371 protein-coding genes and 37 pseudogenes (2 of these 408 only partly in view) are annotated in these 461373 nt (G+C 39.1%); 249 read left to right on the top strand and 159 right to left on the bottom strand.

Features of this window, described 5'->3' with window-relative positions; genetic code table 11:
• The 7 genes in view from AC0VZ4_RS23130 to xdhA are tightly spaced (at most 5 nt apart) and all read right to left on the bottom strand, a layout consistent with a single transcriptional unit that may run on beyond the window.
• A protein-coding gene (locus AC0VZ4_RS23130; RefSeq protein WP_475441750.1) for a urate hydroxylase PuuD crosses the window boundary here: on the bottom strand, positions 1-1033 show its 5' portion. Its footprint begins 179 nt before the window's first position; the window shows 1033 of its 1212 coding nt (coding positions 1-1033); it begins with the start codon at positions 1031-1033; its stop codon lies beyond the left edge, outside the window.
• Between the two features lie 5 nt (positions 1034-1038).
• On the bottom strand, positions 1039-2403 hold the full coding sequence (guaD, locus tag AC0VZ4_RS23125; RefSeq protein WP_475441749.1) for a guanine deaminase: 1365 nt from the start codon (positions 2401-2403) through the stop codon (positions 1039-1041).
• Positions 2404-2405: 2 nt separating this feature from the next.
• The gene (gene uraH / locus AC0VZ4_RS23120; RefSeq protein ID WP_475441748.1) at positions 2406-2744 is read right to left on the bottom strand and encodes a hydroxyisourate hydrolase; all 339 of its coding nucleotides are present in this window, start codon (positions 2742-2744) and stop codon (positions 2406-2408) included.
• Positions 2741-3241: a 2-oxo-4-hydroxy-4-carboxy-5-ureidoimidazoline decarboxylase gene (gene uraD, locus AC0VZ4_RS23115; protein WP_337149970.1), complete on the bottom strand. Its 501-nt coding sequence runs from the start codon at positions 3239-3241 to the stop codon at positions 2741-2743. The genes uraH and uraD overlap by 4 nt, the downstream gene beginning before the upstream one ends.
• Complete coding sequence (gene xdhC / locus AC0VZ4_RS23110; RefSeq protein ID WP_475441747.1) at positions 3238-4128, bottom strand: xanthine dehydrogenase accessory protein XdhC; 891 nt, start codon at positions 4126-4128, stop codon at positions 3238-3240. Before xdhC ends, uraD begins: the two co-directional genes overlap by 4 nt.
• Entirely contained in the window at positions 4121-6460 is a 2340-nt protein-coding gene (gene xdhB, locus AC0VZ4_RS23105; protein ID WP_475441745.1) for a xanthine dehydrogenase molybdopterin binding subunit, read from the bottom strand. The genes xdhC and xdhB overlap by 8 nt, the downstream gene beginning before the upstream one ends.
• Positions 6447-7946, bottom strand: coding sequence for a xanthine dehydrogenase small subunit (gene xdhA, locus AC0VZ4_RS23100; protein ID WP_475441744.1), 1500 nt, complete (start codon positions 7944-7946; stop codon positions 6447-6449). Before xdhA ends, xdhB begins: the two co-directional genes overlap by 14 nt.
• Positions 7947-8171: 225 nt before the next feature.
• Here xdhA and AC0VZ4_RS23095 point away from each other — a divergent pair, with 225 nt between their 5' ends.
• The 5 genes from AC0VZ4_RS23095 (at position 8172) to AC0VZ4_RS23075 (ending at position 12168) form a co-directional block, all read left to right on the top strand.
• Entirely contained in the window at positions 8172-8279 is a 108-nt protein-coding gene (locus AC0VZ4_RS23095; RefSeq protein WP_475441743.1) for an ATP-binding cassette domain-containing protein, read from the top strand.
• A gap of 167 nt (positions 8280-8446) precedes the next feature.
• Positions 8447-9043 (top strand): RDD family protein, encoded by a 597-nt coding sequence (locus tag AC0VZ4_RS23090; RefSeq protein WP_475441742.1) that lies wholly within the window; start codon positions 8447-8449, stop codon positions 9041-9043.
• A 136-nt stretch (positions 9044-9179) separates the two neighbouring features.
• Positions 9180-10439, top strand: coding sequence for an IS4 family transposase (locus AC0VZ4_RS23085; protein ID WP_475441741.1), 1260 nt, complete (start codon positions 9180-9182; stop codon positions 10437-10439).
• A 113-nt stretch (positions 10440-10552) separates the two neighbouring features.
• Complete coding sequence (locus AC0VZ4_RS23080; RefSeq protein ID WP_475441740.1) at positions 10553-10954, top strand: hypothetical protein; 402 nt, start codon at positions 10553-10555, stop codon at positions 10952-10954.
• 578 nt (positions 10955-11532) lie between these two features.
• Positions 11533-12168 carry a trimeric intracellular cation channel family protein gene (locus tag AC0VZ4_RS23075; protein ID WP_007378411.1) on the top strand — a complete coding sequence of 212 codons (636 nt, stop codon included), beginning with the start codon at positions 11533-11535 and terminating at the stop codon, positions 12166-12168.
• Between the two features lie 2 nt (positions 12169-12170).
• Here AC0VZ4_RS23075 and AC0VZ4_RS23070 read toward each other — a convergent pair whose 3' ends face one another.
• Both AC0VZ4_RS23070 and AC0VZ4_RS23065 read right to left on the bottom strand, forming a co-directional pair.
• A complete protein-coding gene (locus AC0VZ4_RS23070; RefSeq protein WP_475441739.1) occupies positions 12171-12605 on the bottom strand; it encodes a GNAT family N-acetyltransferase in 435 nt (144 codons plus the stop codon).
• Positions 12606-12702: 97 nt separating this feature from the next.
• Positions 12703-14169 (bottom strand): DASS family sodium-coupled anion symporter, encoded by a 1467-nt coding sequence (locus AC0VZ4_RS23065; RefSeq protein WP_475441738.1) that lies wholly within the window; start codon positions 14167-14169, stop codon positions 12703-12705.
• A 196-nt stretch (positions 14170-14365) separates the two neighbouring features.
• Between AC0VZ4_RS23065 and AC0VZ4_RS23060 the strand changes: the two are divergent.
• The 7 genes and pseudogenes from AC0VZ4_RS23060 to AC0VZ4_RS23030 all read left to right on the top strand — a co-directional run bounded on the left by AC0VZ4_RS23060 (position 14366) and on the right by AC0VZ4_RS23030 (position 19845).
• A pseudogene (locus AC0VZ4_RS23060) lies at positions 14366-15115 on the top strand (IS5 family transposase).
• Positions 15116-15308: 193 nt separating this feature from the next.
• On the top strand, positions 15309-16148 hold the full coding sequence (locus AC0VZ4_RS23055) for a DUF417 family protein (RefSeq protein ID WP_475441737.1): 840 nt from the start codon (positions 15309-15311) through the stop codon (positions 16146-16148).
• Between the two features lie 10 nt (positions 16149-16158).
• A complete protein-coding gene (locus AC0VZ4_RS23050) occupies positions 16159-16410 on the top strand; it encodes a Rho-binding antiterminator (RefSeq protein WP_475441736.1) in 252 nt (83 codons plus the stop codon).
• Positions 16411-17118: 708 nt separating this feature from the next.
• Positions 17119-18657 carry an OpgD/OpgG family glucan biosynthesis protein gene (locus AC0VZ4_RS23045; RefSeq protein ID WP_475441735.1) on the top strand — a complete coding sequence of 513 codons (1539 nt, stop codon included), beginning with the start codon at positions 17119-17121 and terminating at the stop codon, positions 18655-18657.
• A gap of 236 nt (positions 18658-18893) precedes the next feature.
• On the top strand, positions 18894-19256 hold the full coding sequence (locus AC0VZ4_RS23040) for a 2OG-Fe(II) oxygenase (RefSeq protein ID WP_010553586.1): 363 nt from the start codon (positions 18894-18896) through the stop codon (positions 19254-19256).
• Positions 19250-19498, top strand: a complete 249-nt coding sequence (locus AC0VZ4_RS23035) for a DUF1272 domain-containing protein (protein WP_457934604.1) — start codon at positions 19250-19252, stop codon at positions 19496-19498. Before AC0VZ4_RS23040 ends, AC0VZ4_RS23035 begins: the two co-directional genes overlap by 7 nt.
• Positions 19499-19566: 68 nt before the next feature.
• Positions 19567-19845, top strand: a complete 279-nt coding sequence (locus AC0VZ4_RS23030) for a hypothetical protein (RefSeq protein WP_475442226.1) — start codon at positions 19567-19569, stop codon at positions 19843-19845.
• 128 nt (positions 19846-19973) lie between these two features.
• Here AC0VZ4_RS23030 and AC0VZ4_RS23025 read toward each other — a convergent pair whose 3' ends face one another.
• The 7 genes from AC0VZ4_RS23025 to AC0VZ4_RS22995 form a co-directional block, all read right to left on the bottom strand.
• Positions 19974-21257, bottom strand: coding sequence for an allantoate amidohydrolase (locus AC0VZ4_RS23025; protein WP_475441734.1), 1284 nt, complete (start codon positions 21255-21257; stop codon positions 19974-19976).
• Between the two features lie 13 nt (positions 21258-21270).
• Positions 21271-22500 carry a pyridoxal-phosphate-dependent aminotransferase family protein gene (locus AC0VZ4_RS23020; RefSeq protein ID WP_475441733.1) on the bottom strand — a complete coding sequence of 410 codons (1230 nt, stop codon included), beginning with the start codon at positions 22498-22500 and terminating at the stop codon, positions 21271-21273.
• A 3-nt stretch (positions 22501-22503) separates the two neighbouring features.
• Positions 22504-23328: a sulfite exporter TauE/SafE family protein gene (locus AC0VZ4_RS23015; protein WP_475441732.1), complete on the bottom strand. Its 825-nt coding sequence runs from the start codon at positions 23326-23328 to the stop codon at positions 22504-22506.
• A complete protein-coding gene (locus AC0VZ4_RS23010) occupies positions 23316-24917 on the bottom strand; it encodes a gamma-glutamyltransferase family protein (protein ID WP_475441731.1) in 1602 nt (533 codons plus the stop codon). The genes AC0VZ4_RS23015 and AC0VZ4_RS23010 overlap by 13 nt, the downstream gene beginning before the upstream one ends.
• Positions 24914-26119, bottom strand: coding sequence for an amidase family protein (locus AC0VZ4_RS23005; protein WP_475441730.1), 1206 nt, complete (start codon positions 26117-26119; stop codon positions 24914-24916). Before AC0VZ4_RS23005 ends, AC0VZ4_RS23010 begins: the two co-directional genes overlap by 4 nt.
• Positions 26120-26456: 337 nt before the next feature.
• A complete protein-coding gene (locus tag AC0VZ4_RS23000) occupies positions 26457-26951 on the bottom strand; it encodes a putative 4-hydroxy-4-methyl-2-oxoglutarate aldolase (RefSeq protein WP_475441729.1) in 495 nt (164 codons plus the stop codon).
• Positions 26952-26954: 3 nt separating this feature from the next.
• On the bottom strand, positions 26955-27608 hold the full coding sequence (locus tag AC0VZ4_RS22995) for a TetR/AcrR family transcriptional regulator (RefSeq protein ID WP_004334664.1): 654 nt from the start codon (positions 27606-27608) through the stop codon (positions 26955-26957).
• A gap of 181 nt (positions 27609-27789) precedes the next feature.
• Here AC0VZ4_RS22995 and yddG point away from each other — a divergent pair, with 181 nt between their 5' ends.
• Positions 27790-28710, top strand: a complete 921-nt coding sequence (gene yddG / locus AC0VZ4_RS22990) for an aromatic amino acid DMT transporter YddG (RefSeq protein ID WP_007378541.1) — start codon at positions 27790-27792, stop codon at positions 28708-28710.
• Between the two features lie 56 nt (positions 28711-28766).
• Here the strand turns inward: yddG and AC0VZ4_RS22985 are convergent, their stop codons facing one another.
• Complete coding sequence (locus AC0VZ4_RS22985; protein ID WP_007378540.1) at positions 28767-29282, bottom strand: ankyrin repeat domain-containing protein; 516 nt, start codon at positions 29280-29282, stop codon at positions 28767-28769.
• A 99-nt stretch (positions 29283-29381) separates the two neighbouring features.
• Positions 29382-30908, bottom strand: a complete 1527-nt coding sequence (locus AC0VZ4_RS22980; protein ID WP_475441728.1) for a catalase — start codon at positions 30906-30908, stop codon at positions 29382-29384.
• A gap of 281 nt (positions 30909-31189) precedes the next feature.
• Here AC0VZ4_RS22980 and AC0VZ4_RS22975 point away from each other — a divergent pair, with 281 nt between their 5' ends.
• Entirely contained in the window at positions 31190-32425 is a 1236-nt protein-coding gene (locus AC0VZ4_RS22975) for an IS4 family transposase (protein WP_475441727.1), read from the top strand.
• Here AC0VZ4_RS22975 and tnpC (AC0VZ4_RS22970) read toward each other — a convergent pair.
• A pseudogene (gene tnpC / locus AC0VZ4_RS22970) lies at positions 32403-33703 on the bottom strand (IS66 family transposase); the annotation flags it as partial. The gene AC0VZ4_RS22975 and the pseudogene tnpC (AC0VZ4_RS22970) overlap by 23 nt on opposite strands.
• Before the next feature lie 86 nt (positions 33704-33789).
• Here tnpC (AC0VZ4_RS22970) and AC0VZ4_RS22965 point away from each other — a divergent pair.
• Positions 33790-34539 (top strand): IS5 family transposase, encoded by a 750-nt coding sequence (locus tag AC0VZ4_RS22965; protein WP_475439649.1) that lies wholly within the window; start codon positions 33790-33792, stop codon positions 34537-34539.
• Here AC0VZ4_RS22965 and AC0VZ4_RS22960 read toward each other — a convergent pair.
• Positions 34528-34695: a hypothetical protein gene (locus tag AC0VZ4_RS22960; RefSeq protein ID WP_475441726.1), complete on the bottom strand. Its 168-nt coding sequence runs from the start codon at positions 34693-34695 to the stop codon at positions 34528-34530. The genes AC0VZ4_RS22965 and AC0VZ4_RS22960 overlap by 12 nt on opposite strands.
• A gap of 420 nt (positions 34696-35115) precedes the next feature.
• Positions 35116-35271 (bottom strand): annotated as a pseudogene (locus AC0VZ4_RS22955) (transposase); the annotation flags it as partial.
• Positions 35272-35361: 90 nt separating this feature from the next.
• Between AC0VZ4_RS22955 and AC0VZ4_RS22950 the strand changes: the two are divergent.
• Positions 35362-36111 carry an IS5 family transposase gene (locus tag AC0VZ4_RS22950; RefSeq protein ID WP_475439649.1) on the top strand — a complete coding sequence of 250 codons (750 nt, stop codon included), beginning with the start codon at positions 35362-35364 and terminating at the stop codon, positions 36109-36111.
• A gap of 50 nt (positions 36112-36161) precedes the next feature.
• Here the strand turns inward: AC0VZ4_RS22950 and AC0VZ4_RS22945 are convergent.
• Positions 36162-36731: pseudogene (locus tag AC0VZ4_RS22945) on the bottom strand (IS5 family transposase); the annotation flags it as partial.
• A 124-nt stretch (positions 36732-36855) separates the two neighbouring features.
• Between AC0VZ4_RS22945 and AC0VZ4_RS22940 the strand changes: the two are divergent.
• A pseudogene (locus tag AC0VZ4_RS22940) lies at positions 36856-37332 on the top strand (carbohydrate kinase family protein); the annotation flags it as partial.
• Positions 37333-37601: 269 nt separating this feature from the next.
• A complete protein-coding gene (locus AC0VZ4_RS22935; RefSeq protein ID WP_033028500.1) occupies positions 37602-39071 on the top strand; it encodes a carbon starvation CstA family protein in 1470 nt (489 codons plus the stop codon).
• A gap of 84 nt (positions 39072-39155) precedes the next feature.
• Here the strand turns inward: AC0VZ4_RS22935 and AC0VZ4_RS22930 are convergent, their stop codons facing one another.
• Positions 39156-39674 (bottom strand): TetR/AcrR family transcriptional regulator, encoded by a 519-nt coding sequence (locus AC0VZ4_RS22930; RefSeq protein WP_182736735.1) that lies wholly within the window; start codon positions 39672-39674, stop codon positions 39156-39158.
• A gap of 344 nt (positions 39675-40018) precedes the next feature.
• Between AC0VZ4_RS22930 and AC0VZ4_RS22925 the strand changes: the two are divergent.
• The 3 genes and pseudogenes from AC0VZ4_RS22925 to AC0VZ4_RS22915 all read left to right on the top strand — a co-directional run bounded on the left by AC0VZ4_RS22925 (position 40019) and on the right by AC0VZ4_RS22915 (position 41860).
• Positions 40019-40639, top strand: a pseudogene (locus AC0VZ4_RS22925) (glutathione S-transferase family protein).
• Positions 40640-40688: 49 nt separating this feature from the next.
• Positions 40689-41381, top strand: coding sequence for a cupin domain-containing protein (locus tag AC0VZ4_RS22920; RefSeq protein ID WP_475441725.1), 693 nt, complete (start codon positions 40689-40691; stop codon positions 41379-41381).
• Between the two features lie 98 nt (positions 41382-41479).
• Positions 41480-41860 (top strand): SpoIIAA family protein, encoded by a 381-nt coding sequence (locus tag AC0VZ4_RS22915; protein WP_475441724.1) that lies wholly within the window; start codon positions 41480-41482, stop codon positions 41858-41860.
• A gap of 95 nt (positions 41861-41955) precedes the next feature.
• Here AC0VZ4_RS22915 and AC0VZ4_RS22910 read toward each other — a convergent pair whose 3' ends face one another.
• Positions 41956-42843 (bottom strand): LysR family transcriptional regulator, encoded by an 888-nt coding sequence (locus tag AC0VZ4_RS22910; protein WP_475441723.1) that lies wholly within the window; start codon positions 42841-42843, stop codon positions 41956-41958.
• A gap of 119 nt (positions 42844-42962) precedes the next feature.
• Here AC0VZ4_RS22910 and AC0VZ4_RS22905 point away from each other — a divergent pair, with 119 nt between their 5' ends.
• The 3 genes from AC0VZ4_RS22905 to AC0VZ4_RS22895 all read left to right on the top strand — a co-directional run bounded on the left by AC0VZ4_RS22905 (position 42963) and on the right by AC0VZ4_RS22895 (position 45005).
• The gene (locus AC0VZ4_RS22905) at positions 42963-43841 is read left to right on the top strand and encodes an MBL fold metallo-hydrolase (RefSeq protein WP_475441722.1); all 879 of its coding nucleotides are present in this window, start codon (positions 42963-42965) and stop codon (positions 43839-43841) included.
• Between the two features lie 41 nt (positions 43842-43882).
• Entirely contained in the window at positions 43883-44533 is a 651-nt protein-coding gene (locus AC0VZ4_RS22900; RefSeq protein ID WP_342866229.1) for a DsbA family protein, read from the top strand.
• Positions 44534-44615: 82 nt separating this feature from the next.
• Positions 44616-45005 (top strand): nuclear transport factor 2 family protein, encoded by a 390-nt coding sequence (locus AC0VZ4_RS22895; RefSeq protein WP_342866228.1) that lies wholly within the window; start codon positions 44616-44618, stop codon positions 45003-45005.
• 45 nt (positions 45006-45050) lie between these two features.
• On the opposite strand, the gene AC0VZ4_RS22890 is transcribed toward AC0VZ4_RS22895, so the two are convergent.
• The 3 genes from AC0VZ4_RS22890 to AC0VZ4_RS22880 form a co-directional block, all read right to left on the bottom strand.
• Positions 45051-45998, bottom strand: a complete 948-nt coding sequence (locus AC0VZ4_RS22890; protein ID WP_342866227.1) for a carbohydrate kinase family protein — start codon at positions 45996-45998, stop codon at positions 45051-45053.
• Positions 45999-46322: 324 nt separating this feature from the next.
• A complete protein-coding gene (locus AC0VZ4_RS22885) occupies positions 46323-48713 on the bottom strand; it encodes a TonB-dependent siderophore receptor (RefSeq protein ID WP_475441721.1) in 2391 nt (796 codons plus the stop codon).
• A gap of 167 nt (positions 48714-48880) precedes the next feature.
• The gene (locus AC0VZ4_RS22880) at positions 48881-50110 is read right to left on the bottom strand and encodes an MFS transporter (RefSeq protein ID WP_007378862.1); all 1230 of its coding nucleotides are present in this window, start codon (positions 50108-50110) and stop codon (positions 48881-48883) included.
• A 175-nt stretch (positions 50111-50285) separates the two neighbouring features.
• Here AC0VZ4_RS22880 and gtfA point away from each other — a divergent pair, with 175 nt between their 5' ends.
• Complete coding sequence (gene gtfA / locus AC0VZ4_RS22875; protein ID WP_475441719.1) at positions 50286-51758, top strand: sucrose phosphorylase; 1473 nt, start codon at positions 50286-50288, stop codon at positions 51756-51758.
• 95 nt (positions 51759-51853) lie between these two features.
• On the opposite strand, the gene AC0VZ4_RS22870 is transcribed toward gtfA, so the two are convergent.
• Both AC0VZ4_RS22870 and AC0VZ4_RS22865 read right to left on the bottom strand, forming a co-directional pair.
• Complete coding sequence (locus AC0VZ4_RS22870; RefSeq protein WP_475441718.1) at positions 51854-52885, bottom strand: LacI family DNA-binding transcriptional regulator; 1032 nt, start codon at positions 52883-52885, stop codon at positions 51854-51856.
• Positions 52886-52967: 82 nt separating this feature from the next.
• Positions 52968-53861 carry an AraC family transcriptional regulator gene (locus AC0VZ4_RS22865; protein WP_033028504.1) on the bottom strand — a complete coding sequence of 298 codons (894 nt, stop codon included), beginning with the start codon at positions 53859-53861 and terminating at the stop codon, positions 52968-52970.
• Between the two features lie 162 nt (positions 53862-54023).
• Here AC0VZ4_RS22865 and exaC point away from each other — a divergent pair, with 162 nt between their 5' ends.
• The 3 genes from exaC (at position 54024) to AC0VZ4_RS22850 (ending at position 56503) form a co-directional block, all read left to right on the top strand.
• Positions 54024-55544: an acetaldehyde dehydrogenase ExaC gene (gene exaC, locus AC0VZ4_RS22860; RefSeq protein WP_475441717.1), complete on the top strand. Its 1521-nt coding sequence runs from the start codon at positions 54024-54026 to the stop codon at positions 55542-55544.
• A 351-nt stretch (positions 55545-55895) separates the two neighbouring features.
• Positions 55896-56273, top strand: a complete 378-nt coding sequence (locus AC0VZ4_RS22855) for a Tse2 family ADP-ribosyltransferase toxin (protein ID WP_475441716.1) — start codon at positions 55896-55898, stop codon at positions 56271-56273.
• The gene (locus tag AC0VZ4_RS22850) at positions 56270-56503 is read left to right on the top strand and encodes a hypothetical protein (protein ID WP_007379016.1); all 234 of its coding nucleotides are present in this window, start codon (positions 56270-56272) and stop codon (positions 56501-56503) included. Before AC0VZ4_RS22855 ends, AC0VZ4_RS22850 begins: the two co-directional genes overlap by 4 nt.
• Positions 56504-57071: 568 nt before the next feature.
• Here AC0VZ4_RS22850 and AC0VZ4_RS22845 read toward each other — a convergent pair.
• The gene (locus AC0VZ4_RS22845; protein ID WP_475441715.1) at positions 57072-58106 is read right to left on the bottom strand and encodes an IS110 family RNA-guided transposase; all 1035 of its coding nucleotides are present in this window, start codon (positions 58104-58106) and stop codon (positions 57072-57074) included.
• Between the two features lie 460 nt (positions 58107-58566).
• On the opposite strand from AC0VZ4_RS22845, the gene AC0VZ4_RS22840 reads away from it, so the two are divergent.
• Positions 58567-59301 carry an HNH endonuclease gene (locus AC0VZ4_RS22840; RefSeq protein WP_475441714.1) on the top strand — a complete coding sequence of 245 codons (735 nt, stop codon included), beginning with the start codon at positions 58567-58569 and terminating at the stop codon, positions 59299-59301.
• Positions 59302-59382: 81 nt separating this feature from the next.
• On the opposite strand, the gene AC0VZ4_RS22835 is transcribed toward AC0VZ4_RS22840, so the two are convergent.
• Positions 59383-60261, bottom strand: a complete 879-nt coding sequence (locus tag AC0VZ4_RS22835; protein WP_475441713.1) for a helix-turn-helix domain-containing protein — start codon at positions 60259-60261, stop codon at positions 59383-59385.
• 151 nt (positions 60262-60412) lie between these two features.
• On the opposite strand from AC0VZ4_RS22835, the gene AC0VZ4_RS22830 reads away from it, so the two are divergent.
• The 5 genes from AC0VZ4_RS22830 (at position 60413) to AC0VZ4_RS22810 (ending at position 64890) form a co-directional block, all read left to right on the top strand.
• Positions 60413-62599 carry a TonB-dependent receptor gene (locus tag AC0VZ4_RS22830; protein ID WP_475441712.1) on the top strand — a complete coding sequence of 729 codons (2187 nt, stop codon included), beginning with the start codon at positions 60413-60415 and terminating at the stop codon, positions 62597-62599.
• Positions 62600-62775: 176 nt separating this feature from the next.
• The gene (locus AC0VZ4_RS22825; protein ID WP_475442225.1) at positions 62776-63744 is read left to right on the top strand and encodes an IS30 family transposase; all 969 of its coding nucleotides are present in this window, start codon (positions 62776-62778) and stop codon (positions 63742-63744) included.
• Between the two features lie 329 nt (positions 63745-64073).
• Positions 64074-64328 carry a hypothetical protein gene (locus AC0VZ4_RS22820; RefSeq protein WP_272450943.1) on the top strand — a complete coding sequence of 85 codons (255 nt, stop codon included), beginning with the start codon at positions 64074-64076 and terminating at the stop codon, positions 64326-64328.
• A gap of 59 nt (positions 64329-64387) precedes the next feature.
• On the top strand, positions 64388-64642 hold the full coding sequence (locus AC0VZ4_RS22815; protein ID WP_475441711.1) for a hypothetical protein: 255 nt from the start codon (positions 64388-64390) through the stop codon (positions 64640-64642).
• Between the two features lie 29 nt (positions 64643-64671).
• On the top strand, positions 64672-64890 hold the full coding sequence (locus AC0VZ4_RS22810) for a DUF6500 family protein (protein ID WP_007377212.1): 219 nt from the start codon (positions 64672-64674) through the stop codon (positions 64888-64890).
• A 48-nt stretch (positions 64891-64938) separates the two neighbouring features.
• Here the strand turns inward: AC0VZ4_RS22810 and AC0VZ4_RS22805 are convergent, their stop codons facing one another.
• Positions 64939-66594 carry an RluA family pseudouridine synthase gene (locus tag AC0VZ4_RS22805; protein WP_475441710.1) on the bottom strand — a complete coding sequence of 552 codons (1656 nt, stop codon included), beginning with the start codon at positions 66592-66594 and terminating at the stop codon, positions 64939-64941.
• 321 nt (positions 66595-66915) lie between these two features.
• On the opposite strand from AC0VZ4_RS22805, the pseudogene AC0VZ4_RS22800 reads away from it, so the two are divergent.
• The 4 genes and pseudogenes from AC0VZ4_RS22800 to AC0VZ4_RS22785 form a co-directional block, all read left to right on the top strand.
• A pseudogene (locus AC0VZ4_RS22800) lies at positions 66916-67875 on the top strand (thiamine pyrophosphate-binding protein); the annotation flags it as partial.
• A gap of 93 nt (positions 67876-67968) precedes the next feature.
• Positions 67969-69294, top strand: coding sequence for an IS4 family transposase (locus AC0VZ4_RS22795; protein ID WP_475440253.1), 1326 nt, complete (start codon positions 67969-67971; stop codon positions 69292-69294).
• A gap of 6 nt (positions 69295-69300) precedes the next feature.
• Positions 69301-70080: pseudogene (locus AC0VZ4_RS22790) on the top strand (thiamine pyrophosphate-dependent enzyme); the annotation flags it as partial.
• 341 nt (positions 70081-70421) lie between these two features.
• Complete coding sequence (locus AC0VZ4_RS22785; protein WP_475441709.1) at positions 70422-70676, top strand: hypothetical protein; 255 nt, start codon at positions 70422-70424, stop codon at positions 70674-70676.
• A 369-nt stretch (positions 70677-71045) separates the two neighbouring features.
• Here the strand turns inward: AC0VZ4_RS22785 and AC0VZ4_RS22780 are convergent, their stop codons facing one another.
• The 3 genes from AC0VZ4_RS22780 to AC0VZ4_RS22770 all read right to left on the bottom strand — a co-directional run bounded on the left by AC0VZ4_RS22780 (position 71046) and on the right by AC0VZ4_RS22770 (position 74619).
• Positions 71046-72272, bottom strand: coding sequence for a threonine/serine exporter family protein (locus AC0VZ4_RS22780; protein WP_081824600.1), 1227 nt, complete (start codon positions 72270-72272; stop codon positions 71046-71048).
• 116 nt (positions 72273-72388) lie between these two features.
• Positions 72389-73618 carry a glycosyltransferase gene (locus AC0VZ4_RS22775; RefSeq protein WP_475441708.1) on the bottom strand — a complete coding sequence of 410 codons (1230 nt, stop codon included), beginning with the start codon at positions 73616-73618 and terminating at the stop codon, positions 72389-72391.
• On the bottom strand, positions 73615-74619 hold the full coding sequence (locus AC0VZ4_RS22770) for a LacI family DNA-binding transcriptional regulator (RefSeq protein WP_008134483.1): 1005 nt from the start codon (positions 74617-74619) through the stop codon (positions 73615-73617). Before AC0VZ4_RS22770 ends, AC0VZ4_RS22775 begins: the two co-directional genes overlap by 4 nt.
• A 156-nt stretch (positions 74620-74775) precedes the next feature.
• Here AC0VZ4_RS22770 and AC0VZ4_RS22765 point away from each other — a divergent pair, with 156 nt between their 5' ends.
• The 3 genes from AC0VZ4_RS22765 to AC0VZ4_RS22755 all read left to right on the top strand — a co-directional run bounded on the left by AC0VZ4_RS22765 (position 74776) and on the right by AC0VZ4_RS22755 (position 79137).
• Entirely contained in the window at positions 74776-75873 is a 1098-nt protein-coding gene (locus AC0VZ4_RS22765) for an ISAs1-like element ISPsesp1 family transposase (protein ID WP_475441707.1), read from the top strand.
• Between the two features lie 124 nt (positions 75874-75997).
• On the top strand, positions 75998-78460 hold the full coding sequence (locus AC0VZ4_RS22760) for a S9 family peptidase (protein ID WP_475441706.1): 2463 nt from the start codon (positions 75998-76000) through the stop codon (positions 78458-78460).
• 71 nt (positions 78461-78531) lie between these two features.
• The gene (locus tag AC0VZ4_RS22755) at positions 78532-79137 is read left to right on the top strand and encodes a LysE family translocator (protein ID WP_475441705.1); all 606 of its coding nucleotides are present in this window, start codon (positions 78532-78534) and stop codon (positions 79135-79137) included.
• A 104-nt stretch (positions 79138-79241) separates the two neighbouring features.
• On the opposite strand, the gene AC0VZ4_RS22750 is transcribed toward AC0VZ4_RS22755, so the two are convergent.
• From AC0VZ4_RS22750 to AC0VZ4_RS22725, 6 genes are all read right to left on the bottom strand, one after another.
• A complete protein-coding gene (locus tag AC0VZ4_RS22750) occupies positions 79242-80645 on the bottom strand; it encodes a pectate lyase family protein (RefSeq protein WP_475441704.1) in 1404 nt (467 codons plus the stop codon).
• Positions 80646-80661: 16 nt separating this feature from the next.
• Positions 80662-80934 carry a hypothetical protein gene (locus tag AC0VZ4_RS22745; protein ID WP_475441703.1) on the bottom strand — a complete coding sequence of 91 codons (273 nt, stop codon included), beginning with the start codon at positions 80932-80934 and terminating at the stop codon, positions 80662-80664.
• A 51-nt stretch (positions 80935-80985) separates the two neighbouring features.
• On the bottom strand, positions 80986-81612 hold the full coding sequence (locus tag AC0VZ4_RS22740) for a pectinesterase family protein (RefSeq protein ID WP_475441702.1): 627 nt from the start codon (positions 81610-81612) through the stop codon (positions 80986-80988).
• 98 nt (positions 81613-81710) lie between these two features.
• On the bottom strand, positions 81711-82661 hold the full coding sequence (locus tag AC0VZ4_RS22735) for a sugar kinase (RefSeq protein WP_096794401.1): 951 nt from the start codon (positions 82659-82661) through the stop codon (positions 81711-81713).
• On the bottom strand, positions 82662-84149 hold the full coding sequence (locus AC0VZ4_RS22730; RefSeq protein WP_008134477.1) for a UxaA family hydrolase: 1488 nt from the start codon (positions 84147-84149) through the stop codon (positions 82662-82664).
• Position 84150: 1 nt separating this feature from the next.
• A complete protein-coding gene (locus AC0VZ4_RS22725; RefSeq protein ID WP_475442224.1) occupies positions 84151-85608 on the bottom strand; it encodes a tagaturonate reductase in 1458 nt (485 codons plus the stop codon).
• A 176-nt stretch (positions 85609-85784) separates the two neighbouring features.
• Here AC0VZ4_RS22725 and kduD point away from each other — a divergent pair, with 176 nt between their 5' ends.
• The 7 genes from kduD (at position 85785) to AC0VZ4_RS22690 (ending at position 92476) form a co-directional block, all read left to right on the top strand.
• A complete protein-coding gene (kduD, locus tag AC0VZ4_RS22720; protein ID WP_475441701.1) occupies positions 85785-86549 on the top strand; it encodes a 2-dehydro-3-deoxy-D-gluconate 5-dehydrogenase KduD in 765 nt (254 codons plus the stop codon).
• Between the two features lie 21 nt (positions 86550-86570).
• A complete protein-coding gene (gene kduI, locus AC0VZ4_RS22715; protein WP_007377228.1) occupies positions 86571-87413 on the top strand; it encodes a 5-dehydro-4-deoxy-D-glucuronate isomerase in 843 nt (280 codons plus the stop codon).
• A gap of 52 nt (positions 87414-87465) precedes the next feature.
• Entirely contained in the window at positions 87466-88443 is a 978-nt protein-coding gene (locus AC0VZ4_RS22710; protein ID WP_096794403.1) for a TRAP transporter substrate-binding protein, read from the top strand.
• A gap of 6 nt (positions 88444-88449) precedes the next feature.
• The gene (locus tag AC0VZ4_RS22705) at positions 88450-88941 is read left to right on the top strand and encodes a TRAP transporter small permease (RefSeq protein ID WP_475441700.1); all 492 of its coding nucleotides are present in this window, start codon (positions 88450-88452) and stop codon (positions 88939-88941) included.
• Complete coding sequence (locus AC0VZ4_RS22700; protein ID WP_007377231.1) at positions 88941-90242, top strand: TRAP transporter large permease; 1302 nt, start codon at positions 88941-88943, stop codon at positions 90240-90242. Before AC0VZ4_RS22705 ends, AC0VZ4_RS22700 begins: the two co-directional genes overlap by 1 nt.
• Before the next feature lie 263 nt (positions 90243-90505).
• Positions 90506-91522, top strand: coding sequence for a LacI family DNA-binding transcriptional regulator (locus tag AC0VZ4_RS22695; protein ID WP_475441698.1), 1017 nt, complete (start codon positions 90506-90508; stop codon positions 91520-91522).
• A 192-nt stretch (positions 91523-91714) separates the two neighbouring features.
• Positions 91715-92476 carry an IS5 family transposase gene (locus AC0VZ4_RS22690; protein ID WP_475439680.1) on the top strand — a complete coding sequence of 254 codons (762 nt, stop codon included), beginning with the start codon at positions 91715-91717 and terminating at the stop codon, positions 92474-92476.
• A gap of 96 nt (positions 92477-92572) precedes the next feature.
• On the opposite strand, the gene AC0VZ4_RS22685 is transcribed toward AC0VZ4_RS22690, so the two are convergent.
• From AC0VZ4_RS22685 to AC0VZ4_RS22645, 9 genes are all read right to left on the bottom strand, one after another.
• Complete coding sequence (locus AC0VZ4_RS22685; RefSeq protein WP_475441697.1) at positions 92573-93355, bottom strand: alpha/beta hydrolase fold domain-containing protein; 783 nt, start codon at positions 93353-93355, stop codon at positions 92573-92575.
• Positions 93356-93525: 170 nt separating this feature from the next.
• On the bottom strand, positions 93526-95217 hold the full coding sequence (locus AC0VZ4_RS22680; RefSeq protein WP_475441696.1) for a glycoside hydrolase family 43 protein: 1692 nt from the start codon (positions 95215-95217) through the stop codon (positions 93526-93528).
• A gap of 9 nt (positions 95218-95226) precedes the next feature.
• Positions 95227-96090: a glycoside hydrolase family 88/105 protein gene (locus AC0VZ4_RS22675; protein ID WP_475442223.1), complete on the bottom strand. Its 864-nt coding sequence runs from the start codon at positions 96088-96090 to the stop codon at positions 95227-95229.
• Positions 96091-96137: 47 nt separating this feature from the next.
• Positions 96138-96419 carry a glycoside hydrolase family 88 protein gene (locus AC0VZ4_RS22670; protein WP_475441695.1) on the bottom strand — a complete coding sequence of 94 codons (282 nt, stop codon included), beginning with the start codon at positions 96417-96419 and terminating at the stop codon, positions 96138-96140.
• 29 nt (positions 96420-96448) lie between these two features.
• Positions 96449-99001, bottom strand: coding sequence for a DUF4861 family protein (locus AC0VZ4_RS22665; RefSeq protein ID WP_475441694.1), 2553 nt, complete (start codon positions 98999-99001; stop codon positions 96449-96451).
• A 57-nt stretch (positions 99002-99058) separates the two neighbouring features.
• On the bottom strand, positions 99059-100504 hold the full coding sequence (uxaC, locus tag AC0VZ4_RS22660; protein ID WP_475441693.1) for a glucuronate isomerase: 1446 nt from the start codon (positions 100502-100504) through the stop codon (positions 99059-99061).
• Between the two features lie 64 nt (positions 100505-100568).
• Entirely contained in the window at positions 100569-101198 is a 630-nt protein-coding gene (eda, locus tag AC0VZ4_RS22655) for a bifunctional 4-hydroxy-2-oxoglutarate aldolase/2-dehydro-3-deoxy-phosphogluconate aldolase (RefSeq protein WP_475441692.1), read from the bottom strand.
• Positions 101199-101212: 14 nt separating this feature from the next.
• Positions 101213-102682, bottom strand: a complete 1470-nt coding sequence (locus AC0VZ4_RS22650) for a glycoside hydrolase family 28 protein (RefSeq protein ID WP_475441691.1) — start codon at positions 102680-102682, stop codon at positions 101213-101215.
• Positions 102683-102900: 218 nt separating this feature from the next.
• Positions 102901-105930, bottom strand: coding sequence for a TonB-dependent receptor (locus tag AC0VZ4_RS22645; RefSeq protein ID WP_033032005.1), 3030 nt, complete (start codon positions 105928-105930; stop codon positions 102901-102903).
• Positions 105931-106494: 564 nt separating this feature from the next.
• Between AC0VZ4_RS22645 and AC0VZ4_RS22640 the strand changes: the two genes are divergently transcribed.
• Both AC0VZ4_RS22640 and AC0VZ4_RS22635 read left to right on the top strand, forming a co-directional pair.
• Positions 106495-107265: a rhamnogalacturonan acetylesterase gene (locus AC0VZ4_RS22640; RefSeq protein ID WP_033032006.1), complete on the top strand. Its 771-nt coding sequence runs from the start codon at positions 106495-106497 to the stop codon at positions 107263-107265.
• A 64-nt stretch (positions 107266-107329) separates the two neighbouring features.
• Entirely contained in the window at positions 107330-107821 is a 492-nt protein-coding gene (locus tag AC0VZ4_RS22635) for a DUF2798 domain-containing protein (protein ID WP_335680601.1), read from the top strand.
• A 52-nt stretch (positions 107822-107873) separates the two neighbouring features.
• Here AC0VZ4_RS22635 and AC0VZ4_RS22630 read toward each other — a convergent pair.
• Both AC0VZ4_RS22630 and AC0VZ4_RS22625 read right to left on the bottom strand, forming a co-directional pair.
• Positions 107874-110375, bottom strand: a pseudogene (locus AC0VZ4_RS22630) (excinuclease ABC subunit UvrA).
• A 415-nt stretch (positions 110376-110790) separates the two neighbouring features.
• Positions 110791-111825: an IS110 family RNA-guided transposase gene (locus AC0VZ4_RS22625; RefSeq protein ID WP_033031807.1), complete on the bottom strand. Its 1035-nt coding sequence runs from the start codon at positions 111823-111825 to the stop codon at positions 110791-110793.
• A gap of 152 nt (positions 111826-111977) precedes the next feature.
• Here AC0VZ4_RS22625 and AC0VZ4_RS22620 point away from each other — a divergent pair, with 152 nt between their 5' ends.
• The 3 genes from AC0VZ4_RS22620 (at position 111978) to AC0VZ4_RS22610 (ending at position 114935) form a co-directional block, all read left to right on the top strand.
• The gene (locus tag AC0VZ4_RS22620; RefSeq protein WP_475441690.1) at positions 111978-112952 is read left to right on the top strand and encodes a transposase; all 975 of its coding nucleotides are present in this window, start codon (positions 111978-111980) and stop codon (positions 112950-112952) included.
• Positions 112953-113183: 231 nt separating this feature from the next.
• The gene (locus AC0VZ4_RS22615; protein WP_475441689.1) at positions 113184-113729 is read left to right on the top strand and encodes a DUF7010 family protein; all 546 of its coding nucleotides are present in this window, start codon (positions 113184-113186) and stop codon (positions 113727-113729) included.
• A gap of 348 nt (positions 113730-114077) precedes the next feature.
• Positions 114078-114935 (top strand): toll/interleukin-1 receptor domain-containing protein, encoded by an 858-nt coding sequence (locus tag AC0VZ4_RS22610; protein ID WP_306725504.1) that lies wholly within the window; start codon positions 114078-114080, stop codon positions 114933-114935.
• A gap of 37 nt (positions 114936-114972) precedes the next feature.
• On the opposite strand, the gene AC0VZ4_RS22605 is transcribed toward AC0VZ4_RS22610, so the two are convergent.
• The gene (locus AC0VZ4_RS22605) at positions 114973-116241 is read right to left on the bottom strand and encodes an IS110 family RNA-guided transposase (RefSeq protein WP_475439589.1); all 1269 of its coding nucleotides are present in this window, start codon (positions 116239-116241) and stop codon (positions 114973-114975) included.
• 455 nt (positions 116242-116696) lie between these two features.
• On the opposite strand from AC0VZ4_RS22605, the gene AC0VZ4_RS22600 reads away from it, so the two are divergent.
• Positions 116697-118235: a transposase gene (locus AC0VZ4_RS22600; RefSeq protein ID WP_475439616.1), complete on the top strand. Its 1539-nt coding sequence runs from the start codon at positions 116697-116699 to the stop codon at positions 118233-118235.
• Positions 118236-118455: 220 nt separating this feature from the next.
• Entirely contained in the window at positions 118456-119067 is a 612-nt protein-coding gene (locus tag AC0VZ4_RS22595) for a rhomboid family intramembrane serine protease (protein WP_149605182.1), read from the top strand.
• A 28-nt stretch (positions 119068-119095) separates the two neighbouring features.
• On the opposite strand, the pseudogene AC0VZ4_RS22590 reads toward AC0VZ4_RS22595, so the two are convergent.
• Positions 119096-119464, bottom strand: a pseudogene (locus tag AC0VZ4_RS22590) (transposase); the annotation flags it as partial.
• Between the two features lie 102 nt (positions 119465-119566).
• On the opposite strand from AC0VZ4_RS22590, the gene AC0VZ4_RS22585 reads away from it, so the two are divergent.
• Entirely contained in the window at positions 119567-120541 is a 975-nt protein-coding gene (locus AC0VZ4_RS22585; RefSeq protein ID WP_475442208.1) for a transposase, read from the top strand.
• A 114-nt stretch (positions 120542-120655) separates the two neighbouring features.
• Here the strand turns inward: AC0VZ4_RS22585 and AC0VZ4_RS22580 are convergent, their stop codons facing one another.
• Positions 120656-121915 (bottom strand): IS256 family transposase, encoded by a 1260-nt coding sequence (locus tag AC0VZ4_RS22580; RefSeq protein ID WP_475439694.1) that lies wholly within the window; start codon positions 121913-121915, stop codon positions 120656-120658.
• Positions 121916-122113: 198 nt separating this feature from the next.
• Here AC0VZ4_RS22580 and AC0VZ4_RS22575 point away from each other — a divergent pair, with 198 nt between their 5' ends.
• From AC0VZ4_RS22575 to tnpC (AC0VZ4_RS22550), 6 genes and pseudogenes are all read left to right on the top strand, one after another.
• Positions 122114-122398, top strand: a complete 285-nt coding sequence (locus AC0VZ4_RS22575; RefSeq protein WP_475442222.1) for a beta-barrel domain-containing protein — start codon at positions 122114-122116, stop codon at positions 122396-122398.
• A 227-nt stretch (positions 122399-122625) separates the two neighbouring features.
• Positions 122626-123519 carry a hypothetical protein gene (locus tag AC0VZ4_RS22570; RefSeq protein ID WP_475442207.1) on the top strand — a complete coding sequence of 298 codons (894 nt, stop codon included), beginning with the start codon at positions 122626-122628 and terminating at the stop codon, positions 123517-123519.
• A gap of 44 nt (positions 123520-123563) precedes the next feature.
• Positions 123564-124744, top strand: a protein-coding gene (locus AC0VZ4_RS22565) for an IS3 family transposase (protein ID WP_475440154.1) whose coding sequence is annotated in 2 segments (ribosomal slippage) — positions 123564-123822 and positions 123822-124744 — 1182 coding nt in all. Because the reading frame shifts where the segments join, the coding sequence is not laid out codon by codon here.
• 701 nt (positions 124745-125445) lie between these two features.
• Positions 125446-125745: an IS66 family insertion sequence element accessory protein TnpA gene (gene tnpA / locus AC0VZ4_RS22560; RefSeq protein WP_475442206.1), complete on the top strand. Its 300-nt coding sequence runs from the start codon at positions 125446-125448 to the stop codon at positions 125743-125745.
• On the top strand, positions 125742-126089 hold the full coding sequence (gene tnpB / locus AC0VZ4_RS22555; RefSeq protein ID WP_475439613.1) for an IS66 family insertion sequence element accessory protein TnpB: 348 nt from the start codon (positions 125742-125744) through the stop codon (positions 126087-126089). The genes tnpA (AC0VZ4_RS22560) and tnpB (AC0VZ4_RS22555) overlap by 4 nt, the downstream gene beginning before the upstream one ends.
• 95 nt (positions 126090-126184) lie before the next feature.
• Positions 126185-127707, top strand: a pseudogene (gene tnpC / locus AC0VZ4_RS22550) (IS66 family transposase).
• A gap of 18 nt (positions 127708-127725) precedes the next feature.
• Here the strand turns inward: tnpC (AC0VZ4_RS22550) and AC0VZ4_RS22545 are convergent.
• Positions 127726-129303 carry a tetratricopeptide repeat-containing sulfotransferase family protein gene (locus AC0VZ4_RS22545; RefSeq protein WP_475442205.1) on the bottom strand — a complete coding sequence of 526 codons (1578 nt, stop codon included), beginning with the start codon at positions 129301-129303 and terminating at the stop codon, positions 127726-127728.
• A gap of 85 nt (positions 129304-129388) precedes the next feature.
• Positions 129389-131811 (bottom strand): annotated as a pseudogene (locus tag AC0VZ4_RS22540) (TonB-dependent receptor).
• Positions 131812-131932: 121 nt separating this feature from the next.
• On the opposite strand from AC0VZ4_RS22540, the gene AC0VZ4_RS22535 reads away from it, so the two are divergent.
• The 3 genes and pseudogenes from AC0VZ4_RS22535 (at position 131933) to AC0VZ4_RS22525 (ending at position 135507) form a co-directional block, all read left to right on the top strand.
• On the top strand, positions 131933-132682 hold the full coding sequence (locus AC0VZ4_RS22535; RefSeq protein WP_475439649.1) for an IS5 family transposase: 750 nt from the start codon (positions 131933-131935) through the stop codon (positions 132680-132682).
• A 461-nt stretch (positions 132683-133143) separates the two neighbouring features.
• Complete coding sequence (locus AC0VZ4_RS22530) at positions 133144-134238, top strand: NADH:flavin oxidoreductase/NADH oxidase (protein WP_475442204.1); 1095 nt, start codon at positions 133144-133146, stop codon at positions 134236-134238.
• A 73-nt stretch (positions 134239-134311) separates the two neighbouring features.
• Positions 134312-135507 (top strand): annotated as a pseudogene (locus AC0VZ4_RS22525) (MFS transporter).
• An 80-nt stretch (positions 135508-135587) separates the two neighbouring features.
• Here the strand turns inward: AC0VZ4_RS22525 and AC0VZ4_RS22520 are convergent.
• Complete coding sequence (locus AC0VZ4_RS22520) at positions 135588-136451, bottom strand: DMT family transporter (RefSeq protein WP_337149893.1); 864 nt, start codon at positions 136449-136451, stop codon at positions 135588-135590.
• A gap of 274 nt (positions 136452-136725) precedes the next feature.
• Here AC0VZ4_RS22520 and AC0VZ4_RS22515 point away from each other — a divergent pair, with 274 nt between their 5' ends.
• Complete coding sequence (locus AC0VZ4_RS22515) at positions 136726-137694, top strand: IS30 family transposase (RefSeq protein ID WP_475441477.1); 969 nt, start codon at positions 136726-136728, stop codon at positions 137692-137694.
• A 128-nt stretch (positions 137695-137822) separates the two neighbouring features.
• Here the strand turns inward: AC0VZ4_RS22515 and AC0VZ4_RS22510 are convergent, their stop codons facing one another.
• The 3 genes from AC0VZ4_RS22510 to AC0VZ4_RS22500 form a co-directional block, all read right to left on the bottom strand.
• Positions 137823-138563, bottom strand: coding sequence for a FadR/GntR family transcriptional regulator (locus AC0VZ4_RS22510; RefSeq protein WP_007375632.1), 741 nt, complete (start codon positions 138561-138563; stop codon positions 137823-137825).
• Positions 138564-139001: 438 nt separating this feature from the next.
• Positions 139002-139997 (bottom strand): Gfo/Idh/MocA family protein, encoded by a 996-nt coding sequence (locus tag AC0VZ4_RS22505; RefSeq protein WP_475442203.1) that lies wholly within the window; start codon positions 139995-139997, stop codon positions 139002-139004.
• Positions 139998-140025: 28 nt separating this feature from the next.
• Positions 140026-141033, bottom strand: a complete 1008-nt coding sequence (locus AC0VZ4_RS22500) for an AraC family transcriptional regulator (protein WP_475442202.1) — start codon at positions 141031-141033, stop codon at positions 140026-140028.
• 101 nt (positions 141034-141134) lie between these two features.
• Between AC0VZ4_RS22500 and AC0VZ4_RS22495 the strand changes: the two genes are divergently transcribed.
• Positions 141135-142742 carry a GMC family oxidoreductase gene (locus AC0VZ4_RS22495; protein WP_475442201.1) on the top strand — a complete coding sequence of 536 codons (1608 nt, stop codon included), beginning with the start codon at positions 141135-141137 and terminating at the stop codon, positions 142740-142742.
• On the opposite strand, the gene AC0VZ4_RS22490 is transcribed toward AC0VZ4_RS22495, so the two are convergent.
• The 5 genes from AC0VZ4_RS22490 to AC0VZ4_RS22470 all read right to left on the bottom strand — a co-directional run bounded on the left by AC0VZ4_RS22490 (position 142728) and on the right by AC0VZ4_RS22470 (position 147709).
• A complete protein-coding gene (locus AC0VZ4_RS22490) occupies positions 142728-143558 on the bottom strand; it encodes a class I SAM-dependent methyltransferase (RefSeq protein WP_475442199.1) in 831 nt (276 codons plus the stop codon). The genes AC0VZ4_RS22495 and AC0VZ4_RS22490 overlap by 15 nt on opposite strands.
• Positions 143559-143560: 2 nt before the next feature.
• Positions 143561-143962, bottom strand: coding sequence for a hypothetical protein (locus AC0VZ4_RS22485; RefSeq protein ID WP_475442197.1), 402 nt, complete (start codon positions 143960-143962; stop codon positions 143561-143563).
• A 66-nt stretch (positions 143963-144028) separates the two neighbouring features.
• Positions 144029-144448 (bottom strand): DUF3429 domain-containing protein, encoded by a 420-nt coding sequence (locus tag AC0VZ4_RS22480; protein ID WP_475442196.1) that lies wholly within the window; start codon positions 144446-144448, stop codon positions 144029-144031.
• 109 nt (positions 144449-144557) lie between these two features.
• A complete protein-coding gene (locus AC0VZ4_RS22475) occupies positions 144558-146126 on the bottom strand; it encodes an ATP-binding cassette domain-containing protein (RefSeq protein ID WP_475442195.1) in 1569 nt (522 codons plus the stop codon).
• Positions 146127-146134: 8 nt separating this feature from the next.
• Positions 146135-147709, bottom strand: coding sequence for an ATP-binding cassette domain-containing protein (locus AC0VZ4_RS22470; protein WP_475442194.1), 1575 nt, complete (start codon positions 147707-147709; stop codon positions 146135-146137).
• A gap of 223 nt (positions 147710-147932) precedes the next feature.
• Between AC0VZ4_RS22470 and AC0VZ4_RS22465 the strand changes: the two genes are divergently transcribed.
• From AC0VZ4_RS22465 to AC0VZ4_RS22440, 6 genes are all read left to right on the top strand, one after another.
• Entirely contained in the window at positions 147933-150092 is a 2160-nt protein-coding gene (locus tag AC0VZ4_RS22465; RefSeq protein ID WP_475442192.1) for a TonB-dependent receptor, read from the top strand.
• An 88-nt stretch (positions 150093-150180) separates the two neighbouring features.
• On the top strand, positions 150181-150891 hold the full coding sequence (locus AC0VZ4_RS22460) for a TetR/AcrR family transcriptional regulator (protein ID WP_475442191.1): 711 nt from the start codon (positions 150181-150183) through the stop codon (positions 150889-150891).
• A gap of 56 nt (positions 150892-150947) precedes the next feature.
• On the top strand, positions 150948-151889 hold the full coding sequence (locus tag AC0VZ4_RS22455; RefSeq protein WP_475442190.1) for an ABC transporter permease: 942 nt from the start codon (positions 150948-150950) through the stop codon (positions 151887-151889).
• Positions 151886-152836 (top strand): iron chelate uptake ABC transporter family permease subunit, encoded by a 951-nt coding sequence (locus AC0VZ4_RS22450; RefSeq protein ID WP_475442189.1) that lies wholly within the window; start codon positions 151886-151888, stop codon positions 152834-152836. Before AC0VZ4_RS22455 ends, AC0VZ4_RS22450 begins: the two co-directional genes overlap by 4 nt.
• Entirely contained in the window at positions 152833-153609 is a 777-nt protein-coding gene (locus AC0VZ4_RS22445; RefSeq protein ID WP_475442188.1) for an iron ABC transporter ATP-binding protein, read from the top strand. Before AC0VZ4_RS22450 ends, AC0VZ4_RS22445 begins: the two co-directional genes overlap by 4 nt.
• Positions 153606-154616 (top strand): siderophore ABC transporter substrate-binding protein, encoded by a 1011-nt coding sequence (locus tag AC0VZ4_RS22440; RefSeq protein ID WP_475442187.1) that lies wholly within the window; start codon positions 153606-153608, stop codon positions 154614-154616. The genes AC0VZ4_RS22445 and AC0VZ4_RS22440 overlap by 4 nt, the downstream gene beginning before the upstream one ends.
• A gap of 24 nt (positions 154617-154640) precedes the next feature.
• Here the strand turns inward: AC0VZ4_RS22440 and tnpC (AC0VZ4_RS22435) are convergent.
• Positions 154641-155248, bottom strand: a pseudogene (tnpC, locus tag AC0VZ4_RS22435) (IS66 family transposase); the annotation flags it as partial.
• 74 nt (positions 155249-155322) lie between these two features.
• Between tnpC (AC0VZ4_RS22435) and AC0VZ4_RS22430 the strand changes: the two are divergent.
• Positions 155323-156738 carry an IS4 family transposase gene (locus AC0VZ4_RS22430; protein ID WP_475442186.1) on the top strand — a complete coding sequence of 472 codons (1416 nt, stop codon included), beginning with the start codon at positions 155323-155325 and terminating at the stop codon, positions 156736-156738.
• Between the two features lie 6 nt (positions 156739-156744).
• Here the strand turns inward: AC0VZ4_RS22430 and tnpC (AC0VZ4_RS22425) are convergent.
• Both tnpC (AC0VZ4_RS22425) and tnpB (AC0VZ4_RS22420) read right to left on the bottom strand, forming a co-directional pair.
• A pseudogene (gene tnpC / locus AC0VZ4_RS22425) lies at positions 156745-157677 on the bottom strand (IS66 family transposase); the annotation flags it as partial.
• 95 nt (positions 157678-157772) lie between these two features.
• Positions 157773-158120, bottom strand: coding sequence for an IS66 family insertion sequence element accessory protein TnpB (tnpB, locus tag AC0VZ4_RS22420; protein ID WP_475439613.1), 348 nt, complete (start codon positions 158118-158120; stop codon positions 157773-157775).
• Between the two features lie 316 nt (positions 158121-158436).
• Between tnpB (AC0VZ4_RS22420) and AC0VZ4_RS22415 the strand changes: the two genes are divergently transcribed.
• The 3 genes from AC0VZ4_RS22415 to ahpF all read left to right on the top strand — a co-directional run bounded on the left by AC0VZ4_RS22415 (position 158437) and on the right by ahpF (position 162202).
• The gene (locus tag AC0VZ4_RS22415; protein ID WP_337119945.1) at positions 158437-159696 is read left to right on the top strand and encodes an IS4 family transposase; all 1260 of its coding nucleotides are present in this window, start codon (positions 158437-158439) and stop codon (positions 159694-159696) included.
• A gap of 201 nt (positions 159697-159897) precedes the next feature.
• Positions 159898-160467: an alkyl hydroperoxide reductase subunit C gene (ahpC, locus tag AC0VZ4_RS22410; RefSeq protein ID WP_033030722.1), complete on the top strand. Its 570-nt coding sequence runs from the start codon at positions 159898-159900 to the stop codon at positions 160465-160467.
• Positions 160468-160621: 154 nt separating this feature from the next.
• On the top strand, positions 160622-162202 hold the full coding sequence (ahpF, locus tag AC0VZ4_RS22405) for an alkyl hydroperoxide reductase subunit F (RefSeq protein WP_457934656.1): 1581 nt from the start codon (positions 160622-160624) through the stop codon (positions 162200-162202).
• Between the two features lie 109 nt (positions 162203-162311).
• On the opposite strand, the gene AC0VZ4_RS22400 is transcribed toward ahpF, so the two are convergent.
• The 3 genes and pseudogenes from AC0VZ4_RS22400 to AC0VZ4_RS22390 form a co-directional block, all read right to left on the bottom strand.
• A complete protein-coding gene (locus AC0VZ4_RS22400) occupies positions 162312-162551 on the bottom strand; it encodes a hypothetical protein (protein WP_096794433.1) in 240 nt (79 codons plus the stop codon).
• A gap of 32 nt (positions 162552-162583) precedes the next feature.
• A pseudogene (locus AC0VZ4_RS22395) lies at positions 162584-164594 on the bottom strand (hybrid sensor histidine kinase/response regulator).
• Between the two features lie 180 nt (positions 164595-164774).
• Positions 164775-164996, bottom strand: coding sequence for a hypothetical protein (locus tag AC0VZ4_RS22390; RefSeq protein WP_007375621.1), 222 nt, complete (start codon positions 164994-164996; stop codon positions 164775-164777).
• A gap of 642 nt (positions 164997-165638) precedes the next feature.
• On the opposite strand from AC0VZ4_RS22390, the gene AC0VZ4_RS22385 reads away from it, so the two are divergent.
• The 6 genes from AC0VZ4_RS22385 to AC0VZ4_RS22360 all read left to right on the top strand — a co-directional run bounded on the left by AC0VZ4_RS22385 (position 165639) and on the right by AC0VZ4_RS22360 (position 169520).
• Positions 165639-165926 (top strand): hypothetical protein, encoded by a 288-nt coding sequence (locus tag AC0VZ4_RS22385; RefSeq protein WP_007375620.1) that lies wholly within the window; start codon positions 165639-165641, stop codon positions 165924-165926.
• The gene (locus tag AC0VZ4_RS22380) at positions 165923-166150 is read left to right on the top strand and encodes a PepSY domain-containing protein (RefSeq protein WP_475442185.1); all 228 of its coding nucleotides are present in this window, start codon (positions 165923-165925) and stop codon (positions 166148-166150) included. Before AC0VZ4_RS22385 ends, AC0VZ4_RS22380 begins: the two co-directional genes overlap by 4 nt.
• A gap of 77 nt (positions 166151-166227) precedes the next feature.
• Complete coding sequence (locus AC0VZ4_RS22375) at positions 166228-166989, top strand: IS5 family transposase (protein WP_475439610.1); 762 nt, start codon at positions 166228-166230, stop codon at positions 166987-166989.
• A 289-nt stretch (positions 166990-167278) separates the two neighbouring features.
• Positions 167279-168040, top strand: coding sequence for an IS5 family transposase (locus AC0VZ4_RS22370; RefSeq protein WP_475439610.1), 762 nt, complete (start codon positions 167279-167281; stop codon positions 168038-168040).
• Positions 168041-168135: 95 nt separating this feature from the next.
• The gene (locus AC0VZ4_RS22365) at positions 168136-169278 is read left to right on the top strand and encodes a PepSY-associated TM helix domain-containing protein (RefSeq protein WP_475442184.1); all 1143 of its coding nucleotides are present in this window, start codon (positions 168136-168138) and stop codon (positions 169276-169278) included.
• Positions 169275-169520, top strand: a complete 246-nt coding sequence (locus AC0VZ4_RS22360) for a hypothetical protein (protein ID WP_475442183.1) — start codon at positions 169275-169277, stop codon at positions 169518-169520. The genes AC0VZ4_RS22365 and AC0VZ4_RS22360 overlap by 4 nt, the downstream gene beginning before the upstream one ends.
• Positions 169521-169529: 9 nt before the next feature.
• On the opposite strand, the gene AC0VZ4_RS22355 is transcribed toward AC0VZ4_RS22360, so the two are convergent.
• Positions 169530-170366: a patatin-like phospholipase family protein gene (locus tag AC0VZ4_RS22355; protein ID WP_475442182.1), complete on the bottom strand. Its 837-nt coding sequence runs from the start codon at positions 170364-170366 to the stop codon at positions 169530-169532.
• A gap of 154 nt (positions 170367-170520) precedes the next feature.
• On the opposite strand from AC0VZ4_RS22355, the gene AC0VZ4_RS22350 reads away from it, so the two are divergent.
• Entirely contained in the window at positions 170521-171393 is an 873-nt protein-coding gene (locus AC0VZ4_RS22350; RefSeq protein WP_475442181.1) for an SMP-30/gluconolactonase/LRE family protein, read from the top strand.
• Positions 171394-171427: 34 nt separating this feature from the next.
• On the opposite strand, the gene AC0VZ4_RS22345 is transcribed toward AC0VZ4_RS22350, so the two are convergent.
• Both AC0VZ4_RS22345 and AC0VZ4_RS22340 read right to left on the bottom strand, forming a co-directional pair.
• A complete protein-coding gene (locus AC0VZ4_RS22345; RefSeq protein WP_475442180.1) occupies positions 171428-171883 on the bottom strand; it encodes an NfeD family protein in 456 nt (151 codons plus the stop codon).
• Between the two features lie 21 nt (positions 171884-171904).
• The gene (locus tag AC0VZ4_RS22340) at positions 171905-172858 is read right to left on the bottom strand and encodes an SPFH domain-containing protein (protein WP_007375614.1); all 954 of its coding nucleotides are present in this window, start codon (positions 172856-172858) and stop codon (positions 171905-171907) included.
• Between the two features lie 446 nt (positions 172859-173304).
• Here AC0VZ4_RS22340 and AC0VZ4_RS22335 point away from each other — a divergent pair, with 446 nt between their 5' ends.
• On the top strand, positions 173305-174201 hold the full coding sequence (locus AC0VZ4_RS22335; RefSeq protein WP_475442178.1) for a cation diffusion facilitator family transporter: 897 nt from the start codon (positions 173305-173307) through the stop codon (positions 174199-174201).
• 48 nt (positions 174202-174249) lie between these two features.
• Here AC0VZ4_RS22335 and AC0VZ4_RS22330 read toward each other — a convergent pair.
• Positions 174250-176520 (bottom strand): annotated as a pseudogene (locus tag AC0VZ4_RS22330) (sensor domain-containing protein); the annotation flags it as partial.
• 87 nt (positions 176521-176607) lie between these two features.
• On the opposite strand from AC0VZ4_RS22330, the gene AC0VZ4_RS22325 reads away from it, so the two are divergent.
• The gene (locus AC0VZ4_RS22325) at positions 176608-177867 is read left to right on the top strand and encodes an IS256 family transposase (protein WP_475439694.1); all 1260 of its coding nucleotides are present in this window, start codon (positions 176608-176610) and stop codon (positions 177865-177867) included.
• 7 nt (positions 177868-177874) lie between these two features.
• Here the strand turns inward: AC0VZ4_RS22325 and AC0VZ4_RS22320 are convergent, their stop codons facing one another.
• Positions 177875-178486, bottom strand: coding sequence for a hypothetical protein (locus AC0VZ4_RS22320; protein WP_475442177.1), 612 nt, complete (start codon positions 178484-178486; stop codon positions 177875-177877).
• 78 nt (positions 178487-178564) lie between these two features.
• Here AC0VZ4_RS22320 and AC0VZ4_RS22315 point away from each other — a divergent pair.
• Positions 178565-179679 (top strand): IS3 family transposase gene (locus AC0VZ4_RS22315; RefSeq protein ID WP_475442176.1). Its coding sequence is split into 2 segments (ribosomal slippage): positions 178565-178817 and positions 178817-179679, totalling 1116 coding nucleotides; the frame shifts between segments, so codons are not numbered across the junction.
• On the opposite strand, the gene AC0VZ4_RS22310 is transcribed toward AC0VZ4_RS22315, so the two are convergent.
• Together AC0VZ4_RS22310 and tnpC (AC0VZ4_RS22305) are read right to left on the bottom strand one after the other, a co-directional pair.
• The gene (locus AC0VZ4_RS22310) at positions 179644-180909 is read right to left on the bottom strand and encodes a ligand-binding sensor domain-containing protein (RefSeq protein ID WP_475442221.1); all 1266 of its coding nucleotides are present in this window, start codon (positions 180907-180909) and stop codon (positions 179644-179646) included. The two genes, AC0VZ4_RS22315 and AC0VZ4_RS22310, sit on opposite strands and share 36 nt — an antisense overlap.
• Positions 180896-182335 (bottom strand): IS66 family transposase, encoded by a 1440-nt coding sequence (gene tnpC / locus AC0VZ4_RS22305; RefSeq protein WP_475439674.1) that lies wholly within the window; start codon positions 182333-182335, stop codon positions 180896-180898. Before tnpC (AC0VZ4_RS22305) ends, AC0VZ4_RS22310 begins: the two co-directional genes overlap by 14 nt.
• Before the next feature lie 172 nt (positions 182336-182507).
• Here tnpC (AC0VZ4_RS22305) and AC0VZ4_RS22300 point away from each other — a divergent pair.
• The 6 genes and pseudogenes from AC0VZ4_RS22300 to AC0VZ4_RS22275 all read left to right on the top strand — a co-directional run.
• Positions 182508-182978 (top strand): annotated as a pseudogene (locus AC0VZ4_RS22300) (acyl-CoA dehydrogenase domain-containing protein); the annotation flags it as partial.
• A 375-nt stretch (positions 182979-183353) separates the two neighbouring features.
• Positions 183354-184522 (top strand): IS3 family transposase gene (locus AC0VZ4_RS22295; protein WP_420713787.1). Its coding sequence is split into 2 segments (ribosomal slippage): positions 183354-183600 and positions 183600-184522, totalling 1170 coding nucleotides; the frame shifts between segments, so codons are not numbered across the junction.
• Between the two features lie 483 nt (positions 184523-185005).
• On the top strand, positions 185006-185137 hold the full coding sequence (locus tag AC0VZ4_RS22290) for a hypothetical protein (protein WP_475442175.1): 132 nt from the start codon (positions 185006-185008) through the stop codon (positions 185135-185137).
• Between the two features lie 450 nt (positions 185138-185587).
• Positions 185588-186847, top strand: a complete 1260-nt coding sequence (locus tag AC0VZ4_RS22285; RefSeq protein WP_475441313.1) for an IS4 family transposase — start codon at positions 185588-185590, stop codon at positions 186845-186847.
• Positions 186848-186881: 34 nt separating this feature from the next.
• Positions 186882-187664, top strand: coding sequence for a hypothetical protein (locus AC0VZ4_RS22280; RefSeq protein WP_475442174.1), 783 nt, complete (start codon positions 186882-186884; stop codon positions 187662-187664).
• Positions 187661-188851, top strand: coding sequence for a hypothetical protein (locus AC0VZ4_RS22275; RefSeq protein ID WP_475442173.1), 1191 nt, complete (start codon positions 187661-187663; stop codon positions 188849-188851). The genes AC0VZ4_RS22280 and AC0VZ4_RS22275 overlap by 4 nt, the downstream gene beginning before the upstream one ends.
• Here AC0VZ4_RS22275 and AC0VZ4_RS22270 read toward each other — a convergent pair.
• The gene (locus AC0VZ4_RS22270) at positions 188825-190444 is read right to left on the bottom strand and encodes an IS1634 family transposase (protein WP_475439728.1); all 1620 of its coding nucleotides are present in this window, start codon (positions 190442-190444) and stop codon (positions 188825-188827) included. The genes AC0VZ4_RS22275 and AC0VZ4_RS22270 overlap by 27 nt on opposite strands.
• 147 nt (positions 190445-190591) lie before the next feature.
• Here AC0VZ4_RS22270 and AC0VZ4_RS22265 point away from each other — a divergent pair, with 147 nt between their 5' ends.
• Positions 190592-190996 carry a hypothetical protein gene (locus AC0VZ4_RS22265; protein ID WP_475442172.1) on the top strand — a complete coding sequence of 135 codons (405 nt, stop codon included), beginning with the start codon at positions 190592-190594 and terminating at the stop codon, positions 190994-190996.
• Here AC0VZ4_RS22265 and AC0VZ4_RS22260 read toward each other — a convergent pair.
• Positions 190969-192087 (bottom strand): ISAs1 family transposase, encoded by a 1119-nt coding sequence (locus tag AC0VZ4_RS22260; protein WP_475442171.1) that lies wholly within the window; start codon positions 192085-192087, stop codon positions 190969-190971. The two genes, AC0VZ4_RS22265 and AC0VZ4_RS22260, sit on opposite strands and share 28 nt — an antisense overlap.
• A 114-nt stretch (positions 192088-192201) precedes the next feature.
• Between AC0VZ4_RS22260 and AC0VZ4_RS22255 the strand changes: the two genes are divergently transcribed.
• The 8 genes and pseudogenes from AC0VZ4_RS22255 to AC0VZ4_RS22220 all read left to right on the top strand — a co-directional run bounded on the left by AC0VZ4_RS22255 (position 192202) and on the right by AC0VZ4_RS22220 (position 199646).
• A complete protein-coding gene (locus AC0VZ4_RS22255; protein ID WP_475442170.1) occupies positions 192202-195450 on the top strand; it encodes an RHS repeat-associated core domain-containing protein in 3249 nt (1082 codons plus the stop codon).
• Positions 195447-195689 (top strand): MafI family immunity protein, encoded by a 243-nt coding sequence (locus tag AC0VZ4_RS22250; protein WP_475442169.1) that lies wholly within the window; start codon positions 195447-195449, stop codon positions 195687-195689. The genes AC0VZ4_RS22255 and AC0VZ4_RS22250 overlap by 4 nt, the downstream gene beginning before the upstream one ends.
• Positions 195690-195941: 252 nt before the next feature.
• Entirely contained in the window at positions 195942-196118 is a 177-nt protein-coding gene (locus tag AC0VZ4_RS22245) for a hypothetical protein (RefSeq protein WP_475442168.1), read from the top strand.
• 56 nt (positions 196119-196174) lie between these two features.
• Positions 196175-196753, top strand: a complete 579-nt coding sequence (locus AC0VZ4_RS22240) for a 3'-5' exonuclease (protein ID WP_475442167.1) — start codon at positions 196175-196177, stop codon at positions 196751-196753.
• A 61-nt stretch (positions 196754-196814) separates the two neighbouring features.
• Positions 196815-197027 (top strand): annotated as a pseudogene (locus tag AC0VZ4_RS22235) (hypothetical protein); the annotation flags it as partial.
• Between the two features lie 103 nt (positions 197028-197130).
• Positions 197131-198311 (top strand): IS3 family transposase gene (locus AC0VZ4_RS22230; protein WP_475442166.1). Its coding sequence is split into 2 segments (ribosomal slippage): positions 197131-197389 and positions 197389-198311, totalling 1182 coding nucleotides; the frame shifts between segments, so codons are not numbered across the junction.
• Positions 198312-198717: 406 nt separating this feature from the next.
• Positions 198718-199089 carry a hypothetical protein gene (locus tag AC0VZ4_RS22225; RefSeq protein ID WP_475442165.1) on the top strand — a complete coding sequence of 124 codons (372 nt, stop codon included), beginning with the start codon at positions 198718-198720 and terminating at the stop codon, positions 199087-199089.
• A 362-nt stretch (positions 199090-199451) separates the two neighbouring features.
• Entirely contained in the window at positions 199452-199646 is a 195-nt protein-coding gene (locus tag AC0VZ4_RS22220; protein WP_002960627.1) for a (2Fe-2S)-binding protein, read from the top strand.
• 67 nt (positions 199647-199713) lie between these two features.
• Here AC0VZ4_RS22220 and bfr (AC0VZ4_RS22215) read toward each other — a convergent pair whose 3' ends face one another.
• Both bfr (AC0VZ4_RS22215) and bfr (AC0VZ4_RS22210) read right to left on the bottom strand, forming a co-directional pair.
• Entirely contained in the window at positions 199714-200178 is a 465-nt protein-coding gene (bfr, locus tag AC0VZ4_RS22215; protein ID WP_002958984.1) for a bacterioferritin, read from the bottom strand.
• 12 nt (positions 200179-200190) lie between these two features.
• Positions 200191-200661: a bacterioferritin gene (gene bfr / locus AC0VZ4_RS22210; protein ID WP_007375598.1), complete on the bottom strand. Its 471-nt coding sequence runs from the start codon at positions 200659-200661 to the stop codon at positions 200191-200193.
• Between the two features lie 367 nt (positions 200662-201028).
• Between bfr (AC0VZ4_RS22210) and AC0VZ4_RS22205 the strand changes: the two genes are divergently transcribed.
• Positions 201029-201913, top strand: a complete 885-nt coding sequence (locus tag AC0VZ4_RS22205; protein ID WP_475441595.1) for an IS982 family transposase — start codon at positions 201029-201031, stop codon at positions 201911-201913.
• A gap of 16 nt (positions 201914-201929) precedes the next feature.
• Here AC0VZ4_RS22205 and AC0VZ4_RS22200 read toward each other — a convergent pair whose 3' ends face one another.
• From AC0VZ4_RS22200 to AC0VZ4_RS22190, 3 genes are all read right to left on the bottom strand, one after another.
• On the bottom strand, positions 201930-204065 hold the full coding sequence (locus tag AC0VZ4_RS22200; RefSeq protein ID WP_342865652.1) for a TonB-dependent receptor: 2136 nt from the start codon (positions 204063-204065) through the stop codon (positions 201930-201932).
• A 74-nt stretch (positions 204066-204139) separates the two neighbouring features.
• Positions 204140-205210: a PepSY-associated TM helix domain-containing protein gene (locus AC0VZ4_RS22195; RefSeq protein WP_475442164.1), complete on the bottom strand. Its 1071-nt coding sequence runs from the start codon at positions 205208-205210 to the stop codon at positions 204140-204142.
• Between the two features lie 101 nt (positions 205211-205311).
• Positions 205312-206190, bottom strand: coding sequence for a cation diffusion facilitator family transporter (locus tag AC0VZ4_RS22190; RefSeq protein WP_475442163.1), 879 nt, complete (start codon positions 206188-206190; stop codon positions 205312-205314).
• A gap of 203 nt (positions 206191-206393) precedes the next feature.
• Between AC0VZ4_RS22190 and AC0VZ4_RS22185 the strand changes: the two genes are divergently transcribed.
• The 9 genes from AC0VZ4_RS22185 to AC0VZ4_RS22145 all read left to right on the top strand — a co-directional run bounded on the left by AC0VZ4_RS22185 (position 206394) and on the right by AC0VZ4_RS22145 (position 217960).
• Positions 206394-207362: an IS30 family transposase gene (locus tag AC0VZ4_RS22185; RefSeq protein WP_475442220.1), complete on the top strand. Its 969-nt coding sequence runs from the start codon at positions 206394-206396 to the stop codon at positions 207360-207362.
• A 159-nt stretch (positions 207363-207521) separates the two neighbouring features.
• A complete protein-coding gene (locus AC0VZ4_RS22180; protein ID WP_475442162.1) occupies positions 207522-212285 on the top strand; it encodes a PAS domain-containing protein in 4764 nt (1587 codons plus the stop codon).
• 12 nt (positions 212286-212297) lie between these two features.
• A complete protein-coding gene (locus AC0VZ4_RS22175) occupies positions 212298-212780 on the top strand; it encodes a GNAT family N-acetyltransferase (RefSeq protein ID WP_007375593.1) in 483 nt (160 codons plus the stop codon).
• Between the two features lie 76 nt (positions 212781-212856).
• Complete coding sequence (locus AC0VZ4_RS22170; RefSeq protein ID WP_007375592.1) at positions 212857-213363, top strand: hypothetical protein; 507 nt, start codon at positions 212857-212859, stop codon at positions 213361-213363.
• Positions 213364-213385: 22 nt separating this feature from the next.
• Entirely contained in the window at positions 213386-213997 is a 612-nt protein-coding gene (locus AC0VZ4_RS22165) for a superoxide dismutase (protein WP_475442161.1), read from the top strand.
• Positions 213998-214071: 74 nt separating this feature from the next.
• On the top strand, positions 214072-215424 hold the full coding sequence (locus AC0VZ4_RS22160; RefSeq protein WP_033029722.1) for a DNA-3-methyladenine glycosylase 2 family protein: 1353 nt from the start codon (positions 214072-214074) through the stop codon (positions 215422-215424).
• Entirely contained in the window at positions 215424-215894 is a 471-nt protein-coding gene (locus AC0VZ4_RS22155; RefSeq protein ID WP_475442160.1) for a methylated-DNA--[protein]-cysteine S-methyltransferase, read from the top strand. The genes AC0VZ4_RS22160 and AC0VZ4_RS22155 overlap by 1 nt, the downstream gene beginning before the upstream one ends.
• A 59-nt stretch (positions 215895-215953) precedes the next feature.
• Positions 215954-216547 (top strand): thymidine kinase, encoded by a 594-nt coding sequence (locus AC0VZ4_RS22150; protein ID WP_475442159.1) that lies wholly within the window; start codon positions 215954-215956, stop codon positions 216545-216547.
• Between the two features lie 153 nt (positions 216548-216700).
• Positions 216701-217960 carry an IS256 family transposase gene (locus tag AC0VZ4_RS22145; protein ID WP_475439694.1) on the top strand — a complete coding sequence of 420 codons (1260 nt, stop codon included), beginning with the start codon at positions 216701-216703 and terminating at the stop codon, positions 217958-217960.
• On the opposite strand, the gene ltaE is transcribed toward AC0VZ4_RS22145, so the two are convergent.
• Together ltaE and rlmF are read right to left on the bottom strand one after the other, a co-directional pair.
• Positions 217933-218901: a low-specificity L-threonine aldolase gene (gene ltaE / locus AC0VZ4_RS22140; protein ID WP_475442158.1), complete on the bottom strand. Its 969-nt coding sequence runs from the start codon at positions 218899-218901 to the stop codon at positions 217933-217935. The two genes, AC0VZ4_RS22145 and ltaE, sit on opposite strands and share 28 nt — an antisense overlap.
• Positions 218902-218923: 22 nt before the next feature.
• Entirely contained in the window at positions 218924-219856 is a 933-nt protein-coding gene (gene rlmF / locus AC0VZ4_RS22135; RefSeq protein WP_475442157.1) for a 23S rRNA (adenine(1618)-N(6))-methyltransferase RlmF, read from the bottom strand.
• Positions 219857-219984: 128 nt separating this feature from the next.
• On the opposite strand from rlmF, the gene AC0VZ4_RS22130 reads away from it, so the two are divergent.
• Positions 219985-220902 (top strand): alpha/beta fold hydrolase, encoded by a 918-nt coding sequence (locus tag AC0VZ4_RS22130; RefSeq protein WP_475442156.1) that lies wholly within the window; start codon positions 219985-219987, stop codon positions 220900-220902.
• A gap of 304 nt (positions 220903-221206) precedes the next feature.
• On the opposite strand, the pseudogene AC0VZ4_RS22125 reads toward AC0VZ4_RS22130, so the two are convergent.
• The 3 genes and pseudogenes from AC0VZ4_RS22125 to AC0VZ4_RS22115 all read right to left on the bottom strand — a co-directional run bounded on the left by AC0VZ4_RS22125 (position 221207) and on the right by AC0VZ4_RS22115 (position 225879).
• Positions 221207-222638 (bottom strand): annotated as a pseudogene (locus AC0VZ4_RS22125) (tetratricopeptide repeat-containing sulfotransferase family protein).
• Positions 222639-222724: 86 nt separating this feature from the next.
• A complete protein-coding gene (locus tag AC0VZ4_RS22120) occupies positions 222725-225382 on the bottom strand; it encodes a TonB-dependent receptor plug domain-containing protein (protein ID WP_475442155.1) in 2658 nt (885 codons plus the stop codon).
• 338 nt (positions 225383-225720) lie between these two features.
• On the bottom strand, positions 225721-225879 hold the full coding sequence (locus AC0VZ4_RS22115; protein WP_475442154.1) for an oxidoreductase-like domain-containing protein: 159 nt from the start codon (positions 225877-225879) through the stop codon (positions 225721-225723).
• Between the two features lie 105 nt (positions 225880-225984).
• On the opposite strand from AC0VZ4_RS22115, the gene AC0VZ4_RS22110 reads away from it, so the two are divergent.
• Both AC0VZ4_RS22110 and AC0VZ4_RS22105 read left to right on the top strand, forming a co-directional pair.
• Complete coding sequence (locus AC0VZ4_RS22110; RefSeq protein ID WP_149605049.1) at positions 225985-226407, top strand: hypothetical protein; 423 nt, start codon at positions 225985-225987, stop codon at positions 226405-226407.
• Positions 226408-226495: 88 nt separating this feature from the next.
• Positions 226496-227860 carry a leucyl aminopeptidase family protein gene (locus AC0VZ4_RS22105; protein ID WP_475442153.1) on the top strand — a complete coding sequence of 455 codons (1365 nt, stop codon included), beginning with the start codon at positions 226496-226498 and terminating at the stop codon, positions 227858-227860.
• Between the two features lie 38 nt (positions 227861-227898).
• Here AC0VZ4_RS22105 and gloA2 read toward each other — a convergent pair whose 3' ends face one another.
• Together gloA2 and AC0VZ4_RS22095 are read right to left on the bottom strand one after the other, a co-directional pair.
• Positions 227899-228285, bottom strand: a complete 387-nt coding sequence (gene gloA2, locus AC0VZ4_RS22100) for an SMU1112c/YaeR family gloxylase I-like metalloprotein (RefSeq protein WP_475442152.1) — start codon at positions 228283-228285, stop codon at positions 227899-227901.
• A gap of 70 nt (positions 228286-228355) precedes the next feature.
• Positions 228356-229435 carry a beta-ketoacyl-ACP synthase 3 gene (locus AC0VZ4_RS22095; protein WP_475442151.1) on the bottom strand — a complete coding sequence of 360 codons (1080 nt, stop codon included), beginning with the start codon at positions 229433-229435 and terminating at the stop codon, positions 228356-228358.
• 153 nt (positions 229436-229588) lie between these two features.
• Between AC0VZ4_RS22095 and AC0VZ4_RS22090 the strand changes: the two genes are divergently transcribed.
• The 9 genes from AC0VZ4_RS22090 (at position 229589) to AC0VZ4_RS22050 (ending at position 239590) form a co-directional block, all read left to right on the top strand.
• Positions 229589-230896 carry a metal-dependent hydrolase family protein gene (locus AC0VZ4_RS22090; protein ID WP_475442150.1) on the top strand — a complete coding sequence of 436 codons (1308 nt, stop codon included), beginning with the start codon at positions 229589-229591 and terminating at the stop codon, positions 230894-230896.
• Between the two features lie 8 nt (positions 230897-230904).
• A complete protein-coding gene (locus tag AC0VZ4_RS22085) occupies positions 230905-231309 on the top strand; it encodes a nuclear transport factor 2 family protein (protein ID WP_008133851.1) in 405 nt (134 codons plus the stop codon).
• A 61-nt stretch (positions 231310-231370) separates the two neighbouring features.
• Positions 231371-232612, top strand: coding sequence for an ATP-binding protein (locus tag AC0VZ4_RS22080; protein WP_475442149.1), 1242 nt, complete (start codon positions 231371-231373; stop codon positions 232610-232612).
• Positions 232609-233136 carry a response regulator transcription factor gene (locus tag AC0VZ4_RS22075; RefSeq protein WP_475442148.1) on the top strand — a complete coding sequence of 176 codons (528 nt, stop codon included), beginning with the start codon at positions 232609-232611 and terminating at the stop codon, positions 233134-233136. The genes AC0VZ4_RS22080 and AC0VZ4_RS22075 overlap by 4 nt, the downstream gene beginning before the upstream one ends.
• Before the next feature lie 27 nt (positions 233137-233163).
• Complete coding sequence (locus tag AC0VZ4_RS22070) at positions 233164-233586, top strand: thiol-disulfide oxidoreductase DCC family protein (RefSeq protein ID WP_475442147.1); 423 nt, start codon at positions 233164-233166, stop codon at positions 233584-233586.
• 241 nt (positions 233587-233827) lie between these two features.
• Positions 233828-235621: a flavin monoamine oxidase family protein gene (locus tag AC0VZ4_RS22065; protein ID WP_475442146.1), complete on the top strand. Its 1794-nt coding sequence runs from the start codon at positions 233828-233830 to the stop codon at positions 235619-235621.
• The gene (locus AC0VZ4_RS22060; RefSeq protein ID WP_096794471.1) at positions 235608-237365 is read left to right on the top strand and encodes a thiamine pyrophosphate-binding protein; all 1758 of its coding nucleotides are present in this window, start codon (positions 235608-235610) and stop codon (positions 237363-237365) included. The genes AC0VZ4_RS22065 and AC0VZ4_RS22060 overlap by 14 nt, the downstream gene beginning before the upstream one ends.
• The gene (locus AC0VZ4_RS22055; protein WP_475442145.1) at positions 237362-239074 is read left to right on the top strand and encodes an FAD-binding oxidoreductase; all 1713 of its coding nucleotides are present in this window, start codon (positions 237362-237364) and stop codon (positions 239072-239074) included. Before AC0VZ4_RS22060 ends, AC0VZ4_RS22055 begins: the two co-directional genes overlap by 4 nt.
• 237 nt (positions 239075-239311) lie before the next feature.
• Complete coding sequence (locus tag AC0VZ4_RS22050; RefSeq protein WP_008171402.1) at positions 239312-239590, top strand: peptidylprolyl isomerase; 279 nt, start codon at positions 239312-239314, stop codon at positions 239588-239590.
• 185 nt (positions 239591-239775) lie between these two features.
• Here AC0VZ4_RS22050 and cysB read toward each other — a convergent pair whose 3' ends face one another.
• The gene (gene cysB, locus AC0VZ4_RS22045; RefSeq protein WP_007375573.1) at positions 239776-240753 is read right to left on the bottom strand and encodes an HTH-type transcriptional regulator CysB; all 978 of its coding nucleotides are present in this window, start codon (positions 240751-240753) and stop codon (positions 239776-239778) included.
• Between the two features lie 300 nt (positions 240754-241053).
• Between cysB and AC0VZ4_RS22040 the strand changes: the two genes are divergently transcribed.
• The 10 genes from AC0VZ4_RS22040 (at position 241054) to AC0VZ4_RS21995 (ending at position 256022) form a co-directional block, all read left to right on the top strand.
• Positions 241054-241812, top strand: coding sequence for a hypothetical protein (locus tag AC0VZ4_RS22040; protein WP_475442144.1), 759 nt, complete (start codon positions 241054-241056; stop codon positions 241810-241812).
• 594 nt (positions 241813-242406) lie between these two features.
• On the top strand, positions 242407-249777 hold the full coding sequence (locus tag AC0VZ4_RS22035) for an RHS repeat-associated core domain-containing protein (protein ID WP_475442143.1): 7371 nt from the start codon (positions 242407-242409) through the stop codon (positions 249775-249777).
• Positions 249777-250151, top strand: a complete 375-nt coding sequence (locus tag AC0VZ4_RS22030; protein WP_475442142.1) for a hypothetical protein — start codon at positions 249777-249779, stop codon at positions 250149-250151. The genes AC0VZ4_RS22035 and AC0VZ4_RS22030 overlap by 1 nt, the downstream gene beginning before the upstream one ends.
• Positions 250152-250549: 398 nt before the next feature.
• Positions 250550-251395 carry an REP-associated tyrosine transposase gene (locus AC0VZ4_RS22025; protein WP_475442219.1) on the top strand — a complete coding sequence of 282 codons (846 nt, stop codon included), beginning with the start codon at positions 250550-250552 and terminating at the stop codon, positions 251393-251395.
• Positions 251396-251672: 277 nt separating this feature from the next.
• Positions 251673-252518: an REP-associated tyrosine transposase gene (locus AC0VZ4_RS22020; RefSeq protein ID WP_475442219.1), complete on the top strand. Its 846-nt coding sequence runs from the start codon at positions 251673-251675 to the stop codon at positions 252516-252518.
• Positions 252519-253024: 506 nt separating this feature from the next.
• On the top strand, positions 253025-254284 hold the full coding sequence (locus AC0VZ4_RS22015) for an IS256 family transposase (RefSeq protein ID WP_475442141.1): 1260 nt from the start codon (positions 253025-253027) through the stop codon (positions 254282-254284).
• Between the two features lie 305 nt (positions 254285-254589).
• Positions 254590-254736: a hypothetical protein gene (locus AC0VZ4_RS22010; protein ID WP_188085474.1), complete on the top strand. Its 147-nt coding sequence runs from the start codon at positions 254590-254592 to the stop codon at positions 254734-254736.
• A 242-nt stretch (positions 254737-254978) separates the two neighbouring features.
• Positions 254979-255296: a hypothetical protein gene (locus AC0VZ4_RS22005; protein WP_475442139.1), complete on the top strand. Its 318-nt coding sequence runs from the start codon at positions 254979-254981 to the stop codon at positions 255294-255296.
• 42 nt (positions 255297-255338) lie between these two features.
• A complete protein-coding gene (locus tag AC0VZ4_RS22000) occupies positions 255339-255662 on the top strand; it encodes a hypothetical protein (protein WP_475442138.1) in 324 nt (107 codons plus the stop codon).
• Positions 255663-255677: 15 nt separating this feature from the next.
• Complete coding sequence (locus AC0VZ4_RS21995; RefSeq protein ID WP_475442137.1) at positions 255678-256022, top strand: hypothetical protein; 345 nt, start codon at positions 255678-255680, stop codon at positions 256020-256022.
• 610 nt (positions 256023-256632) lie between these two features.
• On the opposite strand, the gene AC0VZ4_RS21990 is transcribed toward AC0VZ4_RS21995, so the two are convergent.
• Positions 256633-257892, bottom strand: coding sequence for an IS4 family transposase (locus AC0VZ4_RS21990; protein ID WP_475442136.1), 1260 nt, complete (start codon positions 257890-257892; stop codon positions 256633-256635).
• A gap of 217 nt (positions 257893-258109) precedes the next feature.
• Here AC0VZ4_RS21990 and AC0VZ4_RS21985 point away from each other — a divergent pair, with 217 nt between their 5' ends.
• The 3 genes from AC0VZ4_RS21985 to AC0VZ4_RS21975 all read left to right on the top strand — a co-directional run bounded on the left by AC0VZ4_RS21985 (position 258110) and on the right by AC0VZ4_RS21975 (position 261091).
• Positions 258110-258457 carry a hypothetical protein gene (locus tag AC0VZ4_RS21985; protein ID WP_475442135.1) on the top strand — a complete coding sequence of 116 codons (348 nt, stop codon included), beginning with the start codon at positions 258110-258112 and terminating at the stop codon, positions 258455-258457.
• 21 nt (positions 258458-258478) lie between these two features.
• Positions 258479-258823, top strand: coding sequence for a hypothetical protein (locus AC0VZ4_RS21980; RefSeq protein WP_475442134.1), 345 nt, complete (start codon positions 258479-258481; stop codon positions 258821-258823).
• Between the two features lie 999 nt (positions 258824-259822).
• The gene (locus AC0VZ4_RS21975; protein WP_475440201.1) at positions 259823-261091 is read left to right on the top strand and encodes an IS110 family RNA-guided transposase; all 1269 of its coding nucleotides are present in this window, start codon (positions 259823-259825) and stop codon (positions 261089-261091) included.
• 109 nt (positions 261092-261200) lie between these two features.
• Here AC0VZ4_RS21975 and AC0VZ4_RS21970 read toward each other — a convergent pair whose 3' ends face one another.
• On the bottom strand, positions 261201-262418 hold the full coding sequence (locus tag AC0VZ4_RS21970) for an IS4 family transposase (protein ID WP_475439829.1): 1218 nt from the start codon (positions 262416-262418) through the stop codon (positions 261201-261203).
• A gap of 208 nt (positions 262419-262626) precedes the next feature.
• Here AC0VZ4_RS21970 and AC0VZ4_RS21965 point away from each other — a divergent pair, with 208 nt between their 5' ends.
• From AC0VZ4_RS21965 to AC0VZ4_RS21940, 6 genes and pseudogenes are all read left to right on the top strand, one after another.
• Positions 262627-262941 (top strand): hypothetical protein, encoded by a 315-nt coding sequence (locus AC0VZ4_RS21965; protein WP_475442133.1) that lies wholly within the window; start codon positions 262627-262629, stop codon positions 262939-262941.
• Between the two features lie 15 nt (positions 262942-262956).
• On the top strand, positions 262957-263505 hold the full coding sequence (locus AC0VZ4_RS21960) for a hypothetical protein (protein WP_475442132.1): 549 nt from the start codon (positions 262957-262959) through the stop codon (positions 263503-263505).
• Positions 263506-264167: 662 nt separating this feature from the next.
• Positions 264168-264467 carry an IS66 family insertion sequence element accessory protein TnpA gene (tnpA, locus tag AC0VZ4_RS21955; protein WP_475442131.1) on the top strand — a complete coding sequence of 100 codons (300 nt, stop codon included), beginning with the start codon at positions 264168-264170 and terminating at the stop codon, positions 264465-264467.
• Complete coding sequence (tnpB, locus tag AC0VZ4_RS21950; RefSeq protein WP_475439613.1) at positions 264464-264811, top strand: IS66 family insertion sequence element accessory protein TnpB; 348 nt, start codon at positions 264464-264466, stop codon at positions 264809-264811. The genes tnpA (AC0VZ4_RS21955) and tnpB (AC0VZ4_RS21950) overlap by 4 nt, the downstream gene beginning before the upstream one ends.
• A 95-nt stretch (positions 264812-264906) precedes the next feature.
• Positions 264907-266429: pseudogene (gene tnpC, locus AC0VZ4_RS21945) on the top strand (IS66 family transposase).
• A 67-nt stretch (positions 266430-266496) separates the two neighbouring features.
• Positions 266497-267099, top strand: a complete 603-nt coding sequence (locus tag AC0VZ4_RS21940; protein ID WP_475442130.1) for a hypothetical protein — start codon at positions 266497-266499, stop codon at positions 267097-267099.
• A 422-nt stretch (positions 267100-267521) separates the two neighbouring features.
• Here the strand turns inward: AC0VZ4_RS21940 and AC0VZ4_RS21935 are convergent, their stop codons facing one another.
• The 6 genes from AC0VZ4_RS21935 to AC0VZ4_RS21910 form a co-directional block, all read right to left on the bottom strand.
• Positions 267522-268556: an IS110 family RNA-guided transposase gene (locus tag AC0VZ4_RS21935; protein WP_475442129.1), complete on the bottom strand. Its 1035-nt coding sequence runs from the start codon at positions 268554-268556 to the stop codon at positions 267522-267524.
• Between the two features lie 599 nt (positions 268557-269155).
• Positions 269156-269815 (bottom strand): DsbA family oxidoreductase, encoded by a 660-nt coding sequence (locus tag AC0VZ4_RS21930; protein WP_475442128.1) that lies wholly within the window; start codon positions 269813-269815, stop codon positions 269156-269158.
• Positions 269816-269935: 120 nt separating this feature from the next.
• Complete coding sequence (locus AC0VZ4_RS21925; RefSeq protein ID WP_475442127.1) at positions 269936-271156, bottom strand: M24 family metallopeptidase; 1221 nt, start codon at positions 271154-271156, stop codon at positions 269936-269938.
• 101 nt (positions 271157-271257) lie between these two features.
• Entirely contained in the window at positions 271258-271866 is a 609-nt protein-coding gene (locus tag AC0VZ4_RS21920) for a flavin reductase family protein (protein ID WP_474689088.1), read from the bottom strand.
• A gap of 9 nt (positions 271867-271875) precedes the next feature.
• Positions 271876-272598: an SDR family NAD(P)-dependent oxidoreductase gene (locus AC0VZ4_RS21915; RefSeq protein ID WP_475442126.1), complete on the bottom strand. Its 723-nt coding sequence runs from the start codon at positions 272596-272598 to the stop codon at positions 271876-271878.
• Positions 272595-272993 (bottom strand): thiol-disulfide oxidoreductase DCC family protein, encoded by a 399-nt coding sequence (locus tag AC0VZ4_RS21910; RefSeq protein WP_007375566.1) that lies wholly within the window; start codon positions 272991-272993, stop codon positions 272595-272597. Before AC0VZ4_RS21910 ends, AC0VZ4_RS21915 begins: the two co-directional genes overlap by 4 nt.
• 120 nt (positions 272994-273113) lie before the next feature.
• On the opposite strand from AC0VZ4_RS21910, the gene ppc reads away from it, so the two are divergent.
• Both ppc and cdd read left to right on the top strand, forming a co-directional pair.
• The gene (ppc, locus tag AC0VZ4_RS21905; RefSeq protein WP_475442125.1) at positions 273114-275759 is read left to right on the top strand and encodes a phosphoenolpyruvate carboxylase; all 2646 of its coding nucleotides are present in this window, start codon (positions 273114-273116) and stop codon (positions 275757-275759) included.
• A gap of 136 nt (positions 275760-275895) precedes the next feature.
• Positions 275896-276822 carry a cytidine deaminase gene (gene cdd, locus AC0VZ4_RS21900; protein ID WP_475442124.1) on the top strand — a complete coding sequence of 309 codons (927 nt, stop codon included), beginning with the start codon at positions 275896-275898 and terminating at the stop codon, positions 276820-276822.
• A gap of 68 nt (positions 276823-276890) precedes the next feature.
• Here the strand turns inward: cdd and udp are convergent, their stop codons facing one another.
• Positions 276891-277646 (bottom strand): uridine phosphorylase, encoded by a 756-nt coding sequence (gene udp / locus AC0VZ4_RS21895; RefSeq protein ID WP_007375563.1) that lies wholly within the window; start codon positions 277644-277646, stop codon positions 276891-276893.
• A gap of 464 nt (positions 277647-278110) precedes the next feature.
• Between udp and AC0VZ4_RS21890 the strand changes: the two genes are divergently transcribed.
• The 5 genes and pseudogenes from AC0VZ4_RS21890 (at position 278111) to paeA (ending at position 282278) form a co-directional block, all read left to right on the top strand.
• Entirely contained in the window at positions 278111-279220 is a 1110-nt protein-coding gene (locus AC0VZ4_RS21890; protein WP_475442123.1) for an arginase family protein, read from the top strand.
• An 88-nt stretch (positions 279221-279308) separates the two neighbouring features.
• Positions 279309-279797, top strand: a pseudogene (locus tag AC0VZ4_RS21885) (amino acid ABC transporter substrate-binding protein); the annotation flags it as partial.
• Between the two features lie 88 nt (positions 279798-279885).
• Positions 279886-280635, top strand: coding sequence for an IS5 family transposase (locus tag AC0VZ4_RS21880; RefSeq protein WP_475439649.1), 750 nt, complete (start codon positions 279886-279888; stop codon positions 280633-280635).
• 16 nt (positions 280636-280651) lie between these two features.
• Positions 280652-280864: pseudogene (locus AC0VZ4_RS21875) on the top strand (amino acid ABC transporter substrate-binding protein); the annotation flags it as partial.
• A 133-nt stretch (positions 280865-280997) separates the two neighbouring features.
• Positions 280998-282278: a polyamine export protein PaeA gene (paeA, locus tag AC0VZ4_RS21870; RefSeq protein ID WP_008134367.1), complete on the top strand. Its 1281-nt coding sequence runs from the start codon at positions 280998-281000 to the stop codon at positions 282276-282278.
• A 58-nt stretch (positions 282279-282336) separates the two neighbouring features.
• On the opposite strand, the pseudogene AC0VZ4_RS21865 reads toward paeA, so the two are convergent.
• Positions 282337-283191: pseudogene (locus AC0VZ4_RS21865) on the bottom strand (IS481 family transposase); the annotation flags it as partial.
• An 89-nt stretch (positions 283192-283280) separates the two neighbouring features.
• On the opposite strand from AC0VZ4_RS21865, the pseudogene AC0VZ4_RS21860 reads away from it, so the two are divergent.
• Positions 283281-284249, top strand: a pseudogene (locus tag AC0VZ4_RS21860) (IS30 family transposase).
• Between the two features lie 11 nt (positions 284250-284260).
• Here the strand turns inward: AC0VZ4_RS21860 and AC0VZ4_RS21855 are convergent.
• Positions 284261-284464: pseudogene (locus AC0VZ4_RS21855) on the bottom strand (helix-turn-helix domain-containing protein); the annotation flags it as partial.
• A gap of 256 nt (positions 284465-284720) precedes the next feature.
• Here AC0VZ4_RS21855 and AC0VZ4_RS21850 point away from each other — a divergent pair.
• On the top strand, positions 284721-286241 hold the full coding sequence (locus AC0VZ4_RS21850) for an ISNCY family transposase (protein WP_475441604.1): 1521 nt from the start codon (positions 284721-284723) through the stop codon (positions 286239-286241).
• 133 nt (positions 286242-286374) lie between these two features.
• Here the strand turns inward: AC0VZ4_RS21850 and AC0VZ4_RS21845 are convergent, their stop codons facing one another.
• On the bottom strand, positions 286375-287634 hold the full coding sequence (locus AC0VZ4_RS21845; RefSeq protein WP_475441741.1) for an IS4 family transposase: 1260 nt from the start codon (positions 287632-287634) through the stop codon (positions 286375-286377).
• Between the two features lie 390 nt (positions 287635-288024).
• On the opposite strand from AC0VZ4_RS21845, the gene AC0VZ4_RS21840 reads away from it, so the two are divergent.
• From AC0VZ4_RS21840 to AC0VZ4_RS21825, 4 genes and pseudogenes are all read left to right on the top strand, one after another.
• Positions 288025-289194, top strand: coding sequence for an efflux RND transporter periplasmic adaptor subunit (locus AC0VZ4_RS21840; RefSeq protein ID WP_475442122.1), 1170 nt, complete (start codon positions 288025-288027; stop codon positions 289192-289194).
• A 12-nt stretch (positions 289195-289206) separates the two neighbouring features.
• Entirely contained in the window at positions 289207-292341 is a 3135-nt protein-coding gene (locus tag AC0VZ4_RS21835; protein ID WP_475442121.1) for an efflux RND transporter permease subunit, read from the top strand.
• Positions 292338-293756: pseudogene (locus AC0VZ4_RS21830) on the top strand (efflux transporter outer membrane subunit). The gene AC0VZ4_RS21835 and the pseudogene AC0VZ4_RS21830 overlap by 4 nt, the downstream one beginning before the upstream one ends.
• A 98-nt stretch (positions 293757-293854) precedes the next feature.
• Entirely contained in the window at positions 293855-294481 is a 627-nt protein-coding gene (locus AC0VZ4_RS21825; protein ID WP_475442120.1) for a TetR/AcrR family transcriptional regulator, read from the top strand.
• Between the two features lie 212 nt (positions 294482-294693).
• Here AC0VZ4_RS21825 and AC0VZ4_RS21820 read toward each other — a convergent pair whose 3' ends face one another.
• Together AC0VZ4_RS21820 and AC0VZ4_RS21815 are read right to left on the bottom strand one after the other, a co-directional pair.
• A complete protein-coding gene (locus tag AC0VZ4_RS21820) occupies positions 294694-295812 on the bottom strand; it encodes a HupE/UreJ family protein (RefSeq protein WP_475442119.1) in 1119 nt (372 codons plus the stop codon).
• Between the two features lie 466 nt (positions 295813-296278).
• A pseudogene (locus AC0VZ4_RS21815) lies at positions 296279-296847 on the bottom strand (IS3 family transposase); the annotation flags it as partial.
• Between the two features lie 571 nt (positions 296848-297418).
• Here AC0VZ4_RS21815 and AC0VZ4_RS21810 point away from each other — a divergent pair.
• Positions 297419-297586 (top strand): annotated as a pseudogene (locus AC0VZ4_RS21810) (diacylglycerol kinase family protein); the annotation flags it as partial.
• 49 nt (positions 297587-297635) lie between these two features.
• On the opposite strand, the gene AC0VZ4_RS21805 reads toward AC0VZ4_RS21810, so the two are convergent.
• Both AC0VZ4_RS21805 and AC0VZ4_RS21800 read right to left on the bottom strand, forming a co-directional pair.
• Positions 297636-297944 (bottom strand): VF530 family protein, encoded by a 309-nt coding sequence (locus tag AC0VZ4_RS21805; RefSeq protein ID WP_475442118.1) that lies wholly within the window; start codon positions 297942-297944, stop codon positions 297636-297638.
• Positions 297945-297998: 54 nt separating this feature from the next.
• Positions 297999-298301, bottom strand: coding sequence for a DUF1496 domain-containing protein (locus AC0VZ4_RS21800; RefSeq protein WP_475442117.1), 303 nt, complete (start codon positions 298299-298301; stop codon positions 297999-298001).
• Between the two features lie 125 nt (positions 298302-298426).
• On the opposite strand from AC0VZ4_RS21800, the gene AC0VZ4_RS21795 reads away from it, so the two are divergent.
• Positions 298427-298660, top strand: a complete 234-nt coding sequence (locus AC0VZ4_RS21795; protein WP_007375551.1) for a TIGR02647 family protein — start codon at positions 298427-298429, stop codon at positions 298658-298660.
• 15 nt (positions 298661-298675) lie between these two features.
• Here AC0VZ4_RS21795 and maiA read toward each other — a convergent pair whose 3' ends face one another.
• Together maiA and hmgA are read right to left on the bottom strand one after the other, a co-directional pair.
• Positions 298676-299305, bottom strand: a complete 630-nt coding sequence (gene maiA, locus AC0VZ4_RS21790) for a maleylacetoacetate isomerase (protein ID WP_475442116.1) — start codon at positions 299303-299305, stop codon at positions 298676-298678.
• A 2-nt stretch (positions 299306-299307) separates the two neighbouring features.
• Positions 299308-300609, bottom strand: coding sequence for a homogentisate 1,2-dioxygenase (gene hmgA / locus AC0VZ4_RS21785; RefSeq protein ID WP_475442115.1), 1302 nt, complete (start codon positions 300607-300609; stop codon positions 299308-299310).
• Positions 300610-300760: 151 nt separating this feature from the next.
• Here hmgA and AC0VZ4_RS21780 point away from each other — a divergent pair, with 151 nt between their 5' ends.
• On the top strand, positions 300761-301192 hold the full coding sequence (locus AC0VZ4_RS21780; protein ID WP_475442114.1) for a MarR family winged helix-turn-helix transcriptional regulator: 432 nt from the start codon (positions 300761-300763) through the stop codon (positions 301190-301192).
• 52 nt (positions 301193-301244) lie between these two features.
• On the opposite strand, the gene AC0VZ4_RS21775 is transcribed toward AC0VZ4_RS21780, so the two are convergent.
• The 3 genes from AC0VZ4_RS21775 to AC0VZ4_RS21765 all read right to left on the bottom strand — a co-directional run bounded on the left by AC0VZ4_RS21775 (position 301245) and on the right by AC0VZ4_RS21765 (position 308845).
• Positions 301245-304373 (bottom strand): TonB-dependent receptor, encoded by a 3129-nt coding sequence (locus tag AC0VZ4_RS21775; protein WP_475442113.1) that lies wholly within the window; start codon positions 304371-304373, stop codon positions 301245-301247.
• Between the two features lie 340 nt (positions 304374-304713).
• Positions 304714-307947: a TonB-dependent receptor gene (locus tag AC0VZ4_RS21770; protein ID WP_475442111.1), complete on the bottom strand. Its 3234-nt coding sequence runs from the start codon at positions 307945-307947 to the stop codon at positions 304714-304716.
• A 43-nt stretch (positions 307948-307990) separates the two neighbouring features.
• The gene (locus AC0VZ4_RS21765) at positions 307991-308845 is read right to left on the bottom strand and encodes a S1/P1 nuclease (protein WP_475442110.1); all 855 of its coding nucleotides are present in this window, start codon (positions 308843-308845) and stop codon (positions 307991-307993) included.
• A 221-nt stretch (positions 308846-309066) separates the two neighbouring features.
• On the opposite strand from AC0VZ4_RS21765, the gene AC0VZ4_RS21760 reads away from it, so the two are divergent.
• Positions 309067-309963, top strand: coding sequence for a type 2 periplasmic-binding domain-containing protein (locus AC0VZ4_RS21760; protein WP_475442109.1), 897 nt, complete (start codon positions 309067-309069; stop codon positions 309961-309963).
• Positions 309956-310900, top strand: coding sequence for a hypothetical protein (locus tag AC0VZ4_RS21755; protein WP_475442108.1), 945 nt, complete (start codon positions 309956-309958; stop codon positions 310898-310900). The genes AC0VZ4_RS21760 and AC0VZ4_RS21755 overlap by 8 nt, the downstream gene beginning before the upstream one ends.
• A 29-nt stretch (positions 310901-310929) precedes the next feature.
• On the opposite strand, the gene ushA is transcribed toward AC0VZ4_RS21755, so the two are convergent.
• Both ushA and AC0VZ4_RS21745 read right to left on the bottom strand, forming a co-directional pair.
• A complete protein-coding gene (gene ushA, locus AC0VZ4_RS21750; RefSeq protein WP_475442107.1) occupies positions 310930-312549 on the bottom strand; it encodes a bifunctional UDP-sugar hydrolase/5'-nucleotidase UshA in 1620 nt (539 codons plus the stop codon).
• An 87-nt stretch (positions 312550-312636) separates the two neighbouring features.
• Positions 312637-312822 (bottom strand): hypothetical protein, encoded by a 186-nt coding sequence (locus AC0VZ4_RS21745; RefSeq protein ID WP_475442106.1) that lies wholly within the window; start codon positions 312820-312822, stop codon positions 312637-312639.
• Between the two features lie 249 nt (positions 312823-313071).
• Here AC0VZ4_RS21745 and AC0VZ4_RS21740 point away from each other — a divergent pair, with 249 nt between their 5' ends.
• Complete coding sequence (locus tag AC0VZ4_RS21740) at positions 313072-313812, top strand: peptidylprolyl isomerase (RefSeq protein ID WP_475442105.1); 741 nt, start codon at positions 313072-313074, stop codon at positions 313810-313812.
• A 67-nt stretch (positions 313813-313879) separates the two neighbouring features.
• Here AC0VZ4_RS21740 and AC0VZ4_RS21735 read toward each other — a convergent pair whose 3' ends face one another.
• Positions 313880-314296 carry an MAPEG family protein gene (locus AC0VZ4_RS21735; RefSeq protein WP_475442104.1) on the bottom strand — a complete coding sequence of 139 codons (417 nt, stop codon included), beginning with the start codon at positions 314294-314296 and terminating at the stop codon, positions 313880-313882.
• 222 nt (positions 314297-314518) lie between these two features.
• Here AC0VZ4_RS21735 and AC0VZ4_RS21730 point away from each other — a divergent pair, with 222 nt between their 5' ends.
• Together AC0VZ4_RS21730 and AC0VZ4_RS21725 are read left to right on the top strand one after the other, a co-directional pair.
• A complete protein-coding gene (locus AC0VZ4_RS21730; protein WP_475442103.1) occupies positions 314519-317401 on the top strand; it encodes an insulinase family protein in 2883 nt (960 codons plus the stop codon).
• Between the two features lie 157 nt (positions 317402-317558).
• Positions 317559-319178 carry an IS1634 family transposase gene (locus AC0VZ4_RS21725; protein WP_475439728.1) on the top strand — a complete coding sequence of 540 codons (1620 nt, stop codon included), beginning with the start codon at positions 317559-317561 and terminating at the stop codon, positions 319176-319178.
• Positions 319179-319208: 30 nt separating this feature from the next.
• Here AC0VZ4_RS21725 and AC0VZ4_RS21720 read toward each other — a convergent pair whose 3' ends face one another.
• A complete protein-coding gene (locus AC0VZ4_RS21720; RefSeq protein ID WP_475442102.1) occupies positions 319209-320621 on the bottom strand; it encodes a Na+/H+ antiporter NhaC family protein in 1413 nt (470 codons plus the stop codon).
• A gap of 324 nt (positions 320622-320945) precedes the next feature.
• Between AC0VZ4_RS21720 and AC0VZ4_RS21715 the strand changes: the two genes are divergently transcribed.
• Entirely contained in the window at positions 320946-321257 is a 312-nt protein-coding gene (locus AC0VZ4_RS21715) for a GNAT family N-acetyltransferase (protein ID WP_475442101.1), read from the top strand.
• 115 nt (positions 321258-321372) lie between these two features.
• Here AC0VZ4_RS21715 and AC0VZ4_RS21710 read toward each other — a convergent pair whose 3' ends face one another.
• The 4 genes from AC0VZ4_RS21710 to AC0VZ4_RS21695 all read right to left on the bottom strand — a co-directional run bounded on the left by AC0VZ4_RS21710 (position 321373) and on the right by AC0VZ4_RS21695 (position 325799).
• Positions 321373-321981: a PqiC family protein gene (locus AC0VZ4_RS21710; RefSeq protein WP_475442100.1), complete on the bottom strand. Its 609-nt coding sequence runs from the start codon at positions 321979-321981 to the stop codon at positions 321373-321375.
• Positions 321981-323636, bottom strand: coding sequence for an intermembrane transport protein PqiB (gene pqiB, locus AC0VZ4_RS21705; RefSeq protein ID WP_337120903.1), 1656 nt, complete (start codon positions 323634-323636; stop codon positions 321981-321983). The genes AC0VZ4_RS21710 and pqiB overlap by 1 nt, the downstream gene beginning before the upstream one ends.
• On the bottom strand, positions 323633-324799 hold the full coding sequence (locus AC0VZ4_RS21700) for a paraquat-inducible protein A (protein WP_342863206.1): 1167 nt from the start codon (positions 324797-324799) through the stop codon (positions 323633-323635). Before AC0VZ4_RS21700 ends, pqiB begins: the two co-directional genes overlap by 4 nt.
• A 184-nt stretch (positions 324800-324983) precedes the next feature.
• Complete coding sequence (locus AC0VZ4_RS21695; protein ID WP_475442099.1) at positions 324984-325799, bottom strand: thioesterase family protein; 816 nt, start codon at positions 325797-325799, stop codon at positions 324984-324986.
• A 241-nt stretch (positions 325800-326040) separates the two neighbouring features.
• Here AC0VZ4_RS21695 and dnaK point away from each other — a divergent pair, with 241 nt between their 5' ends.
• From dnaK to AC0VZ4_RS21640, 11 genes are all read left to right on the top strand, one after another.
• Complete coding sequence (dnaK, locus tag AC0VZ4_RS21690; RefSeq protein WP_475442098.1) at positions 326041-327957, top strand: molecular chaperone DnaK; 1917 nt, start codon at positions 326041-326043, stop codon at positions 327955-327957.
• 200 nt (positions 327958-328157) lie between these two features.
• Positions 328158-329297 carry a molecular chaperone DnaJ gene (dnaJ, locus tag AC0VZ4_RS21685; protein WP_475442218.1) on the top strand — a complete coding sequence of 380 codons (1140 nt, stop codon included), beginning with the start codon at positions 328158-328160 and terminating at the stop codon, positions 329295-329297.
• 99 nt (positions 329298-329396) lie between these two features.
• Positions 329397-329858 (top strand): Cys-tRNA(Pro) deacylase, encoded by a 462-nt coding sequence (gene ybaK, locus AC0VZ4_RS21680; RefSeq protein WP_007375529.1) that lies wholly within the window; start codon positions 329397-329399, stop codon positions 329856-329858.
• 123 nt (positions 329859-329981) lie between these two features.
• Positions 329982-330386, top strand: coding sequence for a DUF1761 domain-containing protein (locus tag AC0VZ4_RS21675; RefSeq protein WP_033029847.1), 405 nt, complete (start codon positions 329982-329984; stop codon positions 330384-330386).
• 42 nt (positions 330387-330428) lie between these two features.
• Positions 330429-330680 (top strand): hypothetical protein, encoded by a 252-nt coding sequence (locus tag AC0VZ4_RS21670; protein WP_007375527.1) that lies wholly within the window; start codon positions 330429-330431, stop codon positions 330678-330680.
• Between the two features lie 150 nt (positions 330681-330830).
• Complete coding sequence (locus tag AC0VZ4_RS21665) at positions 330831-331094, top strand: CBU_0592 family membrane protein (protein WP_007375526.1); 264 nt, start codon at positions 330831-330833, stop codon at positions 331092-331094.
• A gap of 375 nt (positions 331095-331469) precedes the next feature.
• On the top strand, positions 331470-333200 hold the full coding sequence (locus AC0VZ4_RS21660) for a sensor histidine kinase (RefSeq protein WP_475442097.1): 1731 nt from the start codon (positions 331470-331472) through the stop codon (positions 333198-333200).
• Positions 333193-334557, top strand: coding sequence for a sigma-54-dependent transcriptional regulator (locus AC0VZ4_RS21655; protein ID WP_008134330.1), 1365 nt, complete (start codon positions 333193-333195; stop codon positions 334555-334557). Before AC0VZ4_RS21660 ends, AC0VZ4_RS21655 begins: the two co-directional genes overlap by 8 nt.
• A 175-nt stretch (positions 334558-334732) precedes the next feature.
• The gene (locus tag AC0VZ4_RS21650) at positions 334733-335689 is read left to right on the top strand and encodes a porin (protein ID WP_337120908.1); all 957 of its coding nucleotides are present in this window, start codon (positions 334733-334735) and stop codon (positions 335687-335689) included.
• Positions 335690-335698: 9 nt separating this feature from the next.
• Complete coding sequence (locus AC0VZ4_RS21645) at positions 335699-337168, top strand: SLC13 family permease (RefSeq protein WP_007375522.1); 1470 nt, start codon at positions 335699-335701, stop codon at positions 337166-337168.
• A 180-nt stretch (positions 337169-337348) separates the two neighbouring features.
• Positions 337349-338767, top strand: coding sequence for a coniferyl aldehyde dehydrogenase (locus AC0VZ4_RS21640; RefSeq protein ID WP_475442096.1), 1419 nt, complete (start codon positions 337349-337351; stop codon positions 338765-338767).
• 62 nt (positions 338768-338829) lie between these two features.
• Here the strand turns inward: AC0VZ4_RS21640 and AC0VZ4_RS21635 are convergent, their stop codons facing one another.
• Positions 338830-339555, bottom strand: a complete 726-nt coding sequence (locus AC0VZ4_RS21635) for a tetratricopeptide repeat protein (protein WP_007375520.1) — start codon at positions 339553-339555, stop codon at positions 338830-338832.
• Positions 339556-340132: 577 nt separating this feature from the next.
• Between AC0VZ4_RS21635 and AC0VZ4_RS21630 the strand changes: the two genes are divergently transcribed.
• The 7 genes and pseudogenes from AC0VZ4_RS21630 to AC0VZ4_RS21600 all read left to right on the top strand — a co-directional run bounded on the left by AC0VZ4_RS21630 (position 340133) and on the right by AC0VZ4_RS21600 (position 348153).
• Positions 340133-340996 carry a DUF6279 family lipoprotein gene (locus AC0VZ4_RS21630; RefSeq protein WP_149605086.1) on the top strand — a complete coding sequence of 288 codons (864 nt, stop codon included), beginning with the start codon at positions 340133-340135 and terminating at the stop codon, positions 340994-340996.
• Positions 340997-341157: 161 nt separating this feature from the next.
• Positions 341158-342186 carry an XdhC family protein gene (locus AC0VZ4_RS21625; protein WP_475442095.1) on the top strand — a complete coding sequence of 343 codons (1029 nt, stop codon included), beginning with the start codon at positions 341158-341160 and terminating at the stop codon, positions 342184-342186.
• Positions 342180-342794: a nucleotidyltransferase family protein gene (locus AC0VZ4_RS21620; RefSeq protein ID WP_475442094.1), complete on the top strand. Its 615-nt coding sequence runs from the start codon at positions 342180-342182 to the stop codon at positions 342792-342794. The genes AC0VZ4_RS21625 and AC0VZ4_RS21620 overlap by 7 nt, the downstream gene beginning before the upstream one ends.
• A gap of 61 nt (positions 342795-342855) precedes the next feature.
• Positions 342856-343346 (top strand): annotated as a pseudogene (locus AC0VZ4_RS21615) ((2Fe-2S)-binding protein).
• Positions 343347-343358: 12 nt separating this feature from the next.
• Positions 343359-345650 (top strand): xanthine dehydrogenase family protein molybdopterin-binding subunit, encoded by a 2292-nt coding sequence (locus tag AC0VZ4_RS21610; RefSeq protein ID WP_475442093.1) that lies wholly within the window; start codon positions 343359-343361, stop codon positions 345648-345650.
• Positions 345651-345745: 95 nt separating this feature from the next.
• Positions 345746-346717, top strand: coding sequence for a GTP 3',8-cyclase MoaA (gene moaA / locus AC0VZ4_RS21605; RefSeq protein ID WP_475442092.1), 972 nt, complete (start codon positions 345746-345748; stop codon positions 346715-346717).
• A 436-nt stretch (positions 346718-347153) separates the two neighbouring features.
• Positions 347154-348153 (top strand): annotated as a pseudogene (locus AC0VZ4_RS21600) (GGDEF domain-containing protein).
• Positions 348154-348183: 30 nt separating this feature from the next.
• Here the strand turns inward: AC0VZ4_RS21600 and AC0VZ4_RS21595 are convergent.
• The gene (locus tag AC0VZ4_RS21595; RefSeq protein ID WP_475442091.1) at positions 348184-349122 is read right to left on the bottom strand and encodes a LysR family transcriptional regulator; all 939 of its coding nucleotides are present in this window, start codon (positions 349120-349122) and stop codon (positions 348184-348186) included.
• Positions 349123-349241: 119 nt separating this feature from the next.
• Here AC0VZ4_RS21595 and AC0VZ4_RS21590 point away from each other — a divergent pair, with 119 nt between their 5' ends.
• From AC0VZ4_RS21590 to AC0VZ4_RS21570, 5 genes are all read left to right on the top strand, one after another.
• Complete coding sequence (locus AC0VZ4_RS21590; RefSeq protein ID WP_475442090.1) at positions 349242-350411, top strand: efflux RND transporter periplasmic adaptor subunit; 1170 nt, start codon at positions 349242-349244, stop codon at positions 350409-350411.
• A gap of 9 nt (positions 350412-350420) precedes the next feature.
• Positions 350421-353573, top strand: a complete 3153-nt coding sequence (locus AC0VZ4_RS21585) for an efflux RND transporter permease subunit (RefSeq protein ID WP_475442089.1) — start codon at positions 350421-350423, stop codon at positions 353571-353573.
• Positions 353566-354978 carry a TolC family protein gene (locus AC0VZ4_RS21580; RefSeq protein WP_475442088.1) on the top strand — a complete coding sequence of 471 codons (1413 nt, stop codon included), beginning with the start codon at positions 353566-353568 and terminating at the stop codon, positions 354976-354978. Before AC0VZ4_RS21585 ends, AC0VZ4_RS21580 begins: the two co-directional genes overlap by 8 nt.
• Positions 354979-354988: 10 nt before the next feature.
• Positions 354989-356017: a zinc-binding dehydrogenase gene (locus tag AC0VZ4_RS21575; RefSeq protein ID WP_475442087.1), complete on the top strand. Its 1029-nt coding sequence runs from the start codon at positions 354989-354991 to the stop codon at positions 356015-356017.
• Between the two features lie 490 nt (positions 356018-356507).
• Positions 356508-358763, top strand: coding sequence for an acyl-CoA dehydrogenase (locus AC0VZ4_RS21570; RefSeq protein WP_475442086.1), 2256 nt, complete (start codon positions 356508-356510; stop codon positions 358761-358763).
• 353 nt (positions 358764-359116) lie between these two features.
• Here AC0VZ4_RS21570 and AC0VZ4_RS21565 read toward each other — a convergent pair.
• Positions 359117-360045 (bottom strand): annotated as a pseudogene (locus tag AC0VZ4_RS21565) (integron integrase).
• 242 nt (positions 360046-360287) lie between these two features.
• On the opposite strand from AC0VZ4_RS21565, the gene AC0VZ4_RS21560 reads away from it, so the two are divergent.
• Together AC0VZ4_RS21560 and AC0VZ4_RS21555 are read left to right on the top strand one after the other, a co-directional pair.
• Positions 360288-360947 carry a RipA family octameric membrane protein gene (locus tag AC0VZ4_RS21560; RefSeq protein ID WP_475442085.1) on the top strand — a complete coding sequence of 220 codons (660 nt, stop codon included), beginning with the start codon at positions 360288-360290 and terminating at the stop codon, positions 360945-360947.
• Positions 360948-361046: 99 nt separating this feature from the next.
• Positions 361047-361538: a GNAT family N-acetyltransferase gene (locus tag AC0VZ4_RS21555; protein WP_475442084.1), complete on the top strand. Its 492-nt coding sequence runs from the start codon at positions 361047-361049 to the stop codon at positions 361536-361538.
• 79 nt (positions 361539-361617) lie between these two features.
• On the opposite strand, the gene ltrA (AC0VZ4_RS21550) is transcribed toward AC0VZ4_RS21555, so the two are convergent.
• Positions 361618-362973 carry a group II intron reverse transcriptase/maturase gene (gene ltrA / locus AC0VZ4_RS21550; protein WP_475442083.1) on the bottom strand — a complete coding sequence of 452 codons (1356 nt, stop codon included), beginning with the start codon at positions 362971-362973 and terminating at the stop codon, positions 361618-361620.
• Between the two features lie 1073 nt (positions 362974-364046).
• Positions 364047-365315 carry an IS110 family RNA-guided transposase gene (locus AC0VZ4_RS21545; protein ID WP_475442082.1) on the bottom strand — a complete coding sequence of 423 codons (1269 nt, stop codon included), beginning with the start codon at positions 365313-365315 and terminating at the stop codon, positions 364047-364049.
• A gap of 888 nt (positions 365316-366203) precedes the next feature.
• Here AC0VZ4_RS21545 and ltrA (AC0VZ4_RS21540) point away from each other — a divergent pair.
• The 3 genes from ltrA (AC0VZ4_RS21540) (at position 366204) to AC0VZ4_RS21530 (ending at position 370651) form a co-directional block, all read left to right on the top strand.
• Complete coding sequence (gene ltrA / locus AC0VZ4_RS21540) at positions 366204-367493, top strand: group II intron reverse transcriptase/maturase (RefSeq protein WP_475442081.1); 1290 nt, start codon at positions 366204-366206, stop codon at positions 367491-367493.
• A 236-nt stretch (positions 367494-367729) separates the two neighbouring features.
• Positions 367730-369268: a transposase gene (locus AC0VZ4_RS21535; protein ID WP_475439616.1), complete on the top strand. Its 1539-nt coding sequence runs from the start codon at positions 367730-367732 to the stop codon at positions 369266-369268.
• A 219-nt stretch (positions 369269-369487) separates the two neighbouring features.
• Positions 369488-370651, top strand: coding sequence for a DUF3179 domain-containing (seleno)protein (locus tag AC0VZ4_RS21530; RefSeq protein ID WP_475442080.1), 1164 nt, complete (start codon positions 369488-369490; stop codon positions 370649-370651).
• 234 nt (positions 370652-370885) lie between these two features.
• Here the strand turns inward: AC0VZ4_RS21530 and AC0VZ4_RS21525 are convergent, their stop codons facing one another.
• Both AC0VZ4_RS21525 and ltrA (AC0VZ4_RS21520) read right to left on the bottom strand, forming a co-directional pair.
• Positions 370886-371992 (bottom strand): hypothetical protein, encoded by a 1107-nt coding sequence (locus tag AC0VZ4_RS21525; RefSeq protein WP_475442079.1) that lies wholly within the window; start codon positions 371990-371992, stop codon positions 370886-370888.
• Between the two features lie 271 nt (positions 371993-372263).
• A complete protein-coding gene (ltrA, locus tag AC0VZ4_RS21520) occupies positions 372264-373619 on the bottom strand; it encodes a group II intron reverse transcriptase/maturase (RefSeq protein WP_475439584.1) in 1356 nt (451 codons plus the stop codon).
• A 1187-nt stretch (positions 373620-374806) separates the two neighbouring features.
• Between ltrA (AC0VZ4_RS21520) and ltrA (AC0VZ4_RS21515) the strand changes: the two genes are divergently transcribed.
• From ltrA (AC0VZ4_RS21515) to AC0VZ4_RS21485, 7 genes are all read left to right on the top strand, one after another.
• Positions 374807-376096 carry a group II intron reverse transcriptase/maturase gene (gene ltrA, locus AC0VZ4_RS21515; protein ID WP_475439617.1) on the top strand — a complete coding sequence of 430 codons (1290 nt, stop codon included), beginning with the start codon at positions 374807-374809 and terminating at the stop codon, positions 376094-376096.
• Positions 376097-376332: 236 nt separating this feature from the next.
• The gene (locus tag AC0VZ4_RS21510; protein WP_475439616.1) at positions 376333-377871 is read left to right on the top strand and encodes a transposase; all 1539 of its coding nucleotides are present in this window, start codon (positions 376333-376335) and stop codon (positions 377869-377871) included.
• Positions 377872-378091: 220 nt separating this feature from the next.
• A complete protein-coding gene (locus AC0VZ4_RS21505; protein WP_475442078.1) occupies positions 378092-378496 on the top strand; it encodes a hypothetical protein in 405 nt (134 codons plus the stop codon).
• Between the two features lie 98 nt (positions 378497-378594).
• Positions 378595-378957 (top strand): DUF3658 domain-containing protein, encoded by a 363-nt coding sequence (locus AC0VZ4_RS21500; RefSeq protein WP_168157905.1) that lies wholly within the window; start codon positions 378595-378597, stop codon positions 378955-378957.
• A gap of 276 nt (positions 378958-379233) precedes the next feature.
• A complete protein-coding gene (locus tag AC0VZ4_RS21495; protein WP_033031807.1) occupies positions 379234-380268 on the top strand; it encodes an IS110 family RNA-guided transposase in 1035 nt (344 codons plus the stop codon).
• 426 nt (positions 380269-380694) lie between these two features.
• The gene (locus AC0VZ4_RS21490) at positions 380695-381669 is read left to right on the top strand and encodes a transposase (protein WP_475442077.1); all 975 of its coding nucleotides are present in this window, start codon (positions 380695-380697) and stop codon (positions 381667-381669) included.
• A 195-nt stretch (positions 381670-381864) separates the two neighbouring features.
• Complete coding sequence (locus AC0VZ4_RS21485; protein WP_475439755.1) at positions 381865-382962, top strand: ISAs1-like element ISPsesp1 family transposase; 1098 nt, start codon at positions 381865-381867, stop codon at positions 382960-382962.
• Positions 382963-383126: 164 nt separating this feature from the next.
• On the opposite strand, the gene AC0VZ4_RS21480 is transcribed toward AC0VZ4_RS21485, so the two are convergent.
• Both AC0VZ4_RS21480 and AC0VZ4_RS21475 read right to left on the bottom strand, forming a co-directional pair.
• Positions 383127-383522: a hypothetical protein gene (locus tag AC0VZ4_RS21480; RefSeq protein WP_008137244.1), complete on the bottom strand. Its 396-nt coding sequence runs from the start codon at positions 383520-383522 to the stop codon at positions 383127-383129.
• A gap of 3 nt (positions 383523-383525) precedes the next feature.
• On the bottom strand, positions 383526-383867 hold the full coding sequence (locus AC0VZ4_RS21475) for a hypothetical protein (protein ID WP_475442076.1): 342 nt from the start codon (positions 383865-383867) through the stop codon (positions 383526-383528).
• Between the two features lie 213 nt (positions 383868-384080).
• Between AC0VZ4_RS21475 and AC0VZ4_RS21470 the strand changes: the two genes are divergently transcribed.
• The 9 genes from AC0VZ4_RS21470 to AC0VZ4_RS21430 all read left to right on the top strand — a co-directional run bounded on the left by AC0VZ4_RS21470 (position 384081) and on the right by AC0VZ4_RS21430 (position 394353).
• Positions 384081-385037: a phosphotransferase gene (locus AC0VZ4_RS21470; RefSeq protein ID WP_475442075.1), complete on the top strand. Its 957-nt coding sequence runs from the start codon at positions 384081-384083 to the stop codon at positions 385035-385037.
• Positions 385038-385183: 146 nt separating this feature from the next.
• On the top strand, positions 385184-385813 hold the full coding sequence (upp, locus tag AC0VZ4_RS21465; RefSeq protein WP_475442074.1) for a uracil phosphoribosyltransferase: 630 nt from the start codon (positions 385184-385186) through the stop codon (positions 385811-385813).
• A 9-nt stretch (positions 385814-385822) separates the two neighbouring features.
• On the top strand, positions 385823-387061 hold the full coding sequence (locus tag AC0VZ4_RS21460; RefSeq protein ID WP_475442073.1) for a uracil-xanthine permease family protein: 1239 nt from the start codon (positions 385823-385825) through the stop codon (positions 387059-387061).
• A 145-nt stretch (positions 387062-387206) separates the two neighbouring features.
• Positions 387207-388952, top strand: a complete 1746-nt coding sequence (locus AC0VZ4_RS21455) for an HAD-IIB family hydrolase (RefSeq protein ID WP_475442072.1) — start codon at positions 387207-387209, stop codon at positions 388950-388952.
• Positions 388945-390177 carry a glycosyltransferase family protein gene (locus AC0VZ4_RS21450; RefSeq protein ID WP_008137237.1) on the top strand — a complete coding sequence of 411 codons (1233 nt, stop codon included), beginning with the start codon at positions 388945-388947 and terminating at the stop codon, positions 390175-390177. The genes AC0VZ4_RS21455 and AC0VZ4_RS21450 overlap by 8 nt, the downstream gene beginning before the upstream one ends.
• Before the next feature lie 39 nt (positions 390178-390216).
• Positions 390217-391995: a sugar phosphorylase gene (locus AC0VZ4_RS21445; protein WP_475442071.1), complete on the top strand. Its 1779-nt coding sequence runs from the start codon at positions 390217-390219 to the stop codon at positions 391993-391995.
• A 135-nt stretch (positions 391996-392130) separates the two neighbouring features.
• Complete coding sequence (locus AC0VZ4_RS21440; RefSeq protein WP_475442070.1) at positions 392131-392520, top strand: cytochrome b562; 390 nt, start codon at positions 392131-392133, stop codon at positions 392518-392520.
• 142 nt (positions 392521-392662) lie between these two features.
• The gene (locus tag AC0VZ4_RS21435; RefSeq protein WP_475439645.1) at positions 392663-393922 is read left to right on the top strand and encodes an IS4 family transposase; all 1260 of its coding nucleotides are present in this window, start codon (positions 392663-392665) and stop codon (positions 393920-393922) included.
• A 44-nt stretch (positions 393923-393966) separates the two neighbouring features.
• Positions 393967-394353, top strand: coding sequence for an OsmC family protein (locus AC0VZ4_RS21430; RefSeq protein ID WP_096794534.1), 387 nt, complete (start codon positions 393967-393969; stop codon positions 394351-394353).
• Positions 394354-394416: 63 nt separating this feature from the next.
• On the opposite strand, the gene ykgO is transcribed toward AC0VZ4_RS21430, so the two are convergent.
• Both ykgO and AC0VZ4_RS21420 read right to left on the bottom strand, forming a co-directional pair.
• Positions 394417-394551, bottom strand: a complete 135-nt coding sequence (gene ykgO / locus AC0VZ4_RS21425) for a type B 50S ribosomal protein L36 (protein WP_007378871.1) — start codon at positions 394549-394551, stop codon at positions 394417-394419.
• The gene (locus AC0VZ4_RS21420) at positions 394551-394817 is read right to left on the bottom strand and encodes a type B 50S ribosomal protein L31 (RefSeq protein WP_007378870.1); all 267 of its coding nucleotides are present in this window, start codon (positions 394815-394817) and stop codon (positions 394551-394553) included. The genes ykgO and AC0VZ4_RS21420 overlap by 1 nt, the downstream gene beginning before the upstream one ends.
• Before the next feature lie 239 nt (positions 394818-395056).
• Here AC0VZ4_RS21420 and AC0VZ4_RS21415 point away from each other — a divergent pair, with 239 nt between their 5' ends.
• Positions 395057-395326 (top strand): hypothetical protein, encoded by a 270-nt coding sequence (locus AC0VZ4_RS21415; RefSeq protein ID WP_007378869.1) that lies wholly within the window; start codon positions 395057-395059, stop codon positions 395324-395326.
• A gap of 183 nt (positions 395327-395509) precedes the next feature.
• Entirely contained in the window at positions 395510-395806 is a 297-nt protein-coding gene (locus tag AC0VZ4_RS21410) for a hypothetical protein (protein WP_007378868.1), read from the top strand.
• Positions 395807-395838: 32 nt separating this feature from the next.
• Here the strand turns inward: AC0VZ4_RS21410 and AC0VZ4_RS21405 are convergent.
• Positions 395839-395952: pseudogene (locus AC0VZ4_RS21405) on the bottom strand (LysR family transcriptional regulator); the annotation flags it as partial.
• Between the two features lie 76 nt (positions 395953-396028).
• On the opposite strand from AC0VZ4_RS21405, the gene AC0VZ4_RS21400 reads away from it, so the two are divergent.
• Positions 396029-397126: an ISAs1-like element ISPsesp1 family transposase gene (locus AC0VZ4_RS21400; protein ID WP_475439755.1), complete on the top strand. Its 1098-nt coding sequence runs from the start codon at positions 396029-396031 to the stop codon at positions 397124-397126.
• A gap of 144 nt (positions 397127-397270) precedes the next feature.
• Here the strand turns inward: AC0VZ4_RS21400 and AC0VZ4_RS21395 are convergent, their stop codons facing one another.
• From AC0VZ4_RS21395 to AC0VZ4_RS21385, 3 genes and pseudogenes are all read right to left on the bottom strand, one after another.
• The gene (locus AC0VZ4_RS21395) at positions 397271-398389 is read right to left on the bottom strand and encodes an ISAs1 family transposase (RefSeq protein WP_007378406.1); all 1119 of its coding nucleotides are present in this window, start codon (positions 398387-398389) and stop codon (positions 397271-397273) included.
• A gap of 70 nt (positions 398390-398459) precedes the next feature.
• Positions 398460-398618 (bottom strand): annotated as a pseudogene (locus AC0VZ4_RS21390) (LysR family transcriptional regulator); the annotation flags it as partial.
• Positions 398619-398641: 23 nt separating this feature from the next.
• Complete coding sequence (locus tag AC0VZ4_RS21385) at positions 398642-399610, bottom strand: IS30 family transposase (RefSeq protein WP_475441477.1); 969 nt, start codon at positions 399608-399610, stop codon at positions 398642-398644.
• 360 nt (positions 399611-399970) lie between these two features.
• Here AC0VZ4_RS21385 and AC0VZ4_RS21380 point away from each other — a divergent pair, with 360 nt between their 5' ends.
• From AC0VZ4_RS21380 to AC0VZ4_RS21370, 3 genes are all read left to right on the top strand, one after another.
• On the top strand, positions 399971-400126 hold the full coding sequence (locus AC0VZ4_RS21380; RefSeq protein ID WP_337120935.1) for a hypothetical protein: 156 nt from the start codon (positions 399971-399973) through the stop codon (positions 400124-400126).
• Positions 400127-400152: 26 nt separating this feature from the next.
• Positions 400153-400311, top strand: a complete 159-nt coding sequence (locus AC0VZ4_RS21375; protein WP_007378675.1) for a hypothetical protein — start codon at positions 400153-400155, stop codon at positions 400309-400311.
• Between the two features lie 108 nt (positions 400312-400419).
• Complete coding sequence (locus AC0VZ4_RS21370) at positions 400420-400824, top strand: hypothetical protein (protein WP_475442069.1); 405 nt, start codon at positions 400420-400422, stop codon at positions 400822-400824.
• A 107-nt stretch (positions 400825-400931) separates the two neighbouring features.
• Here AC0VZ4_RS21370 and AC0VZ4_RS21365 read toward each other — a convergent pair whose 3' ends face one another.
• Together AC0VZ4_RS21365 and AC0VZ4_RS21360 are read right to left on the bottom strand one after the other, a co-directional pair.
• Complete coding sequence (locus tag AC0VZ4_RS21365) at positions 400932-401522, bottom strand: alpha-ketoglutarate-dependent dioxygenase AlkB (RefSeq protein WP_475442068.1); 591 nt, start codon at positions 401520-401522, stop codon at positions 400932-400934.
• Positions 401523-401658: 136 nt separating this feature from the next.
• Positions 401659-402513: a delta-class carbonic anhydrase gene (locus AC0VZ4_RS21360; protein WP_475442217.1), complete on the bottom strand. Its 855-nt coding sequence runs from the start codon at positions 402511-402513 to the stop codon at positions 401659-401661.
• Positions 402514-402726: 213 nt separating this feature from the next.
• Here AC0VZ4_RS21360 and AC0VZ4_RS21355 point away from each other — a divergent pair, with 213 nt between their 5' ends.
• Entirely contained in the window at positions 402727-403695 is a 969-nt protein-coding gene (locus tag AC0VZ4_RS21355) for an IS30 family transposase (RefSeq protein ID WP_475439697.1), read from the top strand.
• A 40-nt stretch (positions 403696-403735) separates the two neighbouring features.
• On the opposite strand, the gene AC0VZ4_RS21350 is transcribed toward AC0VZ4_RS21355, so the two are convergent.
• Positions 403736-404389, bottom strand: coding sequence for a DUF6058 family natural product biosynthesis protein (locus AC0VZ4_RS21350; RefSeq protein WP_475442067.1), 654 nt, complete (start codon positions 404387-404389; stop codon positions 403736-403738).
• A 171-nt stretch (positions 404390-404560) separates the two neighbouring features.
• Between AC0VZ4_RS21350 and dapA the strand changes: the two genes are divergently transcribed.
• The 21 genes from dapA to AC0VZ4_RS21245 all read left to right on the top strand — a co-directional run bounded on the left by dapA (position 404561) and on the right by AC0VZ4_RS21245 (position 423107).
• Positions 404561-405478 carry a 4-hydroxy-tetrahydrodipicolinate synthase gene (gene dapA, locus AC0VZ4_RS21345; protein ID WP_008137210.1) on the top strand — a complete coding sequence of 306 codons (918 nt, stop codon included), beginning with the start codon at positions 404561-404563 and terminating at the stop codon, positions 405476-405478.
• A 116-nt stretch (positions 405479-405594) separates the two neighbouring features.
• On the top strand, positions 405595-406308 hold the full coding sequence (locus AC0VZ4_RS21340; protein ID WP_475442066.1) for a beta-ketoacyl synthase chain length factor: 714 nt from the start codon (positions 405595-405597) through the stop codon (positions 406306-406308).
• A 34-nt stretch (positions 406309-406342) separates the two neighbouring features.
• Positions 406343-407083 (top strand): lysophospholipid acyltransferase family protein, encoded by a 741-nt coding sequence (locus tag AC0VZ4_RS21335; protein WP_033040640.1) that lies wholly within the window; start codon positions 406343-406345, stop codon positions 407081-407083.
• A complete protein-coding gene (locus tag AC0VZ4_RS21330) occupies positions 407080-407337 on the top strand; it encodes a phosphopantetheine-binding protein (RefSeq protein WP_008137204.1) in 258 nt (85 codons plus the stop codon). Before AC0VZ4_RS21335 ends, AC0VZ4_RS21330 begins: the two co-directional genes overlap by 4 nt.
• Before the next feature lie 21 nt (positions 407338-407358).
• A complete protein-coding gene (locus AC0VZ4_RS21325) occupies positions 407359-407604 on the top strand; it encodes an acyl carrier protein (protein ID WP_002958648.1) in 246 nt (81 codons plus the stop codon).
• Between the two features lie 4 nt (positions 407605-407608).
• Complete coding sequence (locus AC0VZ4_RS21320) at positions 407609-408175, top strand: COG4648 family protein (RefSeq protein WP_008137200.1); 567 nt, start codon at positions 407609-407611, stop codon at positions 408173-408175.
• The gene (locus AC0VZ4_RS21315; protein WP_475442065.1) at positions 408168-409532 is read left to right on the top strand and encodes an AMP-binding protein; all 1365 of its coding nucleotides are present in this window, start codon (positions 408168-408170) and stop codon (positions 409530-409532) included. Before AC0VZ4_RS21320 ends, AC0VZ4_RS21315 begins: the two co-directional genes overlap by 8 nt.
• Positions 409516-409881 (top strand): ApeI family dehydratase, encoded by a 366-nt coding sequence (locus tag AC0VZ4_RS21310; RefSeq protein ID WP_475442064.1) that lies wholly within the window; start codon positions 409516-409518, stop codon positions 409879-409881. Before AC0VZ4_RS21315 ends, AC0VZ4_RS21310 begins: the two co-directional genes overlap by 17 nt.
• Positions 409874-410623, top strand: coding sequence for a glycosyltransferase family 2 protein (locus AC0VZ4_RS21305; RefSeq protein ID WP_475442063.1), 750 nt, complete (start codon positions 409874-409876; stop codon positions 410621-410623). Before AC0VZ4_RS21310 ends, AC0VZ4_RS21305 begins: the two co-directional genes overlap by 8 nt.
• Entirely contained in the window at positions 410613-411581 is a 969-nt protein-coding gene (locus AC0VZ4_RS21300) for an LpxL/LpxP family acyltransferase (RefSeq protein WP_475442062.1), read from the top strand. The genes AC0VZ4_RS21305 and AC0VZ4_RS21300 overlap by 11 nt, the downstream gene beginning before the upstream one ends.
• The gene (locus AC0VZ4_RS21295; RefSeq protein ID WP_475442061.1) at positions 411574-413118 is read left to right on the top strand and encodes an HAL/PAL/TAL family ammonia-lyase; all 1545 of its coding nucleotides are present in this window, start codon (positions 411574-411576) and stop codon (positions 413116-413118) included. The genes AC0VZ4_RS21300 and AC0VZ4_RS21295 overlap by 8 nt, the downstream gene beginning before the upstream one ends.
• Positions 413111-413539: an acyl-CoA thioesterase gene (locus tag AC0VZ4_RS21290; RefSeq protein WP_475442060.1), complete on the top strand. Its 429-nt coding sequence runs from the start codon at positions 413111-413113 to the stop codon at positions 413537-413539. Before AC0VZ4_RS21295 ends, AC0VZ4_RS21290 begins: the two co-directional genes overlap by 8 nt.
• Positions 413540-413562: 23 nt before the next feature.
• Positions 413563-414072: an outer membrane lipoprotein carrier protein LolA gene (locus tag AC0VZ4_RS21285; RefSeq protein WP_475442059.1), complete on the top strand. Its 510-nt coding sequence runs from the start codon at positions 413563-413565 to the stop codon at positions 414070-414072.
• A 46-nt stretch (positions 414073-414118) separates the two neighbouring features.
• Complete coding sequence (locus tag AC0VZ4_RS21280; protein ID WP_475442058.1) at positions 414119-416359, top strand: MMPL family transporter; 2241 nt, start codon at positions 414119-414121, stop codon at positions 416357-416359.
• Position 416360: 1 nt separating this feature from the next.
• Positions 416361-417599: an NAD(P)/FAD-dependent oxidoreductase gene (locus AC0VZ4_RS21275; RefSeq protein WP_475442057.1), complete on the top strand. Its 1239-nt coding sequence runs from the start codon at positions 416361-416363 to the stop codon at positions 417597-417599.
• On the top strand, positions 417587-418147 hold the full coding sequence (locus tag AC0VZ4_RS21270; protein ID WP_475442056.1) for a DUF3261 domain-containing protein: 561 nt from the start codon (positions 417587-417589) through the stop codon (positions 418145-418147). The genes AC0VZ4_RS21275 and AC0VZ4_RS21270 overlap by 13 nt, the downstream gene beginning before the upstream one ends.
• Positions 418144-419313 (top strand): beta-ketoacyl-ACP synthase, encoded by a 1170-nt coding sequence (locus AC0VZ4_RS21265; protein ID WP_475442055.1) that lies wholly within the window; start codon positions 418144-418146, stop codon positions 419311-419313. Before AC0VZ4_RS21270 ends, AC0VZ4_RS21265 begins: the two co-directional genes overlap by 4 nt.
• Positions 419306-419761, top strand: coding sequence for a hotdog family protein (locus AC0VZ4_RS21260; protein WP_342865708.1), 456 nt, complete (start codon positions 419306-419308; stop codon positions 419759-419761). Before AC0VZ4_RS21265 ends, AC0VZ4_RS21260 begins: the two co-directional genes overlap by 8 nt.
• Positions 419758-420483 carry a 3-oxoacyl-ACP reductase FabG gene (fabG, locus tag AC0VZ4_RS21255; RefSeq protein ID WP_007378697.1) on the top strand — a complete coding sequence of 242 codons (726 nt, stop codon included), beginning with the start codon at positions 419758-419760 and terminating at the stop codon, positions 420481-420483. Before AC0VZ4_RS21260 ends, fabG begins: the two co-directional genes overlap by 4 nt.
• On the top strand, positions 420483-421712 hold the full coding sequence (locus AC0VZ4_RS21250; RefSeq protein ID WP_475442054.1) for a beta-ketoacyl-ACP synthase: 1230 nt from the start codon (positions 420483-420485) through the stop codon (positions 421710-421712). The genes fabG and AC0VZ4_RS21250 overlap by 1 nt, the downstream gene beginning before the upstream one ends.
• A 90-nt stretch (positions 421713-421802) precedes the next feature.
• On the top strand, positions 421803-423107 hold the full coding sequence (locus AC0VZ4_RS21245) for a DEAD/DEAH box helicase (RefSeq protein WP_002958629.1): 1305 nt from the start codon (positions 421803-421805) through the stop codon (positions 423105-423107).
• A 30-nt stretch (positions 423108-423137) separates the two neighbouring features.
• Here the strand turns inward: AC0VZ4_RS21245 and AC0VZ4_RS21240 are convergent, their stop codons facing one another.
• Positions 423138-424637 (bottom strand): amidase family protein, encoded by a 1500-nt coding sequence (locus tag AC0VZ4_RS21240; protein ID WP_475442053.1) that lies wholly within the window; start codon positions 424635-424637, stop codon positions 423138-423140.
• 95 nt (positions 424638-424732) lie between these two features.
• On the bottom strand, positions 424733-426337 hold the full coding sequence (locus AC0VZ4_RS21235; protein ID WP_475442052.1) for an NAD(P)/FAD-dependent oxidoreductase: 1605 nt from the start codon (positions 426335-426337) through the stop codon (positions 424733-424735).
• Positions 426338-426532: 195 nt separating this feature from the next.
• Between AC0VZ4_RS21235 and fdxA the strand changes: the two genes are divergently transcribed.
• The 3 genes from fdxA (at position 426533) to AC0VZ4_RS21220 (ending at position 431533) form a co-directional block, all read left to right on the top strand.
• Complete coding sequence (gene fdxA / locus AC0VZ4_RS21230) at positions 426533-426856, top strand: ferredoxin FdxA (protein ID WP_007376373.1); 324 nt, start codon at positions 426533-426535, stop codon at positions 426854-426856.
• A 147-nt stretch (positions 426857-427003) separates the two neighbouring features.
• The gene (locus AC0VZ4_RS21225) at positions 427004-429247 is read left to right on the top strand and encodes a carbohydrate binding family 9 domain-containing protein (protein WP_475442051.1); all 2244 of its coding nucleotides are present in this window, start codon (positions 427004-427006) and stop codon (positions 429245-429247) included.
• 360 nt (positions 429248-429607) lie between these two features.
• Positions 429608-431533, top strand: coding sequence for a putative bifunctional diguanylate cyclase/phosphodiesterase (locus tag AC0VZ4_RS21220; RefSeq protein ID WP_475442050.1), 1926 nt, complete (start codon positions 429608-429610; stop codon positions 431531-431533).
• A 29-nt stretch (positions 431534-431562) separates the two neighbouring features.
• On the opposite strand, the gene AC0VZ4_RS21215 is transcribed toward AC0VZ4_RS21220, so the two are convergent.
• The 7 genes from AC0VZ4_RS21215 to AC0VZ4_RS21185 form a co-directional block, all read right to left on the bottom strand.
• Positions 431563-432264 carry a TorF family putative porin gene (locus AC0VZ4_RS21215; protein ID WP_475442049.1) on the bottom strand — a complete coding sequence of 234 codons (702 nt, stop codon included), beginning with the start codon at positions 432262-432264 and terminating at the stop codon, positions 431563-431565.
• A 9-nt stretch (positions 432265-432273) separates the two neighbouring features.
• Positions 432274-433491, bottom strand: coding sequence for a BCCT family transporter (locus tag AC0VZ4_RS21210; protein WP_475442048.1), 1218 nt, complete (start codon positions 433489-433491; stop codon positions 432274-432276).
• A 158-nt stretch (positions 433492-433649) separates the two neighbouring features.
• A complete protein-coding gene (betA, locus tag AC0VZ4_RS21205) occupies positions 433650-435317 on the bottom strand; it encodes a choline dehydrogenase (RefSeq protein ID WP_007376368.1) in 1668 nt (555 codons plus the stop codon).
• 11 nt (positions 435318-435328) lie between these two features.
• A complete protein-coding gene (gene betB / locus AC0VZ4_RS21200) occupies positions 435329-436792 on the bottom strand; it encodes a betaine-aldehyde dehydrogenase (protein ID WP_008137166.1) in 1464 nt (487 codons plus the stop codon).
• A 1-nt stretch (position 436793) separates the two neighbouring features.
• Positions 436794-437369, bottom strand: a complete 576-nt coding sequence (betI, locus tag AC0VZ4_RS21195) for a transcriptional regulator BetI (protein WP_475442216.1) — start codon at positions 437367-437369, stop codon at positions 436794-436796.
• A gap of 440 nt (positions 437370-437809) precedes the next feature.
• Positions 437810-438115 (bottom strand): hypothetical protein, encoded by a 306-nt coding sequence (locus AC0VZ4_RS21190; RefSeq protein WP_008137164.1) that lies wholly within the window; start codon positions 438113-438115, stop codon positions 437810-437812.
• Positions 438115-438372 (bottom strand): DUF3081 domain-containing protein, encoded by a 258-nt coding sequence (locus AC0VZ4_RS21185; RefSeq protein ID WP_007376364.1) that lies wholly within the window; start codon positions 438370-438372, stop codon positions 438115-438117. Before AC0VZ4_RS21185 ends, AC0VZ4_RS21190 begins: the two co-directional genes overlap by 1 nt.
• Positions 438373-438518: 146 nt before the next feature.
• Between AC0VZ4_RS21185 and AC0VZ4_RS21180 the strand changes: the two genes are divergently transcribed.
• On the top strand, positions 438519-439799 hold the full coding sequence (locus AC0VZ4_RS21180; protein WP_475442047.1) for a flavohemoglobin expression-modulating QEGLA motif protein: 1281 nt from the start codon (positions 438519-438521) through the stop codon (positions 439797-439799).
• Positions 439800-440326: 527 nt separating this feature from the next.
• On the opposite strand, the gene AC0VZ4_RS21175 is transcribed toward AC0VZ4_RS21180, so the two are convergent.
• Entirely contained in the window at positions 440327-443038 is a 2712-nt protein-coding gene (locus tag AC0VZ4_RS21175) for an outer membrane beta-barrel protein (protein WP_475442046.1), read from the bottom strand.
• A gap of 157 nt (positions 443039-443195) precedes the next feature.
• Between AC0VZ4_RS21175 and AC0VZ4_RS21170 the strand changes: the two genes are divergently transcribed.
• On the top strand, positions 443196-443945 hold the full coding sequence (locus tag AC0VZ4_RS21170) for an IS5 family transposase (protein WP_475442045.1): 750 nt from the start codon (positions 443196-443198) through the stop codon (positions 443943-443945).
• Between the two features lie 4 nt (positions 443946-443949).
• Here the strand turns inward: AC0VZ4_RS21170 and AC0VZ4_RS21165 are convergent, their stop codons facing one another.
• The 6 genes from AC0VZ4_RS21165 to AC0VZ4_RS21140 form a co-directional block, all read right to left on the bottom strand.
• Positions 443950-444132 (bottom strand): hypothetical protein, encoded by a 183-nt coding sequence (locus AC0VZ4_RS21165; protein WP_475442044.1) that lies wholly within the window; start codon positions 444130-444132, stop codon positions 443950-443952.
• Positions 444133-444998: 866 nt separating this feature from the next.
• Positions 444999-445943: a hypothetical protein gene (locus AC0VZ4_RS21160; protein WP_475442043.1), complete on the bottom strand. Its 945-nt coding sequence runs from the start codon at positions 445941-445943 to the stop codon at positions 444999-445001.
• The gene (locus tag AC0VZ4_RS21155) at positions 445921-446724 is read right to left on the bottom strand and encodes a 2-oxoadipate dioxygenase/decarboxylase family protein (RefSeq protein WP_475442042.1); all 804 of its coding nucleotides are present in this window, start codon (positions 446722-446724) and stop codon (positions 445921-445923) included. The genes AC0VZ4_RS21160 and AC0VZ4_RS21155 overlap by 23 nt, the downstream gene beginning before the upstream one ends.
• Positions 446725-446750: 26 nt before the next feature.
• Entirely contained in the window at positions 446751-448217 is a 1467-nt protein-coding gene (astD, locus tag AC0VZ4_RS21150; protein ID WP_475442041.1) for a succinylglutamate-semialdehyde dehydrogenase, read from the bottom strand.
• Positions 448218-448224: 7 nt separating this feature from the next.
• Complete coding sequence (gene astA, locus AC0VZ4_RS21145; protein ID WP_475442040.1) at positions 448225-449259, bottom strand: arginine N-succinyltransferase; 1035 nt, start codon at positions 449257-449259, stop codon at positions 448225-448227.
• Between the two features lie 50 nt (positions 449260-449309).
• On the bottom strand, positions 449310-450515 hold the full coding sequence (locus AC0VZ4_RS21140) for an aspartate aminotransferase family protein (RefSeq protein ID WP_475442039.1): 1206 nt from the start codon (positions 450513-450515) through the stop codon (positions 449310-449312).
• 197 nt (positions 450516-450712) lie between these two features.
• On the opposite strand from AC0VZ4_RS21140, the gene AC0VZ4_RS21135 reads away from it, so the two are divergent.
• Positions 450713-451141: an Lrp/AsnC family transcriptional regulator gene (locus AC0VZ4_RS21135; RefSeq protein WP_475442038.1), complete on the top strand. Its 429-nt coding sequence runs from the start codon at positions 450713-450715 to the stop codon at positions 451139-451141.
• A 100-nt stretch (positions 451142-451241) separates the two neighbouring features.
• On the opposite strand, the pseudogene AC0VZ4_RS21130 reads toward AC0VZ4_RS21135, so the two are convergent.
• Positions 451242-452011 (bottom strand): annotated as a pseudogene (locus tag AC0VZ4_RS21130) (IS5 family transposase).
• Positions 452012-452201: 190 nt separating this feature from the next.
• On the opposite strand from AC0VZ4_RS21130, the pseudogene AC0VZ4_RS21125 reads away from it, so the two are divergent.
• Together AC0VZ4_RS21125 and AC0VZ4_RS21120 are read left to right on the top strand one after the other, a co-directional pair.
• Positions 452202-452435 (top strand): annotated as a pseudogene (locus tag AC0VZ4_RS21125) (IS3 family transposase); the annotation flags it as partial.
• 299 nt (positions 452436-452734) lie between these two features.
• Positions 452735-453757, top strand: coding sequence for a cellulose-binding family II protein (locus tag AC0VZ4_RS21120; RefSeq protein ID WP_475442036.1), 1023 nt, complete (start codon positions 452735-452737; stop codon positions 453755-453757).
• Positions 453758-453816: 59 nt separating this feature from the next.
• Here AC0VZ4_RS21120 and AC0VZ4_RS21115 read toward each other — a convergent pair whose 3' ends face one another.
• Positions 453817-454749 carry a hypothetical protein gene (locus AC0VZ4_RS21115; protein ID WP_475442035.1) on the bottom strand — a complete coding sequence of 311 codons (933 nt, stop codon included), beginning with the start codon at positions 454747-454749 and terminating at the stop codon, positions 453817-453819.
• Between the two features lie 391 nt (positions 454750-455140).
• On the opposite strand from AC0VZ4_RS21115, the gene AC0VZ4_RS21110 reads away from it, so the two are divergent.
• The 4 genes and pseudogenes from AC0VZ4_RS21110 to glgX form a co-directional block, all read left to right on the top strand.
• A complete protein-coding gene (locus AC0VZ4_RS21110) occupies positions 455141-455452 on the top strand; it encodes an isoamylase early set domain-containing protein (RefSeq protein ID WP_475442034.1) in 312 nt (103 codons plus the stop codon).
• Positions 455453-457444 (top strand): annotated as a pseudogene (gene malQ / locus AC0VZ4_RS21105) (4-alpha-glucanotransferase). It abuts the gene before it with no gap.
• Positions 457444-459672 carry a 1,4-alpha-glucan branching protein GlgB gene (glgB, locus tag AC0VZ4_RS21100; protein WP_475442033.1) on the top strand — a complete coding sequence of 743 codons (2229 nt, stop codon included), beginning with the start codon at positions 457444-457446 and terminating at the stop codon, positions 459670-459672. The pseudogene malQ and the gene glgB overlap by 1 nt, the downstream one beginning before the upstream one ends.
• Positions 459665-461373: the 5' portion of a glycogen debranching protein GlgX gene (gene glgX / locus AC0VZ4_RS21095; protein ID WP_475442032.1), read on the top strand. It continues 355 nt past the right edge of the window; 1709 of the gene's 2064 nt are visible here — the first part of the coding sequence; the start codon lies at positions 459665-459667; the stop codon falls past the right edge of the window. Before glgB ends, glgX begins: the two co-directional genes overlap by 8 nt.

The following is a 461373-nucleotide window of genomic DNA, read 5'->3' as shown; positions in this document are numbered from 1 at the left end:
GAAAAAGCGCAGAGGTGGGTGTTTCGCTGTGGCACTGTGTACAGTGCTTACTAATTATATCCCACGTTTGTGCGTCGGTAATACTTGCTTGTAAAGGGGCGCTTTTGCCTGCATTAGTTGGTGTACTGGGCCAAGGGGCTATGGCGAGCATAAGAGCAAAAAATGCTGCAATACCGCTTACAAGTACTGAGGGTTTATTAACGCCTTGATGTTTTAAGTTAAAGTAATGGCGTATCCACATACCAATACCAAACAGCGCAATTAAAATAAGCCAGCCAAAGTTGTGGCTATACGTGTAAGGAAAGTGATTGCTAAGCATAATAAATACCACAGGTAACGTGGCGTAGTTATTATGTATAGAACACAGCTTTGCCTTTAAACCTGGCGCTGAATCAGGGATTCTACCCGCTTCTACTTCACTCACCATATAGCGCTGGCCTGGCATAATAATGTGATACACATTACCCACCATACACGTGCCAATAAGTGCACCTACATGAATATAAACAGCGCGGTCGCTAAATAATTGATCAACCCCAAAAGTCCATAGAGCTAATAAACCAATAACTACAGCAATAAACACTTTGCCGTTTTCGACCAGAGGGGTTTTACACAATAAACGATAAACACCATAGCCTAAGCCAATAAAACCAAGTGATGCGCCAATAGCTACAAATTTACTTAGCTCACTTTTGCTGTTATCAATTAAGTACACATCGGCGCCAACATAATAAAGTAAGCTAAATAGTAATATACCGGTGATCCAGGTTGTGTACGCTTCCCACTTAAACCAATGCAGGGTATGAGGCATTTGTTCAGGGCCATTTTGATACTTAGCCACTTCGTAAAAGCCACCGCCATGCACGGCCCATAAATCGCCTTTTATGCCTTTATCTATTTTCCATTGCGGTGGTGTTTGTAGGTTGTTATCAAGCCATGCAAAATAAAATGAAGCGCCAATCCATGCTATACCAGCAATAACATGAAAGTAACGCAGTACTAAATGAGCAAGCTCAAATAAATAGTTTTCCATAACGGTTAAGCCTCTTCTAATACCGGTGAGCGGGTGTCTGAAAATTGATTGTTATCATCGCGCTTATAGACACTTTTACCCATAATGTAGGTTTGCTCAACGCAGCGGTCGTCGCCTAACATCATCATTGCAAACAGTTTTTCATGCAGGGTTTTGGCATGCTGTATTCTAAATTTTAAAAATGAAGTTGCTGAACAATCCATCACAATAAAATCGGCCTCACAACCGGCTTCAAAATTACCAATTGTCCCTTCTAAATCAAGTGCTCTGGCACCGCCGAGAGTTGCTAAATACAGCCCTTTAAATGCTGAAAACTTTTGACCTTGTAATTGCTGGATTTTGTACGCTTCGTTACCTGTTTGTAGCATAGAAAAGCTTGTTCCTGCGCCTACATCGGTACCCATGCCTACGTTTATGCCGTGCTCTTCACAGGCTTTTAAATTTAAAAGTCCTGATCCTAAAAATAGGTTTGAGGTAGGGCAGTGCGATATTGCTGCATTGTTATCTGCAAGGCAGCAAAGCTCGCGCTCAGATAAATGAATGCTATGGGCAAATACCGAGCGTTTACGTACCATTTTTGCTTGCTCGTACACGCCTAAGTAATCATCAAACTCTGGAAATAGCCCTTTTACCCATTCGCACTCGTCTTTGTTTTCAGATAAGTGTGTATGCAGGTAGGTGTCTGGGTATTCTTCAAGCAACTGAGTACATTTTTGAAGTTGCTCAGGGGTTGATGTAGGAGCAAAACGCGGTGTAACTGCGTAGCTTAACCTATCAACATTGTGCCATTTTTCGATGAGGGCTTTAGATTCGTCATAACTTGTTTGCGCGCAATCAGATAAGTCGTCTGGGCAGTTACGGTCCATCATTACTTTACCGGCAATCATGCGTAAATTGCGTTTTTGTGATTCTTTAAAAAACGCATCAACCGATTGCGGATGCACAGTGCCAAATACAAGGGCAGTGGTTGTGCCATTGCGCAGTAGCTCGTCTAAAAAGCGATTAGAGATCTCTTTTGAATAATGCTTACATGTAAACTTTTTCTCTGTCGGAAACGCATACTCGGTTAACCAACTTAGCAGTTGCTCGCCGTACGCACCCACCATTTCGGTTTGTGGTAAGTGTATGTGGGTGTCAATCATACCAGGCATAACGAGTTTGCCATCGTGGCGGATAACACGCGCTAATTTATCAATAGTTGGCAGTATGTCGTGCTCATAGCCAAGTTTAACTACTTTGCCGTGCTTGATAACTAATGCGCCTTTTTCAAAAAAACGATGGGCGTTTTCGCCAGCAATGGCAGGGTCGTCAACAAAGTCGAGTATATCAGCACAAACTACTGTTAAGTGATTATTGTTTTGTGTGCTCATTATTAGCTACCTCTGTATGTAGAGTAGCCAAACGGGCTAAGCAACAATGGGATATGATGATGTTTAGTATCTTGTAATCTAAACGTTATTTGCGCCTCTGGGTAAAACGCAGGGGCAGGTTGATTTTGGTAGTAGCTATCTAAATCAAATGCTAGCTTATAGGTTGCAAATTCTACTTCTGTATTTAGCCAGTCGGTAATTCGCCCATCGGTATCGGTTGTGCCTTGGGTTAGTTGTACCCATTCGTTATTTGTAAGTTTAAATAGCTTAACAGCAACGTTTGCTGCTGGTTTTCCGGTGCTGGTATCGAGTATATGGGTGGTAATAGGGCTTTTGTTCATAGCAGTGACTCCAATCTTATTTTTGTTATTTTGGCTTGTTCGCCCGCCGCTATAGCAAGCTCTGTGCTGCGGGTGTTGTGTATGCGCTGCTCTATGAGTTCGAGCATTTGTTCGGCCGTTTTACCGGTGGCGCACACAATAAAAATAAAGCCAAACTTGTTCAGGTACTCTTTATTAAGGGCAATCATTTTGATAAGTACGGCTTCGTTTGCTTTGCTCATACCTGATTGCTCATGCCCCGCTTTTTGTGCGGTAGCAGCGTATTTTTTGCTAAGGGTTGATAAGTCGCCTATTTGCGGGTGGCCTTCAAAGGCAGCTAAATAGTCGCTTTCGCCAAGGCTATCCCATGTGCTTTGTGCGCATTCAAACAGCTGTTGAGCACTTTTAAATGGCATTGCTTTTACCATGCCAGTCACCCAGTTAGGGGCCGCGCAGCAATGCTCAAGTGCTTGTTTTGCTTGTGCATCATTTAGCGTATTTATTTGTAAACTGCTCATGCGTCTACTTCCTCCTGCGTGCTGCTAATTAAGGCATTTTTTAGTGTACGCCATTGCAAGCCTTGGCGTTTTGGCGCTTGGGTTTGCATAGCCTGATAAAGGCCAATTAGCTGCCCACTAATCGAAATAGCCACTTCCATTGGCAATTTGCCCGTAATGTTTTTAAGCCCAACAGGGCAGGTCATTTGCTGTATTTGATCGGCTGTAAAATCGCGATGGGCTAGGCGTTGCTTAAAACGTTTTGCTTTAGTGTCAGAGCCAATAACGCCCAGCCAATTGGCATCAGTGCGTTTAATAATGGCTTGGGTGAGTGCAAAGTCGAGCTGGTGGTTATGGGTAAGTATTAAGTAGTTATTAGCTTTAGGCGCACGTTTTACTTGTTCTGTTGGCTCTTCATCAATCACTTTTACTACATTAGTTGGAATAGCTTGTGGGAATACATCTGCGCGGCTATCTATCCAGCGTATGCGCATAGGCAGCTGTGCCAATATACCAACAAGCGCCTGTGCTACATGGCCTGCTCCATAAATGTCGAGGGTAAAGCGCTCGCATTGCATGCATTCAAGCATAACGGTGGCAGCCCCGCCGCAGCACTGGCCTAAATTTGCACCTAGGTTAAATTGCTCTATTACTTGGGCGGCTTCGCCTTTGGCAAGTAGTTCGCGGGCTTTTTCAATTACTACGTACTCAAGGTGACCACCGCCAAGGGTGTCGTAAATATGCTCGCCGCTTATTACCATTTTTGAGCCTGTGCCACGTGGGGTTGAGCCATTAGTGCCAAGTACCGTGGCAATTACATAATTAGTGCCGCTTTGTTCGTGCTCGTTTATAGCCTGCGCCCAGTTTTGCGTATGAAAACCCTGAAACGACTCATTTAAATTAGTCATGTTGATTCTCCTTAAACCAGCTAGCGGTTTGCTCAATTGCATTTAATACTCGCTCTGGGGTTGCGGGTGTATCCAGTGGGGCGGTGTATTTGTAATCAGCCACACTGCTTATTGCATTACGAATGGCGCTCCATACACTAAAGGCCAGCATAAATGGCGGCTCGCCTACGGCTTTTGATCTAAACACGGTGGTTTCTGGATTTGCTGAGTTATAAAGATTGACGTTAAATTCGGCAGGGGTATCGCCAATGGCTGGTATTTTGTAGTTGGCTGGGCCAAAGCTTGCAAGCTGGCCTTTATCATTCCATTGTAAGTCTTCGGTTGTTAGCCAGCCCATACCTTGTACAAAGGCGCCTTCTATTTGCCCTATATCAAGTGCTGGATTAATTGAACTGCCTACATCGTGCAGTATATCAACGCGGGTTACCGTGTTTTCGCCAGTTAGGGTATCTACTTCTACTTCGCTGAGCGCTACGCCGTGAGCGTAGTAAAAAAATGGGCGGCCTTCGCCTTTGGCTCTATCGTAATGAATTTTTGGTGTGGCGTAATAACCGGTAGATGAAAGCGATATACGATTCATGTAAGCAAGATTTGCAAGTTCGCTAAAGCTAATTTCCCCTTTACTAAAAGTAATGAGGTTATCTTTAAATACAACAGTGTTGCTGTCTACTTCAAAGTGCTCGGTAATAAAGTTTATTAAGCGCTCTTTTATTGTGTTTACTGCATTTAGCGCCGCCATGCCGTTTAAGTCGGTACCACTTGAGGCCGCTGTTGGTGAAGTGTTTGGCACCTTGTCGGTACGCGTAGCACTAATACTTACCGCGTTAAAATCGACCCCAAAGCCATGGGCCACAATTTGCGCAATTTTGGTGTTGAGCCCTTGGCCCATTTCGGTGCCGCCGTGGTTTAAATGTATAGAGCCATCGCTATATACATGCACTAATGCACCGGCTTGGTTTAAGTGTTGTACAGTAAACGATATACCGTATTTAACCGGCGTCATCGCAAGGCCTTTTTTGATAATAGGTGACGATACGTTAAATGCTTTAATAGCCTCTTTACGTGCCCAGTAGTCACCCGACTCCTCAAGCTGGCTTATCATATCTTTTAAAATATGTTGTTCTACGGTTTGATGGTACGGCGTGGTATCGCGGCCTTTTTTGTATAAATTGAGTTTTCGGATCTCAAGCGGATCTTTACCTAATTTGGCGGCTATATCGTCCATTATCAGCTCGCCCATAATCATTCCTTGCGGGCCACCAAATCCTCTAAATGCGGTATGGCTTACGGTATTCACTTTACAGCGATTACCCTTAATTGTGGCGGCTGGGTAGTAGTAGGCGTTATCGGCATGAAACATGGCGCGGTCTACAATTGCATCCGATAAATCAGGCGAGTAGCCACAAAATCCGTTTACGGTAATGTCGGCACCTTCTATTAAACCATTTTCGTCAAAACCAACATGATAGTGATTATAAAAAGGGTGGCGTTTACCGGTTAATTTAAAGTCGTCGCTACGGGCTAGGCGCATTTTTACTGCGCAGCCAAGGTGGTAAACCGCAAGGGCTGCAAGGCATGCCCATGGTGCGCCTTGGGTTTCTTTGCCACCAAAAGCACCGCCCATACGGCGGGTTTCTACGTTTACAAAGCTAAATGGCTTTTTTAATATTTTGGCAACTAAGTGCTGCACCTCAGTAGGGTGTTGCGTAGAGCATTGAACATGAATGCCCCCGTCGTTATCAGGTTGCGCCAGCGCTATTTGGCCTTCTAAATAAAAGTGTTCTTGCCCGCCTATGTTTATTTCGCCTTTAAGCTGGTGGGCTGCATTATTAATGGCGTGTTCGCTGTTACCACGGTTAAGTGAATGGGGCGGCCTTACCCAATGCTCTTTGCTAATGGCTTCTTTAATATCGAGTATGGGTGTAGTTTGCTCGCACTCTATAACCACTAAACGTGCAGCGCGACGCGCTATTTCATAGGTGTCGGCAACCACTACTAATACAGGTTGTCCGTGATATTGAATTTCATGGCTAGTGAGTAATACATCACCAGGAAATACAGGGCCAATATCTAATTTACCCGGTACATCTTCGGCCGATAAAATACGTTTAACACCTTTAACTGCCAGTGCGTGACTTGTATCTATTGATTTAATAAAGCCACTTGTAACAGGTGCGAGCACTGGGTAGGCATGTAGGCAGCCGTAAGGCTCAGGATTATCGTCGGCAAAATTTGCACTGCCACAAACTTGTTTAATAGCGCTTTCGTGATATTTAGACTGTCCAACGCTACCACCTTGCGCTTTTAATTTATCCATTTCAAAGTGACGCATGTGAGATCCTCGTAATGGCAATGTTGTTATTGTTGCGTTCTTGCGGCTCACAAAACTCCATACCAATGCGTTGTAATAAGTTTTTGCTTACCGTAGTGCGGTAATGCGCACTGCTTCTTACATCGCTCATGGGCGTAAAGTCATCGTTAATAGCCGTTGCTGCGTCTATAAAACTACTTACTTGTAATGATTGAGATATCAGCTTTTGCTCAATATGCTGCGCGCGCTTAGGAATAGCTGCCATACCGCCCATAGCGCAGCGGGCTTGAGTAATCATGTTTTGTGAATGCTCTATAGCAAGTACCAAACAAACGGTAGATATATCGTCTTCAAAGCGTTTTGATATTTTATGACACGCCAGTTTTAGTGACTCTGGGCGCTTTGGGATGGTGAACTTGCTAATTACTTCATCGCTTTTAAGAACTGTTTTTTTGTAATCAATAAAGTAGTCGGCAACTTTAATAGTGCGCGTACCAGCGCTGCTTAATAAATCCATTGATGCATTAAGAGCGATTAAAAGGGGAGCTGGATCGCCAATCGGAGAGGCATTCCCTATGCTGCCACCTAGTGTGCCGCTGTTACGTACTTGGCTTGATCCTAAGCGTTCAAATAGCTCTTTTGACTCTGGGTAATGGTTATAAAATGCCTCAACAAATTGGCTATAAGGTAGCGCTGCACCTATGTGTAACTCACCGTTATTATCTGCCAAGGTGCAAAGATCCTTTACTTGGCTAAGGGAGATAATTACATCCGGTAAGAGCATGTTTTGGCTAAGCTCAATGGCAAAGTCGGTGCCACCAGCAACTAAATGTGCATAAGGATAAAGCGCTTTTAGCTCAACAAGTTGCTGGGCCGTTTGTGGTAAGTAAAATTTGCGAGGACCATTTTTTAAAAATGGAATATCGTCATCATATTGCGTATTAAGTGATGCTTTAAATTGAGCGGCCATTGCTGAGTACGGTTCAGCTTTACGCTCATAGCTATAGGCTTTTTCGGCTGCAAGTAATATTGGGCTATAACCTGTACAACGGCATAAGTTACCACCAAGTGCATGAATAACCGCTTTTTTACCAGGGTACGTTGGTTCATTAATATAAAGAGCCAACAAACTCATTATTATACCGGGCGTGCAAAAACCACATTGCGAACCATGGCACTCTACCAGTGCACGTTGTACGGGGTGTAAATCGGTTAAGTTTGGGTATAAGCCAGTAGTCACAGCCTCTACTGTTACTATATGTTTTGCATGCGCATTACCTAATAACAATAAACAGCTGTTCATTGTTTTGTATTGCCAACTAGTTTGCCCGTTTGCATTTATACGCTCTTCACCTACTAAAATTGTGCACGCGCCACAGTCGCCAGTTGCACACCCTTCTTTGGTGCCCACTTTCCCTTTTTTGGTGCGTAGCCAGTCCAAAATGGTGAGACTTGGCGAACATTCTTGTACTTCAATTGGCGTGTTATTTAATAAAAATTGAATCACACAGACCCCCTTAACTTTTATAAAGCCCTGATACATAAAGGCTTGGCGTATGTTTTTTCTTGTTGTTTGCGCACGGGTAACAAAAATACTTTTTAATCTTTAGTTAGCTTATTGCAGTTACTATGCCATTGTTGACCGCTTGGTCAGTTAGTGGTTCGAAGCGGCAAAATTGTCGAGGTGTAGGTAATAGCGGCGTAGCCTTAAAAATAAAGCTCGGTAAAGTGGATGCTTTTAATATGTGGATCCAAAGGTGAAAATGGTGCTGGTAAAAACACATTTATGAAAATGCTTTATGGTGTGATTAAACCTGACCAAGGGGACATGTTTTTATAATGAATATAAAAGAACTTGCTGATACGCGCGATTTAGCAGCACGCTTGCGGTTCGAGTTATAACAACGTCAACACGTTATGGTATGTTATTAAAATCACATAAGCATTTGAATAACCTAAATTAATTGTGTTAAATTACGATTAAATGAAAATGCGGACTTGATTTAAATGGACTCTGAAATTGATTTTTCTACCTACACTTTAGATGAGCTTTACTCATCAGCGGAAGCTATAGATCGCGAAGCTTACCCAGAGCGAGCAAAAGAAATAGACAACTTAATTAAAACGCGAGAAGCACAGAGCCCATCTGTAAATGTTGTATCAAAAGTAGCAGGAGAAAAAGCAACGCGCTCAGATAGGCTAGTGGCTGCTATTGTTGATGGCGTTTTAGGTGTTGTTTGTTTTATACCTGTATTCATACTCGTAGGGTTTGATAACTTAAGCCAACCAACACTTACTTTATCTGCAGGTTTGCTAGGTTATGGCATATTAAGCACGTTAGTGCTTCATGGTTACCTTATGTACCAACGCGGACAAACAATTGGTAAATCTTTAATGTTTATCCGCATTGAAAATTTAGATGGTACACAAGCAAGCTTTACTACAATTTACTTTAAACGCATGCTTTGTATGCAACTATTATCACTTGTCCCTTCGGTAGGTCAGTTTATAGCTGGTTTTGTTAATCCATTATTTATATTTGGAAAAGATAAACGATGTTTACATGATCATTTAGCGGGAACAAAAGTGAGTTATGTAGATTAATCAGGATATTAATTATGGCAGCTTTGCCCGGATTTAAGTTTGATTCATAGGTTGGATCTTAAGAAAGCTTGAAGTTGAACTCTGTTAATGATCAAATAGTTACGCCAATAAAAACATGACTAAAAACAGAGTTCACATGCAGATTAACCAAGTTTCAAACCAATTAAAAGCCCTTATCTCAGAAAAACACCTCATTGAGCTTGCAAAAACCTCTGGATTTCAAGTTCGACACCGTTGCCTGTCGATCGTTTCTCTGCTCAAAGCCGTATTTAAAAGCTTATCTTGCCTGCAAGACGCTAACTTGTCAGATATCCATCAAAACTTGCGAACGCAGGCTGATTGCACGATAAGTTATAAACCCTTTCATAATCAAATTCGAAAACCAGCCTTGACTGAGCTTGTCCGTGAGCTCGTTATTCAAGCGATGTCTAAATTGACTGTAAACACGCTGGATAAAACCTTTTTTACCCAGCGAGGAATACAGCGAGTGTTATTGCAAGATGGTTCTTCATTTGCTCTACATGATGAATTAGCGCAGGTTTTTGCTGGTCGTTTTACTGCTGTAAGTCCTGCCGCAATTGAGTTGCACGTTACCTATGACCTATTTAATGAACAACCCTGCGAAATAGATATTCGTCCTGATGTTGAAACTGAGCGCGCCTTTTTACCAGGTAGCCACACACTTGAAGATACGTTATTACTTGCTGATGCTGGGTATTTTGACTTAGATTACTTTGAGCAAGTAGCTCAAGATGGCGGATATTTTTTGATCAGAGCAAATAAAAACATTAACCCAATCGTTACATCAGCCTATTGCGCGGGTATAGAACTTAAAGAAAAGAACATTAAACTCAAAACGTTACTCGATAAATTCGCAAGCCAACCACTTGAATTAACAGTACGTTGGAAGAAAAATGGGCCCGAGTACAGGCTTATCTATTTACCGAATGAAAAGCGCCCCGTTTTCCTTGTTACTAATTTAAAAGAGGCACAGTTTAGCTTTGACGAGCTACTCGATATATATGCAACTCGTTGGCAAATTGAGTTGTTTTTCAAAGAACTAAAGTCATGGAATAACCTTAAAGGGTTCATCACACGAGATCCTCATATTGCCGAATCATTGGTTTGGCTGAGTATACTGCAAACACTTATCAAGCGTTTTATCTGCCATAGTGCAGCGACGATATTTAAGTGTGCGATCTCGACATTTAGAGCGAGTAAGTGCAGTTATCTTTGGTTGGATGATATTCTGGATTGCATAGAACAAACACGGTGCAGCCATAAGATACATCGTGTATTTGAGCTACTAGCGGTAAATTGTAAGCGGCAAAGCATTGAGAAAAACAATGATATTTGCCGTTTTAAGATAGGAAGTCACACGGTCTGTGTTCCTTAAGAACTAAGCTATGAAGTTTGATTAGCAAAAGTTACAAAATGGCGTATTTCACTAAATTGGTAATATAATTAAAAAATCTTACCGATTTTTTTGACTAGTAACCAAGGATGATTATGAAAAACAACACACAGCTAATTTTAGCACTAGCGGCCTCTTTAATTTGTTACTCAACATATATTGTATTGATAGATAAACCTTTTAATTTGCAAGCGCTTAACCTGTTTTTATTTCCCGTTATTTTATATTTTGTGTTTATTCGTTCGCGCAATGTTGAGCAAAGCCCGTTAAAGGCTGTACGCGTTGAGGGGCAAATATTATACGTTTATAAGCAAGTGTTTAATATTAACGATATTAACAAAGTTGTCATCGACAAAACTAAGAGGCACGGTGTATTTGCACTACCGTATAATCAAGTTGATGGTAAAACAACTGAGTTTATTTTCAATAAAGATGCGTTTGAATCTTTAAAATCCTACCTTTTACAAAACATTCCAAATGTAAAAATTATTGAATAAAGTAAAGAAGTAACAATGAATTTAAAGAGCATATATTATTCATTGGGTTTCTTACTGCGGCGAAAAGCAATGAGGTGATAAATGAGAATATTTAGGAAAACAAACGAGTTTGATAAACTGTCGAGGTGTTACGCATGTATTAAATGTGGTACTTGGGTGAGCATAAAAGCCCAAAACTGTATGCAGTGCCAGCATAGTTTTACCAATAATGATAAAAGCTCAATGCAAACACTCTATAATCAAAATAAAGAACAAAACTGGCAACATGCAATATTGCCTATTATTTTTGTAATATTGGTAATAGCTTTATTGTTCATTTAATTTTTGCTTAAAATTTAAAAGTGCTCGACTGCAACTCTGTAACAAAATCCCTCTGTACTTTAACGTGTAAAAACTACCCATAATTAAAATAATTACTCTTGTTAATCCTTCACTAAATATCACATAGCTAACGTTTTTTAATAAATGAACTAAGCTTATAAATTTCAGTCACTTAAATTGTGAGTTTATTTATATTTACTCAGTTTTTTGGCACGTAAGTTGATACAACTCCTAATAAACTTTAAAAAGGAATTACCATGACTGCTGAATACTTTATGGTACTAGGGTTACTCGGTGTTGCATTTTTTGCTGTTGCAGGGGCATTGCTTGGGTATGAAAAAAACATTAGTGGCTTTGGCGTCGTAGTGGTTGCAACTGTTACAGCATTAGGGGGCGGTACCCTCAGAGATATACTTTTAAACAAACCGGTATTTTGGATTGCTACCCCAGAGTATCTATATTCGACCTATGGGGCCGTTATAGCTGCGGTTGTATTTATTCGATACTTACCGCGCGTTAATAACTACTACTTTTTGTTGGTAGATGCTGTTGGTATGGCGCTATTTAATATTATGGGGATAGAAAAAGCACTCATTAATGGCTCTGGCATGGTGGTCGCAATTACCATGGGTATCACTACAGGTATATTTGGTGGTTTAATACGTGACGTAATTTGCCGTGAAGTACCAACTGTTATGCGCAGCGAACCTTACGCCTCTGCGTGTTTAGCGGGTGGCGCAGTTTATGCTGCTTTATTTAGCCTTAATGTAGATTACATTTGGTGTATTTTAGGCTCATTTTTCACGACTATCTTTTTAAGATTAGGCTCTTTGCATTGGGGTTGGCATTTAACTATTTTCAGAAAAAAAGACTTCAGAGATCAAAGCGATTAATTTTAGCTACGAATAGCCCGCGTTTGCATGTGGTACTCGTAATTATCCTCATCCGTTATAGTAAAACCCAGCCGCTTATAAAGTCCTAATGCTGGGTTGTTTTTAAGCACTGTGAGTTTAATGGGTTTTGACTGCGCATTTGTAATAACTTGTTCAATAACCGCTTTCCCATACCCTTTGTTTTGGTGCAATGGATGTATTTGTAATTGCATTATTTCAACGTGTTGAGCGTGCGTTTGGTATTTTAAAGTACCAATTGGTACCTCATTTATAACTATAAGATGGGAGCAGTCATATTGATCATTAAGCCTTAAAACATGCTGTTGATCTGTTAAAAATAACCCGGCATTTTCTAAGTGTTCGACCATAGTCAGTTTTCTGAGGCTTAATAAGTAGTCTCGGTCTGAATATGCTGCCTTTATAAATTTAAAAACCATAGTGCTCCCTTGCAACAGCCTCAATGTTTATATTTGTAGAACGAACTAAAATAAGTGCGCAGTATTAAATGTGCAAGCCAAACTAACAAAGGCAAGACTACCAATACCCAAGTGCTTTCCACCAAAGCCCGCCAATAATTCCCCATACACTTAAATTAATAACGCTCATTATAAGGCCCATTACCCACCAGTCTTTTAACGATACATAGCCTGAGCCAAACACTATGGGTGATGTGCCTGTTGCGTAATGCGTTAACGACATCATCAGTGATGAAGCGCCAGCTAACAGTAAGCCTAAAAATAAAGGCGGAGCGCCAAGCGCTAAACCTGCGGCGTAAAATGCGGCAAACATAGCAGTAATATGTGCTGTGGTACTGGCAAAAAAGTAATGAGCGTAAAAATACACAGCTACCAATATAATAGCCGATACAATCCAGTCAAAGCCCAGTTGCGCAATATTGCTCTCAACTAGGCTTGAAAACCATGTAACTAAACCTAACTTATTTAAAAATGTTGCCATCATTACCAGCGCTGAAAACCACACTACCGTATCCCAAGCAGACTTTTCTTTAAGCACATCGTCCCAACTTAATACTCCGGTAATTAATAAAACCGAGAGCCCTAAAAAGGCCACTGCGGTTGTGTTTACCGCATAATCAGCACCTAAAATCATAGCGGGTACACCGGCCCATAAAGTAAGTAGCATGGCAAACACACCCACCATCACTTTTTCGCCGTAACTCATAGGTCCCATTTCAGACAGCTTAGATTCTGCGTAGGTTTTTGCATCGGGCGTGCTTTTAACCTCAGGAGGGTAAATGGCATATACAACCAAAGGCACCAGTGCAATACATAGCAAACCAGGTAAAAGTGCAGCAAGCGCCCATGTACCCCATGTAATACTAATATCAGCGCCTGTGGCGTCTGCAATCAGTTTTACAATTAGTGGATTTGGCGCAGTTGCTGTAATAAACATAGCTGATGTAATAGGGTTTATATGGTAGCTCACTAAAGCAAGGTAGTGCCCAATTTTACGAGATGTACCTTCCTCAGGAGACGAGCCAAAACTTGTTGCTATCGACTTCATTATTGGGTGAATAATAGCGCCGCCTCGCGCGGTATTACTTGGCGTTACAGGCGCTATAACAAGTTCAGAAAGTGCGAGTGCATAGCCAATACCAACTGTTTTTTTACCAAAAAGAGAAATAAAATTATAGCCAATACGATTTCCCAAACCAGTTTTAGCTAACCCCCGAGAAATAATAATAGCAATACCAATCAACCAAATTAATGAATTAGAAAAGCCACTTAATGCATCTTTAATAGCGCCTGATGGGCTGTCATTAGTTACGCCGGTTAATGCAACAGAGGTAATAGCTAAAATAGCAATGGCGCCGATTGGCATTGCTTTACCAATAATGGCAACTACAGTACCAATAAATAAAGCGAGCAAATGCCATGCGTTTTCGGTAACACCTTGCGGAGGCGGTACAGCAAACCAAAGTAGTAAAACAATGGCTATAGAAATCAGTCCAGAGGTAACTCGAATATCAGTACCCTTCATTAAAAAATGTCCCTAAGTTTAGAAATGAATGCATTCTGTGTATTTAAAAGGCAACGTTATTCTACTTCATTTAATAATAAAAAAGATGACGCACATCATATGAATATTAGGGGCTGTTGATCTTTGTTTGAATTTTGTGCGTAAGCGGTAATCTCGTATAATTTACTTCGCCAAAAACAAACCTTACGAGATTACCATGCCCCGATTAATGCTCACTGATAAGTTGTGGTCGAAGCTAAAATCAATTTTGCTTGAAGATAGAGTTTATAACAAGCTTGAACACAGACAAACGATGTAAGGAATTTTATATCGCTTACGTGTTGGTTGCCCATGGCGTGACCTCCCTGAGTGTTTTGGTTTATGGAATACTATTTACCGCCGATTTCTACTTTGGTCTAAAAAAGGAATATTAATAAGGTTGTTCAAATCATTATCCGCCAATAGTGACACTGAGTGGGAATTCATTGATGGCAGTTATGTTAAAGCACATCAACACAGTACAGGTGCTGCGTCTCAACAAGAACAAGCGATAGCATTAAGTCGTGGCGGTAATACAAGTAAAATTCATTTAGCTGTTGATAGTTATGGCTTACCAATTGAATTTATTATTACAGGCGGCGATGTTCATGATAGTAAAGTGGCAAATGAACTGATTGAATTATTGCCCCAAGGCGATTTTGTTATCGCAGACAAAGGCTATGATAGTGAAGTCATTAGAAATAAGGTTCGAGAGAGAAACTCAAGCCCAGTGATCCCTAGAAAGAAAAACTCAAAAACAGGTAATGGTGATATTGATTGGTGCTTATATAAATATAGGCATTTAGTTGAAAATGCCTTTGCAAGGCTAAAGCACTTCCGTGCTATAGCGACAAGGTACGATAAATTGAAATTACAGTTTGAGAGTATGTTAGCGCTGGCATGTGCAATGATTTGGCTACCAATGTGAAAGATCAACAGCCCCTAGACTTATTTAATTTTATTAATAAAGAGGAAATAAACTATAAACTAAAGTGATTGATTACATTACCCGATAAGAGCTTACAGTGTGCTTAATCAACTCATATTTTTTAAGAGTTAGTTTGAATTGTTTTATCGGCTCGTAAGGTCTTTGTAAACCTCAACGAATACTTGGAAATACAATGAACTTAAAACTAACCAACAACGTGATTACTTTTTTATTAGCGAGTAGCTTTTTGCTACTTGGCTTATCCTTTGCTTTAGGAGCAAATCCTAATACGTTAACGGCTACGTTTAGTTTTTATAGCGTTGATTCGCTAATGTCTGTATCTGCGTTAGGTTTAATTAGTGGCTCATTTATGATTGCCTTAGCGTTTGCCACCGTGCTCGCTCGTTTTAAACTAATGAAACCTACACCAGCACTTTTACTTGCAGCAATTATAAGTTTAGTTGCATTACTTACCTTATTTGCCAGCAACCGTTGGATGGCGCAACTTGGTGGCTTTCCAATCATTGGTAGCGGGCAGGGCATAATTAAATATTTTGCTGTAGTGCCTTTATATTTATTTTTGTTTTATAAAGACAAACTTACCGACAAACAACACGTACTTTTAAACTTTATACCTGTTGCTATGGTTTTATTGTGGATTGGCGGCATGAAGTTTTATGAGTTTGAAGCAAAAGGCATTGTTAGTTTAGTAGAAACCTCACCGTTTATGTCATGGTTATACACGGTATTTAGCGTACAAGGCGCGTCTAACGTGATTGGCGGGTTTGATGTATTATTTGCTGTGTTATTGGGCTTAGGGTTATTTTTAAATAATAAAAAGCTAATTATTGTAAGTGGCTTAGCGTGTTTAAGCGTATTTATGATGACCCAAACATTCTTAATTACCGCAACCGGTGCATTTAGTTCTTCCACTTTATTGGAGCGCTTAGGGCAATTTGTAATTAAAGATTTGTGGTATATAGCCAACCTTGTTGTTATTGCTTTTTTAATGGTTTTTAAGCCGACTAAATAAAGAGGACGTCATGATCAGTTGCAACCAATACGACTACATCGAAATTGCTTGTATGCACCATTTAAGCATTGAGCTTATATTAAAAAATGGCGATGGTGTATGTGGCGTAGCAACTGACACAAAACGCAATGCAAACAGAGACGAATGCATAGTTGTTAACGTAAATAGCGAATTGAAACTCATTGTGCTAACCACAATCAGCGTACTTAAAGCGCGTGAGAAAAACCCATACTTTGACCATGTGAACTTTGATGTAAAGTAAACACCTCAGCGAGCCTGTATCATCAATATGTTAAGGCTCGCTTATCTCACCAATGCTTTAGCTAATTACGCGCTAAACACATAAAGCCAAAATTTTTCTATTACTTTCTCTTCTTCTTTACTCGAGTTTTTCACCGAATAAGGCTAAACGCCAACTATTGAAGCGTATAAAGCCCCTAACAACACGCCCTGAGGTGGACGACTAGTCAAATTTAGCTATTAATTGCAAATTTTAAAAGTGGTGAGCCTCTTTGTTTTTCAACACTTAAATGTAATCCTTATCGATTTAAATACCAGAGTTCTATATAGGCTTACCCTTCACTTTTTACTGCTTATAATAAGCTTTAGCCAAAAATCAACTATGCACCTATAACGATTAGAAAAACCAGCCACTCTACAAATTTTTGCCTTAGAAAAGTGGGCAACTAAAACCTAAATATATCCATACCTCTTGAGGGCTTCGTCCAATAAACTGCGCTATCTCCGCTTGTTTTCACTTCAGCGATATCATTAAACGCGCGCAATTTCCCTTAAAACCAATTCCCGTAAAAACAAATTAATTATGGGAGGTTCTGTAATCAAATAACAATACCTTAGTAAACGCTAGTTCATATTACGTCACGTAATATCCATACAGAACTTTAAGTTAAACATACGTTCGTGCAGCGTTCCCATTTTTATTTGACTCAATTTATTGGACATTCTTTTTATGAAATTAAAGTTATTTATCGCAATTATTTTTAGCACTTCGATGTCGTCTTACGCGACAGAAGCAGTAGATAAAACGGAGTTTTCATTCGAAGACTTAAAAGCACTTGCAAAAGCCTCAGCTGAAAAAACCTATACGCCAACAAAGGTGCCAGCGCCGGAGTTAATCGATAAAATTACGTATGACGAACATTGGAAAATACGCTTTAAAAAAGATGAAACCTTATATCCAAGTGGAAAAAAGGCGCCTGTACAATTATTTTATCCTGGCCGATATTTCCCTGAGCCAGTAAGTATTTACATCAGAGACGATAAAAATCAGGTGCAAAATGTACCTTTTAGTAATAACGTTTTTGATATGCCTGATGACAGCCCAGCTCACGATCTCCCTGAAGGGTTTGGATTTGCAGGCTTTAGAATAATGCGCCCAGATATGAAACCAGATTGGATATCTTTTTTAGGCGCGTCTTATTTTCGTACCGACGGGCCAGAGGGGCAATATGGACTGTCGGCTCGAGGTATTGCAATTAATACGGGTATGAATCAGCCAGAAGAATTTCCGCGCTTTTCTGCATTTTGGATTGGCCCCGCAGAGAAAAAAGGTGAAAGTGTGTCTGTTTGGGCATTGCTTGAAGGGCCTTCTATCACTGGTGCTTATCGATTTGGTTTAAGCAAAGATAACAAAGAAGCCAAAGGACATATCACCTCAGTAAGCGCTAATCTGTATATGCGCGCCGATGTTGAACGTTTAGGCGTAGCACCGTTAACCAGTATGTATTGGTACTCACAAAAAGATAAAACAGAAGCTAAAGATTGGCGCCCAGAAATTCACGACAGTGATGGACTGGCTATTCACACAGGATCGGGTCAATACGTTTGGCGCCCATTAAATAATCCTCAGTCGGTGTCGACCAATAGTTTTATTGATGAGAACCCAAAAGGGTTTGGCTTAATCCAAAGAGACCGTGACTTTAATAACTACCAAGACGACGGCGTATTTTACAATAAGCGTTCATCAGCGTGGATAAAACCTACTGACGATTGGGGCAAAGGCGCAGTTCAGTTAATAGAGATTCCAACAAAAGATGAAACGTTTGACAACATTGTTGCCTACTGGGTGCCCGAAAAAGAGGCGCGCAAAGGTGATGAGTTTACCTTTTCTTATGATATTGAGTGGCGTCCACTCGATCCAAAATCAAAAAACCTTGCAAGCGTTGTAAATACTCGCCAAGGCTTAGGCGGAATTCCCGGCCAGCCAATCCCTGAAGGCGTTAACAAAATGGTGATTGATTTTGAAGGTCCAGTATTTAAAGGCTTAGATAACAAAAGTGGTATAAAGCCGATTGTTGAAGCCAGCAATGGTGAAATACTAGAACCAATTGGCGCTTACCCTATAGTGGGTACCAACCAATGGCGATTAGCGTTTGACTACAAACAAGCTAACAATAATCCGGTGAACATACGCGCGTATTTAGTTGATGAAAATGATGAAGCTATAACTGAAACATGGGTAAGTGATGCAAAGGTAACGATTAAATAAGCCTTTAAATAGGCATTAAAGTAAAGCGGGTGGCTATATTGTGATTTTCTTGTCAATTATAGCCACCATAATGTCTTTTAAAACGCCAATCAAAACACCATTAAAACTCCCTTTTATATCCCACGTAAAATACAGTAAACGATTGAATCAAAATATGAACTCGGCTATGGTTGGTTTATCAAGAAAAATAGAATAACGAGTTAACCTGCAGCTTGTTAGCTGTTTCGAGGGATTGTATGTTTTTTTTGAGTAAATTATTTTGTTGGGAGCGAGGCCGACAAAAATCAGGCTACGATAAAATGTTGATTTGTGGTGCTACGTGGCCAATTAAATTTGATACATATTTGCTTAAATTCCCACAAGGAAGTGAAATAGCACCACACACAGACAAAGTTGAATCTGGTAAACACTATCGATTGAATATAGTGCTTAAAAAAGCAGATTTGGGTGGTGAGTTTATTTGCAGTAATCCGATATTTGAAACAAAGCGGGTTAAGCTATTCCGCCCTGATGTAAGTGAGCATCAGGTATCAAAAGTTATAAAAGGTAATAGATATTTACTCAGTATTGGGTGGATAAAAGGGAGCTCTAAATGCTAGATTTAAGACCTAATTGTGAATGTTGTGATAAGAATCTACCTGCACAGTCCAGTGAGGCTTTTATTTGTTCATTTGAATGCACATTTTGTTCTGGTTGTGCTCAAACGCTGTTAAATAACGTGTGCCCAAACTGCTCAGGTAATTTGGTTCAGCGGCCAATTCGCCCTTTGGCTGCACTAAAAAATTACCCAGCATCGACTAAACGGGTATTAAAAGAAAGTGTTTGTGCGCCAAACACATAAGAACACAAAGTATAATAATTACATTTTCTGAATATGGAGATCTGATGAGAAAATCCTTTTAATTTACTATTAAGTCAATCAAAGTTAAAATAATTAACAATTGGTTTAGTGGTGCTAAATTATATGTGAATGGTGACTTACGAGATACTGACAAAACTTTGTTAGCTATTAGGAATAATACTTTACTATCTGCAAATTTAGGTGAGTTGGGTGTTCTAGAAATCAAGCCATTATCGGGGCTAATTACTGTTGAAATGGATGCATATTTGGTTAATGGTACAAACATTCAACATGTATATAGCTCACATAAACGCCTTAGCCTAAAAGAGCAAAGGGCAGTCCGATAAAGCTACTTTAAATAACGTATATTCCTGCATTTACCTGCCTTCAGTAATAACCTCCAAATGACTTTGAGGAGGTTTAAGCCCCTAAGCATACCAAGTTAATATACTTGGTTTACTCGATTACCTTAAAATCACTCACACTCTTTCACATAAAGTAAAAGCGCGCTGTACAATACACTGAGTGCCTTTGTTACATCGCTGTCTATAACCGCTTCTGCTGGGTGATGGCTTATACCGCCAGGGCTGCGTATAAACAACATGCCAACGGGGCAAATAGGAGCGATTGCCATTGCATCGTGCCCAGCGCCTGAGGCAAGTGAAGGCGATGCTTGGTTGTTGAGTTTACATGCGCTTGAAAACAAATGCTGAATAGTGGTGTCGCACGCTACGGCACCGGCGGCATGCGTCCATTGCCAATCAAGCGTTAAATTGCGTTTGCTTGCTATAGATTGTGCGCTGCTTTGTATGGCGCTTAGTAAGTTAGCGAGATCGGTGTCGCTTTGTGCGCGTGCGTCTAAGCTTATGGTCGTTTTACCTGCAATCACGTTTGTAGCGCCTGGGCGAGACTGTATTTGCCCTACGGTGGCAACTTCGCCATTTTTAGCATTGCTTACTAGTTTTTCAATTTCGGTTACTAATTCAGCGCAGCCTGCTAGTGAATCCTGCCTCAAGTTCATTGGGGTTGTACCCGCATGACCGCTTTGGCCTGTTAGGGTAAGCATGGCGCGTTTTGCCCCTGCAATAGCCGTTACAACGCCTAACGCCTGATTAACCGATTCGAGCACCGGACCTTGTTCAATATGAGTTTCCCAGTAACCTAGTAATTCGTTTTTGTTTAGTGCGGCCTTTGCATAGTCGTTAGGGTTTAGGCCAAAGTCGAGCATGGCTTGGCGCATAGTTATGCCGTTTGTGTCTTCAATGTTTAGCCACTGTGGGTCAAATTCGTTAGCGAGGGCTTTTGAGCCAATTAAAGTTGTGGCAAAGCGGGTGCCTTCTTCATCGCAAAAGCCCACTACATCTAAATGAAAGGGCAGGTCGAGCTTTAACTTATGTGCAAGCGCTGCAATTTCTATCCCCAGTAGTACACCTAAAATACCATCAAACGCACCTGCGTTTGGAACGGTGTCGAGGTGCGATCCTATAATTAAACGTTTAGCATGGGGGTTTGATGATTTAAGCCGACCCCAAAGGTTGCCCACTTCGTCTTGCCACGATTGCATGCCAGCCTCAACCATCCACGATGCAGTAACAGCGTTACACTCTTTGTGCTCTTTTGATAAGTACACGCGGTGAATGCCGCCTTGCATTTGCGATAGTGCGCTGAGAGTTTTACAGCGAGATAAAGCGCGTGTTGCGTATTCATCAGCAAGTTCTTTATCTAATAAAGGGCTGTGTTGTGGGCTTACAATCGTCATGCTAAATCCTTTTTTATTTATAGTGAGCAAGGGCGGCAATGGCGGCTTCGCCCTTAGGGCCTTTGTAACCGTTGGCATGTAAGCAAGCGTCTAAGCTTGCAAGTGTTTGTAATACAGCATCTTTTCGGGCGTTGTAGCCCATGGTGCCAATACGCCAAATTTTGCCATGCAGTGGCCCAAACGAAGTGCCAATTTCTATTCCAAAATCGGTTAGCATCTGTCCGCGGACGTGATCGGCATGAATGCCCTCGGGTATATACACACCCAGTACGTTGTTCATTTTATGTGTTAAATCACCAAATACATTTAAGCCGAGCGCTTGAATGCCTGTTAGCATGGCATCGCCATGTAATTTGTGGCGCGCTACGCAGTTATCTACGCCTTCTTCAATTACTATGCGGGCGCATTCTGAGGCGCAGTACAGCATGCTGGTGGCTTCGGTATGATGGTTAAGGCGCTCTTCTCCCCAGTAATTCATGATCATACCTAAATCAAAATAGTTAGAGCGCACAAAGGGCTCTGTGCCATCGGTATGGTCGGCCGTGCGAATACCTGCTTCTACCTTTTTACGTTTTTGGATCCACTCGGCGCATTTGTCGCTAAGCGTTAATGGCGCTGAACCAGAAGGACCGCCTAAACATTTTTGCAAACCAACCGAAAGTGCATCGAGTTTCCATTCATCGGCAGGAAGTTCGTTACCCACAATAGAGGCGGTGGCATCGCAATAAAATAGTACATCGTGCTTTTGGCAAATATCGCCAATATGCTCAAGAGGTTGGTTCATGGTGGTGGATGTATCGCCTTGTACCATAGCAAGTACATGGGGTTTTACATCAACAATGGCTTTTTCGATTTGCTCTGGCGTAAACACTTCGCCCCACGGTACTTCTATTGTGTGCACCTTTGCGCCAACGCGTTCTGCTATTTCAGCAAGTAGGTGGCCAAACCGCCCCATAATTGGCACTAGTACTTTATCGCCTGGGCGTAAAATTGAGCATAATACGGCTTCAATACCTGCGCGCGATGTGCCATCTATTAGCATGGTCCATTCGTTTTTAGTTTTAAAAATTTCGCGGTAACGCGCCATGGTTTCGTTCATAAAACCGGTCATTACTGGGTCGTATTGACCTATAAGTTGCGCCGACATAGCACGTAAAACACGAGGATCTGCATTAATAGGGCCTGGTCCCATTAATAAACGCTGTGGTGGGTTTAAGGTTTGAACTTGCGTGTTATTAAACATATTTTAGGCTCCCAGAGTCTGAATGAGCATGCGTATGCCGGTTATCATTAATACAACGGCAAAGGCGCGTTTTAGTTGTTTTTGATCCAGCTTGCTACCAATTTTTACGCCAATAGGCGCAAATAAAATAGTCAGCGGAATAATAAGAAAAAAGGCAGGGAGGTTTACCAATCCCCAAGTACCAAGGGGAGCATCGGTTGGCGTTGTGCCAATACTTAATAAGGTAATAACGCCCGGTAGCGCAATCAATAAACCAAAAACGGCCGCAGTACCTACTGCAACATGGGCGCGTACATTAAATGCGTTTAGCATAGGTACGCCAATAGTGCCGCCACCTATGCCAATCATTACCGACAAACCACCTACAATACTTGCCATAACGGCTTGACCAAATTTACCTGGCAGTTGTTTTACAAGCGCAGGTGCGCCGGCTCTAAATAACATGTTTAAACTGACTAGAATAGCAATGCAGGCAAACATGAGCACTAATGCGTTACTGCGAACGGTATGAGCAATAATACTACCGACTACCGCCATAACTAATATAAACGGTGCCCAGTATTTTATTAGCGCAAGATCAATATTCCCTTTGCTATGATGCGAGCGAATAGATGAAAGCGAAGTAGGTACTATGGTTGCAAGTGATGTGGCGGTGGCTATCATCATTGCCGACTCTGGGCTTACACCAAAACCTTGCAGTAAAAAATACAGCACAGGTACGATAACAATACCGCCGCCTACACCAAAAAGTCCTGCTAAAATTCCGGCAAAAATACCGGTTGCTATTAAGGCCGCTACTATTGGCCATTGGTTTATTATTTCTGACATTGTGTTCCTGCTGTAGTTACTGTTGCACGTCCATCTGAACGAGGATCTGTTGCAGCTTCAAGGCTTGTAGGTGTATCTAAAATCGCCCCAGCGTGCCCCATCATTTCGTTATTATTATCAACGCTTACCCAATCGTGGTCACGTTGATTTAATTCATGTTCTATATGAAAAACTAACCCTTTTTCAATTTTTAAATTTGTACTTGTATCGCCCCATGTTCGTCCAAGTAACCAACGAGGGTCGCTAATTGCTTGTTTTATAAATTTATTTCGCCACGCGTAGCCTACAAAAACAGCGGCTTGGGTTTGTGGTTGCCCTTCACCGCCCATTGTTCCGTAAGCAAGTTGACGACCATCGCTAAACTTTGCCATTGCTGGGTTAAGTGTATGAGCCGGCTTTTTATTTGGCGCAAGGGCGTTAATATTGTTACTCGCATCAATATCTTCATTGTTTAAACTAAAGCTTAAACCTCGGTTATTCCACACAAAGCCGCCTTCGCTCATTAGTATTCCGCTGCCAAATTCCCAGTAAATACTTTGGATAAAACTTACTAATTGCCCGTTTTTATCTCTTGCAGCCATCCACACTGTATCGCCAGGCTCTGCGTTAAATGGCCATTGCTGTGCTTTACTCATATCAATATTGTTAGCAAGTTGACTTAAGCGATCATCGGTTAGTGCGTTTTTATAATCATCCCCTAAGACTTCAGGATCAGCCCAAAGGGTAGGGCGATGCGTAAAGCTTTGTTTAGTTGCCTCAACAATTAAGTGCGTCCAATCGGCATCGGTTTTAGCTAAATGCTTTAACTTATTTACGGCACCAATTATTTGTAGTGAATGCACGCCTTGTGTTGGCGCGGGTAAGTTGTAGCAATTAATACCACTGAGGTTTGCATTTAGCGCAGTAACGACCTCAGCTTTTGTATTTGCAATGTCACCTGCGGTGATTGAGCTGCCTGCTTTTGCTAAGTCGGCGGCAAATGAGTTGGCAAGTGCGCCTTCATAAAATGCGTTTAAACCATGTTTTGCTAGGTATTCAAACGTTGCTGCAAGTTTAGGGTTTTTAAAATGTTGACCTGCTTGCAAGGGGTTACCATTGGGTATGTAGAGGCTTTTAAACGCGTCATTGGTATTGTTAGCAGCGGCTAGTTTTTCGCAGCCTGCTTGCAAGCTTTTTGTAACGGTAAAGCCCTCGCGCGCAAGCTCAATAGCGGGTGCTAAAATTTTTGACAGTGGTAGTGCTGCATGCTCATCTAGTTCAAGCGCTTTTTGCCAACCGCGTATTGTGCCCGCTTGAGTTAGTGCGCTTAATCCGCCGCGCTCTGGTATTTGCGCGAGCGGGTTATACGCCGTTGTATTAGTTGCTGCGCGGCCGCAGGCGTCAATAGCAGTGGGCGTTTTTTGGTTTGGGTTATCGATAAGCCAAAAGCTGTCGCCACCAATTGAGTTCATATGTGGGTATACAACGCTAATAGCGGCGGCAGCTGCTACCATAGCCTCGGTAGCTGTACCGCCTTGTTTTAGTATATTTATACCCGCCTCAGTGGCCGAAAAATGAGACGCGGTAAATGCAATGTTGTGTGTGGTCATGCCGTTGTGCCTTGTTTAAAGTGTGCAGCTAGGTGCTTAACGCAAGCAAGTAGGCTTTTATCGTTACCGTGGCTCATCATTAATGAAAAACCATACGGATGATCATTTGCTAAATCAGCCAGCGGTAAATGCACTTGCGCTGAGCCACTAAGCCCTGCAATTGCCGAAAGCGTAATAATTTGCATGCGTAAGGCGCTTGTGTCGGCGCCTAATTTAGGTGCGGTTGTGGGTGTGGTTGGCAAAAATAAACAGCTGTTTGTATTTAGGTTTTTAGCTATTAGTGTTTGCCATTGGGTTTGTACTTTTAGTGCTTCTTGTTCTTCTTGCTCAGTTAGGGCAAGCGCCATATTAAAACGTGCCGCAATTGCTGGAGCAAACTGGGGAAGTTGCCCCTGCAATTGAAGCCAATCTTTATGCGTTTTTGCGATTGCTCGCCCTTGCAGTACTCTAAAACTATCCGCAAGTTCATTTAATAAGCTGCTGTTAGGTAGTTCAAATTCTTTATGGTGCTTAAAATTAGGCTTGGTTTTTTTAAGCAATTGTTTAAGTGGGGCTTGTAAAGCAGAGTCAACGAGTTCAAATAACGGCTCGCAAATAACTAAGGTATGAACGTTATTAATAGCTTGATTTGGTAACAGTACATTACCTACATCGCTTAATAGCTCGGGGCTTTGGGTAAGCCAACCTATGGTATCAAAAGGCGGAGCCAACGGTATTAGGCCGTCTTTTTCAACCACGTTATGGCTTGGCCTTATGCCATATAAACCACAATAGCTGGCGGGTATTCTAATTGAGCCGCCAGTGTCGGTGCCTAAGCCAATATCAGCTAAGTTTGCAGCAACTGCAGCAGCAGACCCCATACTCGAACCACCGCAAGCATGCCCTTTTAATTTAGGATTTTGCGCAGCGCCATAATGTATATTATTACCCTCTAAGCTATAAGCCAGTTCGTCTGTGTGGGTAAAGCCTATAAAGTTACAACCAGCGGTCATGAGCTTAGTAACCGAGCTTGCCGTATTTTGAGCCGGTTTAGCTGTTTTAAACCAGTGTGGGTTGCCTGCGCTGTTACGCTCGCCCTTTACTGCAAATACATCTTTTACAGCTAAGCGATTGTTTGCAAGTAGACCAGATTGGTTTGTTTGCCACAGGGTAGGACCATGGTCACAAAAAATACCGGTCGTATTATTATTTTTGGTACTCATATCACCACTCGTTATAAAAAATCTGACCAAGCAGTTCAGATTTAGAGTGATTAAAAAGACGGATTAATTTTTATTATTTTTCAGCTCACTGCGTAACATCTTGTTTTTATTTTACAGAGCCTGATCCGCTTTTTAATCGTTTAGCTTATTATATTGTTTAAAACCTAAGCAAGAGGAATGCCATAAATTAAAATCCTGTCCAACTGGTCAGGTTTTATTGGGTTGTATGAGGTTTGTAAATGTGGGCTGTAGAAATAGTGAGATTAAAATGAGCTAAAACAAACCAACTTGGTGCGTAGGTGCACCAAGTTGGTCTCTATTTATATGGTTTTGAGTGCTAAATAAGGGGCGTTTTACTGATGATTAAACCGTTAATATCGGCGTAAACCCAATCGTTAGGTTCAATAGTGGTGCTAAGCATGGTAACAGCTTGGTTTTTATCACCAAAGCCGCGCTTTAAGGTACTACGCGGTGTAGAGCCTAGCGCCATTACAGGTAAGTTCATCGTGGCAAGTATCTCAATATCTCGGCAACAGCCATTTATTATTACGCCTTCCCAGCCATTATTTAGGGCACGCTCAGCCATAATATCGCCTATAAACGCAAAGCGTTTGCTCGCAAACCCGTTTATAACTAACACTTTACCTTTACCTTTACCTTTACCATTTTCATGCAATATATCGGCGGCAAAAGAGTTGTCTTCTGGGCAGGTAACGGTAACTACTTTGCCATAAAACGTGGTTTTTTTACCAAAGTGATAAAGGCCGCTGTCTGCTACTTGCACGTTATCGCGATGATCGTCAAATAAATCGGGTGTAGTAAAGGATGTCATGGGTTAAGTCTCACTTTGCTCAGGTATTTTAAGACCAATACCTTTTAAAATTATGTGGGCAATTGATTGCGTAATTTGTGCCACATCGGTTTCGTCGTACTCTAATTTGTTCATTACGAGTAAAACCTCAGCCTGAAAGTCGGCGTAATATTGCGTGGTAGACCAAATAGTAAAGAGCAAATGGTAGGGATCAACCTTATCCATTTTATCTGCGTCCATCCATGCTTGAAGTACATCAACCTTTTGTTTAACCCAAGGGCGGGTATTGGTTCTAAAGTAGTTTTGTAAATAGGGTGCACCGCGCAGTATTTCACTGGCAAATAAGCGAGATTGCATTGGCTGATTTACGGCCAGTATTACTTTGCTTTTAATATAGTTATAAAGCACGGTAGCTGGATCGTCGTTAATTGTGACGTTATCAAGCCCTAAGTTCCAATTAGCTATTATGCGGTCGATCACAGACTCGTACAGACCATCCTTACTTTTAAAGTAATACAAAATATTAGCTTTTGGCACCTGCGCTTCTTTAGCAACCATGCTCATACTTGCTCCGTCGTAACCTAATTGCGAAAACAATTGCTCGGCGGCATCTAAAATTAGTTTTTGGTTTTTCTCGCGTGTGACTTCTTTTTTATTTGGCTTTATTTGTGTGGTCATTATAAAGTTTGCGTGTTTAACGTATTGATTGATTGTAGCTTTACTGACCAAAAGGTCAATTACTAAAAAGGGTGAATGCTAAAAACAAACGAGACGTTTAAGCTATTAACCTTGATTGTTTAATTAAATAATTACTGTTAGTTTAGTTTCAAATTTACGAGTAGTACTTTTAGGTTGGTAAATGGACTTTATAAGCAAAAATAAATATACACTATATGGAGTTGCTGCAATATTACTGTGGAGTTGCTTAGTTGCATTACTACGGGATATTTCTGAGTTGTTTAGTCCAATTGGTGGTGCGGCGGCTATGTATTCTGTCAGTGCGATATTTTTAATTTTGGTTATGGGAGTGCCCAAGTTTAGTGGGTTTTCAAAACGTTACTTGGTAATAGGTACTTTATTATTTGTAGCGTACGAAATTTGCTTGGCGCTTTCTATTGGTATGGCAAACAGCCGTCATCAGGCAATGGAAATGGCGGTTATTAATTATTTATGGCCCACGCTGACTATACTGCTCTCTATTATTATTGGTCGTAAAAAAGTAAGTTTCTGGGTTTACCCAAGCATGATCATTGCTTTTTTAGGCGTTGCTTGGTGTATTACGGGCGATCAAAAAATGTCACTAGATACGCTTGTTACTAACTTTGCTGATAATCCTGCTACTTACTTAATGGCATTAGCTGCAGCGTTTATATGGGCTATTTATTGCGTAGTAACGCAAAAGCTGAGTAATGGTAAAAATGCCATTACGTTATTTTTTGCGGTTACGGCAATGAGTTTGTGGGCGCAATATGGTTTTAGTAATGAAGCGCCATTAACGTTTTCACTCAGATCAAGCATAACATTGCTATTAGCCGGTGTAGTCGTGGGGAGCGGTTATGCACTGTGGAATCAAGCTATTATTGGCGGTAACTTAATGCTTTTGGGAACGCTTTCGTACTTTACACCGGTGTTTTCTACTATTATTTCGGCGTTGTATTTATCTATTACGCTGAGTGCTTCGTTTTGGCAGGGGGTTGTACTGGTAACAGTGGGCTCGCTAATTTGCTACTTTGTAACGCGAGAAAAGCCTAAACAACCTCAAATAGCGTCTGCAACATAAGACTAATTTTATTAAAAATAAGCCCTATTATTTTAGGGCTTTTTGTTGCGTGCAGATTATTTTGCATTATTTACCTGCGCTAGTAACTCTATAACTTTTTGTTGACCAAATGTTTGTGCAAACTGCTCGGCTGTTTGACCGGCTTTGTTTTGATGCGCGTTATCGCAATCAAGTGATACGAGCGTTTTAGCGATACTAAATTCACCTCTAAAAATAGCGGCCATTAGCGCTGTGTTGCCACGGTTATCTTCTAAACAGGCATTAGCGCCTAAGTGTAAAAGCGTGTTAACCGTGTTTTTATTACCGTGATAAGTGGCAATCATTAACGCGGTGTAGCCTTTGTTGTTGTAGCTGTCGATAGGAATACCAGCATCTACAAATTGCTCTATTACTGCGGTGTCGTTTGTGCGTGCTGCGGCAAAATAATAAGCAAATAAGCTTTGGTATTGAGTTTTTGCAGAATGTTGGTTTTCAACTTGCGTACTGGGTGTTTGTGTATCTGATGTATTTTGAGCGTAAACGCTACTGGTAAAGCTTAGCAGTAGGGCGACTATAATTAATAAATTACGCATAACCATTGCCTCTTATAAAAGAGGAAGGGGTTTATTCCTTCCTCATGGTTGTGGTTTAAATAGCTATTTAGTTGGGACTAATTGCTTTTAACTAGTTGCTTATAAGTTAGCTGCTAGTTGTTTAACCATTTTAATATCGCCTTTTACAGCTTTAGTTAAGCGTGTACCGTACTCACTATCAGCTTTGTAAAAGTGGCTAAGCATTTTGTGTTTAACACTGCTGTTTTGCACTTTGCCTAAATCGCCTGCTAGGTTATTAATTAGGTTTGTACGTTCTTGCTTGCTAAAACCACGGTATATAACACCTGCTTGCGCGAAGTTTTGCTGCTTTTTAATCGCGGCTTGTTGTACAAAGCCTTTTAGCTCTGTGTTACTTCTACGTGCAATTGGGTTTTCAGCTACGTTTTCTTGGCTTGGCTGGTAGTTCACATTGCTTGTAGTGTTACCAATATTCATTGCGCCGTCTTGGTTGTAGTTAACCACTTCAACTTTTGCAAGGTTTATTGGCAATTGCTGGTGGTTAGCACCTAGGCGGTACATTTGTGTATCAGCGTAAGAAAACATACGACCTTGTAATAAACGGTCTTCTGATGGCTCAATACCTGGAATAATGTTTGCCGGTGCCATTGCTACTTGTTCTGTAGACTGGAAGAAGTTAGTTGGCATACGGTTTAGGGTCATTGTTCCTACTTTAGTTTCTTTAATGTCTAACCACATTTTTGTTGCATCTAATGGGTTGTAATCAAAGTCATCAAGCTGCGACGGATCAAGCGTTTTAATGTATAGATCCCATTTAGGGAAGTTGCCTTTACCAATTTCGCTGTAAAGGTCGCGTGTTAAGTGTTGGAAGTCTTGGCTTTGCACTTTAGCTACTTCTTTTGCGTCAAGGTTATCAATACCTTGTTGGCTTACCCAATGAAACTTAACGTATTTAACATCACCCGATTTATTAATCATTTTGTATGCATGTACACCCCAACCATCCATTTTACGAAGACTTGCTGGTGTACCGTAGTCGCTGTAAACCCACGTTAGCATTTGTGTAGAACCTGGTTCATACGAGAAAAAATCAAAAAAGCGATTAGGATCTTGAATGTTATCAACCGGAGATGGTTTTAAAGAGTGAACCATGTCTGGAAATTTGATTGCATCGCGAATAAAGAACACAGGTAAATTATTACCTACTAAATCCCAGTTACCTTGGTCTGTGTAAAACTTAGTTGCAAAGCCACGTGGATCGCGCAGTGTTTCTGGGCTGCCTTTTGAGTGAATTACTGATGAAAAACGAACAAATACGTCTGTTTCTTTACCAGCTTGTGCAAACGGTGCTGCAATTGTTAAATCATCTAGCTCTTTTGATGCTACAAACACACCGTGTGCGCCAGTACCACGAGCATGCACAACACGCTCAGGAATACGCTCACGTGCAAAGCGTTGCAGTTTTTGAATTAGTTGCACGTCTTCTAGTAATACACTGCCGCGCTCGCCAGCAGTCATTGAATTTTGGTTGTCGCCAACAGCCGCGCCGTTATCTTTAGTAAGAGTTGTTGCTGCGCTTGCCGGTAATGCTATTGCAAGTGCCAGTGCAGTGAGTGTTAATTTTGTTTTGTTTATTTGAGTATTCATTGTCGACCTCATCTATTTAAAAGTGCCGGCAGTGATGCAGGCTGTTAATCTGTTAACGATAGTATTAATTTTATTAACTTCGGTAAAAGTGATTAATTAGATTGATGTGATTTGTAAAACAGATGAAATGAATTTGCAGATACACTTTTTACATTAATGTAATTTTTTTACTACGACCTTAGTCGCAATACATAGGTTGGATCTTAAGAAAACTTGAAGTTGAACTCTGTTAATGATCAAATAGTTACGCCAATAAAAACATGACTAAAAGCAGAGTTCACATGCAGATTAACCAAGTTTCAAACCAATTAAAAGCCCTTATCTCAGAAAAACACCTCATTGATCTTGCAAAAACCTCTGGATTTCAAGTTCGACACCGTTGCCTGTCGATCGTTTCTCTGCTCAAAGCCGTATTTAAAAGCTTATCTTGCCTGCAAGACGCTAACTTGTCAGATATCCATCAAAACTTGCGAACGCAGGCTGATTGCACGATAAGTTATAAACCCTTTCATAATCAAATTCGAAAACCAGCCTTGACTGAGCTTGTCCGTGAGCTCGTTATTCAAGCGATGTCTAAATTGACTGTAAACACGCTGGATAAAACCTTTTTTACCCAGCGAGGAATACAGCGAGTGTTATTGCAAGATGGTTCTTCATTTGCTCTACATGATGAATTAGCGCAGGTTTTTGCTGGTCGTTTTACTGCTGTAAGTCCTGCCGCAATTGAGTTGCACGTTACCTATGACCTATTTAATGAACAACCCTGCGAAATAGATATTCGTCCTGATGTTGAAACTGAGCGCGCCTTTTTACCAGGTAGCCACACACTTGAAGATACGTTATTACTTGCTGATGCTGGGTATTTTGACTTAGATTACTTTGAGCAAGTAGCTCAAGATGGCGGATATTTTTTGATCAGAGCAAATAAAAACATTAACCCAATCGTTACATCAGCTTATTGCGCGGGTATAGAACTTAAAGAAAAGAACATTAAACTCAAAACGTTACTCGATAAATTCGCAAGCCAACCACTTGAATTAACAGTACGTTGGAAGAAAAATGGGCCCGAGTACAGGCTTATCTATTTACCGAATGAAAAGCGCCCCGTTTTCCTTGTTACTAATTTAAAAGAGGCACAGTTTAGCTTTGACGAACTACTCGATATATATGCAACTCGTTGGCAAATTGAGTTGTTTTTCAAAGAACTAAAGTCATGGAATAACCTTAAAGGGTTCATCACACGAGATCCTCATATTGCCGAATCATTGGTTTGGCTGAGCATACTGCAAACACTTATCAAGCGTTTTATCTGCCATAGTGCAGCGGGTATGTTTAAGTGTGCGATCTCGACATTTAGAGCGAGTAAGTGCAGTTATCTTTGGTTGGATGATATTCTGGATTGCATAGAACAAACACGGTGCAGCCATAAGATACATCGTGTATTTGAGCTACTAGCGGTAAATTGTAAGCGGCAAAGCATTGAGAAAAACGTAACTATTCAGCCACATTTTCAATAAATATATCAGGTAACTGATTTTTGAAGAGTAATTCAAGGGCTAGGCTTGCTGATACATGCTGTTTTCTGCAAGTCGAGAGGTAGCTTCTGATTAAACAAAACATCTCTGCACCTTGCATGCTTCTGAAGCACCCAGATATCTTTTGATGAACCTTGGTCATCCTAATATCATTCTCACCTTGGTTGTTGCTAAAAGGCACCGCTGTTTCCGTCATGAACCGTAAGACATCATCTTGATAATCTCTTAACCGCTCTAACAACGCTCTAGACTTTGTTCGTTTCAATCTGCCTCGCTGGCCTTTTACTCGGCTGTTTCTATCCGGTGGAGGGCATTTAATGTCACCTTGAGCCAATATTTGTTGATATTTCTCTATATAGTGAGCTTTTGTGTCTGCATCTAGCTCGGGGTTATCTATTTGATGTTTATTGATTTCAGTCAGTAGGGTTTGCAAATCCTTTGCCCATTGCATACCGTCTTGCTCCCATGCCCTTTCTAACTCTCGGATATGATGTGCATTACACAAGGCATGTTGGCACTGTGTATATTGATAATACGGTTTCCAGTGGTCGTGGCATAGTACCCCAGTAAAGTGAGGTAAAATATCGGCGTCATCCATCGCTATTTTCCCTCTTTTCTCATGCGGGTAAAAATACGTCCACCACGTCGTTGATGCACCATGAAGCCATCGTCGTTTACCACCTATATTAATCCCCGTTTCATCAACGTGTAAGGCTTGATAAGTCGTTTTCAGGGCTTTCTTGAGCGCGGCTTCTGCGCCGGAGGACTTTACCAAGGCCGCTGCTTGTTCATTAAAGTTAAATAAACTACCCGCACTGATTGGAATACCGAGTTGATCACAAAAATATTCTTCAATGCGGTTGTAAGGGAGTAATTGATATTGGGATAGGTAAACTGCATGGGCTTTTACACCAACCCCATATTGAATAGGACTGTTAACGTCTTCTGGAAATTCACCAATAAAACGCTTACCTTGCTCATTTTCCAGAATTTGTGCTTGGTATTCAGTGACCACTTTCCTGATATCTATATCGACAACCTGTCGTTTTTGAAAGCCAATTTCACGGTAGTGACCTTTCGGTAAAAAATCACGTTCAACTAGGATGATTTTGATCTCATCAGGCGTCTGTGTTTGGGTTAGTGTTTTACCTGCACGGCCTTTTTGACCACCCGCTGACTTGGCTGATTTCTCTTTGTTTTGTTTTTTCGGTTGATGTCTTTTGATGGCGGGATACTGCTATTGTTACTGTTAAGTCCTAGGGGCTGTTGATCTTTGTTTGAATTTTGTGCGTAAGCGGTAATCTCGTATAATTTACTTCGCCAAAAACAAACCTTACGAGATTACCATGCCCCGATTAATGCTCACTGATAAGTTGTGGTCGAAGCTAAAATCAATTTTGCTTGAAGATAGAGTTTATAACAAGCTTGAACACAGACAAACGATGGAAGGAATTTTATATCGCTTACGTGTTGGTTGCCCATGGCGTGACCTCCCTGAGTGTTTTGGTTTATGGAATACTATTTACCGCCGATTTCTACTTTGGTCTAAAAAAGGAATATTAATAAGGTTGTTCAAATCATTATCCGCCAATAGTGACACTGAGTGGGAATTCATTGATGGCAGTTATGTTAAAGCACATCAACACAGTACAGGTGCTGCGTCTCAACAAGAACAAGCGATAGCATTAAGTCGTGGCGGTAATACAAGTAAAATTCATTTAGCTGTTGATAGTTATGGCTTACCAATTGAATTTATTATTACAGGCGGCGATGTTCATGATAGTAAAGTGGCAAATGAACTGATTGAATTATTGCCCCAAGGCGATTTTGTTATCGCAGACAAAGGCTATGATAGTGAAGTCATTAGAAATAAGGTTCGAGAGAGAAACTCAAGCCCAGTGATCCCTAGAAAGAAAAACTCAAAAACAGGTAATGGTGATATTGATTGGTGCTTATATAAATATAGGCATTTAGTTGAAAATGCCTTTGCAAGGCTAAAGCACTTCCGTGCTATAGCGACAAGGTACGATAAATTGAAATTACAGTTTGAGAGTATGTTAGCGCTGGCATGTGCAATGATTTGGCTACCAATGTGAAAGATCAACAGCCCCTAATTTACTTGCTAACATAACAACGACAACCAGAATGAGTTCAATAGACATCTTCAGCGCAGGCGTGAGAGTTTTACCTTCTTGTAATTGAGCTTTGGTTTTCTCAACGATTTCGTCGATGTTGATGCTGTTTAAATTCATTGAAGCTAGGGCTATTAGGTCATAGCCCTAGCTTGGCATACTGGCGGGATCGGTCAATAGTTAAAAAAGATCCTTTGAAAATAATTTACCATGGTGAATAGTTACAGAAAAACAATGATATTTGCCGTTTTAAGATAGGAAGTCACACGGTCTGTGTTCCTTAAGAACTAAGCTATGAGTCGCAATATGCTTTTATAAAATTTATTAAATACAAAGGTGTTTAGTTTTATCTGAGCGTATTTTCACCACGTTGGTGCGTTTTATACTTACAGTGTGTGACATACTCGTGCAACAAAGGGAATTTGCTTAATTGGCGGGCTTATGCTCATCATTGGGTTGCACTAAAAAGTTGCACAATATTAATCGGCGCTTAATTCGTAATGCTTAAATTAGGGGCTGTTGATCTTTGTAGTACATATATTAATTAACCCACATTGGTAGCCACATCATAGTAAATGCTAAAGCGAGCATTGGATGATAATTTCGTTCAAGCTTTTCATACCGTGTGGCTATCCCTCTATATTGTTTAATACGGGCAAATGCATTCTCAACCAAGTGCCGATATTTGTACAGGCACTAGGGGCTGTTGATCTTTGTTTGAATTTTGTGCGTAAGCGGTAATCTCGTATAATTTACTTCGCCAAAAACAAACCTTACGAGATTACCATGCCCCGATTAATGCTCACTGATAAGTTGTGGTCGAAGCTAAAATCAATTTTGCTTGAAGATAGAGTTTATAACAAGCTTGAACACAGACAAACGATGGAAGGAATTTTATATCGCTTACGTGTTGGTTGCCCATGGCGTGACCTCCCTGAGTGTTTTGGTTTATGGAATACTATTTACCGCCGATTTCTACTTTGGTCTAAAAAAGGAATATTAATAAGGTTGTTCAAATCATTATCCGCCAATAGTGACACTGAGTGGGAATTCATTGATGGCAGTTATGTTAAAGCACATCAACACAGTACAGGTGCTGCGTCTCAACAAGAACAAGCGATAGCATTAAGTCGTGGCGGTAATACAAGTAAAATTCATTTAGCTGTTGATAGTTATGGCTTACCAATTGAATTTATTATTACAGGCGGCGATGTTCATGATAGTAAAGTGGCAAATGAACTGATTGAATTATTGCCCCAAGGCGATTTTGTTATCGCAGACAAAGGCTATGATAGTGAAGTCATTAGAAATAAGGTTCGAGAGAGAAACTCAAGCCCAGTGATCCCTAGAAAGAAAAACTCAAAAACAGGTAATGGTGATATTGATTGGTGCTTATATAAATATAGGCATTTAGTTGAAAATGCCTTTGCAAGGCTAAAGCACTTCCGTGCTATAGCGACAAGGTACGATAAATTGAAATTACAGTTTGAGAGTATGTTAGCGCTGGCATGTGCAATGATTTGGCTACCAATGTGAAAGATCAACAGCCCCTAGTCAATATCTTCATTACCGACTAAACAGTTGTCCTTACGCGGAATCACGGATGTAGCGTTATTATCACGAACAAACTCTCTCAGTTTTTCACTATCGTAGCCTTTGTCTGCGACAACCACATTACTTGTGGATCAGTTGGCTACGAGTGACTCTGCATGGACGATATCATGCGTATTTCCACAGGATAATTCATAATAAATGGGCAATCCTCCGCTATCTACTGCAAGGTGAATTTTAGTTGAATTGCCACCTCGACTCTTACCGATTGATTCATTGTCAGCGGTTCTTACGCCGCAACTATGTTGGTAAGCCCTAACAATGCTGCCATCAATGAAGGCCCAATCCATGTCCGCATCACGAGATAATGCGCGAAACAATTCATTCAAAATATCTTTTTTGGACCATAAATTAAACCGTCTATAGAGAGCACTCCAACAGCCAAAATCAGAAGGTAAATCTCGCCATGGAATACCTGTGCGCATCTTATACAGTATGCCTTCGAGCGTTTTTCTATGGTCAGGCTTATTATAAATTCGACCACTTAGGTACGTTACTTTAGATAAGACATTCCATGTCGCGTCTGTTAACATTAATCTTGGAATGAGGGTTAGGTGTAAGGTTTTTTAGCGAATTCAATTATACCTTATCTTCATGCTGTTTGTTTTTCATACCGCAAAGATGAACACGCCCTAATAGGGCGAAGCGTCTTTGGCAACATGAAATTAACTAGTTGATGTAGCAAATTTTAAAGTATTTGACGTAAATCTACGTGCGCCGCATTACAAGTTAGAAACACTTGTAGGTTTAATGAATAAAGCAGACTTTATTAAGTTAAACGATGAAGAGCTATACGAAATAGCAAAAGCGATGGGTTGTAAGTTTCATTCGCTTGAACAAAATTTAGCGTTTATAGCACAGCAAACAAATACCGATTACTTATGTGTAACCAAAGGTAGCCACGGTGCTTTATTAACAATCAAAGGCGATAATTTTTATAATTCAGGTTATTTAATTAGCGTAATTGACACTGTTGGCGCAGGGGATTCGTTTTTAGGTTCGTTAATTTATCAGCTTTGTAGCAACGACGACGCGCAATATGCCGTTGACTTTGCATGTGCCGTTGGATCAATAGTCGCCGAAAGTTCTGGCGCAACACCTACTTTAACGCATCAACAAATTAGTGAGTTTATGAACCCACTTTAAAAAACATTGTGTGTGAAAGCGGTTATAACGTAAAAGTTTAACCGCTTTTTTTGTGCCCAAAATAAGACGCGTGTAATAAATATTCAATGTGGAACGTTAAGTGTGAAGGTTGCGTAAATAGTGGCTTATATCGATTATCGTATTAGCTAAACGTCTTATTGTTTGAGGGTTGAAGCTTTGTTATTGTTCGTCGATTATTCACGGATTGAAAAGGCGGGGCGACACACAATGCGCTCTATAATACAAATACAAAAAGAGAAACGTGCTTTATGATCATCTTTTTTATCTGCCTCACTATTTTAATACTGGGCTATAAGTTTTACAGCCCATTTGTTGAAAAACAAGCCGGTTTGGATTCAACTGCTGACACACCACAAAAACGCTTTAGCGAAGGTGTGGATTACGTCGCTATTCACCCTGTAAGAGCATTTTTAATTCAGTTTTTAAACATTGCTGGCGTAGGCCCAATATTTGGCCCAATTTTAGGCGCTTTATACGGACCAGTTGCACTAGTATGGATTGTACTTGGTAATGTTTTAGGTGGCGCTGTACACGACTTCTTCTCAGGTGTAATGAGTATAAAAGAAGACGGTAAAAGCCTACCAGAAATCGCAGGGCATTATTACAACGTCGTATTTAAAGGCTTTATGCTTGTATTTACTGCCATGCTACTGTTTTTTGTAGGTGTAGTATTTATTATGAGCCCTGCAGGTTTGCTAAGTAACCTTGATTTTTTTGAAGGTACAATACTGGCAAATAACACCTTTTGGGTACTTGCTATTTTAGCGTATTACTTTTTAGCGACCTTGCTACCAATTGATAAAATTATCACTAAGTTTTACCCAATTTTTGGTGCGCTAATGATTGTAATGACAGTGGCAATTGCTATTTCATTACTTATTAATGCGCCGCACTTACCGGTACCAAGTGACTTTTTAGCTTACTTTGAAGCTGATCACGCACATGACTTTTTAGAGCCAAATCCAGATGGACTACCAACATGGCCACTGTTATTTATAACAATTACCTGTGGTGCTATTAGTGGTTTTCACTCTACTCAAGCGCCTATTATTGCGCGTTGTTTAACTAACGAAAAATACGTACGTCCAGTTTATTACGGCGCTATGATGTGTGAAGGTATTGTAGGTTGTGTATGGGCACTTGCTGGTATTGCAGCGTTCCCAGAGGGTTACGCAGGCTTAAAAGCATTGCTTGATCAAGGTGGTCCAGGTTTAGTAGTAAACCATGTAGCTAACAGTTACTTAGGCGTATTTGGCGGTATAATGGCAATTATTGCAGTAGCCGTATTCCCAATTACTTCTGGTGATACAGCGTTCCGCTCATTACGTTTAACTGTTGTTGATGCGTTTAATATTCCGCAAAGCATACGTAACCGATTACTAGTGGCCGTTCCTATACTGACAATTGCGTACTTTATGACGAAGCTCGATTTTTCATTAATTTGGCGCTACTTTGCATTTTCAAACATGCTGCTTTCTACAAGCGTATTATGGCTTGCCACTAAGTACTTGTTTGACCGTGGCACATTCCATTGGATTGCCAGTGTTCCTGCTGTTATAGCAACAGCGGTAACAATTTCATATATTGGCACTGCAGCAATTGGTCTTAATTTATCAAGTGATTTAGGTAAACCTATTGGCGCTGTAGTCGCTGTGATAGGTTTAATTGTATTAACTATCGTGCACTCTAAGCATAAAGTTAAACCAACAGCGGTCTAATAATCACATAAGTTATTTCAAGCATTAAAAAAGCGAGCTATTGATAATGAATAGCTCGCTTTTTTTGTGTACTAAATTTAGGTATTACTGAGTTGCAAGTTCAAAGTAACTATTATCGTCGAGCGTTTTGCTTATCATCATAGCGCCCTCAAGCAGGCTCACTGTTTGAATAGCTGCTTGAGCGGGGTTAGGCTCACCATTAGTTAAGTGTGCAGCGCTAAGCCATGTTAGGTTTTGATTAAAAAAGCGTTTTACTTCAAGGCGTACTTTATCTGGAAGGCTATCGCTTTCGGCTCCTAGTAACCCACATAAACACATTTTTTTATCGGTTACTAATGCACGTCTAAAAAGCTGAGTGTACACATCAATAGGATTTTTACCGCTTGCTTTAAGCTCGCTTGGCTCGCCTAACGCAGCTAAAAAAGAATTAGTATATTGATGAGCAAGCTCAGCACCTAAATCGGCCTTAGTCGGAAAGTGATAGTGCACACTGGCGCTTTTAATGCCGACTTCGCAGGCTAGCTCTCTAAAACTAAAATTACTGTATCCGCCAAGGCGCACCTTGTTTTCAGCGGCTTTTAATAAAGCTTCTTTTTTACTCATTTTTAATATTTCCTATCCGTAGCAATACCAATTTTATTAAAACATGATCATTGTATCGCATTAAATAAATCACTAACTGCGTTAAAAATTATTGCGCTGCTTTCTTAGCGCAATAATAGCTCACTTATTTAATGCAATTGGTACAGCAAAATTATCGACCAGTAGGTAGTTATTTACAAGCGTTTTTACTTTTAAGCAACCCCCTAATTTTATTATGAATTAAGTTAAATCCCCTAAATCAGAAAAATTTAAACGTTGACTTAAATTTAGTTTAATATTATAAGTTACCTATCGGTAGGTAGGTTCTATTGACTCACTTTTAAACAATAAAGATAGAGATTGCTATGAAAATTTATGATGTAGAAAACTTTCCAAATCCACTTCGGGTTCGTATCGCTTTAGCTGAAAAAATGCCACTTCAAATGTTGAGTTTGTACCTGTTGATTTATTAAATGGTGAACACAGAACAAAAGCCTTTTTAGCTAAAAACCCATTAGCAGGTGTGCCGGTATTAGAGCTAGATGACGGCACGTTTATATCAGAAAGTACCGCTATTACTGAGTATATTGATACCGCATTTGAAGGCCCATCTTTAATGGGTGAAACCGCAAAAGAGCGTGCAGTAATTAACATGATGCAAAAGCGTGCAGAATCTATGGTGCTTGACGCTGTGGCAACTTACTTTCATCATGCAACTGATGGGCTTAGGTCCTGAGCTTGAAACATATCAAAATGTGGCTTGGGGTGAAAAACAAGGCGAAAAAGCGCGCCAAGGGTTTAGCTATTTTAATGATGTACTAGCGCAATCGGCGTTTGTTGCTGGTGAGCAGTTTAGTATTGCTGATATTACATTGTATGCTGGGCTGGTATTTGCTGGATTTGCACAAATAGCAATCCCGAATGAGCTTACCCATTTAGTTGCATGGCAAGAAAAAGTAGCAAAACGCCCAAGTGTTGCGGCTTAATTAGGTTATTAGTTTAAAATTTAAGTGAAGTTACGCTTAGGAGCCAAATATGAAAATTGCTGCCGATTTTAGTAAACGAGTTGTCGTACATAGCGAAACGCTCCCGTGGGTTGCATCGCCAATGGCGGGTGTTGATAGACGAGCGCTCGATAGAGTGGGCGACGAAGTTGCTCGCGCAACGACCATTGTTCGTTATGCACCTGGCAGTGAATTTTCGCCGCATGTACATACAGGCGGTGAAGAGTTTGTTGTGCTTGAAGGGGTATTTCAAGATGAGCATGGTGACTTTGCGGCAGGTTCTTATATCCGTAATCCACCGCAATCAAAGCATAAACCGGGGTCTGAAAATGGCTGCGTTATATTTGTAAAGTTATGGCAGTTTCAACCAGATGATCGAACGCACGTGCGTTTGCAAACGGACTTGGTGCAAAGTACGGTGCATCCTAGTTTTAAAAATGTAGCCGTAACCCCTTTATACAAAGACGATTTTGAAGACGTAAGCTTGTTGCACTTTAAGCCCAACGCCTGCATGGTTATAAGCGCAAAAGGTGGAGCAGAGTTCTTAGTACTAGAAGGCTCATTTGATGAGCAAACCGATACCCTTGTAAAAAACAGTTGGTTAAGAGTGCCTATTAATAGTTCCGTTAACGTTAAAGCGGGAAGTAATGGTGCAAAAGTATGGCTTAAAACGGGCCATTTAATTGATGTAGAAAACCAGATATCTCGCGTACAAAATGCGTAATTGAGTCGTTTATTTGAGACTATTTATTGATCTAGTTCAGGACTAATTAATTTTAGAAGGTGTACTTTTACCACTTAGCCTATTTAAGGAGAGCAGTAATGGTACACACAACACATGGTTTATCTATTGGTCTTGAACGTGCAGGAAGAGAGTTTTTTTTAAAACTCAAAGCCGTTGGTACGCTTACTCACGACGACTACAAAATAATTACCCCAATGATAAACTCAGCTCTTGGTGAAGTTAAGCACCCAGTCGTGAACGCCTTAATTGATGGTAGCGAACTTGAAGGTTGGGAACTACGCGCAGCGTGGGATGACTTAAAGTTAGGTGTTAAACACTCTAAAGAATTTAAAAAAGTAGCTATTTACGGTAATAAAGCGTGGCAAGCTCGAATGGCAAAAATAGGTAACTGGTTTATATCGGGTGAGGTTCAATACTTTGAAAATGCTACCGCAGCCATAGATTGGCTAGACGAATAATAAATCCCTTCTTTCAAAAAATAGCGCTTACAAAGCGCTATTTCAACTCTTAAATAAAGGACTTATAGCGAACGTTTAATAGTTTTCGCTTATTGTTAAGTATCAATTTTATCAAAATACGTTACTAAGCTATCAATAAATGAACGAAGTGCAAGTGACTGATGTTTCCTAGAGCGGTAAATACCGTATATGCTCAAAGTTTGTGGTTTAAGGTGTGGTAGTAAATGTATTAACTTTCCATTATTTATATATTTCTGCGCAGCAAACTTAGGTTGTAGAGTTATTCCTTGATTATTAAGAGCAGCTTTTAACAGTAAGCTCGAATCATTAGCACTGAAGTTACCAGCAATCGCTACAGATACGGGGTTTTCAGGGTGTGAAAAATGCCACATACTTTTTTCAAACCGTGAATAGTTTAAACAGTTATGGCGACTCAAATCATCCGTAGTTATAGGCTTAGAGTTTTTTTCTAAATATTCTGGGCTTGCAGATAATACCGAATGGCATTTCCCAAGTGGGCGAGCAATTATATTAGGATCTAAGTCATTGGTAATTCTAATTGCTAAATCTATTCGCTCTTCTACCAAATTTGTAACGTGATTACTAATTTGTACATCAATACTGACTTCGGGATGAGCGTGTAAGAATTGTTGCAACATATCTGGTAGTACATCATGTGCTAAAAAAGGCGAGCACGACAACCTAATTTGCCCGTTTAATCTGTTATTACTTTCTATCGGCGCACTAATGTTTTGGGCGATGGCAATGAGCTCTCGGCTATGATTAAGTACTTTTTCACCCTCTGCCGTGAGTGTTATTTTTCTTGTTGACCGATGGAGTAGTTGGGTATTTGCCCACTTTTCCATTTGATTCAAATACCGTGTAACCATAGATCTAGACATATCTAAAGCACGGGCAGCACCGGCTAGACTTTTCTGCTCTACAATTTTTATAAATACATCAGCTGCAATAATTCTATCCATTCACTTTGCCTATATGTTCGATTTATGCAACAGATAGTTGCATTCTGCCTGGTTTTTAATTCTTAAATTGCAACATACAATAGCCTCATCTTAACGAAATAACAAACAGGCTACTGAGAATGAAAAAAGTTAAACACGTATTAGCAGCAACAGCTTTATTAGCAAGCACATTAATGCAACCGGTATTAGCGCAAAGTGAATTAGTTGTGGATGTATATAACCCACAAGACAAAAGTATTTTTGCTGTCTCATCAAGCATTATAAGTGGTAATAACGAAGTGTTATTAGTGGATGCCCAATTTCAGCGTAATGATGCACAAGCATTGGTTGAAAAAATAAAAGCGAGCGGTAAAACATTAACAGCTGTTTATATTAGTCACAGCGACCCTGATTTTTACTTTGGTTTAGATGTAATTAAAGCTGCTTTTCCAAAAGCAAAGTTATTAGCGACTAAATCAACAGTAGAGAATATTAAACGCTCAATGCAAGGAAAGTTAAATTATTGGGGGCCTATTTTAAAGAGCAACGCACCAAAAGAACTTATTTTGCCAGAAGTAATACTATCAAATACCCTAACTATAGATGGGAAAGAAATTATTATTAAAAATTTACAGCATGATCCAAAGCATACTTACCTTTGGATCCCTTCTATAAAAACAGTGCTGGGTGGGGTTGTAGTATTTGATCAAATGCATGTGTGGTTGGCTGATTCGAGCACTGCCGTAGAGCGTCAAACTTGGCAGTCAACATTAGATAACATTGAGAATTTAAAACCACAGACTGTTATTCCAGGTCACTTTTTACAGGGCAGTAAACAAGACCTTTCTGGTGTGTCATTCATGAAAGGGTACTTAAATAAAGCGGATAGCGCTGCAAAAAGTTCAAAAAACTCAACTGAATTTGTAGAGATCATGGCTCAAGCCTACCCTGGTTTAGGTGCAAGAAGCATTTTAGAGTTGGGCTCAAAAGTGGTTATGGGTGAGATGCAATGGCACTAAGTGCCCTTGCGTTAAGCAATTATTTTGATAGGAAATATTTAATGAAAAACACAACGTTACATATAATTGTTGACCCTTTATGTGGTTGGACTTATGGCAGCGTGCCCTTGATCACCGCTGCTGAAAATATTGATGGTTTAATTGTAAAAGTACACAGTGGAGGCATGCTAACAGGTGATAATGTCAAACCTGTGACTCCTGCATGGCGTGAATTTGCACTTAAAAACGACAGTGTCATAGCGAAGAAAACAGGTCAGGTATTTGGTAGTAACTATACCGATGGGCTTTTAAAAACCAACGATATTATACTCAACTCGGCTCCGGCTATTACCGCTATATTGGCAGCGCAAGAGCTTGGTATATCAGGTGGGGAAATGCTTAATAGTATTCAACATGCTTATTATGCTCAGGGTAAAAACATTATGCAGCTGCATGTACTGACTGATATTGCATTGGAGCTGGGTTTAAACAAGGCCTTATTTGAAACCCACTTTAATGCGCTAGAAGGCGATGCAACAGATCAACATATAGCACAAAGCCGCGGCTTATTACACGATATTCATGGGCAAGGTTTTCCTAGTGCAGCATTTGAATTTGACACAGGTAAGTGGCAAAAAGCCGATATAGCCCATTATTATGGAAAAACTGAGCAGTGGGTTACCTACTTACAGCAATCAGTTGCGCTAGTATAGTGTGATGAAATTTATAAATAATAAAGCTGTTTATATTACAGCTTTATTGAGCTTCCTTTTTATAGTGCAAGGGTGTGTGAAAATGAGCAACATAGACATAATTAAAAGTACGTATGAAGGCACAACATCACAAGAGAATGGGCAAAATTTAGTTGCTCATGCAAGTGATACTATTACTTGGAAAGAGGCTGACGGTTTTGCTTATGCTGGTACATACCATGGTATGAATGACATTACTGAAAATGTTTTTCAAAAGCTTGCAAGCGAGTGGTATAACTACACGTTTACGCCACAAAACTACTTATCCCAAGATGATACTGTTGTAGTGTATGGCACGTACTCTGGTACTTATATTAAAACGGGTAAAAAAATGCAAGCTAGGGTCGCGCATATTTGGCAGCTTAAAAATCAAAAAATAACGCACTTTGAACAAATAGTGGATAGTAAAATGGTGTTTGATGCTATGCAGTAACAACGCGTTACTGCATATATTTGAACTTAAAAAACATTAGGTCTATTAAAGTACATCAGCCAGCACAGGTAATGCCGGAAATGCCCCTTTAGCTAAACAGGCTTTTGAGCCGCATTTTAGGCCAAAGTTGAGGGCGCGTTTTACTATTTTCTCATCATTTATTTTAGTAGTAAGTAATACATCTTCATTGTTATGGTTTAGATAATATAAAACACCAGCAATAAAAGCATCGCCTGCGCTTGTTGTATCAACAGCTGTAATAATTGGTGCCGATTCACTTAGCGTGAACTCGTTATGATAAACTGTCGCAGGCTCAGGACCATCTGTTAAAAATACTACGCTAACACCAACATCTAAAAGTGATTGTAAATAACCCTCGGGTAGCTGCTTTGTTTGTTCTGCTAAAAAGTTTAACTCATCACGAGAGAGTTTAACTATGTCGCAATACTCATAGCAAGCACGTACATTTGCTTCAATATCATCTATGCTTTGCCATAAGCTGTAGCGTAAATTTACATCAAAGCTTACTAATTTATTGTTACTTTTAGCAAGCTGCAAAGCGCTAAATGTAGTTTGCGCAATTGCATTATTGGTAAGCGTGTTTGAACAAAAGTGCAGGGTGCTTAGTTTTTCCCATTGAATTTGCGCCAAGTGATCACTCGTTAAAAGTAAATCGGCCGTATTTTGGCGATAAAAATTAAAACTGCGCTCGCCTGTATCATCAAGGCTAACTATTACCATTGCAGTTTGCGAGCCCATAACTGTAAATAAGTAGTCAGTGCTTACATTGTATTGTGTAAGTGCTTTAGCAAGTTGCTTGGCAAAGTAGTCATCGCCCATACCACCACAAAAAGCAGCTTTACCACCTAACTTTGCATAGCCTACGGCTACATTAGCAGGTGCGCCGCCTGCAATAGGTAAATAAGCACTGTTTTGAGAGTCTTGCGGCAGCATATCAATAAGTAGTTCGCCGAGGCTAAGTAGTTGGGTCATATTGTAAATCCTAAAAAACCTAGCAAGGCTAGGTTAAAGTCAGTGGGAGAATTACTAAATAACCTGAACTCTGGATAATAAATCTATCTCGAGCAGCTATTTTCAGCGCTAACTGCGTTGAATTTATTTGTAATAGGCCAGCTATTGACGCGTAAATTCGCCTTGTTTTCACAGAAAATATCTGGCTAGAGAAAATAAATTTAAATATCACCATGATTCAATACGTTAGTAAATATCTTAACCAGAGTTCAGGTTAAATAAGTTTGGTTAGTCATAAAGCGCTGAAACAAAAAATCGTTTCAGCGCTTACACACTAGAACTCTATTAGTTAAACGTGTATTTAAGCGTTAAAGATGTTGTACGGCCATTAATAGCACGAGCACGGATAATGTTGTTTTCAGGTACTGAACCTTCCTCCGCTTCTGTAATACCTACTGTATCGAAGAGGTTATTTACATTAAGGGCAATGTTAAGGTTTTCAGATAAGTCATAACTTACAAAGCCATTTACTTGTGTGTAACCGTCAAGTTTAAGGTCGTTATTATCTTGTGCATATGCATCGGTAGTACCAATAAAGCTAAGGCCAGCAGAGCCTTGCTCATAGTTATAACGTGCCATTAATGAATAAATTAAATCAGCTTGACGACGCGGTGTATTACCTACTACCTCAGGAGCAAGTGCGTCTTTGGCTATTTCTGCGTCGGTCCAGGTTAAATTACCACGGAAATCCCATGCATCAATAAAGTAAGTAGATTCTATTTCGATCCCTTTTGCTTCGTATTCACGGTCAAAAAATGTTTGTGATGTTGCTTCAAAGTTTTGCTCTTCAGTTTCGGCAAAAAACGCAGTAGCAAACACTGATAATGAATCAAAGCGCTTTTTAACACCAAACTCAAATTGGTTCACTTCATCAACAGCGTCTTCTTTTGCAACAGAGCCGTCGGCGCGTACTTTACCAAATAAAAGTCGGTCGGCGTTTGCTCGCCCGCCCTTACTTATACGTGCAAACGTGGCAAGGCTTGGGTCAATTTGGTAATTAGCACCAATTGAATAAGACGAATAGTTCCAGTCATAGTTTACTGGACTTGCGTTTGCAGTATCAATTCCAGCAACATTTTGTTCCGGCACAGAGATCACACCGTCGCGGTTCATATCTACTGTTGAAGTCACTGCACCTGCGTATGTTCCGCGAGCTTCACCGCTATCGTAGCGAGCACTTGCATCAATACTGACATCACCTAGCTTAGTCGAAAATGCTACGTAAGGGGCGCGAGTATCGTATTCTGTATCGTAATCACGTTGACAACAGTTACCAAATGCACTGTAGGCGTATAAACCGTTTTCAGATAACTCAGTGCCATCGGCACCTGTTACATTTAATAATGCAGCATTGTCACCCTTGAGCTCCATTACGTAAGAGTTCCATAACCACGACATAGCAATGTTTTGCGTAGATGCATAGTAACCAAATGTAAGGCTGGTATCATCGTCGAACGATTTAGTTAATTTAAAGTCATTAACTATAGAGCCGAAGTCATTCATTGTGACATCAAATGTCACCATCTTCATTGCTAAACCATCGTTAAACGCTTCACCGGTGTTCGCGTTACTCAAGGTTGCACCTGCGCCACCAATGCTTTCAGCTATTGATGTTGCACTACCGACTTGTTCTGTGAAAGGTGAATTAAAGTTACCGCTAATTGATGACTTACGGAAACGGTTTTCAATACGCCAATCGTTATCTAAATCAAATACAGCTTCAAAACCAACAGAGTCAACCTTTGGATTCATACCATCACGGATATCACCACTGCTAATTTGGTTTTCACCATTTAAGCGTACTGTTTTAGTAAATAATGCTGAGTGAGGTGTGTCTGATTGCGCATCAAAGCCAGCAATAGAGTCACCATTTGAGTACATTGGCATAGGAAGGTAGCCAACACTCTTATCGTCTAAGTGTTTGTAATAAAGGCGAACGTAGCCGTTTTCAAAATCTTTTGTAAGGTTAGCTTTAATTTGGCCACCTTTATTAGACGTGTAACCTGTTTCGCGCGGGCCTTCGCCTTGTCGAACAAAACCACCAACATGAAAACGCACGCTATCGGTTAAGTAAGTGCCGTATTCAAAGTCTGTACGAACGCTGTCGTAATCTAAGCCTAGTGTTGTAGACACACTGCCAGATTCGTTTTCGCCATTTTTAGAGATAAAGTTAATAATGCCACCAGGTGCATTACTTGCTGCAGTAGACGCTGAGCCACCACGAATCGATTCAATTGTTTGCACCGTATTATCTAATCGCATAAAAATATCAGAATTACCAAAAGCGATGTCACCGTATTGCATTACAGGTAACCCATCTTCTTGTAATTGTAGAAATTTAGCACCGCCTGATGCTACAGGTAAACCACGAACAGCAATATTCGCATTACCTTCACCACCGGTAGATTCTGCACGAATACCCGGAATAATTCTAAACGCTTCTGCTGTTGAGCGAGGGGTAGACACTTGAACTTGTTCAAGTGATACGCTACTAACTGATACACTAGAAGCCATGATTGTTGTTCGACGTGGTACGCCGGTTACAACAATTGTTTCAAGACCTTTGTTTTGTGACGCTTCTGGTTTTGCTTGATCTGTTTCTTGTGCGTGAACGCCTTGGCTTACGGCAAGTGCTAAAGCACTGATTAAATATAAATGTGTATTGTGTGTTGTCATGTGAACGCCTCGTTGTGTTGAGCCCGATGGGTTTGTTATTTTAACTTAATCGATTAAGTAAAAATAACAAATATTTTACAATAAGCAAATTATTTTATTATTAATTTGTTATTTATTTACCCATCTGTTGTTTTTTATAGTGTTTTTTATTGTATTAAAATACAAATTTACTCTGTAATTGGGTTACTTTCTGTTAAAGCACTTGCTGATGGGTCACGGCTATAATTAAATAACATAGCTAAAAACAGAATAACTGCAAAGCCTGTTGCTAAGTAAAATCCATAGCGTACATGGCCAAAGTAGTCGCTGATCATACCCATAAACAATGGGGCTAAGGCAGCTGATAAAGCAGTAAAAAAGAGTATAACGCCTGCTACAGCACCGTGTTGCTGCACTGCAAAACACGATATACCTTTGGAATTTAAAGTTGGGTAAACCATTGACATAAATAAACCCGAAAGCGGTAATAACACGACAGCCCAATCAACGCCTCCAAATAACGTACCTACATAGCACAATGCAATGCCAAAGCTTAAATAAGCCATAACACCTTGCCAGCTATAACGGTTTAATAACCATACCGCGATAAAGCGGCCTGCTGCACGTAGTACAAAAAATATGGTTAGTGCATAGGTTGCAAGGAGTGGCCAAGAACCAGTGTAGTCTTTTAAAAGCGTAGGCATCCATACGTATATAGCAACTTCAGTAGCTACATAAAGTGCGATAGCAAGCGAAAAACCAAGGGCATACGGGTTTTTAATCATTTTCATGGTGGTTGCCAAAGAGGCTGGCTTTTCAGTTGTTTTAACAACGCTAGGGTAGTCGGCACGCCAAGCTAAAAAAGCAAGCACTAAACACATAACTCCTGCAATAATATACAGGTATGTCCAACTTACATTTTGCACGAGTAATATGCCAACCAGCGCAGGTCCTACAATGGCACCAATGCCAAAGAAACCCTCAACCTTATTCATTGTTTTAGTGTGGTCCTCGTTACTATGTGAAATATCACCAAGTAAGGCAAGTGCACCAGTTTTAAATAAACCAATCGCTAAGCCTATACAGCAAAGGAGTACTAAAAAGAATGCAAAGCTGGTGCTAAAGGCGAATAAAAAACAACTCGCGGAAAATATTAATAAACCTAGCATGATAGTTTTTTTACGGCCAAGGCTATCGGCTAAAAAGCCTAAAAACAATCCACTAAAGGCAATGAGTGCCATAGGCGCGTAATGAAATGCACTAGCTTGGGTCATACTCAGCCCAAACTCAGTAATGAGTTCAGGGATGATCATACCTACTGCGTCAGAGGTCATGGCAAACATAAAAAACATCATGTATGTAAGCCAACGTATTTGTTGCAACGGATCGTTGCTTACGTGTGTGTGTGATTTTGTCATGTATTTTTCCTCGTTAAATGCTCTGTTAACACCCAGTAAGTCAATCAGTTACTTATTGTAGTATCATGTGAGCCACGATTTTTGTATGTAAAATTTTTAAAAATTACTTGTAAATTCTTACTCGCTAGTTAAAGATATATCTTAATCGATTAAGTTTCAACATGGTATTCACACAATGATGAAGAATAAAGTTCAATTGATCACATACGCTGATCGAATCACTGGCCAAAATATAGGCGCGCTAACCACACTTTTAAACGGCCCTTTAAAAGGCGTATTTGGTGGTGTGCACTTATTGCCATTTTACAACCCTATTGATGGCAGCGATGCTGGCTTTGACCCTATTGATCATAGTGAAGTTGATTCTAGAATAGGCACTTGGGAAGACATACAAGTATTAGGTAAAGATCTCGACTTAATGGCAGACCTAATTGTTAACCATGTATCGGCGCAGTCTTTTCAGTTTCAAGATGTAATAGCTAAAGGTAAGCAATCAGAATTTTGGGATTTGTTTTTAACCAAAGATGATGTATTTCCAAATGGTATGAGCGAAGCTGAGCAAAAAGCTATTTACCGTCCGCGTCCAGGTAGTTGCTTTACCCCAATGAAGTGTGGTGATGGTAAAACGTATGATTTTTGGACCACATTTACCGATAACCAAATTGACATAAACGTAAAAGTAGCAGCTGGTGTTGCGTATTTAAATAACGTACTTACTAAATTTTCGGCTAACAATGTAAATATTATTCGTTTAGATGCGGCGGGTTACGCCATTAAGCAAGCTGGCACTAACTGTTTTATGCTTGATGAAACGTTTGGCTACCTAGATAACTTATCTAAGCAAGCAAACGATTTAGGCATGGAAACCATTGCAGAAATACATAGCCATTATCAAACTCAGGTAGAAGTGGCAAAACGCGTAAATATGGTTTACGACTTTGCGTTACCACCACTTATTTTACACAGCTTATTTAACAACGATGTAGATGCACTGCTCAAATGGTTACAAATTTCGCCACGTAATTGCTTAACTGTACTTGATACACACGACGGTATTGGCATTATTGACGCAGGTCCAATGGGCGACAAACCAGGGCTATTAAATGCACAGCAGATTGATAACCTAGTCGAAACAATGCACGCCAACAGCAACAACCAAAGCCGCCAAGCTACAGGCGCTGCGGCGAGTAATGTCAACTTATATCAAGTTAACTGTACGTACTACAACGCATTAGGCGCTAAAGACTTTGATTACTTACTGTCGCGTGCAATTCAATTTTTTGCACCAGGTGTACCACAAGTGTATTACGGCGGCTTATTTGCCTGTGAAAATGATATGGAGCTATTAGCTAATACAAATGTTGGCCGTGATATTAACCGCCCATATTTAGATGCAAATATAATCGACAAAGCCTTAAATAAGCCTGTAGTAAAAGGTTTAATTGAATTAATTAAAATTCGCAATTCACACCCTGCATTTGCAGGTGAATTTAGTGCCCAAGGTGAAGGCTGTGTGTGTTGTTTATCGTGGCAACTAGATGAGCAAACTATTTCACTTACTGTTGATTTTAAATTACGCCATGCACTTATTACGCAGGTAAACGGTGACGAAGAAACAACGATTAACTTAAATTCATTTTTAGCTTAATGTTATAAAAGTAATTTACCAACGCCATGTAAAGCAAAAGCCAAGCTTAAGTAGCTTGGCTTTTTAACACATAAAACTATTACAAGGTTTGTAAGCTAACTACTCGCACCAATCTCTAATTCGTAACTGACTTCCCGAGTTTTTTCTTCTTTAGAAATAAATAATTCAGCGGCTATAACGCCTTTTTCTTGGCTGTTTTGATGAATGGTGGTGAGGCGAGGTACAAACCGGGCTGCTTCATCAATACCATCAAAGCCCACAATACGCAGTTCTTCACCTATCTTTATGCCTTGTTTTATTGCTTCTCGCATTGTGGCAAGGGCAATTAAATCACTCATACAAATAATAACATTAGGGCGAGGGGAGGCACTTAAAACCTCCTTAGCAGCAATGCTTGCAAAACGCTCGCTACTTTCAGGAATGTTCCAAATACGATCGTCAGCCACCGTAATATTTGCCTCGCTTAAAGCGCGTTGGTACCCGCGTAAACGTTGATGCGAAATAGATTGTCCGGTTTCAAATTCGTGATGCTCATACACGCGGCATAATACGTTTTCATCAAGTAGCCTAAGCCCTAATATAGCCACTTTATCGCTTTGATTATGCAGTACGTGTTTAGCAATTTCGTAACTTGCTTGCTCGTTATTAATATTTACAGAGGCATTGCGAGCAATATCAAAATCAATTGTCACTACATGTTTAGACACTGTTTTTAACTGCTCAACTAACGCGTTATTACGAGGGCGGCCATAACAAATAAAGCCATCTACAAAGTCGACCACGTTATTAAGGTTATCGCTATTACCTGAAAACAATAAAACATTAATGCCGTTTTTTTCAAGCACCGAGGTAACACCGCGCATAAAGCTGCTAGCAACGGGGTCAGACACCATGTATTCCACACTATCGGGTAGCACTAAAGCAACAATATTAAATGTGCCATTACGCAACGATTGCGCGGCCTTATTAGGGCCATAATAACCAAGCTCTTTACATGCATTAAGTATGGCTTCACGGCGTTTGGCAGAGAGTTGATCTGGGCGATTAAACGCGTTAGAAACCGTCGCATTAGACACGGCTAATTCTTTAGCGATACTTTTTAGGGTCCAGCGGATTGGTTTGCTCATTAATTACTCTTAGCCATTAAACAGGGTATTAATAAATTAACATATTCAGCGAGTTAGCAAAGTAAAAAATGAGATTTTAGTGCTAATGTCGGCACTCTTTAGGGGCAATGCCAAAGGTTTGTTTAAATAAACGGCTAAAATGACTCGCACTATTAAATCCAACATCAAAACAAACTTTACTAATTGCATGACCTTGTAGCAATTGAGTGCGCGCTTTTTTTAGTCTTAACTGTTGTTGCCAAAGGGCTGGGCTAGTACCAAATGTGAGTTTAAATTGCTGATAAAACTTACTGCGGCTCATGCAGGCTATTTTGCATAAGGTATTTATGTCGAGCGTTTCATTTAAATGTTCTTCAATATAAAGCAGGGCATCACTAACGTTTGTTTTAAGGTGTGGTTTATCGCAGTTAGCCAGTAATAACTCACGGCTTTGTTGTTGTAATAAACGGGTGATCAATTCATTTAACGACAAGTCAATCAAGTAATGGCGTTGGGCACCTTGTTCGCTAAATAAATGCACCATACGCTCTAATAATTGCTGCGTTTGAATATTGTGTTGGGTGTGCACTAACTGCGGTACATATTCAAACAAGCTATCGTGTGCAAAGTTTTGCTGCATGTTTAGTGCATTAGCCACGCTCGTTATTTTGTCGGTGCTAATTTCAATGGCTAAACAGGTAGTTGGAGTGCTCATTGATGCTTGTGGAAAATCAATTAATACGCCTTGCTCTGGCGCTAATACAAACGACTCGTGTGGTAAAAATGCTTTATGGTATTGGCTGCTTTCTACGTGCATTACCTTTTTGCCGCTAAGCATTGCACAAAACAGCAGTTCGTTTGAGTGCAGTGCCACCTTTTGCGCACTTTGATACGTGTCGTAAATACTCAGCTCACTGTTATCGGCCGCAAACGTGACTTTATTTTCAATTAATACATCAAGTTGTTGGCGTTTTTTGTTTAACTGAGATGTGTGCATATCAATCCTTTAGGTTTTTATTAATGTGGACTCGCAGACAATTTTTGTGGACAGCTAATCAAGTTTTTAGGCGTTTGTTGGTTTAATGTCAATTAAATACAAAGCATTTTGCTTTATATAAATGTTCGACCTTTAGCTAACAACAATAAAGAGAGCACACACATGATATATGCAAACCCAGGCACAGACGGCGCACTTTTAAACTTTAAACAACAATACGGAAACTATATTGGCGGAGAGTGGGTAAAGCCAGTGAATGGCCAATACTTTGATAATATAAGCCCAGTAAACGGGAAAGTGTTTTGCCAAATACCGCGCTCAGACAAAGACGACATAGAGCTGGCACTCGACAAAGCGCATGCAGTGCGAGCGCAGTGGGGCACAACGTCGGTGACCGACCGAAGTAACATACTGCTAAAAATAGCCGACCGAATTGAGCAAAACCTAGAGTTACTTGCCGTAGCCGAAACATGGGATAACGGTAAAGCAATTCGTGAAACACTCGCTGCTGACATTCCGCTAGCGGCTGATCACTTTCGCTACTTTGCAGGGTGCCTGCGATCGCAAGACGGCACAATAGGCGAAATAGACGAAACCACCGTTGCATATCATTTTCACGAACCACTCGGTGTTGTGGGACAAATTATTCCGTGGAACTTCCCTATTTTAATGGCTGCCTGGAAACTCGCGCCAGCACTTGCTGCAGGTAACTGCGTAATTTTAAAACCGGCTGAGCAAACCCCAGCTTCTATTTTAGTGTTAATGGAAATTATTGGCGATTTACTCCCCGCAGGCGTACTTAATATTGTAAATGGATTTGGTAAAGAAGCAGGTGAAGCACTGGCCACAAGCAAGCGTATCGCTAAAATTGCATTTACAGGTTCAACGCCTGTGGGCTCACATATTTTGAAATGCGCTGCTGAAAATATTATTCCCTCTACGGTCGAGCTTGGTGGTAAATCGCCTAATATATTTTTTAGTGATGTAATGGAAAAAGACGACGCGTTTTTATCCAAAGCCATTGAAGGTGCCGTGCTTGCTTACTTTAACCAAGGCGAAGTGTGTACGTGCCCATCAAGGCTGTTTATTCAAGAAGATATTTACGAGCAGTTTATTGAACGAATACTCGAACGTACCTTAAAAATTAAACGCGGAAACCCACTTGATAGCGAAACCATGGTTGGCGCACAAGCCTCAAAAGCGCAATTTGATAAAATACTCAGCTACATTGAAATAGGTAAAAAAGAAGGCGCCGAAGTACTCACTGGCGGTAACGTAGAGCAACTAAGTGGCGATTTAAACGGTGGTTATTACATACAACCTACGCTGCTTAAAGGCACAAATGACATGCGTGTGTTCCAAGAAGAAATTTTTGGCCCTGTTATTTCTATGTCAACCTTTAAAGATGAAGCCGAAGCACTCGAGCTTGCCAACAGCTCTGAGTTTGGTTTAGGCGCCGGTGTATGGAGCAGAAACATGAACCGTGCTTATCGCATGGGTCGTAAAATTGAAGCAGGGCGAGTGTGGACCAACTGTTACCACATGTACCCAGCACATGCTGCATTCGGTGGTTATAAAAAATCAGGAATAGGGCGCGAAACGCACAAACTGGCACTTGACCACTACCAACAAACGAAAAATTTATTAGTGAGCTACAGCGAAGATCCGCTTGGCTTCTTTTAAAAAAATTTAAATACAACAACCACTCAGTAATGAGCGTTGCATATTTGCAGCGCTTTTTCATTTTAAGGGGTCTATTGCACCACTTACTGCTTGTTGTAATACATAAATAGGATACTAATTGAATTAAAATGTTGAAACTTCAGGGCTTTAAATAATTCATTAACTGCGTTAAAAAAGTGATTTAATAATATGAGTTTTATAAAAAGCTGATTCATAGTTAGCTAGTTGTTTACATAAGATTATTTGATGGCTAAGATAAATACATCGTAATTTATGAAACTTTACGGTCTATAAAACGATAAAGGCCTCAGAGAGAGTAACTAACTTTTTGTCAACGATATGGAGATCATTATGTACCCAAAAGAGTTTTACATCCTACCCGAAGAGCTTTTCCGCCTCGGAAATGCTTCAAGTCCTCGTCTATCGAATGTTCGAGCTCGTGATGTTGATGTTACAACCGTAAATGGAATTAAGATTATTATCGCAAACGGAAAAGGGATCAGCGTTTTCGATATAGAAGGTATCAACAATGCACCAATGACTGGTTGGGTTTGGAGGTTTCCACCGAATACCCAGCCGCCTCATGGATTGAAGATGGTTCAGGATAAGCCACACCATTACTGTATTTCGCCCACTCGGAATATGCCGGTTGACAAGTTCAAGGGACTTCTTGAGGAAATGGCCCTAAAAGCATCTCGAGTATTTAAGAAAGAAGGAAAGATTGTATGAGTCAGTTCAAGCTTGAACTTGCAGGATCAGAGCTAAAATACGTGCTAGAGGGTCTCATAGCACTTGAACAAGAAATGGCAAAAATATGTGAAACGTCAGATGACTCAGATGAGATTGCTGATGTAGGCAATGATTTGATTGAGCTGCGCTTGTTACTAAATCCTTTGAAGGAGAGAGCCATCAGTCAGTTCGGAGATAGTATAACTGATTTTTCGCGGGATGAGTTATAAGTTAAAAAGTAAGTTTGGTGTCAATACCTAATTTTAAACCAATTTAGGGTTCCAGATGACACCATCTCTCACCATTAAATTCATGATCGCTACCAGCTTTCGTATGAACGCAATGATAAATAAATCACAAAGCACAATAAGCAACACATATATGGACGCTCCCTTGAAATCAAGACGAGCTAATGTATAAACATAAAAATAAATGTTTTTTTTTAATTATCATGTATCTCATATCACAGTAATGATGCGTCACAAGCTTGCTAAAAAGCAAAGGTACTGACATATATTCGAGCTATAGCGTCATGGTTATCATGCGCCATACTCCTAATGAGCTTCGTACCAAGGGACCTAAAAAATATTCACCCAAGCGAGATTAAATCTCGTGTCTTTATCTGGTTAACCTTGGTTAGCGTGCGCTTTTTGTTTCATTATAAGTGAAGTACATACAGGATAAGCGTATGTTACGACTTAAGTGCCCAAACACCCACTCAGGTTTTAAAACCTATGTCTTCGACGGGCTGTCTTAAGTCGTAAACTCGGGTGTGATTGACGTGTAAAATAGGCATAATTAAGCATCCTTGCGTGTATTTTGCACAGGCTGAGGAGAGTAGAGAGTTTGCTTGGTCAGCAATACCCACATCAGTCGCGCCAATCTGTGTGCGGTGGCGACCACGACACAATTAACATGTTTTTTCTCGCGTAATTGATTTATCCATTGGCTTAGCGCATCTGTTTTATGGTGGCTTCTGGCGATAATGGCGCGCGCACCATGAATAAGTTGTTTTCGTAGGTAACTGTTACCGCGCTTAGTAATACCAGACATTTTACTTTTATCGCCTGACGCGTATTGTTTAGGTGTTAAGCCTAGCCACACCCCGAGTTCTTTTGCGTTCTTAAATGCCTGACCGTTCCCAATAGATGCCGCATAGGCTGAGGCATTGAGTACACCCACGCCAGGCATGGAGTGAAGTATTTTAGCGTTTGTATCCCGTTTAACGTGTGCAGCAAGCATCGCTTCAATGGCTTTAATGCGTTTAACAAGGGTTTTGTACTCAGTGTAAATATCACTCACCATTGTACGTAATAGTGGGCGAAGCTCAGAATCACTTTCTAACGCAATTATCCCTTGCTCAAACGCCTTAATACCGACAGGAAATACATACCCGAAATCGACCAATAAACCGCGTAATTGGTTGGTTACAGCAATGCGATTTTGTAGCAACCGCTCGCGTATTTTATGAAGCGTGAGTATTTCTTGCTGGGCTTCGGTTTTTATGGGAACGAATTTAATATTAGGGCGTAAGCTGGCTTCATAGATAGCAAGGGCATCGTTACTGTCATTTTTATTACCGCGAACAAAGGGTGTAACGTGTTGTGCAGGGATAAGGTCAACGGTATGACCGTAAGACGTAAATACTCTTCCCCAATAGTGAGAAGAATAACAGGCTTCCATCACGACGCGGCACGGTGGTGTATTTGCCATGAAGGCGTTGAGTTTAGGTCTGTTTAAGCGTTTATTGCACTCCCTTTTATGGTTAGAATTAAAGCCAGCGACTTGGAATACATTTTTTGCCAAATCAATTGATAATGTGCTAATTTTCATGGTGGAGGTTCCCTTTAACTGAGTGTGAGTTATAACCAGTTTGGCGCATTGACGCCGTTTTGGGGAGCGTCCATCTCATCACCCATCCTAAACTTTCGCGAGTATTTCATGGTGCATTAGGGAAACTGACTTCACAAGCAAGTTACTGTGAAAATTTAAACCGAAAACGGCGAGCGAATATCAGTAACTGCGAAAAGCTCCTCGCATAAGACTTAAACTACTCAGTAAAAAAGTTAAAACTGCATCATGCAGCCATTTTCATGCGTGTAATTTAGGTTTAATAGGGCTAATGACTTATTTAATAGGTGAAATGAAAGTAACCCATTGGGAAAGGTAAATTTTTAACCTAAAAAATAAATTTCATGATACAGTTTGGCTTGTATAATTAAAGTGGATGTCTAGTTTGTTTCCTTAACGAGGCGTTTATGTATTTATCGAAAATCTCAAAATCAGGTGAAAAATGAACTTAGTTGAGTCTACTGCTGAAGTAATCGAAAATGCTCGAGAATTTAGTTACATAGTTAAAGGGAATAGCATTGCTTATGACCGTTTTTCCCAGTTCTTCCATTGGTATTATTTCCCAGAGCTCAGCTTATTTGCTCCAAGTAAATTCATCGGGTACAGAAATACAACAGTTTCAAACTACGTTGGTAAAGGAAATGGCGGAGAGACTCAAGCTGTCTTAAATAAGTGGTTTTCCAAGCTAGAGGAGACATCAGAAGAGTACAAATTAGCTTCTGATGAACTACAAAAATTTGCCACTAAAATTGGCAAAAAGTTATCAGCAAAAGTGTTTAATGGAACTGGTGGTATTTATTTACTTTCCAGCCACGTTAATATTTCTTTATATCCAGATGAGACTAACGAACCTGAATACAAAGAGGGTAAGGTAAAGCAAGTTACTGTAAATGCAATCGAACGTAATCCTGAAGCTCGACGAAAGTGCATTGAATATTATGGTGCCGTGTGTAACTCATGTGATTTTGACTTTTCTGAAAAGTACGGAGCTGAGCTAGGTTCAGGATTTATCCATGTTCATCACGTATTGGATATAGCTCTTGTTGGGAAAGAGTACAAAGTTGACCCTATAAATGATCTTCGTCCACTTTGCCCAAATTGCCATGCTATGGTTCATAGAACAAAGCCAGCAATGCACCCAGAACAGTTAAGAGAAATCATCAAAAAAAATACATAATAATTAAAGTGGATGTCTAGTTTGTTTCTATGTCTAGTTTGTTTCCGTTTTATCCCTGATTGGTGCAGGCGAGTATTAATTTCATTTTACTATTTTAATTGAAACCGGATTAGGATTACTCATTGCGTTTTTTCGCCATGCACTGGGTGCTATCCCCACATGCCGGCGAAACGCGGCAGCAAACTTACTTGGGTTAGAATAACCTACTGAAGTTGCTGCATATGTTACTTTGTAACCGAGTTTAAGTAATCCTTGAGCTTGCTTCACTCTTTGTGCCGTAATATAAGAAAATGGTGTTTGTCCTGTTGAACATAAAAAAGATTTAGCGAAACTTGTTTCATCCATTTCTAACAGCTTTGCCATTTTCGCTACACTAAGATCAGATTGTAAATTTTTCGTTATAAAATCTTCTACTCTAGTTAACGCCCTATGCGTTAACCTACGGCGATTCTGAAGCCTTATGGGCTGTGAGTTTTCAAGAAAAATTCGTTTAAGTATTTGCTGTACTCCCTGCTCAAAAAAAAGAGTTGAAACACCATATATTTGGGCACTTTGCCATAAGGCCATGAGCATTGTGGAAAGGAAATCATCATTGATAGATTGCAGTGGTTTTATCCCTATAGCATTTTTGAGAAAACTTGAATGCTCAAACCAGTCTTGCTGTTCTATATTTAAGGCCAATCCAAGCATATCCACTGACGGATATTTTGAAAAGCAAGCCTCACCTGAACATACAATAATAGAGCCTCTACGCCATTCTGTTTCGATAAGTTTGTTGCCTGTACAATGCTTTACTAATCCGCCTCCGCCGAGGTTAAGCGCAATACGAATATAGGGGCTCGTTGTGGTTTCTCCTTCAAAGGCTTTGAAGGCGGAACGTACGAATATGGTTGAATCATTATCATTGCTAAAAATTTCAGCAGAATGATCGCCATAGCTGTCAATACCTTGTTTTAACATATCTACCTCAGAACATATTCTTAAACGTTATGATATCACATAAATTGTCAGGTATGGAGCATAAAGCAGTATCAGAGTGGCAGAACGTCTAGCTAAAGGATAATTTGTGCACGTTATTTTTACATCACCTTTTATACCTCTTGAGGAAACTATGAAAAAAATTATTATGCAAAGTTTTGTTGCTACTTCTGTCTTAATAGGGCTGAGCAGCGTTTGCCTAGCTCAAACTGAAAATGAGGCCGAAGTTAAAAGTGATATGGAAAAAATTGTTGTAACCGCGGCTAAACGCAATGTTGAATTTCAAAACAGTGATGCCTCCGTTACTGTATTAGGGATCAATGATATCGAACAAGCACGTTTGCGCGATTTTATTCGTATAGATGATTTAGTACCTAATGTTCAATTTAGTGAAGATGGTCAACGTGGCAATATTTTCATCACCGTAAGAGGTGTTGAGTCTAACCCATTTATTGTTAATCGCGCTGCGGTTTATATTGATGGTATTCCATTTCGGGAACTGAGTAATTCAGTGCTGAATCAAGTTGAATCAATTGAAGTATTACGTGGGCCTCAGGCAACATTATATGGCGCAAACACTGAGTCAGGTTTGATCTTAGTTAATACTAAAGTGCCAAGTGATGTAGCAGAAGGAAATATCCGTATTACTGGAACCAACTTTGAATCAGGTAGCGGTATTGGTCTTAATGGTGCTATTAGTGGCCCGTTATTACCAACACTGACGGGATCTGTTGCTTTTTCTTTAACGAACGAAGATGCATATTTGAAAAATTTAGGTTCTCCTACCGGTGAGACAGGCAATTTTAAAGAACAGTACCTACAAGGAAAGTTACATTGGACGCCAAACGACAAGCTGACAGTGAATACCATCGCTTATTGGTTAGATTTGGATGCGCCTGGAATTTTTGGCCAGCAATATGTACCGCTTAATATCGACCTTTATAACCAAAATTATGCTGATTATTTTAATGGCGGACGTCTTCTTGATGAGTGGACATATTATGAAGATGCACCTAAATACCACACCGAAAAACAAGCGATATTAGGCCTAAATGCTACATATCAACTAGATATAGGTACACTTGATTTTTCAGCATCAGGTAGCCGTATAAAAAATGTCCATAATGGGCTAGATTTCGATTTAACTGCAACGCCAATCGTGGCTGGAAAAGAGATAAATGACAAAGAAACGATTAATTTTGAAACGCGTTTTACGTCAACGAAAAGCGATAACTTTGACTACATTATTGGTGCATCTTATTACCATGGCATAGAAGATAACACTAAAGCGACTTTCATTGGTATGGGCGACTTTGATTCATATATTGCTGCACCCAAGCAACGAGGGAAGAGTGAAGATATTGGTTTGTTTGCTTCAACTAATGTGTATTTTACGTCTAAATTCAGAATGACAACGGGCTTGCGTTATGACCGTGCTAAGAGAAGCACAGTACAGCACACTGGTGAGCTGGATCTTGGTAGTGGGTCAGTGGTGGTGTATCCCGATGCAAATTTATCTAAAACCTTCGATATTTATCTGCCTCGTTTGGCGTTTCATTACAAACTGTCTGATGATTTTTCAGTGCATAGTTCAATAGCGAGAGGCTATATCCCTGGAGGCTTCAATCTTACCGCTGTTCAAGCAGGGATTGTTGATGACAGTATTATTTCTTATGACAGTGAAACATTATTGAGCCGAGAAGTAGGCTTTAAATGGCGATCTTCTGACCGAAAAATACGTGTATCAGGCGCAGTCTTCTATATAAGTTCGAACAATTGGCAGGAAATACAAATCGCCACTGATGAGTCGGGTCGTCCAATTAGCTCAGATTTCATTGCTTCACAAGCTTCTATCCGCAGTAAAGGGCTAGAATTAGAAGGACGCTGGCAGGTAAATGACGAATTTTCAATCGATGGACATGTAGGCTACGTAAATGCCGATTATCGCGATTTACAAGTTGACGAAACACTTAATGTTCGCGGCCAACCTGTTCAATTTGTACCTGAATATGATGGCGGCCTTGCTATGCGATATCAGTTCCCCGTTGGTATCTATCTTCGAGGAGAGTTAGGATTTACTGGTGAAAAGTCTCTGCGAGCGCGCGGTGATGCTGTTCAGGGTTCTACAAGGGTATTAGGTTTACAACTTGGTTATGAAGCTACGGGTTATGCAGTAAGGTTATTTGCTGATAACGTGACGAACGAACGAAGATCCAGTGGCTTGGCGATTGAAAACTTAGCATTTGGTAAAGACGGGCTGTTTTATGCTCCTTTAGATGCTCCTCGAGTCGTAGGGTTAGAGTTAGAAGCTTGGTTCTAAAGACAACACTACAACACTCGCTATGTTTAGAGCTACTTTTACATCAGACCATCTAAAATATTAGTTTAAATTTCTGATGTTATTGTTTCCTAAATGCGGATAATAAGTGCAATTTCTCAGATTAGATGGCCAGCTGTTATAATTCGGCCATTCTCTCGCCAAAGGAAATTGCTTTAATGAAATATAAACAGCTGACACAAGCAGAAAGATACCAGATTTACGCGTTAATAAAAGCAGGAAATAACCAAAAACAGATAGCTGATGAACTCACTTGTTCACCGTCATCTATCTCTAGAGAGTTAAAACGCAATAAAGGGCTTAAAGGCTATCGACCTAACCAAGCCAATAATTTTGCAGAGCAAAGACGCAAGTCATCTTTCAAAGCAAGTAAGTTAACAGATGATGTTACTGACTGGATTAATAAATTGTTGGTTGACGGACTTTCGCCAGAGCAGGTGGCAGGCCGCTTAGCTTTAGAGAAAAAGGTCGTTTTGCATCATGAAACGATTTATCAATATATTTACAGAGACAAGGCTCGTGGTGGTGAACTACATAAGACACTCACTCGTGCATGTAAAAAGTATAAAAAACGCTATGGAAGCTACGATAAACGTGGACAGATAGTTAATCGAGTCAGTATTGATGAACGCCCAAGTATTGTGGATTCAAAGTCTAGGATTGGTGATTGGGAGGGCGATACAGTGATAGGCAAAGGGCGTAAAAATGCCCTTGTTACAATGGTTGAACGTAAAACGTTATATACAGTCGTTCACAGAATTGAAAGCAAGCATGCGAAAATAACAGCCGATGCGCTGATCAAGTGTATGACACCCTATAAAGGTAAGGTTATTACCGTGACTTTAGATAATGGAAAAGAGTTTGCTCACCATGAGCATATTGCACAAAAATTAGAAGCGGATGTGTATTTCGCTCACCCATATTCATCATGGGAGCGGGGCATAAATGAGAATACCAACGGCTTACTTAGACGCTTCTTCCCCAAGGGAACTGACTTTATGTCGCTAAGTGAAGCAGAAATAAAGGCGGCAGTTGATAAGCTCAACCATCGGCCAAGAAAAACAAGAGGGTATAAAACCCCTCATGAATTATTTACGGGGCAATCAGAAGTTCTGGTGGCTGCATAATGATTGCACTTAATACTTGAATTCAAGTATCATTAACTAGCAAACTAAATGCCAAATATTAAGTTATTGTATTTTAATAAATTTAATTTAATTTTTTATTCTTTGGCTGCGATCACTGTAAATTTTACAGTGATATGAATGCAATAATTTCAGGCTTTTGCGTAGTTCAATTATAAAAGTGAGTATAAATTCCTACAGAACCTTACAAATATTTACTGGTTGTTTATTTTATTGCAGTGATAAAGTGTCAGTGTTATTTAGGTACAACCCATATATTACTTTCACACATAAATGCAGGTAGCACGTTAACTTAATAGGATAGTTTAAGGATGAACATAAAAAGCCCCGTCGCCGCATTACTACTGTGCGCTTTACTGAGTGCATGTAGTACAGCCCCGCGTTCTGACCCTAACTTATGCATTGAAGAGGCTGAAATGGTTGATCGAAATGGCGCTCAAACAAGCTCACAGGTTTACAATCAATGCATTAGCGCACAAATTAAAAAGGATGAAAAAAATGACACTTTTTTTGATGCCATCGGTACGTTCTTTTTTGAATTTTTTGCAATGGTAGTAGAAAAGTAAATAGGCTAACTTGCAGCTGTAATTTAAAGCAAATAAGTTGCGTAAAAATAGGATTATTTATGAAGCAATTATTGATAGCAATTCCACTTTTTTTATTACTAAGCGCTTGTACGGCGCAGCCTTACGCAGGCTCGGCAAAATGTATGGAACAAGCAGATATTGCATACGAAACCGATACACGTAAAAATGAGACATTAGATAATGAATGCAAAGCTGCAAAAGTAAATACGCCTAATAAAGAGCTTGAGAATCATGGCTTGGTTGATAGAAGCCTTTTACAGCTAATCGTTAGCTTTTTAAATGGCGTATTTTAATAGTAAAAATATAATTAAATAAGGTATGTATGAGGGAAGAACTAAGAGCAAAAATAATTACTGTGTGCGATAAAAAAATAGCAGCTAAAGGCGAAAATGTAGGGCTTTCTTTTTATGCATTTTTTGCCAATAAAAACGACGACCCAGAGCTACTTATGGAGGCCGCTACTTGGTGGATACACACCCATAAATTAGATCATTTTGTAAAAGCACATAAAATTAAACAGATGGTTTTAGATGGACTTTAACTAACCACCTTGCAACTATAAATATTTTAATGCTGTCTATATTAGTGCCTAAAAATCAGCAGCTACTTCAAACTCTAATCGCTCGAGCGTAATAGGGTGAGTAAATGCTAAGTATTCTGCATGTAAATGTAATCTATCGGCCTTTTGCCCGTAATGTGTGTCGCCTATAATTGGCATGTTTAAACCTAAGCTGTGCGCACAATGCACTCTTAATTGATGAGTTCGCCCTGTTTTAGGGTATAACTGTAATCGGGTAATATTGTTGTTACGCTCTAAAACCTGCCAGGTAGTAAGTGATGGCTTACCGTGTGTGTAACACACCATTTGGCGCGGTTTATCATCAAAGTCGAGCACTAAGGGTAAATCAATTACTCCGCTATCTTCAGCTACGTTGCCATTAACTAATGCGACATAACGTTTATCTATGGTGCGTTCAATAAACTGCTTTTGCAGTGCTTTGTGCACGCGTTTATTAAGTGCAATCATCAATAACCCAGAAGTTGACATATCTAATCTGTGTACAATTAGTGGCCCTGATGCCTCTGGAAACTGCGTTTTTATGCGCATATAAACTGAGTCATCAATATTAACGCCAGGTACCGATAAAAACTCAGCGGGCTTATTTACCACAAGTAAGTCGTCATCTTTATAAACAATACTTAAATCTTTACCCTGAGCTGGGTTAATAAGTAGCGGGTTATCTTCAACATCTAAACCCTTTAGCATGTGCCCAAGTATTGGTTGGCATTTACTGTAACAAGAAGGGTAGTAGTTTTTATGCTGCCTAATTGCTGATTTAGGTGCTGCTCCCCACCAAAATTCAGCCATAGCAAGTGGCTTTAAGTCATGCTTATAGGCGTATTGTAATAATTTAGGCGCTGCACAATCGCCAGCACCCGAAGGAGGAGTGTGCTCAGGTAATGCTGCAAAAATAGCATTTAAGTCTGTAGTTTCACCATTTGCATTTAAAAATTGGTACTGTGCAAAGAGCTTTTTTTGTAAGCTTTTAGAAAGCGTTTTACGGCGTTTTTTTAAATGAGTAATTTCATCAGAAATATTGATGTGTGTTTGCTGCAGTGACTCGATTATATTTTGCCAATAGGATTTAAATGCCAGCAGTTGCTTTTTTTCTACGATGCTTTGCCCTGCAAGCTTATTTTTTAACTGCTCAAAATCACTTTCGCTAAGTTCTAATTCACCTTCGGTACGTTGTATTTTTCGTTGCTGACGACCGGCTTGCATTACCGCCTGTTGGGCTAATAGCGCTTGCTGGTAGCTCTGTGTTGCATCATCAAGTTTGCTATTAACTTCAAGCAGTTGTTCGCTATTTTCTAACTGCTCAATTTGAGTATTAATATCGTTAATTATTTTACTTTGAGCCAAATAGGTATTGTCTTGAAGTTGCATGCTAGAAACAGGCGGCACAAAGCTAATATTACCTTTATCACCTTCAATTTGTCCCGAATAAGCACTTAAAAAGCCTAATTGTTGCTTAGCATTTTGCACCACTAAAACCCCAAACATTTTACCTGCGTTTTCTGCTTTTAAATGTGCTAACGTTTCAAGTTGTTGCTGTAATTGTTTAGTGGCTGCTACAGCTAATGGTTGCGGCTCGTAATAAAAAGGGAAAGTAAACTTTTCAGGAAGCGCGAGAGCATCAATATTTTGAGAAAATAATGTAAAGCAAGAAGCAGAATTTGACATAGAAGTAAGAGAAAAGCATTCAGTAAAATAATTGAGCGCATAATAACATATTCATAGTTAAGCCACTAAAAATCTCGCACCCGCATATTCATAAACACTTTAAAGCGGACATTCATGTTTTATGTATCAGTATGGGGGTGCAGCAAACCTAGTAGTAACGTTTGTTAGTAAAGTCTCAGTAGCAATATATCTATCATTATCAAAATATTTAAGCTAATCGATTCTCAATAATTGAGCGCATTTCGAAACGATGACTTACCTGGTAGAGCAGAGGCGAAAAACCAATTTACAGAATAACTGAATATTTAGGAGTTCTATATTATGAGTCAAAATCTCGCAAGTTTTATCACTAAAACCCTCGAACAAGCGGGCGTAAAACGTATTTGGGGAGTAACTGGCGATTCACTTAACGGCATTAGTGAAAGTCTGCGAAAAATGGGAACAATTGAATGGTTAGGTACGCGACATGAAGAAGTTGCCGCATTTGCAGCTGGTGGCGAAGCCCATTTATCAGGCGAGCTTGCGGTGTGTGCGGGTTCTTGTGGGCCGGGTAACCTTCATTTAATTAATGGCTTATTTGATTGTCAGCGCAATAATGTACCAGTATTAGCAATTGCCGCACATATTCCTTCATCTGAAATTGGCAGTAGTTATTTTCAAGAAACCCATCCGCAAGAATTATTTAAAGAATGCAGTGTGTATTGTGAAATGGTGTCGAGCCCTGAGCAAATGCCGTACCTGCTAGAAACCGCAATGCGACAAGCAATATTAAACAAAGGCGTGAGTGTACTTGTGCTACCTGGCGACATTGCATTAAAAGATATGCCTAAAGCTATTAAGCCAAAATGGAACGTGCCAAAGCCAGCAACTTATACCCCCGCTTTATCTGATATTGAAGCAATGGCGACTCATCTTAATAAAAGTAAAAAAGTAACCTTATTGTGTGGTGCTGGTTGTAAGGATGCCCACGACGAAATTGTTGCGCTAGCCGAAAAATTACAAGCGCCAATTGTGCATGCCATGCGCGGTAAAGAATTTATTGAATACGACAATCCTTACGATGTTGGTATGACCGGATTTATTGGCTTTGCATCGGGCTATCATGCAATGCAAGAAGCCGATACGTTATTAATGATTGGTACTAGTTTTCCTTATCGTGCTTTTTATCCCGAAAATACCACCATATTGCAAATTGATAATCAGGCTGCGTCACTCGGGCGACACGTGCAAATTGACTGTGGCGTGTTAGGGGATACTAAAAATTCAGTGACCACACTGCTTAATGCCGATCAGTTAAGAAATATTTGACGATCCATTGACCGATCTTCTGGTTAGTTTATAAAGGCTTCTGAATTTATTCAGGAGCCTTTTATTTTGCAACTCACTACCGCACTTTCTCTTGCCAATAGCTACGCACCCAATTCAGAAGGCTTAGGTCAACTGAGTGATTTTTTATGTCCTGAGTTTATCAAACAATGCGCTGAAACCGCTGGTGTCGCGACGATAAGGAAAAGAAGGCTTCCTGTTGAGATGGCCGTTTGGACAGTCATTTGTATGTCGTTTTATCGTGAAGACCCACTGTGGAGTATTGTCAGTAAATTAGGGCTCGCTTTACCAGGTAAAAAAGAACTCGTTGCACCCAGTGCGGTTGTACAGGCTAGGCAGCGGCTTGGGGCTGATGCCGTTAAACAGGTTTTTGAGAAAAGTCAGCAAATGTGGAATGCTGATGCGAACCATCCCACATGGTGCGGGCTATCACTACTGGGTGTTGATGGTGTTATTTGGCGCACACCGGATACTGCTGAAAATCAACATGCATTCTCCGTGTGGAAAAATCAGCATGGTGACACGGCTTTCCCTCAGGTTCGCATGGTGTGTTTGATGGAGTTAACTAGCCATTTATTAATGGGGAGCGCCTTTGATAGTTGTCGTACTAGTGAAATGGTGTTGGCTGAAGACTTAATCGAGGCAACACCCGATAACTCACTGACGTTATTTGATAGAGGCTTCTATTCTCTAGGCTTACTCAATCGTTGGCATCATGCTGGGGAAAATAGGCATTGGCTTCAACCGATGAGAAAAGGCACGCAATATGAAATTGTTCGCTCTTTAGGTCGTCAAGACAAACTTATCAAGCTAAAAGCAACAGCACAAGCGAGAAAAAAGTTCGACGATTTACCACAGAGCATTGAAGTCAGGCTAGTCACAAAAACGGTTAAGGGGAAAGAGGTGAATATACTCACTTCACTGACTGATCCAATGCGTTTCCCTAAGGCTGACATTGTTGACCTCTATAGTGAACGGTGGGAAATTGAACTTGGTTATCGAGAAATGAAACAAACGTTACTGAATAGTCACTTCACGCTACGCAGCAAGAAACCTGAGATGATAGCGCAAGAATTATGGGGCGTAATGTTGAGCTATAACTTGCTCCGATATCAGATGGTGAAAATGGCGCAGAAAAAGTCTGGAATATATGCAAAACACCTGAGTTTTACGACGTGTGCTATTAGTATTATTAACCTTATTCATACAATGTTTATAGAAAATGCAGGACGGATACCTAAATCAATAGAGCAATTACAAGCTCAAGTTGAACATCACATATTACCGATAAAACAGGAGCGGGCGTATCCGAGATGTGTGAAACCAAAACCCAGTAAATACCCCAATAAAAAACGCCAGTCAGCTGTTAACTGACTGGCATTAACCACACTGCTTGATTATATTAAAGGTGAACGGAGCAGTTCGCACTTACAAAAATGTGTTAAAAATTACAAAGAGTCTCGACAAGATCTTGATGAACTTGCCAGTGGCAAAACCTCGCAAAATTTAATTCACCCGCAATACCTAACACGTTTACTCAACGAGCAAGCGACTGACGATGCTGTTTTTACTTGTGACGTAGGTACGCCAACAGTGTGGGCTGCGCGTTATTTATCAATGAATGGAAAGCGTCGCTTAATTGGCTCGTTTAATCATGGCTCTATGGCGAATGCGATGTCGCAGGCAATGGGGGTTCAATCTGTTGATAGAGATCGCCAAGTCATTGCAATGTGTGGTGATGGTGGCTTTTCGATGTTAATGGGGGATTTAATCTCACTTAAGCAGCTTAATTTACCAATAAAGATTGTTGTTTATAATAATCGCTCACTCAGTTTTGTGGCTATGGAAATGAAAGCCAGTGGGTTTTTATCAAGCGATACCGATTTAGAAAACCCAAGTTTTGCTAACATTGCACAGGCCTGCGGCTTAAAAGGGATTCATGTGGATGACCCTGAAAAATTACCATCGGCAATGAACGAGATGATGAACCACTCAGGACCTGTTGTTTTAGAAGTCGATACTGCAAAACAAGAGCTTTCAATGCCACCGCAAATCAAATTAGAGCAAGCAAAAGGCTTTAGTGTTTACATGATGAAGGCGCTGATAAATGGCAAAGGTAACGAAATTATAGAGCTTGCCAAAACTAACTGGTCACGCTAAGTGAGTTACTTCCTTATTGAGTATTTTGGCTCAATAGGGAAGTATAAAGCAATAATGTTCTCTATTATTTGCTATTGCAAAGGTATACCTTTCATGTAACGTAAAAAACGTCTGACATACTTTCTTAAATATTAATAAACCATAGTGCTCCCTTGTAACTTGTTGAACTAAAAGTAAAATAATATGAAGTTTGTATAGGGTAGGTAATAGTAATAACCTATAAGGTCAGTTACGTGTTTATAAAAGTAGGTATAGAGCGTTGATTAAAAGTGAAGACTTTTCTTTAGCATGGCGCTGGATTAGGTGATTTTTCTAAAGATACACTAAATAAACTCAATCCATTGAGTGAAGATCAAGCAAGAGCATTAATTGCCACCACACCCATTAACTTTCCGGTTGGAGCAAAAAGATTCGACTCCACAGAGGGGAGTGAATTAACACACCAATGGTTAAAGGGCTTAGTAAATGATTCGCAAACAGTAACAATTTGCTGGGATCAAGAAACAGCGCTTACCCTACCTTGGATAGTTTTTTGTGATCACTGGGATGATTTTTGCTATCCATCAAGTGATGACATAAATCTGTATTTAACCTGAACTCTGGTTAAGAGATTTACTAAAATATTGAATCATAGTGATATTTAAATTTATTTTCTCTAGCCAGAGATTTTTAGTGAAAACAAGGCGAATTTACGCGTCAATAGCTGGCCTATTGCAAGTAAATTCAACGCAGTTAGCGCTGAAAATAGCTGCTTGAGATAGATTTATTATCCAGAGTTCAGGTTATTTAGAAAGCGCTGAACTGTTTTTACGTTGGAATCACTATGAGGTTTTTGAGTTTGACTCAAGTGCAATGTAATGAGCTAAAACACTTAGCATTGGCCTCAATTGCTACTTGGTAGTTGTTTTTAGTTTAACGTTTTACTCGCTTTACTCAATTAAAGTAAAGCGAGTGCTCAGTATCACTTACAAACTCTTTTTAGGCGGTAGGGCGACGTTTGCAAATATTAGCCCTGCAACAAGCGACATAAATATTAAAAACGTTTGCTGGCCTATATGCTCTGCGTATATAAAGTCTTGGCCTTCAATGAGTGAGTTTAAGCCAATATAGGTTTTGCTACCTGGTACTAATACAATTAAGCCTTGCATGGCCACAATAGAGGCCGGCGCATTAGCAACGCGGTTAAACAAGTTACTAAATATACCCACCGATAAAGCACCTACAAACGTACCTAACGTGTAATCAAGGTACATAGCCGAGCCAATACTGGTGCCATAAGCTATAAACCCTGATGCAATAGACCAAACTGCGTGCTTAAGTTTGGTTCTAAAAATAACGATTAAGCTGCTACAAAGTAAAAATATGGCCAGCCATGCTGTCCACTTTGGTAATGGTTCAGGTTGTACAAAGTCAGCTTGCCCAAAGAGTGCAAAGCCAATGCCTATACCAATAAAACCGCCAAAATAGAGTTTAAATAACAGCATAAACGAGTCCATTACTCGCGCAGTACCAGAGACTAAATGCCGTGCTGCCAGCTCTGCTAAACCAAGCGCAAGTGCTAAACCGGGTATAAACACAATAATGGCTGAAAGTACCACCAAGCGTATGTTTATTTCGGGCGTTATGTACACGCTTACTGCACATGCAAGTATTGCCGATATTATGGCAACTAATGGCTCAAGCATATGGGCAACACGTTTTGAGCGTCCAGACCAAAGTACGAACACATAAACAACCAAAGTAAGTAGCGATGACCAAATAACATCAGTCCAGCTAGTACCCATTAACATGGCAAACGCACCACCAGAAGTTGCAAAGGCAACGCCCGTAACAAGTTTATTGTATGGGTTTGGCATGTCGTAAATAGCATCTAACTGGGCGTCAACTTCTTGTAAAGTTAACTTGTCGTCAAGCATTTGGTTTACAAGGTCGTCGGTATCGGCAAGTGAGCCTAAATCGTGATCGCCAGGGTCTACACGAGCAACATGGGTATACTCGTCTTCGTGGCCATCAGTCCAAATAACAAACGTTACCGAAGTTGGCGACATAACAAACGACGATTTAAGTCCTAAATAGGTAGCCACTTCCATTAGGTGGGCTTCTAGGCGGTAAGCAGGCGTACCATACTTGTGAAGCATTTTACCCAATTTAACGATAAATTTGCGTTTTTCTGTAAAGGTTGCAGTTTTCAAATCTTTTTGGACCAAATATTGCGATAACTAAGCTAAAAATATAGACAATACAGCTAAAACTGCCCACGTTTGATGGGCGCGATTTTAAACACTAATTGGTGTGTGTCTAGTCATTTTTAATCTAATTTTTTATTTTTTTCAGCTATCCATTGCGACATGTATTGAGTGCTGCGCATTGTATGATGTTTGAGCATTTGGCCTGTAAAGTTTTTTTCGCGATGAGCCTTTAAATCGCTACTTATTGAATCGATTTTTTTAATTAACGCAGTGCTCAATTGTGCTTTATCGTAGAGCGTATTAAGGAGTGTATTGCCATCTTGTTGTGCTTGTTCAAAGTCACTTTGATTGTTGTACATTTCAACAGCTGCATCAGCAAAGTCATCGGCGGTGTTGGCTATTTTACCAGGCCATGGTAAATCGTTATGCATGCCCTCTGCGCCAATATTAGTGGTAACGCTGGGTGTTTGCATAATCATGGCTTCAAGTAATTTACCTTTAATCCCTGCACCAAAACGAAGTGGTGCTAAACATACACGTGCGCTTTGCATTACATCAAACGCATTATCGGCCCAGCCTTTTATTAAAAACCCTGTTTTAGGGTTATTTAGTGCCGTGGCTTTTGGTGGTGGATAGGAGCCATAAATATGTAGTTCTGCTTTTGGGAGTTGCTTGCGAATAAGTGGCCATATTTTTTGTAAGTGCAACACGGCATCCCAGTTTGGCGGGTGTCTAAAATTGCCTATGGTCATAAAATGTTGGCGCTGCTCAAACGTTTTTGTACTTGCAGGTAATGAGCTTAAATCGACCATAAATGGTAAATGGTGCAATAAGCTTGGCTCTATTTTAAATACGCTGCTTAGTAAACGCATTTCATAGCTTGAAATAATTAAGTTTAAATCGCAGCGTAAAATAGCGGCGATTTCGCGTTTTGCTATGTCTGAGTGTAAATCGCTGATTGTAAACTCACGCTCACCTTTAAACGCTTCGTGACGAGCGTTACGCAGACATTGTAAATCTTCGGTATCTAAAATTTTAATCGCATGAGGGCAATGTTTATCGACGCGCCAGCCAAATTGTTCTTCCATCATAAAACGGTCAAACATGACTATATCTGGGTTATAGGCTTTAACGTATTCGTCAAAGCTATCGCAGTTTAGTGCAATGCTTTGGCTGGTTATGCCAAAAGCGTCAAGGTTTACCATGTGCTCTGTGCGCTGCGCGGGCGTTGCAAATTCAACGTCCCAGTTTTGCGCTCTAAAAGTATTTAATAACGACATCATGTGCGTTCCCGCAGCAGATGAATTTGGTTCTGGCCATACGAAACCAATTACCAGCACTTTTTTCATTGGCTAGAATCTCTAATTAGTGAGTTTACATTTACCAGTGTTTTTACTGGCGGAGCTGTGTTTTGTAGCAATTCTTTGAGTACTAGGTGACAACGTTTAGCAATGTCATGTGTGTTAATTACAACGGTGCTTAAGCTGTAAGGCATAACGCTATAATAAGGTAAGTGGTAGCAGCTCGCTATTTTTATATTGTTATTGGTTGGTATGTTAAGCGTCTGTATTGCAGCAAAAACACCTTGTGCAATTATATCATTTTCGCATACAAGGGCGCTTAACTGAGGGTGTTTTGCGTAAGCTTCAATAAATGCATTTTTAGCACTAAGCGCTTGGTTTTGACTGCATGATATGGCTACCAAAGGCGTAACGCCGTGCTGTGAGCAAGCAGTATTAAAGCCACTTTGAAGTGCTTGAGAGTCGCTTAGCGTTAGCTCGCTTCCTATAAATGCAATATGTGTAACGCCTTGTGCAAGCAAATGCATGCTGGCTACGTGGCTGGCTTTTTTATAATCGGGAAGTACGCATGGCGCTGCGCTAAAGGGAACTTCTCGCATTAAGGTCATTACTTTTTGCTGTGCGCTGAGAGTATCGAGCCATTTGGCACAAGTATTAGCAACAGGGCAAATAATAAATGCGGCGGCGTTGTATTCTTTTAAGTTTTTAACCGCGTTTGTTTGCAGCTCAAGATTATTATTACTACTTACTATCATGGCTTGTAAGTTATTTTCGTTTAAAATACGCTCAAGGTTAGTCGCGAGTTGCGCCATATACGGATTAGTTAAATCGTTTATTACAATAGCGACTAAGTTAGAGCGCCTTGAGCGCATAGCTGCTGCATCGCGATTGTAAATGTAGCCTAGTTCGTCAATGGCTTTTAGTACTTTTTGTTTACTTTTTTTGCCGACTTTATCGCTTTGAGTAAGCACCAAGGATACGGTTGACTTTGATACACCAGCAAGATCTGCAACATCAAAAATAGTGACTGATTTAGCTCTGTTCTGCATTGTACTTAAAGTGCCGAAATAGTGAATAAATAGCGCAATAGTGTAGCTTAAATAACACTATTAAGTCATCTATTGGAATACCAGGGCGGGATCACACTTTGTAAATAAACAAATTTTATGATCTAATACCATAAATTTCATCACCTTAAACTTATTATGTCACTCTTCTCACATTTAGAACTCGTCAAAGATAATCGTTTACATATAAATCAGCACCATAACTTAGTTGATGTGCTTTTTCTTATTATTACTGCCGTTACATCAGGGTGTGAAAACTGGCAAGACATTGAAGTCTATGGCGAAAGTAAGCTTAATTGGTTAAGAGGATTTCGTTCTTTCAAAAATGGCATACCCACTCGACATAGTATTGCTCGGATTTTTAGAACCGTTGATACTGACTCATTACTACTCGCGATGTATAGCTGGGTCAATCAAAACCGCGTTAAGTCAGCGCATCCTGTCATTGCCTTCGATGGCAAAACTATTCGCGGAGCAAGTAAACACATTGCTGATAAATTACATCTCGTCTCAGCATTTGATTGTGAAGCAGGTCTCACATTATTCCACCAAACAGTTGGCAGTAAGACGAATGAAATACCGGCAGTTCGGGATTTATTGAAAATACTCGATATCAATAACACCGTCATTACACTTGATGCTTTGCACTGCCAAAAAGAAACGCTAAAACAGCTAATTAGCAGACATGCAGATTATCTAGTGCAAGCAAAGGGTAATCAAAAGAAACTTTATAGCGCGATTCAAGATGCATTTACACACCAGTATGAATCTGAAAACTCAGAGATACTTAGTCATGTAACACAAGATGAAGGGCATGGGCGAAAAGAAGTACGCACGATAGATTGTCTTGATGCGCGTTTATTACCGAGTGAAATTAAAGAGAGCTGGCCATCAGTTAGAACAATCGTTGCGGTGCAGCGAGAGCGAACGAAGGGTAATAGAACGAGTATTGACACACATTACTACCTAACATCGTTGACAGACAATATATTGATAAGTAAAGCAATAAGACAACATTGGCTGATAGAAAATCAGCAACACTGGATACTGGATGTCGTATTTAAAGAAGATGCCTGTCAAATACATGAGCCATTAAGTGCGCAACATATGGCACTATTTAGACGCGTCGTTAGGAACATGATAAAGCAGCATACGAAAAGCAAGGGGTCAATAAGAAGTAAGTGTGTAAGAGCTTGTTATGATGATGCTTTTAGAGAAGAACTTCTTTTTGGTTAACATTTCTAACAAAGTATGCTCGCGCCCTGATTGGAATACTTTAAACGAGCTTAATGCTTTATGAACAAAGCAAAACGTGTTTATATACGTTTATAAAAGTAAAAAATAACAAAAGGATAAAAACATGAACGCTTTTAGGCTGTTAGTTGCCTTTATTTGTTGTGTTGCATTATTGCCAGCAAGTTATGCAGAACAAGGGTATCAAATGCCCTCACCAGAGCTTGCAGCTTTGGTTGATGCTAAATTAGCCCCCACTAGTTACTTGTCGAGCGATGGTCAGTGGCTTGCATTATTTGAACGCAAACGAGTGGTAACACTTGATGAGCTTGCAAAAGAAGAGCTTAAGCTTGCAGGGATTAAATTGAACCCAGCTAATTTTTCGCGTTCTCGTGTGAGCGCTAAGTTTAGCGCTGTTGAACTTAAACATGTTCGCACTGGTACAGTGATTAGTATTAATAATTTACCACGCGGTATTATTCGCTCTCCTCAGTGGTCGTCTAACAGCAAGTATTTAGCGTTTATAGTTGAGCAACCTAGCCAAGCAAATTTATGGCTTTACAATGTTGAAACAAAACAAGCAAAAGAGCTTTCAAGTGCAGCACTCAATTCAGTAATAACAGCAACTCCCTACGAATGGTTACCTGACAGTAGCGCCATAGTGGCAAACTTGGCGGTAAATGTTGGTAAACCTGCTTTGCAAAACGACAGTCAAAATGTAGTGCCTGTTATTCAACAAAGCACTGGCGAAAAAGCGCCCGCCCGCACTTATCAAAATCTATTAACAAGCCCATTTGATGAAGCGCAGTTTAAATTTTATGGCTTAGGTCAGCTGGCTTACATAACACTTGATGGTAATGCCCAAGCAATTGGACGTCCTTCTTTATTTAAAGCGTTTTCGATATCACCTGATTCGACAAATATATTGGTTGCAGGTATTAGCCAGCCATTTTCGTATCAAGTACCGTACAGCCGTTTTGCAAGCACTTGGCAAATATGGGGCATGCGCGGTTATGTTTTAGCCGAACTTGCAAAGCAACCTCTTGCCGATAATATTCCGCAAGGTTACGACAGTGTTCGCACTGGCCGCCGTGATTTTGAATGGCGAGCCGATCAAGGCGCTGAAGTTATTTGGGCGCAGGCGCAAGATGGCGGCGACATGAAAACCGACGTTGAGCACCACGATTATCTTTACAGCTTACGTGCACCATTTAAACGCGAGCCTAAATTGTTTGCCAAAGTAGAGCGCCGTTACGCGGGAATGGAGTGGAGCAACGAGAACATTGCAATGCTGACAGATTGGCGCTTTAGTGATCGCCAAGTACGTACTTACATCGTACAACCACGAAATGCCGACAGAAACCGCGTTTTATTTTCAGAGCGTAGTTATAACGATGCGTATAAAGATCCAGGTAATGCAATTTACGAGCGCAACGATTTAGGTGTTAACGTTATTAAGATTGTAGGCGGGCGTTATATTTACCTGCGCGGTAATGGCGCTTCAGAGCAAGGTAATGTGCCGTTTTTAGATAGGTACGATGTTAAAACAAATAGCAGTAAGCGTTTATGGCAATCACAAGCGCCATACTACGAGCGCGTACGCGCACTGCTTGACGACGAAGGTGAGCGATTTATTACTATTCGTGAATCTAAAACTGAGCAACCTAACTTTTTTATACGCGATTTAGATAACGACACGCTAACGCAGTTAACGACATTTGAGCATCCGTACCCTGCATTTAAAGGGGTAACTAAAGAGCAATTACGTTATAAGCGCGACGACGGTGTTGAGCTTTCTGGTACGCTTTATTTACCACCAGGGTATGACAAAGCACAAGGCCCGTTACCGGTACTTATGTGGGCTTACCCACTTGAATACAAAGATAAAGCGGTTGCATCGCAAGTACGCGAATCGCCTTATGCATTTACCTACATTGGTTATTGGGGCCCAATGCCTTACCTTGCCAAAGGGATTGCCGTGTTTGACGACCCTAAAATGCCAATAGTGGGTATTGATGGCAGCGAGCCAAACGATAACTTTAGAAAGCAGTTAGTATCAAGTGCGCAAGCAGCTGTTGATGTATTGGTTAAAAAAGGCATTGCCGATAAAGATAAAATTGCCATAGCAGGGCACTCGTATGGTGCATTTATGGTTGCTAACTTATTGGCTCATAGCGATTTATTTAAAACCGGTATTGCCCGCAGTGGCGCGTATAACCGCACATTAACGCCGTTTGGTTTTCAAGGAGAAGAGCGTGATTTTTGGCAAGCACAAAGTGTGTACGCTAATATGTCGCCGTTTTTCCATGCTGAAAAAATTAACGAGCCAATGCTAATGATCCACGGCCAAGAAGATCCTAATTCAGGAACCTTCCCAATGCAAAGTGAGCGCATGTACGCAGCCCTAAAAGGTTTAGGTAAAGATGCTCGCTTAGTAATGCTCCCTTATGAAGCACATGGTTACCGTGCGCGTAAAAGCTTATTGCATGTATTGTGGGAACAAGAACAGTGGTTAGATAAGTATTTGTTAAATGATACAGCAAAGCCAGTAGAGGTCATTACTGAACCAATGGTAAGTGCTGGGAAATAGTAATAAACATGAGTAAGTAACAGCGCGGCTACTTATAGCCGCGTTTTTGCTTTTAATATGAGAGTAAATTAATGATTGATGTAGCAGCACTTGCGGTTTTTATTCCTACGTTCTTTTTTGTGTCTATCACCCCTGGTATGTGTATGACTTTGGGTATGAGCATTGGCGTGCGCCGGACATTATGGATGATGATAGGCGAGCTATTAGGTGTCGCAAGTGTTGCTATAGCTGCGGTTTTAGGCGTTGCAAGCGTAATGCTAAATTACCCAGATGCGTTCGCTATTTTAAAGTGGGTAGGCGGCGCGTATTTAATTTATATTGGCGTTAACATGTGGCGAGCCAAAGGAAAAATGTCGGTCGATACCTCAAAGCCAAGTGATGTAAGTAGGCAGTCGTTATTTACCCAAGGTTTTGTAACTGCAATTGCAAATCCTAAGGGCTGGGCGTTTATGATTTCACTACTGCCGCCATTTATAAGTGTTGAGCATGCTGTAGCTCCTCAGCTATTAGTATTGTTAAGTGTAATAATGGTGAGCGAATTTGTATGCATGTTAGCTTACGCAACAGGCGGTAAAAGCCTGCGTTTATTTTTAAGCCGTGGCGATAATATCAAATGGATGAACCGTATTGCTGGCAGCTTAATGGCTGCTGTAGGTATCTGGTTAGCGCTAGGGTAATCGCTTAGCGAAGGAATATATTTGTCATCTCTAAGTTTGACCTATTCAAAGGCCGGATGACTTTATTCACCAGCCGGCCTTCATATAATAAAAGTGAAAAATGATTACTCCGTAATCGAATTTATATAAGCGTTTATATTATGTTGGTTAGTTGGATTTTTAGCTGCCCAACGATCATTTATACCATCTTTATTTTTATCAATTATGTCAGGGAATCCTAGAAATTGTCGTTCATATTCTTCCCAGCTTTTAATCATTTCTAGTTCACTGTTTATTAAACCTTTGCCATTAATAGGCGTACTACCATCTACTTGGTTTAACACTTGTGTATCAATATTATCTAAAAACATGCCATTGGCATTAAAATTAGCCCCTACGTTTTTTTCCTTTATAAGTGTGCTGTAGGTTTTTTGAGTACTATTTATTGTCGCACTATTTACAGCACCATTGATTGGCTCTAACTTAACTCGACTGAGTCGTTTATCATCCATTGATATATTTTTACGTTTTGCATCTTTGCTAGTGCGATAGTTTACACCCAGTCGGTTATCGGCAGTTATTTTCTCATCTCCCACAAAATAGTTACCAGATATATAAGCTTGAGACTTTGTTATATTTGGTGAGTACCATAAATCAACAAGTTGTATTGCTTTACTTGCGGGTCCCGGTTTGTAAATGTTGTTTATTAAGTTAAAGCGGCCATTCTCGCTACCATAAACATTATTGCTGCCCCAGTTAAAAATGATATTGTTGGAAAATTCAACAAATTCAAACTGTTCATCGTAAGGGGGTTTTAAGCGTGAACCATTTAATCGTGGTGTGCGGCTATTATGATGAGCGATGACATTATTAATAAAACTGGCTTTATTCCCCCCCCAAATTCCACCATAGCCATGGTGTCCTTTAGGGTGGATTGAATGATTAAGGCTCGCAGCTACAATTGAATTTTGCAGCGTGAATCGTTGGTTATTATAAAAGCTAGCAGTTTCATCGACTGACCAGCTAAATGAGCAGTGATCAATTATTATATCTCGGCTATTGCGCACGGACATCGAATCTTCAGCTAATTTAAATGTACCAAGGCGAAAACGCATATAGCGAATAATGATATGATCAGCATCCGAAACTTGAACTGGCGCACCCGCAACGGTAATGCCACCAGGAGAGGTTTGCCCTGCAATAGTTAAAAAGCCACTTTTTACAATAATGGGTTCTTTTAAATGAATAACACCGGAGATATTAAATACCACTGTGCGCTTGTATTTACGCTTTAAGGCGTGTCTAAGTGTTCCCTTTGCTGGGTTTTTAGGATTATCTTCCAGTGAGTTAACAATATAGATTTTGCCGCCATGCCCCCCTTGCGTGTATTTCCCGTATCCATCGGCATTTTTAAAGGCTAAATTTGAGTCGAGTGCATACCCGTGAGAGGTGAATACGCCCACTAATAAAACAAATACACTTAAACTTAAATATTTAATTTTCTTATTGATTGTATCCAAAGTATGCACCCTAAAATTGTTATGTTTATAAGCTAAAGCTATCAGTAGCAAAAGCAGTTTTATTTATTTGTTGTGCTAAATTATGAAGTACGGCATTTGGATGCCATTTATCACCAAATACCCACTGTTCGACAGTTTGTTGGGCTAAATAAGTGTTAGTGGGCTGAAAATTATTACGTGCCCATGAATAACTATTAATGTTTTGATTATTCGCAAAAAAATACCTAGCGCCAAATTTGTTTGCCTTATTACGGCTTTTATCAGGGTAGGTTTTTTTGAATATTGGTTTGTCAGCCATGTGGCTAGAGAACTGGTTATTAATTAAATAAAACTGTGCATCATAATGATGTCAACCTAACCAAAAACCTTTTACACCATCAAATTCACTGTCATTTACAACGAGCTTTTGATTTACATTGAGTTCGCCATCATGCCAAAGAGTGGCACTTTGCTTTATGTTGAAGAATTTAGAATGCTCAATTAACGCGGTACCACGAGGACACACCATATCGGTTGCGCCAGTAAATGAGCAATATGAATGGTAATATAATCCATCTTTTTTATTCCACAAACTCAGAGTATCGGCCCCGTCGGAACTAATGTTACATTGATGCAAGGTGATGCGGGTGGCCTTTTCAAAACTACGAACCGCAAACTGGTGCTCGTTAGTATTGTGTTCTCGGCCGTAGTGATTATTGATTTGTAAGTTGACGATATTTATATCGCTACCGTCAATATTTACAACCGCCGCCCCCCAATCACTGTCGTGATTTTTTCGCCAGTTATTTCTAAGCTCAGGAAAAGTAATTCGCGTATTACTTTGCGACTGACCAACTAAACTTAAGTTATTGCGAGTTATAAATAGCTTTTCGTTATATTCGCCAGCGCTGATTAAAATAATAACGCGTTTAAAGTGAGTACTCGCATCAATAGCTTGTTGAATAGAGCTGAAATATTTAGGGTTATGCTTATCCACATACAAAATAGTACTGGGCTCACTTCCAATGGCCGGTGTTTTTGAGTGGATGTTGCAACTAACCAATAGACAAATAACGAAAAAAGTAAACTTCATCATTAACGACCTATTATTGACGTTTTTATTGAATCAGTATCAATACCTACAATCGCCCCTCGGTGTTGAATAACCTGTCCGGCTAATAAGTTACCAGCTTTGGCACAGTCCTCTATTGAATTACCGTGTAGCCAGTATGCTAGAAACCCCGCGTTAAATGAATCCCCAGCCGCTGTTGTATCAGTAACATTATCGACTTTGTTGGTTTTAAAATAGCGGGGCTCTGAAGTGTTTTTATTACTGTACTGACAACCATCAGCACCTGTTTTTATGAGCACATGCTGAGCGCCGGCTTTGTGCAAACGAAAATGGCACGCGGTAATATTATTATCGGCCCAAATTTGTACTTCATCATCAAAAGTGAGCAATGATAAATTAGCAAGCGCATACATGACTTTGTTGGTTTTTTTACAGTGTTCATCACTTGCCCAAAGAGCCGGGCGGTGATTACTGTCATATATAATATCGACACCTTGATGAGCAAGCTTTGTTAGAATTTCAAGCAGGGTATTGCAATCTTTAACTGATAAAATAGCGAGTGATATCCCTGATAGATAAATAGCATCAAAATGACTAAGAAGCGCGACAATATGGTTAAAATCAGGATGTGTTACCAAATATTTTGCTGCTGAGTCGCTTCGCCAATATTGAAAAGAGCGCTCTCCTTGAACATCGTTTTGAATCATATACAAACCAACCTGTTTATCAGGTGCGATAAGTACAAAATCAGTATTTAATTGATGTTTTTGCCACTGCTTTATCATCGCGGTGCTCAATGTGTCGGCACCCATGCAAGTAACATAATTTACGTCAACACTTTGACCTGCGAGCTTTTTCAAATAAATAGCGGTATTCATTGTGTCACCGCCATAGTTTTGTTGCATAGAAGAAAATAATTGACCCGATAGCTCAACCATACACTCGCCAATAATTGCTATTTTTTTGATAGACATTTAAAGCGTGACTCCTTTTTTCCAGATAGCGACTTCACGAATATCATTCTTTTCATTACAGGTTTCTTTTCCGTTGACTATCTCAACAAGCAAGTCAACAAACTCACCATGCACTTGCTCCATACTTACATCGTTGATGAGCACACCAGCATCAAAGTCTATCCAGCGTGTTTTTTTCTTGGCTAGCTCTGAATTAGTGGCAATTTTAAGCGTAGGAACAAAGCCGCCATAAGGGGTGCCACGACCAGTGGTAAATAGTACAATGTGGCAACCAGAAGCACCTAAAGCACTTGTTGCAATTGGGTCATTGCCAGGTGCATCTAGTAAGTTTAAACCGGGTACGCTCAAACGTTCACCGTAGTGTAAGACGGCTTGTACTTTGCTGCTGCCAGCTTTTTGTGTACACCCTAGTGATTTATCTTCCAATGTGGTTATTCCGCCTTTTTTATTTCCAGGTGACGGATTTTCGTAGATGGGTTGATTATGTGCTTTGTAATAACCTTTAAAGTTGTTAACCATTTCAACTAACTTATGAAAGGTTGCTTCGTCTTTACAACGCGACATTAATAGCGTTTCGGCACCAAACATTTCTGGTACTTCGGTTAACACGGTTGTACCGCCTTGGGCTATTAAATAATCTGAAAACACACCTAGCATAGGGTTAGCTGTTATGCCCGATAGGCCATCACTGCCACCACACTCTAAACCAAATTTAACTTCACTTAATTTTCCAGGTTCGCGTTTGTCGTGCTTTATTCGACTATAAATTTCTTCGAGAAGAGCGACACCATCTTCAATTTCGTCATCAGCTTGTTGTGTGATTAAAAATTTAACGCGGTTTTCATCAAAATCCCCAAGCCCTTCTTTAAACACATTTAATTGGTTGTTTTCACACCCCAAGCCAACAACCAACGCACCGCCTGCATTAGGGTGCAATACCATGTTTTGTAAAAGAATACGGGTTGTTTCTAAATCATCACCGAGCTGTGAGCAGCCAAATTGATGAGGAAAAACATGAATTCCGTCAATGCCAAGATCAGGGTTTCGTTGCATAAACTCTTTTTTCATTTGTGCAATCATACCGTTTACACAGCCAACAGTAGGGATAAGCCAAATCTCGTTGCGTATACCAATTTCGCCATTTTTACGACGATAAATATTAACATCGGGTGATGGAGTTGCTGCTGCTTGGTCAATAAACTCAGGGGTGTATTGATATTCAAGTTCATCGTTTAGGGTGGTTTTAACACAGTGTGTATGAACCCACGTACCTTTTGGTATATTAGCTAAAGCAAAGCCAATTGGAGCTCCATATTTTATAACTTTCTCGTCTTTTTCTATGTCACGCAAAGCTACTTTATGACCTTTGTCTACATCTTGAGTTACTAAAATGTCGATGCCATCAACCGGTAATGTTTCGCCTGCTCCAATATTGCGCATGGCAATTGCTACATCATCGGTTGGGTGTAATTTGATTAATGGTTTCATTTTATTGACCTAATTTACTTTCAATGGTGGCTGCTACACTGGTGTTCAACATACTCTGTAGATAACCTACGATGCTTTGTTTAAGGCCTGAAATATCATTTAAATTTGTTTCCCAGTGCCAATCACAGGCTAGGAACTTTTCAACCAATTGATCAATACTTAAGCTACCGCGGTCATACTCCAGCCAGTTGTCTTTAAAAAACGCTAACCATTGTTCGCTATCACTGAGAGCTATAGGCTCATCATTACGTAAACCACGGTAAAATAAAATTTGTCCAGCCATTGCCATCGCAATTAACTCAGGAACCTTTTGGTTTAATTCCACATATTTAAATAGCTGAGGTAGCAGGCGTGTCTTAAATTTAGTCATACTGTTTAGTGAAATAGACAATAGTAGATGGCAAATATAGGGGTTTCTAAAGCGGTTAAGTACATCGCTGGCAAACTTCTTTAGCTCATCTGAGGGTAAATCAAGGGTCGGAATAATCTCATCTGCAATGAGTTGAGTTAAATACCGTTCAAATAATTGAGTACTAAGGGCATCACCAACCGAGTCAATATTTGCCATATATGCCAGCGGCACTAACGCTGTATGTGCTCCATTTAAAATAGCCACTTTACGTTGTTTGTAAGGTGAAATATCGTCGACAATTTTTATATTTACGTCACTGTCTTTCAAACACAATAATTCAGCGAGATGTTTTGGTCCTTGAATAACAAATAAGTGAAAATACTCGGCAGTGACCATAAAGTTGTCTAAATAACCGAGTGACTCTTGCAGTTGTTGATGTTCGTCTCGTGGAAAGCCTGTCACAATACGGTCAACTAGGCTTGAGCAAAAATGGTTATGTACATTTAACCATTGGGTAAACTCTTCTGGTAATTGCCAATTTTTTGCGTACTTTAAAACGATTTCTTTGAGCTTTTCGCCATTGTAATCAATAAGTTCGCACGGAATAATGACCATGCCACTTTCTGCTGAGCCAGTAAAGTGATTAAATCGATGAAATAACCATTGTGTTAGCTTTGCTGGGAATGCTTTTGCAGGTTTATCCTCTAGCTTGTCTGAATCAATGTACTCTATGCCTGCTTCAGTTGTATTTGAAAAAATGATTTTCAAATCAGAATTTGTAGCAAGCTCTAAAAAACGCTCAAGGTTTTTATAAATAGGGATCTCTTCATTAACGCAACCAATAATACGCTCTTCACTTACGGTTTCACCTTGCTCATTTAAGCCACGAATAATAGTGGTGTACAAACCATCTTGTGTATTTAGCAGCGGTAATGTGTCGTAATCAATTGGGCGAATAATTGCAATGCCTGCACTTAGATCACTCGTTTGGTTTAATTTATCTATTTGCCAATCGACAAAAGCGCGTAAAAAGTTACCTTCACCAAATTGCATTATTTTTGTTGGGTATTTGTTTTTATTAAAGTTTTTTCTATTCAATGTTTGCATAATATAACCCATTTTGAGTATCGATTGGCCTGTTGTTGATTTCATACTACTTATAAATGCCACCGGTGGCAAATTAAATTTGACAAACTGCCACCGGTAGCGAAGAATGGCTTTTAACAACTCAAATTATTTTATTTACATTATATAAATATAGAGATTAACGATAGGAATTGGCAATGAGCATGCATTTATTCGATTTAAAGGGAAAGACGGCCTTAGTAACTGGGGCCAGCCGTGGATTAGGGCAGCAAATAGCCTTGGGTTTAGCTCAAGCAGGTGCAAATATTATATGTAGCAGTAGCCAAGAGAATGGTTGCAAAAACACGTGCCAGATGATTAAAAATGAATCAGGGCAAGTGATTGAATTATCTGCTGATTTAAGCCGCGAAGATGCTGTAGTTTCGCTTGCGGAGCGTGCATTAGAGTATGCTGGGACTGTTGATATTTTAATTAATGTAGGTGGCACTATTTTTCGAAGTCCAGCCGTAGATTATCCGTACGAGCAGTGGCAAAACGTAATGAAAGTAAATGTTGATGCTAGTTTTTTACTTGCTCAGGCACTTGCACCTGCAATGATTAAAAAAGGGCAAGGGAAAATTATCAATATTGCGTCAATGCTTTCATATAGTGGTGGCATGACAGTACCTGCTTACACAGCAAGTAAACATGCTATTGCAGGCGTAACTAAAGCATTAGCGAATGAATGGGCGCAATATAATATTCAAACAAATGCAATTGCTCCCGGTTACTTTAAAACCGATAACACACAAGCTTTACAAGATGATCCTACTCGAAACAGTGAGATCGAAAAACGTATACCAGCAGGGCGTTGGGGTGAAGCTGAGGATTTAATTGGAACCGCCATCTTTTTATCATCAGCTGCTAGCGATTATGTTAATGGTCATATTTTAGCTGTTGATGGCGGCTGGTTAGCACGATAACTTTATTTTAGGTAGCAAACTATGAGTACAGAAATTGAGTCACGTTACGCCGTTGGTCCAAATGAAGTGAAAGGCTACGATACACAGCAGCTCAGAGATGAGTTTTTGGTTGATAAGCTTATGCAAGTAGACAAAATTTATTGGCTGTACACGCATTACGAACGTTTTATGGTAGGTAGTGCGGTTCCAACAGCAGGAGCTTTAACGCTAGAGACAGTCGATAACCTTAAAGCAGCTCATTTTTTGAATGGACGTGAATTGGGCATTATCAATGTAGGCGGCCGAGGTACGGTAACTGCAGACAATGAGACGTTTGAACTTAACTACAAAGATGCTTTGTATATAGGCAAAGAATCAAAAAATGTGACGTTTAAAAGCTGTGATAACACAAATCCAGCTAAGTTTTATTTAAATTCGGCGCCAGCACACCATAAATACCCAAATAAACGAGTTACCCGTAATGATGCAAACGTCTTGCATTTAGGCGCTTTAGAAACGTCTAACGAGCGTGATATAAACCAAATGCTGATTAATACAGTTGTAAAAACTTGCCAATTACAAATGGGTTTGACTGAGCTAAAGCCTGGTAGTGTATGGAATACAATGCCTGCTCATCAACATGATCGACGTAATGAAGTGTATTTTTATTTTGAAATACCAGAGCAACAAGCTGTGTGCCATTTTATGGGAGAACCCACAGAAACGCGCCATTTATGGATACATAATGAACAGGCCGTTGTTTCACCTGCGTGGTCTATTCATTCTGGATCGGGTACTCAAAACTACAGTTTTATCTGGGGGATGGCTGGCGAAAATCTAGATTATGATGATATGGATAAATATCAGCCTCATGAACTGAGGTAATGTAGTTCGTACAATCGCTTATTCACACACACTGATAAGAAGAAATATAATAATGCATAAGAATCTTCTCAATGTCGTTTTTTTGGTTTTATCGATCGGGCTACTCACCAGTTGTAGCGATGATAAAAAAACCATACGTTTAACATTAGCGCATACACTTGATACTCGTCATGTGGTTCACAAGGCGATGGAATTTATGGCAACGCGGCTAGATTACTATTCAAAGGGGAGTATGGAGATAGTAATTTACCCAGGTGGCCAACTTGGTTCTGAGCGAGAATTAATTGAACTATTGCAAATAGGCAGCCTTGCTATAACCAAAGTATCAGCCAGTCCTCTTGAAGGGTTTGTACCTGAAATGAAAGTATTTGGTATCCCTTACTTATTCAGAGATAGTGAACATTTTTGGCGAGTACTTAATAGCGAAACAGGCCAAAATCTGCTCGATAAGGTTGCAACTGCAAAACTTAAAGGGCTGGGTTATTACGATGCGGGTAGCCGTAGTTTTTATACAACGAATAAACCAATCAACACACCTGATGACTTAGTGGGTGAAAAAATAAGAGTACTGAATAGTCCAACTGCGGTTGCCACTGTTCAAGCCCTTGGTGGTGCAGCTGCGCCTATTGCATGGGGTGAACTCTATGCAGCTCTGCAACAAGGTGTTGTTGATGGTGCAGAGAATAACCCACCTAGTTATTACTTATCTCGCCATTATGAAATAGCAAAATATTATTCATTAGATGAACACACGTTTGTACCTGATGTGATTATAGCCAGCCAAAGTGTGTGGGATTCGTTAAATACCCAGCAGCAGCAATGGCTAAGCCAAGCAATGGCTGATTCAGTAAAGTACCAGCGTTCGTTATGGCAAACCGCTTCTGATGACGCCCTTGCAAAAGTAATTGAAGCGGGTGTTGAAGTAACCTATCCAGATAAAAAAGCATTTCGCGATCAAGTCGTTGAGTTTCATGCGTCTTTTGACAACACTCCTGTTGCAAAAGTAATAACAAAAATTAAAGCAATGTAGTGAGAGATGATGCGTAAATTTAACACACTTTTAAATCACCTAATTGAGCGTATTTTGATTATGGCTATGGTTGCCATTGTTGCGGTGGTTTGCTGGCAGGTTTTTTCGAGATTTATAATGCGTTCGCCAAGTTCATATACCGAAGAATTAGCGCGCTTTTTGCTTATTTGGATTGGCGTATTAGGTGCAGCCTACGCTTATCGAACACGTGCACATTTAGGGCTTGATCTGTTTTATGAAAAAATGAAACCGAGACTAAAGCACAAATGCGCTATTTTGATAGAATTAATAGCGCTAATAACAGCCAGCAGTCTATTAATTTATGGGGGCGCTTTATTGATGCTATTAAGCTTTGATTTGAAGCAAACATCAGCAGCTTTAGGCATTAATATGGGATTTGTTTATTTAGTGTTGCCATTAAGCGGGGTACTTATTGCGATTAATTGCTTAGATAATTTACTTCAATTAGCCGCTACTAGACAGAAGGAGGAGGTGTAATGGATTTTACAGCAATAATTCTCGTCGTTACTTTTTTTGCATTACTACTTATTAATGTCCCTATTTCAATATGCATTGGTTTAGCTACTTTACTCGCCTTATTAATGCATATGGATTTTACGCCGGCGGCGACGACTATCGCCCAACAGCTAGCTGGTGGATTAGATAGTTTTGCTTTACTTGCTATTCCATTTTTTATTCTCTCTGGGCTTATCATGGGCCAAGGAGGGATCGCCAAGCGGTTAATCGAATGTGCGATGGCATTAATAGGGTTTTTACCTGGTGGCTTAGCGTTGGTAAATGTTTTGTCGTGTATGCTATTTGGTGCAATATCAGGTTCTGCTGTAGCTGCAACCTCAGCGATTGGTAGTTTTATGGTACCAGAGATGAAAAAGCATGGTTACAGTGAAAACTTTGCGGCTGCTGTCACCGCGACGGCATCCACGACGGGCATGCTAATTCCACCCAGTAATATTTTAATTATTTATGCAATCGCCAGTGGTGGTGTTTCAATTGCGGCATTATTTATAGCAGGCTACCTTCCGGGTATATTAGTTGGACTTGCATTAATGACTGTTTGTGCGGTGTATTCTATTAAAAATAAATACCCTGTAACAGCACGCCTACCGTTGAAAATTGTTATTGAAAAAGTGTTGGCTGCCTTTCCTAGTTTACTGCTTATTTTTATTGTAATAGGCGGTATTATTGGAGGGGTATTTACTGCAACTGAAGCGGGGGCAATCGCGGTAATTTATGCGTTAATATTATCTGTTATTGTTTATAAGGAAATTAGTTTAGCCGCGTTACCTGGAATATTACTAAAAGCATGTGAAACAACCGCGATTGTAATGCTCATCATTGGTGCTTCTTCTGCAATGTCTTGGCTGCTATCGTTTACCCATATTCCGCAAATTGTCAGTGATTTCTTTTTAACACTCAGTGATAACCCAATTATTATATTATTACTCATAAACTTGATTTTAATTCTAGTGGGAGCATTTATCGATATGACTCCTGCGGTGCTTATTTTTACGCCAATATTTTTGCCTGTGGCTGAACAGTTTGGTATGTCGCCTATACAATTTGGTATTATGATTGTATTAAATTTATCCATAGGGTTGGTGTCGCCACCAGTAGGAAGTGTACTTTTTGTAAGTTGTGCAGTGGCTAAAACGTCTCTTCATAAAATTATTAAGCCAATGATCCCATTATATATCGTTATGTTTTTAGTTTTAATGCTGGTTACATACGTACCTGCTGTGAGTGAGTTTTTACCTCGCTTATTTGGTCTTATTGAGTAACATAATCTGAACTTGGGATAATAAACTTGTCTTAAGCCGTAATTTTCACGCTAACAGCGCTGAATCTACTACAATATGCTATACAAAAAGCGGTTGGTCGAATTTATTTTGCGTAAAAGCCAACCGCTGTTATAACTATTGTCTTACAAAATAATTTATTTTTGGGTTCATTTTTGCCTTGAAAGACTAATCACTGCAATGGTTTCTTTACAGACATCAAGTAGCTGGTAAAATTGAAGATTACCCTTGTTCAGGAACTTATAATGTCAGTAACGATCAATGATGTAGCACGGCTTTCAGGTGTTTCAAAACGTACTGTTTCTCGCGTAATTAACTGCTCACCAGCAGTAGGTGAGGCAACGCGTGAGCGGGTACTGGAAATAATTAAAGAAACAGGCTTTTCACCAGATAAGCAGGCTCGTGGACTCGCATCTAGTCGTTCTTATTTATTAGGGCTAATTTATGATAACCCTGATGCGCTTTATATTGACCAAGTACAACGCGGTGCTTTAAGTGTGTGCGCCGAACTGGGTTATGAGCTAGTTGTTCACCCTGGGTCGTCAAAGCATGAGGACTTTATTGATGATTGCTTACGTTTTATTTCACGCTCAAAATTAGATGGCGTGATTATCCTACCACCAGTATCTGAAAATAAAGCACTTGCGGCGGCTCTTCGTGAAGCACAATGTCCTTATGTACGCCTTGCCTCTGTTGATTTAGATGATGCAGACAATATAGTTGTCTCGGATGAGCGTGCAGCCATGCGTGATATGGCAAGCCATTTAGTTGAACTTGGTCATACCGATATTGGTTTTATTTCTGGGCCGCAACATTTTCGTTCATCTACTGAGCGTTTAGCTGGTTTTTTGGCTGAGTTACAGGTTTACAATGTGCAACTACCAGACAGTCGTATTGTGGAAGGGAAAAATAATTACGAAAGTGGCTTAATGTGCGCAAAAACACTGTTAGACACGCCTAATAGACCAACTGCTATTGTAGCTAATAATGATGAAATGGCCGCAGCGGCATTACGAGTTGCAAGTAACTTAAATATCAAAGTACCCGATGAGCTTTCAGTTGCAGGATTTGATGATAATATTTTAGCGTCGCGCATTATTCCTTCGTTAACGACGATTCGTCAACCTGTTTATAATATGGCATGTTTAGCAGTACAAAAGTTAATAAATAAGTCACGTGCAAAAAAAGAAAAGTTACCACTTCAAAAAACGGTTACGCCCACTTTAGTTAAGCGAGAGTCAACAGGGCAATGTAGCGAATAATACCAAACGGCATAAATACTTGAACAATTTAATGAATTAAATCACTCTATAATGTTGTTAAAAATTTTTTATTTAGAACAATTAGATATAAAATTTTTTGCCTAGGGCGTGTTGATCTTTGCGGTATAAAAAACAAACAGCATAAGGATAAGGTATAATTGAATTCGCTAAAAAACGTTACACCGAACCCTCATGCCAAGATTAATGTTAACAGACGCGACATGGAATGTCTTATCAAAAGTAATGCACTTAAGTGGTCGAATTTATAATAAGCCTGAGCATAGAAAAACGCTCGAAGGCATACTCTATAGGATGCGTACCGGTATTCCTTGGCGAGATTTACCGTCTTATTTCGGCTCGTGGAGTGCTATTTATAGACGATTTAATTTATGGTCCAAAAAAGATATTTTGAATGAATTATTTCGAGTGTTATCCCACTATGCTGATATGGATTGGATCTTTATTGATGGCAGTATTGTCAGGGCTCACCAGCATAGTTGCGGTGCAAGAACCGCTGACAATGAATCAATCGGTAAGAGTCGAGGTGGTAATTCGACTAAAATTCATCTTGCAGTAGATAGCGGAGGATTGCCTGTTTATTATGAATTATCCTGTGGAAATACGCATGATATCGTCCATGCAGAGTCACTTGTAGCCAATTGCCCAACGAGTAATGTTGTTGTCGCAGATAAAGGCTACGATAGTGAAAAACTAAGAGAGTTTATTCGTGACAATAGCGCTACACCCGTTATTCCACGCAAGGATAACAGTTTAGTGGGTAATGAAGATATTGACTGGTGCATGTACAAATATAGGCACTTAGTTGAGAATGCCTTTGGTCGGATCAAACAATATAGAGGGATAGCCACACGGTATGAAAAGCTTGAGCGGAATTATCATTCCATGCTCGCTTTAGCATTCACTATGATGTGGCTACCAATATGGGCTGATTAATATATATACTACAAAGATCAACAGCCCCTAGTTATAGTGCAATTTTCTTATCGTTAAATAGACCCCATATATAAGCCGGTTGGTATAAAATACCCGTTATAGCTGTTTTTTTAAAAATAACGTCATTGCTTTTATTGTGTCTGTTTGCCACGGTTGGAATAGCCAAAAACAATGAGGAGCATCCTTAAATTGATAAACTTCAGTGGTTATACCCAGAAAGTTTAACTTTTGGATGGCTTTTTCTCTGCCTGCATAAAAACGCTTAGCACTACTATTGATAAATAAGGTCGCGGGTGAGCTTGCGTTAATATAGTTAATTGGTGACGCATTATGCCAACGCTGGGGGTTATCTTCATATCGCGAACCGAGCCAAGCACTCGCAGATGTTATTTTTTTACTTGGGTCATTTTCATAGCGTAGGGCTATAGGTGTTGTAAAATCGCTCAATCCATCAATATTTATTAATACGTTAGCTTTTATAAGTGGGTTATTAGTTTCTTTTAATTGCCCTTGACTGTAGGCCAGTAAGGCCGCCATTTGCCCTCCTGCAGAGCTGCCAATTAGCGCTAGTTTTGATGTATCTATATTATATTGTGCTTTATGAGTTGTAAGCCAATTCAGCGCAGTGGCTAAATCATTAATTGCAGCAGGATATTGCGCCTCTGTTGATAATCTATATGCAGGCACTGCAACCACAAACCCTTGTGCTGCAATAGAAAATGCTAATGTTTTTAATAGTTCAGGTGTTCCTGATTGCCAGCCCCCACCATGAATCATGACAACAAGTGGTAAGGAAGCGGTTGAATTTTTGGGGCGATAAATAGACATTGCTAATACATGGTCGGTAACTTTTTTATAAACAACATCCTGATAGGACAAGATTTCGCGGGGTATTGTTTGTGAGGGTAACTGTATTTGTGGGTAATCCTTTATTAATTTTTTATACCTATTTTGCAACGTGTACTCTTTTCCATATGCGGATGATATTATAAAAAAGCTACCTAGAATGAGTATAATACAATAAATTAATCTGTTGCTATTACGCATTTTTAATTTTGCTCTATTGGTGTGAAACGAAAATAATCAACATCTATAAATTGCGTTGCGTTTGGCTTAGATGCAACATGAAATAAACCCACTTTTGCTCCTACCCAGCGTCCTTTTGTAGCACTAAAATGTTCACCAATAATTCGAAAAGGATCTGTGCTATTAGTGCGATAACTAAAAATAGCATCGCCAGTGGGTTGCATTGTCATACGTAACTCAACATTATTACCAGAGAAAGGTTGAGGTTCTTTTAAGTGTTCATTACAGCCTTTACGTGCATTTATACATTGTGCGTAAACCAGTTGATTAGTTTGCGTTTCTTTATCATAAGTAATACCGATCCATGCATAGTTCTCACCAAATAAAACAAGTCCTGCTTGGCCTTTTAATGGCAATTTAGGTAACGTAAGTTTAGTGGTTAGAGTAAAGGTATTTGTGGGTAATTTTTGTAGTAATAGAGAAGGTGTTAACCACAAGCTGTCATTGCTTTCGGCTATTTTTTTCTGCTGATATAAGCGCAAAACACCAAGCTTTTTAGTTAGCGAATACCAACGTACATCAGAATTTGCATTCCATTGCCATTGTAGAGCCAGTTGTTCAGCAGTAAAATCATCACTTGCTTTAAGTGATTTAATCGTCACTGTATCGCTATGCACTGGTTTTTTATAGCGTAAAACAGGCTCACCTATTTCATCACCGTCTTCGTCTTTGCCGATGATAGGCCAATCATTTTTCCACTGCATTGGTTGTAAATGTACGATACGGCCATACGCTTTTTTTGACTGAAAGTGGATAAACCAATCTTCATCAAAGTCAGTATGTATCCAAGCACCCTGATGCGGGCCATTAATAATAGAACTACCTTGATTCATAACTATTTTAGCTTGGTAAGGACCGGCTATATTTTTACTACGAAACACCGATTGCCAACCTAAATCAACGCCACCTGCTGGGGCAAATATATAATAATAGCCATTACGCTTATAAAATTTGGGTCCTTCAATCGTCCTATATCCAGGGAAATTTTTGCCATCAATGATATGAGTAAATAGGCTGCTTACCGATGATGCATCGCTTGTCATTTCCCTCAAACTTAAAACATTATTAAAGCCTGCTCTACTCTTTGCCCAAGCATGTAATAAGTAACTTTTACCGTTATCATCCCACAGAGGTGTTGGATCGATGAGTCCTTTTCCTGATAAAATTAAGCGCGGTTTGCTCCATTTTTTTGCTGGATTGGCTGTCGTGGTAACATAAATACCAAAATCAGGATCTGGGTAAAATATCCAAAACAAGTTATTGTGATAACGTATATTTGGTGCCCAAACACCATTACCATGTTGCACTTTTTGGTAATGCGTTACGGGGATCTGTTCTGTAAGTGCGTAATTAATTAAAGACCAATTAACTAAATCGGTTGAATGAAGTATTGGCAATCCTGGGGCTGAATTAAAGCTAGACGCGGTCATGTAGTAGTGGCCATTGACAGCAACAACATCAGGATCGGAATAATCGGCGTGTAATATAGGATTTGTATAATCGTCGGTATTTAAACTAACGCGGTTAATACCAGTATTATCTGTTACATAGGCCGCGTCTGGTGGGGCAATTGATTTGGCTGAAAATGAAAATGAAAAAGTAACGAAGTAATATACAAAAAATTTTAACAGTATTATTATATTTATTGGTCGCATTATTAGGCCTTAACGCATCAAAGCAAGGCTAGCTAAAATAAATGGCCCTACGCCTTTAGGATCATTGGCTCGAATATCCTCACTTATATAATACCCAAAGCTACCATCGCGATAGGGTGTACCACCAAGGCCTGCTACGGCACATGTCTGAGTAAAAGAAATACGTTGGTTCGTTGCATCGACTAAAATAAATTGTTTAATTAAACCGTTGTAGCTTCGCTGTGCATGTAACAAGTAGTCCGCAGGAAGGTAGTCGTTCATAACACCTTGAGCCATAGCATAAGTTAACATAGCGCTGCCTGATGATTCTAGGTAGTTGCCTTTAATACTTGCTTTATCAGTTACTTGAAACCAGGTGCCAGAACTATCTTGGTAAATAAGAGCGGCATCAATTAGCGCCTTAAAGCGTGTGTTTAGCCACATTTTTTTATTGTAATTGTTCGGGAGTTGGTCAAGTACGTCAACCATTGCCATGGCATACCAACCAATAGAACGAGACCAATGATTAGGCGATTGTCCTGTTTTAGGATTTGCCCATGCCTGTTGTTTAGATTCATCCCACCCATGTACAGGTAGTTTAGTATCACTGCGATAAAGGTATTTTTCTATTAATTCAAACTGTTTGATTACATCGTCGAATTGCGTTTCGCTGCCATAGCGGCGTATATATTGTGCATAAAAGGGCGCACCCATATAAAGCCCATCGAGCCACATTTGGGAGGTATAACGCTTTTTATGCCAAAACCCACCTTCTTTAGTACGAGGATGATGTTCTAGCTGCTTGTAAAGAGTATCGATTGCTAAGCGATATTTATTGTTTTTAGTCTCATCATACATAAAAAACAATAATTTACCGGCGTTGAGCATATCAATATTATACTTACTCTGTTGATAGCTTTTAATGGTGCCATCTTCATTAATTAAGCTATCAACAGAGTAAGTATATAATCAAAGTAGCGTTTGTCTTTTGTATTTTGATAAAGTCGAGAGAATGCGAGTAGCTCAAGGCCGTGTGTGTAATCCCAACGTGGCGCTTTGCGCCAATCGAGGGTATACGCCTGTGGGTTGCGCTGCATCTCTGATTCAGCCATTCTGATAGACCATAAATTTTCATTTGGTAATGGCTCGGCTTTCAAAGTAAAAACACAGCAAAAAATACAGGTAAGCACTGAAAATACAGCTGAACTAAATGGTAAATGCATAGTAACGCAACCTTATTTTGAAGAATGACTTACTTTACTGAGTTATCTATATCTAGTAGCTTAACCATTTCGATACCGGCCAAAATGTATGGTGCAACACCTTTGGGATCGTTACGGCTAATAGGTTCGCTCATGTAATAGTCATAGCTTCCATCGCGGCCAAAACCTAACCCTGCTACGTAGCATTGATTTAGCATAGAAACAGTTCCATCTTTATGAACAAGGGTAAATTCACTGAGTAAACCTTTATAAGCTGATTTTACTAAAGCAGTATATTCTTTAGCTAAGTAGCCTTTATTGATTGCTTTGGCATAAAAGTAAATAAACATTGCTGTGGCTGACGACTCGCGGTAATTACCGCGCTGTGCAGGTTTGTTAAGTATTTGCCACCATGTTCCGGTGTTTTGATCTTGAACACTTTTTAGGCTAACGGCAATCTCACCAATCATTGTGACTAAAAAATCACGCTGCTCGATATTTTCTGTCGGAATATAATCCAGTACATCAACAACAGCCATGGCTAACCAGCCCATGCCGCGAGCCCAAAATTCTTGCGATAATCCAGTGTTTTTATCAGCCCAACTTTGTGCTTTTAGCTCATCCCATGCATGGTAGTAAAGCCCTGTATTTGAGTCGCGTAAAAATTCGCGAGTAAGTTTAAATTCGTTGACTACTTCATTAAGCGTTTCTTGCTGTTTATGACCAAGCTCGAATTTTTTTGCGTACTGAGCTAAAAATGGCATACCCATGTAAACACCATCTAACCATACTTGACCTTGGTATTTATTTTTATGCCAAAAAGCACCAGCAGAGGTGCGTGGTTGATCGTGTAATTGTTCTCTAAGTGTTTCAATAGCTACACGGTATTTAGCCTCACCAGTACGCTCATATAAGCTAATTAAGTTTTGGCCGGGGGGGATGTTATCAATATTGAAGTTACTTTTCTTATACGCATAAATTTTACCTTGATCAGAAATGAAGCTCGCGGTTACTTTTTCAATGACTTCGCTGTACTGTTTTTTTCCGGTCAATAGAGCTAACTGATTATATGCGTAAGGCTGAATACCAATGATATCGTATTCAAATTTTGGTAAGCGTTTACGGTTTACATCCCAGCCCATATAGTGATAACCAAGTACTTTATGAGAAAGCTCGGTGTCAGCTAATGCCTGTGTCCACTTTAAAGCACTTTTTGCATCAAGTGGTGCTTTGAATTGAGCTGCTGATAAACGCGTTTTAATTCGTAAACGTGGTTTTTGTGTTAATTTTTCGGCTTCCTTGTTTAAATAATCAATAAAAGCATCTTTACTATTTATGCCGCTTTCTAGTTGCCACACTGAAGCAAAATAGTAATTAACACGTTGCTGAGATTTATCCCCTTTAGGCTCAAGTATCGCGAGATAGTTGTTTTTATCTTCGGTTACTTTTTTTAGATCGCCTTTTTTGAAAAAAATAGCCATACCAAGTGGTGATTTATCTAAGCTTTGTTTACCCCAACTAGCAATATAGCTATAGCCATAGTTACTTAAGTTGCTTAAATCACCTTGTATGAACACAGTATTTTCATGTTTAACAATGCCTGTAGCCATATTCGGTAAATCTTTACTTAGCTTTAGTGCTACATTTGCCAGGCGTGAACCTGCATGCATACTAATATCAGCAACAAGATTTTGTTGATTATATGAGCTTTTCCAGTCGTTATAATCTAGCTGTACACTCGCGCGTAAATCGCCATTTTCGACAATGCGTGCTGTCCGTGTTTTTACATTAGCGACGTGCTCAAGCTGGTTTTTTGTATTCATTACACCAAAGCCGCCTGCACCGAGAGAGCTTCCTACTTTAAGGATATCCATCCCCCAACGTGCTTTGTGATGATAAGATTCATATCCATCTAAACCAATTTGGTGTAACACGGGTTCTGGTGTTAATTTGCCGAAAATATCAAAGCCATTTCGCCAATCTAAATAAAAGCGATAGCCTACTTTGTCTGATTCAATACCCGGTCCTTCATAGCGTATCCAATTTGAATGGTCCGTATAGTAATCTGGCGGTGTAAGCGATTTAACATTTTCAAAATGACCTCCAACGTATTCTTTTTTACCTGTATTTATTTGGTGTTTAGGGGGGCGACTATGTGGGAGCCATTGCCCAGCAACTTTATGGGCAAGATCTGCCTGTACTCGTTTTACTTTATCGACAGGTTTAACACTAACAGGTGTATTTTCAATAGTAATACTGACAGGTGTGCTGTTATTTAAATCAACAACAAAGTAAAGTCCATCAACAGTGCCATCGTAGTCAATATCAACTGCTTGACTTGGAAGTTCCACATCAGCACTGAAAACGCTGAGTGCTTCTTTTGATGTGAGACCTAAATCGTAGTAGCTCACGTAGATAGGCTCATCAGTACGTGCAAAATCAGAGGGGTTACTGATTTCTATTTGTGCTAAAGGGGGCGCTTTTTTAAGTATTGGTAATGCTGCAGTGCTTTCTTTTTGCTGGCAAGCCGATAGAAACAAACTTGCAAAAATAATAGCACCGGATGTGAGTGCAAACTGTTTTAAAGGGGCGTTTATTGTCATAATCTTCTCCCAATAATAACAGCCAAGCAAAAAGTACTTGGCTGTTAATTAAATAAGCTAATCTAATTTATATGCTTTTTTAACTAACCCATAGGTTAATTGATAAGCTAACGTGTGAGCTGTTTCTTCATTAATTTGATGATTTGTTACCAACTCGGCTAAATATCGGCAATCTACTCTGCGTGCTACATCATGACGTGCAGGAATTGATAAAAATGCTCGCGTATCATCATTAAAGCCCACCGTGTTATAAAATCCAGCAGTTTCAGTTGCTTGCTGACGAAATCTTAACATACCTGCGGGGCTATCATGGAACCACCATGCTGGGCCTAGTTTTAAACTAGGGTAGTGGCCTGCGAGCGGCGCAAGTTCACGACTGTAAGTTGTTTCATCAAGGGTAAAAAGAATAATCTTTAGATTTGGGTTATTTCCGTATTTACTTAACAGCGGTTTAAGTGCATTAACATACTCGGTTTGACTTGGTATATCTGCGCCTTTATCTCGGCCAAATTGATTGAATATTGGTAAGTTATGATTTCGGTGTGCCCCCGGATGAATTTGCATCACTAGGCCATCTTTTATACTCATTCCAGCCAGTTCAGTTAGCATTTGGGCGCGAAAAAGCTCTTGTTCTTGTTCTGTTGCTTGACCGGTACGGCATTTTTCAAAAAGGGCTTCACATTCATTTAAACTTAAATCAGCAGTTAGTGCACTAGGGTGACCATGATCAGTTGCTGTTGCTCTGCCTTCTTGTTTAAAATAATCACGGCGAGTTTGAATTGCACTTAGATAACCTTGCCATGTAGCAGTATTTTGGTTGGTTAGTTCACCTAGTTTTTTTATATTTTCAATAAAGTCTTCTCGGCTTGCATCAACAACATCATCTGGTCTAAACGAGGTAATAACACGTTTTTCCATCGATGTACCAGTAATCGCTTTATGGTGCGCGAGTGTATCCAAAGCACCTTCAGTTGTTGCAATTAGTTCAATGTTGAATCTGTCCATCAGTGCTTGTGGCTTAAATGCTTCTGTTGCTAAGGCTGCCGTTATTTTTTCATAGTAGTCTTGTGCATTTACAGAGCAAAGTTTTTCTGTAAAGTTAAATACATCACTAAATACCGCATCTAACCAGTAACCACTGGGTGTGCCAGCAAATAGGTGATAATTGTCAGCAAAAATTTGCCACGCTTCTTTTGGATCCGCATTTCTCGAGCGTTCCATATCGCCTTCAAGGCCATGCTCGGGGATCCCTAGCGTGGTAAGATCAATACCTTGGCTGTACAGCATTCTAAATACATAGTGATCAGGTTTAATAAAGAGTTCAGTTGCGTTGCCAAAGTTCTTATTTTCGTTAAACCAACTTGGATCCGTATGCCCATGTGGGCTAATAATTGGTAAATCCTTTATTTTTTCATACAGTTGGCGTGCAATCTTAATAACGCTTGGATCACTTGAGAAAAGACGGTCCGGGTGTAATTTTAATTGTTCAATATTCTTCGTCATGGAAATTCCTGCATTCATTTCTTTTACCTATTTAGCCACCGGTGGCAAATTTTATAAACTTAAATTATTTAACTTCGAGTACGTGTGAACATGCCTGTGTAATAAGTTGCCATTGTTTATTTATCACCCATTGAGGATTGGCTACCCATGTACCGCCTACGGCAAAAACATTACTCAGAGCTAGATATTCTTGATAATTATCTTGATTTATTCCACCTGTTGGACAAAAGCGAACATCTTTAAATACGCTCGATACTGCTTTTAAAAAAGGCTGGCCTCCAGCAAGAGAAGCGGGGAATAATTTTTGTTCATTAAAACCAAACTCTGTTGCAAGTAATATGTCAGAAGTATTTGATACACCAGGTAAGCATGGTACTTCACAGCTAGAAAGCGCATCCAGTAATTTAGAAGAGACGGCAGGAGTAACAATATAATCAGCACCTGCGTTAAGTGCCTTATCCAAAATATGTGTACTCGTCACCGTTCCTGCACCAACAATAAGGTTTGGTATTGCGTGTTTTATAGCTTTTAAGGCATTAATCGATTGCTCTGTTCTTAATACAACTTCAACAAGATGAATCCCTGATTCGTACATTGCGTTTGCTATATCAATACCTTGTTGTTCATCATTAGCTTGAATGATTGGTAAAATAGGTTGTGATGCCATTAATGCGGAAAACGGTTTATTGCTCATTCATTTACTACCTTTTACTGGGTTATTTTAGCTAATGACATTGGTTGTTTGTTTAGTGTGACATTATCAATGGTAAAATTAGTCACATGGTTAACGATTGATTCATCACCGACTTGGTCAAAGTGGCTGTTTGTTAGCGTAATATCTTTAATTGGATCACGGGCAAAGCCATTAAGATAAAGAGCTTTACTGAGTACATTTTTACAATGTAAGTTGTCTATTTTTATATCGCGGACAATGGGATCAAATTGTCCCGCATCGCCTTCTTCATAGTAAAAGTTAATTACAATCGCATTTTTAACGGTACCAACTTCAATATTACGAATACGGATGTGTTCAATTAAACCACCTCGAACTGAGTTGGTTTTGATTCTAATAGCACGCTCTAAATGGGGGCTATCCATAGTACAATTTTGTACAAAAACATTATTCACACCGCCAGAAATTTCACTGCCTATTACGACGCCGCCATGACCTTCTTTCATATGGCAGTTTTCAATGACAATATTTTGTGAGGCTGTATTTACTCTGCGTCCATCAGCGTTTCTTCCTGATTTAATTGCAATGCAGTCATCTCCGGTATTAAATACACAATTTTTAATATGGACGTGATTACAGCTTTCAGGGTCGCAGCCATCAGAATTAGGTCCATGGCTTGAAAAAGTGACATCGCAAACCGTAACACTATTACAAAGTACAGGGTTTACTAGCCAAAATGGCGAGTTTTTAATTGTGATACCTTCAATAAGTACATTATTACAGCGATAAGGTTGTATAAAAGGAGGGCGTAAATAAGCGCCATCAGCATAAATGCGCTGCTCAACGGGGATATGTTGCTCAGCATCTCGCATTAACTTATCTCGAGCTGTTTTTTGCTCAATTATCTGGCCATTATTGTCAGTTAAAAGCTCCCAGTGAGCCTCTTTGTGCTTACCTTTCCATGGCCACCAGGTGGTATTATTTGCATTACCTTCAAGAATACCTTTGCCTGTTATAGCAATGTTTTCTTGTTCGAAAGCATAAATAAGTGGTGAGTAACCCATCATTTCCAGGCCTTCCCAGCGGGTAAATACAGCTGGAAGATAGTCCTCAGGGCTTGTACTAAAACTGAGTATAGCGCCTTCCTCTAGATGTAAATTAACATTAGAAAGTAGGTGAATTGCGCCTGTTATAAATTGACCTTGAGGAATAATTACCTGTCCCCCTCCTTGGGCGTTACAGGATTTGATTGCATTATTAATTGCGACAGTATTGTTAGTTTTATTATCGCCGTTAGCGCCAAAATCGATAATATTAAATGTTTTATCTGGGAACGAGGGGACTTTAATGGATGATTTAATCGCATCTGCCATTTTCCAGTCATCACTTCTTACAGGGCTGCTTAACATATCGACAAGGGGGGCTGATTTACATCCAACTAACGCTCCTCCAAGTAATGTACTAGATGCAACTGCCTTTATAAAAAATCTACGTGTATTATCCATGTATGTATCCTACAGTGTGGCACCTTATTTATTATTAGTAGTGCTGTTGGTACGCTTAACTAACACGATTAAATATTATTGAGTTAGTTATTATAAATTAACTTTATCAGCCATTGCCACCGGTGGCAATTTGTTTTTGTGATAATTAAAATCACTATAGCTTTTTGATATAAAATAACCGGTAACAAAGTTACCGGTTATTTTAGGTAAGATCATTGTTAGAATGATCCGCGCAAGCCTACTAAGAATTGACGACCAGAGGATAAGCTCTCATAAGGACGCTGGGTATAAATATCATTCCATTGTTCTTGTTTTTCGTCCGTTAAATTAACCGCTTCAAACGACACACTCATAGATTCGCTCAACTCATAGCGAGCAGAAAAGTTAAGTTTAGCTTTTGCATCATAACCACGTACAAAAGTAGATTCATCCTTATATTCATTTAGGTACTGTTTGTTATATCCACTGCGGTAGTTATAAGAAAAACGTGCCGACCAGCTTTCTTCTTCATAATAAAGTGTAATGTTGTACGAATTTTTAGACGTTTCTTCTTCTACCAAATTTAGCTCAGTACCATAAAAAGGGTCTTCAACATCGCGAGAATAATCAATGTAGGTATAGTTTGATTGCAGACCTAAATTATTAAATGGTGCAGGTAAAAATGTAAAAGGTTGCTGATAGATAAATTCAGCCCCCCACATACCCTCGGCATCCGTATTAACGAGTTGAGATACTTGCCAAGTTATAGTACTTGGATCCATATCACCAATATCAATCCCGAGTCGATCCAACTCATCTTGCGTTAATACCTCATCACTACTGTCCTTAGTTAAGCCAGTAATATCTTTATAAAATAATGAAGTTGCAATAAGCGACTCTTCTGCAAAATACCATTCTAGGCCTACATCATATTGTTTCGATTTGTAGGGTTGTAAAGAGGGCCCCGCGCCACGTTTAATTGATGCTGTAGGATCGTTTTCATCAGGGACATTAACACTAATCGATGAGCGTAAATCAGACAATTTAGGGCGAGTTATCGCATGTGAATAACTAAAGCGACCAACTAGATCTTCAGTGATATCGTAAGCAATATTTAACGATGGCAACCATTCGTCACCTTTACTTACTGATTCGCGCCAACTGTAGCCGTTATCAAAATTTGTACCGTCGCCGCGACCTGCTGTGTAACCATCTTTATAGATGTGGTCTAAATTAACGATGCGACTGGTATTTTTATTATCAACATAACGTAAACCTATATTACCGCGCAGTTCATTATCAAAAATGTCATGCCTAAAGTTAAGTTGAGCATACGCTGTTGTTACTTCTTCTTTAATATAATATGTGCGTTTATATTCTTCTTTTGCTTCGAAAAAATCACGACCTGAAAATGCAGCCATCATTGCATTGTAATCAGGCGTTAACCATGTGCCATCGTTTAGTGTTGATGTGGCAGGTACTGAAGCATCATTACCAAATTTGACACCTTGTTTATCTAACGTAGTTGAAAATAATAAGCCATTTATTTGTGAATTATCTAAATCCATAACGCGTGTTTCAGCACTTTTTCCACTGGTTTTATTTGTTTCTATATTAAGGTCTTTCCACGAAGATCGATAATCATGCTGCTCTGTTTCAAACGAACGTTGACCTACACCAAATTTAACTGTGTATTGGTCATTTATCTCGTAGCTAAAATCGATTTTAACTGTACTATTTTCACTCTCAATTGTTTGAGCGCGGTTACGTGTTAGAGCTGCAGCGTAGTTGTTACCATCTACCATTGAATTTTCTAAATCGGCACGTGTAAATGTGGCGCCAGGGGCTTGGCCAGCAGCAAATGCAAATGAAGGCATGGTCGAATTTAACTCACCACTGCCTATTGCTACTCCACCTGGATTATTTATTAACTCCAAAGGGTCAATATTACTATCGTAACTATAAGCAACAGTCGAACCTGCGCTATCGAGTGCAAATGTTCTAGAGTAAGGAACGTCTAAATCAGATTTACCCATACCAACTAAAAAGTTCATTTGGAGGCGATCGTTAATATACCAATCACCAGAAAAACTTATTTGGTCAAAGTCAGACTCAGCCTTATCTTGACGAGCTTCAGAGCGAATAATTGCATTAGAATAGGCTCCCGCTACAATTGTATTGTTATCATCTATATGAATGTTTTCTGGAACAATGTCTTTTTGGTCACGTAACAATACAGAGTATTGATATTCATCCATTGTTGTATCAAGGGCTGCATGTAATATGTCTAAATTCATAGACAGATTGTCGGTGGGAGCGTATTGAAAAGCAACCGTTGCACCTAAACGTTTTTGCTGCTTAGAAAAAATAGAATAGCGAGGGATACGCGGTAAATATAAGCCATCTAAATTATCATCAGTATAGTTGCCATTTTCTTGTAATAGTGTTTTAGGCGAAGCCGTTAAATAGTTAGTGCCGCCTTGCGTTACAGGTAAACCATCATCTTGGTATTTTGGGTTATTGACGGTCCAGCGCACACTTGATGATCCTTCGCTTTGTACTGTTCCATCGCTGTAAGCAACCGATGCTAACACTCCAAATTTGTTATCCCAGTTATTGCTCAGCATAAATGAAATACGAGGGGATACATCCTCAGAAATGTCGTTGTAGCGGGCGTTTACGTTGTAAGAACCTTTAAAACCATCATACTGAAATGGACGCGCCGTTTGTAAATTAACATTACCTGAAATACCGCCATCTTCCATTTCGGCAGAAACTGTTTTATCGACATCAATTTGAGTAAAAAGCTCAGATGCAAATACATTATAATCAAATGCACGAGAAGTATTTGAACCACCAGCAGCATCTGTTGCAGCACCAGCAGATGCTGATTCCATACCGTTAATAGTTGTTTTAACAAAGCGAGAACCTAAACCACGAATCGTGATTTGACGACCTTCGCCGGCATCTTCTTCAATTGAAATTCCGGGTACACGAGCAAGAGAGTCTGCTACATTTAAATCGGGGAATTTACCAATGTCTTCTGCAATAATGGTTTCGCGTGTGCCTACAGCTTCACGTTTTGCCATAAGAGCTGCGTTAATGCTACCGCGATAACCTTTAACTTGAATGATTTCTATGTCATCGCTGTCGTCACTGGCCTTTTGCTGTGATTGCTCAGCTGCAAAAGCATTGCTAGTAATTACGCCACCTAAAATAAGATAGGTCATGAGTGTGTTTAGTTTAAAGTTGTGTGTAATTGCTGCCATTGCGATCCCAGTTGTGTTTTATTGTTATAAATTACATGGCCGTGTCGGTGTTTTGCCATGTGTTTGCTATATTTAACATAAACGACTGAAAAATATATGTTTAAGTAATTTAATTTAAAATGCCAATGAATGAACGATATAAATTGCTACCGGTGGCACGCGATGAAACTATACCTAAAAATAGCGACTGTCAAATAATAAAAACAATAAAATTAATACTTGGTTCACATAATTTAACATTTAATTATCTGAAATAGACTAGGGTTTGTTTATCTTTCGAGGTTAAATTTGCAGCCGTTTAGACAAGGTGGATGCGGAAGCTTTGCTCGGTTTTTACTTAGCCCACTAGGTTGAAAACCGAGCAAAGTGATTTAATCGCCCCCTAAATTGAACAAATATCAATCCAAAAAGTTCAACACTCTCTAAACACAACTGAATAATATATTGACTATATATTATTTTATTTGCCACCGGTGGCAATTGTGTTATTTTTAATAAAAGCCTTTGAATTAAATCAGTCAATTAGCCAAGCGTTATAGCTTATTTCGTAAGCAGGAGATAATAATGATAAAAAAAATAGTAGGCTCAATACTAATATTGAGTAGTTTTTTTGCAATGAGTAAACAAGGTACAACACATATATATATGGCTGGGGATTCAACCATGTCTATTAAAGATGTTAAAGACTATCCTGAAACAGGGTGGGGTATGCCATTCAGCATTTTTTTTAATGAATCAGTTTCTGTGGTCAACTTAGCTAAAAATGGTCGCAGCACGCGTACATTCAAAACCGAAGGGCTATGGAAAAAAATAATAGATAATATTCAAGTTGGTGACTACGTGTTTATTCAGTTTGGCCACAATGATGAATCCAAGAAAAAAATAGATAGGTATACCTCACCTGAACAGTTTGCAGATAATCTTACTCATTTCATTAATGATATTAATGCTAAAAAAGCACATGCTATTTTACTCACTCCAATTACGCGTCGTTACTTTAACAAAATGGGTATTTTAAAAGAGACACACCCTATATACGCTGATAAAGTCCGTCAGGTTGCACAAGAAACAGGTGTTGATTTTATAGATATGGAAAAGGTAACCACGGCATATTTTCAATCTTTGGGTGATAAAGGTTCTGCACTTCGTTTTATGCACATTGGTGCAAATTTACACCCTAACTACCCATTTGGGGTAACAGATGATACGCATTTAAATCAGCTTGGTGCACGCGAAGTCGCACAATTGGTATTAACTCAACTAAAAATATTGAACCACCCATTGGTAAAAAAGCTACGTACTCCCGATCCAAAGCATTTAAAACTAAAAGGTTGATATTATCAATTAATTTGTTATAGTTGATTTTGTCATCTATTTAACGTTTAAGGCATGCCCAAAAATGAGTACACCCGTATCAGCAAATCCAGTAATGGTTGAGCCTAAAAAAACACCTATAATTTATAAAATACTGGTTATGGTAAGTATTATTACCTTAATTGGCGGTACTCTAACTGGCATTATGACTTATGTGAATGTGGGTGTTACAGAGCATTTTTATGCAGATTGGTTTACCTCATTTATAAGTGCAGTATTGGTTATGGCGCCTGTTGGTTTTGTAATGATGACCTTAATGCATAAGCTAGTTAATAAGTTATTGCCCAGTAGTAGCGAGCTAAAACGTAATTTAGTGATTAGTGTTTTTATGGCGCTGATCATGGAGTCGGTGATGGCGTTTGTTACCGCTACTAATAATATTGGCTATGCAGATATGCGTGTATTTGTAACTGGATGGGCTGAAGGATTATTAGCTGCATTACCAATAGGTTTAACTATAATGCTGATAATGTCGGTTACGGTAAAACCTAAAATAGAACGTTTTTTAAAAAGCTAATAACAAAAAAGAGCCATTGGCTCTTTTTTGTTATTTAGTGTTTACCTGCTCTCTAAATTGCGCCATTCAAAAAAGGTGCTGTTCGGCTTATTTTAGATTGAGCTACCTCTGTAGGTTTCCCTTGCGCTACAATTAAGCCGCCTTCTTCACTAGCACCTGGTCCTACATCAATTACCCAGTCACTATTGTGGGCTACTTGCATATCGTGTTCAACCATAATGACGGTGTTGCCAGCATCAACTAATTTATTTAACTGCGACATTAGCATTGATACATCCGATGGATGCAGGCCTGTGGTTGGCTCATCAAGAATATAAAGTGTGTTACCGCGCTGCGCACGTTGCAGCTCGGTTGCTAATTTAATACGCTGGGCTTCACCGCCAGAAAGCTCAGTGGCAGGTTGCCCTAAACGCAAATACCCAAGACCAACTTGCATAAGTGCATCGAGTGCTCGCAGTATTGCAGGTTCATTTTCAAAAAAGGTATGCGCCGCTTCAACCGTTAAATTGAGAATATCGCTGATGTTTTTATCACGATATGTAACCTCAAGTGTTTGCTCGTTATAACGTTTGCCATGACACACTTGGCAAGGTGAATAAACGCTTGGTAAAAACAGTAGCTCTATACTCACAAAGCCAACGCCTTCACAATTTTTACAGCGACCTTTAGCAACATTAAACGAAAAGCGACCGGCATCGTAACGGCGCTCTTTTGCTTTTTGGGTTGAGGCAAATAGTTTACGCACGTGATCAAATAAACCCGTATAGGTAGCTAAGTTTGAACGAGGGGTGCGGCCAATCGCTTTTTGATTTACGGTAATCAGGCGGCTTATATTATTTATACCTTCAATGATTTTTCCGCCGGTGTGTGTTTGCAGCTCTTGTTCGAGTAAGTCGGCTTCGTCGGTTGGCGCTTGGCTTACTAGGCTTGATTTACCAGAGCCCGAAACCCCAGTAACGGTTGTCATAACACCCAATGGAAATTCTGCATTGAGTTTTTTAAGGTTGTTACGCTCAATATCAGCCAATTTTAACCACGCACTAGGCTGCCTTTGCTCCTTTTTTTGCGCGCTGTTTTGAGTTGACTCTTGACTGGCGTTTTTAGCAAAAAGGTGGCGACCGGTGTGCGAATTTTTTATTTTTTTTAACCCTTCAACAGGGCCGCTGTAAATGATGTCGCCACCATGCACAGCTGCATCAGGGCCTACATCAACAATCCAATCGGCGTGTTTAACAACGCTAACGTCGTGTTCAACAACAAATACAGAATTGCCAGCCGCTATTAACTCGTCGAGCGCTTTTAGCAAAGCTTGAGTATCGGCAGGGTGTAAACCCGCTGATGGTTCATCTAACACGTAAACTACCCCAAATAATTTAGAGCGAATTTGTGTGGCAAGTCGCAATCGTTGTAGCTCTCTGGGTGAGAGCGTTGGCGTTGTCCGCTCTAGCGACAAGTATCCTAAACCAAGCATGGTTAGTGCTTCAATACGGGTGAGTATATCGCTGGCAATGCGCTGCGTAACAATGGCTTGCTCTGGATTTTTTGTATTTTTTGTATTTTTATGTACTTTGGTGTTGGCGGCATTACTTAATTTTTTAGCAAGTTCGTTTAATGTAAGTTGAGATAGCTCGCCAATATCAGGCTCTGCAAATTTAACACTTAACGATGCTTGTTTTAATTTTTTACCTTGGCAAGTAGGGTACTTCGATATTTGCATAAACTGCGATACGCGCTTTTTTGTACGCGGGCTTTGGGTAGTAGCAAAAGACTGTAAAACAAAGCGTTTAGCGCTTGAAAAAGTTCCCATGTAGCTTGGATCTTCGTTATTTTTTATCGCATTTTTGGTTTGCTCATAGGTGTAATCTGGGTATACCGGCACAGTAGGTGTTTCGTCGGTAAATAAAATCCAATCGCGTGCTTTTTTAGAAAGTTTGTTCCAAGGCGTGTCTATATCATAACCAAGGGAAGTAAGAATACGGCTTAGGTTTTTACCTTGCCATGCTGGTGGCCATGCTTGAATAGCACGCTGGCGAATAGTTTTTGTATCATCTGGCACAAGTAGCTTTTCGGTTACTTCAAACACTCGGCCTATTCCTGAGCATTCTGGGCACGCACCTTGTGGCGTATTCGGCGAAAACGCATCAGCATAAAGTATACCTTGGCCTTTTGGGTATTCACCTGCGCGTGAGTAAAGCATGCGTAGCGCGTTAGAAATAGTTGTTATGCTGCCAACGGATGAGCGAACCGACGGTGCGCCGCGTTGCTACTGCAAAGCAACGGCAGGCGGTAGCCCTTCAATAGAGTCAACATCGGGCTCATCAACTTGATCTATTAACCTACGAGCGTACGGCGATACCGAATCAAGATAACGGTGCTGCGACTCAGCAAACAGCGTTCCAAACGCAAGCGACGATTTTCCAGAGCCCGATATTCCTGTAAAAACAACCAATGCGTTACGAGGTAAATCAACGTCTACATTTTTTAAGTTGTGAACGCGCGCCCCTCTTACTTGCGAGGGAATAGAATAGACGAGGGCGAGGGAATAGACATATATGGACGCTCCCTTGAAGTCAAGACGAGCTAATGTATAAACATCAAAATTGATGCCTTTATTCTATTATCACGTATCTCATATCACAGTAATGATGCGTCACAAGCTTGCTGAAAAGCAAAGGTACTGACATATATTCGAGCTATGGTGTCATGGTTATCATGCGCCATGCTCCTAATGAGCTTCGTACCAAGGGACCTAAAAAATATTCACCCAAGCGAGATTAAATCTCGTGTCTTTATCTGGTTAACCTTGGTTAGCGTGCGCTTTTTATTTCATTATAAGTGAAGTACATACAGGATAAGTGTATGTTACGACTTAAGTGCCCAAACACCCACTCAGGTTTTAAAACCTATGTCATAACCAGGCTGTCTTAAGTCGTAAACTCGGGTGTGATTGGCGTGTAAAATACGCATAATTAAGCATCCTTCTGTGTATTTTGCACAAACTGAGGTGAGTAGAGAGTTTGCTTGGTCAGCAATATCCACATCAGTCGAGCCAATCTGTGTGCGGTGGCGACCACCACACAATTAAAGTGTTTTTTCTCGCGTAATTGATTTATCCACTGGCTTAGCGCATCTGTTTTATGGTGGCTTCTGGCGATAAGGGCGCGAGCACCGTGAATAAGTTGTTTTCGTAGGTAACTGTTGCCGCGCTTAGTAATACCAGACATTTTACTTTTATCGCCTGACGCATATTGTTTAGGTGTTAATCCTAGCCACACCCCGAGTTCTTTTGCGCTCTTAAATGCCTGACCGTTCCCGATTGATGCTGCATAAGCAGAGGCATTGAGTACACCCACGCCAGGAATGGAGTGAAGTATTTTAGCGTTTGTATCCCGTTCAACGTGTGCAGTAAGCATCGCTTCAATAGCTTTAATGCGTTTAACAAGGGTTTTGTACTCAGTGTAAATATCACTCACCATAATGCGCAGCTGAGGGCGAAGCTCAGAATCACTTTCTAACGCAATTATCCCTTGCTGAAACGCCTTAATACCGACAGGAAATACATACCCAAAATCGACCAATAAACCGCGTAATTGGTTGGTTGCAGCAATCCTGTTTTGCAGAAGTCGCTCACGTATCTTATGGAGCATGAGTATTTCTTGCTGAGCTTCGGTTTTAATAGGAACGAATTTAATATTAGGGCGTAAGCTTGCTTCATAGATAGCAAGGGCATCGTTACTATCATTTTTATTGCCGCGAACAAAGGGGGTAACGTGTTGTGCAGGAATAAGGTCAACGGTATGACCGTAAGACGTAAATACTCTCCCCCAGTAGTGGGAAGAATAACAGGCTTCCATCACCACGCGACACGGTGGGGCATTTGCCATGAAGGCGTTGAGTTTAGGTCTGTTTAAGCGTTTATTGCATTCTCTTTTGTGATGATGATTAAAGCCAGCGACTTGGAATACATTTTTTGCCAAATCAATTGATAATGTGCTAATTTTCATGATGGACGTTCCCTTTAACTGAGTGTGAGTTAACCAGTTTGGCGCATTGACGCCGTTTAGGGGATCGTCCATCTCATCACCCACTCTAATTTTTGCAGTTTGGCGAACTAAGTACTAGGCTTTCATCAGTGTGAAAACAAGCAGGGTGTCTTATGGCAATCGCAAGAAAGCGTCAAGTAAGTTTGGTTGATACAAAGTACTACCACTGTATATCACGTTGCGTACGCCGTGCATTTTTATGTGGTGAAGACCACTTTACTGGTCAATCTTACGAACACCGCAGAGGGTGGGTTGAAGACAAACTGCTAGAGTTAGCCAAGATATTTTGTATTGACGTCTGTGCTTATGCTGTTATGAGTAACCACACCCATTTAGTCCTGTATGTTGATGATAAAAAAGCGAATCGGCTGAATGACAAAGCAATTGTTATTCGCTGGCATAAACTTTGTAAAGGCACTGTACTCACGCAAAAATACATACAAGGTGAAAAGCTAAGTAAAGCCGAACTTATCTTTTTCAATCAAACAGTAAACGACTACCGCGAGCGCCTATCCAGTATTAGCTGGTTTATGCGATTACTAAATGAAGATATTGCCCGCAGAGCGAACAAAGAAGATAACTGCACAGGTAGGTTTTGGGAGGGACGTTTTACGTCCCAAGCACTTCTGGATGAAGCGGCACTTGCTGCTTGTATGGCGTATGTCGATTTAAACCCAATTAGAGCCAAAATGGCTAACACCCCAGAGGAGTCAGACCATACCAGCATCAAACAGCGTTTAACGTATGCAAAGGATGGCAAGCAACCAAAACAACTACTGCGCTTTGCAGGCATGCCACGTCAAATTATGCCAAAAGGGCTGCCGTTTAAGCTTAAATCGTACCTTGAACTTGTTGAGTTAACTGGACGTTGTATACGAGAAGACAAACGAGGTTATATTGAAAGTTCGCACCTACCCTTACTCGAAAGAGTGAATATATCCCCCGAAAACTGGTTAAAACTCACCACACAATTTACGCGTGTATTTCATGGTGCAGTAGGCAGGCCAAGTTCACAAGCAAGTTACTGTGAAAATTTAAACAGAAAGCGACGGGCGAATATCAGTAACTGCGAAAAGCTACTTGCATAAAGCTTAAGCTACTCAGTAAAACTATTCAGTAATAAATCACAACTGCACCATGCAGCCATTTTTATGCGTGTGATTTAGGTTTAATAGAGTTAATGACTTATTTAATAGGTGAAATGAAAGTAATCCAGTAGGAAAGGTAAATTTTTAACCTAAAAGATAAATTTTATGACACAGTTTGGCTTGTATAATTAAAGTGGCTGTCTAGTTTCGCCGCTAAAATTAAGGATTTTTATGAAGTTTGAAGATGCGCAACAAAATATGAACCTCGCATACTTCGGTGGTGGAACCGGAGTATTAGTGTCTGGCTTGGTTTGGTTTATAGCTGGCTTTGTCGCATTACTGCATTCAAATCAATCGAGTATGCTTACTTTGTTTTTTGGTGGTATGTTTATACATCCTTTAGCCATGCTACTTTCAAAAGCGCTTAAACGCTCTGGCAATCATGACCCTAAAAACCCATTAGGTAAATTGGCCTTAGAAAGCACTATTATTTTATTTGTTGGTTTGTTTTTAGCGTTTTACGTAGCAAAACTTCAAGCTGAATGGTTTTATTCAATAATGCTGATGATAATTGGTGTTCGCTATTTAGTTTTCAACACTTTATATGGCATGAAAGTGTACTGGATTTTAGGTGCTTCGCTTATGTTTTCTGGCATGTTGTGTATTGTATTAAATGCCAATTTTGTAATCGGCGCCTTTATTGGCGGGATAACCGAAATAGTATTTGCGCTAGTAATATTTGCCCAATCGAAAGGTATGGTTTTAAAAACAGAATAACAAGCTCTTATAATCGCAAAATAGTATGCTGTTGGAGTTACCCTTCAGCTTGGTATATAGCAAAGGTTTTTAAAGTATTGAGTATCTGCAAATTGCATGTATCCATTAGTCGGCTTAGAGCTATAAGCGGTCATTCAGGTGAGTCGTTATTAACTTAGTAAGAATAAGAGGAAACTTTCCCTTTTTTACATAGCGAAATAACCTACAGCAAGCATAATATTTATAGCTGGTAATAACTTACACTATTTGCTATTAATATAAGTTCACAAAATAAGGACGTTTTCGCGCTAAAATAGGGAAAGTGTCCTTTGATAAAGATGTTAGCTTTTTCTCAAATATGGAGTTGTTTTGAAAGTATTTATTAGTTGGTCAGGAGACCAAAGTAAAGATATAGCACAAGCTATACGAGCTTGGTTACCAAGTGTATTACAAACGGTAAAACCATATTTTACTCCTAGCGATATAGATAAGGGAAACCGCTGGTCATCTGATATCGCAGATGAGTTAGACAATTCTTCGGTTGGTATTTTTTGTATAACACAAGAGAATTTAAATAGCCCTTGGATAATGTTTGAGGCAGGAGCTATATCAAAAAAAGTTGATGCATCTCTAGTATGCCCAATTCTCTTTGGCTTAGGTAATGCAGATATATCAGGGCCACTGACTCAATTTCAAACAACGCTTTTTAATAAGTCAGACATGTATGCTCTTGTTACTACAATTAATAATTCAAATACTGATAATGTACTTGCTGATGACGTACTTCGTGATGTATTTGAAGCTTTTTGGCCAAAGCTTGAAACACGTGTGATTGAACTTCTAGCTAGTGATACTTCGAATAGTGAATCACATTCTCGAAGTGAGCGTGAGTTATTAGAAGAAATACTTGGTTTATCTCGTAATATTCTAAAAGCAGACAAGTTGAAGCTTAATGATGATAAATCTCAACATTTTAATTCTTTAATCTCAAGTTTTTTAAGTATGTTTTATTTGGTTTTTGATGCTGATTGGGATCATACTATTCAATCGCTAGACCCTGAATATTTAAACTATTATATTTCCCCTAATGCTACGTTTATTAATCCAAATGTGTCTGATGAACAAAATAACTGGGGCAATCGTGGAAGCTTACTGGCAAGTTATCGAGAATTGGTTTCATTCATCATGGACAATGATATAGATGTTCCAATAAAGCACCCGTGGTAAAAAAGCTAACAACACGCCCTGAGGTGGACAGCAAGCGCTAAAGCTCACTTTCCACCGCAAATTTTAACAGCGGTGATCCCTTACTTTTCAATGCGGTTAAGTAAGTTGATTCATCGTAGGGCGTATGTGTTTTCCAGCACCTAAATAGGATTCGTATCCACTTAAATGCCAATGATCTGATGATGGTATTATGAGGTTTTCCTTTGGCTTCTTGCTGCCGATAATAGGCTTTAGCCCAAAATGAATAACGCACAGATAATCCAGCCCATTCCACAAATGTTTGCCTTAAAAATTTAGTGCATGAGTATCGCCAGTGTATCCATTCCTTTTTGCCACTGCGTTCGGTTACTGGAGCAATGCCTGCGTATTTTTGTATGTCAGCGGCGCACTTATAGCGGTCACGATTTGACCCCATAGCGGCTAATAATCGAGGTGCTAATTGTGGCCCCGCCCCAGGTAAACTATCAAAAATAGCGCGATCTGTATGTTGCTTATAAAGTGTTTTAATTTCGTCATCAAATCGTGTTATTGCCAACATTAGCTGTTTAAGTTGCGGAACGAGGCATTCAATAAGTAATAAGTTTGGCGTGATCACCGCCATATCTTCGGTGAGAATTTCAGCATCTTTTATTTCTTTTATCCGCTTTTCATTAACGAGTGGGTAGCGGGAATTATGTTGATTAAAGAAGTCGAGTAGTGTTTGTTTCCTCGCTTTTTTAGCGTGAGCAAGAGAGGGCCAGCGCAGTAAGAAGTCACAGAATATTTGAGTGTCTTTTTCTTTAAACCAATCAATCACGTGGGGATAATAATTTTTTAGCGTTGTGGCTATTTTATTGGTTAAATTAACACGATCTTGTACTAGTTTACGTCTGTATTCGACAAGCTGCGCAAGACACCTAACGTCCTCTGAATCCGGCCTAATAACCGTTAATTTATCCATATGAAGTTGTAAGATTTCAACTTGAATAATTGCATCAGTAGGATCATCTTTCGCCCCGCTGTGCGTAAATGCAGCACGGTATTTAGCAACACTTGATGGGTTAATCACAAATAATACAATGTGCTTAAATTTACTGAGTGCATATATAAGTGGGCCTTTTTTTAGCTCACACGCGACAGCAACAGATCTGCCGTTGTAGCGTTGTTTTAACCCAAGCGCCCATGCATTAATTGACTTAGGCTCAGAGGAAATCACACTTAAATGTTGTGTATTTGTGTCGCGATTTATTTCACAAATATCGTGTTTACGGTCGGCCCAATCGATCCCGATAAGGGCAGCAAAATCTGAGACGTTAAAGGCTTCCATTTTGGGCCTCCTAGAGGTAAAGTGAAAGAATAGATAGAGGCTAATAGTGTTTCTCGCAGGTCTTATAGATAGTCGGCATTACGACAATCCCTGAGTATGCGTATTGAAACAAATAACTTCTGTTGATCCGAAAGTCTTGTTACAAACATTGATTGTTTCCGCTCAAATATTCGTGATCAACAGAAGCATATTCCATGTATTAATGAGATAGGTAAATACATTAATTAATGGAACGGAGTAACTATAAGGCGTTTAAACGGAACTAAAACAGTTGGTTAGGTTTCGCTTCGCTACACATTATAACCAACAATTTTAGTCCGCTTAACGCGGCGTTGAGGCTGTAGAATTACTCTTTTTAGGAACATACACAACTATTCTTGGTTGGTTGCTTTTTAACCTTGAATCCATCTATTCGCTGTGATCTAATAGATATTATTCACCCATGGTAAACTGTTATGGCTAACTATAAGCCTGACTTATCCTGTCAAAATAAATTCATTCCTATCAATTTCGCTGAGCAGATTCTGCCTGGCACATTTGAATATGCCCTTTGTTATATCGTCGAAAATAAACTCGATTTATCGGGATTTGACGCGTGGTATAACAACGACAAAACGGGCGCTGCTGCGTATCCGCCTTCGGTAATGTTAAAGATTATTTTACTGGGCTATGCACATGGTTTAATTAGTAGTCGCCGAATTGCTAAAGCGTGTGAGACGAACATTTTATTTATGAGTGTGTCGGGTGATATCCAGCCACATTACACATCTATAGCGGGTTTTGTGGCTAAAATGCATGAACAGATTGAGCCACTTTTTACGCAAGTGCTGATGATATGTGATGAGGAAGACTTGATAGGCCGCAACATGTTTGCCATTGATGGATGTAAATTAAAGTCCAATGCGAGTAAAGAGTGGAGTGGCACATTCGATGAGTTAGGCCGCAAAAAAGCAAAACTAGAACGCGCAAGTAAACGTATTATTGAACGCCACCAATCAGAAGATGGTCTGGGCGAAGAGTTGATAACTCAGGACTTAAAACAAAAAGAAAAGCTGGATAAAAGTGCAGATAAAATTACCGAGTTCTTAGCCACTCACAAAGAAAAAATAGGCAGTAAAGGCAAGCCTGTTAAAAGTAATATCACTGACCCTGATAGCGCGAAAATGACCACGTCAAAAGGGACAATTCAAGGCTATAACGGCATAGCGATAAACGATGACAAACATCAAATCATCCTGCAAGCACAAGCGTGGGGGTCGGTGGGCGAACAACAAACTCTACAGCCAGCTGTTAAGCAATTAAAACAGCAACTCGCTAAACTCAATACAGAAAAAATGGCAGATAAACACACCATTAAATTCACCGCAGACAGCGGGTTTAACAGCGAAGTGAACCTTGAATATATGGCGAAAAGTGGGTTCGATACCTACATTGCGGATAATCAGTTTAGAAAACGAAATCCGCTGTTTAAAGACAGCGAAACATACGAAACGGAGCAAGAAAAGCGCCGGCTAAAACGCAGCAAAGGCAAGCCACGCTTATTTACCTCAGATGATTTTCATTATGATGAAGCAACCCAAACATGCCGCTGCCCAGCAGGTAATGATATGTGGCGAAGTGGTATAAATGTAAAAAGTCACAATCAGCAATACACGCGATTCTGCGGTTACTTAAAAGACTGTAAAGCGTGCCCGCTACAACAGCAATGCATGCGAAAACCACCGATAGACAGGGGACGACAAGTTCAGTTTATAAATAATGAATCACGCAAAAAGCTGAGCTATGTAGACAAAATGAAAGTAAAAATAGATAGCCCCATAGGGCGACGACAATACAGTAAGCGATTAGGCTGTATTGAGCCAGTGTTCGGAAACATTACAGTGAATAAAGGGATGAATAAATTGACCTTACGGGGTCAAACGAAAGTGAACGCCCAATGGCAACTGTATTGCCTTGTTCATAATATAGAAAAGCTGAAAAACACGATGCATTAAGAGAGGCAACCCCTTTTAAGCCAAAATAAAGCCACTGAAACACCCGTAACTCCTTCCAAAACGCCAGTTAAAACAATACCAAACCAGCTTTTATATTCTATGAAAAATACAGTAATCAATTGAATCAAAATTGGAACTCAGCTATGGTCTATTTATCAATAAAAATAAATTTAAAAACGAGTTAATCTACAGGCTCGTTAGCTATTAAGGATGATTCGGCGTGAAATTCTATTTTCCTATCTTTACATTAATACTTTGTATATTGGTATTATGCATTTCATCTTTTGTAGCTTATGAAGTTCATGGCTCTATATTTAGTAAAGTTAAAATTTTAGAGTTACGAGAATATGGTGGCGTTACATTTCAACAATTAGGGAACTTAGAACTCTGGCGTTTATTTTCTTCTCAATTTGTTCATGTTAAACCTATTCATATGCTATTTAATGCAATCTCATTGTTTTTCATTGGTTACTTTACTGAGAAACAACTAGGCGGAAAGAACCTTACCTTACTATTTTTTGTTTCGGGAGTTGTTGGTACTTTAGCGAGTATTATATTTATCCCTGCGCCTTATAATGTTGGAACAGGAGCTTCACAAGCTGTATTGGGTTTAACCGCTTGTGGCTTATTATTAATGGTTAAAGGGCTAAATAAATCTATATGGTTAAAGTTAGCTTTAATTTTTTGTATTGTTCCTGCAATGGCTTTAGATATAATTTATTCTGGCTTTCCTAAACTGGGTCATATAGTTGGTTTTGTAGTAGGTTTAATTATTAGCTTATATTATTTATCAAAAGCTAAAACATCAGGCTATCAAGTCGTAAATAGCTAACAAGTGACTATGGTGTCAATTCCTAATTTTAAACCATTTTAGGATCCCACATGACACCATCTCTCACCATAGAATTTATGATTACTATAAGCTTTCTTATACAGGCAATAATAGCCACTTTTTTAGGTTTCCCTGCCGCGACTAGCCGATGATAAATAGCTTTAAATTTAGGGTTACATTGGATAGCTGACATCATTGCCATATACATTGCGGTTCTAATTTTTGGCCGTCCACCTCGTATCATCCGTTTACCTTGATAAGCACCACTTTCTCGATTAAATGGTGCAACACCAACCAGTGATGCAGCCTCTTTATTGTTTACACACCCAAGCTCAGGCATGTCACTAAGTAAGTTAAACGCGACAACATTCCCAACGCCAGGCACACTTTGAATAAGGCATGAATAGAACAAAATAGAACAGACACCCATCCTAAATTTTGCACTTTTCGAAGTTAGAGGCTAGCTTTTATTTAGTGCAAAAAACAAGCAGGGTGTCACATGGCAATTGCAAGAAAGCGTCAAGTAAGTTTGGTTGATACAAAGTACTACCACTGTATATCGCGTTGCGTGCGCCGTGCATTTCTATGTGGAGAAGACCGTTTTACTGGTCAATCTTACGAGCATCGACGAGGCTGGGTTGAAGATAAGCTGCTTGAATTAGCGAAGGTATTTTGTATTGATGTATGTGCTTACGCTGTTATGAGTAATCACACCCACTTAGTACTGTATGTTGATGATAAAAAAGCGAATCGATTAAACGATAAAGCGATTATCATTCGCTGGCATAAGCTCTGTAAAGGCACTGTACTTACGCAAAAATATGTACAAGGTGAAAAGCTAAGTAAAGCCGAACTTATCTTTTTCAATCAAACAGTAAACGACTACCGCGAGCGCCTATCCAGTATTAGCTGGTTTATGCGGTTGTTAAATGAAAACATTGCTCGCAGAGCAAATAAAGAAGATAACTGCACAGGTAGGTTTTGGGAGGGACGTTTTACGTCCCAAGCACTTCTGGATGAAGCGGCACTTGCTGCTTGTATGGCGTATGTCGATTTAAACCCAATTAGAGCCAAAATGGCTAACACCCCAGAGGAGTCAGACCATACCAGCATCAAACAGCGTTTAACGTATGCAAAGGATGGCAAGCAACCAAAACAACTACTGCGCTTTGCAGGCATGCCACGTCAAATTATGCCAAAAGGGCTGCCGTTTAAGCTTAAATCGTACCTTGAACTTGTTGAGTTAACTGGACGTTGTATACGAGAAGACAAACGAGGTTATATTGAAAGTTCGCACCTACCCTTACTCGAAAGAGTGAATATATCCCCCGAAAACTGGTTAAAACTCACCACACAATTTACGCGTGTATTTCATGGTGCAGTAGGCAGGCCAAGTTCACAAGCAAGTTACTGTGAAAATTTAAACAGAAAGCGACGGGCGAATATCAGTAACTGCGAAAAGCTACTTGCATAAAGCTTAAGCTACTCAGTAAAACTATTCAGTAATAAATCACAACTGCACCATGCAGCCATTTTTATGCGTGTGATTTAGGTTTAATAGAGTTAATGACTTATTTAAGAGTTATTGTCAAATCTGGTGTATGAGCTCATCTTGATGCTCTGTTTGATCTTGAGTTATTCTTTCGCCGTCTTTAAATTTTACCCCTGTAATTACTTCAGCCAGTAACTTAAACCCTCGCAAGCGGTACCATTTTTTCTCTGCCGACTGCGCGAGTTTAAAAACCATCATTAAGGTGGTTGTCCGGCTGCCACAACTCTTCACTTTATGCGTTCTCAGCCTTACCGTCGCAAACGTTGACTCTATCGGATTACTCGTTCTTATGTGCATCCAATGCTCAGCAGGATAATCATAAAATGCCAGCATTTCATCTTTATCCTTCATCAAGCAATCCGTCGCTTTTGGGTATTTGACTGAGTAATTTTTAACAAATAAATCATACGCTTTATAAGCAGAAGCTCGACTCTCTGCCATCCAGATATCTTGTAAATTCGCTTTGATTTTAGGTTGCATTGATTTCGGCACTTTGTTTAGCACATTCGCGATTTTATGCACCCAGCAACGTTGATGTTGGGTTGTTGGCCATACTTTGGTGAGGGCATTCCAAAACCCCAGCGCACCATCCCCTATGGCCAATTTTGGTGGTATTGTTAGACCCTGTGAGCGCAGTTGATTTAACACTTCAGTCCAGCTCTGCTCAGACTCACGAACCCCGTCAACCACCGCCAATAGCTCCTTTCTGCCCGTTTCATCTACCCCCATAATTACCAGTAAGCACAGCTTATCATCCATTCGAATTTTACTGTAAATCCCATCGGCCCAGATATACACATATCGACGTTTAGCCAAGGAACGTTTAGACCACTGCTGATACTCCGTTTCCCAGGTGGATTTCAACCGAGAGACACTATTGGCCGACAAACCTTTGGCTTGCTCGCCTAAAAGAGACACTAAAGCGGGCTGCATATCACCCGTCGAAATTCCTCGTAAATAGAGCCATGGGATCAGCTCTTCGATATTTTTTGTCCGTTTCAGATAAGGCGGGATCAAGGCACTATTGAATTTAATGCCTTCCTTTTTTCGATCCCTGACTTTAGGTATTTTGACCTCAATATCACCAAGGCCTGTTTGGATCGTACGCTCAGGCTGGTGACCATTTTTGACGATCCGCTGAAGTCCCTCGACGGTCTCATGCTGGTATTGAGCCAATAAAACAGCCAACTCAGCCTCAATCGCTTGAGCTAACAACTGCTGCGCCCCGCTTTTAAGCAACTGCTCTAACGGATTGTCTGGTTTTTCAATGGAAATAACATTATCATTTTCAGTCATTGCGATGTCTCTCTGGTTAATTGTTGATCTGGTCAAGATCAATTAACAGATTACATCGCAATGACTTTTTCTCATACACCAGAAACGACTATAGCTCCTTATTTAATAGGTGAAATGAAAGTAATCCAGTAGGAAAGGTAAATTTTTAACCTAAAAGATAAATTTTATGACACAGTTTGGCTTGTATAATTAAAGTGGCTGTCTAGTTTCGCCGCATTTAAAAATGCAGATACATTAATAATTGATGGTACAGTTGAAAACATTTCTGCAGATAGACTTGAAAATGAGAGAGCTGAGCAGCAATACTATTTAGTCAGAATATCAGTAAAACCAGAAAGCCAACATTTATTAACGAAAAATGGTCTTAAGCTACTTCCAGGTATGCCTGCCGAGGTTCATATTAAAACAGGAACGCAAACCTTAATGGCTTATTTACTACAGCCTATGAAAAAAATGTTCGCTAGATCAATGGTTGAGCAATAGCTCATGCCTTTCTCTAAAGCGGTTAAATCTTGCCGCTAATCTAGGAAATTTTATTCCTCTAATTAAAGCTACTATGTTCAACATGTTAATTTATAACTCAACCATTTGAATAATGTGAGTTTCTCTTGTTTGGCCCACTTTTTGCTCAACTTTAATTAAGCTATTAGTAAGCTACTCACCGCTACCTCTAATAGGCTTTAAGTGGACATACATTAAAGGATAAGACTATGCAAATCACTTCCCCTAATAACAGCGCTTTCAACCAATATATTCCTCAAAAAAGTGAAGGAACTACCCTAAATAAGAATGAATCTAACGGCCCAAATTTAAAAAACTCAACAAACATTATTTATAAAATTACAGAGCAAAATATTCATAAATCATCTAGCAGTGAAGAATTAATCTCTAAAACTGACTTTCGAGCTTTAAGTAGCTCCATAGAAAACCTTGAAAAGCTCTACAAAGAAAAAGGGAGTAACGTGGATGTCGCTGCGATAGTAGAAGTAGATGGCCAAGTTATGGGATACTTAAATCACGATGGCTCATTTTCTGGAAGGAGCGGGATAGAAACTATCCTCTCAGAGTCTAAAGGCGATCCACAATCCCTAAAGCGTTTAGTTGAGGAAAAGTATCCTAGTAATGGTAATGTTGAAGTATTTTCACTAGGAAAAGGGCCTACGAATGCAGAAGTTTTTGAGCTATACAATAATAAATCTTATAAATCTTTTGTATCTAACGAAATTAATACTCTTAAGGATGCTCAAGCATCAGAACAGCAGAGTATAGATAATTTCATGCGTCGTAAGTTGTTCTTTGAAGAAGCCCCTCAAACTTCCGTTTTTAAAATTGGGGATGATGTTGTGGGAAGTATGGATGAGTCAGGTTTCTTGGACATAGGTCAAAGATTATTGAAAGTGGCTGATGAGCGAAATATTAGTAGAGATCAATTAAAGCCCTTATACACCCTAAACTGTGAACATACCTCCACTGATTATAAAGGAATGCTTACAAGTATTTTTGGTTCTGACGTTAAGGTAGAAAACTTTGAAGCATTAGGGGCACCTACACGCTCAGAGGTAAGAACAATGTGTAGTGGTACAGTGATTTTGGCCACCCATTAAGAAAGAAATGTTATGCTAATAAGCATACAAATTTGGGTGAAAAAATGACGAAATTAAAACGCGCAACATATTCAGCGGCAATTAAATTAGAAACGGCTCAGCTTGTAGTAGACCAAGGTTATACGCAAGAAGACGCAGCAAAAGCGATGGGGGTGGGTAAATCAACCGTAAGTAAATGGGTTACTCAATTAAAGCTAGAACGCAATGGTCAGACACCCTTAGCTTCACCAATGACGCCCGAACAAATTGAAATCCGTGAGCTTAAAAAGCAAATACAACGCATTGAATTAGAAAAGGATATATTAAAAAAGGCTACCGCTCTCTTGATGTCCGACTCCCTGAACAATTCTCGTTAATCGAGAAGTTAAATCAACGAGAGCGTTATCCAATTAGTCTGCTGTGTAGCGTATTCAATGTGCATCGCAGCAGCTATAAGTACTGGGCCATACGGGATACAGCGCCGACACCTGAGCAAGCAAGGTTAGAGGCTGAAGTAAAAGCAATACATGCGATGAGTGGTGGTTCAGCAGGGGCACGGACAATCGCAGCGATAGCAACGAACAATGATTTTGAATTGAGCCGTTATCGTGCAGCTAAGCTAATGGTTAAATTAAAGCTCGAAAGCTGCCAAGTACCTCAACATTCATATAAACGTGGTGGTAATGAACACCTTGAAATCCCAAACCTGCTTGATAGACAGTTTGATGTTGTTGAGCCTGATACCGTGTGGTGCGGTGATGTGACGTATATTTGGACGGGCAATCGCTGGGCTTATTTAGCCGTCGTTATTGATTTATTTGCACGCAAAGTGGTTGGCTGGGCAATGTCGTTATCACCAGATACTAATTTAACGCTAAAAGCGCTTGAACTCGCGTATGAAAGCAGAGGAAAACCGACAGGACTGATGTTTCACTCTGACCAAGGTAGTCATTATACAAGTTTAAAATATCGCCAACGTTTATGGCGCTATAAAATCACACAAAGTATGAGCAGGCGTGGAAACTGTTGGGATAATGCGCCAATGGAGCGATTTTTTAGAAGCTTTAAGACGGAATGGATGCCAAAGAGTGGATATGGAAATTTTATAGACGCTAAATATAGCGTTAGTGATTACATAAATGGATATTACAATAATGTTAGGCCGCATCATTATAATGCCGGTTTAGCGCCAAATGAATCTGAGGTCAGATACAAAGATTCTAAAACTGTGGCCAAATTTTATTGACCACTACAATGACAAATCCTTAGCTTTCTTTTAATAAGTTGATATGAATTGAAGTTTCATGAAGTCACTGCTTTCATTTATTTCGATTGGAGCTAAGCCATTAAAAAATCATTGTGATTCTTCATATTCATAAAATTTTTAAGATTACTAAATACACTTCGTAAAATGCTGTGAATCTTTAGTATATAACTGATACGCTCAAGCTGAATCTTATTGAGATTAGCGGAATCAGAAGGGGTTTGATTTTATAAAAGAGTCTGGACTTTCCCGCTTTCACTAGACCTTTATCAGAAGGGTTGGAAAAATAATGAAACATTAACAATGATTTAATGTCTTTGACAGTATATAAATTGGCCAAATGAAGAATAACTCAGCTATCTAGTCAGATACGTGTTTTATGATTGAGTGCGGAATTGTAATAAATCAAGGTGACAAAGTTGCTATAAAACTGATATATAAGAATTACTTAGGGTATTTCATCACCCCCAGTATCGGAATAATTATGATGATTATTAGTCGAAATTTCTGGCAATAAGCCAATCCCATAGTCCACACGATAGAACCATTCTTTTATAGATATTTTAACCTCAAGAAAATACTGGTTATTTATAGGGAAATATCGTAAGCGTCTAGCAAAGTGCACCTGCCAGTAACTCGTCAAAATGATTAAGCTATTTCCGAATTTCAATGAGGAGATAGTCATGAGAAAAACACGCAGCCTTGAACTGTGGCGCTGTATTATCGAAGAACAACAAGTCAGTAATTTAACTATCACTGACTATTGCCAGCAAAATACTTTATCAAAAACAACTTTTTATGCCGCACGAAGTAAGCTTAATGCCTCATCAGGCAGCTTTGTTCGCGCTAAAGTAACTAAACACGTTGACGTTATCGAACAGCAACAGTCAATCACCCTCACTATCGGCAAAGTAAACGTCAGCTTGCCACCCACAATGCCTGCCTCTTATCTGAGTCAACTGTTACGCGAGCTTGCCTTATGAAAATGTTTGTCGAACCAAAAAGTATTTATTTACACCGCGAGGCCGTGGATTTTCGAAAATCCATTGATGGTCTAATCGCAATCGTTGAAGGCGAACTTGAGCGTGATGCTTATACTGGCGCATTATTCTTATTCTGCAATAAAGCGAAAGATAAACTCAAGCTCGTTTACTGGGATAAAACGGGGTTTGCTTTATGGTATAAGCGCTTAGAAAAACAAAAGTTTAAATGGCCAAATAAAATCAGCTTGCAGGAATTTGAACTCAGTCCTGAACAACTGGATTGGTTGTTGTCGGGATATGATGTGCTTGGTCATGAAGAATTGCAGTATCAATCGATGATCTAATCGATCATATTCACAGTAAATGATCGTTGCCACACCGTCTGTTTTATCTTTGCGTCAAGCAAGAAAACAGCGTCAAATTCTGTTAAATTGCGAACATGAAAATTGATGTACACTCACTTCCTGACGACCCAGAACAACTCAAGCGCATGGTGCTTGAGTTGCAACAGCTTATGGATGAAAAGTTAGCTGAAAAAGATGCGCAAATTCACGAATTACTGCAAGCTTATAACGCTAAGCTTGCCAAAGAGTACGCCAAGAAATCTGAAAAGATGCCAAGGGCAGGCGAAGTATTCAATGAAGCAGAAGATATTCTTGATGAACATGATAAAGCGCTATTGGCGACACCGGCCTCAGTAAAGAAAGAAAAAGCCAAACCGAAACGCCGTCCACTGCCGGCGCAGTTACCGCGAATTGAGGTGATTGTTGACCTTGAAAAGGGTGGCAAAATGTGTGATTGCTGTCACAGCCCACTACATAAAATGGGTGAAAGCAGCAGTGAAGCGCTCGAGTTTGTGCCAGCGCATATCAAAGTTATCAAAACCATTCGTCCTAAATATACGTGCCGTCACTGTGAGCGTGAAGGCATTGAAAGTGTGGTAAAAACCGCCCCTATGCCCACAACAGCGATCCCAAAAAGCATCGCAACGCCCAGCTTGCTGAGCCAAATAATCATGTGTAAATACCAGTTTGGCTTACCGCTTTATCGTCAAGAAACATTGTTTGCCGATATCGGTATTGAGTTGAGTAGGCAAACCATGTCGAGTTGGATGCTACGCTGCGCAGACCTGCTGTCCCCCTTGTATCAACGCTTAAAAGAGGCGTTGTTATCGCAAGCAGTTATTCATGGTGATGAAACCCCGCTCAACGTTATTAACGCAGATAAAGCGACCAGCTATATGTGGTTGTATTGTTGTGGCGATGATAAACAGGCTAAAGGCACGAATATTGTCCTGTTTGATTACCATAACAGTCGCGCAGGACACTGTGTGGTTGATTTTCTTGATGGTTATCAAGGCTATATGCAGGTAGATGGCTACAAGGCGTACGAGCAAACAAAAGCAACACTCGTCGCATGTCTAGCCCATATCCGTCGTAAATTCATCGAAGCGAAAGGGAATAATAAAAAACAGGTAAAGCGGATGTTGCACTCAACCTGATAGGCAAACTTTACGGTATTGAACAAAGCATCAAAGATAAAACGCACGATGAAAAATTCAATGTTAGGCAACAAAAAGCGAAACCAATCGTTGATGAATTGTATCGATGGTTGATAAAGCACAAAGATAAAATCCCTCCCAAAATGGCGCTAGGTAAAGCAATTAGCTATGCGATAAATCAGTTTGAGAAATTCAGGCGTTACCTCGATGATGGCAGGCTCAGTATTGATAATAACCGTGCAGAGCGAGCAATAAAACCGTTCGTGATAGGGCGAAAAAACTGGTTATTCTCAAATACCTGCAATGGTGCGCATGCCAGCGCCATACTCTACAGCCTTGTTGAAACCGCAAAGGCAAATGACCTTGTGGTGCATGACTATATCTCTACTTGCTTACAGCACCTTGCTGAGCAGCCAGATAATCTAGCGCCACTGCTACCTTGGAACATTAAGCAAAGCTAGGTGCCGTTAGCTATACGCTTACCTAATACTTTGTTTTAAAAGGTACTCCACTGCTTTATCAGTATGGGGCTTAAATGCTTTCCAACGGCCAATTGCTTTGCTATTTAATGGTTGGCGTACTTGCATTTTACTTGCAGTAGAAACCGGTGCGGTGTTTAAGTGGAAGTCTATACATTGCTCCTGCCACTCTAAGTTACAAAAGCTGACTAACTCTTTAATTTGCTGCTCGGGCTGTGAGACTAATTCTTCGTATTTTACTAATTTTATATTGCTGTGTTGCATGCTGAAGTGCTGCATTAGTTTGTAAAAACGACTGTAAAATTTTGCGGTGTCGAGTAAGTCGAGCGAGTACGCGTAGTAGGGGTTATTAATGGTAAATAATTGGCGGTAGTTACCAATACAGGTGTCCATTGGGTCACGCAGTATACAAATAATTTTAGCGTTTGGCAGTGCTTTGGTTATTAAGTCGATATAAAAAAAGTTAAACGGGAGTTTATCTATAAAGTGCTTATGGCTGCCTGTTATTACGCGTGTTGCGTTTAAATAGGTTGAGCCAAGCTGATTAAAATCAAGCTCGTAGGCTTTACTGAGTGTTTGAGTGTCGAGTACATGAGGTGTTTGCGTTTGGCTTAACTTTTTAACACTTAGGCCAAAGTCTTGTAATTCACCGGCTGACTGCACGTTGCTGTGGCTCGATAAAATACGCTCAACTAATGTGGTGCCAGAGCGGGGCATGCCTAATACAAAAATAGGTTCGGCCGTTGGGTTACCTTGTGTTAGCACTTGTGTGTGCTGCTCACTTAAGCGTTTAATATGTTCAAATAACTCAGTTGAGCTTTTGTGATCAAACGGCTGTACAGTACGTTTTGCTACTTTACCTTGCTCTAACGCGTTAAAAGCCTCTGAATATTCACCAATATCTTGATACTCTTTTGCTAAAGCATGGCCAATATGCAGTTTTGCATCGGGGTGTGTTACTTGCTCAAATACATTTTTTAAGCGCTCAATATGATTGTTTTGCTTACTTACTTTAGTTAAATCACTTAATGCAAAATGACTTTGATGGTGCAGTGGGTTAAGCGCTATGGCATTTTCAAAAGCGTGTTGGGCTTTATCGAATAATCCTAAAAACTTAGCGCTTACGCCGTAGTTATAATAAAACGGGGGTTGAGCTTTGTTAGCCGCTGTAGCCAGTTTAATAGCGTGCTCAAAGTAGTTAAGTGCGTGTTCGTGAATACCTGCTTGAGTAAGTGCAACGCCAAGTGTGTCGGCATCAAGGGCTTTAGTTATTTGCTTTAATGAAACCGATAGTGCGGTGTTTTTTGCTTTTTGTAATTCGCCAATAAGTGCGTAACATTTAGCAAGTTGCGCGGTGTATTCAATACTTTGGCCAAGGGTAAGGGCTTTTTCGATGAGCTTTATTGCTTTGTGTATTTGCCCAACAGTTAAATTAACCATTGCCAGCAAAAAATACCCATCAGCAAAGTCTGGTTTGAGTGTAACTAACTCCACTAGGGCTTTGTGTGCTTGCTCTATTTTACCTTGGTTTAGGGAGTGTATTGCGCTTTGATGAAGTTGCTTTAAATTTGGTTGCATGGTTTTTGGTAATTATTTTGTGAAAGAAAATAAAAAGGCTCAAATAAATTTGAGCCTTAAAACATTGTTTAAAAATTACTATAAATTATATTTCAAATTTGTAGTTAAATTTAACACCTACCGTAAGCGGGCGATTAATGTAATGGCCGTAGTTACGTTGTATGTCGGCACCATTTGCTGATGTTATATCGGCATCTGAACGACGAACTGAGGTAACTGCGTATTTGTTGAATAGGTTATCAACATATAGGGTAGTTGACCATGCATCAGCTGTTAATTTAGCTGATATATTACTTAAGCTGTAACCTGGTAGTGTTTCGCCGTTATCACGAAGCCCTACTCTTGAAAGCACGTCGCTTTGCGCAGTTAAACCGTAGTTAATATCAAGCGTTTTGTCGTTAAACACGTCTGTTTGATAGTTTACACCCATCGAAAATTGATTTTCAGGTGAGCCTGGTAAACGGTCGCCGTCTTCTGCGCCATCGGTACCATCGGCATTAAACAAAAATGGTGCGTCTGATGTTAGCTCTGCTTTTGTGTAGGCATAAGTTGCGTAAACTGAAAACGAGTCAGATAAAATGGCACGGGTCGAAATTTCAATCCCTTTTGCATTTGCGCTGCCTGCGTTTGAAAGGTACGTTAATTGACCTATATCTGTAGCGCCCGTAATTTGTGCATCATCCCAATCTACGTTAAATAACGCGGCGTTAAAGTGTAGTTGGCTTCTAAACCATGTACTTTTAAAGCCTAACTCGTAGTTAGTTGTAGTATCGGCTTCAAATAATAATTCGTCATGTTTACCACAGCCCGTTTGTTGATCCTCAGTAATAGGTTCCTCACAAGACACTAAACCGTTTGAACCACCAATTCTAAAGCCTTCACTTACAGTTACATAGCCCATTACTGAATCAGTAAATTGATATTTAGCATTAAATTTAAATAAGTTACCGTTATCGCCAGCGTCATCTTTTTCATATGCAACGGTGATGTCGTCAGGACCCGCATCACCGTACAATGTATTGGCTAGTGGGAAGTCAAAAGCTGCTTGCGACTCTACATCGTATTCGTAAAAACGTGCTCCAATAGTAATATCTAACTTATCGGTAACTTGATAACCAACTTCACCAAATAGTGCAGATTCAGTGACGGTACTTTTTGTAAGCTCTAAGTATTCTAATGAGTCAGGTCTTAGCTGCGCGCCGCCAAAATCTTCGTTATGACAGCGAATTGGTCAAACCCAGCCGTGAACTCTCTGCTTGATGCTTCGGTTTCTGTTTTGTTGTAAAAGCCACCCACAATCCAGTTAAAGTCGCTATCGCCTTGCGATACTAAACGCAGCTCTTGGGTGAATGTGTCTTCTTCGTCTATTTCACGGGTAAAGGCTGAAAACGATGGAAATTCTTCATAGCCGTAATCAAGACGAATAAGTAAGTCTGTTTGGTCGCGTTGACCGTCGGCATCAAAGCTCGAAATACCGGTTGCCGATACTAGCTCTGCAAAACCTAAATCGGCTTTTAGTTCAAGGCTTAGTAATTGATCTTTTTTCTCGCGAGGCTCTTCAAAACGATAAGCCGATTCGTATTTACCTATTATGTCGCTTAAACCGTTGTTTGCATTAAGGCTGTTGTAATGAACAATCGAGCGGCCTTCGCTGTCTTGGTTTTGGTAAAAGTAGTTAAGCGTACCTTCAAACGATTCATTTGGTTTAAAGCGAACAGAAATACGACCAGTAGTGGTGGTTTCGCCGTTGGCGTCTTTTACATTTTTAAGGTTGTTATTAACTGCTGAGCTATCGCTCCAATCAGGATCGGGTAGTGATACGCCAGATTCACGCACTACATAGCCGTAATCGATAAAACCCGGATCTTCATATACGTTTAAGCTGGCGCGTACTGCAAGCTTGTCTTCAATGAGTGGAAGGTTAAATATAAAGCCACCTTCGCCGCCTAAAGAGTCACTTTCTTTTGTTTGAAATAGGTCGCCGTATACTTCAAGCGATGTAAAATCAAGCTCAGGCTGTTTAAGCATGTAGCGAATTGCACCGCCCAATGTGCCTGCACCATAAAGCGTGCCTTGTGGCCCAATTAATACTTCAACACGCTCAATATCTACTAGGCGCATATCTACCGAAACCGGAATTTCGTTAATGTAAGTAGATACGGTGCCGCCATCTGACGATGGACCAGACGAGTTTGTATTTAAACCACGAACAATAATAGGCGAGCCTGAGCGACCACCTTGATCGGTAATTGTTAAACCAGGTACCCAGCGCGCTACATCCGCAAGCTCATTGATATTTTGATCTTTCATAATATCTGCATCAAGGGCTGTAATATTTAGCGGTGCATTTTGCACAGAGCCGCTGCGCCTTGTTGCTGTAACTTCGATTACTTCGAGTGATTTGTTTTTAGCTGCAACTTCTTCTTGAGCAAGTGCGGCATTAGGCAATAGAAATACGCTAGAAACAGCGCTCGAAATAGCCAAGGTTAACAAGCTTGGTTTAAACATAAAAAGTGATCCCCAGTTCAAATGTTTTACATTAGGGGCTGTTGATCTTTGTTTGAATTTTGTGCGTAAGCGGTAATCTCGTATAATTTACTTCGCCAAAAACAAACCTTACGAGATTACCATGCCCCGATTAATGCTCACTGATAAGTTGTGGTCGAAGCTAAAATCAATTTTGCTTGAAGATAGAGTTTATAACAAGCTTGAACACAGACAAACGATGGAAGGAATTTTATATCGCTTACGTGTTGGTTGCCCATGGCGTGACCTCCCTGAGTGTTTTGGTTTATGGAATACTATTTACCGCCGATTTCTACTTTGGTCTAAAAAAGGAATATTAATAAGGTTGTTCAAATCATTATCCGCCAATAGTGACACTGAGTGGGAATTCATTGATGGCAGTTATGTTAAAGCACATCAACACAGTACAGGTGCTGCGTCTCAACAAGAACAAGCGATAGCATTAAGTCGTGGCGGTAATACAAGTAAAATTCATTTAGCTGTTGATAGTTATGGCTTACCAATTGAATTTATTATTACAGGCGGCGATGTTCATGATAGTAAAGTGGCAAATGAACTGATTGAATTATTGCCCCAAGGCGATTTTGTTATCGCAGACAAAGGCTATGATAGTGAAGTCATTAGAAATAAGGTTCGAGAGAGAAACTCAAGCCCAGTGATCCCTAGAAAGAAAAACTCAAAAACAGGTAATGGTGATATTGATTGGTGCTTATATAAATATAGGCATTTAGTTGAAAATGCCTTTGCAAGGCTAAAGCACTTCCGTGCTATAGCGACAAGGTACGATAAATTGAAATTACAGTTTGAGAGTATGTTAGCGCTGGCATGTGCAATGATTTGGCTACCAATGTGAAAGATCAACAGCCCCTAGTAAATTAAGTTAAGCAAGTTTATCAGGGAGTGAAGTAGCTTGGAATATTTAAATTGAATTTTAATTCACTTTTATAGAATAAATATGTTTATGTGTGGGGTTTCTATTTAGTTAATAGGCAATATAAGCAATAGCTTAGTGCTATTAGGTACAGTTAGGTTATAAATTATACTCTTATACAAAGGTAAATAGTCATTCAGTTTATAAAACTAGATTTTTACTGAACTTGCTCAACAAATAATTACATTAAAATTGATATTTCATAACGCCATTACTTATGTTTTTATCAGCACTATTAAAGTGTATTTTGATCCCCATTAAGAATGTTAAGTCGCCATTATAAGTGACTGTATAAGTTATTGAGTGAGCGTGTTTGATGGCCGCTTCGTATTCTATTTTTTATTTTGTCCGCACTTTTTTGTGCGTGTTTTTAAGGATTAACAATGAGCCAACTATTTTCGCCTTTATCACTTGGGCAAGTAACGTTAGATAACCGTATTATTATTGCACCAATGTGCCAGTACTCAGCAAATAATGGCGCTGCTAGCGATTGGCATACTATTCATTTGGGCCAATTGAGTTTAAGTGGTGCAGGATTACTTATTTTAGAAGCAACAGCAGTAAACCCAGAAGGGCGCATTAGCTATGGCGATTTAGGGCTTTGGAATAATGAAACCCAGCAAGCACTAGACAAAAGCCTAAAAGCAGTAAGGCAATACAGCTCTATGCCTATTGGTATTCAGTTAGCGCATGCTGGGCGCAAAGCATCAACTGAAAAACCATGGGACGGTGGTGATGCCATTGCACCTGATGATGTTAATGGCTGGCAAACGCTCGCCCCTTCTGCAATTGCGTACGACGATAGCAGCCCAGTACCAAAAGCAATGAGCCAATCTGACATAGATTCACTAATTAAAGATTTTGTGAGTGCAGCCAAACGCGCTGATGAACTCGGCCTTGATCTAATCGAGCTACATGGTGCGCACGGTTACCTGTTACACCAGTTTTTGTCGCCACTTTCAAACAAGCGCGATGACAACTACGGTGGCAGTCTAGAAAACAGAATGCGCTTATTGCTTGAGGTATTTAAAGCGGTAAGAGCGGTATTCCCTAGTGATAAAGCGGTAGGTGTGCGTATTTCGGCAACTGATTGGGTTGAAGGTGGCTGGGATTTAGAGCAATCGATAGTGCTTAGTAAAGCGCTTGATGAACTCGGTTGTGACTTTATTCATGTAAGTACGGCGGGCCTAAGCCCAGAGCAACAAATACCAGTTAAACCTAATTTCCAGGTACCGTTTGCAACAGCCATAAAAGAAGCGGTTAAAATGTCTGTTATAGCGGTGGGTTTAATTACACAGGCGCAACAAGCAGAAGATATTATTAGTGAGCATCAAGCCGATGGCGTAGCACTAGCGCGTGGCATTTTATATAACCCGCACTGGCCGTGGCATGCAGCTGCAGAGCTTGGCGCTACAGTAACTGCACCTAAACAATATTTACGTTCAAGCCCACATGGGCAGCCATCACCAATAAAATAAGTAAATTACGAGGTTATAACCCAACCCGCGTTTGCTGGTTGGGTTTTATTATTTTTGTAAAGTAGAGACACACATGACCCAAACAGGCGTTTCAGCGCAACCACTTAGCAATACACTCGTTACTATTATTGCTTTGTGTTGCGGTCTTATTGTTGCCAATATTTATTACGCTCAACCTATTATTGAGTTGCTTGCCCCAGAAGTTGGATTAAGTTCACGCAGTGCTAGCCTTATTGTATCGCTTACACAAATAGGCTACGCTTTGGGGTTGTTTTTTTAGTGCCATTAGCTGACTTAATTGAAAATAAGCGTTTAATGCTTATTACTCTAGCTGTGTCGTTTTTGAGTTTAGTGGGTACGGCACTTGCTGATTCACCTAATGTAATGCTTATTTTATGTTTGATGATAGGTATAAGTTCGGTTTCTGTTCAGGTGCTTATTCCACTTGCTGCGCATTTATCGTCTGACGAAAAACGCGGACAAGTTCTTGGCAATATTATGGCGGGTTTGTTGCTAGGTATTTTGCTGGCAAGACCTATATCGAGCTTAATAGCCGATCACTTTGGTTGGCGCGCTGTATTTTACTTTGCAGCAGGGTGTATGGTGTTTATTGTAGGCGTAATTTATTTTGCTATTCCAAGCAGGCAACCAACCCATAAAACAACGTATTTTAAGTTATTAAAATCGCTTAAACAGTTAATGATTAGCCAACCAGTGCTGCGCCAACGTTCACTTTTTCAAGCATTAATGTTTGCATCGTTCAGTTTATTTTGGACAAGCGTACCGGTTGTGTTTGCCCGTGAGTATGGTTTATCCCAATCAGAAATAGCATTGTTTGCACTAGTGGGTGCTGCTGGTGCTGTAGCTGCCCCCATTATTGGGCGTTTGGCTGATAAAGGTTATACACATCAGGTATCGTTACTGGCCAAACTAATTGCAGCATTGTGCTTTTTACCAAGCTTATTTGAGTTACCTTACGGCATTATAGTATTGGCATTAACCGGTGTGTTTATTGATTTTGCTGTGCAGGCTAATATGGTATTGGGTCAACGTGCAGTGTACGCACTAGAGCCACAAAGCCGTGCGCGTTTAAATGCTATTTACATGACGAGTATATTTGTAGGTGGCGCAGTAGGCTCGCTTATTGCCAGCCCATTATATGAAGCGGGCGGATGGACAGGTATTGCACTGGTTGCTACGGGCATGCCGCTTATTTCGTTGATTGGCTATTTAGTTACAACTAAAAAGCAAAGTAAGGCTGTGAGTTAAAAATCACTGTAAAGAGCACAATAAAGTCACCATGTGCGTGGTGACTTTATTTAGCTTGTTTAGGTTAGTTTGGTAGTTAATTAAGTAGTTTGTTTTTTTGCGTTTGAAAAAGAGCTACCAACAGATGCAATAATTACAAGTAAAATAGCGAGCCACTGCCATAAAGTAAGCAATTCACCCAGTATAATAAACCCTGCGAGCGAGGCAATTGCAGGCTCTAAACTCATCATTACGCTAAACCCTTGTGAAGGCATGTTACGCAGTGCAACCATTTCAAGTGTGTAAGGCAGTGCGCTTGATAAAATAGCAATACCAATACCCAGTGGGATAATTTCCCATGTAAACGCGGCGCTTTGCATAATGCCGCCGTAAGGGACTAGCACTATAGCGGCAACGGTCATTCCCAATGCGACAGTGGCTCCACCAGAGCTTTGTGTGCCTGTTTTTTTACCAAATAATATATAACCTGCCCAACATGCACCGGCACCAAGCGCAAGCGCTACACCTAACGGATCAAGGCTGTCTTGGCCGCTCATATCAGGAAGCAAAAGCAAAATACCGGTAATAGCACACGCCACCCAAAACAAGTCACGTTTACGGCGCGATGAAAACAAGGCAACAGCAAGCGGACCTGTAAATTCAAGCGCTACACCAATGCCTAGTGGAATGCGTTCAATGGCGTAATAAAACAAAATGTTCATGCCGCCTAAACTTAAACCATACACAATTATAGGAATACGATTACCCGACGAGGGTAAGTGTTTCCAAGGCTTAAACACTAAGCAAAGTATAAAGGCAGAAAAACCAAGTCTAAGGGCCGTTGTACCCTCAGGGCCAACAATTGGAAAAAGCTGTTTTGCAAACGACGCGCCCGTTTGAATGGTCATCATGGCAAGCAGTACACACACGATAGCCAGTAAATAACTTTTTGAAGATGCTTGCATAATACTCCTTAATTATACCAATCTGCATAAATCTTTCATTTAGAACAACTAGATACAAAAATTTTTGCCTAGTTCTAGCGTGATTTTCTTATCGTCAAATAGATCCAATACAAGCAGATTGCTATTACAACCAGTTGAATGGCAGGCATAGTATCTTTTTTTATATTTATACGTAAGGTTTTATGTCCTAAATTCGGATAATAAGTGCAATTTCTCAGATTAGATGGCCAGCTGTTATAATTCGGCCATTCTCTCGCCAAAGGAAATTGCTTTAATGAAATATAAACAGCTGACACAAGCAGAAAGATACCAGATTTACGCGTTAATAAAAGCAGGAAATAACCAAAAACAGATAGCTGATGAACTCACTCGTTCACCGTCATCTATCTCTAGAGAGTTAAAACGCAATAAAGGGCTTAAAGGCTATCGACCTAACCAAGCCAATAATTTTGCAGAGCAAAGACGCAAGTCATCTTTCAAAGCAAGTAAGTTAACAGATGATGTTACTGACTGGATTAATAAATTGTTGGTTGACGGACTTTCGCCAGAGCAGGTGGCAGGCCGCTTAGCTTTAGAGAAAAAGGTCGTTTTGCATCATGAAACGATTTATCAATATATTTACAGAGACAAGGCTCGTGGTGGTGAACTACATAAGACACTCACTCGTGCATGTAAAAAGTATAAAAAACGCTATGGAAGCTACGATAAACGTGGACAGATAGTTAATCGAGTCAGTATTGATGAACGCCCAAGTATTGTGGATTCAAAGTCTAGGATTGGTGATTGGGAGGGCGATACAGTGATAGGCAAAGGGCGTAAAAATGCCCTTGTTACAATGGTTGAACGTAAAACGTTATATACAGTCGTTCACAGAATTGAAAGCAAGCATGCGAAAATAACAGCCGATGCGCTGATCAAGTGTATGACACCCTATAAAGGTAAGGTTATTACCGTGACTTTAGATAATGGAAAAGAGTTTGCTCACCATGAGCATATTGCACAAAAATTAGAAGCGGATGTGTATTTCGCTCACCCATATTCATCATGGGAGCGGGGCATAAATGAGAATACCAACGGCTTACTTAGACGCTTCTTCCCCAAGGGAACTGACTTTATGTCGCTAAGTGAAGCAGAAATACAGGCGGCAGTTGATAAGCTCAACCATCGGCCAAGAAAAACAAGAGGGTATAAAACCCCTCATGAGTTATTTACGGGGCAATCAGAAGTTCTGGTGGCTGCATAATGATTGCACTTAATACTTGAATTCAAGTGTTCAAAAGTAAGGAGGGTTATTCTAAATTTAAGTGGTATTTTTATTGCTAAAGAGGAGAAAAAGCTAGCAATCAGGACGAGTGCTAGCTTTTCATTGTATTAATGAGCGCTTTTTACTAGGCCATCTAAAGAGTAGAGGCCTCGTTTTTCGCTATTTTTACGTTTCACTTCTTCTAAAGCGCGTGACTCAACGGCATCAAATAACGCGTTAATGAGTCGATTAAAATGTTGATGCATTGCTGCACGAGCAGCATTTGCATCATGTTGCTTTAATGCATTATAAATAGCAGTATGTTCGTCCATTACGCATTCGTTGTTATTAGCACATACGCTACTGTAATCAGTTACAATTTGTGCATTAGTTAAGCGTAAATCCCATAAATTAGCGACGGCAAATTCAAGCGCTTTGTTACGCGTTGCACGTGCTATTATTTCATGAAATTCTCTGTCTGCTTGCTCAACATATAAGCCTTCTTGCATGGCTTCAAGCGTCTTGTTTAGTTTTTCAAGTTCTTGTTCTGTAATACTTAACGCTGCTAAAGCTGCAATTTCACCTTCGATGAGTGCACGGGCTTGAGTTAGTTCAAAAGCACTGATTTCTTGGGATTTAATTGGTGCGTCGAGGCTTTCTACTACGTAAACACCGGAACCCGTTTTTACTTCAACACGACCGCGCACTTCTAATGCGATAATAGCTTCTCTAATTGTAGGGCGGCTAACGTCGAACATCTCTGCTAGTTCTCTTTCTGGCGGTAAACGCATGCCAGCAGAAAATTCACCTTGGTTTATTAAAGACTCAACCTTATCAACGATGCGCCAAAATAAGCGACGATTTCCCATATTTTACCTTTATATACCTTAAGGACTGTACGCGCTAGATCTTGTAAAACTTAAAGCGTAGACCAAATGTTAAGACCAAAGGTTACCGTAAAGTTAACCACTATGTCAAAATTGCAAAGTCATATTATAACTAAAATCATAGTACATTATTGGTAATTTTTACATGTATTACCAATTTAATTTAAAATAAATAATTGGTAATCTTGATTGGTAGGTTTTGCTGTGATAGTTTTGCATCGTACTTTTTTGAAACAAATAATTTACATATTGAAAGTGCATGTGCCATTAGCAGCAATTGTAAAAAGTAATTTAAGCCAAATTGATTGCCCATGGAAGGGGGTCGCTCTGGCTTAGGTAATATTGGTAGCTAAGTCATATTATAAAATAAATGTGGGCGTTAATTGTCGTTGGTTAACGCCCACATTTATTTTTAGATCTTTAGGATACCGTGTCGTTTGGGTAAATAACCCCTAATTGTTTACGGGCCTCGTCAAGTACTGTCATCACATTACGTGCTAATTGATGTGTGTTAATGTCCGATTGTAACTTTTTTTGACTAACCATTTGCATAAAATGCTCAACTTCAAATTTCATAAAGTGCTCGTCAAATGCGATAGACACTAACTCACGCTCTCCATTGTTAGCAATAAACTCTATTTTTTTAAGTTGTGATACGGCTTCGATACGAATACGGCCAAGTTCGCCTTGTATTTCGGTTATGTTGTCGCCTTGTGATATTTTGGAGTAACTAATAACGGCTTGTTTATCTGCGTAATTTAGTAATACATCGCCCGCACCATCAACACCTGTATCAAGCAATACGCCACTGGCACTCACGCTTTTTGGTGCGCCCCAAAGTGCAATTAATAAATACAGTGGGTAAATCCCTAAATCAATTAAAGCACCGTTAGCAAACTCAGGTAAAAATGTATTTGGCCGTTCGCCATTTTTGTACTTATCGTAGCGAGATGAATATTGACTATATTGCCCAATGTATTTACGTGGTGTGCCAATTTTTACCATTGCCTGTTGCAGCCGTGCAAAGTTAGGCAAGTGAGTGGTCATCATGGCTTCCATGTAAAGGCGCTGATGCTTTTTTGCTGTAGCTATAATGCTTGCAAGCTCTTTAGAATTGGCTGCTGATGGTTTTTCGCCAAGGACATGTTTACCCGCTTCTAGGCACATAACGGCATATTGTTTGTGTAAGCTGTTAGGGGCGGCTATGTAGACAGCATCGACATTGTGATCTTGGCAAACTTGCTCGATTGAGGTGAAAATTTTAGCTTGTGCATTTTGTGGGTGTTTGGCTAAAAACGCTTCGCCGCTTGATACTGCACGCGAGCACACTGCGTACAAATTAAAATCGTTTAACGTATTTGCAGCGGCTAACAATGTGTCGCTAATAAAATTTGTGCCAACAATTACAAAGTTCATACCCGCTCCTTAGAAAATATAAGAGCGTTTAGTCTATCACTTTTTTAGCCCTGTATGTACGAGGAGAACACCCAAACCAGCGTTTAACATTAGCACATAATGTTGCTTGCTCCTGATACCCTAAAAGCTCAGATATGGTTGATATTGTATATTGGTTTTGCGCTAAGTAATGAGCAGCTAAAGCACGGCGCGTGGTATTTTTCAGTTTTATAAAACTCGTATTATGTTTTGCAAGTTCTCGGTGTAGGGTGCGAGGGTGCATACCCAGCGCAGCAGAAATAGTTTGGTTACTGCATTGATAAATAGGCAACATTGGCCTTATTAACGCACTGACTTGGTTGGGTAATGATTGCGTGTGCTCTGCATTTTTTGCTAAAAAACTTAGCGCAGCTTGTACCTTATTTAGCTCTGATTGTTCAAGCTTAAGTGCCAAGTCGCTTTTCACTATTACAATGCCGGCGCTATTACGGTGCTCTATAACGTCACAGCCAAAATAAGCGTTATAAGCGCGAGCGTTAGCACTTAATCTTTGTGGCAAAAATACATTCATTGGTTTACAGCGGTTATTGCTCAGCTTTTTTATAATAGCGAGTGCTAAACCAATGGTAAGCTCAATTGCTTGGCTAATGTTAGGTAAGGGTTTTAGGCTAATTTCGAATGAGAGAAATAAGCTTTTTTCATCCTCTAAAGGGTGCGACGTTAAACTCAGTGCAGGGCTATGTAAATGCAAGTATTTAACAACCCAATTGAGCGCATCACCTAAGTTAGTGCCGCTTTTGGCTGCTATTGCAACGTGTCCTAAAATATCAAAATTTTGCCTGCTTGCAAGCTGAAGGCCAAAGCTGAGGCAATTAAATTTACACGCGCAGTATTCTAATACCTCGGCGTAGGCACGATAAGGCAAATATTGTTTTTCCAGACATTCAAAGTCAATATTAATATTATTACTTCGCATGATCATATACGGATCGCCGCCAAACTCTCTAATTAGGGTATCTATACCTTGTAGTGACGTAGCTCTAATTAGGCTGCTCATAGTTAACCTCAAATAAACGGTGTCTAAAAATATCAAGTTTTGCTGAGTTTTTCTATGCACTATTGCCATAAAAGCCGTTTAAATTTTAATTAAGGTACACCATGAACAACACCGCATTTGACTACATTGTTATTGGGGCTGGCAGTGGCGGTTGCGTTATTGCATCGCGCTTGTCAGAGGATAAAAATGTAAGCGTGTGCTTAATTGAAGCAGGAAAAAGTGATAACAGCGCATTTGTTCAAATGCCAGCGGGAATTGCGGCGAGTGTGCCTTATGGTATTAATAGTTGGCATTACAATACAGTAGTGCAAAAAGCGCTGAATAATCGTTGCGGGTTTGTACCTAGAGGCAAAGTATTGGGTGGGTCAAGCTCGACTAATGCAATGGTTTATATTCGAGGTAATAAATACGATTACGACCAATGGGCGGCTAATGGCAATACTGGTTGGGATTTTGAGAGTTTACTCCCATATTTTATTAAAGCTGAAAATAATAAAACGTTTATAAATAATGATCTTCACGGTACAAAAGGCCCACTGCATATACAAGAGCTAAATAACCCAAGCCATGTCAATCAGTACTTTTTAAATGCTTGTGCTGAGCAGGGTGTTAATTTAAGTACCGATATAAATGGCGAAGAACAAAGTGGTGCACGTTTATCGCAAGTAACGCAGCATAATGGCGAGCGGTGTAGTGCAGCAAAGGCATATTTAACACCGTATTTAAACCGCCCAAATTTAACTGTGTTAACGAATAGCCATGTTAATAAAATAAATATAAAAAATAACACAGCGAAAGGCGTGCAAATAGAGCGCAATAGTCAGGTTATTAATTTGCTCGCACGTAAAGAAGTAATATTAAGCGCAGGTGCTATTAACTCTCCGCAAATATTGATGCTTTCAGGCATTGGTCCAAAAAATCACTTAAAAGCGCATAATATTGACGTTGCAGTGCCGCTTGAGGGAGTCGGTACTAATTTACAAGATCATTTAACCGTGGTGCCATTATTTAAAGCCAAATACAATAAAGGCACGTTTGGGATGAGCCCGTTAGGTATAGGACATATTTTAAAAGGTTGTGTAGATTGGTTTTGTAAACGAGAAGGGCGTTTAACCAGTAATTTTGCAGAGTCGCATGCGTTTATTAAATTATTTGAAGACTCGCCAGCGCCAGATGTGCAATTAGAATTTGTTATTGGGCTGGTGGACGATCATAGTCGTAAATTACACACTGGGCATGGTTACAGTATACATAGCAGTATTATGCGTCCTAAAAGCCGAGGCACGATTACGTTAGCTGATAACAACCCGCGTAGTGCACCGCTTATCGACCCTAATTATTTAAGCCATCCTGATGACTTAACAGCAATGTTATTAGGTCTTAAAAAAACGTTGATGATTATGCAAAGCAAAGCCTTTGATAACATACGCGGAAAAATGGTGTATCCGCTTGATATAAATAACGATGAACAACTTATTGCATTCATTCGTCAAACAGCAGATACCGAATACCACCCAGTTGGTACATGTAAAATGGGACAAGACTCAATGGCTGTGGTAGATACAAGCTTAAGGGTTCATGGGATGAGTAATTTACGCGTGGTTGATGCGTCTATTATGCCTAGCATTATTACTGGTAATACTAATGCACCCGTTATTGCTATTGCAGAAAAAGCGGCTGATTTAATTAAATCATCACTTAGAGATTAACGAGCTATAAAAATCATTTAGCCATTGTTGCCAATCGCTTTCAAGGTGCAGCATTTGCTTATGTTTTTTAGCGTTTAGATGCTTGGCTTCGTCCTCGCTTGCCACATAAGGCCCAACGCGGCATAGGGGGCAATGGTTAGATGTTAAGTATGCAGGCATTGCAAGACGCGAGCTTAATTCGCTAGTATGTTTATCGAGACTTTTTGGGCTGAAAACGTAAGTTATGCCGCTTGTGTCTTTAACGTGTTTGTCGCGGTCAACATTACGAATTTTATAACCTTCAAAATGGCTAATATCAAATGGGATTTGGCCTAAATAATCTGTGGTTAAACCGTTATTTAAACTCCCTTCTATATTCCACTCTCGATAAGGTTTTACATCCTTTGAGGTGATGTAACAAAGCATTGGCCCATTTTTATCAAGCGCGTATTCGTTAGCGTATTTAATAAATTGGTGCAGTAAAGCGCGGTTTAATACGTTCATGCTGGTTTGGCGCGTGTTGTTTTCAAATGCTTCACGGCCAACAAATGCAGGTATAAGCGGAAACTGAAAAATAACCACATCAAAGCTGTGCTGGCTTTCACTTAGAGCTTGCCAACATGCAGGGTTTGTTACATCAAAACTATTAAGTACCTCAACGTTATGCGCTTTTAAGTTGCTAAGTGCATTGTGCTGGTATTTTTGCTCAATAGTAATTTGGTCATCGTAAGTGGATGCAACCAAAGCTTTTGGCGATAGATGAGTGTAAATAGCATTCGAAAACGATAAATCGCCATCGCCTACGGTGAGTATTCGCCAATCAGGATTTAAATACATATTTATTGAGCGGGACTATTTTTAACAGAGCTGATGTTATCAGGGCTTTTTTGAGAATGTGCAGCGTGCAAGCGATGAAATGCAAGACGGGTTTTTAATCCCTCAATAGCTATTTGTTTTAAAATTAAATTAAAGGTGATTAAAATAGCGAATACGATATGAATAGGGCCATGAGTAAAGCCTAAGTCTGGTGCATAAAGCGTTAAGCCAAATAATAAAAACAAAACAACTAAAAATATTTCAATTAATTGGCTTGAATAAAAGCTTAAACGGCCTTCACTTTTATGATCTTTTTTTACGTTAATAGCGCAAAAAAAAGGAATGACTTTAATTTTAAAAGACGCGTTTTTTTCTACGTAATTTTCACCTAGCTCATCAAGCTGTTGGCGTAATTGATTAATCATGGTATGCCCTCAAATAACAGTGGTGGATAGTACCTTATTACCGCGTAATATTTAAGTTTACAGGCACTATTTAGGGTAAATACTCATGCCAATTGTCAGAATGTGACAAACAAACACAACAGAGGTAAGTACAACACGCATTTTTTGGTAATCCTTGTGGTAGGTTTGCCATTGCGCAGTCGCTTTTTCAAAAAGTAGCACAAGCCAAAAACTTATAGCTAACCAACCTAATGCCCACTCAACAGGTACAAAGGCTAAAAATGGGACAGGAATAACCGGTAGTACGGCTTTTACTGCATCGCTATAGCTTTGCTCACCCGCTCGCCATAGGTTACCTGTCATAAATGCAAATATAGCAATGCTATAAAAAGTGAAAAATTCTAAGTTAATACTGTTACTACCAAACACAAGCGGCCAACCTACGCAGCCTAAAAATGGGATTATGCCTAAGTAACCTAATTGAATGTGATTGATAAATTTTTCCATGATAGAAGCCTGTATTTGTGTAATTAAAAAGCTTCTGCATTGTAGCAGTCTTTTTTATTAAAACTGAATTAGTTACAACATGACATTTACGGGGAGTCCATATAAGTCCCTAAGAGAGGCTAGTTTTTATAATGCTGGTTAGTTGCCAAACATCAGGATTTCGATGTGAAACTAACACCAGAGTATGAGACTGTTCGCAAACCACTCTAGCTACGTGTTTCTCGGTTTCTTCATCTAATGCGGAGGTTGCTTCATCTAAAATCAGAATAGGGGCTTTTTTTATAAGGGCACGTGCTAAAGCGAGTCGTTGGCGCTCTCCGCCAGATAAACTGCTTCCTTGTAAACCAACTTCTTGATATATACCAAGTTCTGATCTGTCTAATACTTCACCAAGTTTTACTTCTCTTAGTATTTTATCAATTGATTGATCGTCTGCATTTGCTTTACCAATTCGAACATTACTAGCGATTGTACCTGTAAAAATTAAAGGATCTTGCGGCACATAGGCGAAATACTGAGCCCGTTCATCATATGGTATCAAAGCGAGAGGTGTGTTACCCATAGTAATTTCCCCGTCGGTTGGGTCATCAAAGCGCATTAATAGATTTAGTAAAGTTGTTTTTCCGGTACCACTTGGGCCTGAAATAAGTACATGCTCACCTTCTTTGATTGTAGCTGTAGTGTTTTTCAATGCTGATTTAAAGCTCACATTGTAGAGTGTTATGTTGTAATTATTAGGTATTTTGGCTTGTGTTTGGGTTGGCTCAGTAAGTGTTGGTGCATGCGTAGTTTGTTGATAGTAATTAAAAGCAGCCAATTGATCATTGATCGTTATTGCCGCAACAGCAAGTGTTTCGAGGGGGGCTGTTGCACGCAAAGCCAGAAGTATGACAGCGAGTAATGTTCTTGTATCTTCGATGCCAGTAGTTAATACAACAAAAATGCTAATAACAGCAACAGGTAAAAAGCTGGCAATATTAGAAAGAAAAATAGCAACAGAAGCAGATCTGTTTGTGCGGCTCATAGCCGATTCTTTTTTTGACCAAGTGGTTTTTAACCTTTCGGTTGCCCCGTTAAATCCTGATGCTGTTCTAAGCAACTCAACATGGTCAATTAACTCCAGAGTCGCTTGATTAATTGATTGCTCAGTGTTATTTCGATTTACATCTATTTGGGATAAATTACGTTGTGCAAAAATCTGGACCAAGAATGATAATATAAGCAAGGCCGCTAAAATAAACATTAAGTTGGTATTAATTATGATACCAACACCAATAGTCATGCCCAAAGGTAGCAACGGTGCATGTATAAATACTTGAAGCTGGTGGGCTGGAATACTCATAAACCCAGGAATACTACGTGATACAATATCTGTAAGTAAGGAGCGTGTATTTACTGTAAACCAAGATAATTTGGCTTGTTGTAATGTTTTCCCTAATGAGATGTAAAGTTCATTAGCCAGTTTAGCGCCACTCCAAAAACCTAATCGCGAAGCGAGTATAGTGATAAGTATTGTCACAATTGACATCATTGATATATTGGCTGGAGATTGTTGTTGAATAATAGCGAAAGCCAAAAGAACATAACATGTGGCTTCCAATATTGCAGCCAAGATCCAAGTAAAAGTAACAGGTATCAGCTGGCTAATAGCCGTATTATTAGGTGAGCGATTAATCATTATTCTTTTCATCCAAGTGATAGCGTTTCATTTGTCAGTTTGGCAAGTGTTAGATCATGCGTAACAATGACAATGGTTTTTTTCTTTGATTTTGCTTCGTGTTGTAATGCGTAGAATACGTTTGAAGCTGTTTCAGCGTCTAAAGCAGAGGTGGGTTCGTCAAGTAATATGACACTTGCGTCTGAGAGAAAAACACGGGCAAGATTCACTCGTTGAATCTCACCACCCGATAAATTTGTGGTTGGAGTACTTAGCGGTTTATCTAATTGGGCGCATTGTAATGCATTAATAAAGTCTTTCTTTTTTACATGAGAGGCTGTTAAAGCAAGGTTGTCAGCAATGGTTGTCGTGATACATCCCGAATTTTGTGGTAACAACATAATTGTTTTATTAAGTGATGCTTCATCCATGTCGCGTATTGCTAAGTCTGCCAGTTTGACATCTCCGTAAAGTAGATTTTCAGTACCTGATAACGAACGAAGTAATGTGGATTTACCAATACCACTTATTCCTGTAATGGCTGTTACTTGACCTGTTTGAAATGTATAGTTAATTGGCTTGAATTTACTCGTATTAGAGATTGATGGAATTACATTTTGTAGTGTCAGCACTGCATCCGAGCTATGTTCTATTTCATTACTTCCATGCTCAAGTGGAGAGAGCGCGAGAAAATCATTGAGTCTGTTCGCGGCAGCGCGACCCGTTACTAAATAGTCAAGTCCATGTCCGAGCTTTAATGCGGGTGTGACAATAGCTAAACTGAAAAATAAAGCTGCAGCTAATTTGTCAGGTTGCCACTCATAACCAATAGCGTAAACAATAGTAAAAGTACTTACGGCTTGAAGTAGCGATGTAGCAATAGCAATAGAGGTTGACACTCGGCTTACCCGTTCAAAAATATCTTTAATAAAATCGCTCGTTGCTTTTGTGTAATTGCCTATTGCTGTCTGCTTTTGATTATAAATGCGGAAAATGGGGGCGCCACGAGAGTAATCATCTACTGCGGCTGTAATATTAGATATCACATTTATACTCTTTTTTCCTTGTTTTACAGCAAGCCTAGGGACAACGACTAAATAAAATAAGGCGGCAATAAGCCCTGGAACGAGAGCGAGGAGTACCGTGAATCCAGCACTAAATATTAATAAGCCAATTGTGATTGTCGGTATAAGTATAAAATTCGCCAGCTCAGAAGGTAAATGCGCAATCATATGATGTAATGAATAAATATCATCGACCATTAATCTCTTTAACTTTTCGCTTTTGTATTTAGTTAGAGTACTTGATGGCAACCTAACTAAATGATCTGCAATTACGCGTCTTAAACACACAGAGAAATTCCCCTCGGCATTATGGTTAACCCAAGATGCGCTTGCTGAAAATAAGGCGGAGAAAAGCCACAAAACACATGCTCCCACCAAGCAAACATAATTATGAATAGCGATAAGCTGAACAAGACACCACAGGGCACCAAGTGCGGTCACACCAGACAGAGTAGATAGCAAAATACCAACGTTCAACGCTGGTATTTCAGGACGTAACACTTGCGCTAGATTGGAATAATTTTTAAAAAGTAATGACATTTTAACACCTAACAAAAAAGTTATAGGGAAGTATAGTGTGTACTGAATTGCCTATAAAGCCTGTTAAGTTTTGAGCACTGCATATAAAATCCACGTTCTAAGTTCCTTATTTCATGGGTATTGAATGGTAGTTTATGTGGCACCGATGCAATATTAAGCTTTTAGTTTTTATTTATCAACACCGTGTTGACAAATGTTTCTTGGGTATTTATTATATTGAGAATTGTTATCATTACTATTAAATATATGCAATAAGGATTCATTATCAATGCCCTGTTTCGGTAGAATTTATCCAAAATCAAAATTATTTCTAAGCACATGTGCTCTTGGACTGAGTGCTATTTCTGGCTCAGCTATCGCAAGTAGTGAAGTGGTTTCAGAACAGTCTAAATCAGAAAACACAGCACAAGGTTATGAAAAAATTACTGTTTATGGTCAAAAGGTTGAGCGTACGATTAAAGAAACGGCAAGTTCTTTGGTTGTAATTGACGAAGGACAGTTACAAAAAAATGCTGATCAATCTGGTATTTCTGAAATATTGCGAGGTATTCCAAATATTATTTATGCAGGCAGTACGGATGCGCCTATTATTCGCGGAACAGATACTAAAGGGCCAGTAACAGCAGGCAATGCTTATCTTGCTAAACCTGTACCGGGTGCAACAATGAGTGTGGATGGTAAATATCTAAGTCCAGCTGAATTGAATTTAGGTGCGGCAGGTATTTGGGATGTGTCTTCTATTGAAGTGTATCGAGGTCCGCAAACCACAAGTCAAGGAGCAAACAGTATTGCCGGAGCTGTCGTGATTAATACACATAAACCTACACAGACTCCTGAATTTGCTGTTCAAACTGTTTATGGTAGTCGTAATAAGAAGCGGATGTCGGTTATGGCATCGGGTGCACTCAATGACGATTTCTCAGCAAGAATTAGCGCTGATTACAGTAGCAGAGATACGTTTGTTGATTACATTAACCCAGAATTTACTGCGCATGATTTTGATTTTAGTTTTAAAAATAAGAATCTACGCGCTAAGCTGTTGTGGGAGCCTGAACAATATAGCAATTTCTTCGCTATGTTAACGTATTCAAAAACTGAAGCCGAACGCCCTAGTAATGAAGTTGTTTCCGAACCTTATGATGACTTAAAAAATAATTCACTGTACCAAGACAACCAGACTATGAACAATGATGTTGGTATTTTTGATATTGAATACTTGTTTGACAATGGGATGAAGCTCAATAACCAGTTGCAATACTCTGAAGGCGATTATGTTTATTATTTTGCAGCACCTTATCAAGGAACAGCAAAACGTGATTACAGTAACGTTTCTAACGAACTAAGACTTAATTTTGGTAACAAAATGGCCATTTTTAGTGGTGTAGCGGGTGTATATTATTCTCAGGATAAGTTGACAAACACCTTGAATAACACATTAGGTAATGCTAACACGGATTTACAACAGGATAGTTTTGCGCCATTTGGAGAATTAATTTGGCGTTTTTCTCCTAAATGGACATTAACTGGTGCCTTGCGTTATCAGGTCGATAACATAAAGCATGAAGGTATGAATAGTTATGTCCCTGGGATATACCATCATTACGATGAAAAATTCACTGCATTATTACCTAAAATGACTATTTCTCATGATTTAGATAAATATGCTGTAGTGGGGGCTATGATTAGCAAAGGGTATATACCAGGAGGTACTGGTGTTAACTTTAGGGGCGGTGAGTATTATAATTTTGACGCTGAATACGCTTGGAACTATGAAGTTTATACACGTCTTGAGCTGCTTGAAAAACGATTAACTATCAATAGCAATATTTTTTACACAAGCTTAAGAGATTCTCAACGATCAGTGACCGATTATCTAGATGGACGCCCTTTTGGCTCGGTGATTATTAATGCTGATGAAGCGAAAAGCTATGGCCTAGAATTAGATGTTAATTTCAAAGTTTCGCAGAGTTTTGGTTTACACGCTGGATTGGGTTTGCTTGAAACCGATATAAGTGAGTTTAATGATTACCGAGGCGAAGAGTTTGAAGGAATGGAATTTAGCAAAGCGCCTGGTTACATGTTTAACATGGGCGTTGACTATTCCATTATTGATGGCTTAAAGGTAAGTGCAGACATACGTCACACGGATGAATATTTTTCATCAGATACTAATGACTCAAATTTAAAAATAAACTCATATACAACAGTTAATCTGAATTCTTCCTACCAAATAATCAAGCAAGTAGAAGGCTTTGTTTATGCACGAAACTTGTTTGATAAACGTACACCATTGACCAAGGTAGCTGATAGAAGCACTGGAGGTGTTAATGCATACCTACTTGAGCCTAGAGAAATTGGTATAGGAATAAGAGCCAAATTTTAACTAACTACTTGCGCTGTGTTATATCGGTTTATGCAACACAGCGTAAGAACTGTTAAAATAGCCTTTTTATTTTGGAAACCTATCTATTATGACACAAGTACCGAATCAGCCTAGTCAGAAGCGTAAGCGTGGTCGCCCGAGCCGAATTTCTCGAGAAGCAATCGCAAAAGCAGCTTTAGATTTAGGAGTAGAAAAAGCCACTATTCCGGCAATTGCAGCACATTTAAAAGTCGATCACTCTTCTCTTTATCATCATGTTACAGGGCGAAATGATGTGCTGGCTATTGCGGCCGAGTTAGCGATTACAGAGCTTGACTGGCGAGCACCTGTAGCAAGTAATTGGCGAGAGGAACTCATAATACTCACTGATGCTATTTGGGCTCTTTATGACCGTAACCCAGGACTTGCCGATGCCATTCGGCAAGCGAATGTTACACCTTTATCAGGGATTCATTCTTTTGCAGAATCAGTCAAAAAACTTCAAGACAAAGGCTTTTCTCTGGATCATGCCGTAGCTGCTGTTGATATTTTAGTTGACATGGTAGGAGAATGTTTTGTTGGTTGGTGGTCAACGGATAAGCTAGAAGACGATGGTCGAACACGTAAAGAACGAATTATTGCTATGTGGGAAGCCCAAGCTACTAATGTTCCAGATAAAGCGGAACAAATAAATGCAATGGTTAGCATTATGAAAGCCGGGAGACGCAAATGGTGGGAAAAAAAGCGTAATTTAGTGCTCGATGGTATTTCGGTAAATTGCGCTCAAAACGTCGAGTTGTCCGATAAGGACCAAACATAGCTGCAGTGATGGATAGCGCTATATCCGCAGCAAGTAATATGTAGGAAATGTAAGATTTGAAAGTGATTTATGCACTTACGTGCTTTACTATATTGTGCTTTGCATCATTATTCATTGGTGCAAAAAACACCTCTATTATGCAAATATTAACGTTATCAGATAACACTTGGTTGGTTTTATCTGCGAGCCGTTTACCACGGCTTTTTGCTTTAATTTGTTCAGGTGTTGGTTTAGCTATATGCGGCGTAATCTTGCAGCAAATTGTACAAAATAGGTTTGTAGAGCCTACTACTTGCGGCGGGCTTGATGCAGCGAAATTGGGAATATTAATTTCAATCATCTATGAACCTACTATGGGCGTGACAGGAAGAATGATAGGAGCTTTGATTTTTAGCATCATTGCTTGCTGTATTTTTACGTTGATTATTCGCAGTATTCGTTATAAAAGCCCCGTAGTAGTTCCCGTTATCGGTATTATGTTTGGTAGCATCCTGAGTGCAGTTGCTGAACTTTATGCCTATAAAAACAATATGATGCAAAATATGCAGGGTTGGATGCTTGGCGATTTTTCAAAAATTGTACAGGGCCACTATGAAATTATTTATTTAATAGTTCCCGTTGTGATACTGACTTACTTGTATGCACAGCGGTTTACAATAGTAGGAATGGGAGAAGGTTTTGCCACCACGCTTGGGCTGAACTATTTTAATATTATTGTCTTAGGATTGATATTCGTTTCCCTTACCATTGCAACTACCGTTATTATTGCTGGGAGTATTCCATTCATTGGTTTGATCATTCCTAACCTTGTAACCATGCACTATGGCGATAATCTGAAACGTACTTTACCCATTATCGCTTTTTCTGGTGCTGCATTACTGATTTTTTGTGATTTACTTGGACGGTTGGTGATCTACCCATTTGAAATACCTATTGGTATAACGGCAAGTTGTTTAGGTGGATTGATATTTTTAGTAATCGTTTGGAAAAGAAGATGAAAAATATTGTTACTCGTATTGTGAGTTGGGGATTACTTTTTACGTTAGTAATGATTTTTATATTGCTGGGAGCGGATTTCGACTTTGAGTATGTTATCCCTAATAGGTTGATACGTTTATCTACCATATGCTTGGGAGGAGTGTGTATTTCGTTTTCATCAATTTTGTTTCAAACGATCACTAGTAATCGAATTCTAACGCCATCAGTTATGGGATATGAAAGTGTTTATTTGATTTTACAAGCATTTTTACTACTCATATTTGGTACAGCGAGTACGACCATGATCACGACTAATAGCAACTTCCTTATTTCATTAGTTGTGATGCTAATTTATTCATGGGTAATGCATCGATGGCTGTTTAGTGGTGATAGACAGGATGTGTTTTTTCTTTTATTAGTCGGTTTCGTGCTCACTGTTATGTTGAATAGCTTCACCTCATTGATTCAATATTCTATTAGCCCAGGTGAGTTTTCTATTCTTCAAAGCTATAGCTTGGCTTCTTTTAACCGCGCTAAGCCTGATCAGTTAATTGTATCTTTATTAATTGTTAGTGTTGTTTGTTTCTTTACTTGGAGAGCGCGTACAGTGCTTGATGTTTTATTGATGGGTCGCCAACAAGCAATGTCTCTTGGCATCGATTATCAGAAGGTGGTGCGTATTCAGCTAAGCGCGATTGCACTGTTGGTTGCTGTATCAACTAGCTTGCTTGGTCCAACGGCTTTTATGGGGATTTTTGTTGCTAATATGGCCTATGCCTTGGCTAGACGTCCCACACATAAATGTACTCTTATTTTAGGAAGCGTGGTCGCTATCTGTGTATTTTTGGTCGCCCAGATTCTTGTTGAGCATATTTTTAATTATCAAACCAGTGTTGGATTGTTAGTTAATCTGTTCTGTGGGGCATATTTTTTTGTTTTAATTCTTAATCCTCGGAGAGCAGGGTGATAACGGTTAATAATCTATATAAATCTTATGGAAAGAAAGCAGTGTTAAAGAATGTCTCTGCTCACTTTCCTGAGCATCAGATAACTTCTCTCATTGGTCCTAATGGAGCAGGTAAAAGTACATTGTTAATGTCTATCGGACGATTACTTAATATCGATCAAGGCGATATATTACTCAAAGGCAGGTCCATTCAAGGTATACCTTTACATGATTACGCTCTTCAAGTAGCCACCATGCGGCAATTTCATAGCCTTAATTTACGCCTCACTGTGCGAGAGCTGGTGGCTTTTGGTCGATTTCCTTATAGTCATGGATCGCTAACAAAAGAAGATAATCAAGCAATTGATGACGCTTTATCATTTTTAACTTTGCAGCCATTAGCTAATACATTTATTGACGAACTCAGTGGTGGACAGCGTCAAATGGCCTTTTTGGCAATGGCGGTCGCACAAAAAACAGAGTATTTATTGCTTGATGAACCACTTAATAATCTTGATATGAAGCATGCGGTGAGTATCATGCGAGCGCTTCGTTATTTGTGTGATGTACATAAACGTACAGTAGTGTTAGTTGTTCATGACATTAACTTTGCTGCGAATTATTCCGACAATATTATTGCTATGAAACAAGGCGTTGTACACAGTTCAGGTTCCGTTGAAGATGTTGTTACAGAGCAAAAACTTAAAGACGTATATGAACTAAATATTGAAGTGTTGAAAAGAGATCAAGGCATTGTCTGTAACTATTTCACTCAACTAGGAGAATTAAAATGATTACAAAACGTATAAGGACTAGAAAACGCACAGCAATGTTTTTGCTGCTGTTCACTTTTTTGCAAGCATGTGACGGCAGTCCTGAGTATGCTCAAAAAAAACTTTCTGAGACGCAACATGTGGATACTTTAGTTGACAATAGTGACTTTATACCTTTTGAAATAAAGCATGATTTGGGAACTACTTTAATAAAGAAACACCCTGTGCGAGTCGCAGCCTTGGATATGAATGAAGTGGATTATCTTGAACAATTAGGTGTGCCAGTTGCTGGTATGCCGAAAGACTTTATTCCAGATTATCTAAAAGATTATAGCAATAACAATAATATTGTAGATTTAGGTTCCATTGTTCAGCCTAATATGGAACGCATTCATGCTCTTAAACCTGATTTAGTTCTTATATCGCCAATCCAAGCCAGTCATTATCAGGAATTGTCAGAGTTAGCACCTACAGTTCATTTTGATATTAACTATCAGGATAGCAGCAGTGATTACTTTAATGCAGTGAAGCAGCACTTATTAGTATTAGGAAAATTATTTGACAAAAAAGCTCTCGCAAACCGTAAAGTCAACGAGTTAGAGAGTAAGGTCAAATCTGTGAAACTAATTACCCAAGATAGACCCGAAAAAGCAATGGTAGTATTGCATAATAACGGTGCTTTTCGGTTTTTAGGTATTAATTCTAGATATGGGTTTGTATACGATGTTTTAGGAGTAAAGTCTGTTAACTCCCTAGCGCAAATGGGCTTACATGGTCAGCCTGTTTCCAGCGAATTTATATTGGAAAACAACCCAGACATTATTTATATAGTAGATAGAACAGCAGTAATGGAGCATAGTACTGTATTGAACAAAGAGTCTATAAACAATCCTTTGTTGCAACAAACTAACGCATGGAAAAACGATAAAATTATTTTTGTAAATGCACAAGCTTGGTATATAACTGGGGCGGGGATCACATCTTTTAATATAATTATGGAAGATGTATTAAAAGGTTATGTAGAATAATCGTAAGCGTATAGCTAACGGCACCTAGCTTTGCTTAATGTTCCAAGGTAGCAGTGGCGCTAGATTATCTGGCTGCTCAGCAAGGTGCTGTAAGCAAGTAGAGATATAGTCATGCACCACAAGGTCATTTGCCTTTGCGGTTTCAACAAGGCTGTAGAGTATGGCGCTGGCATGCGCACCATTGCAGGTATTTGAGAATAACCAGTTTTTTCGCCCTATCACGAACGGTTTTATTGCTCGCTCTGCACGGTTATTATCAATACTGAGCCTGCCATCATCGAGGTAACGCCTGAATTTCTCAAACTGATTTATCGCATAGCTAATTGCTTTACCTAGCGCCATTTTGGGAGGGATTTTATCTTTGTGCTTTATCAACCATCGATACAATTCATCAACGATTGGTTTCGCTTTTTGTTGCCTAACATTGAATTTTTCATCGTGCGTTTTATCTTTGATGCTTTGTTCAATACCGTAAAGTTTGCCTATCAGGTTGAGTGCAACATCCGCTTTACCTGTTTTTTATTATTCCCTTTCGCTTCGATGAATTTACGACGGATATGGGCTAGACATGCGACGAGTGTTGCTTTTGTTTGCTCGTACGCCTTGTAGCCATCTACCTGCATATAGCCCTGTCTCTTATACACAAGTCTTTGAATATCGTTAAGTCTGTGATCTAATCGATCATCATCACTCATAGATTTATCATATGCACACAAACACTTCTGAAGAATGGGCTCAATTAATTTTTGGTAACGCTAATTTAGGAGATCCGAGACGCACCCGACGATTAGCTCTACTAGCAAGCGATATGGCTGAGAATGCAGACAGCTCAATTGTTAAGGCTTCTGATACACCCGCAAAAATTGAAGCCGCTTATCGTTTCATTAGAAATGAGAAAATATCCCCTCAAGCGATTGCCTATTCAGGATTCTCACAAACGAGTGAAGCGGTAAAGCAGTTGCCTTTGGTTCTCGCTATCCAAGATACGACAGGATTGACATTTAAACACAGCGTTTGCAAAGAATTAGGCGATGTGAACTGTACAAATACATTAGGAAAACCATCAAAAACAAGAACGCTATATGCGCATTCAACTTTAGCAATTGATGCAGATACGGAGCACGTTATTGGTTTACTCGACCAGTCCTATTGGTTTAGGAAATCAAAGGTTAAAGGGACTAAAGATCAACAACAGCAACGCCCTTACGAAGAGAAAGAAAGCTATCGCTGGCAACAAACATTAATGGATATAAAAAAACGTACAGGTGAATTATCAAATATACTTAACATCTGCGACAGAGAAGCTGACATTTATGAGTACATGACTTACCAAAAAGATGAAGGGCATCGATTTTTAGTCAGAGCAAAAGAAAATAGAAAATTAATAGAGCCTCAATGCAATCTCAATCAGTTAATAGAAACAGCGCAGGGTCAGTGTTGTTACACTATTAATATAGCGCAACGTGCGGGAAGAAAAGCGCGTCAGGCCCGAATTACATTGAGCTATCAACCTATAACACTCGCCAAGCCTAAGCGAGTACAAGGGCAAGAATCACCGACATTGAGCGTCAATGTCATTGTCTGTCAGGAAAAAGAAAGTACGCAAAAAAATCCATTATGTTGGATTTTATATACGACAGAGCCCGTAAATACAGCAGAAGATGCCCAGAAATTAGTAAGATACTATGAACTTCGCTGGCGTGTAGAGGAGTTTCATAAAACATGGAAAACAGATGGAACCGAAGTAGAAGATTTACGTTTGCAGCACAGTGATAATATTTTACGAATTGCGATCATTAAAGCGTTTGTTGCTGTCAGGTTATTACAGCTGCAAAATATGGCGCAAAGGAGTGAATTAGACAAAGAAGTGAGATGTACAACTTGTGTTAAAGAGATGACGTGGAAATTACTATGGGCAAAGGTTGAAAAGGATGTGTTGCCGGATAAAGTACCGTCTCTCCATTGGCTATACTATAGTTTAGCGAAATTGGGAGGGTGGTATGACAGTAAAAGAAATGGTCGAGTTGGCGTAAAAGCACTCTGGAAGGGGTGGTTGAAATTAGCAGAAATGGTCGAATCTGCCGAATTGTTAATATCAATTCAGCAGACAGAAAAGTTGTGATCAAGAGACAGGCATATAGCCTTGATAACCATCAAGAAAATCAACCACACAGTGTCCTGCGCGACTGTTATGGTAATCAAACAGGACAATATTCGTGCCTTTAGCCTGTTTATCATCGCCACAACAATACAACCACATATAGCTGGTCGCTTTATCTGCGTTAATAACGTTGAGCGGGGTTTCATCACCATGAATAACTGCTTGCGATAACAACGCCTCTTTTAAGCGTTGATACAAGGGGGACAGCAGGTCTGCGCAGCGTAGCATCCAACTCGACATGGTTTGCCTACTCAACTCAATACCGATATCGGCAAACAATGTTTCTTGACGATAAAGCGGTAAGCCAAACTGGTATTTACACATGATTATTTGGCTCAGCAAGCTGGGCGTTGCGATGCTTTTTGGGATCGCTGTTGTGGGCATAGGGGCGGTTTTTACCACACTTTCAATGCCTTCACGCTCACAGTGACGGCACGTATATTTAGGACGAATGGTTTTGATAACTTTGATATGCGCTGGCACAAACTCGAGCGCTTCACTGCTGCTTTCACCCATTTTATGTAGTGGGCTGTGACAGCAATCACACATTTTGCCACCCTTTTCAAGGTCAACAATCACCTCAATTCGCGGTAACTGCGCCGGCAGTGGACGGCGTTTCGGTTTGGCTTTTTCTTTCTTTACTGAGGCCGGTGTCGCCAATAGCGCTTTATCATGTTCATCAAGAATATCTTCTGCTTCATTGAATACTTCGCCTGCCCTTGGCATCTTTTCAGATTTCTTGGCGTACTCTTTGGCAAGCTTAGCGTTATAAGCTTGCAGTAATTCGTGAATTTGCGCATCTTTTTCAGCTAACTTTTCATCCATAAGCTGTTGCAACTCAAGCACCATGCGCTTGAGTTGTTCTGGGTCGTCAGGAAGTGAGTGTACATCAATTTTCATGTTCGCAATTTAACAGAATTTGACGCTGTTTTCTTGCTTGACGCAAAGATAAAACAGACGGTGTGGCAACGATCATTTACTGTGAATATGATCGATTAGATCATCGATTGATACTGCAATTCTTCATGACCAAGCACATCATATCCCGACAACAACCAATCCAGTTGTTCAGGACTGAGTTCAAATTCCTGCAAGCTGATTTTATTTGGCCATTTAAACTTTTGTTTTTCTAAGCGCTTATACCATAAAGCAAACCCCGTTTTATCCCAGTAAACGAGCTTGAGTTTATCTTTCGCTTTATTGCAGAATAAGAATAATGCGCCAGTATAAGCATCACGCTCAAGTTCGCCTTCAACGATTGCGATTAGACCATCAATGGATTTTCGAAAATCCACGGCCTCGCGGTGTAAATAAATACTTTTTGGTTCGACAAACATTTTCATAAGGCAAGCTCGCGTAACAGTTGACTCAGATAAGAGGCAGGCATTGTGGGTGGCAAGCTGACGTTTACTTTGCCGATAGTGAGGGTGATTGACTGTTGCTGTTCGATAACGTCAACGTGTTTAGTCACTTTGCTAGACGCTTACATTGTACTTAGTCGTGTGTCTAAAAGTAGTGGGAGTGATCAAACCTTGAGCTGCTGTTACCTTGGAACATTAAGAAAAGCTCATAGGTTGGATCTTAAGAAAACTTGAAGTTGAACTCTGTTAATGATCAAATAGTTACGCCAATAAAAACATGACTAAAAACAGAGTTCACATGCAGATTAACCAAGTTTCAAACCAATTAAAAGCCCTTATCTCAGAAAAACACCTCATTGAGCTTGCAAAAACCTCTGGATTTCAAGTTCGACACCGTTGCCTGTCGATCGTTTCTCTGCTCAAAGCCGTATTTAAAAGCTTATCTTGCCTGCAAGACGCTAACTTGTCAGATATCCATCAAAACTTGCGAACGCAGGCTGATTGCACGATAAGTTATAAACCCTTTCATAATCAAATTCGAAAACCAGCCTTGACTGAGCTTGTCCGTGAGCTCGTTATTCAAGCGATGTCTAAATTGACTGTAAACACGCTGGATAAAACCTTTTTTACCCAGCGAGGAATACAGCGAGTGTTATTGCAAGATGGTTCTTCATTTGCTCTACATGATGAATTAGCGCAGGTTTTTGCTGGTCGTTTTACTGCTGTAAGTCCTGCCGCAATTGAGTTGCACGTTACCTATGACCTATTTAATGAACAACCCTGCGAAATAGATATTCGTCCTGATGTTGAAACTGAGCGCGCCTTTTTACCAGGTAGCCACACACTTGAAGATACGTTATTACTTGCTGATGCTGGGTATTTTGACTTAGATTACTTTGAGCAAGTAGCTCAAGATGGCGGATATTTTTTGATCAGAGCAAATAAAAACATTAACCCAATCGTTACATCAGCTTATTGCGCGGGTATAGAACTTAAAGAAAAGAACATTAAAATCAAAACGTTACTCGATAAATTCGCAAGCCAACCACTTGAATTAACAGTACGTTGGAAGAAAAATGGGCCCGAGTACAGGCTTATCTATTTACCGAATGAAAAGCGCCCCGTTTTCCTTGTTACTAATTTAAAAGAGGCACAGTTTAGCTTTGACGAACTACTCGATATATATGCAACTCGTTGGCAAATTGAGTTGTTTTTCAAAGAACTAAAGTCATGGAATAACCTTAAAGGGTTCATCACACGAGATCCTCATATTGCCGAATCATTGGTTTGGCTGAGCATACTGCAAACACTTATCAAGCGTTTTATCTGCCATAGTGCAGCGGGTATGTTTAAGTGTGCGATCTCGACATTTAGAGCGAGTAAGTGCAGTTATCTTTGGTTGGATGATATTCTGGATTGCATAGAACAAACACGGTGCAGCCATAAGATACATCGTGTATTTGAGCTACTAGCGGTAAATTGTAAGCGGCAAAGCATTGAGAAAAACAATGATATTTGCCGTTTTAAGATAGGAAGTCACACGGTCTGTGTTCCTTAAGAACTAAGCTATGAAGAAAAGCTAGGTGTCTTTAGCTAGACGCTTACGTTCAATCTTAAAAATCGATTGGTTTAATCTAAACAATCAATTTTATTTAATTTCCCAGTGGCCTTATTGTATTAATCAAGCCAACGCAGAAGGTCGTTTTAAACGAAGCGTTGATTATTTTTTAAATACATTAAACCTAGATGAGGAAATACCATGAGCACTTCATTAATAAATACTAAATTACAACCATTCAATGCAACCGCTTACCACAACGGTGACTTTGTAGAATTGTCTGAAAAAGATGTTCTAGGTAAATGGTCAATCTTCTTCTTTTACCCAGCTGATTTTACATTTGTATGTCCTACTGAACTTGGTGATGTTGCAGACTACTATGCACAACTTCAAGAAATGGGCGTAGAGGTTTACTCAGTATCTACTGACACTCATTTTACTCATAAAGCATGGCACGATACGTCAGACACAATTGGTAAAATTACTTACCCAATGATTGGCGACCCAACAGGACGTATTACACGCAGCTTTGGCGTAATGATTGAAGAAGAAGGCTTAGCACTTCGCGGTACATTTGTAATGAACCCAGAAGGCGAAATTAAAGTAATCGAAACTCACGATTTAGGTATTGGCCGTAGCGCTAAAGAACTTGTTCGTAAAGTACAAGCTGCACAATACATTGCAACTCACGACGGTGAAGTTTGTCCTGCATCTTGGCAACCAGGTGAAGACACACTTGCACCTTCACTAGACCTAGTTGGTAAAATCTAAGTACCTGATTTTCCAATCAAGTAAGGGTAGGTAACTGCCCTTAATCAACAAACGTACGCTTGTTGATGCCTCCTATATCAATATATTTGTTTAAGCACATGCATTATTTGGCATGGGAGGCTTGCTGTTTAAATTTTCCTAAAAGGGTTAAGCCATGTTAGATAACAACATAAAAAATCAATTAAAAAGCCATTTTGAATCGCTTACTCAACCTGTTGAGCTGCTTATTGCCTTGGATGACAGCAAAAAATCAGCAGAAGTAGAAAGCTTAGCGAACGATTTAGCCTCACTAAGCGATAAATTTACGGTAATAAACAATCCTGATACAAGCGCGCGTCGCCCATCAATGGTTGTACATTCACCTATTAAAAACACTCATATTACGTTTGCAGGCGTACCTATGGGTCACGAATTCACAAGTTTAGTGTTAGCACTTTTGCATACTGGCGGACACGCAAGTAAAGCTAAAAGCGAAGACATTGAGCAAATACAATCGCTTACTCAAGAGCTAAACTTTGAAGTATACATAAGTTTAAGTTGCCAAACGTGCCCGCAAGTAGTGCAAGCACTTAACACTATGGCAGCGACAAACAGTAATATTAAAGCCACCATGATTGATGGCGCGTTATTTCAAGATGAAGTAGAAGAGCGAAATATTTTAGCTGTACCGGCTGTATATTTAAATGGCGAACCATTTAGCCAAGGTGCATTAAGCCTTACTGACATACTTAATAAAGTAGATAGCAAAGGGGCTGCTAAACAAGCAGCAGCACTAAGTGAAAAAGACGAGTTTGATGTACTTGTAGTTGGTGGCGGCCCAGCGGGCGCATCGGCTGCGATTTACTCAGCGCGAAAAGGGTTAAATACAGGCATTGTTGCCGACCGATTTGGTGGACAAGTTGCAGATACATTAGCAATAGAAAACTTTATTTCGATAAAGGCGACTGAAGGGCCAAAATTAGTTGCCCAGCTTGAAGAACACGTTAAAGAATACGATGTAGATGTAATGCATAATCAGCGTGCAGCGGCACTTGGTTATAACAATGGTTACGAAATTACACTTGAAAATGGCGCAGTGCTTAAAGCTAAGTCGCTCGTACTTGCCACTGGTGCACGCTGGCGCGAAATGAACGTACCAGGGGAGCAAGAATATCGCGGCCATGGTGTGGCATATTGCCCACATTGCGACGGCCCTTTATTTAAAGGTAAACCTGTTGCTGTAATTGGCGGTGGTAATTCAGGTATAGAAGCGGCAATCGATTTAGCTAATATTGTGCAAAGCGTTACGGTACTTGAATTTGCAGACACATTACGAGCCGATGAAGTGCTTATTCGTAAAGCTAAAAGCATGGCTAATATTACTATTATCAAAAGTGCACAAACAACCGAAGTACTTGGTGATGGTAAAAAAGTAACTGGCTTAATGTACACAGATAGAGTGTCTGGAGAGAGTAAAGAGCTTGAACTTGCCGGTATATTTGTACAAATAGGCTTAATACCAAATACCGAGTGGTTAAAAGACAGCGACCTTGAATTAAGTAAATTTGGTGAAATACTGATTGATGCTAAAGGCGCAACGTCATTACCTGGCATTTACGGCGCGGGGGATGCAACCAATACTCCGTTTAAACAAATTATTATTGCAATGGGCAGTGGCGCAACGGCAAGCTTAGGCGCATTTGACTATTTAATTCGCCACAGCGATGAAACCGAGCAAGATCAAAGCGCTGCTTAGTTAACCAGAAATCTCTCTTGATATAACAGCGTTCACCCTTAGCTGTTTGTTCACCCAAGCCGCCCTTCTCCAAAGGCGGCTTTTTTATACTTAAAAATTAACATGCGATTTAATCGCAGCCACCACCAGAATCACCACCGCCGCAATTGCTATCCGTATGAGACGTGCCACCGCTTACATAAATTGACGAGCCTGTAGTAGATTTAGCCTTTGTAACAAAAGTTGAGAGTAGTAAAATACTGATCCCCACAATGACAATAATTAATGCCTGCCATTGTTGAGTTGAAAAACCTTTGAATAGCACTACAGCTAATATAGCGAACAGTACGGTTCTAAATATATTTTTCATTGTTGAATTCTTTATACAATTATATTTTCTTATTAATGTTTGAGTTTCAGCCGCTCAGCAGTCGATGCAATCGCAATTCCTAATGAGTGCATTTTAAATGGTTTTGAGATAAACATATCCATACCAGCTTGTTTGCATGTTAGCTTATCTTGCGCTGATGTATTAGCTGTTAAGGCAACAATATAAGTTGAGTCATGCCTGCAAATGTTTTTTGAACGCAGTTGTTTTGTTGCCTCAAAGCCATCGAGTATAGGCATAATACAATCCATAAAAATAAGATCGTAGTGTTTTTGCTGACACTTTAATATGGCGTCTTGCCCATCAACTGCAAAGTCGGGTCTCACATTAAACTTATTTAATGATGCATCAAGTACTAATCTATTTATATCGTTATCATCGACAACTAAAACAGAAAGCTTGCAATTGCGATATGTTACTTGAGTGATGTATTTGTTCTTTGCCCGGTTTAATTGGAATACTCAGTAAAAAATGTGTGCCTTTATTTATCTCACTCTCTACTTTTATTGTACCGCCCATATATTCTACAAGTTCTTTAACTATTGCTAAGCCAAGTCCTGTTCCACCTTTGCTGTTTTTGGCGTCAACTTCTTGAGTGAAAGGCGAAAATAATGACTTTAAAAACCCACTTGTCATGCCTCTGCCTGTGTCATGCACTTCAATATTTAAAGTGAATTGATTACTCGCTTTAGTTATTGATGTTTGCAATTTTACCGACCCTTGCTCGGTGAATTTTAAAGCATTACTTAATAGGTTAGAGACTATTTGACTTAATCTTGTATTGTCTGAATAAGCCCAGCAATGGTCGGGTATATTATTGCTAACTTTTAAGTCCACATTAGTATTTGTAAACAATGGGGAGTACAAGGAAGTAAGATCAGTAAAAATTGTTTTAAGTAAGAAATCGGTTGGTTCGAGTTTCAATTCACCATGATTGATTTTAGAAAAATCGAGTACTTCATTGATTATGCTTAGAAGAATGTCGGCACTGCGTAATGCAACTTTTATTTTTTCAGACCGTTTTTCTTCGTTTTGTTCATCTATTAATGTGGTTAGCATGCCTGTTATACCGTTGAGCGGTGTTCTTAGTTCATGACTTATTTTTGCAAGTAACATGCTTCTATCGTCAAGTAATCGTTCCGCTTCGGCCTTTTTATTTTTAAGTTCTTCTCTGAGGGTAACTGACTCTGTCACATCTTGAAATGTGCCAAAAAGTCTTACACAAATACCGTCATCAAACTCAGCTTCGCCAAAAGTAGACACCCAAATATGTTGCTTTTTAGCTGTGATTATCTCCAGTTCTAAATGCCACTTTTCACCTGATTGTACGGCGAGTTCGACTGCTTTTGTTATACTATCTCTGCTTTGACCTTCTTTATAAAACTCAAGCGCAGTGTCTATTTTTGGTTGATAATTTTCGTCAACTTGATGGATGCGTTTAGTTTGTTGACTCCAATAAATATTATTATTAGTTAAGTCTACTTCCCATGTTCCTATATTGGCTACGCTTTCTAGTTTCAATAAACTATTACTGTTTTTAGTGAGTTCTTCTCTTGTGATGCTGCGAGCAAATTCAGCCCCTAACCATTGTGCAAATAACTCAATGTAGTCGTAGGCGTCGTCTGAAAATACTGGTGATTCAGTTGCAGAAGAGAAGTTAACAGTACCGTATACATTGTTACCTACTTTTATAGGTGCACCAATGTACGATTCTAACTGAAAATTAATATAGCATGGGTGATCTGCAATTATGCTCTGTGATACTTTATGAAATGCAAGTGCGGAACCTGCCTCAAGTGTGTGTACGCAGTAGGTGCCATCCAGATCAAATTGAGTGCCTATTTTTAATTCGTTATTAGGGGTTATGGCATGTAAAACTGAATAACAGTTATTTTCAACACGGCTAATGATTGCTAAATCGAGGTTAAAAACCTCGAGTCCGAACTCTAAAAGCTGGTGGGTTTTATCGTCAAAATTAAGGTCTTGATCCGATACTATATCGTGAAAACGTTTAAGAAAATTCAATAGAAAACATCCCTTAATTTTTTAGAATCTAATTAATATCTTGATATGGAACTAGCTAGTAAAGCAGCTTAACTAAAGATAGCGTTATTCAGCTTTTATTTGTAGTACTTGTTCAATATTTCTTACTGAATTTGAGCACACAAGATTATTTATAAATCTTTTGATTATCAAATCATTATATTAATAAGTTGAATTGGGTGTGTACTCAGGGTTGATATCGCCGCCTACTTCTTCAGGATCAACATCGTTAATAAGCAATGTTTCGCGTACAGCTTCAATGTGATCAAGCACACTTTGGTAGCGCTCGCCATATTCATACTTTGTCACTTCAATCGCTTTAGGCATGTAAGTAAAGGCTATTTTAAGTGCGTGGAGTGCTTCTTCGTTTATTTTTTCGCTCATAATGTTCTCTTATGTGTAGGTTATAGCTAACCTGAGTTCTGGATAATAAATCTATCTCAAGCAGCTGTTTTTAGCGCTAACTGCGTTGAATTTCCTTGCAATAGACCAGCTATTGACGCGTAAATTCGCCTTGTTTTCACCAAAAATTTCTAGCTAGAGAGAAACAGACTTAAATATCGTTATTATTTATAGTGTTTTTAAATCTCTTAACCAGAATTCAGGTTAGTTAGTAAAATAACACCAAATACGATTCGGTAAAGACAAAACTAACAAAAGTGAAATTTTCTAGAAAGCGTATGAATAGTTTAATAGAAAAATAAGTGACTATAAAAGGCGTTAAAAAGGACTGTTACGCCATCTAATGTTTAAGCAACTCGTAGCCTGAGGGAGTAGCTAATATAGGTAAGCCAAGTGAAAACGAAAAAATCAAACTCGGCTTCACTGAAAAAGGGCATTACTGCGTACTTAAATTGCACTGCATAGCATAAAAGCTAATAAGAAAAACCAACCGTGTTTTTAGTATAAAAGCGGCTTAATTTGTTTAATAAATTGCATTAAGCAATAAATGCACAATATAATGGCAATTGTTATCATTTACATGTGCGGTTTTGTATATGTTTAGGCAAATTTAATGAGCGAAGAATGGATAATAAAAAAACGTTTACAGCCACACGGCGAAGACACTTAATTGCGTGTGTATTAGCACTAATTACTGCGGTAATAATAATTCCGGGTATGACAACCTACTTACCGTTTCAAATGAATGAACAAATATTACTGCCTATTTTACTTTTTCCTGTTATTTGGACTGCGTTGTTTATTTATGCGTATTTGGCGCAAAAGGTATGGCAACCTTTTGTTGTGATGATTGTACTGTGTGTATCACATGGTTTATTGAGTTTTTGGGCGTTAACGCAGGGGCAGGGATGAAGTCGATTACTTTAAAAAAGCTATTTTTATTACATAGCTGGGTAGGAATTATTACTGCGGTACTGCTGTTTATTGTTGCATTTAGTGGGGCATTAGCAGTGCTGTCGCGACCTGAGTTAAAAATATGGGCAAATCCAGAGCTACAATCTAGCCAACACGTTGCCAGCGCGCAAATTAATCGACTAGTAAATGAATACCATAAACAAGTACCTAGGGCGTGTTGATCTTTGCGGTATAAAAAACAAACAGCATAAGGATAAGGTATAATTGAATTCGCTAAAAAACGTTACACCGAACCCTCATGCCAAGATTAATGTTAACAGACGCGACATGGAATGTCTTATCAAAAGTAATGCACTTAAGTGGTCGAATTTATAATAAGCCTGAGCATAGAAAAACGCTCGAAGGCATACTCTATAAGATGCGTACCGGTATTCCTTGGCGAGATTTACCGTCTTATTTCGGCTCGTGGAGTGCTATTTATAGACGATTTAATTTATGGTCCAAAAAAGATATTTTGAATGAATTATTTCGAGTGTTATCCCACTATGCTGATATGGATTGGATCTTTATTGATGGCAGTATTGTCAGGGCTCACCAGCATAGTTGCGGTGCAAGAACCGCTGACAATGAATCAATCGGTAAGAGTCGAGGTGGTAATTCGACTAAAATTCATCTTGCAGTAGATAGCGGAGGATTGCCTGTTTATTATGAATTATCCTGTGGAAATACGCATGATATCGTCCATGCAGAGTCACTTGTAGCCAATTGCCCAACGAGTAATGTTGTTGTCGCAGATAAAGGCTACGATAGTGAAAAACTAAGAGAGTTTATTCGTGACAATAGCGCTACACCCGTTATTCCACGCAAGGATAACAGTTTAGTGGGTAATGAAGATATTGACTGGTGCATGTACAAATATAGGCACTTAGTTGAGAATGCCTTTGGTCGGATCAAACAATATAGAGGGATAGCCACACGGTATGAAAAGCTTGAGCGGAATTATCATTCCATGCTCGCTTTAGCATTCACTATGATGTGGCTACCAATATGGGCTGATTAATATATATACTACAAAGATCAACAGCCCCTAGTGAATTTGGCGAAAACATTCATGTGTTTTTGCCAAGTGGGCATAACTTTCATTTATTAACGTTGGTATTTGAATCTCACCATGGTGATGAAAATTACGACCAAGAGGTGGCCAGAGTATTTCAATTTCATCCCAATACATTGGCGCTGGAAAATACTTACTATGGGCCTAGGGCGTGTTGATCTTTGCGGTATAAAAAACAAACAGCATAAGGATAAGGTATAATTGAATTCGCTAAAAAACGTTACACCGAACCCTCATGCCAAGATTAATGTTAACAGACGCGACATGGAATGTCTTATCAAAAGTAATGCACTTAAGTGGTCGAATTTATAATAAGCCTGAGCATAGAAAAACGCTCGAAGGCATACTCTATAAGATGCGTACCGGTATTCCTTGGCGAGATTTACCGTCTTATTTCGGCTCGTGGAGTGCTATTTATAGACGATTTAATTTATGGTCCAAAAAAGATATTTTGAATGAATTATTTCGAGTGTTATCCCACTATGCTGATATGGATTGGATCTTTATTGATGGCAGTATTGTCAGGGCTCACCAGCATAGTTGCGGTGCAAGAACCGCTGACAATGAATCAATCGGTAAGAGTCGAGGTGGTAATTCGACTAAAATTCATCTTGCAGTAGATAGCGGAGGATTGCCTGTTTATTATGAATTATCCTGTGGAAATACGCATGATATCGTCCATGCAGAGTCACTTGTAGCCAATTGCCCAACGAGTAATGTTGTTGTCGCAGATAAAGGCTACGATAGTGAAAAACTAAGAGAGTTTATTCGTGACAATAGCGCTACACCCGTTATTCCACGCAAGGATAACAGTTTAGTGGGTAATGAAGATATTGACTGGTGCATGTACAAATATAGGCACTTAGTTGAGAATGCCTTTGGTCGGATCAAACAATATAGAGGGATAGCCACACGGTATGAAAAGCTTGAGCGGAATTATCATTCCATGCTCGCTTTAGCATTCACTATGATGTGGCTACCAATATGGGCTGATTAATATATATACTACAAAGATCAACAGCCCCTAGTAAAGAGTTTTACGCTAATAAAAAAACGGATGCGCCAACTTATATAGGCGAGTTTCATGCAGACTTGCATTTAGGGCGACCAATTGGGTTAATACTCACTGGATTTTTAGGCCTAACGCTTTTAGTAAGTGCGGTTACAGGCTTGTTTATTCATCGTAAATTGATAAAAGAGCTCTTTACGTTTAGACGAAATAAAGGGTTAGATATTGCAGTCAGTGATGCTCACAAAGTTATAGGTATTTGGGGCAGCGTATTTAATATTGTGATTGGTTTTACAGGATCATTTTTAGGGCTCGCGACCATTATTTTACTACCAGCAGCTGCGTTTGTGAGCTTTGGTGGCGATCAAGATAAGTTAATAGAAACGTTTACCGCCATTCCTGAGCCGGTAGTTAGCCACATTAAGCAACCTACAAAAATAGACACTATTTTAGAGAATGCCCATAGCCGTTACCCTGAAGCAGTAATTAGGGATGTCACAATAATGGCGCATAACGATGCGAATGCGCAGGTGTATTTGCGTTTGTTAGGTGGCGAGGCTGTTGCTTCTCAGTTACTGCATTATCGTGGTAATGGTGAGTTTGTGCAGTCGATGAGTAGTTTTGGTGATATTTCGGGTGTATCAATACAAGTAATTGAGTTGATGTTTCCGCTGCACTTTGGGAACTTTGCAGGGGTGTTTGTAAAATTACTTTGGGTATTGCTTGGCTTAAGTACCGCGCTTTTACCTATTTCAGGGATGATGATGTGGCTGGCAAAGCGTACACGTGGCAGTAGCCCGTCGCTGAGTATGCAGGCATATGCACGATGGAATCGTTTTATTATTGGCAGTTGTGGAGGTTTGGTATTAGCAAGCTTTGTGTTATTTCCTTTACAAGTTGTACTTAATTATACCGTTATTGGTGTGGTGCAAAATAGCTTTTTTGGACCCGTGTTTTTTTATACGTGGTTGGCATGGTTACTCTTAAGTGTATTGCCTGTAGGTTATAAAAACTATTTTAAGCTGACTCTTTTGCTATGCGGCGCTTCGCTTGCGGTGGTGCTGCCGCTCAATATTATATTTGGCGTGAGCAATGTTATTAACCTTAATAGTACGTTTGTTGCGGTAGTAGATATAAGCTTTATGGTAGTGGGTATCGCGTGTATTTTTGCTGCCTTAAAAATAAAAAACACACAAAAATTACAAGCAGAGGTACAACCCGCATGAACGAGCTACTTATTATAATTGCGATGGTGAGTTTACTATTAATGATGCTCAACATACGAAAAAATACACTAACAATAGTGACTAAAACATTTTTAAGTACGCTGTTATTTGGTTTAGCGCTGATATGTTTTATGAGTATTTACGGTATTTTAGGCGGTGCAATATGCACTGTTGTCGGGGCCATGTTAGCTGGTTTACTAACTGCAGTTATTGCGGGTAAAGCACCGCAATTATTAGGTTAAAAAATGCAGTTATTTAGCTAAAAAGGCCTTAGCAGCATCAATCCCCATGTTGTAACCACTATTAAGTATTTCAAACTTTTTAGTGGTACGCCCAACTTTAAAGTTAGCAGGTGGTGCAATAATATTGATTTTGCAGTCATTTGGTGGATTCATAATAAAATCGATAGACTTATTATAAAAATCAGATCTACCTAACGTAGTTTGAATTAATGCGGGGTAGTCTTTATACATTTTTTTAGTAAGCCAAGGTGCTTTACTTGGTTTTTTACGATAGCCCAAACATTGAGACAAAATAACGGTGATTTCACGTGCGCCCATTTCGTAAGCTTTTATTACCGGAATTGAATCAGCAACCCCGCCGTCGGTCATCGCTATGCCATTAATAATAGGGTAGTCACGATATGCAATGGGTATAGCGCACGATGCTTTTAATTGATGTACCATATCGGTGCTGGTGGCTTTTAAATAGTGCGCTTTGCCCGATTCGATTGCCGTAGATACAATATAAAACTCGTGTGGAGTTTGATCAAATACTTCCGTATGGAGGCGTATTTCGCGAATTGTTTCTTGCCAGAGCCAGTCTAAATCAAATAAATGACCACCTTTAATAAAACGCGCTAAATTGATAAATTCAGGGCGGCACGAGTAGTCGGTAATCACTTTATAATTTCGCATTGGTTGCTTACATAAAAATGCGGCTATATTCGTTGCGCCAGCTGATACACCAAAATAGCGTTCAAACGGTTGGTATTGTTGTTTTAAAAACTCATCAAGTACACCTGCGGCAAATATACCGCGCATTGCACCGCCTTCAACGACGAGTGTATTTTTATTATTTTTGTTCATGGTCAATCCTTTTATGAAATTTTATGTTATCAACTCAGTCTAAAAATTACTAATGGTGTTGATAAATTAAAGCCGGGTACACATCGCGAAATTCACTGTTTTCTGGTAAGGTTTAATATTACAAGGCTTTGTTAATAATAAAGAATAATTACTTATGTTTGATCCTAGCGTAACCATTTTTGAAAGCACACAGTATCAGCTTGCAGAAAGTCCACTTTGGCATCCTGTGCTGAATACCTTTTTTTGGGTCAACATAAATAAAAAATTACTTTTAAGCAAAAACATACACAGTGAAAGCCAACTAAAAACAGTTAATATGCCCGATACGCTCAGTGCAATCGCTTGGATTGATGAGCAGCACTTGCTGCTCTGTACAAGTACTGGCTTATATAAATATCATATTAATTCAACTACTCGACATCTTATTCTTAATATTGAAAATACACAGCTAAATAGGCGTTCAAACGACGGCCGTGCTGATCCATGGGGTGGCTTTTGGTTAAGTACAATGGATGTAAATGCTAAAAAAGGGGATGGTAAAATATACCGTTATTATAAACGCCAGCTTAAAGCCGTTGTAAGTGGTTTGAGTATCCCAAATGGGTTGTGCTTTGATAAGCCACGTTTACGCGGTTATTACTGCGACTCTTTAACGAGCTGTATTTATGTATTAGATTTGGATGAGCAAACTGGCGAACCTTGCGCTGAGCCACGTGTTTTTTATCAATTTAATAATACGGATGTTGACCCCGATGGCTGCGTAACCGACAAATTAGGTAATTTGTGGCTAGCTGTGTGGGGAATGGGGTGTGTTATGTGTTTATCCCCAGACGGTGCGTTAATTAAAACGATAAAGCTTTGTGCAATAAAACCGACATGCGCTGCATTCGGTGGTAAAAATGCTGAGTTGTTACTTGTGACATCGGCGTTTGATGAGGCGATTAATAATACTGTTAGTGAACAAGGCGCTGTATTTCAAATCTCAGGCATAAAAAACGGGCAGTTTGAGCCGCCCGTTTTACTGTAATTTATTATACACAGTGCTTGTTTTAAAGTGATGATTAGCTTTTAGGCTTAACCCACATAACACCCACTTCTTTTTTGGTTACTAAGACCTCAGTACCGGCGCTAATTGGTTGCTCACTTTTGAGTTTCCAGCTAATACCTGAGTATTGATGTGTAGTTAAACCTTGTTCTGTTACATCGCTATCAAGTACAAAAGTAAGTTCAGCAAAATCACTATTTACCTGCTTTTTATCTACGCGATTTTGCATTTGTTTTAATGGTTTCCAAAGTACAACCGCCAAGCCTGCGGTTACAACTGCGTTACTCCAAAGGGCTGTGGCTAATGAGTCAGGTAAAATACCAAAACTCATTAATAAGCCGGTAAGGAATAACGATAATCCAAAAAACAATAAAATAAATGTAGAAAGGCCAAGTACTGCTACTTCTATTATTAAAGCAACAATACCAAGTACCATAAGTGTTTGCGGTAAATTTTGCGTAATAAAATCCATACAAACCTCTTTATTTAGTTATTAACCCTGATGCTTTTTATTTAAGCTATTAATGATTGCCATACCTTGGGCAACCATTGAGCTTGCATCTGTCGCGTTGTCTGGCAGTAATACAATTGATGACTCACGAGCAATGGCTTCTTTAGCAGCGATTGCTTTAGTTGCTAAGTCTAACTGAATTGCTTTTTGACCTTGCTCTGTATCTGCGGCTTCACCTATTTTAATAAGTGCATTTGCTTGTGCTTCTGCAACCGTAGTAATCGCTGTTGCTTCACCTTCAGCGCGTAAAATTTGCTCGGCTTTGTCTGCTTCAGCAGCAAGCACTTGTGCTTGTTTTTTACCTTCAGCAACGTTGATATTTGCTTGGCGATCACCTTCTGACTCTAAAATTTGAGCTCGTTTAACACGCTCAGCTTTCATTTGTGCTTCCATCGCTTCCATAATAGAGTTAGGCGGCACAATATCTTTAATTTCGTAGCGAAGTACTTGAATACCCCAAGGCTCAGATGCCTGATTTATAGCTGCAACAATGTTTGTATTAAGTAAATCACGCTCTTCAAATGTTTTATCAAGCTCCATTTTACCTAATTCTGAACGCATGGTTGTTTGCGAAAGTTGTACAACCGCAAACGTATAGTCGTCAACGCCATACGTTGCCTTGTACGGGTCTAGTACCCTAAAGTACAGTACGCCATCAACTATAAGTGAGATGTTATCTTTAGTGATAGCTGACTGCGATGGTACATCTTGAGCTTGTTCTTTTAAGCTACGATCAGCCGAGATTCTATCAATAAATGGAATAATAAAGTTAAGGCCGGCTTCTTTAGTTGATTGGTACTTACCAAAACGTTCGATTAACCAGGCGCGGTTTTGTGGTACAAATTTAACGCTACTTTTTAAGAGCACGATAACAAAAACAAGTAAAAAAGCCTCAACAGTAAAAACCATATCGAGAATTTGTGTGACTGGATCCATTTAAACATTCCTTATCATAATTAAACGCTGAGCGGTTGTATTGTTTATAATTTCAGCGTGTGTAGATTATCACTACTAAGGCGTTTTAACCACAAAAATAGGCACTAGAGAAGGGTTTTTATATAGCATTTTTTGAAAGTACTGGCATTTTAATTTTATCAATTTTTACTGCACAAACCTAAATGTCTACTTTCGTAAAAATATTCTATTCTCAGTTTTATATTGGATGTAACTCAATGGGTGTATATTAATTTACTTAAATACAGGGCTATTTAACGATGAGAAATCACCCCATAACGAGACAAAATTTTTATATCTATTTACTTAACTTTTTAGTGCGTTTAAGTGCGTAACGTATTACAATTGATACTGTATATCATCACTCTTTCCAGTTGAGCCTTTTAATGGCTTACTTGCATTTTAAGTATAGGTAATTCAATCACTTCATGACAGAGATCACTACACACCAAGCTTCACGCCGTAGGCTACTTATTGCCCTGGCTATCACGTGTTCATTTATGGTTATTCAAGTCATCGGGGCTTATTATTCAAATTCACTTGCGGTACTTGCTGATGCTGGTCATTTATTTGTCCATAATAGCTCACTTTTTATTGCTTTAATTGCGTCTAGCTTAGCGATCCATTTTGCTAAAACCTATAATGATGGACATCAACGGGCTGAGTTATTTGGTGGACTTGTAAATGGTGTTTTGTATTTAGCTATTAGCTTAATTATTTTGTATGAAGGCAGTGAACGGTTCATTCATCATAGTGAGGGGCATGAGCTTGCTATTAATAGTTATTTAATGTCGGTAATTGCGGGGATCGGTTTTTTGTTTCATGGCGCCGCTGCTTGGGTTTTATACAAAGGACGCAAAGCAAGTATTAATATCTATGCCGTATTCCTACACTCATTTTTTGATTTAATTTCTACTGTATCGACTTTTGTTGCTGGTGTGCTTATTTATTTTACTGGCTGGGATGTAATTGACATTCTATCGAGCATGTTGATTGCGTCGTTTGTTTTATTTACTGGTATTAAAGTAATTATTAGTTGTATTAAAGGTTTACGTTTAAATAAAGCGCAGTTACCAAAAGCAATTGATATTGAAAACGAAATTACGCGTATGGAGCACGTGCATGATGTGCATAATGTCACTGTTACTCGTAAGTACAGAGGGATCGTAGTTGGTGCACATGTTGTACTTAAACAGCACTGTACTATTGAAAAGCACGACGAAGCGTGTCGCTTAAAAGTAGAGCAAGTGCTATCAGACAAATTCAATGTTAAAAGTAGTGTGTTGCAAATAGAGAGCCATGCTGAGCATACGCATGTTCATTAATTTATGAACATGCTGGGCGTGATTTTATTTGCATACGAATTAGTAAAATTAAATCAACCCCAAGATTTCTTCAAAACAACTATTTTTGTGTAACTCTTTAGCGCTCATTGGCTTTGCAAAGTAATACCCTTGTAGTACATGGCAACCTATATTTGCTAAAAATATCATTTGCTCTCGTGTTTCAACACCTTCTGCAATGCAATAAAGCTCTAGGTTTTCAGCTAACGAATATATCGTTTTAATAATAGATTCGTCGTCTTTATCAATACCAATACTATTAACAAAACTTTGATCAATCTTAATTACATCTATAGGGAACTGACTTAAGTACGTTAATGACGAGTAACCCGTGCCGAAGTCATCAAGCAGTAATTTGAAACCAGCTGCTTTTAAGTTTTGTAATTGTTTAGCTGCTTTAAATTTGTCTTCAAGTAAAATACTTTCTGTAATTTCAAGCCTGATCTGCCTTGGTGGTATTTGTGATTTTGCTAATATGTAGAGTAGCCGCTCAGTTATATTCGCTTTTAAAATATGTTTAGGTGATAAATTTAAAGAAATATAAAACAATGGGTTATTGTTCAGAATTGGAGTGAGCTCAATAAGTGCTCGTTTCATTGCTTGCTCTGTAAGTTTTTCTATTAATCCTGTTTCTTCTGCGATAGGGATAAATAAAGCAGGTGACACTAATTGACCTTTATTATCCCAGCGCATCAGTAGCTCTACACCATTTATAGTTTTTGTTTTTATATCAACTATAGGTTGGTAATGATTAAAAAACCGATTGTCTTTTGCGGCATCTTTTAAATCATTTTCAAGAATAAGCTTTTGTTTTATTTTTTCATTCATTTCTTCACTAAAAAATTTAAATCCATTTCTGCCAGCTTGCTTTGCATGCATCATTGCAACATCAGCATTTCGGATCAGTAGATCTGCATTTATAGCATCGAATGGATAAAGGGCAACACCAATACTGGCAGATATATTGATAGAGAAATCCTCAATAATGACTTTGCTTGCCAATTCGCGGCTAATTTTTTTTACTGTCTCAGTAAGCGACTTTAGTGAATCTACATGCTTTATCAGTACTAAAAATTCATCACCACTTTGGCGGCCAAGTGTTGCTTTGTTACTCAGTATTTTTGTTACGCGTTCTGTAATATTACAAAGTAGCTTATCGCCTACGGCATGCCCAAATGAGTCATTAACGGGTTTAAATTTATCAAGGTCGATAAATAGTAGTGCACATTGCTTATTACTTTTGTCTGCATGATTAATCGCTTTTTCTATTTTTTGATGCATTAAACTACGGTTTGGTAAGCGTGTTAGGGGATCAAAGTTTGCTAGATAGCGAAGCTCGTTTTCTGCGTTTTTCTGTTCGGTTAAATCAGAAATAACGACAACGTAGTAGCTTACGTCATTGGTGCCTTTTGCTACTGCTGTAACACTTATATGTATAGGATGTTCATTGTTTATTGCTGTGTTGATATAGGCATCTGTACGCCAATTTTGTGTTGGCTTTAACGCCTTTAATATTGCTGAATATTCTTTACACTTGGCTTTACCTATCGCTTTAATGAAAAGTTTAGGGTTTAATTCGGCAATAGACTTTTTGTTTGAAAATGTATTAATAAAGCTATTATTGGCTGAAAAAGGCATAAGTTGATCATCAAGAATCAATAGCCAATCGGTTATTTGACTAAAAACCTGACCAAGAATAGCCGCTTGTTGTTCATTGGCTCGCTGCTCTGTAATGTTTGTATAAATACCTGAAATATACAAAGGCTCAGAGGATTGTGGTTTATACACAATTTGGCCAAGGTCTTGATACCATAACCAATGACCTGTTTTATGGCGTAATCTATATGTAGCTTGCCAATTATTTTGCAAGCTTAGCGTATCGTTTTGCTGAGCATATGAAAGTAATTGCCCCTCAATTCGTCGGCGATCATCTGGATGTATCAAGGCTAAAAAATCATCTAGTTGAATACGTTTAGGTAAGTCTAAATAACCTAGCTCTTTTCCGCGTTGTGTGTTTACAGAGTTATCCTTAAAGTAATAGTTCCATACACCGCTTTTATTATTTTTAAGCGCAAGCTCAGTTTGCTTTTGCGAATCGATCGTCGCTCTGTGAGCTTTTCCAATCACAATTTGGCGACTGCGATACTGCCAAAAAAGTAAAGACAAAATGATGATAATACCGAATAAGTAGGCAGTATAGGCAATAGGTGATTGCCAAGGGGCATACGCTACATTAAAGTTGAATGTTTTTGGTATGCTTATATTAACTCCATCTCTGGTGTATGCCGATAGAGCTATAGTCGTTTCTGGTGTATGAGAAAAAGTCATTGCGATGTAATCTGTTAATTGATCTTGACCGGATCAACAATTAACCAGAGAGACATCGCAATGACTGAAAATGATAATGTTATTTCCATTGAAAAACCAGACAATCCGTTAGAGCAGTTGCTTAAAAGCGGGGCGCAGCAGTTGTTAGCTCAAGCGATTGAGGCTGAGTTGGCTGTTTTATTGGCTCAATACCAGCATGAGACCGTCGAGGGACTTCAGCGGATCGTCAAAAATGGTCACCAGCCTGAGCGTACGATCCAAACAGGCCTTGGTGATATTGAGGTCAAAATACCTAAAGTCAGGGATCGAAAAAAGGAAGGCATTAAATTCAATAGTGCCTTGATCCCGCCTTATCTGAAACGGACAAAAAATATCGAAGAGCTGATCCCATGGCTCTATTTACGAGGAATTTCGACGGGTGATATGCAGCCCGCTTTAGTGTCTCTTTTAGGCGAGCAAGCCAAAGGTTTGTCGGCCAATAGTGTCTCTCGGTTGAAATCCACCTGGGAAACGGAGTATCAGCAGTGGTCTAAACGTTCCTTGGCTAAACGTCGATATGTGTATATCTGGGCCGATGGGATTTACAGTAAAATTCGAATGGATGATAAGCTGTGCTTACTGGTAATTATGGGGGTAGATGAAACGGGCAGAAAGGAGCTATTGGCGGTGGTTGACGGGGTTCGTGAGTCTGAGCAGAGCTGGACTGAAGTGTTAAATCAACTGCGCTCACAGGGTCTAACAATACCACCAAAATTGGCCATAGGGGATGGTGCGCTGGGGTTTTGGAATGCCCTCACCAAAGTATGGCCAACAACCCAACATCAACGTTGCTGGGTGCATAAAATCGCGAATGTGCTAAACAAAGTGCCGAAATCAATGCAACCTAAAATCAAAGCGAATTTACAAGATATCTGGATGGCAGAGAGTCGAGCTTCTGCTTATAAAGCGTATGATTTATTTGTTAAAAATTACTCAGTCAAATACCCAAAAGCGACGGATTGCTTGATGAAGGATAAAGATGAAATGCTGGCATTTTATGATTATCCTGCTGAGCATTGGATGCACATAAGAACGAGTAATCCGATAGAGTCAACGTTTGCGACGGTAAGGCTGAGAACGCATAAAGTGAAGAGTTGTGGCAGCCGGACAACCACCTTAATGATGGTTTTTAAACTCGCGCAGTCGGCAGAGAAAAAATGGTACCGCTTGCGAGGATTTAAGCTACTGGCTGAAGTAATTACAGGGGTAAAATTTAAAGACGGCGAAAGAATAACTCAAGATCAAACAGAGCATCAAGATGAGCTCATACACCAGATTTGACAATAACTCATGCCGATACAGTGAGAGAGTAATCGCCGGGTTGTAATTTAGTAAAAAAGACTTTATTTACTTTTAAATCATCATAGGTAAGCAAGGTTGGTCCTGATAAAGTGACTTTATAACGTACTTTGTCTTTGTTTTGATAATCAAAGATAGAAAAGCTAATCATCAGGCCCATATCTTTATGGCTAAGCATTAATGGCTTGCTAATGTATTCATTTGGATAATAACTTAGGCTTTTTGAAAATAGGTCTATATCAGTAATTTCAAGGCTACTCTTTGAACTGGTAGTGATAAAATCAGATGGATCAAAGACCTGTAGTCCAGAGTTACTGCCAAATGCGAGCTGATTATCTTGCAGTCTAACGGCTGAAATTGGCTCAAATTCATTTGTACTTAAACCATCTTCTATTGTGTAAGTATTAGTATTAAGCGTATCTAAATTGAGTTGATATAAACCATTATTACTACTAACCCATAAAAATCCGTTGTGATCATCTGCAAGCAACGAATAGATAGAATCAGTTCTCAGTGTGTTTTTTAAGCCTATATAATGTTTTCTTTGATACGTACTTGGGTTTACACCAATTAGCCCTTCCTGAGTGGTAGCTAGCCACAAAGTATCACGGTAATCCCCCCGAAAAATAATAGATGCCAAACGTAGAATTTTCTCTTATTGTAAACACAGGAGAAAATTATGAAAAAAGCACATTTTACAGACAGTCAGATCCTTGCCATTTTAAAACAAGCAGAAAGCGGCGTGCCTATTCCTGAGCTATGCCGTGAACATGGTACGGGCAACTCAACCTTTTATAAATGGCGCGCTAAATACGGCGGCATGGATGCGTCTTTAATGACACGAATGAAAGAGCTTGAAGATGAAAATCGCCGTTTAAAGAAAATGTATGCAGAAGAGCGGCTAAAATCTGAGGTCATTCAGGAGGCAATGGCAAAAAAGTGGTAAAGGCTTCTGAGCGCAAAGTCTTGGCTCATGAAGTCGTTAGCACAAATAAAATGAGTATTGCCTTAGCTTGTCGTACTTTCATGATAAGTGAAACATGCTATCGCTATACGCCAAAACTGTCTGATGAAAATGAGAAAATTGCAGCGTTGCTATTGGATTTAAGCCAATGTCAGCGTAATTGGGGATTCGGTTTATGTTTTTTATATTTACGCAATGTTAAAGGCTACACATGGAATCATAAGCGCGTTTATCGTATTTACCGTGAGCTTGAGTTGAATCTGCGAATAAAGCCTAGAAAACGTCTAACAAGGGAGAAGCCTGAACCATTGACTGTCCCTGAGGCCATTAACGAATGTTGGTCAATGGATTTTATGCACGACCAATTATCGGATGGCAGAGCGTGTCGCTTGTTCAATGTGATTGATGATTTCAATCGCGAAGGACTCACAATAGATGCTGACTTATCACTCCCCGCTGAGCGTGTTATCCGCTCACTCAATCAAATTATAGAATGGCGTGGTAAGCCAAAAGCTATCAGGTGTGACAATGGGCCTGAATATATTAGCCATAAATTAGCAGAGTGGGCGTTAAATAATAATATTGAATTACGATTTATTCAACCAGGTAACCCGCAACAAAATGCTTATGTAGAGCGGTTTAATCGCACGGTTAGGTATGACTGGCTAAGTCATTATATTTACAGTGATATTAGTGAGTTACAAGATAAAGCAACCGATTGGTTATGGACTTATAATAATGAACGCCCTAACATGGGCATAGGTGGCATAACACCCATACAAAAACTGGAAAAGTTAAACAACGAAAATTCTACAGATAGCCTCCATTAAAAATGGGGGGATTACCTCACGAGCTTCATCAAGGTAAATATTTTCTACTGTATGAAAAACATTATCTTTAGTGCTGTTCGATTGAAAAATAGTGGTGAGCTTTTGCGTTTTCTCATTATAGCGATATAGTCTTTTTGCAGTGCTCAATAGCAGCTCTTTAGGATGCGATTTCAATGGTTGGTGAAATGTATAAGCCTTTAGAGGGTTGACTTTGTCTTTCAATCCATTGATTACTCTGCTTTCTCCTGTTTTTCCACTATAGATATAAAAGTTTTCACTAGACATATAGGTAAAAACATCGGAGCTGAAAGGGGAAAACCCATATAAATTCTCACCATTCACGCCACTTTTTTTCTGGTTTCTTTTTTCGATAATTTTGCCGGTGCTTTTGTCAAATAGATCCAGTCCATTAAACCGCACTAACCAGAGGTACTTATCATCAAGCTGAGAAGGAAAAATGTCGTATACGGAATATTCACCATAAACCGCTTTAGAGTCAGTTGATTGCAAATATGTTTTACTGTCTTTTGTTGTTAAGTTGTAGCGAGTTAGACCATCGTTGGTGCCTAACCAAAGAATGTTATTTTTATCTTGATAAATTTTATTTATGGTATTGTTTTTAGGTAAGGTAATTTGCTTAAATCTACGAGTCTGAGTTGCCCATGTAAGTACGCCTTGTGTTCGAGACGCGAGCCAAAGTATACCTGATCTATCAAGCATTAAATTGTTTATTGTATTTTCGGTGATGTTAAATTTGCTTTTATCAAAGCTTAAAATGAATTCTAATTGGGTTGTGTCTCTGTGATATTGAAACAAACCACTTTCAGTTGCAATAAACTCACCATATACAGTGTTCGCATAATCCCAAATATTATAATCAGCAATAAGAGTGGTAATCTGGGTAGGATCAATCTGTTTAGTGGTGTTAAATGCAATGCGATACATTCCTTCCACAGTGCCAATTAACAGCCCTAAGTCATCATCAATTGTTAAAAACTTGATGTCATTGTTGTCAACTGTTGTTTTTTTAGGTTGGTGAATTGTCAGCGGCGCCAGACTTTGTGTTTTTAAATTATACGTAAAAAGTCCATTATCTGTACCTACATAGAGTATATTGTCGTAAATTTTAAGAGCTCTGATGTAATAATTTTTATTTTTTAGAGCTATTTTTAAATCTAATTTTTTTTGATCATTATTAAAGCTAAATATTTTGTAACTATTCAGCCACATTTTCAATAAATATATCAGGTAACTGATTTTTGAAGAGTAATTCAAGGGCTAGGCTTGCTGATACATGCTGTTTTCTGCAAGTCGAGAGGTAGCTTCTGATTAAACAAAACATCTCTGCACCTTGCATGCTTCTGAAGCACCCAGATATCTTTTGATGAACCTTGGTCATCCTAATATCATTCTCACCTTGGTTGTTGCTAAAAGGCACCGCTGTTTCCGTCATGAACCGTAAGACATCATCTTGATAATCTCTTAACCGCTCTAACAACGCTCTAGACTTTGTTCGTTTCAATCTGCCCCGCTGGCCTTTTACTCGGCTGTTTCTATCCGGTGGAGGGCATTTAATGTCACCTTGAGCCAATATTTGTTGATATTTCTCTATATAGTGAGCTTTTGTGTCTGCATCTAGCTCGGGGTTATCTATTTGATGTTTATTGATTTCAGTCAGTAGGGTTTGCAAATCCTTTGCCCATTGCATACCGTCTTGCTCCCATGCCCTTTCTAACTCTCGGATATGATGTGCATTACACAAGGCATGTTGGCACTGTGTATATTGATAATACGGTTTCCAGTGGTCGTGGCATAGTACCCCAGTAAAGTGAGGTAAAATATCGGCGTCATCCATCGCTATTTTCCCTCTTTTCTCATGCGGGTAAAAATACGTCCACCACGTCGTTGATGCACCATGAAGCCATCGTCGTTTACCACCTATATTAATCCCCGTTTCATCAACGTGTAAGGCTTGATAAGTCGTTTTCAGGGCTTTCTTGAGCGCGGCTTCTGCGCCGGAGGACTTTACCAAGGCCGCTGCTTGTTCATTAAAGTTAAATAAACTACCCGCACTGATTGGAATACCGAGTTGATCACAAAAATATTCTTCAATGCGGTTGTAAGGGAGTAATTGATATTGGGATAGGTAAACTGCATGGGCTTTTACACCAACCCCATATTGAATAGGACTGTTAACGTCTTCTGGAAATTCACCAATAAAACGCTTACCTTGCTCATTTTCCAGAATTTGTGCTTGGTATTCAGTGACCACTTTCCTGATATCTATATCGACAACCTGTCGTTTTTGAAAGCCAATTTCACGGTAGTGACCTTTCGGTAAAAAATCACGTTCAACTAGGATGATTTTGATCTCATCAGGCGTCTGTGTTTGGGTTAGTGTTTTACCTGCACGGCCTTTTTGACCACCCGCTGACTTGGCTGATTTCTCTTTGTTTTGTTTTTTTCGGTTGATGTCTTTTGATGGCGGGATACTGCTATTGTTACTGTTAAGTCCTAATTTACTTGCTAACATAACAACGACAACCAGAATGAGTTCAATAGACATCTTCAGCGCAGGCGTGAGAGTTTTACCTTCTTGTAATTGAGCTTTGGTTTTCTCAACGATTTCGTCGATGTTGATGCTGTTTAAATTCATTGAAGCTAGGGCTATTAGGTCATAGCCCTAGCTTGGCATACTGGCGGGATCGGTCAATAGTTAAAAAAGATCCTTTGAAAATAATTTACCATGGTGAATAGTTACAATTAAATTAAATTAAATTGCCACCGTTTTGTTTGCGCAATTAGAGTGGCTGTCTAGTTTATTTTGTTTAGATAACTTCCCTGCAAGTGGTACACGTAAGTTTATTCGTTTCATTACAATGAACTACTCAACTAAAATGCCAAAAATTAGCGATGATTTAATCCGCGAACTAGCTAAGCAAGCTCAGCTAGATACCGCATTTAAAGCGCAAATTACGCATTTAGTTAAGCCAGTTGAGGGCGATGGTCATCATATTAATGAGCAAGCTTACAAAGCTAAAATGGCATCACTTGGCGAGCTGGCTAAAGTTAAAAAAGCACTACGTACTAAAGTAACTAAACCAGGTGCACGTTTTAACATTACGCTTGATAACGCACTAGCGGCGAACGTAATTACCCAAGCTGAACACGTTCAGTTAATTGATTACAACATCAAACGTGAAAAAGCAATTCGTGTAGATGAGTTCGATTTTGATATGAACATACTAGACGATAACGCACAGCCGATTAACCCGCTTAAAAGCGTAGTTAATCAGTAAAATTAAATTCAATGATGCAAAGCGCCCACAGTATCGGCGCTTTTATTCTTGAGTAAAAAATTAGTGTGGAGCCCCGCTTGTGTAAAAACAAGCGGGGTTTTTTTATGTGTTTTTTAATATCAATTTTCAAAAATATTTACTCAATTTGAGGGTTTATACCCAGGGCAAGATCACGAACTTAACCTTGACTTAAAAGTATGTTCTTATACTCCTTTTAAGGATCATCCCTCGGCATAACACAATCGCTCTTGTAATTAGTCGCATTGATATGACGCAGTTTCAAGCGTCTTTTTCTTCTTGGGTGAAAGGCTTGACGTGGTTTAATGGATTCGACTACCCCAGTTAAGAGATAATCAACTTAACTGGAGATCGATAATGACAAAACGTAAAAAGTATTCCAAAGAATTTAAACTTGATGCTATCGCATTAGTTGTTGAGCAAAACTACTCACAAGCAGAAGCCTCTAGAAATTTAGGGGTAAATCCCAACATGCTTGGTCGCTGGATAAAAGAAGCTGAAAATGATGATGGGCATGCTTTTAGAGGGAACGGTAATTTAACCCCTGAGCAAGAAGAGATCAGAGAGCTAAAAGCGCAAGTGAAACGCCTAGAAATGGAGCGTGAAATATTAAAAAAAGCGACGGTCTTCTTTGCCAAAGAAACGAAGTGAAATATTCGTTCATAACCCAATACAAGAAGACCTGGCCTGTGGCGACAATGTGCCGAATACTGGGTGTAAAAAGTAACAATTACTATAGTTATCAAAAGCGATTCTCAACTAAATCAGAGGATCCAACACATCAAGAAATGATTGATTGTGTCAAGGACATAGCGCACTTCAGTGATAATACTTACGGTGAAAGGCGTATTCAGAAAGTCTTAAATGCACTCGGTTTTCCGGTGAGTCGTTACAAAACAGCACAGCTAATGAAAGAGGCAAATGTCTGGGTGCGTTATAAAAAGAGATACAAAGTGACAACGAATAGTGAGCATAATAAGCCTATTTATCCCAATGTACTTGAGCAAAACTTCAACGTTGAAGCAGCTGATCAAGCCTGGGTACAAGATATCACTTATGTTTGGACTGCAGAAGGTTGGTTGTATCTGGCGGTAGTGATTGATTTATATTCGCGAAAAGTCGTTGGTTGGAGCATGGGCTCACGAATGAAAGCGCAGCTTGTCTGTGACGCACTGACTATGGCGATGTGGCAACGCCAGCCCAAAACAGGGTTAATTATCCATTCAGATCAAGGGGTTCAATATGCAAGCCACCAATATCGTAAATTGCTCAAGTCAAATGACTTCATTGGTAGCATGAGTAAGAAAGGCTGTTGCTGGGATAATGCTGTTGCAGAAAGCTTCTTCGGTAGTTTGAAGCAAGAGCGCGTGCATTGGAAAAACTACCCAACGCGTTATGAGGCTCAACAGGATGTAATGAATTACATCTGTATGTGGTACAACAGTCGTCGCTTACATTCGTACTTAAATTATCAAAGCCCAAATGACTTTGAAGAACGAATCGAAACATTAGATATGGTTTCTTAACTAGGGTGACTGAATTTAGTTGACCACGTCAGCTGTTCTAAATTAACTCATAGCGATGTAGTTGCTATTGACGGGATGGGGTGCCAAAAATAAATTGCAGAAAAAATAGTTAGTAAAGAAGCCGATTACCTACTTGCAGTGAAAGCTAACCATAAAGGGCTGCTATCACAAATAGAGAGTGCTTTATTACCTGAGGTTACACGACAAGCGTCCGAAGGTGTTGTTTAATGAAGCCGATTATCAAAAAAATAGAGAAGAATTTAGATGCTGTGCAGTTAGCCATAAAGTGAGTGACTTATCAGAAACAAACGGCTGGAAAGATGCAAAGACAGTGGGCGTTGTAGTTTCTTACAGGAAAGAAAAAGGCAAGCAATAACTTATGCTATAGGTACTATATTGGTTCTGCGTATTTATCGGCGGAAGAGCTCGCGAGGTCAGCACGGCAACATTGGCAAATAAAGAATGAATTACATTGGCGTTTAGATGTCGGATTTAAAGAAGATGATTGCCGAATTAGGCGCAGCACCTGTATTTGCGGGGCTGAGACACATCACATTTAATCAGCTAAAAGCTATTAGCAGTACAGTGTACCTTGAAAAGGTATTGAACGCATAGACTTTTTCATGCCCTTGCCCTAGGTTATACTTGGCGTTAACTGCGTTAAAAATTTCTGATATAGATAAACTACATAACTAAATTTTTGCCTTGTTATTGACACGATTTTCTTACCTCAAAATAGCTCACTTAATTAAGCGAATTGGTATAATAAAATATTTTCTAATAAAAAGTTTTTAATCTCTTTGGGTTAAATATCCAGCCGCAAAAGGCGTAAAGGTTTTTGACCTTCGGAAGCCCTGGATCGGGGGAGTTCATTTCCTGTAACTATTCTAAGTAAGAGAATACATTTTTACTTGATATTTTTATTTACTAAGTACCTATAAAGGTGCACTATATGTTTAATTTTAGTTAATATACATAGGTTGGATCTTAAGAAAACTTGAAGTTGAACTCTGTTAATGATCAAATAGTTACGCCAATAAAAACATGACTAAAAACAGAGTTCACATGCAGATTAACCAAGTTTCAAACCAATTAAAAGCCCTTATCTCAGAAAAACACCTCATTGAGCTTGCAAAAACCTCTGGATTTCAAGTTCGACACCGTTGCCTGTCGATCGTTTCTCTGCTCAAAGCCGTATTTAAAAGCTTATCTTGCCTGCAAGACGCTAACTTGTCAGATATCCATCAAAACTTGCGAACGCAGGCTGATTGCACGATAAGTTATAAACCCTTTCATAATCAAATTCGAAAACCAGCCTTGACTGAGCTTGTCCGTGAGCTCGTTATTCAAGCGATGTCTAAATTGACTGTAAACACGCTGGATAAAACCTTTTTTACCCAGCGAGGAATACAGCGAGTGTTATTGCAAGATGGTTCTTCATTTGCTCTACATGATGAATTAGCGCAGGTTTTTGCTGGTCGTTTTACTGCTGTAAGTCCTGCCGCAATTGAGTTGCACGTTACCTATGACCTATTTAATGAACAACCCTGCGAAATAGATATTCGTCCTGATGTTGAAACTGAGCGCGCCTTTTTACCAGGTAGCCACACACTTGAAGATACGTTATTACTTGCTGATGCTGGGTATTTTGACTTAGATTACTTTGAGCAAGTAGCTCAAGATGGCGGATATTTTTTGATCAGAGCAAATAAAAACATTAACCCAATCGTTACATCAGCTTATTGCGCGGGTATAGAACTTAAAGAAAAGAACATTAAAATCAAAACGTTACTCGATAAATTCGCAAGCCAACCACTTGAATTAACAGTACGTTGGAAGAAAAATGGGCCCGAGTACAGGCTTATCTATTTACCGAATGAAAAGCGCCCCGTTTTCCTTGTTACTAATTTAAAAGAGGCACAGTTTAGCTTTGACGAGCTACTCGATATATATGCAACTCGTTGGCAAATTGAGTTGTTTTTCAAAGAACTAAAGTCATGGAATAACCTTAAAGGGTTCATCACACGAGATCCTCATATTGCCGAATCATTGGTTTGGCTGAGTATACTGCAAACACTTATCAAGCGTTTTATCTGCCATAGTGCAGCGACGATATTTAAGTGTGCGATCTCGACATTTAGAGCGAGTAAGTGCAGTTATCTTTGGTTGGATGATATTCTGGATTGCATAGAACAAACACGGTGCAGCCATAAGATACATCGTGTATTTGAGCTACTAGCGGTAAATTGTAAGCGGCAAAGCATTGAGAAAAACAATGATATTTGCCGTTTTAAGATAGGAAGTCACACGGTCTGTGTTCCTTAAGAACTAAGCTATGAGTTAATATAAAGATTTTTAAATGAGGTTTTTAATAGCTGCTTTGTTGGCATTATCTTGTGTGGCAGATTCGAAAGGAGCTATTATCGATCCTGCAATACCAGCCCCTTCGTTGGTTCCAACTCCTAGTAACTTTAGGTATGAAGAAAATAATGGTTCTTTGCGCATTTTATGGAATTGGTATCCTAATGATGGAGTAATTACACTCCCGCCTAATCTCCCACCACCAGCTGAATTGTTCTCTGCTCCAAGAGAAAGTAATTATAAATACAGTATAGACGTTGAAATTGCTGAGCTTAGTAATAACTATAGATTACTGGGCAGTACAATTAACAATAATTACTTGTACAATATGTCTACTTTCTCAGCAGTTAAATTTAGAGTGAGAGCTAAAAGAATAGATACCTTTACTGATCGTTCTGTTTATTCTGCGTATTTATATAGTCCTCTAATCAATCGCCAAACTAAGTTATCCACTCCTTCTATATCACCGAATGGTGGCACTATTATTCCAACAGATAAAATAATTATTACGAATGCTCAGCAAGCAGTAATGAAATACGCTTGGGTATCTCTCGCGTCTGATTGTTCCAATGTAAATAATTGGCTTACCTATGTAGCACCTCTTTTTATTAACTCTAGTCGTCAATTATGTGTGTTTGCAACTAAGAGCGGTTCAGTATCTAGTGATATAAAAGAGGCCGTTTATACGGTTAGTTCCCCAGCAAATACAAAAAAAATTATATTTATGCATACGGATTTGTTGGGCTCGCCTATTGAAGAAACACAAGGAAATGAAAAATGAAAGGTTATATAAAATTTTTGTTTTTATTTTTTCTATACTGTACAAAATCTTATGGGTTAGGAATAAATGGTGGTATTGATGAAGAAGTACAAATTGATTTAATTAAACAAGTTTTTCCAGCAAAATATGTCTTTAATAATGGCTCTGATTCGTATAATTCGGTTACGGGTGAAGTTACTTTTTCTGTTACAGATGTTTCTCTTAAGGGAAACTCACAGATTCCAGTTGAGTTAAGAAGGTGGATACCATCTGATGACCTAGATACGGGTGGACCAAATGGTTGGAAATGGGATATACCGTTAATTAAAGGTAACTTTTTATCCGGTGGTAAAGGACAATGGGATTTTGGCCTTTCTGGTTGGTATAAAGGAGAAAATTGTACTGCTTCAGCAGAGACTGCATTTGAAGTAACTATGGATGATGGTATTCCACCAAGTAATTTCTGGAGTGGTAAACTTCTACATATTCCTAATGTTACAACACAGAGGTTTTTGAATACCTATGGTCACTCTGCAGAAAAGCAGATTACTAAATCCAATTATAAAGTACTAGGTTGTATCTACAATGCCGACGGAGAAGAAGGAATCGTTGTTTCAGCTCCAAATGGTTTTACCTATACCTTCAATGAAGTAAAAACCTATTACAATGGAGCTATACCAAATCTTCACATGCCAAGGACCTATACGAAAATACTAATGGTTTCAAAGATCGAGGATAAATATGGTAATGATGTAATTTATAATTACGAAGATGGGGATCTAAGTAGCATTGTTTCATCTGATGGTAGAAAAATTGATATAAGCTATGAAGTTGCTAACAATAAAAAAAGGCCTGTATCAGCTTCTGTAAACAATAGAGTTTGGGAGTATCGTTATAACGCTAGTGATGGTTATTTAAATAAAGTGATTCTTCCAAATAGAACAACTTGGGAATATGAAGGAATAGACACATTAGGGTTTAGGGGGCAGGAATCCAGTTTTTTTTATAACAATCAGCTTCAATTTTATATGCGTAACAATGGCAAAGGAAGATCATTTGGAGGTAGAAAAATACCTTCGTGCAATATTGCACACCCTGAACCTAAATTGGTAACAGTTAAAACACCAGAAGGTGCAATAATTCGGTACACACTTCAAATAAAACAGGCATTGATCAGACCCCTAGGCAACTTTTTGGATTTTATATAAATGCAACGCATGTCCACCAATGAGCCTTATTATCTTTTCCCTGAACTCATCAAAACCATCCAAGCTGATTTTGTCGCCTTGCTGGAGTAGATTAATTCCCTCAAAACACTGAAAGACCCAACGTAATGTTGGGTTAGATATTTCTTTATTGATTTGATTCGCTATCGTGGCTTTTTCTTTTTTCATATTCGCTCTCATTCGTCTTTGCGCGATTGAATAAACTAACAATGAAAGTGTCATCACCATCAACAGAGCATCTATTCTACTTGGCTTTTTGATAAATAATGATGAAACAAAAAACAAGGGGTCTTTTAAAAACCTAAACCCTTTTTCTACTTCAGATTGTGCTTTGTAATGCTTAAGTAAACCTACTGGTGAAAGGGCTTCTTTATCAATATTCGTTGCTAATACGAAGCATGACTTTTGTTCTACAATCTGTTTTATTGCGCTTTCGTTTTCTTCAATTTCTGCCGTGATTTGCCATTCAATATTTTTTACTGGCGCATCTTTTTTAGGTCGCCCTTTACCTTCATAGACTTTATGCTTAATAAATTGCTGAGTCGCTATTTGATGATGCTTCATCTTTTTCGCTAATTTATCTAATGCGCGTTGTGCGTCAGTTTGACAAGCGAAACGTTGAGCTTGTAAATGGAAGAGGTCTTTTTTGATGCCTGTGTGTGCTCGCTCAACTTGTCGAACAATGCTTTTTTGTGCTCGGCTATTAGCTGCTTTTGAATAAATAATCATCCATCTTTGCTTTATCCCCATATGCTCAATCTCTTCAACAACATATTGATAGTTATCATCAATATTAACCCATTGGTTGGCTGCTATGGCTGTACTTATAGAGGATTTTTCAAGAGAAATTGTTGAAGGTACTAGCGTGAGAAATTGAATTTTGGTTAAAAACTCAGCATTACTTTTATGATAAAGTTTACAGTCTGCCACAAGGTATTTAGGAGCTTGGCTTTTTTTGAACTCGTCAACAAGCGCCTTACTTCGCGCTTTAAAAATAGCGGTGTCTGCGCTGTTACCATCCCAGTTTTTACATGCAAGCGGGATCCCACCATCTTGGCTAACAATGATTTCTTGTACGACTTGTTTTAAATCAGGACGGTGAGCCTTGCTATAGCCATGAGTAATTTTAATGACGTTTTCATCACTATCTCCATCATCAAAAGCATATTCACCTGTCAGTGAGTGACTCGTTGTATCAAGTGATTCAAAGGTTTTATCAACTTGTTCTATTTCACATGCTTGTCCGGAGACTAATGAAAATAAGCTTTCACAGCCAAACTCGAAGCATTGATCGAGAGTTCTACCAAGTTTGTGACGATTAAAATGTGATGCTTGAACCCCTTCACGAAATAAATGTTCAAGAGGCAAGTTAGTAAAAAATTGAGGGCTGAGTGATAAAGGTCGATTGGCAAAACCGAGTCCATTCATGATCATGCCTTTTACAGCTTCACCGGGGGTGATTTCTTGTTTATCGTCTTGAGGTAAGTATTGATCTAAAAGGCTGACAATTTTTAAGTCTTCTATAACACCTGAAACAATACCGTGATGGTCTAACCGTTTGATTTTTAGATTCATATACACCTCAAAGTTGAGATGTTATTTTATCAAATTAAAGAGAATTAAGCGTTTAAATTAAATCGAAATTTTTGAAATTGGTCTGATCAATGTCTGATAAAAAAACATAATCGTTCAAATGTAATACCAAGGGTTTATGGCTACCAAATGTTAGATGAATTTAGCTACATGTATAACTTAAACTGTAGTTTATCCTTATCCCTAGTAAGAAAAAGAATCACTGGCAGTAAACTAGATGATATAGACTGGAATTATATCTACTCTGAAAATTCAGGTCATTATGGATTAAGTAATGATGCTCCATTTTATTTTGAGAATGGCGAACGAAATGATCTCAATTATTTTGTATCAGATCCAGTCAATATTTCGAAATCAGCTGGCATTGAAAAGTTTCCTTCTATGGTTGAATCTAGAACGCCTTTGCATTTCAGGACGGTGAAAATAATTAAGCAAGATCAAATAAATATTTTTTATATTGATAGAGAAAGCCAATCTATAAGTCAGGGCAAGAGCATGAAAAAAGTCTATGCGTTCAGTACCTTTTCAAGGTAGGCTGTACTGCGCATAGCTTTTTTCTGTTTTGCGGGCATGCCTTTACTAAAGCTTTTTTCTGCTTTTAGCTGATTAAATGCGATGTGTCTCAGCCCCGCAAATACAGGTGCTGCACCTTCGCGCCTAATTCGACACTCATCTTCTTTAAATCCTACATCTAAACGCCAATGTAATCCATTTTCTATTTGCCAATGTTGTCGTGCTCCTCTCGCGAGTTCTTCCGCTGTTAAATTCGCTGAACTAATATAGTATCTATAGCATAACTCATTGCTTAATTTACCTTTTTCTTTCCTATAAGAAACAATAACACCCACTGTTTTTACACCCTCCCAGTGTATCGTTTCTGATAAACTGCTCACGTTATGGCTCACTGCACAGCACCTAAATTCTTCTCTATTTTTTTGATAATCGACTTCGTTAAACAAGAGCCCATCAGATGCTTGTCGTGCTACCTCAGGTAATAACACATCTTCTATTTGTGACAGTAGCTTTTTATGGTTTGCTTTTACCGCAAGTAAGTAATCGGCTTCTTTACCAACTATTTTTTTTGCAATTGATTTTTGACACCCCATAGCGTCAATCGTTACTAAGCAGACTTTTATCTCTAATAATTCAAGCAGCTCTGGCAACGCTTTTATTTCGTTCGACTTTTTATCAACTGGGCATTGTGCCAAAACAACACCATTTTCGCATGCAAATGCACTGATCATATAAAGCGCATCGCGCCTATCTGACTGATTAAATGAACCTTTCAATCGTTTACCGTCAATAGCAACTACACCGCCTTGAGTTAATTTGGAGCAGGCTTTCATCCAAGAAGAAAAGGAATCTTGGAATTGCGTCATGTCAATACGGCTCATTACACGAGCAATTGTGTCATGGCGAGGGATCCCTTGTTCAAGAAGAACATATTTTCTGAGCCAATCTAGTCTATCATGACCAAAATCTTCAATCTCTTCCCAGCCCTGACAGCCTGAAACAACAGCGCTAACAGCTAAGAATATGATATCAAATAGTTTATGAACAACTTTACCTTGTTGGCGAGGGTCGTCGATTGATTCGAAATATTTAAATAGCTGAATGTTAGACATGGGGATGCTCCTTAAAAAAGGAGTATAAGATCATACTTTTAAGTCAAGGTAAAGTTCGTGATCTTGCCCTGATCTATAAGTGAGAATATAGTTATTGCTGAAGATACACTCTCTTTGAGTAATCAGTTAATCAAAAGAGAGGAATATACTTACTCTAAAGGTGATTATGTAGGTAGTTCATGGATTGACTGTGGTCAAAGGGGAAGTCCCTGCAAAGCAATTAATACCTCACAAATTACAAACAGAGTTAATTTAGTTAATAAAAAAACAATTATATATAGCAACAACAACGATCAGGATGAATATATAACAGATTTTGAAAAGTTTGATGAATATGGTTTTGTGACAGAAATAAAAGAGAGAAATAATTTAAGTAACAACGAACTTTATAAGAGAAAGGTTTATTTACATGATAATGATTCATGGGCGCTAGGGCTTCCTGTTGCTGAGTTTACAGATGATAAACCAATTGATGGTAGCACACTTGCAAACTATGAGATTGTATATAAAAACTTTACTAGCTATAACAATGGAAAAAATAATACCTTCAAATTACCAACTTTACAGAAAAGTAATGGTGAAATATTTATAAATGATAGGGAGTATTTCTCTTCAGGCTTATTGAAAAAGGTTAGCTATAGCTTGAATCGAACATATGGTACTGGTAAGCGTTTTATTGAATATGCAAACTACAAGCGCGGTTTACCGCAGGTAATAACGATGCCAAATAGGTCAACCACAGGAAGCATGAGTGTGGGTAGGATCGTTGATAATAACGGGTGGGTAACTCGTACAACCGATTATAATGGCGTATCAACTAATTACACCTATGATGACATGGGTCGTATTAAATCCGTAGATTTAACAAATGATGCGGCTAATGGCAACTGGTACGACACGTTATATACTTGGGATAACGATACCAATACCCGCACTGCGTCAACCTGTACGTTAAATAGTTCACGGACAGCATGTACAGGTAACGCTGTATTTAAAACCACAGAGTACTATGACAACTTACTGCGACTGACAAAAACAAAAAGCCAAGATTTAGTCAATAGCTCAGCAGCAAATAGTACCCGTTATCAGCGTTTCGAATATAACTATTTGAATCAACCAACGTTCCAATCTTATGCAAGCGCAAATATAAGTGAAAATAAAGGCACTACAACCGTCTATGACTCACTAGGTCGACAGCAAAGTGTTACAACAAGTGGATTAGGCACCGTTAATTACGCCTATTTATCTGGTAATCGTATACAAGCAACGGATGCAAAAGGTCACGTAACAACCACAACCTATCAGGCCTTTGGTTCACCAAGTTACTCAGGTGCAGTAAAAATAGAATCGCCTGAGAATGTAACCACCACATTAGATATTGATATATTTGGTTTAACACATGCTATTACACAAGCTGGTGTTAACCAGTATGGAAATTCAACGAGTGTTACTGAACGTCGTTATTACGACAATAGTAAACAGTTATGTTTAACTACACGACCTGATATAGGTAATACCCTTTATAAGTATAACGCACTAGGTGAACTCATCTGGAGCCAAAGTGGCGTTGCTAATACACAGTGTACAACTACAGCGCCGAGTGGCAGTACTTTTTATACATATGATAACTTAGGCAGTCTTAAACAAGTTAACTACCCAGATGCTTCAGGCGATGTTAGCTACGAGCGTGACAAAAACGGGAACGTCAAAACCCTAACAGCTGGTAATGTAATTCATCGTTATGAGTACAACAACCAAAATCGCCTCGAAGAAGAGCAGCTATTTGTGGGTAATGAATTACCTCTAATGCTTAATTATAAATACAATGCCTTGCAACAGCGTGAACAGTTAGGTTACTCAGATGGAACTATTGTAAATTTCAAACCCAATGGCTTTGGTGAGCCAACAGAAGCACAAGTGTATAAAAGTGGAAATGTTGATTTAAGTTTTGCGAAAAGTGCAAGCTACTATGCTAATGGTACACTGAGTTCGTTTACGTATGGTAATGGTGTTAAGCATCAAACAACACTATATGCAGATAGCCTACTACCAAAACAACTTAAAGATACAGGCCCAGCTGGCAGTAATATACCTAGTACTGTAATGGCTTTAACCTATGATTACGACAATAATGCAAATGTAACGTCGATTATTGATGGCCAAAACAGCGCTTATAGTCTAACTAATTTACAGTATGACGACCTTGACCGCTTAACCAGTACCACTGGGGCGGCAGGTATTGGGTCAAGTGAAATGCGCTACGATGGGCTCGGTAACATTACTTACTATAAAAATAAGGGTAAAACACTCAATTACACCTACGACTACGCTAAAAATCGGTTATCTAAAGTAACCGGCGTAAGTGGCAGATATGGCTCAATAGGTTACGATACCCGAGGTAACATCACTAATAATGGCGCATACACACTAAGCTTTAACCGCGCTAATCAGCTTACTTCAGCCAAAGGCAACAGCTATTTATATGATGGGCATAATCGCCGTGTAAAACAGACAGATGGTAATGGCACCAGCTATTCAATGTACAGCCAAGATGGTACATTGCTGTACAGAGAAAAAGGCGACACCATAACCGGCAGCGGCACTAACTATATTTACTTAGGTAAAAAACTGATTGCCAAATATGGTGATGTAACACCGCAAACAGTGAATGAAAGTCGACAGCATGCTCGTCCATTTGGTGAATCGATAGAAGCCCCCAAAGATGATGTAGGGTTCACAGGGCATAAATTCGACACCGACTTAGGGTTGAGTTATATGCAGGCACGATACTATGATCCAGTTATCGGGCGTTTTTATTCGAATGATCCTGTTGGTTGGACACCTAAAAACCCAGTAATGTCGTTTAACCGCTACTTATATGTTAATAACAATCCGTATAAGTACACTGATCCGAATGGCGAGTTTTTGTTTTTAGCGGCAGTACCTCTGATTGAGTACACTGTAGGAATGGCGGCTTTTGATGCTCTTGTTGTTGGAGCTATGGCGTGGGGAGTATCAAATAGCTCTAGTGATTCTGTGAATTTAGCAGATGATGATGCGACAAAGCATATCCTCGATGGCGATGAAGATGGTGGTGGTCATGGTCCGGGAAGAGGAGTTCCGGGTAAATCGGAATTCCCATCAGATTGGACTGATGAAGAAGTAATGGATGCAGTTTCTGATGTCGCTACAGATCCAGAGTCTAAGTCAAGACCAGCTCGTGATGGGCGGACAAAAACTTCTGGAACAAGAAATGGGGTTAAAATTGATGTTATTACTGGGAATGCGGATGAAAATGGTAAAATCATTACAGCATGGCCAAATAACGTGCCAAGAAATCCTGAAAAGGAGCAGGAACAATGAATCAAAAAATGAATGAGCTTTTAGATCTTTGTAGAAATAATTTTTCTGAAGATGAAATAGAAGAGGTAAAAGAGTTCATAGATGTAAACGAGAACAAACTTGCACTTGAAACAATATGCGCAATTTTTTACGAAGAAAAAAAGATGGTTTCTCAAGAGCAGCTAGAACTAATTAAGAGTATTGGTGCGAACATGACTATATCTCCACAAAAGTGGGAAAGGTTAGATGTAATGAAATAGCTGATAGTTTATGACTAAAGAAGTTTTTTGAATCCAAAGCCTCGCACTCGCGGGGCTTTGTTTTTTCAGGCTCTTGTGGCTTAGGGTTTGTTTTCAAGTTTATCTGCAAGTAATTTTCTTTTTGTATGTTATTTGCTCAAAGTTGATGGTGGCTTATAATCTCCAATTGTATGTATAAGGTTTGAAGTTGGTGAATAAATGCCATTGCATAAGCTTACTATTCGATTTAATGTTGGTGACACATCTCTAAGTATGGATGAGATAGATGATCGTCTTTATGAAGCTGATTTTGACGATGGATTTGTTACGCACAATGGAAACAGCTCAGTATCCATTTCTGTTGAAAGAGATAGTGGCAGTAAGAGAGAGCTCGAAGATAGTTTAAAAAAAACGCTAATTACCATATTTCCACGGGCTGTTTGGCTTTAGTTACAGATTTTGAACTTTCTTATTGACCAAAATGAAATGCGCTCAGGGGTAAGATAATGGAGAAAAGTCATACTATAAATAACTTTGAGCAGCTAACCGTTTCTAACAAGTATGCAGTAGTTTTGGATATTGAGCATACTTGTACTGAAGATGGTTCAATACCACCAAAAGACAGAGAAACTATAGAGGTAGGGGCGGTTCTTGTTGATTGTAATACCCTAGAAGTCGTTAAGGAATATCAATCTTTTGTAAAACCAATTATTCACCCCGTTATTAGTCAGTTTTGCGCTGACCTGACTGGGATCCAACAAGCAGAATTAGATAACTCTCCAATATTTAAAGCTGTCTTTAGTGACTTTATTCGTTGGTTACCTTCAGAGGAAGATTGGCTTTTTGTTAGTTGGGGCTCATACGACTTAGTTCAGTTGAACCTAGATTGTTCACTGCACGGTCTTAACACGTTTGAGCCATTGAACATATTAAACTTGAAGAAAGCTTTTAAACAATATTGCAACTTGAGAAAACCTGTGGGTTTAAAGAAAGCGCTGGAAATATCAATTGGCGCATTTAGTGGTTCTCATCATCGAGCACTTGACGATGCAAGAAATGCAGCCAAAATATCGCAATTAGGATGACACCCATCCTAATTATTACGAAAAAAGCCAACAAAAACAGCATGAAGAGTGCATTATTATAAATAATGAATCACGCAAAAAGCTGAACAATGTTAATAAGGTGAAAGTGAAAATAGAGAGCCCAATTGGACGGCGACAGCTGTTTATTAAAGAATGGCAAACGATTCGGCTGTATTGAACCTGCTTTCCTTTAAATAAAAAGCGGAATATTACAGTGAATAAAGGCATGAATAAATTGACCTTACGGAGTCAAGCGAAAGTGAACGCCCAATGACAACAGTATTGCCTTGTTCATAATATTGTAGTGGTACAGTGATTTTGGCCACCCATTAAGAAAGAAATGTTATGCTAATAAGCATACAAATTTGGGTGAAAAAATGACGAAATTAAAACGCGCAACATATTCAGCGGCAATTAAATTAGAAACGGCTCAGCTTGTAGTAGACCAAGGTTATACGCAAGAAGACGCAGCAAAAGCGATGGGGGTGGGTAAATCAACCGTAAGTAAGTGGGTTACTCAATTAAAGCTAGAACGCAATGGTCAGTCACCATCAGCGTCACCAATGACGCCCGAACAAATTGAAATCCGCGAACTTAAAAAGCAAATCCAACGCATTGAATTAGAAAAGGATATATTAAAAAAGGCTACCGCTCTCTTGATGTCCGACTCCCTGAACAATTCTCATTAATTGAGAAATTAAATCAACGAGAGCGTTATCCAATTAGCGTGCTATGTAGTGTATTCAATGTGCATCGTAGCAGCTATAAATACTGGGCCATACGGGATACAACGCCGACACCTGAGCAAGTAAGGTTAGAGGCTGAAGTAAAAGCAATACATGCGATGAGTGGTGGTTCAGCAGGGGCACGGACAATCGCAGCGATAGCAACGAACAATGATTTTGAATTGAGCCGTTATCGTGCAGCTAAGCTAATGGTTAAATTAAAGCTTGAGAGCTGCCAAGTACCTCAACATTCATATAAACGCGGTGGTAAAGAACACCTTGAAATCCCAAACCTGCTTGATAGGCAGTTTGATGTTGTTGAGCCGGATACCGTGTGGTGCGGTGATGTGACGTATATTTGGACAGGCAATCGCTGGGCTTATTTAGCCGTGGTTATTGATTTATTTGCACGCAAAGTGGTTGGCTGGGCAATGTCGTTGTCACCAGATACTAATTTAACGCTAAAAGCGCTTGAACTCGCGTATGAAAGCAGAGGAAAACCGACAGGACTGATGTTTCACTCTGACCAAGGTAGTCATTATACAAGTTTAAAATATCGCCAACGTTTATGGCGCTATAAAATCACACAAAGTATGAGCAGGCGTGGAAACTGTTGGGATAATGCGCCAATGGAGCGATTTTTTAGAAGCTTTAAGACGGAATGGATGCCAAAGAGTGGATATGGAAATTTTATAGACGCTAAATATAGCGTAAGTGATTACATAAATGGATATTACAATAATGTTAGGCCGCATCATTATAATGCCGGTTTAGCGCCAAATGAATCTGAGGTCAGATACAAAGATTCTAAAACTGTGGCCAAATTTTATTGACCACTACATATAGAAAAGCTGCAAAACACGATGCATTAAGAGAGGCAACCCCTTTTAAGCCAAAATAAAGCCACTCAAACACCCGTAATTCCTTCTAAAACGCCAATTAAAACAATATCAAATACTTCTTTATATTCTGCGTAAAAATACAGTAATCAATTGAACCAAAATAGGAACTCAGCTATGGTTTGTTTATCAATAAAAACAAATTTAAAAACGAGTTAATCTACAGGCTCGTTGAGGCTGTAGAATTACTCATTTTTAAGAAAAACAGCCTGTTTTATGGGTTCCAAATGCATTACCTAATGCTTTAAAAACGCTTAGCGTTGATTTTAGGCGCTCGTTTTTAAATTAATTTGGTTGTTGGAGTTATTCTACAGTCTCGTTATGTTCGAAAAGGAATATTATGTTTAGAATTTTAAAGTTAGTAATTATAGTTTTTTATTTCGCTAGTTTTTACTCGTTCGCTGAAAATATTGACGACAAAGCGCAATTAGAAAAAATGGTAGTAAAATATGAGTCGGCGGTTGAGTTAAGCAAAGAATGCATATCTTCAAAAATGAAAAATATTTCGAGTTGCAAAGCGTTTCAAAAGATTTATCTCTTTGAGTTAAAGGGCAGCTTCGCAGCGTTTACGACTAATTTAGGTTCGTACATAGAATTAGATGTAGACATCACCTTGCGTGGCGTGGCAGCTATAACCTCAGCAAGTGAAGCGGCGCTTGATATATACGCACATAACAAAAACATTAAGACGAACAATTCACAAGAGCAGTAAATCGCCGCTTATATGAGTGTTACCAATGTCTGCTCATGGTACAAACCGGAAATCACCTTCCCATAAATTCCGTACTTATACATTAAGGCTTCTGAAGCCTTAATGTCATTAATTTTCAACCATTCAAATATTTACTTAAACCTAACCTTACTTAAATTTAAGGTTGACTCTAATAAATCTCAATCTGTGCGCCAGACCTTGCTTAAAATTCAAACTATTCTCAAGCTGCCGTGAATTCTCAACTTAAGTGGCGCTGGCCATAAGCTGAAAAAAGATACATATTAGCCAATAAAATAATTGATAACTATTTTCGTTTAGATTAATATGCACATACTAAATGTAATTGAGAGTGGTTTGTATTCATGTATATTTGTCTATGTCACGGTGTGACAGATAAAAAAATTGAGCAAACAATTGACGATGGTGCAACGACCATGCGTGAATTAACTAAAGAGCTTAAAGTGGGCAGCCAATGCGGTAAGTGTTGTGGTTGTACTAAAAAGATCCTTAATCGCAGACTTATTCAGATTGCGGATGTAACGGATCAAGTTGCTTAATTACGTATAAAATTTAGATATAAAAAAAGCAGCTTTTTAGCTGCTTTTTTCGTGGCTGAATTATTGTTTACAGTTGAGACTGTAAATAGTTTTTAATGCCCGTATTTTTAATAAGTAATTGTTGGGTTTCTAACCAATCAATTTGCTCTTCTTGTTCATTTAAAATGTGATCAAGGGCTTCACGGGTAATATAATCTTTTTTACTTTCAGCCAGTTTAACTGCGCTTCGTAATTCATCAATCGTATCGAGTTCAAAGCTCATGTTAGCAGCAATCATTTCTTCGCTGTTTTCACCAATACGTAATCGGCCTAAGTCTTGAAGATTTGGTAAGCCTTCTAAAAACAAAATACGTTCAATTAATCGATCGGCGTTTTTCATTTTTTGGATAGATACTTTGTAATCTGCTTTGTCTAGTTGAGTGAAGCCAAAGTCTTTAAACATGCGTGCATGTAAAAAATATTGGTTAATACCAACAAGCTCATTAGCGAGTACTTTATTTAGCGCCGCAATAACGTCTTTATCGCCTTTCATAATATGCTCCTACTAAGCCATTTGTGCTTGATGATAATTTTCAGAACCAATTTTATCAATTAGACCAAGTTGTTGCTCTAACCAGTAAACATGATCTTCTTCGGTATCAAATAACAGCTTTTCTAAAATGCTACGTGATTGGTAATCTTGCTGTTCTTCACATATTGCGATTACGTCTTTAACACACGCTACTACTTCAAGCTCTAGTGTTAAATCGTTTTGCATCATACTTTTTACATCGCTACCGATAAGTAAGTCACGGCGCTTAGTCATATTTGGTACACCTTCTAAAAACAAGATGCGCTTAATAAGCCAATCTGCGTGATCTTTTTCTTCTTCCATTTCATGGTTAAGGCGTTCGTATAGCTTGTTTAAACCCCAGTCGTCATACATGCGCGAGTGTATAAAATACTGATCGATTGCTGCTAATTCGTTAGCTAACAATGTATTAAACGCATCGATTACTTTTTGATTACCTTTCATGATAAATCGCCTTAACTATTTCAATTGTAAGCAGTGTAGTATAAATTGAATGAATTGCAAGTTTTCTCTATAAAAATCATTGTGTTACTATTGGTTTTGATTCTTATTTAAGTTTGCGTTATTGCTTGGTTTATGGACAGTTTTTTATTTGTATTAGCATCTGAGAATGATTACTAGAGGTATTTATAGATAATAAGTTGAGATACTGCTTTTTATATTATTTTTTTAAATAAATAGGCATGCTGATGATGCCTATTTATTGAGTCTATTGCTAATTAACCTGAATCTCGTTTAAGAAATTGAACTAAATGCCTGTTCCGAGATCCGATCTTTCGACCAAAAACGATTGGATAAGCAAGGAACAGGCATGATTAAATTAGTTGAATTATTTTGCGATGTCGATGATTTTTGCAAAGTATTTATACCCCAATGGGAAAAACAATTACTCGAAGATGGCACCCAAAAACGTCAGCGTTCAGGACGTATGACGACCAGTGAAATTATGACTATTGTTATTAGTTTTCATATGTCACATCACCGAGATTTCAAAAATTACTACCTTGGCTATGTATCACTTATGTACAAAAGTGAATTTCCCAACTTGCTCAGTTACACACGATTTTTAGCCGTTATGCCAAGGGTAATTGTGCCGATGTGTGCCTATTTTACTTCACTTAAAGGTAAACCCACAGGCGTTGAATTCATTGACTCCACATGTATTAAAGTGTGCCATAATATTCGTATTCCAAGACACAAAACCTTTGATGGAATAGCCCAGCGTGGCAAAGGAACAATGGGATGGTTTTATGGCTTCAAGCTACATTTAATCGTTAATCACCATGGTGAAATTGTTGCTGCGAAAGTGACAACAGGAAATGTACATGATACTCAACCAGTGCGTGAGTTAGCGAGCTGCCTGACGGATAAATTATATGGTGACAAAGGGTATTTAAGTAAAGCTTTAGAAGCCGATTTACTCGATAAAGGGGTAAAGCTCATTACGACGGTTCGCAAAAATATGAAGGCAAAAGCGATGTCATTATGGGATAGAGCAATGCTTTCAAAACGCTTTATAATCGAAACAATTAATGACCAGCTCAAGAACATATCCTTCATTGAACATTCAAGACATCGGAGTATGAACGGCTTTATGTTGAATTTAGTCGCTGGATTGGTGGCTTATTGCTTGAAAGAAAAGAAGCCACACCTTAATTTAACTGACGTAGAGCTTAACGCATTAGTTATCGCTTAAGCAGAACTCAGGTTAATTAAAACTGGTATTTAGCACCGAGGGTAGCCGTTGTGCCTAATCCTTTGATGTTATAGCCGCCGTAAGTGTAAGATTGTGCGCGGGCAGGGTAGTAATCGCTATTGAACAGGTTTTCGATACCAAAATAGCCACTCCACCTGGCGTTAACGTTGTACTGGCCACTTAAGTTAAATGTGTTGTAGCTACTCACAGGGCCCTGATCGCCAGAGTATTGGCCTTGCGCATTTTTATCAAAGCGCTTTCTGTCACCTACATATAAAAAACTCATTGCAAGTGATAACTTTTCGTTAGTTTGCCATGTTAAATTAGCAGTGGCTTTAGGTGGGCTGATTTGTTTTGCCCCTAAATATTCATCCGCTTCAGTATTTTTTCCTTCTACGTAGCTGTATGTAGCACTTAATTTAAGATCTTGATTAATAGTATAATTAACTAAACCTTCGTAACCCCATATTTCTTGCGGTGCGCGTACGGGTTCGTAAACACCCGTTACTTCGTTAAATTCATTACTGGTGCCAAGCTCTGAAGTACTTCTGTACAGTGCAAATTCAAAACGAACGTTTTCAAACTGTGAAGTAAAACCAATTTCGTAGTTGTCAATTATAGATGCTTGTGTCTGAATAAGTGCAATATCGTCAACGGTTGCAGCGCGAAGTAAGCGCCCAATATCAGAAATATCAGATCCCTGTGAATAACTAAAAAATGGGCTGAATGCATCTGTTAAATTGTATTTTATGCCTGCATTATACGTTGTAGCGTCATAGTTTATGGTATCACCACGCACATTTAATGGGACTGAGCATTGCGAAGGGGTTCTACACAGTTTTAATGTTTGGTAATCACTTACGCTCAAATCAATACTTTCGTTTCTTACACCTGCTTTTACAATAATATCGTCGTTTATTACCCATTTTGTTTGTAAAAAACCAGCAACACTTTCCATGTCCATTTCTGGTACCCACACACGGCCATCCACCAAAGGTTGTGATGTTTTATCGTTTAAGGCATCAATGCCGTAGATTAGGGTGGCTGCTACGTTCTCAAAATCAAACTGGCTATTAAATGTAGCCCTTGCACCTTGCTTTTCTGATTTAATAACGGACTGACCACCGGTATAGCCTTCATCGAGGTTAGCTAGGTTAGTGGAGAAAAAGAATACGTTTTCTATATCTTGTTTATAAAGATCGAGGGTCATTTGTGTATTTTCAAACAACGCGTAGTCAACATATTTTAGAGTAATATTAACGTTGCCATCGGGTCCTTGCGGCTTACCTTGCTTTTGTAGTTCTGTGGGTACGTGAATAGCGTATGTTTTTTCCCCTATATTGCCATCGCCAGTAATATCACCTAAGTCAGTTTTTTGCTGTGAGCTGTAAAAGTTATAGCTAAACTGCAATTGCTTTTCGTCGTCAAAATCGTAACTTAGTTTAGTAAAGTAATTTTGAGTTTCAGAGTCTGATAAACCGTATTGTAAGCCTAAAATATCGCCCTGTGCATCGCGTTGCACGCCGTTTTCTTCATAGCTTGCCGTTAACAGGTAGCTTAATTTATCGATCTTGCCGTTTACTGCTGCCGATATTCTACCGCCGCCACTTTCTGCTAATTTAACAGCGCTAAAGCGGCTTGAAATACTTATTTCACCTTCAGGCTTACCATCACTGCGAGCCTGTTTTGTTATGTAGTTAATAATGCCACCTGAAGCACCATTACCATAAATAGAAGTCGCGCCTTTTATAACTTCAATGCGCGCTATGGCACTTGCATCAAGTGTTTTTATGCCTAAAGAACCGTTACGAAGAGGGGTTGATTGCGGTACACCATCAATCATTATTAAAGGCGCACGGCCACGTAGCGTTTGTCCTGAATTACTTGAGCTGCCTGTATCTGGGGCAAGTCCTGGAACCATTTGTGCAAGTAAACTCCCCAGTTCTGAGCTTACTTTTAAATGCTGCTGTATTTGTTGTTGATTAATAACGGTAATAGAGGCAGGTACTTCGTCAATACTTTCTGAGATACGACTGCCAGATACAATGACATGTTCTAATTGTTCAGAAGCGTATTCATTTTTATTATTTTCATCTGCTAGCGTGTTAGTACTTACTGCAACAGCAATAAGGCAAAGCGAAGTTTTTAACATGGGAGAGCTCTTAGTTGATAATAATTTTCGCAATGGTAATTATTATCAACTAATCACGCAAGTGTTAATGAGATTTATTTTCGTTTGTGGCGTTTTAACCAAAAATACACACCGCTTACAATAAAAAATGCGAGTGAAAGGGCAATCAATAACCATATAAATTGCACTATGGGGCCTGCAAAATCCCCAATGTGAAATTTATACTTAAAGTTCCATGCTTGCGTCGTAAAGTTGGCTTTACTTGCGTCAAATGAGTTTAATACTTTGCCTGTAAATGGATTTACCCATACCCAACTATAAGCATGGCTTTCACCAGGGTTTTGAATTCTGAGCGCAATGGCATCGTCTGCTTTTTTAGGTAAGTAAATTCTAAATAATCGACCATCATGGAATACATCCCCAGCATTTTTAATTGCTTCGTTATAGTTTATATCAGCTTGAGAAGGCGCTATTATTTTTGGCGCTTTGGGCCTTTGTTCTACTTTATTAAACGTTACAAATTCTAATACTGATTGAGTTTGTGTTTTCCAATTAAATGCCATACCAGTAAAGGCAATAAGTACAAGCGGTATAAAAAAGTAAACACCAAGTACGGTATGTAATTGATACATTAGCACTCTAAATTTGGCTTTAGGCTTAATAGCTAAACGCTTAATTCTGTTTTTTGGTTTTATCCATAGGTAAAAGCCGAGTAGTACATTGATTAAAAGTAATAATGCACACACTGACATCCAATTTTTAAATGGTTTTTTACCATCACTATCTTCAAATAATAACCAGCGATGTAAGCCTAAAGCAAAGCCATAAATTGTGTCTGTTGTTTGATAGTTATGAATTATTTTTCCAGAATAAGGATTGACACTCACGTAGTGCTTGTTAGCCAATCTAAATTGCCAAGCTAATGCTTTATTTTGCTCGGGCATAAAAAAAACAATTTTTTGTTGTGTTTGCGCTTGCACGTTTTCTATCAATTTTTGATTGTTTAATGTACGAGGCTGCGGAATAACTTGCCATTTATCTGGCTGAATGAAGTGCTGTATGTCTTTTGCATAAATCATAACAGCACCGGTTAAGCTCACTATTAATAAAAATAGTCCGCTAATGAGGGCAAGGCCTAAATGAATTCTACGTAACCAAAGTTTCAAAAACAGTATCTCATTATAAGTTAGTAGCAATATTGTAAATGATAATACGAGATGTTTTCAATTAAATAGTTATGCATTTGTTTAGCTGATTATTAACGCTATTATGCTGCGCCTTTATTTGCAATAGGTCTGGTTTCTATTATGCAATTTTCGATGTTAAAATTGTCGTGTAAGAAGCCTTTTACTGCGGGTAAATCAATTGTTTGTTGAGTGCTAATAACAAGCTCACAATGATTTTCTTTATCATCTAGTTGCCAAAGCTTAATGCTGACTACCGATTCGATATTAAATTCATTACTAATAGCATGTGATATTGCGTGTGTATCAATGTTATTAGGGGCTGCTTGCATTAAAATTTTGCCGCTTTGCTTTAATAATAAAATACCATGATAAATTACATACACAGAAATAAGCACTGTGGCAATTAAATCAACGATATACCACTGGTATAAAATAATTAAAGTGCCAGCAATAATAACAACAATAGAGGCCATTGCATCTGAGATGTTGTGAATAAAAGCCGCTTTTATGTTTATGCTGTGATTTGCACCAGCTCGGTAGGTTAAATACGCTGTTGATAAATCAATAACTAATGCTATTGCTGCCACCCAGACAACTATCCAACCATTAATAGGCTGCGGATTTAAATAGCTAGAAATGGCTTCAAAAATTAAATATAGGCCAATTATAATTAATGTAGTGCTATTAAAAAGAGTAGCGAGGATTTCAGCGCGCTTATAGCCAAAATGATGAGTTACGTCAGCTGGTTTATTACCGATTTTACGTGCAATGAGCGCTATAAATATTGCCCCAGCATCGCTTAAATTGTGAAGTGCGTCAGCTATAAGCGATAAGCTACCCGAAAATATCCCGCCAATAACTTGGGTTACGGTTAGTAATACGTTAATGATAACAGCAACGGCGAGCTGTTTATCGCTTTGGTTTTCGTCTACATGACTATGTGAGTGATCGTGCGCCATAATGCTCTCAAAACACTTTTATTGAATAATGCTTATATCATGGGGAGTTTAAAACAGCTACAAGAGTGACAAAGGAGTCAAAAAATTAATCCTATTGGCATGTTTTTTATTGTAACCTAAATTCGGATAATAAGTGCAATTTCTCAGATTAGATGGCCAGCTGTTATAATTCGGCCATTCTCTCGCCAAAGGAAATTGCTTTAATGAAATATAAACAGCTGACACAAGCAGAAAGATACCAGATTTACGCGTTAATAAAAGCAGGAAATAACCAAAAACAGATAGCTGATGAACTCACTTGTTCACCGTCATCTATCTCTAGAGAGTTAAAACGCAATAAAGGGCTTAAAGGCTATCGACCTAACCAAGCCAATAATTTTGCAGAGCAAAGACGCAAGTCATCTTTCAAAGCAAGTAAGTTAACAGATGATGTTACTGACTGGATTAATAAATTGTTGGTTGACGGACTTTCGCCAGAGCAGGTGGCAGGCCGCTTAGCTTTAGAGAAAAAGGTCGTTTTGCATCATGAAACGATTTATCAATATATTTACAGAGACAAGGCTCGTGGTGGTGAACTACATAAGACACTCACTCGTGCATGTAAAAAGTATAAAAAACGCTATGGAAGCTACGATAAACGTGGACAGATAGTTAATCGAGTCAGTATTGATGAACGCCCAAGTATTGTGGATTCAAAGTCTAGGATTGGTGATTGGGAGGGCGATACAGTCATAGGCAAAGGGCGTAAAAATGCCTTTGTTACAATGGTTGAACGTAAAACGTTATATACAGTCGTTCACAGAATTGAAAGCAAGCATGCGAAAATAACAGCCGATGCGCTGATCAAGTGTATGACACCCTATAAAGGTAAGGTTATTACCGTGACTTTAGATAATGGAAAAGAGTTTGCTCACCATGAGCATATTGCACAAAAATTAGAAGCGGATGTGTATTTCGCTCACCCATATTCATCATGGGAGCGGGGCATAAATGAGAATACCAACGGCTTACTTAGACGCTTCTTCCCCAAGGGAACTGACTTTATGTCGCTAAGTGAAGCAGAAATACAGGCGGCAGTTGATAAGCTCAACCATCGGCCAAGAAAAACAAGAGGGTATAAAACCCCTCATGAGTTATTTACGGGGCAATCAGAAGTTCTGGTGGCTGCATAATGATTGCACTTAATACTTGAATTCAAGTAATGCTAATTTGACGTTATAACGCTAAATACCGATTTTTTAAGGCGTTTATAGCTCAAAACTTGCGTCTTTAAATATTTAATGCATTAATATAGTCACTATAAAATGACTATAAGCTATTAGGCAATAAGCATGGATAAGGGTTTAAACTTTGGAGTATTAACAGGTAAAGGACAATCTGTTCGAAGTAAATTAATTATTACCTTTATAATTATAGCATTAGGGCCGTTGTGCTTGTTAACGTGGTTTAGTTTTCAGCATGTAAATAATACGCTTAAGCAAAATGCGCATAGCGAACTAAATGAACTCAGCAATATTGGAAAGCAATTTGCTGAAATTTGGTTTTTAGACCAAGTTAATGATCTGTATTTATTAAAGTCGCAATTAAGTATAAGTCCAACTAAGGAACACGCTTTAATAAATGATTTTGTCAGACAATATGATTTTATAAATCATATTGAAATCATTGACGTGTTGCCTAACAAAGCAAAAATAGAGCTTTCCTTATTTAATCAAATTCAAGAATCAGAACTCACTAAATTATTCATAGCACAAAATAAAACAGATAAAGCATTATTTCATTCTATGGTGGTTGAAGGACATGCGCATCATATAGTGTCGTTACCTATATTTGACGATCAAAATAAACTAAAAAGTGTATTACTAGCCGATGTAAACTTACAGGGACTGCTAAACAACTTAAGCAAAATACAGGCAAAAAATACGAGTGTTGCATTCTTTATACTACACAATAGCAAAATCGAAAAGCAAACAAGGGCTTCCGTTGCTACCCCACCGCTTTTAAATCAAAACAGCTCTGCACCAAAACAAGTGTTTAGTTATGCTAATAACAATGAAAAAATATTTTATGCATACATTAATGAACTTGATTTTTTAGGCCAGCAAGGTTGGCAGCTATTAGTTTCCAAACCAGCTGAAGCAGCATTACAAGGCAGTCTTTATTATAAGCGGCTTGCTATTTTAACTAATGCTGGATCTTTGCTGCTTATTTTATGTTCGTCTTGGTGGTTTGGTCGTATATTATCTCGCCCGTTAATTCGTTTAACTAATATTGTTGAAAGTATAACTAGAGGGAAACATGTAAAAATCCCTATTTTAAACGACAGTATTGAGTTTAATCAGCTTTCAAAAGATTTGCATGAGCTGGTAAAAGTAAATCAAGAACAGCAAAGTACTTTGCAAGAACAACGAGCTGCATTGCAAATTGCACTTAAGCAATTAGCAGAGCAAAAATCAGCGCTTGATAAGCATGCAATTGTTGCTGTTACTGACTTACACGGAACAATAGTTTTTGTGAACGGAAAATTTTGTGCAATAAGTGGTTATGAAGAATATGAGCTTATAGGTCAAAATCACCGGTTATTAAATTCAGGCACGCATTCACATGCTTTTTTTGAAGAAATGTATGCAACGCTTAAGCGTGGTGAAGTTTGGAATGGGCAAATTTGTAACAGATCAAAGGACGGTAGCTTATATTGGATGGACACCACTATAGCGCCATTTTTAGATGATGAGGGTAAACCACAAAGCTATATAGCAATTCGCACTGATATTACTCCACTTAAGTTACAGGAATTTGAATTAGAACAGCATAAAACACAACTTGAACTTGTTATCAATAGTACCGCTGTTGGTATTTGGGATTGGTATGTAGATACAAGCAAAGTTACGTTTAATAAACGTTGGGCTGAAATCATTGGTTATACACTTAGTGAAATAGAACCTTGCAGCATAGATACTTGGTATAAATATGCACACCCAGAAGATTTAGTTGAATCAGAATTAAAATTAAAAACCTACTTAGCTGGCGGCAGTGATTTTTATGTTAGCGAAGCTCGGATGAAGCATAAGTTAGGGCATTGGGTCTGGGTACTTGATACAGCTAAAGTAGTTGAATGGAATAGCGACGGCTCACCTAAACGAATGATTGGGACGCATGTAGATATTACTCAAAGAAAAACAACGGAGTCTGAACTACAAAGCAGCCGTGATCAGTTTGCGTCTCTTGTTGAAAATATTCCCGGTATTATTTATCGCTGCGAGTCAGATGAAATATGGACGATGCTTTATTTAAGTGATCAAACTAAAGATATCACTGGTTATGCCGCAGATGATTTTATTAATAATAAAAATAAGCGTTTCTTTGATCTTCTTCATGAAGAAGATATTGATCATATAAAAAAATCAATTAACCAATCTATTAAAGAGCATAGTACCTGGTCAATTGAATACCGAATTATAGCAAAAAATGGTTATGTTCGATGGGTTAATGAAAAGGGTAAGGCAATCTATGACTCTGACGGTACTGTTCTGTACCTTGATGGCTTTATATTGGATATTACTGAGCGCTACAATATACAGTTGAAAATAAAACGTCAGCAAAGTTTACTTGAATCAATGAGTAAGCAGGGACAAATTGGCGCGTGGGAAATAGATTTAAAAGCCCATACTCTTTATTGGTCAGATGAAGTTAAAGTTATTCATGGTGTACCTGATGAATATGAACCCGATTTAGCGACCGCAATAGATTTTTACAAGCTGGGAGAACATCGCGATAAAATCTCTAAGCTATTTGAAAATGCAGTTACTTTAGGTGAAAGCTGGAGTGTTGAGCTGATAATTTTAACCCATCAAGGTAAAGAAAGGTGGGTTAAGTCTATGGGTCAAGCTGAATTTAAAAATGGTGAATGCATACGTATATTTGGCTCATTTCAAAGTATTGATGCTCATAAACGTTTAGAGATCGAAAGTGAAAAAGCAAACAGATATAACAAAAATCTTGCCCAATTAACCATTGCGCCTGAAGTGCAAAGTAGTGATGTAAGCGAAGTGAACAAACTAGTTGTTAAATCAATGTGTGAGGTATTGAATGTAGAGCGTGCTTCGTTATGGATTTTTAATGAGGCCGGTGATGCTATGGTGCGTCATAGTTTACATACTAAAGGCGAGGGACTGGTTCGCACGGAAGATGAGCTAAAAGTTAAAGACTTTCCTGCGTATTTTTCTGCTATTTACAAGCATAACTTAATTGCGGTTGATAATGTCAATATGCACCCTGCAACAGCTGAGTTTATTGATGACTACACCAGGCCGCTAAATATTAAATCGTTAATTGATGTTGTAATTTCTTCGGGTGATGGGAATTTGGGGATTTTGAGTGCTGAAAAAGTGGATGAACACCATTATTGGACTCAAAACGAAGAAACTTATTTACGTTCATTAGCAACCTTAGTCGGAAGTACGCTTATATCGCAACGCCGTAAAAAAATAGCAGAAGAGCTTAGTGTTGCCCTCGTTAAGGCTGAAGATGCTGCGGTTGCTAAAAGTCAATTTTTAGCGACGATGAGCCATGAAATTAGAACGCCGATGAATGGTGTACTTGGCATGCTAGAGCTTATTGAGCTTGAAAACTTATCGAAACCAATTGAAACAAAAGTAGGGATTGCTAAAACAAGTGCTCACTCATTGCTGGGGGTTATTAATGATATTTTGGACTTCTCTAAAGCTGAAGCGGGTAAAATAGAGCTCGAAAGTATTAATTTTAATGCGGGTGATTTAATTGGTGAAGTTGCAGCTGCGCAAGCTTTTACAGCTCAAGATAAAGGCATTGAAATTATCTTAGATTTAGTCGCTTTAGAGCCTTCACAATTGTGTGGCGATCCAGGTCGTATCCGTCAAATTCTTACTAATTTATTGAGTAATGCAGTCAAATTCACCAGTAAAGGTGAAGTTGTCGTTAGTGCTCAAATAGATAAAGTAGAACAAGGCTTAGTGCTACAAATAAAAGTAAAAGATTCAGGTATTGGTATTAATGAGCAAAAACAGCATCAATTATTTTCACCTTTTTCTCAGGTAGATGCTTCAACAACGCGAGAATATGGTGGCACTGGACTCGGTTTAGCTATTTGTAAACAGCTGTGTGAGCTGATGGGTGGGGAAATTTCACTTAAAAGTGAAGCAGGCCAAGGCAGTGAATTTACTGTGACTATACAAGTCACCCAAAGTGAGCAAAAAGAACGTTATATACACAAGCTAAATATAAAAGGTTTATCTGTCTTAGTTGTTGATGATAATGAGACTAATAGAATTGTTATATCCCAGCAGCTAGAGCATTGGGGCGCCCATGTAGCGCTTGCATGCGATGCATATGATGCACTTGCAATGTGTGAAAGCCGCATCAGCAGTAATCTAAAAATGTATGATATTGCAGTGCTTGATATGCAAATGCCTGGCATGGACGGGATTGGACTTTGCAAGGCTTTAAAAGCAAACGATGACTTTAAAAACATGCCCCTTGTTATGATGACGAGTATTGCTGGTATGGAAGGTGCTCAGCGTTATTCAAGCATTGGATTTCAAGCTTATTTCCCTAAACCTGTTACAACGGCGGATCTGATTTCAGCGTTGTCGGTAATTACAAATAATGAGCATGATGAAGCATTACCGTTGGTTACATCCGGTTATATCTCATCTTTGAAAAAAGAAAAATTAGGTGACCCTATTCAAATATTACTTGTAGAAGATAATCCAATTAATCAGCAAGTATCCACATTAATGCTTAAAAAACTTAATTGTAATATTACGCTTGCTGAAAATGGACAGCTCGCTATTGATATTTTAAATACTCATGGGCAAGGTTATTTTAAAGCTGTGTTAATGGATTGCCAAATGCCAGTGATGGACGGCTTTGATGCCACAAAAGCTATTAGAAATGGCTTAGCGGGCGACAAACACAAAGATATTAAAATAATAGCATTAACGGCAAATGCGATGGATGCAGATAAGCAAAGGTGTTTTGCTGCCGGAATGGATGATTATTTAAGCAAGCCAATACAATTGGATTTTTTAAAAGATAAATTAGAACAATATATTTGAGGTATAAAGTATATGAGTGAAATAATTGAAATTCGTGATGCGCGACCAAGTGATTCAAAAACGATTTTACATTTTATAAACGAGTTAGCCATTTATGAAAAAGAACCAGACGCAGTAAAAACAAATGAACAAGCCATATTAGATACATTATTTAGTGAAGGGGCGACAGCACATAGTATTATTTGTTTGGATGGCGATGAGCCAATAGGCTTTGCTGTTTATTTTTATAACTACTCTACATGGTTAGGTAAGAATGGCTTATATCTCGAGGATTTATACGTAAGTCCAGATAGCCGTGGGAAAGGCGCAGGAAAAGTAATTATGAAACACTTAGCTAACAAAGCGATTAGCAATAACTGTGGTCGGTTTGAATGGGTGGTTTTAGATTGGAATAAACCGGCCATTGATTTTTACGACAGCATGGGTGCTAAAGCGCAAAATGAATGGATTATTTACCGATTAGCAGGAGATGAATTAATTAATTTTGCAAAATAGATAATGAAAATCATTTGCATTTGCGTTTTATGATGTGTAAGTTAATAGCATATTAAATAAACGCATAGATGATTTTATGATCTTAGGTCAAAAACAGCAGCAACCTGATTTACTTTATCTTGAGCAAGCATTGAGCCCTTGGCAGTCAAACATCATGCAAGGCAATTATGCCTTTGAGCAAGGTGCATTACTTGAAGCGCGTGACAAGTACTTATTAGCTAAAACACTCGCTGGCCATCTATTACAACAATTCTTATGTGCGCAAATTAATACTAATGTCATTTATGCTATTGAACATTGTATTCCTGCACTTGTTGTTGCCTCCCATAATTTAGCTGATACCTATATTGCAATGCAGCAACCTGAAAATGCATGTAAATGGTTATGTGAAGTTCACTTATCATTATCTCCACTTATTAAGCACACTCATTACGATGTACAAAAGGTAAGTAAGCATCATTATCTTAAAACATCAGCTGAGCTTGTGTCATTTGCACGTCGTTACCCCTCTTTACCCGAACTTATTGAGCAAGTAAATTTTTGCTTATGCTCAGAGAGTACTACAAACAATCAACTGCACTAATTTAAAAGAAAAAGGAGTATTTATGGCTTTTACTTTGCCTGCACTTAACTATGAGTACGATGCGCTTGAGCCTCATATTGATGGTAAAACAATGCATATTCATCATACTTTACATCATCAAACCTATATCAATAAAGCTAATGCTGCTTTAGCGAATACACCGTTTGCTGATTTAGATGCCGAAAAGTTATTGAGAGAGATTAATGGCTTACCAAATGATTTAAAAAAAGCAGTGCAGGAGCATGTTGGTGGGCATTTAAATCATAGCTTATTCTGGTCAGTCATGAGTCCCAACGGAGGAGGAGAGCCAAGTGATATTATGGCACAAGCAATTAATGAGCAGCTTGGTGGTTTTAATCAATTTAAGGAAAAGTTTACTGCAGCGGCTGTGAGTCAATTTGGCAGTGGTTGGGCATGGCTATGTGTAGCACCTGATGGGTCATTAGTTATACAAAGCAGTACTAATCAAGATAGTCCCTTAATGGAAGGTAATACACCTATATTAGGCCTTGATGTGTGGGAGCATGCGTATTATTTAAAATATCAAAATAGACGCCCTGAATATATTGCTGCTTTTTATAATGTGGTTAATTGGGCTGAAGTACAAAATCGCTATTTAGCTGCTATTGGTTAAGTGCCGAATATGGCTAGTAATACAGTTTATTTTCTATAAGCTAGGCTCTATTAAATTAGTTTGTAGAGCCGTTTATGAAATTTTTACATTGGCAAAAAGCACGTCAAAGTCGAGACCCTCGTTTTGATGGTCTTTTTTATGTAGCGGTTAAAAGCACTGGAATATATTGCCGACCAATTTGTCCGGCACCAACGGCTCATGAAAAGAATGTGGCTTATTATCAGTTTGCGCACAATGCAGCGCAAGATGGTTTTAGGCCATGTATTCGATGTAGACCTGATAGTGCACCTGGCAGTGCAGCGTGGCAGGGGACAAAAACTACCGCGTTGAGAGCAAAACAATTAATAGATCAAAATGATGAACATGACTGCGAAAAATTAGCAGGTCGTTTAGGTATTAGTAGTCGCTATTTAAGACGTTTATTTAAACAATATTTTGGTGTGTCTATTACACAATATAGGTTATTCAATCAATGCCATTTTGCTAAAAAACTGATTCAAGAAACAAACCTACCAATGACAGAAATAGCTTTTTCCGCTGGCTTTAAAAGCATTAGGCGCTTTAATGATGCATTTTTACAGCAGTTAAATATAGCCCCCTCGAAGCTGCGCAGTGGCGATAAAAAACCAACGTCAACACTCACATTAACTTTACCATTTAGGCCGCCTTATAATTGGCCTGCTTTGCAGTGTTTTTTACAAAGGCGTTTGATAAAACCAATGGAGTGGATAACGCAAACGAGTTACGGGCGTACTTTTGCAAGTGAGGAATATAAAGGAAGCTTTACCGCTGAATTTATAGCGAGTAAAAACCACTTTAGGGTGTCTATTGACATAGATAATACGCGTCATCTGCAACCAGTAATAAATAATATACGTCGTGTACTTGATTTGGATGCCGATATTAATTTAATTGAAACGCATTTAAGCGCTAATACAAACAATGCATTTACAGTGTGCGAGGGGCTCAGGCTTCCAGGAATTTGGTCAAGCTTTGAAGCCGGTATAAGGGCGGTACTTGGGCAACAAGTAAGTGTTACTGCGGCGCATAATTTAGTAACAAAGTTAGTTGATGAATTAGGCGAAAAAAAGGGCGATGCCATTTATTTTCCTACGGCTAAAATTGTTGCTAATAGTGATTTTACATTTTTTAAAATGCCACAGGCGCGTAAAAATGCGCTGCATAACTTAGCGCAATTTTGTGCGTTAAACCCTCAAAATGATGATTTAGACGAATGGCTTAGTTTAAAAGGAATTGGCCCTTGGACGGTAAACTATGCAAAGCTGCGAGGACAAAGCCAACCCGATATACTACTTGATGGCGACTTAGGTGTTAAAAAAGCACAAGCGGCAGCAAACCCTTTTGAGCCTGCTCATTGCGCTCCTTTTCGCTCTTACTTAACGTTTCAACTTTGGCAGCAATTGTAATGATAATTCAAACAAAAATACCAAGCCCAATAGACAATATTATTATTCAAGCAACCGATAAAGGTGTGAGTTATGTTGGGTTTTATCCACCAGTTGAGCACTCTCATACGCCATTTGAGCAAGTCAATAACAAAGCGGTGCTTATTTGCGCTGTGCAATTGAACGAGTATTTTGCAAAAAAACGCACTACTTTTGAGGTACCACTTGATACAAACGGTACAGTATTTCAACAAAGTGTATGGCAGGCGTTATTAACAGTACCTTTTGGGGAGTCGCAAACATATGGCTATATTGCTAACCAACTCAACAACCCCAAAGCAGTGAGAGCGGTAGGCGCTGCGAATGGTAAAAACCCGATTAGTATTATTGTTCCGTGTCATCGGATCATTGGTGCTAACGCAAAGTTAACGGGTTATGCGGGAGGCTTGGATAGAAAACGGTGGTTATTAAAACATGAAGGGCTAATGTGAATTGGTATTAATTTAATATTAAGGTAGCATAAGCGCACTTTTTATAAAATGGCACAGCAATGGCTCAATTATACTTTTACTACTCTGCAATGAATGCAGGTAAATCAACCACGTTATTACAATCGGCATTTAACTATAAAGAGCGTGGTATGGAACCTGTGATCCTCACCGCAGCCATTGATGATAGGCAAGGTGTGGGTAAAGTATCATCTCGTATTGGCTTACAAGCAGATGCGCATGTTTTTGATGCTAGTAAAGATGTTTTTGATCTTATTCAATCACTCAATAATGATAAAAAACGCCATTGTGTATTGGTTGATGAATGCCAATTTTTATCAAAAGAACAAGTAATGCAATTAACCGATGTAGTTGATGAATTAGGTATACCGGTATTGTGTTATGGCTTGCGTAACGACTTTAGAGGCGAGCTATTTATAGGCTCGCAATATTTGCTAGCGTGGGCTGATAAGTTAATTGAGCTTAAAACTGTATGCCACTGCGGACGTAAAGCAAACCATGTACTGCGTACCGATGAAAATGGTGAAGCAATAGCCGATGGTAACCAAGTAGAAATTGGCGGCAATGACCGATATGTTTCGGTATGCCGCAAACATTATAAAGCCGCGTTAAATATGGGCCAACAAAGCATTTAAAAATATATCAATATCTTCGCGGGTTATATCTAAATGCGTTACTAGCCTAAGCTGCGGAGCTATAGTCGTTTCTGGTGTATGAGAAAAAGTCATTGCGATGTAATCTGTTAATTGATCTTGACCGGATCAACAATTAACCAGAGAGACATCGCAATGACTGAAAATGATAATGTTATTTCCATTGAAAAACCAGACAATCCGTTAGAGCAGTTGCTTAAAAGCGGGGCGCAGCAGTTGTTAGCTCAAGCGATTGAGGCTGAGTTGGCTGTTTTATTGGCTCAATACCAGCATGAGACCGTCGAGGGACTTCAGCGGATCGTCAAAAATGGTCACCAGCCTGAGCGTACGATCCAAACAGGCCTTGGTGATATTGAGGTCAAAATACCTAAAGTCAGGGATCGAAAAAAGGAAGGCATTAAATTCAATAGTGCCTTGATCCCGCCTTATCTGAAACGGACAAAAAATATCGAAGAGCTGATCCCATGGCTCTATTTACGAGGAATTTCGACGGGTGATATGCAGCCCGCTTTAGTGTCTCTTTTAGGCGAGCAAGCCAAAGGTTTGTCGGCCAATAGTGTCTCTCGGTTGAAATCCACCTGGGAAACGGAGTATCAGCAGTGGTCTAAACGTTCCTTGGCTAAACGTCGATATGTGTATATCTGGGCCGATGGGATTTACAGTAAAATTCGAATGGATGATAAGCTGTGCTTACTGGTAATTATGGGGGTAGATGAAACGGGCAGAAAGGAGCTATTGGCGGTGGTTGACGGGGTTCGTGAGTCTGAGCAGAGCTGGACTGAAGTGTTAAATCAACTGCGCTCACAGGGTCTAACAATACCACCAAAATTGGCCATAGGGGATGGTGCGCTGGGGTTTTGGAATGCCCTCACCAAAGTATGGCCAACAACCCAACATCAACGTTGCTGGGTGCATAAAATCGCGAATGTGCTAAACAAAGTGCCGAAATCAATGCAACCTAAAATCAAAGCGAATTTACAAGATATCTGGATGGCAGAGAGTCGAGCTTCTGCTTATAAAGCGTATGATTTATTTGTTAAAAATTACTCAGTCAAATACCCAAAAGCGACGGATTGCTTGATGAAGGATAAAGATGAAATGCTGGCATTTTATGATTATCCTGCTGAGCATTGGATGCACATAAGAACGAGTAATCCGATAGAGTCAACGTTTGCGACGGTAAGGCTGAGAACGCATAAAGTGAAGAGTTGTGGCAGCCGGACAACCACCTTAATGATGGTTTTTAAACTCGCGCAGTCGGCAGAGAAAAAATGGTACCGCTTGCGAGGATTTAAGCTACTGGCTGAAGTAATTACAGGGGTAAAATTTAAAGACGGCGAAAGAATAACTCAAGATCAAACAGAGCATCAAGATGAGCTCATACACCAGATTTGACAATAACTCCTAAGCTGCTTGCTTGGGCTAAATAATATGCCTTGTTGTTTAAGGGCTTTAGCAACCTCTTTAATGCTTATATTACCAGCGTAAGTTGCGTAAACCATATTAGTGGTGTTAGTCATATCTACAGTAAAACCACTTATCTCACTTAGCTTTTGAGCCAAATAACGTGCATTTTCATGATCGTCTTTTAAGCGCTCTACATTGTGCTCAAGTGCAAACTGCCCAGCGGCTGCAAGCATTCCGGCTTGGCGCATACCGCCACCAAGTACTTTTCTCCATCGTCTTGCTTTATTAATAAGTGCTGGTGAGCCTAATAATAAAGAGCCTACGGGGCCCCCCAAACCTTTTGATAAACAAATAGAAACTGAATCAAAGTGCTTTGTGATTTCAGTGATATCAATATTTAGCTCAACAGCGGCATTAAACGCACGTGCGCCATCTAAGTGCAGTGCTAAATTATGCATATCAACAAAGTCGCGAGCTTGGGCTAAGTACTCAAGCGGGAGTACTTTTCCGCCAATGGTATTTTCTAAGCTGAGCAATCGCGTTTTTGCAAAATGGCAATCGTCTGGTTTTATAGCCGCCGCTATTTTACTAAAAGGGATGCTGCCATCAGCTTCGTTTTCAATAGGCTGTGGCTGAACAGATCCTAATACAGCTGCGCCGCCACCCTCAAACTTATAATTGTGAGCATTTTGGCCACATATGTATTCGTCACCACGCTCACAATGCGCCATTAACGCAAGTAAGTTGGCTTGTGTACCTGAGCTACAATAAAGTGCGGCTTCAAAATTAAAACGCTTACACGCATAGACTTCTAACTGGTTAACGCTTTCATCATCACCATATACATCGTCACCAACCGGTGCGTTGTACATAATATCGCGCATTGTTTTTGTTGGTTTTGTAACCGTATCAGAGCGAAAATCTATCATGGTTTGCTTTTCCTTTTATAGCTTAATCAAGCTCGCTACATATTTGTTCACGAGTTTCTTTATCAAAATAGCTCCATGCAATAAAGCGGCTAATTTTTTGACCCTGTGCCATATCAACTATTTTATACTCGGCTATTGGGTGAGCTTTTAACACTTCTTGAAGGGCTGCAATATTATCTTTTTTAGAGACTAACGAAGTAAACCACAGTACTTGTTCTGCAAAGTCTTCGCTTTCTTTAATCATATTAGAGATAAACTGTACTTCACCGCCTTCGCACCATAATTCATTATTATGACCACCAAAGTTAAGCGTGCTACTGGGTGTTTTTCCTAAGTTTTTCCATTTACGTTCACTTCCTTTATTTGCCTCTTCTTCACTTGCATGAAACGGCGGGTTACAGAGTGTTAAATGGTATAGATCTTTTTGATTAATAACGCCTTTAAAAATATGTGATGCGTTTTTTTGTTGTTTTAGGGTTATTTTTAAACCATTAAACTGCGCAATTTGCTTTGCTATTTTTACTGAGGCTGCATCAATATCAGTCCCTGTAAAATACCACTTATATTCACTTGTACCCGTAAGTGGATAAACCAAGTTAGCGCCAGTGCCAATATCAAGCACTTTAATTTGCCTACCTAGAGGTATTTGTTGTTGATTATCATCACTTAATAGGTCGGCCAAGTAGTGAATATAGTCAACACGGCCAGGTATAGGCGGGCATAAGTTATGCTCGGGTATATCCCAAAAAGCAATATTATAATGCGCTTTTAAAAGAGCTTGATTAAGTATTTTAACAGCCTTGTTATCACTAAAATCAATGCTTTTAGTACCTGCAGGTGTGGTTATAAAAAATGGCAGTAGAGCAGGGTGCTCTGTTGTTAATAAATCGAAGTCGTACCCATTTTTATGTAGGTTGCGAGGGTGTAATTTTGAACGTGTTTTATTTTCTTTCATGGCTTCATTTTAACAACAGATATAATGACGTAAGTGTAACAAATGCTGATGGGTAAAGTGCAGACATTTCCTTTGGTATATTTAATATTACTGGTAGGATGAGTTGAGAGTAATAAAAAGGAATAACTGTGGCAATTTCTCAGCAATCAATAATTATCAATTTAGCTGATCAACAAACACTTCATTTACGCCGTATCAGTGATGAAAATCAGCAAGGGCCTGTGGTATTTTTTATGCATGGAGCTGTAGAAAACGGTAAAATTTTTTACACGCACTCCAATAAAGGACTTGCCCCTTTTTTGGCTGAGTATGGGTATAGATGTTATGTGGCTGATTTACGTGGCCGAGGTGATAGTAAGCCGGCTATTTCAAGCGACGCTAAATACGGACAAACCGAGGCCATTTTAGAAGATATTCCAGCCTTTATTAAGCAAATAGAGTTGATTGAAGGTAAAAAGCCTGACTACTGGGTTGCTCACTCTTGGGGCGGGGTATTGATGAACAGTGTATTTGCACGCTTTCCAGAATATATTAATGATGTAAAAGCGTGTGTGTATTTTGGCTCTAAGCGTTCTTTATTTAATAATCATCCTCAAAAATTATTACAAGCCAATTTGATTTGGTATTTTATGGCACCTTTACTTGCTAAAAAGCATGGCTATTTAAATGCTAAAGGTTATAAGTGGGGAAGCGATAATGAAACTCAAAAGTCGCATTATCAAAGTATGCAATGGGCTAAAAAGAAGCCATGGATAGATGATGATGATGATGATTTTGATTATGCAAAAGTGCTAAACAGCCTGCATTTACCGCCAACACTTCATATTGCTGCGGTAAAAGATAAAGCATTAGCGCAGCCAATCGATATTAAAAAATTCATGGACGAATCTGGATCTGGCATTCAACAAATGCAAATTTACGGTCGTAAACACGGGCATAATTTTGATTACGACCATATTAATATGCTTACCCATCCGAGTGCGCGCGATGATCAATTTAAAGATTTACTTAATTGGTTTAAAGCGCATTCAGTAAGGGCCTGTTGACCTTTCAGGATTAAAATTTGTTCAATCTAGGGGCGATTTAATCGCGGCGCGAAGTTTGTAACCTTGTGGGCTCGGTAACTGCTCCTGCGTTACTCTACTGGCTTACATCCATGTAAGAATAAGTAAAAACCGAGCAACAAAGAGTTAATCGTCCCTAGATCGAGCTCAAAGGGCAGTGGATGTTTGGTCTTTATGCTGCGTTATCGCCTATTTATGGGGAACAACCACACTACATAGGCTCTGCCTTGCCTAAATACCAAACAGCCTGCTGCAAATTTAACCTCGAAAGATAAACAGGCCCTAATTAATTCTCATCAAGCAACTTTAGAAGAGGTGTTTTGTAACGCTCCCACTTAGCGATTGCGGCATTATTAATAGGTTGGCGAATAGCATGTTTACTCAAGGTGGTTACCGGTGTTTTTTGTTTATAAAACGCTAAGCAGCGCTCTTCAAAATGACAGTTTAAAAAGCCAAGTAAATGCGTTAGCTGCTCTTTTGGGTTACTCACTAAGTCTTCGTAACTGACATCATAAATTGGCATTTCTTTAAAGGAATGCCAATGGCCCATCAGTTTTTCATACAACTTATGATAAAGCTTAAACTCAGGTAGTGAGCAAAAATAAGGCTCGTTTTCAGCAAAGTAATTACTAAACACTGAAAAAGCAGTCGCATTAAAGTCACGCGTTAAGTTTATAAATTTGGCATTTGGAAAAAGGACATAAATAAGTCCAAGAGATAGGTAGTTACTCGGCAGTTTATTTATTATAAAAGGACTGATGGGCGATGCTGTTTTTAATGTTGTGATATACATTTTGCGGGCTTTTTTGATTAAATCAGGCGTTAAATGCGCTAAACATTGCGGGTAAGCAACTCCCGTTTTTTGTTCGATAAAAGCAACTGCGTTATTACTAATACTCGTACTCTCTCCTAAGCTCGAAAACTGACTATGGCTTGCCAACATTTGCTCCACAAGGGTAGAGCCACTTCGAGGCATGCCAATAATAAAGACAGGCGCGATATTAGTTGTAAAACTTTTATCACGTTTGCATAAAGGCATTGGTATTGTGTTTAATTATTTCGCTGTAAAAAGGTTCAAGCTCTTGAGTATTAAAGTTACTTAATTTTCGTTGTAGTTTATTTGCTAGTACACAGTAATTAAATGCTTGTTCAATGTCTTCAAGTTTATCGTAACTTTTAGCGAGTGCGTAATAACACACCATTTTGAGTCGTAAATTATCTGTTTGCATTAATAAATGATGCAGATTACTTATGTAGTTGTGTTCTTTGTCAAAGCGGCCTAATTGAACTAACTCAAATAAAATATAAGCAGTTACGGGGTAAACCCCCATACTCAATGCGTGTGCAAATGTGGTATGCGCTTTATTTAAATCGCCATGTGTTAAATAGTGCTGAGCTAAGTAGTAATGAGGTTCAGGGTTATTATTTGCTAGACTTTTTGCATATTCAAGCACAGTAAGTGCATCTTTTGGTGAGTTGACACCATTAAACGCATCGGCTAGTGCATGCAGTGGCTCAAGCATATGAGGCATGCGTTCACACGCTTTTTGGAGTAAGTACACAGCAGCATCAAATCGCTCTAACCTCAATGCGATTTTGCCTAAACCAAATAAAGCTTCACCATTTTCAGGGTTGCTTTTTAATAGTGTCTTATAGTGAAACTCAGCTTCTTTGAGCATGTTTTGTTGTAGTAACTGATTAGCTTTTTTGAGTAGCATAGCGGGGCATTTTATTTTTTATTTACTATAAAATAAAAAAGGCGAAATGTCTTAACATTTCGCCTCCACTTCTTTATGTAAAAGTATTAGAACGTGTATGTTGCTTTAGCGTAGTAAAAGCCACCATTAATACCGAACGGAGATGTTTCGTAATACTTACCACCCCAGTTGTTATTTGGCGCGCCAGCTGCCTCAGCAAAATCAAGTTTTTCAGCATCCTGATCAAATAAGTTTTGAGCACCAACCGAGAAGCTAATTGACTCATTCATGAAGTAAGTAATTTCAGCATCAATAGTTACAGCTGCGTCAGCAGTTTTTGCTGTTGCATCGTAATCTACGTGAACGCCTTGGTATTCTCCGTAGTAATTTGCACGAGCAAATGCAGAGATAGATTCCCACTGTTGAGACAATGTGAAAGTAGCACGGTGATTAGGTAAGTCTTCTTCTAAACGCTTAACTTTAAATGCACCGGTAATATCACTAAATTGAGTTACTTCAGTATCATTCCAGTTGTAAGCAAGGCTAAATGTTGAGCTTCCGCCCATTAATTCAGCTGTATAGTTTGCAACTAAATCGATACCTTGTGTTGTTGTATCAAAGTCATTCGTGAAAAAGCTTACTTGTGCAAGACTCTGTACATTAGGTACGCCCGCAGCTTCAAGTGTATCTTTATCGCTTTGACTTAAATTAATCTTATCTGATTGGCTAATACGATCTTCTACTTGGATATTGTAGTAATCAAGCGTTAAAAATAAATCACCAATAGTGTATACAGCGCCAAACGTGTAGCTTTGAGACTCTTCTGGCTCAAGCTCTGTACCACCTAATTGTACCGCGATAGGGTTCGTTGGTGGAAGTAGTGCTGAATCTTGTAATACACCATTGTCTAAGCTTGTTTGTACGTTACTTACATTAGCTTGACCAACCGTTGGAGCACGAAAGCCTGTACTAATAGAACCACGCACATTTAAATCTTCAGTTACATGGTACTGCGCCATAACTTTATAGTTTGTTGTTGTGCCAAAGCTGTCGTAATCTTCAAAACGTAAAGCTAAGCCCATTAAAAAATCTTCAGTAAATGGGGCTTCAATATCAACAAATGCAGCGTAGTTACGGCGAGTGTATTCACCCGCGTCAGATGGTTTAAAACCAGGGAAACCATTAGAACCTATACCAAAACCTTGATCAGTAAACTCACCAGCTGTAAATGACGCTACATCACCAGATGTTACTGTAAATGTTTCTTCATGCCACTCTAAACCACCGGCAATATTTACATCGTATGCTAAATCAAAATCAAATCCTTTAGAAATATCTAAATTGAAGTTTTTCTCTAGTTGCGAGTATTTACCTGGACTAAAGTCGCGTGGTGAGTCTAAGCCTAATGACGCATTAACTGTATCGTAAATAAAGTAGCGAGATTCATTAAAGCCAACCGTACCACTAATGTCATAAAATGCATCTTTTAAGAAGCCACCAGTGAACATGCCTTTAGTACCAATTGTTAAAGAAGTATCGGTAATATTACCACCAAAGTTAGGTGTAAAACCGCCAGGCAGTGTTTCATTGAATGCAAAACAATTAGCAGAGGTTAGTGAATCTATTGCAGATTGATCTGGTGCACCGTTAGCTTGAATTTCTACTACTGGACAATCTAATTGGGCGTCATAACCATCTAAAGAGCCAACTAAAACAGTAGGTGTAGCAGCATCCCAAGCAGTTTGTCCAACTGGGTTGTCATCACCAGGGCGGCGCATATTTACACCATTAACATCGCGAATGTTGCCACCATATACACCTGGGCGAGATGTAGGGTTACGATAATAGAAACCACCTCGTACATCGCGCTCAGAGTAGTTACCAAACATGTAAAATTCAGAATCGTTTGTTAGCTCTAGTCCAACATTACCAAAAATTGAAATATCATCATCGACTTCTGGTGCACCCCAAACTTGAGCTAAAGGCGATACGTCTTGAACACCGGCTGCTGCAAGTCCAGCAGCATCAGGACGCTGTACAGAACGACTAGTTGCATCAGCTGTTTTGTATTGAAAGCTTAAATTAGCAAAACCATTGTCGGTAAACGGTAAACCAATGTTACCCGATACTTGAGTTGTATCGCCATCACCTTCGTAGTACTGGCCGTGGCGAACTTCTAATTTACCGCCTTCTGACGCGTCTTTAAGTTGGAAGTTCATTACACCTGCAATTGCATCAGAACCATACTGAGCTGCAGCGCCATCACGAAGTACTTCTACTTGCTTGATTGCAATACTAGGGATAACTGAAATATCAGCACCTTGTGCACCATCATTAATACCACCACCTAAAAATGCGATTACAGAAGCACGGTGACGACGTTTGCCGTTTAAAAGAACCAATGTGCTGTCTGATGGTAAGCCACGTAAGTTTGCTGGGCGAACAAGTGATGCTGCATCACTAATAGGGTTTTGGTGAACATTGAAAGATGGTACTGCACCTTTTAAAAGCTCAAGCATGTCAGTGTTACCTGACTTTTCAAGCTCTTCACCACCAATAATATCGATAGGAACCGGTGAATCACCAATTGAACGTGGAGCTGAACGCGTACCTACTACAGCAATTTTTTCAACATTTTTATTAACTTTGGCCTTTGCTTGCTCTTCATCTGCAGCAATAGCAGAGCTTGAGATGAATAAACCAGCGGTAGTGGTCGCTAGAGCAAATTTAATTGCCTGATTTAGTACGTTATTTTTTAATTTCATTCTAATTTTCCCCAGTTAGAATAATTTTTTGTTTAGTAATGCATTGTAAGTATTACTTATTTTGTGTTTTTGGACTGGAATACAGTGGATGTTAGGAGGAAGTTAAATTACTTGACTCCTTAGAGTTTTAGCTCACATCTAGTGAAGTCCTAATTACAGACTATACATAAAAAACAACGAGAGCAATTATTAATTAACCATTAAATAACAAAAGTTTAAATTAACTAAAAGTAGTTCAAATTGTGCATTATAAGAAGTTAAATGAAATAATTAAGTGCAATATGGTGCTTTTAAGGTGAGTTAATGCATTTTTTTGGGTTGTTCAGTTGTTGATTTTGTTAATTAACTGTATCAACTTTGGGTTGTGTTAGCTGCCATTTTTTAAGCTTTTCTTTGTATGTATCCCATACACACGGGCAGCAAGAGCCTCCGCCACAACATTCATCAGATTTTGGTTTTTCAGGTTTTAAAATGTTTTTAGTATTTTTTTTGAGCATGGAAATCAATTAATTAGGCACTAGTTTGGTGCAAATAATAGTAGATGAGGCGAATCAAGTAAATTATTCTTTGTGAACATGGATGCCTGTGTGAAAATGCATGTTATGCGATTATATAAAGTTATTCACCGTGCACCTTGGCGGGTAGTTAAAATTAGCAAGAAACGCCAACAGCTACGTTTTCGCCGTGCTATGGTGGCGCTTAAACTTGCGCTTGCTCAAGAAAAGCAAGAAACAAAAGAAATGCTTTCTATTTATAGGCGCTATACGCAAGGACAAACAAATCAAGCTGAGTTAAAGCGCGCTAACGAACAATTTGTCGATATTTTAAAGGGCCTTGGCTTGGGTGTATTTGCTGTATTACCATTTGCGCCTATCACTATTCCCTTAGTGGTTAAATTAGGAGGTTTAGTTGGGGTGGATGTACTACCTAGCTCCTTTAACATGAACAAATCAATTAAAGAGCTCGACGCAGAAATTAATCAAGAAAATCAAAAAGAAACTCAAAAAAAACAGACTAAAAAGTAATCTTACAAACCGTTAAATTAGCGATACCTTTTAGGTGCGCTTATTGATATGCTCTTAAGTACCATTTTTATATTATACGAGCTATTTAATGAGTGCATTACTACGTCATACATCTTCTGGTATTCCTTTATCTTTTATTTTAAAAAACGAATTATCTGACTGGCAAACTCAGCAACCTGCATTTATACAAAACTGGTTAAATAACACGGGCTTTGAAAAGCAAGGGCTAGCCCTTATTCCCGATGCTAACACTGGCGAGTTAAGCCAGGTATTTTGTTTAATGCAAAGTAGCGATGATTTTTGGGCAGCGGGTAATTTAGCAAATACACTTCCTACAGGTACTTATCAAATTCAAGACGACAGCGCTTTTGTAGAGCAGGTTGCTTTAGGGTTTGTACTTGGTGGTTACGAATTTAGTGAATATAAAGAAAAGCCAACAGCAAAAGCACAATTAGCCATTAGCGATAAAGCGTTATATGAGCGCATTAGCCAACAAGCTGATGCCATTACACTTGCACGTGATTTAGTAAATACCCCAGCGGTTGATATGATGCCGCAACATTTATCGCAAGTTATGGAAGATTTAGCTGCAACTTACAATGGCGAATTTTCACAGTGGATTGGTGATGAGTTACTAGAGCAAAACTACCCGACTATTCATATGGTGGGTCGTGCAAGCGAAAATAAACCGCGTTTACTTGATTTAAAATGGGGTGCAACAGATGCTCCATTAATTACGCTAGTCGGTAAGGGCGTATGTTTTGACTCAGGCGGACTTGATTTAAAACCAAGCTCTGGCATGCGTAACATGAAAAAAGACATGGGCGGCGCAGCGCATGTTATTGCACTAGCACAGCTTATTATGGCAGCTAACTTACCAATTAGGTTACGAGTGCTTGTACCCGCTGTTGAAAATGCAGTATCGCGCAATGCATTTCGCCCTGGCGATGTTGTTAAAACACGCAAAGGCATTATGGTCGAAATTGATAATACCGACGCTGAAGGCCGCTTAGTATTGTGTGATGCATTAAGCGAAGCACAAAACGATAATCCTGAGCTAATTATTGATTTTGCTACTCTCACTGGTGCATGTCGTGTTGCGTTAGGCACGGAGCTTCCGGGCTTTTTCTCAACAGAGCGCGATGTAGCAAATGGTATTATTGATGCAGGTTTGAGCGTGCATGATCCTGTTTGGCAACTTCCGTTGTTTGAGCAATACAAAAGCTTACTAAAAAGTGATGTAGCTGATATGGCAAATTGCGCAAGCACACCGTTTGGTGGCGCTATTACCGCAGCGCTTTACTTAAAGGAATTTGTTGAACCAACAACACCGTGGGTACACTTTGATGTTATGGCGTGGAACTTACGTGCATTACCAGGTCGTCCAACGGGTGGTGAAGCGTTAGGTATTCGTGCTGTATTTAACTACTTACAAAATCGTTTTAATAAGTAAGTTTTTGATTCAATAGTAAGAACTTGAGCTTATGAGTTTTAAACCTCATAAAGCTCAAGTGGCAAGTTATCTGGATCGGCAAAAAAGGTAAACTTTTTACCGGTTATTTCATCCACTCTAATATCCTCAACGTTTACATTGCACGACTCTAAATACGTTTTTGCAATCTGTACATCCGCTACCTTAAAAGCTAAATGTCTTAAGCCTTGTGCTTCGGGATAGCTGGGTCTTGCGGGCGATCCATCAAACGAAAATAGCTCTATTTGGCTACCATCGGGCATGGCTAAATCTAATTTATATGAATTACGATCAGCTCTAAAGTGCTCATTAATAACGTTAAGTTTAAGTACATTGCTATAAAAGTGTTTAGAACGTGCATAGTCACTACAAATAATCGCAGCGTGGTGAATACCGAAAAGTTTCAAATTTAATTCCTTAAAAAGCAAAAACGCACTTAAATAAGTGCGTTTTATATGTTGCTTACTACATGTTGTGTTAGCTTTGCTTCGCTTCTTTACATGCTTTAACGGCCGGTGCTACAAGTTCTAAACCGGTTTTATCACATGGCGGTAAAGCGGCATCGCTTACACTAATAGGCGTTACGCGTTCGCCCCACTTTATGTAACTTGCAGCCCACGTAAGGCCTGCACCAAATGCAGCAGACATAATATTTGAATGCGGTTTAATTAACCCTTGCTCAACGGCTTCACATAACGCAATAGCAATAGTCGCAGCAGAGGTATTACCATACTCACCAATGTTAACCATTACTTTTTCGTCAGGTACTTTTAAGCGATGCTGAATAGCCTGAATAATACGTAAGTTAGCTTGGTGTGGAACGAGTACATTAATGTCATCAAGGCTCAAATCGGCTTGTTTAAGTACATCGTCGCACGCTTCGCTCATGCCTTTAACAGCACGTTTAAAAATTTCACGACCTTCAAATAATAAATCAGATGGGCCAATTGGTTCATACTTATTTAAATCGCTACCAAAGTTGGTGATGTGTAAAATATCGCGGTCTTCGCTGTCACAACCGGTTTTGGTACCAAGTAAACCAGCAGGCGTATCTGCCGCTTCAAGTACTACTGCACCTGCGCCATCGCCAAATAAAACAGCGCTGTCGCGACGTGCCCAGTTTACGTACCAGGTCATACGCTCAGCGGCAATGACCACGGCTTTTTTGATCATACCCGCTTGAATTTGTGCTGTAGCAGCTTGTAACGCATATAAAAAGCCCGAACATGCCGCGTTTGTATCCATTGCGGCAGCGCCTGTTGCACCAATGTTTTTTTGCACTTGTGAGGCGGTATTTGCCACAACAGTTGAGGGTGTACAGGTTGCTAATATCACTAAATCAATATCTTTAGGATCAACGCCTGCGCATGCAATAGCATGCTTAGCAGCAACGGTTGCCAGCTCAGCGGTACTTACATGGCTCACTCGGCGAGATTTAATGCCAGTACGCGTGGTTATCCACTCGTCGGTGGTATTAACTATTTCACTAATTTCATCGTTGCTAATGCTTGCTGGTGGAATGCATTTACCCCAACCAGTGATATGTGCGTAAGGCATAGTATGTTCTCTTAAGGTGGTCTGACATGTGTTACTAATGGGGGAGTTATACCAAAAAACGGCTTTCAAGACTAGTTTATAGCATGCTTTGCATCGTAAATATTCGCAATTACAGGTTATTTAAGGTAATGCTAGTATAAAAAAGGAGCAAGTATGAAAACAACACTAATAACAACATTCACTGCAATAACGCTGGCATTAATAGCAAATGGGGCTTTTGCTCAACAGCATAAAATTATTTATGCGGGCAGTTTACTTGCATCCGAGGATCAAAAAGTAAAAACAGAGCAAACGTTAGTCATAACAGATAATACAATAACAGCCATTAAAAACGGCTACCTCACAAAAGCAGAACTTAAACTACCTGATGCCGATATTATCAATCTTAAAAATCAATTTGTAATGCCTGGTCTTATTGATATGCATGTTCACGTTACGTTTGAGCGAGATTCAAAAGCAAACCCTCACCGCTGGGCAACAGAATATGATGCCGATTATGCTTTGCGCTCAATTAAATATTTACAACGTACGCTCGATGCGGGTTTTACATCAGTGCGAGATTTAGGTAGCGATCACAAAGTAATATTTCCGCTAAAACGCGCTATTGAGCGAAATGATATTAACGGCCCTCGCATTTTTGCAGCGGGTAATACAATATCGCCTACCGGTGGACACGCAGATATGCACGGTTATCGAAAAGATATTACTGATGCGGTTACAGGTGGGATTGGCATTTGTAATGGCGCGGATGATTGTAGCCGTGCGGTACGCGAGGTAATTAAAAGTGGTGCTGATGTAATTAAAATTACTGCCACGGGTGGAGTACTAAGTAATACCGCTGCTGGGGTTAACCAACAACTTACAGATGCAGAGCTGATTGCAATTGTTGATACGGCTCACCACTTAGGACGTAAAGTTACAGCCCATGCACACGGTACACAAGGTATAAAAGCGGCCTTAAAAGCCGGTGTGGATTCTATTGAGCATGGCTCTTATTTAGATAAAGAGGCAATAAAGTTATTTAAAAAAACGGGGGCTTATTTAGTACCGACGCTTTTAGCGGGGGCAACGGTAAGTGAAGAGGTGCTTACAAACCCAAATATGCCACCGGCAATAGCCGACAAAGTGCGTGAAGTGACTCCAAAAATGCAGGCTTCGTTTAAACTTGCACTGAAAAACAAGGTTAATATAGCTTTTGGAACAGACTCTGGGGTGTCGCGTCATGGGCTCAATGCTAACGAATTTAGTTTAATGGTAAACAATGGTATGAGCGAAGCCCAAGCTATTAAATCAGCAACCATACATGCAGCTAAACTGCTGGGGCAAAGCGCACTCATTGGCGACTTGAGTGTTGGTAAACAAGCAGATATTATCAGTGTGAATGGCTCACCGCTTAAAAATATCGACGTACTTAAAAACGTGCAATTTGTTATGAAAGCCGGGCAAGTTTATAAACAATAGGGAAGGTTATGAGCAGCAAAATAAAAGTGTCGTTGTTTAATCATTTGATTGACGCTGAGCGCCAGTTACTAGACCCAGAAGTTCGCCAATCTGAGCGCGCATTAGATGCTTTACTCGATGATGAATTTATCGAAATTGCTGCCAATGGCACTACATTTAATAAATACCAAGTACTTACCCGCTTACCTACTGAGGTTGTGCCACAGTTTTATAATCAGCATTTTAAGGGCCGAATGCTGAGCGATGATGTAGTGCAACTTAGTTATCAAGCAGCTTATAGGCGCTCTGCTCGCGCTGAGTTTAATTATTCTTTACGTATGTCGCTTTGGCGTAAAAGTAATGAACAATGGAAAATGGTGTTTCACCAAGGAACGCCTTGTGCGCCGTTTTCAATTTCGATGGATGATGATTAAAAATCATATAACTGTTAAAATAACCTTATTAAACATTTGATTGGGCAATAACCTGTTGTTAATGCGTACCGACCCCACCATTAGTCGATTATTAATGCTGCGAAGCGGCTCTATTGCCGTGCAATTAATTGCGGTACTTAGCGTTTATTTTTTACTAGAACATCAAATTGCATTACTGCCTTTACTTATTGTTATTGCCGTTGAGGCTGTGTTTCAGCTTATTAGCCTATTTGCTTATCGCAATGTGAGCCGCGCTAAACCTTTGGGTATGTTGATGCAGCTAACTGCAGACGTATTATTTTTAACGATTTTGCTATCGCTAAGCGGCGGTGCAACTAATGCATTTGTTTCGCTGTTATTGCTCCCGATAATGATAGCTGCTGTTACGCTGCGAGAAAAAGGATTAGCTTATGTTGCGGTATTAGCCATTGCCGCATACAGTTTTTTACTTATAAAGATGCCCGATCACAGTATGCATCAAATGAATATGAGTGGTCATTTTATTGGCATGTGGGTTAATTTTGTTTTAAGTGCCAGCGTAATTGCACTTGTTATTGGCGCAATGAGCAGAGCACTTAAAGAGCGAGAGCGAATTATTGCAAACGTGCGTGAAAAACAATTGCGTAATGAACAGCTTGTTACCCTTGATGGGGCTGCTGCACAAATCACCCATCAACTAGCGACCCCAATTGCAAATTTACAGCTATTGTTTGAAGAGTTATTAGAAGACCAGCCAAACAACCCTATTGTTAAGCACATGCAAGCGCCGCTTACTCAGTGTAGTACGCAACTTAACGACTTTAGAAAACTCTCAGAGCAATTACGCCTTAAAAATTCGCAAGAGCATACCACCGTAAAGCAACTGCAAACGCAAATTACAGATACGCTTTTACTGCAATACCCTGATCAGCACATTAAATGGATTACGCCACCTATTGCGGCAACGCTATTGAGTGATGCGATGTTATTGCCTGCTATTTTAAATTTATTGCAAAACGCCGCGCTCGCTAATCAAAAACAAGGCCAAACTCAATTAGAGCTGAGTTGGCAGCAAGATAACTTACATAGTGAATGCGTTTACTTGTTAATTCGCGATTTTGGCCGTGGCTTTTCATCATCGCAATTAGCAGAACTTGGCGGGCAACTTATGCCAAGCGATCAAGGAATGGGGCTTGCTGTGCTTTTATCAAATGTTACTTTTGAGCGTTTAAATGGCTCACTTACCTTGTTTAACCATGCAGATGGCGGCGCTGTCGCCAAAGTTAAACTCGCTATTGTAAACACCGAGAAAACAGCCTCATGAAGTTACTTATAATTGAAGATGACATAAATTTAGCCAGCACACTGGCAAGGCGCTTAACTAAACAAAGCTTTACCTGTGAGGTGGCGCATAACCAAAGTGATGCGTTACTTGCTGCGCGTAAATTATTACCCGACTTTGTTTTATTAGACATGAAACTAGGCGATGACAATGGCTTGGCGTTAATAAAGCCGCTGCGTAGTTTGCTCCCCCAAACTCATATTGTTTTACTAACAGGGTTTGCAAGTATTGCAACCGCAGTAGAGGCAATGCGGTTAGGCGCAAACGATTACCTTACTAAGCCGGTTGATATGGCAACATTATTAAAAGCGCTTAACACCGAGCCTGTGGCATTGGCATCGAATGTTATTGATGATGCGGTTATGTCGCCAGAGCGCTTAGAGTGGGAGCATATTCAACAAGTACTGCACAGTAATAATGGCAATGTGTCGGTAACCGCAAGGCAACTTAATATGCATAGACGTACTTTGCAGCGCAAGTTACAAAAAAAGCCGGTGCAGCAGTAATTTAGTACTTAATTTAAGGAAAGTGTTATGAGCGATGATGCAGCTATATTAATGCAAAACCAAAAAATTATTTTATTTGATGCGCAATGTAAGCTGTGCAGCGCGTGGTGTAATTTTATTATTGCTCACGATAAAAATACTATTTTTAAATTATGCAGCGTGCAATCTCCAAAAGGGGAACTGTTGTTAACGCATTTTGGTTTTTCAACAATTGAATATGCTTCAATGGTTTACCTAGAAAACGGCAAAGCGTATACGCAAAGCCATGCTTTTTTTAATGTTGTTAAGCAGCTAGGTTACCCATATAAGCTAGCAACTGTATTTAGTATTTTGCCAAATAGGTGTAATAACAGGTTATACGATAGGGTTGCTTTAAACCGCTATACCTTGTTTGGAAAATATCAGTATTGTAGAATTCCCGCACCAAGCGACGCTGCGCATTATTTGTAACTTGGTTGTTATTGGCGCTGCCGCTAAGAATAGAATAACGTTGATATTTATCTTAACTTTTGTCAGATAAATTACAGCGAGTGTCTAGTTTATTTCACAGCTTATCTCATTTTCTAATACAAGAACCGTCGTTGCTAGATGTGGTTGGACAGATATTTGTCATAGAGTGTAATAAAGCGTAATAGAACTTTGTAGTCTTTATGGGTAACTTTAGCTTAATCTAGCTAAGGAAAAGACGACTATGAAAAACGAACTTGATATAGCAATTGTTGGTGGCGGTGTGTCTGGTGTTTACTGCGCGTGGAGGCTACAACAGCATGAAGGCAAAGAAAAGCGTATTGCGCTATTTGAATACAGTGACCGCATAGGCGGGCGTTTATATAGTAAAAAGTTACCAGGGTTACCAAATGTAGTTGCCGAGTTGGGGGGAATGCGCTTTATTCCTTCAGATCACGTTATGGTTAATGCATTAGTTAATGATTTGAACCTGAAAACGCAAAACTTCCCAATGGGCTCTTCCTTACCCATGTACCCTGATTCAAAAGATCCCGCTGTGAAAGATATAAAAGCGGGCAGTGAAAATAATCTCTTTTATTTGCGCGGTCAGTATTTTCGTTACCGAGATTTTGCGCAGTGCCCTGACAAAATACCTTATAAGTTAAACGCATCTGAACGCGGCTATGGACCCGAGGATTTACAAGTTAAGGTGATGAACTTAATTTGTCCTGGTTTTGCTGACATGAGCTTGTGCGAGCAAATGAAAGTTAAAGTATTTGGCAAAGAGATCTGGAAGTATGGTTTTTGGAATTTACTTGAGCGAGTACTAAGTAACGAAGCTTATTTATTCATGAAAGAGGCGGGCGGGTACGATGCTAATGTTGCTAATGCAAGTGCGGTTACTCAGCTGCCAGCAACAGAATACAGTGATGACACTGAGTTTCTCACTCTCACAGATGGATTTCAGGCACTGCCATTAACGCTGTGCGCGCAGTTTAAAGCGTTAAAAAGTTGTTTAGCCGAAAACGAAAAAGTACAAATGAATAAACGGCTAGTAAAAATTAACTACCTGAATGATCCTGATTATCGATATGAATTAATATTTCAATCAACGTGTACAGATCAATACGGCAAAACAATTGATGACGTAACCGTCACTGAGCAGGAAATTGTAAAAGCGAAACAACTAATTTTGGCAATGCCACGACGTTCATTAGAGCTTATCGAGTCGGAGTTTTTTGCTGATCCGTGGTTAAAAGAAAATATCCCTTCAGTACTTATACAAAAAGCGCTAAAAATGTTTATGGCTTACGAGCAGCCTTGGTGGCGAAGCTTAGGCCTAGTTGCAGGTCGTTCAGTGACCGACTTACCAATTAGGCAAACATATTATATGGGAACAGAGTGCGACCAAGCAGGCGGTTTACCAAATACAAACTCGTTATTGATGGCGTCATATAATGACATAGGCTCTATCCCCTATTGGAAAGGCTTAGAATCGGGTGAGTTATATTCTGGTTACACACCCAGCTATGGATGTGAAGGCTATACCCCAAAAGAAATAGTCCCTAAAAGCCAATGCCAAATAACCACAGGTATGGTGGAAGCCGCGCATAGACAAATTGAAGCGCTTCATGAGCAAAAAGAATTGGCGATGCCGTATTCTGCCATTTACCAAGATTGGGGAGACGCCCCATATGGCGGAGGATGGCATGAATGGAAAGCAAATTACCGTTTAGATGAAATTATGTGTCGTATGCGCCACCCTGTTGAGAAAGAAAAGATTTATATTATTGGTGAGGCGTACTCATACGAGCAAGGTTGGGTTGAAGGTGCTTTAAATACAGCAGAGTCAACACTCGAGGAATTTTTTGATTTACCCACACCATGCTGGCTAAAGCAACAACATAACTATTTACCCGTTGATTGTAATAAAGCCTGTAACGATAAAATTGAAAAAAAACAGCCTAATGCATGCAGTAAAACGCTAGACGAAGTAACAAAATTTGCATACGAAGGGATTAACCATGAGTACCAATAAATTTACAGTTGCTGACTATTTATTAACGCGCTTAAAAGAGCAAGGCCTAGATAAAATATTCCAAGTACCGGGTGACTATGTACAGGAGTTTATGAGCGCACTTGATAAGTTTGATGGTATTGATGCGGTTGGCGACATAACGGAGTTAGGTGCAGGTTATGCGGCCGAAGGTTATGCTCGTTACAAAGGGATTGGCGCAGTGTCTGTACAATATGGAGTCGGTACATTAAGTGTTATAAACGCAATTGCAGGGGCCTATGTTGAAAGAAATCCTGTGGTGGTGATAACGGCCAGCCCATCAATTGATGATCGAAAAATTATCGCAGATACCGGCGCATTATTTCATCATTCAACGGGTAACTATAAATCAAACCAAACTATATTTGAAAGTGTCACCGTGGCAAGCGAAATACTGTCAGATTCTGAAACGGCTCCTCAAATTATCGATGCAGCGTTGGCGTGTGCAATAAAAGAAAAAAGGCCAATTTACTTAGAAGCTTGGCAGAATGTGTGGGGAGCAGAATGTTCGACTCCAGCGTACCCGCTTGTTATTACCGATACGTCCGTTGATTTAAATATGCAAAATGCATTACTACACGCGGCTACACACAAGCTAGAAACTGCACAACAGCCAGTAATTATGCTTGGCATAGAAATAGCGAGATTAGGTTTACAAGATAAAGTAGAGAAGCTTTTAACTTCGCTTAATATTGCATATACCACTACCACGTTAGCTAAATCGGTGATCAGCGAGCGAAGTGGAGTCGGTCACGATTTATTTGTAGGCACCTATGCAGGTGAAGCCTCATTACCTGAAACGTTCGATTATGTGTCGCAGTGCGATGCAATTTTAGCGCTTGGCGCTATTTTTACTGATGATTACCTCACTATGCTAACTAAGCAAGGCTCTGATCTAATAAGAGTTAATATGGATGGTGCGCTTGTTGGCAATAGTGATCACTTCATCCATACCAGCTTAACTGTATTTATTAGCGAATTGACGGCATATTTTGAGCGATCAACTTCGTCTTTGAACTCAGTCTCTTTTAAGTTAAATACACCATTAAACACTGAGCTTGCTGATTTTCACAGCCAAATAAGCTACGAAAGCTTCTTTACTCTTTATCAACAAGAGTTAAACGGATCTCGTAGCTTAAAAGGTTACAACCTTATTTTAGGTGAAAGTTCATCACTTTATATGGCTGCAAGATTGATTGGCATAGAAAAAAGCCACTTTGTTAGTGATGCCGCGTGGGGATCATTGGGCCATGAAACCGGATGCTCTTTGGGTGTGTCACTTGCTAATGATAATCGCAGTATAGTTATTGCAGGTGATGGTGGTTTTATGATGATGTGTCAGACACTCTCAACACTGAGTCGTAATCACTGTAATACCGCTGTATTTGTAATGAGTAACGAGGTGTATGCCATTGAGCAATCATTTGTAGATATTTGCGCATTTAGACCTGAGGGGAAATTTGCTCCTTTTGATGAATTACCTTCTTGGAACTACGAAGCATTAGCTCAAGCTTACGGTGTTAAATATTTAAATGTCAATTCGGTGGCGGATCTGCAAAATGCACTTAATATCTTATATGAAGATACGTCAACGCCTTACCTCATTAAAGTTGATATTGCACGTGATGATTTAGCGCCAGCAATCCAAACGCTTGCAGAATCAGTAACAGGTCAAAAACGTGACGAGTGTATATGTCACAAGGATAATAAAGGGAATATACGATGAATAACCCAAATACAGTTCATGAAGTTTCGCAGCTGCCGCACGAGCAACTTAAAAGCGCACAGAGCCTGATGTTAAACTATTGGAACAATACGCTTAAATTTGTTCAAGCACTTAAATCTTCGGGTTTTAAGGATGATCAGCTGCTAACTCAAGCATCACCCTCGGTGTCTGAAACTCCAGGTTTAACAGGGTATCAAGCGCAAACCCTTATATTTAATACTCGTTTGCGATTCAATCCTGCAGTTATTGTAATGTGTGAATCAACAGAAAATGTAGCACAGGCTTACAAGCAAGCAATTAGCTTAAACTTACCGATCCGCGTTCGTTCTGGTGGGCACGATCACGAAGGGGAGTGTACGGGCACCGATGTGATTTTATTAGATTTGAGCCGATTAAAAGAGTTTAACGTTAAGAAAGTGAACGGTGACTATATTGCAAATATAGGCTCCGGTTATCGCTTTTTTCAGGTGGTACCAAAGCTTGCTGACAATAACCCGCCATTGACAATACCGCATGGTACATGCGCAACAGTCGGTTTGGCGGGTTTCATTCAAGGCGGAGGCTGGGGGCCATGGACTCGCAGTAAAGGAATGTGTTGTGAATCGCTGGTGGGGGCTACGGTTGTATTAGGCAACGGTGAAGTTATCGAAGTAAATGCTGAGGACGATATTGTTGATGCAAACGACCCATCCCATAAAAAACTATTATGGGCACTACGTGGTGGCGGGGCATTAAGCTACGGTATTGTTACCCACTTTAAAGTAAAAGCATTTGAGATCCCAGACGAGATCCATCGCTTTGTAATAAACTGGAATACTAATGACGAACATGCTTTGTCTACGCTTGAGCTTTTATCGCAATGGGAAGACGTTATAAATAATGCAAGTACCGACAAGCTGGTAGGCACTAATTTAAAAATTAATGCTATTGCGGCTAACAGTCAAAACAAGCCTTTGTGCCACCCAAGTACCATGTACGGCTATTGGCAGGGAAGTTGGCAAGCGTTAGAACAATTTGTCTCAAACCACTTTCCAAATAGTACGCCAATACATCAAGGTACAGATACTAAAGCGAACTATAATAGTGCATTAATGGGAAATTGGTCACGAAACTCCCTTTTCGATGTATTAAAAAAGCAAAAGCGTTTAGGTAGTTTAGCTAATGCCGATGGCACGCCATTTACGCCTGATTTTGATGCACCAGCACCCCATAAATTAACCTCTAAGGTTGTAAAAGGTAGCGGTTTAACAAAAAACGGAAAAGAGCAGTTAATTCAAAGTTTAACGTCAGATCTGATTAATGCTAAGAGTAGTGATTTAGGTTTATTCAGCTACGTTACACTTGGTGCAATTGCAGGTCCTTTTTATAATGAAATAAGCGAAAAAGAAGCAAACGCCCGCGTTTCATTTCCTTATTCAAAATCGCAGTACACTATTCAGTACCAAACATGGTGGAATGAGTCTGTTGAGTTAAAAGAACAAGGTCAAAATAATGAAGTCTACAATTACATTAATAGAGCAATGGATTGGATTGAGGTAAGCCGAGAGACCCAAATTGAAGGGACTGAAGGCGCATTTATTAGCTTTAAAGACAGTGCAATTCCTACAAAAGACTATTTCCTTGGCAGTTATGAGGATCTTATGAAGGTAAAAGAAAGGTATTCGCATGATCCTGCTAACCACCTGAGGTCACGTAAAACGATTATTTAATTTGATCGTATTAAGCTTTTTTAAGCCATAAAAATCTAAGTTAGCTAAAATGTCATTTTTATTTTATTAAAAAGTAAAAATGGCATTTTTAATCGGATATAAGATTCTAGTTAAAATCTATAAATCTTTGCAAGGCGTGTGGTAACTATAGCTATGGTATAAGTAGATGCTAGGTGTATGGGGTTGTGTTAAAATCGCCGCGTTTAATTTTAGCTAACGGTATAAAAGGCTTTTTTCATGGCAAATACAGCACACGCACTTCACATTTTGGTTAAGCACAAAGAGATTGCAGAAGATATTATTAAGCAGTTGGGCAAAGGTGCAAAGTTTCAAACCTTAGCTAAAAAGTATTCGTCATGCCCATCGGGTAAAAAAGGCGGGGATTTAGGCGAATTTGGACGCGGCCAAATGGTTCCACAGTTTGATAAAATTGCGTTTAAAGGCGCAATTTTAGAGCCTCATCTAGTTAAAACAAAATTTGGCTGGCATGTAATTAAAGTACTTTATCGCACGTAATAAAATGATTTTTTGGTATTTGCGTGTTGTGATTGCTTGTATATGGGAAATGACCACATCGCTGTAAATTTAACCTTTGAAGATAAACACGCGCTAACCTAAAATTTTGGGTTGTTTACTATTATAAAGTATTAAAAAAAACCGCATTTTATATCTGCGCGGTTTTTAAGTAATTAAATTATTGATTACTTAACTGGTAATTCGATATCTGCAAATAATTTATCTACATCATCTTGGTTACGCAATAAACTTGCTCGTTCAACACGTTCTTTTGTTAGGTGTGGTGCAAAACGCTCAATGAAGTCATACATATAAGTGCGTAAAAAACTGCCTTTTCTAAATCCAATTTTAGTGGTACTTGCCTCAAATAAATGGCTCGCATCAATACAGACTAAATCGGTATCACTTATTTGATCTATTGCCATTGAAGCGACTACACCGACCCCTAACCCTAGACGAACATAGGTTTTAATTACATCAGCATCGGTTGCTGTAAATACAATATGGGGTTCAAGACCATGTGCACTAAATGCTTTATCTAGTTCTGAGCGACCCGTAAAGCCAAATACGTAAGTAATGAGCGGATATTGCGCTATGTCGGCAACAGTTAAATTATTTACTTTTTTCGCAAGAGGATGGTCTTTTGCAACAACAATACTGCGATTCCAGTGATAGCATGGCAACATAACCAAATCTGAATAAAGATGAAGTGCCTCAGTCGCAATTGCAAAATCTGCGTCGCCACGAGCAGCTGCGTCTGATATTTGTTGTGGTGTACCTTGGTGCATATGGAGTGAAACCGCAGGATATTTCTTCATAAATCCTTGAATAACACTTGGGAGAGCGTAGCGGGCTTGCGTGTGAGTTGTTGCAATATTAAGCTTACCTTGATCTGGTAATGTATGCTCATTTGCAACCGCTTTTATGCCTTCTACTTTGGAAAGTATTTCTCGGGAAATATTAATTATTTCTTCGCCAGCGCCCGTCACATGGGTTAAATGTTTACCACTGCGGCCAAAAATTTGTACACCCAACTCATCTTCTAACATACGTACTTGTTTAGAAATACCAGGTTGAGAGGTAAATAAACTTTCAGCAGTTGCTGAAACATTTAATTTATGATTTTGTACTTCTACGATATATCTGAGTTGTTGTAATTTCATAGCTGCATATTTTAACGTTGTTATTCATATAATTTATAAAGGTAATACGTGTTAAACCCAAGCGTTTTTTAATTTTAAAATTCACCTTGAGTTTTAGGCATACACATTTATCTGTTTGGGATCTAAGGCTAGCACAATAAATATGCTTCAGATAGCAATGATTATCCGAGATAATCTTATAATAGGCCCTCCTTGTAATGCTTTTTTAGCATATTTATAAGTTAAGCAGCGCAAAGCTACCCTGTTAGTATATATTTAATGTAAGATTAAAAAATTAGATATGAATCCGAGAATTACACTATGATCGTTTCAATTATTATTGTGCTCATAGTCGCACTTATTGTGATTGCGCTTTGGGTAAGTGCTGTACAGCAACACAAAGAGAAACAAGAAGGCGAACGTCGCAAAGAGCTTACAAAGCAAAAGGCGATAATAGAAGAGACTGAAGAAGCACTTGCGAATAGTGCCAACATACCTTTGTCCGAATCTATTATTCGCGTACTACAACGCCGTGTTTATGAAGCGCTGAAAACTATGGTGGCAAATTCCACTGGTTCAAAGACGCTTAAAAACAGGTTAAGCGAAGCAAAAGAGCATCTTACGCAACCTGTTCAAGGCAATAATAATGACTCGCTGTCTTTACCGAGTAACGACAAACAGCTTGTAAGTCTTATCCAAGGTATAAAAAAATTACGCATAGTGTTACGCTCAGAACACAATAAAGGGCGAGTTGATAGCCAAGTGTTTACGGTTGAAGATAAACGATTAGAAAAGCTTCAACTTCGTATCAATATAGAAAGCCAAATAAAACGTGGTTTATCAGCACGTTCGGCAAACATGGTGGGTTCTGCTAGACAATATTTTGAAAAAGCCCAAGTTACTCTTAACGGGGTTACTTATTCTGACGAATATGTTTCAGCTAAACGTCAAGAAGTGGAAGGTTATCTAGAAGCAATTAGTGTAGAGCTTCGGGCATCAAATGCTAATGCGCTTAAAAAGAAAAACGAACAAGAGCAGGACGACTTGGATATATTATTTGCTCCTAAAAAGAAATGGTAAATATGTGTTATCAGCGATAAGCATCCTTTCATCTTAAATTGTTATTTGAAAGCCAGAAACTTTCTGGCTTTTTATATTTTTATTTCAGCCTACCCCTCAGCTATATTCATTTTATTCAAAATTGATGCTAGTCCGTGAATAATTGCATTTAAGCTTTATCTGTGTAAGACAAACTCGTAATAATACTTAATCAATTTGAAATTTATGTTAACTGCTTTAAAAGTTTCTTATTTACGACCCAATAGATGAAGAGTAATGCTGGCGTAATTGCCAAGAACAACTAAATAACGAACTTGCTGCTCTGTAATCGACACGGTTTTCTACCTCAAAATAAACCACCCTGTTAAGTAAATGGGTATAAAATTTAATTAAGAAAAATATATTTGTAAATTAAATGTTCCTTTTTTTCTTTGTTAATTATAATATTAATGCTTAAATTTTAAATCCCTCTAGATTTGCTTCAACTCATAGACATCTTTTATGAAGCCTTATTTAGTGTAATAGCAACAAATTATTAGATTGATTTTTATTACTACACTAGGTAACAGCGAATCACTAATTGGAATTAATAAAAATAATACGGATTATTGCCGAATGTATAAATTACCTTCAATGTTCAAATTGTTTCTAGTACTTACTTTTTTTACATCATATTCTTTTGCCTCATCAAGCTGGGTACCCATTGCAAATGATGGAATTACTACATTTATCCCCATACCAAAAGTTACAGTCAATGGTGTTGGTGTATATACCACTGGCGACAGCACTCGTATATCTATAGGTGACATAGGCGCAACAACAGCTTATTACTTCCGTACTAAAGATGTTAACAGTGGTGCTTTAGGGCCACTGCAATGTAAAACTGCCGAGCAAGTCAAAAATGATGGAAATAGCATATTAGCCGATCCAGGCATAAACACAGGCAAATATACGTATCAAGTTTCAGCCTGTATGACCGGTAGTGGCTGTGACATAAATGCGTTTGAGTCTGGAAGTCTAGCTTGTTCAATACCTGGCGCGACAAATCAGTTTGAATATAAAAGCGTAGCAGGAACAAGAGCAATCAGTGTGTCTGATAGTGCAACAGAACATGTTGGTACCATAGCCGCGCAGTTTAGGGTATCTGAAAGTGGGGCCGCAACTTATAACGTTCCAATTGCAATACCAAACGGTACTGCAGGTGTTGCTCCGCAGGTATCACTAAATTATAGTTCACAAGCTGGTGATGGCATATTAGGGCAGGGTTGGTCTTTAAGTGCATCTTCTGCAATTACTCGTTGTGGTAAAACGCCCGTTTACGACGGTAAACAAGGGGGGGTAAATTTATCCAAAACTGATAGGCTTTGTTATAACGGACAAAGGCTATTAAAAAATAGAACTGCAAATACTAAAAATAATTCCGATATTGGTATATCCGATAATGATTACTGGTCTACCACTGCTATTTATCACACTGCTATAGATAGTTTTGTTACTGTAAAACCATATTATTCTGGTATTTCATTAAGAGCATTTACAGTTGAAAATAAAGCGGGAGAAGTTCATTATTTTGGGGATGTTAGTGCAATAGACTCAAGCAAAAAATCATTGTTGGGTAAGAGCCTTGCCAGAGTATTTAAAACAGTTAATAGCTCAGAAACTCAAGGTAAAAACGATGCCTATATACATAGTAAAAACAGTACTGATCTAGCTAATATGTGGCTTATCAAAGCAGTGCAAGATGTTAAAAGTAATTATTTTGTATATAACTACAGCGATTTTTATAATAAGTACTCGACACACTTTGGTGAAAGTTTATTAAAAAGCATTGATTACACCGGAAATACTTCACAGAATACAGCCCCATTCGCATCGATTGTTTTTGTTTATGATCAAAGTAAAAAAGTTAAGTCGGGCTGGTCTGCTGGCTCACCTATTCTGCAACAGAAACTACTAAAAAGAATCCAAGTGAAAGTTGATGGAAAAGTATTTAGAACTTATACATCTTCGTATTATGAGTCACCTTTCCAAGACGAAAAAAATTATTTAGAGTCAATCAGTGAGTGTACTGGAGACGGCTTATGTAATGCGCCAATAGTTTTCAATTGGCAAAAGCCAACACCAGTAACAACGGCAACAAAAGAAATATGTAGAAAAGAAGATACAAGAGCACTACGCATCGATTGTTATGATGTGCCTGTTACCGACCCATTTAAACCATTCTCACCAACGTCTTCGAGGACTATATCAACTAAAAATAATAACGAAGCGCTTATTTTTGATTTTAACGGTGACGGATACTCAGATATTGTGTATCCAGATGGTTCGTGGAAAGTAAAATATGGTCCGCAATTGTCTAACCCTGAAACTCTTTCAGGAACAAGTGATTTAACTTCGAATGCAGAATATGCTCGAATAATAGACTTCGATGGTGACGGAGTATTAGATGTTATAGTTGCTAAAAATAACACATCAAACTGGAAAGTTATTTCTTATAAAAAATCGTTTTCACAATTAACGCAATGCGATAGTTATATGCGAAATAATCCAAATGACTGCTGGCCTATTAATATTAGCTTAAATGTAAATGATACTGGCATTTTAGCATCTGGATTAAAAGGGTTTACACAAATTTTAGATATTGACGGCGATAGTTTACAAGATATTGTAGTTTCTAACGGTGTTCAGTTGAAATATTACAAAAATCAAGGTGGAGGAAATTTTTCAGGAATTCAAAATTTAACAATTATTCCTACGCCATCAAAAACAGGTCCCCCTATAGACTTTGACAGGCCACCTATAATTACGCACACAATTTATAATGGAGATAGCAGATACAATAAAACGGGTGGAGCAAAAAATGCAACAGTATTAGACTTTAACGGAGATGGTATAACCGATTTATTAGTTGGTAGAAAGACTAGAACAAGAACTTGTACAGATGGCGGGCAAATACCAAGAAATATTGTAGATAAACAACAAGAATCTTCTTTCCAAACAAATACAGTAAATGGTCAAACATGCTCAAATCATTATGATATAGCGTGGTATTTATACTCAGGAAACGATTGGTCAGCTCCTATTCAATCATTTTCTGGGAATGCCTTCTATTCCCCAAAAGCAGTTGATCTTAATGGTGATGGTTTAACAGATGTTTTATGGAAAACAGGTGATGAATTAAGGTATCGGTTAAGTGATGGAACCAATCTTCTAGCGTATGACACTGTTAAAATAGCTTCTGATACAGGCGGTAATACATTGGTTTTTAACGACGACCAAGAAGATTACAGCTATTTCATGGACGTATCCGGTGATGGCAGAACAGATTTACTAATTTCTAATGCAACGAAAACATTTCGTACAACTTATTTTGCAATGCCAATGAGTGGCTACCCAGATAAAGTTTATTTTCAAGCTAGGGGGAGCTGGTCATTTGATAAAAAGAAAATGACTCAGTTTGCCGATATAGACGGTGATGGTAAATTAGATTGGTTGCAAGGAACTAATTCTGAATGGAAAGTATACCTTAATAAAGACGCTGGTAAGTTAATGAATGTAATATCGAATGTCGATAACGGTCATGGCATAACAAATAACATTACTTATTCAAGTATTACAAAAACGTATGATAACTTTGTAAATGGTAATGTCGCGACTTACATTCAAGAACACTCATCAAATGGAATAAAAGCAGATGGGTCATTAGATCCAGACTACATATCACCTAAAACAGGCATGTTTATGGTGTCGCGAGTCAACTCTTTAAGTAACTATGGAACAAATCAATCGGTACTGTATCAATACGGTGGCTTGTTAATGCATAAAAAAGGCTATGGTAACCTTGGGTTTGAATTGCTTCGTACTTTAGATTTGCAAACGTGTACAACCGAAACTGCATATAAAAATGAAATTATAGGCTACGATGATGATGGTGAAACTCCGTTTTGGGGTAAACGAGCATACTCATATACCAACTATGACACCTGTATGGCCACAACTACAGTGTATAATCAACTTGCGCCTTATACGGGTATTCCTAAGTCAACAGTTCAAACATTAGGGGCTGGCTCTGGCGCAGCAATAGTAAGTGAAGCAATCAATAGTGTAGGTAATAAAGCAACAGTAAATGGCGGTATCCAAGCTTACATTGAAAAATCGACTGAAGTTAGCTATGCACTAAACAAAGAGCTAACTGCCAGTAGCGTAGCCACAAGAAGTATTACCGAAAACGAATATGATTTTTACGGTAACGCAGAAACAATAACAAACACAACAGACAACAAAGCGTCTGGCGCAGTATCAACATCAAATGTATTGTCTGTTATTACAGAAAACACATACGGCAGTTCGAGTGTTGATAAAAAAATGGGCCGATTGGCAACCTCTCGAGTAAGTAAAACACTCAAAATAGGTGGGGTTACGGCTCCGGTTAACGGTACTGCTGGAAGCATAGTTAACAATGCGAGTTTTACCTATAATAGCGATAAACTATTAAAAACAGAAACTACGGCCTTTGGAACAACAACGCATGGCTATGACCAATGGGGTAATAAAAACAGTAGTACGTTTGTTACAAATAATTCAACGGGGAATGTGTCTAGTTCTCGCTCAACATCAATGCAATACGATAGTCGAGGCCGTTTTGTGGTTAGCTCGACTAATTCAAAAGGGTTTACAACAACAAGTAGATATAAAACGACTACTTCAGGCACAAGTTTCACCCACTTACCTAAAGGTATAATATTAGCCACTCAGGTTGAGGGCGAGAACGGCGGAAAAGTTACAAAAGAGTATAATTATTTTGGTACGCCAACTAAAACACTATCAAGCACGGGTAATCAATCACCTACATTACAGTCAGCAACATACACACGTTTATGTAGTAGTGTATCTTGTGGTGTTGCAGGGGCATTTCAACGAATAATTAGTGCGGCATCTGGCATGCCAGAAACCCATACATACCTTGATGCATGGGGGCGTGAGCTTGTAACTAAAAAACGTTTACTGAGCGGTAGCTGGCAGGTTGTAGAAAAAGATTACGATGAACAAGGCCGAGCTAAATGGGTCTCGGAGCCCGGCAGTGGCAGTGCATCAAGTTATAAAACGACGTTTAGCTACGATAAACTAGGCCGAGTTGATAACGAGTTAAAGCCAACGGGTGACACCGTTACCCGTGAATACGATGGACTAACAACCACAACTACCGACGAAAAAGGCAACAAACAAAAAGTAACAACTAACTTTGTAGGCCAAAAAGTATTAGTGCAAAGCTTAAGCGCAGAGGGCGAAACGCTCACTAAATTAGCCTATACCTATAGTGCTAACAACGATTTACTTACAACTAAAGTATACAAAGGTAATACGTTTAGCCATACACAAGTAACGCTAGTAGTAGATAAATATGGTCGCAAAACAAGTATGACCGACCTTGATAAAGGTACATGGCGCTATACATATAACGGCTTTGGCGAGCTAATTACGCAAACTAACAGCAGTAACCAAACGCTTGCTATGCGCTATGATGAATTAGGCCGAAAAATTGCGAGACTTGACGTAGACGGTTTAACCTGTTGGGAATATGACTCGCAATTAAAAGGCGCATTAAGTCGCGTTGCCTATAAAAAAGGTGCGAATCAAAACACCAACACGTGTAGCAGTAATTGGCCAACGCAACCTAATTACCAAGAAACATACACCTACGGTGATAATAATAAATTAGCTGAAATAGAAACCTTTATTGACGGTGAAATTTTTTACAGCCAATTAATGTACGACGAATATAATCGCGTTAAATACACGCAATACCCAGCAAATGGCTTTACTGTTGAACATGGTTATAACGACTATGGCATGGCAACAAAGCTGACTAATGTAACCCCCAACCATCGCGATTTTGGAAAAGTATACCAAGAAGTAAAAGCAATGGATGCACACGGTAATATAACTGACGTGCGTTATGCCAATGGTGTAAAGCAAACTAAAGGCTATAAAGCAACCAGTGGTTATATTGATAGCATGTCGCTTACCAAAGGCAGTAGCATGCTACACAACCAAAGTTTTAAGTTTGATGAAGTTGGTAACCTAACAGAGCGTAAACATAACTTTGCTTTAGGTGGCTCAGCGCATGATTACTGCGAAAGCTTCGGATACGATAGCTTAAATAGACTTGATTGGAGTCGTACCCAAGCAAGTACCACTACGTGTAACGAAAGTAGTGGCGGTATATATAAAAATTATGATTACGATGCATTGGGTAATTTTGAATATAAACAAGGTGCAGGGCATTACACATATCACAGCAGCATTAAAAACCGTGTATTAAAAGTAACAAGCGGCGCTAATGGCACAGGAACAGTGATATACGACTTTAGCAATTCCAACAGCTACGATAACCGAGGCAATGTACTTTCAGATGGCTCGCGTACCTTTACCTATAGCGCGTACGATAAACCAACACGAATTACTAAAGGCGGTATTTATACCGACATGGCATACGACCATAATCGTAATTTATACAGCCGCACAGACAAACGCAGCAATGGTACAACTCATACACTTTATGTAAAAGGGCTATACGAACGTATTAAAGGCAGTAATGGTATAACTGAGCATAAATATTACGTTGGTAATGTTGTTGTAACAGACCGCTCTAACGGTAATAACGATACTTTTTACTTACATAAAGACCATTTAGGTTCAACCACGTCAATTACCAATGCCAGTGGCGCGGTAGTGCAGCATATAAATTACGATGCATGGGGCAAACAAAACCGTTTTAGCACTTCAAGCAGTTTACAAACGCTACTATCGCAACAAAGCCCTGCTGAAAGTAAAGGGTATACTGGGCATAAAGAGCTGAGTGATTTAGGTATTATTCATATGGGTGGCCGTATTTATGATGCTACATTGGGCAGGTTTTTGCAGGCTGATCCGCATATTCAGGCTCCGAGTAATTCACAGTCATTTAATCGGTATAGCTATGTATTGAATAATCCGATGAGTTATACCGATCCAAGTGGGTATTTCTTTAAGAAGTTATTTAAAGGCATTAAGAAGTATTGGCGACAAATTGCGTCTATAGCAGTTATGTTCATACCGGGTGTGAATGTTATAGTGCTTGGCGCATTATCTGGGTATATTTCCACAGGCAGTTTAAAAGGAGCGTTAGTTGGAGCGTTTACAGCAGGTATGGCAGGTCCTGCCAACTCATTACAAGGATTCGTAGCAAATGGAATTGTTGGAGGAATTGCTAGTAAAGCAATGGGCGGAAAATTTGGACATGGATTTATTACCGCTGGATTTAGTAGTCTTGCTGGAGGACAAATAAGGAGTATTGGAAATGCTACTGTTAAAGTTTTAGCTAAGGCCGTTGTTGGAGGTACTTTGTCTAGAATAACAGGTGGAAAATTCGGAAATGGTGCTATGACCGCTGCGTTTGCACAAGCTATGGCTAGTTCAATTTCTGGAGAGAGCTTTTCAGGGAAAACAACCGTAAACTCGAAGCAAACGGTAAAAGTTGATACCTCACAAATTGAAAATAAGGATGATCAAAAATTTGTTATGGATCATTTGGATTCATTAGAAGGTGATAGTGATATTCACTCAGGTTCACTAATCAAGGCAAGACTAGATGTACTAAATGTTTCCTTTGCAACACAATTTACAAAACAAGATATTTTGATGGGGCATATGAAAAGCCAATATTTGTCTAGTCAGCAAACAACTGCATATTATATGTATAAGACTGCGAAATATGGAACTCTGGCTTTTGGCCTTGGGGCATTTGCTACTGCTTCTGATATAGAGTTGATAGGTACGGCAGGTTACGAATTATACAATGGGAGTTTATCAACAAAGTCAGCGGTTGGTATAGGAGTTAGTACGCGCAACGCTATTATAGATAAAATGAGTAACCATCATCCAATTACAAAAGCGTTAAATTTGACTGTATCAGAAACAATAAATATGTTCCCTTGGGATCAATAATGACTTCAGTAGATCGGGTATTATCACATCAACGTTTGATCGTTCTATTAGTTATGGCTCCTTCGCTTCTAATATTTGGGTTCTGTTCCCAAATATTAGAGGTAGAAGCAGTTTGGAGTTGTGGAGCCAGCTATATAGGTTTTTTGATTGGTTTTACACTAGGAATAAATATAGAAAAGCTTAGCTACATGAAAACCATATATGGCAAGATTGTCTATTTCTTCTTAGGTGCTTGTGTGCCATTCACTATTATGCTGAGGAAGGTATTTAATACAGAGCCATACATTATTTTTGTTGTTATAGGTGGAGCTATAATCTTACTCTTAAATCATTACATCTTAATAGAACGAAGTCTAAGGGAGCAAAGGCTTTAATTAATTCGGATTTGTTTAGATGAAATTGAACCTCAAGCGTTGTGTATTGTTAGTAAATTAAAGGGGGTCAGGTCTTTCTTTTTGCCTTTTTACTTAGTAGGACTAAGCTTTAAGTCATCAATTATTTTTTGACCAGAACAAAAAGAGAACTAAGGGGTCACCAGAACAAAACGGGGTCAGGTCTTTCTTTTTGCTTTTTTACTTAGTAGGACTAAGCTTTAAGTCATCAATTATTTTTGATTGGGTTAAAAATGGCTAGGCCATTAAGGTTGGAGTTTGCTGGTGCTTTGTATCATGTCACCTCGCGAGAAATAAAATAGGGTCAGGTCTTTCTTTTTGCCTTTTCACTTAGTTGGTCTAAGCTTTAAGTCATAAATTATTTTTTGACTGGGTTAAAAATGGCTAGGCCGTTAAGGTTGGAGTTTGCTGGTGCTTTGTATCATGTCACATCGCGAGGAAATGAACGAAAGTCTATTTTTTTAGATGAGGCAGACTTTGACGGCTTTTTACAAATTTTAAGCGAAGTATGCGAACGGTATAACTGGGTAATTCATTCTTATTGCTTAATGACTAATCATTATCATTTATTGGTTGAAACGCCAGATGCTAATTTAAGTAAAGGGATGCGACAATTAAATGGGGTATACACGCAATGGTTTAATAGAAAGCATCGACGTGTGGGGCACTTATTTCAAGGACGCTATAAAGCGATTTTGGTCGATAAAGACGCCTACCTATTAGAGTTAAGCCGATATATTATTTTAAATCCAATTAGAGCACACATGGTTGATAATTTATCGGAATGGCCTTGGAGCAGTTGGCCCATTGTAATGGGAGAAACAGAAGCCCCTGTTTGGTTAGCCATAGATACAATGTTGCTTCAATTTAGTAATTATAAAGCCATTGCAAGACGTAAATTTGCACAGTTTGTAGAGCAAGGAAAGGGAGTTAACCCTTGGAGAAATATATCAAATCAGGTGTTTTTAGGGAGTGATGATTTTGTAAATGAGCACCTAGAGTTATTGAAATTGCAGGAAGGTGACTTATCCGAGGTTCCGAAAAAACAAAGAAGGGCGCGAGCTTTACCTTTAGAACAATATAAGAAGCAGAGTAATAACCGCGATGACGCAATAAGGGCTGCGTATGCAACAGGCGGCTATACTTTGAAAGAGATTGGTGAGTATTTTCAATTGCACTATTCTCGTGTAAGTAAAATAGTGTCAAAAAGAAAGACCTGCGCCTAAAGCTTTAGGTGACTACAAATCTTGATACTTGAGTGCCCCCCAATTCCTGAACTTAATTCTACTTGTTACACCAATTTTTCACGAAGTGACGTAAGTAGCAGTCAAAATTGCTAGCGGTGATAATTATAGTGTGTCAGTTTTATTGTCTACTTATAGGTGAGGCCACACTTGCAGCCTTTATAGCGTATGAATAAAATGGGGTCAGGTCTTTCTATTTGCCTTTTCACTTGGTTGGTCTAAGCTTTAAGTCATAAATTATTTTTTGACTGGGTTAAAAATGGCTAGGCCGTTAAGGTTGGAGTTTGCTGGTGCTTTGTATCATGTCACATCGCGAGGAAATGAACGAAAGTCTATTTTTTTAGATGAGGCAGACTTTGACGGCTTTTTACAAATTTTAAGCGAAGTATGCGAACGGTATAACTGGGTAATTCATTCTTATTGCTTAATGACTAATCATTATCATTTATTGGTTGAAACGCCAGATGCTAATTTAAGTAAAGGGATGCGACAATTAAATGGGGTATACACGCAATGGTTTAATAGAAAGCATCGACGTGTGGGGCACTTATTTCAAGGACGCTATAAAGCGATTTTGGTCGATAAAGACGCCTACCTATTAGAGTTAAGCCGATATATTATTTTAAATCCAATTAGAGCACACATGGTTGATAATTTATCGGAATGGCCTTGGAGCAGTTGGCCCATTGTAATGGGAGAAACAGAAGCCCCTGTTTGGTTAGCCATAGATACAATGTTGCTTCAATTTAGTAATTATAAAGCCATTGCAAGACGTAAATTTGCACAGTTTGTAGAGCAAGGAAAGGGAGTTAACCCTTGGAGAAATATATCAAATCAGGTGTTTTTAGGGAGTGATGATTTTGTAAATGAGCACCTAGAGTTATTGAAATTGCAGGAAGGTGACTTATCCGAGGTTCCGAAAAAACAAAGAAGGGCGCGAGCTTTACCTTTAGAACAATATAAGAAGCAGAGTAATAACCGCGATGACGCAATAAGGGCTGCGTATGCAACAGGCGGCTATACTTTGAAAGAGATTGGTGAGTATTTTCAATTGCACTATTCTCGTGTAAGTAAAATAGTGTCAAAAAGAAAGACCTGCGCCTAAAGCTTTAGGTGACTACAAATCTTGATACTTGAGTGCCCCCCAATTCCTGAACTTAATTCTACTTGTTACACCAATTTTTCACGAAGTGACGTAAGTAGCAGTCAAAATTGCTAGCGGTGATAATTATAGTGTGTCAGTTTTATTGTCTACTTATAGGTGAGGCCACACTTGCAGCCTTTATAGCGTATGTGGATTTAAGGCCACTAGAACTAAAATTAATGACACCCCAGAAGAGCTTGGTCCTAAGAGTGTTCAACAGTTACTTACATTTGTCAAAGTGGGTAAACAACTCAAAAATTATTGCGTTTTGCGGGTATGTAATGTCAAGTTACATAAAAACGCCTCTATTTTGGCCTGTAAATATCCTAAAGTTGTTAAATTAGCAATGCGTTGTGTACATGAAGGCAAGGAGCTATAGTCGTTTCTGGTGTATGAGAAAAAGTCATTGCGATGTAATCTGTTAATTGATCTTGACCGGATCAACAATTAACCAGAGAGACATCGCAATGACTGAAAATGATAATGTTATTTCCATTGAAAAACCAGACAATCCGTTAGAGCAGTTGCTTAAAAGCGGGGCGCAGCAGTTGTTAGCTCAAGCGATTGAGGCTGAGTCGGCTGTTTTATTGGCTCAATACCAGCATGAGACCGTCGAGGGACTTCAGCGGATCGTCAAAAATGGTCACCAGCCTGAGCGTACGATCCAAACAGGCCTTGGTGATATTGAGGTCAAAATACCTAAAGTCAGGGATCGAAAAAAGGAAGGCATTAAATTCAATAGTGCCTTGATCCCGCCTTATCTGAAACAGACAAAAAATATCGAAGAGCTGATCCCATGGCTCTATTTACGAGGAATTTCGACGGGTGATATGCAGCCCGCTTTAGTGTCTCTTTTAGGCGAGCAAGCCAAAGGTTTGTCGGCCAATAGTGTCTCTCGGTTGAAATCCACCTGGGAAACGGAGTATCAGCAGTGGTCTAAACGTTCCTTGGCTAAACGTCGATATGTGTATATCTGGGCCGATGGGATTTACAGTAAAATTCGAATGGATGATAAGCTGTGCTTACTGGTAATTATGGGGGTAGATGAAACGGGCAGAAAGGAGCTATTGGCGGTGGTTGACGGGGTTCGTGAGTCTGAGCAGAGCTGGACTGAAGTGTTAAATCAACTGCGCTCACAGGGTCTAACAATACCACCAAAATTGGCCATAGGGGATGGTGCGCTGGGGTTTTGGAATGCCCTCACCAAAGTATGGCCAACAACCCAACATCAACGTTGCTGGGTGCATAAAATCGCGAATGTGCTAAACAAAGTGCCGAAATCAATGCAACCTAAAATCAAAGCGAATTTACAAGATATCTGGATGGCAGAGAGTCGAGCTTCTGCTTATAAAGCGTATGATTTATTTGTTAAAAATTACTCAGTCAAATACCCAAAAGCGACGGATTGCTTGATGAAGGATAAAGATGAAATGCTGGCATTTTATGATTATCCTGCTGAGCATTGGATGCACATAAGAACGAGTAATCCGATAGAGTCAACGTTTGCGACGGTAAGGCTGAGAACGCATAAAGTGAAGAGTTGTGGCAGCCGGACAACCACCTTAATGATGGTTTTTAAACTCGCGCAGTCGGCAGAGAAAAAATGGTACCGCTTGCGAGGATTTAAGCTACTGGCTGAAGTAATTACAGGGGTAAAATTTAAAGACGGCGAAAGAATAACTCAAGATCAAACAGAGCATCAAGATGAGCTCATACACCAGATTTGACAATAACTCGAAGACAAGCGGGGTATATAGGAAATGGTCATTTATTGCTATAAGTTAAAGCAAGCATCAGCCGATAAAAGTGGTGGAAACTTACCACGCAACTGATGCGTCTGTTCATAGCGGAGTAGAATAAAATTTCACATAGCAGTTATTTTGGAAATATAGGACTAAAGTGGCGAAACTATGAGTGATTTTAAAAATAATCTACTAAAAGAGATATTTATAAAGCTTTTTACATTTCATTAACGAGGTTTTTATAATAAAATAAAATTTTAATTAGGTACATAATTTATAAGGACATTGAGTTGAAGTTACTAAACCCATTTATAATTCCATTATTACTTTTATCAGCTACCAGTTACGCAGGCGCTCTAACCCGTACTGGTAAAGTTGAAAACGTTACCTTACATGACCCCGATAAATTAATGCTAAAGCTTACCTCAATGAACTAATCCGTATTTATTTTTAACCTAGGGTATAAATTGACAGTACCCGTTACCGGTTATACAAGCAGCGCTGAAACTTATAGGTAATGCTTTCATATGCCAAGTTGACTCAAGCTGATATGGGCAAAGTATGGTCTGGTGGTCCTGACGTTCCTAGTAGCTGTAAAGGCTAGGGTAGTGCGAGAAATGCAAATGTTCGGTGCTTTACTTAATAATAACAATTACTTAAATTAAAAAAGGAAATTAAGGTGTTAATAACACGTTTAACATTGTGCTTAGCGCTATGCTCTCCTGCGTCATTTGCTACTATAGGTAACGGGCACGTAACTGGTGAAATAACTAATATCACAAGTATTCGAGCAGGATTACTTGTGCAAATAGAAAACGGTGAGGTAGCACGAACATGCCAAAGTGGTAACTCCTGGATGCAAGTAAAACAAGAGGACACTGCAATAATTTCTATGTTAATAACGTCATGGACTTTAAAGCGTAAAATTACAGTTTACACCGACCCCACCAATACAAGTTATTGTCAGGTTAATCAAATAGATCCATATGAGAGCTAAAATAAAAGCTAATTAAAAAATAATAAAATTGAGATTATAATTTTGAAAAAATTATTTGTTTTATATGCACTATTGTTTTCATTTCACTCAAATGCAGCTTGGAAAAGTTCACCCTATGTAGAGATAGTTCAGCTATATCCTGCTGATAGCGGTTTAATATTTTTTACAACACATGCTGATACCACTGTATCTTCTTGTGAAGGAGGTAAACGGTTTTATTTACCTATAACCGGCGAAAATTACAGTGTTAAAGCAAGCATATTAATAGCTGCGTATATGAGTAAAAAGAAAGTGTTTATGACGTACGACTCAAATCAGCCAAAAAGCTGTGCTGCTGTGGTTAATCGCTTTATTGTTCAACAATAACTATAAGGAAATATTATGAAGGTCATTTTTGTTTCTTTCTTTCTATGTATTATAAGTTTGGTAGCTGAGGCGGATGATATTGGTTTAGGGAAAGTTGCTGCCATAAAAGAGTATGATTTTAATACACTTAGCGCAGTTAAAATTTACTTGGAAGCTTCCGCTACTGTAAAAAATAACAACTGTCAGGAAAATGGTAAAACATATGGTTTTATAACTATATCTAAGCATGATGCCAATACGGTTAATCGTATGTTTAGTATGGCGACAGCAGCTTATTTTTCAGGTAAAAAAATCCGCATTTTTTCTGAAAGCAATACATGTGAAATCGACTTTCTTGCTCTACAAGAAAGTGAATTTTAGTTTACATTTATTCGGAATATAGAAATAAGAGTTGAGTTTTTTATATTCACCTTACTATTTAGTTCATTTGCCAATGCAGAACGGTATTGGCCAGCAGAGCTTATTAATTGGAACTTAAACCTTAATAACGGTGTAGCTTATATTACATCTAAACAGTTTCCTAAACACTGTACTTACTCTCGTGCGCAAATAAACATGAATGGTACAGAGTTTAATAAAGCTATGTATGCATATGCTTTGTCTGCTAAAGCAAGAGATAAAAAACTAAGGTACGTAATAGATAGGACTCATTCAACCTTCATTATTAGCGGTTTGCAAGAAGTGTCAAGATAACAAAAATAAAAGGTATTAAAAATGAAGTTAAAAATAATAATTACACTGTTAATATTATGCTCTTTTAAAGCAATTGCAGCTTACAATAATAATATTAGAGGTGAGATAGAAAGTGTTTATGTTTATGCAGACCATGATGCAATTTATTTTAGATTCAAAAATCACCCCACAACGCATGAAAGCTGTAAGCCCACTTATTTTGTTATTAGTGCCAGTACTCCTGAAAACCGTCGTAATCAATTGCTCTCTCGCTTATTGTTAGCTCATAGCTTAGTTCTTAAGGAGCACAGACCGTGTGACTTCCTATCTTAAAACGGCAAATATCATTGTTTTTCTCAATGCTTTGCCGCTTACAATTTACCGCTAGTAGCTCAAATACACGATGTATCTTATGGCTGCACCGTGTTTGTTCTATGCAATCCAGAATATCATCCAACCAAAGATAACTGCACTTACTCGCTCTAAATGTCGAGATCGCACACTTAAACATACCCGCTGCACTATGGCAGATAAAACGCTTGATAAGTGTTTGCAGTATACTCAGCCAAACCAATGATTCGGCAATATGAGGATCTCGTGTGATGAACCCTTTAAGGTTATTCCATGACTTTAGTTCTTTGAAAAACAACTCAATTTGCCAACGAGTTGCATATATATCGAGTAGCTCGTCAAAGCTAAACTGTGCCTCTTTTAAATTAGTAACAAGGAAAACGGGGCGCTTTTCATTCGGTAAATAGATAAGCCTGTACTCGGGCCCATTTTTCTTCCAACGTACTGTTAATTCAAGTGGTTGGCTTGCGAATTTATCGAGTAACGTTTTGAGTTTAATGTTCTTTTCTTTAAGTTCTATACCCGCGCAATAGGCTGATGTAACGATTGGGTTAATGTTTTTATTTGCTCTGATCAAAAAATATCCGCCATCTTGAGCTACTTGCTCAAAGTAATCTAAGTCAAAATACCCAGCATCAGCAAGTAATAACGTATCTTCAAGTGTGTGGCTACCTGGTAAAAAGGCGCGCTCAGTTTCAACATCAGGACGGATATCTATTTCGCAGGGTTGTTCATTAAATAGGTCATAGGTAACGTGCAACTCAATTGCGGCAGGACTTACAGCAGTAAAACGACCAGCAAAAACCTGCGCTAATTCATCATGTAGAGCAAATGAAGAACCATCTTGCAATAACACTCGCTGTATTCCTCGCTGGGTAAAAAAGGTTTTATCCAGCGTGTTTACAGTCAATTTAGACATCGCTTGAATAACGAGCTCACGGACAAGCTCAGTCAAGGCTGGTTTTCGAATTTGATTATGAAAGGGTTTATAACTTATCGTGCAATCAGCCTGCGTTCGCAAGTTTTGATGGATATCTGACAAGTTAGCGTCTTGCAGGCAAGATAAGCTTTTAAATACGGCTTTGAGCAGAGAAACGATCGACAGGCAACGGTGTCGAACTTGAAATCCAGAGGTTTTTGCAAGCTCAATGAGGTGTTTTTCTGAGATAAGGGCTTTTAATTGGTTTGAAACTTGGTTAATCTGCATGTGAACTCTGTTTTTAGTCATGTTTTTATTGGCGTAACTATTTGATCATTAACAGAGTTCAACTTCAAGTTTTCTTAAGATCCAACCTATGATTGTTAGCTAAAGCGTCTAAAGAAAATATTAATATAGGGTACGACTCTAAAGGTGATTGCGCACATAGCTATATTCGTGTTCATAGGGTTGGCTAAATTTATCATAAAATTAAGGAATGAAAATAATGAAAAGAATGTTTTTAATATTAGCCGTTTTATTTAGTAGTTTTTATGCAAAAGCTATGGATACAGGTAGTTATCACCAAATATCTCAAATATTTGTTTGGGGAGACTATACGGGAGGTGTAATTAAAATATCTTTGAAAACACCCAGTCAAAATACGATAGATCATTGCCCTAGTGGTTTTTGGATTGATGCTGTTAACGATAAAAACGCATCTGTTTATAGTACCGCTTTAGCAGCTTATCATAGTAATTCAAAAGTGAGAATTTATGCAGATCATAATAAAGATTGGAGTGGCTTAAGCTCTAAAGAGTGTTACATACAACTAATTATACTTGAACAAAAGTAATCAGGAATAAGGAATTAATATATGAAGTGTCTTTTAAATGTGTTGTTTATTTTTTGTTTTATAAATAATAGTAGTTGTTTTGCTGGAGAGTGGCTTGCAAAGAAAAAGCTCACAGGTGTTTCATTTGAAACTGGTGGTTTTTATCTTTATTCAGAAGGGCAGTGGAATAATGCTAATGACTGCTCTCGCACCGATGCAATTGTCCTTAAGTCGAGCGATGTTAATTATGAGAAAGCCTATTCACTATTGTTGATGGCTTATGCCGCGGGTAAATCTGTGCAAGGTTATTCAGACGGATGCGTTACTCATGATGGTCGAACATATAATTCAATTAGAGGTGCTAAATATTTACTAATAACAGATTAATCATTAGTTGTTAGTTTTACTAAATATGTTTAAGGTTTTTTAATGTTAATTTGTTTTTTTACACCTTCTGCTTTATGTAATTTTTCAATTGGGGAAAGAAAAGTAGTAAAGCTAATTTTCATGATTCAGGTAATTTATATGTTTATTTTTCAGGTGTGCCATCTCACTCTGAGAATTGTGATAGTAAATTGGAATGCATCTTACCAAAAGAGCATCAATTTTTTCTCAAATATACTCTGGCTTGTTAGCTGGAATGTATTCAAAATCACCAGGATTGACTTAATGCCTTAGTATATTTGAGCATTAATAATATTTTATTAGTTTGTTCATTCATTTAAATATAAGTTACCATAACTGTTAATAAGTTGTATGCCATGGAAGGTGAATTGCTAACCCTTCCGCTATCTTCTTCGTTTATAATTGCTTACTATGAAAAATAATTGTTTACGCTTACAGTACGGCAGTTTTTGTACTATTTAAATTGATCATTTGGTAATAATTTAAAATATAATATAATATAATTTTTAAGGAAGAAAATGTTTTAAAAAATAGTATTCTTGTTTACGTGCTTTTTGTCTTTCACTGTTAATGCTAATCATTCTTGCAGCGGAAAAGTTAGGGATATACAAATAAATAAACATGGAGTTTTATATGCTACTATTTCAGGTTTAACATCTAGTGCGCAGCTATGTGATTTATCACCAGCAGCAGGAGCGAATGACGCTGAGTTTTGCAAAGCACTTTATAGTTCCTTATAGTTACTCCGTTCCATTAATTAATGTATTTACCTATCTCATTAATACATGGAATATGCTTCTGTTGATCACGAATATTTGAGCGGAAACAATCAATGTTTGTAACAAGACTTTCGGATCAACAGGAGTTATTTGTTTCAATACGCATACTCAGGGATTGTCGTAATGCCGACTATCTATAAGACCTGCGAGAAACACTATTAGCCTCTATCTATTCTTTCACTTTACCTCTAGGAGGCCCAAAATGGAAGCCTTTAACGTCTCAGATTTTGCAGCCCTTATCGGGATCGATTGGGCTGACCGTAAACACGATATTTGTGAAATAAATCGTGACACAAATACACAACATTTAAGTGTGATTTCCTCTGAGCCTAAGTCAATTAATGCATGGGCGCTTGAGTTAAAACAACGCTACAACGGCAGATCTGTTGCTGTCGCGTGTGAGCTAAAAAAAGGCCCACTTATATATGCACTCAGTAAATTTAAGCACATTGTATTATTTGTGATTAACCCATCAAGTGTTGCTAAATACCGTGCTGCATTTACGCACAGCGGGGCTAAAGATGATCCTACTGATGCAATTATTCAAGTTGAAATCTTACAACTTCATATGGATAAATTAACGGTTATTAGGCCGGATTCAGAGGACGTTAGGTGTCTTGCGCAGCTTGTCGAATACAGACGTAAACTAGTACAAGATCGTGTTAATTTAACCAATAAAATAGCCACAACGCTAAAAAATTATTATCCCCACGTGATTGATTGGTTTAAAGAAAAAGACACTCAAATATTCTGTGACTTCTTACTGCGCTGGCCCTCTCTTGCTCACGCTAAAAAAGCGAGGAAACAAACACTACTCGACTTCTTTAATCAACATAATTCCCGCTACCCACTCGTTAATGAAAAGCGGATAAAAGAAATAAAAGATGCTGAAATTCTCACCGAAGATATGGCGGTGATCACGCCAAACTTATTACTTATTGAATGCCTCGTTCCGCAACTTAAACAGCTAATGTTGGCAATAACACGATTTGATGACGAAATTAAAACACTTTATAAGCAACATACAGATCGCGCTATTTTTGATAGTTTACCTGGGGCGGGGCCACAATTAGCACCTCGATTATTAGCCGCTATGGGGTCAAATCGTGACCGCTATAAGTGCGCCGCTGACATACAAAAATACGCAGGCATTGCTCCAGTAACCGAACGCAGTGGCAAAAAGGAATGGATACACTGGCGATACTCGTGCACTAAATTTTTAAGGCAAACATTTGTGGAATGGGCTGGATTATCTGTGCGTTATTCATTTTGGGCTAAAGCCTATTATCGGCAGCAAGAAGCCAAAGGAAAACCTCATAATACCATCATCAGATCATTGGCATTTAAGTGGATACGAATCCTATTTAGGTGCTGGAAAACACATACGCCCTACGATGAATCAACTTACTTAACCGCATTGAAAAGTAAGGGATCACCGCTGTTAAAATTTGCGGTGGAAAGTGAGCTTTAGCGCTTGCTGTCCACCTCAGGGCGTGTTGTTAGTTGCTAAAGCAAGTAATAATACTGTTACTCTGTGGTTTAATATAGACTCAGACCTAAGGGATCCCCAAAAATAATCATTAAGTTTCAATTACATCACTCACATCCATATTTTTCCAATTGAGTTGCACTACCACTTGTGCGAAATAGGCGAGCCCTTCTAAATAATCTCGCCGTCGCAGTTTAATGGACTGTTTTTTGAAGTATCGCAACCCAACAAATGCCCATGACACTACTCGCCTGCTTTTGGTTGAGTTAGCTTGAAAAGATCCTGTCTTTCCTGCTTTGTCTATCACTGCACCCAGCATCATTGAGAACCAATGCGCCAGTGTTGCGAGCAGTAAAAGTATGTCTAATCGGTAGAGTTTGTTCGTTCTGTGTAGATCTGAGCCTAAGCCGAACCTAACACTTTTTTGATCTCGAAATCCGGCTTCTATTTGCATTCTCATACCATATAATTTGAGCACTTTTTCGAGAAAGTGGTGCTTTTTTGGAAGTGAAGAAACGAGTAGCCAAGGCTCCTTATAACCACGTTTTTTATCTCTTTTTAATAACTTATGCCCCTTGCCAACCAGCACTGCATGCGTTTGATATTTTGCACTTTTGGTCAACTCGGTCGCGCCAAGATACTGGCTCTTACGTTGATTGCTCTTGAATAGTGACTGGCATGGAACAAACTCATCGCTGCCCTGCGTTTTCAAGTGTGCCGTACCTCGAACTCGGCTAATATAATGCCAGCCATTGTTTCGCACGGCTTTGAGCCAAGGAACTTTAAAGCCCGCATCCGTCACAATGACGGGCCGGCAATCACTCGGCAAGATCAGTTTGAGCATCTTCAAGAACCGTTTTTGTACTTTTGGGCAATGATATTGAAAGCTGAGTGCACTTTCCTGATACAGGGTTAAAGAGCGACCTTCACTGACAATGCTGGCACGCAGAATACAATATTTGGTTTGTGTATCGGCATGACTCCAATCAACCAAAATGACGGGATGCTTTTCAGTGACCACAAAACGGCTTAAGTGAACATAAACCGTTGTTGATTCACGTAAAAGCTCGTGGTTACTGAGCAGTCGATCAATACGTTTAATATCATGTTTTTCAGTGGTTTTTGAATTCAAATTGCGACCGATAGACGTCAAGGTGCATTGCTGACAGTGCAAAAGAGATTTAACGGCAGCGACTAGAGTATTAAATCTGGCTTTATGAATTGATTTAGGGGTGACAGCGCGGAGCATATTGTGCAAAATAGTAAAAGCATTCATGGTGTTTAGCTCTGTTGTTTGTAAGTGATTCATAAGATCACAAAACACCATGAATGTTCCCTCGCTTCCCACATTTTTTAATACTGTTAGTTTATTGATATATAAAGGCTAATTCTGGGGATACTTTAGGACTCAGACTCATCTTGTTCAAAAGGGTCTTGGGTTAATTTATACAAAGATCACGGTTTATATCATTTTAGAATGGGCTCATAAACATAACTGTAGTAGTTCGAGAGATTTTATGAAAAAAATATTATTTATTTTAACTTTACTTTCAGCTAATTCATATGCTGCGCAAAATTTTTGCGGAGAAGTAAAGCGTATGCGTGTATGGGCAAACGGCTCCGACACTTATGGAGTTTGGGCTGAGCTAAAAGCAAATCCAAGTCAATGCCCAGGTGGGTTTTACTTAAATCATAACGCAACAAATAAGGAATTTGTTTATAGTTTAATTTTGGCCGCAAAGGCAGCTAATCAGCGTATTTGTTTTCAGGTGTATGACGTTAATTCGAAGATTGGAAATCGTTGCAGGATTCACTATGTTATGCATGAATAAAGTAATTATGATCTCATGAATATCTTTAGCAAAATAAAATTCAGCTTTATTATTTTTATACCCATATTATTTATACTTTTCGGTTGTAAAAATACACAAAAAAATACGAATTTAAATGTTCATTTACCACAGCATATGACTTATTCAGGTAAAGGTGTAGCGGCAGGCGTTGCATTAATGGGAGTTATTGGCCCTTCAGGTATAGCAATTGGTGCAGCTATTGATATCGGAATAGGTAAAGATATTCAATCTAAAAACAGTAAAGCAAGTTTGCTAAGCGCAATAAAAAAAACTGCAAGTGATTATAATTATTTGCAAGATAATGTAATTATAGACGTTGACTTAAAAAAAATTGAATTTAAACAAAAAGACGGTGATGAGTCTGTTTTTCTACTCATTAATGGTGTTATTACTTTGGCTACAGGTGAAAAATTTACCTTTAATGCTGAGAGCGATGAAACTTACAAACTCACAAAACTAAAAACTAAACAAAATTATGCAAATGAAATTGTAATCAATAAAGTGGCTTCAATTATTAAAAGTAGGCGAATATGTCAAATATAAAGTTTTTCATTAAATCTATAATATTAGTAAAGGGAATATTTTGAGAAAGGAGAATGTTATTAATAGTACAACAGTATATATGTTTTTAATTATACTATCGTTTAAAAGCTTCGCTGATTCATTTTGCTCGCAAATTAAGTCTTGGATCTGGGCCACAAATTTCAACTGGGTGATAGTAAGTAAATAATGCGCATACTAATTCTTAGTTCCCTTCTTTTGTTGACTACTACATATAAAGCAAATGCCGGTTGGGTAAGTTCAGGCGGGCAGGTAGAGACCTTAACTTTATATTCTCATAACCAAATTTTAGTAAAACTAAAAAATAATAATGGTGCCTCAGTCGCATCTTGTAGCAATAAAGAATACTTCATTGTCCCTGCTTCGTATGCAGCCGAATCTGAAATAGAATGTATAGCACATTGCTAGCTGCAAAGATTTCAATGCAAGAAATTACACTTTCATATAATGATGTCGGTAATTGTGATGCTTGGTGCTCTAGCCCTAATGTGTATAGAAAAATAGTGCGGATAACGTTTTAGTAAATTACGTTAATTTTAAAGGAATACAAGTTGTGAAATTAACGTAAGCGTCTAGCAAAGTGCACCTGCCAGTCACTCGTCAAAATGATTAAGCTATTTCCGAATTTCAATGAGGAGATAGTCATGAGAAAAACACGCAGCCTTGAACTGTGGCGCTGTATTATCGAAGAACAACAAGTCAGTAATTTAACTATCACTGACTATTGCCAGCAAAATGCTTTATCAAAAACAACTTTTTATGCCGCACGAAGTAAGCTTAATGAATCATCAGGCAGCTTTGTTCGCGCTAAAGTGACTAAACACGTTGACGTTATCGAACAGCAACAGTCAATCACCCTCACTATCGGCAAAGTAAACGTCAGCTTGCCACCCACAATGCCTGCCACTTATCTGAGTCAACTGTTACGCGAGCTTGCCTTATGAAAATGTTTGTCGAACCAAAAAGTATTTATTTACACCGCGAGGCCGTGGATTTTCGAAAATCCATTGATGGTCTAATCGCAATCGTTGAAGGCGAACTTGAGCGTGATGCTTATACAGGCGCATTATTCTTATTCTGCAATAAAGCGAAAGATAAACTCAAGCTCGTTTACTGGGATAAAACGGGGTTTGCTTTATGGTATAAGCGCTTAGAAAAACAAAAGTTTAAATGGCCAAATAAAATCAGCTTGCAGGAATTTGAACTCAGTCCTGAACAACTGGATTGGTTGTTGTCGGGATATGATGTGCTTGGTCATGAAGAATTGCAGTATCAATCGATGATCTAATCGATCATATTGACAGTAAATGATCGTTGCCACACCGTCTGTTTTATCTTTGCGTCAAGCAAGAAAACAGCGTCAAATTCTGTTAAATTGCGAACATGAAAATTGATGTACACTCACTTCCTGACGACCCAGAACAACTCAAGCGCATGGTGCTTGAGTTGCAACAGCTTATGGATGAAAAGTTAGCTGAAAAAGATGCGCAAATTCACGAATTACTGCAAGCTTATAACGCTAAGCTTGCCAAAGAGTACGCCAAGAAATCTGAAAAGATGCCGGGGGCAGGCGAAGTATTCAATGAAGCAGAAGATATTCTTGATGAACATGATAAAGCGCTATTGGCGACACCGGCCTCAGTAAAGAAAGAAAAAGCCAAACCGAAACGCCGCCCACTGCCGGCGCAGTTACCGCGAATTGAGGTGATTGTTGACCTTGAAGAGGATGGCAAAATGTGTGATTGCTGTCACAGCCCACTACATAAAATGGGTGAAAGCAGCAGTGAAGCGCTCGAGTTTGTGCCAGCGCATATCAAAGTTATCAAAACCATTCGTCCTAAATATACGTGCCGTCACTGTGAGCGTGAAGGCATTGAAAGTGTGGTAAAAACCGCCCTTATGCCCACAACAGCGATCCCAAAAAGCATCGCAACGCCCAGCTTGCTGAGCCAAATAATCATGTGTAAATATCAGTTTGGCTTACCGCTTTATCGTCAAGAAACATTGTTTGCCGATATCGGTATTGAGTTGAGTAGGCAAACCATGTCGAGTTGGATGCTACGCTGCGCAGACCTGCTGTCCCCCTTGTATCAACGCTTAAAAGAGGCGTTGTTATCGCAAGCAGTTATTCATGGTGATGAAACCCCGCTCAACGTTATTAACGCAGATAAAGCGACCAGCTATATGTGGTTGTATTGTTGTGGCGATGATAAACAGGGTAAAGGCACGAATATTGTCCTGTTTGATTATCATAACAGTCGCGCAGGACACTGTGTGGTTGATTTTCTTGATGGTTATCAAGACTATATGCAGGTAGATGGCTACAAGGCGTACGAGCAAACAAAAGCAACACTCGTGGCATGTCTAGCCCATATCCGTCGTAAATTCATCGAAGCGAAAGGGAAGAATAAAAAAACAGGTAAAGCGGATGTTGCACTCAACCTGATAGGCAAACTTTACGGTATTGAACAAAGCATCAAAGATAAAACGCACGATGAAAAATTCAATGTTAGGCAACAAAAAGCGAAACCAATCGTTGATGAATTGTATCGATGGTTGATAAAGCACAAAGATAAAATCCCTCCCAAAATGGCGCTAGGTAAAGCAATTAGCTATGCGATAAATCAGTTTGAGAAATTCAGGCGTTACCTCGATGATGGCAGGCTCAGTATTGATAATAACCGTGCAGAGCGAGCAATAAAACCGTTGTGATAGGGCGAAAAAACTGGTTATTCTCAAATACCTGCAATGGTGCACATGCCAGCGCCATACTCTACAGTCTTGTTGAAACCGCAAAGGCAAATGACCTTGTGGTGCATGACTATATCTCTACTTGCTTACAGCACCTTGCTGAGCAGCCAGATAATCTAGCGCCACTGCTACCTTGGAACATTAAGCAAAGCTAGGTGCCGTTAGCTATACGCTTACAAATTAACTGCTTTTTGTTTTGTAATAGTTACTTTTATTGTGGGGATGAAACCAAACTCAGCCTCTGCGTCATCATCTTTTTTTGGAATTGTGCAAGTAGCAGGTTATAGCTTCACTGGATCAGATTTGTTTTCTGTAACATCTCAATCAGAGTCTAGCTTTGATACTTTAGCTTTAGCTTCATCAAGCTCCAGTGAGATGTCGATTTCATTTAATGGGTTTTCAGTTGATTCAAAACCATTATATATTTATGTACCCAATGGTAGCTCAATTGAGAAATTAGTTGTCCGTTCTCAATCCTTCAGTTTTAACAACGTAGTTAAAATAATAGGGAAGCCTATTGATGCACTTTTTGTAGCTTCTTCAAATGATTTCTCATGTAATAGTTGTGGTTTTGAAAATGTTGGCCGAGTAACCTTTGTTAATGGTACTTTCTCGAATGACATTATGGATGTTCGTTCCTGCAGTACGGTTGCAATAAATAACCTGACAGCGCCTGGAGTGCAATCTTTAGAGGTCCTTTCTGATTCTATAAATATTAGTGGTACTACGAATTTAAATTTAAATGCAGTAACTCATCCTGAGGGCGGTTATATTATTTCGAATGAGGGGAACTTAGTTGCAGGGGCAGGAGAAAAATTAACGTGACATATATGGACGCTCCCTTGAAGTCAAGACGAGCTAATGTATAAACATCAAAATTGATGCCTTTATTCTATTATCACGTATCTCATATCACAGTAATGATGCGTCACAAGCTTGCTGAAAAGCAAAGGTACTGACATATATTCGAGCTATGGTGTCATGGTTATCATGCGCCATGCTCCTAATGAGCTTCGTACCAAGGGACCTAAAAAATATTCACCCAAGCGAGATTAAATCTCGTGTCTTTATCTGGTTAACCTTGGTTAGCGTGCGCTTTTTATTTCATTATAAGTGAAGTACATACAGGATAAGTGTATGTTACGACTTAAGTGCCCAAACACCCACTCAGGTTTTAAAACCTATGTCATAACCAGGCTGTCTTAAGTCGTAAACTCGGGTGTGATTGGCGTGTAAAATACGCATAATTAAGCATCCTTCTGTGTATTTTGCACAAACTGAGGTGAGTAGAGAGTTTGCTTGGTCAGCAATATCCACATCAGTCGAGCCAATCTGTGTGCGGTGGCGACCACCACACAATTAAAGTGTTTTTTCTCGCGTAATTGATTTATCCACTGGCTTAGCGCATCTGTTTTATGGTGGCTTCTGGCGATAAGGGCGCGAGCACCGTGAATAAGTTGTTTTCGTAGGTAACTGTTGCCGCGCTTAGTAATACCAGACATTTTACTTTTATCGCCTGACGCATATTGTTTAGGTGTTAATCCTAGCCACACCCCGAGTTCTTTTGCGCTCTTAAATGCCTGACCGTTCCCGATTGATGCTGCATAAGCAGAGGCATTGAGTACACCCACGCCAGGAATGGAGTGAAGTATTTTAGCGTTTGTATCCCGTTCAACGTGTGCAGTAAGCATCGCTTCAATAGCTTTAATGCGTTTAACAAGGGTTTTGTACTCAGTGTAAATATCACTCACCATAATGCGCAGCTGAGGGCGAAGCTCAGAATCACTTTCTAACGCAATTATCCCTTGCTGAAACGCCTTAATACCGACAGGAAATACATACCCAAAATCGACCAATAAACCGCGTAATTGGTTGGTTGCAGCAATCCTGTTTTGCAGAAGTCGCTCACGTATCTTATGGATCATGAGTATTTCTTGCTGAGCTTCGGTTTTAATAGGAACGAATTTAATATTAGGGCGTAAGCTTGCTTCATAGATAGCAAGGGCATCGTTACTATCATTTTTATTGCCGCGAACAAAGGGGGTAACGTGTTGTGCAGGAATAAGGTCAACGGTATGACCGTAAGACGTAAATACTCTCCCCCAGTAGTGGGAAGAATAACAGGCTTCCATCACCACGCGACACGGTGGGGGATTTGCCATGAAGGCGTTGAGTTTAGGTCTGTTTAAGCGTTTATTGCATTCTCTTTTGTGATGATGATTAAAGCCAGCGACTTGGAATACATTTTTTGCCAAATCAATTGATAATGTGCTAATTTTCATGATGGACGTTCCCTTTAACTGAGTGTGAGTTAACCAGTTTGGCGCATTGACGCCGTTTAGGGGAGCGTCCATCTCATCACCCATCTTAATTGGGTGAGCTTTGCTTGTTCAATTAAGGGGCCAGCACTACTTAATTTTGCTATATAAATTAGCTATTTATGTTCGTCGAGACTCAAATAAGTTACTGTGTCGGATGGCGCTTTGCTTATCCGACCTACGTTTTTAAATATATATGATGGGTGGTACCTTCTCTGCCAAGCTAGTTGCCAATATTGAATATTAGGCGGGTTCAACTTAAATTTTTACGCAGACGAAAATAGCGTTGCCTGAGCGTTCTGCCCATCAGCCGAAATTAGTTGACCACTACAAATCCCCATCTTTATTTTTATACTGTAAAGATCATTTATGAGAATCCTAGAGGCTGTGTTAGAGATAAATCACTTATGATGTTACGAATAACCACACGCATTTAGTGCTGTATGTTGACGATAAAATATCTAATAAATTTATAGTAAGGTGATTATTGTTCGCTTACTTATACGTAATAAAAAAAGCTGCAATGTGCAGCCTTTTTTAAGTGTTAAGCAACAATTTACTCGTTAAGCGTCTTGCTTGGCTTCTTCTTCACTAATTTGTTTTAGTGCTTGAATGAATGAGTCGCTTGGTTGTCCGCCAGTAAGTGCATACTTATCGTTTATGATAAATGTAGGTACTGACGTAATACCCATTTGTTTAAAGTTGTCTTGCTCTTGGCGTACGTCTTTTACATATTTGTCTGAATGTAGAATACCGCGCGCAGTTTCTTTATCAAGACCTACTTTTTCAACAACGTCGAGTAGTGCTTCTTCTTGATTTAAGTATTTTAAATCAGTGAAGTGCGCTTCAAAAAAGGCGAGTTTTAGCTTCGTTTGCTTACCTTCTTCACGTGCCCACATTAATAAACGATGTAAATCAAAGCTGTTGATCATGATGCGTTTGCCATCAAAATTAAAGGTAAACCCAGCACGCTTACCGGCTTCGAACATGTTTTTACGATTTTCGTCGCCTTGTTCTTCACTTAGGTTGTACTTTTGCATTAAATGTTCGTTTAAATCCTGACCTTCAATTGGCATATCTGGATTTAGTTCAAAAGGATGCCACGTAATATCTGCGCTCATTTCGTCTTTAAGTTGCTCTAGTGCAGTTTCTAGGTTTTTATAACCCACTACACACCAAGGGCACATTACGTCTGAAACGATATCAATTTTAAAGTTTTTCATATTTATCCTTTTGAGGATTGCTTATAACTAAGTATAAAAAGGGATATTGGGATTAATTTAGCTTTATCAATACCAAACTAAAAAGAGCAGCTAAACAGCTGCTCTTGAAGGTATTCAGTTTTAAGCGTTAAGCCCAAATGGGTCGTCAATGCTATGGCTAGGCTCTGTAAACCAATGAGGGCCGTTGTCGGTCATGTAAAAATGATCTTCTAGGCGCACGCCAAATTCATCGGGTATCACTAACATTGGCTCGTTACTAAAGCACATGCCTGTGGCAAGTGGGGTTTTATCACCGCCAACTAAGTATGGCCATTCGTGAATGTCTAGCCCAATGCCGTGCCCCGTTCGATGCGGGCAACCCGGTGTTTGGTACTGCGGGCCTAGCCCTTGCGCTGCTAAATAGTTACGTGCGCCCGCGTCAACGTCTTCGCACGTAGCACCAATTTTAGCTGCATTAAATGCCGCCATTTGCGCTGCTTTTTCATGATCCCAAAACATACGTTGGCGCATTGTTGGTTCGCCAAATACATAGGTACGGGTTATGTCTGATAGGTAATCGTGTACTTTACAGCCAGTATCAATTAGTACCATATCGCCTTTTTTAAGTATTTGGGCATCTTTAACACCGTGCGGGAAAGACGTTGCAACACCAAATAAAACAATACAAAAATAGTTACCTGGCGCACCTACTTTTTGGTGTGCTTGCTTAATAAAGGCTTCTACTTCGGTGGTGGTTATTCCCTCATAAAGCATACTTGCTGTGGCTTGATGTACGGCTAAGGTCATGTCCATCGCGCGTTGCATTAAGCTAAGTTCATGAACTGATTTATGCATGCGGCAATGCGCCGTTACAGGTTGTGCGTTTATGAGTGTTAAACCCGTTTGCGCTTTATTAATACCGTCGAATATAAAAAATTGTGCGCTTTCATCAATGCCAATGGTTGCGTTTTCATTAATGTTTAACTTTTTTAATACTTCGACAAAAAGTGCATAAGGATTTTCGTGCTCTTGCCACCCATGAATAGGTCCATCTATAACTTTAAACCCGTTTAGTGAACCAATTTCGAAATAAGGCGCAATGTATTGTACTTCACCAAGGGCCGGTAGTATTGCGCCAACCATGCGCTCGCTCGCGTACCATTTCATGCCTGTAAAGTAGGTAAGGTTGGTGCCAGCGTTTAAATAAATTGCATCTATGTTGTTTGCTAGCATATACGCTTGCGCCTTGGCTATGCGCTCTAAATGTTCGTCAGCTGCGATAGGGGTTAGCGTTTGCATCATATTACTTAAGCTTGCCAGCGCTTGCTCGCTTGATTGTGTACCAATACCTATAGTGGTCATGTTTTTCTCCTTGGATTTTTAGCTAGTGTGATTAATACCAAGGTAAAATTCAATGTTATGCGATAAGAGGCTATTAGTTTAAAGCCTCTTAAAAAGGCATATTATTTTTTAGCGTACGGTAAACGCGTGAGTTTATTACTTGTGTGGTAGCTATCAAGCCCGGTTACTGCCACGGTTTCAATAGCCTGTAAATCTAAAAAGCCATCACTTTGAAGTGCTACTTCATCTAAATACACATCAGTGATTTCACCGATTACAAGCTCTGTACCATTAACGGCTAAATGTTGGTTTTCTATAAATTTAACCGAGTATTTTAAGCGGCTTTCTTTTACAAAAGGCGCTGCAAAGTCATTTAAGTATTCGGGCGTTAAACCTGTCGCTGTAAATTCTGACTCGCCTTTATTGTAGCGGGCTGAAGTTTGATGGGCTTGCTTATAAATCGCTTTATTAACCTGGTTAATGGTGTAACTACCTGTTTCAATTATGTTTTCGAACGTATGTCGAGGCACGCTATTTGGTCGCATTATCATGCCAACTAGCGGCGGGTGAGCGCCTAAATGAATAACAGAGCTAACAATGGCGAGATTAGTATTGCCTTGTTTGTCTTGCGTGCCAATTAAGTTGGCGCTTTTAAACCCCGAAAGCGAATTAATTAAATGAGTACGGGTATGTTTTTCAAGTGCGTTTATGCGCTCTTTAGTAAAATGCATTAAAGGTCCTTACCACGGTATGGTTTCGCCTTGCCAATCTAAGTAGGCAGGCTTACCATTGAGTTCTAAATGAGGGTTATTAAAAGTAAGTGTAAAAAGCTGCTTGGCTACAAACTCAGCTGTAAAGAGTTTTCCAGCAGGTACGTTTTTTTGAAATGGCTTTGAAAGCGCAGTATCAGTAGTCCCTGGGTGAAATAAAACGAGCTTGGTATTTTTAGCTCTGCGTGCAAGTTCAATCGCTGCGGTTTTAAATAGCATGTTAAGCGCAGCCTTAGAGGCGCGATACGTATACCAACCGCCTAATTTGTTGTCGTTAATGCTGCCCACACGCGCACTGAGTGCTGTAATAGTACACTGCGTTTTATGTGTTAAAAGCGGCAAAATACTCTGCAAACAAAGTAGGGGAGTTAGGGTGTTTGAATTTAGAAGTTGGCTAAAATACTCAGCGTCTAAATCCTCCAGCTTTTTTTCAGGCATATGGGTTTCGTTGTGCAGTGTACCATTGAATATAATAACTTGTTGTATATCGGCATTTTGCTCTTTCAGGTAATTAGTAACACGCGCTAAACTTTGTTTTGTGTAGTCAGTATGCAGGTGGACAACACTTGAGCCAGATTCAATACTTTTTGAACTAATACAAACAATCTGATGAGTAGGCGTGTTTATTTGTAGATGTTCTACATATGCGTTTGCTATGGCACTGCTTGCGCCGAATAAAACAATAGTTTTCATTTATCACCTTTTGCTTTTAGTCCACATTGGCCGTTACTGCACTGAGTATTTGGCATTAAAAAGCGACTGATGGGGTGCCGGTACTTAGCAAATAACAGGTATCCGCAGTCAGCGAAAAAGCGAATTATTGGCAAGCGAAAAATTTTCAACCAGCCGTGTTTACCCACTAATTTCCATGCTTCGTACGTTACATCAAGCCCGTAAATCATTTCACCTGATAGCTTTTGAGCTTGCAGATAAGTCATTGCTTGGTCTTTATCAATATACGAATAGCGCTCACTAAAGTCGCTCGCGTTAAGATCTTCAAGCGTAATTAGATTTTTAGAATCAGCGTGTTTTAGTTGCTGCATTTCGGTGCTGCAAAGGGGGCAGTTACCATCGTAAAAAATTATCATGTGGGTGCTTTGTGATTATTTTATATATATTTTTTTACGACAAGACATTGCAAATGGATCTATTAAATATCCCTACATGATGATATTAATAGTGCCCTACGAAATAAAGGAGAATGAGAAATGAGTGAACAATACGCCGCCTTGCGAGGTAATGTAAATTTATTAGGGCAACTTCTAGGACAAACAATTAAAGATGCTCAAGGCCAAGCTATTTTAGATAAAGTAGAAGAAATTCGAGCTTTATCTAAATCATCTCGCAGTGGTAACGAAGACGACAGACAAGCGCTAATAGAAGTACTCCATGCGCTTAGTGACGAAGAGCTTTTGCCGGTTGCCCGTTCATTTAATCATTTTTTAAACCTTGCCAATGTAGCAGAACAATTTCATACCGTTTCGCGTTTTAATGACGTTGGCCTTGGTCAACAAAACCCTCTCACTCAAACATTAAAAACGTTAGCTACAAAAGCAGAACAAGGCCAGTTAGACAGTAATCATTTGGCCGAAACACTCTCAAAACTCCACATAAATTTAGTATTAACTGCTCACCCAACCGAGGTGACGCGCCGCACTATTATTAACAAACATGTTGAACTAAGTGATTGCTTAGCGTCATTAGAGCGAAAAGATAACTTAGTGCAAGAGCGTGACAATATTTTAAATCGTATTGAACAGCTGATTAGCCAAGCTTGGCATACCGACGACATTCGTCGCTCTCGCCCAACGCCAGTTGATGAAGCTAAATGGGGTTATGCGGTAATCGAAAACAGTCTTTGGCACGCTGTTCCGCGCTTTTTACGTGAATTTTCAGCCAATGTTAAAGATCAATTAAGTTTAGATCTACCAAAAGATTACAGCCCGATTGAATTTACATCGTGGATGGGTGGAGACCGTGATGGCAATCCATTTGTAACATCGCAGGTTACAGCTGAGGTGCTTGACCATGGTCGTTGGATGGCGCTTAACTTATATATTCAAGATTTAAAAACGTTGTGCGCAGAATTATCTATGTCAGACGCCAGTGATGAGCTTATTGAGTTGGCAGGTCAAGACTTTGAACCATACAGAGCGGTGATCAAAAAGCTTAAAAACCAAGTTGCAGAAACAGTAGCTCATCTTGGCGCTAAAATTAAAAATAAGCGTAGCGATTCACAAGATTTAATTACCGATATTAATCAGCTTAAACACCCTGTAGAGGTCTGCTATCGCTCGTTATTAAAGTGTAATATGAAAATCGTTGCTGATGGCTTATTGCTTGATTTACTGCATCGTATAAATAGCTTTGGCTTGCGTTTAGCTAAACTCGATGTGCGCCAAGACTCATCTCGCCACAGCGATGTGTTTTCAGAGCTGACTCGTTATTTAGGTTTAGGCGACTACAACCAATGGCAAGAGCAAGATAAACAAGCTTTTTTACTTACTGAGCTTAACTCTCGCAGACCGCTTATTCCAAAACATTGGCAACCAAGCCCTGATGTTCAAGAAGTGCTAGACACCTTTGATGTTATTGCTAAGCAAGACGAAGCAACATTTGGCTTGTATATTATTTCGATGGCGCGAACCGCTTCTGATATTTTAGCTGTACAACTACTTCTTAAAGAAAGCGGCTGTCAGTTCGATTTACCCGTTGCACCATTGTTTGAAACACTTGACGATTTAAATGCGGGTAGCGATGTAATTACTACATTACTTGATAATGTTTGGTATCGCGGGCATATTAAAAATACCCAAAATGTAATGATTGGTTACTCTGATTCTGCTAAAGATGCCGGCATGATGGCAGCAGGTTGGGCCCAGTACGAAGCAATGGATAAATTAGTACAACTTGCTGATGAGCGTGGTATTGAACTTATTTTATTCCACGGACGAGGTGGCACAGTAGGGCGTGGTGGGGCACCTGCTGCACAAGCGCTGCATTCACAACCGCCAGGTTCGTTAAAAGGTGGTTTGCGTGTAACCGAGCAAGGCGAGATGATTCGCTTTAAATTTGGTTTACCCGATGTAGCACTGCAAAGCTTAAATATTTACGCAGGCGCAGTACTACAAAGTAACTTATTACCACCGCCGGAACCAAAACCACAGTGGCGCGAAGTAATGAAGCTAATAAGTGAGGAGTCGTGTGAACACTACCGTAATGTAGTTCGCCACGATGAAAACTTTGTACCTTACTTCAGAATGGCAACGCCTGAGCTTGAACTTTCTAAGTTGCCGCTTGGCTCGCGTCCTGCAAAACGTAATCCTAATGGTGGCGTTGAAAGCCTGCGTGCTATTCCATGGATTTTTGCTTGGAGTCAAAACCGTTTAATGCTTCCGGCATGGTTAGGTGCGTTAACAGGCTTAAAAGCTGCGCTTAATAAGTACGGCGCAGAAACACTCAACGAAATGAGCTTACAGTGGCCGTTCTTTAGATCGCGCCTAGAAATGCTAGAAATGGTATTTAGTAAAGCAGATTGCTGGTTGAGTGAGCATTACGACAATGCGCTGGTGGAAGATATGTACAAACCACTGGGTGTAACACTTCGTAAAGAGCTTCAAGAAGCTATTAGCTTGGTGCAATCACTTAGCCCACAAAAAAGCCTACTAGCCGAACAACCTTGGATTAAGGAGTCGATTAGCTTACGTAATCCGTACACCGATCCACTTAACTTACTACAGGTTGAGCTTTTACGCCGTGCTCGCTCAGAGGAAAAACGAAACGAAGGTGACATTGATAATGCGTTAATGATCACGATGACAGGTATAGCTGCAGGTATGCGTAATACCGGCTAATACTTTATTTTGTTAGGTATACCTATTGGTATTAAAAGGGAGCACGCGATGTGCTCCCTTTTTTTGCGTTAAATAGGCTGGTATTTAACACCCTAACCTTTTAAACTACGTAGCCATTGAATAATTAAAAAATGTTATGGCTTCAGCAACTTTTACTGTACAGCAAGATACAGCACTTACAAATTCGCACATCACATTAAACGTAGCGCAAACAGCGTCATTACGTAGTCAATTGAAATCACAACGTGGCATATTAAACTCTAGTAATATTAAAGCGTTATGCGCTCAACTCAATGTGTCTGATGATGCATTACTACAAGGTTTAGTACCTTTAGCTTCTGAGTATGCTGTTGCGCCAGTGTCAGATTTTCATGTAGGCGCAATTGTTAAAGCACTTGATGAAAACGGTGAGGTAAACTTTTATTTTGGTGCAAATGTAGAGTTTGATCATCAAGCATTGAGTTTAGTGGTTCATGCAGAGCAATCGGCTATAAATAACGCATGGTTAAACGGCGCTAAAAAAATAGTTAAAATAGCGATTAGCGATGCGCCTTGTGGGTATTGTCGCCAGTTTATGAACGAACTAGCTGATGCGAAAGAGTTTGATATTTTACTTCCTGATCAGCAATTTAAACTTGCTGAATTACTGCCGCATTCATTTGGACCTACCGATTTAGGTAACGAATTTAGCTTATTTAGCCCAAAACCACAGCAAGGTAATTTTAGCTTTGATGGCCTTGATGAAACCCTTGCGCGTTTTGCACTTAATGCGTACGTGCCTTACAGCCAAAACTTTAGCGCCGTAAAAATAAGTACATTTAGTGATGGTGACTTTTACGGAAGTTACGCAGAAAACGCAGCGTACAGCCCAAGCTTGTCGCCACTGCAAAGTGCACTAAGTCAGTTCTTTTTAGCTGGGCTTAGCTTTAACGAAAGTACAGTAAAATCAATTACACTTTTAGAAACCGCAGGCCATGAAAACCAAGCGGGTGTAGCACGTGCTGTACTTGCAAGTTTTAAAAATCTACCGGCAATAGAAGTAATTAGCGCTCAGCTAAAATAACCTCTTAAAAACAATAAAGCACAGCCAGAGCTGTGCTTTACAATTTTATCTATTGAGTTTACTTGGTATTAATCAAGTAATACTTTAGCTGCTTCTAATACGACTGCTACAGATTTACGCTCAATTTCACCGTGGTCTACATTTGGTATTTCTTGGCGAGTACGGTTAACAAGTACGCCTGCTACACATGCTGCTTGTAATCCAAGGGCTGCACACATAGTAAATAATGTTGCCGATTCCATTTCGTAGTTCATCACGCCCAATTTTTGCCACTCTTCGCAGCTACCTTGTAGTGATTTAGGAACGTAACCAGAGTGCGTATCGTAACGCTCTTGCCCTGGGTAGAATGTATCGCTTGATGCAGTAATACCAATATGGAAATCGATATTTAAGTTTTTACATGCTTGTACCATAGCTTGTGTTGCATAAAAGTCAGATACAGCAGGGTAGCTAAGTGGTGCAAAATGTTGGCTAGCTCCGTCTAAACGTACAGACGCTTGGCTAATTAAAATTTCGCCTTCGTTAATGTGTGGCTGAATTGCACCGGTTGTACCAATACGTAAAAATTTACGCACGCCAAGTTGTGCTAATTCTTCTACTGCAATCGACGTAGATGGACCACCAATACCGGTAGAACATATAACCACAGAGTGGCCGTTTAATTGACCTAAATAAACATGAAACTCGCGAGTTTGAGCAAGGCAGGTTGGGTTGTCTAGGAATTGTGAAATACGTGCTGCACGATCTGGATCGCCCGGTACAATCGCAAGTTTTGCACCTTTAAGATCGTCAATACATAGTCCTAAGTGAAATACCTTTTCCATAGCTAAGCCTTTTATAATAATTTGTTGTCAATCTAGCATCATTGCTAGAAACGTTTATTAAGTACAGGACGATTGTCCGTTTTATCTTAACTCTTCCAATAAAGCCTTAATAATTTTAAGAGCTAATTTGATTTATTCACCAACTATGAATATTCACTCAAGTACTTATATACGTAGCCTTGTTGCGCTGTTGACATGTTCAAGCAGACATAATAAGTATCACTCAAGCGCGTAACTACGATTAAATGAATGATTACAAAGTTTCATTAATGTCAAATAAATTCAATGATTTAAATTTGTAGTGAACACGTAAAAACTAACGTGTTTACTTATATTAAGTACTGACTTATTTAGCAAAGTGGCATTTATTTGAAGTTTAGGCATTTTTAGTGATTTTGCATAACTAATCAAAAGTAATCAAAAGTAATTAGCTACGTACAAAATAAAAACCGAAGGAGTTTATTATGAGCACACAATTTGAAGCATTTAAAAACAAAGTTGAGCACTGTTTGTGCGCACCGGGCGATGGCGTATACACAGTAAATACTGCAAAAGAGCGCAAAGCCGCACTGCGTAATAAACTTTACGGACAAACTGAAAACGTTGATAACTTGTGGCGCGAGTCTTTAAACGAATTACCAAACTCACCACATAAAGCCGTTATGTTAGGTATTAGTTCAGACTGTGGCGGTGGTATTTTACGCGGCGCAAACTGGGGGCCGTTGTTTGTGCGCTCAGCATTAATTGATCAGCATCCGCAATGTCATTCGTTTGATTTAGGTGATGTACGTGTAATCCCACATTTACTTCATGACAAATACTTAAATGATGCAACCATTTCTAATTGCCAAAAAGCTTTGTATGGTAATGAAGGTAATGACTATTACGTAAGCCCGTTATCAATCACTGAGGATGTATGCGACAGCTTTTACACAACGTTTAAAGATAAAGGGATATTTGGTATAGGTGGCGATCACTCAATTAGTTACCCACTTACTAAAGCGTACTTAAAAGCAAAACGTGAGCAAGGTAAGCGCACGGCTATTATCCACTTTGACGCGCATACTGATTTACTTGTGGAGCGCTTAGGTATTGATTTATGTTTTGGCTCGTGGTGTACACATATATTAGAGTTTTTACCGGCACCGCATCATTTAATACAATTTGGTATACGCTCAAGTGGCAAGCCTAAAGCGCACTGGGAAAGTACCTTTGGCGTTAAGCAACATTGGGCACATGAAATCATTGAGCGCGGCGCAGCAGCGGTTGCTGCCGACGCTATTGCTCAGTTAAAAGCCGATAACGTTGATGAAGTATATGTAAGCTTTGATATTGATGCGCTTGATGCAGAGTTTGCATCTGCCACAGGTACGCCAGAACATAATGGTTTAACACCACAGCATGCGCTTGATATTTTATCAGCCATTGCGGATGAGTTTCCAATTACGGGGGCTGATATGATGGAAATAGCGCCATTCACCGACAGTTCGCTTGTCGGCCAGTCTAGTTCTGAAACAACGCTCAGAGAAGGCGCTAAAATATCGGCCTTTTTAATCAACGCAATGAACAAGTAAATTGGTCGTGTTTATACACTACTAAAAACTAGCAGTTCGCAGAGCCTCAGCTATATTTATTAATGTACTTATCATGAGGCTCAGTTAAATGAAGTGGTTTATCTTTTTACTGTGCGTTATCTGTATTAAGGTTAACGCCACTGAAATTACAATCGTAACGGAAGTATTTCCGGACTTTCAGTACATCAATGAAGATAACAAACTCATTGGCCGCTCTGTCGATAAAGTTCATAAAGCGCTAGAAGGTACAGGTATAAATTACACTATGTTTGCCTATAGTTGGGCCATATCGTACAACGCAACATTACGTGATAAAAACACCTGTATATTTTCGATAGTGCGACTCCCTAATAGAGAGAATAAGTTTACTTGGATAGGCGAGCTAGAAAGCTTTGACTCTGCTATATATGGGCTTAAGTCCAGAGGTATAAAGTTAAATACTCTCAATGATGCCAAAAAGTATAAAATAGCAGTACTGCGTGATAACTTTAGTCATCATTATTTGTTAGAGCGTGGCTTTAGCGAAAGTAAGCATTTATTACTTATAGATAGCCTAGACAAAATAGATAAACTTATTAGGGGCTGTTGATCTTTGTTTGAATTTTGTGCGTAAGCGGTAATCTCGTATAATTTACTTCGCCAAAAACAAACCTTACGAGATTACCATGCCCCGATTAATGCTCACTGATAAGTTGTGGTCGAAGCTAAAATCAATTTTGCTTGAAGATAGAGTTTATAACAAGCTTGAACACAGACAAACGATGGAAGGAATTTTATATCGCTTACGTGTTGGTTGCCCATGGCGTGACCTCCCTGAGTGTTTTGGTTTATGGAATACTATTTACCGCCGATTTCTACTTTGGTCTAAAAAAGGAATATTAATAAGGTTGTTCAAATCATTATCCGCCAATAGTGACACTGAGTGGGAATTCATTGATGGCAGTTATGTTAAAGCACATCAACACAGTACAGGTGCTGCGTCTCAACAAGAACAAGCGATAGCATTAAGTCGTGGCGGTAATACAAGTAAAATTCATTTAGCTGTTGATAGTTATGGCTTACCAATTGAATTTATTATTACAGGCGGCGATGTTCATGATAGTAAAGTGGCAAATGAACTGATTGAATTATTGCCCCAAGGCGATTTTGTTATCGCAGACAAAGGCTATGATAGTGAAGTCATTAGAAATAAGGTTCGAGAGAGAAACTCAAGCCCAGTGATCCCTAGAAAGAAAAACTCAAAAACAGGTAATGGTGATATTGATTGGTGCTTATATAAATATAGGCATTTAGTTGAAAATGCCTTTGCAAGGCTAAAGCACTTCCGTGCTATAGCGACAAGGTACGATAAATTGAAATTACAGTTTGAGAGTATGTTAGCGCTGGCATGTGCAATGATTTGGCTACCAATGTGAAAGATCAACAGCCCCTAGTACTCGCGACGATATTCTAGATTTTGTTGTGCTTAGTAAAAAGCAATTTGACTATCGAATTCAAGCTGAGCCAAGGCTTAAATTACTTGAACCTGTTCTGAGTTTGAATACAACACAATCCCCTTTGTACTTTGCTTGCAATATTAATATGGATCCTGCCTTAGTTACGCAATTAAAAGCTGCATTTAAAAATATTAGAATAGTAAAATAAGTGGTTTTATTAATATAACACCATGAAATATAATTACTTTAATATATTTTTTAAATTTAAATTGCTGCGTTTAAAAAACCGACTATAATCAGCTGCTTTTGTTTCAAAAGCACTAACTTTTTTGGAGCGTTAAATGGGTGATTTAATCGGGATTAGCTTATTGATCTTGATCAGTGCGTTGTTTGCTATGTCAGAAATAGCAATTGCGGCGTCGCGTAAAATAAAACTGCGAGTAATGGCAGATGAAGGAAATATAAAAGCTGCAGCGGTATTAAAGCTACAAGAGAATCCAGGGGCTTTTTTTGCCATGATCCAAATAGCACTCAACGCGATTGCGATATTGGGTGGTATTGTGGGCGAGCAGGCTTTATCTCCTTATGTTGAAAGCGTGTTGGTACTATTTTATCAAGGCGCACATGTAGAGAAAATTAGCTTTTTATTTTCGTTTTTTACTATTACGTCTTTGTTTATATTGTTCGCCGATTTAATGCCCAAACGCTTAGCGATGATCATGCCAGAAGCAGTCGCTGTGAGAGTGGTGACTATAATGCGTTGGGTGACCTTTGCCTTAACCCCGTTAGTGATGTTTTTTAATGGTGTAACTAACTTTGTACTGCGCTTATTTAAAGTACCCGCAGAGCGGGAAGACAATGTAACAACTGAAGATATTGTTGCGATGATGGATGCAGGTGCTGCATACGGAAGCTTGCAAAAGCAAGAGTATGAATTAATAGGCAATGTGTTTGATTTAGAAGCGCGGTTTTTATCAAGTGTAATGACGCCACGCGACCAAATTGTCTATTTTGATTTAAATGAATCGAGTCATGATATTGCGACTAAAATTATTGATCATCCTCATAATCACTTTTTAGTGGTGTCAGGGAGCTTAGATAAGTTACATGGCTCTGTTGAATCAAAAGATATTTTACGACAAGTATTAAAAGGTGAAGCAGCCAATATAAATGATGAGTTGATTGATAAAGATGTTTTTTATTTACCCGAGACATTAAGCCTATCAGAAGCATTAAATGCCTTTAAAAGTGCAGCCAAACCGTTTGCCGTTGTTGTTAATGAATACGCTTTATCGGTCGGTATCGTTACGGTAAAAGACTTAATGAAAGGCTTTATGGGGGATTTAATAACTCACCAAGGCGATGAATTAATTATAGAACGCGATCAAGACTCTTGGTTAGTTGATGGTTTAACTCCGATTAGCGATTTAGCAAAACTACTGGACATAGAAGAGTTTCCTGAGCAAATGCACTATGAAACCGTTGCAGGCTTTTTAATTTACAATATGAAGCGAATACCCAAGCGTGCGGAACATTTAACCTTTTCAGGCTTTAAATTCGAAGTGGTTGATGTAGAGGGTATTAGGGTAGAGCAGTTATTAGTTTCAAGAGTTATTACTTAGCTGTACTAGCTCAGACTTGATCTGACAGTTACCCATTTTTCTAATGGTGACTGTTAGTTTAGATTTGAGCTAAATTCTTTTCTGCCCAAACCGTTTTTCCATCCAATAATGTTTCAAGTGGTGTTCGACCGCAACATACTTTTCCTTGATGAGTCCGATCATTGTTGTAGTAATCCATCCATTCGTCCAGATCTTTTTGTAGTTTTTCCATTGAATCGTACAACTTTTTGCGGAATGTGATTTGATAGAACTCGTTCAAAATCGTCTTATGGAAACGCTCACAGATACCATTTGTTTGCGGGGACATTGCTTTCGTTTTTGTATGGTCGATGTCGTTAATTGCCAAATATAGCTGATAATCATGATGCTCAACTCGCCCACAATACTCAGTTCCTCGGTCAGTTAATATTCGAAGCATAGGCAATTTGTGACCTTCGAAATAAGGCAATACTTTATCATTGAGCATGTCAGCCGCTGTAATTGGCGTTTTCGTTGTGTAGAGCTTCGCAAAGGCGACTTTACTGTAGGTATCCACAAAGGTTTGTTGATAGATACGACCAACACCTTTAAGGTTACCAACATAAAATGTGTCTTGTGAGCCAAGATAACCGGGATGCGCTGTTTCAATTTCACCACAGGCTTCATCGTCATGTTTTTTCTTTTCTAGCGCAGCAACTTGAGCGTCAGATAAAATAATGCCTTCATTAGCGACTTTGTTTTCCAATGCTTTCAATCGTTTTTTGAAGTTTTCTAAATCGTGACGCAACCAGATTGAACGAACACCACTACCTGAGACAAACACGCCTAACTTACGAAGCTCATTGCTGGTTCTATGTTGACCGTGAGCAGGATAGTCAACTGCATAGTTAATGACGGCTTGCTCTGTTTCTTCGTCAACGCGATTCTTTATATTTCCTAAATTCGGATAATAAGTGCAATTTCTCAGATTAGATGGCCAGCTGTTATAATTCGGCCATTCTCTCGCCAAAGGAGATTGCTTTAATGAAATATAAACAGCTGACACAAGCAGAAAGATACCAGATTTACGCGTTAATAAAAGCAGGAAATAACCAAAAACAGATAGCTGATGAACTCACTCGTTCACCGTCATCTATCTCTAGAGATAGATGACGCAATAAAGGGCTTAAAGGCTATCGACCTAACCAAGCCAATAATTTTGCAGAGCAAAGACGCAAGTCATCTTTCAAAGCAAGTAAGTTAACAGATGATGTTACTGACTGGATTAATAAATTGTTGGTTGACGGACTTTCGCCAGAGCAGGTGGCAGGCCGCTTAGCTTTAGAGAAAAAGGTCGTTTTGCATCATGAAACGATTTATCAATATATTTACAGAGACAAGGCTCGTGGTGGTGAACTACATAAGACACTCACTCGTGCATGTAAAAAGTATAAAAAACGCTATGGAAGCTACGATAAACGTGGACAGATAGTTAATCGAGTCAGTATTGATGAACGCCCAAGTATTGTGGATTCAAAGTCTAGGATTGGTGATTGGGAGGGCGATACAGTGATAGGCAAAGGGCGTAAAAATGCCCTTGTTACAATGGTTGAACGTAAAACGTTATATACAGTCGTTCACAGAATTGAAAGCAAGCATGCGAAAATAACAGCCGATGCGCTGATCAAGTGTATGACACCCTATAAAGGTAAGGTTATTACCGTGACTTTAGATAATGGAAAAGAGTTTGCTCACCATGAGCATATTGCACAAAAATTAGAAGCGGATGTGTATTTCGCTCACCCATATTCATCATGGGAGCGGGGCATAAATGAGAATACCAACGGCTTACTTAGACGCTTCTTCCCCAAGGGAACTGACTTTATGTCGCTAAGTGAAGCAGAAATACAGGCGGCAGTTGATAAGCTCAACCATCGGCCAAGAAAAACAAGAGGGTATAAAACCCCTCATGAGTTATTTACGGGGCAATCAGAAGTTCTGGTGGCTGCATAATGATTGCACTTAATACTTGAATTCAAGTTTGGTGTACGGCGGTTCTTTTCGATTAATGCATCGATACCACCTTCATTAACGAGTTCTTGATAACGATAAAATGTATCTCGTGATACGCCCATGACTTTACAGGCTCTTGATACATTGCCTAGTTCTTCGGCAAGGTTAAGTAAACCAGCTTTGTGTTTTATGATTGGATTGTTAGTATGCAACATGAGAGTTACCTTTTTGTTTGTTTTGATTTAAAGATTCGACACCTTTATCAAAACGGGTAACTCTCACTTTTTCAAGTTGAATTGTCAGATCTTGTCTGAACTAATACAGTTAACATTGTTAACACCAAGCGATTTTGTCGTATCTTAATTACCAAGCGATTCTGTCGTAATTGCTAATTACCAAGGGAATTTGTCGGTCATTTTTTTATGTGCCTGTTAGTGTTTATTTTTTTGAATACTAGAAGGCATGTTGAGGATGATTGTGATGGACTCTAAAGCTCAACTCACTGTTGATATCATTGCTAAGGTAGTCGAAGGTAGAATAACAATTGCCAATGCTGCAAAATTACTCGGTAAGTCTCGACGCACCATTGAACGCTACGTAAAGCAATATCAGCAAGTCGGTATTCAATTCGCTATTCATGGTAATAGCGGTAAAACCCCGCCAAACAAAACGCCAGTATCAATTAAGAAAGCAGTACAGGCTTTGATTAAAGATAAGTATTTCGATTTGAACTTGTTGCACTTGGCTGAGCAGTTGGCCGAAAACGAAAACATTGTTGTGAAGCGCGAAACACTGCGAGGTTGGGCGCATGATATTCACCATGTTAAACGAGCTAAGCGCAGGCGCAGCAATGTTCGTAAACGTAGAGAGCGTATGGAAGCAGCGGGCTTAATGATGCAAATGGATGGCAGTCCGCATCGCTGGTTTGGGGATAAAAAGCACTGTTTAATTGCCATGATTGATGATGCTACCAGTGAAGTATACGCAGAGTTCTTTCTCTCAGAAACGACGGTTGGTTGTTTGAAAGTGATGCGAGATTGTATTGAAGCCAAAGGCGTTTTTAAAACGCTTTATGTGGATAGAGCCGGTATATTCGGTGGCCCTAAACGCTGCAACTTCTCACAGATGCAGAGGGCTTGCGAGGAGCTAGGCATTGAAATCATTTTTGCCAACTCACCGCAAGGCAAAGGCCGTATTGAGCGAGCATTCGATACCTTCCAAGACCGTCTTGTTCCCGAGCTTAGGTTGAACAATATCAATGATATTGCTGCCGCTAATGCCTACCTTAAACACGTCTTTATTCCGCAGTTCTGGCAAACCAAAATTCAAGTTAAATCAAAGCAAGCACCTGAATTTACGGCTCTGTCGAAACACATCAACCTTGATGATATCTGCGTCATTAAAGATCACCGTAAAATACGTAACGACCATACCTTCAGTTATGGCAACAAGTTCTATTTAATAGATTCACCGCTCAAGCACTCCATTGCCAATCAGAAAATCGAGATAAGGAACACGAGTAAAAAAGGGTTTACCGCTCACTTCGCTGGCCGCAAACTCAAGATCTCTGAAGTTAATGAACCAAGCAAACTCGCATCAGAAGACTTGGCAGTACAGAAGAAACTTGAAGTATTAGCGTTAATCGAAAAACTCGGAAGCGTCAGCGCTGCATCACGCCAAAGTGGCGTATCACGAGATACTATTCACCGGCACTTAAGACTAGTTAAGCAAGGTGGCCCTGAAGCATTAAAACGCCAAGAAACACCTAATCTACGGCACAAAAACTGTGTGGATAAGGCAATAGAAGACGCCGTTGTGCAATTCTCTATTGAACACCCTCACCTTGGTCAGCAGAAAGTCGCGATGAAGCTCAGTGAAGCCTTAGGTGTTGATATTAGCGCGGGCGGTGTGCGTAGCATGTGGCTAAGAAACAATATGAATACCACCGCATTGCGAGTCGAAAAATCTAATGCTTTAGCTGAATCGGCATAAAAGATAGCCAGTTTAGCAACTGGCTGATATGCTATTTACGACAAAGTCGCTCGGTAATTAGACCGACATAATCCCTTGGTAATCACACTAATACAACTTAGCACAGTGCTAATATCCTTTCATAGCTTAGTTCTTAAGGAACACAGACCGTGTGACTTCCTATCTTAAAACGGCAAATATCATTGTTTTTCTCAATGCTTTGCCGCTTACAATTTACCGCTAGTAGCTCAAATACACGATGTATCTTATGGCTGCACCGTGTTTGTTCTATGCAATCCAGAATATCATCCAACCAAAGATAACTGCACTTACTCGCTCTAAATGTCGAGATCGCACACTTAAATATCGTCGCTGCACTATGGCAGATAAAACGCTTGATAAGTGTTTGCAGTATACTCAGCCAAACCAATGATTCGGCAATATGAGGATCTCGTGTGATGAACCCTTTAAGGTTATTCCATGACTTTAGTTCTTTGAAAAACAACTCAATTTGCCAACGAGTTGCATATATATCGAGTAGCTCGTCAAAGCTAAACTGTGCCTCTTTTAAATTAGTAACAAGGAAAACGGGGCGCTTTTCATTCGGTAAATAGATAAGCCTGTACTCGGGCCCATTTTTCTTCCAACGTACTGTTAATTCAAGTGGTTGGCTTGCGAATTTATCGAGTAACGTTTTGAGTTTAATGTTCTTTTCTTTAAGTTCTATACCCGCGCAATAGGCTGATGTAACGATTGGGTTAATGTTTTTATTTGCTCTGATCAAAAAATATCCGCCATCTTGAGCTACTTGCTCAAAGTAATCTAAGTCAAAATACCCAGCATCAGCAAGTAATAACGTATCTTCAAGTGTGTGGCTACCTGGTAAAAAGGCGCGCTCAGTTTCAACATCAGGACGAATATCTATTTCGCAGGGTTGTTCATTAAATAGGTCATAGGTAACGTGCAACTCAATTGCGGCAGGACTTACAGCAGTAAAACGACCAGCAAAAACCTGCGCTAATTCATCATGTAGAGCAAATGAAGAACCATCTTGCAATAACACTCGCTGTATTCCTCGCTGGGTAAAAAAGGTTTTATCCAGCGTGTTTACAGTCAATTTAGACATCGCTTGAATAACGAGCTCACGGACAAGCTCAGTCAAGGCTGGTTTTCGAATTTGATTATGAAAGGGTTTATAACTTATCGTGCAATCAGCCTGCGTTCGCAAGTTTTGATGGATATCTGACAAGTTAGCGTCTTGCAGGCAAGATAAGCTTTTAAATACGGCTTTGAGCAGAGAAACGATCGACAGGCAACGGTGTCGAACTTGAAATCCAGAGGTTTTTGCAAGCTCAATGAGGTGTTTTTCTGAGATAAGGGCTTTTAATTGGTTTGAAACTTGGTTAATCTGCATGTGAACTCTGTTTTTAGTCATGTTTTTATTGGCGTAACTATTTGATCATTAACAGAGTTCAACTTCAAGCTTTCTTAAGATCCAACCTATGAATATCCTTTAAAATAAGGTGCGCTTTAGTTTTTATATAAATAGCCAAGCTGTATTTGCTTGGCTTTTTTGTGTCTGTTAAACACTTCGTTTCTAAAATGAGATATTATTTCAATATGTTCAGTTGTTTTATTTTCATACAGTCTTGATTCTATTTTCATCTAATTAACATTAAATGCAACCTAAGACGTATATTGTACTGGGGAGTGTAAGTTTGTGTAAATTTCTTCTAATTAAGATTCATTCTCAGTGCGTTTTAATTTAGAATGATCGTTCACTCTAAACTAAAAGGTATTTAACATGCAGCGTTCCCGCATCGCTTTATTTGTATTGTCCGCCCTCGTAGGTTCTGTTGCTTTAACTGGTTGTGACCAAGCAACTGAGCAGTCACAAGCTTCAGCTCCTCAAGCTGTGCCAGTGGGTGTACTCACATTAAAAAGCCAAGCGCTTACTCTCAAAAAAGAACTTCCTGGGCGTATCAGTGCATTTCAAATTGCTGAAATTCGCCCACAAGTAAGTGGTATTGTGCAATCTCGTTTATTTGTCGAAGGTAAAGAGGTTAAGCAAGGCCAAGCACTGTATCAAATAGACCCAGCTACATTTGAAGCAGACCTTGCAGCAAGTGAAGCGAGCGTTGCACGCGCAGAGGCAAGCATTGCCAGCTCTAAATCAAAAGCATCACGTTACAGCGAACTCTTAAAAATCAAAGCAGTGAGTCAACAAGACTTTGACGAAGCGGATGCTGCGTACAAACAAGCAAATGCTGAATTATTAACGGCTAAGGCTCAGTTAAAATCAGCGCAAATTAACCTTGATTACAGCCATGTATCTTCTCCTATTAGTGGCCAAATTAGTAAATCAAGCGTAACAGTGGGTGCATTAGTAAGTGCTAATCAAAGTACAGCACTTGCTACAGTGACTCAATTAGACCCAATTTATATTGATTTAACACAATCGAGCAATGAGTTGACGCAACTTAAAAAAGCGATTGCATCTGGCCGTTTAGGTATTGATGCAAACAGCCAAACAGATGTTGAATTAATAATGGAAGATGGCTCGGCGTATTCTCACAAAGGAACGTTGCAGTTCTCAGAGGTGACTGTTGACCCAAGTACCGGCTCTGTAACTTTGCGCGCTAAATTCCCTAACCCTGAAAAGCTATTATTACCAGGCATGTATGCACGTGCATCTATTGTTGAGGGCGTTAAAGCGGATGCGATTTTAGTACCGCAACGCGGTGTAAGCCGTAACAACAAAGGCGAGCCAACAGCAATGGTTGTTAGTAAAGATAATAAAGTAGAAAGTCGCGTGTTAAAAGTGGATAGAACCGTTGGTTCAGATTGGCTTGTTACTGATGGCCTAAGTGATGGCGATAAATTAATTGTAGAAGGCTTACAAAAAATACGCCCAGGTGCGCCAGTGAGTCCTTCTGAAATTCAGTCATCTACAAAAGCTGATAAAGCACAATAACGGAGAGTTGTAATGTCACGATTTTTTATCGACAGGCCCATTTTTGCATGGGTACTGGCAATAGTAGTGATGCTAGCAGGTATTTTGGCTATACAAAGCTTGCCAATTGCACAGTATCCGTCAATTGCACCGCCAGCAATTAGTATCACGGCAACGTACCCTGGTGCATCTGCACGTACGCTTGAAGATACGGTTACGCAGGTTATAGAACAAAAAATGAAAGGGCTGGATGGCTTACTTTATATGTCATCAACGTCTGAATCGAGCGGTTCAGCAACGCTTACTCTTTCATTTAGTGCCGAAACAGACCCTGATATTGCACAAGTTCAAGTGCAAAATAAATTAGCGACTGCAACACCACTTTTACCTGAAGAAGTACAAAGGCAAGGTGTTGTTGTTGCAAAGTCTGCTCGTAACTTCTTAATAGTATTGGGTTTTGTGTCTAAAGATGGCAGTATGACCAACATCGATATTGGTGATTATGTATCATCAAACGTGCAAGATATTGTTTCACGTGTTGAAGGTATAGGTGAAGTGCAATTATTTGGCTCACAATACGCTATGCGAATTTGGTTAGACCCTTCAAAACTGCAAAATTATAAACTAACGCCAGCGGATATTAGCGCCTCAATTAGCGCGCAAAATGCACAAGTATCTGCAGGCCAATTAGGAGGAATGCCAGCAGTTGCTGGACAGCAACTTAATGCAACGGTGACAGCGCAAAGTCGTTTACAAACGGTCGAGCAGTTTGAAAATATTTTAGTAAAAACAAATCCTGATGGCTCTTTTGTACGCCTTGAGGATGTTGCACATGTAGAGTTGGGTGGCGAAAACTACGGTGTTGTAGCACGCTACGATGGACAACCTGCTTCGGGTTTAGGTATTAAATTGGCCAGTGGCGCGAATGCACTTGATGCAGCGGCAGGCGTTAAAGCCGCAATTGATGAGTTAAAACCTTATTTTCCTGAAGGGTTAGACGTAGTTGTACCTTATGACACCACACCGTTTGTATCTTTATCAATTGAAAAAGTGGTTCATACGCTTATTGAAGCGATTATTTTAGTGTTTGTCGTCATGTATTTGTTTTTACAAAACTTCCGTGCAACGCTTATTCCGACTATTGCCGTGCCTGTGGTATTGCTCGGTACGTTTGGTATTTTGTACGCATTTGGTTATTCAATCAATACGTTAACCATGTTCGCAATGGTACTTGCCATAGGCTTACTTGTGGATGATGCGATAGTTGTAGTCGAAAACGTTGAGCGCTTAATGACCGAAGAGAAGCTCTCGGCAATTGAAGCTACGCGTAAATCTATGGATGAAATTAAAGGGGCGTTGGTCGGTATTGCCATGGTGCTTTCTGCGGTATTTATACCAATGGCATTCTTTAGCGGCTCTACTGGGGTTATTTATCGTCAATTTTCTATAACACTTGTATCAGCGATGGGGTTATCGGTTTTAGTGGCCCTTATTTTAACACCTGCATTGTGTGCAACGCTTTTAAAACCAAGTCATGTACATAATAATAACACGTTATTTGGCCGATTTTTTACAGGCTTCAACCGTGGTTTTGATAAAACAAACTCAGGTGCACAAAGCTTTGTGGGCCGTATGCTTAAGCACTCTAAGCGCTATTTGCTTATTTATGGCGTGATTGTGGGCGGCATGGTTTATGTATTCTCAAGCTTACCAACGGCATTTTTGCCTGATGAAGACCAAGGTATTTTGTTTAACCAAGTGTCATTACCGGCAGGCTCTACAACACAAGAAACACTTGAGGTTGTTAAAAAAGTAGAGAATCATTTCTTAAATGATCAATCTGAAGCAGTTAACGGTATTTTTACCGTGACTGGTTTTAGTTTTGCAGGTTCTGGCCAAAACTCAGCGATTGCGTTTGTTAACTTTAAGCATTGGGATGAGCGTCAGCGCGATGACTTATCTGTTAAAGCGGTTGCAGGTAAAGCAATGGGCTACTTTTCAACAATAAAAGAAGCCTTTGTTTTTGCATTTCCACCGCCGGCAATTGTTGAGTTGGGTACGGCCAATGGCTTTACTCTCTTTTTACAAGACCGTGTTGGCCTTGGACATGATGATTTATTAGCGGCAAGAAACCAATTGTTAGGTATGGCAAGCCAAAGCCCAATTTTAGCGGGTGTTCGTCCAAATGGACAAGAAGACATGCCAGAACTCCAGCTTGATGTAGACTTAGCTAAAGCTGAAGCACTTGGTGTTTCACAAGGCGATATAAATAGCACGCTTGCCACTACTTGGGGTAGTAGTTATGTAAATGACTTTATAGACCGTGGTCGTGTGAAGAAAGTATACCTACAAGGTGATGCGCAGTCGCGTATGGTGCCTGAGGATCTAAACAAGTGGTATGTGCGCAATGATCATGGCGACATGGTGCCGTTTTCAGCTTTTGCTAGCTCGTTTTGGACATACGGTTCACCACGCTTAGAGCGTTACAATGGTTTTTCAGCAATGGAAATTCAAGGTAGTGCAGCGCCTGGTTACAGCACGGGACAAGCAATGGATGAAATGGAGCGTTTAGTTAAACAGCTACCTAATGGTATTTCGTCTGAGTGGACCGGTATTTCATTCCAAGAGCGCTCAAGTAGTGGTCAAGCACCCTTATTATATGGCTTGTCGCTGTTGTTTGTATTTTTATGTTTAGCTGCGCTTTATGAAAGTTGGTCGGTGCCATTTGCGGTAATGATGATTGTACCACTGGGTATATTTGGTGCGATTATGGCGGCACTGGCTGGTGGTTTATCTAACGATATTTACTTGCAGGTAGGTTTGTTGACCACCATTGGTTTGGCATCTAAGAATGCGATACTCATTGTTGAGTTTGCGATTCATAAAATGGAAGAAGGACTTGGTTTAGTTGATGCTGCTATTGCAGCTGTTCGCCTACGTTTGCGCCCAATACTCATGACTTCGATGGCTTTTATTTGTGGTGTTTTACCGCTTGCTATTGCTTCAAGTGCGGGTTCTGGTGCGCAAAATGCGTTAGGTATTTCGATTATTGGCGGCACACTCGCATCATCAATATTAGTTGTTGTATTTGTACCGTTATTCTTTGTGTTAGTTCGCCGTGTATTTCCTGGTAAAACTAACGAAACAACAAAGGAGAGCGCAGAATGAGCATTAAAACATTAAGCCTAAGTGCAATCACTTTATTAGTACTAAGTGGTTGCCAATTAGCGCCAGAGCAAAAAGACCTTGTGCTACCAGTATCTGATGCTTATGCATCAGGTACTGAGCAAAGCGCTGCGCAGCAATTAAAGTGGCAGCAGTTTTTTAATGATGAAAAACTACAAACGTTAATTAGTCAAAGCCTTGAGCATAATAAAGACATGCAAATTGCAGTGCTTAATGTGCAGCGTGTGCGTGGTTTGTATCAAATTGAAGACTCTGCTTTGTATCCGTCTCTTGATTTAAACGCATCAGGTACGCGTCAGCGCTTACCTGCTGATTTAGCGGGGACTGGCGATGCTACTATTAGCTCGCAGTACAGTGCAACAGTGGGTATTACCTCCTACGAGTTAGATATTTGGGGCAAAGTGCGTAACCAATCAGCGCAAGCCCTGCAAAATTTATACTCTACAGAGCTTAGCCAATACAGCACGCAAGTGTCGTTAATTTCAGAGTTGGCAAATGCATGGCTCAATTACGCGACGGATTTACAACTGCTAGAGCTTGCAAAAGAAACGCTGACTTCTCAGCAAGAGTCATTATCGCTTACGCAAAAAAGCTTTGATTTAGGTGCAGCTTCTTCAATTACCCTTGAGCAGCTTAGAAGTACAGTTGCTACAGCAAAAGTAGACATAGCAACGTACAAACGTTTGTTAAAGCGTGATAAAAGTGCCTTAGATTTATTAGTTGGTAAATCTGTTTCAGCTGATTTACTGCCTAATAAAGACCTGACTAACTTGATTAGCATGCCAGAAGTACCGGTTGGTTTACCGTCTGACTTGTTATCGCAGCGCCCTGATATTAAAGCCGCTGAGCATTTAATGCTTGCTGCAAATGCCAATATTGGTATTGCTCGTGCGGCGTTTTATCCAAGCATTAGCTTAACAGCCAATGCTGGGTCTGCTTCAAGTGACTTAAGTGGCTTGTTTGATTCAGGCTCGGGTACATGGAGTTTTGTGCCGACAATTAGCTTACCTATTTTTAATATGGGACGTAACCAAGCAAATCTTGATGTAGCAAAAGCTGATCAAGAAATTGCAGTGGCAACGTATCAGCAAAAAATTCAAAATGCGTTTCGCGAAGTAGCCGATGCACTTGCTGATAGAGAAGGTTACCAAGAGCAATTAAGTGCCCTTGATATGCTTATAAGTAGTTGACAAATCACGTTTGATTTATCAAAAATGCGTTACGAAAAAGGTGCAGATAGCTACTTGCAAGTACTTGATGCTCAACGTACATGGTACGGCGCGCAACAGCAGTTAATTGCGGGTCAGCAAGCGTATCTTGCGAGTCAAATTAACTTGTACAAAGCGCTTGGTGGCGGATGGAACGTAGCCAGTGAAATAACTCAGGAAGAGAAATAATATATGCGGCTTTTTAAAGCCGCATTACATATTTATATGACGAGACTATTTATAGCTTCTCGCTTTACTGAGCTTATAACTTGGTAGTGGAGTTGAACTTGAAGCCTAAATCAAAAAGGCAAACAGATCCCGCGATAGCACTGGCTAGGCGTGAACAAATATTAACAGCTGCTGCAGAGTGTTTTCGCCGAAAAGGTTACCATGGTGCGGGTATGGCTGAAATATCTAAAACGGCAGGGATGAGTGCAGGCCATATTTATAATTACTTTGAAAGTAAAGAAGCCATTATAGAACGCATTATTGAAAAAGACATGGAAGAAATGTTCTCCATCTTTCAAAAGTTTGAAGATCACCCTGGTGATGTTTTAGCGGCTCTTTTAGATGGTTTAAATATTGGTGTGCAAAGGCACATGGACACAGGATCATGTGTCATTGATTTAGATATGATGGCAGAAGCGGGTCGAAATGTTAAAGTCGCAACTCTCTTGCGTGAAGCAGATATTCAAGCAAGAGGTCGCATGAGGCAGCTTTTAACAAGCGAGCGAAGTGCGCTCAAAGACATTGATGAGCTTGAACTTGAAAGCCGAATTAATGTTATTTTTTCGATGATGGCGGGGTTATTACTCAGAAAATTACTTTACCCTGAGCTAACTGAAGAAACGGTACTAATCGCACTTCGCCCCGCGATGAAAACATTACTGATGCCATTTGACAAAGCCCAGTAACGCTCAAAATAAGCTAGCCAATACTTTGGCTAGCTTATTTTTTAGCTTACTTATACCAATCTGCAATAATACTTAATTAATTTGATGGATTAAACCTGATGATAACTGCGTTAAAAGCCTCTGATATAGGCAACTAAATAACGAAATTTTTGCCTTGTTATCGACACGATTTTCTTATCTCAAAATAGATCACTTAATTAAGCGAATAGGTATTAAAAGCGCTCGATTGACCATTGAATTGCAACGATTGCGATAGCAACGGAACCCATTGGCATTAACCACTTTTTATACCAAGTGTAGTGTCGTACATAAATGAGTATTGGTAAGGCCATCAGTAATATACTGAGCTGACCGATTTCTACGCCTAAATTAAACGCCAATATACTGAGTAGTTGATAATCGCTCGACAGGCCAAGCTCGCCAAGTACGCTCGCAAATCCCATCCCATGTAGTAAACCAAAAGCAAAAGTAAGCCAACCTAAGCGCAATACCAGCGGCCACACATTATTTAATGCTGCAAATAAAACCGATATAGCAATTCCTAGTTCTACCCAACGACTATTTGGCGAGACTAAGTTCATAGCTGTGGCGGTAAGCGTAATAGAGTGCGCAAGAGTAAACGCGGTTACTATCCATGCTGTGTGTTTAATAATTTGTTTTTTAGAGCTAATACCTTGCCATGCTTTATCGCTGCGTTTTAAAACACAGGTAAGTAACAAAGCGATTAAAAATAAAATATGATCAATTCCAATCCAAATATGTAAAACACCCTGATACACGTATTGATTAAACGTACTTAAATAACTTGATTGCTTAAAGCTGAACGTTTGTTGTGTCTCGTTGATATTAAATAAACGAGATACACCGTTTATATTTACGATGGATTTATGGTTGGCATCGGTTTTAAAAAAAGCAGAATAGGAAAGAGAGATTGCTTCATTGTCATAACAGCTAAACAGTAGCGGAATCACCAAATAAGGCTGGTTTAAATGGTTATCTAGCTGATAGATTCCTTCACTTTTTAAAGGGCATGTTTGCGCGTTTTGCGTGATATTTAAATTTTCTTCAATGAAGTTATTAATTGAGCTGCGTTTTACTTTTATTTCTGCCCACGAAATTTGTCCGTTTTTATCTAAATCCAGAGGCACTGCGTGCTCTAAGTCGCCTATATTAATTTGCCAGGTACCCGTGTATTGGTTTTTGTTGGTGTTGGTGTCATTATTGTTCTCGCTATTTAAGGTTATATAACTTGTACTTAGTTGATGGGCAAAGGTGTAAGTTGAAAAAATGCACAGCATTAAAGTGAGTATAAATAGATAAGGTGTTTTCATCGTGTATCTCGTTGCATCGCTTTTGCTTGAATAAGTAATTGCTCATCGGTACTCATTTTAGCCTGTTGCCAATTAATATGAGCTCAATCAAGTGCTTTAGCGATTTGGTTGTTCGTTAAAGTAATAAAGTTCTGTATAAAAATATCATTATGATTGTTTAATATGTAAATAAGTTTATTACCTTGAGTTTATGCTAATACCAATTCGTAATAATACCTAATCAATTTTAAGGATTAAACCTGACGCTAACTTCGTTAAAAATTTCTTATATAGAACAAATGAATATCGAAATTTTTGCCTTGCTATCGACATAGTTTACTTACCGAAAAATAGACCACTTAATTAAACGAATTTGTATAACTGATGTAGTTTAACTCGTTCCATTGTAGTTTTTAGCATTATTTTCAAAACGTACTAAATTTAGCTACCCATTCGTATTGATCCCTAGCACTAAATGGACACAATACTAAGCAATGTTCTTTAGTTCAAATGCTTCTGGGCTGAGATAGCCATTCGCACTATGCCTTCTAACTTTATTGTAATCAACTTCAATGTATTAAAATACTGCTTGGCGCATTGTTTTCCTATCCATAAATAGCTTAGACTTTCAATGAGTGGAAGAAATTTTCTGCGCAGGCGTTATCCCAACAATTTCCTTTTCTGCTCATGCTCTGCTGTAATTCATAATTTTGCAGCAGACTACGGAAGTCTCCAGATCAATATTGACTACCTCGGTCACGGTGAACGATAACACCTTTAGGTTGGCCTCTACGGAAAATAGCCATTTCTAACGCATCACACACGAGATCTGCTTTCATGTTAGGACTCATTGACCAACCAATTACCGCTCTTGAAACAGGTCGATAATAACGGCTAAATAAAGCCAGCCTTCGCTGGTCCATAAATAGGTAATGTCCGTTACCCACTTCTAATTTGGTGCCGTGACAGTAAAATCACGCTCAAGTAAATTAGGGGCAACTTATGATTGCTGTCAGTTGTGACCTTGAATTTACGAGTCGCTTTGGCCGCTAAGCCTTAGCGTCTCATGCTGTCGCCGTTTAATACATGTAGTTTGCTGATTATCTTCCAATTCAACTTGGATGCGAGTAGCACCATAACACTGCTTTGAATCAACAAAAATCTGTTGTATTTACTCATCTCGTAGCTGTTGTTGCAATGCTCGTTGACTAACCTGCTCAGCGAATTTAGGCCAATGATAAAACCCACTTCGCGACACTTCAAGCACCAAAGCCATGCATGACACCTTAAATTCTGCTTGGTGCGCTCGCATGAATTTGAACCGCTTTATTTTTGATTCTTCGCGAAGTAGGTGGCGGTGAATTCAATAGGTCAATGCAACACCTTATAATTGATTGTTAATTAACCTGAAATCTGCTTAAGCGATAACTGATGAGTTAAGCTCTACGTCAGTTAAATTAAGGTGTCTAAATCTCTAGCTGTAGCAGCAACACCGATTTTTGCAGCTAACGGAACAGCTTCTTGTTTAAATTCAGTTGTATGAGTTTTACGTGGTTTCTTTGTTTTCATAAGTACCGCTATGATTATTGTACTTACTTAGTAGTGTATCTAAAAGTAGTGGGAGGGATCACAAACACATTTAGTAATAAATTCGCATCATACAAATGCTAAAAGGGCCGAGGTTACAGGCGAAGAAGAGCTTAAGTACGTACTAGATGGTGAAGTTAAAACTGCTCAAAAACTGGTTATTACTATTGAACAAGCCTCATTAAATGTGATTTGTAAAGAGCAATAAATCGCGCTTGCTACAATCAAAAAGGAGCTAAATCAGCTCCATTTTTACATCATTTTTTAATTGATGGCCAAACAAACCCTGTTGTATCGGGCGCTTGAGAAGATGTTTCTCTCGGTGCACTTTTTGGTCTACGAATAGGTTTGTTATTTATAGTGTGAATATAAAGTGTTTCCACTTTATCACGAGCCCAAGGCGTTTTACGCAGAAACTTTAAACTCGATTTAATGCTCGGTTGATCAGTAAAACATTTAATTTTTACTTGCTCGCCAAGTGTTCTCCAGCCAAGTCGCTGTTCTAACTCAACAAGTATTTGTTCTAACGTTACCCCATGTAAAGGGTTTTTAGGTTGATTATCCATAGCCATACTACTTATTTAAACTTCGTGCATTGTAGCTCAAATCAGCTTTTAGCGCTAATTCACAGTGATTTTTTTAGGAGTCGTAGGGTAAATAGCATTGCCTTGTTTATCTGTTTTAAGCCAAATGAGTTGGCTGTTACTATGCTGGGGAGTTTTAGCACCGCACAAAAGTGTAAATGAGTGAATTTGTATTAATGACCCTTCGCTATAGCGTTTGTTGTCATACCAACAGTTAGATTCTTCATTTACAAACTGGTTTGCATCAATAATTGAATGGGTTTTAAGCGTTGTTGCTTCACTAAGTATTGAATACGATAAGCTGCTAAAACAAAAACATAGAATTAAAAAGTGACGCATTAGAGGCCTTTAAATAGGGAGGGTTAAAAATAATACATTAAGCTAAAAAACGTGCTAGTGTAAAGTACACAAAGTGATTTAATTATAAACTTAGTTATTCACAGAACAATAAAAAGGTGCACACAATGCAATTTAATCAAACAATGATCGAAGAATTCACACTATTAGCAAAATTCCCTCGCGACAGTAAAATGCAGGGTATTAAATTACATTCAGACGCAGAGCCAAGCTTACTTAGTGCAGCGCAACGTTTATTTGAAAAAGGGATTATAGATAGCCCAGATGGCGGATATTTAACTGATCTGGGCTTAGATTTAATTGAGCACGTTACGGTTATTCATAGTGCGCTACAAAGTTAGTTACTAAAAATTAGCTTAATTTGCATCGGGTTGATTTTGCGGTGCAGCATCATTAAATGCAGCTAGTTTATTACAATGCTCGTAAATGGCTGCAATTTTTGGATAAGCGCTCATATCTACGTTAAAACGGATCGCATTAAATACTTGCGGCACTAAACAAATATCAGCAAGTGTTGGTTGGTCGCCAAAACAGTAGTCATTACTTTCGTTTAGCATTAGTTCTATTTTTTCAAAGCCAACTTCTATCCAATGTCGATACCACTTATTTTTAGCCTCGTCATCAACACCTAATTCGTTTGATAAATACTTCAGCACGCGTAAATTATTAACAGGATGAATATCGCAAGCAATGGCAAAGCTTAAGTTTCTTATTTGTGCTTTTTGCCACGCAGTCCCTGTAATTAACGGCGACTGTGGGTACGTTTCATCTAGCCACTCCAGTATTGCAAGCGATTGTGATAAAACACCATCATCGGTTTCAAGTGCAGGTAGTAAGCCTTGCGGATTAGTGGCTAAGTACTCTTCCCCAAGCTGCTCTGTTTTTAAAAGGTTAATAATAGCAAGTTCATGATCAATTGCTTTTAAGTTAAGCGCTATACGCACTCTATAAGCCGCTGATGAGCGAAAGTAGCTGTATAATTTCATAATTAATCCTGTGAACCTGTAAATTGTTTTTTAATAGTACGCCAGCAATCGGTGTAGTTTGGTTGGCGTTCTTTACCTTCTAATGCATATTTTGTCGGTGAAATTATATAGCGCGACTCAAACATAAAGGCCAATGTATTTTCGTATTTTTGTGGTGTAAGTTCAGCGTTTGAAGCTTTTTCAAATACGTCGGCTTCAGGTCCATGTGGCGACATACAATTGTGTAAACTTGCGCCACCAGGTACAAAACCGTGCTCTTTTGCATCATATACACCTTCGATTAAGCCCATAAATTCACTCATAATATTGCGGTGATAATAAGGCGGACGGAATGTATTTTCGGCTACCATCCAACGCGGTGGAAATATCACAAAATCGACATTTGCCATACCTTCAGTAGCAGAAGGAGAGGTTAGTACAGTGAATATAGACGGGTCGGGGTGATCAAAGCTCACTGTATTCATTACATTAAAACGCGATAAGTCGTATTTATAGGGCGCACTATTACCCGTCCATGCAACTACATCAAAAGGAGAGTGCTTTATTTCACAGCTAAATAAATTACCGTTAAATTTAGAAACAAGCTCAAAGTCACCTTCTTTATCTTCAAAGGCTGCTACAGGGTATTGATAGTCTCTGTCGTTGGCAAAACCGTTGGCACCAACAGGCCCTCGCTCTGCAAGCTCTAACGCATGGCCATAATTTTCACAAATATAACCACGGGCTGTATCGTCAATTAAATCAACAGAGAACTTAATTCCTCTGGGAATTACAGCAATTTCACCTGGTTTAATACTTAACTTCCCGCACTCGGTGTGAATTAATAACTCACCTTGCTGAGGGACAAACAACATTTCGCCATCGGCATTGCAAAAGTAACGCCCTTGCATTGACTGATTAGCGACATATACATGAATGCCAATACCAGATTGTCCATTAGCACTGCCATTAGCTGCCATCGTTACCAAGCCATCAATAAAATCAGTAGGCTGTGAAGGCATATCAATAGGGTTCCAACGTAGCATTGTTGGTGGTGTTACGGCTTCAGTAATTGGGGCTGTTCTTATTAGGCCGTTATCAATTGCTTGGTAATCACCTTGCACTACAGACGGACGAAGGCGGTAAAACCAAGTGCGGCGATTTGAAGCGCGAGGAGCCGTAAATGCAGTCGAACTAAATTGCTCGGTGTATAAGTCGTATTTAACCTTTTGTGGGCTAAATTGTCCTATTGGCAATGCACCGGGTAGCGCTTGTGTTTCAAATTCATTACCAAAACCAGTCATATAACTTAATTGTGTCGCCATTACTGACTCCTGTGAGAGGGGGTTGGTTTAATATTATTTTTATTTAAGTTAAGATACTCTCAAATGAGACTAATATCAAATGTGCAACTCCGCACATGCGTAAATATTAATGAACACCAAAGTAAACCTTATAAAGCTGGGATAACCAAAAATGAAAATTGATTTAGCAACGTTTTTACCTTATCAATTAACGAATGTAGCAACACGTGTAAGTAACGACTTTGCCGAGGTTTATCAAACTAAATACGGTTTAAATATTCCTCAGTGGCGAATACTTGCTAATTTAGCGCAGTATGGCCAGAGCAACGCAAAGGATTTATGCACGCAAGCAAACATGGATAAGTCAACAGTGTCGCGCGCGGTAAAAGTTTTAATAGATAAAGGTTTAGTGAGAAGTGAGCTAAATAAGCAAGACAAACGCGCGGCCTTACTTGTACTGAGCAAAGCAGGGCAAAGCTTATATGAAAATATAGCGCCCGATGCACTGAATTGGGAAAAACAATTACTGAGCACTTTAACAAACGAAGAATACGAAGTATTAGTGAGTATTTTTGAAAAGTTAAATAACAAATTAAAGGCATAAAAAAGCCCACCAAAGTGGGCTTTTAAAAAATGTATTTGTTTACAATTCTAAATTAGAAAGTGTAACGAACACCTACACGCATTTGCCATAAAGACGCATCAGATTGTACTGATGTATTTGCGTTGTTTTTGTTAAAGTCTGAGTATACGTAGCGGCCTTCTTCATCAATTGATGTTGAAATCATGCTAGCGCCTACGAAAGGACCTTTCTTAAGTACGCCCCAATCATCGTTTAACAGATTTGTAAGGTTATCAATTACGAAGAATGCTTCACCTTTGTGACCTTCCATAAAACCTGGAAGCTCTTGTGTCACTTTAAAGTTAAACTTAACAAACCAATCAGAGTTCTCTGCGTTACGGCTAGTCGTTTGACCACGTTTTAAACCATTTGATGCAATAAATTCATTGAATTCATTGATATCAGCAGCACTCATGTCGTAAACAACGTTAGGATCGTTTTCTAGTGGAACATACAATAGCTGGCGGTTGCCATTCCAGTTTGAGTCACCGAATTTGCTATCACTGCCATCAAATGTGTAGCTGTAAGGTAAGCCTTTATATGCTTCACCGAATAGGTTAAAGCGAGTAGCAAATCCATCAACAAACTCATGACTATAACCAAGAGTCATAGTAAAACGATGTGGGATTTCGTAATCAGATGAAGCAACACCTGGGTTACCTGGATCTGTTAGCGCAATATTACCGTAGTTAGAACCTGCTGTAGAGCTAGTCATTGGGTTAACATCATCAGAATCTGTGTATGCATAACCAAAGTTTACGCTCACACCATTATCAAACATCTTGCTAACCGCTAATGAGATAACCGATGAATCACCGCTATCACCAGTTACATTTGTAAGAAGGTATTCCTCCTTGCGACCTTCAATTGACTCGTAGATAGGGCGACCGTCAAAAGTATTTTCGCCGCTATCTTGAAGAGCGATGTCACGCGTTAATGCAGCGTCTCTTTTCTTAGAGTATAAGTAATCAAGTGAAATAACATACTCGTTTTCAGTTGTGTATGTTGCACCAAGTGAATACTTCCATTCTGAAGGAATTTCGAAGCCTGGGTCAACAGCGTTTGTTGCTGAATCACCTGAGCCGATTACAGTATTACCAACCTCATCAAATAATTGCTGAGGAACTTCAAAACCTGGTTTACCAGCATTTACATTAGCTGTATTGAATAAATCAATTTTATTATCGTCATCGCGAAGTAATGTACTAATGTTTGTTATACCATCATTCGAATATGAATTTGATAACCAAACATTTGGATTACCACCAGAGAATAAGCCGACACCTGCGCGTACTTCTAGCTCGTCTGTTGCATACCACTGGAAGCCAACACGTGGTTGAATTAAATCAATACCATCAAATGTACTTTGGTTACTGTAGCCATAGCGGTCAGTAAAGTTTTGGTTGAAGTTAGGTACGTCATCACTTGTATATTTGTCGTAACGTAGACCAAACGTAATGTTTGCATGTAGGTCTGTAAATGCGTATTCGTCTTGAACATAAAACGTATGCTGAGCGTACGAAAAGCTCGCAGCAGCATCATTTGGATCATTCGTACCTGCCGCATTATTGTAGTAGATACGGTCGGCAAGACCTGCCTCAAAATTATTTATTGAGTCAAAACGATATTCACCTTCAGTATGCTGAACGAATAAGTTAAATACATCTAACTCTTCGAACTCATAACCAGCAGTAATTGTATGTTGATCAAGGTAGTAAGTACCTGCAACTTTAAATGTAGTTGTATCGTAATCTAAGTCATTTGATTGACGTGAATCATCTGGACCAATATAAACTGTACCACCATCGTCGGTACGAATTTGCATTTCACCAAAGCTGCTTGCTGCATCTAGTGATTGTACTGTTGCATCAAGCTCAGATTTACCAATTCGAACTTCAGTAGAGAAGTCATCTGACCAATCAGAGTAAACAGATGCAATGATTGAAGTGAATTCTGCACTTTGGTCATAAAAGTGGTTAGATAGTGATACACGGCTAGAGCCAGTATCAGACTGTGAAACAGTATTACCATCGTTGTAGTTGTAGATTAAGTTTGCGCGGTGATCTTCGTTGATGTTCCAATCTAGTTTAACTAGTATTTTTTCATCTTCAACAGGCATACTTGAAGGCATACCACCGGCATCATAACCGTAAACAGATTGAGAAATGCTCTGAATTCGAGAAATATCATCAGCAGTTACACTGCCACTGCTTAAACCATCGTAGTTAAACTGTTGAACGCCTTCAAGTTTTTCATATGAAGTGAATAAAAATAGTTTATCTTCAATTAGTGGAAGACCTACGTTGAAGCCGTAACGTTTTTCAGTATAGTTACCGTTATCAACGTCATCACCTTCAATTTTATCACCCTTGAAAGAGTCGCTAGTGTAATCATAGAAAACAGCGCCATGAACATCATTGCCACCAGATTTGGTTACTGCGTTGATGTTACACGATGTAAAACCACCGTACTGAACATCAAATGGTGCTAGCTCAGCAGATACTTGTTCAATTGAATCAAAAGAAAAAGGAGCACGGATAGTCGGGTAACCGTTTGAGCTTAAGCCAAAGTTATCGTTCATACGAACGCCATCAAGCGTTAAGCTGTTGTAACGAGGGTTACCACCACCACAGTTAATTGAACCACGGCTATCATCAATTGTGATACGCGGGTCGATACGAATAATGTCTTTTAAATCACGGTTAATAGCTGGCGTATTTTCAAGATCAGTTAGCGTAAATGTAGACGCCGGACCAGTACCACCAGACATTGCGCTAATTGGCGCGCCAGAAACTACAATTTGTTCCATGCTTGATTGTGACTCAAGAGAAACGTTTACTGGGTAGTCGTTACCAATATTAAGAATAATGTTATTGAATTCTTGGTCTGCATATACATCAGAATCAACAATTACTTTATAAGGACCGCCAACACGCAGGCCTTTGGCTGTGAAATAACCGGCGTCATTTACTTCAGTTGTTTTTACTGATCCTGAAGGCACGTGTAAAATTGTTACTTTAGTGCCGGCTGCGGGGTTGCCATTAGGCCCCATTACTTGACCTTTAATTGCAGAGGTCGTTTCGTTAGCCATTGCAGCGCCACTTACACCAACACATGCTGCAATAGCAAGTGAAAGAGCTGTTTTGCGTAATTGAGTTTTCATTTAATTTTCCCGTGTAGTTAATAATTAAATTTTTATATTTTTATTTTAAATTTTGAAAAATAAACAGTCGAAGTTCATTTATTCAAAATCCGTTACTAGTGTACCTCATTTATTCGTTACAAATAAAATACAACCGCAATATATTTTTAATAAATAGTACTATTTTTGTCTATTTGAGTGTTTTTTTGAGCAATAACTCTATATCGGGGTTTATATTACGCGGGCTTTATGACAAACATGTGAAATTGTAGGGGGAATATGAAAAAACCCATTACAAACTTGCAATGGGTTTATTGTGATTTACAAATAACTTAACACGTTATTTGTATTGCTTTAAGGCTTAAAATTTGTAGCTGATACCAACTTTAGCCTGCCAAGCTGATGACGATGAACTGATTTGCGAGTAATTACGCACATCCGCACCGTTATATGCTGAATCGATAATATAACGACCTTCCTCATCTAAACCACCAAAGTCATAAATAGTTTGGTTTGCATAGCTTAAACGTTTCTCTATACCCCAGTCACTGTTAAGTAAATTAGCAAAGTTATCAATCATGAAGTAAATTTCACCACTGTGACCTTGTGCAAAACCAGGGATCTCTTGCTTGATGCTTATATCCATGGTTGTTACCCAAGGCTGAGTTGCTGTGTTTTTACCGAGTATTTGGCCTCGTTCAGAGATACCGGCTTTGTTTAACAGCAGCTCTAACTGATTCCAATTCATTTTTGATTCACCCCAGTTTACGAGAGGGTCATCAGCTCCTGTTGGAATATAAGGTAAGTATGCACCGTTTGTGTATAACGTACTTGTATCGCCTAAATCACTGTCTTGGTACATATTCATCGTGTAGCTAAATGGGCGACCTGAACGACGTTCAAAGTAAACATTAAATTTGGTTGCGTAGCCTGAGAAGAATTCAGTATTGTAACCTAAATTAATTTTAAAACTGTGTTCCACTTCGTAAGAGCCACGTGCAGCAAGGTCTTCGTTACGGTTAACGGTAACATTATGTTTGTAGTTACCTTCAGCTTGCGATGCTGAACCAATAGAAGATTCAGTTACGTCTTGGTGTGCATAACTAAAAGAGGTAAATAAGCCGTTGTCCCATTCTTTAGCAAGGCCTGTTGAAATAATAATTGAACGACCATCTTCAGATGAGTTAGTCATTACGATATCAGCATTATCAAAGTTGTCATAAATAGTCTGGTTAATAACTCGTTCACCATCTGCCGCTAATCCAACTGGTTGAATCGAAGCATTGTGCCATACGGCTTCATTTTCTTTTTTATGATAAGCGATTTCTGCTTGCCACTTAAAACCGTTGCCCAATAATTCAGAGTCGAATTCGTATTCAAAACCAATTTGAGTACGAATGCTTGAAGGCAATTTAAAATTAGGGTCTATAAAAGCAACGCTGCCGCTGCCCTTTTCTAATGAGTTTTTAATTTCATCTGGGACTTGAGTAATATCAGCTTGGTTATTAGCATAATATTCATTAATAACGGTTGAAGGGGCGGTTACCTCTGTAATACCATCGGCTTGGAATGAGTTGTTATACCAAACGTTTGGAATGCCACCTTGGAAACGACCAATACCACCACTAATCGTAAGTGCTTCTGTAGCATAATATTTAAAGCCGATACGCGGTAAAATAATATCTAGTCCGTCAAGATTTTCTTGATTGGTAAAGCCATACGTATTAGCAAAATTTTCATTAAGTGTTGGTTTGTCATCTGATGATAAACGCTCATAACGCACACCCGCTGTGACTTCTAAATCATCGCCTATGTAAAATTTATCTTCAATATAAAGTGCAAGTTGGTTACGCGTTACATCATAAGCTTTATCAGCTGAATTGTTGGTATAGGCATTTTTGTACTCAAAAGCGTATGGGTAGTTACCATTTTCATCTTTTTTCCAATCTGAAGCTTCAAAACTTACCATACGATTTTCAAAGTCATCTAAGCTTTTAAACTGCCACGAGCCTAATGAATCTTCGGCAAATAGGTTATAAAGCTTTAATGATTCGTACTGTGCACCAAAGTTAATTTCATGTTCATCCATTAAATAGGTTGCATCAAATGTAAGCGTTAGGTTTTTAGTTTCAGATACGTTGGCGTGGCGGGTGCTGTCTGTGCCAAAAGCAAATTGAGCGCCTGTACCACGACCATTTTTTTCTTCTTCATAGACACGAACACTGCCTAAATCTGAACGTGTATTGCTGTTTGATGTTACATCTTTATACGCAATGCCTACCTCAGTAGAGAAGTTGTCACTCCAATCTGAGTATAATTTAGTTGAAAAGTTATTAAACTTAGTAACATAAGCATAGGTGTTAGATCGCATAACAACAGAATTACCACCGCTGCTGCTATTGCGCTCGTCTTGATCGTCTTGCCATTGATAAGTGAAATCTAAACGGTGGTCATCACTAGCATTCCAGCTTAGTTTTACTAGTAAGCTTTCGTTGGTATCTTCAGGCGCGCCGGCTAATGAATCAGTAAAGCCATATTCATTATTTAAGATAGAAATGAAACGATTATAGTTAGCTTCAGAAGTATTAAATTCATTTGAAGCACCAGAACCGTCAAAGCCGTAATCTAGATCTTGTTCGCTCGACCATTTAGAATAGTTTACAAAATAAAACAGCTCATCTTCAAGGATAGCGCCACCTACGTTGAAACCATATCGTTTTTCTGACTGGATAGGCTCGACGTCATAAAAAGAATAGGTTTTATGACCTGTTAATGGCTCTAATTCATCTTCTTCACGAATACTTTTTACGTCACCAGCTATCTCAGGAGTCGAAATTTCGTAAAAGCCAGAAAACTTGAACTCATTTGTACCAGATTTTGTTACTGCGTTAATAGTACCGCCCCCAAAGTTACCTTTAGAAGCTGAGAAAGGAGATACATCAACAGAAACTTGTTCAATAGCATCAAGTGCTACAGGAGGCTGAGAAGTAGGGTAGCCACCAAAGTTCAAGCCAAAGTCATCATTTTGACCAATACCGTCAACAGTTAAGCCGTTGGTACGCGGGTTACTACCTGCAAACGTTAGCTCACCACTACCATTAATGCTGGCGAGTGGATTTAAACGCGCAATATCTTTAATATCACGGTTAAAGCTTGGCATGTTCTCAATAGTATCAGAACCAAAAGTGCTACTAGACCCACCTGATTGTTGAACAATCTTATAACCAGACACTTCAATTTTTTCGATGTTTAGCGGAGCTAGCTGCGAGCTTAAACGGTAAGTTTCACCAAGGTTTAAGTAGATATTTTCAACCGTTGTGTCGTTAAACGTATCAGAATCGATGATCACCATGTAAGGACCACCTACACGTAAACCATTAGCGATAAACGTACCACTTTCGTTTGTAGTTAGTTCGCTAATAGTTCCCGTTGGTTGGTGAACTACTTTGATTTTAACGTTTGCAGCACTGCCACCTGAAGGCGTTGTGATTTTACCACGCATTGCAGATGAAGTATCAGCAGCCATTGCGCTTGTAGAAACACCTAGAGCTAAAATTACCGCTCCAGTTAATTTCGAAAGGCGAAGCTTAGTCATAATGTTGATTTCCCGTGTGTAGGTTATATAAATTTAATACAGTTTATTTGTCAGTCGTCATTTTCAGCGCCGTTTCTAACTCTTTTGCAGAAGGGTCAAATAAGGCATTTAGTAATCCAGCTAGTCGAATACCTGCTTGTTGTAAGCGCGTTTTTATAATCGGAGTGTTGTTATATATGTAGCTATAACCAATTTCATCGTTGGTATATTTATAAATTTTTGTTGCTAAATTATGAGATTCTTCAACCCAAGTTTTAGGTGAACTTTGTAAATACTCAGCAATTAGCTCTTTATTGTTTGTATCAATAAATTGTGCAAATTCGGTGTAAGACAAGTTCTGGTTTTCGATTAACTTAGTATCCCAAAGGCTGTGAAGGTTTGTTTCTTCGTTAAAAAATGAAACTTTGATACGGTTACCACCTCTGTCTTCACCTCGACCTGCATGAAATGGTTGGTGACTGTCGCCTACTAAATGTACTAAAAAACGTAAACTGAACTGTTTAGCATCCAAGGTGCTATTTTTATCAGTGAGCGTTTGCATTGAATAGTGAATGCCTTCAAGAATATTACTTACAGATTCTTTGTTTTTAGTATGTTCGTGATTGAAGCTGAAAGTTTTTCCTGGTGCTGCATTAATATAATGCCAACGAGATGATTGTTTTTGCCAAAACTCGCCAGGAGCAGAGCGCATTTCATCAGGCCACGTTGATATTTGCGCAAGTGACTCACCATCAAGGTAGGGTTGTATTGCCGTTTTTGTTGTTTCGGTTATATGAGATTCTGCAATCTTCCCTACAATACGATGGCCATTTTGACCCCAAGCGTATGAGTTAGTGCTTGTGAATATTGCACTAATCAAAAGCGCAGAAGATATCGAGTATTTTATATTGTTATGCATTAGAACTTCCTAAATGAATATTTCATGGGGTTGCTATAAGCTAATGCGGTCAATTGTCCTCACTTTTAATGTTGATAGGAAGGACTCATTAAAATTCATACTTTCCTATTTACTTGTGATTAAAATCAATAACTTATAATTAACAGGTAAAATTACTTGTTGTAATAAGTAAGTAAAGTTGTTCAAATGCAATATATGATTTATTTTTGAGTGGCACTGCGTTGAATTTGAAAAATATCGTGTTACATAAAACGTTAATTGTTACATTTTTGTTTATTTTATTGGTCGTTACGTGGGTTTGTGGACAAGTTAGTGTGTATAACGATGATTTGCATTTCCCAGTTATGATCGAAACCTCAACAGAGTGTCAAACAACAGCAACAAGTAATAAAAGCCAATTGATTGTTTTTACGCAATCAAGAAAAATAGCCAAGTTATTAACACAAAATTTGTGTTCTGATAACGTAGTGTCTAAGCAGTATGGCTCTGTAAAAGGATATTGGGGGTATAGAAGGGCAGACAGCTTTGAGTTTGTTGGTAAAGGTATTGCTGATTTAATTTTGGCTAAAAATAATATTATGGCAGCCTTTAAAGCAGAGTCAACCTATAACTACCAGCCTGTTGTTGGCTTTTCTGACTACACGGCTTTTTTTATATCTTCTAAAGAAAAGCCTCGAATCACAAAACAATACTTTTTAGATAAGCGCATAGGTTTGCTTGATTATCCGACCAGCCGCTCAGGGCATATTTTACCAAAGCAGACGTTTAAAGAGTTGGATATAAATTTAGCTAATTTGAAAATCACTTATGCTAGCTCTCATAACGAATTACGTGATTTACTCGCCGACGGAAAAGTAGATATTATTGCCTCGTTTTGGAAAGAGAGCGACGAAAAACGTTTTTCTAAAAACTATATTACGCCATTGAGTAATAACATTTCAGGAACAAGATGGTACTTAAAAATGCAGCAAAACAATACTGATTTATTGTGTGCAGTGCAAGCAAATTTACTGGATATGTCTAAAGATCAAAGTTTGCATTACTATCAAAACGTACAGCCATTTTGGAGTTGCGGTACTAGTTCAGTAAACTTAAAAGAGGAAGTTAGTGATGAGTAAATATAAACAACTGCTTGTTTTACTTTGCTTGTTTTTAACTTTATCGTCTGTTTTTTATATTTCTGTAACTCAAAAAAACCAGCAAGTAACTAAACAAAAAATAACGCAGATAGAAAGGCAAATAGCACTAGATTTACCATTACTTGATTTACCAAATGAGCTGCTTAAGCATTCAGGTAATAAAGATGCAGTTAACAGCTATATCAAAATCTTAAATAGCTACATTAATATGAGTGGGCTTAAAGTTGTTGCTATTGCACCAAAAAGCGAAATGGCAATACCTATAAACTCAAGCCAAATAATACGTAATTTGAGCACAAATAACGGACTCGTATTAGTTGTTTTTAGTGTTAAACACATTCACTTTCCGCTGAGTCATTTTATTTATTATTTTATATTTTTGGTATTAAGTGTGTTGATTAGTTTTTGGGTAAAGTTTGCGTTTATTAAACAAAGTAATAAGCAGTTTAATAATGCAAAGCATCAATCAATTGCAGAACCTACGCCGCTGATACTTATTGTTGATCTTAATGATAAAACATTATCTAGTAGTTGTAATACAGAACAAAAAATATGTTTAGCCAATAAGCCATTGTGCTTTTATTTAGCACTTGTAGAGTATTGTACAAATAACGATGATGTAGCACTTAGCCATAATAAAGATGTACCTGAGGAACTGCTAGAGCTTGCTAACAAGTATTTTTATAGGTTAGTCCAACTTGGTCACACGGTTAGAAAAAGACCAAACTTTAATAATAGTCTTGAAAAAACGTTGAGTGAAATACGTGCGGCACTAGATGAAGTACTTAACGAATGCCCTGAAGAAAAAGAGTTATATTACCCACCAAAAGCGTATGGTGAGGGCTCTCGTTCTCGTTTGCATAGTTATGGGCTGGCAAATATTAAAAAAGGTAATATTGAAATAAGAGGAAAGTAGCTTAGCTACTTTCCTCTTATTATCTTTATTTACTTAGGAGCAAACTCAGCCGTTTTAAGAGGGCTGTTTTTTGATATAAAGTCTTGAAGGGCTTGGGCATCTGTTTCATCTGTACTAACAAACCCCTTTTTATTAGTAAGCGCAGGGTAGCCATCACCGCCTGATGCGTTATAGCTATTTAGACTCATTCTATACGTATTATGTTTATTAAAAGGCTGGCCATTAATAACCACATTAACTAGCTGGCCATCTTTACGCTCAAACGATAGTTTATGGTATTGCAAATAAGCACCTGCATCCGGTGGGAAGCTCGTTACTGTATTTAAATAATCCCATAAATCACTGCCTTGCCAATCCATATAAGTAATGCGATTTTTAAAAGGATGTACTTTTAAAATATCTTTATAGCTTACTTCACCAGCATCAATTGAGCTGCGAATTCCACCACCACTTATCAGTCCAAAATCTGCACCCACTACATCCATTTGTGCTTGAATAATTACGCGAGCAAGATTAGTTTGTTGATAGCGAACTTTATTTCTGTCACCTTCTAAGCGAGCATCTACTTCACCAATGGTACCTTCAATTTGTTTAGCGCCTTTAGCTTGATATACCGCTAAATAAGATTCAAGTTTTGAATCTGGTTTAATGTACTCGTTTGCTAATACTGCTTTAGTAGAGCCATCAGCTTGTACTTTATCAACATACAAATTAACTGGCATAAGTTTGTAGTCAAGTAATGTTAATTTACCGTTTTCAAGTTTAAACTCAGCTTTACCCACATACTTACCCCATTCATGGGCCTGCATAATGTAAGTACCGTTTTGCTGGTCTGGTTTACAGGCAAGGCCTGGTTTAAAGTTATCGTCATTTACATTTGTATCACTCATACACACAGGTTCTTGTGAGTGACCACCAATGATCATATCAAGCGTGTTTGCAGGAAGTGAGCGGGCAAGCGTTACATCGCCTGGTGCATTAATGCCAAAGCTGGCATCAACATAATGACCCATATGAGTCAGTGCAATGGTAATGTCAGGGTTGTACTTAGCTTTTATTTCTTTAGCTAGTTTTGCGGTAACGTCAACAGGGTCTTTAAACTCTAAGTGCCCAATATACTGAGGATTACCAATTTTAGCTGTGTCGGTTGTTGTTAATCCAATAACGGCAATAGTTAAGCCATTTTTTTTGAATATTTTATAGCTATCAAACGCGTGCTCGCCTGACTCTTTTTCAAATATATTGGCTGATAAAAAAGGGAAATTCACCCATTTTTGTTGTTGCTTCAAAACATCGATAGGGTTATCGAATTCGTGATTACCTAATGCCATTGCATCGTAACCAATCAGCGACATTCCTTTAAAGTCAGGTTCTGCTTTTTGTAAATCTGACTCAGGAATGCCCGTATTAATATCACCGCCAGAGAGTAGTAAAACGGCATGACCTTGTTTGTTCGCTTCAGCTCGAAGCGAATCAATAAGCGTTTTACGTGCAGCCATGCCGTATTCGCCTTTTTCATTGTGCCAAAAACGTCCATGGTTATCATTTGTATGTAGAACAGTTAAGTATTGAGTTGAGGGACTACTAGTTGATGATGAAGTGCAACCAAGTACACTAAGAATAATTGAGAATAAAATAATAATACGCATAAAATACCTATGGATTAAGGTCTACTTAATTTATTGAGCGTGTAGTTTAAACTAGTTTAATCCTAAAAAAACGTACTTATTTACATTTTATTTAGAAGGTGCGGTTAATTGATTTGTGGCAGCACGTTCACGACGCCTCAATTCGGTATTCGCATATTCCCGCTTGCTGTGATTAGTACCTATCATCCATGTTAAAAAGCTCGCCGGTAGTTTTGTGTATGGTTCACCTTTGTGTAAACCAAAGTCACAAATTGTATGTTTAGTGTGTGGCATTGTTGGGTCCTATTATTTGTGTGTTTTTAAAGTAACAAAAAGTAGCTACGCTTTTTAGATGATTTGATTGTAAATAATTGAGTATATATAGCCAAAAAGCATATAAATAATGATGTATGTAATTAATTTGTTATCAACACGGTCTAATTTGTATCAACTTAAACTTTAGAATCGATTTTAATCGCCTATGGTATTAATGTATTAATGTATTAACTACTTATCTAAAAAATATAACTACAGGAATGTAACATGAAAAAACTTTTACTTGGCTCAGTACTCACTGCAGCAAGTTTTACAAGCACCGCTACTATTGTCGAAATGAACACGAGCCAAGGTGTGATAGAAATTAACCTCTTTGATCAACAAACACCTAAAACAGTCGAAAATTTTTTAAGTTATGTTCAAGATGATTCATATAACGAAACAGTGATTCACCGCTCTGTCAGTAATTTCGTTATTCAAGGTGGTGGATTTACATTTTCTGATTCATTAGATGCGATTACGACAAAGCCTTCTGTAGTAAATGAACCCGTTTTTTCTAATGTTAAGGGTACAATTGCTATGGCTAAATTATCAGGTGATGCTAATAGCGCGACAAGCCAGTGGTTTTTCAATATCACCGATAACAGTGCTGCACTTGATACGCAAAATGGTGGTTTTACCGTGTTCGGACAAATTACTGCAGCGAGTCAATCTACTTTAGATAAAATTGCAGCTTTGGTGCACTGTGGTGAAACTCCAGTTGTTGATATTACTGCTGAACAATGTTCAAGCAATGACGTAACGATTAGCAGTGCTAATTTAGTGACTATTCAAAGCGTAACTGTAATGGATGATGATCCGAATTCTTCAGCAGGGCTTACAGTCACTGCAAATACGTTAATTGACGCTGACACATCAACAGATTCAGGTAGTAGCTCTGGCGGCGGGTTAATTTGGCTTTTAGGTGCTTTCTTACTTGCGGTACCTCGTTTAAAACGTGCTAAATAATTAAAATTAACGGTAATGTGGATGGCCTAAACCAGCCGTCCACATTACTACTGTTAAACTTTGCTATTTAAAATAGTACTCGCCAAACCATTGCTAGCCAAATTGAAAACACACAAATACAACCCAGTAAAAACACGTTAAAACGTGCGCGTACGTTATTTTTACCTAAATGAATAACACTATGCACAATTCGTGTTGCTACAAATAAACAGGCCAGTATAGCCACAAGTGTACTGGCGCTATTAAGCAGTAGCGCAAGTAAACAACCCGCGTAGAAAAGTACAGGTATTTCAAACTGATTCGAAAAGTTCCTATCTGCAACCCTAATAGTGTCGCCAGCCTTATCTAACTGCATTGTTTTAAAATCACTTAAATCTAGTTGTTTGTTTTTAGCTGCGGCAAAGCGCCTTTTACCCATAATGAGCATAACAACCAGTGAAAGCGTAACTTGTGCAAACATGGCAAGTATGATGATTTTTTCCATTGTTTTTCCTTATTATTATTTAGAATTTGCGTGTTTTTTAATCTCGCAAGGTTGGCAGACTTCCAACTAATATCCGATTATGAAGACATTTTTCACAATGTGTTACACAAAATAGCGTTATTTTGTAGAAAGTTATTAATTGAAAATGTTAGTTTAGCTTAACTATATTGCTTTGAATTGGCGCACGCTATTTTGCGCAATACTTTTTAATGGAAAACAAAAATGAAAAAGATTATTGGTTTTAGTGCTATCGCACTTGCAGTTTTAAGTGGTTGTTCAAATACGCCTTCGGTTTCAGTGGCGCCTCAGGCCTCTTTATTATCAGATACGTTAGTCGTAAGTCCTAACGATAACCGCGAATATAAAACACTTAAGCTGGCAAACGACATTGAAGTAATTTTAGTGTCAGATCCGGGGGCTGAAAAATCAGCCGCAGCACTAAGCGTTGGTGTTGGTTTACTCCATGACCCAATGTCTCAACAAGGTATGGCGCATTATTTAGAGCACATGCTGTTTTTAGGCACAGATCGTTACCCAGATACAAAAGGGTACTCTGATTTTATGACCAAAAATGGTGGCGCGCACAACGCGTATACGTGGCTCGATATTACCAATTACATGTTTAAAATTAATAACGACGCGTTTGATGAAGGATTAGATCGTTTTGCCGATTTTTTCAAAGCGCCAAAGCTATATCCTGAATACACAGACAAAGAAAAAAATGCAGTGAACGCAGAGTGGTCAATGCGCCGCGAAATGGACTTTTTTGGTCAGTTTAAACTCGCGCGTAAAATGATGGGCGATCACCCCGCTAATCGTTTTTTAATTGGTAATCTAGAAACGCTTGGCGATAAAGAAAACAGTTCACTTCATAAAGAAACGGTTGATTTTTATAATAAATACTACTCTTCAAATATTATGAAAGTTGCGCTTATTTCTAATTTACCTATTGGTGAAATGGAGCAAAAAGCGCAAAAATACTTTGCTGATATAAAAAATAAAAACATCGAAAAACCTACAGTGACTGCAAAGCTTGATTTTGATAACGCTGGCGGAAAACGCGTGTTTTATGCACCAAATGAAGATGTAAAACAGCTACAACTTGATTTCACCATTGCTAATAATAATAGCGAATTTGCACTTAAACCAAACCGATTTGTAGCGTATTTACTAAGTAATGAAATGCCGGGCAGCCCAGCGCAACTTCTTCGTGATAAAGGGTGGGTGTCTCAGCTTTCAGCTTCAGCTGCACCTAATCAATATGGCAACTACGGTTCGTTAAATGTAAATGTAGAGCTTACAGATGAAGGCATGAAAAATCGTGACGAAATAGTTGCGACTATTATGCAGTACATCGATTTAATTAAAAAAGAAGGTGTTGATAGCAAGTACTTCAACGAAATTCGTACATCACTAAATAACCAGTTTAAGTTTTTAGAAAAAGGTGATGAGTTTAATTATGTAAGCTCGCTTACGCAAAGCATGCAAGACTATCCGTTAAATCACGCTATTAATGCACCTTATTATTATGCAAAGTTTGACGCTGACGCTATAAACAATGTGCTTGAGCAGTTAAATGCCGATACCCTTCGTATTTGGTATGTATCGCTGCAAGAAGAGACTGATTCACAACTACACTTTTACGACGGTAAATACCGCATCAGTGACATTAGCGATGATGAAATTGCCAGCTGGAAAAAACCAAGCGAATTTAAGTTAGCACTACCAACAGTAAACAATTTATTGCCTGAAAATTTTGCAATAAAAACTCAAGCATTTAAAGAGCAAAAACACCCAGAACTTGCTTACGATAAAAATGGTGTAAAAGTATGGCGCCAAGCAAGTCAAAAATTTGCAGAGCAGCCAAAAGGGCTTGTCGAAGTTTATATAAATACTCAACCAGGTTTGAACGATATTAAAGCAGAAGTCCTTTATTCTGTTTGGGCCGATTTATATAATATTCAACAAAGTCAGTTAAGTACCGAAGCAGCAATCGCCGGTATGAGCGTCAGCTTAGCACCGAGTAATGGTCTTGTTTTATCTATGAGTGGTTTTACAGATAAGCAAAATGTATTGCTTAAACAAGCTTTAACCGGATTAAAAGCCGATGAAACAGCACAAGCATTTAGCCAAGCGGTAGATCGTTTTAAACGTAATTTACTAAATCAACAAAAGCAGTTTCCGTATGCACAAGCATTTGGCGAGTTTTCAAAACTAACGCGTACAGGTGGCTTTGATACAGATGCGCTTATTAAAGCCGCTAACTCACTGAGTGTTGCCGACTTAGCACAATTAAAAACCGCTACGTTTGCACAAAACGATTTACGTGTATTTAGTTATGGTAACTACAATCAGCAAGATATAGACGCGATTGCAGAAGAATTAAGTGCAACATTACCAAGTAATCATAAACACAGTGAATTTGCGCGCAGTAAAGCATGGTTACCACAACCGGGCGAAACGCTGGTACTGCAAAAAGATATTGATGTAGCCGATGTAGCGGTGGTCGATATGACCGTTCACCCTGTTGCCGGTTATAAACAAAAAGCAGAAGCAGCTGTATTACAAAGCCACTTTAGAACAGTTGCGTTTGATAAAATGCGTACTGAGGAGCAACTTGCATACGCAGTAGGTGCGTTAGCTCGCCCAATTGAAGATTACTCAGCAATTGGTTTGTATATTCAAACACCGGTTAAAGGACCAAAAGAAATACAAGCTCGTTTTGATGAGTTTAAAAAAGAATACGCAGTTGAACTTGATAACATGAGCGACGAGACTTTTGAGCAGCTTAAAAACTCTACCCTTGTATCACTTAAAGAGCAGCCTAAAAACTTAAGTGACGAAATGAGCCCACTTATAAACGATTGGTACCGTGAAAACTTTACCTTTGATTCTAAGCAAAAGCTGATTGATGAAGTTGAAAAAGTAACGCTTGCAGATATAAAAGATTACTACAAGCAAACAATGCTTAACCCTAATGCCGCCCGTTTAAATGTGCAATTACGCGGTACTAAGTTTATAGAAAGTGACTTTGCCGATTTACCAAATCAAACTAAAATCACAACGCTTGATGCCTATTACAATGGTATTAAACTACAAAAATAAGCTTTATCTATGTAGCTAAAAATAAACCCCAATGTATCACTACATTGGGGTTTTTATTTAACAGACATTGATCAGACCAATTTCAAAAATTTCGATTTAATTTAAACGCTTAATTCTCTTTAATTTGATAAAATAACATCTCAACTTTGAGGTGTATATGAATCTAAAAATCAAACGGTTAGACCATCACGGTATTGTTTCAGGTGTTATAGAAGACTTAAAAATTGTCAGCCTTTTAGATCAATACTTACCTCAAGACGATAAACAAGAAATCACCCCCGGTGAAGCTGTAAAAGGCATGATCATGAATGGACTCGGTTTTGCCAATCGACCTTTATCACTCAGCCCTCAATTTTTTACTAACTTGCCTCTTGAACATTTATTTCGTGAAGGGGTTCAAGCATCACATTTTAATCGTCACAAACTTGGTAGAACTCTCGATCAATGCTTCGAGTTTGGCTGTGAAAGCTTATTTTCATTAGTCTCCGGACAAGCATGTGAAATAGAACAAGTTGATAAAACCTTTGAATCACTTGATACAACGAGTCACTCACTGACAGGTGAATATGCTTTTGATGATGGAGATAGTGATGAAAACGTCATTAAAATTACTCATGGCTATAGCAAGGCTCACCGTCCTGATTTAAAACAAGTCGTACAAGAAATCATTGTTAGCCAAGATGGTGGGATCCCGCTTGCATGTAAAAACTGGGATGGTAACAGCGCAGACACCGCTATTTTTAAAGCGCGAAGTAAGGCGCTTGTTGACGAGTTCAAAAAAAGCCAAGCTCCTAAATACCTTGTGGCAGACTGTAAACTTTATCATAAAAGTAATGCTGAGTTTTTAACCAAAATTCAATTTCTCACGCTAGTACCTTCAACAATTTCTCTTGAAAAATCCTCTATAAGTACAGCCATAGCAGCCAACCAATGGGTTAATATTGATGATAACTATCAATATGTTGTTGAAGAGATTGAGCATATGGGGATAAAGCAAAGATGGATGATTATTTATTCAAAAGCAGCTAATAGCCGAGCACAAAAAAGCATTGTTCGACAAGTTGAGCGAGCACACACAGGCATCAAAAAAGACCTCTTCCATTTACAAGCTCAACGTTTCGCTTGTCAAACTGACGCACAACGCGCATTAGATAAATTAGCGAAAAAGATGAAGCATCATCAAATAGCGACTCAGCAATTTATTAAGCATAAAGTCTATGAAGGTAAAGGGCGACCTAAAAAAGATGCGCCAGTAAAAAATATTGAATGGCAAATCACGGCAGAAATTGAAGAAAACGAAAGCGCAATAAAACAGATTGTAGAACAAAAGTCATGCTTCGTATTAGCAACGAATATTGATAAAGAAGCCCTTTCACCAGTAGGTTTACTTAAGCATTACAAAGCACAATCTGAAGTAGAAAAAGGGTTTAGGTTTTTAAAAGACCCCTTGTTTTTTGTTTCATCATTATTTATCAAAAAGCCAAGTAGAATAGATGCTCTGTTGATGGTGATGACACTTTCATTGTTAGTTTATTCAATCGCGCAAAGACGAATGAGAGCGAATATGAAAAAAGAAAAAGCCACGATAGCGAATCAAATCAATAAAGAAATATCTAACCCAACATTACGTTGGGTCTTTCAGTGTTTTGAGGGAATTAATCTACTCCAGCAAGGCGACAAAATCAGCTTGGATGGTTTTGATGAGTTCAGGGAAAAGATAATAAGGCTCATTGGTGGACATGCGTTGCATTTATATAAAATCCAAAAAGTTGCCTAGGGGTCTGATCAATGCCTGATTTAAGTAAATTTAAGCCATTATCAAAAAGCCTATAACAGCTAATGCCGCAGCAATCAGTGTATATGGCAATTGTGTAACGGCATGGCTCATTAAATTACAACCAGAACCTTGCGCTGCGAGTACGGTTGAATCTGAGTAAAAACATGCTTGGCTACCAAAAGAGGAAGCCGATAATAGCGCACCAATGACCAGTGGTATGTTTGCATCAACCGCATTTGCCAGTGGCATAACAATCGGAATTGATACAGCAAAAATACCCCAGCTAGACCCAGTTGCAAACGCTAAAATAGCCATTGAAATAAATACCACGGCTGGTAAGTATGCAGCGGTCATATAAGGGCTTAAGCTGCCAATAACAAACTGAGGCAAACCAATTAAGTCGCATACATCTTTAAATATAAACGCAGCTATAACAGTACCAATCGCGGGGATCATACTTTTAAAGCCATCAAGCATGCGTTCAATCATTTCACTTACGCTCATTAATTTTTGTAGAGCATAAAACGGGAGAGTGACCGCCATTGTTGCTAATAAGCCTTTGTATACGTCTATTTCAAAGTAAACAGTAAATGCAACCAGTAAAATAATCGGCACCAAAAAGTTACGTAATTTACCTTTAGGATCAGCATCTTCAAAGTTTTCTTCTACGGCTTTTACTGCATATTCATCCGCTGTTTGAACGTCATTGTATTGGGCTGGATCAACTTGAGCTTGCTCAATTTGAGCTTGCTCAATTTGAGCTTGCTCAATTTGAGCCATTTGCTCTGCTTTTTTCATTGGGCCAATCGCAGGGATAACACCCAGCACAACAAGTAAAATAACAAGCACTGCAAACCACGCGTAAAACATGTACGGAATAGCTTGAATATAAACAGCAATCCCTTTGCCTTCCTCAGCAATACCGTTATCTACCAATAAGCCACTAAAAAATACCGCCCAGGTAGATAAAGGGACAAGCACACAAATTGGTGCAGCAGTTGAGTCAACAACGTAAGCAAGCATCTCACGGCTCACTTTAAATTTATCGGTAATGCGTTTCATGGTTTCACCCACAGTAAGCGCATTTAAATAGTCATCAATAAAAATAACCACACCTAAACAAAAGGTCATAAACAAAGATGAACGCTTACCTTTGGTGTACTTAAGAGCTAGCTTGCCAAAAGCCGATGCACCACCTGTACGCACTAATAGTGTGATAAGTGCGCCAAAACCACCACATACAAGTATTAGCCAGCCGATGGTTTCGTCTGTCATCACTTTTAGCGATGTACTCGCAAAGTTAGTAAGTACCTGTGCAGGGTCGGCTATAACTAAACCAACTAAAGCACCAATAAGTAAAGATAAAATAGGGCGGCGTAATACAACAGCCAATACAACTACCACCAACGGTGGCAGTAAACTTAACGCAGAAGGTTCAAGCATTTAAGTATTCACAAAATTAAAAGCATGTATAAAAATTAAAATAGTATTAATTTTTATACATGCTTATACAAAAACAAAGAAGATGATAAGTTTGTTGTTAAATCATCTTCCAAGTCACTGCTTTTGTACGCGTGAGAGGGACACTTAAACAGTTATGTTAAATAGCTGTTTAAGTGAAACGCGTTGGCTTTGGCGCCAGACGGTGCGAGGAGTGCAAACCGCTATTGTTGTGCCTGTAAAAACATCGGCGCAAAAATAATCTGCTTTTTAATTTCAGTCAACAAAAAGTTACATGCTAAACAAAGTTTTTTAGAGGAACTTACATTGAACGCAGTATTTAAAACAAATCGTCTGTTGTTACGCCATGCGAATGAGATTGATGCAGCGGTTTTACTTAAGCTAGTTAATCAGGCTAGTTTTATAAAGCACATTGGCGATAAAGCAATTTATACCCTTGATGATGCCAAGTCGTACATCAATCAGTCATTTATTGCTTCTCATAACTACCAAGGCTTTGGTCCTTACGTTATTACTTTGCATAATGCTGAAGTGATTGGCGTTGTTGGGTTTTATAAACGTGCAGCGCACTTTTGCAACATAAACATAAATTTGGAATTACAAAACTGTGTGCAATAACATCACTAGATAATAGGGCATCGCAGAATGTGTTGTTAAAATTGGGTTTTAAAATAGAGGGCAAAGCGGTTATCAATAATGATAAAACCGCCGTGATTATATTGTCACTTAATGATTAAAGTCTTGCTTGTTCTATTTGTTTTGCAACATTTAGGTTTATATTTAGCCATGTTGCTTCAAGTGTCGAAACCAGGCCATCGTATCCATCATCATCTATAGGCACTAGGTTTGAAAAATTATGGATACTTATAAGACGTCGGCCTGTTTCTGGGTGTGTGTAATATAAACGCCAAAGCCCTGAAATATCAGCGTTACCTTGCATATCGCCATTAAAGTGATGAATTTCGTATTCAAGCTCATAAAATGTTTGTTGATCGAGTTCAGTAATGACCGGTAAGCCCTTTATAACCATCCAATTTGGCATAGCATTAAAAAGAGTTTGCTGGGCTGTGGCAGTAAGCATTACATCTGGCGATTCACCCCACAGGTTGTAATTAGCAGCATGAATTTGGTTGCTGTCTATTTTCATAGCAATGCCCAAATTATTTAAAGCGCCTCTGAGTACAACAGTTTGTATTCTTAGTTGCGCATCTGTATCCGCAATGTTTCGAGACGAAGCACCTATAGGCTGTTCAAACTGGTAATACTGTGTCGCAGTTTGTATTGATGAACTACAACCTGACAATAGTAATAATAAACTTGCAGTTAAAAATAACGATTTCATTATTGCTTCCTTGGTTTTGGATCTGCGGGTAATGATTTATCAAAAATTAGCATATTAGGTTGCTCGTTTAATCCGCGAGTTAGAGGCTGTAGGCCCTCACTTAAACGTTTAAACTCTTTTAATGTTTGCTGTATTTGATGATGAAGTTCAGAACCGGCTTGGTAACTGGCCATGGTTTTGTCGAATTGACGCATGGTTACTTCAAATTGCACCATACTTTTTGTCATTTTCTCAAAATTACGGTTAAAGTCGCCTGGTAAGTTTTGTGTATCTTTTTGGCTCAGTAGCTCTCGCATTTCATTAGCAAGCGCTCGATAGTCAGTAAATGTCGCTTGCATTTGCGCTAAGCTATCTTCAATTTTTAAGTCATTAACTTTATTGAGTACATCAGATACTTGATCTGCCAATACGGTTATACCGCTGGAAATGCTTGGAAAAACATCATATTGAACAAGTTTGCCTAAATGCGCTGCGGGTGCGTCGGGATATATATCAAAATCAACATACACCGCACCCGTTAATAAATTGCCGGGCTTTAATGAAGCGCGCATCCCACTTTCAATCCAGCCTTTTAAACTACCTTGCCAATATTCTTTAGCTGAAGCACTGTCATGATACAAGCGTCCGTATTCTACTTTTATAAGTACCGGAACGGCCGTATTATGGTTTCTAAAGTGAGCGGGCTTACCGTTGACAATTACATTAGCAGGGGCTTCTACAACAGTCCCTACACGCATACCTCTATATTCTACAGGCGCTCCTGTGCGCAACCCTCTAACGGATTGTTCGAATTCAATTAGGTAGTAATCAAAGTCGTAAAAGCGCTCTTCTAACGCTTCTTTATAGCTTTGGCTTAATGAAAAGCTATGCCCATCTTGTGCTATTTCACCCGGTGCCTGTTGCTCAGGTAACCCAACAGAAACACCGCCTTTTAAAAGTTTGCTTAAAGAGCCAGTATTTATATTAATACCGTCTGCAGAGAGGTCAATTTCAATACCCGCGTTCACCCAAAAAATAGAATTCATAGTGATGAGGTTTTGATAAGGTTCTTTAATAAACACGCCATACTTCATTGCTTGGTTTTCCCAATCAAAAGTAGCGGTTTCTATCTGACCTATTTTGTAATTTTTGAAAAATATACCGGTACTTACATCTAGTACTTCAGCATTATAACTAAGGAGTTTAAAGCGACCGCCTTTAACGTCTTTACCGATAAGTGCGGGTTCATCTTGGAGCGTAAACCTTTCTTTTAGTTCTTTACTTTCTCCTGGAGAAAACTCTAAATAAACACCTGATAAAAGAGTACTCATACCACTAATACCTGTTTCATCAATGCGAGGTTTAACGACCCAAATTTTTGCATCATCGGTTAATAAGCTATTGTAATTTTTATCTATTTGTGCACGAGCAATAACACTGTCTTGCGTGTCGGATAGCCGAACATGATCAATTTGACCTATTTTTACACTGCGCACTTTTATTTCCGTTTTACCTGCAATAATACCTTCGGCCTGTGGCATTTCGATAAAAATAGTAGGGCCTTTATTTGCTTGATACTGATATAGCATCCACATGCCTACTAACAGCGCAATTGCCGGAATGATCCAGATAGCGGAAATTTTCGGTTCTTTTGTTATTTCGGCGGTTTCGGTCATGCTTTGTTCTCTGATTTTTTGTTTTTAGGGGAATCCCACAACAAGCGTGGGTCAAAGGCATGGGCAGCCATCATTTGGCATATTACCATAACTGTAAAAAATACAATGCCAAGACCTGGAGTTACCGACATTAAATTACCAAGCTGTACCAAGGCAACTAAAATAGCAACGACAAATACATCTATCATTGACCATTTTCCAATAAACTCAGTCAGTTGATAAATTCGAGTATAACTTTTTGTATGCCGATTTGCAGGCTTTGTAACCATAATACATAAAAAGCTCAGCACAAACGCTTTAGCAAGCGGTACAACCACACTGGCTAAAAATATAATGGCAGCAATGGGATAGGAACCACTCTTCCAAAGTGTAATTACACCACCAATTAATGTAGAGGGGGATTCATCACCTAAACTAGTGGTATGCATTATTGGTAAAACATTAGCAGGAATATAGCAAATAACAGAGGTTATTAACCATGCAGTTGCTTTTTGTACACTATAAGGGTTTCTGACGTGTGTTTTAGTGTGGCAACGCTGGCATATATCACCGGTGCATAGTTGGTGGCATACATGGCAGGCTTTAATATTTTCATCAATTGCGCGTTTTGCGTTATCAGCGCCTTCGAGTAATTTTACAGGCTTAATTTGAGCCCATAAACGCGGGCGATTTAAGTGAACAAGTGCTGCTATATATAAAATAACAAACCCTACATAAGCCCAAAAACTTGCCCCAAAGCTAATATCAGCCAGCGACATAATTTTAACCATACTGACCAGCACACCGATTAAAAATATTTCTGACATAATCCAAGGCTCTAACGCAAGCGTGAATTTCAATAACCGCCTTGCTATGCCTTCGGGCAATGTTTTTAATACCCCTAAGTGCAGAGGGATCAAAATAAGGAGTAAACCCATAGGCAGGGCAATAATGCTCAAATCAATAAATAAGCCGAGTAGTTCGCTATCGTAATTAAATAAAATTCGTGCGGCATCGGGTAGAGTAATTGTTTGAGTAATGCCGCTACTGCTAAATGAAATGAAAGGGTAAAACATGCTGCTTAGCAACATTAACAAAGCGCTAAAACTCAGTGCAACAATACGGCTGTCGTGATTCACATCGGCTTCGCAAAGTTTATGATGACAATGTGGGCATATCGCCATTTGTTTCGCGATTATGCGAGGTATGTCTATGATCAGATCGCAGCAGGGGCAGACAGTTTGCAATGTAATACCAAGCAAGAAGAATGTTTGTCCAATTTTGCAATATTTAATGCATTAATACAACGCGAACAGTGAATAAGCCTTTAAAAGCCAAACATTTTAATATTGTTTGGCTTTAGGGCTTTTAGTCAAATAACGCCACCGTTTGGCGTGTAAGGGCTATTAACTCCCCTGATAGTGACCAAATACAGCCATCTTCTAAACCATAACCATCTTTTGAATGATGAGTGATTGCTTCAAAGCCAAGCCATTCGCCAGGTGTTAAGTTTGGTTCTTGCACAAACTCTAAGTACCAAGACATGCTACTAGCTGGAGCGGGTTGTTTAAACATTTGTAATAACGTAGGTGGCCATGCATCTGTTAATGCAATAACGTGCGCTTCTGTTATTTGCTCTGGGGTGTGCTTAAAGCGCATCCAGCCCCCTAAGTGAGAAGTTTCTGCGCTGCTAAATGGCATAGCGCCTTGTTGTGGGCATAAATCAACATGCTGAAAAAACTCAGGCATCTGGCCTTTAACAAAAGGGAGTGTATAGCGCTCGTCTACCGGTTTTAACCCTAAAGATTTCGAAACGGGCACATTAACACCCGACTCTCTACTTTTAGCAAAACATGCTTGTACGATAACGCACACTTGTTCATTTTGAATGGCTTTGGCAAGTACTTGTGTACTACTTTTACCTTGTCGTAGTATTTCTACTGATAAAGAAAAGGGAGTATCGGCAAGCAATGGTCCTACAAAATTAGTGCTAAGAGAAAGTAGACGACGATCACTTGCAACCTTACCCCTGATTGCTTGATACAACAGTGCGGCTGATAGCCCACCAAAAGCAGTTCTGCCTTGGCACCAGTTTTCTGGAAATTGCATTGTGCTAGTTAATTGTTCGGTATTGTCTGAACTTCCAATTTTTTCAGCTTGGAGAAGTAATTGTTCAAAATGCATGAAGATGTCCTTTTATAGTGCGATTTAATAAATTTATAACACAACCAAACTAGTCAGACCAGTAATTAAAAGCGCCTCTGGCGGTGTAAAAATCATCATTCCTTACAATTATTAGGGTTATTTTGTAAATAAATCATAAAAAATGAATTTTTTTTCATTTTTACAGTTGAAATAAGTTTGGCGCATCCCTATTTACTAAGTCATCGAACGTATTAACGAATATTGAAGTTGGAGAAGTTTCATGGGTAAAATTATTGGAATCGATTTAGGTACTACAAACTCTTGTGTTGCAGTACTTGATGGTGGCAAAGCACGTGTTATTGAAAACGCGGAAGGCGATCGCACAACCCCGTCTATTATTGCTTACACGCAAGACGGCGAAACATTAGTAGGTCAATCTGCTAAGCGTCAAGCGGTTACTAACCCGACAAACACATTATTTGCAATTAAGCGTTTAATTGGTCGTCGTTTTGAAGACGAAGAAGTACAACGCGATATCGGCATCATGCCGTTTAAAATTGTTAAAGCTGATAACGGCGATGCATGGGTAGAAGCGGGCGGCGAAAAACGTGCTGCACCACAAATTTCTGCTGAAGTACTGAAAAAAATGAAGAAAACAGCTGAAGACTTCTTAGGTGAAGAAGTAACTGAAGCCGTAATCACAGTACCTGCATACTTTAATGATTCACAACGTCAAGCTACGAAAGATGCTGGTCGTATTGCGGGTCTTGAAGTTAAACGTATTATCAATGAGCCAACTGCTGCGGCACTGGCTTACGGTATGGATAAAAACCGTGGCGAAAACATCGTTGCAGTATATGACTTAGGTGGCGGTACTTTCGATTTATCAATCATTGAAATTGATGAAGTTGAAGGTGAGCACACTTTTGAAGTACTTGCTACAAACGGCGACACTCACTTAGGTGGTGAAGATTTCGATAACCGTGTAATCAACTACTTAGTAGCTGAATTCAAGAAAGATCAAGGCTTAGACCTTAAAAATGATCCGCTTGCAATGCAACGTGTTAAAGAAGCTGCTGAAAAAGCAAAAATTGAACTTTCATCTGCACAATCTACTGAAGTAAATCTTCCGTATGTAACTGCTGATGCATCTGGTCCTAAGCACATGAACGTGAAACTAACACGTGCTAAGCTTGAGTCACTAGTTGAAGATTTAGTAACTAAAACAATTGAGCCACTTAAACGTGCACTTGCTGATGCTGATTTATCAGTAAGCGACATCAACGACATTATTCTTGTTGGTGGTCAAACACGTATGCCTTTAGTACAAAAAATCGTTGCAGAGTTCTTCGGTAAAGAGCCTCGTAAAGATGTTAACCCTGATGAAGCAGTAGCCGTAGGCGCAGCGATTCAAGGTGGTGTACTTGCTGGTGACGTTAAAGATGTACTATTACTAGACGTTTCTCCATTATCTCTAGGTATTGAGACAATGGGTTCAGTAATGACTGCATTGATTGAGAAAAACACGACGATTCCTACTAAGAAATCGCAAACATTCTCAACAGCTGAAGATAATCAATCTGCTGTAACAATTCATGTACTTCAAGGTGAGCGTAAACGTTCAAGCGACAATAAATCTCTAGGTCAATTTAACCTAGAAGGTATTCGTCCAGCACAACGTGGCACACCACAAATCGAAGTAACATTTGATGTTGATGCCGATGGTATCTTACATGTATCTGCTAAAGATAAAGACACAGGTAAAGAGCAAAAAATTACGATTCAAGCATCTTCAGGCTTAAGCGATGACGAAATTGAAGCGATGGTTCGTGATGCAGAAGCACATGCTGAAGACGATAAAAAGTTTGAAGAACTTGTAGCTGCTCGTAACCAAGCTGATGCTTTAGTTCATGGTACTCGCAAGCAAATTGAAGAAGCTGGCGATGCATTACCAAATGAAGACAAAGAAGCGATTGAAGCGGCTGTTGTAGATTTAGAAGCGGCTATTAAGAGCGACAATAAAGAAGAGATTGAAGCTAAAACTCAAGCGCTTGCTGAAAAGTCTCAAAAACTGATGGAAATTGCTCAAGCGAAAGCGCAGCAAGGTTCAGCAGATGCAGGCGAGCAACAGCAATCAGCTAAGCAAGATGACGACGTTGTTGATGCAGAGTTCGAAGAAGTGAAAGACGACAAATAATTGTTGCTAACGCTTCTCGCTAGCCAAAAACACTTAACTCAGTTGAGTGTTTAGGTTAGGATGAACAATTGAGGCGCGCGAGCAATAGCTTGTCGCGCCTTTTGCATGTGTTTAAGGTTCAAATTCAATGATAAATCGATGCGATTTATCGGTTTATCCAGCAGCTTACGCTGCAAATAGAAAAGAGTAGTGTGATAGATATGTCAAAACGCGATTATTACGAAGCCCTCGGCGTAAGCAAAGATGCGAGTGAGCGAGACATAAAAAAAGCGTATAAACGCTTAGCGATGAAATATCATCCAGATCGTACCGCAGGCGATAAAGATCTCGAAACAAAGTTTAAAGAGGTTAAAGAAGCCTACGAAATTTTAACCGATGCGCAAAAACGCCAAATGTATGACCAACATGGTCATGCGGCATTTGAGCAAGGCGGCGGTGGTGGCCATGGTGGTTTCGGCGGCGGCCAAGGTGATTTCGGTGATGTATTTGGCGACGTATTTGGCGATATTTTTGGTGGTGGCGGTGGTCAACGTCAATCTCGTCAGCAACGTGGCTCTGACTTACGTTACAACATGGACTTAAGCTTAGAAGAAGCGGTTCGTGGTAAAGAAGTTGAAATTAAAGTACCAACATGGGTGGGTTGTGAGCCATGTGACGGCAGTGGTGCTAAAGCGGGTTCTAAACCTAAAACATGTACTACATGTCATGGTGCTGGCCAAGTGCAAATGCGCCAAGGTTTCTTTGCTGTGCAGCAAACATGTCCAACGTGTCAAGGACAAGGTCAGATTATTTCAGATCCTTGTAACAAGTGTCATGGTCAAGGCCGCGTAGAAAAAACCAAAACGCTTTCAGTTAAGATTCCAGCTGGCGTTGATACCGGTGACCGTATCCGCTTAACGGGTGAAGGCGAAGCCGGAATGCACGGCGCGCCATCTGGCGACTTGTACGTGCAGGTATCGGTTCGCGAGCATGAAATATTTGTACGTGAAGCGAATAACTTATATTGTGAAGTACCAATCAGCTTTACTACAGCAGGCTTAGGTGGCGAAATTCAGGTGCCGACACTTGATGGTCGTGCAAAACTTAAAATACCGTCTGAAACGCAAACGGGGAAAATGTTCCGTATGCGTGGTAAAGGTGTTAAGTCTGTACGCAGTGGTGCCCAAGGCGATCTAATTTGTAAAGTGGTAATCGAAACGCCAGTAAATCTGAACGAGCGTCAACGTGAATTACTGACTGAATTAGATGAAAGTATGGGCACAGATAGCTCTAAAAACCGTCCTAAAGAGCAAGGTTTTTTTGACGGTGTTAAAAAGTTTTTTGATGATTTAACTAAGTAAATTTAAATTATTATAAATAATGAAACGGCGCTATTTAGCGTCGTTTTTTTTGCTTTAAATTTTATTTTTGTTACTGTTAATAAAAAATGATTAAGTATTATGACACCTGCAATCGATCTATTGAAAAAATCAAAAATCCCGTTTGATGTCTTAAGTTACGAGCACGACGCTAGCAATAGTCACTATGGGCTTGAAGCAGTTGAAAAGTTAAAGCTTAATAGCCATCAAGTATTTAAAACATTAGTGCTTGAAACACATGAAGGCGAATTAATTGTTGCAGTAACACCTGTTTCTCAACAAATTCATTTAAAGCAATTGGCAAAATTAGCTTCATCTAAAAAGGTGGCAATGGCGGCTGCACAAAAAGTACAAGCCAGTACGGGGTATATTTTAGGAGGGGTAAGTCCACTGGGACAAAAAAAACGCCTCGCTACCTACATTCATGGTAGTGCATCACAGTTTGAGCACGTATATGTAAGTGCAGGAAAACGCGGTTTAGAAGTGAAATTAATGACAACCGATCTTATTACATTAACTGGTGCAAAACTGGGGATATTTTAACTTTTTCTTTTTGACATTTACGGGGAGTCCATATAAGGCCCTAGTTTCCAGATTATGAGTTTGCCGCTTTAATAATTATTAACTACAGTCAAATAACCCATCATGCATAAGTTATGGCAGTATATGAATTTTTCTGATGTTGATTATTTTGCGGTATTAATTGCCGCGCTCTCTTGCTTTATGCTTGGCGGCATTTGGTATTCAAATAAAATGTTTAAACAAGCTTGGCTTGAAAGTTGTGGTTTAACAGAGCTAGATTTGCAATCAGCAGATCCAAAATTAATTTTTGGAGGGAGCTTTTTATTATCTTTTATAGCCACTTTTTTGCTTGCATTGTTTCTAGGTGAAAACCCTAACGTTGGTGAAAGTGTAGGAACTGGATTTATTATCGGTGTATTTTGGGTTAGTAGTTCACTTGGGCTTAGTTATATTTTTGAGCAACGGCCGATGAAGCTGTTTTTAATTAATGGTAGTTTTCATATTTTACAATTTTCTTTAATGGGCCTAATTTTGGGTATTTGGCCTTAGTCTTGTTACACTTTAGGTATTACTTTGAATTAATGACTAATTATGGCTAAACCAAATAAAAAAGGGCCAACAAAAACGGTTGATATTTTTTGTTCTGCTTGCAAAACCCCCTTATTTAAGTATCGAAAGGGCGGTAAAGGAGCGCTTGTTAAATGTTTTATAGAACGTATTAGCCAAAATTTCACAAAAGAGCCCTGTATTTGCCCTAACTGTAATCGTCCTTTTGCAAGGCCTGCTGTGATAAGAGGGATACCCGCTTATAAAATTATTGGTGGTAAAGTTACATTTAAATAAGCATATTGCTTATACGGACATATGCCCTTGTTAGAATTTATCATCTTGATAGAATCGCCCGGTTTTGCTGTTTCAATGAATGAAAAAATACCCTCCCCACGGATCGGGCCAGTTTTTTGGGTTATTTAAAAATGGATAAAGGATAGTTTCGTGATAGCACTCTTATTTGACATCATAGGTATGACAGGTACTTTTTTAGTCGTTGGCTCATTCTTTTTACTGCAGCTAGGTAAAACATCTCCAACTAGCTTAATGTACAATATGATGAATTTAACGGGGGCCATTTTATTGTTGATCAGCCTTTGTTATAACTTTAACTTAGCCAGTTTTGTAATCGAAATATTCTGGATTGCAGCGTCATTAATTGGTTTATACAAATATGTTAAAAATCGAAGAGCTGTAACTGCAAGCTAATTTAGCGAATAGATAATGCTCTATATCAATTTGCAATAATACGTTATCAATTTAAGGGATAAAGCCTGAGGCTAACAGAAGTCAAAACTTCTGATTTATAACGCCACGGATGCAGTAGATAAAGCAATGCAGAAGTCATTGCTGGGAACAACGAAATAACGAATTTTTACCTTGTTATCGGCAATGTTTACTACCTCAAAATAGATAATTTAATGAAGTGAATTGGTATAATAAAAATCACCGTGAATATTTTTGTTTGCGGTGATTTTTTGTTTTTACTCGCTCTGATTTTTGTTAACAAAAGTTTATATCGCTATGGCTAATAAGCCGTTAAACTAGGTTCTTTAAATTCATCAGGTTATTTTGTGGGTCAGTATGTTTTCTCTTTCTAAAAGAATCATTATTACTTGTATATTGCCCATATTTATTTTGTTGATATCATTTTTTCTCGGACGAACTCATGATATTGAGCAAGCAAACCTTCAGGCTGAACGCCAAGTTACTCAATTAAATAATTATATTGATACTGAACTTGCACGCTTTTCTGCGATCCCAGAGTTATTAACTTATAATGAGTTGATGATAAGTTTTGTATCAGGAACACCACAACATTATAGCGCAATTAATAATTATCTAGCTGATATTCAGCAAGCCAGCGGTGCGTCTGACATCTTTGTGTTGGATACGCAAGGTGATGTTATTGCAAGTAGTAATTGGCAGACTGATTACACTTTTTTGGGTAGTAACTATGCTTTTAGACCCTATTTTAAACGTGCTTTTACGGATGATAAAGTGGCCTATTTTGCACTTGGTATACGTTCAAATAAACGAGGCATATATTTTTCACAAGCAGTTTATAGTGATAATAAAGCCATTGGAGTAGTGGTTTTAAAAGTTAATGTAAGTAAGTTCGAAAATGATAGAGAGTTGCTAAATACGTCGAAAGGGAGCCATTTTTATTTACAACTTCCCGATCACGTTATTGCCATGTCTGATATTGAACAGTGGCGTTTAAATAGCTTTACTCAGCTCGGAGTTACTGCAAAGCAGGAGATTAAATCTAGCCGTTCTTATCTGGATCATCAACCAATATACATAAAGCAGCATCAGTCTCAGAGCCAAGGTACGACGCAATTTAAAATTGATAAACAGCGATATGTTTCGTCCTCAATGAAACTCAATAACTTTAATGCCACAATGCATATTCTTGTCGATGTATCAAAGGTCGATAGCGCACAAATATCGCGCTTATTTTGGGTTATTATTATCTACAGTTTTATAATTATTATTGGGTATAGCTTATTAGCTCGTTTTGCTGGATATAAAAAATTACTTTATTCAAGGCATAGTCTTGAGCAAAAAGTAATAGAGCGTACCCAAACGCTTGAAAAGGTACAAACGGCTTTAGTGCAATCAGCTAAACTGGCTACTATAGGGCAGCTGAGTGCTGGTATAAATCATGAAATAAACCAACCTCTTAGTGCAATTAATACATACCTAGCAAGTGCTAAGCGGCTATTAGCAAAAGGTAATTACGAAGCCTTAAGTCAAAGTTTGGTTATTATTGAAGGGCTAGTCGAGCGAGTGCATAAGATTGTAGGGCAGCTGAAGCACTTTAGTAAACCATCAGGGATGCAATTAAGACCATACCCGCTTGCTGCGCTTGTTAATAATGCATTAATGATTTCTAGCGCGCAGTTAAAGCAAGACAATGTGCAGGTAGAGCCCCCGCAATTTGATGAAGCAGTCATCGTTTGGGTTGATGCTCTTAAGTTTGAACAAGTGCTGGTTAATTTAATTACCAATGCCAGCCAAGCTATGAATGGTGCTGTTGAACGTAATTTGACCTTCAATTTGGAGTGTTTTGAAGAACGCGTTAAATTCTCTATTTTAGACACCGGTTCGGGTATTGAACAACATGTATTTAGTCATTTATTTGAGCCCTTTTACAGCACTAAAGATAGCAAAGGTCTCGGTTTAGGGTTATCAATATCAAAACAGATTATTGATTCATTTAATGGCTCTTTAAGCGCACACAATAGATTGCAAGGCGGGGCTGAATTTATTATTAGTCTTTCAAGTAAGCAGGGGGATAAGCATGATTGATAGTTTGTTGTGTAAACACATTATAGTGATTGATGATGAAGCGATGATCAGAGATTCGCTAAAACAACTACTCACACTAGAAGGTTATACAGTAGAGTGTTTTAACGACGCAAGTACAGCTCTTAGTAAGCTTAGCCGACGGTATAATGGAATTGTGCTTAGCGATATTAATATGCCCACAATGAACGGTTTAACTTTACTCGAGCAAATCACAGCCTTTGACAGTGAGCTTCCTGTGATATTTTTAACCGGCTATGCCGACGTGTCTATTGCGGTAAAAGCGATGCAATTAGGGGCGTACGATTTATTCGAAAAACCGCTGAACGAACACCTACTTGATTGTATTGCCAGAGCTTGTGATAAGCGCAGTCTTGTTATGGAAAATCGCGCATTAAAAGTGGTTGTGCAAAAAGCATCTGCGCCGGGTGTACGTATATTGGGGGATACGCCCAAAATGCAACATATGATGCATTTATTAAATACAGTAATAGATACGCCAACAGATATAATGATTGAAGGCGAAACCGGCACAGGAAAAGAGCTCGTAGCACGCTATTTACATGATCAGAGTATTCGTTCGAGTTGTAACTTTGTGGCGATTAACTGTGGGGCTGTACCAGAGCAATTAATAGAAAGCGAACTGTTTGGCGCAGCAAGTGGAGCATACACGGGTGCTACGCAAAGCCGTAAAGGTAAGTTTGAATACGCTCAAGGCGGTACGGTCTTTTTAGATGAAATAGAAAGTACCCCAATGTCGCTGCAAGTTAAATTACTGCGCGTATTAGAAGAGCGAAAAGTGACCCCTGTAGGCGATAATAAAGCCATCGATTTAAATATAAGGATTGTAGCTGCGACAAAAGTTGATTTACTTTCCTTGGTGGAGAAAGGCGAATTTAGAGCTGATTTATATTACAGGTTGAGCTTAGTTAAAGTAAATATTCCGCCTTTACGAGAGCGAAAAGCAGATATACTTTTATTGTTTAAGCATTTTAGTTCCATTGCTGCAACGCGCTATCACAAGCCTCCAGCACCCCTGAACAGCGAAATACAACAGCGCTTAGTTGCTTATGATTGGCCTGGTAATGTAAGAGAGCTCAGAAACCAAGCCGAACGTGCGGTATTACTTGGCGCCGAACTTGCCTTTACCGAGGTTAATACGCAGCAGTTTGGTGGATTATCTCCTGATTTGAGCTTATCAGAAAAAGTGGCTTTTTATGAGCAATCACTGATTGAATATGCGCTTGAGCAAAATCATGGAAGCATTAAAAATACCATGGAAACACTGCAAATTGCGCGTAAAACACTTTACGATAAAATGAGTAAATATAATCTTAATCGAGATATGTTTACGGAATAGTTGTGCGGATTTAGTGACAATATGTATTTCTAAGTGTGCGGTTAACCGCACACGCTTGTATAAATAATAACAGCAATTTTTTTAAGGTTATGAAAAAAAAGGTTTTTATATCATTGGCAGTAAATTTGCCTTATTAGAGCTGACAATAAGTTGATTCTAATAATTAGGACGCACAATGATAAAAACAACACACCTATCTACTTTGCTTATACCCCTGAGTAGTTTAGCAATATTGCCCAGTATTACTTTAGCCGCTGATTATACCGTTTACGGTAAAGCAGAAGTTCAAATCGCAAATACCGACACTGGTATTATGCGCTACGCCAAAGAAGGTACGCAAATTGAAGCGCCTTTTTCTCGTATTGGTATAAAAGGTCAGCATAAATTAAATGAATACTTAAGTGCAGTTTTTAAATACGAAGTACAGGTGAAAGGCTTTGAAGAGGATGATACAGAAGAGCCGTTTACAGCACGTAATACTTATTTGGGTCTAAAAGGGGCGTTTGGTGAAATCGTTATAGGTAGAAACGATACGCGCTTTAAATACTCCGAAGGAAAATTAGATAACTTCAATGAAACCCAAGGTGATATGGCGCAGGTAATAGCTGGGCAAGATCGGCTTGGTGATACGCTTACATACACATCTCAATATTGGTCTAATGCTCAGTTTTCGTTTACCTATGCTCCAAAAGACGATAATAAAAATAACAAAGCAGGGTTTGCAGCGACGCTAATCTACGGTGACCGTAATTTAAATAATACACCTTATTACGTCTCATTAAGTAGGGTTGATTCTTTGAACAATATTACAGCTAGCCGAATCGCGGGCGTGTATAAGTTTGAGAAATTACAGCTAGGTGCACTGTACCAACATTCGGAATCAGTTGATGAGACTAAGTCAGGCAACGGTTATGTATTAAGTGCAAGTTATACAATTGATAAATGGGTTCCAAAATTACAATTTGCTAAAGATGACTCTGCAATTCGTCAAGAGTCAAAAGCGATTCAGTGGAGTACTGGACTTGACTATGTCTTTGACAAGCAAACCACAGCGTATCTTTTGTATACCGATTTAGATCTCCAAGAAAATGCGGATAATAGTGTCGCACTTGGTCTCAAGTACAAATTTTAAGGGCAAATTATGACTCAGAAAATTATAAAAAACGAGCCAGTGAAAAATACATTAACGCAAAAAATTATATTATGGCTTGGCCCTGCTGTAATGCTATTAACGTGCTTGATAGACCCTCCTAGTGGTATGTCTGGTCTTGCATTTAAAACCGCAGGGTTAGCTTTTTGGATGGCATCGTGGTGGGTTAGTGAAGTTGTGCCAATACCTGCAACATCATTATTGCCACTTGTTATATCGCCGATTGCTGATATAGCACCTATAAAAAGTACCGCAGCGCCTTATGCACACCCCTTAATATTTTTATTTTTAGGTGGTTTTTTGATCTCCATTGCGATGGAACGTTGGGGGCTACATAAACGGATCGCGTTAACGACGATGCTTTATGCGGGTAAAAAGCCGAGTTTACAGATTTTAGCCATGATGTTGGTAACAGCATTTTTATCTATGTGGATGTCAAATACTGCAACAACAGTAATGATGCTACCAATTGCACTTTCAATCATACACTTAGTGAGCGAATCAAACTCAGAGGATGATGGATTTGCTAAAGCACTTTTGTTATCTATTGCATATGGTGCGAGCATTGGAGGAATTGCAACACTAATAGGTACACCGCCGAATGCCTTAATGGCGGCCTATTTGTCAGAAAGCTATCAAATCGAAATAGGGTTTGGTCAATGGATGCTTGTTGGTGTTCCGTTAGCAATTGTTATGTTGATAGTATGTTGGGTTTGGCTCACAAAATTCAGCTACAAGGTTGATGAAAAAACAGAACATTTACACGACAGTAAATCTGTTTTTATAAAAGAACTGACGACCCTTGGTCCTTTGCAGCGTGCTGAAAAAGGGGTGTTTTATGTGTTTGTATTAGCCGCTCTTTGTTGGGTTTTTAGACCTTTACTCGCTGATTTTTCTGGACTTAAAATTTCAGATACAGCAATAGCAATAGCGGCTGCATTGTTATTATTTGTTTTACCAGCCAATAAAGGCAGTGATGAACGAATTTTAGATTGGGTGAGTGCATCGAAAGTACCATGGGGAGTACTATTATTATTTGGAGGAGGGTTATCACTCGCTTCGCAAATAAAATCATCTGGCTTAGCACAATACATTGCGCATTTAATTGAAGGTGCAAGCGCAATACCTCTGGTTATGGCTGTATTGGTGGTTGTTGCGTTAATTACATTTTTAACCGAAATAACCAGTAACACGGCTACTGCCGCTGGTTTTTTACCTCTTTTAGGCCCTGTTGCGGAGAGTATTTTCGGATCGCCTTTAGTTTGGGTTATTCCAGCAGCTATTGCATGTAGCTGTGCGTTTATGATGCCAGTGGCAACACCACCAAATGCAATTGTTTTTGGCTCGGGAAAAATACAAATACGAGATATGATAAAAGCAGGGTTTATGCTTAATATTATTGCGATAATTTTAATTACATTAGTGACGATGACTATTGCAGCAAAAGTATTTAATTTTTAAACAAACTTAAACTTAGCTTATAGCTATCTCGATATGAGTCGTTTTGCCTATCATCTCAGTGCTGGGCAAAACGACTCTTAATGCTTACTTGTTTGGCTATTATAGCTAAATTAGTGTGATTGCTCGAAAAACAGTTCAGGGTTATTATCTGTAGTAACTTTGAAAATTGAGTAACCTACTTTGACCACTGACACTTCTAATACAGTTTCTTTAACCACACAGTTTGATGGGTTACAAGATGCCTTTCTAAGTACGCCTTATTTACCAATCAATAAACGTATTACGTTGCTAAAAAATCTCCGATTACGAATTGTTGAACTTGAAGAAGAGCTTGTAGATGCAGTTTCAAAAGATTTTGGCTACCGAACGGCATTTGACACTTTACTTGGCGACATTCTGCCTACAGTACAAACACTTGCGCATATAATAAAAAAATTGCCTAACTGGTCTAAACCAAGTAATCGTGCGGTAGGTTTAAGTTTATGGCCTTCAAAAGTCAGTGTAACTTATCAGCCTAAAGGGGTTGTTGGTGTTATTGCACCGTGGAATTACCCTATTCAATTAGCCATAGTACCTGTTGTAACAGCGATTGCCGCAGGTAATAGAGTGATGTTAAAACTGAGCGAATTTACACCACACACAAATGTGGTACTTGAAAAATTATTTAGCGCCGAAATACAAGAGCACTGCAAAGTAATTCAGGGCGGCAGTGAGGTTGCAAGTGAGTTTTCATCGTTGCCATTTGCTCACTTATTGTTTACGGGCTCAACTGCGGTGGGTAAATTGGTGATGGCCTCAGCGAGTCATAACTTAACACCAGTAACACTTGAACTTGGGGGGAAGTCACCCGTTATTATTACCGAGCAGGCTGATATTAAAAAAGCAGCGCAAACCTTACTATTTGGGAAAATGGCTAACGCTGGGCAAATATGTGTCGCACCCGATTATGTATTGGTACCACAAGCACTTGAGCATCAGCTCATTCAGCAATTATGTGAGCTTTATAAAAAGCATTTTAAAGAGGGTGTTGAAGGTAAAAACTTAACATCGATTATTAGCGATGCACATTACAAGCGTTTAACGGGTTATTTATCGCAAGCACAAGAACTCGGTGCAACGATTGTAAAACCGCTTGAGCAAAACCAGCAAGATGCAGAAAAACACCGTATGGGGCTGCATATTGTTACACAGGTAAGCGATGAAATGCAGCTCATGCAGGATGAATTATTTGGCCCTATATTACCAATAATGAGTTATAACAAACTTGACGATGCTATTGATTACATTAAACAACATCACCATCCATTAGCACTTTATATTTTAGGGCAAGATAAATCTGCTCAAGACTATATTATTAAGCAAACACTCAGCGGTACAGTTGCTGTTAATGACACGCTAGTGCAAGTTACAGCAGATGATGTACCATTTGGTGGTGTTGGGCACTCAGGTATGGGGCATTACCATGGTAAAGAAGGATTTTTAACCTTTAGCCATGCTAAAAACACGCTAGTTTCAGGTTCATTTAATCCGCGAGTTGGTATGTTACTCAAGCAAAGTAACGTGCTTATAAAGCTTTTAAAGTGGCTTTATATTAAGTAGGTGTGGCTTCAGATGAAAAAAGCTGAACTATGGTAATAGTTCAGCTTTAGTGAATATAAAGATTAGAACAATCGGCCTTCACCTGCATATGTACCAGCTAAAATTTTGGTATAAATAGCGTCCGCTTTTTCTTTAGCTTCCTCAACTTCTTTAGGTAGCATTTTTCGTTCATCGAGCTTTCGGCTATGGCTTGCTTGCATATTACCGTTGTATTCAGCAATAGTATTCCAAATGTATGACTTTTCTAAGTCTTTTGGCATGCCTAAACCTTCAAAATACATGAGCGCTAAGTTAAATTGCGCTAGTGAGTAATTATTAGCGGCTGCTTTTTCGTACCATTTTTTTGCAAGTTCAAAATCGTGGCTAACGCCATCACCATTCGCGTACATAACACCAAGATTAAACTGCGCAGCGGGTAAATTTTTATTGGCTGCTTTTTCAAATAAGTTTAATGCCATTTGTTTATCTAACTTAACGCCTTTGCCTTCATCATATAACACCGCTAATGCAAACATAGAGTCTACATGGTTTTTCTTAACACCTTCTTGATAAAGTTGAGCGGCTTTACGGTAATCGCGAATTACACCGTAACCCCCTTCATATAACTTCGCGAGTTCATATATTCCAGGTGCATAACCTTTATCAGCAAGGTATTCAAACTCTTTCAGGGCTTCTTCAAAGTAACCTTCATTAGCTGCTTTAATGCCATCTTCGAGCCCTGCATGGGCAAAAGGGCTTGTAAGCAACACGCTAGCAAGTATTAAAGTTTTTAAATTAAACTGTGACATATTCATGTCTCCAATTAGTAATCGTTGCAATATGTATTAGTCAAACGTCATTTTATTACAAATTAATGCGCTAAATAGACTGTTGTAACGTTTAAATGTGAGTGCAAAAAGAAGTGTCTACTGTTATGTTTTACGCCAGCTTTTATATAAACGCAAGATACAGTGCTTCTAGTTTGGCTGAATATGTAATGTATAGCTCAAAACAGAGTTTTTTTGCATGAAGTAAATTTATAAGTGGTGTGTAAGATACAGATATTGCAGAAAATTTAAAGAAATAAAAAAAGCCCGTTAGGGCTTTTTTGAGTCATATCAACCGTCACTAATATGAGCAATGTAGCAAGTAATTGTGATCTTGAGTGCTGACTACTTGGGTCGAGTAAGTAGCAAACACGAAGCGGCACAGTCTTCTTAATTAAATATCAGCATCCTTGCTGTAACTTCTTCCTTAGGCACTGAGGTCGTTACACTGTGTTTATGCGAACGATTATCACTTGTAATAGAATGCAAGTCAATAGTAAATGATAATTATTATCAAATGAATTTATTTAATAACAATATAAGTTAAAAAAGGAATGGGATGCTAAACAACACTAAAATGAAAAAATTCAAACATGTAGGCGTCGCTATTAGCATGTTGTTTTTATGCAGTTGCTCTGCCTCATTTACTTATAATAATTTAAGCTGGCTTTCATCGTTTTGGGTTGATGATTATGTTGATTTAAATAAACAACAAAACAAGCAATTAAAAAAAATTATCGAAACAACACAGCATTGGCATAGGTCAACGCAGTTACCAGCATACAAACAAGATATACAAAATATAAAAACCTTGTTTAACGAAGGTTTAAAACCCGTTCAGCTTAAAGAACACGTTGTTTTTGCAAAAAAACATTGGCGAAATTTACTTGAATTCGCTTATTTGCCTTTGGCTGAATTAGGTGAAAATTTAACGCCTTTACAGCGCAAAACATTCATAAATAATATTCAAGAAAAAATTGATGAAGAACGCGATGAACTTAACGAGCAAGCATTTATATCACGTAAAAAAGATCGTTTAGAAGAACAATTAGAATATTACGAGCAATGGCTCGGAAAACTTAATGCTGAGCAAAAAATACTAATTAAACTGACCAACGATAAACATCAGGACTCAAGTGAGCTGTGGCTCGAATACAAACAACAGCGTTTAAATGCTGCTAAGCAAGTATTTGAAAGTGAAAATTTAACGCAATCTGAGTTTATTGAGCAATTAAGCACGGTTATAAAAGAACGTGAATTATATATGAGCCCAGAGCTGCTTAAAATTAATGATGAAAACCTTAGTTTATATGTAAATTTATTAAATGAGTTAAATACCACTTTAAGTGATAAACAACGCGAAAATGTAAATGAACGTTTTGATGAGCTAATCGACACATTGGATGATATTATTGAGGGCTAAAACATTAATAATCAATCACTTTTCTATAAAAGTGTTACATAAGGTTACGGCAAAGTAAGGTTGCTGTTCAATTTTTGTAGTTGTTTAAACGAATCTAAAAATTGTCACGTAAAGTGGCAGTAATCATCGGCACACACGATGATTTTTTAAGGTAAAAGTGTATGGTTACTGATTTAAAAAATATATTAAATAGCTGGGAGCCTCTCAAAGATAAACAAGAGTGGGTTTTAGCCACTTTGTATCAAATAGAAGGTTCTAGTTATCGTAAGCTAGGCGCAATGATGCTTATTTCGAGTTTAGGGCAGCGTTTAGGTATGCTCTCTGGTGGTTGCCTAGAGGCTGACATACAGCGACATGCTAAGCAAGTAATGAGCACGTTAACTAGTAAAACGATAAGTTACGATGCAACAGATGAAGATGATTTAACATTTCAGTTAGGTATTGGATGTGGCGGTATAGTGCATATTTTACTTCAGCCAATTCATAAGACTAACGAGTATTTGCAGCTTGAACATATGAGAAAAGCACTTAACGACAATATAGCTGGGCACTACCTTCAACAAGTGAACCCTATTATACCTAGTGGCTGTGGGGAATTTGCTCTAAACGCAGAGCAACAAGGTTTATCAATTAATCGAAAAGCTCAACTGATTGAAATTAATGATGCAACGTTTTTAGATATTTCTATTTACCCTGCGCCTCATATACTTATTGTAGGAGGTGGGGCAGACGCGGTGCCTGTTTATACACTTGCTAAACAACTTGGTTGGAGTGTAACCGTATGGGATACGCGTCCAGCAAATGCTAAAAGGCAGTACTTTACAAATGCTGATGCTATTTTACGTTCTAAGCCAAATCAATTACGTGAGTATTGTATAGAAAACAAAGTGGATGCCGCTGTTTTAATGGCCCACAGTGTTGAGCTTGATGCTAGTGTGCTTTGCGTACTCGCTGATATAGCATTTAAATACATAGGTTTACCTGGCCCTAAACATAGACAGGCGCAAGTGCTAACGCAGGCGAATACTTCGCTAGAGAAAGTAAAGTCACCTGTATTTGGTCCTGTAGGCTTAAATCTAGGCGGCGACTCACCAGAGAGCATTGCACTTTCACTCATTAGCGAAATACACGCCGTGTTTTCAAATGAAAATGCCACCTCATTGAGTAACTGGGGAAATGAAAAGTGTTAATCGCTAAGGTGATATTAGCGGCGGGGCAGTCATCACGGTTCAATGGTTGTAAGTTAACTGCCGATATTGGCGCAGGCCAAACGATGATTGAACGTGCGGTTGATGTTATACAAGCACTTGATAGCTCTCCTGTATTTGTCGTCACTGGTGCATGGCATAAAGAAGTAAAAAACACGCTCGAAAATAATAAAAATATTAAGCTGATTGAAAATAAACAATGGGATAAAGGTTTAGGTGATTCTATTGCGACAGCCACAAAAGCTATTTTAAAAAATCAGCAGCCAGATGGTATTTTATTTATGCTTGCTGATCAGGTTGAGCTTACTACAGAACATTTGAGTGAATTAGTTGCAAATTTTAAAAAGCATCCTGCTCGTTGGTGCGCTAATTACGGCGAGCGTTTAGGCGTGCCTGCGATATTTCCTAACGTTGATCTATCGAAGCTTAGCGACTTAACTACAGATAAAGGTGCGCAGCATTTACTGCGTTGCAATGATGAAGAGGTTAATACTGTTAATTTAAAATGTGCGAGTTTGGATATAGACACTCAAGCGCAACTCCATGAGTTTATAGAAAAACGCTGTAAAGTATTTTCACGACAAAAGTAATGAGTAAGGTCAGTAATTACATTTTAAGAGTTACTATAAAAGCTTAATCAAGGGGCAAGCTATGGTGACGTTTACAATTAATGGCAAGGTGATTGAATCACACGCGAGTGAAGATACACCGTTGTTATGGGTTATTCGTGATGAAATTGGACTAAAAGGCACAAAATTTGGTTGCGGTATTGGGATGTGTGTGGTGCGTGTACTGTGCACTTAGATGGACAAGCTACGCGTTCGTGCTTGTTGCCTGTAGGCGCTATTGCAGGCAAAAACATTACTACCATCGAAGGATTAAATAACGAACATCCACTGCAAAAGGCATGGGTTGACGAACAAGTCCCGCAGTGTGGTTACTGCCAATCGGGCCAGATAATGCAAGCAGCTACATTACTGGCAACGAACCCAAATCCCTCTGAAGACGAAATAGCCAACTATATGAACGGCAACTATTGCCGTTGTATGGCGTACAAGCGCATTAAAACAGCGATTCAACGAGCAGCTGATGAGTCACAAAGTGTTGTCAATATTTTTGATCCAAACGAACAAGACGCTTAACTGGAGCTAATAATGAAAAAATTATTTCAAAAAAATAGTGAAATCGTTAATTTAAACCGCCGTTCGTTCATGATTGGTACTGCAAGCGCAGGTTTGGTTATGGCGTTTGCTCCAGCATTTTTTTCGGGCTCGCTAAGTGCTAAAGAATCAATAGCTCAGCAAGCATTCTCTCCTACAATTTGGTGGACAATGAACACCGAAGGTGGCGTTGAAGTAAGCATTGCAAAGGCTGAAATGGGTCAACATATAGGCACTGCATTAGCGCGTATAGTTGCAGATGAGCTGGAATGTGATTGGGAAAAAGTATCAATTACGTATGTAGATACCCATGAAAAATGGGGTTATATGGTAACTGGCGGTTCGTGGTCGGTTTTTCAAAGCTTTAAACCACTCTCCCAAGCAGGTGCCGCTGGTAGAATTGCGCTAATAGAAGCAGGCGCAAAAATGCTGGGTGTGGCTGTGGATACATGCCACGCTGAAAAAGGGTATATAATCTCTGGCGATAAATCTGTTAGTTATGCTGATTTAGTTAAAAAGGGTGAGTTCAATCGTACTTTTACAAGTGAAGAAGTTGCTACTTTACCACTAAAACCTGCCAATAAACGCCATTTAACAGGGCTTAAACAAGATTTTAAAGCGCTTGATATACCAGCTAAAACCAATGGTACTGCTGTGTATGGTATTGACGTAGAAGTTGAGGGGATGCTCTATGCTCGTCCAGTAATTCCGCCAACACGGTTTGGCAGCAAAGTGATAAGTGTTGATGACACAGCAGCAAAAGCTATTAAAGGGTACAAAGGTTATGAGATTTTAACCGACCCAAGTAATACGGTAGAAGGGTGGGTTGTTGTACTTGCTGATAACTACCCCAGTGCCATTAAAGCGGTTGATGTACTAAAGGTTAAGTATAAAAAAGGTAACGCAGCAAACGTAACTGAGTCTGATATTCAAAAAGAGGGTATACGTTTGTGTGAGCAAACCGATTCAGGTATTTTATTTGTTGATGAAGGCAATATTAAGAAAACGCAAAGCGATGCCAAAGAATTACTTGAATCAATGTATACCACAGCGACCGCTAGCCATTACCAATTAGAGCCTTTAAATGCCCTTGCTCAGTATAAAGATGGAAATTGGATTATCCATACCGGTAATCAATGGCAGTCGCTAACACTACCTGCGATAGCTAAAGCACTTGAAGTAGCGCAAGAGAAAGTGATTATCCGCCCTTATTATTTAGGTGGTGGCTTTGGTCGTAGATTATTTGGTGATTGGACTGTACCCGCAGCCCTTACAGCTAAAGCAGTAGGCAAACCTGTAAAACTTGTATTTACTCGAGCTGATGACAGCTTATTTGACCAATCACGCTCAGCTTCTGTTGCAAAAATGACAGCATCGTTTGATAAAAACGGCGTTTTCATGGGCTTAGAACATGCTTTTGCTGCGGGTTGGCCCACCAAGGCAATGGCACCGGGATTTTTATCCCCAGGTGTTGATGGAAAAGGCAAGTTTGACGCGTTTTCTGCATCGGGTGCCGATCATTGGTATAGCATGAACAGCCATCGCGCAAGAGCCATTAATAATGAGCTTGTACAAAGCACATTCATTCCAGGATGGTTACGCTCGGTTGGGCCAGGTTGGATTGCGTGGAGCCTAGAATCGTTCATTGACGAGGTTGCACACAAACAGGGGAAAGATCCTGTTGCTTTTCGCCTTGAAATGCTAGATGCAAAAGGCAAGCAAGCAGGTAAAGTACCAGAGAGTATCGGCGGGGCAGCACGCTTGCATAACGTACTTACAAAAGTATCTGAAAAAGTAGCCAATATTAAGTTAGGTGAAAGTGAAGGTATCGGCTTTTCAGCGAGTTCAGGGCAAGAACGTACAATGCCTGCATGGATTGCTACAGCGGCACATGTGCATGTAAATCGTGGTAATGGAAAAATTACCCTTAAAAAGCTGTATATTGTTGTTGATGCAGGTTTAATAGTTCATCCTGATGGCGCGTTAGCGCAATTAGAGGGGGCTGCACTTTGGGGAACGAGCCTTGCGTTGCATGAATCAAATACGTATCAAAACGGACAGGTTTCAGCGACTAACTTTAATACTTACTTACCACTTAGAATGAAAGATGTACCGGATATGGATATTGAATTTATACAAAGTGACGAGTTTCCGGTTGGTTTAGGTGAGCCGGGCGTTATTGGTATCGCCCCCGCGATTGGTAATGCTGTGTTCAATGCGGTTGGCGTTCGTTTACGAAACCTACCTATGAAACCAGATGAGCTTAAAAAGGGCTTATCAACATAAAACAGTAAAAGCAGTATATGTGTAAGAGGTTTGTATTTTAATGCGACCTCTTTAACATGTAATAAATATACTTAAGTTATACCCAAGGTTTAGTTATGTTAGTCGATCCAGCAGGACGAGAATTTAGTTACTTACGTTTATCAATTACCGACGTGTGTAATTTTAAGTGTGTTTATTGTTTACCAAATGGTTATCAATGTGACCACGACCGAGACTTTCTTTCGCTCAACGAAATAAGTAATACAATTAAAGCATTTGCTCATCATGGTATTAAAAAGGTACGTATTACCGGCGGTGAGCCAACGCTTCGAAAAGACTTTATAGATGTTATCCGCGCAGCAAAAGACACAACCGGTATGAGTCAAATCGCCGCGACCACAAATGGTTTTTCTTTACAAAAAAACATTAATGACTGGGTAAATGCCGGCTTAAGTGCCATTAATGTGAGTATTGATAGCTTTGATCCACGTATGTTCAACTCAATTACAGGGCACGATAAATTTGCGTCTGTGATGCGTGGTATAGATGCAGCGGTTGATAGCGGTATTTCGTCAGTAAAAATAAATAGTGTACTGATGAGACAATATAACGCCTCAGAGCTAGACACCTTTTTGAGTTGGCTTAAACACCGACCTGTCACTATTCGTTTTATTGAATTGATGCAGACAAACGATAATAAAGATTTTTTTGATGCAAACCATCTCTCAGGTGAATCAATAAAAACCAAGTTATTGCAAAAAGGATGGCAACGTATCGTTCAAGGTGCTTCAGCGGGCCCTGCGCAAGAGTTTTCGCACCCAGATTATCAAGGTAATATTGGCTTAATAATGCCCTATAGCAACGACTTTTGTAGTACCTGTAATAGATTAAGGGTGTCTTCGTTAGGTAATTTACACTTATGTTTATTCTCTGAAGAGGGCATCTCTCTAAGAGAGCATATGAACAGCGATTCAAACGAAGAGTTAATCGCATTGTTATCGCGCTATATTAAAACTAAAAAGCAATCCCACTTATTGCAACAAGGTAATACGGGTATTACGACTAATTTATCGATGTTGGGTGGCTAGCTGATTTTTAAGCATAAATAAGTCCGCAGCAATAAAGTGTTTTTTATTACTATTGAAGGGCGATTTAATCGCGGCGTGAGGTTTGCGAACTCGGTAACAGCTTCTGCGTTACCTTCCTTGTTACATCTATGTATGCAACAAGGAATAAATCGCTCCTAGGACGAGCCAACTGGCAGCGCGTGTTTGGTATTTATGTTGCGGTATTGCCTATTGATGGGGAAGAACCAAACATTAGCCTTACCTACAAGCCTAATTTAAACCATTTAATAGTGATTAACCTGAACTCTGGATAATAAATCCATCTCAAGCAATGTTCAGGTTAGTTAGCTTAACTTATTAAAAACAGTACTAATACTCAGAATTTTATATTTGTAAAGCTAGTTATCTCTATTTTTCACGTTAAACTGGATTTTTATTTCATTATTAAGTTTTATGAATGGATATCGTAGCTCTTAATGGTACTAAAGTTCTGAGATGGAATGTACTTAGGTGGATGTGCTTCTGCTTTGGCAGCTTATCTGCAATCTTTTCTGCCTTTAATTTAACAGTAAACAACTTTTATACACTTGGTTATTTAGAAATATGTTTTTCTTTATATTGTTTGTACACTTTTATTCGCTTAGGTAAACAAGCGCTTCAAGCTTGGCAATCGATTGTAATGTGCGCGCTTATTACATTAATAGTGGTGTTTGGAACTTACATAGCAACGCCTAAAAATGGTGTATTCATTTGGTCATTTGCGCTCCCCATCTTATATTATCTTCTGCTTGGTAAATACGCAGGGGTAATTTTATCAGCGTCCTTACTTAGTCTGCAAAGTATTATCCTATTCGAAAAGTCGCCATTACTCCCCTTTACCACATTTAATCTAAGCTTAAATTTATCACTCACGTATAATAAGTATATGGGCAGTGTCACATATTTGTGAAGTGAGTAGGGCACATTCTTCTAAACGATTAAAAAACTTAGCATTACTTGATCCATTAACAGGAGCAGGTAATAGACTTTCAATGAGCCATTATTTTGAAGTGGAACTACAAGATAAATCTCAACTTTTTTTGTTTTTATTAGATTTAGATTTTTTCAAACAAGTGAATGATAAATATGGTCACGATGTCGGCGATAAAGTACTCGTAGAAATTGCCACATTGTTAAGAGTGACTCTCGCTAAAGGGTATGTATTTAGAGTAGGAGGCGAGGAGTTTGCACTTCTTAGCGCATTCAAAAACGCTGATGATGCGTTTGCCGCTGCAGAAAAACTAAGATCGATAGTTGAAACCACTAATATAGACATTGACGGTAAAGTGATTAATTTAACCATCAGTATTGGGGTAACTGAATACAAAAATGGTCAAACTTTTCTTGAATTTGTGAACTTAGCAGATAAAGAACTCTATAAAGCTAAACGCCTTGGGCGCAATAAAGTATACGGTTAACGTATTGAAGAAAACTCTACTCAACTTGGTTTAATACATTTGTTCAAAGTTAGGAATGCCATTTTCCCAAATTGGTTTATCTTTTCCTAAGTACTCTCGGACCGCATCAAAAAACAATCGCGTTCGCACAGGTAAGTCACGATGTGGGTACACAGCATACATAGCACTGTATTCCATCAATTTTATATCCGTTAAGAGCGGAATTAATTTACCCTCGGTGATTTCATTGCCAATTATAAATGCGGGTGCTACAAAATAGGCCGTGCCTGAAATTGCTTTCATTAGGAGTACTTCCGCATCGTTTGCACGATATACGCTCTTTATTTTTTGCTCACAAGGCTCACCTTTACTATTGTAGTAATCGACTCCTTCAACCCTTATAGAATTGCTAGCATAGCTTGCTGCGGGCAAATCGGCTAAATCTTCCATTGTTTTAGGCATCCCATAAGTCTCTATAAACTCAGGTGCTGCGACAATCAATAGTCGGTTACGCGCAATTTTACGAGCAATAAGCGATGAATCTTTTGGCTCGCCAACTCTAAATGCTAAATCAAAGCCTTCGGACACAATATCAACGAGCCTATCATCTAACCGAAGTTCTACCTCAACCTGAGGAAAGCGTTTTTGAAAATTATTCAGTACCGGTTGCAAGTAACGGCGTCCGATCAAGGTTGATGATGTGATTTTTAATACGCCTCGGGGCTCTAAATGGTAGTTTTCAGCCATGCGGATTGTTTCACCAAGCAGCTCTCTTAGCTCAGCGGCTTTTTTTATCATTTCTGCGCCTGCAGCAGTGAGTGAAAATGAGCGAGTCGTGCGATTAAGTAGCCTAACGCCAAGTTCGTCTTCTAAGCGACTAATTTGCTTAGAAATAACAGAACGGTCAATGTTACGAATTTCAGCCGCTTTGGCAAAAGAGCCTTGTTCTACCACCTCAAGCAACATCAAAAGCCGACTTGTCGTATCCATTATTACATCCTAATTAATTTATTGATGCCATTTTGGCACTAATGAATTTAAAAATCTATGCTTTTTGTCCGCAAGCTTAATACGTACTATGCAACACTAATTATAAAAGGAGCGTCTTCATGAAAAAACATTTAATTGCTGCTGCACTCGCTGGCGCATTATTAACACTTGCGGGTTGTGCTGACGAAAGCACACCACCTTCAGCTCAGGCGCAACATCTTCAACCAATTGATGTTGCAACGGTACTTGTTAAACCAGTACAGAGTTGGCACACCTATACAACGCGTTTAGAGTCTCCTCAAGAAGTAGCATTAATGCCGCGCGTGTCAGGTGTTATTGATCACATTGCATTTAATGAAGGCGACAATGTTAAAAAGGGCGACCTATTATTTAAGTTAGACGACCGCCCATTTGCGGCTGTGGTAGCAAGCCTTGAAGCACAAATTAACAGTGCACAAGCTGCATTAGAACAAGCAAAAAGTGAAGCTAAACGCGCGGTACGTTTAACACAGCGTAAAGCAATCTCTACTGAGCAGGCTGAATCTCGTACATCTGTTTTACGCCAACGTGAAGCACAGCTTGTTGCTTTGCAAGCACAGCTTACATCAGCCGAACTAGATTTAGAATTCACTTCAATTGTATCGCCAATTGATGGTGTTATTTCGCGTGCAAACATTACTAGAGGCAATAATATTATTGCGGGTCAAAGTGTATTAACAAGCATTGTTTCTAATGAAAAAATGTATGCATACTTTGATATTGATGAACGCACTTGGAATAGTGCTTTTAGTAATGTAACAGCCGCTAGCCGCCAGCCTGTTGTTATGCAAAAAGTAGGGCAACACGACTTTGCATACAAAGGGTATATCAACTTTATTGATAACCAAATTAATGCCTCTACGGGTACTTTGCGTGTGCGGGCTGTATTTGACGAAGATAATAACCAACTTCGTTCAGGGTCATTTGCGCGTATTAAATTAGCGGCTAATTCAATTAGTGAACAAATTATTGTGCCAGACAGAGCAATCGGCACTGATTTAAAAAATCGCTTTGTATTAACCGTTGGCGAAAACAACGTATTGCAGTACAAATTAGTCACTGTGGGTGAGCGTTATGGTTCGCTTCGCGCAGTAACATCGGGTTTGTCTGAAGGTGATGTGATTGCCGTAAATGGTCCTGCTCGCGTAGGCCCAGGTATGCCAATTGCACCAAACACAGTGACAATAGACAGCAGTGATGTTGCATTCACACTCTCTAATGACGAATCACGCTTAGTGGCTAAGCAATAAGGTTTATTGATGAAATTTTCACACTTTTTTATTCAACGGCCGATATTTGCGGCTATGTTGTCTTTAGTTATTTTAATTGCAGGTGGCATTTCTTTATTTCAGCTACCGGTAAGTGAATATCCAGAAGTTGTTCCACCAACAGTAGTTGTAACAGCAAGTTACCCCGGTGCTAACCCAACGGTTATTGCTCAAACGGTGGCAACACCTCTGGAGCAAGAAATAAACGGCACTGAAAACATGTTGTACATGTTTTCACAAGCAACCAGCGATGGGCGTATGACCCTAACGGTAACATTTGCACTAGGTACCGATTTAGACCGTGCTCAAGTACAAGTACAAAACCGTGTAAACAGTGCATTGCCGCGTTTGCCAGAAGAAGTACAACGTTTAGGCGTGGTAGCCGAAAAATCATCACCAGATCTAACCATGGTGGTGCATTTATATTCGCCAGAAAAAACACATGACACAGCGTATTTATCTAACTATGCTGACTTGTATGTTAAAGACGAAATTGCACGTTTATCGGGCGTGGGCGACATTCGCTTATTTGGCGCGGGCAAATACTCAATGCGTGTGTGGTTAAACCCAGATGAATTAGCAGCACGTGAGCTAACAGCAACCGATGTTGTAAGTGCGCTTCGTTCGCAAAACCAACAAGTGGCCGCAGGTAGCCTAGGTGCTCAGCCGGTATCAAACGACAGCCAATTTCAAATACTATTAAATGTGAAAGGGCGTTTAAATAGTATTGAAGAGTTTGAACAAGTAATTATTAAAGTAGGCGATGAAGGTCAGTTAACACGTTTATCTGATATTGCACGTGTTGAATTAGGGCAAGATACTTACTCACTGCGCGCAGAGTTAGACACTCAACCAGCACTCGCGATGCCTATATTTCAGCGCCCAGGTTCTAATGCTATTGAGCTTTCTGATCAAGTGCGCGAAACCATGGCACGTTTATCAAAAGATTTCCCTGAAGGGGTTAAATACGACATTGTATATGACCCAACGGTATTTGTACGCGGCTCGATTGACGCTGTAATTGCAACGTTACTTGAAGCTATTGTACTGGTTGTAATTGTTGTTATTGTGTTTTTACAAACATGGCGTGCGTCTATTATCCCGCTTATTGCGGTGCCTATTTCACTTATTGGTACGTTTGCTGTTATGCAGTGGTTGGGCGTGTCGATTAATACTTTATCGTTATTTGGTTTAGTACTTGCCATAGGTATTGTTGTAGATGATGCGATTGTCGTTGTTGAAAACGTTGAACGTAATATAGAGCAAGGCTTGTCGCCTCTTGAAGCAACACGTGTTGCGATGAGTGAAGTAACGGGGCCTATTATTGCGATTGCACTTGTGCTTTGCGCGGTGTTTATTCCAACCGCCTTTATTACCGGTTTGTCTGGCCAGTTTTATAAGCAATTTGCACTGACAATTACCATTTCAACCGTCATTTCTGCTTTTAACTCTCTGACGCTTTCGCCTGCATTAGCAGCGTTGTTATTAAAATCGCATGATGCAAAACCAGATGCATTTACACGCTTATTAAATAAATTATTTGGTCGTTGGCTATTTAAACCATTCAATCGTGTATTTGACCGTGGCGCTAAAGGGTACGAAAAATTAGTTAAAAAGCTAATTCGCTTAAGCATTATTGTAATGGTGGCGTATGTTGCATTGGTTGGGGGGACAATTAAACTGTTTGATACTGTACCTGGTGGGTTTATTCCACAACAAGATAAGCAATACTTAGTGGCGATTGCTCAATTGCCAGATGCAGCAAGCCTTGACCGCACTGAAGATGTATTAAGACAAATGCAGCAAATTGCCTTAGATGTGCCGGGTGTTGCGCATACGGTTGCTTTTCCTGGTCTATCTGTTAATGGTTTTACTAACAGCCCTAACAGCGGCATTGTTTTTACACCTTTAGATGCGTTTGAAGACCGCGCCGATCCAAGTAAATCAGCTATGGCGATTGCCGCGCAGCTAAACCAACGTTTTGCCGTGATTGATGAAGCATTTGTCGCGGTATTCCCACCACCGCCAATTCAAGGTTTAGGCACAACAGGTGGCTTTAAGTTGCAAATTGAAGACCGATCAAACAAAGGATTCGAAGCGTTATTTAATAGCCTGCAAACAGTTATTGGTAAAGCACAGCAAGATCCTGCGTTAATGGGGCTTTACTCAAGTTTTCGTATTCAAGTACCACAAATGGATATAGATGTAGACCGCGAACAAGCACTAATTCAGGGTATTCCACTTGATGAAGTATTTAATTCGCTGCAAGTTTACTTAGGTTCGGTGTATGTAAATGACTTTAACTTGTTTGGTCGTACGTACCAGGTAAATGCGCAAGCAGATGCTGATTACCGTTTAGACCCTGACCAAATCCTTAATTTAAAAGTAAGAAACCGCGCGGGTAACATGGTGCCATTAGGTTCAGTATTAACGGTTACACCAACAATTGGTCCTGACCGTGTTATGCATTACAACGGCTACCCAAGTGCAGAGCTTAACGGCAGCCCAGCGCCGGGTTACAGCTCTGATCAAGCACAGCTGGCGATTGAAGCAATCCTTGCTGATAACTTGCCAAGCGGTATTGAATACGAGTGGACTGAGGTTACTTACCAACAAGTACTTGCGGGTAATACCATGGTGTATGTATTCCCACTGGTAGTGCTACTGGTATTTATGGTACTTGCTGCTCAGTATGAAAGCTTGCGTTTACCATTGGCTATTATTTTAATCGTGCCAATGACCATATTTTCGGCGTTACTTGGTGTGTGGTTTGTAGGTTCAGACAACAATATATTTACGCAAATAGCATTAATCGTATTAGTTGCCTTGGCATCCAAAAATGCGATTCTTATGATTGAATTTGCTAAAGATAAAAATGAGACTGGATTATCACATTTTGATGCCATATTAGCGGCGTGTCGTATGCGCCTGCGCCCAATATTAATGACCTCAATTGCGTTTACAGCTGGTGTTATACCGCTTGTGTTGGCAACCGGCGCAGGAGCTGAAATGCGCCATGCAATGGGGAATGCTGTTTTCTCAGGTATGATTGGTGTAACCGTGTTTGGCTTATTGTTTACACCGGTATTTTATATGCTTGTAGTAAATAAAAAAGAAAAAGCGCAGGAGTTACCACATGAATAAGTTAGCAAATAAAACGCTAAAAACACGCTTAACAATAAGTGCTGTATTGGTGGCTGCGTTTTTATCAGGCTGTGCGAGCAAAATAGATACGCTCAGTGAGCAAAACGCGATTAATGAGTTTGTTGCAAAAGCAGCCGTTGCTGAGCAGCTTACTGGCGCTGACGAAACAAACTGGTGGAAAGGGCTTGAATCAAGCCAATTGAATCAGCTGGTAACTCAGGCACTTGCAAATAACTACGATTTAAAAACTAGCCAATTAACGCTTAAAAGTGCGCTCGCACGATTAGGTGAGCAAAAAGCACAATACCTGCCGCAAGGTGGCGCTGAAATTGGTGCTCAGCGCAGTGGTCTAGGCGATGTAAATAGCCGCCAATCAAGTGCTAATTTAGCGCTCGACTGGCAACTTGATTTGTTTGGGCGTATTACAGCGTTGGTTGATGCAGCAAATGCATCGGCCATGAGCCAGGCAGAGCAATTACGTTTACTTCAGATTGAAGTAGTCTCGTCGGTTGTTAAAGGCTTTGTAAGCTATCAAGGTAATGTTGAGAAACAACATATTGTTGCCTTGCAAATAGAAGCGCTTGAACAAAGTATTGAAGTGCTACAAGCTCGCGTTGATGAAGGTGTTGCAAGCGAACTTGATTTAAATCGTACTATGGCACAGCTTAGACAGCAGCAAGCACTTGAACCTGCTTTTGAATATGCAAAATATCGCGACCTGTCAACGCTTGCCGTGCTTACTGGGCGTTTAACGCAAAACGTTAAATTAACAAACGAGCAAGCTATTTTAGAGCATCAGTTTGAGGTGTCATTTAATGAGCCAAATAATGCAATTGCACTAAGACCCGATATTAGCCGTGCGCTTTATGACTTTAGCCAAGCTAACAGTTTAAGTGTTGCCGCAAGCAAAGCGTTATTACCTGATATAAGTTTAAGTGGTTTTGCTGGAGTACTTAGTTTAGGTAGTAATAGCTTTAGTGATACACAGCAACAGTGGCAAGTAGCGCCGCAGTTACAGTGGTCTATTTTAAGTTATCCTGCGCTTTTAGCGCAGCGTGACGCGCAGCAGTTTTTAAGTGAGGCTGCTTACAGCGATTATCAACAAGTGGTGTTAAGTGCACTAAGTGAAAGTGAACTTTCACTGCAACTGTTGGTCAATCAAGCACAGCAGAAACGCTTTGCCGATGAGCGCTATGACTTTGCTAATAAAGCATTTTTACAAGCACAGGCAATGTACGAAGAAGGGCAAATTCCTTATCTTGAGTTGTTAGATGCGCGTCAGGATGTTTTAATAGCACAAGAGAATGCTGTCGATTCAAAAATTTCATCGCTACTCGCTAAAGTTAATGCCTATCAGTCATTTAACGGGCGATGGAGTTATGCTTTAAGCAACACTAAGAAGTAGAGTTATATTGATGCCTAATACTGATGTTACACATGAATACACTATACCGCACACTATGCGCGCCATTGTATTACCAGAGCCAAACGAAGAAATTAGCTTGGCTGACGTTCAATTGCCTGTCCCAGAGTGTGCAGACAACGAATTGCTTATTAAAGTTGAATACGTTGGCTTAAATCCTGTTGATGGGCAATTTGCCAAATCGGGTTTTTGTAATTGGCAATACCCCCATGTTTTAGGTCTTGACGCTGTGGGAGTGGTGGTAAAAGCAAATAAAGGCGTTTTTCCTAGCGTGGGTGAGCGGGTCATGTGGCATGCCAGTATGGGTGGTCAAGGTGTATTGAGTGAATACACAAAAGTACCTAACTACGCAGTATCGGTATTACCAGCAGGGTTAAGCCCTGCGGTGGCCGCTATTTTGCCTTGTGCCGGTATGGCTGCACTTATAAGCATAGACAAATTAAGTATTAACGAAGGCGACACTGTACTTATCGAAGGTGGTGCGGGGGCCGTAGGGCAGTTTGCTATTCAGTATGTTAAGCAGCGGGGGGCAAACGTTTTTGCAACTGCATCGAAAAGAAACCATAAACTGGTTAAGCAGTTAGGTGCTGAGGTGGTTTTTGATTACAACGATAAAAAGTTGTGTGACAAAATTCGCAAAGAGCTCGGCCCACAAGGTTTTGATGCCGTTATAGATACAATTGGTGGTGAGTCAACAGCTCGTAATATTGAGTTAATGCGTTTTTGCGGCAAAATTGCATGCCTAAATCCATTGCCATGCTTTGACCAGGACCTAATGTATCGCAGAGCGCCCAATATTAGCGTGGTATCGCTTGGTGGTGCATGGCTTGCTAATAGTTTATGTGCACAACAGCGTTTAAGCTTTATGGGTAACTTATTGCTAGAAGGCGCGTGTAATGGCGATATTAAAACGCCTGCACTCACCGCAGTTGAGTTTAATGCACAGGCTGTGTCTGATGCGCTTAATAAGCAATTAGCGGGTGGCTTTACGGGTAAACAAGTTGTTCATGTAGCACCATAAGTATACGTCACTTTAAAAAACGCAGCATTTTATGCTGCGTTTTTTTATGCCTATTTTATGTATTTTGCATCCCACCAAATCGTATTTTTATTTATTAACCTGAACTCTGGTTAAGAGATTTACTAACATATTGAATCATGGTGATATTTAAATTTATTTTCTCTAGCCAGAGATTTTCAATGAAAACAAGGCGAATTTACGCGTCAATAGCTGGCCTATTGCAAGTAAATTCAACGCAGTTAGCGCTGAAAATAGCTGCTAGAGATAGATTTATTATCCAGAGTTCAGGTTTATTAGCTGTTTTATTCGTCATTTTAATAAAAACAGTTATTTTCAGAGTACAACTGTAAGCCTTTGTGTTTCAACAGTTTACGTTCAGGTAAAGAAAATATATTGAAAAAACTGTTAATTAATTGAATAGAGTAATTGATCTAAACGATTTTTTATGACGTAATGTAGTTATTATTTAGCTGGTCGGATGAGTTCAATCATGAGTTTACGTACAAAACTAAAAAAAGTATTACCAAGTATTTCTATCACTGAACAAGAAGCGCTAGACGCGGGTGATGTATGGCTTGAAGGGTCTATCTATCAAGGTAAACCTGATTTCAGCGCATTGCGCGACGTACCTGCAGCTACATTAAGCGCAGACGAGCAAGCATTCTTAGACGGTCCAGTAAAAGAACTACTGGGCATGATTGACGATTCAGTGATTCAAAACGGTATTCATTTACCAAATGACATCTTAGAATTTTTGAAAAAAGAGCGTTTTTTCTCGCTTATCATTCCTAAGTCGTTTGGTGGTTTAGAGTTTAGCCCTTATGCAAACTCTACTATTGTTGGCACAATTGCGACTAAAAGCTCAGCAGTTGCGGTAACCGTCATGGTTCCAAACTCGTTAGGCCCAGGTGAGTTACTACTTCACTTTGGTACGCAAGAACAGCAAGCACATTACCTACCACGCCTAGCAAATGGTACAGATATTCCATGTTTTGCATTAACAAGCCCAGAAGCGGGTTCTGATGCAGGTGGTATTCCTGATGTTGGTAAAGTAACTAAAGGTATGTACAACGGCGAAGAAGTCCTTGGTTTAGAAATTACCTGGGACAAGCGCTACATTACACTTGCACCTATTGCTACCGTACTTGGTTTAGCATTTAAAGTAGTTGATCCAGATGGCCTACTTGGTGGTAAAGAAAACCTAGGCATTACCTGTGCACTTATTCCTAAAGAGCACCCAGGTGTTGAGCTTGGTAATCGCCACGACCCAATGGGTATTCGTTTTTACAACGGTACTACACGTGGTAACAAAGTATTTGTACCAATGGATTTTGTTATTGGTGGACAGAAAAACATCGGCCGTGGTTGGCAAATGCTGGTTAGCTGTTTAGGTGCTGGCCGTGGTATTTCATTACCTGCGCTAGGTGTTAGTACAGCACAAGTTGCATTTAAATCAGCATCTGAATACGCAGCAGTGCGTGAACAGTTTGGTTTAGCCATTGGCCAGTTTGAAGGTATTCAAGAAAAACTTGCCGACATTGCAGGTAAAACATACCTACAAGAAGCAATGCGCGTACTTACAACTGAAGGCTTAGGCATGGGCTTAAAACCATCAGTAGTAACCGCAATCGCTAAGTACCACATGACAGAGCTTGGTCGCGATGTGCTTGATTCAGCAATGGATATTCAAGCAGGTAAAGCGATTCAAAATGGTCCACAAAATACGCTTGCGAGCGGTTATGTTGCTCAGCCGATTGCCATCACGGTAGAAGGTGCGAACATTCTTACTCGTAACCTGATGATTTTTGGCCAAGGTGTTATGCGTTGTCACCCATATTTACAATCTATGGTTGAGTCAATTCATAGCGAAGACAAAGGCGCAGATAAAGAATTTAACGGTATTTTACGTAAAACAATTGGCTACAGCACAGCAAACAGCTTACGTGCTTTGCGCTTAGGTGTTTTACCATTTACAGCAAGTGCTAACTCTGAATTGCCAGAAGTACGCGACTACGAAAAAGCAGTACATAAGTTATCTGCAAAACTTGCAGTATATGCAGACTTCTCGCTACTTGTACTTGGCGGTAAGTTAAAGCAAGCAGAAATGCTATCAGCGCGCTTAGGTGATGTAATGAGCTTCTTGTACGCAGCTATGGCATCAATTAAATACTACGAGCAAAAAGTAGCAAGTAGTGACCGTGAGCAAGCAGCGCCTTATTTCCATTACGCAACTCGTTTTGCACTACAAAGCGCTGAAGAAGCACTGCATAAGTTTTTAGATAACTTCCCTGCAAGTGGTACTCGTAAGTTTATTCGTTTCATTACAATGAACTACTCAACTAAAATGCCAAAAATTAGCGATGATTTAATCCGCGAACTAGCTAAGCAAGCTCAGCTAGATACCGCATTTAAAGCGCAAATTACGCATTTAGTTAAACCAGTAGTGGGCGATGGTCATCATATTAATGAGCAAGCTTACAAAGCTAAAATGGCATCACTTGGCGAGCTGGCTAAAGTTAAAAAAGCACTACGTGCTAAAGTAATTAAACCAGGTGCACGTTTTAACATTACGCTTGATAACGCACTAGCGGCGAACGTAATTACCCAAGCTGAACACGTTCAGTTAATTGATTACAACATCAAACGTGAAAAAGCGATTCGTGTAGATGAGTTCGATTTTGATATGAACATACTAGACGATAACGCACAGCCGATTAACCCGCTTAAAAGCGTAGTTAATCAGTAAAATTAAATTCAATGATGCAAAGCGCCCGCAGTATCGGCGCTTTTATTCTTGAGTAAAAACAAGCGGGGCTTTTTTATGTTTTTAAAATGGAAATAGATAGCGGTATTGATTTGTAAGCGAGTATGTATGTGTAGAGGACTAAAAAGAGACGCTTATAATCTTGAAAAAGGGCTGATAACCCCGTTAGCACCTTGTTGTAGTACATGGGTAGCATACCCACTGAATTAAAACGTTGAACATTTTAGCGTTCTAAATAACTCATTAACTGCGTTAAAAACTTCTCATATAGATAAACTATATAACCAAGTTTTTGCCTTGTTATTGAGCTATTTATCTATCGCTATAATTGCTCACTAATTCAATACAGCGGGTATTATTTGTGTTGAACGCACATCGCTGTGACCTAGCTGAGCTTGAACAGTTCTTATATCGGCGCCATTTTGCAGTAGATGAGTAGCAAAAGAGTGTCTTAATGTATGAGGTGTTATTATTTTTGTTAACCCTGATTTTTGGACGGCTTTTTTAACCTCTTTTCTAATACAAGAGTGATGAAAATGATGTCGCCTTATTTCACACTTTGAGGATCTGAACTTAATATATGAGAAGGAAATAAATATTGCCACGCAAACGATTTTGCGGCACTTGGATATTTTTTTGTTAAAGCATATGGCATCCATACGCCAGAATATTCCGTATTATTTAAATCCAGTTTTAAATAGTCATCAACGTTCAAAATTTGATTTCTCAGCATAGGAATTAGCTCTGTGGCCAGCGTAACAATGCGGTGTTTATTACCTTTTCCATTCCATACTTGAATGCATTTATAATCAAAATCAATATCTTTTACTCTTAATTGCACCGCTTCCATTACTCTTAAGCCACTTCCATACATAAGGGCTGCAATTAAATAATAGCGCTTATTTAAATGAGCCATCAACATTTTAACTTCCTCTGGGGTCATCACGACAGGGAGCTTTGCTTGTTTTTTATTACGAGCAAAATTTAAATTTAATGAGAGTTCTTTTTTTATTATGTGCTTGTATAAAAATGACAATGAATTGAGTGCGGTGGCTTGCGTACGTGGTGCAACGTTTTGCTTTAACACTAAATGTTCTAAGTAGCGTTCGACTTCATTGTCCCCCATTGAGGCGGGATGGCGTTTATTATGAAAATGGATATAAGATGCAATCCATCTTAGGTAGGTATCTACGGTGCGTAATGAATACTGACGTACCAACATATAATCGGCTATATAATTTAAAAATGGAGAACGTGTTTTCATATTACCACTAATAATAATGCTGTTTTTATATACAGTATAGTTGTGCTGCTCCCATATTCAAGAAAATGAGCGACGAGCGCATTTTCTCTTTTATTGAGAGTTTGAATGCTAATAAAAAATTATATATAGCAATGTGTTAAGTTATTTGTTAAAAAAGAATTATTGAATACATGAGCGTGACATTGGCAGATATATGCGCGATGAGCGCACTATAAAATTGTTAGTCATCAAAGGATGAAATCGTGCCAACAACTGAAATAACTCAACAGCAATATGATGATGTACATTTTCCTGAAGGCAAAAGGGAAAAGGCTCTAGAACACGCACTTGATATCCGTAAATTTGAGATAGAGCTTTACTGGAAGCGGGCTACATATTTTTGGACATTCATTGGTGCTACGTTTGCGGGCTATATTGCAGTTCAAGCATCGACAGCTTCAAATAAGCAAGATTTAGCTGTTATTTTGTCCTGCTTAGGTTTTGTTTTCTCTATAGCTTGGCTATGTGTAAACAGAGGAAGTAAGCAGTGGCAAGAAAATTGGGAGAATCACGTCGATTCATTGGAGGATGATGTTACTGGGCCTTTGTATAAGGTGATTCTCACAAGGGCAGATCCCGTAGGCCTGAAAGAAAAAAGCATACATCTAATTACTGGCCCATCACCTTTTTCGGTATCAAAAATAAATCAAATAATCAGCATATATATTTCAGCACTATGGGTGTGTTTGTTGGTCTACTCGTTACCAAAGTTTGATTTTACGGCAAGCTTTAATCCTCTTTATGTTTCTGTAATAAGCATTAGTATAATTTCCAGCATATTGTTCTTCTGGCTGGGCCGTACATATGGTGGCGGTTTTTGGCACAAAGGCTCCATTCGTACCACTGAGATCAAAAATGACTAACAAGGCAATTAAAAATCGCCCACAAAAAGCGTGGGCTGGACTCGCTAACGCTCGCCTTTTATTGCGGCGTTATGTGTTTTTGAAAATTAAGGTGTTAACTTGAAATTAAATATTAGGCATTTTGAGCAATCAGATATTAAGGACTTAGCAGAAATTTATAGTTATTCTTCTGTAACAGAGAATACGTCTCAGGTTCCATTTTTAAGTTCTAGCGATGTAGATAAATTTTTTCAAAGTCCTACGGATTACATATTGGTCGCTGAATTAGATGAAAAAGTGATTGGACATGTAAGTCTTATTTTGTCAAATAAGCCAAGAGAAAAGCATTCTGCATCGTTAGCTATTGCTGTACACCCAGATAGTCATGGTAAAGGAGTTGGACGAAGATTACTTGCAGAAGCGATTAACCAAGCTGACAATTGGTTAAATATATTACGCTTGGAGTTAGAAGTTTATCCTGACAATGAAGTTGCATTATCCCTCTATAAAAAGTTTGGTTTTAAAGTTGAAGGTGAAAAAAAATGTTGTAATTTTAAGGCTGGAAAATTTACTGATTTACTCATTTTAGCTCGCTTAAATATATCGGTGTAACCAACACATAATCGGGTAGCCGGAGGTCTCTAACCTCCAGCCCCCACACCACCCATCATGCGGGTCCGCAATGGGCGGTTCATCTCCCGTAATGAATACCGATCCAAATATCTCTCAATGACACTAAACCTTGTGATGCTAAATAGTCATTGCCTAGCGCAATGTTAATTCCTTTTGTTTTTGAGCTTCGACAAGGCCCTTTACTGGTGATACCACAGGCTATCGCGAGTCGTTCGCTAACACCCAGTTTTATTAAACTGCGTACTTTCGTACGTGGTTTACGCCATTGCCGCCAGTAGCACATTCTTATCCTACGGCGGATCCAATGATCTAAATCCACCGTTAACTGATAAGCGTTGGCTATTAGGTAATAGTGTCCCCAGCCACGTAAATACTGCGTGAGTTTATGAATTTGTAGGGTCATTGAGATCCCCCAGTTGCGGTTAGTGAGTTCTCTTACATTTGCTTTAAATTTCTTTAGCGCCTGTTCGTGGATCTGCACTTGAGCGTAGCGGAAGGTAAACCCAAGAAATTTCGAGCCTGATACTGGACCGACTCGATTTTTCGATTCATTCACTTTGAGTTTTAATCGCTGAGTGATAAACGCAGTAATTTCCCGTTGGATTATTAGCCCTTCACTTTTCGTTTTTACTAAAATGATTATGTCATCAGCGTAACGTGCAAACTTAAGGTGTTTGTAGGTTAGCTTCTTATCTAATTCATCGAGTAAAATATTGGAAAGTAAAGGGGATAATGGCCCACCTTGAGGGACTCCTTTGGTTGACTCAAACGACAGACCCTTTTCGCGCTCTGCGATCCCTGCTCGTAGGTATTTACCGAGTAGGTGCATGAGTGCTTTGTCTTTGATTTTACGACCAACACGATTCATCAGCATGTCATGGTTTACCTCATCAAAGAACTTAGACAAGTCAATATCAACCGCTGTTTTGCAACCTTGTTTAACACAAGATTGAACATGGTCCACTGCTTGACTGGCTCTTTTATGAGGGCGATAACCATAACTATGTGGTGAAAATTGAGGCTCAAAGAAAGGGCTAATCACTTGAGCAATGGCTTGTTGGATCACTCTGTCGATAACAGAGGGGATCCCAAGCATTCGCTCACCGCCATCAGGTTTAGGTATTATCACGCGTTTGACTGGCAAGGGTTGATAAGTGCCGTTAAGTAATTGTTGTTTAATACCCAGCCAATGTAACTTAGCGAAGTGATTAAATTCCTCAATACTCATATTATCAATACCGGCAGCCCCTTTATTGCGCTTAACATGTTGCCATGAAGCGCTAATATTGTGGTTGCTCAGTACCCTTGCCATCAGGTCATGATTTGTTTGGTTGTATTCATTCGAGGTATTATTCACCATAGAACGCTGTTCATCACTATCACAACACGGTGATCTATGTGAATTCAAGTTCATTTGTAGTATCTCCTCTGGTTAAGATGTTCAGGCCTTCACCATGTCTTATCCATTACGATAAGTGTTGGGCTACTATGCCGTCTGCTGACTTCTGATAAATCACTCTAGCGATTACTCGATAAAGCGCGTCTAAACTAACGCTTGTTTACTGCTATTTCGCTCGCTGTAGGTCGCAGCAACCAGAGCGCCTAGGTTTTAAAGACCAGTCCCTAACTGGTAATCTTCAAGCATTAGCGCGGATGCGTGTTTATCAGATCTCCCCGAATAAGGTGCATCGACTTTCTCTGCACAACTGCATCATTTACGGTGGCCGTTAGATCACATGACTTCGCTATCTTGTGCTAGCTCGTCTCCAGCCTACGCCTCATATGATGTTTTTTGTTCATCAGCTCGCAGATTTGCTAGCGGCTTCCTCCAGACTATCTCTCGCGATTTAGCCCTTGCCATTCGCTAGTAGTTATCGTTTAATAACAGCATGTTATTTAAACGGTGATCTTCCTACAGAGGACTTTCACCTCATAAGTCGATGCCCATGTCGGGCGTACACAAGAACATTAAGCGGAAAAATTACAGTTGGCTGTTTTTCGTTCCTCAAACATTTTAGCCAACTATAATTTTCCGCTTATGTAAGCGTTATGTTTTAAAGAATACCGAAGTATTGGAGTCTGGCAGGGCTGGACCAACCGATACTTTGTGTTAGGGGTGCATAAATATCATTGAGCCGAGACCCGGCTTTGTCTTACCAGACCTTTGATCTTTGTGGTACCACACCCTGCTGGTGAAGCTGGTACCTTCACTACAATCCATACTTATGGGCTGCAATCCGTAGTATGGCGTCACTGGCCTGTGACGTTAAGCTCAGGTGTTTAATTTTCCTGAGCCGGCTCGGGGTTTATTTTGGAGAACATTATGTTCACCCTTAAAACTTCGAAAATCGAGATCACAATTGATATTGCTCGCATCATTAGAGCTACGGCTTATTTGATGTTAGTTCTTTTGTAGTCTTTGGCGGGGCGGCATTAGTCGCCCTAGGCCTAAAACATAACAACACGCCCTGAGGTGGACAGCAAGCGCTAAAGCTCACTTTCCACCGCAAATTTTAACAGCGGTGATCCCTTACTTTTCAATGCAGTTAAGTAAGTTGATTCATCGTAGGGCGTATGTGTCTTCCAGCACCTAAATAGGATTCGTATCCACTTAAATGCCAATGATCTGATGATGGTATTATGGGGTTTTCCTTTGGCTTCTTGCTGCCGATAATAGGCTTTAGCCCAAAATGAATAACGCACAGATAATCCAGCCCATTCCACAAATGTTTGCCTTAAAAATTTAGTGCACGAGTATCGCCAGTGTATCCATTCCTTTTTGCCACTGCGTTCGGTTACTGGAGCAATGCCTGCGTATTTTTGTATGTCAGCGGCGCACTTATAGCGGTCACGATTTGACCCCATAGCGGCTAATAATCGAGGTGCTAATTGTGGGCCTGCACCGGGTAAACTATCAAAAATAGCGCGATCTGTATGTTGCTTATAAAGCGTTTTAATTTCGTCATCAAATCGTGTTATTGCCAACATCAGTTGTTTAAGTTGCGGAACGAGGCATTCAATAAGCAATAAGTTTGGCGTGATCACCGCCATATCTTCGGTGAGTATTTCTGCATCCTTGATTTCTTTTATCCGCTTTTCATTAACGAGTGGGTAGCGGGAATTATGTTGATTAAAGAAGTCGAGTAGTGTCTGTTTTCTCGCTTTTTTAGCGTGAGCAAGAGAGGGCCAGCGCAGTAAGAAGTCACAGAATATTTGAGTGTCTTTTTCTTTAAACCAATCAATCACGTGGGGATAATAATTTTTTAGCGTTGTGGCTATTTTATTGGTTAAATTAACACGATCTTGTACTAGTTTACGTCTGTATTCGACAAGCTGCGCAAGACACCTAACGTCCTCTGAATCCGGCCTAATAACCGTTAATTTATCCATATGAAGTTGTAAGATTTCAACTTGAATAATTGCATCAGTAGGAGCATCTTTAGCCCCGCTGTGCGTAAATGCAGCACGGTATTTAGCAACACTTGATGGGTTAATCACAAATAATACAATGTGCTTAAATTTACTGAGTGCATATATAAGTGGGCCTTTTTTTAGCTCACACGCGACAGCAACAGATCTGCCGTTGTAGCGTTGTTTTAACCCAAGCGCCCATGCATTAATTGACTTAGGCTCAGAGGAAATCACACTTAAATGTTGTGTATTTGTGTCGCGATTTATTTCACAAATATCGTGTTTACGGTCGGCCCAATCGATCCCGATAAGGGCAGCAAAATCTGAGACGTTAAAGGCTTCCATTTTGGGCCTCCTAGAGGTAAAGTGAAAGAATAGATAGAGGCTAATAGTGTTTCTCGCAGGTCTTATAGATAGTCGGTATTACGACAATCCCTGAGTATGCGTATTGAAACAAATAACTCCTGTTGATCCGAAAGTCTTGTTACAAACATTAATTGTTTCCGCTCAAATATTCGTGATCAACAGAAGCATATTCCATGTATTAATGAGATAGGTAAATACATTAATTAATGGAACGGAGTAACTATAAGTTGCTTAAACGAACAAAAAACAGCTGGCTTTTGCTCGTTCCTCGCTAATTTTAGCCAGTTATTTTATTGCCGCTTAGCAAGGCGTTGGTGCGTCAAGCTAAGCTTGATCCATCTTGCAGGGTGCAAGTCCCTGTCGGGCAAGGTCTAACTAACCTCCTGTATCGAGTGTTGCGCCTTTGGCGGAGTGTGGGATTAGCAATTGCTTTTCAGTTATGAGGATAGCATCACACGAACAAGATTGGCGAAGCGTACACAGAGAATTATGTAGGCCATAGGGGTTATCGTGATCCTGAAGTGCTGATATCGCTCCGATAAATATTAGATCTGACTGACGAGGTTTGCAACGCCACCGAAGTCCATGCAAAACAGCCGTGTTAGTAAGGTTGTGGCGAGTCAGCGGAGTTTCAAAGCCGTGGCATGTATAAAGAGATGGTTTGAGAACTTGAGAGATCCAAAGGTGTTCCACAAGGATGGTGGTAGGAAAGCTTAACGAAAAGCAAAGCTAACGATGACCTTTTGGAAGTCAGATCAGCCCATAGTAGTCTGGGCAGGGGAAAGCCCTGTACATGGCGAAGGAGCTGACAGTTATATCGGGTACTAAGTCAACACATAGACCGGACAAAGTAGGGCTGGAAATATTATGACAACAACACTTAATACCCTTGCATTTAAAGCACATACTCACCCTAAGCACAGGTTTCAGAATCTATATGGATTGCTAGATGCCGCAAGCCTGTATGAAAGCTGGGGTCAACTCAATAAATTAGCCAGTCCGGGTATTGATGGCATTACGATGCCAAAATACAAGTCAACGTTAATTGAAAATATCGAACGTTTAAGTCAGCAACTCAAACAGAAAAGTTATCGAGTTAATGATATTAAACGCATCTACATCCCAAAATCCAATGGTAAAGAACGACCGCTAGGGCTTCCAACAGTTGATGACAAACTTGTGCAACAAAGTGTTAGTCAGATCCTGCAAAGTATCTGGGAGCAAGACTTTATGCGCAATAGCTATGGGTATAGGCCGAATAAAAGTGCACATCAAGCAGTACATAGCCTAACAATGAATCTTCAATTTAAAGGATATGGTTATATCGTTGAAGCTGACATTAAAGGCTTCTTCGACAACCTTGAGCATGAATGGCTGATGAAAATGTTAGCGTTACGCATTGATGATAAGGCAATGCTTAATTTAATCAACCAGTGGTTAAAAGCGCGGATAAAATCACCCGATGGCGTATTCACTAAACCATCAAGTGGAAGCCCTCAAGGTGGAATTATCAGCCCAGTGTTGGCTAATATATATCTGCATTATGCTTTAGATCTCTGGTTTGAAAAGAAAGTAAAGCCGAGGATGCGTGGAAGTGCAATGATGATCCGCTATGCAGACGATTTTGTTTGCGCATTTCAATTTGCAAATGACGCAGAGCGCTTTTATAAAGTGTTACCCAAGCGATTAAAGAAATTTAATTTAGACGTTGCGCAAGACAAAACCTCGCTAATGCGATTTAGTAGATTTCATGTTGGTCGAAAACGTCACTTTGTATTTCTAGGGTTTGAGTTCTATTGGGGCACAGATTCAAATGGTAAGCCACGACTTAGGCGACGAACGGCTGCGAAGAAGCAAAAGGCGACGCTGAGTGAATATTATCGATGGATCAAAGCAAGGTATTCATTAAAATTGAAAAGCTGGCTACCTCAATTGAGACGAAAACTGTTAGGATTTAGAAATTACTTTGGTTTACCAGACAACAGCCGAAGCTTATCCACAATATATGACTATGTGCTACATAGTTTATATAAATGGTTGAACAGACGCAGTGGTCGACAAAGTTATAACTGGAGTAATTTCAAGAAGATGATAGGGTATTTTAACATTGAGAGTATCAAAGTCAGCAAGCGAAATATCCTTGTTGATTGGTACTAGGGTCGTGTGTTTTTTTTTTTACACGAGTGAATATATAACTGAAGAGCCGGATGCGGTAGTTCCGCACGTCCGGATCTGTGTGGGGTCGGCCTAGCAATAGGTCGCTCTACCACGATAGGCTGTAGAATTACTCTTTTTAGGAACATACACAACTATTCTTGGTTGGTTGCTTTTTAACCTTGAATCCATCTATTCGCTGTGATCTAATAGATATTATTCACCCATGGTAAACTGTTATGGCTAACTATAAGCCTGACTTATCCTGTCAAAATAAATTCATTCCTATCAATTTCGCTGAGCAGATTCTGCCTGGCACATTTGAATATGCCCTTTGTTATATCGTCGAAAATAAACTCGATTTATCGGGATTTGACGCGTGGTATAACAACGACAAAACGGGCGCTGCTGCGTATCCGCCTTCGGTAATGTTAAAGATTATTTTACTGGGCTATGCACATGGTTTAATTAGTAGTCGCCGAATTGCTAAAGCGTGTGAGACGAACATTTTATTTATGAGTGTGTCGGGTGATATCCAGCCACATTACACATCTATAGCGGGTTTTGTGGCTAAAATGCATGAACAGATTGAGCCACTTTTTACGCAAGTGCTGATGATATGTGATGAGGAAGACTTGATAGGCCGCAACATGTTTGCCATTGATGGATGTAAATTAAAGTCCAATGCGAGTAAAGAGTGGAGTGGCACATTCGATGAGTTAGGCCGCAAAAAAGCAAAACTAGAACGCGCAAGTAAACGTATTATTGAACGCCACCAATCAGAAGATGGTCTGGGCGAAGAGTTGATAACTCAGGACTTAAAACAAAAAGAAAAGCTGGATAAAAGTGCAGATAAAATTACCGAGTTCTTAGCCACTCACAAAGAAAAAATAGGCAGTAAAGGCAAGCCTGTTAAAAGTAATATCACTGACCCTGATAGCGCGAAAATGACCACGTCAAAAGGGACAATTCAAGGCTATAACGGCATAGCGATAAACGATGACAAACATCAAATCATCCTGCAAGCACAAGCGTGGGGGTCGGTGGGCGAACAACAAACTCTACAGCCAGCTGTTAAGCAATTAAAACAGCAACTCGCTAAACTCAATACAGAAAAAATGGCAGATAAACACACCATTAAATTCACCGCAGACAGCGGGTTTAACAGCGAAGTGAACCTTGAATATATGGCGAAAAGTGGGTTCGATACCTACATTGCGGATAATCAGTTTAGAAAACGAAATCCGCTGTTTAAAGACAGCGAAACATACGAAACGGAGCAAGAAAAGCGCCGGCTAAAACGCAGCAAAGGCAAGCCACGCTTATTTACCTCAGATGATTTTCATTATGATGAAGCAACCCAAACATGCCGCTGCCCAGCAGGTAATGATATGTGGCGAAGTGGTATAAATGTAAAAAGTCACAATCAGCAATACACGCGATTCTGCGGTTACTTAAAAGACTGTAAAGCGTGCCCGCTACAACAGCAATGCATGCGAAAACCACCGATAGACAGGGGACGACAAGTTCAGTTTATAAATAATGAATCACGCAAAAAGCTGAGCTATGTAGACAAAATGAAAGTAAAAATAGATAGCCCCATAGGGCGACGACAATACAGTAAGCGATTAGGCTGTATTGAGCCAGTGTTCGGAAACATTACAGTGAATAAAGGGATGAATAAATTGACCTTACGGGGTCAAACGAAAGTGAACGCCCAATGGCAACTGTATTGCCTTGTTCATAATATAGAAAAGCTGAAAAACACGATGCATTAAGAGAGGCAACCCCTTTTAAGCCAAAATAAAGCCACTGAAACACCCGTAACTCCTTCCAAAACGCCAGTTAAAACAATACCAAACCAGCTTTTATATTCTATGAAAAATACAGTAATCAATTGAATCAAAATTGGAACTCAGCTATGGTCTATTTATCAATAAAAATAAATTTAAAAACGAGTTAATCTACAGGCTCGTTAGCCGTAAAAAAGGAAGAACATGATTACCTTATATATACTTGCCATAGTCTCTATTATCGTTGGAACTGCTGCTATTTACATGGCATTTTTAAAAGCATTTCCCGTTAAGTGGCTTTATTATCATTACTTTATTCGCAAGCCCGTAGCGTGGATGATTTTCATTGGAAGTGTATTCTGGGTACTTTGGCAAACCATACAAACGGAGCTATTTCCATCGGATGCACTACTTCCTCTTGCCATAATGGGGTTGGCTATTGTTTTAAGTTACAAAATGCATCAAGAGAGTGCATTTAAAGCAAAAGATTACCCTGAGATTGCTGATGATATATCTATTCTTCCTATTAATGAAAATACTGAATTAGCAGTAATTGAATATAATGGGGAAACCAAGGCTTATCCTTTGGATTATGTAATCCATCATCACATAATCAACGACCGATTTAGTAATTGTACTGTTGCTTTAACTTATTGTGCCATGTGTCGCAGTATTATTCCTTTTGATGTAACTGATATTGGTCCTTTGTTTGTTGGATCATTCAAGAATGCAAATATGATTGTGGCAGACCGAAAAACAAAAACATTCTTTCAGCAAGCTACGTTTGAATCACTCATAGGGAAATTGCATCCACATACATTGACTATGATCCCATTTCAAATTCTGCCATGGGCCGAAATAAAAAAACTAAGCCCTATTCCTCAAGTTGTTAACGTTACCGAGGACGATTTTAAAGAGTTTCAACTACCTGTACCTGGGCTTTGGAAAAAAATCATGGCGAGTGAGGTCACTCCAGGTTTAGGCGCGAAAAATCGTGATAAATCTTTTCCTGCACGAACCCATGTCGTTGGCGTTATTGATCCACTGGTTAATAATCATGTGGTGTATCTTAAGGACGAGCTGATTAAGAAAGGTATAACCAAAAACGAAGATTTGGGATTCTTTTTAGTTGCAAATAATGATTTTGTAGTTTGTTTTAAGAGTTCTTTAGGTGAGATGTCACTAGACATCAAATTGAGTATTGATAATACACTTGCCGACGTGTTAAGTGGTTCGGTCTGGAACATTCGAGGCAAGCTCATCAAAGGTGATATGGGAGAAAATTTGCAGCTCGTTGCCATCTCCGATGAGTATTGGTTTTCTTGGAGATTGTTTCATCCGCAAAGCAAATTGATTCGACTGCAATAGTCAAATTTACTCTGGCAATATAGCCGACTAACAAGCCACTGCACTCGGAAATTTTATTCGCTCCGCTCCCAAAATTCCTGTGAGTGGAGCGTTAAATGGCTATTAGCTTGAGTTACGCATGCTAGAAAGATGAGAATATTTTGTAACAATCGGTCGTTAAAAACTGTAATTCCGTCAATAAGCTCTTGGAAAAACGCCATCAAGATTGGACGATGGCGAGGTTCATGAGTACTCTTATTTCAAAGCTTTATTGATGGGGTCATTGTCGTCTGCTATGGATGCAATTAGACTTACTTCCTGACCGCTTGTATCATTAATTGCAGATGTAAGAGTGTAGCCTGAATCAGTAACAGTCTTTTCTTGGGACTGATTATCTCTGAGTTCCGTAAATATTTTTTCCATTGAGTAATCATTAGAAGTTAGTTTTTTAATATTTGTACCATTACTTTTTGAATAAGGTACTGAATACTGATGAGCAAACTTTAATTTGTCATTGTTAGTGGAAGTAAACACCATTGCACCATCTGCACCAAGCAGAGCCCAATCTCTTTTTTCTGCAAAGTACCACCCCCCAAAAGCAATACTGAAATCAGCTGTAACCCGCATCATTCCATGAATCTGCACGTAATTTGGTTTAACTTCTCCAATTTTTGCGTGGTCAACCATAAATGCTGACATCTTACCCGTATTTAGATATAAGTCTCCATCTGATTCTTTATAGTTATTTACAATTAAGTTATCACTCGTTCTGTTTATCACAAGGCCTAATAACTTGGATGGTCTTAAGAAAATAAAAAATATTATCAATATAATTACGAGTATTGCGATTGCAGCAATTGCGTTTCCTTTCAATGCTTTTAAACCTGCTTGTACGGCGGCAATCTCTCCTGCAATAACGTAAGCAGTAACAAATGCCCCTGCACTTATAGTTGTCACTCCAAGAAATCCTCCAGCAAAAATGTAAAAAGATGCCATGCCATAGTTAGGAGACTCTAGTGCATCTGCCAAACGTTTTGACGAAATTTGTAGTTGAGTTCTTATATCGTCCCCTCGAAGCTCACTGAAATCTTTTGCATTTTCAGCTGACATAAATAGATTAGGCTCTGCTGCTAAGTCGCCCATATCTGAAGATAACCAGTCAGTATTCCCCATTTTTCTGTGATGTTTTCTAGCTCCCTCAGTAAGTAATATCACTGCCTTATCTCTTATATTATCTATAGTCAAGTTTTTATCGAAGATGATAGATTTTAGGTCGATCTCAAATTTCTCTTCTAATTGAGTTATTAAGCTCTCACCAAATTCATTCGATTTCATAGAATTATATGTGCCAAGAATCTTCATTTTTTAATCCCTACAATAGTTATATATTTCTTGATGTTATTTAACATCATATTTATTTGATAAAGGTGTTGCTTATTTTTCAAAGCATTAAATAATGCCTAATAAAATATATAATAAAAAAAATAAAATGTTATTACACGTTATTACACAACTTTATCTACTTTAATAAATATGGAAAAAGGTATAGTGGACTCGCCATTTAATCGGGTAGCCGGAGGTCTCTAACCTCCAGCCCCCACACCACCCATCATGCGGGTCCGCAATGGGCGGTTCATCTCCCGTAATGAATATTGATCCAAATATCTTTCAATGACACTAAACCTTGTGATGCTAAATAGTCATTACCTAGCGCAATGTTAATTCCTTTTGTTTTTGAGCTTCTACAAGGGCCTTTACTGGTGATACCACAGGCTATGGCGAGTCGCTCGCTAACACCCAATTTCATTAAACTGCGTACTTTCGTACGTGGTTTACGCCATTGCCGCCAGTAGCACATTCTTATCCTACGGCGGATCCAATGATCTAAATCCACCGTTAACTGATAAGCGTTGGCTATTAGGTAATAGTGTCCCCAGCCACGTAAATACTGCGTGAGTTTATGAATTTGTAGGGTCATTGAGATCCCCCAGTTGCGGTTAGTGAGTTCTCTTACATTTGCTTTAAATTTCTTTAGCGCCTGTTCGTGGATCTGCACTTGAGCGTAGCGGAAGGTAAACCCAAGAAATTTCGAGCCTGATACGGGACCGACTCGACTTTTCGATTCATTCACTTTGAGTTTTAATCGCTGAGTGATAAACGCAGTAATTTCCCGTTGGATTATTAGCCCTTCACTTTTCGTTTTTACTAAAATGATTATGTCATCAGCGTAACGTGCAAACTTAAGGTGTTTGTAGGTTAGCTTCTTATCTAATTCATCGAGTAAAATATTGGAAAGTAAAGGGGATAATGGCCCACCTTGAGGGACTCCTTTGGTTGACTCAAACCACAGACCCTTTTCGCGCTCTGCGATCCCTGCTCGTAGGTATTTACCGAGTAGGTGCATGAGTGCTTTGTCTTTGATTTTACGACCAACACGATTCATCAGCATGTCATGGTTTACCTCATCAAAGAACTTAGACAAGTCAATATCAACCGCTGTTTTGCAACCTTGTTTAACACAAGATTGAACATGGTCCACTGCTTGACTGGCTCTTTTATGAGGGCGATAACCATAACTATGTGGTGAAAATTGAGGCTCAAAGAAAGGGCTAATCACTTGAGCAATGGCTTGTTGGATCACTCTGTCGATAACAGAGGGGATCCCAAGCATTCGCTCACCGCCATCAGGTTTAGGTATTATCACGCGTTTGACTGGCAAGGGTTGATAAGTGCCGCTAAGTAATTGTTGTTTAATACCCAGCCAATGTAACTTAGCGAAGTCATTAAATTCCTCAATACTCATATTATCAATACCCGCAGCCCCTTTATTGCGCTTAACATGTTGCCATGAAGCGCTAATATTGTGGTTGCTCAGTACCCTTGCCATCAGGTCATGATTTGTTTGGTTGTATTCATTCGAGGTATTATTCACCATAGAACGCTGTTCATCACTATCACAACACGGTGATCTATGTGAATTCAAGTTCATTTGTAGTATCTCCTCTGGTTAAGATGTTCAGGCCTTCACCATGTCTTATCCATTACGATAAGTGTTGGGCTACTATGCCGTCTGCTGACTTCTGATAAATCACTCTAGCGATTACTCGATAAAGCGCGTCGAAACTAACGCTTGTTTACTGCTATTTCGCTCGCTGTAGGTCGCAGCAACCAAAGCGCCAAGGGTTGAACAACCAGTCCCTAACTGGTAATCTTCAAGCATTAGCGCGGATGCGTGTTTATCAGATCTCCCCGAATAAGGTGCATCGACTTTCTCTGCACAACTGCATCATTTACGGTGGCCGTTAGATCACATGACTTCGCTATCTTGTGCTAGCTCGTCTCCAGCCTACGCCTCATATGATGTTTTTGTTCATCAGCTCACAGATTTGCTAGCGGCTTCCTCTAGACTATCTCTCGCGATTTAGCCCTTGCCATTCGCTAGTAGTTATCGTTTAATAACAGTGTGTTATTTAAATGGTGATCTTCCTACAGAGGACTTTCACCTCATAAGTCAATGCCCATGTCGGGCGTACACAAGCCAATTAAGCAGGACTAAAAACAGCTGGCCGTTGCTCGTGCCTCGCTATTTTGGCCAACAATTTTAGCCTCTTATTGGGGCGTTGGTGCGTCAAGCTAAGCTTGATCCATCTTGCAGGGTGCAAGTCCCTGTCGGGCAAGGTCTAACTAACCTCCTGTATCGAGTGTTGCGCCTTTGGCGGAGTGTGGGATTAGCAATTGCTTTTCAGTTATGAGGATAGCATCACACGAACAAGATTGGCGAAGCGTACACAGAGAATTATGTAGGCCATAGGGGTTATCGTGATCCTGAAGTGCTGATATCGCTCCGATAAATATTAGATCTGACTGACGAGGTTTGCAACGCCACCGAAGTCCATGCAAAACAGCCGTGTTAGTAAGGTTGTGGCGAGTCAGCGGAGTTTCAAAGCCGTGGCATGTATAAAGAGATGGTTTGAGAACTTGAGAGATCCAAAGGTGTTCCACAAGGATGGTGGTAGGAAAGCTTAACGAAAAGCAAAGCTAACGATGACCTTTTGGAAGTCAGATCAGCCCATAGTAGTCTGGGCAGGGGAAAGCCCTGTACATGGCGAAGGAGCTGACAGTTATATCGGGTACTAAGTCAACACATAGACCGGACAAAGTAGGGCTGGAAATATTATGACAACAACACTTAATACCCTTGCATTTAAAGCACATACTCACCCTAAGCACAGGTTTCAGAATCTATATGGATTGCTAGATGCCGCAAGCCTGTATGAAAGCTGGGGTCAACTCAATAAATTAGCCAGTCCGGGTATTGATGGCATTACGATGCCAAAATACAAGTTGACGTTAATTGAAAATATCGAACGTTTAAGTCAGCAACTCAAACAGAAAAGTTATCGAGTTAATGATATTAAACGCATCTACATCCCAAAATCCAATGGTAAAGAACGACCGCTAGGGCTTCCAACAGTTGATGACAAACTTGTGCAACAAAGTGTTAGTCAGATCCTGCAAAGTATCTGGGAGCAAGACTTTATGCGCAATAGCTATGGGTATAGGCCGAATAAAAGTGCACATCAAGCAGTACATAGCCTAACAATGAATCTTCAATTTAAAGGATATGGTTATATCGTTGAAGCTGACATTAAAGGCTTCTTCGACAACCTTGAGCATGAATGGCTGATGAAAATGTTAGCGTTACGCATTGATGATAAGGCAATGCTTAATTTAATCAACCAGTGGTTAAAAGCGCGGATAAAATCACCCGATGGCGTATTCACTAAACCATCAAGTGGAAGCCCTCAAGGTGGAATTATCAGCCCAGTGTTGGCTAATATATATCTGCATTATGCTTTAGATCTCTGGTTTGAAAAGAAAGTAAAGCCGAGGATGCGTGGAAGTGCAATGATGATCCGCTATGCAGACGATTTTGTTTGCGCATTTCAATTTGCAAATGACGCAGAGCGCTTTTATAAAGTGTTACCCAAGCGATTAAAGAAATTTAATTTAGACGTTGCGCAAGACAAAACCTCGCTAATGCGATTTAGTAGATTTCATGTTGGTCGAAAACGTCACTTTGTATTTCTAGGGTTTGAGTTCTATTGGGGCACAGATTCAAATGGTAAGCCACGACTTAGGCGACGAACGGCTGCGAAGAAGCAAAAGGCGACGCTGAGTGAATATTATCGATGGATCAAAGCAAGGTATTCATTAAAATTGAAAAGCTGGCTACCTCAATTGAGACGAAAACTGTTAGGATTTAGAAATTACTTTGGTTTACCAGACAACAGCCGAAGCTTATCCACAATATATGACTATGTGCTACATAGTTTATATAAATGGTTGAACAGACGCAGTGGTCGACAAAGTTATAACTGGAGTAATTTCAAGAAGATGATAGGGTATTTTAACATTGAGAGTATCAAAGTCAGCAAGCGAAATATCCTTGTTGATTGGTACTAGGGTCGTGTGTTTTTTTTTTTACACGAGTGAATATATAACTGAAGAGCCGGATGCGGTAGTTCCGCACGTCCGGATCTGTGTGGGGTCGGCCTAGCAATAGGTCGCTCTACCACGATAGGCTGTAGAATTACTCTTTTTAGGAACATACACAACTATTCTTGGTTGGTTGCTTTTTAACCTTGAATCCATCTATTCGCTGTGATCTAATAGATATTATTCACCCATGGTAAACTGTTATGGCTAACTATAAGCCTGACTTATCCTGTCAAAATAAATTCATTCCTATCAATTTCGCTGAGCAGATTCTGCCTGGCACATTTGAATATGCCCTTTGTTATATCGTCGAAAATAAACTCGATTTATCGGGATTTGACGCGTGGTATAACAACGACAAAACGGGCGCTGCTGCGTATCCGCCTTCGGTAATGTTAAAGATTATTTTACTGGGCTATGCACATGGTTTAATTAGTAGTCGCCGAATTGCTAAAGCGTGTGAGACGAACATTTTATTTATGAGTGTGTCGGGTGATATCCAGCCACATTACACATCTATAGCGGGTTTTGTGGCTAAAATGCATGAACAGATTGAGCCACTTTTTACGCAAGTGCTGATGATATGTGATGAGGAAGACTTGATAGGCCGCAACATGTTTGCCATTGATGGATGTAAATTAAAGTCCAATGCGAGTAAAGAGTGGAGTGGCACATTCGATGAGTTAGGCCGCAAAAAAGCAAAACTAGAACGCGCAAGTAAACGTATTATTGAACGCCACCAATCAGAAGATGGTCTGGGCGAAGAGTTGATAACTCAGGACTTAAAACAAAAAGAAAAGCTGGATAAAAGTGCAGATAAAATTACCGAGTTCTTAGCCACTCACAAAGAAAAAATAGGCAGTAAAGGCAAGCCTGTTAAAAGTAATATCACTGACCCTGATAGCGCGAAAATGACCACGTCAAAAGGGACAATTCAAGGCTATAACGGCATAGCGATAAACGATGACAAACATCAAATCATCCTGCAAGCACAAGCGTGGGGGTCGGTGGGCGAACAACAAACTCTACAGCCAGCTGTTAAGCAATTAAAACAGCAACTCGCTAAACTCAATACAGAAAAAATGGCAGATAAACACACCATTAAATTCACCGCAGACAGCGGGTTTAACAGCGAAGTGAACCTTGAATATATGGCGAAAAGTGGGTTCGATACCTACATTGCGGATAATCAGTTTAGAAAACGAAATCCGCTGTTTAAAGACAGCGAAACATACGAAACGGAGCAAGAAAAGCGCCGGCTAAAACGCAGCAAAGGCAAGCCACGCTTATTTACCTCAGATGATTTTCATTATGATGAAGCAACCCAAACATGCCGCTGCCCAGCAGGTAATGATATGTGGCGAAGTGGTATAAATGTAAAAAGTCACAATCAGCAATACACGCGATTCTGCGGTTACTTAAAAGACTGTAAAGCGTGCCCGCTACAACAGCAATGCATGCGAAAACCACCGATAGACAGGGGACGACAAGTTCAGTTTATAAATAATGAATCACGCAAAAAGCTGAGCTATGTAGACAAAATGAAAGTAAAAATAGATAGCCCCATAGGGCGACGACAATACAGTAAGCGATTAGGCTGTATTGAGCCAGTGTTCGGAAACATTACAGTGAATAAAGGGATGAATAAATTGACCTTACGGGGTCAAACGAAAGTGAACGCCCAATGGCAACTGTATTGCCTTGTTCATAATATAGAAAAGCTGAAAAACACGATGCATTAAGAGAGGCAACCCCTTTTAAGCCAAAATAAAGCCACTGAAACACCCGTAACTCCTTCCAAAACGCCAGTTAAAACAATACCAAACCAGCTTTTATATTCTATGAAAAATACAGTAATCAATTGAATCAAAATTGGAACTCAGCTATGGTCTATTTATCAATAAAAATAAATTTAAAAACGAGTTAATCTACAGGCTCGTTAACTGCTTTAAGGAGTCTTGAGTGTTCTTCAAGAAAAAGGAATTATCTTCAAAATCAGAAGAAAAACCCCAAGGCAATAAGGCTTCATTCTGGGGAGCAAGCGATCGTATGATTTGCTGCAATGGAATTGACGCTGAAAACAACGAATTCAATGTTACAAGTCATCCTAAACTTAAAGATGGTGGCTATGTTGCAACGCTAGAAATTTCAGCGCCAGATCAAGAGCAAGGTATCTTTATCCATGCATTCTATAGTGGCCATTGGTCTTTCGCTGTTAGTCCATCAAATGAAGAAATAGATGAATTGCCAAATTGGCATGTAGCTCGAGAATGGGGAACAAAAAATGCCCATTCTGAAACACTTAGTGTTTATTGCCCTAAAGGTGCATCCGTTGAAGTTATCGAGCGTATCGAAAGTGGCAGTTAACAATCAGTTGGTGAACGCCCCTGCGGGGCTGGGACGGTCAAACTTCGCTCGTTCCTCACTACGTATCACCGCCCCACAACAAAAGCGTTAGTTTTACGATGATGAAATCAAGTTTAGCAATATTAATCACAATGTATTTTCTTTTAGGTTGTGACAGTCGAGATGAGAAAACTATGGAAGTACCTGTTGAAATCGAATTTACAGAAAGTGACTTAAATTACTTTAATCAGCTTAGCCAATATGAATTAGAGTTAATTGATAATACTCTTTATTCTCATACGAGTGAAAGGTGGCAAAAAATAGCTATGGTTATTGCCAAATCTTTAAAATTGCGCGATCAATTTAAAGATCTAAATGATGTTAAGTTATTACTTAGGGTTCATCACTTGATAAACACTAGTAAGCTTGAATCACAAGGTAATATCAAAGCTATGCGTTTTAGTGAAGTAAAGCGAAAGTAAAACTAATCGGGTAGCCGGAGGTCTCTAACCTCCAGCCCCCACACCACCCATCATGTAGTGGTACAGTGATTTTGGCCACCCATTAAGAAAGAAATGTTATGCTAATAAGCATACAAAATAAACTAGACACCTATCCTAAATTTTGCACTTTTCAAAATTAAAGGCTAGCCTTTAATTAGTACAAAAAACAAGCTGGGTGATGAGATGGACGCTCCCCTAAACGGCGTCAATGCGCCAAACTGGTTAACTCACACTCAGTTAAAGGGAACGTCCATCATGAAAATTAGCACATTATCAATTGATTTGGCAAAAAATGTATTCCAAGTCGCTGGCTTTAATCATCATCACAAAAGAGAATGCAATAAACGCTTAAACAGACCTAAACTCAACGCCTTCATGGCAAATGCCCCACCGTGTCGCGTGGTGATGGAAGCCTGTTATTCTTCCCACTACTGGGGGAGAGTATTTACGTCTTACGGTCATACCGTTGACCTTATTCCTGCACAACACGTTACCCCCTTTGTTCGCGGCAATAAAAATGATAGTAACGATGCCCTTGCTATCTATGAAGCAAGCTTACGCCCTAATATTAAATTCGTTCCTATTAAAACCGAAGCTCAGCAAGAAATACTCATGCTCCATAAGATACGTGAGCGACTTCTGCAAAACAGGATTGCTGCAACCAACCAATTACGCGGTTTATTGGTCGATTTTGGGTATGTATTTCCTGTCGGTATTAAGGCGTTTCAGCAAGGGATAATTGCGTTAGAAAGTGATTCTGAGCTTCGCCCTCAGCTGCGCATTATGGTGAGTGATATTTACACTGAGTACAAAACCCTTGTTAAACGCATTAAAGCTATTGAAGCGATGCTTACTGCACACGTTGAACGGGATACAAACGCTAAAATACTTCACTCCATTCCTGGCGTGGGTGTACTCAATGCCTCTGCTTATGCAGCATCAATCGGGAACGGTCAGGCATTTAAGAGCGCAAAAGAACTCGGGGTGTGGCTAGGATTAACACCTAAACAATATGCGTCAGGCGATAAAAGTAAAATGTCTGGTATTACTAAGCGCGGCAACAGTTACCTACGAAAACAACTTATTCACGGTGCTCGCGCCCTTATCGCCAGAAGCCACCATAAAACAGATGCGCTAAGCCAGTGGATAAATCAATTACGCGAGAAAAAACACTTTAATTGTGTGGTGGTCGCCACCGCACACAGATTGGCTCGACTGATGTGGATATTGCTGACCAAGCAAACTCTCTACTCACCTCAGTTTGTGCAAAATACACAGAAGGATGCTTAATTATGCGTATTTTACACGCCAATCACACCCGAGTTTACGACTTAAGACAGCCTGGTTATGACATAGGTTTTAAAACCTGAGTGGGTGTTTGGGCACTTAAGTCGTAACATACACTTATCCTGTATGTACTTCACTTATAATGAAATAAAAAGCGCACGCTAACCAAGGTTAACCAGATAAAGACACGAGATTTAATCTCGCTTGGGTGAATATTTTTTAGGTCCCTTGGTACGAAGCTCATTAGGAGCATGGCGCATGATAACCATGACACCATAGCTCGAATATATGTCAGTACCTTTGCTTTTCAGCAAGCTTGTGACGCATCATTACTGTGATATGAGATACGTGATAATAGAATAAAGGCATCAATTTTGATGTTTATACATTAGCTCGTCTTGACTTCAAGGGAGCGTCCATATATGTCTTATGGCAATTGCAAGAAAACGACAAGTAAGTTTGGTTGATACAAAATACTACCACTGTATTTCGCGTTGCGTGCGCCGTGCATTTTTATGTGGCGAAGACCGTTTTACTGGTCAATCTTACGAGCATCGACGAGGGTGGGTTGAAGATAAGCTGCTTGAATTAGCGAAGGTATTTTGTATTGATGTATGTGCTTACGCTGTTATGAGTAATCACACCCACTTAGTACTGTATGTTGATGATAAAAAAGCGAATCGATTAAACGATAAAGCGATTATCATTCGCTGGCATAAGCTCTGTAAAGGCACTGTACTTACGCAAAAATATGTACAAGGTGAAAAGCTAAGTAAAGCCGAACTTATCTTTTTCAATCAAACAGTAAACGACTACCGCGAGCGCCTATCCAGTATCAGCTGGTTTATGCGATTGTTAAATGAAAACATTGCGCGCAGAGCAAATAAAGAAGATAACTGCACAGGACGGTTCTGGGAAGGCAGATTTACATCACAAGCATTACTAGATGAAGCAGCACTTGCCGCTTGTATGGCGTATGTCGATTTAAACCCAATTAGAGCTAAAATGGCTAAAACGCCTGAGGAATCAGACCACACCAGCGTTAAACAACGACTAACATACGCAAAAGAAGGCAAACAACCAAAACAACTACTGCGCTTTGCAGGAATGCCACGTCAGATAATGCCAAAAGGACTCCCGTTTGAGCTTAAATCGTACCTTGAACTTGTTGAATTAACAGGGCGTTGTATACGAGAGGATAAACGCGGTTATATTAAAAGTACACACTTACCCTTACTCGAAAGAGTTAATATTTCCCCCGAAAACTGGTTAAAGCTTACAACCCAATTTACGCGCGTATTTCATGGCGCAGTAGGCAGGCCAGCCTCACAAGAAAGTTATTGTGAAAACTTAAAGCGAAAGCGGCGAGCGAATATCAGTAACTGCGAAAAGCTATTGGCATAAAACTTAAACTACTCAGTAAAACTATTCAGTAATAAATCACAACTGCACCATGCAGTTATTTTCATGGGCCGAATTTAGGTTTCAGCGTGCTAATTTTTTTATGGATGAAATGTAAGTAACCAGGGCGGGATCACACTTTGTAAATAAACAAATTTTATGATCTAATACCATAAATTTCATCACCTTAAACTTATTATGTCACTCTTCTCACATTTAGAACTCGTCAAAGATAATCGTTCACATATAAATCAGCACCATAACTTAGTTGATGTGCTTTTTCTTATTATTACTGCCGTTACATCAGGGTGTGAAAACTGGCAAGACATTGAAGTCTATGGCGAAAGTAAGCTTAATTGGTTAAGAGGATTTCGTTCTTTCAAAAATGGCATACCCACTCGACATAGTATTGCTCGGATTTTTAGAACCGTTGATACTGACTCATTACTACTCGCGATGTATAGCTGGGTCAATCAAAACCGCGTTAAGTCAGCGCATCCTGTCATTGCCTTCGATGGCAAAACTATTCGCGGAGCAAGTAAACACATTGCTGATAAATTACATCTCGTCTCAGCATTTGATTGTGAAGCAGGTCTCACATTATTCCACCAAACAGTTGGCAGTAAGACGAATGAAATACCGGCAGTTCGGGATTTATTGAAAATACTCGATATCAATAACACCGTCATTACACTTGATGCTTTGCACTGCCAAAAAGAAACGCTAAAACAGCTAATTAGCAGACATGCAGATTATCTAGTGCAAGCAAAGGGTAATCAAAAGAAACTTTATAGCGCGATTCAAGATGCATTTACACACCAGTATGAATCTGAAAACTCAGAGATACTTAGTCATGTAACACAAGATGAAGGGCATGGGCGAAAAGAAGTACGCACGATAGATTGTCTTGATGCGCGTTTATTACCGAGTGAAATTAAAGAGAGCTGGCCATCAGTTAGAACAATCGTTGCGGTGCAGCGAGAGCGAACGAAGGGTAATAGAACGAGTATTGACACACATTACTACCTAACATCGTTGACAGACAATATATTGATAAGTAAAGCAATAAGACAACATTGGCTGATAGAAAATCAGCAACACTGGATACTGGATGTCGTATTTAAAGAAGATGCCTGTCAAATACATGAGCCATTAAGTGCGCAACATATGGCACTATTTAGACGCGTCGTTAGGAACATGATAAAGCAGCATACGAAAAGCAAGGGGTCAATAAGAAGTAAGTGTGTAAGAGCTTGTTATGATGATGCTTTTAGAGAAGAACTTCTTTTTGGTTAACATTTTTAACAAAGTATGCTCGCGCCCTGTGTAAGTAACCGAGTAGTAAAAGATAAATTCTTAACCAACAAATTAAATTTAATGGCAACGTTTTGTTTGTTTAATTATAGTGGCTGTCTAGTTTAACTCTATAGCTGTCTAGTTTAACTCTATAGGTACAGATGTTAATCTTTAGGAATAGTTTCTTCGAAGTCATCAATGTACATAATAACGGGCGCAACTAATATACAAGTAAGGAAAAGTACAAATAATGAATAAGTTATCATTTCATAAACTGAATAACCACCAGCATAAAAATCAAAAACAGTCTCCAAAATTATTAGTAATGGATAAGCAATAGCCGTTATTTTCCATATTATAGAATTCAAAATTTTTATTTTAAATGCATAACCAAAACTACCTAGAAGGATAAAAAAATCGAAAAGAAACAACCCACACATTATGAGGTTAGATTTTTCATTCCCTTCAATTACAGGCATTTTGAGATTGTTATTAATGCTGTATATTGTTAATAAAAGAGATAAAACAAAAATCAGCTTCCACAAAAGTCTATCTTTCATGATTTAATACCAGTATCCATAAGGAATTTTTTCTGGGTTTTCAGGCAATTTTTTCCAATCAATAGAGTTACTAAAATACTTTCTTTTGAAGTTTCTTCTTTTTGCACCGAAAGGAGCTGATTTAATCAGGATTTCAATAAGAGCTTGACTTTCTTCTGAAGTATAACCTTGAACAGTTATTGTCCTTTTGAGAGAGGGTAGAATTGCTTTATATAGCTCGTTTGCTTCTTTCTGATCTTGAAAAAAAACTTTATAGAGAAAATGTACACCGGAACCTACTTTGCTCAAACGTCCAAAAATTAAAGCTTTATTCATAGAAGAAGTTTTTTGAATTAATTCTTTCATACACCAAGATATCCTTATCATTAATATTTTTTCATTGTAGTTCATACTGATATTAGTGTCTATATTTTTATACCTGTTGTTCCTAGTTAATATTTTTCTTGAGATGTTTATTCATTTATATAATTAAGATGGGAGTCATTATATTCCTAGGGCTATATTTAAGGTAAGGGCCTGCGTTAAACTAAGAAAAACAGTCGAGTAGTTATTTTTACCATGGCATTTTACATTCCTTTATTACAACCTCATTTTAAGCACATTGAAATTGGCGATACGTTAACATCCCTTTGGAGTGGCTGTGGCAGTATTGTGCAGTGCCAGCTTGATGATGAGGCATGTGTTATTAAAGCGATTAAAATACCTAGCTATATAAACCATCCAAAAATTAAACAAAGCGAATTTGCACTTAAAAGAAAGCAGCATTCCTATAGCGTTGAATACACTTTTTATAAGCTTTATAGCCAGCATTTACCAGTACATGCGCAAAGTATTGAATGTATAAGCGCAATTAATAAAGATGATGAATACGCGCTGGTGTTTAAAGACTTTACTAAGCATGGGTTTACTCAAGCGAAAAGCGAACATATAAAAGCTATATTAAAGTGGCTTGCGCACTTTCATGCATTTAACCTAAACAAACCTGTTGACGGCTTGTGGCGGCAAGGCAATTATTGGCATTTAAGTACGCGGCCAGATGAGTTTAATAAATTAAAAACAAGCGCGAATGAAAAGTCCGATATTAAAAATTTTGCACATAAAATAGATGAGGAACTACAAAGTTGTGAGTACAAAACGCTGAACCATGGCGATGCAAAGCTTGCTAACTTTGCAGTGAATAAGTGCGGTAAAATACTCGGTTATGATTTTCAGTATATAGGTGCAGGTAGTGGGATAATTGATGTAATGTATTTTATGACCAGTTGCTTAAGTGATGCACAATTACACGAATGGGCTGAGGATTACCTTGTGTACTATTTTGATAATTTAAAGGCTGCTATTAATATTTATCACCCTACAGCACCAGCAGGTAAAATAGCTGACGATTGGCTCGTTTTATGGCCTGCGGCATGGGCTGACTTTTATCGGTTTTTAGTTGGCTGGAGTCCTGAACATCAAAAAATAAATAGCTATATGCTTAAGCAAGTAAATAACTGGTTAGCAGCTAATATTTAATAAACAGACTGTGTTAGCCACTTGCATAAATATCAAGCAAAGCAATAGATTTTTGCACAGCATATGAAAATCCCTTTAAAATTACAGGTCAAATGACCTTTTTTAATATAAAATACCGCTAATTATTGTCTCAGTAGGTTTTTATCATGGCTATTCACGTTATTACTCATCCTCTTGTTCAACATAAACTTGGTTTAATGCGCGCATATGGCATTAGCACTAAAAGCTTTCGTGAACTGTGCTCTGAAGTAGGCACATTATTAACCTACGAAGCTACTAAAAACCTTCCACTTGAAGATAACGAAATTACCAGTTGGGACGGCAATAAATTAAATGTGCAGCACATTAAAGGTAAAAAAATTACTGTAGTGCCTATTTTACGTGCAGGCCTTGGTATGATGGACGGTGTAATGCAATTACTACCAGCCGCTAAGGTTAGTGTTGTAGGCCTTCAACGTAACGAAGAAACGCTAGAGCCAATCCCTTATTTTGAAAAGTTAGTAGGTAATATTGACGAGCGTTTGAGCCTAGTAATTGACCCAATGCTTGCAACCGGTGGCTCAATGATTGCCACTATCGACATGCTTAAAAAAGCAGGCTGTAAAGAAATTAAAGTTATTATACTTGTAGCAGCACCGGAGGGCGTTGCAAAAACACTTGAGGCTCACCCAGACGTAGAAATATTTACTGCATCAGTAGACAGCCACTTAAACGAAAAGGGCTATATTATCCCTGGTTTAGGCGATGCGGGTGACAAAATATTCGGTACAGTTTAGGGGTGTTCAGTGCAAAATAACGCCACATTTTCTATAAAAACTATTTTAACGGGTGCACAAATGTTGTTTGTAGCATTTGGTGCATTGGTGCTTGTGCCGCTATTAACAGGGCTCGATCCGAGTGTGGCATTGTTTACAGCAGGGTTTGGTACTTTGCTGTTTCAGATAGTGACTAAAGGTCAAGTGCCTATATTTTTAGCCTCTTCATTTGCTTTTATTGCACCTATTATTGCTGCCGTGCAAATGTGGGGTGTGCCCGCGACAATGGGGGGCTTAATGGCGGCAGGTTTTGCATATATGCTGTTGAGCTTATTAGTAAAATTTAAAGGCGTAGCAACGCTTCATAAAATTTTACCACCTGTGGTTGTAGGCCCCGTAATTATGGTTATTGGTTTAGCCCTTGCACCTGTTGCTGTAAATATGGCGATGGGTAAAAGTGGCGACGGCAGTCTTCAAATTATTGATTACAATAATGCTATTTTTATTTCGATGTTTTCGTTATTAGTAACGCTTGTTTTTGCAGTATGGGGAAGGGGCGTATTTAAACTTATTCCTATTCTGGCAGGGGTTGTAGCGGGTTATGGCTTATCGCTTATTTTAGGTGTTGTGCAATTTGACGCAGTAAGTAATGCACAATGGTTCGCTGTGCCTAACTTCACATGGCCAGAATTTAAATGGCAAGCTATTTTGTTTATGGTGCCAGTGGCTATTGCGCCAGCCATTGAACACATTGGCGATATGATGGCGATTAGACAAGTAACCAACAAAGACTTTTTGAAAAAGCCTGGCTTGCACCGTACTTTGTTTGGTGACGGCTTAGCTACATCAGCCGCGTCATTATTTGGTGGCCCGCCTAACACTACTTACTCAGAAGTAACGGGGGCAGTAATGCTTACCAAAAACTTTAATCCAAAAGTAATGATGTGGACGGCCATTATTGCTATTGCTTTAGCGTTTATCGCTAAAATGGGGGCTGGGCTGCAAACAATACCGGTACCTGTAATGGGCGGTATTATGATTCTACTTTTTGGTTCTATTGCCGTTGTTGGCCTAAATACACTGGTTAAGTCGGGAGATGATTTAACTGCGCCGCGCAACTTAAGCATTGTTGCCCTTATTTTAGTGTGCGGTATTGGAGGAATGCATGTTGGTGGTAGCCAATTTAGTTTGGAGGGCGTAAGTTTATGCGCCATCTTAGGTATCGTACTTAACTTAATATTACCTAAAGCAGAGCCTGTAGAGGCTTAATTTTGAACATTAACTAATTAGTTTGCACCATAATAGCGCATTTTAAATGCGCTATTTTTTTAACCTATTAAAAAATATACAAAAAAAATATTGGTCTAGTATCTGCATTTACTCCTTCAGAACGTATTGTATGCAAGGAGTTACTATGTCAGAGGCCAATATTGTGGATATAACCCCGTTTTTAGTAAAGCACCAACTGCCTTTAAAGTATCAATATTTGAGTGAGCAATACTTTGTTCCACTCGCGCATGACATCCTCGAATCTAAAAAAACAAATACTCCTATTTTTGTTGCCATAAATGGATGCCAAGGATCAGGGAAAACAACACTCGCTGATTTTTTAGTTACGTGGTTTTCTAAAAACACATCCCTTAACAGTGTCGCATTATCTATTGACGATTTTTATTTAGCTAAGCAAGCGCGTAAACAACTTGCTGAGGATGTTCATCCACTATTTGCAACTCGTGGAGTACCAGGTACTCATGACACGGAGTTGATGAATAGCACTATTTCGCAGCTATTAGCAGGTTATATAAATGTGCCATTACCACGCTTTAATAAACACATTGATGATTGCGTTTCTCAAAATGAATGGTTAGCTAATTCAACGCCTGTCGATATTGTTATTTTAGAAGGATGGTGTGTAGGCAGTGAGCCGCAGCCATTATTTTCATTGAGTGAACCGCTTAATGAGTTGGAGCAGCTTCATGATAAGGAGGGCGTGTGGCGTCGTTGTATAAACAGTTGTTTAGCCAATGAGTATAAAGCAATTTTTAATAAAATTGATTACACCGTAATGCTTAAAGCGCCAAGCTTTAGTGATGTATTTACATGGAGACAAGAGCAAGAGCAAAAACTAATTGCTAAAGAAGGTGCAGGATCAGGCACGATGACTAATGCGCAGTTAGTGTGGTTTATTTCTCATTTTGAGCGTATTACACGCGAAAATTTAAATACTTTGAGCAGTAAAGCAAACGCACTGATTGAGCTTGATGGTAATCGCGATATAAGTGGGATGCATTTAATTAGCGATGACACCCTTCAGCCAATTATTTTTACCGATTTAGATGGCACTTTACTCGATCATAGCGATTACAACACCAGTAATGTGAGTGTGTTATTGCAACAGTTACAAAACGCACATATCCCAGTGGTGTTTAATACCAGTAAAACATTTTGCGAAGTGGTTGAAATTAAAAACGAATTAAACATCCAACAGCCTTTTATTGTTGAAAATGGCGCTGCAGTTTATATACCTGAACACTACTTTGAACTTAAACCGATTGGTTGTAAAAAAGTTGGCGCTTATTGGTGTTTTGCATTAGCCAAGCCTTTGTCGCGTTTATTAAGTGATTTAGAGTCGCTCGATTCTAAATACAAAGCGCATTACAAATTATTTAGTAACTTAACCGGTGAACAAATCTCTGAGTTAACAGGGTTGAGTGACGTACAAGCAAGGCGTGCGCAAACGCGAGACTACTCAGATCCACTTTATTGGTATGGCAATGATGACTTACTAAATACCTTTGTCGAAGATGTTAAAGCGCTTGGTTACGACATAAAAGTAGGAGGGCGCTTTATTCACATTGCCAAAAATACAGATAAAAGCGCAGCACAGCAGTGGTTAGTTAAGCAGTTTACCCATCACTTTAGAAAGCCTCTCACAGTCATAGCATTGGGCGATAGCGATAACGATAAGCAAATGTTAGAGCAAGCCAATATTGCCATTATTATTGCAAATCCGGCGAGCAAAAAACCGGTTAAATTGTCACATAACAAGGCACGCTATTCACAATCGCCAGCACCATTAGGTTGGATTGAAGAAATAACATCACTACCTTGTATTAACAGTATTTTAAGTATTACTGAGGAGCAAACATCTCATGGCTGATTTTTATCAAAATGGCGTAATTACTACATTACACAATATAGCTGACCGACCAATTGAAGAGCTAGAAAAAGAATTAATCGGGTTTAGTAAGCAGCGTCCAATGGGGCTTATATTACCATCGTTATTTAGCGAGTTAGAAGGCCCTGCGCTGCAAAATATAGTTAGCGAGTTGCGTGAAGTACCGTATTTATCGCAAATTACTATTGGCCTAGATAGAGCTGACGAAGCACAGTATCGCCACGCACTTGGTTTTTTTAAAGAGTTAAATCAAAACCACAAAGTACTTTGGAACGACGGCCCGCGCTTACAAGCTCTTGATAAAGAATTACAAGAGCTAGGCGTAGCGCCAAGAGAGCTTGGAAAAGGCCGAAATGTTTGGTACTGCATGGGTTATAAGCTAGCAACAGCAGAAGTAGAATCTATCGCACTGCATGATTGCGATATTTTAACCTACGACAGAAGCCTACTTGCTCGCTTAATTTACCCCGTTGCGCATCCGCGTTTTAACTATGAATTTTGTAAAGGCTTTTACCCGCGTACAGCAAACGGAAAAATTAACGGCCGTGTATCACGCTTATTAGTAACGCCACTACTGCGTTCATTCAAAACTATATTAGGTAACCGCGACTATTTGGAATACATGGACTCATTTAGATACCCATTAGCAGGTGAGTTTTCGTTCAGACGTGATGTATTAAACGACATTCGCATCCCAAGTGATTGGGGATTAGAAATTGGCGTACTAAGTGAAATGTATCGTAATTATTCACATAATCGTTTGTGCCAAGTAGATATAGCCGATAACTACGATCACAAACACCAAGCACTATCACTTGATGATCAAAGTGCTGGGTTATCTAAGATGTCGATTGATATAACCAAAGCTTTATTTAGAAAGCTAGCAACACAAGGCGTTACTTTTACCAGTGAAACTATTCGCTCACTCAAAGCAACGTATTACCGTATTGGTTTAGATTTTATAGAAACCTACCATAACGATGCAATAATGAATGGCTTAACGCTTGATGTGCATCAAGAAGAAAAAGCAGTAGAAATGTTTGCACAAAATATTATGAATGCAGGGCAACAATTTTTAGATAACCCAATGGAAGCGCCATTTGTACCAAGTTGGAACCGTGTTGTGTCAGCAATGCCAGATGTATTTGAGCGCTTAAAAGAAGCAGTGGAGTTAGATAACAAAGAATATAGCCAACCTAAAAAATAAATGTTCAGGTTAAGTAACTAAAAAATAAAAGGGGCGCATGTGAGCACAGTTAACGAACTATTTTTACAGCGGGTAGAGCAACATCTTCGAATAATTTATGAGGATGTTGAACTGCCCTTATCAATTGCTGAGCTTGCTCAGCAATTGATTAAAATTATTTTAGGCAGCAGTCCACTGCGCGACCCGACACCGCATACAAACAGGTGGGATGAACAAGATATAGTATTGATAGCTTATGGTGATTCAATTATTAAGCATGATAATAGTGATTTTGCGGTATCGAGCCCAATGGAAGCTCCGCTCAAAACACTACACCGATTTATAAAAGATCAATGCGATATGCAACTTAATGCGCTGCATATATTACCATTTTACCCGTACAGCTCAGACGAAGGCTTTGCGGTAATGAACTACGTGCAAGTGAACGAGTCCCTGGGTGATTGGGGAGATATTCAAAATATTGCTAAAGACGTAAAGTTAATGGCAGATTTAGTTATTAACCATTGCTCAAGCAGAAGCGTATGGTTTGAGAATTTTTTAAACGATTTACACCCAGGTAAAGATTACTTTAAAACGGCAAGCTTAACTGATGATTTAAGCCAAGTTGTACGCCCGCGTACCTCATCGTTATTGAATACCGTAACAACGCCAAGCGGCGAAAAACACGTATGGTGCACGTTTAGTCACGATCAGGTTGATTTTGATTTTGGCAATCCTGATGTACTTAAAGAGTTTGTGGGCATAATTCGGCATTATTTAGACAACGGTGTGCGCTTATTTAGACTCGATGCAGTTGCTTTTTTATGGAAGCAACTAAATACAAATTGTATTAACTTACCACAAACACATGAAGCCGTAAGGCTAATGCGCACGCTTATTGAGCATGTAGAGCCAAGTGTGGTCATAATTACCGAAACCAATATCCCAAATCAAGAAAACCTATCGTATTTTGGTAACGCCAATGAAGCGCATGCGATTTACAACTTTGCACTGCCACCATTATTGCTACACACTTTGTTAAGTGGTGATAGCACAGCACTTAAACACTGGATGATGAGTATGCCGCCGGCGCAAAACGGCACAGCCTACTTTAACTTTATAGCATCGCATGACGGAATTGGGCTTAGGCCAATTGAGGGTTTATTAGAACCTAGCGAAGTGGCTTCACTCGTAAGCACAACGATGCAATTTGGTGGGCGTGTTTCAATGCGTACCAGTAATGACGGCACACATACCCCATATGAGCTAAACATTGCATTATTCGATGCGCTACAAGGAACACATAACGGCCCAGACAAATTTGGCCTTGAACGGTTTATGTGTGCACACGCAATTATGTTTGCACTTGAGGGAATACCAGGGCTTTATATCCATAGTTTACTTGGCACAACAAACGATTACGAGCGTTTTGAAAACTCTCAACACAACAGAGCCATTAGTCGTCATCGTTGGCAAGAGTCAAAATTGTTAGCAGCGATTGGTGAAAAATACAGCCATCATCATAAAGTATTTAACGGTATTAAAGCGTTATTGGGTGTACGTAAAAAGCAAAGTGCGTTTCATCCTAATGCCACGCAGTTTACGCTGCATTTAGCGGGGGGATTATTTGGTTTTTGGCGACAAAGCATCGATCGAAAGCAAAGTATATTTTGTGTTTATAATATAAGCGATAAAGCACAAACCTTAATACTAGCCGATTTAAACCTAATTAATACGCAGCAATGGTTCGATTTAGTTGCAGTAAACACAATAGAAGAAGGGCAGTTAAATATTGAACTCGAGCCATATCAAAGCGTGTGGTTGAGCAACCTGCAGTAAATATTTTTAATGATTTAAATATAAAACTAACTGTAAAGGGGCTTTACAGTTAGTTTTAAGCCATTTCACTACCCGAGTTACTTTCTTTTCTATCCTTGATACAATCTGTATGTTTTTAACTTACTAAGGTTGTTCATGAAGTCTTTTTATATATTTTTCACATTGTTATTTAGCTCATTAGCATTTGCTGATCAGCCTGTTGATCTCGAAATAAACATGAAAAACACAGGGCTTGCTTATAAACAAGCAGTACAAGCAACTGATCTAAAAGAATTTAATATCGCAATCGATAAGTTTATTAAGCTGGTAAAAGTAAGTAAAACAGCCAAATTTTATAAAGAGCCCGAACAGTCATTACAAGGCCTTGATAAAGTAATTACTCAGGCTGAGCTTGCTAAAAATGCGGCTAATGAACAAGGGCTCGCAGAGGCGAAAGCATTATTAAAAAATATAGATGATTTACGTAAAAAATATCACAAACTACATGAGCCACCAGGCTTTTTTGAATTATTGTTTGGTTCGTAATCTAGGCTCAAACTAAAAAATTATGTATTAGTAAATATTTTAACCGACATTCATAGGTTGGATCTTAAGAAAACTTGAAGTTGAACTCTGTTAATGATCAAATAGTTACGCCAATAAAAACATGACTAAAAACAGAGTTCACATGCAGATTAACCAAGTTTCAAACCAATTAAAAGCCCTTATCTCAGAAAAACACCTCATTGAGCTTGCAAAAACCTCTGGATTTCAAGTTCGACACCGTTGCCTGTCGATCGTTTCTCTGCTCAAAGCCGTATTTAAAAGCTTATCTTGCCTGCAAGACGCTAACTTGTCAGATATCCATCAAAACTTGCGAACGCAGGCTGATTGCACGATAAGTTATAAACCCTTTCATAATCAAATTCGAAAACCAGCCTTGACTGAGCTTGTCCGTGAGCTCGTTATTCAAGCGATGTCTAAATTGACTGTAAACACGCTGGATAAAACCTTTTTTACCCAGCGAGGAATACAGCGAGTGTTATTGCAAGATGGTTCTTCATTTGCTCTACATGATGAATTAGCGCAGGTTTTTGCTGGTCGTTTTACTGCTGTAAGTCCTGCCGCAATTGAGTTGCACGTTACCTATGACCTATTTAATGAACAACCCTGCGAAATAGATATCCGTCCTGATGTTGAAACTGAGCGCGCCTTTTTACCAGGTAGCCACACACTTGAAGATACGTTATTACTTGCTGATGCTGGGTATTTTGACTTAGATTACTTTGAGCAAGTAGCTCAAGATGGCGGATATTTTTTGATCAGAGCAAATAAAAACATTAACCCAATCGTTACATCAGCCTATTGCGCGGGTATAGAACTTAAAGAAAAGAACATTAAACTCAAAACGTTACTCGATAAATTCGCAAGCCAACCACTTGAATTAACAGTACGTTGGAAGAAAAATGGGCCCGAGTACAGGCTTATCTATTTACCGAATGAAAAGCGCCCCGTTTTCCTTGTTACTAATTTAAAAGAGGCACAGTTTAGCTTTGACGAGCTACTCGATATATATGCAACTCGTTGGCAAATTGAGTTGTTTTTCAAAGAACTAAAGTCATGGAATAACCTTAAAGGGTTCATCACACGAGATCCTCATATTGCCGAATCATTGGTTTGGCTGAGTATACTGCAAACACTTATCAAGCGTTTTATCTGCCATAGTGCAGCGGGTATGTTTAAGTGTGCGATCTCGACATTTAGAGCGAGTAAGTGCAGTTATCTTTGGTTGGATGATATTCTGGATTGCATAGAACAAACACGGTGCAGCCATAAGATACATCGTGTATTTGAGCTACTAGCGGTAAATTGTAAGCGGCAAAGCATTGAGAAAAACAATGATATTTGCCGTTTTAAGATAGGAAGTCACACGGTCTGTGTTCCTTAAGAACTAAGCTATGAACCGACATTTAGGTTATATAAGGAATAACAATGGAAATTTCAGTTTCAATGTTAGAAGGCCAAAAGCAAAGTGCAAAATTTGGCGATTTAGAAGTGATAAGCGATCAAAGTATTGCTGCGGGTGGGAGTGCCGAACACCCTGAACCTTTTGACTATTTTTTAGTGAGCATGGTGCTATGCGCAGGGTTTTACGCACGAAAGTTTTGTGAACAACGTGATATTTCTACACAAGGAATGACGCTAACACAAAACAATGAAAACGTTGATGACAATGGTAAAAAGTTATTTGCTATTGAAATTAACCTACCAGAGGGTTTTCCTGAAAAATATAAAAAAGCCCTTATAGCTGCTGTTAATACGTGTACTGTTAAAAAAGTAATTCAGGCCGTGCCTGAATTTTCAGTCATTGTAAAATAGTAACGTCCTAAAATTAGGTAGCTTAAATAAGCTACCTAATTATGCATTAATACCCCGCTGAGATTACTTCTTTTTCATCCCTTGAACGGCTTTAAAGCGAGGGTTGCTTTTACAGATAACAAATACACGGCCTTTGCGTTTAACTATCTGACAACCAGCGCGCTGTTTTGCACTTTTGAGTGAGCTAAGTACCTTCATTATTTTTCCTCTTTTTTACTCGTTGAAACACCTTTAAATCGACGATTAAACTGTGCAACACGACCATCTGTGGTTACGGTTTTTTGCTTACCTGTATAGAAAGGGTGTGAATCACTCGACACATCAATAGGCACATACGGATAAGTTTTACCGTCTACCTCAACAGTGCGGTTGGTTTTAATTGTTGAACCGATAATAAAATAAGAGTCGGCAGCGGTGTCGTGAAAAGCAACTACTTGGTAGTCAGGGTGAATATTTGGTTTCATAATGCGCCTCAGTAAATGATATGTGATAATATATCATTTAATTTAACGCATTTTTTTGTGCTTTGCAAATAGTTTTAAAAGCAGTGAAAAGCACCAGTTTGATGGCTATTTGTGCAAATAAATCAAAAAATAAGCACTTAGATTAAAAATGCTGGCTATTAGCGTTTAGGCTGTTATAACTATATTTAAGCTAATAAAAACGTTAAAACCGCATTTACAGTTGATCACAGAGGTAATGTATGAGCGACGCAGTACAACAACAAGAAAAAATAGATCAAGGGGTGATGGATACCCTAAGAGAGCGTGACCATAGTGCCTTAGCACATCAACTTAATCCTTTAAGTTGTAACCACAACGACATTGTTGAGTTATTGGCACAATATATGGCACTCAGTGAGCAAGACAATGATGAATTGTTTGACGATTGGTTTGATAATTTATCTAAAGAACAGCATACGGTATTAAAAGTTTTTGAAATTTATCGAGGTCAATATGAGCATCAAAACTAATATTGTTTTAGATGCTTAGTTTTACTCTAAATACGAATAATTTAACTTTATGATTAAAGCGTTATTAGACTAATATAAATTTACTCTCTGATTAAAGTTTGGTTATACCGAGCTAAATTAGTTTAATAATTTCAATTTTTTAATAAATGTTTGTTAAAATTAGTCAGTTAACAGGAGTCAACAGTGGCAGACATTAATAAGTTAGTAAATAATATAAAAACAATAGTGAAAGATAATCAAATACCGCTTAATAAACTAATGACACCTGACTTTATTAGCTCACATACAAAATATAATGATTTTGATAGTTTATTGGCCGGAGGCGGTTTTGAAATAACGGATGAAAAACAATTTAATTTATTTCCTAGTAACGATTGGGAAGCGTACATAACTAGGCAAACGCAGTTTATATCATGGAGAGAGATGAGGATGAGAGCCATGGTTATTTATGTTGGTTATCAAATAACACTCGATGATTAATTTATTACCTTTATTATTTCTATTTTAAAAGATCACAAAGTTAGTTTTGGTTTTATAAAATCTAAAAAAGCGACAATACGAGACGAAACTGCGCTGTTTTTATAATAAACCGCTTGTATAATTTCACGATTATTTGGCCTCATAACCCAGGGCGGGATCACACTTTGTAAATAAACAAATTTTATGATCTAATACCATAAATTTCATCACCTTAAACTTATTATGTCACTCTTCTCACATTTAGAACTCGTCAAAGATAATCGTTCACATATAAATCAGCACCATAACTTAGTTGATGTGCTTTTTCTTATTATTACTGCCGTTACATCAGGGTGTGAAAACTGGCAAGATATTGAAGTCTATGGCGAAAGTAAGCTTAATTGGTTAAGAGGATTTCGTTCTTTCAAAAATGGCATACCCACTCGACATAGTATTGCTCGGATTTTTAGAACCGTTGATACTGACTCATTACTACTCGCGATGTATAGCTGGGTCAATCAAAACCGCGTTAAGTCAGCGCATCCTGTCATTGCCTTCGATGGCAAAACTATTCGCGGAGCAAGTAAACACATTGCTGATAAATTACACCTCGTCTCAGCATTTGATTGTGAAGCAGGTCTCACATTATTCCACCAAACAGTTGGCAGTAAGACGAATGAAATACCGGCAGTTCGGGATTTATTGAAAATACTCGATATCAATAACACCGTCATTACACTTGATGCTTTGCACTGCCAAAAAGAAACGCTAAAACAGCTAATTAGTAGACATGCAGATTATCTAGTGCAAGCAAAGGGTAATCAAAAGAAACTTTATAGCGCGATTCAAGATGCATTTACACACCAGTATGAATCTGAAAACTCAGAGATACTTAGTCATGTAACACAAGATGAAGGGCATGGGCGAAAAGAAGTACGCACGATAGATTGTCTTGATGCGCGTTTATTACCGAGTGAAATTAAAGAGAGCTGGCCATCAGTTAGGACAATCGTTGCGGTGCAGCGAGAGCGAACGAAGGGTAATAGAACGAGTATTGATACACATTACTACCTAACATCGTTGACAGACAACATATTGATAAGTAAAGCAATAAGACAACATTGGCTGATAGAAAATCAGCAACACTGGATACTGGATGTCGTATTTAAAGAAGATGCCTGTCAAATACATGAGCCATTAAGTGCGCAACATATGGCACTATTTAGACGCGTCGTTAGGAACATGATAAAGCAGCATACGAAAAGCAAGGGGTCAATAAGAAGTAAGTGTGTAAGAGCTTGTTATGATGATGCTTTTAGAGAAGAACTTCTTTTTGGTTAACATTTTTAACAAAGTATGCTCGCGCCCTGCCTCATAACCGCATTGGGTAGTAATTCAATAAGTCGCTTTTCATTTATGTCATTTCCAATCATAAAATCCGAAAGTAAAGCAATGCCTTGCCCAGGGCAAGAGCATGAAAAAAGTCTATGCGTTCAGTACCTTTTCAAGGTAGGCTGTACTGCGCATAGCTTTTTTCTGTTTTGCGGGCATGCCTTTACTAAAGCTTTTTTCTGCTTTTAGCTGATTAAATGCGATGTGTCTCAGCCCCGCAAATACAGGTGCTGCACCTTCGCGCCTAATTCGACACTCATCTTCTTTAAATCCTACATCTAAACGCCAATGTAATCCATTTTCTATTTGCCAATGTTGTCGTGCTCCTCTCGCGAGTTCTTCCGCTGTTAAATTCGCTGAACTAATATAGTATCTATAGCATAACTCATTGCTTAATTTACCTTTTTCTTTTCTATAAGAAACAATAACACCCACTGTTTTTACACCTTCCCAGTGTATCGTTTCTGATAAACCGCTCACGTTATGGCTCACTGCACAGCACCTAAATTCTTCTCTATTTTTTTGATAATCGGCTTCGTTAAACAAGAGCCCATCAGATGCTTGTCGTGCTACCTCAGGTAATAACACATCTTCTATTTGTGACAGTAGCCTTTTATGGTTTGCTTTTACCGCAAGTAAGTAATCGGCTTCTTTACCTACTATTTTTTTTGCAATTGATTTTTGACACCCCATAGCGTCAATCGTTACTAAGCAGCCTTTTATCTCTAATAATTCAAGCAGCTCTGGCAACGCTTTTATTTCATTCGACTTTTTATCAACAGGGCATTGTGCCAAAACAACACCATTTTCGCATGCAAATGCACTGATCATATAAAGCGCATCGCGTCTATCTGACTGATTAAATGAACCTTTCAATCGTTTACCGTCAATAGCAACTACACCGCCTTGAGTTAATTTGGAGCAGGCTTTCATCCAAGAAGAAAAGGAATCTTGGAATTGCGTCATGTCAATACGGCTCATTACACGAGCAATTGTGTCATGGCGAGGGATCCCTTGTTCAAGAAGAACATATTTTCTGAGCCAATCTAGTCTATCATGACCAAAATCTTCAATCTCTTCCCAGCCCTGACAGCCTGAAACAACAGCGCTAACAGCTAAGAATATGATATCAAATAGTTTATGAACAACTTTACCTTGTTGGCGAGGGTCGTCGATTGATTCGAAATATTTAAATAGCTGAATGTTAGACATGGGGATGCTCCTTAAAAAAGGAGTATAAGATCATACTTTTAAGTCAAGGTAAAGTTCGTGATCTTGCCCTGATGCCTTGCCCTACTAAACATAATTGTCGTACTGTCTCTCCGCTACTCGCGCTCAGCGAATAGCTTAGTTTTAAAGGTTGAATTAACGGCCAGCTATTAAGTTTAGGTGAGTCGGTAAAACCAATTAATTTATGGCTGGTTAAATCATTTATAGCTTGAATTCAAGTATTAAGTGCAATCATTATGCAGCCACCAGAACTTCTGATTGCCCCGTAAATAACTCATGAGGGGTTTTATACCCTCTTGTTTTTCTTGGCCGATGGTTGAGCTTATCAACTGCCGCCTGTATTTCTGCTTCACTTAGCGACATAAAGTCAGTTCCCTTGGGGAAGAAGCGTCTAAGTAAGCCGTTGGTATTCTCATTTATGCCCCGCTCCCATGATGAATATGGGTGAGCGAAATACACATCCGCTTCTAATTTTTGTGCAATATGCTCATGGTGAGCAAACTCTTTTCCATTATCTAAAGTCACGGTAATAACCTTACCTTTATAGGGTGTCATACACTTGATCAGCGCATCGGCTGTTATTTTCGCATGCTTGCTTTCAATTCTGTGAACGACTGTATATAACGTTTTACGTTCAACCATTGTAACAAGGGCATTTTTACGCCCTTTGCCTATCACTGTATCGCCCTCCCAATCACCAATCCTAGACTTTGAATCCACAATACTTGGGCGTTCATCAATACTGACTCGATTAACTATCTGTCCACGTTTATCGTAGCTTCCATAGCGTTTTTTATACTTTTTACATGCACGAGTGAGTGTCTTATGTAGTTCACCACCACGAGCCTTGTCTCTGTAAATATATTGATAAATCGTTTCATGATGCAAAACGACCTTTTTCTCTAAAGCTAAGCGGCCTGCCACCTGCTCTGGCGAAAGTCCGTCAACCAACAATTTATTAATCCAGTCAGTAACATCATCTGTTAACTTACTTGCTTTGAAAGATGACTTGCGTCTTTGCTCTGCAAAATTATTGGCTTGGTTAGGTCGATAGCCTTTAAGCCCTTTATTGCGTTTTAACTCTCTAGAGATAGATGACGGTGAACGAGTGAGTTCATCAGCTATCTGTTTTTGGTTATTTCCTGCTTTTATTAACGCGTAAATCTGGTATCTTTCTGCTTGTGTCAGCTGTTTATATTTCATTAAAGCAATTTCCTTTGGCGAGAGAATGGCCGAATTATAACAGCTGGCCATCTAATCTGAGAAATTGCACTTATTATCCGAATTTAGGATTAAAATACTTAGCTAAATTACATGTAATAAAGTAAATACTCAAATAGGTGCTGTTAACTTACATCACCTTTTTATTTTTTCACTCTAACCTGCCTCTAAAATACTCAACTTCCCCAATATATCAATGCAACCTAATAGGACTCTTTTTATGAATTCGTAGTGTGTCGAAATCTAAGATAGTTTTGTAGTGAACGCCAAATTTTATGGTAATAGAAAATCTACTTAGCCCACCTGTTTTAGTTGATAATTCATATGGTTTTGCTCTTACTAATGCAAATTGATGATTCTTCTGTTAGTTTAGCAACTGACCTGAAGCTAGGTGGAAAACACATGGCTCCCTCTTTAGTTGTTGAACTAGGCAAAGAAGCAAGTATCAATATTGATGGTAAAGAGCTTTCAGTTTTAGTAAGCAAATCAAGCAGCTAACAAGTTAAAAATTAGGAATATAATTAATGAGAAACTCAAGAAATGAAATAGTAAAATATGGAGTCTCTTTTGGTACAGCCCTAGCAATTGCTATTTCATGGAGTGCTAACGAGTCTGTGTTATGGGCAATTTTGCATGGTTTTTTATCTTGGTTTTATGTTATTTGGCATGTAATTACGCGATAAGTGTTTTCGCGTGTGCACTGATTGATTTGTAGACCGCGGTCAATGTTAATAGTTGAGCAATTACCATTTAAAACGATTAAGTTAAAAATATAAAAGGAATAATTAATAATGAAAGGTGCGGGTGGAAGCTCTGGTGGTATTGGGCATTTTTTTATTGGTTTAATTATGATGTGCGGTGGCTTTTATATGCTGCTAAACGCAATTTCGGTGACTTCTAATTTTGGACTAAGCTCTCGCATTTATAGTGTTAATGCTTTAGGTGGCTTTGGCGTTACAGGCGGCATGGTTATGATCCCGTTTATTTTTGGTGTGGGCCTAATTTTTTATAATTCTAAAAATATTTTAGGCTGGGTGCTATCGCTTGGCTCGTTAACAGCACTAATATTTGGTGTTATATCGAGTGTTCGATCTAGTATGCGAACTATGACGTCGTTTGATTTGATTGTTATTATAATTTTAGCGTTTGGCGGCTTAGGGCTATTTTTACGCTCGCTCAAATCGATTGATACTTAGGGCGTGTTGATCTTTGTAGATTGAAATTTTTCAATCTAGAGGGATTTAATCGCGGCCCGAGATAGATTTATTATCCAGAGTTCAGGTTAAATAGTAAGTGCTTATGGCTAAACAGGCCAAGCAAATTGCCTAAATGAGATGTTAAATCTTGGACAGGTTGCTTTAGGCGCACTCGCTAAAGCGTGTTGGTAGTTGTCTTGAAATCCTTTGCCCATGATAAGGAGTGAGCCATCTTCTAGCGTGAGACTATGCTGCTCTTGAGTGTTACTTTGGCTGCGGATTAAAAATTCGCGCTCTGCACCTAAACTTATTGACGCAATAATATCTGTAGGGCCAAACGCGGGTAGATCACTATGAAAGCTTAAGCTTTCTCCTCCGTCTGGGTAATAAAGGCACACCGCCACACTAAATTCGACACCCGTAAGATCAGTTATTTGCTGTTGTAATTGGCCTAAAAGAGGGAACCAAGCACTGTGACGACCATGATATGAAGGAAAAAGCTGGGATTGTTCTAATTTCGGGTCTAAAAAAATCATTCGCCAAGGGAAAATACGTATTTTATTGCCATCAGGCATTTGCATAAATTCAGGCTCATTCAGATTACAATGTGATGCTAACCATTCATATATGGCAGTACTTTGTGAGCGAGGCATAAACTGTGAATGGTAAGACGCATCGCAACTTAGTGGCAGCTTCATTTATTAATTCCTTTCATGGTAATACTTATTCTAATCTGGGCCTAGTCGCTTTTAGCTCATTAAACGCAATATTTGCTCTAAAATTAATAATACAGCCCACCAACTGGCGGGCTGTTTGTCTATCACTTAATTTAAGTTATTGAATGATAGAGAGTAATGCTGGGTTTGTAACTAGATTACGCACGCCATGAGCATGATCTTCGTTAAAGGTGTTACTTTCACACCATTTGCTAATGCTGTTTATATCTACTTTAGCCACTTTTGGTTTAACTGACCATGTTACTTGAAAAGGAGAGCCAGCTTCGTTGTAACTAGGGCCAGTAGTTGAGCCGCTATAAACAACAGGTTCACCCGTATTTGTAGGTGTAGCAATCGCTTGATAGTAACCATTAACAGATGACACAGTACTTATTTCAGTAAAATCAAGTGCGTTAGCATCGTTTACTAATACGTATACTTGCGCTTCAACACGTAGTTGCGGATTTTTAATCGAATCACTCAAACAACTACCCAGTGTAGGGCCAGGTTTAACCATTGCACTGCTATGTACATTGTGTACTTCAATAGTGTCGCCGACTGAGAGTGCGCCGTGTTCGCTCGGACAAATCTTTATTTTTGTAGGTTTGCTCTCATTTTTAGTTAAAGAGCCTGAATACACATAGCCACTTTGATAGCCATGACCATCGCCATTGCCTGCATATTTACTAAACTCGCCGCCGGCGTGTTCTGCATTTTTATGAAAATGGATATTGCATAAGTTCATTTGTGATGAAGCAGGCGCATCAGAAAATATTACTGTATTCTCGCCTTTATGATTATCAATATTACGCGGAGATTGAGGGCCAAAACCTTTATTAATTGTGTTTTTAGCAAGTGCGGCGCGCTGTGTTTTTACTACGTCATCGCTTACGTTCTCGTGGTTAGCTTTAGCAAGCGTATTAAAAGAAAGAATTGTGAGTGCAGCAGAAATTAAGCTTATTTTTGTTTTCATTGTCATTGAGTCAGTGCCTTTATTAAGGTGCTTTATTGCGAATTTTCGCTCGTTTGATACGTGATAGTTACGTTAATAGATCTCATTTAATCTAAAAATAATCCTAAAATAGTAAATAATCAACTCCTAAATTCGGATAATAAGTGCAATTTCTCAGATTAGATGGCCAGCTGTTATAATTCGGCCATTCTCTCGCCAAAGGAAATTGCTTTAATGAAATATAAACAGCTGACACAAGCAGAAAGATACCAGATTTACGCGTTAATAAAAGCAGGAAATAACCAAAAACAGATAGCTGATGAACTCACTCGTTCACCGTCATCTATCTCTAGAGAGTTAAAACGCAATAAAGGGCTTAAAGGCTATCGACCTAACCAAGCCAATAATTTTGCAGAGCAAAGACGCAAGTCATCTTTCAAAGCAAGTAAGTTAACAGATGATGTTACTGACTGGATTAATAAATTGTTGGTTGACGGACTTTCGCCAGAGCAGGTGGCAGGCCGCTTAGCTTTAGAGAAAAAGGTCGTTTTGCATCATGAAACGATTTATCAATATATTTACAGAGACAAGGCTCGTGGTGGTGAACTACATAAGACACTCACTCGTGCATGTAAAAAGTATAAAAAACGCTATGGAAGCTACGATAAACGTGGACAGATAGTTAATCGAGTCAGTATTGATGAACGCCCAAGTATTGTGGATTCAAAGTCTAGGATTGGTGATTGGGAGGGCGATACAGTGATAGGCAAAGGGCGTAAAAATGCCCTTGTTACAATGGTTGAACGTAAAACGTTATATACAGTCGTTCACAGAATTGAAAGCAAGCATGCGAAAATAACAGCCGATGCGCTGATCAAGTGTATGACACCCTATAAAGGTAAGGTTATTACCGTGACTTTAGATAATGGAAAAGAGTTTGCTCACCATGAGCATGTTGCACAAAAATTAGAAGCGGATGTGTATTTCGCTCACCCATATTCATCATGGGAGCGGGGCATAAATGAGAATACCAACGGCTTACTTAGACGCTTCTTCCCCAAGGGAACTGACTTTATGTCGCTAAGTGAAGCAGAAATACAGGCGGCAGTTGATAAGCTCAACCATCGGCCAAGAAAAACAAGAGGGTATAAAACCCCTCATGAGTTATTTACGGGGCAATCAGAAGTTCTGGTGGCTGCATAATGATTGCACTTAATACTTGAATTCAAGACTTAATATAATGTTATTTAATAGACAAATCATACTTTAAAACAAGTGCATCAATGTAGCGAGTGCGTAATGTGCTTTGCTTTTCATGATCGGCACCATGACTCAGTGCACGGTTTAAAAGCTTCATAGCGGGATGTAAGTAAGAACGCTCGTCTTTGTCTAAACTCGCTTTACTACGCAGCTCAGTAATATCGTCAACAACGAGCCTACCAATATCAACCGATACTATTTCGTCAATTAGTCCGTTTTGGGTAAGTACGCCGTACTTGCTGCACAAAAACTGTTGCCACACTTGTTGTAAATGCTCGTCTATTTCGCAGCCAAATAATTCTTCGCTAAACTTGAACCCTTGCTGAGCTAGTTTTGTTAAGCTGGCGGTGTATTGTTGTGCAAAGTAATTAAAAGCATGACTCGATGACTCTATTTTTTGTTTTAGTAAGCCTTGCCCCCAATTTACACAGCCGCGTGGGTAGTAATCGTCATACTCTTCGCATTCATACAAACCTGAATATGAACTACAACTAAGTTGACTTTTAATACAATAACTTGGTTTGGGGAAAACACTTTGCTCTTGCCAAGTTAAAAGCATGTCTGAATCTATATTTAATGCTTGGCATAGTTCATCGGTGTTATAAAAATGAGTTGCTAAGTAGTCAGATAAACGCATAAAGCCTCTGGTATCGTTAAAATATAAATACTGTTTATATATACAGTATTTCATTTTTAATTAACAAACTCAATAACACAAGGTGTTTTATAATTAAATATGCGCTTACACCTCCAAAAGTACTGGCAAATATGTTACAAATAGCGCAAGTTTTATAAATAATGAATTTTTATGCGCACCCTAGAACAAATTAAACAAGCAAGCCTTATTACAGCGATTAAAACGCCATACTTAGCAAACGGTGAAATAGACCTAGCAAAGTATGATGAACTCGTTGCAATACAAATTGCAGCGGGCGTTGATGGCATTGTAGTAGGTGGCACAACAGGCGAAGGCCAGTTAATGAACTGGGAAGAGCATTTAATGCTTATAGCGCACAGTGCAAACAAGTATGGCGACAAACTGGTTATTGTTGGTAATACCGGTAGTAACAACACCCGTGAAGCGATTAAAGCAACTAAATATGGCTTTGCCAGCGGTATGGATGCAGCACTGCAAATTAACCCGTACTACGGACGTACGTCAATCGCGGGTGTTAAAGAGCACTTTAAGCGTGTGTTAGATATTGGCCCAGCCTTTATTTACAACGTAGCAGGGCGCACAGGTCAAGACCTAACACCTGATATTATTGAGCCACTTGCAAAGCACGAATATTTTATTGGTGTTAAAGAGTGTGGCGGCAATGAACGCATTGCCCATTATGAGCAACAAGGTATTGCATGTTGGTCGGGTAACGATGACGAAAGCCACGATGCGCGCCACACACATAAAGCGCACGGTGTTATTTCGGTTACTTCTAACTTAATACCTGGGTTATTTCGCCAATTAATGGATACTAAAAATAACGAGCTAAATACTTCGTTACAACCATTAATGAACTGGTTGTTCTGTGAACCAAACCCGATTGCTATTAATACCGCGTTGATGATGACAGGTGCAGTAAATCCAGTATTTAGATTACCGTATTTACCGCTTAGCGATGAGCAACAAAAAATCGGTTTGCCATTAATAAATCAACTTAACGAAAGTGATGTAGTAGGCGGTAAGGCTGACTATATAGATATAAAAAATATTGCTCTACTTTCTTAGTAATATGAGCCAGTACTGAATGATTTTAGTTACTGGCTTTTATTTAATGATTATTTACTTTTATTGCTAATATCGGTAAAATTCTCGTCCTTATAATTAATAAAATATGTATATCTGTGAAATTTGTTGTTGAAGAACTCGCTATATGGATAAAGCCTGAACAGCGACAAATAAAAGAGAGTAATTGGTTTGATTCCTCCGTATTAAATCTTAGTTGGGTGCCTGCTATGCAGCGACGCCGCATGACTCCTTTTATTAAAATGGCGCTCTTTAGTGCCCATCAAGTAAGTGCTCAAGGTAGCTATATTAATTTACCGAGTGTTTTCTCTTCTCGCCACGGCGATTTTCACAAAACGTCTAACTTACTTGTTGATGTAGTAAATGATCAGCCTTTGTCGCCAACTGGTTTTGGGTTAAGTGTGCATAATGCGGCTTCAGGACTTTTTGGGATAATACAGGGTAATACAAGTGCTACAAATGCAATTTCGGCAGGCGCTGAAAGCTTTGTTTATGCATTAGTAGATGGCGTTGTACGCCTTATTGATAGTGAACAGCAACATATATTAATAGTCCATACCGATGAAACCCTCCCTGACATTTACGTGCAGTTCGCTGATGAACAGCAAATAGCACACTCTATTGGTTTAATAATCAGAGCCCCGCAAGAAGGCGAACCTCATTTTAGTTTAAATAAAGTATTTAATACGGGCATGGAAAAAAGCGACTTACCAATGAGTATCCAATGCGCTAAAGCTTTGTATGAGTGCAGCAATATATTACTTGTTCATAACGCGCTTGAGCACGATTGGCAGCTTACGTACCATGCTTAAAAATGCACAAAGGCTATGTGGATTGTTTTGGCGAATGATTACTACTGCATTTTGCTTTTCAGTTTTTGGAATTGGTGGTTTAGTATTAGCCTTTATTATTTTTCCCGCTCAGCGTTTATTTGAAAATAACCCAGTTAAACAAAAGCTTAAAGCTCGAAAAACTGTGCATTACTGCTTCAAATTGTTTGTTAGCTTAATGCATTTACTGGGTGCTATTCGGTTTCATGTTAACGATAAAGCACAAATTGAAAGCTTAAAAGGACAATTGATATTAGCAAACCATCCTTCTTTAATTGATGTTGTTGTTTTAATTTCGGTGATAAAAAACGCAGATTGCGTAGTAAAGGCGCATTTATTTAAAAACCCTTTTGTGCGCGGCGTTATTAAAAGCACAGGCTATATAAGTAATGATGATCCGCAAGAGTTATTACGAGAGTGCGAGCAAAGTTTACAAACGGGTAATAACTTAATTGTATTTCCTGAAGGGACACGGACAGAGCCTCACAAAAAATTAAAGTTTAAACGTGGCGCTGCAAATATTGCAATTAGATGTAATGCGCCTATCACTACTTTTTTAATTAAAATGAAACCAAACACTTTAACCAAAGGCACTCCTTGGTATAAAGTCGCGCCATATCAGGCGCATTTTACAATGAGGCTTACGAGCCAGCAGTTTAATTGTGCAACGTACGACAGCGATATGCCTGCAATGCAATCACGCCAATTGACTAAAGATTTACAACATTATTTTACACAAGAGCTAAAAAATATATGAGCGAATTAAAAGAACAAATAAAACAACTGATTATCTCAAGCCTTGACCTTGAAGACATGACCACTGCTGACATTAAAGACGATGACGCTTTATTTGTAGATGGGCTAGGGCTAGACAGCATAGATGCGTTAGAGCTTGGCCTTGCGATAAAAAAGCAATTTGATGTGAAAATAGATGCAAATTCTGAGCAAACTAAAGCGCACTTTGCCTCAGTTAATTCTTTAGCAAAATTTATTGAACAAGCACGTTCTTAATATATAAAAGTAGGAAGAAAAATGAAAACCGCTGCTGAAATTTATGATGTATTACACGGCATTTTAGAAAACGAATTTGAAATAGACCCAGAAGATATTAGCTTAGAGGCTAACCTATACCAAGATCTTGATTTAGACAGTATTGATGCAGTTGACTTAGTTGTGAAATTAAGAGAAATCACAGGTAAAAAAATTGAGCCTGATGCCTTTAAGCTTGTGCGCACAGTGCAAGATATAGTCACCGAAATAGAAAAGTTAGTTAACTAATACTATGTTAAAAGCAGTTTTAACAACGTTAATTATGATTTGCTTGGCTTGCTACCCTATTATTGTGTACGTAGGTCTTACGCGTTTTAATAGTCAGATTATTACAGTATTACTGCTATTTTTACTCGGGCTTAGACTTTGGTTAAGCAGAGCCTTATTTGATAAAATGCCGTGGTTAAAGCCCGCTACATTTTTAGCAGCCATTACTATTTTGATTTCCAAGGTAATGGATAGCGACTTAGGGCTGCGTTTGTATCCCGTAATCATTAATTTAGTTATGTTAGTTGTGTTTGCGTATTCTTTGTATAAAGGGCCTTCTATTATTGAAACCTTTGCGCGCATTACTGAGCCCTCACTTGATGAAAACGCTCTGATTTATACAAAAAAAGTAACGCTAGTGTGGTGTCTGTTTTTTGTATTAAACGGTGGTATTGCCCTGTACACCAGTATTTTTAGTAGCCTAGAAACCTGGGCTTTTTATAATGGTTTTATTGCTTACTTAGCTATGGGCACATTGTTTGCTATAGAATGGTTAGTCAGACAAAAAGTAAAAAGGAACGCCGGTGTTTGATGCTTTTCGAAGTAATGCAATAAGAACATGTTTTAATCATACTGATAATGATATTTCTGAGCGTGAGTTTGTTAGTGATATAAATGAGGTTTTAGCAAAACTATCAACGTTAAACGCTACATCATCGGTTGTTTTATACACCACAGACGCCTACAAATTTTCCGTGTACTTATTTGCTTTGGCATTACACGGAAATACAGTGATTTTGCCGCCTAATGGGCAACCTGAAACGTTAAACTCCTTGCTTAAACAGACGCCGTTTTTTATTGGTGAGTCTGAATTAATAGCTGATTTAGCGGCTGATTTTTTAGATGTAAGCACTTTAGCCAATCAACCTCACTTTGTATTCATTGAAACAATTAATTGGCCTGAAGAAGGTACAATCGTTTTTTATACGTCGGGCTCGTCGGGTAAAGCAAAGCCAATTGTAAAAACGTGGCAGGTAATAAATAAAGAAGTAAATACATTAATTAACAGCTACGCACTGATTGATAATCCTATTTTTATAGCAAGTGTTTCGCATCAGCATATATACGGTTTACTGTTTAGGTTACTGTGGCCATTGCGTGCAGGGAAAGTTGTTAATACAGAACTACTGCATTACCCCGAGCATGTAGCTAAAAAGCTTAGGTTATTTAAAAAAGTAGTGTTTGTTTCAAGCCCAGCGCAGTTAAAACGGTTATGTATCGATAATGTATTAGTGAATGATAAGTCTCATTTACAATGGATATTTTCATCAGGTGGACCGCTACTAAATGAAGATGCCATTTCGTTGTTTACGCAATTAAATAAACCAGTCACACAAGTTTTTGGGAGTACCGAAACAGGTGGTATTGCATATCGACAAGTTACTTCACATGACAAAGTTAGCCTTTGGCAGCCTTTCTCGGGTATTAAAGTACGGGCTTTGGATGATCAGCGTTTAATTTTAACCTCTCCACTTGTTCGCGACAAAAATTACCCTTTAGATGATCGAGGCGAAGTACTTAAAAATGGTCAATTTAGATTATTAGGTCGATTCGACCGAATTATAAAATTAGAAGAAAAACGATTAAGTTTAGATGAGCTAGAACTACATTTGTGTACTAGTGAGTGGGTAAGTGAAGCTAAAGTAATCGCCTTGCCTGGTGAGCGATTAATTGTAGGGGCTATTGTTGTGCTTACGCATAAAGGGCAGATGCTCTTTAATGGTGACGGTAAGCTAGCTACAAATAATTTATTAAAAGCGCATGCATTAGCGCGCTTTGAGCGAATTTGTATCCCTAAAAAGTGGCGTTTTGTAGAGCAATTACCATACAACTCACAGGCAAAGTTAAATTTAAAAGCATTGGAGAGTCTTTTTGCAAAAGTTGACTAAAACACAGCCTGATTTACTGTCTTGTGAAAAAGCAGAGCAAAAGTATAAATTAAGCTTACTAGTTCCTCATGATTTAGATTATTTCAAAGGACACTTTACGGATGGCCCAATACTCGCAGGTGTTGTGCAATTAGACTGGGCTGTGGCTGCAATTTGTAAATATTATAAGGTTCAGCAATCTGTTAAAAATGTTGAAGTATTAAAGTTTCAGGTAGTGATTACCCCAGGTATAACAATCGAATTATTGCTTGATCAAAAAGCAGAGAATAAATACACTTTTTCGTATAATTCAAATAAAGGACAGCATGCATCTGGCCGTGTTGTTTTTGATAGCCTAATAAATGAATAACTTTTGTATTGTTATCCCAAATTATAATCATATTGCGGTTATTGATGATGTACTGAGCCAATTATCGTCATTTAATCTTCCAATTATTATGGTTGATGACGCAAGCAACGCAGAAGCTAAAAATGTATTCAGTAACCTTGATGCAAAATACGCGCAGTTGAGAGTAGTTACCCACGACGATAATCAAGGTAAAGGCGGCGCGGTACAAACAGGCTTAAAGCAGGCACATAAGCTAGGTTTTTCACATGCGATACAGGTTGATGCAGATGGACAGCATGATTTAGCTGACATTAAAAAACTAATAGCACTTTCAAAAGCTCAGCCTAAAGCGCTTATAAGCTGTTGCCCAATATATGATGACTCAGTGCCTAAACACCGTTATTTAGCACGTTATTTAACGCATGTGTGGGTATGGATTGAAACGTTAAGTTTTACAATTGTAGATTCGATGTGTGGCTTTAGAGTGTATCCACTTGAGCAAAGTACAAAGCTAATTGATGAGGTATCGCTTGGAAAACGCATGGATTTTGACCCCGAAATTTTAGTGCGTTTATATTGGCGCAATGTGCCTTTTGTATTTTTACCTAGCCAAGTAATTTACCCTGAAAATGGGCTTTCTCATTTTCAGCCATTACACGACAACGTGCGTATTTCGTGGTTACACACTCGCTTGTTTTTTGGCATGTTGATTCGCTCTCCTGTGTTAATTTGGCATAAATTAAAGAGGCGTTATGGCCGCTAAACATTGGTCTAAAATGCAAGAGCGCGGTAATTTCTTAGGTATTCAAATACTGTTATTTGCTCATAAATTACTGGGTAGAAAAGGTCTGTGGATTGTTTTGTTTCCTGTGGTTTTTTATCTTTTTTTAACAGGCAAAGTAGCACGTACAGCATCTAAAGCGTTTTTAGCGCAGGTTAATGTTTACCAAGGCTGCAAACAACCTGTTACGTTTAAAATGCAATTAACACACTTTTGCAGTTTTGCAGATAGCGCATTAGATAAAATTGATGCTTGGCTTGGGCGAATAACCCAACGTGATATTAAGTACACGAATGAGCATTTATTTGCTGAGTTAGATGAGCAAAACCAAGGGGCTATTTTTATAGGTTCTCACTTGGGTAATTTAGAAGTATGCAGGGCACTTAGCCAACACCGCAGCAGTAAAAAAATAAATGTATTGGTGTTTACCCATCATGCTGTTGAATTTAATAAAATGCTTAAAAAGATTAACCCAGATGTGTCGGTTAATTTAATACAAGTGACTGCTATGGGACCTGACTTAGCTATTTTACTAAAAGAAAAAGTAGAGCTGGGGGAAATAATCGTTATTGTTGGTGACAGAACAAGCACAACAACGGCTTCTCGGTCGGTACAGGTACCATTTTTAGGAAAAAACGCCCCATTTTCACAGGGGCCTTTTATATTAGCCGCGCTGCTTGATTGCCCTGTTTACTTTTTGTTTTGTTTAAAAGATAAAAAAAGCAAAAAGTATCAAGTGATATTTGAGCATTACAGCCAATCATTAAAAATGCCTCGACGAGAGCGACAGCAGGCGCTAACACTTATTATTACTGACTATGCAGAGCGTTTGAGTTATTACGCAGCTTTATATCCTTATCAGTGGTTTAATTTTTACGATTTTTGGAAAAGTGATCAGCAGGTAGTGCGCGATCAATCAATGGAGAGCAAGTGTGACTGAACAAAATATACAGCTTTTTGGCAATCAGCGATTATCAATTGAAGATATTGTTCGAGTTGCCTTTAATGAAACACAAGTGCAATTAAATAGCTGTGAAACTTTTAGCGTTAAAATTAATAGCGCTTTGTGTTTTTTAGACACACTTTTAAAAGAAGATGGCGTAATTTACGGCGTTACAACTGGTTACGGTGATTCTGTAACAGTTGCAGTACCCCTTGATTTAGTTGATGAACTACCTCTGCATTTAACTCGCTTTCACGGCTGTGGACTGGGGGATGTATTTAATAAAGTGCAAGGGCGTGCAATTTTAGCGACGCGTTTAACATCACTTTCACAAGGCTATTCTGGTATTAGCTGGGAAATGCTGCACCTACTTAAAGATTATTTAAATAACGATATAGTGCCTGTGATCCCACAAGAAGGGTCAGTAGGTGCCAGTGGCGATTTAACACCGTTATCTTACGTTGCAGGAGCGATGGTAGGCGAGCGTGATGTGTTTTACAAAGACCAAGTACGTAACAGTGCTGAAGTTATGAAAGAAGTTGGCTTAGAGCCACTAACACTAAGGCCAAAAGAAGGTCTTGCCGTTATGAATGGCACGGCGGTAATGACTGCATTAGCGTGTTTAGCGTTTGATAGGGCTAATTACTTAGCTAAACTGGCGAGCCGTATTACTGCATTATCAAGCTTAGCGCTTAAAGGAAATAGCCATCATTTTGATGAGATATTATTTTCAGTTAAGCCACATCCTGGGCAGCAACAAATAGCACGTTGGATAAGAGAAGATTTAAACCATCACGATCACCCTCGTAATGCAGACAGACTTCAAGATAGGTATTCAATCCGTTGTGCACCCCATGTTATTGGTGTGCTGCAAGACAGTCTGCCGTTTTTTAGGCACATGATAGAAAACGAGCTTAACTCAGCAAACGATAACCCAATAATTGACGGCCAAGGTGAGCATGTATTGCACGGCGGGCATTTTTACGGTGGCCACATTGCAATGGCAATGGATAGCATGAAAACAGCCGTTGCAAACCTTGCTGATTTAGCAGACAGACAAATTGCTTCTTTGGTTGATACTAAGTATAACAACGGCCTACCTTCAAACTTGTCTGATAGTGCACCAGAGCGCCGTTATATTAATCATGGTTTTAAAGCGGTTCAAATTGGCTGTAGTGCTTACACTGCTGAAGCATTGAAATTAACCATGCCGGCCAGCGTTTTTTCTCGCTCTACAGAGTGCCATAATCAAGATAAAGTGAGTATGGGGACTATTGCGTCACGCGATTGTTTACGTATTTTACAGCTAACAGAACAAGTGTTAGCAAGTACGTTATTAGCCAGTATTCAAGGTGTTAGATTACGTATTAAGCAAGGCGATCTTGAGTTTTCGACTTTAACGCAAGATATGCAAAACATGTATACCGATATAACTGATTACTTTGAAAACCTCACAGAGGATAGACCAATGGAAGCCGTGCTAAGGCAAACAATAGGGTATATTCAAACTAAACGTTGGGCGTTGTATGAATAGTAAAGGTGCATTATTAACGCATGTGGTAGAAATTGAAATTCCATTTCATGACTGCGACCCAATGAATGTTGTATGGCATGGTAATTACCCACGTTATTTAGAAGTAGCGCGCTGTGAGTTACTGCGTTTATTTGATTACGATTACCCACAAATGCATGAGTCGGGCTACGCGTGGCCTATTGTTGATATGCAAATAAAGTATATTGCCTCAGCGGTATTTACTCAAAAAATTAAAGTGGCGGCTTATTTAAAAGAATTCGAGAATCGACTACGGATTGACTACGTAATCACTGACTCGCTAACTAATAAGCGCCTTACTAAAGCCTCAACCACGCAAGTTGCGGTTGAGGTTAGCTCCAAAGAAATGCAATTTGAATCACCCGCTATTTTATTTAATAAGTTAAAAGCAGTTTTGAATTAAATTTTTATTTTATAGGCGATTAAATGAATTTTTTAAAATGTTTTACATTGAGCATTGCCATTAGCTTTTTGCTGTTTTGCTCTGTAGTAAATGCAGCAGCTATTAAAGGTGAGTTTAAGCAATATAAGCAATTTAATGGATTTGCTAAGCCTTTTATTTCGTCAGGTGTTTTTTCGTTAATTGACGAAAAACTAATTTGGCAAGTGAAAATGCCTGTTGAGAGTATGCTCATAATAGAAAACGGCAAAGTGCTTGCACAAAATGCCAATGGTGAGTTAATACCACAACCCGGTAGCGAGCAATTTGTAGGATTACTGAGTGACTTACTTCGCGTAAATATGAGTGCGCTGGAAACACGTTTTGACATTGCTAAAATGCAAGACGGCTGCACACAGTTAACACCAAAAGAAGCGATGCTACAGCAATTATTTAGTGATTTTATTTTATGTAATACTGCTAAGCAAGTGAGCAGTATTACACTAAATGAGCACTCAGGAAATAACACAAAAATTGAGTTTACTTATCCCAAATAAAATTATGTTTTTAAATAATGCAGTGGTTAATTAAGGGAATAGTGCAGTGACAAAACGAATTACCGTTATTGTAGGGTGGTTTAGCAGTTTAATTTTACTTTTTGCTGCAGCTTTTTGGCTGTCTAAACCAACGTTTAGCGCCGATATGTTTAGCTTGTTACCAAAATCACACTCCCAAATTGCACATGCGGAAGATGTTTTTTTTCAGCAAAATGCTAACCGTGTTATGTTCTCGTTTGCAGGAAATAATAAAAATAAAGCATTTGATGATTTCCAAAAATGGCTTGACGATAATGCAATTAAAAGCACATTTAACTTTCCGTCCGTTAACGATTTAGCGCAAACATTCTCACCTTTCAAACATGCGTTATTAAGTGATACTTACAAACAAACATTAAGCAACAAAACAACGTTTGAACATTATTACCTTGCGCAATTAAATCAGTTAGGCAACCCATTTGTAAGTGCTACCTTAAGCAAAGATACAAGTTTGAGCTTAGCGGCATTTATAGAAGATAACTTAAAACAAAGCCAATTGTTTACGCTTGAACAAGGCCGTTTAACTCGACGTTTAAAAGGCGTTGAATACCGTGTCATTTTGGCAAACTTAGCGCCTGAAAATTTAGGGGTTAATAAATCAATTGATTTAGCTGGCGCGATAATAAAACAGATCAATATACTTAATAAAACCTACCCTGATTTAAGCATTACTTACTCCGGTGTGCTATTTCATACGGCTGAAAATGCTAAACAAGCTAAATACGAGATGAGCTTGTTTGGTGGCATTAGCTTATTAGCCCTTATTGTTATGGTATTTTGGGTATTTAGGCGTTTAAACAGTATTTTATTAGCAAGCTTTACCGTACTGAGCGCACTTACTGGTGGCGCTATCGCTATGGTGTTGCTATTTAAGACTATTCATTTATTAACGCTTGTTTTTGCAGTTACCTTGATTGGTATTGCCATTGATTATGCATTTCATGGCATGACTGATTTAGCCAAAAAAGAGCATGAAAAAGGCTACAGTAAAGGGACACAATCTGCGCTTTTACTGTCTCTTATTACTACTACTCTGGGTTATTGCTGCTTACTCGGTGCGCCACTGACGTTATTGTCTCAAGTTGGGGTGTTTGTTATTGCCGGTTTGGTGAGTGCATGGCTATTTACCGTGTTAGTTTTGCCATTGTGGCAATCTACGCTCACGTTATCGCCTTCGAGTTTATTAATGAGTAAAAAACTCATCAATGTTTTTGAATATTGTAACCACCTAAAAACACCAATACTTATTACATTACTGGCCTTTATCAGTGCGTTATTTTTAATTAAACCAATTAGCTTTAATGATGATGTAAAGCTATTAAATGCAAGCTCCGATCACTTAATGCTAAACGAAAAAAAGCATTTGTTATTACTTGGACAATGGGACAGCCAAATTGTTTTTATGTTTGCAAATAGCGACGAAGCGCTTTTACAAAAACAAGAACAATTTTTAACACGCTTAACCCAACTAGACCCAAATTTTAAACATAATAGCATTAGCCATTGGTTGCCTAGTTTACAAAGACAGAGCGATAACCAAGCCTTGTTTGAACAGGCTAAAAACAAAGGGATTTTGGATATTGTAGAGCGCGTTACAGGGCAAGCGCTAGAAAGCACAAAATCACCGTTACTTACTTATGAAACACTCGCCACGAGTGCATTTAAACCATTATTACTTTCCCAAATGGTTGTTGAACTAAATCAGTCGATAACATGGATGTCTCTTTCGGGTATTTCATCTGATCAATTAATTAATGAAGTTGAAAAAAGCAAAGGTGTTTATATTTATAACAAACCTCAACAAATTAGTGCTTTATTAAGTGACTACCGCGAATATTTGCTATTAAGCTTGGTGCTCGCGGGTCTGATCAGCTGGCTGCTATTTAGCTGGCGGTTTACGATTAAGATAGCGCTTCTGCAAGTAACCATTTTATCTGTTGTGGTGTTGAGCATGCTCTGGATATGTAACGTAATTCAAGGTAGCTTGTCGTTATTTAATTTGCTCGGTGCATTACTTGTTATTGCTTTAGCAATTGATTACCTCGTTTTTTATCAAATAAATAAGTTAGAGCCCAAAAATGTACTGGCGATTAGTTTATCTGCAGCGTCATCAATGTGGGTATTTGGTATGCTGAGTGCCTCTGAAACCCCTGCTATTTTTAGCTTTGGGCTGAGTGTAATGATCGGGATCTTAGCTATTTATTTTTTATCACCGCTAAGTGTTTTAAAGCCTCAAAAGGAACAATAAATTGAATAACCTTGAGCAGTACGATGTTGTTGTTATTGGCGCGGGTCCATCAGGCGCTCTGGCTAGTAGCCTGTTAGTTCAAAAAGGTTGGCGGGTACTTGTACTTGAGCAACAGGTGTTTCCGCGTTTTTCAATTGGTGAAAGCTTATTACCGCAATGCATGGCCTACTTAGAAGAGGCAGCTTTAATTGATTCAGTACATGACAATGCAGCGTCTTTAGGTTTTCAATTTAAAGATGGTGCTGCTTTTCATCGGGCGGGGCAAAATACAACTATAAACTTCACCGAAAAATTTACTCAAGGCCCAGGCACTACGTACCAAGTAAAAAGAGCCGACTTTGACAAGTTATTAGCAGACAAAGCACAAGACCAAGGCGTAGAAATTCGATATCAATACACTGTAGTCGATTATAATGACGAATTAAATGGTGCGTCGTTACTTGTGCACAACGAGCAGCAGCAAGCTTACCGCGTTAATGCTCGGTTTGTATTGGACGCAAGTGGCTTTGGGCGTGTATTACCAAAATTGTTAGATTTAGAGCTTCCCTCTCACTTTCCTGTACGCAGCGCTTACTTTAGCCACTTTAAAGACAATATTAGTGATAAAAACTTCGATCGCAATAAAATTTTGATTACCGTACATCCTCAATATTCTGATGTGTGGTATTGGCTTATTCCCTTTAGTGATGGTACTGCGAGTATTGGGGTTGTGGCGCAGTCGGAGCGTTTTAATAACGACGAATCTAGCGATGTGCTAAATCAATTTATAGAGCAAGACCCTTATTTAAAAACACTGTTGGCACAACGTCAGTTATTAACTCCTGCGAGGAATATTAAAGGTTACTCGGCAAATGTGAGTAAGTTATATGGTAAGCACTTTGCTTTATTGGGTAATGCGGGGGAGTTTTTAGACCCTGTATTTTCATCAGGTGTAACAATTGCACTTAAATCAGCAAATTTAATTGCCCCACTTGTTGATCGCTATTTAAAAGATGAGAACGTTGATTTTGACACCCACTACGCACAGCCATTACAAGCTGGAGTTGATTGTTTTAGAACATTTGTAACAGGGTGGTACGATACGCGTTTTCAGGATGTAATATTTTACTCTGAACAAAATACTCAGGTACGAGAAATGATCAGTGCTATTTTAGCGGGCTATGCATGGGATACTAATAATCCATTTGTTGCGCAAAGTGAACGTCGTTTAAATGTGTTGGCTCAGTTATGTCAAAATTAATTAAGTATGCGGTGTGTATTGTATTTATATTTGCTGTATTGAGTGCATGTACGAGTTTAACAGCATCTAAAAATAGAGTGTATCTATCGCCTAATATTCAATTAAATATTAATAGCGTCCCAACACAAATGTTTGGACAGTCTTGGCAACATGTTTTGTATATTACGAATCAACATAAACAACACACTGTGTTTGCTCAATTAGCTATAAATGGCAGTGGTTCAATTAAATTATTGTTAATGACAGTGCAAGGCTTTCCAATTATGGAGCTTGAAAAACCTTTAAATGGCCCAGTAAAAACAAGAAAGATGTTGGCGGTAGAAGGGATAGACCCTCATTATATTTTGGCGGATATTGCATTAGTACATTGGCCAGTAGCATTTTTACAAAAGCAGTTAGAGGGTGCTTTAATAGAGCAGGTTGGCTCTAATCGGGAGGTATTTAACGATGAGGGTATATTTATCACCATTGACTATAGTGATGAGTTGACAACGTTGAACAATATTTTACATCAGTATCAAATAACATTTAAAAAGGTAGAACAGTGACATATTGGCTGAATGATTTAGGCATTGTGAGTGCGATGGGCATAGGCCAAGATGCAACCACAACAAGCTTAAATAAATATAACCCTGCAACTCCTTTATTAACTTTAAATAAAAGTTTAAGTGCTGAGCAAGCCCCGCTGTATGTAGGGCAAGTTCAATCTATTGCTTTATCAAATAATAAACGTATCGATACATTTATTGATCTAGCTTTAGAACAGATTAAGCCAACCTTAGATAAACTTTCGCATATTGATAGGTCGCGTATTGCAATTGTAATGGGTACTAGTACATCAGGTATTCATGATGGTGAAAGAGCGCGTAAAAGCTATGAAAGTACAAAGCTCTGGCCTGATGACTTTAGTTACAGTGATCAAGAGTTAGCTACACCCGCTCATTACATTGCACATAAAATAGGTGCATTAGGGCCTTGTTACAGTATTTCTACAGCGTGTACCTCAAGTGCAAAAGCGCTAATTAGTGCGCGTGCGTTGTTAAATGCTGATTTAGCTGATGTAGTAATTTGTGGTGGTGCAGATAGTTTGTGTCAATTAACAGTTAATGGCTTTGATTCGCTAGCCTCTTTAAGCTCTGGCCTATCTCAGCCTTTTTCTAGTGACAGAGACGGCATTAATATTGGTGAGGGGGCAGCTTTATTTGTAATGACTAAAAATACACCAATAACAAATAACGGCATTATGCTAGTAGGCAGTGGGGAAAGTTCTGATGCTCATCATATGTCTGCACCTGAACCTAATGGAATGGGTGCTCAAGAATCAATGGAGAAAGCATTAAAAAGTGCAAAGTTATTCTCTGGTGATATTGACTATATTAATGCCCATGGTACGGCCACCTTCAAAAATGACGAAATGGAAGCACTTGCAATTAATCGCGTGTTTGGCAACAATACCCCGCTTAGCTCAAGTAAGCATTTAACAGGACATACTTTAGGTGCTGCAGGCGCCATTGAAGCCGGTATATGTTGGTTATTATTAAAAGACAGCGGCCAACATATACTGCCATATAACGCAATTAAAGAAGACGGTGATTTGGCTGATATAAAAATAATAAAACAAGCGTTTAAGCCCGCTCTTAAATACTGCTTATCTAATTCATTTGCATTTGGCGGTAATAATGCCAGCTTAATATTGGGAGTTAACGTTGACTAATTACCCTATTGAGCAAGTGGTCCCGCACGACGCGCCTATGATTTTAATCGACAGCCTTTTAGCGTATAGCGAAGATGAAGCACAATGCATTATTACTATCACTGAGCAAAGCCCTTTTTTTAGTCCTGCGATTAATGGTGTACCTAGCTATATTGGCGTTGAGTATATGGCGCAGTCTATTGCCGCTTACGCTGGCGCGTTGGCGAATGATGAAAATAAACCTGTAAAAATTGGTTTTTTAATTGGTACGCGAAAATATCAAACTTATCTACCGTGTTTTAAAAACGGCAGTAAGCTGACTATTGAAGTGAAAAAGCTATATCAAGAAGAGTCAGGTTTGAGTGTATTTGAATGCCAAATACATGATTGTGAGACTGTACTTTGCCAAGCAAAAATTAATGTATTTCAGCCTGAAAATCCGCTGGAATTTATAAGAGAAAATCAATGATAAAAAGAATTTTAGTTACAGGTTCAAGCCGTGGTATTGGTAAAGCTATTGCGTTAAAACTTGCTGAGCAAGGGTTTGATATTGCAGTGCATTGCAGATCGGGTGTTGAGCAGGCTCAAGCAACATGCGATGAAATTAATAACTTAGGTAGAACGACCAGCTTACTGCAATTTGATGTATGCGATAGAGAGCTGGCAAAGGCACAAATAGAGCAAGATATAGCTCAGCATGGCGCTTATTATGGCGTGGTATGTAATGCAGGTATTACTAACGATATGGCATTTCCGGCCATGCAAGGGGAAGATTGGGATTGTGTTATACGCACAGGCCTTGATGGGTTTTATAATGTAGTACACCCAACTGTAATGCCTATGGTACAAAGCCGCAAAGGTGGGCGTATAATTACAATGTCGTCGGTATCAGGTATTGCTGGTAACCGAGGGCAGGTAAATTATAGTGCAGCAAAAGCCGGTATTATTGGGGCCACTAAAGCACTTGCATTAGAATTGGCAAAACGCAAAATTACAGTTAATTGTGTGGCACCTGGTTTGATAGAAACGGCGATGACTGACGAATTACCTATTGATGAAATGATGAAAATGATCCCCCTCAAGCGCATGGGGAGCGTTAAAGAAGTTGCAGGAACCGTCGCTTTTTTAATGTCTGATGACGCAGCATATATTACACGCCAAGTAATTTCTGTTAATGGTGGCATGGTTTGATGAAACGCGTTGTCGTAACCGGTATGTCAGTGGTCACTGCATTGGGTGATGATTGGTCTGAATTTAAACAAGCCTTAATTAAAGGTGAAAATGCGGTTGTTACTATGCCAGAGTGGGATATGGCCGACGAACTCAATACTCGTCTAGCAGCACCAGTTAACCACTTTGAGCGACCAAGTCACTATAAGCGCAAACAAGTACGTTCAATGGGGCGAGTGTCACTTATGTCAACTCGCGCTACTGAGTGTGCACTTGAACAAGCAAAGCTACTTGAACACGAAAGCCTAACAGATGGCTCTACGGGCATCGCATATGGCTCATCAACGGGTTCTACTGCGCCTTTACTCGCCTTTGCAAATATGATGGAAACGGGTTCTATGTCGGGTGTAACAGCAACCAGTTACATTAAAATGATGGCGCATACCGCCCCTGTAAATGTTGGTGTATTCTTTGGTTTAAAAGGGCGCGTTATAACAACAAGCTCAGCGTGTACATCGGGCTCTCAAGGTATAGGCTATGCCTATGAGGCAATTAAGTTTGGCCGACAAAAAATAATGGTTGCTGGTGGTGCAGAGGAGTTGTGCATCACAGAGGCTGCAGTATTTGATACCCTTTACGCGACATCTACAAAAAATGAAACACCAAAAAAAACACCTCGTCCTTTTGATGCAAATCGTGATGGCTTAGTGATAGGCGAAGGCGCGGGTACACTTATTTTAGAAGAACACGAGCATGCCAAAGCACGCGGGGCGACAATATTAGCAGAGGTGGTTGGCTTTGGTTGCAATTCTGACGGTGAACATGTTACTCAACCTACATCAAAAACAATGCAACTAGCGATTGAAATGGCACTGCAAGATGCCAATCTAAAACCAGAAGAAATTGGTTACGTAAATGCGCATGGTACATCGACAGACAGAGGCGATATTGCCGAATCTCATGCAACGTTTAACGCACTTGGCAATAAACCTATTAGCTCGTTAAAAAGTTATTTGGGACATACTTTAGGTGCTTGTGGTGCAATAGAAGCTTGGGCAAGCATTAATATGATGGCTGATAACTGGTTTGCACCAACAATTAATTTAGACAACGTTGATGACGAATGTGCTCCGCTTGATTACATAACGCACCAAGGTCGTGAGATTAATACCGATTACGTAATGAGTAATAATTTTGCGTTTGGTGGTATTAACACCTCTTTAATATTTAAACGCTATAAAGCAGATTAAACGCGTTAAAATAGAAGTAATGACTAACTGTTGACTCGTTTTTGCTGTATAATTTGCGACCCTTGATAATGTGGCCGTAGGTTATACAGCATGAATTTTAAATCTTTTAGTTTCGCTCCTGAAATCATCCAGGCGTTGGACGAACTTAACTATCACACTCTTACGCCCATTCAGCGCGCAGCAATCCCTGCTGTTCGTAAAGGTAAAGACGTTTTAGCCAGTGCACAAACTGGTACCGGCAAAACTGCCGCGTTTGCTTTACCTATCATCCAAAAATTGGTTGAGTCTGAACTCAGCACAACGAATGCACCTCATGCATTAGTACTTGCGCCAACGCGTGAACTTGCAGAACAAATTGCAAATAACTTCAGAGATTTTGCAAAGCATACATCGCTTAAAGTCGTTAGTTTATTTGGTGGTGTTAGTACCGCCGGCCAAGCAAACGCTTTAAAAGAAGGTGTGGATATTGTTGTTGCAACACCAGGTCGTTTATTTGATCATATTCGTTTAGGTAACTTAAGCCTTGCAAGTGTTAAGCACCTTGTTCTTGATGAAGCTGACCGTATGCTTGATATGGGCTTTATTGAAGATATGCAAAATGTCATTAAAAGCTGTGCAGAAGAGCGCCAGATTTTACTTTTCTCAGCTACATTCCCTGCAGCAATTAAACAATTTGCATCTAAAGTATTAAAACAAGCTGAAATAGTTCGTGTTGATCAAACTAACAGCACAGCAAGCACTGTTGAGCATGTTGTTTACCCTGTTGAAGAACGTCGTAAGCAAGAGCTACTTTCTGAATTGATTGGTAAGAAAAACTGGCAACAGGTGCTTGTATTCGTAAACATGAAAGAAACGGCTGACGAGCTTGTTAAAGAGCTTAACCTTGATGGTATTCCGGCGGGCGTTTGCCACGGTGACAAATCTCAAGGTAACCGTCGTCGTGCACTTCGTGAATTTAAAGAAGGTAAAGTGCGCGTATTAGTGGCTACAGAAGTGGCTGCTCGCGGTATAGATATTGATGGTTTACCTCGTGTAATTAATATTGATCTACCATGGCTTGCAGAAGATTACGTTCACCGTATTGGCCGTACAGGTCGTGCTGGTCGCCAAGGTCAAGCAATCTCATTTGTTAGCCGCGAAGAAGAAAACACCTTGTTTGAAATTGAAACGCTAATTGGCCAAAAAATCAAACGTGTATATTTAGAAGGTTACGAAGTAAGTAATCGTGAAGTACTAATTGATAAAATTGGTAAAAAACCAGCGCATTTACGCCGTACACGTTCTAACAAGTTATCAGGACAGGCAACCGGTGAAGCGAGAGCAGTTAATCGCTCACGTATTTCAAGCGTTCGTAAAAGCTTAAAAGGCGAAAAACTGTCACTTAAAAAGTCATAGTTAACGCCCTTAAGTTTAAAAAGCCTGAGTTTACTCAGGCTTTTTTGTGCCTAGTGATAACACCTCATCAATAATATTTGCGTATACATAAGCCGCTTGCTCGTCCTCTTTATTTGCTATTATGGACAAACCAACCGGTAAACCACTTACTTTTCCGACAGGTAGGGTTATGTGCGTTGTTCCTGCAATAGCAGATAACGAACTACTACTGCCATTAAAATTATCACCATTAACTAAGTCTGTTTTCCAGGCGGGTGATACTGTAGGCGCTATAACAATATCAAGCTTGTTGTTTTTATATACATTAACAATGGCTGTCGTTGCTAAAGTGCAATAGCGTTCTTTAGTCTCTTGGTATTTTTGTTTGTCTGTTAAATCAATAGCCTGCGATTGAACTAGGATATCTTGCTCAAAGTGGGGCATTTCTGTATTTTTATTTTGAATATTAAAATTAATAAGTGCTTTTAGGCTTTTAACAGCTACTTGTGCGGGAGTGCTTGCGAGGTAGTGATTAATTTCGGCTTTAAAGTCGTAAAGTAAAATATAGTATTCATCAACAAATAGCGTATCTAAGTTATCAGTAATAACTACATTAATAACAGTGTGCCCAGCCTGTTTTAATGCTTGTAACTGCTTGGCATAAAGGCGCTGCGTTTCAATTGTAAATTTATCGCTAGGTAGCGCACCGATAATAAGTGACGATTTTGATTTTAGATTACCTGCTTTTAATTCAAACCCTGTAGTTGTTGCATCAAGGGGGTCCTCACTTTGCAAAACCGACAAAACCAGCAGTGCATCTTTAAGTGAATGCGCCATCGGCCCTACTGAATCTTGACTGCTAGAAAGAGGCACTACACCTGAGCGTGATACTTGGCCCATACTCGGTTTTATTGCATAAACTCCATTTACTGAGGCAGGGCACGTAACTGAACCGTCTGTTTCAGTCCCTAATGCTATAGGCGCAAAGTTAAGTGCGATTGCCACAGCAGAGCCTGCACTAGAACCACATGGATTACGTGTTACATCGTGCGCATTATGTGTTTGCCCACCTACGGCACTCCAGCCTGACGATGAATAGGATGAACGAAAATTTGCCCATTCACTTAAATTAGCTTTGCCTAAAATTATAGCGCCCGCATTACGTAGTTGTTTAACAACAAAAGCATCATTATTAGTAACGTTATTTTTAAGTGCTAAAGAGCCAGCCGTTGTGGGAAGTGTGCCTTTCGTTTCTATATTATCTTTAAGAAGTACAGGTATTCCGTGTAATGGACCTGCCCAAGAGCCTTTGGCGGCAAGTTCATCTAACGTTTTAGCTTGAGCAATAGCTGTAGGTTCAATACTAATAACTGCATTGTATTGTGGGTTAAGTTTATTAATTCGCTCTATATAACTTTGGGTGAGTTGCTGTGCATTAATAGAATTATTTTTATATGCAGTGTGGATTTCATCGATGGTTTTTAGCTCTTGTGCTTTAGCGTTAAAAATTGCTAATACAATAAGCAACGAAAAGGTAAATGTTTTGATCATTGTTGAGGTGCTTGAGGTGTTATTATTTTCTATACATTTAGCACAAAAAAACCTCACAAAGTGAGGCTTTTCGATAAACAGCTTAAAAAAGAGGTTTAAGCGTTTTCTAACATAGACAGTGCGACTGCTTCAGCTGCTTTAATACCATCAATACCCGCTGATAAAATACCGCCAGCGTAACCTGCGCCTTCACCTGCAGGGTAAAGCCCTTTGGTGTTAATACTTTGGAATGTTTTATCACGCTTAATACTAATAGGCGACGAAGTACGTGTTTCAACGCCGGTCAATAAACCGTCGTTAGTTGAAAAACCACGAATTTGTTTATTAAACGCCGGTATCGCTTCGCGAAGGGCATCAATAGCAAATTGTGGTAGCACCTTACTTAAGTCAGTTAACTTAATACCGGGTGTGTAAGAAGGTTGTACTTCACCTAAGTCTGCAGATGATTTACCTTTTAAGAAATCCCCAATTAGCTGTGCTGGTGCATCGTAGTTGCTACCACCAAGCTCATACGCTTGCTCTTCAAGTTTGCGTTGTAAATCTATTCCAGCAAGTGGATTACCAGGGAAATCTTGCTCTGGTGATATACCTACCACAATAGCGCTGTTAGCGTTGCGCTCACTTCGTGAATATTGGCTCATACCGTTGGTAACAACGCGACCTTCTTCAGAGGTTGCCGCGACTACTGTGCCACCTGGGCACATACAAAAGCTGTAAACGGTGCGGCCATTGTGGCAATGATGAACAAGTTTATAATCGGCAGAGCCTAGAATTGGGTTACCTGCATTTGTGCCAAAACGACATTCATCGATCATTGATTGTTTATGCTCAATTCTAAAACCGACTGAAAATGGTTTGGCTTCAATATAAATGCCTTTTTTGTGGATCATATCAAACGTGTCGCGTGCACTGTGGCCAACGGCTAATACAACATGGCGAGTGTTTAGTTGCTCGCCATTTGAAAGTGTTAAACCTGTTACTTGTCCATCGTCTAAATGAATGTCATCAACACGTGTGCTAAAGCGAATTTCGCCGCCGAGTTCTATTATACGAGCGCGCATTTTTTCAATCATGGTGACAAGTTTAAACGTACCAATGTGTGGCTTACTTACGTATAAAATTTCATCGGGGGCGCCTGCTTCTACAAATTCAGTAATGACTTTACGGCCATAATGTTTTGGATCCTTTACTTGGCTGTATAACTTACCGTCTGAGAATGTACCTGCGCCACCTTCACCAAATTGCACATTTGATTCTGTGTTAAGTGTTCGTTTACGCCAAAAGCCAAACGTGTCTTTTGTTCGTTCACGTACTTCTTTACCGCGCTCTAAAATAATGGGTTTAAAGCCCATTTGGGCAAGTAATAAACCTGCAAATAAACCACAAGGGCCAAAACCAATAACGACAGGACGCTCTTTGATATTATTAGCTTGGGCTACAAATTTATAACTTGTGTCTGGCGCTACTTTTACATGTTGGTCTTTTTCGAATTCGGTGAGTAGATCGGCTTCGTTATCAACTTCTATATCGAGTGTATAAATAAGTAAAATAGCTGATTTTTTACGTGCATCATAACCACGTTTAAACACATTAAAACTGTGCAATTGTTCAGGTTGGATTTTAAGTTTATTTACAATTGCTTGACCAATTGCATCTTCGTCATGATCAAGTGGCAGCTTTATTTCGGTTAAACGTATCATTTATATCTCTTTTAGGTGTCATAGCGGGGTTTTATCTACCGCTCACAATAAGGGGATGCAGGGCACAACGGGTGTGCAAACATAAGGCGCGTATTTTACGTTAAAATAGCCTGATATGGCACTTATTTATTGTATTTTTGGGATGGATGGGTATGATCCACAGCTGTTGTTTAAAATAGTAGGTGTTAAAGTATTATGGCGTTTGTCGTTACTGAAAATTGTATAAAGTGTAAGTACACCGATTGCGTATCAGTGTGCCCAGCAGATGCATTTTTTGAAGGCCCTAATTTTTTAGCTATTAGCCCAATTGATTGTATTGATTGTGGATTATGTGTACCTGAGTGTTCAGCTGATGCTATATATCAAGAAGATGAATTACCAGAATCTCAAAAAGAGTTTACTGAGTTAAATGCAGAACTTGCACTTGTATGGCCACGTATTACACAAGTAAAACCTGCACCAGAAGATGCTGACGTATGGAATGGTATAGACAACAAACTTAAGTTACTCGAAACTTAATTATCATTTTAAAATTAGTCCTTTATTATTAATTCGTTAATATTTAGCATGATAATCTTTGCAAGGTATTAACAAATGTACTCGCTTAAATTACAATTCATCCTATAAATTACTCACACCGAGTAAAGCAAGTTTAAATGGATGTTTATGCAACTCTTTATAACCATAATAAAAAAAATTATTTTTATACTTTCAAGTTTTTCTTTATTACTAGCCAGCCTAGATTTAGCCGCTGAAAAACAGCAAGTATCCTTATCCCGCATTGATTCAAATATCACCGTTGATGGTGTTATGGATGAAGCGCATTGGAAAGATGCGACACGTGTTTCCTTACTCTACCAAGACGAGCCTAATGAAAAAGGCACTCCTCCTGTAAAAACTGATGCCTTTATCTATGAAGATGGCACAAACTTATATGTTGCCTATGTTGCACAAGACCCAGACCCTACGCAAATTCGTGCATCACTTCGTGATCGTGATACGCTCTGGGAAGACGACGTAGTTATTCTTGTTATTGATACATTTAATGATGAACGCAGTGGCTATGAATTCCATGTGAACCCGCTGGGCGCGCAAGGCGATATACGAATGACCGATACCGATGGGTGGAGCTCTGATACTTCATGGAATGCTATTTGGGATAGCGCAGGACAAATTAACGAGAAAGGTTATGTTGTTGAAATGCGTATTCCTTTTAAAGCACTGCGTTTTCCTGAAAATAAAAATGAGCTAACGTGGGGTTTTTCTGTAATGAGAAACTATCAACGAGATGTATTATATCAGCTATCAAACATGGGCTTTGACAGAAATGTGAAATGCAGCCTTTGTCAGTTTGATAAGTTAGTTGGCTTTAGTGACATTGAATCAAGTAAAAATATTCAATTAACACCTACCTTGACGGCACTTCGTAACGATAACAAACCTGAATTACCGGGTGATTGGAATAATGGCGATATAGACACTGAAGTGGGCTTAGATTTACGCTGGGGTTTAACAAAAGACGCTGTTTTAAACGCAACAATTAACCCTGATTTTTCGCAAGTAGAAACAGACTCTTTAGAACTTGATGTAAACACAACCTTCTCTATTTATTACGCTGAAAAGCGTCCTTTCTTTTTAGATGGTGCTTCCTACTTTAAAAGCAGCTTATTTGAACTTTTATACACGCGTACAATTGCAGAACCTAATTTAGGCGCAAAATTAACGGGTAAAACAGGCAATCATAGTTATGCTTTAATGCTGGCTGACGACGACAACAGTAATATTTTACTGCCAACGAATCAGGGCTCTGGCTTTGCAAGCTTAAACGAAAAAACGAATGCGGTGGCTGGGCGTTATCAATATGATATTGGTCAGCAAGGTACTATTGGACTTTCAAGCACACATAGAGAAAGTGATAGCTACCATAATACAGTATTGTCAGTTGATGGTAGTTATTGGTTTAATCAATCGGATACTCTTTTGTATCAAGTATCGACGGCTGATACTCGCAACTCGGCGTTTTTAATTGAAAACTATAACTTATCTGAAACTCAGTCAGATGAAGCTTATGCCTTAGAACTTACCCGCGATAAACGTGATTACAAATTGTTCGCCTCTTATGAAAATATTGGGCAGGATTACCGCACTGATTTAGGCTATCAAGCTAAAGTCGATTATGAAAAAGTAGGCTTAGGTGGCGGACAAACATGGTACAGAGATGAGTCAGATTTACTTACCTCATGGTCATATGAAGCTGACTGGGATAAAACGTGGGCGCAAAACGGCGACTTACTTGAAGAAGAATACGAAGGTTTTTTAAGCTTCAAAGGTCAAAAACAATCCATTTTTGAAATTGGTTTAGTGCACCGTTATGAAAATTATAACGATAATTTTTATAACCAAAATATTGGATATATTTACACTGGGTTCAAACCTACTAAAGATTTAAAGCTTTCGTTATATCTTGAATACGCTAGCCGAATTGATTATGCGAATGAGCAGATTGGCGATGTATTTGATACCCAAACTCAAGTAATATGGGATATTAACGACCACTGGCAGCTTGATGTGAAACATAATTACAGCCAATTAGACAACCCACAAGGGGATCGTGTATTTACAGCGAACTTGGTTGATTTTAGGCTTCATTATAAATTCAGTATGCGTTCAATACTTAAGTTAATTTTACAATTTGAAGATATAGATCGTAACGAAAAAGCTTACTTTTATCAGGTTAGTCAAACTAATAAGGATTATGGTAGCCAGCTTGTTTACTCATATAAAATTAACGCACAAACATTATTTTATTTAGGGTATTCAGATAGAGGATACCAAGACGATTCACTCAAAAATATTGAACGAGATCAGCGTACGTTTTTTACAAAAGTTAGCTATGCATGGCAACTTTAAAGTAGCTAAAACGAGGTGATTAATGTGTCTTAGTCACCTCGAAAGACTGTTACAATTTTATTTAAGTACAATAATTATATGTATAGTTTCGAGTTTAATTGTAAATCTCTTTTACTAGCAGATTTAAATTTTCAGTAAAGGTAGTGTTTGCTGAACTACTTCCTCAATAAAATTAATTCAACATAGCAAGTACATAGGGTCTTCGCTTTGTGAAGAACAACGCTCATATCTATCGTTTTTACCCTCTATAGCACTGAAAATAAACACATCAAAAGACACCTTATATTGGACAATATCGAATTTAAAGCTTACGTTTAGTTGTATAAAAAGTTGATAGTATTAAACAAAGGCATATCTTTAATGCATGTGAGCCCTCTAATAGAAAAAGAATTAAATGATAGTGTGCGGATCCTTTATTTAAATGCCTACTCTGGATTGTTTATATCTTTTATTGCTAGTACGGGCATAGTTTTTGGTTTTAGTGATGAGTCTTTTACTTCAGTTACCGATAAGCTTATTTGGTGGTTTATCATGGTTGTTGTTTTAGGGATCCGTTTGATAGATGTTTACTATTTTAAACGAAGCAGTAAAGCAGCGAGTTATATAGATTTATATAGATTCTCTTTAAGTGTAACCCTCACTGCGTTGACTTGGTGCTTTTATGGATTGTATTTCCATTCATCTTTCAGCGTCCTAGAGCTTACAAGTATAATCATCATTTTTTCTGCACTAGGTGGTGGCTCAGCAAATATTCTTTCAGCGCATCGACCAACATGTTTTATATACGCATTTTTGTTATTGATACCATATTCAGTGCTACTGACCCTATCTGAAGAACATTATCAAAATGTATTAGGAGTATTAGGTATAGGCTTTGGGTTTGTTACGCTTATTGCTTTACACAAGGCTGCAAACTTTACGCAAAATGCCATCCATTTAAAAAATCAAAATATTGAACTATTAGAACTGATGGAGCAGCGTGTCGAATTACGAACACAAGAAATTTATCATCTATCAAATAGCGATTCCCTTACTCAATTATTGAATAGAAACGCTTTTTTAAAAGAGTCAAAAAAAAGGCTATCGCGATACCCTAATGAATCATTTGCGTTGTTATTTATTGACTTAGATGGCTTTAAACATATTAACGATACTATGGGGCATGAGGTTGGGGATCAGATTCTAACAAAAACTGCCCAGAGAATTTCAGCAGTGTGTAGCCAAAATGAGTATAAGTGTCGGTGGGGAGGTGACGAGTTTTTATTACTTACTGATTATAACTGTAAGGATAAAACTAATGATTTTGCAAATAAAATCATTAGTGCCATTACACAAGTACATTCGAATAGCCATTACAAAGCGGGAATAGGTGCAACGATAGGTATTGCATTTTATCCTGAACATGGCAGTGATTTGGACGAATTAATACTAAATGCAGATATGGCGATGTATCATCAAAAGCGTATTAATAGAGGAGAAATTAGTTATTTTGATGATAATTTGCGTATGCAACTTGAGCGTATAAGGCGCTTAAATGACAGGCTTTCTTCTGCGGTACAAGACGGAAGTTTGTCGCTTGTTTTTCAACCTATTATAGATTCTAGTACAAATCGGCCTAGTTCAGTTGAAGCACTTTTACGTTGGCAAATGGATGGTGAACCGGTTCCACCGGATGAGTTTATTCCTATTGCAGAGCAATATGGGATGATTAGTGAAATTGGACTCTGGGTTTTAAAAAACGCGTGTATTCAAGGGCTTGAGTTTCAAAGAATCATTCCCGATTTATCCATTAGTGTTAATGTTTCTGTTATGCAGCTTCAAGGGCAAAAATTTGTTGTTGAAGTTGCTGATATTTTAAGAAAACTTAGCTTTCCAGCTGATAAGTTACATATAGAAATCACTGAGTCAGTATTTGCTAAGGATAAAAGTACATTTTTATCAACGGTTAAATCTTTGCAAGAGTTAGGGGCTAGGATATCGATAGATGACTTTGGTACTGGCTATTCATCCTTATCAAGTATGTTAGATATTGGTGTGGATATCGTAAAAATTGATAAAACGTTTATTCAAGATGTAGATAAAAAAGGGCTGAGTATAGTAAATGCAGTGGTACAAATGGCCAGTTCACTTAGCTTTGATGTGGTTGCTGAAGGTGTTGAGACAATTGATCAAAGCGAAAAGTTATACAGTTTAGGCGTTTCGCATTTACAAGGTTATTATTTTTCTAAACCGTTAGATGCGAGTTCTTTATGCGCTTATCTTGAGAGTATAAAAAAGGCTTCATAAGAAGCCTTTTAATTATTGATGTGTTTTACTTACAAATCAAAAGTACGTGATATGGCAAGTACGATACGCTCATCTGCGTAATCGTAGTCAAGGCTCGTATTTTCAGCCGCCACTTCAATACCAAACCCTTCATAACTAGTTTGATATGCTAAACGGTAATGGTTGTATGATTTTTTCTCGTTAACGTCCCACGCCCATTTTTGGCCATCAAGTGAGTTTGATATATCAAAACTTGCACGTATTGCATGATTTGGAGCTAGCTCATAGGTGTGTGCAACCATTGAGATTACATGACCTCCACCTTGACCAAAGTAATCCCAGCTATACCAAAAGTTAAGCTCAGTTTGGCCGTATTCACTCGCATAGCCAAACTTAGTGTAAGCTTCAGCGTAGTTACCATCGCTGTTATTACCTTGATAAGTGTAATAAGCAATACCGTAGTCAACGCTAAACTGCTCATCAAGCTGCACATACTTGCCTACATAAGCATCAAGTTCAAAATCAGTGTCATCACCAAAATCTACATTTGACGCCCAAACACCGGCGTATACACCGCTATCAAAAGCATAATCTAAGCTGCCTTGAATTGCAGGGTCGTTATCTGTCTGTGTTACACCATTAAATGTGTAATCAGACGCTGCCGTGATTGTTGTTGACCAATCAGCAGCTGCTGTTGTTGATAAAAGTGCAAATGGTAGTGCTACTACAAGTTGTTTTAGTTTGTTATTCATTGTTTATCCCTAGTGTACTGTGTCTATTTTTGTGTAATCAATCTTGTTTGCTTTTGGTGAGCTGTTTATATTTTTGACTGTTTTAAATTTACTGTATCCAATAAAAGCAGCACACAGAAAGAATAGTCCAATAACTAATGCGCCTACCCACTGAATTTGTAAAAACTCTAGTTTAAATAATAGTGTTAATAGAGACAGAGCGACAACATTCCAAAGTATATATTTCATTTTACCAAAACGTTTAACGGTAAGGTTTAGGTTATCTGTATATAAACGCACTAACGAGTCGAGTGAGTTGATTACAAATACAATACCTACAAATACCATAGCAAAGTTTTTAATACCTTGAGTTGGGATCCCTGCTTCATGGTAGTGATAAAGTACGCTAAACCATATCGCAATAGGAATAGAAGGGAATATCAACATCGCACCTAATACTTGGTATGTTTTAAGTCCACCAACAAAGCGTGATGTAAATTGACCAATCATTATGCTCCACGCAAACCACCAAAATAAGTAAAACTCATGGTAATCATTCAACGGTAAAACAAATTCGTTAATGTTGGCAAAGTAAGTGCCAATTGAGCCCAAGTTATTAGTAAACGCAGACATTTCACTATCACCAATAACAAACGCGCCAACCCACATGAAACCTATTAACGCTAAGAATAACCACGTAGTCGCAATACTTAAAATACGCACATATTTAATGTCGGTGCTTGAGTACACTGCAAAACAAATCGCAGCAAATACAATTAAATAAAACTCGCTAACTACACTTGTACCGTCACCTAATTCGGGTAAGTACCAAGGTAAATTTGTAAGTAGTAAATAAGCGGTAAATGCACATGTACCAATAATTACAACATTATTGATAAATTTGACCCAAGGAATTTCGAAAAATTTAACTTTAGGTTCTATTACACAGAAATAAAAGCACGTAAGAAAGTAAAATCCCCAGATCAAGAATCCCCAATAGCCAAATTCAATAGCCAGTGGATTTGCAAACGCGTATTCTGGGCTTGCTTTTATGTCTGCATAACCTGCAAACTCAGTTAAAGGAAACATAATAAGGCCAACATCAAGGCCTGATGTAAATAGTATCGCTATAAACGTAAAGGTTTTTACCGGTGTTACACCTACTACACGTACATTACCCCATTTAAGTAAGATAATAACAACTGCGAGTAAAGTAAAAATGATGCCTGCATTAAGCCAAATAGTCATTGTTACCCTCCAATAATGAATAAAAATAATTCATAAGCACTCCGTATTTTATTGTTTTATTCTCGCATTAACACAACGTAACCTATTTACATCGTGTGCCACTGCAAGGCACGCTCAGGTTTAGCCCGACGAGGCTAAACCTGAGCATGTGGCTAAAGTTAGATCTTTGAACTACGTTGTGTTTCTTGCCAGTTTGTTGTTATGGCAACATTCACATCCGATTTCTGTAATGGGTTTTTACCCAAAATTATGTCAGCTGCTTTTTCGGCAACCATAATGGTAGGTGCATTCAAGTTTCCGTTAGGAACTGTTGGGAATATAGATGAGTCAACAACACGCAGTCCTTCAATACCATGTACTTGCGTATTTGAATTAACAACGGCCATATCATCTTCACCCATTTTGCATGAGCAAGAAGGGTGGTAGGCACTTTCTACGGCTTGGCGAACAAAAGCATCTATTTCTTCATCTGTTTGAATATGTTTACCAGGTTGAATTTCTTCATCGCGGTATTCATCAAAGGCACTTTGTTCGATTATGTCGCGTGTTAAGCGAACGCACGCTCTAAAGCCTTCAATATCGTCTTGGTGTTCAAGGTAATTAAATAAAATAGTTGGTGGCTGCTCAGGGTTCGCAGAAGCAATAGTAACACTACCGCGACTTTTTGGTTTGTTATGACCAACATGTACCTGAAAACCATGACCTGCAAATGCACTTCTACCATCGTAACGCATAGCCGCTGGTAAAAAGTGATACTGAATATCTGGCCATTCAACACCTGGTTTTGAGCGAATAAACGCACACGATTCAAAATGATTCGTTGCACCTAAACCCGAACGCGTTAATAACCAGCGCGCGCCAATCAACCCTTTTGAAATAATGCCTAGCTTGCCGTTAAGCGTGATAGGTTGCTTACACTTGTATTGAAAGTAAAACTCAAGATGATCTTGTAAGTTTTGACCAACACCTGGTAGATGATGCTGAACTTCAACGCCTGCTTTTTCAAGCGCTTGAGTATCACCAATACCAGAGAGTTGTAAAATATGTGGAGAGCCGATTGGGCCAGCACTTAGTACAACGTCTTTTGCAGCATGTGCGGTTTTAACGTCGCCATTGACTTTGTATTCAATGCCTGTGGCTTTTTTGCCATCTAAAATCACGCGTTGTGCGAGTGCACCGGTAATAATCGTTAAATTACTACGCGATTTAACAGGGTCTAAATACTCACGAGACGCAGAGCTTCGCACGCCGTCTTTTACGGTCATGTGCATTGGGCCAAAACCCTCTTGCTGCGACGCATTATAATCATCTGTAGAAGCGTAACCGGCTTGTACACCTGCTTTTATAAACGTACGGTAAAGTGGGTTTTTCATTTCGTTGCCGTTATTAACGCCAAGCGGGCCTTTGCCACCACGGTAAGTATTTTCACCAAGGTAAAAGCTTTCTGCTTTTTGAAAATACGGTAAACACGATTGGTAATCCCAACCGTTTGCACCGTGTTGCTGCCATTCGTCAAAATCTTTTGCGTGGCCACGTACATATACCATGCCATTAATAGATGACGAACCGCCTAATACTTTACCTCGAGGACAATGCATTTCACGGTTATCTAAATGAGGCTCAGGCTGCGTATGAAACTGCCATGCGTATTTGTCACTATTCATAGGAATAGATAACGCGGTTGGCATTTTTATAAAAATACTTTTATCGCTACCGCCAGTTTCTAGTAGTAACACGCGGTTACTTGAATCTTCAGATAAACGGTTTGCTAAAACACAACCCGCCGAACCCGCGCCAACAATAATATAGTCGTAATGATTACTCATAGTAGGGCGCCTTAAAATGGGCTTTCTATGTCGGCCATACCAACATAAATAGACTTAGTTTGCGTGTATTGATCAAGCGTTTGTATACCATTTTCACGACCAATACCCGATTGCTTGTAACCGCCAACTGGCATTTCAGCAGGTGAGTTACCGTATGCATTAATCCAACAAATACCGGCTTGTAACTTATGAATAACGCGGTGCGCACGTTTAATATCGCTAGTAAATACGCCTGCGGCTAAGCCTAGGTGAGTTGCGTTAGCGCGTGCAATAACATCGTCTTCGTCGTCAAAAACAAGCACGCTCATTACAGGGCCAAATATTTCTTCTTTAACGATTGTCATATCGTCGTTGCAATCAATGAACACAGTCGGTGCTACAAAATAGCCATTAGGTGCAGACTCAGGTGAAAGCGTTGTACCACCAGTTAATAGCGTTGCACCTTCTTCAATACCTTTATTAACGTAGCTCATTACTAGTTCTTGGTGCTTTTTAGAGATAAGTGCGCCAAAGTTTGTATTTAAATCTTGCGGGTCGCCAGCAATAATGTTTTTCTCAGTGCGCGCTTTAAGCTCATCAATAAACTGCTGATATACATTTTTATGAACGTAAATACGTGTACAGTTAGTACAAATTTCGCCTTGCGTATAAAAGTTACCTAACATAGCAGCGCTAACAGCTTGCTCTATATTGGCATCATCAAATACTAATAGTGGAGATTTACCACCAAGTTCCATCGTGACATCTTTTAACGTACCGGCAGCACTTGCCACTACTTTTTTACCTGTGCCTACTTCACCCGTAAACGACACTTTATCAATATCGCTATGCTGCGTTAGCCACTGGCCTACATCGCCTGCGCCTTGAACAACATTAAACACACCTGCAGGTACGCCAGCTTCAACAAATACTTCTGCAAGTTTAATTGCGCCAAGTGGTGTTTCTTCAGATGGTTTGAATATAAATGCATTACCAGCAGCAAGGGCAGGGCCCGACTTCCAACATGCAATTTGTAGTGGGTAGTTCCATGCACCTATACCCGCACAGATACCTAATGGCTCTTTACGTGTGTAATAAAAGTCATCACCAACCATTTGTTGTTGGCCTACTTGTGCTGGCGCAAGGCCTGCAAAGTATTCAATTACATCAGCGCCGGTTTCAATATCAACACAATTTGCTTCTTGCATTGGCTTACCGGTATCTAGTACTTCTACGAGTGCTAACTCATCGTTGCGCTCGCGTAAAATAGCCACTGCTTTTAATAAAATACGACTACGTTCAACGGGTGTCATTGCTGACCACTGTGCAAAACCTTGCTTTGCACTGGCAATGGCTTCGTTTTGAATAAATTCGTCGGCAATTTCTACTGCGTAAATAACCTCACCCGTTGCTGGGTTTGTTACATCAAATGTTTTGCCGCTCTGATTTGCAAGAAAATGGCCGTTAATAAAATTTTGATAGACAGGTGTAGTCACGCTAGGCTCCATATTGCTTGATAAGTGAAAGTACATAGCTTTTTGCTAACTTTTCACTGTGTTTAAACTGATTATTGTCTGATTTACTCAGTACTGCTTTTAACCATAGGCCATCGATCATCGCGGCGCTAAGTTCTGCAGCTTGATTTGCTTGCTCAATAGGCATTAATTGCTTAAAAGAAAATGCTAAATTACTTTGCAAGCGTTTACTGTTTACGTTTTGTAGTCTGTGTAATTCTTCATCGTGCATTGATTGCGCCCAAAAACTCAACCACGTTCGGGTTGTATCATTACGCTGTTGTACAAGCGCAAAGTTGGCTTCGATAATAAACATTAAACGCTCAGTGGCAGTGGTTTGATGACTTACTTTACTTATTAAGCCTTGCTTTAAGCTTGTTAGTAAGTATCTAACCGTGGCTTCAATTAACCCCTGCTTTCCACCAAAATAATGGCTAATGATACCTGATGATAAACCTGCATTTTTACTAATGCTGTTTATCGTTGTGCCTTGAAGTCCCTTAGTAGCAACTGACTCTATAGTTGCGTCAATTAGCTGCTGACGTCTAACAGGTTCCATTCCGACTTTAGGCATAATTATTATTAATTGAACGTTCAATAAAGATAAGCTTAAGGTAATAGCTCTAATAATTCAAGGTTAAGGTAAACACCGAGATATTAAAATGTAGATAGAATATTAATGATCTAGTGATTAATAGAATAAATGCAATGATTTTAAAGTGGGGATGTATTTAATAAAATCAAATGGTTAAGTTTTTTTTTTGAGTATTTGATATGGTGATGATTTCGTTACTATAATAAATTAAGAAAATCATTATAAAATCGTTAGTACCGTAATAGTTAGAGTACTAATAGTGTTGTTTTAATGCAAAAGAGTATTAAACCTACAATTAGTTAGTGTTCTAATAAACACATGTGTAAATAGTTGACCCATAAATTAATTAATATTTAAACTAGATTCGGACAACATGATGCTCTGACTTTAAATTTTTATTGCAATTAAGCGTTATTAATAACGCCTTTAAATAGTAGGGGGTAACGTCTTAGTCTATTGCCAATGTAGTCATCAGCTAAAATTTGCTGGCAAATAAAGTCTATATCTTTGCTTGCCTCAAAGACCCAATCAAAACGCTCTATAGCCAGTAAAAAACCACGCTTTAAATGACTTTGAGAGCGGTACTGTTCTAGGTTTTTTTGAATAATTGAGATTTTGCTTGGATCAGCTTGAAGCTCTTCTACTACTTGGTTAATAAAAGTAGTATTGAGCTTACTGGTAGGGCGGTGTCTTAGTTTTCGTGGGTGCATTAGCGCTCGTTTGCAATGTTATATAATTTTTTCAAAAAGTCGTCCTTATGCTTTTCATGTTGGTAGTCAAGGTGGTAAGTATTATGAAAACCAAAGCGCAGTTCTACGCCGCTACCTTGTAAATATACGGTGTAACCGTCTACGTCAGAATAAGCAGTAACCCCTTGATAATGTTTACCTTCATCAGTCATTTCGCCTTTTTGAATTATACGTTCATAAACGGCCAAAATCTGTTTATTGTCGAGTTCGTTTTTCATGCTTTATACCTTTTATTTAGTAACTCATACCATACAGATATGAGGGTCGATCAACTTAAAAACAATAGCTAAAAAAGTGTGATATTGCTTTGTAATTTAGCCTTTTTAAATTATGCTCAAAACTCATTTATTGTTGAGCTTACACCATGATAGACAAGGCGTTACTACTAAAAACTCGTGAGTTATCGGATCAATTAATTGCATTGCAAACGCCTATTAGGATACTCGATGCTATTAATTGGGATAAACAAACTAAAGAGGAGTTTTTTAGACAAAAATGTCAAAAAAATCCACTTATTGATCGTGCATACTATCAACAGCGCGACCTCGGTTTTGTACCTAGCGAGTTACGCCAAGCGTTTTCTACTTTGCACCGTAACATTATTAACCAATTGGGGCAGTTAAATCCCATTGCTCAATACATGGGTAAAATGTGCACAGAGTATAAAACGGTATTAAGCATGCTTGAGTATCGTGGCACACCTGAGTTCCATGACTTATCGGTAGAGTTATTTGGTCATCCTAAAGATTTATTTCATGCCGGTGAGCCCTCACTTTCTGAGCTAGCTAATATGCTAGATAAACCGCTGCAAAATTTACTCATAGCCGACATACTACCTGACGACCCTAAAAATATTGCTGCTGTTGATGCGGTGCGTATTTTGTCTGAGCAAGTAAATGCCAGCATGGCAGGTATAAATGTAGAGGTAATGCTTAGCGATGGCATTGTCAGTGATGCAGCCGCCGGTGCAAATAATATAAAGCTAAATCAAGATGTTAAGTTTTCTCAGCGTGAGCTTGATATTTTAGAAGTTCACGAAGGGTGGATACACGTGGGCACAACTCAAAATGGATTAGCGCAGCCGTATTTAACCTGTTTAAGTAAAGGCACGCCTAGCTCGACTATTACCCAAGAAGGTTTAGCGGTCCTTACCGAAATTATCACTTTAAAGTTGACTCCAAGGCGCTTATCTAAATTAGTGAATCGTATTCAAGCCGTTACAAAGGTAATTGATGGTGCTGAGTTTGTAGACATTTACCGTGATTACGTAGCGCAAGGTTTATCAAAAGATGACAGTTACACACTTGCGCAGCGTGTATTTAGAGGTAGTACGCCAACAGGTCTGCCGTTTACAAAAGATATTGCCTACATTAAAGGCTTTGTACTGGTTTATAACTTAATACGCGTAGCAATACAGCTTGGTCGAATCGATAGGCTACCTTTATTATTGGTAGGTAAAATATCGATAGATGACTTTAGATTAATATCGCAGCTTCATGATTTAGGTGTGATAGAGAGCCCACAATTTGTGCCGCCACACTTTAAAGATTTACGCGGTTTGGCCACCTGGTTGAGCTTCGGTCGTTTTATTGGCGACTTATCGTTTGAAAAGTTAGAAAACGATTATAAGCCGTTATTTTTATAATTATAAATTATTGAAATTAAGTCCTTTAATAGAATTAAGAACTGTTGATGTCTAATAAGCTTTTTGGCGTGACAAAGCTAGTTTATATGTTAACGGCTAAGGCGTGTTGAACTTTGTCGATTGAATTTCGTTAAATCAGGGAGAATCATATCGCGGCGCGAGGTTTTTAACCTCGTGGTTCGGTAACTGCTCCTGCTTTACCCTATTGGTTTACTCCATGTAAGAGCCGAGCACAGCTTCCGCGTCTTACCTGCGTCCTTGTCTCTTGAACACAATTTGTCTGTCTGTTGAATTGGTATTAACAATTCGACAGATTCGACCATTTCAGCTAATTTCAACCATCCCTTTGCAGATGGCTTTATGCTAACTCGAACATTTCTCTTACTTTCATACCAACCACCAAAGAGCAACATGCCCTAGACGTTTATTTTAAGTTATTACTCTAGGTCATTTTTATAAAAATACAAAAGCCCGGATAAAATATTTATATCCGGGCTTTTTCATTTCATTATTCATTTATTAATAACTTAGAATGAAAGTCGAGCGCCTAAGTAAAAACGACGAGGCTCAACCCAGTCGGTTGCTTGACCAAATGCAAATGTACCATCACCTTTTTCTAAGCTCTGTTCAACCGTTGTTGCTTGATCATCAAGCAAATTAAATACATCTAAAAAGAACTCTGCTTTATAGCCATCAAAGTCATGAGTATATTTAACACGAATATCTAATGTGCCATAAGATGGTGTTACTTCGCTACCTACGTTTCCATCAGCTACCCAATTAGTTGTATAACCGCCAAAGTCATAGGCAGTATCAACTGGAAGTGGTAGGTACCGTCCTGAAATTGATTGCGTTTTACTATAGCGAGTACCTGAATTCCAGTTATATACACCACCTACCTCAATATTATTATCAAAATAATATGTACCTAACAATTTAAACTGATGCTCAACATTACCTGGCTGCTTGCCATACATATTTGGCGCACGAGGATCTAAAATTTCCCAGTCACCTTGGAAATCAGCGTTGCCATCTGAATTTGAATTACCTTTTGCATCGTTGTTTGTGTATGACGCAAGCATAAACCAATTATCAGTACGAAGTTTTTTAAACGTTACTTCAATACCTGTATACTCGCGTTTACCGCCAGCAAGAGTACCAATAACATAGTTAGAACCGGGGTTTTCATCATAACCAAAATATGAAAGAGGAAGTTCTAAGTCTGTTCCTGCTAAATAGCCTTCTTCAGAATAGATACTTAAATCGTAATCTTCCATAATATCTTTAGTAGTACGCTTAGTATACGTTACAGAGATATTGGTACTTTCGGTCAGATTCGTTGAATAACCAATTAAGTATTCATCCGTATAAGGTGTTTTAGTACTCGGTGAGAAAAAGGCATCTTGCTGTTTTGCACCACCGCGTGTTCTAAAGGTAACCCAGTCATCGTTGACATATACGCGTTCTTCTAAAACAGAGCCGGTTAAATTACCCGCAAAAGAAGTCATGTCAGTACGAAGTGGATCGTAATATCTGCCACCAAACGCCCAAACTTTAGAATCACCATCACCAAAAATATCGTATACAATGCTTAAGCGAGGTGCTATTTCCCAATCAAAAGTAAATATAGTCTCGCCTGTTGATGCTATATGATCCCACTTTTCAGCACGTAAACCAGCATTAACGGTTAGGTTTTCGTATGTTACGCTATCTTGGAGGTAGATCATTTTACCTTTAGTTTCAAGTTTAGACTTTGCTTGCTGAACTTGTTCTATTTGATAAGCATTTATATCACCGGTAGGGTTACCTGCACTGCTACTAAATATGATAGCTTTAACTTCATTTTCATCGACTACACCATCGCCACTTGTATCGGCACCGTGTAAGTTACCACTATCATTTAGAGCTTTTGCAACACGAACGTAATCAGCCGCTGCAAGACCTTTCTCACCAGTCCAAGAGCCTATTGCGTATGTTTCAAATGACACGCCACTATCAGCGGCCGCAATAGAATTATATTGAGTACTACCATTGTAAACACTGTTTGTAATATTTTCGTTTGTTTCAACAGAGTAACCAGCTTCGATAGTATGTTCACCAAAATCAGTATCTAAATAATATTCAAAGTTAATGTATGCGCTTTTCTTATTTCGATCCCTTAGAGTGTCAGCACCTAAACCCCCGATATCGGTTTGAGCTTTAGATGGCGATGCACTTAAAAAGGCAACATCACTGCGTGTTGATTTATCTGACGCTACAGACGAATATTCAGCTTCATGACTCATATAACCGGCGTTTATAATTAAATCTTCCCACGAATGTGAATAATCAAGTTTATAGTTGTCGCCACCAAGTTTTGTACCTGACTGTCTATTAAATGCCGTTGTAGTCGATGTTGAACCTGATTTCTCTCTCGGATCATTAAAGTAAGTAAAGACTAGTCGATCGTTGTCAGTTGCTTGCCATGTAAGCTTACCAAAGCCAAGATCAGACTCATCTGTTACTGAATGGCTGAATGCACCAGTGTCAGGATCGCTGATGTCGCTGTCACTATTTTTGAGTTGATAAGACGCGAAAAACCAAAGTTTATCTTTGATAATTGGCCCACCTAGGGTAATTGCAGTGTCATAATTTGAGAAATTATTATTTTCTTTTGACTCATTTTCGTAATCGGCGACTAAGCTGTCATTTTGAAAGTAATAATTTATAGAGCCATGGAACTCATTACTACCAGATTTTGTAACAACACGCGATACAAGACCAGCTCCACCGGCATACTTTGCTGCTACACCACCAGTAATGACTTGCTGCTCTTGAATTATCTCTGAGTTGATATTACCACCGGCTGTACCATCAACATTATCTGTTACATTAACACCGTCAATATAATAAACGTTGTCTGTTGAACTACCAACAGTACCACCAATATCAGAATAGTTGACACCTGACTTCGACGATGGATTGCCATCGGTAGTAGGTTTTACACCAGGTACTAGTTGAAGATAACTTTGAAAGCTACGACCAGTAGGAAGCGATTCCGTCATATCAAGAGTAACATCAAGACCAGTAGACGATGATGTAGTATCAATTGCAGTTACAGAACGGCCTGATACAACAATTTTCTCTATTGAATCAGTACTGGAAACGACTGAGTAATTTAAATTTAAGTTTTTGTCTGTAATTACTCGAACATTTTTTGCTTCGAATGGTTGAATTGAATTTCCTGTAATATCGACCACATATTTACTTGATGGATCTAAGCCCCTAAGTAAAACATAACCTGCTGAGTCAGATACTCCTTTTTTACTAGGGGCTGTTGATCTTTGTTTGAATTTTGTGCGTAAGCGGTAATCTCGTATAATTTACTTCGCCAAAAACAAACCTTACGAGATTACCATGCCCCGATTAATGCTCACTGATAAGTTGTGGTCGAAGCTAAAATCAATTTTGCTTGAAGATAGAGTTTATAACAAGCTTGAACACAGACAAACGATGGAAGGAATTTTATATCGCTTACGTGTTGGTTGCCCATGGCGTGACCTCCCTGAGTGTTTTGGTTTATGGAATACTATTTACCGCCGATTTCTACTTTGGTCTAAAAAAGGAATATTAATAAGGTTGTTCAAATCATTATCCGCCAATAGTGACACTGAGTGGGAATTCATTGATGGCAGTTATGTTAAAGCACATCAACACAGTACAGGTGCTGCGTCTCAACAAGAACAAGCGATAGCATTAAGTCGTGGCGGTAATACAAGTAAAATTCATTTAGCTGTTGATAGTTATGGCTTACCAATTGAATTTATTATTACAGGCGGCGATGTTCATGATAGTAAAGTGGCAAATGAACTGATTGAATTATTGCCCCAAGGCGATTTTGTTATCGCAGACAAAGGCTATGATAGTGAAGTCATTAGAAATAAGGTTCGAGAGAGAAACTCAAGCCCAGTGAACCCTAGAAAGAAAAACTCAAAAACAGGTAATGGTGATATTGATTGGTGCTTATATAAATATAGGCATTTAGTTGAAAATGCCTTTGCAAGGCTAAAGCACTTCCGTGCTATAGCGACAAGGTACGATAAATTGAAATTACAGTTTGAGAGTATGTTAGCGCTGGCATGTGCAATGATTTGGCTACCAATGTGAAAGATCAACAGCCCCTAACTAAACTTTCTGGTGACTGCACTGAAATGGTTGCGCCAGCTACTGGGTTGCCTTGTTTATCTGTAACTCTTATTTTCAGCCCACCAGTATCAGCAGCAAACGCAGTGCTAGAAATACTGATAGAGGCAGCAATAGCGATAGATAATAATTTCTTGTTAAATTTTTTCATTAATTTTCCCTAATTTATTGTTATTTGACTTGCTTTTGTTTAATAAATCACCATAAACATTAACACTATTTTTTAGAATGTAAATAGCTTTAACTTTTATTTATTTGTTTTAAATTAGTTGTTAAGTACTGATTTATGACGGGAGGGGCGGGATTCTAACTCTCTAAATAAGAAAAATAGTCTATTTAGTAGAATGAAAATTATATGTGATTTATCTAAAAAATGCAGTTGGGACGAGCAACTTCGTTTTAATGGTGAAACTATAAAATAGGGCAGTTACACAAGTATTTTGTTAAGCCGTCAAACATTGTTTTTTGCTTGCTCATTTGAAGCGATGATTTCTGCACGTTTAAACGTTGTAGTGGGTTGTCGTAGCTAATTTTATAAGCGCCCATCGTACATCTGATAATTAAACCACTGTTGTTCAATTTAGGTAACTGAATAGGCTGATAATTTCATTTATATTGTCGCAAGTAGGGCTTGAAATATAGAATCAAAATACTGGTTTTATTGTTTAGCACTGTCGGGTGGGGAGTTCGCTTCATCAAACATTAAACCGCAAAATGAACCGTAAATACTACCGTATAAGTAGTACCGTGTTTTGCCTTTACAAACAGACTGCCCCATTATTAATGATAATACTTGTCACACAGCTTATAACAATGAAACGATAAGGTTCTGCAGTAATTTTCACTGTTTCAGATGTTTAGGTAGTTGTTGAGTTTATTAGCGCACAAAATACGTCAAGCGGAAGTGCATTTACACTGTATGGTACAGGAGAATACCACCTGAATTAAGCGCATTAATAGCATTAACTTATTTAGTTGAGCTTACTGATTAACAAAATTAATCGGTAATCTTAATATTCATTTGTGTTGAGCTATATTAAACGTAGTTTTATATATTGCCATCATCCGCTCTGCTACCTCTGGCGAAGTCGAATTATGGTGAGTCTGCTTTAAAAAATCATAGGCTGCAGGTGTTTTCATGTAATTATCAATTAAGGCGATTGCTTTTTTTCCTTCTGAAGTTTTACTACAAGCAAAGTACCCATTTATAAACTCGGGGTATTCACTAATGTCTCGACTTTCTAGCTGAGAAAATTGCGTATCTGTTAAGTTCATTTTCATAGTGTTTTCATAATCGATGATCATATCAACACGTTTATGAATTAATAATTGGCTAAGTTGAGCAAAGCTGTTTGCGCCTGTTATTTTTGCTACTTGGGTTCTATAATCCGAAAATATCGCATCTAATTGTTGATAACTTGTTGAACTAACTATGGCAAAGGTGTGTTTGTTATTAAGTAATTTTGAAATAGAAACTTTTGTAGGTAAATCTTTTAAAGTGTTTTTGAAACCGAATAATTTGCGTTGCTGATGCATATAAGTTGGAATTTGAGAAAAGACAAGCTGTTTGTTTCGAGCTTTTGTTTTTATTAAATTAAAGCTACAAACTGCCTCGTTAGTCGATAAACGTTTAATTAATCGAGCATGATTTGTTCTCGTTAAAACGGTATCAAAATACGTGTTCAAAATTGGCTGAAAAAAATTATAGTATTGTTCGCCGGCTCTTGAATCGGCATCTTCATCTGAAAAATACGAATAAGATAAAATAGTGAGGGAAGGGTTCGCATAAACTAAAGAAGATGTAACTAATAAACTGATAAGAATACATATTTTAAAAAACTTCATATTTATGCCTTTTTCTTTAAAAATACCAAGTATCTCCAGTGTTGTCTTTATAAAAAGCCCTTTCGGGCTTTTTTGTACTAAATTTTGAATTTTATTATCGAGCGTTGGTGCTTTCAAATATTTTGTCAGCTGAGGCTGCAACAAAACCAGTATAAAGCTCGCCGTCTGCTTTAGGGTAACGAATAGCAAACTCATAAAAGCAGCTAGGAATGCTCATATCACCGTCACTAAAGGTAACTGAGTATTCATCAGCAAGTGTTGACGATTGCTCTAGTAACACCTCTGGTGAGCCTTTAACTTCGCCGCCTGATGTATTAAGCGAAAAACCTGCATTTTTTAGAGCTTGGTTAACATCATGAATGTTATCAAACTTAGCAAGCGTATTAATATTTACGGTAAAGTGATTTACGCGGTAACCCCACGCCGACATCCACGCGGCGTATTCACTTTCTGCAAGTAGTTGTTTATATGTATCAGTGCTTACCTGCCAATGTGTACCCGAATATAAGAAGTCATCGGCAGTGATGTCACTTTCTTTAATCTTTTCAACCATATCAATAACAATTGCTTGTAACTCTGGCGAGCATTTTTCTACTAATAGCTCAGAGATAAACACTTTTGGCTGATTAGGATCGCTATGCTCATAGTGTTTTGCGTAAAGTTTTTTAGCTTCAAAGTGGTACTCACCACATTCTTTGTAACCAATTGCTAAAAAGTGAGCGGCGAGCTTTTCAAGACTCACTTTTTCTATATTAAATGTACGCAGCGCAATATGATCGTTAATAATGTCATCTTTTTGCGTTGACCCTAAAAGGTCATGAATTTTATCTGCCGATGGTGTTACGTTTAAATAGTTTTCCCAAAGGTTCTCAAATAATGTGTTTACATCAGTATGCATGTTAAGTCCTTAAATCTAAAATTTGGTTATTCAATTACCAAGCCTGGTGCTAGGGTTTGCGGTAAGCTCACTTTATCTGACTCCACAGATGCTACAGGATATGCGCAATAATCGGCGGAGTAGTATGCACTTGCTCTGTGATTACCACTGGCGCCAATACCGCCAAATGGAGCTGCACTAGAGGCACCTGTAATGGGGCGGTTCCAGTTAACAATACCGGCACGAATGCGCTTTAAAAAGTGAGTGTAATCATCTTCACTGTCGCTAAGTAAACCTGCAGATAAACCAAAGCTTGTGTTGTTGGCTTCAATAATTGCGCTGTCAAAGTCGGTATAACGATACACTTTAATTAGCGGTCCAAAATGCTCTTCATCTGGCATGTCGGTAATGCTTGTTACATCAATAATGCCAGGGCTTACAAAACCTGTGCCTGGATTTAATTGCTTAAGTTCAACAAGGATTCGCGCACCTTTTGAGACTAATTCACTTTGCGCGGCAACCATACCCAGTGCTGCTTTTTCGCTTATCATTGCACCCATAAAAGGCTGCTCTGTAGCAAAGCTGTCGTCTACAACTATGTTTTTAGTTGCGCTTATTAGCTTTTCTAAAATAGCATCGCCGTTGGCTGATTTTTCAATAAATAAGCGGCGTGCACACGTACAACGTTGACCTGAGGTAATAAAGCCTGATTGAATAATATCGTGTACAGCGGCGCTTATATCGCTCACATCTTTTACAATAAGAGGATTATTGCCGCCCATTTCAAGTGCTAAAATTTTGCCAGGGTGTCCTGCAAATTGCTTATGTAATAAGTGGCCTGTGTTTGAGCTACCGGTAAAAAACAAGCCATCTATATCTTTATGAGAAGCAAGCGCTTTACCTGTTTCAATTTCACCTTGGACAAGGTTAATAACACCCGCTGGCAAACCTGCTTTTAACCAAAGTGAGAGGGTAAATTCTGCAACGTACGGAGTCAATTCTGATGGCTTAAATACAACAGTATTACCGGCTAAAATTGCAGGAACAATATGCCCGTTTGGTAAATGCCCCGGAAAGTTATACGGGCCAAAAATAGCCACAACGCCATGCGGTTTGTGTCTAATAAACGCTTTAGCACCGGGCATTGGGTTTTCGGTTGTACCTGTACGCTCATGGTACGCTTTTACAGATATAGCTACTTTGCCTGTCATTGCGCCCACTTCGGTGCGGGTTTCCCATAATGGCTTACCCGTTTCGCGTGCAATAATAGTAGCAAATTCTTCGCTGTGTTCTTTTAATTGTGCTGCGAAGTTTTCTAAAATGGCGATACGCTCTTTAAGTGGTTTGTCTGCCCATTGTAATTGCGCGGCTCTGGCTGCTTTTATAGCAGAATCTACTTGCTGGGCGTTTGCGCCATTACCTTGCCATACTACATCGCCATTACTTGGATTGATTGACTCAAATGCTGGGCCTTGCCCTGCATGCCATTGATTATTTATTAGGTGTTTATTCATAAATTATTTACAGGCGGAAAAATCGCGCTGCATCTCCTTGGCTTAAATTAAGCGCATTAGCCACATCTTGGCTAATGACGAGGGTATGTTTTGCATGATTGTAATGTGCTTCTTTGGTAAATGTTGCTCTAAAGCCACTTACGCCTTGATTACATACAGCCAGCGTATCAGAGCTATTTTGTGATATGTGATCAAGCTCGCCAATCGTAACAGGGCAAACTTGAGAGTCGCGAATGCTGCGAATATTTCCAAGCTTTGCTTCAACTGTTGGGCCTGCGTCAAATAAGTCAACGTAGCCTCTGTGCTCAAACCCTTCTTTTTCTAATAATTTTAGCGCAGGCTTTGTTTTTTCATGTACATGCCCAATCACTGCTTGGGCTTTTTTGCTAAGCAAGTTCACATAAATAGGGTATTTAGGCATTAACTCGCTAATAAATACCTTATCGCCTAAGCCAACTAAGTGATCCGCTTGTGGAAATTCGATACTAAAAAAGTGCTCTTGTAGCCATTGCCAAAAAGGAGAATGACCGTCTTCGTCGCTAACACCGCGCATTTCTGCGATAACAGTATCGGCAAAACGCTCGCTGTGCTGAGCCATAAACAAAAAGCGTGAACGTGATAAAAATCGACCCGTTAAACCTTTACGGCTATTTTCTCGCAAAAATAATGTGCATATTTCTGAGTAACCTGTGTAGTCGTTACACATGCTTAAAATATCAACGGTGTTATATACATTTAAAGTAGGCGAGTGGTGTACTGTTTTACCTAAATGATAATGATATAAAGGCACCGATAAGCCTACTGCGGCTTCTATAGCGGTTGTACCAATAACCTCACCTGTTTCACTGTCTTCTAAGACAAATAAATAGCTTTCATCAAGTGGCTGGTTAATGTTTTTGGCAAAGCTTTTTTCAGCACGTTCAATCTTTTCTTTAAGCTGTGTATCGTCCACAGGTAAAGAGGTAAACCCATGACCGGATTCAATCGCTATTTGTTTAAGCGCGTCAAAATCATTGGCAGTAATAGGACGTAATACTTGCATTTATTGCTTGCTCCAATAGCACGCTTGTAGGCGTGCTAATTTAAACTATATTAACCGTTTACTACATCGCTAACTGCTTTTTCAAAGCGCGCTAAGCCTTCTTTAATATCCTCAAACGGAATAACTAAAGACGGTGTAAAGCGAATTACATTCATGCCAGCTACAAGGTTCATTAAACCATTATTAGCACTGGCTACTAAAAAGTCGCGTGCACGGCCTTCAAATTTGTCATTTAGTACTGCGCCAATTAATAAGCCTTTACCACGTACTTCGCTAAATACATTGTACTTTTCGTTAATTGCGTTTAATTCGTCACGGAACAATTGCTCGCGCTCTTTAACTCCGTTTAGTACGTTTGGTGTATTTACTGTATCAAATGCCGCTTCAGCTACAGCACAAGCTAGCGGATTACCACCATAAGTAGAACCGTGAGTACCAATTTTTAAATGCTCAGCAATCGGTGTACGTGTGATCATAGCGCCAATTGGAAAACCACCACCCAATGCTTTTGCCGTTGTTAAAATGTCAGGAACAACCCCTAAACCTTCATAAGCATATAAATCGCCTGTGCGACCAACACCCGTTTGTACTTCATCAAAAATAAGTAATGCGTTATGTTTAGTACAAAGTTCGCGTACTTTTTTAGCAAAGTCATCTGTTGGTGAGATTATACCGCCTTCACCTTGTAATGGTTCCATCATAACAGCACATGTTTTATCGCTGATCAGCGCTTCAAATGCCGCTATATCGTTAAAATCACAATGTACTATGTCAGTTGGTTTTGGACCAAAGCCATCTGAATAAGCCGCTTGCCCGCCCACAGTTACTGTAAAGAATGTGCGACCATGGAAACCTTTATTAAAGGCAATAATTTGCGTTTTTTCAGCGCCATATACGTCTAGTGCATAACGACGCGCTAACTTAAGCGCTGCTTCGTTTGCTTCTGCGCCTGAGTTTGCAAAGTAAACTTTATCAGCAAATGTTGCTTCAACCATTTTTTGAGCTAAACGAAGTGCTGGCTCATTGGTCATAACATTTGATAAGTGCCAAATTTTTTCACCTTGTTCTTTTAGTGCTTTTACTAATGCAGGGTGACAGTGACCTAAACAGTTAACGGCAATACCACCGGCAAAATCAATGAACTCATTATTATTTTGATCCCAAACGCGTGAACCTTCACCACGAACTGGAATGATTGCTGATGGATTATAGTTTGGTACCATTACGTCGTTAAATAAGTCTCTAGTTACTTGCATTTTTGTACACCTAAATTAAATGGGCTTAGATAAAAGATTAGTTGCTAAATTAAAGAAGAATATAGCCGTTATTCTTGAGCAAACACGTTATTATTTTTTATAGGACACTATTATCGAAGGTTCGCAGTTAAAATTGCAGTGCTATTTTGTGAAAAATGGTTAGAATAAAAGGCAAAATAACGAAATAAATAACCATTATGATAACTCCACAAGACGAAAAGCTATTATCGATACTAAAAACAAATGCACGCGCGAGTATTTCTGACCTTGCCAGACTATTGAACCTGTCGCGCTCTACAGTGCAAAGTAGAATGTTAAAGTTAGAAGAAAGCGGGGTAATTAAAGGGTATAGCGTAGACTACGGATATGACTATTTAAACAAAATGGTATCGGCGCATGTATCAATAAAAGTAAAGCAAAAGCTCACCACTAAAACCAACTTAGAACTAAAACAAATTGACGCTATTTCACAGCTTTATGCCATAAGTGGCGAGTTTGATTTAATTGCGGTAGTTCAAGCACAAAATTTGGAGCAACTTAGTCATCTACTAGACGATATTGGTAATCTTGATGGGGTAGAGCGTACAACATCGTCTGTTATTTTAGAAACCAAATTTAAGCGCTAGAGTCGTTGAGTTCTTTTGTTTTTAGTCTTTAAGTGAACACTCGGTATACTTTAGGTTAATAATAGAAAGGTGATCCCTGCCATTATTTTTAGACACACGACTAGGGGCTGTTGATCTTTCGCATTGGTAGCCAAGTCATTGCACATGCCAGTGCTAATATACTCTCGAACTGTAATTTCAATTTATCGTACCTTGTCGCTATAGCACGGAAGTGCTTTAGCCTTGCAAAGGCATTTTCAACTAAATGCCTATACTTATATAAGCAACCAATCAATATCACCATTACCTGTTTTTGAGTTTTTCTTTCTAGGGAGCACTGGGCTTGAGTTTCTCTCTCGAACCTTATTTCTAATGGCTTCACTATCATAGCCTTTGTCTGTGATAACAAAATCGCCTTGGGACAATAATTCAATCAGTTCATTTGCCACTTTACTATCATGAACATCGCCGCCAGTAATAATAAATATCAATTGATAAGCCATAACTATCAACAGCTAAATGAATTTTACTTGTATTACCGCTACGACTTAATGCTATCGCTTGTTCTTGTTGAGACGCAGTATCTGTACTGTGTTGGTGTGCTTTAACATAACTGCCATCAATGAATTCCCACTCAGTGTCACTATTGGCGGATAATGATTTGAACAACCTTATTCATATTCCTTTTTTAGACCAAAGTAGAAATCGGCGGTAAATTGTATTCCATAAACCAAAACACTCAGGGAGGTCACGCCACGGGCAACCAACTCGTAAGCGATATAAAATTCCTTCCATCGTTTGTCTGTGTTGAAGCTTGTTATAAACTCTATCTTCAAGCAAAATAGCTTTTAGCTTGGACCACAACTTATCAGTGAGCATTAATCGGGGCATGGTAATCTCGTGAGGTTAGTTTTTGGCAAAGTAAATTATACGAGATCACCGCTTACGCACAAAATTCAAACAAAGATCAACAGCCCCTAAGTAAGTACAATAATCATAGAGGTACTTATGAAAACAAAGAAACCACGTAAAACTCATACGACTGAATTTAAACAAGAAGCGGTTCTGTTAGCTGAAAAATTATGAATTACAGCAAAGCATGAGTAGAAAAGGAAATTGTTGGGACAACGCCTGCGCAGAAAGTTTCTTTTACTTATTGAAAGTCAACGCTATTCATGGGGAGCCAATTATGGATAGGAAAATAATGCGCCAAGCAGTATTTGAATACATTGAAGTTTATTACAACAAAACAAGAAGGCATAGTGCGAATGGCTATCTCAGCTCAGAAACATTTGAACTAAAGAACATTGCTTAGTATTGTGTCCAGTTTTAGTGCTGGGGATCAATAGATCATAGATTTAAATATTAAAGCCATTGACAAGATAAAAAATTTTGTAAGGAGAATTTATGCTTTTTTAATATGCATGACTATACTCATTTTAATTTGTACATTATTTATTATGGATTATGCCCGCATATTTTTTTACCCTCTTATTAGGTTTAACTGAGCCTATCCAGTTAGGGACAAATTTACCCACCACAGCACCTAATAATGCAGTCAACCAAGTCGAATGTATTTTATTTGAAATGGGAACCCCTTTTCAGCTGAAAATCTTGCCATGGTTACGTGCACGTCGAGAAGTAAAGTTAGATCGCTTAGATGGATATTTCACAACCCATTTAATGCCTGAAATGAAGGCTTATGGACGCATATCATCTCCCATCTTTTTAGAAAGCTGGTACTGGTTTACTCACCCAGAGAGCATTAATAAACCAAAAAATAAAATGCGTTATGGTGCAGTAAGAGGAAGTTATCAAGCAAATTGGTTTAAAACTCAGAATATTATTGCTGAGGTGGAAGTAAATTCATTAGAAGAAATAGTAAATGTTATGCACCATAAACGGATTGATAGAATCCTACTTAATTTAGATGATTTTGAATTAGCAGCCTCTAAGCTAGGCATTAATGAAGACGAGTATCAAAGAGAATTTTTTAGATATGTACCTTTGGGATTATTTGCTTCGCATTCACTTATTAAACGCTTTCCTAAATTTATGCAGCAGTTTGATGAAAATATAGATACTTGTGCGCAAGCTCCATTTTTACTATCAAAAAGTGAAGAAAAGCAAATACTTGATAGGCTGTACAGGAGCGCTAAAACCTTATTAAACTTACCTAGTTTAGTAGAGCAAGTTCAAATAAGTAATGAGTCTCCTTTGAGTGAGCCCGAAATTAAGAGGCGAGACCAGCTATGGATAAAAGAAAATAAACACGTTGAGCATGCTGATGGGTTAACTATGCTTGATTTACCGTTATCTAAAGTATTTAAAAAATGGCAATCACAATTTAAAGGTGTTGTTACTGAGCTTATACTGACTGATAGCCAAGGAAAAAATATAGCAATAAGTAAGCTAACCAGTGATTACTGGCAAGGAGATGAAAATAAGTTTACTAATATTTTTGAACAGTCAAAAGACTTTAACTTTGATAGCGTTACATATGATGCATCAACACATCATTTTCAAGTACAGCTAAGTTTTCCTGTTATAGATGATAATAATAGTCATATTGGAGTGTTGATTTTAGGTGTTGATGTAGAAAAATCACTCCATTCGTCAAACGAAAAGAGTAACTAATTCGATACCTTTCACATAAGTTAGCTAAGCTTTAGAACTTTAGCTTAGCTAACACTATTTTACGGAAGTATTTTTTCTGAGGTCGGCTTTTTTCTTATAACTTCTTTTTTGGCTTCATCAAGCTTAATAAAGTAAGCATTACCGCCGATGCCTTTAAACTCTTCATCTGTGAATACGATGGTGTTGTCGTCAAAGAACGTAACAGCCTCTTTTTGAGTAACAATCCCTAGGTCTATTTTTGATACATCACCAGAGAAAAATTTATCACCTTCAAAGTTTTCAAATAACCAAATACTGGTTGAATCAAGTAATACCAATTTTTTACGGTCTGGACTTAAGGCTGCTGATGTTATCCAACATAGTTTTTCTAATGTAGTACATGTTTTGAAAGAATCGATTAACTCAGCTTTGAAGTTAGCGGCGTGATCGCCCACTTTATATACCTTAGTAATACCATCAAACGGTTCAGTGCGGTTTTTAGTAAATAAATATAAATGACGGCCAAGCGCGACAAATGCTTCTAAATCAAAATTTCGATTATTGGGTTTTATTGGACTTCCATCCATTTCTGGGTAGGTAAACTTTATAATTTCTGCTTGAGTTATATCTGTTTTTATATCTATTGGGTTTTCTATTTTATAAATAGTGAGCCATCTGCGATCGTTTTTGTTATTGCCAAAATCACCTAGGAAAAAATGCCCAAACTTGTTTTGAGTCATATCTTCCCAGTCTATGTTTTTGGCATTTTCAACTAAGATTTCTTTGGCGATAGAGCCATCTTTATTGAGCCTATATAGTTTGGGTTCATTGCCTCCATCGTTAATAGCCCATAGGCGTTTTTGCTTATCAAATTCTATACCTGATATTTCTTTTAATTTAGGATCAACTGAGATTTCTTTTTTGCTATAAAGGGTATAGATTGAAGAACCAATAAGTGTGGCTATTATTAAAAAGGTGATTGCTATAGTTATTAGAATGCTTTTTTTCAACATGAAAATTATGATATTTCAAAGTATTAATATGCGGTTTATTATCGTTTATAAAAGCGCATAACAAAAGAATTTTATAAGTTTAAGTAATACTTTTGAATTGTTTCATGTTTGGTACTAATAAAAGTTGAGACAATAAATAAAGTGTGGCACGTCTAGTTGGTTTAAATATTGCTCTATAATATTGAGCTTTTCAAAAGTGAATGTTTAGATACAAACTGCACTTTTTAGGTGCAAAAAAAAGAATTGCTGCACTGTAATAATGCGTAAATAAAGTTTTGGTTAACTTACAACGTGTTTAATGATTTTGAATGGAATCCACATCGCCTTTTTGTTTAGTTGTATGGCCTGTGGCAAAGATTAATTACCCTTTATGGTTTAGTTGGAGCCTGCTATGTTGAATAAACGTTTTTTTAAAACAAAAGATGAAGCTGAAGTTACTTTTGAGTTCACTCACCCTGAGGCAGAGCAAGTCTGTTTGCTAGGTGAATTTAATGATTGGCAGCCAGTGCCAATGAAGCTCAATAAAAAACAGGGCGTTTTTAAGTGTAAGCAACGCCTTCCTATTGATCAGCAGTTCCATTTTCGTTATCTAATCAATGGAGATATTTGGGATAACGACCACCAAGCCGACGGTTACATTGGTAATACATTTGGCACAGAAAATAGCATAGTGAATACGCAACGTATAAATTTAGGCCAATAAATGGACGCTCTTTCGCAGTTATTTTACCTGCATGGCATTGGTTATGAATTCACTAAATACACTGGTGAACAGGTTGTTTTTAGCGACGATACACGAAAGCAAGCTTTACAATGCTGTGGTATTGACACTAACGATGCTAATCAAATAGCGCATCTTAACTATGAATTAGATGCAGCTACTTGGCAGCAATTAGTTCCGCGTATTAGCTTGCTTGAATGGCCTGAAAATACCTTAAAGATTCGTATAGATGAGCGTCAACAGCATTTATGTGTAGGCATAAAAGTAGAGGCGCTTGGTCTTGACTTGGCATTTCAAACTATGCGTGATTTACCTGTCACAGGTGAATATTACTTGCATGGCGTGCGATATATTGAGGTTGCGCTTGAATTACCTTTTATCCCAGCTGGATATTATGATGCAACGATAAAAGTAGGCGAGCAATTTTCAAATACACAGGTTTGGTCTGTTCCTGAACAAGTATATCAAGTAGATGATATAAAGCGTACAGGGCTCTCTATTCAGCTTTATACTTTAAAAAATAAAGCGCTATTAGGTGTTGGAGATTTTAGCGATTTATTATCGTTAACTCATTTATGTAGTGCGCAAAACATGGATTATATTTTACTTAATCCACTTCATTTATTATTTGCCGATATGCCCGAGCGAGCAAGTCCTTATAGCCCTAACAGTCGTGCTTTGCTAAACCCTTTATATATTGCCATTGATTTATGTGACGACGCTAATAACAATGCAGCGCTAAATGCTTTAATGCAAAGTGATGATGTTATTTCTCTCATGCAAAGCAATGATCAATTTATAAATTACGAAAACGTAAGTCGTATTAAATATACGTTATTTAAAGCGCTTTATAGTCAGTTTGAATTAACTGCCAGTAATGAGCGTTGACAAGCGTTTACAGCATTTTGTAACACTCATACAAGTACGCTAAATACCCTTGAATCAGATAATTTAACGTTTGACTATTATTTGCAGTGGCAAGCGTATTTACAGTTAGCACTTTGTCAAAAAAGTTGTATAGAGCTGGGAATGGCTATTGGTTTAATCAACGATTTAGCTGTTGGGTGTGCTGGCGATGGGGCCGAATTTAAAAATCAGCAATCATTATTTAGCCAAGAGGCAAGTGTTGGTGCCCCGCCAGACCCATGGGCTGAAGCAGGTCAAAATTGGGGGCTTCCGGCACTCAATCCTCGCAGTCTTAGCAATAATCACTTCGAGTTTTATCGCTCACTTATTCGCGCAAATATGCAAAATGTAGGTGGTCTCAGAATTGACCATGTAATGGCTATTAGGCGTTTATGGTGGTGTTTTGAAACGAATGGTAAACAAGATGGCTGTTATGTTTATTATCCGTTTGAGCATTTACTCGCAATTTTAAAAATTGAATCGCATATTAATCAAAGTATTGTTATTGGCGAAGATCTGGGTGTAGTCCCCCCTGAGGTAAGAGATGCTTTAGCCTCTAGCGGTATTTTTTCTAACAGCTTATTTTATTTTGAAAAACAGCACGATGATGAATTTTTATTGGTTAACGATTTACCATCACGTTGCTTATTAATGATTGCCAATCACGATGTGCCTCCTTTTATGGGCTGGTGGCAACACGATGATTTAGATATAAAGCAGCAATACAGTTTAATTAACGAGCAGCAATGCAACGACTTAACCCACCAACGTGTTGAAGAGCAAGAGCGATTATTGCGCTTTATTAATGCCAATCAAACAAAAGAACTTAACCTACAAGCTAATGCAATGGACGTTTATAAATCACTTGCCTTATGTTTAGCAAAGTCGCAATCACGATTACTTGCGCTGCAAATAGATGATTTAGATGAGCAGCTTTACAGTGTGAATATTCCAGGAACAGATACCGAGTATCCCAATTGGCGGCGTGTTTTAACACACACTTGCGAAGAGATTTTTAGTAAAAATGCCTCTTTGTTAGCTGCAATAGATTCAATAAGGAAAGGTTAATGAGTAGCTCAGCAGTAGATAATATTGGATCTTCTTTTAATAGTTATGATGATCAAGTACAAGCGTTAAGCGCAGGTCGTTTTAAAGACCCGTTTAGCTTTCTTGGGGCACATAAACTAACAAACACAGACACAGAGTTACGACTTTACTTACCCACTGCGTTGAATGTTGTAATTAACCTTGGCGGTAAAAAAATAAAAGCGCTGCGATATAAGCAAAGTGATTTGTTTATTGCAAAGCTAAAAACATTGCCAAGCGCGCCATATCAATGTGATGTTGAATACACAAATACAGCCGTTACGTTTTACGATGAATACAGTTTTGACACTGCGCTCGATACACAGGCAATGTACTTATTTAACGAAGGTAGTTTAGAGCATGCATACTCACACTTTGGTGCACATTTTAGCACTCAACAAAATGTAGAGGGGGTGCGTTTTTGTGTGTGGGCGCCAAATGCAGCAAGTGTATCAATTATTGGTGAATTTAATTTTTGGCAAGCTAATCGTCACTTTATGCGCTTTCATCCTGCAAGTGGTGTATGGGAATTATTTATACCAGGCCTTAAAGCTGACATGTGCTATAAATTTGCAATTACCGCACAAAGTGGAGACGTGTTTGAAAAAGCAGACCCATATGCGTTTAAAATGCAACAAGCCCCCGGTACTGCCAGTGTATTGCAATACAAACCAGAACCTATAATTCTTGATGAACAAGCCTTAAAAAATAGACAAAAGCGTAATCATATTGATGCACCAATTAGTATTTATGAAGTGCATTTAGGCTCATGGCAACGCGCTGAAAATAATCGTTATTTAAGTTACGCAGAGCTTGCTGACAAGCTAGTTAGCTATGCACTTGAAATGAATTTCACCCACCTACAGCTTATGCCTATCAGTGAATACCCGTTTGATGGCTCGTGGGGCTATCAACCCGTTGGTTTATTTGCACCTACTAGCCGTTTTGGTGACTATAACAGTTTTAAATATTTTGTAGAGCAATGCCATAAAGCAAATTTAGGTATTTTACTCGACTGGGTACCTGGGCATTTTCCAAGTGATCCGCATGGTTTGCATCGTTTTGATGGCACTCATTTGTACGAACATGCCGATATGCGTCAAGGTTTTCATCCCGATTGGAATACCTATATTTATAATTACGATCGCCCTGAAGTTAAAAGCTTTTTGATTTCTAATGCAATGTATTGGTTACACCAATTTGGGCTTGACGGTTTACGAGTAGATGCAGTGGCTTCAATGTTGTATTTAGATTACAGCCGTAAAGAAGGTGAATGGATCCCTAATTGTTATGGTGGACGCGAGAACCTTGGTGCAATCGAGTGCCTAAAGCAGGTTAATTTACGAAGTTATAAAAACAACCCTGGCATCATGATGGTAGCCGAAGAATCAACTGCATGGCCAGGTGTTACACAAAGTGTTGAGCATAACGGTTTAGGGTTTGGCTATAAATGGAATATGGGGTGGATGAACGATAGTTTGCACTATATGCAACGCGACCCGCTTTACAAACAGCACCATCATCACGAAATAACCTTTTCGATGGTATACGCCTTTAGTGAGAACTTCATACTGCCATTGAGTCACGACGAAGTAGTGCATGGCAAAGGCTCACTTATTGAAAAAATGCCAGGGGATGATTGGCAAAAGTTTGCAAACCTTCGAGCTTATTATGCGTTTATGTGGGCGCATCCAGGTAAAAAACTATTGTTTATGGGTTGTGAAATAGCTCAGCGCAGTGAGTGGGGCCACGATCATTCGCTTGATTGGCACTTATTAGAGCATCAAAGTCACAATGGTATAAAACAAACAATTAAAACACTCAATCATGTATATAAAAACCAACCTGCTTTGTACGAACTTGACACAAGTGCAGCAGGCTTTGATTGGATAGATAACAACAATAACGATCAAAGTATTTTAAGTTTTGTAAGGTATGCCAAAAATGCACGAAATTTAGTGGTTGTTATAGCTAATTTCACTCCAGAGTCTTATCAAAATTACGTCATTGGTGTGCCAAATAAAGGCCGCTATAAAGTAATTTTAAATACAGATGAAACCGATTATTTTGGCTCAGGGATAGACGTTACACAAAACGAATCAAAGATAGTTACTACCTTCGACAGCCCTAATCATGGGTTCGCTCAAAGCATTTCTATTGCCATTGGTGGTTTAACTACTATTTATTTACAAAAGGTCGAAGATGAGTAATCAATTTGAAGTCACTCACGGCCAAGTTGAACCCTTAGGTTCAAGTGTTACTGACGGCGGTGTAAATTTTGCACTTTATGCGCCAAAAGCAACTCAAGCTTATTTATGTTTATTTGACAAAAGTGGCCATTCAGAAATATTAAAGGTGGCAATGAGCATTAACGAAGGCGGCATTTGGAGTATTCATATATTTCCTTTAAATGCAGGTGCTTTGTATGGCTTTAGAGTAGAGGGTGAATATAACCCTAAGCACGGTCAATTGTTTAACGAAAACAAACTATTAATAGACCCTTACGCAAAAGACTTATTTGGTGAGTTTACTTGGAGTGAGCGTCATTATGGGCAAATGCCAATCGGCACTAAAAGCACCGTAAATAATGCGATTGATATACCTAAGTCAAAAGTAGCAGCACCTGTGTTGTACGCGCATAAAAAGCCAAACCATAGATGGTCTAATACGGTTATATACGAATGCCATGTGAAAGGAGCAACGTGCCGTCATCCCGAAATTCCTAAGTACCTACAAGGGAAATTTTTAGGATTAAGTCATCCCAGTTTTATTGAACACTTGCAGAGTTTTGGTATTACAGCTGTGGAACTTTTACCTGTTCATTCATTTATTAGTGAACAATTTTTAACAGGTAAAGGGCTGCAAAATTATTGGGGTTACAACACGCTTAATTTTTTTACACCTCATAAAGACTACTTGGTTAAAGACGATATAAATGAGTTTAAGCAAATGGTGCGAGAGCTTCATGCGGCCGACATTGAAGTTATTATCGACGTTGTTTACAACCATACCGCAGAGGCCGGTAATGATGGCCCAATATTGTCACTTAGAGGCTTTGATAACTTAGCTTATTACCGCACTGTAAGCGATCGACCAGATTTATATATAAACGATACTGGATGCGGTAACACGATTAATATTGACCACCCTCGTGTATTACAACTTGTACTCGATAGTCTTCGTTATTGGGTTGAAGTAATGGGAGTTGATGGCTTCAGGTTTGATCTGGCGACTATTTTAGGGCGTTCTCAATCTGGTTTTAGCGCTTCTCATACTTTCTTACAAGCGGTTGCCCAAGATCCTATTTTAAACAAAGTAAAGCTTATTAGTGAACCGTGGGATATAGGCCCAGGTGGCTATCAGTTAGGTGCTTTTCCGGCACCTTGGCGTGAATGGAACGACCAATATCGTGATGTAATAAAGCGTTTTTGGAAAAGTGAAGAAGGCATTATTGCCACCGTTGCCAAACGTTTACATGGCTCATTTGATATTTTCGAGCACAGTGAGCGCGGTCCTCTCAATAGTATAAATTTTATAACTAGCCACGACGGTTTTACGCTTGCCGACTTAGTTAGCTACGAAGAAAAACACAATGAGGCAAATGGTGAGCAAAATCGAGATGGTCACAGTGCTAATCATTCTTTTAATTGTGGTGTAGAGGGGTTTACAAATGATCCCAAAATAACAGCGCTCCGCTTGCAACAGCAAAAAAACTTTTTGCTTACGCTTATTTTGTCCAAAGGAGTTCCTATGCTCTCATCTGGGAGTGAAATAGCGCACTCTCAAGGGGGAAATAATAATGCTTATTGCCAAAATAATCGTACCAGTTGGCTTGCATGGAAAGATTCACAATTAAGTCATACATTGACTCGTTTTATAGACGATGCACTAAAAATAAGAGGTGCCCACAG

This window comes from Pseudoalteromonas sp. QJM3NY_22 (assembly GCF_056173065.1).
The sequence above is the reverse complement of the archived record's forward strand: the minus strand, read 5'-3'. Positions and strand labels throughout refer to the sequence as shown.

What these genes read in the sequence shown, in the direction of transcription:
- guaD (WP_475441749.1), bottom strand. Translation starts at nt 2,403, where the DNA reads ATGAGCACACAAAACAATAATCACTTAACAGTAGTTTGTGCTGATATA.
- uraH (WP_475441748.1), bottom strand. Translation starts at nt 2,744, where the DNA reads ATGAACAAAAGCCCTATTACCACCCATATACTCGATACCAGCACCGGA.
- uraD (WP_337149970.1), bottom strand. Translation starts at nt 3,241, where the DNA reads ATGAGCAGTTTACAAATAAATACGCTAAATGATGCACAAGCAAAACAA.
- xdhC (WP_475441747.1), bottom strand. Translation starts at nt 4,128, where the DNA reads ATGACTAATTTAAATGAGTCGTTTCAGGGTTTTCATACGCAAAACTGG.
- xdhB (WP_475441745.1), bottom strand. Translation starts at nt 6,460, where the DNA reads ATGCGTCACTTTGAAATGGATAAATTAAAAGCGCAAGGTGGTAGCGTT.
- AC0VZ4_RS23095 (WP_475441743.1), top strand. Translation starts at nt 8,172, where the DNA reads ATGCTTTTAATATGTGGATCCAAAGGTGAAAATGGTGCTGGTAAAAAC.
- AC0VZ4_RS23090 (WP_475441742.1), top strand. Translation starts at nt 8,447, where the DNA reads ATGGACTCTGAAATTGATTTTTCTACCTACACTTTAGATGAGCTTTAC.
- AC0VZ4_RS23085 (WP_475441741.1), top strand. Translation starts at nt 9,180, where the DNA reads ATGCAGATTAACCAAGTTTCAAACCAATTAAAAGCCCTTATCTCAGAA.
- AC0VZ4_RS23080 (WP_475441740.1), top strand. Translation starts at nt 10,553, where the DNA reads ATGAAAAACAACACACAGCTAATTTTAGCACTAGCGGCCTCTTTAATT.
- AC0VZ4_RS23075 (WP_007378411.1), top strand. Translation starts at nt 11,533, where the DNA reads ATGACTGCTGAATACTTTATGGTACTAGGGTTACTCGGTGTTGCATTT.
- AC0VZ4_RS23070 (WP_475441739.1), bottom strand. Translation starts at nt 12,605, where the DNA reads ATGGTTTTTAAATTTATAAAGGCAGCATATTCAGACCGAGACTACTTA.
- AC0VZ4_RS23065 (WP_475441738.1), bottom strand. Translation starts at nt 14,169, where the DNA reads ATGAAGGGTACTGATATTCGAGTTACCTCTGGACTGATTTCTATAGCC.
- AC0VZ4_RS23055 (WP_475441737.1), top strand. Translation starts at nt 15,309, where the DNA reads ATGAACTTAAAACTAACCAACAACGTGATTACTTTTTTATTAGCGAGT.
- AC0VZ4_RS23050 (WP_475441736.1), top strand. Translation starts at nt 16,159, where the DNA reads ATGATCAGTTGCAACCAATACGACTACATCGAAATTGCTTGTATGCAC.
- AC0VZ4_RS23045 (WP_475441735.1), top strand. Translation starts at nt 17,119, where the DNA reads ATGAAATTAAAGTTATTTATCGCAATTATTTTTAGCACTTCGATGTCG.
- AC0VZ4_RS23040 (WP_010553586.1), top strand. Translation starts at nt 18,894, where the DNA reads ATGTTTTTTTTGAGTAAATTATTTTGTTGGGAGCGAGGCCGACAAAAA.
- AC0VZ4_RS23035 (WP_457934604.1), top strand. Translation starts at nt 19,250, where the DNA reads ATGCTAGATTTAAGACCTAATTGTGAATGTTGTGATAAGAATCTACCT.
- AC0VZ4_RS23025 (WP_475441734.1), bottom strand. Translation starts at nt 21,257, where the DNA reads ATGACGATTGTAAGCCCACAACACAGCCCTTTATTAGATAAAGAACTT.
- AC0VZ4_RS23020 (WP_475441733.1), bottom strand. Translation starts at nt 22,500, where the DNA reads ATGTTTAATAACACGCAAGTTCAAACCTTAAACCCACCACAGCGTTTA.
- AC0VZ4_RS23015 (WP_475441732.1), bottom strand. Translation starts at nt 23,328, where the DNA reads ATGTCAGAAATAATAAACCAATGGCCAATAGTAGCGGCCTTAATAGCA.
- AC0VZ4_RS23010 (WP_475441731.1), bottom strand. Translation starts at nt 24,917, where the DNA reads ATGACCACACACAACATTGCATTTACCGCGTCTCATTTTTCGGCCACT.
- AC0VZ4_RS23005 (WP_475441730.1), bottom strand. Translation starts at nt 26,119, where the DNA reads ATGAGTACCAAAAATAATAATACGACCGGTATTTTTTGTGACCATGGT.
- AC0VZ4_RS23000 (WP_475441729.1), bottom strand. Translation starts at nt 26,951, where the DNA reads ATGACATCCTTTACTACACCCGATTTATTTGACGATCATCGCGATAAC.
- AC0VZ4_RS22995 (WP_004334664.1), bottom strand. Translation starts at nt 27,608, where the DNA reads ATGACCACACAAATAAAGCCAAATAAAAAAGAAGTCACACGCGAGAAA.
- yddG (WP_007378541.1), top strand. Translation starts at nt 27,790, where the DNA reads ATGGACTTTATAAGCAAAAATAAATATACACTATATGGAGTTGCTGCA.
- AC0VZ4_RS22985 (WP_007378540.1), bottom strand. Translation starts at nt 29,282, where the DNA reads ATGCGTAATTTATTAATTATAGTCGCCCTACTGCTAAGCTTTACCAGT.
- AC0VZ4_RS22980 (WP_475441728.1), bottom strand. Translation starts at nt 30,908, where the DNA reads ATGAATACTCAAATAAACAAAACAAAATTAACACTCACTGCACTGGCA.
- AC0VZ4_RS22975 (WP_475441727.1), top strand. Translation starts at nt 31,190, where the DNA reads ATGCAGATTAACCAAGTTTCAAACCAATTAAAAGCCCTTATCTCAGAA.
- AC0VZ4_RS22965 (WP_475439649.1), top strand. Translation starts at nt 33,790, where the DNA reads ATGCCCCGATTAATGCTCACTGATAAGTTGTGGTCGAAGCTAAAATCA.
- AC0VZ4_RS22960 (WP_475441726.1), bottom strand. Translation starts at nt 34,695, where the DNA reads ATGAATTTAAACAGCATCAACATCGACGAAATCGTTGAGAAAACCAAA.
- AC0VZ4_RS22950 (WP_475439649.1), top strand. Translation starts at nt 35,362, where the DNA reads ATGCCCCGATTAATGCTCACTGATAAGTTGTGGTCGAAGCTAAAATCA.
- AC0VZ4_RS22935 (WP_033028500.1), top strand. Translation starts at nt 37,602, where the DNA reads ATGATCATCTTTTTTATCTGCCTCACTATTTTAATACTGGGCTATAAG.
- AC0VZ4_RS22930 (WP_182736735.1), bottom strand. Translation starts at nt 39,674, where the DNA reads ATGAGTAAAAAAGAAGCTTTATTAAAAGCCGCTGAAAACAAGGTGCGC.
- AC0VZ4_RS22920 (WP_475441725.1), top strand. Translation starts at nt 40,689, where the DNA reads ATGAAAATTGCTGCCGATTTTAGTAAACGAGTTGTCGTACATAGCGAA.
- AC0VZ4_RS22915 (WP_475441724.1), top strand. Translation starts at nt 41,480, where the DNA reads ATGGTACACACAACACATGGTTTATCTATTGGTCTTGAACGTGCAGGA.
- AC0VZ4_RS22910 (WP_475441723.1), bottom strand. Translation starts at nt 42,843, where the DNA reads ATGGATAGAATTATTGCAGCTGATGTATTTATAAAAATTGTAGAGCAG.
- AC0VZ4_RS22905 (WP_475441722.1), top strand. Translation starts at nt 42,963, where the DNA reads ATGAAAAAAGTTAAACACGTATTAGCAGCAACAGCTTTATTAGCAAGC.
- AC0VZ4_RS22900 (WP_342866229.1), top strand. Translation starts at nt 43,883, where the DNA reads ATGAAAAACACAACGTTACATATAATTGTTGACCCTTTATGTGGTTGG.
- AC0VZ4_RS22895 (WP_342866228.1), top strand. Translation starts at nt 44,616, where the DNA reads ATGAGCAACATAGACATAATTAAAAGTACGTATGAAGGCACAACATCA.
- AC0VZ4_RS22890 (WP_342866227.1), bottom strand. Translation starts at nt 45,998, where the DNA reads ATGACCCAACTACTTAGCCTCGGCGAACTACTTATTGATATGCTGCCG.
- AC0VZ4_RS22885 (WP_475441721.1), bottom strand. Translation starts at nt 48,713, where the DNA reads ATGACAACACACAATACACATTTATATTTAATCAGTGCTTTAGCACTT.
- AC0VZ4_RS22880 (WP_007378862.1), bottom strand. Translation starts at nt 50,110, where the DNA reads ATGACAAAATCACACACACACGTAAGCAACGATCCGTTGCAACAAATA.
- gtfA (WP_475441719.1), top strand. Translation starts at nt 50,286, where the DNA reads ATGATGAAGAATAAAGTTCAATTGATCACATACGCTGATCGAATCACT.
- AC0VZ4_RS22870 (WP_475441718.1), bottom strand. Translation starts at nt 52,885, where the DNA reads ATGAGCAAACCAATCCGCTGGACCCTAAAAAGTATCGCTAAAGAATTA.
- AC0VZ4_RS22865 (WP_033028504.1), bottom strand. Translation starts at nt 53,861, where the DNA reads ATGCACACATCTCAGTTAAACAAAAAACGCCAACAACTTGATGTATTA.
- exaC (WP_475441717.1), top strand. Translation starts at nt 54,024, where the DNA reads ATGATATATGCAAACCCAGGCACAGACGGCGCACTTTTAAACTTTAAA.
- AC0VZ4_RS22855 (WP_475441716.1), top strand. Translation starts at nt 55,896, where the DNA reads ATGTACCCAAAAGAGTTTTACATCCTACCCGAAGAGCTTTTCCGCCTC.
- AC0VZ4_RS22850 (WP_007379016.1), top strand. Translation starts at nt 56,270, where the DNA reads ATGAGTCAGTTCAAGCTTGAACTTGCAGGATCAGAGCTAAAATACGTG.
- AC0VZ4_RS22845 (WP_475441715.1), bottom strand. Translation starts at nt 58,106, where the DNA reads ATGAAAATTAGCACATTATCAATTGATTTGGCAAAAAATGTATTCCAA.
- AC0VZ4_RS22840 (WP_475441714.1), top strand. Translation starts at nt 58,567, where the DNA reads ATGAACTTAGTTGAGTCTACTGCTGAAGTAATCGAAAATGCTCGAGAA.
- AC0VZ4_RS22835 (WP_475441713.1), bottom strand. Translation starts at nt 60,261, where the DNA reads ATGTTAAAACAAGGTATTGACAGCTATGGCGATCATTCTGCTGAAATT.
- AC0VZ4_RS22830 (WP_475441712.1), top strand. Translation starts at nt 60,413, where the DNA reads ATGAAAAAAATTATTATGCAAAGTTTTGTTGCTACTTCTGTCTTAATA.
- AC0VZ4_RS22825 (WP_475442225.1), top strand. Translation starts at nt 62,776, where the DNA reads ATGAAATATAAACAGCTGACACAAGCAGAAAGATACCAGATTTACGCG.
- AC0VZ4_RS22820 (WP_272450943.1), top strand. Translation starts at nt 64,074, where the DNA reads ATGAACATAAAAAGCCCCGTCGCCGCATTACTACTGTGCGCTTTACTG.
- AC0VZ4_RS22815 (WP_475441711.1), top strand. Translation starts at nt 64,388, where the DNA reads ATGAAGCAATTATTGATAGCAATTCCACTTTTTTTATTACTAAGCGCT.
- AC0VZ4_RS22810 (WP_007377212.1), top strand. Translation starts at nt 64,672, where the DNA reads ATGAGGGAAGAACTAAGAGCAAAAATAATTACTGTGTGCGATAAAAAA.
- AC0VZ4_RS22805 (WP_475441710.1), bottom strand. Translation starts at nt 66,594, where the DNA reads ATGTCAAATTCTGCTTCTTGCTTTACATTATTTTCTCAAAATATTGAT.
- AC0VZ4_RS22775 (WP_475441708.1), bottom strand. Translation starts at nt 73,618, where the DNA reads ATGAAAAAAGTGCTGGTAATTGGTTTCGTATGGCCAGAACCAAATTCA.
- AC0VZ4_RS22770 (WP_008134483.1), bottom strand. Translation starts at nt 74,619, where the DNA reads ATGCAGAACAGAGCTAAATCAGTCACTATTTTTGATGTTGCAGATCTT.
- AC0VZ4_RS22765 (WP_475441707.1), top strand. Translation starts at nt 74,776, where the DNA reads ATGTCACTCTTCTCACATTTAGAACTCGTCAAAGATAATCGTTTACAT.
- AC0VZ4_RS22760 (WP_475441706.1), top strand. Translation starts at nt 75,998, where the DNA reads ATGAACGCTTTTAGGCTGTTAGTTGCCTTTATTTGTTGTGTTGCATTA.
- AC0VZ4_RS22755 (WP_475441705.1), top strand. Translation starts at nt 78,532, where the DNA reads ATGATTGATGTAGCAGCACTTGCGGTTTTTATTCCTACGTTCTTTTTT.
- AC0VZ4_RS22745 (WP_475441703.1), bottom strand. Translation starts at nt 80,934, where the DNA reads ATGGCTGACAAACCAATATTCAAAAAAACCTACCCTGATAAAAGCCGT.
- AC0VZ4_RS22735 (WP_096794401.1), bottom strand. Translation starts at nt 82,661, where the DNA reads ATGTCTATCAAAAAAATAGCAATTATTGGCGAGTGTATGGTTGAGCTA.
- AC0VZ4_RS22730 (WP_008134477.1), bottom strand. Translation starts at nt 84,149, where the DNA reads ATGAAACCATTAATCAAATTACACCCAACCGATGATGTAGCAATTGCC.
- AC0VZ4_RS22725 (WP_475442224.1), bottom strand. Translation starts at nt 85,608, where the DNA reads ATGCAAACATTGAATAGAAAAAACTTTAATAAAAACAAATACCCAACA.
- kduD (WP_475441701.1), top strand. Translation starts at nt 85,785, where the DNA reads ATGAGCATGCATTTATTCGATTTAAAGGGAAAGACGGCCTTAGTAACT.
- kduI (WP_007377228.1), top strand. Translation starts at nt 86,571, where the DNA reads ATGAGTACAGAAATTGAGTCACGTTACGCCGTTGGTCCAAATGAAGTG.
- AC0VZ4_RS22710 (WP_096794403.1), top strand. Translation starts at nt 87,466, where the DNA reads ATGCATAAGAATCTTCTCAATGTCGTTTTTTTGGTTTTATCGATCGGG.
- AC0VZ4_RS22705 (WP_475441700.1), top strand. Translation starts at nt 88,450, where the DNA reads ATGATGCGTAAATTTAACACACTTTTAAATCACCTAATTGAGCGTATT.
- AC0VZ4_RS22700 (WP_007377231.1), top strand. Translation starts at nt 88,941, where the DNA reads ATGGATTTTACAGCAATAATTCTCGTCGTTACTTTTTTTGCATTACTA.
- AC0VZ4_RS22695 (WP_475441698.1), top strand. Translation starts at nt 90,506, where the DNA reads ATGTCAGTAACGATCAATGATGTAGCACGGCTTTCAGGTGTTTCAAAA.
- AC0VZ4_RS22690 (WP_475439680.1), top strand. Translation starts at nt 91,715, where the DNA reads ATGCCAAGATTAATGTTAACAGACGCGACATGGAATGTCTTATCAAAA.
- AC0VZ4_RS22680 (WP_475441696.1), bottom strand. Translation starts at nt 95,217, where the DNA reads ATGCGACCAATAAATATAATAATACTGTTAAAATTTTTTGTATATTAC.
- AC0VZ4_RS22670 (WP_475441695.1), bottom strand. Translation starts at nt 96,419, where the DNA reads ATGCATTTACCATTTAGTTCAGCTGTATTTTCAGTGCTTACCTGTATT.
- AC0VZ4_RS22665 (WP_475441694.1), bottom strand. Translation starts at nt 99,001, where the DNA reads ATGACAATAAACGCCCCTTTAAAACAGTTTGCACTCACATCCGGTGCT.
- uxaC (WP_475441693.1), bottom strand. Translation starts at nt 100,504, where the DNA reads ATGACGAAGAATATTGAACAATTAAAATTACACCCGGACCGTCTTTTC.
- eda (WP_475441692.1), bottom strand. Translation starts at nt 101,198, where the DNA reads ATGAGCAATAAACCGTTTTCCGCATTAATGGCATCACAACCTATTTTA.
- AC0VZ4_RS22650 (WP_475441691.1), bottom strand. Translation starts at nt 102,682, where the DNA reads ATGGATAATACACGTAGATTTTTTATAAAGGCAGTTGCATCTAGTACA.
- AC0VZ4_RS22645 (WP_033032005.1), bottom strand. Translation starts at nt 105,930, where the DNA reads ATGGCAGCAATTACACACAACTTTAAACTAAACACACTCATGACCTAT.
- AC0VZ4_RS22640 (WP_033032006.1), top strand. Translation starts at nt 106,495, where the DNA reads ATGATAAAAAAAATAGTAGGCTCAATACTAATATTGAGTAGTTTTTTT.
- AC0VZ4_RS22635 (WP_335680601.1), top strand. Translation starts at nt 107,330, where the DNA reads ATGAGTACACCCGTATCAGCAAATCCAGTAATGGTTGAGCCTAAAAAA.
- AC0VZ4_RS22625 (WP_033031807.1), bottom strand. Translation starts at nt 111,825, where the DNA reads ATGAAAATTAGCACATTATCAATTGATTTGGCAAAAAATGTATTCCAA.
- AC0VZ4_RS22620 (WP_475441690.1), top strand. Translation starts at nt 111,978, where the DNA reads ATGGCAATCGCAAGAAAGCGTCAAGTAAGTTTGGTTGATACAAAGTAC.
- AC0VZ4_RS22615 (WP_475441689.1), top strand. Translation starts at nt 113,184, where the DNA reads ATGAAGTTTGAAGATGCGCAACAAAATATGAACCTCGCATACTTCGGT.
- AC0VZ4_RS22605 (WP_475439589.1), bottom strand. Translation starts at nt 116,241, where the DNA reads ATGGAAGCCTTTAACGTCTCAGATTTTGCTGCCCTTATCGGGATCGAT.
- AC0VZ4_RS22600 (WP_475439616.1), top strand. Translation starts at nt 116,697, where the DNA reads ATGGCTAACTATAAGCCTGACTTATCCTGTCAAAATAAATTCATTCCT.
- AC0VZ4_RS22585 (WP_475442208.1), top strand. Translation starts at nt 119,567, where the DNA reads ATGGCAATTGCAAGAAAGCGTCAAGTAAGTTTGGTTGATACAAAGTAC.
- AC0VZ4_RS22580 (WP_475439694.1), bottom strand. Translation starts at nt 121,915, where the DNA reads ATGACTGAAAATGATAATGTTATTTCCATTGAAAAACCAGACAATCCG.
- AC0VZ4_RS22570 (WP_475442207.1), top strand. Translation starts at nt 122,626, where the DNA reads ATGCAAATCACTTCCCCTAATAACAGCGCTTTCAACCAATATATTCCT.
- tnpA (WP_475442206.1), top strand. Translation starts at nt 125,446, where the DNA reads ATGAGAAAAACACGCAGCCTTGAACTGTGGCGCTGTATTATCGAAGAA.
- tnpB (WP_475439613.1), top strand. Translation starts at nt 125,742, where the DNA reads ATGAAAATGTTTGTCGAACCAAAAAGTATTTATTTACACCGCGAGGCC.
- AC0VZ4_RS22545 (WP_475442205.1), bottom strand. Translation starts at nt 129,303, where the DNA reads ATGCAACCAAATTTAAAGCAACTTCATCAAAGCGCAATACACTCCCTA.
- AC0VZ4_RS22535 (WP_475439649.1), top strand. Translation starts at nt 131,933, where the DNA reads ATGCCCCGATTAATGCTCACTGATAAGTTGTGGTCGAAGCTAAAATCA.
- AC0VZ4_RS22530 (WP_475442204.1), top strand. Translation starts at nt 133,144, where the DNA reads ATGAGCCAACTATTTTCGCCTTTATCACTTGGGCAAGTAACGTTAGAT.
- AC0VZ4_RS22520 (WP_337149893.1), bottom strand. Translation starts at nt 136,451, where the DNA reads ATGCAAGCATCTTCAAAAAGTTATTTACTGGCTATCGTGTGTGTACTG.
- AC0VZ4_RS22515 (WP_475441477.1), top strand. Translation starts at nt 136,726, where the DNA reads ATGAAATATAAACAGCTGACACAAGCAGAAAGATACCAGATTTACGCG.
- AC0VZ4_RS22510 (WP_007375632.1), bottom strand. Translation starts at nt 138,563, where the DNA reads ATGGGAAATCGTCGCTTATTTTGGCGCATCGTTGATAAGGTTGAGTCT.
- AC0VZ4_RS22505 (WP_475442203.1), bottom strand. Translation starts at nt 139,997, where the DNA reads ATGAACTTTGTAATTGTTGGCACAAATTTTATTAGCGACACATTGTTA.
- AC0VZ4_RS22500 (WP_475442202.1), bottom strand. Translation starts at nt 141,033, where the DNA reads ATGAGCAGCCTAATTAGAGCTACGTCACTACAAGGTATAGATACCCTA.
- AC0VZ4_RS22495 (WP_475442201.1), top strand. Translation starts at nt 141,135, where the DNA reads ATGAACAACACCGCATTTGACTACATTGTTATTGGGGCTGGCAGTGGC.
- AC0VZ4_RS22490 (WP_475442199.1), bottom strand. Translation starts at nt 143,558, where the DNA reads ATGTATTTAAATCCTGATTGGCGAATACTCACCGTAGGCGATGGCGAT.
- AC0VZ4_RS22485 (WP_475442197.1), bottom strand. Translation starts at nt 143,962, where the DNA reads ATGATTAATCAATTACGCCAACAGCTTGATGAGCTAGGTGAAAATTAC.
- AC0VZ4_RS22480 (WP_475442196.1), bottom strand. Translation starts at nt 144,448, where the DNA reads ATGGAAAAATTTATCAATCACATTCAATTAGGTTACTTAGGCATAATC.
- AC0VZ4_RS22475 (WP_475442195.1), bottom strand. Translation starts at nt 146,126, where the DNA reads ATGATTAATCGCTCACCTAATAATACGGCTATTAGCCAGCTGATACCT.
- AC0VZ4_RS22470 (WP_475442194.1), bottom strand. Translation starts at nt 147,709, where the DNA reads ATGTCATTACTTTTTAAAAATTATTCCAATCTAGCGCAAGTGTTACGT.
- AC0VZ4_RS22460 (WP_475442191.1), top strand. Translation starts at nt 150,181, where the DNA reads ATGACACAAGTACCGAATCAGCCTAGTCAGAAGCGTAAGCGTGGTCGC.
- AC0VZ4_RS22450 (WP_475442189.1), top strand. Translation starts at nt 151,886, where the DNA reads ATGAAAAATATTGTTACTCGTATTGTGAGTTGGGGATTACTTTTTACG.
- AC0VZ4_RS22440 (WP_475442187.1), top strand. Translation starts at nt 153,606, where the DNA reads ATGATTACAAAACGTATAAGGACTAGAAAACGCACAGCAATGTTTTTG.
- AC0VZ4_RS22430 (WP_475442186.1), top strand. Translation starts at nt 155,323, where the DNA reads ATGCACACAAACACTTCTGAAGAATGGGCTCAATTAATTTTTGGTAAC.
- tnpB (WP_475439613.1), bottom strand. Translation starts at nt 158,120, where the DNA reads ATGAAAATGTTTGTCGAACCAAAAAGTATTTATTTACACCGCGAGGCC.
- AC0VZ4_RS22415 (WP_337119945.1), top strand. Translation starts at nt 158,437, where the DNA reads ATGCAGATTAACCAAGTTTCAAACCAATTAAAAGCCCTTATCTCAGAA.
- ahpC (WP_033030722.1), top strand. Translation starts at nt 159,898, where the DNA reads ATGAGCACTTCATTAATAAATACTAAATTACAACCATTCAATGCAACC.
- ahpF (WP_457934656.1), top strand. Translation starts at nt 160,622, where the DNA reads ATGTTAGATAACAACATAAAAAATCAATTAAAAAGCCATTTTGAATCG.
- AC0VZ4_RS22400 (WP_096794433.1), bottom strand. Translation starts at nt 162,551, where the DNA reads ATGAAAAATATATTTAGAACCGTACTGTTCGCTATATTAGCTGTAGTG.
- AC0VZ4_RS22390 (WP_007375621.1), bottom strand. Translation starts at nt 164,996, where the DNA reads ATGAGCGAAAAAATAAACGAAGAAGCACTCCACGCACTTAAAATAGCC.
- AC0VZ4_RS22385 (WP_007375620.1), top strand. Translation starts at nt 165,639, where the DNA reads ATGGATAATAAAAAAACGTTTACAGCCACACGGCGAAGACACTTAATT.
- AC0VZ4_RS22380 (WP_475442185.1), top strand. Translation starts at nt 165,923, where the DNA reads ATGAAGTCGATTACTTTAAAAAAGCTATTTTTATTACATAGCTGGGTA.
- AC0VZ4_RS22375 (WP_475439610.1), top strand. Translation starts at nt 166,228, where the DNA reads ATGCCAAGATTAATGTTAACAGACGCGACATGGAATGTCTTATCAAAA.
- AC0VZ4_RS22370 (WP_475439610.1), top strand. Translation starts at nt 167,279, where the DNA reads ATGCCAAGATTAATGTTAACAGACGCGACATGGAATGTCTTATCAAAA.
- AC0VZ4_RS22360 (WP_475442183.1), top strand. Translation starts at nt 169,275, where the DNA reads ATGAACGAGCTACTTATTATAATTGCGATGGTGAGTTTACTATTAATG.
- AC0VZ4_RS22355 (WP_475442182.1), bottom strand. Translation starts at nt 170,366, where the DNA reads ATGAACAAAAATAATAAAAATACACTCGTCGTTGAAGGCGGTGCAATG.
- AC0VZ4_RS22350 (WP_475442181.1), top strand. Translation starts at nt 170,521, where the DNA reads ATGTTTGATCCTAGCGTAACCATTTTTGAAAGCACACAGTATCAGCTT.
- AC0VZ4_RS22345 (WP_475442180.1), bottom strand. Translation starts at nt 171,883, where the DNA reads ATGGATTTTATTACGCAAAATTTACCGCAAACACTTATGGTACTTGGT.
- AC0VZ4_RS22340 (WP_007375614.1), bottom strand. Translation starts at nt 172,858, where the DNA reads ATGGATCCAGTCACACAAATTCTCGATATGGTTTTTACTGTTGAGGCT.
- AC0VZ4_RS22335 (WP_475442178.1), top strand. Translation starts at nt 173,305, where the DNA reads ATGACAGAGATCACTACACACCAAGCTTCACGCCGTAGGCTACTTATT.
- AC0VZ4_RS22325 (WP_475439694.1), top strand. Translation starts at nt 176,608, where the DNA reads ATGACTGAAAATGATAATGTTATTTCCATTGAAAAACCAGACAATCCG.
- AC0VZ4_RS22310 (WP_475442221.1), bottom strand. Translation starts at nt 180,909, where the DNA reads ATGTGGCTGAATAGTTACAAAATATTTAGCTTTAATAATGATCAAAAA.
- tnpC (WP_475439674.1), bottom strand. Translation starts at nt 182,335, where the DNA reads ATGAATTTAAACAGCATCAACATCGACGAAATCGTTGAGAAAACCAAA.
- AC0VZ4_RS22290 (WP_475442175.1), top strand. Translation starts at nt 185,006, where the DNA reads ATGTCGGATTTAAAGAAGATGATTGCCGAATTAGGCGCAGCACCTGTA.
- AC0VZ4_RS22285 (WP_475441313.1), top strand. Translation starts at nt 185,588, where the DNA reads ATGCAGATTAACCAAGTTTCAAACCAATTAAAAGCCCTTATCTCAGAA.
- AC0VZ4_RS22280 (WP_475442174.1), top strand. Translation starts at nt 186,882, where the DNA reads ATGAGGTTTTTAATAGCTGCTTTGTTGGCATTATCTTGTGTGGCAGAT.
- AC0VZ4_RS22275 (WP_475442173.1), top strand. Translation starts at nt 187,661, where the DNA reads ATGAAAGGTTATATAAAATTTTTGTTTTTATTTTTTCTATACTGTACA.
- AC0VZ4_RS22270 (WP_475439728.1), bottom strand. Translation starts at nt 190,444, where the DNA reads ATGAATCTAAAAATCAAACGGTTAGACCATCACGGTATTGTTTCAGGT.
- AC0VZ4_RS22265 (WP_475442172.1), top strand. Translation starts at nt 190,592, where the DNA reads ATGTTAGATGAATTTAGCTACATGTATAACTTAAACTGTAGTTTATCC.
- AC0VZ4_RS22260 (WP_475442171.1), bottom strand. Translation starts at nt 192,087, where the DNA reads ATGTCTAACATTCAGCTATTTAAATATTTCGAATCAATCGACGACCCT.
- AC0VZ4_RS22250 (WP_475442169.1), top strand. Translation starts at nt 195,447, where the DNA reads ATGAATCAAAAAATGAATGAGCTTTTAGATCTTTGTAGAAATAATTTT.
- AC0VZ4_RS22245 (WP_475442168.1), top strand. Translation starts at nt 195,942, where the DNA reads ATGGATGAGATAGATGATCGTCTTTATGAAGCTGATTTTGACGATGGA.
- AC0VZ4_RS22240 (WP_475442167.1), top strand. Translation starts at nt 196,175, where the DNA reads ATGGAGAAAAGTCATACTATAAATAACTTTGAGCAGCTAACCGTTTCT.
- AC0VZ4_RS22225 (WP_475442165.1), top strand. Translation starts at nt 198,718, where the DNA reads ATGTTTAGAATTTTAAAGTTAGTAATTATAGTTTTTTATTTCGCTAGT.
- AC0VZ4_RS22220 (WP_002960627.1), top strand. Translation starts at nt 199,452, where the DNA reads ATGTATATTTGTCTATGTCACGGTGTGACAGATAAAAAAATTGAGCAA.
- bfr (WP_002958984.1), bottom strand. Translation starts at nt 200,178, where the DNA reads ATGAAAGGCGATAAAGACGTTATTGCGGCGCTAAATAAAGTACTCGCT.
- bfr (WP_007375598.1), bottom strand. Translation starts at nt 200,661, where the DNA reads ATGAAAGGTAATCAAAAAGTAATCGATGCGTTTAATACATTGTTAGCT.
- AC0VZ4_RS22205 (WP_475441595.1), top strand. Translation starts at nt 201,029, where the DNA reads ATGATTAAATTAGTTGAATTATTTTGCGATGTCGATGATTTTTGCAAA.
- AC0VZ4_RS22200 (WP_342865652.1), bottom strand. Translation starts at nt 204,065, where the DNA reads ATGTTAAAAACTTCGCTTTGCCTTATTGCTGTTGCAGTAAGTACTAAC.
- AC0VZ4_RS22190 (WP_475442163.1), bottom strand. Translation starts at nt 206,190, where the DNA reads ATGGCGCACGATCACTCACATAGTCATGTAGACGAAAACCAAAGCGAT.
- AC0VZ4_RS22185 (WP_475442220.1), top strand. Translation starts at nt 206,394, where the DNA reads ATGAAATATAAACAGCTGACACAAGCAGAAAGATACCAGATTTACGCG.
- AC0VZ4_RS22180 (WP_475442162.1), top strand. Translation starts at nt 207,522, where the DNA reads ATGGATAAGGGTTTAAACTTTGGAGTATTAACAGGTAAAGGACAATCT.
- AC0VZ4_RS22175 (WP_007375593.1), top strand. Translation starts at nt 212,298, where the DNA reads ATGAGTGAAATAATTGAAATTCGTGATGCGCGACCAAGTGATTCAAAA.
- AC0VZ4_RS22170 (WP_007375592.1), top strand. Translation starts at nt 212,857, where the DNA reads ATGATCTTAGGTCAAAAACAGCAGCAACCTGATTTACTTTATCTTGAG.
- AC0VZ4_RS22165 (WP_475442161.1), top strand. Translation starts at nt 213,386, where the DNA reads ATGGCTTTTACTTTGCCTGCACTTAACTATGAGTACGATGCGCTTGAG.
- AC0VZ4_RS22160 (WP_033029722.1), top strand. Translation starts at nt 214,072, where the DNA reads ATGAAATTTTTACATTGGCAAAAAGCACGTCAAAGTCGAGACCCTCGT.
- AC0VZ4_RS22155 (WP_475442160.1), top strand. Translation starts at nt 215,424, where the DNA reads ATGATAATTCAAACAAAAATACCAAGCCCAATAGACAATATTATTATT.
- AC0VZ4_RS22150 (WP_475442159.1), top strand. Translation starts at nt 215,954, where the DNA reads ATGGCTCAATTATACTTTTACTACTCTGCAATGAATGCAGGTAAATCA.
- AC0VZ4_RS22145 (WP_475439694.1), top strand. Translation starts at nt 216,701, where the DNA reads ATGACTGAAAATGATAATGTTATTTCCATTGAAAAACCAGACAATCCG.
- ltaE (WP_475442158.1), bottom strand. Translation starts at nt 218,901, where the DNA reads ATGATAGATTTTCGCTCTGATACGGTTACAAAACCAACAAAAACAATG.
- rlmF (WP_475442157.1), bottom strand. Translation starts at nt 219,856, where the DNA reads ATGAAAGAAAATAAAACACGTTCAAAATTACACCCTCGCAACCTACAT.
- AC0VZ4_RS22120 (WP_475442155.1), bottom strand. Translation starts at nt 225,382, where the DNA reads ATGAAATTAAAAAATAACGTACTAAATCAGGCAATTAAATTTGCTCTA.
- AC0VZ4_RS22115 (WP_475442154.1), bottom strand. Translation starts at nt 225,879, where the DNA reads ATGCTCAAAAAAAATACTAAAAACATTTTAAAACCTGAAAAACCAAAA.
- AC0VZ4_RS22110 (WP_149605049.1), top strand. Translation starts at nt 225,985, where the DNA reads ATGCGATTATATAAAGTTATTCACCGTGCACCTTGGCGGGTAGTTAAA.
- AC0VZ4_RS22105 (WP_475442153.1), top strand. Translation starts at nt 226,496, where the DNA reads ATGAGTGCATTACTACGTCATACATCTTCTGGTATTCCTTTATCTTTT.
- AC0VZ4_RS22095 (WP_475442151.1), bottom strand. Translation starts at nt 229,435, where the DNA reads ATGCCTTACGCACATATCACTGGTTGGGGTAAATGCATTCCACCAGCA.
- AC0VZ4_RS22090 (WP_475442150.1), top strand. Translation starts at nt 229,589, where the DNA reads ATGAAAACAACACTAATAACAACATTCACTGCAATAACGCTGGCATTA.
- AC0VZ4_RS22085 (WP_008133851.1), top strand. Translation starts at nt 230,905, where the DNA reads ATGAGCAGCAAAATAAAAGTGTCGTTGTTTAATCATTTGATTGACGCT.
- AC0VZ4_RS22080 (WP_475442149.1), top strand. Translation starts at nt 231,371, where the DNA reads ATGCGTACCGACCCCACCATTAGTCGATTATTAATGCTGCGAAGCGGC.
- AC0VZ4_RS22075 (WP_475442148.1), top strand. Translation starts at nt 232,609, where the DNA reads ATGAAGTTACTTATAATTGAAGATGACATAAATTTAGCCAGCACACTG.
- AC0VZ4_RS22070 (WP_475442147.1), top strand. Translation starts at nt 233,164, where the DNA reads ATGAGCGATGATGCAGCTATATTAATGCAAAACCAAAAAATTATTTTA.
- AC0VZ4_RS22065 (WP_475442146.1), top strand. Translation starts at nt 233,828, where the DNA reads ATGAAAAACGAACTTGATATAGCAATTGTTGGTGGCGGTGTGTCTGGT.
- AC0VZ4_RS22060 (WP_096794471.1), top strand. Translation starts at nt 235,608, where the DNA reads ATGAGTACCAATAAATTTACAGTTGCTGACTATTTATTAACGCGCTTA.
- AC0VZ4_RS22055 (WP_475442145.1), top strand. Translation starts at nt 237,362, where the DNA reads ATGAATAACCCAAATACAGTTCATGAAGTTTCGCAGCTGCCGCACGAG.
- AC0VZ4_RS22050 (WP_008171402.1), top strand. Translation starts at nt 239,312, where the DNA reads ATGGCAAATACAGCACACGCACTTCACATTTTGGTTAAGCACAAAGAG.
- cysB (WP_007375573.1), bottom strand. Translation starts at nt 240,753, where the DNA reads ATGAAATTACAACAACTCAGATATATCGTAGAAGTACAAAATCATAAA.
- AC0VZ4_RS22040 (WP_475442144.1), top strand. Translation starts at nt 241,054, where the DNA reads ATGATCGTTTCAATTATTATTGTGCTCATAGTCGCACTTATTGTGATT.
- AC0VZ4_RS22035 (WP_475442143.1), top strand. Translation starts at nt 242,407, where the DNA reads ATGTATAAATTACCTTCAATGTTCAAATTGTTTCTAGTACTTACTTTT.
- AC0VZ4_RS22030 (WP_475442142.1), top strand. Translation starts at nt 249,777, where the DNA reads ATGACTTCAGTAGATCGGGTATTATCACATCAACGTTTGATCGTTCTA.
- AC0VZ4_RS22025 (WP_475442219.1), top strand. Translation starts at nt 250,550, where the DNA reads ATGGCTAGGCCGTTAAGGTTGGAGTTTGCTGGTGCTTTGTATCATGTC.
- AC0VZ4_RS22020 (WP_475442219.1), top strand. Translation starts at nt 251,673, where the DNA reads ATGGCTAGGCCGTTAAGGTTGGAGTTTGCTGGTGCTTTGTATCATGTC.
- AC0VZ4_RS22015 (WP_475442141.1), top strand. Translation starts at nt 253,025, where the DNA reads ATGACTGAAAATGATAATGTTATTTCCATTGAAAAACCAGACAATCCG.
- AC0VZ4_RS21995 (WP_475442137.1), top strand. Translation starts at nt 255,678, where the DNA reads ATGAAGGTCATTTTTGTTTCTTTCTTTCTATGTATTATAAGTTTGGTA.
- AC0VZ4_RS21990 (WP_475442136.1), bottom strand. Translation starts at nt 257,892, where the DNA reads ATGCAGATTAACCAAGTTTCAAACCAATTAAAAGCCCTTATCTCAGAA.
- AC0VZ4_RS21985 (WP_475442135.1), top strand. Translation starts at nt 258,110, where the DNA reads ATGAAAAGAATGTTTTTAATATTAGCCGTTTTATTTAGTAGTTTTTAT.
- AC0VZ4_RS21980 (WP_475442134.1), top strand. Translation starts at nt 258,479, where the DNA reads ATGAAGTGTCTTTTAAATGTGTTGTTTATTTTTTGTTTTATAAATAAT.
- AC0VZ4_RS21975 (WP_475440201.1), top strand. Translation starts at nt 259,823, where the DNA reads ATGGAAGCCTTTAACGTCTCAGATTTTGCAGCCCTTATCGGGATCGAT.
- AC0VZ4_RS21970 (WP_475439829.1), bottom strand. Translation starts at nt 262,418, where the DNA reads ATGAATCACTTACAAACAACAGAGCTAAACACCATGAATGCTTTTACT.
- AC0VZ4_RS21965 (WP_475442133.1), top strand. Translation starts at nt 262,627, where the DNA reads ATGAAAAAAATATTATTTATTTTAACTTTACTTTCAGCTAATTCATAT.
- AC0VZ4_RS21960 (WP_475442132.1), top strand. Translation starts at nt 262,957, where the DNA reads ATGAATATCTTTAGCAAAATAAAATTCAGCTTTATTATTTTTATACCC.
- tnpA (WP_475442131.1), top strand. Translation starts at nt 264,168, where the DNA reads ATGAGAAAAACACGCAGCCTTGAACTGTGGCGCTGTATTATCGAAGAA.
- tnpB (WP_475439613.1), top strand. Translation starts at nt 264,464, where the DNA reads ATGAAAATGTTTGTCGAACCAAAAAGTATTTATTTACACCGCGAGGCC.
- AC0VZ4_RS21940 (WP_475442130.1), top strand. Translation starts at nt 266,497, where the DNA reads ATGAAACCAAACTCAGCCTCTGCGTCATCATCTTTTTTTGGAATTGTG.
- AC0VZ4_RS21935 (WP_475442129.1), bottom strand. Translation starts at nt 268,556, where the DNA reads ATGAAAATTAGCACATTATCAATTGATTTGGCAAAAAATGTATTCCAA.
- AC0VZ4_RS21930 (WP_475442128.1), bottom strand. Translation starts at nt 269,815, where the DNA reads ATGAAAAACTTTAAAATTGATATCGTTTCAGACGTAATGTGCCCTTGG.
- AC0VZ4_RS21925 (WP_475442127.1), bottom strand. Translation starts at nt 271,156, where the DNA reads ATGACCACTATAGGTATTGGTACACAATCAAGCGAGCAAGCGCTGGCA.
- AC0VZ4_RS21920 (WP_474689088.1), bottom strand. Translation starts at nt 271,866, where the DNA reads ATGCATTTTACTAAAGAGCGCATAAACGCACTTGAAAAACATACCCGT.
- AC0VZ4_RS21915 (WP_475442126.1), bottom strand. Translation starts at nt 272,598, where the DNA reads ATGAAAACTATTGTTTTATTCGGCGCAAGCAGTGCCATAGCAAACGCA.
- AC0VZ4_RS21910 (WP_007375566.1), bottom strand. Translation starts at nt 272,993, where the DNA reads ATGATAATTTTTTACGATGGTAACTGCCCCCTTTGCAGCACCGAAATG.
- ppc (WP_475442125.1), top strand. Translation starts at nt 273,114, where the DNA reads ATGAGTGAACAATACGCCGCCTTGCGAGGTAATGTAAATTTATTAGGG.
- cdd (WP_475442124.1), top strand. Translation starts at nt 275,896, where the DNA reads ATGGCTTCAGCAACTTTTACTGTACAGCAAGATACAGCACTTACAAAT.
- udp (WP_007375563.1), bottom strand. Translation starts at nt 277,646, where the DNA reads ATGGAAAAGGTATTTCACTTAGGACTATGTATTGACGATCTTAAAGGT.
- AC0VZ4_RS21890 (WP_475442123.1), top strand. Translation starts at nt 278,111, where the DNA reads ATGAGCACACAATTTGAAGCATTTAAAAACAAAGTTGAGCACTGTTTG.
- AC0VZ4_RS21880 (WP_475439649.1), top strand. Translation starts at nt 279,886, where the DNA reads ATGCCCCGATTAATGCTCACTGATAAGTTGTGGTCGAAGCTAAAATCA.
- paeA (WP_008134367.1), top strand. Translation starts at nt 280,998, where the DNA reads ATGGGTGATTTAATCGGGATTAGCTTATTGATCTTGATCAGTGCGTTG.
- AC0VZ4_RS21850 (WP_475441604.1), top strand. Translation starts at nt 284,721, where the DNA reads ATGATTGTGATGGACTCTAAAGCTCAACTCACTGTTGATATCATTGCT.
- AC0VZ4_RS21845 (WP_475441741.1), bottom strand. Translation starts at nt 287,634, where the DNA reads ATGCAGATTAACCAAGTTTCAAACCAATTAAAAGCCCTTATCTCAGAA.
- AC0VZ4_RS21840 (WP_475442122.1), top strand. Translation starts at nt 288,025, where the DNA reads ATGCAGCGTTCCCGCATCGCTTTATTTGTATTGTCCGCCCTCGTAGGT.
- AC0VZ4_RS21835 (WP_475442121.1), top strand. Translation starts at nt 289,207, where the DNA reads ATGTCACGATTTTTTATCGACAGGCCCATTTTTGCATGGGTACTGGCA.
- AC0VZ4_RS21820 (WP_475442119.1), bottom strand. Translation starts at nt 295,812, where the DNA reads ATGAAAACACCTTATCTATTTATACTCACTTTAATGCTGTGCATTTTT.
- AC0VZ4_RS21805 (WP_475442118.1), bottom strand. Translation starts at nt 297,944, where the DNA reads ATGGATAATCAACCTAAAAACCCTTTACATGGGGTAACGTTAGAACAA.
- AC0VZ4_RS21800 (WP_475442117.1), bottom strand. Translation starts at nt 298,301, where the DNA reads ATGCGTCACTTTTTAATTCTATGTTTTTGTTTTAGCAGCTTATCGTAT.
- AC0VZ4_RS21795 (WP_007375551.1), top strand. Translation starts at nt 298,427, where the DNA reads ATGCAATTTAATCAAACAATGATCGAAGAATTCACACTATTAGCAAAA.
- maiA (WP_475442116.1), bottom strand. Translation starts at nt 299,305, where the DNA reads ATGAAATTATACAGCTACTTTCGCTCATCAGCGGCTTATAGAGTGCGT.
- hmgA (WP_475442115.1), bottom strand. Translation starts at nt 300,609, where the DNA reads ATGGCGACACAATTAAGTTATATGACTGGTTTTGGTAATGAATTTGAA.
- AC0VZ4_RS21780 (WP_475442114.1), top strand. Translation starts at nt 300,761, where the DNA reads ATGAAAATTGATTTAGCAACGTTTTTACCTTATCAATTAACGAATGTA.
- AC0VZ4_RS21775 (WP_475442113.1), bottom strand. Translation starts at nt 304,373, where the DNA reads ATGAAAACTCAATTACGCAAAACAGCTCTTTCACTTGCTATTGCAGCA.
- AC0VZ4_RS21770 (WP_475442111.1), bottom strand. Translation starts at nt 307,947, where the DNA reads ATGACTAAGCTTCGCCTTTCGAAATTAACTGGAGCGGTAATTTTAGCT.
- AC0VZ4_RS21765 (WP_475442110.1), bottom strand. Translation starts at nt 308,845, where the DNA reads ATGCATAACAATATAAAATACTCGATATCTTCTGCGCTTTTGATTAGT.
- AC0VZ4_RS21755 (WP_475442108.1), top strand. Translation starts at nt 309,956, where the DNA reads ATGAGTAAATATAAACAACTGCTTGTTTTACTTTGCTTGTTTTTAACT.
- ushA (WP_475442107.1), bottom strand. Translation starts at nt 312,549, where the DNA reads ATGCGTATTATTATTTTATTCTCAATTATTCTTAGTGTACTTGGTTGC.
- AC0VZ4_RS21745 (WP_475442106.1), bottom strand. Translation starts at nt 312,822, where the DNA reads ATGCCACACACTAAACATACAATTTGTGACTTTGGTTTACACAAAGGT.
- AC0VZ4_RS21740 (WP_475442105.1), top strand. Translation starts at nt 313,072, where the DNA reads ATGAAAAAACTTTTACTTGGCTCAGTACTCACTGCAGCAAGTTTTACA.
- AC0VZ4_RS21735 (WP_475442104.1), bottom strand. Translation starts at nt 314,296, where the DNA reads ATGGAAAAAATCATCATACTTGCCATGTTTGCACAAGTTACGCTTTCA.
- AC0VZ4_RS21730 (WP_475442103.1), top strand. Translation starts at nt 314,519, where the DNA reads ATGAAAAAGATTATTGGTTTTAGTGCTATCGCACTTGCAGTTTTAAGT.
- AC0VZ4_RS21725 (WP_475439728.1), top strand. Translation starts at nt 317,559, where the DNA reads ATGAATCTAAAAATCAAACGGTTAGACCATCACGGTATTGTTTCAGGT.
- AC0VZ4_RS21720 (WP_475442102.1), bottom strand. Translation starts at nt 320,621, where the DNA reads ATGCTTGAACCTTCTGCGTTAAGTTTACTGCCACCGTTGGTGGTAGTT.
- AC0VZ4_RS21710 (WP_475442100.1), bottom strand. Translation starts at nt 321,981, where the DNA reads ATGAAATCGTTATTTTTAACTGCAAGTTTATTATTACTATTGTCAGGT.
- pqiB (WP_337120903.1), bottom strand. Translation starts at nt 323,636, where the DNA reads ATGACCGAAACCGCCGAAATAACAAAAGAACCGAAAATTTCCGCTATC.
- AC0VZ4_RS21700 (WP_342863206.1), bottom strand. Translation starts at nt 324,799, where the DNA reads ATGGCGATATGCCCACATTGTCATCATAAACTTTGCGAAGCCGATGTG.
- AC0VZ4_RS21695 (WP_475442099.1), bottom strand. Translation starts at nt 325,799, where the DNA reads ATGCATTTTGAACAATTACTTCTCCAAGCTGAAAAAATTGGAAGTTCA.
- dnaK (WP_475442098.1), top strand. Translation starts at nt 326,041, where the DNA reads ATGGGTAAAATTATTGGAATCGATTTAGGTACTACAAACTCTTGTGTT.
- dnaJ (WP_475442218.1), top strand. Translation starts at nt 328,158, where the DNA reads ATGTCAAAACGCGATTATTACGAAGCCCTCGGCGTAAGCAAAGATGCG.
- ybaK (WP_007375529.1), top strand. Translation starts at nt 329,397, where the DNA reads ATGACACCTGCAATCGATCTATTGAAAAAATCAAAAATCCCGTTTGAT.
- AC0VZ4_RS21675 (WP_033029847.1), top strand. Translation starts at nt 329,982, where the DNA reads ATGAATTTTTCTGATGTTGATTATTTTGCGGTATTAATTGCCGCGCTC.
- AC0VZ4_RS21670 (WP_007375527.1), top strand. Translation starts at nt 330,429, where the DNA reads ATGGCTAAACCAAATAAAAAAGGGCCAACAAAAACGGTTGATATTTTT.
- AC0VZ4_RS21660 (WP_475442097.1), top strand. Translation starts at nt 331,470, where the DNA reads ATGTTTTCTCTTTCTAAAAGAATCATTATTACTTGTATATTGCCCATA.
- AC0VZ4_RS21655 (WP_008134330.1), top strand. Translation starts at nt 333,193, where the DNA reads ATGATTGATAGTTTGTTGTGTAAACACATTATAGTGATTGATGATGAA.
- AC0VZ4_RS21650 (WP_337120908.1), top strand. Translation starts at nt 334,733, where the DNA reads ATGATAAAAACAACACACCTATCTACTTTGCTTATACCCCTGAGTAGT.
- AC0VZ4_RS21645 (WP_007375522.1), top strand. Translation starts at nt 335,699, where the DNA reads ATGACTCAGAAAATTATAAAAAACGAGCCAGTGAAAAATACATTAACG.
- AC0VZ4_RS21635 (WP_007375520.1), bottom strand. Translation starts at nt 339,555, where the DNA reads ATGTCACAGTTTAATTTAAAAACTTTAATACTTGCTAGCGTGTTGCTT.
- AC0VZ4_RS21630 (WP_149605086.1), top strand. Translation starts at nt 340,133, where the DNA reads ATGCTAAACAACACTAAAATGAAAAAATTCAAACATGTAGGCGTCGCT.
- AC0VZ4_RS21625 (WP_475442095.1), top strand. Translation starts at nt 341,158, where the DNA reads ATGGTTACTGATTTAAAAAATATATTAAATAGCTGGGAGCCTCTCAAA.
- AC0VZ4_RS21610 (WP_475442093.1), top strand. Translation starts at nt 343,359, where the DNA reads ATGAAAAAATTATTTCAAAAAAATAGTGAAATCGTTAATTTAAACCGC.
- moaA (WP_475442092.1), top strand. Translation starts at nt 345,746, where the DNA reads ATGTTAGTCGATCCAGCAGGACGAGAATTTAGTTACTTACGTTTATCA.
- AC0VZ4_RS21595 (WP_475442091.1), bottom strand. Translation starts at nt 349,122, where the DNA reads ATGGATACGACAAGTCGGCTTTTGATGTTGCTTGAGGTGGTAGAACAA.
- AC0VZ4_RS21590 (WP_475442090.1), top strand. Translation starts at nt 349,242, where the DNA reads ATGAAAAAACATTTAATTGCTGCTGCACTCGCTGGCGCATTATTAACA.
- AC0VZ4_RS21585 (WP_475442089.1), top strand. Translation starts at nt 350,421, where the DNA reads ATGAAATTTTCACACTTTTTTATTCAACGGCCGATATTTGCGGCTATG.
- AC0VZ4_RS21580 (WP_475442088.1), top strand. Translation starts at nt 353,566, where the DNA reads ATGAATAAGTTAGCAAATAAAACGCTAAAAACACGCTTAACAATAAGT.
- AC0VZ4_RS21575 (WP_475442087.1), top strand. Translation starts at nt 354,989, where the DNA reads ATGCCTAATACTGATGTTACACATGAATACACTATACCGCACACTATG.
- AC0VZ4_RS21570 (WP_475442086.1), top strand. Translation starts at nt 356,508, where the DNA reads ATGAGTTTACGTACAAAACTAAAAAAAGTATTACCAAGTATTTCTATC.
- ltrA (WP_475442083.1), bottom strand. Translation starts at nt 362,973, where the DNA reads ATGAACTTGAATTCACATAGATCACCGTGTTGTGATAGTGATGAACAG.
- AC0VZ4_RS21545 (WP_475442082.1), bottom strand. Translation starts at nt 365,315, where the DNA reads ATGGAAGCCTTTAACGTCTCAGATTTTGCTGCCCTTATCGGGATCGAT.
- ltrA (WP_475442081.1), top strand. Translation starts at nt 366,204, where the DNA reads ATGACAACAACACTTAATACCCTTGCATTTAAAGCACATACTCACCCT.
- AC0VZ4_RS21535 (WP_475439616.1), top strand. Translation starts at nt 367,730, where the DNA reads ATGGCTAACTATAAGCCTGACTTATCCTGTCAAAATAAATTCATTCCT.
- AC0VZ4_RS21530 (WP_475442080.1), top strand. Translation starts at nt 369,488, where the DNA reads ATGATTACCTTATATATACTTGCCATAGTCTCTATTATCGTTGGAACT.
- AC0VZ4_RS21525 (WP_475442079.1), bottom strand. Translation starts at nt 371,992, where the DNA reads ATGAAGATTCTTGGCACATATAATTCTATGAAATCGAATGAATTTGGT.
- ltrA (WP_475439584.1), bottom strand. Translation starts at nt 373,619, where the DNA reads ATGAACTTGAATTCACATAGATCACCGTGTTGTGATAGTGATGAACAG.
- ltrA (WP_475439617.1), top strand. Translation starts at nt 374,807, where the DNA reads ATGACAACAACACTTAATACCCTTGCATTTAAAGCACATACTCACCCT.
- AC0VZ4_RS21510 (WP_475439616.1), top strand. Translation starts at nt 376,333, where the DNA reads ATGGCTAACTATAAGCCTGACTTATCCTGTCAAAATAAATTCATTCCT.
- AC0VZ4_RS21500 (WP_168157905.1), top strand. Translation starts at nt 378,595, where the DNA reads ATGATGAAATCAAGTTTAGCAATATTAATCACAATGTATTTTCTTTTA.
- AC0VZ4_RS21495 (WP_033031807.1), top strand. Translation starts at nt 379,234, where the DNA reads ATGAAAATTAGCACATTATCAATTGATTTGGCAAAAAATGTATTCCAA.
- AC0VZ4_RS21490 (WP_475442077.1), top strand. Translation starts at nt 380,695, where the DNA reads ATGGCAATTGCAAGAAAACGACAAGTAAGTTTGGTTGATACAAAATAC.
- AC0VZ4_RS21485 (WP_475439755.1), top strand. Translation starts at nt 381,865, where the DNA reads ATGTCACTCTTCTCACATTTAGAACTCGTCAAAGATAATCGTTCACAT.
- AC0VZ4_RS21480 (WP_008137244.1), bottom strand. Translation starts at nt 383,522, where the DNA reads ATGAAAGATAGACTTTTGTGGAAGCTGATTTTTGTTTTATCTCTTTTA.
- AC0VZ4_RS21475 (WP_475442076.1), bottom strand. Translation starts at nt 383,867, where the DNA reads ATGAAAGAATTAATTCAAAAAACTTCTTCTATGAATAAAGCTTTAATT.
- AC0VZ4_RS21470 (WP_475442075.1), top strand. Translation starts at nt 384,081, where the DNA reads ATGGCATTTTACATTCCTTTATTACAACCTCATTTTAAGCACATTGAA.
- upp (WP_475442074.1), top strand. Translation starts at nt 385,184, where the DNA reads ATGGCTATTCACGTTATTACTCATCCTCTTGTTCAACATAAACTTGGT.
- AC0VZ4_RS21455 (WP_475442072.1), top strand. Translation starts at nt 387,207, where the DNA reads ATGTCAGAGGCCAATATTGTGGATATAACCCCGTTTTTAGTAAAGCAC.
- AC0VZ4_RS21450 (WP_008137237.1), top strand. Translation starts at nt 388,945, where the DNA reads ATGGCTGATTTTTATCAAAATGGCGTAATTACTACATTACACAATATA.
- AC0VZ4_RS21440 (WP_475442070.1), top strand. Translation starts at nt 392,131, where the DNA reads ATGAAGTCTTTTTATATATTTTTCACATTGTTATTTAGCTCATTAGCA.
- AC0VZ4_RS21435 (WP_475439645.1), top strand. Translation starts at nt 392,663, where the DNA reads ATGCAGATTAACCAAGTTTCAAACCAATTAAAAGCCCTTATCTCAGAA.
- AC0VZ4_RS21430 (WP_096794534.1), top strand. Translation starts at nt 393,967, where the DNA reads ATGGAAATTTCAGTTTCAATGTTAGAAGGCCAAAAGCAAAGTGCAAAA.
- ykgO (WP_007378871.1), bottom strand. Translation starts at nt 394,551, where the DNA reads ATGAAGGTACTTAGCTCACTCAAAAGTGCAAAACAGCGCGCTGGTTGT.
- AC0VZ4_RS21420 (WP_007378870.1), bottom strand. Translation starts at nt 394,817, where the DNA reads ATGAAACCAAATATTCACCCTGACTACCAAGTAGTTGCTTTTCACGAC.
- AC0VZ4_RS21415 (WP_007378869.1), top strand. Translation starts at nt 395,057, where the DNA reads ATGAGCGACGCAGTACAACAACAAGAAAAAATAGATCAAGGGGTGATG.
- AC0VZ4_RS21400 (WP_475439755.1), top strand. Translation starts at nt 396,029, where the DNA reads ATGTCACTCTTCTCACATTTAGAACTCGTCAAAGATAATCGTTCACAT.
- AC0VZ4_RS21395 (WP_007378406.1), bottom strand. Translation starts at nt 398,389, where the DNA reads ATGTCTAACATTCAGCTATTTAAATATTTCGAATCAATCGACGACCCT.
- AC0VZ4_RS21385 (WP_475441477.1), bottom strand. Translation starts at nt 399,610, where the DNA reads ATGAAATATAAACAGCTGACACAAGCAGAAAGATACCAGATTTACGCG.
- AC0VZ4_RS21380 (WP_337120935.1), top strand. Translation starts at nt 399,971, where the DNA reads ATGCAAATTGATGATTCTTCTGTTAGTTTAGCAACTGACCTGAAGCTA.
- AC0VZ4_RS21375 (WP_007378675.1), top strand. Translation starts at nt 400,153, where the DNA reads ATGAGAAACTCAAGAAATGAAATAGTAAAATATGGAGTCTCTTTTGGT.
- AC0VZ4_RS21370 (WP_475442069.1), top strand. Translation starts at nt 400,420, where the DNA reads ATGAAAGGTGCGGGTGGAAGCTCTGGTGGTATTGGGCATTTTTTTATT.
- AC0VZ4_RS21365 (WP_475442068.1), bottom strand. Translation starts at nt 401,522, where the DNA reads ATGAAGCTGCCACTAAGTTGCGATGCGTCTTACCATTCACAGTTTATG.
- AC0VZ4_RS21360 (WP_475442217.1), bottom strand. Translation starts at nt 402,513, where the DNA reads ATGAAAACAAAAATAAGCTTAATTTCTGCTGCACTCACAATTCTTTCT.
- AC0VZ4_RS21355 (WP_475439697.1), top strand. Translation starts at nt 402,727, where the DNA reads ATGAAATATAAACAGCTGACACAAGCAGAAAGATACCAGATTTACGCG.
- AC0VZ4_RS21350 (WP_475442067.1), bottom strand. Translation starts at nt 404,389, where the DNA reads ATGCGTTTATCTGACTACTTAGCAACTCATTTTTATAACACCGATGAA.
- dapA (WP_008137210.1), top strand. Translation starts at nt 404,561, where the DNA reads ATGCGCACCCTAGAACAAATTAAACAAGCAAGCCTTATTACAGCGATT.
- AC0VZ4_RS21335 (WP_033040640.1), top strand. Translation starts at nt 406,343, where the DNA reads ATGATTACTACTGCATTTTGCTTTTCAGTTTTTGGAATTGGTGGTTTA.
- AC0VZ4_RS21330 (WP_008137204.1), top strand. Translation starts at nt 407,080, where the DNA reads ATGAGCGAATTAAAAGAACAAATAAAACAACTGATTATCTCAAGCCTT.
- AC0VZ4_RS21325 (WP_002958648.1), top strand. Translation starts at nt 407,359, where the DNA reads ATGAAAACCGCTGCTGAAATTTATGATGTATTACACGGCATTTTAGAA.
- AC0VZ4_RS21320 (WP_008137200.1), top strand. Translation starts at nt 407,609, where the DNA reads ATGTTAAAAGCAGTTTTAACAACGTTAATTATGATTTGCTTGGCTTGC.
- AC0VZ4_RS21305 (WP_475442063.1), top strand. Translation starts at nt 409,874, where the DNA reads ATGAATAACTTTTGTATTGTTATCCCAAATTATAATCATATTGCGGTT.
- AC0VZ4_RS21300 (WP_475442062.1), top strand. Translation starts at nt 410,613, where the DNA reads ATGGCCGCTAAACATTGGTCTAAAATGCAAGAGCGCGGTAATTTCTTA.
- AC0VZ4_RS21290 (WP_475442060.1), top strand. Translation starts at nt 413,111, where the DNA reads ATGAATAGTAAAGGTGCATTATTAACGCATGTGGTAGAAATTGAAATT.
- AC0VZ4_RS21285 (WP_475442059.1), top strand. Translation starts at nt 413,563, where the DNA reads ATGAATTTTTTAAAATGTTTTACATTGAGCATTGCCATTAGCTTTTTG.
- AC0VZ4_RS21270 (WP_475442056.1), top strand. Translation starts at nt 417,587, where the DNA reads ATGTCAAAATTAATTAAGTATGCGGTGTGTATTGTATTTATATTTGCT.
- fabG (WP_007378697.1), top strand. Translation starts at nt 419,758, where the DNA reads ATGATAAAAAGAATTTTAGTTACAGGTTCAAGCCGTGGTATTGGTAAA.
- AC0VZ4_RS21250 (WP_475442054.1), top strand. Translation starts at nt 420,483, where the DNA reads ATGAAACGCGTTGTCGTAACCGGTATGTCAGTGGTCACTGCATTGGGT.
- AC0VZ4_RS21245 (WP_002958629.1), top strand. Translation starts at nt 421,803, where the DNA reads ATGAATTTTAAATCTTTTAGTTTCGCTCCTGAAATCATCCAGGCGTTG.
- AC0VZ4_RS21240 (WP_475442053.1), bottom strand. Translation starts at nt 424,637, where the DNA reads ATGATCAAAACATTTACCTTTTCGTTGCTTATTGTATTAGCAATTTTT.
- AC0VZ4_RS21235 (WP_475442052.1), bottom strand. Translation starts at nt 426,337, where the DNA reads ATGATACGTTTAACCGAAATAAAGCTGCCACTTGATCATGACGAAGAT.
- fdxA (WP_007376373.1), top strand. Translation starts at nt 426,533, where the DNA reads ATGGCGTTTGTCGTTACTGAAAATTGTATAAAGTGTAAGTACACCGAT.
- AC0VZ4_RS21225 (WP_475442051.1), top strand. Translation starts at nt 427,004, where the DNA reads ATGCAACTCTTTATAACCATAATAAAAAAAATTATTTTTATACTTTCA.
- AC0VZ4_RS21220 (WP_475442050.1), top strand. Translation starts at nt 429,608, where the DNA reads ATGCATGTGAGCCCTCTAATAGAAAAAGAATTAAATGATAGTGTGCGG.
- AC0VZ4_RS21215 (WP_475442049.1), bottom strand. Translation starts at nt 432,264, where the DNA reads ATGAATAACAAACTAAAACAACTTGTAGTAGCACTACCATTTGCACTT.
- AC0VZ4_RS21210 (WP_475442048.1), bottom strand. Translation starts at nt 433,491, where the DNA reads ATGACTATTTGGCTTAATGCAGGCATCATTTTTACTTTACTCGCAGTT.
- betA (WP_007376368.1), bottom strand. Translation starts at nt 435,317, where the DNA reads ATGAGTAATCATTACGACTATATTATTGTTGGCGCGGGTTCGGCGGGT.
- betI (WP_475442216.1), bottom strand. Translation starts at nt 437,369, where the DNA reads ATGGAACCTGTTAGACGTCAGCAGCTAATTGACGCAACTATAGAGTCA.
- AC0VZ4_RS21190 (WP_008137164.1), bottom strand. Translation starts at nt 438,115, where the DNA reads ATGCACCCACGAAAACTAAGACACCGCCCTACCAGTAAGCTCAATACT.
- AC0VZ4_RS21185 (WP_007376364.1), bottom strand. Translation starts at nt 438,372, where the DNA reads ATGAAAAACGAACTCGACAATAAACAGATTTTGGCCGTTTATGAACGT.
- AC0VZ4_RS21180 (WP_475442047.1), top strand. Translation starts at nt 438,519, where the DNA reads ATGATAGACAAGGCGTTACTACTAAAAACTCGTGAGTTATCGGATCAA.
- AC0VZ4_RS21170 (WP_475442045.1), top strand. Translation starts at nt 443,196, where the DNA reads ATGCCCCGATTAATGCTCACTGATAAGTTGTGGTCGAAGCTAAAATCA.
- AC0VZ4_RS21165 (WP_475442044.1), bottom strand. Translation starts at nt 444,132, where the DNA reads ATGAAAAAATTTAACAAGAAATTATTATCTATCGCTATTGCTGCCTCT.
- AC0VZ4_RS21155 (WP_475442042.1), bottom strand. Translation starts at nt 446,724, where the DNA reads ATGCATACTGATGTAAACACATTATTTGAGAACCTTTGGGAAAACTAT.
- astD (WP_475442041.1), bottom strand. Translation starts at nt 448,217, where the DNA reads ATGAATAAACACCTAATAAATAATCAATGGCATGCAGGGCAAGGCCCA.
- astA (WP_475442040.1), bottom strand. Translation starts at nt 449,259, where the DNA reads ATGCAAGTATTACGTCCTATTACTGCCAATGATTTTGACGCGCTTAAA.
- AC0VZ4_RS21140 (WP_475442039.1), bottom strand. Translation starts at nt 450,515, where the DNA reads ATGCAAGTAACTAGAGACTTATTTAACGACGTAATGGTACCAAACTAT.
- AC0VZ4_RS21135 (WP_475442038.1), top strand. Translation starts at nt 450,713, where the DNA reads ATGATAACTCCACAAGACGAAAAGCTATTATCGATACTAAAAACAAAT.
- AC0VZ4_RS21115 (WP_475442035.1), bottom strand. Translation starts at nt 454,749, where the DNA reads ATGTTGAAAAAAAGCATTCTAATAACTATAGCAATCACCTTTTTAATA.
- AC0VZ4_RS21110 (WP_475442034.1), top strand. Translation starts at nt 455,141, where the DNA reads ATGTTGAATAAACGTTTTTTTAAAACAAAAGATGAAGCTGAAGTTACT.
- glgB (WP_475442033.1), top strand. Translation starts at nt 457,444, where the DNA reads ATGAGTAGCTCAGCAGTAGATAATATTGGATCTTCTTTTAATAGTTAT.